Annotated in this window: 375 protein-coding genes, 1 other RNA gene and 1 pseudogene (1 of these 377 only partly in view); 140 read left to right on the top strand and 237 right to left on the bottom strand. The window is 39.7% G+C overall.

The genetic code is table 11. The features are described from left to right. The first annotated feature begins 109 nt into the window (after positions 1–109). Complete coding sequence (gene abc-f, locus I6J03_RS19600) at positions 110–1696, top strand: ribosomal protection-like ABC-F family protein (RefSeq protein ID WP_003002547.1); 1587 nt, start codon at positions 110–112, stop codon at positions 1694–1696. Positions 1697–1816: 120 nt separating this feature from the next. Here the strand turns inward: abc-f and I6J03_RS19595 are convergent, their stop codons facing one another. The 8 genes from I6J03_RS19595 to I6J03_RS19560 all read right to left on the bottom strand — a co-directional run bounded on the left by I6J03_RS19595 (position 1817) and on the right by I6J03_RS19560 (position 14351). After that, positions 1817–3256, bottom strand: a complete 1440-nt coding sequence (locus I6J03_RS19595) for a c-type cytochrome domain-containing protein (RefSeq protein ID WP_003002549.1) — start codon at positions 3254–3256, stop codon at positions 1817–1819. Next, positions 3256–4140: a sugar phosphate isomerase/epimerase family protein gene (locus I6J03_RS19590; protein WP_003002552.1), complete on the bottom strand. Its 885-nt coding sequence runs from the start codon at positions 4138–4140 to the stop codon at positions 3256–3258. Before I6J03_RS19590 ends, I6J03_RS19595 begins: the two co-directional genes overlap by 1 nt. A gap of 12 nt (positions 4141–4152) precedes the next feature. Further along, positions 4153–5646 (bottom strand): DUF1501 domain-containing protein, encoded by a 1494-nt coding sequence (locus tag I6J03_RS19585; RefSeq protein ID WP_003002554.1) that lies wholly within the window; start codon positions 5644–5646, stop codon positions 4153–4155. A gap of 5 nt (positions 5647–5651) precedes the next feature. Next, positions 5652–8411 carry a DUF1553 domain-containing protein gene (locus I6J03_RS19580; RefSeq protein WP_201693925.1) on the bottom strand — a complete coding sequence of 920 codons (2760 nt, stop codon included), beginning with the start codon at positions 8409–8411 and terminating at the stop codon, positions 5652–5654. Positions 8412–8676: 265 nt separating this feature from the next. After that, the gene (locus I6J03_RS19575; protein WP_003002562.1) at positions 8677–9465 is read right to left on the bottom strand and encodes an SDR family NAD(P)-dependent oxidoreductase; all 789 of its coding nucleotides are present in this window, start codon (positions 9463–9465) and stop codon (positions 8677–8679) included. Positions 9466–9469: 4 nt separating this feature from the next. Then, a complete protein-coding gene (locus I6J03_RS19570; RefSeq protein WP_003002565.1) occupies positions 9470–10636 on the bottom strand; it encodes a mandelate racemase/muconate lactonizing enzyme family protein in 1167 nt (388 codons plus the stop codon). Positions 10637–10741: 105 nt separating this feature from the next. Then, positions 10742–13633: a glycoside hydrolase family 2 protein gene (locus I6J03_RS19565; protein WP_003002568.1), complete on the bottom strand. Its 2892-nt coding sequence runs from the start codon at positions 13631–13633 to the stop codon at positions 10742–10744. A 4-nt stretch (positions 13634–13637) separates the two neighbouring features. Beyond that, on the bottom strand, positions 13638–14351 hold the full coding sequence (locus I6J03_RS19560; protein WP_003002570.1) for an RraA family protein: 714 nt from the start codon (positions 14349–14351) through the stop codon (positions 13638–13640). A 253-nt stretch (positions 14352–14604) separates the two neighbouring features. On the opposite strand from I6J03_RS19560, the gene I6J03_RS19555 reads away from it, so the two are divergent. Further along, positions 14605–15471, top strand: coding sequence for an AraC family transcriptional regulator (locus I6J03_RS19555; RefSeq protein WP_003002574.1), 867 nt, complete (start codon positions 14605–14607; stop codon positions 15469–15471). A gap of 81 nt (positions 15472–15552) precedes the next feature. Here the strand turns inward: I6J03_RS19555 and I6J03_RS19550 are convergent, their stop codons facing one another. Both I6J03_RS19550 and I6J03_RS19545 read right to left on the bottom strand, forming a co-directional pair. Then, positions 15553–17142, bottom strand: coding sequence for a M60 family metallopeptidase (locus I6J03_RS19550; protein WP_003002576.1), 1590 nt, complete (start codon positions 17140–17142; stop codon positions 15553–15555). 205 nt (positions 17143–17347) lie between these two features. Further along, positions 17348–19672: a GH92 family glycosyl hydrolase gene (locus tag I6J03_RS19545; RefSeq protein WP_003002578.1), complete on the bottom strand. Its 2325-nt coding sequence runs from the start codon at positions 19670–19672 to the stop codon at positions 17348–17350. 436 nt (positions 19673–20108) lie between these two features. Here I6J03_RS19545 and I6J03_RS19540 point away from each other — a divergent pair, with 436 nt between their 5' ends. After that, positions 20109–21413, top strand: coding sequence for a GH36-type glycosyl hydrolase domain-containing protein (locus I6J03_RS19540; protein ID WP_003002580.1), 1305 nt, complete (start codon positions 20109–20111; stop codon positions 21411–21413). Positions 21414–21573: 160 nt separating this feature from the next. Continuing rightward, the gene (locus I6J03_RS19535) at positions 21574–21936 is read left to right on the top strand and encodes a DUF4180 domain-containing protein (RefSeq protein WP_201693923.1); all 363 of its coding nucleotides are present in this window, start codon (positions 21574–21576) and stop codon (positions 21934–21936) included. 23 nt (positions 21937–21959) lie between these two features. Here the strand turns inward: I6J03_RS19535 and I6J03_RS19530 are convergent, their stop codons facing one another. The 3 genes from I6J03_RS19530 to I6J03_RS19520 all read right to left on the bottom strand — a co-directional run bounded on the left by I6J03_RS19530 (position 21960) and on the right by I6J03_RS19520 (position 24335). Then, on the bottom strand, positions 21960–22445 hold the full coding sequence (locus tag I6J03_RS19530) for a hypothetical protein (protein WP_003002593.1): 486 nt from the start codon (positions 22443–22445) through the stop codon (positions 21960–21962). 97 nt (positions 22446–22542) lie between these two features. After that, positions 22543–23268: a LytR/AlgR family response regulator transcription factor gene (locus I6J03_RS19525; RefSeq protein ID WP_003002596.1), complete on the bottom strand. Its 726-nt coding sequence runs from the start codon at positions 23266–23268 to the stop codon at positions 22543–22545. Further along, the gene (locus I6J03_RS19520; protein ID WP_236586203.1) at positions 23265–24335 is read right to left on the bottom strand and encodes a sensor histidine kinase; all 1071 of its coding nucleotides are present in this window, start codon (positions 24333–24335) and stop codon (positions 23265–23267) included. The genes I6J03_RS19525 and I6J03_RS19520 overlap by 4 nt, the downstream gene beginning before the upstream one ends. 211 nt (positions 24336–24546) lie before the next feature. Here I6J03_RS19520 and I6J03_RS19515 point away from each other — a divergent pair, with 211 nt between their 5' ends. Beyond that, a complete protein-coding gene (locus tag I6J03_RS19515; RefSeq protein ID WP_232279583.1) occupies positions 24547–25554 on the top strand; it encodes a DUF6268 family outer membrane beta-barrel protein in 1008 nt (335 codons plus the stop codon). Between the two features lie 22 nt (positions 25555–25576). Continuing rightward, a complete protein-coding gene (locus I6J03_RS19510; protein WP_003002611.1) occupies positions 25577–25789 on the top strand; it encodes a hypothetical protein in 213 nt (70 codons plus the stop codon). 15 nt (positions 25790–25804) lie between these two features. On the opposite strand, the gene I6J03_RS19505 is transcribed toward I6J03_RS19510, so the two are convergent. Then, positions 25805–26185: a hypothetical protein gene (locus I6J03_RS19505; RefSeq protein ID WP_003002613.1), complete on the bottom strand. Its 381-nt coding sequence runs from the start codon at positions 26183–26185 to the stop codon at positions 25805–25807. 190 nt (positions 26186–26375) lie between these two features. On the opposite strand from I6J03_RS19505, the gene I6J03_RS19500 reads away from it, so the two are divergent. Beyond that, positions 26376–27242, top strand: coding sequence for a hypothetical protein (locus I6J03_RS19500; protein ID WP_232279584.1), 867 nt, complete (start codon positions 26376–26378; stop codon positions 27240–27242). An 85-nt stretch (positions 27243–27327) separates the two neighbouring features. Here the strand turns inward: I6J03_RS19500 and I6J03_RS19495 are convergent, their stop codons facing one another. The 3 genes from I6J03_RS19495 to I6J03_RS19485 form a co-directional block, all read right to left on the bottom strand. Continuing rightward, the gene (locus tag I6J03_RS19495; RefSeq protein WP_201693918.1) at positions 27328–29388 is read right to left on the bottom strand and encodes a heavy metal translocating P-type ATPase; all 2061 of its coding nucleotides are present in this window, start codon (positions 29386–29388) and stop codon (positions 27328–27330) included. Between the two features lie 76 nt (positions 29389–29464). Next, positions 29465–29887, bottom strand: coding sequence for a Fur family transcriptional regulator (locus I6J03_RS19490; RefSeq protein WP_039989672.1), 423 nt, complete (start codon positions 29885–29887; stop codon positions 29465–29467). A 320-nt stretch (positions 29888–30207) separates the two neighbouring features. After that, positions 30208–30543 (bottom strand): DUF6660 family protein, encoded by a 336-nt coding sequence (locus I6J03_RS19485; protein WP_050767761.1) that lies wholly within the window; start codon positions 30541–30543, stop codon positions 30208–30210. 132 nt (positions 30544–30675) lie between these two features. Here I6J03_RS19485 and I6J03_RS19480 point away from each other — a divergent pair, with 132 nt between their 5' ends. Next, positions 30676–31869: an aspartyl protease family protein gene (locus I6J03_RS19480; protein WP_003002630.1), complete on the top strand. Its 1194-nt coding sequence runs from the start codon at positions 30676–30678 to the stop codon at positions 31867–31869. Positions 31870–32181: 312 nt separating this feature from the next. Here I6J03_RS19480 and I6J03_RS19475 read toward each other — a convergent pair whose 3' ends face one another. The 6 genes from I6J03_RS19475 to rocD form a co-directional block, all read right to left on the bottom strand. Further along, positions 32182–32529, bottom strand: coding sequence for a hypothetical protein (locus tag I6J03_RS19475; RefSeq protein ID WP_003002632.1), 348 nt, complete (start codon positions 32527–32529; stop codon positions 32182–32184). A 7-nt stretch (positions 32530–32536) separates the two neighbouring features. Beyond that, positions 32537–32887, bottom strand: a complete 351-nt coding sequence (locus tag I6J03_RS19470) for a hypothetical protein (protein ID WP_003002634.1) — start codon at positions 32885–32887, stop codon at positions 32537–32539. Between the two features lie 297 nt (positions 32888–33184). Next, positions 33185–33685: an SUKH-3 domain-containing protein gene (locus I6J03_RS19465; RefSeq protein ID WP_003002636.1), complete on the bottom strand. Its 501-nt coding sequence runs from the start codon at positions 33683–33685 to the stop codon at positions 33185–33187. A 261-nt stretch (positions 33686–33946) separates the two neighbouring features. Further along, positions 33947–34204, bottom strand: coding sequence for a hypothetical protein (locus I6J03_RS19460; protein ID WP_003002638.1), 258 nt, complete (start codon positions 34202–34204; stop codon positions 33947–33949). A 419-nt stretch (positions 34205–34623) separates the two neighbouring features. Further along, entirely contained in the window at positions 34624–35583 is a 960-nt protein-coding gene (locus I6J03_RS19455; RefSeq protein WP_201693916.1) for an arginase, read from the bottom strand. Beyond that, on the bottom strand, positions 35580–36860 hold the full coding sequence (gene rocD / locus I6J03_RS19450) for an ornithine--oxo-acid transaminase (RefSeq protein WP_003002645.1): 1281 nt from the start codon (positions 36858–36860) through the stop codon (positions 35580–35582). Before rocD ends, I6J03_RS19455 begins: the two co-directional genes overlap by 4 nt. A gap of 106 nt (positions 36861–36966) precedes the next feature. On the opposite strand from rocD, the gene I6J03_RS19445 reads away from it, so the two are divergent. After that, positions 36967–37419: an Lrp/AsnC family transcriptional regulator gene (locus tag I6J03_RS19445; RefSeq protein WP_002995445.1), complete on the top strand. Its 453-nt coding sequence runs from the start codon at positions 36967–36969 to the stop codon at positions 37417–37419. Positions 37420–37428: 9 nt separating this feature from the next. Here the strand turns inward: I6J03_RS19445 and I6J03_RS19440 are convergent, their stop codons facing one another. Continuing rightward, complete coding sequence (locus I6J03_RS19440; protein WP_201693914.1) at positions 37429–38127, bottom strand: LytR/AlgR family response regulator transcription factor; 699 nt, start codon at positions 38125–38127, stop codon at positions 37429–37431. Further along, on the bottom strand, positions 38124–38963 hold the full coding sequence (locus I6J03_RS19435; RefSeq protein WP_232279585.1) for a sensor histidine kinase: 840 nt from the start codon (positions 38961–38963) through the stop codon (positions 38124–38126). The genes I6J03_RS19440 and I6J03_RS19435 overlap by 4 nt, the downstream gene beginning before the upstream one ends. A 324-nt stretch (positions 38964–39287) precedes the next feature. Between I6J03_RS19435 and I6J03_RS19430 the strand changes: the two genes are divergently transcribed. Then, a complete protein-coding gene (locus I6J03_RS19430; protein WP_003002654.1) occupies positions 39288–41678 on the top strand; it encodes a TonB-dependent receptor in 2391 nt (796 codons plus the stop codon). Between the two features lie 165 nt (positions 41679–41843). Here I6J03_RS19430 and I6J03_RS19425 read toward each other — a convergent pair whose 3' ends face one another. From I6J03_RS19425 to I6J03_RS19395, 7 genes are all read right to left on the bottom strand, one after another. Beyond that, positions 41844–42293, bottom strand: coding sequence for a DUF1569 domain-containing protein (locus I6J03_RS19425; RefSeq protein ID WP_039989430.1), 450 nt, complete (start codon positions 42291–42293; stop codon positions 41844–41846). Further along, entirely contained in the window at positions 42277–42711 is a 435-nt protein-coding gene (locus I6J03_RS19420; protein ID WP_003002659.1) for a VOC family protein, read from the bottom strand. Before I6J03_RS19420 ends, I6J03_RS19425 begins: the two co-directional genes overlap by 17 nt. A 46-nt stretch (positions 42712–42757) precedes the next feature. Continuing rightward, on the bottom strand, positions 42758–43219 hold the full coding sequence (locus tag I6J03_RS19415) for an AraC family transcriptional regulator (RefSeq protein WP_236586202.1): 462 nt from the start codon (positions 43217–43219) through the stop codon (positions 42758–42760). Between the two features lie 139 nt (positions 43220–43358). Next, entirely contained in the window at positions 43359–44540 is a 1182-nt protein-coding gene (locus I6J03_RS19410; protein WP_002995454.1) for a metallophosphoesterase, read from the bottom strand. A 122-nt stretch (positions 44541–44662) separates the two neighbouring features. Continuing rightward, positions 44663–45283, bottom strand: a complete 621-nt coding sequence (locus I6J03_RS19405; protein ID WP_003002662.1) for a class I SAM-dependent methyltransferase — start codon at positions 45281–45283, stop codon at positions 44663–44665. Between the two features lie 176 nt (positions 45284–45459). Beyond that, complete coding sequence (locus tag I6J03_RS19400; RefSeq protein WP_003002664.1) at positions 45460–46518, bottom strand: DNA polymerase beta superfamily protein; 1059 nt, start codon at positions 46516–46518, stop codon at positions 45460–45462. Continuing rightward, positions 46515–47267, bottom strand: coding sequence for a nucleotidyltransferase domain-containing protein (locus I6J03_RS19395; RefSeq protein WP_003002666.1), 753 nt, complete (start codon positions 47265–47267; stop codon positions 46515–46517). Before I6J03_RS19395 ends, I6J03_RS19400 begins: the two co-directional genes overlap by 4 nt. 233 nt (positions 47268–47500) lie before the next feature. Here I6J03_RS19395 and I6J03_RS19390 point away from each other — a divergent pair, with 233 nt between their 5' ends. Together I6J03_RS19390 and I6J03_RS19385 are read left to right on the top strand one after the other, a co-directional pair. Beyond that, positions 47501–48001 (top strand): alpha/beta hydrolase, encoded by a 501-nt coding sequence (locus I6J03_RS19390; RefSeq protein ID WP_157600373.1) that lies wholly within the window; start codon positions 47501–47503, stop codon positions 47999–48001. A gap of 225 nt (positions 48002–48226) precedes the next feature. Beyond that, a complete protein-coding gene (locus I6J03_RS19385) occupies positions 48227–48649 on the top strand; it encodes a hypothetical protein (RefSeq protein WP_003002670.1) in 423 nt (140 codons plus the stop codon). Positions 48650–49080: 431 nt separating this feature from the next. Here the strand turns inward: I6J03_RS19385 and I6J03_RS19380 are convergent, their stop codons facing one another. The 11 genes from I6J03_RS19380 to I6J03_RS19330 all read right to left on the bottom strand — a co-directional run bounded on the left by I6J03_RS19380 (position 49081) and on the right by I6J03_RS19330 (position 62338). After that, positions 49081–50214 (bottom strand): clostripain-related cysteine peptidase, encoded by a 1134-nt coding sequence (locus I6J03_RS19380; protein WP_003002672.1) that lies wholly within the window; start codon positions 50212–50214, stop codon positions 49081–49083. 21 nt (positions 50215–50235) lie between these two features. Further along, positions 50236–51282: an endonuclease/exonuclease/phosphatase family protein gene (locus tag I6J03_RS19375; RefSeq protein ID WP_003002674.1), complete on the bottom strand. Its 1047-nt coding sequence runs from the start codon at positions 51280–51282 to the stop codon at positions 50236–50238. Between the two features lie 11 nt (positions 51283–51293). Then, positions 51294–52649 (bottom strand): DUF5689 domain-containing protein, encoded by a 1356-nt coding sequence (locus I6J03_RS19370; RefSeq protein WP_232279586.1) that lies wholly within the window; start codon positions 52647–52649, stop codon positions 51294–51296. A gap of 12 nt (positions 52650–52661) precedes the next feature. Next, a complete protein-coding gene (locus I6J03_RS19365) occupies positions 52662–55412 on the bottom strand; it encodes a TonB-dependent receptor (RefSeq protein WP_003002678.1) in 2751 nt (916 codons plus the stop codon). Positions 55413–55495: 83 nt separating this feature from the next. Then, positions 55496–56911 carry a fimbrillin family protein gene (locus I6J03_RS19360; RefSeq protein WP_201693910.1) on the bottom strand — a complete coding sequence of 472 codons (1416 nt, stop codon included), beginning with the start codon at positions 56909–56911 and terminating at the stop codon, positions 55496–55498. A gap of 45 nt (positions 56912–56956) precedes the next feature. Then, positions 56957–58531, bottom strand: a complete 1575-nt coding sequence (locus I6J03_RS19355; RefSeq protein ID WP_003002683.1) for a DNA/RNA non-specific endonuclease — start codon at positions 58529–58531, stop codon at positions 56957–56959. Between the two features lie 378 nt (positions 58532–58909). Next, the gene (locus I6J03_RS19350) at positions 58910–59494 is read right to left on the bottom strand and encodes a hypothetical protein (protein WP_003002686.1); all 585 of its coding nucleotides are present in this window, start codon (positions 59492–59494) and stop codon (positions 58910–58912) included. Between the two features lie 9 nt (positions 59495–59503). Then, on the bottom strand, positions 59504–60691 hold the full coding sequence (locus I6J03_RS19345) for an outer membrane protein assembly factor BamB family protein (RefSeq protein ID WP_157600374.1): 1188 nt from the start codon (positions 60689–60691) through the stop codon (positions 59504–59506). Then, positions 60663–61349: a hypothetical protein gene (locus I6J03_RS19340; protein ID WP_003002691.1), complete on the bottom strand. Its 687-nt coding sequence runs from the start codon at positions 61347–61349 to the stop codon at positions 60663–60665. The genes I6J03_RS19345 and I6J03_RS19340 overlap by 29 nt, the downstream gene beginning before the upstream one ends. A 47-nt stretch (positions 61350–61396) precedes the next feature. Beyond that, positions 61397–62035, bottom strand: a complete 639-nt coding sequence (locus I6J03_RS19335; protein ID WP_003002693.1) for a hypothetical protein — start codon at positions 62033–62035, stop codon at positions 61397–61399. A 3-nt stretch (positions 62036–62038) separates the two neighbouring features. Continuing rightward, positions 62039–62338: a hypothetical protein gene (locus I6J03_RS19330; protein ID WP_003002695.1), complete on the bottom strand. Its 300-nt coding sequence runs from the start codon at positions 62336–62338 to the stop codon at positions 62039–62041. A gap of 364 nt (positions 62339–62702) precedes the next feature. Between I6J03_RS19330 and I6J03_RS19325 the strand changes: the two genes are divergently transcribed. From I6J03_RS19325 to I6J03_RS19315, 3 genes are all read left to right on the top strand, one after another. Continuing rightward, the gene (locus tag I6J03_RS19325) at positions 62703–63779 is read left to right on the top strand and encodes a hypothetical protein (protein WP_003002697.1); all 1077 of its coding nucleotides are present in this window, start codon (positions 62703–62705) and stop codon (positions 63777–63779) included. 119 nt (positions 63780–63898) lie between these two features. Beyond that, the gene (locus I6J03_RS19320) at positions 63899–64420 is read left to right on the top strand and encodes an NADPH-dependent FMN reductase (protein ID WP_003002699.1); all 522 of its coding nucleotides are present in this window, start codon (positions 63899–63901) and stop codon (positions 64418–64420) included. Positions 64421–64750: 330 nt separating this feature from the next. Further along, entirely contained in the window at positions 64751–66619 is a 1869-nt protein-coding gene (locus tag I6J03_RS19315) for a M60 family metallopeptidase (protein WP_003002701.1), read from the top strand. 60 nt (positions 66620–66679) lie between these two features. On the opposite strand, the gene catB is transcribed toward I6J03_RS19315, so the two are convergent. The 6 genes from catB to I6J03_RS19285 form a co-directional block, all read right to left on the bottom strand. Beyond that, complete coding sequence (catB, locus tag I6J03_RS19310) at positions 66680–67312, bottom strand: type B chloramphenicol O-acetyltransferase (RefSeq protein ID WP_003002703.1); 633 nt, start codon at positions 67310–67312, stop codon at positions 66680–66682. A gap of 143 nt (positions 67313–67455) precedes the next feature. After that, the gene (locus tag I6J03_RS19305; RefSeq protein ID WP_003002705.1) at positions 67456–68019 is read right to left on the bottom strand and encodes a hypothetical protein; all 564 of its coding nucleotides are present in this window, start codon (positions 68017–68019) and stop codon (positions 67456–67458) included. Between the two features lie 53 nt (positions 68020–68072). Beyond that, positions 68073–68483, bottom strand: coding sequence for a hypothetical protein (locus tag I6J03_RS19300; RefSeq protein WP_232279587.1), 411 nt, complete (start codon positions 68481–68483; stop codon positions 68073–68075). Between the two features lie 109 nt (positions 68484–68592). Next, positions 68593–69153 (bottom strand): hypothetical protein, encoded by a 561-nt coding sequence (locus tag I6J03_RS19295; RefSeq protein ID WP_232279588.1) that lies wholly within the window; start codon positions 69151–69153, stop codon positions 68593–68595. Between the two features lies 1 nt (position 69154). Then, the gene (locus I6J03_RS19290) at positions 69155–69607 is read right to left on the bottom strand and encodes a hypothetical protein (RefSeq protein WP_039989436.1); all 453 of its coding nucleotides are present in this window, start codon (positions 69605–69607) and stop codon (positions 69155–69157) included. A 47-nt stretch (positions 69608–69654) separates the two neighbouring features. Then, positions 69655–70317 (bottom strand): Imm19 family immunity protein, encoded by a 663-nt coding sequence (locus I6J03_RS19285; protein ID WP_232279589.1) that lies wholly within the window; start codon positions 70315–70317, stop codon positions 69655–69657. Between the two features lie 193 nt (positions 70318–70510). Between I6J03_RS19285 and I6J03_RS19280 the strand changes: the two genes are divergently transcribed. The 3 genes from I6J03_RS19280 (at position 70511) to I6J03_RS19270 (ending at position 72611) form a co-directional block, all read left to right on the top strand. Beyond that, positions 70511–70891, top strand: coding sequence for a hypothetical protein (locus I6J03_RS19280; protein WP_003002715.1), 381 nt, complete (start codon positions 70511–70513; stop codon positions 70889–70891). A gap of 212 nt (positions 70892–71103) precedes the next feature. Then, positions 71104–71976 carry a cation diffusion facilitator family transporter gene (locus I6J03_RS19275; RefSeq protein WP_002995505.1) on the top strand — a complete coding sequence of 291 codons (873 nt, stop codon included), beginning with the start codon at positions 71104–71106 and terminating at the stop codon, positions 71974–71976. Between the two features lie 155 nt (positions 71977–72131). Further along, positions 72132–72611 carry a nuclear transport factor 2 family protein gene (locus tag I6J03_RS19270; protein WP_003002718.1) on the top strand — a complete coding sequence of 160 codons (480 nt, stop codon included), beginning with the start codon at positions 72132–72134 and terminating at the stop codon, positions 72609–72611. A gap of 107 nt (positions 72612–72718) precedes the next feature. On the opposite strand, the gene I6J03_RS19265 is transcribed toward I6J03_RS19270, so the two are convergent. The 15 genes from I6J03_RS19265 to I6J03_RS19195 all read right to left on the bottom strand — a co-directional run bounded on the left by I6J03_RS19265 (position 72719) and on the right by I6J03_RS19195 (position 88397). Then, complete coding sequence (locus tag I6J03_RS19265; protein WP_201693908.1) at positions 72719–75199, bottom strand: toxin-antitoxin system YwqK family antitoxin; 2481 nt, start codon at positions 75197–75199, stop codon at positions 72719–72721. Positions 75200–75378: 179 nt separating this feature from the next. Next, positions 75379–75834: a hypothetical protein gene (locus tag I6J03_RS19260; protein WP_232279590.1), complete on the bottom strand. Its 456-nt coding sequence runs from the start codon at positions 75832–75834 to the stop codon at positions 75379–75381. A 30-nt stretch (positions 75835–75864) separates the two neighbouring features. After that, positions 75865–76605, bottom strand: coding sequence for a DUF4274 domain-containing protein (locus I6J03_RS19255; RefSeq protein WP_003002725.1), 741 nt, complete (start codon positions 76603–76605; stop codon positions 75865–75867). 69 nt (positions 76606–76674) lie between these two features. Continuing rightward, on the bottom strand, positions 76675–77241 hold the full coding sequence (locus I6J03_RS19250) for a DUF4303 domain-containing protein (RefSeq protein ID WP_003002727.1): 567 nt from the start codon (positions 77239–77241) through the stop codon (positions 76675–76677). A 52-nt stretch (positions 77242–77293) separates the two neighbouring features. Further along, positions 77294–78157, bottom strand: a complete 864-nt coding sequence (locus I6J03_RS19245) for a DUF4303 domain-containing protein (protein ID WP_003002730.1) — start codon at positions 78155–78157, stop codon at positions 77294–77296. A gap of 82 nt (positions 78158–78239) precedes the next feature. Continuing rightward, entirely contained in the window at positions 78240–78767 is a 528-nt protein-coding gene (locus I6J03_RS19240; protein WP_003002731.1) for a hypothetical protein, read from the bottom strand. Between the two features lie 117 nt (positions 78768–78884). Next, complete coding sequence (locus I6J03_RS19235; RefSeq protein WP_232279591.1) at positions 78885–79466, bottom strand: hypothetical protein; 582 nt, start codon at positions 79464–79466, stop codon at positions 78885–78887. Between the two features lie 56 nt (positions 79467–79522). Then, on the bottom strand, positions 79523–80155 hold the full coding sequence (locus I6J03_RS19230; RefSeq protein ID WP_039989677.1) for a hypothetical protein: 633 nt from the start codon (positions 80153–80155) through the stop codon (positions 79523–79525). 28 nt (positions 80156–80183) lie between these two features. Further along, positions 80184–81668: a hypothetical protein gene (locus I6J03_RS19225; RefSeq protein WP_003002741.1), complete on the bottom strand. Its 1485-nt coding sequence runs from the start codon at positions 81666–81668 to the stop codon at positions 80184–80186. Positions 81669–81873: 205 nt separating this feature from the next. Then, a complete protein-coding gene (locus I6J03_RS19220) occupies positions 81874–82332 on the bottom strand; it encodes a DoxX family protein (protein WP_039989679.1) in 459 nt (152 codons plus the stop codon). A 145-nt stretch (positions 82333–82477) separates the two neighbouring features. Further along, positions 82478–83005 (bottom strand): DUF4442 domain-containing protein, encoded by a 528-nt coding sequence (locus I6J03_RS19215; protein ID WP_003002745.1) that lies wholly within the window; start codon positions 83003–83005, stop codon positions 82478–82480. A gap of 3 nt (positions 83006–83008) precedes the next feature. After that, positions 83009–83560, bottom strand: coding sequence for a TetR/AcrR family transcriptional regulator (locus I6J03_RS19210; RefSeq protein ID WP_003002747.1), 552 nt, complete (start codon positions 83558–83560; stop codon positions 83009–83011). A gap of 177 nt (positions 83561–83737) precedes the next feature. After that, on the bottom strand, positions 83738–86155 hold the full coding sequence (locus I6J03_RS19205) for a TonB-dependent receptor (RefSeq protein ID WP_003002748.1): 2418 nt from the start codon (positions 86153–86155) through the stop codon (positions 83738–83740). A gap of 830 nt (positions 86156–86985) precedes the next feature. Beyond that, complete coding sequence (locus tag I6J03_RS19200; RefSeq protein ID WP_201693906.1) at positions 86986–87600, bottom strand: hypothetical protein; 615 nt, start codon at positions 87598–87600, stop codon at positions 86986–86988. 56 nt (positions 87601–87656) lie between these two features. Continuing rightward, positions 87657–88397 (bottom strand): LytR/AlgR family response regulator transcription factor, encoded by a 741-nt coding sequence (locus I6J03_RS19195; protein ID WP_003002753.1) that lies wholly within the window; start codon positions 88395–88397, stop codon positions 87657–87659. A gap of 315 nt (positions 88398–88712) precedes the next feature. Here I6J03_RS19195 and I6J03_RS19190 point away from each other — a divergent pair, with 315 nt between their 5' ends. From I6J03_RS19190 to I6J03_RS19160, 7 genes are all read left to right on the top strand, one after another. Next, positions 88713–89417, top strand: a complete 705-nt coding sequence (locus tag I6J03_RS19190; protein ID WP_039989441.1) for a hypothetical protein — start codon at positions 88713–88715, stop codon at positions 89415–89417. A 155-nt stretch (positions 89418–89572) separates the two neighbouring features. Then, positions 89573–90589, top strand: a complete 1017-nt coding sequence (locus I6J03_RS19185; RefSeq protein WP_003002758.1) for a hypothetical protein — start codon at positions 89573–89575, stop codon at positions 90587–90589. 95 nt (positions 90590–90684) lie between these two features. Then, positions 90685–91116, top strand: coding sequence for a hypothetical protein (locus I6J03_RS19180; RefSeq protein ID WP_003002760.1), 432 nt, complete (start codon positions 90685–90687; stop codon positions 91114–91116). A gap of 14 nt (positions 91117–91130) precedes the next feature. Further along, positions 91131–91892: a CsgE family curli-type amyloid fiber assembly protein gene (locus I6J03_RS19175; RefSeq protein WP_003002762.1), complete on the top strand. Its 762-nt coding sequence runs from the start codon at positions 91131–91133 to the stop codon at positions 91890–91892. A gap of 85 nt (positions 91893–91977) precedes the next feature. Continuing rightward, a complete protein-coding gene (locus I6J03_RS19170) occupies positions 91978–92403 on the top strand; it encodes a curli assembly protein CsgF (protein WP_003002765.1) in 426 nt (141 codons plus the stop codon). A gap of 177 nt (positions 92404–92580) precedes the next feature. Further along, the gene (locus I6J03_RS19165; protein WP_232279592.1) at positions 92581–93843 is read left to right on the top strand and encodes a CsgG/HfaB family protein; all 1263 of its coding nucleotides are present in this window, start codon (positions 92581–92583) and stop codon (positions 93841–93843) included. A gap of 11 nt (positions 93844–93854) precedes the next feature. Beyond that, positions 93855–95351 carry a carboxypeptidase-like regulatory domain-containing protein gene (locus I6J03_RS19160; RefSeq protein WP_003002769.1) on the top strand — a complete coding sequence of 499 codons (1497 nt, stop codon included), beginning with the start codon at positions 93855–93857 and terminating at the stop codon, positions 95349–95351. A gap of 21 nt (positions 95352–95372) precedes the next feature. Here I6J03_RS19160 and I6J03_RS19155 read toward each other — a convergent pair whose 3' ends face one another. The 10 genes from I6J03_RS19155 to I6J03_RS19110 all read right to left on the bottom strand — a co-directional run bounded on the left by I6J03_RS19155 (position 95373) and on the right by I6J03_RS19110 (position 113482). After that, positions 95373–96020 (bottom strand): LuxR C-terminal-related transcriptional regulator, encoded by a 648-nt coding sequence (locus I6J03_RS19155; protein WP_201693904.1) that lies wholly within the window; start codon positions 96018–96020, stop codon positions 95373–95375. 624 nt (positions 96021–96644) lie between these two features. Next, positions 96645–98156: a RagB/SusD family nutrient uptake outer membrane protein gene (locus I6J03_RS19150; protein ID WP_157600375.1), complete on the bottom strand. Its 1512-nt coding sequence runs from the start codon at positions 98154–98156 to the stop codon at positions 96645–96647. Between the two features lie 90 nt (positions 98157–98246). Further along, positions 98247–101756 (bottom strand): TonB-dependent receptor, encoded by a 3510-nt coding sequence (locus I6J03_RS19145; RefSeq protein ID WP_201693902.1) that lies wholly within the window; start codon positions 101754–101756, stop codon positions 98247–98249. A gap of 176 nt (positions 101757–101932) precedes the next feature. Next, entirely contained in the window at positions 101933–103054 is a 1122-nt protein-coding gene (locus I6J03_RS19140; protein WP_003002780.1) for a FecR family protein, read from the bottom strand. Between the two features lie 90 nt (positions 103055–103144). After that, entirely contained in the window at positions 103145–103690 is a 546-nt protein-coding gene (locus I6J03_RS19135; protein ID WP_039989687.1) for a sigma-70 family RNA polymerase sigma factor, read from the bottom strand. Positions 103691–104305: 615 nt separating this feature from the next. Beyond that, entirely contained in the window at positions 104306–106699 is a 2394-nt protein-coding gene (locus tag I6J03_RS19130; protein ID WP_003002785.1) for a PDZ domain-containing protein, read from the bottom strand. Positions 106700–106720: 21 nt separating this feature from the next. After that, entirely contained in the window at positions 106721–108151 is a 1431-nt protein-coding gene (locus I6J03_RS19125) for a RagB/SusD family nutrient uptake outer membrane protein (protein ID WP_003002787.1), read from the bottom strand. Between the two features lie 11 nt (positions 108152–108162). Further along, entirely contained in the window at positions 108163–111567 is a 3405-nt protein-coding gene (locus I6J03_RS19120) for a TonB-dependent receptor (protein ID WP_039989453.1), read from the bottom strand. 130 nt (positions 111568–111697) lie between these two features. Then, positions 111698–112792, bottom strand: a complete 1095-nt coding sequence (locus I6J03_RS19115; protein WP_003002792.1) for a FecR family protein — start codon at positions 112790–112792, stop codon at positions 111698–111700. Between the two features lie 87 nt (positions 112793–112879). Then, a complete protein-coding gene (locus I6J03_RS19110) occupies positions 112880–113482 on the bottom strand; it encodes an RNA polymerase sigma factor (protein WP_003002794.1) in 603 nt (200 codons plus the stop codon). Between the two features lie 520 nt (positions 113483–114002). On the opposite strand from I6J03_RS19110, the gene I6J03_RS19105 reads away from it, so the two are divergent. Next, on the top strand, positions 114003–115694 hold the full coding sequence (locus I6J03_RS19105) for a tetratricopeptide repeat protein (RefSeq protein WP_003002795.1): 1692 nt from the start codon (positions 114003–114005) through the stop codon (positions 115692–115694). A 45-nt stretch (positions 115695–115739) separates the two neighbouring features. Here I6J03_RS19105 and I6J03_RS19100 read toward each other — a convergent pair whose 3' ends face one another. The 12 genes from I6J03_RS19100 to fucP all read right to left on the bottom strand — a co-directional run bounded on the left by I6J03_RS19100 (position 115740) and on the right by fucP (position 132500). Further along, a complete protein-coding gene (locus I6J03_RS19100; protein WP_003002797.1) occupies positions 115740–116465 on the bottom strand; it encodes a LytR/AlgR family response regulator transcription factor in 726 nt (241 codons plus the stop codon). Between the two features lie 65 nt (positions 116466–116530). After that, the gene (locus I6J03_RS19095; RefSeq protein WP_003002799.1) at positions 116531–117856 is read right to left on the bottom strand and encodes a RagB/SusD family nutrient uptake outer membrane protein; all 1326 of its coding nucleotides are present in this window, start codon (positions 117854–117856) and stop codon (positions 116531–116533) included. A 24-nt stretch (positions 117857–117880) separates the two neighbouring features. Next, the gene (locus I6J03_RS19090) at positions 117881–121219 is read right to left on the bottom strand and encodes a SusC/RagA family TonB-linked outer membrane protein (protein ID WP_003002800.1); all 3339 of its coding nucleotides are present in this window, start codon (positions 121217–121219) and stop codon (positions 117881–117883) included. Positions 121220–121237: 18 nt separating this feature from the next. Beyond that, a complete protein-coding gene (locus I6J03_RS19085; protein ID WP_232279593.1) occupies positions 121238–123856 on the bottom strand; it encodes a zinc-dependent metalloprotease in 2619 nt (872 codons plus the stop codon). Positions 123857–123993: 137 nt separating this feature from the next. After that, positions 123994–125466, bottom strand: coding sequence for a sensor histidine kinase (locus tag I6J03_RS19080; RefSeq protein WP_003002804.1), 1473 nt, complete (start codon positions 125464–125466; stop codon positions 123994–123996). A gap of 275 nt (positions 125467–125741) precedes the next feature. Further along, positions 125742–126533 carry an L-fucose dehydrogenase gene (locus I6J03_RS19075; protein WP_003002806.1) on the bottom strand — a complete coding sequence of 264 codons (792 nt, stop codon included), beginning with the start codon at positions 126531–126533 and terminating at the stop codon, positions 125742–125744. Between the two features lie 13 nt (positions 126534–126546). Further along, positions 126547–127374, bottom strand: coding sequence for an amidohydrolase family protein (locus I6J03_RS19070; protein ID WP_201693900.1), 828 nt, complete (start codon positions 127372–127374; stop codon positions 126547–126549). A gap of 9 nt (positions 127375–127383) precedes the next feature. Beyond that, positions 127384–128241 (bottom strand): fumarylacetoacetate hydrolase family protein, encoded by an 858-nt coding sequence (locus tag I6J03_RS19065; RefSeq protein ID WP_003002812.1) that lies wholly within the window; start codon positions 128239–128241, stop codon positions 127384–127386. Positions 128242–128402: 161 nt separating this feature from the next. Beyond that, the gene (locus I6J03_RS19060; RefSeq protein ID WP_003002814.1) at positions 128403–129167 is read right to left on the bottom strand and encodes an SDR family NAD(P)-dependent oxidoreductase; all 765 of its coding nucleotides are present in this window, start codon (positions 129165–129167) and stop codon (positions 128403–128405) included. Between the two features lie 56 nt (positions 129168–129223). Further along, on the bottom strand, positions 129224–130888 hold the full coding sequence (locus tag I6J03_RS19055) for a UxaA family hydrolase (RefSeq protein WP_003002817.1): 1665 nt from the start codon (positions 130886–130888) through the stop codon (positions 129224–129226). Beyond that, positions 130888–131223, bottom strand: coding sequence for an L-rhamnose mutarotase (locus I6J03_RS19050; RefSeq protein WP_003002819.1), 336 nt, complete (start codon positions 131221–131223; stop codon positions 130888–130890). The genes I6J03_RS19055 and I6J03_RS19050 overlap by 1 nt, the downstream gene beginning before the upstream one ends. Before the next feature lie 11 nt (positions 131224–131234). Beyond that, positions 131235–132500 (bottom strand): L-fucose:H+ symporter permease, encoded by a 1266-nt coding sequence (gene fucP / locus I6J03_RS19045; RefSeq protein ID WP_003002823.1) that lies wholly within the window; start codon positions 132498–132500, stop codon positions 131235–131237. 159 nt (positions 132501–132659) lie between these two features. Between fucP and I6J03_RS19040 the strand changes: the two genes are divergently transcribed. Then, a complete protein-coding gene (locus tag I6J03_RS19040) occupies positions 132660–133514 on the top strand; it encodes a helix-turn-helix domain-containing protein (protein WP_003002824.1) in 855 nt (284 codons plus the stop codon). Positions 133515–133565: 51 nt separating this feature from the next. Here I6J03_RS19040 and I6J03_RS19035 read toward each other — a convergent pair whose 3' ends face one another. The 11 genes from I6J03_RS19035 to fbaA form a co-directional block, all read right to left on the bottom strand. Further along, positions 133566–135857 carry a GH92 family glycosyl hydrolase gene (locus I6J03_RS19035; RefSeq protein ID WP_201693898.1) on the bottom strand — a complete coding sequence of 764 codons (2292 nt, stop codon included), beginning with the start codon at positions 135855–135857 and terminating at the stop codon, positions 133566–133568. Between the two features lie 96 nt (positions 135858–135953). Beyond that, a complete protein-coding gene (locus I6J03_RS19030) occupies positions 135954–136922 on the bottom strand; it encodes an NAD(P)H-quinone oxidoreductase (RefSeq protein WP_003002829.1) in 969 nt (322 codons plus the stop codon). Position 136923: 1 nt separating this feature from the next. Then, positions 136924–139563: a TonB-dependent receptor gene (locus I6J03_RS19025; RefSeq protein ID WP_232279594.1), complete on the bottom strand. Its 2640-nt coding sequence runs from the start codon at positions 139561–139563 to the stop codon at positions 136924–136926. 350 nt (positions 139564–139913) lie between these two features. After that, positions 139914–140441: a ferritin gene (locus I6J03_RS19020; protein WP_039989691.1), complete on the bottom strand. Its 528-nt coding sequence runs from the start codon at positions 140439–140441 to the stop codon at positions 139914–139916. A gap of 179 nt (positions 140442–140620) precedes the next feature. Continuing rightward, on the bottom strand, positions 140621–140998 hold the full coding sequence (locus I6J03_RS19015) for a DUF6686 family protein (RefSeq protein WP_039989460.1): 378 nt from the start codon (positions 140996–140998) through the stop codon (positions 140621–140623). A gap of 181 nt (positions 140999–141179) precedes the next feature. Beyond that, complete coding sequence (locus tag I6J03_RS19010) at positions 141180–141506, bottom strand: hypothetical protein (protein WP_003002838.1); 327 nt, start codon at positions 141504–141506, stop codon at positions 141180–141182. A gap of 1 nt (position 141507) precedes the next feature. Next, positions 141508–141810, bottom strand: a complete 303-nt coding sequence (locus tag I6J03_RS19005; RefSeq protein WP_003002841.1) for a hypothetical protein — start codon at positions 141808–141810, stop codon at positions 141508–141510. A gap of 11 nt (positions 141811–141821) precedes the next feature. Beyond that, the gene (locus I6J03_RS19000) at positions 141822–142766 is read right to left on the bottom strand and encodes a peptidylprolyl isomerase PrsA family protein (protein WP_003002843.1); all 945 of its coding nucleotides are present in this window, start codon (positions 142764–142766) and stop codon (positions 141822–141824) included. An 809-nt stretch (positions 142767–143575) separates the two neighbouring features. Further along, complete coding sequence (hpf, locus tag I6J03_RS18995; protein ID WP_002995592.1) at positions 143576–143920, bottom strand: ribosome hibernation-promoting factor, HPF/YfiA family; 345 nt, start codon at positions 143918–143920, stop codon at positions 143576–143578. 14 nt (positions 143921–143934) lie between these two features. Beyond that, positions 143935–144816, bottom strand: a complete 882-nt coding sequence (locus tag I6J03_RS18990) for a tyrosine-type recombinase/integrase (RefSeq protein WP_003002845.1) — start codon at positions 144814–144816, stop codon at positions 143935–143937. Positions 144817–144945: 129 nt separating this feature from the next. Further along, positions 144946–146025 carry a class II fructose-bisphosphate aldolase gene (fbaA, locus tag I6J03_RS18985; protein ID WP_003002846.1) on the bottom strand — a complete coding sequence of 360 codons (1080 nt, stop codon included), beginning with the start codon at positions 146023–146025 and terminating at the stop codon, positions 144946–144948. A 243-nt stretch (positions 146026–146268) separates the two neighbouring features. Between fbaA and I6J03_RS18980 the strand changes: the two genes are divergently transcribed. The 6 genes from I6J03_RS18980 (at position 146269) to I6J03_RS18955 (ending at position 152167) form a co-directional block, all read left to right on the top strand. After that, positions 146269–146616 (top strand): ArsC family reductase, encoded by a 348-nt coding sequence (locus tag I6J03_RS18980; RefSeq protein ID WP_003002848.1) that lies wholly within the window; start codon positions 146269–146271, stop codon positions 146614–146616. Positions 146617–146636: 20 nt separating this feature from the next. Continuing rightward, entirely contained in the window at positions 146637–148595 is a 1959-nt protein-coding gene (locus I6J03_RS18975) for a M1 family metallopeptidase (RefSeq protein ID WP_003002850.1), read from the top strand. A 36-nt stretch (positions 148596–148631) separates the two neighbouring features. Then, positions 148632–149333: a hypothetical protein gene (locus tag I6J03_RS18970; RefSeq protein ID WP_003002852.1), complete on the top strand. Its 702-nt coding sequence runs from the start codon at positions 148632–148634 to the stop codon at positions 149331–149333. A gap of 111 nt (positions 149334–149444) precedes the next feature. Further along, positions 149445–149861, top strand: a complete 417-nt coding sequence (locus I6J03_RS18965) for an Rrf2 family transcriptional regulator (RefSeq protein WP_003002853.1) — start codon at positions 149445–149447, stop codon at positions 149859–149861. Positions 149862–149868: 7 nt separating this feature from the next. Then, positions 149869–150519 carry an NAD(P)-dependent oxidoreductase gene (locus I6J03_RS18960; protein WP_003002855.1) on the top strand — a complete coding sequence of 217 codons (651 nt, stop codon included), beginning with the start codon at positions 149869–149871 and terminating at the stop codon, positions 150517–150519. Between the two features lie 166 nt (positions 150520–150685). After that, positions 150686–152167: an amino acid permease gene (locus I6J03_RS18955; protein WP_003002858.1), complete on the top strand. Its 1482-nt coding sequence runs from the start codon at positions 150686–150688 to the stop codon at positions 152165–152167. 108 nt (positions 152168–152275) lie between these two features. Here I6J03_RS18955 and I6J03_RS18950 read toward each other — a convergent pair whose 3' ends face one another. Beyond that, positions 152276–153739, bottom strand: coding sequence for an aminoacyl-histidine dipeptidase (locus I6J03_RS18950; protein WP_003002859.1), 1464 nt, complete (start codon positions 153737–153739; stop codon positions 152276–152278). Between the two features lie 65 nt (positions 153740–153804). Between I6J03_RS18950 and I6J03_RS18945 the strand changes: the two genes are divergently transcribed. Continuing rightward, positions 153805–154401, top strand: a complete 597-nt coding sequence (locus I6J03_RS18945) for a sugar O-acetyltransferase (RefSeq protein ID WP_003002862.1) — start codon at positions 153805–153807, stop codon at positions 154399–154401. Here the strand turns inward: I6J03_RS18945 and I6J03_RS18940 are convergent. After that, positions 154398–154970 carry a 2'-5' RNA ligase family protein gene (locus I6J03_RS18940; protein ID WP_232279595.1) on the bottom strand — a complete coding sequence of 191 codons (573 nt, stop codon included), beginning with the start codon at positions 154968–154970 and terminating at the stop codon, positions 154398–154400. The genes I6J03_RS18945 and I6J03_RS18940 overlap by 4 nt on opposite strands. A gap of 213 nt (positions 154971–155183) precedes the next feature. Between I6J03_RS18940 and I6J03_RS18935 the strand changes: the two genes are divergently transcribed. From I6J03_RS18935 to I6J03_RS18925, 3 genes are all read left to right on the top strand, one after another. Continuing rightward, positions 155184–156047: a DUF4846 domain-containing protein gene (locus tag I6J03_RS18935; RefSeq protein ID WP_003002864.1), complete on the top strand. Its 864-nt coding sequence runs from the start codon at positions 155184–155186 to the stop codon at positions 156045–156047. A gap of 68 nt (positions 156048–156115) precedes the next feature. Further along, positions 156116–156958, top strand: coding sequence for a universal stress protein (locus I6J03_RS18930; protein WP_003002867.1), 843 nt, complete (start codon positions 156116–156118; stop codon positions 156956–156958). A 46-nt stretch (positions 156959–157004) separates the two neighbouring features. Further along, a complete protein-coding gene (locus tag I6J03_RS18925; protein WP_003002868.1) occupies positions 157005–157478 on the top strand; it encodes a copper resistance protein NlpE in 474 nt (157 codons plus the stop codon). Between the two features lie 186 nt (positions 157479–157664). On the opposite strand, the gene I6J03_RS18920 is transcribed toward I6J03_RS18925, so the two are convergent. The 3 genes from I6J03_RS18920 to I6J03_RS18910 all read right to left on the bottom strand — a co-directional run bounded on the left by I6J03_RS18920 (position 157665) and on the right by I6J03_RS18910 (position 161163). Further along, a complete protein-coding gene (locus tag I6J03_RS18920; RefSeq protein WP_003002870.1) occupies positions 157665–158744 on the bottom strand; it encodes an acyl-CoA dehydrogenase family protein in 1080 nt (359 codons plus the stop codon). Positions 158745–158803: 59 nt separating this feature from the next. After that, complete coding sequence (gene pnuC, locus I6J03_RS18915; RefSeq protein ID WP_003002872.1) at positions 158804–159442, bottom strand: nicotinamide riboside transporter PnuC; 639 nt, start codon at positions 159440–159442, stop codon at positions 158804–158806. 224 nt (positions 159443–159666) lie between these two features. Continuing rightward, positions 159667–161163, bottom strand: a complete 1497-nt coding sequence (locus I6J03_RS18910; RefSeq protein WP_003002873.1) for a malate:quinone oxidoreductase — start codon at positions 161161–161163, stop codon at positions 159667–159669. Between the two features lie 240 nt (positions 161164–161403). On the opposite strand from I6J03_RS18910, the gene fabG reads away from it, so the two are divergent. Both fabG and I6J03_RS18900 read left to right on the top strand, forming a co-directional pair. After that, positions 161404–162147, top strand: a complete 744-nt coding sequence (fabG, locus tag I6J03_RS18905) for a 3-oxoacyl-[acyl-carrier-protein] reductase (RefSeq protein WP_002995617.1) — start codon at positions 161404–161406, stop codon at positions 162145–162147. Between the two features lie 209 nt (positions 162148–162356). After that, the gene (locus I6J03_RS18900; protein ID WP_201693896.1) at positions 162357–163334 is read left to right on the top strand and encodes a LuxE/PaaK family acyltransferase; all 978 of its coding nucleotides are present in this window, start codon (positions 162357–162359) and stop codon (positions 163332–163334) included. Positions 163335–163338: 4 nt separating this feature from the next. Here the strand turns inward: I6J03_RS18900 and ypfJ are convergent, their stop codons facing one another. Further along, entirely contained in the window at positions 163339–164208 is an 870-nt protein-coding gene (gene ypfJ / locus I6J03_RS18895) for a KPN_02809 family neutral zinc metallopeptidase (RefSeq protein WP_003002879.1), read from the bottom strand. A 131-nt stretch (positions 164209–164339) separates the two neighbouring features. On the opposite strand from ypfJ, the gene I6J03_RS18890 reads away from it, so the two are divergent. Continuing rightward, complete coding sequence (locus I6J03_RS18890) at positions 164340–164918, top strand: PhnA domain-containing protein (RefSeq protein WP_003002880.1); 579 nt, start codon at positions 164340–164342, stop codon at positions 164916–164918. 93 nt (positions 164919–165011) lie between these two features. Here the strand turns inward: I6J03_RS18890 and I6J03_RS18885 are convergent, their stop codons facing one another. Continuing rightward, positions 165012–167231, bottom strand: coding sequence for an NADP-dependent isocitrate dehydrogenase (locus I6J03_RS18885; protein WP_003002882.1), 2220 nt, complete (start codon positions 167229–167231; stop codon positions 165012–165014). A gap of 360 nt (positions 167232–167591) precedes the next feature. On the opposite strand from I6J03_RS18885, the gene I6J03_RS18880 reads away from it, so the two are divergent. Further along, positions 167592–167921, top strand: coding sequence for a DMT family transporter (locus tag I6J03_RS18880; protein WP_002995624.1), 330 nt, complete (start codon positions 167592–167594; stop codon positions 167919–167921). Between the two features lie 111 nt (positions 167922–168032). On the opposite strand, the gene I6J03_RS18875 is transcribed toward I6J03_RS18880, so the two are convergent. From I6J03_RS18875 to I6J03_RS18865, 3 genes are all read right to left on the bottom strand, one after another. Further along, positions 168033–168596, bottom strand: a complete 564-nt coding sequence (locus tag I6J03_RS18875; protein WP_003002884.1) for a Crp/Fnr family transcriptional regulator — start codon at positions 168594–168596, stop codon at positions 168033–168035. A gap of 5 nt (positions 168597–168601) precedes the next feature. Then, positions 168602–168934 carry a DMT family transporter gene (locus I6J03_RS18870; protein WP_003002886.1) on the bottom strand — a complete coding sequence of 111 codons (333 nt, stop codon included), beginning with the start codon at positions 168932–168934 and terminating at the stop codon, positions 168602–168604. 61 nt (positions 168935–168995) lie between these two features. Continuing rightward, positions 168996–169772 (bottom strand): AraC family transcriptional regulator, encoded by a 777-nt coding sequence (locus I6J03_RS18865; RefSeq protein WP_039989468.1) that lies wholly within the window; start codon positions 169770–169772, stop codon positions 168996–168998. A gap of 63 nt (positions 169773–169835) precedes the next feature. Between I6J03_RS18865 and I6J03_RS18860 the strand changes: the two genes are divergently transcribed. From I6J03_RS18860 to I6J03_RS18815, 10 genes are all read left to right on the top strand, one after another. Continuing rightward, on the top strand, positions 169836–171092 hold the full coding sequence (locus I6J03_RS18860; protein ID WP_201693894.1) for a CynX/NimT family MFS transporter: 1257 nt from the start codon (positions 169836–169838) through the stop codon (positions 171090–171092). A gap of 77 nt (positions 171093–171169) precedes the next feature. After that, positions 171170–171574 carry a hypothetical protein gene (locus tag I6J03_RS18855; protein ID WP_003002894.1) on the top strand — a complete coding sequence of 135 codons (405 nt, stop codon included), beginning with the start codon at positions 171170–171172 and terminating at the stop codon, positions 171572–171574. Positions 171575–171774: 200 nt separating this feature from the next. Continuing rightward, complete coding sequence (locus I6J03_RS18850; protein WP_003002895.1) at positions 171775–172914, top strand: efflux RND transporter periplasmic adaptor subunit; 1140 nt, start codon at positions 171775–171777, stop codon at positions 172912–172914. A gap of 11 nt (positions 172915–172925) precedes the next feature. Next, positions 172926–177491: an efflux RND transporter permease subunit gene (locus I6J03_RS18845; RefSeq protein ID WP_003002897.1), complete on the top strand. Its 4566-nt coding sequence runs from the start codon at positions 172926–172928 to the stop codon at positions 177489–177491. A gap of 134 nt (positions 177492–177625) precedes the next feature. Beyond that, positions 177626–178171: a GNAT family N-acetyltransferase gene (locus I6J03_RS18840; RefSeq protein ID WP_232279596.1), complete on the top strand. Its 546-nt coding sequence runs from the start codon at positions 177626–177628 to the stop codon at positions 178169–178171. Positions 178172–178297: 126 nt separating this feature from the next. Next, positions 178298–178858 carry a GNAT family N-acetyltransferase gene (locus I6J03_RS18835; RefSeq protein WP_003002903.1) on the top strand — a complete coding sequence of 187 codons (561 nt, stop codon included), beginning with the start codon at positions 178298–178300 and terminating at the stop codon, positions 178856–178858. 11 nt (positions 178859–178869) lie between these two features. Next, positions 178870–179394 (top strand): DUF4269 domain-containing protein, encoded by a 525-nt coding sequence (locus tag I6J03_RS18830; RefSeq protein WP_039989472.1) that lies wholly within the window; start codon positions 178870–178872, stop codon positions 179392–179394. Between the two features lie 97 nt (positions 179395–179491). Then, positions 179492–180367 (top strand): pirin family protein, encoded by an 876-nt coding sequence (locus I6J03_RS18825; RefSeq protein ID WP_003002907.1) that lies wholly within the window; start codon positions 179492–179494, stop codon positions 180365–180367. A 47-nt stretch (positions 180368–180414) separates the two neighbouring features. Beyond that, positions 180415–180726 carry a GNAT family N-acetyltransferase gene (locus I6J03_RS18820; protein ID WP_003002909.1) on the top strand — a complete coding sequence of 104 codons (312 nt, stop codon included), beginning with the start codon at positions 180415–180417 and terminating at the stop codon, positions 180724–180726. Positions 180727–180735: 9 nt separating this feature from the next. After that, positions 180736–181617 (top strand): pirin family protein, encoded by an 882-nt coding sequence (locus tag I6J03_RS18815; protein WP_003002910.1) that lies wholly within the window; start codon positions 180736–180738, stop codon positions 181615–181617. A gap of 167 nt (positions 181618–181784) precedes the next feature. Here the strand turns inward: I6J03_RS18815 and I6J03_RS18810 are convergent, their stop codons facing one another. Together I6J03_RS18810 and I6J03_RS18805 are read right to left on the bottom strand one after the other, a co-directional pair. Continuing rightward, complete coding sequence (locus I6J03_RS18810; protein WP_201693891.1) at positions 181785–182921, bottom strand: TlpA disulfide reductase family protein; 1137 nt, start codon at positions 182919–182921, stop codon at positions 181785–181787. A 92-nt stretch (positions 182922–183013) separates the two neighbouring features. Then, on the bottom strand, positions 183014–184411 hold the full coding sequence (locus I6J03_RS18805; protein ID WP_003002916.1) for an alpha-L-fucosidase: 1398 nt from the start codon (positions 184409–184411) through the stop codon (positions 183014–183016). A gap of 322 nt (positions 184412–184733) precedes the next feature. Between I6J03_RS18805 and I6J03_RS18800 the strand changes: the two genes are divergently transcribed. Together I6J03_RS18800 and I6J03_RS18795 are read left to right on the top strand one after the other, a co-directional pair. Then, positions 184734–185291, top strand: coding sequence for an AAA family ATPase (locus I6J03_RS18800; protein ID WP_003002920.1), 558 nt, complete (start codon positions 184734–184736; stop codon positions 185289–185291). Positions 185292–185588: 297 nt separating this feature from the next. Further along, positions 185589–186173 carry an outer membrane beta-barrel protein gene (locus I6J03_RS18795; protein ID WP_003002922.1) on the top strand — a complete coding sequence of 195 codons (585 nt, stop codon included), beginning with the start codon at positions 185589–185591 and terminating at the stop codon, positions 186171–186173. Between the two features lie 338 nt (positions 186174–186511). On the opposite strand, the gene I6J03_RS18790 is transcribed toward I6J03_RS18795, so the two are convergent. The 3 genes from I6J03_RS18790 to pdxH are packed head-to-tail and all read right to left on the bottom strand — an operon-like array spanning position 186512 to position 188876. Beyond that, positions 186512–187708 (bottom strand): NADH-quinone oxidoreductase subunit D, encoded by a 1197-nt coding sequence (locus I6J03_RS18790; protein ID WP_003002924.1) that lies wholly within the window; start codon positions 187706–187708, stop codon positions 186512–186514. Positions 187709–187723: 15 nt separating this feature from the next. Further along, positions 187724–188218 (bottom strand): NADH-quinone oxidoreductase subunit C, encoded by a 495-nt coding sequence (locus I6J03_RS18785; RefSeq protein ID WP_003002925.1) that lies wholly within the window; start codon positions 188216–188218, stop codon positions 187724–187726. A 4-nt stretch (positions 188219–188222) separates the two neighbouring features. Further along, positions 188223–188876 (bottom strand): pyridoxamine 5'-phosphate oxidase, encoded by a 654-nt coding sequence (gene pdxH, locus I6J03_RS18780; protein ID WP_003002926.1) that lies wholly within the window; start codon positions 188874–188876, stop codon positions 188223–188225. 135 nt (positions 188877–189011) lie between these two features. On the opposite strand from pdxH, the gene I6J03_RS18775 reads away from it, so the two are divergent. After that, complete coding sequence (locus I6J03_RS18775) at positions 189012–189581, top strand: YqgE/AlgH family protein (protein ID WP_002995664.1); 570 nt, start codon at positions 189012–189014, stop codon at positions 189579–189581. A gap of 83 nt (positions 189582–189664) precedes the next feature. Here the strand turns inward: I6J03_RS18775 and dinB are convergent, their stop codons facing one another. Then, positions 189665–190711 carry a DNA polymerase IV gene (gene dinB / locus I6J03_RS18770; RefSeq protein WP_050767763.1) on the bottom strand — a complete coding sequence of 349 codons (1047 nt, stop codon included), beginning with the start codon at positions 190709–190711 and terminating at the stop codon, positions 189665–189667. A gap of 125 nt (positions 190712–190836) precedes the next feature. Between dinB and I6J03_RS18765 the strand changes: the two genes are divergently transcribed. Then, positions 190837–191076 (top strand): hypothetical protein, encoded by a 240-nt coding sequence (locus I6J03_RS18765; protein ID WP_003002930.1) that lies wholly within the window; start codon positions 190837–190839, stop codon positions 191074–191076. A gap of 5 nt (positions 191077–191081) precedes the next feature. On the opposite strand, the gene I6J03_RS18760 is transcribed toward I6J03_RS18765, so the two are convergent. Together I6J03_RS18760 and I6J03_RS18755 are read right to left on the bottom strand one after the other, a co-directional pair. After that, complete coding sequence (locus I6J03_RS18760; protein ID WP_003002932.1) at positions 191082–191495, bottom strand: DUF6157 family protein; 414 nt, start codon at positions 191493–191495, stop codon at positions 191082–191084. Further along, on the bottom strand, positions 191467–192462 hold the full coding sequence (locus I6J03_RS18755) for a helix-turn-helix transcriptional regulator (RefSeq protein ID WP_003002933.1): 996 nt from the start codon (positions 192460–192462) through the stop codon (positions 191467–191469). The genes I6J03_RS18760 and I6J03_RS18755 overlap by 29 nt, the downstream gene beginning before the upstream one ends. A 101-nt stretch (positions 192463–192563) precedes the next feature. On the opposite strand from I6J03_RS18755, the gene I6J03_RS18750 reads away from it, so the two are divergent. From I6J03_RS18750 to I6J03_RS18735, 4 genes are all read left to right on the top strand, one after another. Continuing rightward, a complete protein-coding gene (locus tag I6J03_RS18750) occupies positions 192564–193805 on the top strand; it encodes an MFS transporter (RefSeq protein WP_232279597.1) in 1242 nt (413 codons plus the stop codon). Between the two features lie 88 nt (positions 193806–193893). Then, positions 193894–195018: a CofH family radical SAM protein gene (locus tag I6J03_RS18745; protein WP_003002935.1), complete on the top strand. Its 1125-nt coding sequence runs from the start codon at positions 193894–193896 to the stop codon at positions 195016–195018. A 17-nt stretch (positions 195019–195035) separates the two neighbouring features. Beyond that, positions 195036–195596: an SMC-Scp complex subunit ScpB gene (gene scpB, locus I6J03_RS18740; RefSeq protein WP_003002936.1), complete on the top strand. Its 561-nt coding sequence runs from the start codon at positions 195036–195038 to the stop codon at positions 195594–195596. A gap of 196 nt (positions 195597–195792) precedes the next feature. After that, a complete protein-coding gene (locus tag I6J03_RS18735) occupies positions 195793–195936 on the top strand; it encodes a hypothetical protein (protein WP_198137101.1) in 144 nt (47 codons plus the stop codon). Positions 195937–196059: 123 nt separating this feature from the next. On the opposite strand, the gene I6J03_RS18730 is transcribed toward I6J03_RS18735, so the two are convergent. The 6 genes from I6J03_RS18730 to I6J03_RS18705 form a co-directional block, all read right to left on the bottom strand. Beyond that, positions 196060–196392, bottom strand: a complete 333-nt coding sequence (locus I6J03_RS18730; RefSeq protein WP_003002937.1) for a helix-turn-helix domain-containing protein — start codon at positions 196390–196392, stop codon at positions 196060–196062. Between the two features lie 78 nt (positions 196393–196470). After that, entirely contained in the window at positions 196471–197841 is a 1371-nt protein-coding gene (locus I6J03_RS18725; protein WP_003002938.1) for a UDP-N-acetylmuramate--L-alanine ligase, read from the bottom strand. 6 nt (positions 197842–197847) lie between these two features. Further along, positions 197848–198687 carry a 50S ribosomal protein L11 methyltransferase gene (gene prmA / locus I6J03_RS18720; protein WP_003002939.1) on the bottom strand — a complete coding sequence of 280 codons (840 nt, stop codon included), beginning with the start codon at positions 198685–198687 and terminating at the stop codon, positions 197848–197850. 6 nt (positions 198688–198693) lie between these two features. Then, positions 198694–199461, bottom strand: a complete 768-nt coding sequence (gene tpiA, locus I6J03_RS18715) for a triose-phosphate isomerase (protein ID WP_003002940.1) — start codon at positions 199459–199461, stop codon at positions 198694–198696. Positions 199462–199477: 16 nt separating this feature from the next. Next, a complete protein-coding gene (locus I6J03_RS18710; RefSeq protein WP_003002941.1) occupies positions 199478–200686 on the bottom strand; it encodes a putative sugar nucleotidyl transferase in 1209 nt (402 codons plus the stop codon). Between the two features lie 80 nt (positions 200687–200766). Then, a complete protein-coding gene (locus I6J03_RS18705; protein ID WP_002995694.1) occupies positions 200767–201015 on the bottom strand; it encodes a type B 50S ribosomal protein L31 in 249 nt (82 codons plus the stop codon). Between the two features lie 226 nt (positions 201016–201241). On the opposite strand from I6J03_RS18705, the gene I6J03_RS18700 reads away from it, so the two are divergent. Next, positions 201242–201580: a DUF2853 family protein gene (locus I6J03_RS18700; protein WP_002995698.1), complete on the top strand. Its 339-nt coding sequence runs from the start codon at positions 201242–201244 to the stop codon at positions 201578–201580. A 17-nt stretch (positions 201581–201597) separates the two neighbouring features. On the opposite strand, the gene I6J03_RS18695 is transcribed toward I6J03_RS18700, so the two are convergent. After that, the gene (locus tag I6J03_RS18695) at positions 201598–202248 is read right to left on the bottom strand and encodes a carbohydrate-binding family 9-like protein (RefSeq protein ID WP_003002942.1); all 651 of its coding nucleotides are present in this window, start codon (positions 202246–202248) and stop codon (positions 201598–201600) included. Between the two features lie 68 nt (positions 202249–202316). Next, on the bottom strand, positions 202317–203438 hold the full coding sequence (locus tag I6J03_RS18690) for a phosphotransferase enzyme family protein (RefSeq protein WP_003002943.1): 1122 nt from the start codon (positions 203436–203438) through the stop codon (positions 202317–202319). A gap of 259 nt (positions 203439–203697) precedes the next feature. Between I6J03_RS18690 and I6J03_RS18685 the strand changes: the two genes are divergently transcribed. The 7 genes from I6J03_RS18685 (at position 203698) to I6J03_RS18655 (ending at position 211179) form a co-directional block, all read left to right on the top strand. Beyond that, the gene (locus I6J03_RS18685; RefSeq protein WP_003002945.1) at positions 203698–205041 is read left to right on the top strand and encodes a Gfo/Idh/MocA family protein; all 1344 of its coding nucleotides are present in this window, start codon (positions 203698–203700) and stop codon (positions 205039–205041) included. A gap of 200 nt (positions 205042–205241) precedes the next feature. Further along, on the top strand, positions 205242–206117 hold the full coding sequence (locus I6J03_RS18680; protein ID WP_039989698.1) for a carbon-nitrogen hydrolase: 876 nt from the start codon (positions 205242–205244) through the stop codon (positions 206115–206117). Positions 206118–206189: 72 nt separating this feature from the next. Continuing rightward, positions 206190–206909: an SPI family subclass B1 metallo-beta-lactamase gene (blaSPI, locus tag I6J03_RS18675; RefSeq protein WP_201693890.1), complete on the top strand. Its 720-nt coding sequence runs from the start codon at positions 206190–206192 to the stop codon at positions 206907–206909. 6 nt (positions 206910–206915) lie between these two features. Beyond that, positions 206916–207974 carry an agmatine deiminase family protein gene (locus I6J03_RS18670; protein ID WP_003002952.1) on the top strand — a complete coding sequence of 353 codons (1059 nt, stop codon included), beginning with the start codon at positions 206916–206918 and terminating at the stop codon, positions 207972–207974. Between the two features lie 32 nt (positions 207975–208006). Then, the gene (locus I6J03_RS18665; RefSeq protein WP_003002954.1) at positions 208007–209203 is read left to right on the top strand and encodes a porin; all 1197 of its coding nucleotides are present in this window, start codon (positions 208007–208009) and stop codon (positions 209201–209203) included. Between the two features lie 156 nt (positions 209204–209359). Beyond that, positions 209360–210472: a lipid-A-disaccharide synthase gene (gene lpxB / locus I6J03_RS18660; protein ID WP_003002956.1), complete on the top strand. Its 1113-nt coding sequence runs from the start codon at positions 209360–209362 to the stop codon at positions 210470–210472. Positions 210473–210540: 68 nt separating this feature from the next. Further along, a complete protein-coding gene (locus tag I6J03_RS18655; RefSeq protein WP_003002957.1) occupies positions 210541–211179 on the top strand; it encodes a hypothetical protein in 639 nt (212 codons plus the stop codon). A gap of 33 nt (positions 211180–211212) precedes the next feature. Here I6J03_RS18655 and I6J03_RS18650 read toward each other — a convergent pair whose 3' ends face one another. From I6J03_RS18650 to I6J03_RS18620, 7 genes are all read right to left on the bottom strand, one after another. Further along, entirely contained in the window at positions 211213–211677 is a 465-nt protein-coding gene (locus I6J03_RS18650; protein WP_003002959.1) for an Hsp20/alpha crystallin family protein, read from the bottom strand. 18 nt (positions 211678–211695) lie between these two features. Continuing rightward, positions 211696–211986 carry a hypothetical protein gene (locus I6J03_RS18645; protein ID WP_003002961.1) on the bottom strand — a complete coding sequence of 97 codons (291 nt, stop codon included), beginning with the start codon at positions 211984–211986 and terminating at the stop codon, positions 211696–211698. Between the two features lie 158 nt (positions 211987–212144). Continuing rightward, positions 212145–212480 carry a hypothetical protein gene (locus I6J03_RS18640; RefSeq protein ID WP_003002963.1) on the bottom strand — a complete coding sequence of 112 codons (336 nt, stop codon included), beginning with the start codon at positions 212478–212480 and terminating at the stop codon, positions 212145–212147. Positions 212481–212486: 6 nt separating this feature from the next. Further along, the gene (locus I6J03_RS18635; RefSeq protein WP_236586201.1) at positions 212487–213038 is read right to left on the bottom strand and encodes an RNA polymerase sigma factor; all 552 of its coding nucleotides are present in this window, start codon (positions 213036–213038) and stop codon (positions 212487–212489) included. Positions 213039–213377: 339 nt separating this feature from the next. After that, positions 213378–214457, bottom strand: coding sequence for a DUF3810 domain-containing protein (locus I6J03_RS18630; RefSeq protein WP_003002965.1), 1080 nt, complete (start codon positions 214455–214457; stop codon positions 213378–213380). A gap of 2 nt (positions 214458–214459) precedes the next feature. Further along, complete coding sequence (locus I6J03_RS18625; protein WP_003002967.1) at positions 214460–215518, bottom strand: nucleoid-associated protein; 1059 nt, start codon at positions 215516–215518, stop codon at positions 214460–214462. A gap of 18 nt (positions 215519–215536) precedes the next feature. Then, positions 215537–216541, bottom strand: coding sequence for a histone deacetylase family protein (locus I6J03_RS18620; protein ID WP_003002969.1), 1005 nt, complete (start codon positions 216539–216541; stop codon positions 215537–215539). Positions 216542–216580: 39 nt separating this feature from the next. On the opposite strand from I6J03_RS18620, the gene I6J03_RS18615 reads away from it, so the two are divergent. Both I6J03_RS18615 and I6J03_RS18610 read left to right on the top strand, forming a co-directional pair. Continuing rightward, on the top strand, positions 216581–217231 hold the full coding sequence (locus I6J03_RS18615; protein ID WP_003002971.1) for a YceH family protein: 651 nt from the start codon (positions 216581–216583) through the stop codon (positions 217229–217231). Between the two features lie 11 nt (positions 217232–217242). Further along, positions 217243–218277 (top strand): WD40/YVTN/BNR-like repeat-containing protein, encoded by a 1035-nt coding sequence (locus tag I6J03_RS18610; protein WP_003002973.1) that lies wholly within the window; start codon positions 217243–217245, stop codon positions 218275–218277. Positions 218278–218762: 485 nt separating this feature from the next. On the opposite strand, the gene I6J03_RS18605 is transcribed toward I6J03_RS18610, so the two are convergent. The 3 genes from I6J03_RS18605 to agaR all read right to left on the bottom strand — a co-directional run bounded on the left by I6J03_RS18605 (position 218763) and on the right by agaR (position 224377). Beyond that, the gene (locus I6J03_RS18605) at positions 218763–222164 is read right to left on the bottom strand and encodes a DUF1080 domain-containing protein (protein WP_201693889.1); all 3402 of its coding nucleotides are present in this window, start codon (positions 222162–222164) and stop codon (positions 218763–218765) included. A gap of 24 nt (positions 222165–222188) precedes the next feature. After that, entirely contained in the window at positions 222189–223457 is a 1269-nt protein-coding gene (locus tag I6J03_RS18600; RefSeq protein ID WP_003002981.1) for a Gfo/Idh/MocA family oxidoreductase, read from the bottom strand. Between the two features lie 158 nt (positions 223458–223615). Beyond that, the gene (gene agaR, locus I6J03_RS18595) at positions 223616–224377 is read right to left on the bottom strand and encodes a transcriptional repressor AgaR (RefSeq protein WP_232279598.1); all 762 of its coding nucleotides are present in this window, start codon (positions 224375–224377) and stop codon (positions 223616–223618) included. A 180-nt stretch (positions 224378–224557) separates the two neighbouring features. On the opposite strand from agaR, the gene I6J03_RS18590 reads away from it, so the two are divergent. Genes I6J03_RS18590 through I6J03_RS18575 form a run of 4 tightly spaced genes read left to right on the top strand, consistent with a single transcriptional unit; the run spans position 224558 to position 229360 of the window. Next, entirely contained in the window at positions 224558–226126 is a 1569-nt protein-coding gene (locus I6J03_RS18590; protein ID WP_003002985.1) for a glycerol-3-phosphate dehydrogenase/oxidase, read from the top strand. 25 nt (positions 226127–226151) lie between these two features. Then, complete coding sequence (glpK, locus tag I6J03_RS18585; RefSeq protein WP_201693888.1) at positions 226152–227651, top strand: glycerol kinase GlpK; 1500 nt, start codon at positions 226152–226154, stop codon at positions 227649–227651. Between the two features lie 33 nt (positions 227652–227684). Beyond that, a complete protein-coding gene (locus I6J03_RS18580) occupies positions 227685–228410 on the top strand; it encodes an MIP/aquaporin family protein (protein WP_003002989.1) in 726 nt (241 codons plus the stop codon). 32 nt (positions 228411–228442) lie between these two features. Then, positions 228443–229360, top strand: a complete 918-nt coding sequence (locus tag I6J03_RS18575; RefSeq protein WP_039989487.1) for a glycerophosphodiester phosphodiesterase family protein — start codon at positions 228443–228445, stop codon at positions 229358–229360. A 40-nt stretch (positions 229361–229400) separates the two neighbouring features. Here the strand turns inward: I6J03_RS18575 and I6J03_RS18570 are convergent, their stop codons facing one another. Next, the gene (locus tag I6J03_RS18570; RefSeq protein WP_003002993.1) at positions 229401–230615 is read right to left on the bottom strand and encodes an NAD(P)/FAD-dependent oxidoreductase; all 1215 of its coding nucleotides are present in this window, start codon (positions 230613–230615) and stop codon (positions 229401–229403) included. A gap of 110 nt (positions 230616–230725) precedes the next feature. Between I6J03_RS18570 and I6J03_RS18565 the strand changes: the two genes are divergently transcribed. Further along, positions 230726–230872, top strand: coding sequence for a hypothetical protein (locus tag I6J03_RS18565; RefSeq protein WP_002995760.1), 147 nt, complete (start codon positions 230726–230728; stop codon positions 230870–230872). Here I6J03_RS18565 and I6J03_RS18560 read toward each other — a convergent pair. Continuing rightward, positions 230850–231719: a mechanosensitive ion channel family protein gene (locus tag I6J03_RS18560; protein WP_232279599.1), complete on the bottom strand. Its 870-nt coding sequence runs from the start codon at positions 231717–231719 to the stop codon at positions 230850–230852. The genes I6J03_RS18565 and I6J03_RS18560 overlap by 23 nt on opposite strands. A 109-nt stretch (positions 231720–231828) precedes the next feature. Between I6J03_RS18560 and I6J03_RS18555 the strand changes: the two genes are divergently transcribed. Both I6J03_RS18555 and I6J03_RS18550 read left to right on the top strand, forming a co-directional pair. Then, the gene (locus I6J03_RS18555; RefSeq protein ID WP_003002997.1) at positions 231829–233007 is read left to right on the top strand and encodes a cysteine desulfurase family protein; all 1179 of its coding nucleotides are present in this window, start codon (positions 231829–231831) and stop codon (positions 233005–233007) included. A gap of 86 nt (positions 233008–233093) precedes the next feature. Beyond that, entirely contained in the window at positions 233094–233420 is a 327-nt protein-coding gene (locus I6J03_RS18550) for a HesB/IscA family protein (protein ID WP_039989699.1), read from the top strand. Between the two features lie 49 nt (positions 233421–233469). On the opposite strand, the gene I6J03_RS18545 is transcribed toward I6J03_RS18550, so the two are convergent. The 4 genes from I6J03_RS18545 to I6J03_RS18530 form a co-directional block, all read right to left on the bottom strand. Further along, positions 233470–233919 (bottom strand): SRPBCC domain-containing protein, encoded by a 450-nt coding sequence (locus I6J03_RS18545; RefSeq protein ID WP_003003001.1) that lies wholly within the window; start codon positions 233917–233919, stop codon positions 233470–233472. 65 nt (positions 233920–233984) lie between these two features. Beyond that, positions 233985–234566, bottom strand: a complete 582-nt coding sequence (locus I6J03_RS18540) for a Crp/Fnr family transcriptional regulator (protein ID WP_003003003.1) — start codon at positions 234564–234566, stop codon at positions 233985–233987. 55 nt (positions 234567–234621) lie between these two features. Next, positions 234622–235965, bottom strand: coding sequence for a sensor histidine kinase (locus I6J03_RS18535; RefSeq protein ID WP_003003005.1), 1344 nt, complete (start codon positions 235963–235965; stop codon positions 234622–234624). Next, on the bottom strand, positions 235962–237311 hold the full coding sequence (locus I6J03_RS18530) for a sigma-54-dependent transcriptional regulator (RefSeq protein WP_003003007.1): 1350 nt from the start codon (positions 237309–237311) through the stop codon (positions 235962–235964). The genes I6J03_RS18535 and I6J03_RS18530 overlap by 4 nt, the downstream gene beginning before the upstream one ends. Before the next feature lie 114 nt (positions 237312–237425). On the opposite strand from I6J03_RS18530, the gene I6J03_RS18525 reads away from it, so the two are divergent. The 5 genes from I6J03_RS18525 (at position 237426) to I6J03_RS18505 (ending at position 244683) form a co-directional block, all read left to right on the top strand. Next, positions 237426–238712, top strand: a complete 1287-nt coding sequence (locus I6J03_RS18525; RefSeq protein ID WP_050767771.1) for an efflux RND transporter periplasmic adaptor subunit — start codon at positions 237426–237428, stop codon at positions 238710–238712. Positions 238713–238723: 11 nt separating this feature from the next. Beyond that, entirely contained in the window at positions 238724–239425 is a 702-nt protein-coding gene (locus I6J03_RS18520; RefSeq protein ID WP_003003011.1) for an ABC transporter ATP-binding protein, read from the top strand. A gap of 42 nt (positions 239426–239467) precedes the next feature. Next, a complete protein-coding gene (locus tag I6J03_RS18515) occupies positions 239468–241882 on the top strand; it encodes an ABC transporter permease (protein WP_003003013.1) in 2415 nt (804 codons plus the stop codon). Beyond that, a complete protein-coding gene (locus tag I6J03_RS18510; RefSeq protein ID WP_201693887.1) occupies positions 241875–243191 on the top strand; it encodes a TolC family protein in 1317 nt (438 codons plus the stop codon). Before I6J03_RS18515 ends, I6J03_RS18510 begins: the two co-directional genes overlap by 8 nt. 187 nt (positions 243192–243378) lie before the next feature. Then, on the top strand, positions 243379–244683 hold the full coding sequence (locus tag I6J03_RS18505) for a DEAD/DEAH box helicase (RefSeq protein WP_003003019.1): 1305 nt from the start codon (positions 243379–243381) through the stop codon (positions 244681–244683). Positions 244684–244706: 23 nt separating this feature from the next. On the opposite strand, the gene coaD is transcribed toward I6J03_RS18505, so the two are convergent. The 3 genes from coaD to I6J03_RS18490 are packed head-to-tail and all read right to left on the bottom strand — an operon-like array spanning position 244707 to position 246518. Further along, positions 244707–245186, bottom strand: a complete 480-nt coding sequence (gene coaD / locus I6J03_RS18500) for a pantetheine-phosphate adenylyltransferase (protein ID WP_003003021.1) — start codon at positions 245184–245186, stop codon at positions 244707–244709. Positions 245187–245188: 2 nt separating this feature from the next. Beyond that, positions 245189–245734 (bottom strand): 16S rRNA (guanine(966)-N(2))-methyltransferase RsmD, encoded by a 546-nt coding sequence (rsmD, locus tag I6J03_RS18495; RefSeq protein ID WP_003003023.1) that lies wholly within the window; start codon positions 245732–245734, stop codon positions 245189–245191. 1 nt (position 245735) lies between these two features. Beyond that, entirely contained in the window at positions 245736–246518 is a 783-nt protein-coding gene (locus I6J03_RS18490) for a DUF3822 family protein (RefSeq protein WP_003003025.1), read from the bottom strand. A 94-nt stretch (positions 246519–246612) separates the two neighbouring features. On the opposite strand from I6J03_RS18490, the gene I6J03_RS18485 reads away from it, so the two are divergent. Continuing rightward, positions 246613–248034: an ATP-dependent DNA helicase gene (locus I6J03_RS18485; RefSeq protein WP_003003027.1), complete on the top strand. Its 1422-nt coding sequence runs from the start codon at positions 246613–246615 to the stop codon at positions 248032–248034. A gap of 3 nt (positions 248035–248037) precedes the next feature. After that, positions 248038–248604, top strand: a complete 567-nt coding sequence (locus tag I6J03_RS18480; protein ID WP_003003029.1) for a hypothetical protein — start codon at positions 248038–248040, stop codon at positions 248602–248604. Here the strand turns inward: I6J03_RS18480 and I6J03_RS18475 are convergent. From I6J03_RS18475 to I6J03_RS18415, 13 genes are all read right to left on the bottom strand, one after another. Beyond that, on the bottom strand, positions 248588–249304 hold the full coding sequence (locus I6J03_RS18475; RefSeq protein ID WP_003003032.1) for a hypothetical protein: 717 nt from the start codon (positions 249302–249304) through the stop codon (positions 248588–248590). The two genes, I6J03_RS18480 and I6J03_RS18475, sit on opposite strands and share 17 nt — an antisense overlap. Positions 249305–249330: 26 nt before the next feature. Then, positions 249331–250353, bottom strand: coding sequence for a Holliday junction branch migration DNA helicase RuvB (gene ruvB, locus I6J03_RS18470; RefSeq protein WP_002995807.1), 1023 nt, complete (start codon positions 250351–250353; stop codon positions 249331–249333). Between the two features lie 30 nt (positions 250354–250383). After that, entirely contained in the window at positions 250384–251115 is a 732-nt protein-coding gene (locus I6J03_RS18465) for a polyprenol monophosphomannose synthase (protein WP_201679026.1), read from the bottom strand. A gap of 236 nt (positions 251116–251351) precedes the next feature. Continuing rightward, positions 251352–252842: a peptide MFS transporter gene (locus tag I6J03_RS18460; RefSeq protein WP_003003042.1), complete on the bottom strand. Its 1491-nt coding sequence runs from the start codon at positions 252840–252842 to the stop codon at positions 251352–251354. A 57-nt stretch (positions 252843–252899) separates the two neighbouring features. Next, the gene (locus tag I6J03_RS18455; protein WP_003003045.1) at positions 252900–254684 is read right to left on the bottom strand and encodes a peptide MFS transporter; all 1785 of its coding nucleotides are present in this window, start codon (positions 254682–254684) and stop codon (positions 252900–252902) included. Positions 254685–254797: 113 nt separating this feature from the next. Next, positions 254798–256387 carry a peptide MFS transporter gene (locus I6J03_RS18450; RefSeq protein ID WP_003003048.1) on the bottom strand — a complete coding sequence of 530 codons (1590 nt, stop codon included), beginning with the start codon at positions 256385–256387 and terminating at the stop codon, positions 254798–254800. Between the two features lie 133 nt (positions 256388–256520). Continuing rightward, positions 256521–257417, bottom strand: coding sequence for a hypothetical protein (locus I6J03_RS18445; RefSeq protein WP_003003051.1), 897 nt, complete (start codon positions 257415–257417; stop codon positions 256521–256523). Positions 257418–257446: 29 nt separating this feature from the next. Further along, on the bottom strand, positions 257447–258325 hold the full coding sequence (locus tag I6J03_RS18440) for a TIM barrel protein (RefSeq protein ID WP_003003055.1): 879 nt from the start codon (positions 258323–258325) through the stop codon (positions 257447–257449). Between the two features lie 28 nt (positions 258326–258353). Further along, entirely contained in the window at positions 258354–259082 is a 729-nt protein-coding gene (locus I6J03_RS18435; RefSeq protein ID WP_003003058.1) for a (Fe-S)-binding protein, read from the bottom strand. 25 nt (positions 259083–259107) lie between these two features. Further along, complete coding sequence (locus I6J03_RS18430) at positions 259108–260406, bottom strand: MFS transporter (RefSeq protein WP_003003061.1); 1299 nt, start codon at positions 260404–260406, stop codon at positions 259108–259110. Positions 260407–260465: 59 nt separating this feature from the next. Then, positions 260466–261917: a D-alanyl-D-alanine carboxypeptidase/D-alanyl-D-alanine-endopeptidase gene (locus I6J03_RS18425; RefSeq protein WP_236586200.1), complete on the bottom strand. Its 1452-nt coding sequence runs from the start codon at positions 261915–261917 to the stop codon at positions 260466–260468. A 23-nt stretch (positions 261918–261940) separates the two neighbouring features. Continuing rightward, positions 261941–263644, bottom strand: a complete 1704-nt coding sequence (locus I6J03_RS18420) for a RagB/SusD family nutrient uptake outer membrane protein (protein ID WP_003003067.1) — start codon at positions 263642–263644, stop codon at positions 261941–261943. A gap of 33 nt (positions 263645–263677) precedes the next feature. Next, on the bottom strand, positions 263678–266956 hold the full coding sequence (locus I6J03_RS18415; RefSeq protein ID WP_003003068.1) for a SusC/RagA family TonB-linked outer membrane protein: 3279 nt from the start codon (positions 266954–266956) through the stop codon (positions 263678–263680). A 1341-nt stretch (positions 266957–268297) separates the two neighbouring features. On the opposite strand from I6J03_RS18415, the gene I6J03_RS18410 reads away from it, so the two are divergent. Continuing rightward, entirely contained in the window at positions 268298–269215 is a 918-nt protein-coding gene (locus I6J03_RS18410) for a S1 family peptidase (RefSeq protein WP_003003072.1), read from the top strand. 250 nt (positions 269216–269465) lie between these two features. Here the strand turns inward: I6J03_RS18410 and leuS are convergent, their stop codons facing one another. Beyond that, positions 269466–272249, bottom strand: coding sequence for a leucine--tRNA ligase (leuS, locus tag I6J03_RS18405; protein ID WP_003003075.1), 2784 nt, complete (start codon positions 272247–272249; stop codon positions 269466–269468). Positions 272250–272494: 245 nt separating this feature from the next. On the opposite strand from leuS, the gene I6J03_RS18400 reads away from it, so the two are divergent. The 5 genes from I6J03_RS18400 (at position 272495) to I6J03_RS18380 (ending at position 276215) form a co-directional block, all read left to right on the top strand. Further along, entirely contained in the window at positions 272495–273373 is an 879-nt protein-coding gene (locus I6J03_RS18400; protein ID WP_002995842.1) for a cell division protein FtsX, read from the top strand. Positions 273374–273386: 13 nt separating this feature from the next. Continuing rightward, a complete protein-coding gene (locus tag I6J03_RS18395) occupies positions 273387–273644 on the top strand; it encodes a DUF3098 domain-containing protein (protein ID WP_003003078.1) in 258 nt (85 codons plus the stop codon). A gap of 7 nt (positions 273645–273651) precedes the next feature. Next, the gene (locus tag I6J03_RS18390; protein ID WP_003003080.1) at positions 273652–274446 is read left to right on the top strand and encodes an undecaprenyl-diphosphate phosphatase; all 795 of its coding nucleotides are present in this window, start codon (positions 273652–273654) and stop codon (positions 274444–274446) included. Further along, positions 274446–275156 carry a tRNA pseudouridine(55) synthase TruB gene (gene truB, locus I6J03_RS18385; protein ID WP_003003084.1) on the top strand — a complete coding sequence of 237 codons (711 nt, stop codon included), beginning with the start codon at positions 274446–274448 and terminating at the stop codon, positions 275154–275156. Before I6J03_RS18390 ends, truB begins: the two co-directional genes overlap by 1 nt. Positions 275157–275231: 75 nt before the next feature. After that, positions 275232–276215 carry a bifunctional riboflavin kinase/FAD synthetase gene (locus I6J03_RS18380; RefSeq protein ID WP_003003087.1) on the top strand — a complete coding sequence of 328 codons (984 nt, stop codon included), beginning with the start codon at positions 275232–275234 and terminating at the stop codon, positions 276213–276215. Positions 276216–276672: 457 nt separating this feature from the next. Here the strand turns inward: I6J03_RS18380 and I6J03_RS18375 are convergent, their stop codons facing one another. Together I6J03_RS18375 and pdxR are read right to left on the bottom strand one after the other, a co-directional pair. Continuing rightward, on the bottom strand, positions 276673–277896 hold the full coding sequence (locus I6J03_RS18375) for an exo-beta-N-acetylmuramidase NamZ family protein (protein ID WP_003003090.1): 1224 nt from the start codon (positions 277894–277896) through the stop codon (positions 276673–276675). 97 nt (positions 277897–277993) lie between these two features. Continuing rightward, entirely contained in the window at positions 277994–279415 is a 1422-nt protein-coding gene (pdxR, locus tag I6J03_RS18370) for a MocR-like pyridoxine biosynthesis transcription factor PdxR (RefSeq protein ID WP_003003094.1), read from the bottom strand. 101 nt (positions 279416–279516) lie between these two features. Here pdxR and I6J03_RS18365 point away from each other — a divergent pair, with 101 nt between their 5' ends. The 5 genes from I6J03_RS18365 to I6J03_RS18345 all read left to right on the top strand — a co-directional run bounded on the left by I6J03_RS18365 (position 279517) and on the right by I6J03_RS18345 (position 286583). After that, positions 279517–279978, top strand: a complete 462-nt coding sequence (locus tag I6J03_RS18365) for a cupin domain-containing protein (protein ID WP_232279602.1) — start codon at positions 279517–279519, stop codon at positions 279976–279978. Positions 279979–280051: 73 nt separating this feature from the next. Then, positions 280052–280945, top strand: coding sequence for a dihydrodipicolinate synthase family protein (locus tag I6J03_RS18360; RefSeq protein ID WP_039989706.1), 894 nt, complete (start codon positions 280052–280054; stop codon positions 280943–280945). Positions 280946–281157: 212 nt separating this feature from the next. Beyond that, positions 281158–281850, top strand: a complete 693-nt coding sequence (locus I6J03_RS18355; protein WP_003003104.1) for an alpha/beta hydrolase — start codon at positions 281158–281160, stop codon at positions 281848–281850. A gap of 286 nt (positions 281851–282136) precedes the next feature. After that, complete coding sequence (locus I6J03_RS18350; RefSeq protein ID WP_003003108.1) at positions 282137–284158, top strand: BCCT family transporter; 2022 nt, start codon at positions 282137–282139, stop codon at positions 284156–284158. A gap of 283 nt (positions 284159–284441) precedes the next feature. After that, on the top strand, positions 284442–286583 hold the full coding sequence (locus I6J03_RS18345; protein WP_003003111.1) for a hybrid sensor histidine kinase/response regulator: 2142 nt from the start codon (positions 284442–284444) through the stop codon (positions 286581–286583). A 145-nt stretch (positions 286584–286728) separates the two neighbouring features. Here I6J03_RS18345 and I6J03_RS18340 read toward each other — a convergent pair whose 3' ends face one another. From I6J03_RS18340 to I6J03_RS18295, 10 genes are all read right to left on the bottom strand, one after another. Next, a complete protein-coding gene (locus tag I6J03_RS18340; protein WP_003003115.1) occupies positions 286729–287844 on the bottom strand; it encodes a metallophosphoesterase family protein in 1116 nt (371 codons plus the stop codon). Between the two features lie 67 nt (positions 287845–287911). Continuing rightward, positions 287912–288379 carry a DUF4843 domain-containing protein gene (locus I6J03_RS18335; protein ID WP_003003117.1) on the bottom strand — a complete coding sequence of 156 codons (468 nt, stop codon included), beginning with the start codon at positions 288377–288379 and terminating at the stop codon, positions 287912–287914. A 17-nt stretch (positions 288380–288396) separates the two neighbouring features. Then, a complete protein-coding gene (locus I6J03_RS18330; RefSeq protein ID WP_232279603.1) occupies positions 288397–289806 on the bottom strand; it encodes a RagB/SusD family nutrient uptake outer membrane protein in 1410 nt (469 codons plus the stop codon). 12 nt (positions 289807–289818) lie between these two features. Next, on the bottom strand, positions 289819–293181 hold the full coding sequence (locus tag I6J03_RS18325) for a TonB-dependent receptor (RefSeq protein ID WP_003003124.1): 3363 nt from the start codon (positions 293179–293181) through the stop codon (positions 289819–289821). Positions 293182–293308: 127 nt separating this feature from the next. Beyond that, positions 293309–294511: a FecR family protein gene (locus I6J03_RS18320; protein ID WP_003003126.1), complete on the bottom strand. Its 1203-nt coding sequence runs from the start codon at positions 294509–294511 to the stop codon at positions 293309–293311. 56 nt (positions 294512–294567) lie between these two features. Then, positions 294568–295149 (bottom strand): sigma-70 family RNA polymerase sigma factor, encoded by a 582-nt coding sequence (locus I6J03_RS18315; protein ID WP_003003129.1) that lies wholly within the window; start codon positions 295147–295149, stop codon positions 294568–294570. 246 nt (positions 295150–295395) lie between these two features. Further along, a complete protein-coding gene (pstB, locus tag I6J03_RS18310) occupies positions 295396–296142 on the bottom strand; it encodes a phosphate ABC transporter ATP-binding protein PstB (RefSeq protein WP_003003132.1) in 747 nt (248 codons plus the stop codon). Then, positions 296135–296989, bottom strand: coding sequence for a phosphate ABC transporter permease PstA (pstA, locus tag I6J03_RS18305; protein ID WP_003003135.1), 855 nt, complete (start codon positions 296987–296989; stop codon positions 296135–296137). The genes pstB and pstA overlap by 8 nt, the downstream gene beginning before the upstream one ends. Beyond that, positions 296979–297869, bottom strand: coding sequence for a phosphate ABC transporter permease subunit PstC (gene pstC, locus I6J03_RS18300; RefSeq protein ID WP_003003138.1), 891 nt, complete (start codon positions 297867–297869; stop codon positions 296979–296981). The genes pstA and pstC overlap by 11 nt, the downstream gene beginning before the upstream one ends. A gap of 9 nt (positions 297870–297878) precedes the next feature. Beyond that, positions 297879–298721: a substrate-binding domain-containing protein gene (locus I6J03_RS18295; protein ID WP_003003140.1), complete on the bottom strand. Its 843-nt coding sequence runs from the start codon at positions 298719–298721 to the stop codon at positions 297879–297881. A 183-nt stretch (positions 298722–298904) separates the two neighbouring features. Between I6J03_RS18295 and I6J03_RS18290 the strand changes: the two genes are divergently transcribed. From I6J03_RS18290 to I6J03_RS18265, 6 genes are all read left to right on the top strand, one after another. Further along, on the top strand, positions 298905–299243 hold the full coding sequence (locus tag I6J03_RS18290) for a cupin domain-containing protein (protein ID WP_003003146.1): 339 nt from the start codon (positions 298905–298907) through the stop codon (positions 299241–299243). 290 nt (positions 299244–299533) lie between these two features. Continuing rightward, positions 299534–300343, top strand: coding sequence for an META domain-containing protein (locus tag I6J03_RS18285; RefSeq protein ID WP_003003150.1), 810 nt, complete (start codon positions 299534–299536; stop codon positions 300341–300343). Between the two features lie 590 nt (positions 300344–300933). Beyond that, positions 300934–303711, top strand: a complete 2778-nt coding sequence (locus I6J03_RS18280; protein WP_003003153.1) for a TonB-dependent receptor — start codon at positions 300934–300936, stop codon at positions 303709–303711. Between the two features lie 5 nt (positions 303712–303716). Beyond that, complete coding sequence (locus tag I6J03_RS18275) at positions 303717–305000, top strand: DUF4876 domain-containing protein (RefSeq protein ID WP_003003156.1); 1284 nt, start codon at positions 303717–303719, stop codon at positions 304998–305000. Between the two features lies 1 nt (position 305001). After that, positions 305002–306564 carry a DUF6850 family outer membrane beta-barrel protein gene (locus tag I6J03_RS18270; protein ID WP_003003159.1) on the top strand — a complete coding sequence of 521 codons (1563 nt, stop codon included), beginning with the start codon at positions 305002–305004 and terminating at the stop codon, positions 306562–306564. A gap of 31 nt (positions 306565–306595) precedes the next feature. Beyond that, entirely contained in the window at positions 306596–308812 is a 2217-nt protein-coding gene (locus I6J03_RS18265) for a HEAT repeat domain-containing protein (RefSeq protein WP_201693886.1), read from the top strand. A gap of 59 nt (positions 308813–308871) precedes the next feature. On the opposite strand, the gene I6J03_RS18260 is transcribed toward I6J03_RS18265, so the two are convergent. Continuing rightward, a complete protein-coding gene (locus I6J03_RS18260) occupies positions 308872–309492 on the bottom strand; it encodes a hypothetical protein (protein ID WP_003003164.1) in 621 nt (206 codons plus the stop codon). Between the two features lie 125 nt (positions 309493–309617). Further along, positions 309618–310676 carry a 2,3-butanediol dehydrogenase gene (locus I6J03_RS18255; RefSeq protein ID WP_039989499.1) on the bottom strand — a complete coding sequence of 353 codons (1059 nt, stop codon included), beginning with the start codon at positions 310674–310676 and terminating at the stop codon, positions 309618–309620. A 336-nt stretch (positions 310677–311012) separates the two neighbouring features. Between I6J03_RS18255 and I6J03_RS18250 the strand changes: the two genes are divergently transcribed. Together I6J03_RS18250 and I6J03_RS18245 are read left to right on the top strand one after the other, a co-directional pair. Next, positions 311013–312290 (top strand): hypothetical protein, encoded by a 1278-nt coding sequence (locus I6J03_RS18250; protein WP_003003168.1) that lies wholly within the window; start codon positions 311013–311015, stop codon positions 312288–312290. A gap of 198 nt (positions 312291–312488) precedes the next feature. After that, complete coding sequence (locus I6J03_RS18245) at positions 312489–312809, top strand: nucleoside triphosphate pyrophosphohydrolase family protein (protein ID WP_003003170.1); 321 nt, start codon at positions 312489–312491, stop codon at positions 312807–312809. Positions 312810–312873: 64 nt separating this feature from the next. Here the strand turns inward: I6J03_RS18245 and I6J03_RS18240 are convergent, their stop codons facing one another. The 4 genes from I6J03_RS18240 to I6J03_RS18225 all read right to left on the bottom strand — a co-directional run bounded on the left by I6J03_RS18240 (position 312874) and on the right by I6J03_RS18225 (position 319232). Then, positions 312874–314778, bottom strand: a complete 1905-nt coding sequence (locus tag I6J03_RS18240) for an AAA domain-containing protein (protein ID WP_201693884.1) — start codon at positions 314776–314778, stop codon at positions 312874–312876. 152 nt (positions 314779–314930) lie between these two features. Then, positions 314931–316178 carry a hypothetical protein gene (locus I6J03_RS18235; protein ID WP_003003174.1) on the bottom strand — a complete coding sequence of 416 codons (1248 nt, stop codon included), beginning with the start codon at positions 316176–316178 and terminating at the stop codon, positions 314931–314933. Between the two features lie 17 nt (positions 316179–316195). Next, on the bottom strand, positions 316196–316762 hold the full coding sequence (locus I6J03_RS18230) for a hypothetical protein (protein ID WP_003003175.1): 567 nt from the start codon (positions 316760–316762) through the stop codon (positions 316196–316198). 7 nt (positions 316763–316769) lie between these two features. Then, entirely contained in the window at positions 316770–319232 is a 2463-nt protein-coding gene (locus I6J03_RS18225) for an SEL1-like repeat protein (protein WP_039989707.1), read from the bottom strand. Positions 319233–319407: 175 nt separating this feature from the next. Between I6J03_RS18225 and I6J03_RS18220 the strand changes: the two genes are divergently transcribed. Further along, on the top strand, positions 319408–320034 hold the full coding sequence (locus I6J03_RS18220) for a hypothetical protein (protein WP_003003177.1): 627 nt from the start codon (positions 319408–319410) through the stop codon (positions 320032–320034). Between the two features lie 73 nt (positions 320035–320107). On the opposite strand, the gene I6J03_RS18215 is transcribed toward I6J03_RS18220, so the two are convergent. Then, positions 320108–321241 (bottom strand): hypothetical protein, encoded by a 1134-nt coding sequence (locus I6J03_RS18215; protein ID WP_039989502.1) that lies wholly within the window; start codon positions 321239–321241, stop codon positions 320108–320110. Positions 321242–321862: 621 nt separating this feature from the next. On the opposite strand from I6J03_RS18215, the gene I6J03_RS18210 reads away from it, so the two are divergent. The 3 genes and pseudogenes from I6J03_RS18210 to I6J03_RS18195 all read left to right on the top strand — a co-directional run bounded on the left by I6J03_RS18210 (position 321863) and on the right by I6J03_RS18195 (position 323557). Continuing rightward, a complete protein-coding gene (locus I6J03_RS18210; RefSeq protein WP_003003183.1) occupies positions 321863–322120 on the top strand; it encodes a helix-turn-helix transcriptional regulator in 258 nt (85 codons plus the stop codon). Between the two features lie 105 nt (positions 322121–322225). After that, positions 322226–322497: pseudogene (locus I6J03_RS18205) on the top strand (ORF6N domain-containing protein). A gap of 337 nt (positions 322498–322834) precedes the next feature. Next, entirely contained in the window at positions 322835–323557 is a 723-nt protein-coding gene (locus tag I6J03_RS18195) for a YqjF family protein (protein ID WP_003003188.1), read from the top strand. Between the two features lie 25 nt (positions 323558–323582). Here the strand turns inward: I6J03_RS18195 and I6J03_RS18190 are convergent, their stop codons facing one another. The 8 genes from I6J03_RS18190 to I6J03_RS18155 all read right to left on the bottom strand — a co-directional run bounded on the left by I6J03_RS18190 (position 323583) and on the right by I6J03_RS18155 (position 333039). Then, positions 323583–324098, bottom strand: a complete 516-nt coding sequence (locus I6J03_RS18190) for a hypothetical protein (protein ID WP_003003190.1) — start codon at positions 324096–324098, stop codon at positions 323583–323585. Next, positions 324098–324967, bottom strand: a complete 870-nt coding sequence (locus I6J03_RS18185; RefSeq protein ID WP_039989505.1) for a WG repeat-containing protein — start codon at positions 324965–324967, stop codon at positions 324098–324100. Before I6J03_RS18185 ends, I6J03_RS18190 begins: the two co-directional genes overlap by 1 nt. A gap of 12 nt (positions 324968–324979) precedes the next feature. Beyond that, complete coding sequence (locus I6J03_RS18180) at positions 324980–325924, bottom strand: leucine-rich repeat domain-containing protein (protein WP_003003194.1); 945 nt, start codon at positions 325922–325924, stop codon at positions 324980–324982. Positions 325925–325926: 2 nt separating this feature from the next. Continuing rightward, positions 325927–326970: a preprotein translocase subunit SecD gene (locus tag I6J03_RS18175; protein ID WP_232279605.1), complete on the bottom strand. Its 1044-nt coding sequence runs from the start codon at positions 326968–326970 to the stop codon at positions 325927–325929. 52 nt (positions 326971–327022) lie between these two features. Then, on the bottom strand, positions 327023–328441 hold the full coding sequence (locus tag I6J03_RS18170) for a serine hydrolase domain-containing protein (protein WP_003003198.1): 1419 nt from the start codon (positions 328439–328441) through the stop codon (positions 327023–327025). Between the two features lie 30 nt (positions 328442–328471). Continuing rightward, positions 328472–329110, bottom strand: coding sequence for an RDD family protein (locus tag I6J03_RS18165; protein WP_003003199.1), 639 nt, complete (start codon positions 329108–329110; stop codon positions 328472–328474). A 212-nt stretch (positions 329111–329322) separates the two neighbouring features. After that, the gene (locus I6J03_RS18160) at positions 329323–331632 is read right to left on the bottom strand and encodes a mechanosensitive ion channel family protein (RefSeq protein ID WP_232279606.1); all 2310 of its coding nucleotides are present in this window, start codon (positions 331630–331632) and stop codon (positions 329323–329325) included. A gap of 228 nt (positions 331633–331860) precedes the next feature. Further along, positions 331861–333039: an acetyl-CoA C-acyltransferase gene (locus I6J03_RS18155; RefSeq protein ID WP_003003203.1), complete on the bottom strand. Its 1179-nt coding sequence runs from the start codon at positions 333037–333039 to the stop codon at positions 331861–331863. Between the two features lie 371 nt (positions 333040–333410). Between I6J03_RS18155 and I6J03_RS18150 the strand changes: the two genes are divergently transcribed. After that, a complete protein-coding gene (locus I6J03_RS18150; protein ID WP_201693882.1) occupies positions 333411–334580 on the top strand; it encodes an acyl-CoA dehydrogenase family protein in 1170 nt (389 codons plus the stop codon). 92 nt (positions 334581–334672) lie between these two features. Beyond that, complete coding sequence (locus I6J03_RS18145) at positions 334673–336754, top strand: 3-hydroxyacyl-CoA dehydrogenase NAD-binding domain-containing protein (RefSeq protein ID WP_003003208.1); 2082 nt, start codon at positions 334673–334675, stop codon at positions 336752–336754. Between the two features lie 793 nt (positions 336755–337547). Here the strand turns inward: I6J03_RS18145 and I6J03_RS18140 are convergent. The 3 genes from I6J03_RS18140 to prpB all read right to left on the bottom strand — a co-directional run bounded on the left by I6J03_RS18140 (position 337548) and on the right by prpB (position 341093). Further along, positions 337548–338999 (bottom strand): bifunctional 2-methylcitrate dehydratase/aconitate hydratase, encoded by a 1452-nt coding sequence (locus tag I6J03_RS18140; protein WP_003003212.1) that lies wholly within the window; start codon positions 338997–338999, stop codon positions 337548–337550. Between the two features lie 62 nt (positions 339000–339061). Then, a complete protein-coding gene (prpC, locus tag I6J03_RS18135) occupies positions 339062–340216 on the bottom strand; it encodes a bifunctional 2-methylcitrate synthase/citrate synthase (protein WP_003003213.1) in 1155 nt (384 codons plus the stop codon). Beyond that, positions 340197–341093, bottom strand: coding sequence for a methylisocitrate lyase (prpB, locus tag I6J03_RS18130; protein ID WP_003003214.1), 897 nt, complete (start codon positions 341091–341093; stop codon positions 340197–340199). The genes prpC and prpB overlap by 20 nt, the downstream gene beginning before the upstream one ends. A 552-nt stretch (positions 341094–341645) precedes the next feature. On the opposite strand from prpB, the gene I6J03_RS18125 reads away from it, so the two are divergent. After that, positions 341646–342137: an anthrone oxygenase family protein gene (locus I6J03_RS18125; RefSeq protein ID WP_039989709.1), complete on the top strand. Its 492-nt coding sequence runs from the start codon at positions 341646–341648 to the stop codon at positions 342135–342137. 15 nt (positions 342138–342152) lie between these two features. Here the strand turns inward: I6J03_RS18125 and I6J03_RS18120 are convergent, their stop codons facing one another. Further along, entirely contained in the window at positions 342153–342821 is a 669-nt protein-coding gene (locus tag I6J03_RS18120) for a hypothetical protein (protein WP_236586199.1), read from the bottom strand. 433 nt (positions 342822–343254) lie between these two features. On the opposite strand from I6J03_RS18120, the gene I6J03_RS18115 reads away from it, so the two are divergent. Continuing rightward, the gene (locus tag I6J03_RS18115; protein WP_003003218.1) at positions 343255–344619 is read left to right on the top strand and encodes a WG repeat-containing protein; all 1365 of its coding nucleotides are present in this window, start codon (positions 343255–343257) and stop codon (positions 344617–344619) included. A gap of 381 nt (positions 344620–345000) precedes the next feature. Here the strand turns inward: I6J03_RS18115 and I6J03_RS18110 are convergent, their stop codons facing one another. Next, positions 345001–345990 carry a hypothetical protein gene (locus I6J03_RS18110; RefSeq protein ID WP_236586198.1) on the bottom strand — a complete coding sequence of 330 codons (990 nt, stop codon included), beginning with the start codon at positions 345988–345990 and terminating at the stop codon, positions 345001–345003. Between the two features lie 300 nt (positions 345991–346290). Between I6J03_RS18110 and I6J03_RS18105 the strand changes: the two genes are divergently transcribed. Together I6J03_RS18105 and I6J03_RS18100 are read left to right on the top strand one after the other, a co-directional pair. Further along, positions 346291–348471 (top strand): TlpA family protein disulfide reductase, encoded by a 2181-nt coding sequence (locus tag I6J03_RS18105; protein WP_003003220.1) that lies wholly within the window; start codon positions 346291–346293, stop codon positions 348469–348471. 99 nt (positions 348472–348570) lie between these two features. Further along, positions 348571–349197, top strand: coding sequence for a hypothetical protein (locus I6J03_RS18100; protein WP_003003221.1), 627 nt, complete (start codon positions 348571–348573; stop codon positions 349195–349197). Positions 349198–349275: 78 nt separating this feature from the next. On the opposite strand, the gene I6J03_RS18095 is transcribed toward I6J03_RS18100, so the two are convergent. The 9 genes from I6J03_RS18095 to I6J03_RS18055 all read right to left on the bottom strand — a co-directional run bounded on the left by I6J03_RS18095 (position 349276) and on the right by I6J03_RS18055 (position 365791). Further along, positions 349276–351768, bottom strand: coding sequence for a zinc-dependent metalloprotease (locus I6J03_RS18095; protein WP_003003222.1), 2493 nt, complete (start codon positions 351766–351768; stop codon positions 349276–349278). 21 nt (positions 351769–351789) lie between these two features. After that, positions 351790–353424: a RagB/SusD family nutrient uptake outer membrane protein gene (locus tag I6J03_RS18090; protein WP_003003224.1), complete on the bottom strand. Its 1635-nt coding sequence runs from the start codon at positions 353422–353424 to the stop codon at positions 351790–351792. Positions 353425–353443: 19 nt separating this feature from the next. Next, complete coding sequence (locus I6J03_RS18085; RefSeq protein WP_003003225.1) at positions 353444–356833, bottom strand: TonB-dependent receptor; 3390 nt, start codon at positions 356831–356833, stop codon at positions 353444–353446. Between the two features lie 138 nt (positions 356834–356971). Beyond that, complete coding sequence (locus I6J03_RS18080; protein WP_003003227.1) at positions 356972–358147, bottom strand: FecR family protein; 1176 nt, start codon at positions 358145–358147, stop codon at positions 356972–356974. 66 nt (positions 358148–358213) lie between these two features. Next, on the bottom strand, positions 358214–358822 hold the full coding sequence (locus I6J03_RS18075) for an RNA polymerase sigma factor (RefSeq protein WP_003003229.1): 609 nt from the start codon (positions 358820–358822) through the stop codon (positions 358214–358216). A gap of 256 nt (positions 358823–359078) precedes the next feature. Beyond that, entirely contained in the window at positions 359079–360560 is a 1482-nt protein-coding gene (locus I6J03_RS18070; protein WP_039989512.1) for a RagB/SusD family nutrient uptake outer membrane protein, read from the bottom strand. A 12-nt stretch (positions 360561–360572) separates the two neighbouring features. Next, complete coding sequence (locus I6J03_RS18065; protein ID WP_232279607.1) at positions 360573–363839, bottom strand: SusC/RagA family TonB-linked outer membrane protein; 3267 nt, start codon at positions 363837–363839, stop codon at positions 360573–360575. A 131-nt stretch (positions 363840–363970) separates the two neighbouring features. Continuing rightward, positions 363971–365134: a FecR family protein gene (locus I6J03_RS18060; protein WP_003003235.1), complete on the bottom strand. Its 1164-nt coding sequence runs from the start codon at positions 365132–365134 to the stop codon at positions 363971–363973. Positions 365135–365188: 54 nt separating this feature from the next. Continuing rightward, a complete protein-coding gene (locus tag I6J03_RS18055; RefSeq protein ID WP_003003237.1) occupies positions 365189–365791 on the bottom strand; it encodes an RNA polymerase sigma factor in 603 nt (200 codons plus the stop codon). 252 nt (positions 365792–366043) lie between these two features. Here I6J03_RS18055 and I6J03_RS18050 point away from each other — a divergent pair, with 252 nt between their 5' ends. The 8 genes from I6J03_RS18050 (at position 366044) to I6J03_RS18015 (ending at position 378570) form a co-directional block, all read left to right on the top strand. Further along, positions 366044–366469: a hypothetical protein gene (locus tag I6J03_RS18050; protein ID WP_003003241.1), complete on the top strand. Its 426-nt coding sequence runs from the start codon at positions 366044–366046 to the stop codon at positions 366467–366469. Positions 366470–366637: 168 nt separating this feature from the next. Next, entirely contained in the window at positions 366638–372517 is a 5880-nt protein-coding gene (locus I6J03_RS18045) for an alpha-2-macroglobulin family protein (protein ID WP_003003243.1), read from the top strand. A 211-nt stretch (positions 372518–372728) separates the two neighbouring features. Further along, positions 372729–373442: a YARHG domain-containing protein gene (locus I6J03_RS18040; RefSeq protein ID WP_003003246.1), complete on the top strand. Its 714-nt coding sequence runs from the start codon at positions 372729–372731 to the stop codon at positions 373440–373442. Between the two features lie 48 nt (positions 373443–373490). Beyond that, the gene (locus tag I6J03_RS18035; RefSeq protein ID WP_003003249.1) at positions 373491–374141 is read left to right on the top strand and encodes a hypothetical protein; all 651 of its coding nucleotides are present in this window, start codon (positions 373491–373493) and stop codon (positions 374139–374141) included. A 71-nt stretch (positions 374142–374212) separates the two neighbouring features. After that, positions 374213–374935, top strand: coding sequence for an SIMPL domain-containing protein (locus I6J03_RS18030; RefSeq protein WP_003003250.1), 723 nt, complete (start codon positions 374213–374215; stop codon positions 374933–374935). A gap of 279 nt (positions 374936–375214) precedes the next feature. Beyond that, complete coding sequence (gene glsA, locus I6J03_RS18025; RefSeq protein WP_003003253.1) at positions 375215–376228, top strand: glutaminase A; 1014 nt, start codon at positions 375215–375217, stop codon at positions 376226–376228. A 238-nt stretch (positions 376229–376466) separates the two neighbouring features. Further along, positions 376467–377288: a hypothetical protein gene (locus I6J03_RS18020; RefSeq protein ID WP_003003257.1), complete on the top strand. Its 822-nt coding sequence runs from the start codon at positions 376467–376469 to the stop codon at positions 377286–377288. A 91-nt stretch (positions 377289–377379) separates the two neighbouring features. Then, positions 377380–378570 carry an ATP-binding protein gene (locus I6J03_RS18015; RefSeq protein ID WP_003003259.1) on the top strand — a complete coding sequence of 397 codons (1191 nt, stop codon included), beginning with the start codon at positions 377380–377382 and terminating at the stop codon, positions 378568–378570. A gap of 182 nt (positions 378571–378752) precedes the next feature. Here the strand turns inward: I6J03_RS18015 and I6J03_RS18010 are convergent, their stop codons facing one another. From I6J03_RS18010 to I6J03_RS17990, 5 genes are read right to left on the bottom strand one after another with little or no spacing between them, the layout of a single operon-like run. Further along, positions 378753–379499 carry a 6-phosphogluconolactonase gene (locus I6J03_RS18010; protein WP_003003261.1) on the bottom strand — a complete coding sequence of 249 codons (747 nt, stop codon included), beginning with the start codon at positions 379497–379499 and terminating at the stop codon, positions 378753–378755. A 37-nt stretch (positions 379500–379536) separates the two neighbouring features. Next, a complete protein-coding gene (locus I6J03_RS18005; protein WP_003003263.1) occupies positions 379537–380283 on the bottom strand; it encodes a glycoside hydrolase family 16 protein in 747 nt (248 codons plus the stop codon). Between the two features lies 1 nt (position 380284). Then, complete coding sequence (locus I6J03_RS18000) at positions 380285–381727, bottom strand: CBM96 family carbohydrate-binding protein (RefSeq protein ID WP_232279608.1); 1443 nt, start codon at positions 381725–381727, stop codon at positions 380285–380287. 4 nt (positions 381728–381731) lie between these two features. Further along, positions 381732–383105, bottom strand: coding sequence for a RagB/SusD family nutrient uptake outer membrane protein (locus tag I6J03_RS17995; RefSeq protein ID WP_201693880.1), 1374 nt, complete (start codon positions 383103–383105; stop codon positions 381732–381734). Between the two features lie 10 nt (positions 383106–383115). Further along, positions 383116–386211: a SusC/RagA family TonB-linked outer membrane protein gene (locus I6J03_RS17990; protein WP_003003269.1), complete on the bottom strand. Its 3096-nt coding sequence runs from the start codon at positions 386209–386211 to the stop codon at positions 383116–383118. Positions 386212–386445: 234 nt separating this feature from the next. Here I6J03_RS17990 and I6J03_RS17985 point away from each other — a divergent pair, with 234 nt between their 5' ends. Beyond that, the gene (locus I6J03_RS17985) at positions 386446–387489 is read left to right on the top strand and encodes a LacI family DNA-binding transcriptional regulator (RefSeq protein WP_003003271.1); all 1044 of its coding nucleotides are present in this window, start codon (positions 386446–386448) and stop codon (positions 387487–387489) included. A 24-nt stretch (positions 387490–387513) separates the two neighbouring features. Here the strand turns inward: I6J03_RS17985 and I6J03_RS17980 are convergent, their stop codons facing one another. The 13 genes from I6J03_RS17980 to I6J03_RS17920 form a co-directional block, all read right to left on the bottom strand. After that, on the bottom strand, positions 387514–388839 hold the full coding sequence (locus tag I6J03_RS17980; protein ID WP_003003275.1) for a sugar MFS transporter: 1326 nt from the start codon (positions 388837–388839) through the stop codon (positions 387514–387516). Then, positions 388829–391402 (bottom strand): family 20 glycosylhydrolase, encoded by a 2574-nt coding sequence (locus I6J03_RS17975; RefSeq protein WP_003003279.1) that lies wholly within the window; start codon positions 391400–391402, stop codon positions 388829–388831. Before I6J03_RS17975 ends, I6J03_RS17980 begins: the two co-directional genes overlap by 11 nt. Positions 391403–391412: 10 nt before the next feature. Beyond that, positions 391413–392951, bottom strand: a complete 1539-nt coding sequence (locus tag I6J03_RS17970; RefSeq protein WP_003003282.1) for a beta-N-acetylhexosaminidase — start codon at positions 392949–392951, stop codon at positions 391413–391415. A 42-nt stretch (positions 392952–392993) separates the two neighbouring features. Further along, a complete protein-coding gene (locus I6J03_RS17965; protein WP_039989712.1) occupies positions 392994–394052 on the bottom strand; it encodes a substrate-binding domain-containing protein in 1059 nt (352 codons plus the stop codon). A gap of 154 nt (positions 394053–394206) precedes the next feature. Next, positions 394207–395406: an N-acetylglucosamine-6-phosphate deacetylase gene (gene nagA, locus I6J03_RS17960; protein WP_003003287.1), complete on the bottom strand. Its 1200-nt coding sequence runs from the start codon at positions 395404–395406 to the stop codon at positions 394207–394209. A 294-nt stretch (positions 395407–395700) separates the two neighbouring features. Continuing rightward, positions 395701–396789, bottom strand: coding sequence for a phytase (locus I6J03_RS17955; protein ID WP_003003294.1), 1089 nt, complete (start codon positions 396787–396789; stop codon positions 395701–395703). Positions 396790–396808: 19 nt separating this feature from the next. Then, positions 396809–398161, bottom strand: coding sequence for a right-handed parallel beta-helix repeat-containing protein (locus I6J03_RS17950; protein ID WP_236586197.1), 1353 nt, complete (start codon positions 398159–398161; stop codon positions 396809–396811). 20 nt (positions 398162–398181) lie between these two features. After that, complete coding sequence (locus I6J03_RS17945; protein ID WP_039989519.1) at positions 398182–400959, bottom strand: TonB-dependent receptor; 2778 nt, start codon at positions 400957–400959, stop codon at positions 398182–398184. A 261-nt stretch (positions 400960–401220) separates the two neighbouring features. Next, a complete protein-coding gene (locus I6J03_RS17940; RefSeq protein WP_236586196.1) occupies positions 401221–402846 on the bottom strand; it encodes a tetratricopeptide repeat protein in 1626 nt (541 codons plus the stop codon). A 122-nt stretch (positions 402847–402968) separates the two neighbouring features. Then, on the bottom strand, positions 402969–403817 hold the full coding sequence (locus I6J03_RS17935) for a hypothetical protein (protein WP_003003309.1): 849 nt from the start codon (positions 403815–403817) through the stop codon (positions 402969–402971). A 182-nt stretch (positions 403818–403999) separates the two neighbouring features. Continuing rightward, on the bottom strand, positions 404000–405256 hold the full coding sequence (locus tag I6J03_RS17930; protein ID WP_003003312.1) for a type II toxin-antitoxin system HipA family toxin: 1257 nt from the start codon (positions 405254–405256) through the stop codon (positions 404000–404002). Position 405257: 1 nt separating this feature from the next. After that, the gene (locus I6J03_RS17925) at positions 405258–405539 is read right to left on the bottom strand and encodes a helix-turn-helix domain-containing protein (RefSeq protein ID WP_003003314.1); all 282 of its coding nucleotides are present in this window, start codon (positions 405537–405539) and stop codon (positions 405258–405260) included. A gap of 148 nt (positions 405540–405687) precedes the next feature. Then, entirely contained in the window at positions 405688–406905 is a 1218-nt protein-coding gene (locus I6J03_RS17920; RefSeq protein WP_003003320.1) for an AbiH family protein, read from the bottom strand. 265 nt (positions 406906–407170) lie between these two features. On the opposite strand from I6J03_RS17920, the gene I6J03_RS17915 reads away from it, so the two are divergent. Further along, entirely contained in the window at positions 407171–407398 is a 228-nt protein-coding gene (locus I6J03_RS17915; protein WP_039989716.1) for a hypothetical protein, read from the top strand. A gap of 32 nt (positions 407399–407430) precedes the next feature. On the opposite strand, the gene I6J03_RS17910 is transcribed toward I6J03_RS17915, so the two are convergent. Both I6J03_RS17910 and mnmE read right to left on the bottom strand, forming a co-directional pair. Then, complete coding sequence (locus I6J03_RS17910) at positions 407431–408177, bottom strand: metallophosphoesterase (protein ID WP_003003327.1); 747 nt, start codon at positions 408175–408177, stop codon at positions 407431–407433. Positions 408178–408289: 112 nt separating this feature from the next. After that, positions 408290–409666: a tRNA uridine-5-carboxymethylaminomethyl(34) synthesis GTPase MnmE gene (gene mnmE, locus I6J03_RS17905; protein WP_003003330.1), complete on the bottom strand. Its 1377-nt coding sequence runs from the start codon at positions 409664–409666 to the stop codon at positions 408290–408292. 210 nt (positions 409667–409876) lie between these two features. Between mnmE and acnA the strand changes: the two genes are divergently transcribed. The 4 genes from acnA to I6J03_RS17885 all read left to right on the top strand — a co-directional run bounded on the left by acnA (position 409877) and on the right by I6J03_RS17885 (position 415096). Further along, on the top strand, positions 409877–412651 hold the full coding sequence (gene acnA / locus I6J03_RS17900) for an aconitate hydratase AcnA (protein ID WP_003003333.1): 2775 nt from the start codon (positions 409877–409879) through the stop codon (positions 412649–412651). Positions 412652–412897: 246 nt separating this feature from the next. Then, positions 412898–413356, top strand: a complete 459-nt coding sequence (locus I6J03_RS17895) for an alcohol dehydrogenase catalytic domain-containing protein (RefSeq protein ID WP_003003336.1) — start codon at positions 412898–412900, stop codon at positions 413354–413356. Beyond that, positions 413349–414077, top strand: a complete 729-nt coding sequence (locus I6J03_RS17890) for an HAD hydrolase-like protein (protein ID WP_003003337.1) — start codon at positions 413349–413351, stop codon at positions 414075–414077. Before I6J03_RS17895 ends, I6J03_RS17890 begins: the two co-directional genes overlap by 8 nt. Before the next feature lie 32 nt (positions 414078–414109). Further along, positions 414110–415096 (top strand): metallophosphoesterase family protein, encoded by a 987-nt coding sequence (locus I6J03_RS17885; RefSeq protein WP_003003340.1) that lies wholly within the window; start codon positions 414110–414112, stop codon positions 415094–415096. A 99-nt stretch (positions 415097–415195) separates the two neighbouring features. Here I6J03_RS17885 and I6J03_RS17880 read toward each other — a convergent pair whose 3' ends face one another. From I6J03_RS17880 to I6J03_RS17870, 3 genes are all read right to left on the bottom strand, one after another. Then, positions 415196–417583, bottom strand: a complete 2388-nt coding sequence (locus I6J03_RS17880) for an outer membrane protein assembly factor BamB family protein (RefSeq protein ID WP_201693878.1) — start codon at positions 417581–417583, stop codon at positions 415196–415198. A 233-nt stretch (positions 417584–417816) separates the two neighbouring features. Beyond that, positions 417817–420285, bottom strand: a complete 2469-nt coding sequence (locus tag I6J03_RS17875) for a mechanosensitive ion channel family protein (RefSeq protein WP_003003346.1) — start codon at positions 420283–420285, stop codon at positions 417817–417819. Between the two features lie 96 nt (positions 420286–420381). Further along, positions 420382–421116, bottom strand: coding sequence for a GntR family transcriptional regulator (locus I6J03_RS17870; RefSeq protein WP_002996222.1), 735 nt, complete (start codon positions 421114–421116; stop codon positions 420382–420384). Between the two features lie 121 nt (positions 421117–421237). On the opposite strand from I6J03_RS17870, the gene I6J03_RS17865 reads away from it, so the two are divergent. The 3 genes from I6J03_RS17865 to I6J03_RS17855 are packed head-to-tail and all read left to right on the top strand — an operon-like array spanning position 421238 to position 425662. Beyond that, positions 421238–422560, top strand: coding sequence for a sugar porter family MFS transporter (locus I6J03_RS17865; protein WP_003003349.1), 1323 nt, complete (start codon positions 421238–421240; stop codon positions 422558–422560). A gap of 37 nt (positions 422561–422597) precedes the next feature. Beyond that, a complete protein-coding gene (locus tag I6J03_RS17860) occupies positions 422598–424334 on the top strand; it encodes a class I mannose-6-phosphate isomerase (RefSeq protein ID WP_003003351.1) in 1737 nt (578 codons plus the stop codon). Between the two features lie 35 nt (positions 424335–424369). Further along, positions 424370–425662: an amylo-alpha-1,6-glucosidase gene (locus tag I6J03_RS17855; RefSeq protein ID WP_003003354.1), complete on the top strand. Its 1293-nt coding sequence runs from the start codon at positions 424370–424372 to the stop codon at positions 425660–425662. Positions 425663–425996: 334 nt separating this feature from the next. Here I6J03_RS17855 and I6J03_RS17850 read toward each other — a convergent pair whose 3' ends face one another. The 3 genes from I6J03_RS17850 to I6J03_RS17840 are packed head-to-tail and all read right to left on the bottom strand — an operon-like array spanning position 425997 to position 433883. Further along, on the bottom strand, positions 425997–429152 hold the full coding sequence (locus I6J03_RS17850; protein ID WP_232279611.1) for a GH92 family glycosyl hydrolase: 3156 nt from the start codon (positions 429150–429152) through the stop codon (positions 425997–425999). A 30-nt stretch (positions 429153–429182) separates the two neighbouring features. Then, complete coding sequence (locus I6J03_RS17845) at positions 429183–430772, bottom strand: RagB/SusD family nutrient uptake outer membrane protein (RefSeq protein ID WP_003003361.1); 1590 nt, start codon at positions 430770–430772, stop codon at positions 429183–429185. Positions 430773–430808: 36 nt separating this feature from the next. Further along, positions 430809–433883, bottom strand: coding sequence for a SusC/RagA family TonB-linked outer membrane protein (locus I6J03_RS17840; RefSeq protein ID WP_003003364.1), 3075 nt, complete (start codon positions 433881–433883; stop codon positions 430809–430811). A gap of 588 nt (positions 433884–434471) precedes the next feature. Between I6J03_RS17840 and hisG the strand changes: the two genes are divergently transcribed. The 3 genes from hisG to I6J03_RS17825 all read left to right on the top strand — a co-directional run bounded on the left by hisG (position 434472) and on the right by I6J03_RS17825 (position 438884). Further along, on the top strand, positions 434472–435323 hold the full coding sequence (gene hisG / locus I6J03_RS17835; protein ID WP_002996247.1) for an ATP phosphoribosyltransferase: 852 nt from the start codon (positions 434472–434474) through the stop codon (positions 435321–435323). A 23-nt stretch (positions 435324–435346) separates the two neighbouring features. Beyond that, a complete protein-coding gene (gene hisD / locus I6J03_RS17830; RefSeq protein WP_003003366.1) occupies positions 435347–436633 on the top strand; it encodes a histidinol dehydrogenase in 1287 nt (428 codons plus the stop codon). A gap of 223 nt (positions 436634–436856) precedes the next feature. Further along, the gene (locus I6J03_RS17825; protein WP_003003372.1) at positions 436857–438884 is read left to right on the top strand and encodes a M3 family metallopeptidase; all 2028 of its coding nucleotides are present in this window, start codon (positions 436857–436859) and stop codon (positions 438882–438884) included. 610 nt (positions 438885–439494) lie between these two features. Here the strand turns inward: I6J03_RS17825 and I6J03_RS17820 are convergent. Continuing rightward, on the bottom strand, positions 439495–440259 hold the full coding sequence (locus I6J03_RS17820) for a hypothetical protein (protein WP_201693876.1): 765 nt from the start codon (positions 440257–440259) through the stop codon (positions 439495–439497). Positions 440260–440402: 143 nt separating this feature from the next. Between I6J03_RS17820 and ssrA the strand changes: the two genes are divergently transcribed. Continuing rightward, positions 440403–440770, top strand: a transfer-messenger RNA (tmRNA) gene (gene ssrA, locus I6J03_RS17815). 299 nt (positions 440771–441069) lie between these two features. On the opposite strand, the gene I6J03_RS17810 is transcribed toward ssrA, so the two are convergent. Beyond that, positions 441070–441843: a hypothetical protein gene (locus I6J03_RS17810; RefSeq protein ID WP_003003378.1), complete on the bottom strand. Its 774-nt coding sequence runs from the start codon at positions 441841–441843 to the stop codon at positions 441070–441072. Between the two features lie 742 nt (positions 441844–442585). Here I6J03_RS17810 and I6J03_RS17805 point away from each other — a divergent pair. Beyond that, positions 442586–442996: a hypothetical protein gene (locus tag I6J03_RS17805; protein WP_201693874.1), complete on the top strand. Its 411-nt coding sequence runs from the start codon at positions 442586–442588 to the stop codon at positions 442994–442996. A 323-nt stretch (positions 442997–443319) separates the two neighbouring features. Here I6J03_RS17805 and I6J03_RS17800 read toward each other — a convergent pair whose 3' ends face one another. The 10 genes from I6J03_RS17800 to I6J03_RS17755 form a co-directional block, all read right to left on the bottom strand. Further along, a complete protein-coding gene (locus tag I6J03_RS17800) occupies positions 443320–443868 on the bottom strand; it encodes a hypothetical protein (RefSeq protein ID WP_003003385.1) in 549 nt (182 codons plus the stop codon). A 69-nt stretch (positions 443869–443937) separates the two neighbouring features. Further along, positions 443938–445128: a hypothetical protein gene (locus tag I6J03_RS17795; protein WP_003003388.1), complete on the bottom strand. Its 1191-nt coding sequence runs from the start codon at positions 445126–445128 to the stop codon at positions 443938–443940. A gap of 13 nt (positions 445129–445141) precedes the next feature. Continuing rightward, on the bottom strand, positions 445142–445975 hold the full coding sequence (locus I6J03_RS17790) for a type 1 glutamine amidotransferase (protein ID WP_003003392.1): 834 nt from the start codon (positions 445973–445975) through the stop codon (positions 445142–445144). A gap of 63 nt (positions 445976–446038) precedes the next feature. After that, a complete protein-coding gene (locus I6J03_RS17785; protein ID WP_003003395.1) occupies positions 446039–447139 on the bottom strand; it encodes a carboxylate-amine ligase in 1101 nt (366 codons plus the stop codon). Between the two features lie 57 nt (positions 447140–447196). Further along, positions 447197–448150: an ATP-grasp domain-containing protein gene (locus I6J03_RS17780; RefSeq protein ID WP_003003398.1), complete on the bottom strand. Its 954-nt coding sequence runs from the start codon at positions 448148–448150 to the stop codon at positions 447197–447199. Between the two features lie 39 nt (positions 448151–448189). After that, entirely contained in the window at positions 448190–448903 is a 714-nt protein-coding gene (locus I6J03_RS17775) for an alpha/beta fold hydrolase (protein WP_003003400.1), read from the bottom strand. A 16-nt stretch (positions 448904–448919) separates the two neighbouring features. After that, positions 448920–450125, bottom strand: a complete 1206-nt coding sequence (locus I6J03_RS17770; RefSeq protein ID WP_003003404.1) for an ATP-grasp domain-containing protein — start codon at positions 450123–450125, stop codon at positions 448920–448922. 5 nt (positions 450126–450130) lie between these two features. Continuing rightward, positions 450131–451516 carry a leucyl aminopeptidase family protein gene (locus I6J03_RS17765; RefSeq protein ID WP_003003407.1) on the bottom strand — a complete coding sequence of 462 codons (1386 nt, stop codon included), beginning with the start codon at positions 451514–451516 and terminating at the stop codon, positions 450131–450133. Further along, positions 451509–452636 (bottom strand): alpha/beta hydrolase, encoded by a 1128-nt coding sequence (locus I6J03_RS17760; RefSeq protein ID WP_003003410.1) that lies wholly within the window; start codon positions 452634–452636, stop codon positions 451509–451511. The genes I6J03_RS17765 and I6J03_RS17760 overlap by 8 nt, the downstream gene beginning before the upstream one ends. Positions 452637–453145: 509 nt before the next feature. Further along, positions 453146–453805 carry a murein L,D-transpeptidase catalytic domain-containing protein gene (locus I6J03_RS17755; protein WP_039989719.1) on the bottom strand — a complete coding sequence of 220 codons (660 nt, stop codon included), beginning with the start codon at positions 453803–453805 and terminating at the stop codon, positions 453146–453148. Between the two features lie 180 nt (positions 453806–453985). Between I6J03_RS17755 and I6J03_RS17750 the strand changes: the two genes are divergently transcribed. The 6 genes from I6J03_RS17750 (at position 453986) to I6J03_RS17725 (ending at position 459620) form a co-directional block, all read left to right on the top strand. Continuing rightward, positions 453986–455086 carry a serine hydrolase domain-containing protein gene (locus tag I6J03_RS17750; RefSeq protein WP_003003416.1) on the top strand — a complete coding sequence of 367 codons (1101 nt, stop codon included), beginning with the start codon at positions 453986–453988 and terminating at the stop codon, positions 455084–455086. A gap of 106 nt (positions 455087–455192) precedes the next feature. Beyond that, positions 455193–456167, top strand: a complete 975-nt coding sequence (locus I6J03_RS17745; RefSeq protein WP_201693872.1) for an SAM-dependent methyltransferase — start codon at positions 455193–455195, stop codon at positions 456165–456167. Positions 456168–456308: 141 nt separating this feature from the next. Then, positions 456309–457940 (top strand): ABC-F family ATP-binding cassette domain-containing protein, encoded by a 1632-nt coding sequence (locus I6J03_RS17740; RefSeq protein ID WP_003003422.1) that lies wholly within the window; start codon positions 456309–456311, stop codon positions 457938–457940. A 136-nt stretch (positions 457941–458076) separates the two neighbouring features. After that, positions 458077–458562 carry a hypothetical protein gene (locus I6J03_RS17735; RefSeq protein WP_232279612.1) on the top strand — a complete coding sequence of 162 codons (486 nt, stop codon included), beginning with the start codon at positions 458077–458079 and terminating at the stop codon, positions 458560–458562. Between the two features lie 53 nt (positions 458563–458615). Further along, positions 458616–459005, top strand: a complete 390-nt coding sequence (locus I6J03_RS17730; RefSeq protein WP_003003428.1) for a hypothetical protein — start codon at positions 458616–458618, stop codon at positions 459003–459005. 150 nt (positions 459006–459155) lie between these two features. Further along, a complete protein-coding gene (locus I6J03_RS17725; protein ID WP_003003432.1) occupies positions 459156–459620 on the top strand; it encodes a response regulator in 465 nt (154 codons plus the stop codon). Between the two features lie 19 nt (positions 459621–459639). On the opposite strand, the gene I6J03_RS17720 is transcribed toward I6J03_RS17725, so the two are convergent. Both I6J03_RS17720 and I6J03_RS17715 read right to left on the bottom strand, forming a co-directional pair. Continuing rightward, positions 459640–460725, bottom strand: a complete 1086-nt coding sequence (locus I6J03_RS17720) for a sensor histidine kinase (protein ID WP_003003435.1) — start codon at positions 460723–460725, stop codon at positions 459640–459642. Positions 460726–460807: 82 nt separating this feature from the next. Next, positions 460808–461373: the final stretch of a sensor histidine kinase gene (locus I6J03_RS17715; RefSeq protein WP_003003438.1), read on the bottom strand. Its footprint extends 1585 nt past the window's final position; 566 of the gene's 2151 nt are visible here — the last part of the coding sequence; its start codon lies off the right edge, out of view — the gene reads right to left on this strand; the stop codon is at positions 460808–460810.

Genomic DNA, 461373 nt, shown 5'->3' with positions numbered 1-461373 from the left:
CAACTCAAAGCAATATATATGTAATATCAAATTTCTTTTAATAGCATTAACAGGGATCAGCACTTCTCAAGCCAGCCCATTTATTGTTTAATTTTTAAAGAAATTACGGATGATTAGTTTACAACAAATTACATATATACACCCGAATAAGGAACTCTTGTTCGATCAGATTTCACTCCATATACAACAGCAGCATAAAATTGCACTTATTGGTAACAACGGTGTGGGCAAGTCTACGCTTCTCAAACTTATTGCAGGTAAGATTCAGCCTTCTTCGGGTCAGATCCATTTAGACGCAAAATGCTATGACGTGCCGCAGCACTATGGACAATATAATACGAGTACTGTGGCTGAAGCACTGGGTATAAGTGCTAAACTGAAGGCTTTTTATGAAATACTGAATGGCCGTATGACAGATGAACAACTGCAGATACTGGATGATGACTGGAGTATTGAAGAACGTTGCCAGAAAGCTTTTCACTATTGGGGAATTGAAGATATCGATCTCCAGCAGTCTATGAGCCGGCTGAGCGGTGGACAGAAGACTAAAGTATTCTTATCCGGTATAATGGTTCATGACCCAGAGGTGGTATTGATGGATGAACCCAGTAATCATCTGGATCGTACAGGCAGAGCGAAGCTGTATGAATTTATTACACAGACTAATCTGACATTGCTTATCGTAAGTCATGACCGCCAGTTACTAAATCTGCTGAATACTGTTTATGAGCTCAGTCCTAAAGGTATCCGGATCTATGGCGGTAATTATGACCATTATGTAGAGCAAAAGAAGGTGGAATCTGAAGCGCTCGAACAAGATATCAGAAGTAAGGAAAAAGCTTTGCGCAAGGCTAAGGAGGTGGAACGAGAAACACTGGAAAGGCAGCAAAAGCTGGATGCCCGGGGAAAAAAGAAACAGGAGAAAGCAGGTCTTCCAACCATTGTGATGAATACGCTGCGTAACAGTGCCGAGCGAAGTACGGCCAAAATAAGGGATGTCCATGCCGAAAAACTAGGCCATATCACAAATGATCTGGATGTGTTGCGTAAGGAAGTTTCTGATACGGACAGAATGAAGTTTGGATTTGATCAGTCTTCCTTACATAAAGGAAAAGTGTTGGTCGATGCTAAAGACATCAATTATACTTATGCTCAGTCTGCTATATGGAACGAGAATGTGTCTTTTAAAATTTTCAGTGGTGACAGGTACGCTATAAAAGGTGCAAACGGTTCCGGTAAAACAACATTGATCAATATAATACTGGGCAATTTGTCGCCGGGTAAAGGAACTCTGTTCAGTGCAATCCGGCATGCTGTATATATCGATCAGGATTATTCTCTGATTGCTAATAGTCTGACAGTATTTGAACAGGCAGCGCAATTTAATTCTTCAGCTTTACAGGAGCATGAAATAAAGATCCGTCTGGTTCGCTTTCTTTTTGACAGAGATACATGGGATAAACCCTGCCAGGCATTGAGTGGAGGAGAAAAAATGAGACTGATGTTGTGTTGTCTTACTATAGGTAACCAGGCACCTGATATTATTATTCTTGACGAGCCAACCAATAATCTGGATATTCAGAATATGGAGATTCTTACCTCTGCAATAGATGATTACAAAGGTACTTTACTCGCTATATCGCATGATGAGTACTTTCTGGATCAAATACAAATAGAACAGACCATACAGTTATAGCAGATACTCCGGGGTTTTATGGCGGTCAGATCCGGATTTCAAAATCCGGATCTGACCGCTCTGTACATTATGCAGGCTATTGCCGTGTAATCTTTGACACAAAAACTGAACTCACTCATGTTATTGATATCTGGTTGTATCTGTGGCCAAAAATGGCAGTTGATAGTTTCCGGTATCCAGATGCGATTTTGATAAGGAATGACGAACTTTGTCTATACCTGCCGGTGTCACTCCGGTCTGATAAACGTATATCTGTTCTAATGTAGGGATATGTTGCAGATAAGATAGCCCCTCATCAGATACCTTTGTTTTATATAAATTTATGTAAGATAGCTTTTTATGGTTTTTGATATGCTTTAATCCTTCATTTGTAATGGCGGTATGTTCCAGATGAAGTTTCATGAGTACAGGTAATTTTGCGATCTCTGACAAGGCTTTGTCGGAAATTGCAGTATGTCCCAGTTTTAGCTGGACAATATTATCTTTCATCTTTAACAGATCCTGCATATCGGCATCTGAAAATTCCGGATAATTGATTGCATTGACCATGACATAGTTATTGTCTGCGGATAAGGGGATGACTTTTATGCCTTTTAGCTGTAATTGCTGTATAGCATCTTCGGGTAGTGGGGGCGCATCAGGCAATGCAGCATATGCTGACTTGGCAGACGAGTCTCCTTCTTCCAGATTCTTTAATATTGCTGCAATTTTATCATTCTGTTTGAGGTCTTTTGCTTTCTTTTCAAAATCTGCCCCCTGCTCTATCCACCATCCAATAAGTTGTATTTGTTCGGCACTGATGGGAGTTCTGCCTTTTGGTGGCATACGTCCTTCGTGACCTTCCGGCAGAATAAGGCGGGCATACAATTCACTTTTATCCAGTTTTCCGGCTGTCAGTACAGACCCTTCTTCTCCTCCTTTTAATATACTTTCCCGGTTGTGCAGAGCAAGGCCCCCCTCCTGTTTTTTGTCTCCGTGACAGCTTTGACAACGTTGCTGGAGAATAGGCTGGATTATGGCATCATAGACATGCGCCTCCTGAACATTTTCAAGCAGTATCAGCTTTTCTTCTCCGGCCTGAATCCCCGCAATTTTCTTGATTGCTGAAGGAAGGGCATCTTTCATATATCCTTTTCCATGTGTAAGTGTTCCTCCAAAATGACCTGTAGCACCCAATAAAGCTACAACGGTTATCAGAAAGAAAAACCGATATTTTACCAGTTTTGCCCACAGCCCCGTACCTGTATCAGCTGACCTGTACAGTGCATATGTCCAGAAACTCAAGACAGCCACCGCAATCCCCAGCCACTGATGAAAACTCAATACCGAAGTGTCGTATCCGCCGTCAAGTGACAACAGGTAGCCTGTTATGCAGGTTAGAATAGCGGCTCCGGCTCCGAAAAGTAAGGAGAACGGAATTGCAGACGACAGATAGCGGTAGCGCTCAGAGCGTGCAAATACAGCAAATATAAAGGCCAGAAACAGCATACCAATAGGTAAATGAACAAATACAGGATGCCAGCGACTTGTGAAACTAAGTAATTCTTCTATAAAGATCATTATTGTTGGTATCGGGACTTCAATAGGTTAAGCATATATACATTCACACGCCATTGATCGGCGACCGGCTGTTGAGTATAGGGCAAAGTCGGTAAATATCCGGAAGGACCGAATTCGGTGGTGATTGTCAGCTGATTTTTTCCTGCTTCTTTATGCAAACGGATCACTTCATCCCACCAGGCCAGGTGTTGATCTACTGTACTTTTCCATTCCGGAGCAGCCGGATCATTGACCTGAGGCGCTTGCGGCTGGCCTATACGGGCATGAATATGTCCGGTACGGGCCAGTGCCATGGCAACTGTTTCGGCCTGATCGCTTAAGAGTGATTCATGAACATTACACCAGTGAGAGATATCGAGTGTAAGCTTTAATTGTGGAATCTGTTCTAAAAACTGTCTTGTTATATGTGCTGCAAAACTAAATCTGCCCCGATGAGTTTCATGCATAACCGGAATATTATATTTTTTACTGATAATATCGGCAGCTTCGATCAGTTTTTTATTCTGCTCAAATGTGAAGTAATCTTTTCCGGTATGGCAATTGACAAAATCCGGTTTCAGCTGCACAGCCATTTCCACATTTTTCACATAGCTGTCGTAGTATTGTTCGAAAGTTGCACCTGCGCCCCCGCTTAAGAAAGCGTAGGCCAGATTATATTTCCGGAATGCATCAAACATTTGCTTTTGTTCCTCTTTGCTTCCCGGAACCCAGACCTCCAAACCATCGTATCCGGCTTTTTTGACTTGTTCGCAATAGCTGTCCCAGGATTGATTCATGCCCCAGTTTGTTGCATAAAAACGAATTTTAAATGCTGCTGAAGCCTGCAAATGCTGCATTGTTAATAAAGCCAGGATAGCTGTAATTAATAGTTTTATTTTCCCCATAATCTATTTTGGTTATATAATATTGCTGATGAGATTTCCTTCTACATCTGTAAGTCTGAATGGACGTCCCTGAAACTCATACGTAAACTTTTCATGGTCAAAGCCCAGCAGATGAAGCATAGTCGCATGCACATCATGTACCGAAGACCTGCCGCTGACTGCCGTAAAGCCAATTTCGTCTGTCTCTCCGTAGGTCACACCCTTGCGTACACCACCTCCTGCCATCCAGATGGTATAGGCATCTGTATGATGGTCTCTGCCCATAAAAGGCATATCGCGATTATCTCTGTTCTCCTGCATAGGTGTTCGCCCGAATTCACCTCCCCATACAACAAGAGTTTCATCCAGCAATCCCCGCTGTTTGAGATCCATAATCAGAGCTGTCATCGGACGGTCTATTTCCCTGCATTTATTCCTGAATCCCAGATCTATAGAATCTGAAGCACTGGTCCCGTGACTATCCCATCCCCAGTCAAATAATTGTACAAAACGTACTCCCTGTTCCACAAGCTTACGTGCGAGCAGGCAATTGTTTGCAAACGATTCCTTACCCGGCTGTGTTCCATACAATTCATGTATATACTCCGGTTCTGATGCAATATCCATTACCTCCGGTACTGCAACCTGCATTTTATAAGCCATTTCATACTGTGCTATGCGGGATAGTGTCTCCGGATCCTTGTAGGTTTCATACTCATCCATATTCACTTTATTGATAGCATCTATTGTGTGTTTCTTAAGATCTCTTCCCATTCCGTCCGGATCGGCAATATATAAGACCGGATCTCCTTTGGATCGACATTGTACACCCTGATACACAGACGGCAGAAATCCACTCCCCCACACGCTTTTACCTGCATCAGGAGTTTTTCCACCGGATGTCAGCACCACGAATCCCGGGAGGTTACTGTTTTCCGACCCGAGGCCGTAGGTCACCCATGAACCTATACTCGGCCTTCCGAGCCGGGCACTACCTGTGTGCATAAACAGTTGGGCCGGTCCGTGATTGAACTGATCCGTATGTACTGCTTTTAAAAAGCTGACCTCATCCGCTACTTTGCTGAAATGCGGTAAGTGATCGGATATCCATGCCCCGCTTTCTCCATATTGCGCAAATGTAGCCTGCGGTCCAAGCATATTAGGTGTGCCCCGGATAAATGCAAATTTTTTGCCTTTCAACAGGGAATCCGGGCATGGCTTGTTATGTAACTTGTGCAACTCCGGCTTATAGTCAAAAAGTTCGAGCTGCGAAGGAGCTCCGGCCATATGCAGATAAATTACACTTTTAGCTTTTGCCGGAAAATGTGGTGCCCGCGGGATCATCGGATTCAATGCATTCAGATTAAGCGGAGCATCTCCCTGACCAGTTCCGCCACAACTGGCTAACAGACTGCCGAGTGCAATGCTCCCTATTCCCGCCACACAGTCTTTCAGAAAATGCCTTCGGGTAACAGCCTGCAATTTGTATTGTTGTGCTTCACGCATCAATTTATCTAAGTCTACCATACTTTTTAGGATTTGGTTAAGAATTCATCCAGATTCAACAATGCATTTGCTACTACAGTATTGGCAGCTTTAGCAGCGATCTGTTGTTGATTTTTATTACCGGCAGGCGCTATGCTCAGGAACTTAGTAGCTGCTTCCGGATGGGATTTAAAATTATTCAGTGCCTGATGATATAGTTTTACCAAAGCGATCAGTTTATCTTCAGCCGGGTCTTTAAACATGGTTCGCCGATATCCGGATGTTACAAGTTGCCGGATATTACCTTTAGCATCTTTTTCCATCTGATCAGCCAGCGCTTTGGCCGCTTCCAGATAGACAGGGTCATTCAGCGTCGTCAATGCCTGTAGCGGTGTATTTGTCCGGATACGGTCTACCAGACAAACTTCCCGGCTGGAAGCGTCAAAAGAGATAAATGAAGGATAAGGACTGGTTCGCTTCAGGAAAGTGTATATACCACGTCTGTACTGATCTTCACCGTCACTTTTGGTCCATGCTTCTCCGCTGTATACCGTCATCCATACGCCTTCCGGCTGATGAGGCATGACACCGGGGCCATACATTTTGCTGCTCAGCAGACCACTGACGGCAAGAGCCTGATCCCTGATCTGTTCAGCAGAAAGACGGAAACGTGGTCCGCGTGCCCAATACCGGTTTTCCGGATCTTTCTCTACCTGCTTATTATTTAAGCCTGAAGATTGTCTGTATGTGGAAGATGTCACCATTTCGCGGACAAGCGATTTGACACTCCAGTTCATTTCATTCATTACTTTGAGCGACAGGTAATCCAGCAGTTCGCGATGTATAGGCGGAATACTCTGAGTACCCATATCCCCCAGTGGTTCGACTAATCCTCTTCCGAAAAGCTGAGCCCATACTCTATTGACCAATGTGCGGGCCGTGAGCGGATTTTGTTTGCTTACGATCCATTGACTGAATCCCAGTCTGTTATTCGGTGCGCCTTTAGGAAAATCATTGAGAACAGCAGGGACCGCCGGTGTGACAGCATCACCGTGTACCATCCAGTTGCCGCGTTCAAACACATAGGTTGTGCGAGCCATCTCTTTAGGGTTTTCGATCATAACGGGCACACTTTCAGGATTCATATTTACCAGTTGCATGAACGTGCGTTCCATATGCTGACTTTTCGGATTATCCATACCCGGAAATCCTTCTCTGAACGCAAACCATTCGATCATAAGGACAGTCTCATCTGTTTTTACAGACGGATTTTTTGCAAGCAGGTAAAGATCATGTACACCGGATGTTTCCGGAATCGGTACATGAATTACCTGCCTTCCCTGTGTCGCCGGAAGATCAATACTGGTCAGTATCTGCCCGTCAAGACCGTCTTTTCTGATTTCCAGCTTTCCTCCCGGAGCAGATGTCCAGTAATTCAGGAAGAATAGTTTCTTACCGTTCAGAGTTATTTTCTTTAGCCTTGCATTTCCACCATTACGCAATCCCAGCCATTTGGTGTCATACAAAGCTCCGTTGCTGATCTGATCGCTGTAATGTGCGTGTATTTTGGGTTCTAAGGTGTGAAGAAAAAGTTCTGCAGAACGGACCAACTGCGGATTGCCGGTCTGACTGATCCAGTCTTTTATACTATCCAGTCTTCTTTCATCCTCAGCTGTATAGAAGCGTAGTTTGGGGTGGTCTCCATAGGTGTCTTCATCTCTTGTATTGTTGAAAAAGGCAACAGATTTATAATATTCCTCAAATTTAAACGGGTCATAAGTGTGGCTATGACATTGAACGCATTCGAATGTGGTACTCAGCCATACCTGGTAGGTCGTATTGACCCGGTCTAATACAGACGACACTCTGAATTCTTCACTATCTGTACCGCCTTCATCATTGTTCATGGTATTGCGGTGAAAGGCTGTAGCTATAAGCTGATCTTTTGTAGGTTCTGGCAACAGATCGCCGGCCAGTTGTTCAATCGTGAACTGATCATAGGGTTTGTCTGCATTAAAGGCTTTTATGACCCAGTCCCTGTACTTCCAGATCTGTCTGGACTCGTCTCTTTCATAGCCTTTTGTATCGGCATATCTGGCCATATCTAACCACCATGAGGCCCATTTTTCACCGTATCGGGATGATGAAAGGAGGCTGTCAACACGTATTTCATATGCATCTTCACGGGTATCTGTTTCAAAACTACGGATCTCTTCCCAGGTAGGCGGTACTCCGGTCAGATCCAGGTACACTCTTCTCAACAGGGTTTGCTTATCCGCTTCATCGGAAAACTTCAATCCTTTTTCACTGAATTTGTCCTGTACGAAATAATCAATATCATTTGAAATTCCTGATGGGTACTTTCCGAATAGTCTGGCAAATGAGAATGGTTTGGGCACTTCCACTTCTTTGGGCAAGGTATATGCCCAATGCTCTCCCCATTTAGCGCCCTCATTTATCCATCTTTTGAGAATATCGATCTCGGCTTCACTGAGCGGAGCTGCATTATAAGGCATGCGAAGTTCCGGATCTTCATGTGTTAGTCTTTTAATAAATTCACTATGCTCCGCATCTCCGCGAATAATGGCCGGTTTACCGGACTCTGCTTTTGCAAAGGCTTCGTTTTCAAAAAGTATACTGAAACCTCCGTTTTTCTTAACTCCTCCGTGGCAGGTAATACAATGTTTATTCAGTATAGGTTTGACTTCAGTACTAAAATCAACAGGTTCTTCTTTTGCAAAAGCAAACAGGGCTACTCCGATGACAAGAAGCAGTAAAACTGCAAACACAATAATTTTTCTAATCATTTTTTATTTACAACTGGCAAATCGACTTAAAGATATTAAGCTGTTCAAAACAGATTTATAATAAGTAGATTAAGGTTTATAATATACAGCTGTACTTCATTAAAAAACATAAAGCATGTATAGCTGTGTACAGTTGTAAAATTAAGTAGAGTTTGAGAGGATCACTACAACTAAAATGACCGGTAGTGACACTATTTTAACGATGTGAATTATATTTTTGCGGTAATGTTCACATTAGCGGATGATAAGGGCTGTTTATACAGTCTCAATCCTGCATTAATGCACTTCTGCCACCATCAATCAGGTAGGTTGTACCATTTGCAAAAGCTGCATATTCACTGCATAAAAACACACACCATGCTCCTATTTCTTCGGGTGTGCCGAGACGTTTGACCGGGTGCAGAGTGATGGTATCCGTTCTTGCCTTTTGGCTGTCTTCAAATGAATCAAACCACAGTTGATTTCCGGGAGTATCGATAAATCCCGGAGCTATCCCAACCGTACGAATGGATGGTGCCCATTCTATTGCCATTGCTCTGACCATAGCCAGAAGTGCAGCTTTTGTCACATTGTAAGGAAAACAGCCCTGCATAGAGCTATACGCATGGCTAGAGGATAATATAATGATGACTCCTTGTTCAGCCTCCTTCAGCATAGGTCTCATTGTTTTACCAAGTAACCAGTGGGATTCCAGATTTAATTGTTGATTGATATTCCAGGTTTCCTGATCACAATTTGCCAGGGTAGTAAATATGTTTTTGCCGGCATTGGAGATCAGTATATCTAAGCGACCGTGTCGGTTTCTGATATCTAGTTCCAATTGTTTTATTTCGATAGGATTCGTTACGTCCGTCTGATGATAGTGTACATCGTTGCTGTACGGATACAGCTCCTTATAAAATGCCTGAACCTGTTCATCACTTACAGGGAGTTCGGCACAAACAATGACTTTCGCACCTGCTTTTGCAAACTGTATGGCTGCGCCTAATCCTATTCCTGAAATGCCTCCTGTAATCAGGACATTCTTTTCTTTTAAATCTAATATAAGTGCCATGTATCTAAACGTAAAATCCTGGTCTGGGTTTCAGAATACCGGGATGTTTCAGTATTTCTTCCTCTACGAGATCAACTCCAAGTCCCGGGCGTTCACTGAGTGTCAAGACTCCGTTGTTTATCATATCTGCTATAGGCTGATCGATAACCTGATCCCGCCAGGGAACATCATTAAACATAAATTCCTGTCTGAAGAAGTTTGGTATTGCGGCACATACATGTGCACTTGCCAGAGTTGACAGCGGACCATTGGGATTGTGAGGGGCCAGCAATACATTATATGCTTCCATCATCGTAGCCATACGTTTCATCTCTGATGGGCCTCCGCAACGTGTAATATCCGGCATCATAATATCACAAACATTCTTCTCGAGTACCGGCCGAATGCCGTGTCTGGTATAGTGACGCTCTCCTACACAGATAGAAACGCCGGAAGGAATTCGTTCACGCATAGCTCTCAATGTATCAGCACTTTCGGGGCCGGCCGGCTCTTCATACCAGGTAATATCCAGCGTGGACAGGCGTTCGGCCATTTTGACTGCCACCCGGAAGTTGAGCATAGCATGTGTTTCGATCATAATATCAACATCCGGTCCGACGGCTTCACGAACGGCTTTACTGACCTCGAATGCAAGATCCTGCTGCTCAGATGTCAGTGTCAGATTGGACGAAAGATCCTCTCCGTATAAATAATTAGTATGCGCAAACGGATCAAACTTTAGTCCGGTAAAACCAGCTTCTTTTACTTTCAGGGCCTGAGCAGCATAGTCCGCCTTATTATGCCCGCCACCTGTAAACCAGTAGTTAGCATACAACAGGATATCCTTCCTGAAAGCACCTCCTAAAAGTTCATAACAGGGTACCTCCAGGACTTTAGCTTTTAAATCCAGTAATGCCATATCTATTCCGCTGATGGCACACATGCTGGCACCATAAGGTCCGATCCAGTTCAGATCACGATACAATTTGGTCCATATAAAATCGGTTCGCATCGGATCCAGCCCGATGATCCGTTGCCCTGCGTGCTTTGCTGCTTCAAAAACAATGGGACTGCCGGGCCAGTTGGTTGCCTCTCCCACGCCTGTATGCCCGGTGTCTGTATATATCTTCAGCAATGTCCAGTTGTATTTTACACCTTCAACCAACCAGACTTTAACATCTACTATCTTCATTAAAAAAGGTTTATACGTATATTTTTCATCTGTTCTAAACACCTGATAGACAGACAGGAAGAATACCCTTATCCGGATTTCTTCATCGTAGTAATTTACATTTTCCTAATCAATTTTCAGCAAGAGCGATCCTTTAATTTTATCTCCTTTCCGGAGTGTAAGACGATCGTTACTGTGGGGACTTCCGTAAAAAGGTTCTGATCCGTTATTTGTATAATCTGCAATCAGCCACTGAATATGTTCGTCTTGTTTCCAGCTTCGGGATGCTTGCCTGCCATTGGAAATCACTTTTACTTTGCTTTGTGTATGCTGTTTCAGTTCTGCAGAGATGATATTGGCTTTTGTAGACCTGAAATCATTGGATCCCAATGTATTTGCATCATCTTTCCAGTCTGCTGCCAAGGGTTTTCCGTACGCTTCAGCTTCATATACGTTATTTGTGTTAAGCTTAGCAAATCCTTTATTCCGCCCGATATGGTTTTGCGGATAATAACTGAAGGGACCTTCTCTGTGCCAGTTCAGCTCATCAAAAGTGAGGGGCAGTTCCATCATCAGTCCATACTGATAGACCGGGATATCACTTTTTAGATACTCCATTTCATACCTCACTTTCAGAAGACCATCTTTAGTAAAGATAAATTGTTGTTTTCCTTCTCCCTGCTGATAGGAAAGATCAAGATTGACAAGAATACTATCTTTCATGTTTTCTACAGATACATTTTTTGCAAACAATGTATATAACGGGTAGTGTTTGAGCGGATAAATATTATTCTGATAAGTCTCTCCAGCCACATTAGGTTTGCCCCCGTCTTCCGTATTTGCAGCTATAATAGCTAATGAAGGTCCTTTAGTAAGAATCAGTTCCTTGTTTTTCCGGACTCTAGTGATCACTCCGTATGTCTTGCTGATGCTGTAATCTATATCGCCTTGTGTAATATAGATAAATGCAGAATCTTCTTTTAAAGACAAGGGTTTGTATGCGTATACTTCCTTAACAGGCTTCTTGTCTGTGAATAGCTCATGCTCAATTTCAAATCCTCTGGGATCTGTAAAAATAATCTCAACAGTATCTGCATTATTCGTTTGTGGAATAAGTATATGCCCTGTTTCATGTGGTTTTATTGTTGAAGTCAGCTGAATTTCTTTTCCGTCAACCAATGCCACTATCTTAACATCTTCTAGAGAGCGGAAATCATAGCGATTCTGGATGGTGCATATTATTCCGTCTTTTGTTCGTTTTATACTGCCGACCCGAATCGGCGAGTATGCTTTCTTTATGCCATAGTACTCCGGCTTTGTTCTTCTCCAGCCATCTAAAGGTCCCCATGGTCCGTAACCGACAATTCTTCCATCGGGAAGATGAAAGGTGTCATCAATTCCACTCCATACCGCTCCGCCGAGATTTGCCTTATGCACATATATGGAATCAAAAAAACTTAGCATGGGTCCATTAAACAGATCTCTTATCCCAGGATCTGACAGCAGCTCCCTTCTGTTGTATGTAGATAAGTGTGCATACTCTCCGAAAAGTGTGGGGCGCGAAGCTGTATCTGTGATGGCGGGTCCGTTGATTCCCGGATAATGATAATTGGCTATATCTGCCTTGCTACCTGCATTATTGAACCCTCCCCATGTCTGATCATGAAAACTGGTTGGCCTGCTTTTGTCCAATATTTTAACGGTTCTGTTCACTTCCTCCCATAATTTGCTCCATCGGGATTCATTGCCTAATGACCAGAGAATAACAGAAGGATGCTTTTTATTCGTCATGACATTTTCTCTGTTAGCCTGTATCATCAGCGGTAAAAACTTAGGATCCTGGTAATCCCAATGTTGCCAGATCGGAGAGGCATGGTGCTGAATCCAGTTTAAAGCGGATTCACTTTCCACGTACAGGCCTAATTCGTCGGCTGCCTGCAGAAACTCTTCAGAAGGTGGATAATGTGAGGTGCGTATATAGTTGAGGTTCGCTGCCAGAAACAGCGCTGCATCTTTGCGGTCGAGCTCCGGATCAGATGCTCTGCCGAGTAAGGGATGGATGGAATGGCGGTTTACTCCTTTTAGTTTAATGGGTTTGCCATTGATCAGCAATTGATTCCCCGCTACTTTTATTTCTCTGAAACCTACTTTCTGGACATTGCGCTGGATCATATGACGATCGTTCATCAGTTCTGTAGTCAACTCGTACAGATAGGGCGTTTCTGCAGTCCAGTGATTGGGTTTGTCTACAGCTATGCGTATATCAAGCTGTTTTGATTCCAGGGCTTTAAGGGATTTTTCTGAAATATTCTTTTCGAACACAACTTTCCCGTCTTTGTCTTTCAGTGTGTACCTTAATCCTGCGTATTGTGCAGATCGGGTATGATTAACAATCTGGGTACTCAGGTCCAGTTTAGCGTGTTTGTACTGATTGTCGAAAGTACTGTTTACATTGAGATCGGCAATATAAACTTGCGGAAGGGCAAATATGGTCACTTTGCGTAATATACCGCCGACCGTATGGGCAGCATACTGAGATACACAGCCTAATATGTCACTGATCGTATTCGCCCGTACTTCCACTGTAAGTATATTCTTGCCGGGTCTTATAGCTGAAGTCAGATCCATATGGAAGGCTACAAATCCTCCCTCGTGCTCTCCTATCATGATATCATTTACCTTGACTATAGCATGCGAACTCACGGCATCAAAGCGGACTACCACACGTTTATCCACCCATGAGGCAGGAAGTGTGAATTCTTTGTCATAGATGGCCTTTTCTCCGGGTGCTACATGATATCCCTGCATTTCCCATTCGCCGGGAACATTGATCGCTGCTGTTGCCGAGTGGTCTGTACGGAAATTCCATATACCGTTCAGTGATAGACTGGCCTGGTCTGTACCTTGCACTGAAACCGGTACAGGAGGTAAATATGTTAAAGGAATATGCCGTTGTGCATGTGCTACCGACAGAAAAGCACATAGCACTATCCAGATGGCTATTTTGTTTATTTTCATAGGTTTACATAATTCCGTATTTCTCAAAGGCCTCTTTTGCAGTCATTCCTTCTGTTATTTTCTGAAGGACAACCTTTTCACTTCTGACTTTTTCAAATGCCCGGGTCAATATTTCCTTTTCCTGTACTTTTGGCACTACGCAGACACCGTCTATATCTCCAAATAAAAGATCTCCGTCTTCAATCCGGACTTTATCTATGCAGATCGGTACTCTCCAGTCTATTACTTTTCCACGAGGCGCCTGATCCTGTGCATAGCTGCCTAATGAAAAACAAGGAAAATTTAGTGCTAATATACCATTTGTATCTCTGGAATACCCATTTAGAATTGCTCCGGCAGCATTTAATTGTATAGCACGGACACTCATTATCTCGCCCCATACTGCATAATCCGGAGATGCTCCGCTGCACATATAGATTTCATCTTCCCGAAGATCATCCAGAGCTTCCAGCATATAACCGAATGTGCTGGCTAATACAGGATTGCGGAATCCGGTTTCTTCCTGTGATGACACATCGGCTTCTAATACAGTCATAGCGCGCCCCACAATAACCATGTCGTTACGAAGAGCGCGGATACTGGGAGGTAAGAACTGATGATACAGCCCAATCTGATCCATAACATCGCCTACTACTGCCGTAAAGAGTTCGGTTCGTATCCGCTTAAACAATTCTTTATCTGTTTTCCATGTTACTTTAGAGGGATCATATATTTTCATCAGATTGGTTTTTTATGTATTAAATTTATCCTTTACAAAATCTGATTGTATACTTTAATTAACGGTTCAGATTAGTGCAGGATCAGTTCTGTCAAAGGTAGAAGGTGGTTAAATAGTAAACTAAAACCGGATACACAAAAAATAAAACTTTTTACTCCTTTATATGGTTTTGTTACAACAATAATGATCATTATTGTTTCACTAAGAGCTCAATTCCTTATATTTGAATATCATTTATATACGATAATCAATTATGAAAGCGCAATTCATTGAATTGTCACCGCCCAGTGAAAAAACCATTCATATCAAACTTGTAGATCAGAATTTTTTGAGTAATCCGCTGCACTTTCATGAGCTATGTGAGTTGGTGCTGATCTTAGAAAGTTACGGCAAGCGTATAGTAGGAAATCATGTGGCTTCTTTTGAAGCGGGTGATATGGTATTAATGGGGCCGAATGTCCCTCATATCTGGCGAAATGATGATGTATTTCTGAATCCTATGCATGAAGAACGTGCAAAAGCTATTGTGATCTATTTTCCGGCAGATTTTCTGCTGACACTGACTGATGATCAATCGACCATCAATTCCATGCAGCATTTTATAAAAAAAGCGCAGCGCGGATTACGATTCTACGGTAAAGTATTAGAAAAAGCCAGTAACCAAATCAAATCTCTTGTCCATAAACAGAGTTTTTCGAGAATCACAGGATTTTTGAATCTGATTGAGCTCCTGCATCAAACCCATGAGTGTGAAAATCTAGCCTCTATCGGCTACAAACCTACATTCGGAGAGCAGGATACCAACAGGATCAACAATGTATATATCTATGTGATGCAAAACTTTAGAGAAGAGGTCTCCCTGAGTATGGCTGCAGAAATAGTGAATATGACTCCCAATGCTTTTTGTCGTTTTTTTAAGAGGCATACTCAAAAATCCTTTTCCAAATTTGTCAATGAAATGAGAGTAGGACATGCCTGCAAATTACTGATGAACAGGCAGCTCTCTATTTCTGAGATCTGTTATCAAAGCGGATATCAAAATCTTACGAATTTCAATAAGTTCTTTAAAATGATTATGCAGAAGAGTCCGAGGGAATACCGGAGAGATATGGATGTATAATATAAAAATGGGCGCTGAAAACAATTCAGCGCCCATTTTATTTCAGTCAGGAAAACTGTCTATAAAAGCTTTCCTCTCTGATTAATCCTTCAATAAGGAAAGATCAGTCTTTGGTTTCGGAAGATTCATGTTACGTATTGCTGCTTTGCATTCGTCCACCATTGCCTGCGTCATTTCATAGTTATATTTACCATAATCATCCATCTCAAATTTGCCGACATAGAAAAATCCGTATCCGTCAAAGAATTCGGTTAAATCTACTTTACCAATTTCGCAAACCGTTTTTACAAAATTGAGCTGGTATACGGCTGGGTTTTGCCCTCTATCCATGAAATTACTTCTTCTGCTCCTTCTGTTTTTAGTCAGATCAGCGGCTGCCTGCATACGGAATGCCTCAAAAAGATCCGGATAAAAATCAGGATTTACACCTTGGCCTGCAAAATATAACTGCAATTGCCAGAAAGGCACAAGCCGGTTAAACACATCTCCGTCCTGAAGGTAACTTTTGCCTTTTCCGTACAGCTCGTTACGAACTTTTTCATAGTTATTTTGTTCAGAAAGACGGCTTTTATTTCCAAATGAAGTCGTCACGTACAGGGAAAAAATATTGTTACTCACTTCTCCGAGACCACCCCAGCTCAGGTAAGGTCGTGTCTGATGCACATGGCCCACTTCATGACTGAATCCCCAGCAAGGGTCTCCTTTTATTACGCTTGCAGGATCTACGACCATAGCCATGGCATATCCGGGTTTATCTCCCATATACGCGACACCATCTCCGTCACGGAACATATAGTAGTTGTAATTAACACGGGAAAGGATTTTATTTTCGGGTACTCTGTTGTGCTTTATCAATCCAAGTATACGATGCTGACGGTAGACCAGTGAATCGTAATTGCTGATCAGTTGCACACCTTTACCATAGGCATATTTCTTAATTGCTTCTGTTGGATAAGCGATCTGTATATGCTTTCCTATAGCATCTACTATGGGATAGACAGCATGATCTACGAGATTGTTCCAGTCCTGATCATTGTGTTTACTGATATCAAAATAGCCATTTACAGCTGCATTCAGAAAGTGAACCTGTATAGGCGTTTGTTCTTTTGGCTTATCCGAAAAGTAAGTGATATACGCCAATCCTCCGAAATCTTTGATATTGATCAGGTTAACCCCGTTGCGCAGGTCAAATTCCTGTTTTTCTATTCCCCATCCTTTTGGATCTTTGGTCGGATCGATTCCCTGCGGAGCATGTCTGTCCCAGTTTGGAATGACTAATTTGATTTGGTTTTTAGCGGAAATACCGTCTACAAGGATTGTCTGCTTACCGACAGGCAGATAGATACCTGTGATATTCTGATATTTACTGTAGCCATCCCCTATGGACAATTGTTCGCCTAGTTCGCCCGGGGATAAAATTGCATGGTAGGATGCTAATCTGTAGTTCTTATCATATTTGCCTGATTGCAATTGTTCGGCCACCTGACGAATCTGCGGATCTGTGATTTTGGCAATATCAGCACTTTTAATTCCCTTTCTCAACTGAGTCGCCAAAGGGTCTGAAAAGATACTTAGCTCTTTATAGGTTTCTTTGAGTTTTGCAGCGGACTGAGCTTGTAGAGTGCCATAGCTACCCATTATGAGTAGCAACAGAGGTACTATTTTTTTCATAATTTATTGGAATAAGATATGTCCTAAAATAGAGCAATAAAACGTCTTAAGCCCTCAATGAAATGTAATATTCTGGCGATAAATTGCCTGCAAACGGTATAAAGTGCGTTTTTAAACCAACTCAATCGTTTGCTCAAAATAACAGATTATATAACCCTATCAGGTGGCTCTCATCTCTAATCAGCATGATCCACAGTCTTTAGCATTACCTTTTGAGGTATATATCCAGTTGACCACCTTTACGGAGTTCTTCAAAGCGGAGCACAGGTTTCTTGTGTACTGTTCCGTTGAGGTTCATATTTTTGATATAAATCGCTTCCGGATTTTGTCCATGAGTTGTAATTGTAAACGGTTTCTGACGTATTGCTTCAGGCAATTGTATCTTTATCTGATCAAACAATGGAGCTCCGATCTGAAATGAGGCATCAGGCGAAGTGAGGCCTTTAACATCAAACAGACCCATCGCTGATAATACGTACCATGCACCTAATTGTCCCTGATCTTCATCCTGACCATAGCCGTACCCATGTATACCATCTGTTCCATAAAACTCATTACAAATGGCTCTAACCCATTTTTGGCTCAGATCAGGTCTTCCTGCAAAGTGGAAGAGCCAGGAGATATGCAGATTGGGTTGATTGCCGTGGTTATATAATCCTTCTATACCTGCAAAAGCATCGATATGTGTGCCTCCACCGAATACATTTTTGCGGGATATGGTAAAAATACTGTCTAATCTTTTATTAAATGTTTCCTTGCCCACAAGGGTTACGAGTTCTTCAGGAGTGTGCGGAACATAGAATGTATATTGCCATGCATTTCCCTCCTGAAATCCCCTCCAGGATTCATAAGGGTTGAATTTATCAATAAATTTTCCGTTTACGTCTCTTGGGCGTATAAAATTGGTCGAAGGATCATACAGTTGTTTCCAGCCTTTGGATAATCTGTTCAGCGTCTGGTAATCATCTTTTTTTCCTAAGGATTTGGCAAACTGTGCGACAGCGTAAGCTGAGAAAGCATATTCCAGGGTATGTGAGGCTCCGAAGGGCGAGCCTTGCACCATGAGTTCGGGGCTGTCTGATTTGTCTATGAGATATGGTGAATAACCCTGACGGACAAATACGCCTACATCCAATTTACCTGCGCCGGGTATACGTCCTTCAGCGATAAGTTCATTTTTACGGGCTGCTTCATATGCCAGTTCTACATCATAATCCCGTATACCGATGTTGTAGGCTGCGGCAATAGCCAGTCCTGTAAAGTTGGTGCCTACACCGGATACATATTTACTGTTGGCGATCCCGTCTCCCAGCCAGCCTGCATCTTTATAGACCAGCAGTTGACTCTGAATCCAGTCGTTATAATATTCCGGATAAGCAATCGCCCACAATTGTGTCAGATTCCAAAAAGCTCCCCATATCGCATCCGTATTGTAATGATGATGGACAGGATCACCGTTATTACGAAGTGCTATCTGGCCGATTCCACCGTCATTGCGGGGATAGGCTCCGTTTATATCACTGGCCAGCCCCCTGCCCAACAAGGCATGGTAGAGGCCGGTATAAAATTTAATACGATCAGATTCTTTACCTCCGCTTACTGTAATACGTGACAATGCTGTATTCCATTTGTCCAAAGCCTGCTCTTTGGCTTTATCAAAAAACAGATCTTTGGCCTCTTTTATCAGATTTAATCTGGCATTTTCAATCGATGTATAAGAAAGTCCGGTTTTAATACCGATAGTCTCCCCTTCCCTTGTATGGAACACCAGATAGAGCCCTGCTCCTTTTCCACGTTTTTCTCTCTGTCCTGCATATGTTGTACTGTCTGTAAATGTACCAAAGGCAACAGGCGCCTTATCTATTTCTGCATAGAAATACATAGTCACTGTGGCCGATTCCTGATACTTCTTTACATATACCGGTTTCGTCACTACGTAGCCTGAGATATGGTTGTCTTCATAACTTACCTGGGCGTCCAGTACAGGTCCACTCTCTCCCATTTTGTGACCGATGTCAAAGATAATATTGGCCGAGTCTGTTTTCGGAAAAGTATACTGATGGAATCCCACACGCGCTGTGGCCGTTAATTCCGCTTTAATGCCATAATCTTTTAATCCGACCTGATAATAACCTGCAGTAGCGAATTCATCTTTTTTATCAAATGCGGATCTGTAACCCGAATGCGGATCTTCCAATACTCCGGGATATGTCTTTACTTTTCCTACAGTAGGTGCAAATACTACACCGCCAATCTGAAATTCATGAAAATTGGAAAAACCTGCAATAGAATGATGCCTGTCATCGTAGCCCACGGCTTCCCATCCGGAAGCATTACCATAACTGCCGTTTGTACTCGGAGCTAATTTGGCCATCCCAAATGGTAAAGCTGCGGGTGTGTAAAAGAAATAGCGGCTATGTGCTGTACCAATATTTGGATTTACATAACGTACAGGCTTTTCGGCGGTTTGTCCGGATACTTGAATAACAAAGATACAGACTGACAGTATGGTGAGAAGTGTATATTTCATATGTATATAATTTGATTTTCATTGGTCATATGGAATATCCAAACTATATTCGTTCGTGTTTGTGCAGTCTGTACTACATGGATATTTCATATGTATATAATTTGATTTTCAATGGTCATATGGAATATCCAAAGTATATTCATTCGTGTTTGTGCAGTCTGTACTACATGGATATTTCACAATTTATAATTTCAGATCTGTATATCCGGTATCATTTATTCTTAACAAATAAATCAATAAATGTATATACATACAGAGACAAATATATTTTATAATTCCGAATAATAAAAATATTATATACTTATCTTTTTAGACAACGTTGCTTTAAAACCTAATTTTATTTGATCTATCTATACTTTTATTACAAATCATCACTTGCTTATTTTACAATTATGTGTATTATTGCATGTATATACATATAACCCTTTATACAATTATGAATAATCTGTTCTATTGGCTTTGCGGCTTGTTATTTTTGACTGGCTGCCATTCCAGCAAACGCTTAGAAAATCAAAAACTATCGTCAGCTATCCTGGCTGATACTTCACTGACACATGTAGACAAGTTGGCCCGGTCTGTTATAAAAGAAGGATTTAATGCCGGAAGTGGTTACTCTCAGATATGGGCAAGAGATCTTAATACCTTTATTGAAACAGCTCTGGAAGAGCGTTCAAAAAAAGATGTGCGGGGGGCTATATTACTTTTCTTCGCTCTACAACAGCCTAACGATGAGATGGTTGACGGATATGTACTGAAGAAGGATTTTACATGGAATGATGATACACCTTATTATGCTGCAGCAGCTCCGGATCATGTAGGTTTTAAGAATACTGTGGAAACGGATCAGGAAACTTCTCTGATACAGCTGGTCTGCAAATACATCCGTAAAACAGGCGACCATGCTATTCTGGAGGAGAAAGTGGCAGGAACGACCGTACTGGCACGCATGAATAAAATGATTGATTACCTGATGCGTGAGCGCTATAATAAACAATACGGACTGTTATATGGCGCTATGACTGCAGACTGGGGAGATGTGCAGCCACATGACGACTTTGGATGCGACTGGAACGAGCTTTCTGATGAGGCTATAGATGTGTATGATAACGCTATGCTTATCATAGCTTTAAAAGACTTATGTAGTGTGGCTCCTCGTGCTCCGGAGGTACAGCAATGGAAAAAGTTACAAAAATCTATTCATAATAATATCCGCAAATATCTTTGGGATACTAAAAATCAAAAATTCATCCCTCATATCTATCCCGGAAAATCACCGCTGCCTGATGGATTTGACGAAAACAGGATTCATTATCACGGTGGCACTGCTATAGCTATAGAAGCCGGCGTACTCTCCAAAAAAGAAATAGCTGTTGTCAATAAGCAAATGATTGAAAATGTACGTTTATCAGGGATGCCGAGCATAGGGCTTACATTATATCCGACTTATCCTGAAGGATTTTTCAGAGGGGGTATGTCAACAGCCTATGTATATCAGAATGGTGGCGACTGGACATGGTTTGGGGGAAGAATGATCCAGCAACTCATCGCAAACGGGTTTGCCTATGAAGCATACACAGAAGTTCGCCCAATGCTGGAACGTGTTATCCGCACTCAGGGATTTTACGAATGGTACGGAAAGGGAAATATACCCAGCGGATCGGGAAAATTTAAAGGTTCGGCGGGCGTGTTGAGTAAAGCGATCAGCCAGTTTAAAACCTGGGCTGAAGCACAACAGAAATAATCAGCGTATATTTAGGTGTGAAATCATCTTATCCATTACAAATAAGATGATTTTTAATTTAATATTCTTCTGAGAACGGTTATTTCAGGAAGATGGTTATCTTTGTTTTAGCCCTGATTTCCACCTATATGTCCGGAAATAGGACAAATTATTATTAAATATGAATATAGATTTTATAACGATCAACGAAATCCGAATAGCAGAACTGCAATCTGATACTATAGAAATAAATAATGCGCAGGATGCTTTAGAACTTATTATGAATTGTAAGTATCAGGATACGGACAGCGTTATAATAACTGCCGCACATGTACATCCGGATTTTTTTGATCTGAAAACGGGCATTGCCGGTGATATTCTTCAGAAATTCTCTACCTACAGTGGGCGTATGGCAATAATAGGTGATTTTTCAATATATTCCAGTAAAAGCCTGCGGGATTTTATATATGAAAGCAACAAAACAGGTCGTATCAACTTTGTAAAAACAAAAGAAGAAGCGATATCTGCATTGAGCAGATCATAAGGCCGCAATCATCTGCACAGGTCTCAGAATCCTATGCTCATATGCCGGAGGGAAAGCAGGCCACCGAGGCCAATTGACACATAGGGATATCCTTTTTCCAGAGGCATCAAAAAGTCATATCCTGCTTTGAAATTAAAGATACCATTCAGTTCAAAGTATACATGAGGAGACAGTCTGACCTGATTTTTGAAGTTCTTATTCAGATCGAAAAGATATCCGGCACTCAGTTGTAAGGACAGGATATTGCTTTTACGTTTGTTATCTATAATATAATATCCTCCTGTAAGCTGAGGGGCTATACCTGAAGGGGCCAATGCATTTTTAGTACTGTAATCCAGACCTGCCATATATTCATAAGGCTTATTTTTATCCATCACAAATGGAATATTGATTGTAGTCTGAAACATACTTTTCTCTTCATATTTATACCCGATATTGATAATCTGAGCACCGGCACTATGGATAAAATAGAACAGGGACAGGAATAGAATAATATATAATCTGGACATAGCGCTGATTTTTAAGGCATTAATATCTACGAAGATAAGGTGTCATTTAATAGAATTATATCGCTGAAATCAGTGAAAATATTGTGCAATGACAGACTCATTTCTGCGCGTTGAGCGCTCCTCCCAGATACCGTTCGAAGAATTCTTTTTTATAAACCTCACCTAACGGAATTTCATTCTCATCCATATAAATAGTATGGTTATCAAAGGAATCTATAAAGTCCACATTGACTACATAAGATTTGCTGACACGCTGAAAACTCCTGATCGGCAATTTCTGATGCATCACTTTTAGATTCATTGCGGTGATCAGTTTCTGGTTTTTGGTGTAAATAACTACATAATCTTTGAGTCCTTCTACAAACCGGATATCCTGAAAATAGATCTTGTAAAACCGTCTCTCCGATTTTATAAATAGAAAATCTTCTGTATTAGCTTCCACAGTATTTTTCACGGTTGCATCAGAAAGAAGGTTTTTATAGCTAATAAACTTATGAATTGCCTTTTCCAGGCGGATTTTTTCAATAGGTTTCAGCAGATAATCCAGCGCATCCAGTTCATAACTCTTCAGCGCATACTGGGGATAAGCCGTAGTGAAGATAATAAGACTCCGCCCCGAGATCTGTTTGGCAAAATCAATACCTGTAACCAGCGGCATCTGAATATCCAGAAAAATAAGATCTGTGTCATGCTCTTTTAAAAAAGAAAGTGCCTGCCTGGCATTAGAAAATTTCCCTAAAATCTCTATATCAGAAACCTCTGAAATCAGCGACTGCATTTCTTCTCTCGCAAGAGGCTCGTCATCTACTATAATGCAGTTCATACAGGTATAGTTAAGTTAACAATATATTCGTGATCAGAAGAGCTGATATCGAGTTGGTACTGTTTGTCATACAGCAACTGTAAGCGTCTTCTGATGTTATTTAGTCCTAATCCGCTGTTCTTTATATCCGGATTATGATAATCTGCTGTTTTAGAATTCTTACAGTTGAACTGCAGTCTGCCGTTCTCTAATGTTATCCGTATTCGGATGTATGCATCCGTATCGTCTACACTTACACTATGCTTGACAGCATTCTCCACAAAGGTAGTGAAGAGATTGGGTGGGATAAAAATGCCATTGAGTATTTTAGGATCTACATCATTCTGTATAGCAATGGACAGGCTGTCTCTCCGGATCTTCTCCAGATTTACAAAGTTGGAAAGAAAGTTGATTTCAGATACTAAAAGTGTTTTATCCTCATTATTTTCATACAACTGATACCTCAAAAATTCAGATAACTTCATAATGACCACGGAAGCAGCTTCGGGATTGCTACGTGTCAGTGCTTTTACATTATTGAGCATATTAAACAGGAAGTGCGGATTTATCTGGTTTTTGAGCTCATTCAGCTCCATAGTCAGTGTCAGATTACTCAATGCCGCTATTCGTTCGTTATCTTTTACCCATCGCTGCATCAGTTTGATCAGGGTACTTATGAGAATAATGATTATAGACAAGACAGCCCCGTTGTAAAAGCGGTTCATATCCAATTTATCTTTAATATTTACATCCGGCTTAATATAATTAGTGAAGGTAAAAACCAAAGAAGTAAGACCTGCCACTACCAGAATAACCAGAAATAGAAAATATAATGCATACTCGGCTTTTAAAAAGAATGTGGGGACTAATATGTATATATTAATATAAAACATGATCGTGAATGTAATAAACACGGCTATCAGTCCCGGATAATTAATATCACTATTTACAGCATCTATGGATGTGGAATAATACAGGTGTAAAAAAAGAGTAAGCAGAAGGGTAATATGGCGCCAGACCTTATACCGTTTATCAACGATAAAATTAATAATCTGATTGTCTGTCATCTTTTGTGAACGGTATCTCATATGAGCTGTGCTGATCAAAATCAACTGAACAAAAATATAAACATATACCTGACAAGCTGTATAAATTATACGAATACCTGAGTTTATTATACAAAACCGCACCCGAATGTCCATTTGGTATAAAAAAGAGTCCGTTTTGTATAAAAACAGATTATCGCTTTGCTATATATGCTTTTTTTGTTGCCGGAATCAATCTCCTTATTACTAAAACATGAACATCACTATTCGAATAGCATTGTCTTTATTTTCTGTCATACCGATGCATACCGTATTGGCTCAATCCGCAGACAGTGTTGTCAGAGGTGCGCAAATCACAAAACTGACACTTGCCTATGCCGCATTGAAATTTACAGAACTAAGGCCTCTTAATGCAGAGTACTCTTATCTGACACCGTACAACTATTCATCCCGTCTCTCAGATAAAGATTTGCCCGATAGAAAAATGATTAATTTTTCTCAGGCGAAAGTTGGCGTCAATCTGAATCTGATCAAAAAGCAAAAGTGGGCATTAGGTACTACGCTCGGATACAGATACATCATGACAGAATCCGAACCCATCCATACAACCGGGGCAGATAAAGTTGTACAAAGTGATAATTATCAGACGCATTTCACATCTGTGAATCTGGCATACTTTACCAGACTTTTCAATAAGATGACTATTTTTTCTTCCAGTGCGGTCGTTGATGGCAGCGAAAAAAGCTTCGAGCGAGTCAGAGGTTTAATAACGGGTACTATGATATTAAAGGCCAACCGGCAAACAAAAATGGCTGTCGGACTTCTTTTGAATATAGATCCCGCTGCCCAGATTCCGTTTGTGCCTACATTTCTGTATGAACATGAATTTGATAACGGTATCATAGCAGATATAAATCTACCCCGAAATCTGATGCTTAGAAAACATGTTTTCAGCAAAGGAAGGGTTTCTATTGGAGCAGAACTGGATGGTACCTCTTTTTATCTTTACAATATAGATGGCTCTTCTCAAAAATACCAGTATAGCCAACTGGATATCAACTCGGGACTTGTGTATGAACATCTGCTTGGCAACTATTTTATTGTAACGGCCAAAACAGGAGCAAGAATAGTTCCTACAGCGCGTGTTTTTGAAAAGGAAAAATCATTTGAAGACTACGTTTATAAAACAAAACCTGACCCGGCGTTCTATTTTAATATCGGTCTGTCCTTTAATCCCTTTTCTAAAATCAAAAGAAAATAGTAATTACCATAATTTTTAAAAAATGATAAAAGTATATATAACTGATGTTGAAAATTCTGATACCGCTTATTTTATTACCGAACAACTTCTCAAAAGGTATCCCGGATTTGCCATTAATTTTGACCTGATGGACTGTGACAATGTCCTGCGCGTAGAAGGTCAATCATTTCAGAGGGATGATATCATTCTTTTCTTAAACAAAATTGGTTACCACTGTGAAGAAATGTGCTATTAAAAGTAACAGCTAGAATCAAAGCTTTTGCTTTTCAACTTCAGGCATTTTAAATGACTCTCTGTTCAGAAAAACACTCAGTGTAAAGAAAGCGTCTTTCTGGTCGCTGTTTTCAATACGAATACCATTCAGTGCCGCTTTCACCTCCGCAGTATCATGACGTACAATTTGTTGTATAAATGTACCATCTGCATTTTTAACGATCAGATCATTATCTTCAGATGAATTGTTGATAATCAGGAATCTGTATATTTTGGGCTTCGATGACTTCAGAACGGCTACTTCTCCGGGTTTGACACTCCAGCTCTTTAATACTGATCCTTCAACAAATTTATACGTACTGCAGGAAACCAGCACCATAAAGGAAACCAGTATTATACTGTTTATTATTTTATTCATCTCTAATCAGGTTATGTCATAAAAATAGATGATTCGCATAACTTTTTATAATATAGACAGTATTTTTTTCAAACCTCACGTTTATCAACCCGTTACCTGCAAATATGAATCAGGATATCACAATTAACATTAAACAGTTATATCTTTAAAACCAAGTAACTGATGAATTGTTAATATTGAAAATTCGGAAATGATAAAATTAGTTGTTTTTACGCTGTCTTCTGCACTTGCTTTTGCATGTAGTTGTATGAACCTGCAAAAGTCCGGTACTTCTACCCTTCCCTCTCCAGCGGGAGATACGGTCGTCAATTTTTTAGATACCGCTTATCGTGACGTTATAATGATTGAAGATCAGCATGTCGCACATGAGGGAAGCAATTATCTGATCGATATCCCACTGAAAGAGAATCAGGATAGCTTATATGTGTTTTTCTTATCCGCCCGAGTACCTGTAGATCTGTTTAAAAATTCTGCATCTTTTTTCCCTGAAATAAAGGAATTTATTTTAGTTGTTCCGGACTGGGCGTTTTACCAGCGTGTCGCAGAGGATGCAACCAAAAACGGAATCGTTTTGGAACCAGCTACGACCAATGTGTATTACCATATCAAAAGAATCGAACATCAGATAAATGTAGATAGTATGCGTATATCCGGAAATGGTCATCCTCAGCTTGATTTTAAGATTCCTCGGGTACCTGATGATCACTTTGTATCCTACCGCTCTGAACAGTACGGATCGGTCTGTTGTCCGAAAGATCCGCGTTGGGAAATTATAGCAGAAGACGCGCCATTTATCAAAGATTTTGAGACCAGAAATAATGTACGTATCAAAGGTATATATCGTCAGAATAATGGAAAAGAAGGTGAACATATCACCTACTATACTTTACCTGGTTTGTCACCTGAGCAAAGGCTGAAATTTATCCTGGAAAAGAGATCGCAATGGATTGTCAACAAGGCAACTAAAACAATCGTATTTTCTGCTCAGGTATTTACCCCACAACTGATACCTTTTGTTAAAACAGGATTTAATAAAACGACTCCTGTGACGTTTTAATTCTATGCTTAATTTGCTGTCCGGAAATGCTACAACAGCGATCCGGACAGCAAAAGAGAAAAGAAATGGTCTTCTGTATTGTGATTTAAAATTTCATTTTCTGTATACGGACGGCATTCAGAATAGCAATCAGAGAAACTCCAACATCTGCAAAAACTGCTTCCCACATTGTCGCCAGTCCTCCGGCACCCAGAATTAATACGATTCCTTTCACCACAAAGGCAAGCGTAATATTTTGCCATACCACGCGCTTGGTTTGCTTACCGATCCGGATAGCCACCGGAATTTTAGATGGCTTATCATCCTGGATCACTACATCAGCAGTCTCAATGGTGGCATCACTACCTAATCCACCCATCGCTATACCGACATCACTTAAAGCTACTACAGGAGCATCATTCACACCATCACCCACAAAAGCTACCCGTACACTTCCGGCTTTTATTTCCTTAAGTCTGCTTACTTTGTCTTCAGGCAGCAAGTCTCCGAAAGCATTGTCGATCCCCAACTGTCCGGCTACATGCTGTACCACAGAACTCTTATCTCCGCTGAGCATGGTCGATTTTACATTGAGACTGTGCAATTGTCTGATCGTCTCTGCGGCATCATCTTTAATGCTGTCGGCAATAGTCATATAACCAACAAACTTACCACCATACGCAACTGCAATAACCGTATACACAATGGATGAAGGGTCCACATTATAGGAAATCTTATATTTATCCATCAGCTTGAAATTGCCGACCAGCAGCTCTTTGCCATTGATAAAAGCCCTCAATCCATGTCCGGCTATTTCTTCTGTATTTTCCAAAATGAGCTTGCTGTCTACTGCTCCTGCATATTGATGTATGGCTGTAGCGACAGGATGCGTACTGTGGCTTTCCAGAGCATTTACCATTCCCAATATCTCCGTCTGGTTATATTCGGGCTTAAAGTTTACTTCCTGCACCTGAAAAACACCCTCTGTCATTGTTCCGGTTTTATCCATTACTACATGCTGTATATCCGCCAGGGCATCCAGAAAATTACTTCCCTTAAACAAGATGCCATTTCTGCTGGCAGCACCTATACCTCCAAAGTAGCCCAAAGGGATAGAAATGACCAATGCACACGGACAGGAGATAACAAGAAAAACCAATGCTCTGTACAGCCAGTCATTAAACTGATAATTTTGCACAAATAAGTATGGAACAAGACAAATCGCAATGGCCAATACAACGACTATAGGTGTATATATTTTTGCAAATTTGCGGATAAAGAGTTCGGTTGGAGCCTTTTGTGCAGTCGCATTTTGTACCAGTTCCAGTATTTTACTCAGCTTACTGTCTGTATAGGCTGTAGTCACATTTACGAGACTCACAGTATTCAGATTGATCATTCCGGCCAATACTGCTTCCCCTTTTGTCTTGGTATCTGGTTTACTCTCTCCTGTCAAAGCCGCTGTATTGAAAGAGGCTGCATCTGACAAGAGTTCGCCGTCTAGTGCCAGTTTTTCTCCGGGTTTAAGCTGGATCACATCATTGATCTGCGCTCCTTCAGCTTTGATTGTTTTCGCCTGATTATCGACGAGGATGGTGACTTCATCAGGACGCTGATCCAACAAGGCCTTGATATTGCCTTTGGCTCTGGAGACGGCTAATGTCTGAAAGACTTCTCCTACCGCATAAAATAGCATCACAGCCACGCCTTCCGGATATTCCGCAATAACAAATGCGCCCACCGTGGCTATAGTCATTAAAAGAAATTCCGAAAATACATCTCCTTTGCCTACGCTGACTAGAGCATCCTTAATAACCGGAAAACCTACAGGTATATAAGCAATGACATACCAAATCGTCCTTGTCCATCCTGTAAACCAGGTCTGAGGCAGCCAGTTATCAAAAGTAATAGCCAATATCAACAGAACAAAAGAAATGATAGCAGGCAAAAAGAGTTTAAATGCTCCTCCTTCAAAATTGGAATGATCATGGTCGTGGTCGTGATCATGTCCATCATCATGACTATGTCCTGCATGATCGTGATGATGATCATTCTTTTTATGGGTGCCGTCTATCAGATTCTTAGCACCTGCTTTTTCATATATTTTTTCAGTATACGTACAGCAATCCTGATTACTTTCCGGTTTATTGTTGTTTTTTGTTGTCATGATTTGATAGTTTATTTATTACGATACTTCATCATTTATCCAGTGGTACAAAGCTAATCAGCTTTTAACTGCAATACTATTGCATACTTTTATGCAAACAGTTTTCACATATACCTTTGGCAAATAATCTTACTTCGTCTATCTGCACGGTAGCATCTACCGGTTGTTTGAAACTAATGTCTGTCCTGCAGGTTGTCTGCTTACATATCTTGCAATATAAATGCAGATGCCAGTCTCTGTGTACCTGTTCACTGCAGTCATCACTGCACAATCGGTATTTGCTGGTGTTATTCTCCTGTATGCTGTGGACTATTCCTTTCTCTTCGAAAGTTTTTAGTGTGCGGTACAAGGTGATGCGATCTGCAGGATAAAAATAATTTTCAATTTCCGAAAGAGACAAAGCAATCTGCTGAGAAGCTAAGAAATCATAGACCAATATGCGCATGCTTGTTGGCTTTGTATTCTTATCCCTGAGCTTATTTTCTATTTCATTTTTCATGGCTTTACTTATTTTATCAGTTTTCATTGAAGAACGGGGGATTAGTCTTTAACCATTTCAGGATCAGATACCCGACCCTTGCAACCAGATAACCTGTTATAAAAAACCATATTGTAGAGTGTATGTTTGCGAATATTTTCCTCAATAATAGTAAAGAAACTAAATAACAGAAACAATGCAAAAAAAACGTTCTTTTCGTTAATTGTTTTTCAGTAAGTTGTAATTGACTAACAGTGTTTCTGCTTTTGTCTGCTCATACAGACTAAAGAGAGTAAGATAAGTTCTGTAGCTCCCGCATCAGGAGCTATCAGCCTTCGTAACTAAGCTATTGCCTGAGGTGGCTGCCAGATACCTCCGCTGTATGTGCGAACAACAAATGAATCTGTTATTGCCACATGATCAGACGTAAATTGAGAAAAAGGTTCGGAAATATGTAGTATTTCAAAATGAAATACGGCCAATGTAACACTACAACAGCTACATTGACAGAAAGGAGAACAGTAATCATCCTGATCCTGATTGTGATCATGAAGCAGCGGATCTTCAGCATTTTGCCGGGAAGAAGATACATCTTCACATTTATTTATATCGTCACTGCACGGAACTACAGATAGCGCAACAAAATAAAAGGCCCATATGACTATAAGACACTTCATGATCTTATAAATGTATGAAATTATTATATGCAATACTATTACAAAGTATATTTTTTATTGGAATTTTTAGTGACTATAAGTAAATACAATTTTACTATCTTGTGGACTGTGATTTTTAATCGTTACTGAACAATGCCCCTGTCTAAGTCTTTTCTAATTGCCATTGTGGTATTACTTTTAGCATTACCTGCTATTTGTCATGCACAAAATCTGAATGCTTCAAAAATCCATACTTCCAATTTCTGCGATACGATACCTTTTGAATATGTGAAGAACAAAATAATTGTTAAACTGACCATTGAAAATAAGGAAAGGAGATTTATACTGGATACCGGTGCGCCTTTTCTGATATCGGAACAGTTACGTGCAGAACTGAACCTTAAATCCAAACATAAAATAGAGACAACTGATGTGACCGGCAGATCCAACGACATTCCTGTTGTAAAAATGCCTGAAATTCAAGTTGGAAATGTCTCTTTTTCAAATACACAGGCATTGGTTTATGATTTGTCTGCCAGCGGGCTTTTGCAGTGTTTTGCTGTGGACGGACTTTTAGGAAGTACAATCCTTAAGCATTGTATTGTACAGATTGATCTTGAAAAAAAATGGTTGATCCTGAGCGATAAAATCGAAAACTTCTCCCTACTTCCTGACGAGAGAATATCTCTGGCTTTTGACAAAAACAGCAGGCCCTTTTTGGATATAAAAATTGCAGTCAGTACTCCATTCAGGGTTTTATTTGACAGCGGTTCGGATAAACTTTTAGCATTATCTTATGTTACCTACAGCGAACTGAGTAAAAAGGGAGAAGCGAAAGCGCTTTACAAAGGCAAAGGCTCTGTGTCATCGGGACTCTTTGGTGCAGGAAAAGAGGGTGAGGAACTCAGAATTCTGCTTAATCAACTTGAAATTGGCCCGGGAATTCTGGATAGTATCGTGACGAATGTATCAGAAAACAAAAATAAGAATGCGATAGGCATGCCTGTAGGTAAGTTTGGAATAATCACGCTCGATTATTTGCACAAACATTTTTATTTTCATCCTCATCAGTTCAGACAGATCGTTACAAACGGCAATTTTTACGGTTTCGATTCCCAGCTTGTCAACGATGACTATATAGCCTCTGTCGTATACGAAGGTTCGAACGCTGAAAAAGCAGGCTTGAAACGTGGAGATATTATTCTGCAGATCAATGATTATAAAGTGGATGAATTCAAGGATATATGTCAACTTTTCTTTGGGAATTACTTCACCGGGGAAAGCCTGCATCTCACTGTAAAAGATAAAGATAACAGCATAAAAACAGTAAAAATAGAGAAGGAATAAACAGCGTTTAGTTGGCTTTTATACTGGATTTTAATATTTTTCAGTTCGGTTTTCTTTAATAATCTTATCGTTTTAATAAACTATCGACCTTTCATCTTTCTCTCAGCAAGTGTGAAAGGACTATCCGCGACTTCTTCTCCAAAGCCAAAAATTTCAGCTAAGATCTTTTCGAGTTTCTGAAAGATATTTTTAGCTCCTTTCTTAAATTCTCTGATAAGTAATGAAAAAAACGCAACAGCTCTTGTGAACAGATCTTTGCTAAAATTAAAAAATCAAATAAACAAAAACCACTTCAAATGAAGCGGTTAAAACTTAATGTCGGGTTTCCCCATATATATCCTCTTCATCTGTAATATTACTCATTGGTACTCCTTGAGAATAAAATATATAAAGAAATTGTTCAAAAATATATGGGAGATTAAGCATTTTAAGCACAATAGTTATTGTATTACCTTCAATCTTCGAACTATACCATTCCCATGCTCTATGGTACATACTCTCTATCCAAGATTCATAATGCCATAAGTTTTCATCATTGTCTCTATCTTTTTCAGACTTTAAAGTCATACTTTCCACAAACCACTTCGGAAGAATAGATTTCCATTCTTCATCGGATACTTTGTTGTTATGGTTATTTGTTGTGATATACGATATGATCATATAAGAATTACGGTTGATAAAATACCCAACCCCCAACGGCAATAAAATAAAAGATTATTTTAGCTATTGTTAACAATATTAAAACAATAAAATATAACCAATGCCACTTTGTACGTTCTTGTTTTTTCCAAATAAGAATCCCTAAAACTAATGGTATTTGAAGCCATTCTATGCAAAAAAAGAAAATAAATAAGATCTCATTATTAGCCAACATAAAATATTTACCATACTTATAAGTAAAATCATATCCATCTTTATCATATCCAAAAATTATATCCAAAAGATATCCAGACAATAAAATTGTACTATAAATAGTCATTATGTAATTAACTACCCAAAACCATTTTAAATTTTTCATTCTAATATTTTTTTAATTGCGGTCACAATTTTTTCTGCATTTTTTGATTTATCTGCTAATTCAGAAGTTGATACAATAGTTGGCTCAGTATCTTTTGTTGCTTAAAAAACTTTAGAGTTGGGATGTGTTCTTAAACTCATCTTTATTTCTCCTCGTAATGCTTTATTAAAATTCTTATAACCTTCATTAGTTGTATAGAATCTTAAAAAACTCAACGGCTCTTGTCAACACATCTTTGGTAAAATTAATGGATTAAATAAAGAAAAAACGCTTCCTTCGAAGTGGTCTATATTAAGATTAAGGTAACTTTACATATTCTCCATCCATGTTCCACCATTTTCCTGTATCCTCATCAAGTTGCAAGGATTTTAATGTGTTCATTAAAAGAATATTTTCTATTCCTTCATATAAATCCACTCCAACATAAAAACAATATTCTCCTATTTTATACACTCTGCCATCCACATCGCAACAGATATAATAACCATCAGGTTTAAAGTAGCCCAGATTAAATATTTGCTTTCCTAAAATTGAAGAATAATAAGTAAAATCTCCATCAGAATCATAATGCCCTTTTCCAATCATAGGATTTATTTCAAAATAAGAAGCAATATATCTTTGATATTCATTATCATACTCTACATCCTGAACTTTTAAAAGTCCATATTCCTGAAGAAATTTTTTTGCATCCAATGGATAACCCTCAATTGGAAATTCCAGATTTTTCAAAATATTTCTTCCATCAAACCATCCCGATTCTAATAATCTTGTAATTATTCTTTTATCTGAAAACCTCATAATTTATTGATTTTTTTACCGATACTCCTTTAACCTCAAATTTCATCAGAAGTGAGCATACGTTTGTTGCAACTGGATCTACTTTTGTATCATATTTTTTCTAAATCATTCCATACATCATATATGTTCTTGCCATTTTTCGCACCTGCAAGAATATCATCTACCCCCTTGATAAAGCTTATAAATCCTTTGGCATATGCCTTTTCAATAGAAAAACAGCTGTCTGCTATTATTCAATAGTGGTTTTATTAGAAAATTGGGTTAACCCGCTATTGGGAAAACTTGCCTTACGAATTTTAAGAGTTCTTCAATTGTTTTAAACTCTTTTTCTTCAGGAATCTGACCTAAAGGATATTGGATAATTATTTTTTCTTTTTCAATCCTAATTTGTGATACAGAACTCACTTTAGGATTTCCTTTTGTATCATCAACACTATTAAAAATGATTCCTAATCTTTCTTGTAAATAAGGACTATAGCCTTCTTCAGAAAGTTTTTTTATAATTTCCTTAATATTCATTATATCTATTTTTTTACATGATTAATAGAAACTCCACGTTGTAGTTGCGACTCAGCAAATTCATCCAAAAAACATCTAAGAATCTTTATTTTAATACTTTTCATATTATGCTGATCTTTCCTTATTGATATACGGTCTGTACCTATTAAATGTATTGCCTGTATCATGATTATTCAGAATCAGGAATTTATTTTGCTTCTCTGATTTTATACCGCTCAAAATCCCACATTCACAAAATATAAACGATCACGACTCTCCTTTAAAATTAAGTAATTGTTCATAGAGTTATCATATCTTTTTAAACCTATTTTAATATTTACAGAAACAGAAAAAACTTCACTAACATAAGTTACTGCCAAAATAAAAACCGCCTCTTTCGAAGCGGTTTATATAAGCTGACAGAAAAGCTATTCGGAATTTTACTCCGTACCTTCTATAACAGTTGCTACTTTCTCCAGAATGTCGAACGTGACTTCAGCCATTCTGTTTCCATGATGATCCAACAGAGGATTTACTTCCACGACTTCCATACAAACTACTTTTTCCGAACTTATCAGCTCCTGCAGTAGTACTGTGATTTCAAAAGGAAAGAACCCTTCCGGGACAGGTGTTCCCGTTCCTTCAGAAATCTTTTCACTGTCCATACTATCCACATCAAAGGAAACATACAAAATATCGCAGTTTTTCAATTGGTCAAAGACTTCTTTAACACACTGCTCCACTTTCTTCGTGCGCACCTCTCCCACCTGATAGTTTTTGATGCCCAGTCTTTCGATCAGCATATCTTCAGGTTCTTCTGTATCCCGTACGCCGAAATATACAAGATCCTCAGCGATCAGTTTGGCCTGAGCTGTACCGACCTGCTTCAGCTTTTCCCAATACGTCTGTGTATGATTGTCTACTTCATTGATGCCGCAAAGTAAATTATCTTCCTGCAACACTGCAGCTATGGGCATTCCGTGCAGATTTCCTGAAGGGGTCGTATAGGGAGAATGTATATCCGCATGCGCATCGATCCAGATCACACCCAGTCTTTTGTCCGGAAGAGCCGCTTTTATACCGCTGATCGTACCGATAGCTGAAGAATGATCACCGGAGAATACCAAAGGAAATTTTCCCTTCAGAATGCTGTCTTCAACAATAGAAGCCACCTGTTTACATTGCTGGTAGACCTGTTTTATATGTTTGCCGTATGGATTCAACTCGTGTTCATAAACGGAATCATTACGTGTCTGTACATCTACAAACGGATATTTCTTAAAGAAAAGGCTACCCTTATTAATAGCAGCGATCTCTATAGCATCTATCCCCAGATCTGAACCTCTGGTGCCTGCGCCTATATCGGATCTGTTCTTAATCAGTTCTATCGATCTTCTCATACAAACACATTTAAGGATTTTTCGATTATACGGAGACAATCATTTATCTGTTGCTCATTGATTACTAAAGGGGGTGCCAGACGGATTTTATTACCATGTGTGGGTTTGGCCAAAAGACCGTTTTTTTTGAATTCAAGACATAGATTCCAGGCTAATTCATCCTCTTCAGAGCAATTCATTTCTATAGCTGTGAGTAAGCCCTTACCTCTTACTTCTCTAATCAAAGTCATCCTGCCTGCAATATCTCTCAGTCCTGAGCGTAATATTTCACCCATTTTTCTGCTGTTTTCAGTCAGTTCTTCATCCAGTATGACTTGCAGCGCTTCTATGGAAACAGCACAAGCCAGCGGATTGCCTCCATAGGTGGATCCATGTTCTCCGGGCTTGATGGTAAGCATAATATCATCATCAGCCAGTACTGCAGATACAGGTAATACACCTCCGGACAGAGCCTTGCCTAAAATCAGAATATCAGGTTTACTGTTGTGTGCAGAGGCGAAGACATCGTAGGAGGCCAGCAAATTGCCGGTACGCCCTATGCCTGTTTGTATCTCATCCGCTATAAATAATACATTATACGCAGTACATAGCCGTCTGATCTCAGACAGATAGGTCTCGTCAGGAATAATAATTCCGGCTTCTCCCTGAATAGGTTCTACAATAAAGCCTGCAATATTTTTATTTTCTTTCAAAAGGTTTTCAAAAGCCTGTATATCATTATAGGGTACCTGTACGATTCCTTCTACAAAAGGACCAAATTCACGTGTACTGACTTCATCATTAGATGCAGAGATGACAGAAATAGTCCTTCCGTGAAAATTATCTTTCGCGAATACTATTTTAGCCTGATTATCGGGGATTCCCTTTACCTGATATCCCCACTTACGACAGAGTTTCATAGCTGTTTCTACAGCCTCTACTCCGGAATTCATAATCAGCGCCTTATTATACCCAAATAGCTTGCAGATATACTCTTCAAATTCTCCAAGTTTATTATTAAAAAATGCCCGGGAAGTAAGCGTTAGTTTCTTGGCCTGTTCTGTCAATGCATGGATAATGCGCGGATGGCAGTGGCCTTGATTAACAGCAGAATAGGCCGATAGAAAATCAACATATTTTTTTCCTTCCACATCCCATACAAATACGCCTTCTCCTCTTTCCAATACAACCGGAAGCGGATGATAATTATGGGCGCCATATTGATTCTCTTTAGCTATAAAAGCATCACTTTTAGTTTTATCGGTTTGAATATTCATATCCTCAATATTATTATTCATATTTTCAAACTTATAAAATATAACATGTAAAAAGCAAATAAATATTGAATTTGACTTTTAAAACAACAAATTATATTAAATTTGAATATACAACTCAACAAAAACCATGTATACATTAGATGATTTTGATATCCGGATACTGAAAACACTGGACACAGACGGCCGAATGGCTTATTCGGCTATTGCCACTGAAATGGGGGTTTCCAATACGATGGTTCATCAGCGTATAAGCCGCTTATCCGATCAGGGAATACTGGAAGGAACTAAGCCGGTCTTGAATGAAAAAAAACTCGGCTATGACTGGGGAGCTTTCACGGGTATCAGTCTTGAAAAGGATTACGATTCAAAGCGGGTAATCGAAGAATTACAGAAAATACCGGAAGTCACCGAATGTTATTACATTACAGGAAACTATACATTATACATTAAGATCGTTGCCAAAAACCATGAACATATGCGGCAATTATTGTATGAAAAAATTGATAATATTCCGGGAATTGCAAAGACAGATTCTATTATTGAACTGGGCTGTGCATTCAAACGCAATATTATTTTGTAGACAGGCTGGTTAGTTTTTCCCCAGCCATTCACCAATCAGTTTCCGGTAGGTCTCACCGATCGGAAGATATTCACCATTGGTCATGACGATCTGATTCCCCTCTATTACCTTGATTCTTTTTAAAGGGACAATATAGGATCGGTGTATGCGTACAAACTGATGCTGTGGCAATCTGTCCAGAATATCTTTCATATTCTCTAATACGACCATGCGTTCAGAAACCGTATGAATACGGATATAATCTTTCAATCCTTCTATATATAGGATATCCTCCGGTTGAATTTTATAATACTTGCGGTCTGCTTTTACAAAGAGCGAATTATCCGATTCACTGCTTTGGAAGGTATCCTGCCAACGGTTGAATTTTTCTACACTCTGATAAAAACGATTGAATGTGATTGGTTTTAATAAAAAATCAATCACATTAAACTGAAAAGCATCCAGTGCATATTCGGAGTAAGCGGAAGTGATAATAAAATTATGCTTCTGATTAAACATCTGCATTAACTCAATTCCTGTGAGCTGAGGCATCTGAATATCTATAAATATAAGATCTACGGACTCAGAATTCAATATTTCAATTACCTCAAAGGCATCGCTTCCTGCATATATCACGTTCAATTGTGACACCTTAGAGGCATAATCTGCCAGGAGTTTTACGGCAAAAGGTTCATCATCTAAAATAAGGCAGTTTATTTTTCTTTTCATCCTAAAATTATTTGCAGTTCAGCTGTAAACACGTTATTCTCAGTTTGCAGGTTTAACTTATGGGTGTCCGGATAATATATCTCCAGACGCTTCTTTAAATTATCCAATCCAATGCCTCCTAATTTATCCTTTTTGTGATTTCCGATTCCGTTTTCTATTCTAAAGGTTAGATTTTTTGCATCTGCATTCAGATTTATTATAATGGGAGCTGTATTGGAAGCAATCCCATGTTTCAAAGCATTTTCAACTAAAGGAGACAGTAGATAAGGTGGTATTTCCATATGGTCATTTACAATCTGAACAGTTAATTCAACAAAGGCATTTTCCTGATGGCGTAGTTGCTCCAATTCCAGATATGCCCTGATATATCCGATTTCGTCTGCCAGCTTTATCTTTTCCTTCTGAGATTCATAAGTTGTAAAGCGCATAATCTGACTCAATTTCTCAATTGCAGGTAATGATTTATCGGATTGAAAGTATACCATCGAATAAATATTATTGAGGGTATTGAAGATAAAATGAGGATTGATCTGTGCTTTCAGAAATTTAATTTCTGTGTTTTTGTTTTCCTCTATTATAATCTTATTGTACTCCAAAAGTCTGATAAAATAGATGGCAAACCAAAGAAGAGAACTGAAGACAATCGGCATACTGCTGTAATGCATATTGTCCAGCATGTAACTGACGACTGTAGTATTGACATAATTGACTTTATGAAATAACATATCTGTTATAACCTGCTCCAACAGCCATCGTAAAGCTGTAAAAAACAGATAGGAAACAAATATTCCCAAAAACAGTTTTTTCCATTTAAATGCCTTAAATGCCCATTTCATGACTAACAAATAATGAAAGTAAAAAGTGGAAACAAAACATATCATATAAGTAGTGTAAAATAAGTCCGGTACTGCGAACCGTGCATACAACGGGTTTTTCACGAATGTAAAATAGATGACGATCAACCAGAATATAAGATGGATGAACTGCTCCGTCCTTTTTGACAATGTTCCTTTATACAACATCTAACTGTTTTTTTTCAAAGGTACTCATTCATAAAAGTCCTTTAAAACGGATTCGTAGATAAAGCGGAGGGGTTTGTCGAAAAAAATAGGCAAATACTATTTTTCGGGGAATATTTGTTCGGATTTAACACTAAACACATGAAAACATTTATCTTTTTTATAGTTGCTGTTCTTTGTCAGGCGAATGCTTTAGCACAACAGATATCGTTAAAGGGCAGGGTTATCAATCAAAGCCGGCAACCTGTCGAATTTGTACATATCAATCTCCTGAATAATGAGTCGGTACGTATCAGTCAGGCATTCACTGATAGTCTGGGATATTTTTCTATTCAAGCTGATAAGGGAGATTACCGTCTGATAATTGAGCAGTTTGGAAGAGAATTTAATAATACAGCTCTGCTGTTGCGTCAGGATACGATCCTTGCAGATATACAGATAAACGAAGTGACTGAACTGGAAGGTGTAACTGTGACCGGCAGAAAAAAACAGATTGAGCAAAAGGTAGACAGGCTGGTATTCCATGTGCAGAATTCTACTTTCGCAACCGGAGGTACTGCTCTCGATGCGCTGAAAGCGACACCAACGGTAAGAGTCCAAAACGACAATATCTCTATCGTAGGTAAGGGAAATGTGTTGGTGATGATCGATGACCGTCTGCAACGTATGTCAGAGGAGGATCTCGCTGGTTTTCTGAAGTCTATTCCGGCAGACAACATCAAAAGTATTGAGGTAATCAGTACCCCTCCTGCCAAATATGAGGCTGAGGGCAACAGCGGACTGATCAATATTAAACTCAAAACTGCGAAAGCGAACTCATGGAATGCGAATATAGGTACAACCTATACACAAAAAACATATGCAGGAGGTAATTTACAGGGATTATTCAACTACAATCACAACAGGTTGTCCTTACAAGCCAGTATGAGTAAAGGAAATGAAAAGCTGAGTACCCGCTCTGATAGCCGGATTTTCTACACAGACGAATTATGGACACAGGAGGTGCGTAACAAATCTGTAAGTTCACTGTGGAGTCTGGGACTGGGAGCAGATTACAAACTAACGGACAAATGGACGAGCGGAGTGAAATACTTAGGCAGTTTTACAGACCGTACTTCGGCAAACAATCCCCTCACTACAAGATATAATGCTTCAAACGGCTTCGTGAACTCTTACATCGCATCTGATGTGGAAGCACGCAATAAGCCTCAGATGAATGCGCTTAACTGGTATCATACACTGACTTTAGATTCAACCGGGAAGAGCATTACAATGGATATCGACTACTTCAGGTATAAAAAAGAGGATTTTCGTTCTTTTGCAGGTCATGAACTGGACGCCAACCGCGCAACTATTGCGGACAGCTATTTTTCCTCTACAAACAGTAATATCAATGAGATAAAAAACTATTCAGCAAAGATTGATGCGGCCTTGCCTTCCAACTGGGCTAACCTGAGTTTTGGGGGCAAAATATCCTATACGAATACCAATAACGATCTGCTGGTGTATGACAATCAAAGCGGAGCACCAGTACTGAATACGGATCAGTCTAATATCTTCAATTATAAAGAGTACAATGAGGCGCTATACTTCTCAGCACACAAGAAACTGGATGATCATTGGGAAACTCAATTTGGAGTGAGAATGGAGGCTACCCAAACAGAGGGATATTCCACCAATCTGAATCAGACGAATAAAAACAACTATATCAAATTTTTCCCGACAGCTTATATCACTTATGTACCGAATGACAGCAATTCGTTTTCCCTTAATTATAGCAGAAGGATCCGGAGACCGGATTTTGAATACCTTAATCCTTTTGTGATACGTACAAGTCCCTATTACTATTCTGAAGGAAATCCCTTTCTGAAACCTTCATTTATTGATAATCTGGAATTTTCCTACATCTATAAACAGAAATGGATGAATTCGGTCTATTTCTCGCAGGTTTCAGATTTTGGCCAGGAACTGTCTGTTGTTGATCCGGTAAGCAATGTAACAAGAAGTACCCCTCTCAACTATGCAGATACCTATCAGATCGGATATTCAACTTATTATAATTTGAGTAAATGGTCCTGGTGGAATAGTTTTACAGGGTTCAATGTGAACTATCAGCATGTGAAATCAAAGACCAGCTTCGTAAAATCCATTGATGGCTACAACGCTTATTTTTACAGTAACAATGATTTCACTTTAAACTCGTCAACATCCGCTTTTTTTGGCTTAAACTATGGACTGCAACTTCCGGGACGATATCAGATCTTTCATATCTCACGGCTTCACATACTGGATGTTTCTATGAAGTTTTTGCTTCTTAACAAGAATCTCTCTCTGACAGTTACGGGTGAAGATCTGTTGAATGCGCAAAGACCACTTATCAGTTACCATTCCAATGGGATCAAAAATGATGTCCGGTCTTACAGGGATACCAGAGGATTCCGCATTTCATTAAGCTACAAATTTGGAAACAGGAGTATTAAGTCCGCACAAAGGAATTTCGGGAACGAAGATGAGAGGGAAAGAGCGAAATAAAAAAGATAGTTGAACTATCTCAAAAAGGATAACCTCCCGGCGACAATTCCGGGAGGTTAAACATCAGCCTTATTCATAAGTTTATATGCTGTAATAATTGTTTTAAAGCTTTGTGCTTTTTTGATCTTTCCGATATATGGAAAAGTAAGCAGCCTGATAAAGGTATTAAACTCCGAATTGTCTTAAATGATGATCCATATGCTGATAAACAAATATTCCGATTTGTTCCTTACTCATTCTGCCAAAGAAATCATGTACAAATCCTTCATTCGAAAAATGGCCATAATCTGCTATCTGAGACATCCAGATTTCTTTTTGAGCATGCAGATCACCATCTTTTTCTTTGACCAAGAATATTCCGGCGGGCATATTCTTTCTCATAGGTTTATCATCTTTTAAGGTGCTTTTCAATGCTATTTTGCCAAAAATCTTACCGATAAAGGATTGTTTATGTCCTTGTTTACTCTTTCCTAATACCCAATCGTTCCAGATGGAACAATGCCTGCTCATTTGAAATACATTCATTTTCCCCCATTCAGGTGTGCTTTCTTCATTTAACAGCTGAATTCTGGATATCAAATGTTCCCTAAGGTTTTTATCAAATACGGTTTTCATCATCAAAATTGTTAAGCGGTTGTAATGAAAAGTAGTTGCCGGAATCATCTTTAAATAAAGCTTCGGTACCATAAAACTCCTTTGTAGGTGTTTTTATAAACTCGACACCCTTGGATTTTAATTCTTCATAGGTTGCAAAGATATCATTGCAGGTAAGTACACCACAGCCGAATATTCCCTGGCGTATAAGACCAATTAATGTTTCTGCTGTTTCTTTGGGGAACATTTTGCTGACAGTAACAGGAAACAGGACAAGTTGCAAATCCGGTTGTTCAGGAGGAGAAACTGTGAGCCAGCGTGTGTCTGGTCCCATCGGAATATCATCAACTAATTTAAATCCTAATTTGTTTACATAAAAATCATACGCACTGTCCTGATCAATAACGTGGATGTTGGTAACGGTCATTTTCGTAATCATAATCTATTTGTTTAAAGTTATCCTTACAAAAATCCGAAACCATTTTTTATGAGTCTTCTTCAAAATTGCTATTTTCATTCCAGCCATGCATGTAAGCATAGCATCCCGGAACAAAAGCTAACGGAGTGCGTTTTATATCTGCTAAACGCTGTTGATAATTATTTACATATTGAGCCGGACTAATGCCAACCTCTTTCTTAAACAGACCACTAAAAGTAGAAATACTGTCAAATCCAACTAAAAAACAGGCATCACGAACAGATTTTCCTTCCTGAAGAAAGAGCTGTGCTTTATCTATACGGATCTTGGTGAGATATTGATGAGGTGTCTTTTGATAAACAGACTTAAACAAACGGATGAAATGAAACTTTGAAAAACATGCTTCATCAGAAATATTGTTCAGATCTATCTTTTCGGCATAATGCTTTTCAATAAAAAGTTTTGCCTGTACTATGCGTCTGTAAAGATAAATTCGGGGATATTCCGTTTCCATAGCTGCTGTTATCATTTGCTATTTCAACCTAATTATCATAATAAAGGATGCTTAGCTGATACAAGATACCACTTTTCATTCAATTATATGATAATCAATACTTCCGGCACGCATTATAATAAGTAATAATCAGATTTCCAGAATAATTAAGTCTTTATACTTTCCGTTTGAGTGTAAGCACCGTTATTTCCGGCCACACGCCTACCCTGCCTTTTAATCCGTGATACCCGAATCCTCTGTTGACATACAGATATTTACCATCTCTTTGGTAAAGACCGGCCCATTGCTTGTAAAAGTATTGGATAGGGCTCCATTTAAAGCCGAACAGCTCAATTCCAAACTGCATACCGTGTGTATGTCCGGCTAAAGTAAGGTGTACATGCTGATTGTGATCAACTGTTACCTCGTCCCAGTGTGAAGGGTCATGAGACATCAGTATTTTGAATGCGTCATCGGGAATATGAGCTGTAGCTTCTTTGAGGTCACCATATTGATGAAAACCTCCTTTTCCCCAGTTTTCCACACCTACCAATGCTATGCTTTGACCTTGTTTATTGATTATTACCGCTTCATTGAGCAATAATCTGAAACCGGTTTCTGCATGTACTTCTTTGAGGCGGTTAAGATTTGCTTCCTTAGCTTCTTTATTGTCCCAACGGATATAGTCTCCGTAGTCGTGGTTTCCCAATACGGAATACTTACCGTAGGGAGCTTTGAGTTTTGTGAAATATGGAATCCAGGGATCCATTTCTGTAGCCATATTATTGACCAGATCTCCGGTGAACAACAATAGATCACTGTTTTGTGCATTGGCCAGATCTATTCCTTTTTGTACTCCTTTGATATCATTCAGACTTCCGGAATGTATATCGGACAATTGTGTAATGGTAAAACCATCAAAAACCTCCGGCAGATCAGGAAAATACAGCGTCTCTTTTCTCACTCTGTAAAAATGCTTCCCACGGGTAAGACCAAACAGGATAATCAATATCATAATAACAGCAAGGGCTAGTGTCGCCTCGCTTACATATAAACTTCTTGCGGGAAATCCTCTCAATAGCCTTACTATATCTTCAGCTAGCAGTATCGGAAAAGAGAATAGCTTCGGAATAAATATAACCAGCATAGCTGTAATCAGCATCGGTATGAATCGCTGTAAATTGTTACCTGCCTTTCGTAAAAATACGATAGCGATAATTCCAGCAAATAACAATACATCTACTGACCAATAGATCGCACGAATCCAGGTATTTTCCGTAAGTGTGCTGACCGCCTGGTAGAAATATACATCTGCAACCAGAAAAAGTAATAATATCAGAATAAGTCTTTTTGCCATATATAGCGTAGTTAAAGAAAGGTAGACGGGTACGTACTAAAATTACTTTAAAAAGAATGTTTAAAAGTGTGGCCGTCCGTTACTAGCATAAGATCTGCAAAACTATCATGATTTTCCTTTTACTATCCTTTCTGACATTTGATTAAATAGAACGGCTGATTCTCGTTTATTTCCGTGATCCCGAATAGTCCGGATGTACCAAATTCTGCCCGGATTGAATCTTCATCATAAAAAAACATATGGACACCTTCGTATATTTCATAGCGATCAGTACTGATCAGACGTCCCTGACCGTACGTGTGCGCTGATTTGGAAATAACTGTAAATACCATGTAACCACCTGGTAACAATTGATTATAGCAGTCTCTGATCAGCTTCTTTCGTTCATCTTCATTTAACAGATGGATCAAAGCATAACAAAATATCCCGTCATATAACTCCTTATCAAATGGCATATCCGTTACGGAACCATGATAGATAAGCATATCTGTCCCATAGTGTTTTTCTGCCATTCTGATGGCTGTCTGTGAAATCTCAATACCCGTAACTTTTATTCCGTTATCTTTAAAAATCTGCGCATTGCGACCATAACCCACACCGGGTATCAGTATATTCCGGAGATCTTTCTGCACAAACAAATCTTTTGTCAATACTGCAGATTTTGAAGGTTCAAAACCCCACATTTCCTGTTTATCATTAAACGCTGATTCCCAAAATTCTGTTTTGTGTTGCTCGTCTGCCATAGTTGCCGATGTTTTATTGCAGGCGCAATTTAATAACAATATGGTTGTATAAGGGTCAAACATATGCTGAAAAAGAGGATGTGATATCATGTTTTATATTTAGCTGACATTTGCCCGATGAATTTACACCCGTCATTTTGGTTGAAAATGGCGGCTGTAAAACTGATTCGAAAAAGTTATTTATACAATTCTTTTCTGATTTTTATTAAAATATTTTCCAGATTTGAAATATCCGGTTTTTGTGAAAAAGTACATAATTCGAGCATTGAGTTAATTTCATTAATGGATCTTTCACACTCCTCATATAACTTTTCATAAGTATATGTCCCCTTTTTTACCTTCAATAATTCTTCCCTGTTAGGTCTCCTTACATTCAATTTCCTGTATTGGATTAGTTCTTTTGACATATCTAATAAGCGGATTGTGTGCATCATATTTTTTGCATCATACCCGCCTCCATGTTTTAATGTTGTCTGATAACGACTTTCATTTCGTTGTCTTACCCATTCAAAGTACTCTTTATAACTCTTGCAATAAGAGGAATATGCATCCTGATTCACAAACAAATATGCTTTCAGAACTTCTCCAGGCTTCACAGAGCTGCAAGCAACCTCCTGACTATCATCTTTAAGCAAAATACCTTTATAATCGTGTATCCCAATTGTATCATAAAACAAAGCATACAAACCCTTACTATGATTGATTTTTATCAATCCACAACACTTTTGATCCCATTGTTTTATCTCTAACCATTTTTTTAAGGTTATACTTTCATGTCCATCAATTACAAAACAAAAATCTAAAAGATTTTTACGCTTTTCACCTAATGGATTATTTACTTTTTTATTTAAGCCCTTAGCTTTTTTCACCTGAGTCATAGCATAATTAGCAAAAGTCTCAACTAATTCACGGGTAATAAAACTTTTAATATCAAACATCTTAAATAAAGGATCCTGATGTAGGATACAATCTTCAGGACTAGCCAATAATTCTAATATATTAGGATTACTTTTCGACAATAGCTCAACAAATCGTCCCAATTCATAATAAACCTCATCATTAGTGGAATTGTTCACCTGGGAGATATACTCCATACCGAAGAATTTCTCTCTAGGTAAATAAAACACTCCTTTTATATCCGTGTCTGATTCATCTGTAGCCAGACCGTATGCTTTACTTCCAACTATAGCTTCAAATAGTATCAGTTTTTGATTCTTAAGATCCTGTATGGTCATAATTGATGTAATATAGATTTAAAAAATTTTTCTAACTGATCCTTATCAAACTGTTTGCTTTCTGTTAATTTAGCTTTTGCTTCCAGATTTCTGAATTTATCTGTTATATGTTGTTTAAGAGAAGAGGTTAGGGTATATTCAAATTGTTCATTAACAGTACTCTTTAATGTAATAAGATCTTTTGCTTCATTACACATATCTTTTGGTATCAACACCATCAGTTCTTCAAAGGTCATAGGAGGATAAGAGTTATTATTTAAACTCCATTCTGCAGCTAACAAAGATCTCAATACATAAAATAATGACTTTAACTTCACTTTTTTATACTCAAGGATGTTGATTTTGCTTCTAACTGTCCCAAGGTAATGATGAGCTTGTCTGCGCACATCAAAATAATCTTCTATCAACTGTAAAAAAACCTTTTTAAAAGTCAGCTCCTGACAGTAAACTACCGGAGATTGTATCCATTCAAAAGGTGTAGCATTGCTATTATACAAAAGAGTAAGTACCTTTTTAAGATCCCAACCATACATATCTAGTTCTTCATGAATTGGAAACTGCATATCCATAACGGTTGGAAAGATAGTTGAATAGACATCAGACTTTCTTACAAAAATAAAGCGAACATCATAATCGCTGTCAATAGAAGGAAATCCCCAGCCTCTACTACCGGATTCACATGCAAAAAGTATCTTTATATTTTCTGCAACTGAAATTTCATTTAATTTTTTAAGTATTCTTTCTCTCATATCAAATATATTTTATCTTGTTTACTAAAAGGACAATACAAAGATCAAAAGTGACTATGCAGTACTTTTTCGCAACAAAAAAACAAACACCAACAAGCTGAATTACAATGAGATAATTTCATGTAGAAAAAGTTAAGCTTTTGATTTAAGATTTTCTACGCAGATAGATTGCGCACTAATAATCTTTTAGGAGATCTCTCTTTTGCCTATATTAATAAAGTTTAATGTCTATTATGAAGAAAGTATATGTTATCAGCGGATTAGGTGTAGATAAGAGGGTATTTAATAACATAGATTTCAATGGCCTTGATGTTGAGTATCTGGAATGGTTTACTCCGCATAGAGGTGAATCTATTGAACAGTACGCTGCACGTATGGCTCAAATGATACATACTGATAATCCAATTATAATAGGATTATCGTTTGGAGGTATGGTCGCTATTGAGATCACTAAGTTAATAGCATATGATAAACTTATATTACTTGCCTCAGCTAAGACCAGATATGAAATTCCGGCTTTATATAAATTATTTGGTCGATTAAAACTGTATAAAATCATTCCTCCATCCTTATTCAAATACTATAATCCCGTATTAGGATGGCTGTTTGGTATTCATACACCTGAAGATAAGCGACTTCTCAAGGAAATTCTAAGAGATACAGATTCTTTATTTATGACCTGGGCGATTAATGAAATTGTGACTTGGAATAATTCACAAGAACCAATAAATTAAGTCCATATCCATGGGACAAAAGATAATATCCTTCCTGCTAAGAATATTAAAAATATAGCTGTACGTATTGAAGGTGCCGGACATTTTATGACGGTCACTAGTGCTACTACTATCAGCATGGAAATACGGACTATCTTAAATTCTTAAAGGATGTGAAGGTGATTGTATTAACAATTAAAGAAAACAAAGAATAATCGGTATTATTGTTATTATATAATGACTTGAATGGAAGGAACCGAACTCATCGAAATTATTAGCCAGGAACTCAATAAATATCCACACATTACTTACTATATCTCCACCTTAGCTAAACTTACTATAAAACGCAACAGTATTGAAGGATTTGATATTGTACTCGAAACCGGAGTTAGGGAAAACACCCTCTATTTCGACTCTTTTCATTTTCACTATGAGAACGATGATCGTGAAACTGAAGAATTGTTCAACCAGATCGTGATGGCTATTTTTGGCTATATCCGAATCAAGGTATTCTCAAAAAAGGGGCATGAATATAAATGGCAACTACAAAAATTAGATAAAGAAGGAAATTGGCATGATGATGCAACAATGAGCATTATTAATTTGGATGTTTTCTCTGAGACAGAAGTAAAATACCTGAGAAATACTCCGCCGTCTGCAGAATCCTGAGATCTTAACAGATATAAAACAAAACGAAGCTGTCTAAAAAGTAAAGTCAAACCCTTTGTGAAATGATGCTATAGGGGCGTATGTATAAAATCGCATAAAAATGGGGCTATCCAACCTTTTTGGAGAGCCTCAATTCTATTGTAGTAGCTTTTTTATAACTTTTCTCTCCTTCTAAAGGAGAGATGCCCGAAGGGCAGAGAGGTTAATTATAAAACTGCAAAACCTCTCCCCAACCCTTCCGACAGGTCGGAACAGGTTCTCCTTAAAAAATGAGAAGGGAATTGGTTTATTAAATAATAAAAGTGGGTGTATAATAAGTCAAATCCTTGTAGAATTGATCTGAAATGATGCTGTAGGGAGGTACGTGTAAAATCGCATAAAAATGGGGCTATCCAACCTTTTTTGACAGCCCCATTTTTGTATACTATTTCTTACCACCAGAACAATTTGTCATAACCGGCATCTTTGGACCAGGATAAGGTCTGATAAAAGGGAGCTAAGGAAGCTTCTTCTTTTACAGGGATATAACCGGATAATCCTGAAAAGGCCAGAATAGGTTTTCCCAGAAAATTGGCGGTATGCGCTTTGTAAACAACAGTTTTTTCTATAGCTGTTTTCAGACTTTGTAATTTCTCCGGTTGAAAATGTTTTTCAAACATATCCAGAAAGTCATATGCTTTGACCGGGGTTGCCGGATCAAGATCTAGCCGCTGCACATTATTTCGATTGATCGTCGGAATGACTTCCGGATTTTGAGAAAGCAAAAGCTGTGTTTCTGCGGCAAGTCCGATCATTGCTCTTGTATCTACTAATGAAAACGTAGCGGACTGCTCTAAACCTGACTTTTGCTCATAATAAGCTATGTAGGCTTTAGCAATAGCGCTAAGCCCTTTTTTTACATCTGTATCATACAATAAGCTGTTGATCTGATGATAAGGCATCCCTACACTCAGCACCTCGGTTGGGGAAGCCAAGATATAAGGTGCAACATGTCGGAGTTCATACAGCACCTCTACAGAAGCCATCGAGCAGGCATCAAAAATCAGAAAATCCAATTCCGAAGGAAGAGCCGATTTCAGCACCTGTACATCCATCTTGCTGTAGTTGTCATCGCCAAAAGAACGCACACTGATTTTTCCCGCATTTGCCGGAGCCCAGTTTGTGGCATGTGACCATAGTATCGCTCCGTATGAATGCGATGGTGCAAGATTCTTCATATCAGCAAATATCATTTTCATAATATCCGGATCTGAAGAATCATGATCATTATACGTTTTTAGCACCTTGCTTTTTATTTCAGGACTTGTATCGTATACGATCTCATAGAGTTTGGGCTGCTGCCCGAATATACGTGCATAAACGATCAGCTTTCCATCGATCCCTGTAAACCCCTCCTCCATTTGATTGAGGTTTTTATAGGCATCAGAGGAAAGACTGTTATTAGCTGCCATATACACCATTACTGTACGGGCAGATACCGGAATAGCGGTATCTATGTCGTCCTTTGCACAGCCTGTGGCAAACAAGAGTGTAGCGGTAATATACAGATAAATCAATATGCGCATAGATCTTTCAAAACTAAAGATTTAATTCAAATCTTTTACCAGATAAATCAAGGTTGGAAAGTGATCCGAATATCCGTTCTGAAATACATTTCCGGAAAATGTACGAAAGGGATAGCCTTTGTATCTGCCTTCCTGCGTAATCAGAAATTCGGGATTATAGATCTCCGATTTCCAGAATTTCAAGGTTGAACGATCTTCCCCAAGTAATGGTTCGGATATAATAATCTGGTCAAAGAGATTCCATTTACCCTGATAACCCAGCGAGCCTACACCACGGTCGTAGTGCTGCCACATGGTGTTGAAAAGTCCGCCTTTTGCGACTTCCTGCTGTGTTTTTTTTGCATTCAATACAATACGCACGCTCTTATCAACCGGGTCATCATTCAAATCGCCCATAATCACGACTTTAGCAAGGGAATCCTGTGCATACAAGGAATCTACCACAGAACGTACGATGGAGGCCGCATGCTCCCGTAGTTCGGAAGATTTACCACCATAGCGTGAAGGCCAGTGATTCACCAGAACATGCATTTCCTCTCCTGCCAGTTCGCCTGTGACGAGTAGAATATCCCGGGTTCTGTATTCCGGCAAATGATCGACTTTATAAGCAAAGACTTTTGAATCTTTTACTTTGAACAGACTCGGATTATAGAGCAAAGCGACATCTACACCGCGTCTGTCCGGTGAATCATAATGTACAATCCCGTATCCCAGAGATACCAGTGATGGCTGTTGGGTAAGATCTTCCAGCACTTTACGATTTTCAAGCTCACAAAGTCCTACAAATGCAGGGCCTGCAGGACAATACTTTTTACCCAGTCGTGATATGACCTTTGCCATATTGAGCTGTTTTCTTCTGTATTTCTCTGCTGTCCAGCGATTGCCTCCTTCAGCTGTAAACTCCTCATCATTGATAAGGGTGTCTTTTTCTGTGTCAAATAAATTTTCCAGATTATAAAAGGCTGCTGCGTACACCTGATATTTCTTTTGTTGTGCGACCGAAATATGGGTCTGCACAACAAAAATAAATAAGATGCAAAGCGACCAGAAATATGTTTTTTTCATCATGCTGCAATATCTTATTTAGATGGTGTCACGATAATCGGACCATTCGAACCTCCTCCTGTAGAAGCTCCGCCCACCAACTGAATATTATCAAAACGGAAACCTACTTTATTAGCGTCTGCAGGAGATATAAACTCTAAGATTACCGTTTCTGCTTTAGCGATATTAGGAATAGACACCGTATAGAACTTACCGTTATCTCCGGCAGCATTAGATAATACCTGACTAGGAAGCGTTATAGCAGTTCCGTTCACTTTCAACTGAATATTGTTAACATTAGCTGAAGTACCTGCATCAAATAAATTGGCTGCCAGCTGGAAGCTCAACGTTACATCACCTTTATTTAAAGTATTGATTCCAGTCACTTTGATATTCGCATCTCTGTTTGCCGGAAGCCAGATATGCGCTCCATTGTCTCCGGATACGCTACGGATATCAGCAGCTCCCGAATCATCTGTATACTTGACAGGAGATTTCATATCAAAATCAGTAAAATCATTGATTTTAGGTCTGTTGCCGGAAGGATAAGTACCTGTTCCGAATGTCTCTTTGAAGAATGTTCCTGCCTGCGGCTGTTCCGGTTCAGGAGCTTTACCATCAAAATTTTTGACATCCGCTTTGGTCCGCAGAAACAACTGCCATCCTCCGTTAAAACGTCCCAGAATACCGACTACCGTTCCTTTTCCGGTAGGTAAGATATCTTTGGCAAAATCTGAGAAGTTACTTGATCTTACATCAAGCACATTTCCTGACGCTGTTTTGATCTGCTCGTTAGTAGTCGCATCACCAGTGGTGAAGGCTTTCTTTCCCCCGTTAACAAATGTTACATCTTTGATTTCTACCAGCTGATGTACCATATTATCTGTCAACGCATTGAGCTCAACTACTTTTGGAGTGGCGTTGGCAACATTGGGCCATGAATTTGAAAAAGCTTTAGCTTTAAACATTTCCCAGCTGATACGATTGGCATTTGTAGTCCCCATACCAATCTGCAATTCACCGCCATACTTGACCATATACAGATCTTTGAGGTGGATAAATACTTCCTGCCCTACCTGATAGCTTGCATAAATAGAGTTTTGATCGATACCTATGTTGATCGCTCCTGAAGCATCCTGAACATAAATCTGTTTGTAGATGTTACCGGATTCATCATTGCCTGTAACAATCCCTTTGATGATCAGTTCTTCAGCAATAAGCTGTGGTGATGTGATGCTGGCATAGCGTTGCTTGAGCTGGAGAATAGAAATGTTGTCCAGTGCGCCTTCATATTTAGGCTCATTAAGCGGCGGAGCCATATAATCTCTTTCACACGATACGTTTAACAAAAGTGTACATACCGCAATAAATAAATATTTAAATGTATTCATATTCATAGCGTATTAAAATCTATAACTTACGTTTAAGAAGATATTCATCCCCTGCATATAGAAATAACGGGAAGCAAAACGGTTAGGATATGTTGTATCTAATCGTCCCTGTTCGTAACCACCCGTACGGATATTTTTATTGTTTAATAAATTTATAACAGAAAAATTGAAATTCAATGCTCTGCGGTTTTTGAGGTAAAACATCTTTCCGATGGAGGCATCCATTGTGACAACATCATCCAGGCGTTCCTGACTGGTAAGTGTTTTGTATGCATTGAAACTGTCTTCATCATATGGATTGATATTGACATAGTTTGAAGCCAGTCTGCGCATAGCTGATGCCGAAAGATAATTACGGCCTACGGCATTTGCACTTACTTCGAAGAACCAATATTTGTAGAAGTATCGTGCTGCAAGTACACCTGCAAATTGCGGAGTACCGGATACATAGAGATCCTTCATATACACTTTTTCTTCAATATCTACCAATTTACCGTTTTCCGAATTCATAATCCCCAACGGATTATTGCTATAGTAGTATTCGCCCATTGTTCCGATGAAATCAAAACTCCAGTTGTCATCCAGGCGGTAGGTAGCGGCAGCTTCCACTCCGCGATGTACACGGTCTACCCCTGTCAGATTGTGAAATACAAATGTACGCTCTGAATCATGGTAGTAAGCCATTCGCTCCAACTGATCGTAGAAGTTTGTCTGGAAGACAGACAGACGTCCGGACAAGCGTGGCATGGAGAAAATATAATTAATATCAGCTGCAAAAATCTTACTGCTTGTCAGCCCTTTGACGACCTGATCGGTCACTCTCGGCATCACATAAGCCCTGTCCGGAATAGGTGCTTCTGTACTGTAGCTCGTATTTGCGGATAAATAATGACGACCGTTGATCTTGTAGGTCAGGCCACCTTTCAATGTATAATCGAAGAAATGGTATTTCGCACCTTTACCATAAGAGCTATTCGGGAAGCGGCCATTCTTCATATTACCGTTACGTTGAAAATCGGTATAAGTTAGTTTTGTTCCATAATGAAAATCAATACTCGAGGTCTGATACTGATTCATTACCCATGCATTGACAGATTGTACATCGATATCAAAATCATATCCGAAGATATCATCTACATATGCTTTACGATCCGGGAAGAGTAAATCATTTTGTTTTACATCATCATTTCCGGGATTATCACGTTCTGCAAATTTATCTTTATCCAGTACATAATCTGCGCCCAGCAGATCTTCAACAGTCTTGTACTGATATGATCTTGTTTTACGTGCTTCCACGCCTGCAGTCAGGCGCATATTGTTATCATACAGTTTGTTGAATGTCGAACTGATTGTTCCTTCCAGAAGATCCGAATGACGCTTCTCTACCATATACAAGGCCGCTCCGTTATATTTACGTCTGTTTTCCGGATCCATATTCTGTCTGTACATTTCATCCCAGTTGACCTGTGTTACATCGGTATTGTTGGATGTCCACAGATCACGGTAATAATTGTAGGTAAACTGATCTGTATTTGCCGGATCCATTGCAAAGTAAGAAGGCAGATAACGGTAATAGTCCGGTCTCGGATCTATGGCATTGTACCAGTTCAGTGCTGAGCTTGCATAACGCCCATAGTGCAGTAAACCACCTGAAGTCAATGTGGTCTTTTCGTCTATTTTCCAGATATGTGAAAGCACAGCTGTAGGATCGTAAGCCGTTACCATACGCGAATTACGGACCTTTCCATCCTGATAACCCCAGTTGGGATTGTACATATTGTTATCTAACAAATCGTAGGCTTCCTGGAAAGAAGCGCCCTGCTGTCCACGTACTACCGGAGATCCGTAAGTGACAAATGAAAGGGAATGTGCTCCGTCAACCCATTGTTTTTCTGCTGAAAAAGCATACGAAACGTTGTTGTAGGAAGTTCCCTCGATAAATCCTTTATCAGCATAACGGCCACCTATTGCACCTGTAAAAGCCCATCCGTTATCCATCAATCCTGTTGAATAACTAAACATACCACGTGCATAGTAGTTTCGGTTGGTATATGAACCTGTTATTTTGCCTCCTTTTGCATAGGAACTAGCACGCATATTGATATTTTCGGCACCACCGATGGCTCCGAAAGTAAAATTTCCGCTGTTATTGTAATTGACCACGTCACCGTTGCGTGTCATATCGTTCAGTGCACCGATAGAAGCAAAGTTAAAGACACGGCGGTATTGGTCATTGGCCAGTACGCCATTAACATAAGTCTGTTCAAAAAAGTTGTCATATCCTCTTACTCTAAATCGAAAAGGAGATAATTTGAATCCGACTTTGTTCAGATAGAGGTCATTTGAAAGGATAACAGATGAACGGATATCCTGACCGTGGATATCACCATCATCATTCAGTACATCATCATCGATGACGCCCAGAATAGTCTGTATATCGATCTGATTTTCCTGTACCAATGTTATTGCAGGTAATGTTTTGTTTTCGCCAGCTGTTAGAGAAACTGACATTCTGTAAGGTCTTATGCCTGCCGAGTTAATGACCAGCTGGTCTTCTCCGGCTTCCAAATTCACAAATATAAACGCTCCGTCAGTATTGGTTGTCGCACTTTGTTTGTTTTGTTCCAGCGAAACAACGACTCCCACTAATGGCGTTTTATTTTTTTCATCTACAAGAGTTCCTCTTAATTGTGCCTTTTCCTGCGCATAACCAAGCTGAAAACATCCCAGAAGAAAAAATAACACGTATAACGTATTACGCATAGTATTGTTTTAAGTAAAAAAAATAGACAAGAGGAAGATCTTCTCCTCCCCTTGTTTATAGTGTTAATGATTGGTATTAAATATTATTTTGTGCCTACAAGTTTGACATCATCCAAACGTAAACCAGCAGTATTTGTAGCACCTGTACTGAACTCTAAAGTACCAGTAGCGCCAGGTGTAGCAGTACCTAAATCTATCGTAACCGGATAAACAACATTACGATCTGTAACATCCTGACTTGGAACAGCATAAGTTACGCCATTATATTTTACAGTCATAACATTCAAATTGATAGGGTTATTTGCAACAAGATTGAATGATAATTTCAACTTCGTAAATCCTGTTGTATTTACTCCATCAATCTTCAAAGAAGCACCTGTCACTGTTGCACTTGCTGCAGGAAACCAAACATTATTACTTCCTGTAGCTCCTGTACCGCGAATATCCGCTGTTGCAAAAGCATCTGAGAATACTAAAGTTTTGTTATCCCAATCCGTAAATGAAGCTATTTTAGTATTTGAAGTAACTTTGGTTGCACCAAAAGTCTCTAAGAACAATGTCTGTTCAGTACCTGTACCCGGATTTGTCGGAGTAGTACCATCAACACCTACATTTACAGATCCTCCCGGTACAGTTGTCCAGTCTGTGATTGTTCCGGCACCGGTTACTGCCACCTGATTACCTGTAGTAGTTGTCTGTAAAACGATATCATATGTATATTTCTTACCACCTTCGAATGTTGTACTTGCAGGCATAGTCCATTTAAATGTACCGGATGCCAGTGTAAATACGACTTCTTTTGAAGAGAAATCTCCAGGAAGTAGGATAGCTTCTACTAATTGCGAACCAGTCTGTGCTGTAGTTTTAGCCGATACATTCTGTGCAGCAGCAGCTCCGCTCAATGTACCTGTAGCCAGATCCAAAGATGCTGTTGTATTCACATTATTGTACGCCACCTGAAGACCGTTGACATCTGTCACACCGGTACCAGGTTTAACAGTCAGTTCTACTTTAGCCAGTTTGTGACTAAAATTAAGATTAGCTGTTCCACTGGATTTGGTCAGTCCTGTAGCATTGTTGGAATACAATACATCGATCGCGGCAGGTGTAGCCTGATTAGCTACTGTAACCGGCAATGTTGTTCCTGAAAGGTTTGCACTGTACGGATAATAGGCAATAAAATCAACCGATCCTGTCTCCGGATAGTTAATAATCTCTGTCCCCTGTGCAGAGAAATTACCGTTGCCACCTGTTGTGTATTTTTTATTTGCAGCTAAAGGATTTGCCAATCCGTTACCTTGCTTCATAAATACACCGATAGCATCATTTCCATCCCAGGCGTTACCTGTGACACGTGTACCTACACTTCCTGCAATAGCAGAAGTAAATTGTACCTGCGAATTGTCTTTGTTTCCTAAATCGCGGTAGTCATCGTTCTTGCACGAATGTCCGAGAACAATCAGTGCTAAAGCAGCACCTAGAAATTGATTCTTTTTCATGTTTTGTTAAAGAATAAATGGTTTTTATATTTTATTGACTAATAACTATTTGCGCCATATCTGTGTATTAATGGTCGATTTGGCTTCCTTGCTCAATGCAGGGAAGAAGGTAAATCCGGTTTCCTTTTCCAGTGATTCTACGGTTACCGTATAATTCATATAATCGGTATTGGAAGGCGAAACATTGTTCATCCGGAATCCTATGGTATAATAATTGGAGCCTTGTTTCATGGCTAATACTTTGTAATAATATTTAGGCTTGGCTACCTGTTTACCCGAATTATCCTGTACATATTCCACGACTTTATCTGTTGCAGTAGTCACCATGGCTCCGGTCACTACGTACATCGTATCTACTCCGGCCTGAGTAGTCCAGGTACGGATTTTATTTTCAAGATTAGCCCAGACCCCCTGATTAAGGCTTCTGTTTTGCGGCGTCATATTAGTGTAGTAGAAGGTGGACTCATTTTCAGCACGGTTATAAGTCCGGTCACCGCTTGGTAGCTGATGCCCTCTGTCAATCTGCAGGCTGGCATTATTAGGATATCCGCTTTCCAGATTGGCTTGCAAATTCGATAAAAATGCAGGATCATATGCCCATTTATCGGTACGGTCCTGACTTCCCAGATAATCATTACTTAATGGATAAGCCACCCAATACGCTACTTTATACTGTGTATCGTATAACATGGAGTAATTTCTTCTGGTCGTAGTAGACATTTTGAGATTATACTTGATATTGGTCTGCTCAGCTATGACCGGAAGTTCCATATAAGATGCTGTGGGTTGAGGTGTTACCCCTCCATCCTGTCCCAGTGTGATATCATACTGATAGCGATGTCCTTTGGCAAAAGTTGTTCCGGCACCTATCGTCCAGGTAAATGTTTTTCCATCAGCTTTAGTGAAGACAATCTTGTTTTGTACAGTAAGTACTCCGGGGAATATAGTCCACTCTACAATAGTCTCATTAGAAGCATTCAGATATACTTTTGCAGGAATATCTTTTGGAGTATTATCCGGAGTTAACTGACCTGAAGAAAGATCTGCAACAGCAGTTGAAGAAAGAGCGGTAAAATTCGCCTTCAGACCACTTAGATCTGTTCCTTTAAGCTTGAGTTCAACTTTCGTCATTTGTCTTTCGAAAGTTAAGGATACGGGACCCTGACCGGCACTAAGACCTGTTGTATTACGGGCAATCATAAAATCAAGTAGTGGCTGATTTTCCTGATTGGTAATATTCAGTGTCGGAGTAAGTGTGTTGTTGCTTTGGTAAGGGTAATAGGCAACAAAACTCACTTTACTGCCTGTAGGGAATTCCAGAGAAGACTGTGCATCTAATGGCGAAAAATTTCCATTACCATTGGTACTGTAAGGTTTGTTAAACCCATTATTAACGACAGATGTACCACTAAGCGGCACACCGTTCTGAAACATAAAGATACCGATGGCATCGTTAGCGCCCCATTGTGTCCCCTGGGCTCTTGTTTGCGGCAAACCCGCAATTTTACTTGAAAAATATACCTGATTTGAGGTACCTTTTGAATTTAGATCAGTTTCCTTGCGACAGGAAGAAAACATTAAAACTGCGCATCCCAGCAAATAAAGCCAGTTCTTTCTCATCAACTTAATTAGATTAATAATATTAAAAACTTATAGAAAATAATCATTCGGTCGATCCCTGAGGATCTTAAAACTTTTCATTATTGAATGATAGATTTCCAAAGTTAACCAAAGTTAGCTAAACAATAAAACCCTATGGTTAATCTATTTTTAATTTTTTATTAAGTATAGCTTATTCACAATGCAAATGAATTAACATACTGTTGAGGTATTATAAAAAAGAACTCTTTACTAAATTATCGGACTCCCGACTGCAAAATCGTTAAGCATCGCTATAGATATCTTTTAGGTAAGCTTTATGTGCCATAGAAAACTACTGAAAGCCACTATGACTAAACTGTAAATTACGTCTTTAACTTATTTTTTATCTTTCTTAGCTTATTTTACTTCTTTTCCAAAGTTCTGGATAAGGTCTCCGTATCGTTCTGTGTAGGTTCTGAACATTTCAGCGCGTGTGGACAAATGATATATTTCGTTTCCGTTGATAACCAGTTTTTCCGGAGCTTTGCCATTACAGAATGCTCCTCCGGAGTATAAGGCTTTGTAAATAATTTCATAGTTTTTTTGCGCAATATCTTTCGTTGGAAATTCATATACAAGGGTGTAAAAATCAGGATAGATGTCTTTTGTACCACTCTCCGGCTTGTAACTTCTTGAAAAATAGGAACGGATGCCTTTTCCTTCCACAGCGATGATTTTATTGTCCTCGCAATTGTTGTAAGACCAACCTCCCCGATCCTTTGCCTCTTCAAAACGGAAACCTGCTTTCTTTAACTTTTCCTGCAAAAAAGTAAGAAGTACTGTATTATCCGTAACATTTGTAGTTACAATAGTCTCATAAACTGTTGCTGCATTAGGCATATCTTCGTGACTGAGATACTCTTTTGTATCTGAATTTCCTTTATCCGCACCTTTACAGGCTAAAAGAAAGGCGATAGTCACCAAAAGCGTCAGATTTCTCATATAAAGTATTTAATCAAATCTAAAACAGACATCTTCAAGACCTCTTTCAAAATTGAAATTTATCTTTTCTTTTAACAGTTTACGTTCTTTAAAATCCAGGTCTGTTTTAAATAATTTTCCGGATTTCGTAACAACATAATAAAATCCGTTTTCATAAGATAAGCCCATAAGCATATCCGGCTCGGGCCATTTATATTTCTGCATTACTTTTCCCTTTTTACTGAGCGTAACAATATGGGAATTTGTATTCACTACAAAACCTTCGTCTGTAGTCACAAGAGAACGAATATCTGTTTCATAATTGGTGACTTCTTCGGAAAGCTTTTCTTCGGTAAATATGCCAGACTCCTTAAAGTCAAGCTTCCATAATAATTTTCCGGTCGCTTTATCTATACTTAATAACCGGTTACTTCCTATCAGTATCTGATTGTCATTTATCAGCAGATTCTTATTGATATGCAAGTCCTCATCTTTCGGAGAAAAGGTCCAGACAACTTCCAGATTATCATCCCAGCAAATTACTGTTCCTCTTTCTGTTAACAGATAAATTCTGTTTCCCTCCGTTTTAACCGGAAAAGATGAACCTTCATCGAAGTTATAACTCTGCAAAAGCTTTCCTTTTGCGGCGGATAATTTCAGTAACCTGTAACCAATATTCATGTAGACTGAACTTCCGAGAATTTGTGGAGCACTGAATAACGGAACTTCACACTGGTATATCCAGTTCTCTTTTAAGGAAGGAATGTCTACAGATTTAATCTCGCCATGACTATTTGCAAATAACATCGCATTCTGGTAAATGGCAGGCTCCTGATAAAAATGTACAAATCTTACATCCGAAAAGTTATAGTCATAATATTGCTGATCCGGTGAAACTTTATCTTCAAAGGTCCATTTCTCCTTACCTGTGCTTCTTTCCAAGCCAACTATACGGGCGTCCAGATAGCTTTTAATAACTTCATCTTTATAAAAAGAAAAATAGGTGAGTTCATCTATATTGCTATCTCTGACCTCTTTCTGCCAGATTAGTTTGTCCTCAACAATATCAAATGCATACATACTTCCTGCATTTGTGGATACAAAAAGACTGGTTTTTGCTTTATTTTCACCTTTATTATCCTTACATCCGACAAAAAGAGAAAGTACGGCACTTGCAAACAGGAATAATTTAATCAAGACGGTCTTTATTAAGTTCATAATCATAAGGTATGGTTTGGCTGAAATCTGTTATATACCATGTATTCGGGTCGGATGCAAATTTGACAAAGTCATAAACTATACCCAACGGCATCTGGATATTACCCAGATTTACACCTTTTGTATTGAATGCAGATACCATGGCAGTCACCCGTGCGATTTCCTGTTCGTTATCATCTCTTTTCTGAAGAGGTGCATTATACCCCTTTCCTATACGTATATGCGCATCATTGGATTTCAATAAGCTGACAACCTCTTGTTTGTAGTGTCTTACAATAGCAAACTGTGCTTCTTCATCTGTCGGAACATCTTCTGCCGGAGATAATTTGCTAAAGTCAATGCTTTTAATGTAATTATATTCTTCCTTTACACCTTCAGGAACAAACTCACCTGCTCTTATCTGCTGTCCCCACATCAACGTATCCAGAGGCTCTGAAATAGCACGAGTGGCATAATCTACTCCTACACTTATGGTATCTACTCCTGCAGCCTCACCATTATGTATATCTGACGAAGATGAGCTGTTCAGAAACTCATCCTTTAAATCCCGAAGATGGTGCGGAATATGATGCCAGCCCACCACAAAATGAAGAAATAACAAGATAAAGACTATAATACTGCTAATTACAATTAACATGGTGCGTTTTTTTCCTTTCATAATGCAATGGATGATTTTTTATGTTTAATAATATATATTTTTAGTCGTTATGGTTTCAGATTGTAATCTATACTATCCTGATAATCTGTATTGTAATAGTGATTTTTAATATTTAACCTTATACTGTCACTAAGTTTGTCAAACATCTCAGTTATATAGTCTTGTTTATTATACTGTTTGATATAATACAGATCCTGTGGTACTGGTTCAACAGGTTTGAGTTGAGTTTTCAGTAATAATGTGGTTCCCTTGCTATCATTCGTACACCACAACATTATCCAGCCTTTATTAGCTATACCTAAGCTAAATGTATTGTACTGCCCGGCTTTCTTATATTCTTTCCAGGCTTCAGGATTAAAATCCCTGATCGAAACATTGCTGTGATAGAATAAACTATCCGTGTAAGAGAAATAGCTAACAGAAAGTGAATCCGGAAAATTCAAAAAACGGTTATCAGCTGAAGGATCGGATTGTTTCCAGGCAAAATATTCAGGATTTGGATAATTAAAATTTCCATAGTCATCACTATTCCCATTTTTGAGATAAATCTCTCTTACTCTGAGCGGCTCTGAGGTAAACAGCAATGTGCTGTAATCTATTTTTTTACTCCGGTCTATTAGTGCGATTACGGCTAACACAATAACGATCAGAATCAACAGGCTATATATTTTATTTAGGATATTCATTGTTTAGTTTTTATAGGCTGCTGCCAATCCACTGATATAATAAAGAAATCCGGCGAACAGGCTGAGTAATACAACGACAAGGATTAAGAAAATAACTGCTGCTGACTTAAACCGTAATCTGTAATAGACGACAAAGCTAAACTGCAGTACAGCAATTACGACTAAATAAATAACGGGTATTAAAAACTGATCATTTTCCGAAGGTAAAATAAGTCCTAAATAGATTAAGACAAGTATGTACAGAAGGGCCAAAAGTTTTGCACTCAGAGATCTTGATGTATTTATTTCTTCAGTAGATTGCATGTTTTTGTTAATTTAAATATTTCTGTATTAACATTTCACTTTTCTTTTATTACAACTTATCTCTGAACACGGCTATTTACCTGGCAGATGATAAGGTATCAGATAACAACAAAAATAATCATGTTGTTTTTAATACGAAGTGTAAATCCACATTTGCAGACCCTCAATCCAGATTTGTATCTATCCGGCCATTATTTGCTTACGGGTATTACTTGTAGCAACATTGTATAAAGCATGGACCCGGGCAAATGAATACGGATTACCGATAAATTATGGCGAATTACAGATCTTCATAAACGAATTTGAATCCGGGCTGGTTATCAGACATTCTTTTATTTAGTTTTGGCTCATAAAGGTTAAAGACATGAAGTCAATAGTTATCCGTTTAATATTCGCTTTTATATTGTTTAGCACGACTTGCGCCAATGCCCACACATTAGATTCGGTCATATTGAAACAAATCGGAGATCAGCTTGTCCAGCTCAAATTGCAGCAGGCAGAAGGCAAGACGACAGCCGGAGATAACTGTGTCAGGGATGAAGACGGAAATTTTCTCTCCTGTTATTCTGCCGAATCTTCTCCCCTTTGGGTGGATGATTTTAATCAGGATGGATTTCCGGATGCTGTTTTCCAGTTTATGGATGAGGGTCTTGGCGGAGGTGGCAATGCCTATGGATATAATTATCTACTTGTATTATTGGATAAAGAGCATCATATCCTCAACCAGTATTCTATATTCGGAGGTGGTAAATTTTCATATGGTCATCTGACCATTGATCGTGTAGAAAAGGGAAAAATATATACCACATACAATGAAAATCCCATGTCACGGTCTGCTTACGATGAAGATGATATAGAATTAAAACAGGTGAACCTCGTATTCTCCTTTCAGGATAATAAAGTTGTTGAAGTGCATTATCAGCGTTGTCCTATGGCAGATGTGAAAAAGCAAATATTCATACCTAATGATCGTCAGCTGATAAAGCCTACATTACAACCAGACGATCAGTTTAATGAAGAATATACAGAAGTGATTACTTTAACAGACAGCACACAATATATAGCTTCACTTAGCGGATGCGAAGATCTTGAACTTTACTTTAGCCGTACCATACCTTTCAGGATGGAATTAGAATCGAACAGGTCGGCTATAAAACAAGAGTTACTGCTTAATATTCTGTATCTGCGTGAAAATACTTTTTTCAAAACAGTACTAACCCATACCTATTCTCAATTGACGAATATGGATAAAGAATTGATTGAGACCGATGAACACGGCGGAACGTCAATTAAACTCATGTTGCCTGATAAGTGGGTCGCTTATCTTTTTGTATCCGGGAATGAAGAGCAGGGCAGTTTTATTACTATTCGATATGAAAGATCAAAACTGGAGGAAGCTATGGATTTTTGGGAAAGTATGGAAAGTAAGGAATTGCTGTAAGTAAGTGGACTGGTCGGTGTGTTTTTTAATCCCCTTCTGATTTGACTCAAATGGCCGGTGATTTTTTTTAAATGATAACAGGAAATGTTACCTTCGCATCCTAAGTCGGGTATACGTATATGAAAAATATAATAGCCATAGTTGGAAGTGCTGCTGCAGCATCATCAAGCCACAAGATTGTCGAATTCTTAAAAACACTATTGGACGATGAAATCCAGCTTTTGGTTTTTGACCGGCTCAAGGAACTTCCGCATTTTGACCCGACAGAGAGTACAGAGCGTCCACCTATTGAGATCATTGCGCTACGACAGATTATACAAGATGCTGATGCAGTATTGATCTGCTCACCGGAGTATATTTTCAGTATCCCGAGCGGACTAAAAAATCTTCTGGAATGGACTGTTGCTACCACCATATGGATGGATAAACCGGTCGCTATTATCACGGCTTCCACAGATGGAGAACATACGCATAAGCAACTTCAGTTGTTATTACGCACATTAGGCGCTTCTGTAGAGGCAAATACCTGTCTTCATATACCGGCTGTCAAGAGTAAAATAAATCAGGAGGGCCAGATTACGGATCCGGATATACAAGCTGCCCTTACCGGTCTGGCAGCAGCTTTACAGGAAACGCTTTAGTCGCTCCCTCTTATCCTTTATAAAGCTTACATTGTTGTTTATAAAGAAGAACGCTGAGCGAAAATTAATAACCTTATAGTTGTGAATCAAATTTATACTTTTAATTCTGTTGTCCACATATACAGACGAACTTCATATTTTCACTACTAAGCTGTATATCTGACAGATATACATATTATGAGAATAAAAAAAATAGAACAATCGATTGCGTAAATTAAAAAAATGAATATAAAAGAATTTAAAGCAGATTCAGTTGTTGGTATTTTTTCTTTGTAGGAATAAAGGCACAGTTTTGGCTTTCAGATTAGTCTAACTCAATTCTATCAGATTATGAAAAACAGAACTACCCCGGTCCTTCTGGTCATGAGTGGACTGCTCTTCGGAGCCTCCTTATTAAGTTCCTGTCAAAAGGATATCCTTAATGCAAAGCCGGATGAAAATCCAACTACGCTGGATATGGCTAACACCAGTACAGCTGCTCCTGCCAGCCCCTACTATGTATTGGATTCCATAGGCAAACCTCAGCAAATTTTCAGGGAAACGATTAATTCTACAACATTAAAAAACCGCTTAAAAACCAGTTATGAGCCGACAAGGATTCTTCCGACTGGTTATTACGTCGCTCCTAATCAGAGTTTTAACATTAATGTTAATCTGCAGCAGGGTTCTACTCTTCCTAAAGTACAGGTAGGTACCCATTCCCGAAATCATGATTATTCTTATAATCCACCTGTTTATAATCTTTCTACAGGTAGCAATACCATTACCGCAAATGCTGATGGTGGTATTATCTGGATTACTTACGAGCAACCCGCCAATGCTACAGCGGCTCCAGGTGCCAGTGCATTACTGTCCTTCTCCGGAAATATTTCCCGGATACCTGTCTACATCAAGAATTCTACAACGCTGAGTAACTGGCAAAACCAACTGCTCACCTATAACAATGCTACAGATGTACTGATGGTCGGGCAAAATGTATATATGGTATATGCAAAGAATTTGCATTCTGCAGTTTCTACGCAAAATAATGATCTGATCCTTAATAATGCTGATGCAGTCTGGGATAACCATTATACATATGCAGGATTAAATAATAGCAGTACTCAACATACGCGACCTGTGATCCCACATTTGATGGTGCAGACAGAAGTACCATTTGGTTTGTATTATGCCTTTTTCTATCGTACAGCTTATGCTAATTACGATGCACATAAAGTCTTTGGTGAAGATATTGTAACCAATTGGGGAGTGTGGCATGAGTTTGGGCATTTGATGCAAATGCAGCCTATAGACTGGGATGGACTTGGTGAGGTTACGGTCAATATTTTTAGTCTGAAAGCAGAACGTGCTTTAGGAATTACGCCGACGAGGTTGACTAAAGATAATGTGTGGCCTCAGGTACACACGTACCTGAGCAGCACGGGAACAAAGAATTTTGATTCGCAAGGAGTCTGGGTCAAATTGGCTATGTTTCACCAGCTGTGGCTTGCATATGGCGACTCCTTCTACACCAATCTATACCGTTCTGTACGTGAAGATACAGGTACCTACAGTTCAAGTGATGCCAAGAAGAAAAACTTCATACTTAAAGCCTGTCAGCAGTCGGGTTATAATCTGACCAGCTTTTTTCAGGCCTGGGGCATTCAGGACAACAGCCTCAATATCTATAATGCCGTAGCTGCACTCAATTTACCAACTCCGTCCTATGATCTTTCTCAATTGACAGATTCCTATACTCCGGGACAGACCCTTATAGAGAATGGAAGCATTTACCAGATTGTTTCAGCAGTAAATAATAGCAGTGTAGTAGATGTCAATAGTCATACACCTGCTAATTCGACTCCGGTTACCTTATGGTCGAGAAATAATCCGGCCAGTAATAACCAGAAATTTCTGGCCAGAAAAGTATCCGGAAATCAATATGTCTTTAAATCGATGGCAGATACTACCAAAGTACTGGATGTACAGGGAGGCGGATCAGCCGATGGCACAACTATTATTGTGTACGGATATCACGGCGGTAATGCACAACGCTGGGATGTAGCAGATGCGGGTGCAGGATATGTATATTTGAAATCTGCCGTTGGAACTAATAAGTCGCTCGATGTCAAAAACGGAGCCACCGCCAATGGTACCCTGATGCAGATATGGACTTCCGGAACAGGAAATTCACAAAAGTTTAAACTGGTAAAACAATAGAAAACACAGATAAAAATCTAAAGCCTGTCTTTGAAATTGATCTGAGACAGGCTTTTTATTCTATTTGATTCTTTGTCTATAATAGCTGTAAAGTGCATCTATATCATTTGAGCAAAGAAATGGTATGGCTTCTTTAAGAACAGCATCTTCCCAATCCCACCATTTCATCTCCAGCAACAGTGAAATATGATCATCGCTAAATCTCTTATTTATTAGTTTTGCCGGATTTCCGCCAATAATAGCATAAGCCTCCACATCCTTTGTCACTAAAGCGCGGCTTCCGATAACGGCCCCATCACCGATCCGGATCCCCGGCATAATCATCGCTTCACTTCCGATCCATACATCATGACCGATCACAGTATCTCCTGCAGGTTGAAATCCATCAATGCCTGCACTGAAATGCTCCACATCCGGCATGTAGAAGAATGGAAAACTTGACAACCAGTCATATCGGTGTCCCTGATTTCCAGCCATAATAAAACTTGCTCCGCTGCCAATAGAACAATAGCAACCGATAATTAATTTATCCACATCCTTTCTATCAGGAAAAAGATAGCGTGCACAATCGTCAAATGAATGGCCGTGGTAATAACCGGAATAATAGGAATACTTACCGGCAATAATATTAGGGTTGGTGATATGATCTTTTATGATTTTGCCCTTGAATGGGCTTTCGAAAAAATTATTCATTTCTATAGCATATTTATTTTTAAATCTAATACAATAACAGGGCAGCTTGTTTTTCTACCCTGAAAATCAAGCTTCAATAATATGCTAATCTGATAATTTCATGTTCAAATATACTAAAAACAATAAAATCTATATCTGTATTACTAAACTAATTCTATATCTAAACATATTATTTCATCCTTATGCGCATTTATGATAAGGATACCCATATAATCAAAAGCATTTCTTTTCAAATAGTCAATACTCCTGTATTCCTCATCAACAGTGACTATTTCCTTATCCTTGTTCAAGTCAAATTCATCTTCAAAATTTATACTTGAATTAGCCCACATCAGGATATTAAACACTGTGTTTCCATCCTTGTCTGCATAAAGATCAGCTTGTACAGGATCGGAGCTAATCTTTTCGACCAGAAGTGCATTATAACCATGTATTCGCTCATCAAATAATAAAATACGGTGATTTCCTTCCGGTACTTGTGCCCATATGACCAGCGGAATATTTCTGTCATTCCGTATCGTTCCGTCATCGTCTCTGATGCCTGAATAATACAAGTTAAACATAGTCTGGTGATTCCAGCTTAGCTCCCCTACCCAACCCAGACGCTCCAGCCAGACCTGATTATTTTTAAAATATCTGATACTGTTGTAATCAAAATTCTGAATCAGCCCAATGAGATGATCCGGTACATTATTTATATCCGGCATAATAAGGTTAGTTACAAAATAAATACATTATAAATTTTACAATCGCTCCTGACTTATCTCCCTTCTTTTCTCCTAAATACTAGTAACAGCGCATATAGAGACAGCCCAAGCCCTATACTTGTACCGGTTAGTATGGGCAGTTCACGCACCTCGAGGTCAGCATAGCATCCATATTCGTAAAAATATGAAAACCATTCTGAATCCTGCATAAACGAAATCATACTATCCATATAAAAAATACCGGCAACTATAATTGCTATGCCTACAGGTATTACAAACAATATCATCAGAATGAGCAGCCATATATGTACCATCTTTATCATCTTTCTGCTGATGTAATATATCCAACCTGCAAACAAAACAAAATAAAGTGGCAGTACAATAAATGCACCCGTATAATCATGACCGGGCGTACCCTCGCATGGTCCGGTTACCTTATCTGCCAAAGGCATTATTACAGCCATATACACAGCCCATATTATCGCATATAACAAACTGTGCAGATGCAAATTTTTCCTCGAGGCTCCGCTATTTTCCATTTTTGTTCCTTCTGTATGTCTTCCTCTGAGAAGATTATTTTCTGATAATTTTTCCGTTGGATTTATCAAATGTCAATGTCTTATTAGATCCGCCATAGAATAAGGTCAATGTCAGCGTACTATCTGTTTCGCGCTCAAAAATAATATCTTTGGCATAGCGGATTTTAACTTCGTAATTGTCATTTAGCAGATCACGATCATTACATTGAAAGATTTGTTTCTCCAATAATCCCTTTTTTTCGATCACCTGTAAAACGGGATGCGACATTACACTGTACCCGACTATTTGTGCGCGATAGTTGGCGTTCAAATCTGTATCCAGCCATAATCCAAAAGGTGTGTTAGAAAATAACAGAGCATAGAATGGCATAGCCATAGGCAGTATACTTAATATCAAGCCTCCTGTAATGGTTCCAAGCAGGATTTTAGCCAATATTCTTTTCCAGAATAAGATAATGATTGCAAAACTACCTGTAAACCACAACCATACCAGCATTACATCACTGTAATATCCCCGCAGACTTATTTTAAAAAAACAATAGGCCAGGATATCCATCAACAATAGTAAGGATATGATCACGTAAATCTTTAGCATACTATTCTTCATACGTTTTCTTAACAGGTGTTTTCTTTGAATACAATTTATAATAGACTACGGCAGTAATCAATCCAAATATAATGATCTGTAAAGCACATATATACAAACTTACAGCCCAGAGATCTGTGTACGTACTCCACGAGGCTTCTCTTTCGTCAAAAATTGCAGTATCGATGAGGTACCAGCAAAGTATAAGGATCAACGCAACTGTACCTGCCCTGATCATCAGACGCGGCTTTATCCACACAAATGCCAGATGTATAACAGCCATTGCCAGCAAAGGTAAAAGAGAAGATATCATCAGGTCGGGAAAAAAACTGCAATCCAGACAACTGGATGAGGGCGCAGTTCTGTACTCCCATAAGGCCCAGTATCCCTGCATGATCGTAAATATCATCACGATACAGATGAGCAGACATGCCTGCAGTAATTTGATAGACCTGTTATTCATTATTTTTATATGCTGTTTATTGTATAAGTACAGTGCTTTTTGTACTATTATTTCACTGCCAATCCTATGATATCATTTATTGTCCTGAGATCTTCTTCACTATGCATATGATTTCTTTCCGAATGATTCCGCTGCGTAACAAACCCCACGCCCTCCCTGTATTCAAAACCCTGATATGCAACAACATGACTGGTCAAAAAATTTGCAATATCATCCATTATAAGATCTTCAGCTTTTATTGATGTCTTTGTCAGATGAAGAGCAATCTCGTATCTGATATCTTCCTGTTCGGAAATATCACCCAGAGTGAGCGGAAGCAGCATAAAAAACAATAAAGAAGGATCTTTATCTTGCTTTGCAACAATTGACTTCAACTCGGCCCAGCGCAATAAAGAAAGGTGAAAATGCCCTCCCGTGTTTCCCAGATAGGTATCATTGAAAAAGTAAATCGTTTCATTTGGGTGAAATTCAGCGTAAAAAGTCACATTGTCATTAATGGGATACATCCAGGTGTAACCATTCCAGGGTTGTACTTCCTGTCCACTTTCATCTGTTTTGCCCGCCAGTTCCTCAAACCAGCTTTCAGAAGGCATCTGAAAATTTTCAACGATATAGTCAGAAAGCATAGTTTCTTTTTCTTCATTAGACCCAAAAGGAAACTCTGTCATTAAGAACAGACAAAAATCTTTATTTGATAAATCTAATTTCATAACTCTTATTTTAGAAGTACTGCCCCAAATAAACGATAATTTATGGTCTGTACAAAAAAGCATTTGTAATCCGTAGAGTTGGAACCTATATTCGCTGAACATCAGCTTTTATCTTATCAGGCCTATAACTTCGTCTTCTTATGATTTACGTTGTCCTTGTAATGGATTATAAAAATATCCTACATTTGTGACGATGAAAAATAGTATTGTCCTGTTATTTCTTTCTGCTTATCTGTTTTCGACAACGGAACTTGCACAAGTGCTCAAGATTCCTGTATTGATACAGCATTATGCAGAACACAAGCAATACGAAGATCAGCTAAGCATTATTGATTATCTGGTTCATCATTATGCAGGCCACGAAAAAGATGCCGACTGGGATACCGATATGAAGTTGCCCTTTGTAAAGCATATCAATCTCCTTCAATTCACAGTCTGCCTTCCATTTACACCGGTCACGCTACCCAAAGGTGAAACTGTATGGATAGCATCGGAAACCCTTATCTTTTATCTCAATAAGGAAATACCCTCTTACAACCTCTCCGCTGTATGGCAGCCTCCGCAATTTGTTTAGCAGATTTTGATTCTTAGACGTCATTGTTAAACAACTTTTGAAATCCATAATTTTCTTATTAACAATATCTTAAATAAGAGAATAAGAATATAAAGTTTACAAAAGATTAAGTGTTCAAAATCAGGTACAATACCAAATCCAAATTGGAGACAAATTGTTATACAAAGGGTGTTACCCCTTTCATAGAATTGAAAAAATAAAGCGAATTGATAATGACAAGTGAAGATAAAGCAATAAAAACCACATATTTCAGTATAGCAGGTAATACCGCATTGGCGCTATTGAAATGGCTGGCAGGTTTTTTTGGTAATTCGTATGCCCTGATTGCAGATGCCATAGAGTCTACTGTAGACATCCTTTCTTCTTTTTTGGTGCTGCTGGGACTAAAATATGCCAAGAGGCCGGCTGACGAGAATCATCCTTACGGGCATGGTCGTGTAGAACCTCTGATCACGTTTATAGTAGTTGGATTTCTGATTGTTTCAGCAACCATCATTGCTTATGAAAGCATTCAAAATATCGGAACTCCTCATGAACTTCCCAAACCCTGGACGCTGGCTGTGTTAGCAGGTATTATTATCTGGAAAGAAATTTCTTTCCGTATCGTAATCAAAAAGAGTAAAGAAACCGGCAGCTCTTCACTCAAAGCGGATGCCTGGCATCACAGAAGTGATGCAATTACATCTGTAGCGGCTTTTATAGGCATCTCTATAGCCCTCACTATGGGCAAAGGGTATGAAAGTGCTGATGACTTTGCGGCTCTCTTCGCTGCCGGATTTATTCTCTACAATTGTTATCATATATTCAGACCTGCCCTTGGTGAAATAATGGATGAAAACGTTTATGAGGATATAATTGAGCAGGTTAAAGAGAATGCTATATTGGTCGAAGGTGTATTAGGAACAGAAAAGTGTTTTGTACGCAAGTCCGGAACAACCTTTCATGTAGATCTTCATGCTATCGTCGAGGCTGATATTCCAGTCAGAGAAGGGCATCGGATAGCTCATAAACTGAAAGATTTTCTAAGAGCAAAAATGCCTCAGCTGGGCCATGTACTTATACATATAGAACCGAACAGTTATTAAAAAAACAGCATTCAATAATGCAGGGGGTGACCCTGCATTATTGATGCATCTACCGGTAAAAACAGGTCTTTAACCTACCCCTTTCATTCATTAACAGAATAAATATATGGAATGAATATGTGCCTTACTATCTTGGGTGCATAAAATCCAATAACATGACACATTTATATAGTAAACTGATACTGTTCGTACTGGCGGTAGCCTTACAGATCAATGTATCCGCTCAGTCAAAGCCTTATACTCCTGTATCGCCAGAACTGTATAATATTATTCTCCAAATGGATAGCCTGCTTTTCGATGCTGTAAATACCGGAAATGTAGAAAAGGAAAGTGCATTTTTTATGAAAGATCTGGAATTCTATCATGATAAAGGTGGCCTTGATAATTATGACAGAACGATTGAAAAATTTAAAATCATGGCCAGCAGCAACACGTCGTTACGAAGAGTACTCGTTAAAGAAAGCGTTGAGGTATACCCTGTTAAAGATTACGGAGCTATTCAAACGGGGGAGCACCGGTTTTGCCAGTTAGTAAACGGAACGTTGGTCAATTGCGGTACATTCAAATTTATGCATATCTGGAAGAAGACCGATGAGGGCTGGAAAATATCAAGGGTAGTTAGCTATGATCATTGATCAGGTATCCTGTCCGTAAAGTCTGTATTATCTCCCTGCTAGCTTTCCTTTGTTCAGTTGGAACGGATTTACATCCGTTCCAACTAAGCTAAAGAATGATGTAAATGTTAGTATTCATTTAACATTTTGTGCTCCAGTTTTTTTAATTCTGCCCTGTCATTCTCAAGGAGAGCAGCTACGGATTTAAACTTATTTGTAGCTTTTAGTTTCCCGTTTACTATTGTTTCTACAAGGACTGTGTTATCAGGCTGTTGTATGATCCGAAGTCCCATTACAGCCTTTGCATTCTCGTCATACTGCAGATCTCCGAGATAATTGGTCTCATTAATCGGGAAATTTTCATTTATACTCATTTCAAACACCCTGTTGAGATCCTCCTGATTGAAATTATTATAAAACCGTTTGAAAACATTCTCCAGATCGGTATTGTTTTCTACAGGAAATTGATAAAACAGTTTACTTACCAGTGAATTCGAATCTTCTTCGTCAATCTGTTCATCTAGCGTGTCCACAGCCATAATATATTTTTTGATTTGCTGATTATCGACATAGAATCTAGTGATCGAATTACGACTTCCCTCTTCCGGCATGGTGATACCCCGACTTTTCTTAATCAATGTATCGTCTTTCCACAGTTCGGCTACGATATTCTTATCTTTTACAGAAGCGACAATACGCAACGGTGTTGTCATTTCGGATATAGACAGCTTATCATTGGAATATTTAAAAATAATCCGGTTGAAATAATGCATGGCAAATACATTGACATCAAAAGCCGTTATCTTTCCGGATTCATAATGCGAAGTGATCATCGCATATCGATCTGCCAGCTTATATTCAGGTCCGTTGACGATTTTGCCGTTTACATATTCCGATTTGCGGTCATATGTATAATGCATATAATTTTCCAGCTGTTCCAGCAGTTCAAAGGAATACTTATATTTTAATGTACCCTGCTCATAGTAACTGATCAATTGAATATTATCGATCAGTGTATCTGACTTGAAATATCCGTCAAAGGGCTTTCCATCCTTATACTCACCCACATAGGATTCCTGAGGATCTTCAGAAATGGTAAAATCAAAATATTCTATACTTGTCATTTTATTATTGCTGTAATTCTCGATTGACGAAGGATTGTCCATGTTGTATTCCGGAAATATGATCTTCTTGACGATTGCACCATTTTCATATATAGACTGCGCACCGTCATCTACTATGGTGCCTGAAACGGGTACATCGTTGCGGTATTCGCTCTCAAATTCCACTGTTCCGTCTCTGTAAATCCGTCTGAATCCATCGCGTTTTCCGGCTTTCATTTCGTATTCTTCCTGCAGACGGGTAGATTCTGAGTCCACAAATTGCTGCTGTACGCCATCCTGCTTTCCATTTTGATAGTGTAAAAGCAGATAATCCTCTTCTCCTGTATAAAAATAACCTTCAAAGGGTTCACCATCTTTATATATTCCCGATGCAAATATATCTCCTGTTTCCATATTACGCGTTTCTTCCTTTCCTACCCTTTGTCCGTTGACAAGCTGATATGACGTTACTTTGTTCCAACGTTCATTTGTGAAGAAACCATCAAAAGGCTCACCATCTTTATACTTCTGTACCGACTGCTGCTTTCCTTCATCATAAAGGATGACCTCAGCCAGTTCTCCTTCACGGAAAGTGGATCTTTTAGTTAATTGTCCTTTCAGATTATATTCAGTTTCGATTCTTACGGCATCGTCGCCTGGTGTACGAACATCTTTTGTTTTTATAGCCACAGCAAAACCATTTCGTTTATAATACGTGAATGAGGTGCCGGATTCATTTCCTGAAAACTCATCGATCAACTGTCCCTTTTCACTGTAATACTTACTTTTGATCAAACTTCCGTAATCTCCATAGGTAAACTCTCGTGCTTTCTGACCATGCGACCAGTATAGGATTTCAGTATAATTTACTTTTGCAGGGCTGACAATAACAGGTATAGGTTCTACCATTGTAGGTTCTTCTCCATCAACTACTACAGCAGCAGAATCTATTAAAGATTCCTCACCATCAGTCAGTACATCAGCAGAATCTATCATAGGATTAGATTCTATATGGATTTCATCATAATACAATTGCGGAGCATTTGGACTAAAAACACCGGACAATACATTGTCTTCACTTATAAGACCCGTTGAAATAACTTTATTCTTGAGATAAACACTTATCTTTTCTTTCCTGCCACTACTACTATAATCAATTTTTTGCCATAAGCTTCCATCCGGATGATAATAGACTAGTTCTTTTATACTGCTCTTGTTGACAGACTGTTTTAGTTCTTTGTCCATGCCATCTTCATCATACCAGTATGAATCCCCTACATAAAATTGTTCATCGCTGGCCAGAGCATAACCTTGCATCTGCATACGTCCGTTCTTATAGAAATCCTGTATAAATACCAGTTCACCGGAGCGTTTCATAGGTAATAAGCGGTAAAATTCATGCTTATCACGTGTTGTCTGCTTCCAGTCTCTGTCAAAATACAGCGTATCCTGCGCAAACAATAAAAGGGGAAATTGCCCCAGTATAAGTAAAAAGAAATATTTCATACTTTATGTGAATCAGTTTTTAGATAGAAAAGATAAACAAAATAAAATTAACATGGCCCTTATTTCCAGTTACAGACTATTATAAATAAGCTGAACATTAAATTTCAAACTTTCGGAATAATTTCATTCTGAACAATCCATTCCTGAAGATGTTTTATTGTGTACAATTTCCTGTGACCTTATTCCTTTCTTGTGAGTTTGAGCTGTTCTCCTTCTTTTACAAGATCGAAAACCATTTCTTTTGATGGTTTGAAAATTTGTGTCGGAGCAAGACAGGTTCCTGATGTGCTGATACTATCAACATCCATTTTTATCTGGTTAGCTGCTGTAAAATAATACTTCCCGTATACTTTTGTGAAACAATCATTTCCACATTCCCAACTATCATAACTGCTGAACTCTTCTTCATCTAAAAAGTTGACAGCATGAAAGTTGAAAATCACTGCAGTGTCTATTCTTGGAGACAGATAATAGGTTTTCTCCCCATCCGGAGCCATAAGTCCTCCTTCATTAACAATCCAATGGGTGTTTTTCAGGTAATTCGGAAAAATCGTTTTTTTTCTTTCCGGCTCTTTGCAACTGAAGAACACGATCAGCAACGCACTCAAAATCAGGAAAGCTAAATTCTTTTTCATCATGGTATTTTTTATCATTATATGCATGTTTTAGACCGCTTTTCTAAATATTTCGGGAATCTCCCAGACGATTTTCGTCTTCTTGTAATCAACTTTTTCATCCGTTTTAGGATCATAGCTCAGTACCTCAGGATAAGCATTGTTCAGAATATCATGAATTATCTCTTTTAGCTTCCCGTTTGTTTCGGTATATACAGCACATTCGTTGTATAATCTCCAAAATATCAGAACTGCAATTCCTTTATCACATAACGGATGCTTTAAAATCAACGCTGCCTGTTCTGGTTCGTCCATAAACCAGGCTATATTGAATAATTCAATCGCAGATTCTGCACGCTGGATATTACTTTTCCAATCCGTATCAAACCAATCTTCAATGTCATCTTCTTCATAATATACATAGCTGTCTTCACCATTGGTTTTCTGAAAAATCCAATCCGGAACTGTAAGTTCATTTTCATAAAATGGTGCCGGATCAAACTGAATAGCTGTTTTTTGATAAAAGCTATCAGGATAGTTCCTTAAAATTGTTTTCAGCAACATAAACACTTCGTTCAGGTATTCATCCTGTAACACTATATCCAATTTATATTGCTGAAAATCCTGTGGCTGTGCCAGCCAGAATAACTCCAGAGCGGTCGCTTCACTGCAAACAGAACTTTCTATAATCCGTTGTAAAACTTTCACACCATTGTCCCAATTGTGACGAGTGGCGAGGTAATGTAATTCTTCCGAAGTCTTATCATTAATCAGCTCTCCTAATTGATCCATAAATTCTTTTTTGTATTATCTATATGAATGTTTTCCATTTTGTACAATATTCGTATAGCGTTTTTTCTTTTATTTGCGCCATGTTTTCATCCAGTCCAGATATTCCTGCTGATACGGATTATCATTGAGTAAAATAATTATCTCTCTCAGCTTATCTCGGTCAAACTCATAATCATTGACGGAAAACATTAAGAAAATATCTTTTCCAACAAGATTTTTAAAGAAGTCTTCCTGTTTTAATTTGAGTAAAACCTCAAAACAGGTTTGATACAAGGTTTGCTGAAACTCTTCGAATTCCTCGTCATTCTCGTCATCATATTCGTCTTCCTGATCCTCTTCAATTGCTTCGATTGCTTCATACAATTGATGGGATATTGCAGAGAATCCATCGCCAGGTCTGCTACCTTCATAGCACCATTCTGCTGGCTCAAATGTATAATAGGTCAAGTCGTCCTGAGGTCTGGTGGCTAAAAAATCCATCGTATTGGTTGCCGGGCAAACCGTCATAGCACCTTCGTCGCTATATAATGCAAAAGCATAAATATTTTCAGCGGCATGATTAGCCACAATTTCCTGAAAAGATTTTCGGGTTGCAGCTTCAATCTGTATGGCTAATTTCTCAAAATCTAAATTCATTATAATCTCTGTTTAAAAGGCTATCATTAACATTATTGCTCCCTATTCCGTTCTAAATATATAGACTATCCAATAGTTCTTTTACTTTCGTGTTGCCTTCATTATTGATGGCTAATACACTGTTCTTTTCTACAATTGGCTCTCCCGGTATGCTGAGGTAAAAAGCCATTTCTTCTATTTCATTTCCATATTTTTTCACCAGTTCCTGTTTCGCAATGCGCAGGGCATCTGTAAATAACTGCAGATTTTTTTGCCTTTCGGGTGCATAATCAAAACCTTGCTGAAATAACGGCACAATATCCTTTCTATAGCGATCCAAAAGCAATCTGGTAAAAGTGTCTACACCTTCTTTTACAGCGTCCTGGCTAACACAAAAACACCATTCAGGAGCATCCCATTCTTTATTTTTATGGATTTTCTTTAAGCTTTCGGTTGTAGAAACGGCTGAATAAGCGGTAAGACAATCATTGTCCAGTATCAAGGCAAAAGCATACATGCTCTGTTCTTTCTTACTGAAAAGCTGATAGAAAAAATCGAATTCATTTACAATTGAACCGGATAAAACCGGAAGATTTCTTTTATGCCAATTCTCAAGATTTGTCGGAACAATAGTTTCTTTACTTTCCGGACACCAATATCTATTGGTGCTGCAAGCTCTTTCCAGATCATCCATGTCATCCTCACCAACACTCAGTAAAAATTTAGAGGATATTAAACCTCTGATTTGTGCCAATGTCTGATTTACTTTTTCATTTATGATATAGTCACTAAGTGTTTTGTCATGTTTTTGAAAATCGCTGTATTCTGCAAAATGACTCTTGATTTTGTCAAGTGAAACGACAATCTGATCGAGATCTACGATTATTTTCACAGCTTCTTCTTCACTCAGTTTTATTTTATCATTGCTTTTACTCATGTTTTGTCACTTTAATATTCCCAGACAAAGGATTTCCATTCGGTTAAAAGATTAATATTGCAATGCGCTAATTTTCAAATGATTATATTTTTACAAAGAAGTTAAAGGTTTGTTCAGCAATAAGCTTTGGGGTTGTACCAGATGTATCCTTAATTCGGTCTTCGTACAACTCAATTTTTATTATTTTAACGTCGCCCGAGATTTTATAGGTTTCATCTTTTGTATAATTATAACCCACTACATCAGAGCCTTCTTTACCTGGAATCTTTTTGACTTCTGCAAAGTATCTCAGCGTTATGCTATTACCCGTCTGCTCTCCTTTTTCAAAACGAATTTTCCTGATCTTATTAATGTTAAGTCCACTGGAACTGATATTTCCCTGTATCCGGAATTTCAGTATTTCAGCATTTTTGGAAATCATAACAATCATAGGATTAAGACGCTCCGTAGCTTCTTTACGGGTTGTATAAGTGTATTTCCCGCCTGTCTCCGGAACTTCTCTTGTAACCCGATTGGGCTCTGAGTAAATAGTCGTAACCTGCAATTTCTGAGCATTGGTTTTACAACCAGACAGTACCAAAAAAGAAGTTAAAATGATGAAATATTTCACTGTCTTATTTTCGAATAATCTTTGAATTAAAAATAACTAAAGCTACTGGAAGAAAATATCCCCGATAACGGTGTTTTTTGGGTTTATACCTAACAGCGGTTAGGTTTAAAAGTTCTCCTATTCTAAAAATTTAGTTTTACAGTAATCAATTTTGTAGGCTCCGTTTTCAGAAACTAACGTAACTTCATTTTGTGTCTTTATTCCGTTTCCATAATCAATAAACACATCGTATATCCCCTCTTTAATCTTATTTATTTTTAATTGCTTTAGCTCTCCAATATCTCCATTTCCTCTTCCAAAAAGCGACATTTCGCGTTCTTCAATAGGGTATATTCCGGACCATTTGGCTATATATTTCTTTTCGGCAGCAGGATATTCTGCGTCTGTTAAGTTGGAAGGACCATATAGTTCACCTGATTCAGCTATAAATTCCTGAAACCTTTTTGTACATAGTTTTTCTTCTACGTTGTAATCCGGGAAATATCGGTCAGATTCTTTTGTTTTGAATATTTCTTTCAACCATTCTTCAGCAGTATCCTTTTGATTGTATATTGGCGTGTTTTCTTTCTGAATAATCACAGAATCTACCGTCTTTTGCAACGAATCATTCATCAGTGAATTAGAATTTTCCTTATTTTTTTGATTGCATGAGCTTAACAAAAACAGGGACAGATAAAGTGCCGGATACATTTTTTTCATAGATTTTTTATTTAGTAAGCGTAAAATTTTTGATGTAGTTATCATTTATATATAGGCTAATTCAGTCCGTTTTTAGCATCTTTCAATATTTTTTCAGCTTTTAGTCTTATCGCTTTGGGCAATAATTTGAAATTCGCATCTCTTTCTTCCCGGTACTTATCTTCCTCCTGAAAGGGAATCCATCCTGTAATCTTGGATTTTGAAAGCTTTTCTCCACCCGTATTGGTATACACAATCACTTTCAGGGGTTTGGCATCTAATCCGTCTGATTCTTCAAAATAAGTAAGGTAAAACTCAGGAAACTCGTTCTTATCCGCATCGCCAACCTCACAGAAATTAATGAGATACCGGGGTTGTGCAAGACCTTTTGCAAAGTCCTTAAAGATTACTTGGGGAATTAATCCGCCGTGATCTTCCAGAAAAATACCTGCATGTAAATCTTTGGGATTATCTTCTAAAGAAGCGCCTGTTTTAGCTTTGCTTTCATTCAGATACCAGACATAACTTCCATTGTTTGGAACAAAGGATGTGACGATCATTACCGGATTTCCCGGCACCGGAATTCCAAGTTCTTCAATAATCTCGTTGTATTTTTTATCAGAAGAAAAATAAACTCCTGTTCTTATCTGTGCAGAAGATGAGAATGCCATCATAAAGGCTGCAATAGCAAATAGCGTTCTAAAAATCATAGTTTTAGAGTTTTTTTGAAGTGTATTGTTAATTTTCTTTGTATTCTTTTCCGGAATAAATATCAATGTAGTAATAAATGTTCTGTCCTGAATCCGTTTTAAGGTTCACCCATCCATCCGAATTAACAGAAGTATAAGCCTTTGATCCTATATTTTTATTATTCTTAAGATCATAAAGTGTATACAAACCGTTTTCTTCTTTCTGAAGGGCATAAATCTGTTTTTCGGTATCCAAAACCGAGATATCATTGTATGCTGGCTTTATTTCCCATGTATTTTCACGGTTGTTCCACAAGCCCGTTCTCCTGTATTGTTTTTCGTCTTCAACACGGATAAGATAAGCCTCATCCATACCTCTGTAATAATTTATTTTTCCAAATTTCCAGTCTTTGTCAATGAACTGATCTGGTAAAATCATTTTTCTGTCCGGCCAGACCAGATATCCGACCTGATCCAGAACTTTAAAATCATAGATACCAATAGAATCGGCAACATTTCCTTTTGTATCTATATAAAGCCAGTCGTACGCCCAGACATCATTATCGTAATTAAAAACTCCCAACAGAAAGTAGGGCGAATTGGTTATGGAATAAACTAAAGAAGTTCTTTTAATAAAATCAATCTGTGAAGCTGTAGCCTTTGTTATTTCCTTCGGAAATATCTTTTCGTATTGCGGGAAAGCATACACATCATTAGTCTTACTATCTGTTAAGAGTTTAGGAATTTCCGGCTTATAGCGCTCTTTATTTATTTCTTTCAATGTTATATTTTCTTTGCCAAATCGGATTGAAAGGGCTTCGGTACCTTTCAAACTATTATAAATTGCTTTTTTCTGATTCAATTCATATACCGAAAATGTTGCATTTGAAGCTTTAATAAAGCGTTTATTTTCTAATAATTCAGTAATGTTATTCTCAATCTTATTTAGGCGTCTTTTTTTGATTTCGTAAAGACTTCCATTCCAAAAAACATGGCTTTCATCTACAGAAACGAAATTCAGGGAATACTCATCCTCAAGGTATGGAACATCCTCACTAAGTAAGACTTGTCTGGTTTCTAAAACACCAATCTCAACTTTATGATAGGTTTGTTCTTTTTTAACATCACCTCCCATAATATTCCAATCCCATTTCCAGGCTGGCATTTTCTTTTCGTACTCAATTTCTTTTTTATAAAATGTAAGACCATTGATAACATCGATATTGATCTCATCAGCGGAATAATCCAAAACTATTTTTCCTGTTTCGTCTATGATTGCAGATTCACCCTTTTCATTTCCTACAATTGCAAAGCCTGTAGGCGTAAATAACGATGCAGTCTTGAATTTCTGTTCGATAACAGGTTTCAAACTTGTTTTATCTACATAGATAAAATTATTCTCCCGTGTAAGATAAGGAACCGTATGTATGGTCTTCATTTTTGTAGAAACTACTGAGGAATTGTCTTTTATTTCCTGCGTGCAGGCTGTAACTGAAGTCAACATAAAAAGGATATACAATACTGTTATTTTCATTCTTCAAATCTTTACTCATCGTATTTTTCAATATTAGAGAGAAGTGAAGAATAAAACAATCCCTGTTATCAGCCATATTTCATAAAAACCAATTCTTTCAATCGCTTTGAATAGGAAATGCATCAGATCCTGTCCATAAGCAATCTGACCTGACTTTTTCTGTCAAACTTTTGCGGATAGCAAATAAGATATAAGGAGTAGTTTGTTATTTTAAGTAAAGCCCGAAATACCAGGTCCATCCAATAAGGATCAATTGCATAGGAAGCCTTTGCGCATACAGATAATTCATGCCGGGACCTGTGTAATCGGCTTTGAAAATATTGATCATCTTCCTGGAAGAATTGACATTAGCTATAAACACCACTACGAAAAAAATAATAAGTAATAAAGCTGTCAGAGCGCGTAACTGCGGGATCATCAACCCTATACCGGCTGCGATTTCCAGAATACCGGTGAGATATACAAAAAACATTTTTGCCGGTATATAATCGGGCATCATCATAGCCATTCCTTTTTGAAATCTAAAATGTGATAATCCTGTAAAAATGATAAATACACTCATACCCAGGTTTCCGGCAAAGACAAAATCCCAAAATCCATACATAAATTTTGCACCCAGCAAAGCGATAAAAAAGGCGGTAAACAAAAGGATTAATAATTTCATAAGCTTTAGAATAGGTTTGTACCGATACTTTATATTACGCTGCCAGCGATATGGTTCCAAAGGAGCGTAATACATTCATAACAAATAACAGAGTTAAATGTTGTTGGTATTATGATAAGTACAAAATTTTATATCCTGGAATCTGCTATTTATGACCTTTCGCCGCTCTTTTGTTCCTGAAAAATTCTTTGTCAGCAATATAGATGGTCTTTCGTACCTCGCAGTAAACGGTTGATTTATTCTTATCAGTCAGTTGGGTTACTTTGGTTATTTCTATCTCCTGATGCGTCCTGACATTGGCTTCAATATTATTTAGCTCTTCTTGTGAATATTCAAAATCTGCATAAAGATCTACATTGCCGGGTCGTCTGAAAGATATTTCAGCAGATTTGTCCCAGATTACATAACGGTGGCCCAACAGATTTATAAGTTGTACCATAGGGATAGGATCTACAGCCGAAAACATACTTCCGCCAAAAATCGTTCCCATATAGTTCTTATTCTTATAGCTAAGCGGAAGTTTGATCACTATAGTTAAGAGATCCGCAGATACAGACTGAATACGGGCTGTACTTCTTCTGTACATGGGCGATAAATTGAAGCCCCATTTTAATAGTTTTGGAAGCCCTATATATTTAGAGCCAACTTTGGATAATTTCTGATAGAATGACATGTGCTAATATTTTAAATGATCTATAATCTGCAGCATAACCACCTCAACACGCTTTCTGGAATATAGCCTTCCAACCTGAGCAAGCCCCATTAAAGAAGATAATAACTCAATAGCCTTGTTTTCAACATCCGCTATATTCTTAAATTCCTTATTCTCCACTCCTAGTTTCAGCGTCTCCATAGTATGCATGAGGATTACATCACAAAATTCTTTTGCTTTTTCTTTTAATATACCTTCCAAAGAATTGCTGTCTGATGCCAGCGTTCCTATCAGGCATATTTTATTATTTGAAATAAGCTTCAAATAATAATCAAATAATGCACGAAGTCTCTTGCCGGCATCTAAGCCCTGCTGTCTGAGATGTATATCTTTGAAATTATTGATATACTTTTCTACGATTGCAATTCCTAAGTCTGTTTTAGTTGGATAATAGTAATGTATAGATGATGTTTTTATCTGAACTGTTTTAGCAATGTCAGCATAGCTGAAAGCATTATAGCCTTTTTCGATAAGGAGTTCCTCTCCCACCGTCAGGATCTGTTCTTTTATTTTCATATTCTATCTACTAGTAAATAGATAAATTTAACAAATATTACTGTATTACAACAATTTATATAAAAAAAGCTTAACTTATATGGATCTGGCCTTATGAAGCCTGGTAAACAAATACAGCGTATCAACTTTCATTGATACGCTGCAGGGTTAATTAATTGGGTCTATAATATTGTATTCCTAGAATTTGTAAGTAATACCAAGACGCATATTACGTCTTGCTTCTACGATGTAGCTGTAATAATCAACTCCTCCCTTGGCAAGGGTTGCTGCATTGGCTTTTGAAAAAGATCCTGCAGTCAGTAGTTTTCTGTTATCCAGCAGGTTGTTCACCAATAAGGAAATATTGTATTTTCCTTTTTGATAACTCAGGCCTCCATCCGTACGTACATAGTTTTTGAAGTTTGATTCTTTTGTAGTACCTACAGCTCTGTCAAACATTGTCTGAACACTTCCCATCAGACCAAATCCTTTCAATGTTCCGTTTTGGATACGGTATTGCACCCAGGCATTAGCTGTATGTTTCGCTGTATTTGGTGTAATGTTTCCTATTGTTGATTCGTCACTTGCTTTCGATATTTTAGAGTCGGTCAGTGCATAGTTGGCATTGACATTTAATCCTTTTAAAATTTCTCCGGTAATATCCAATTCAATTCCTTTAGATTTTGTTTCGCCTAACTGTGCCTGGAAAGTCTGTCCGTTAACCACGTGATTCGGATCCGGATCTGTTACGAGTGAATTTTCTCTTCTGATAGAGTAAGCACTTATTGTCGAAATCCAACGCCCTCCAAACCACTCTTTTTTTACTCCTGCCTCAATATTATTACCTCTGATCGGCTTAAATGCATTTCCTTCCCAATCTACACCCGCTACAGGAACAAATGACTGATCATACAAGGCATATACACTCATCGATTTGTCGATAGAATAACTCAACCCGGCACGCGGACTCCATACATTGTCCTTCACGTCAGCAGCATTAGTCTTACCCACAGTCTCCGCATTTGTGAATCGTAAACCTAATGAAAGACGAAGTTGATCATTGAAAAAGGCCATTTCATCATGTGCATAGAATGAGGTGTAAGAGACAGAAGATACATAGTTACTTCCTCCGGCTCTCAATTTCACACTTTTAGACCTGTCTATAGCTGGTAAGACAGCTCCCGGAATACCGTATTTAGGATCGTAAACATTAAGGGAAGCAAACGGAATAGAATCCAGTAATGTTCTGAAGTCACCCCAGAATTTTTTGTTTCCAAAGTCTCCTCCGAATAACAAACGGTGTCTTACTCCTCCTGTCTTTTCCTCTCCAGTGAATGAAAACTGAGCAAATCTGTTCTCTCCTGCCTCATCAGCAATACTCAGATTGCGTGGCATGTCACCGTTAGGTTTCATGTAGTTTAACCAGGTACTGTTTGCAATCATATTGAAATTGAAATAAGCAACCTGAGCATGTAGTTTCCAGTTTTTATTTAACTGGTGGTCAAAATACACATAGGCGCTGTGATCTTTGATCTTACTCGGTTCAAAGGACGGATCACCATAGAAGAAATCATTGGCAATGCCCGGATCTGCATATTGTTTTGGAGAGAAGGTATAGTTGCCATTCGTCAGATAAGTAGATCCCTGATAAGTATACTCTACTGTCAGTGAAGTCGCATCATCAATCTTATAAGTCAATACCGGTGCAACTACAACACGATTGCTGTAGTTGTATTTGGTAAAATAATCCTTCTGTTGTCCGGCTACGTTGAGACGGTACAACAATTTACCATCTTTACTAAGTTTACCATCAAAATCCAGCGCACCACGATATGTGCTGAAGCTCCCCATATTGAAACTTGCAGATCCTTTCGTGTGACCTGAAGGTTTTTTGGTCACCACGTTATAAAATCCGCCCGGCTCGCCATTTGCCAACATAAAGCCTGCAGGACCTTTTACAAACTCAATACGCTCTATCATAGACGCATCCTCAGCTGTAGGTCCCCAGGATGCTTCTATATTCATACCATTTCTAAATGCCGGAATTTTCGATCCGCGCATTCTCAGATTGGCATATTGATTATCCCAGTGTCCTTGACGTGTAGCACCGCTGATATTACGTGTAATACCATCTACAATATCAAACACCTGCTGATCTGCCATAAGATCTGCCGATATGATCTGTATATTCTGAGGCAATTCCAGAATAGGAGTTTTTAAACGGAGTGAACCTGAAATACTGTCCAGTTTATATTGCTGATAATATCTTCCGTAAACAGAGACTTCGTCAATAGACTCCGATTTTGAAGATAGTTTGATTTGTCCTACATCCAGCGATTGATTTTTAACCAATACAACAGACTGATACTTACTGTATCCAAAGGCTTTTATTTGTAATTCATAATTGCCGGATTTCACATTGGACAGTTTAAAGTGGCCTTCGGTATCTGTTGTTGTTGCCAGATTTGAAGGATCCAGTTTGATCGTAGCTCCGGGGACAGGCTGATCATTTTCATTTAAAATTATTCCTTCAACTGAAAACAGGCTTTGAGCATAAGATGCCGTGCCACTCAGATAAAGAAGACAAAAAAATAACAAACGTAATAGTTTATTCATGAGTGTGCTGAATTAAGGGTGTGTTGTTGTTTATATTATGTGAATTAAATGTTGAGCATAGTTTAATATCTCCAGTTACAAGCCGACATGCCCGAAAAGAAACAGAAGTACGGCAATCTGTACATGGATTGACAAACGGAAGTAATGTATTATCGAAATGGATTGGAAGCTTCTGCTTTTAAGATGCTTATGTTCTGCAGAGACAGAGCAGCTCCTCTCTCAGAAGAGATTTGAAGAGATAATAGAGGTAAGTATTTCATAATATGTTGAATATTGTACGTATTTATTGTTTCAACTCTTTATGAAAAGAAATGACAAGAAGATATTTGAATAAGAAATAGTTTAATTTTTTATTTTTATTTATCTTGCAGATTCTTCCATATTTTACAGTATCGGGAGTGAGCTGTTCAGCTTGCTGAGCAGATCAACTACAATCAGTTGCCGCTGATAGTAGTTTTACGCCATGCAAAAGATTGCCGTCTTATGCATGGCGTTATTTTTATAAGCTATTGAATTTATATTCTGGTAGACGTGCAGATAAAAACCACATTTACAATATTAAATCCAATTATTTAGACTGATTAAAAACAACGCAAATATAAAACGAAATCTTCTTATTGCAACTTTTATTTTATATTTCGTATTTCAGAAGAATTTTGAGATAGATAACAGGACTGTTTTAAACTGTTATTTTTCCTCATAGGATTAGTAAAAATAAGCTGTTAGCTGTATTAAACACAGGTGATTGTATAAATAAAGGTCAATATTTTCTGACAATGATGAGGAAGAGGAACATTCCGTCTCCGCCATCATCTGCAAAAGTCGCTACATTAATTGTTTTGTTCTGAAAAAAAGGCTTCAAAATCAAAACCCTGCATATAGGAGATCTTCCATATGTCATTTTCTTTGACAGCTTTCATCTTATACTGAAACCCCTCACCCCATGTCCAGTTGTAAGTTGCGGTATTACCATCAACAACTACATCTTGCAAGCTGATTCTTTTCCAGTAATTATCCGGACTATCCTGACAATTGCACCATGGATTGGCGCCGTTTCCGAATGGAGGCAATTCACCTATGTACCAGGTAAATGTATTATTACGTAATTTTTCATCAATCGTCAGTCCGAGCCTGTTGTAATTTTCAAGAAATTCTTCAGCAAAAAAATGGGTATCCTTAAGTGCTGAAATTCTTTTTTTGTGCGCTTCCTTATCCAGACCGACATACAGGCTGTCTGTTTCCTGCTCCGGCAGAGGGCTGAAGTCTGCGTTCGCATCATTTGCCTCCACCCATTTATAAAGTTCTTTTGTAAGCGATTCCAGTTCGGTTACAGGTTTAGCTGAATCAGTTTGCACTGTTTGTGTAATGGCTTTACCGGATTGTTCATTACAGCTCATCATACTCACAGCTAACAAGGGAATAAGAGTTTGTGCTATCAATTTCATTTTATTCTTTCTGTTTAAATTAAAAATATGGTATTTGCTATTTGTGGCCTGACAAATTACTGCGGAAAAAGCAATTGCAATATATTCTTTTTGCGACGGGCGGAAACAGGTACCTGTTGCTGATTTTTCAAAATCAGATCCTCCGAGCTACTGACACCTGAAATATACCTTCGATTTACAAGATACGACTGATGGGTACGAAGGAAGAAAGGTGTCTGTAACAGTTCTTCATAATATTTAAGTGGCTTGGATACCAGTTCCTCTTCACCATTATTAAGATAAAAATAGGTATACGGCCCTTCTCCGCGACAGTACATAATATCCTGTACAGTAATTATACGAACCTGATTCAAAGAAGGGAGAGCAATATGCTCGGGTATTTGTTGGCTGGCTTCCATCAGTTGTTGCATCAGTGACAACTGCAATCCGCTCTGAATGTCTTTATTACGTGTGCGATAGCGCTCGAACGCCTGCCTGAATTCGCTATGATCAATCGGTTTGAGTAAATAGTCCAATGCACCGCATTTGATTGCCCTGATCGCAAACTGATCATAAGCAGTAATGAAAACAATGTTCTGTGGAGTATAATCCAATAGCCGGATAATATCAAATGCTGTACCGTCACGCAACTGTATATCCATCAAAATCACATCCGGCCGATGCATATTAATGAGTTGCACTGCAGAAGATACATTGTCACTGCTTCCGACAAGTCTGGTATCTGATTCTCCCGACAGCAGATCAACTATTTCTTTTTCTATAACCGCTTCATCTTCAATAATAACTACTGTTATCATTCGTTTATTTGTTAAACAGCAAATTTATTAATTCTTATCCAAAGAAACACCAGCTCCTTATTATCCTTTTTCTTTTGATTAAGAAAAATTAAAGTTCCGGGTTTTCACTTTTCATTTCTAACAAATTTGCCACTACTCCTATTTCCCTTTACCACTGTCTTTTGTAGCCTAAAAGCTACTTCCCTAAAGATTAGCATAATAAATGTTATCATAGAAATTAAAGAAAACTAACTTTACAGCACACTAACTTTGTGGATACAGCAACTTAGCCCAATCCTAAGCAACAAATACATCCACATGATAAATTTCACTAACATGAAAAGAAAGTATTACATTCTTTTAATTTTGCTGTTGCCTGTTGCAACGCAAGCCTATGCCTCAACAAAAGATCCGATAGTGCAGTCTACCCGATTTCAGCAACGGAAGAACAGTCCCTTTTACAATTCCTGGTTTGCCGGAGCTGGTATAGGAGGACAGATCTATTTCGGAGATCACAATAAGCAGCTTTCCCTGGGTAAACGAATCACACCGAACTTTGATCTGTATGGGGGAAAATGGATCAATGCCAATACCGGTATTCGCGTAGGTGTAAATGGTTTTCAGATCAAAGGACTGACACAAAACGGAAGTCATACTACCGGAGAAGTTTACAATGCAGCCGAAGGACTTGAAAAACAATCTTTCAAGTATGTATATGCTCATGCAGATATCCTGGTCAATATGCACAATATAATAGATGGCTATGATAATGAACGTGTATACTCTTTAGTACCCTATGCGGGAATAGGTGTTATGATGACTACAAATGAACCCAAGGCTACTAAACTAAGTCCTAATCTGGGTGTATTGAATACATTTGTACTTACAGAGAATTTACATTTTACAGCAGATGTACGGGGAAATTTGGTTGCAGATAGTTTTGACGGTGAAGTAGGCGGACGCCGTGGAGAAGGAACATTGACAGTGTCACTGGGTATAAGCTATACCTTCAAAAAACGTACATTTTATAACTGGCGATAATAGTTTCTGCTATATATAAGCATTCTTCTCAGTCTCTTTTGACGGCATCACTTTTTTATGTGATATTTCAATATCACTAAACCGGTGATGTTGTCAACGGATTTTGTTTTATAGTTTTGGAACAACAAAAACCAAACACACACACAAAAAAAGTTATGAGAAAGCTATTATTTACAGCATGTGCACTTGCGAGTGCAAGTTTTGCTGCGGCACAAGGAAACCAGGACTACACTACGCAGACTGGGATTGAAAACAATGCACAAGTCTCGCAAGTAGGTCTTCAAAACCACAACACAATTTACCAGTCAGGTGCGCAAAACCTGGCAAAAACAAACCAAAACGGCTCCAACAACAAAAATGAATCTAACAGTATCGGATTAGACAACAGTATTGATGTAGCACAGATTGGAGTATCAAATTCCAATATGACGAATCAATTGGGAATAACTAACAGTGCTACAGTTGATCAGGATGGATTTTTAAATGTAAGCCGCCAAAATCAACTAGGGATGTCTAATAATGTCGTAACAGATCAGTACGGATCGTTAAACATCAGCACTCAAAATCAGTTAGGGTTTTCAAACAGCGCATCTGTTGATCAGGATGGTTCACTCAATCTGGCAACTCAGACACAGATTGGTATGGGTAACGGTGCTGCTTCTATTCAAAATGGTGTCGCGAACTTAGTTATCCAAACACAGTTAGGCAACAACAACGGAGCTTACGCAAACCAAACAGGTACATTGAATGCGGCAATTCAGACACAGTCAGGAGATGGCCAATCGGCACAGTCTATGCAAAATGGTGTGGCTAACCTTGCTCTGCAAACTCAATCAGGTACTAATAATAATGCTGCAATTACACAGGATGGTATTGTTAATGCCTCAGTACAAACTCAGAATGGAGATGCAAATAATGCTACATCTGTACAAGACGGATTCTTAAATCTCAATTTACAGGATCAGTCAGGAAACGGAAATATTGCAGTTGCTTCACAGACAGGTTCGCTGAATCTGATTTCACAAAGCCAAACAGGAAATACAAATTCTGCATTTGACTTTCAGACAGGTATAGCAAACTCATCCTTTGTGACACAATCAGGGGATCAGAATTATCATATGGGTATTCAAACTGGTATGGGAAATACGATGACCATCTTCCAAAGCAACTAACACTATTCTTTCACACTAACTAAGGGAAAGATTGATGATTTATTATATGTCTATGCTCTAATATTTCATCAGTCTTTCCTGCTTTAATAGAAGTTATGCCTAAATCTATATATCTGGCAGCAGTGTTATACGCAGGAGTTTCCTTCTCAGGAATAAGTGATTCATATGCACAGGAAAAAAACAAAAAACACAGTATAGAGAGTATCAATGCGTCAAATGTTTTACAATTGTTGCATATACTTCCTCAGGAGTCAGATCTTATCAATGCCCAGGCGATAATGATACAAAACGGAGAAACGAATAAGGCAACAGTTTATCTGGAAAATGATATGCTTATCAGCCAGCAGCAAGGTAATGGAAACAACATTTACTATCAGGATAGCCAATATGCAGACCCTGCACATATGTATATTTCAATATTCGGGGAAAATAACACAATCGAAATAATTGGTAGTAATTCTATTTCAGATGGAATGTCTGTTGAAATTTCAGGACGGAATAAAACTGTACAAATGATCAATAAATAGCAAAGGGTGACAGTATGAATCTCAAACAAGTCATACAACTGATTATTTTCAAGTTTCTCCCGGCTATCCTTTCAGCACAGCCTAACGCTAACGTATCAAATATTAAAGCCGCTATAGATGTAAAGCAGACAGAAGATATCCTGGATATAAAAGCAAAAGCAATCAACAATGATGATATTATTCATGGCCTGAATTATCTTTTGATTGTAATCAAACAGTCCAAAATAGGAAATTTATCTAACAATAAGCAAGAAGGAGAATTTGTTATTCAACCCAATCAGGAAAAACTTCTTTCCGGTATATTCTTAAATATTACAAAAGAAGATCAGTTAAAAATCTATCTTTTTATAAGAAATGAAAAGGAGAATATGTTAATCTCAAAAGATTCGGTTTTTATAAACATTGCACCTAATACACAAACGCAAAATTTAAAGCAAACTACCAATATGGCAAATTTAAAGAGAGCTGCCAAAGAAGATTATACTATAAAAGGTATTATGGTAGACAATACAAAAAGCAAAGTCGGAAAAGATTTTTTTGATATGCTCTTCAACCAGTACAGTCAACTTAGTGAAAAATATACGTTTACAATTACGCTTAGAGAATTACCCTCGTTTAGCAATAATGGAATTATCAGTATAGAAGTAGAAGATCTCACCATCTTTACCTTGAGAGCTATACCTAACGAAGAGTATCTGAACTTACAATTGCAACTCTGCCTTCAACAAATCAACAATTATAATAAAAACAGAAATCTGATAAGCAAAGGAATTTAAGCAGTTTATGTTAGATACAAGCAGGTAAGAGTTTTGGCTTATATGTGCCACTCAGAAATCAATATGTTCATAAAACAAATTACACATGAAAAAATACACTCTTTTTTTACTTTTAATATTAGGATTATATGGGATGGGGAAACAGGAATTATATGCTCAGCAATTTGTATATAAGCCTGTTAATCCAGCTTTTGGAGGAGACACATTTAACTATCAATGGTTGTTGAGCTCTGCAAATGCCCAAAACCAATTTGATGACTCCAAACAGCAATCCTATAAACCAGCTACAGCTATAGGAAGTTTTACGGACAACCTTAACAGGCAAATCCTGAATAAGATTTCAAGAGATTTATTCGGAGATGAAACCGGTGAAAAACCAATGAAACCGGGTGTCTATTCACTCGGAACAATGAATATCACCATAGCTGAATATTACGGTGGACTCAACATAAACATTATTGATATCAATACAGGTGAACAAACTGTCATAAATATTCCCAATATATCTTAATCTATATACATTCTTACTTTTAATGCCTATTAGCATATGTATGTTAAATGTAATAACATAAGAAGTCTATATTTTTTTCCTATTCTACTCCTTTTCATATCTGGTTGCAGTGCATTAATAAAAGCACCTACCAGGCAGGAGCCTTCTACATTTGGAGAAGCGACTCCTTATACAAGGATGTTAAGAACGCTTCCTGTTCCCAGGGAAAAAACAATAGTTGCCGTATACAAATTCAAAGATCAGACCGGACAATATAAAGCCTCCGAAAATATATCAAACTGGAGTACAGCGATTCCACAAGGCACTACATCCATACTGCTCAAAGCTCTGGAAGATTCAAAGTGGTTTACAACCATTGAACGTGAAAATATAAGTGATCTGCTAAATGAACGGCAAATCATTAAATCAACACGGCAGGAATATGCAAACCTACAGAATCAAAACGCTGCGACTTCCGCTATACTCCCTCCTCTTCTCTTTGCAGGAGTGATTATTGAAGGAGGTATTATTTCCTATGATTTCAATCTTGTGACCGGTGGAGTCGGTGCCCGTTACTTTGGCATAGGCGGCAGCACTCAATATCGTCAGGATCGTATCTCGGTATATCTGCGGGCCGTATCTACGAATAACGGAATGATACTCAAGACTGTATACACTTCCAAAACGATACTTTCACAGTCAGTAAACGGTTCGTTCTTCCGCTATGTCGATCCCGAACGTTTGCTGGAAGCCGAAATAGGATTTACTAAAAATGAACCCGTACATCTGGCTGTAAAAGAAGCAATTGAGAAAGCCGTGTATTCACTGGTTATGGAAGGATATAAGGAGAATTTGTGGAGGGTAAATGATCAACAGAAAATTGAATTCAACAATCTTCTTGAATCGTATATGAAGGAAAAAGAAGTCCATGATAATCTCAGAATAGATGGAAGAATACTAAATCCAAAAAGAGGTAATCTTGGGTTTTATCTGGGAGCAATTGGTCATACTCTTAAAGGTGATTATAAAAACAGTCGTACCGGGATAGGTCCTCAGGCAGGTATACGGCTATTTATAAATGACAGATTCAGTCTCGGAATAGCACATTCAGTTTTTTACCTGGAAAATAAAGATATTTTTAAGAAAAAATTTAACAGTACCGACCTCAATATGGAATACATTTTTATGCCTGAAGATAACCTGTCACCTTATATCTATAGCGGAATTGTTTTGACAGGACTCAGTAGCAGGTATCTAAGCCCTGTTTATCCCTTTTTTAATATCGGATCCGGAATCGAATATCTTCCGCACAGCAACTTCGGTATCCGCGGATTCGGAGGATACGACTTCGGATTTAAAGACAATATGGATGGTTATGTTGGTGGGAAAAGAAAAGACAATATATTTCGTTTCGGAATTGGTATTCAATACTATTTCGACACAAAAACTAAAAAAAAATAAGAGCAAGTATCATGAAAACATATCTAAAACTCGGCCTGGCAATATTTATCATTTACTTTTACAGCACAGGCTGCAGCGAAGAACTCATTGAGAAAACCGTAACTGCCAATATAAAGGGAATAGTCGTAAAGTCTAAAACAAATGAACCACTTGCTAAGGTGAAAATTACGACATCACCAACCACACAGACGGTCTTCTCTGCTGCTGACGGAACTTTTGAGATTAAAGATATACCTTTAGGTGATTATGCCGTAAAAGCTGAACTAAGTGGTTATGTAATGGAAATAAAAGGGGGCAATCTTACAGCATCAGATCAATCTGTGAGCCTGGTTTTTGAAATGAAAGATGACAAGTCTTTAAACTCTCCGCCTACAGTACCCCAACTCATTAGTCCTGTTGATAATGCTACGAATTTACCTCTTAGCGTTATATTAACATGGAATTGCACAGACCCGGATGAAGATAGTCTCACCTATAGATTGATTATCAAGAACAATAAATCTGGAGATGTTCGCGACATTAGAAATATTAAAAATAAATCTTATCAATTAGAAAATCTGGAATATGGAACAAGTTATTTTTGGCAGATTGTTGCATCTGACAGTATTCACACTGAAGTATTCAGTCCTACATATAAATTAACTACTTCGGAGACTCCTCAAAACAGATTTCATTATGTCAGAAAATCAGGTGATAATTATCTGATTGTTTCCTCTGATGAGAACAATCAATCCTTTAATCTAACTGGTAATCATACAAATTCACTGAGGGTCAGAAAAAGTAATATCGCAGGAGTCATCGCCTTTATCCGTGTCACAGATGGTAATGCCCATATTTTTACAACTAAAGCTGATGGCTCAGCAATATCCAAAGTAACCACAATCCCAATTGCCGGATTCAATATCGCTGAACTGGATTTTACCTGGAGTGCAAATGGTAAAGAAATAGTGTATCCGAATTTTGATAAACTATATAAAGTAAATAAAGATGGAAGTGGCACGGAGATGATTTATCGCACGCCTGACGGAAGCTTTATATCCGAATGTGACTGGAGTAATGACGGTACCAAAATAGCACTGAAGACCAACGATATAAATGGATACAAAACAAAGATATATATTATTGATATATTCGGAAATGTACAAAACAGTATATTGGAAAATGTGAAAGGTGCTGCCGGAGGGATAAATTTTTCAGCAAGCGGTGACAAAATACTCTATACCTATGATATATCGGGATATGAAAGTCAGGATTACAGACAATTGAACAGCCATATTTTTCTCTATAACTTAGCTGACAACACAAAGACAGATTTGTCAGTGTTCACAAAGATACCTGCAGGTTATAATGATCTTGATGCCAGATTTTCGCCGAATGAAGCAGAGGTTATTTTCACACACACATCCAATGACGGAATTTCTCAAAAAAATATTTATAAGATTGGAATAACAAGCGAAACATCCCGCAAATTATTATTTGCAAATGCATGGATGCCGGATTGGGAATAACAAAAAAAAGTATTCACTACTTCAAATAAGATCGTATTGTAAAGCCAGGCGAAGTAATCCCAGTGAATTTTTAATATTAAGCTTTTGAAAGATATGTTTCCGGTGGGTTTCCACAGTATTAAAGCTGATAAATAATTTTTCTGAAATAACTTTACTATTATGTCCATCACAAATAAGCTGAATAATCTGAATTTCGCGATTAGTAAGTCTTCCCAGGATAGTCGCAGCATCTTTAGGTTCTGCATCATTTGAAGAATATGCAAATCTTTCCAGAATACGCCTGCGTAAATCCTCTCCCATGTAGACTTCCCCATTTTGGATGCAGGTGATAGCGCGCTGGATTTCCTGACAACTATTATGCTTATCTATAAAACCACTGATCCCCTGACGAAAGAGTTCATTTACTTTACGCACACTAGTTTCACCGGTCTGGATTAGTATTTTAGTTTTTTGCAATTTTTCTTTTACATGCTTTATAAGCTCACTGACACTGCCATCGGAAAATCTTGTCTCTGTGATAATGAGATCAGCCTCATTCTGTTGAAGCCATAATACAGCTTCGGCAACATTATTTGCAAATCCTGCAACATCACCCCAGCCACTTTTTCGTAATATATTAGCAACTCCTTCAATAGCAATACACTGCTGATCTACAATGAAAATTTTCATTTCTTATAATTTCAATATTAATGACTTAAACCACAACATCTACTGATAAGGAAAAGTTCAAGATCCTGATTAGAATAAAGAATAAATAAATTAATAGTAATTGTTTAGGTTAAAAACAATACTATAGTTAGTGTAAATATTTTTAACAAAATATAATTCAATCTGAAAATCAGATCAATCGTTTCTTAAATATGAAATCCAAATCCGATCAAAAATAATTAAAAAAAATCATTTTTTAAGTTTAAATATATAAATAAGATCATTTTATTTGTTAAAATATCATTAATAATAATTTTTTTTATAAAAACATTATTCTGATTCGAATAGTGGAAAAAAGTAATCTGAAATCTTTACAAATATCACTAAAGAAAATAGGACAAACAGTGGATTATCAGCTATCAGCCTGATTAGTTCCAATCTTTACAAAAAATTATATTTTTTAGAATATATTGGTTATTCATTTACCAATACAATATATATAATTTAGTATGGAGAAAATACAGTGACTACAGTATAGAAAAATGGCCGTAATCTAAAGTTACAGAGGAATGACATTCGTGGCTTATAAAAAAAACAAGGACAGCCCGCAGGCTGTCCTCAAGTTTAGATAATATATCCGTTTTTCTAATTATATCCGGGATTCTGCTTGATCACGCCATTACTTTGTGTAATAGCTGCACGTGGCAGCGGATAGAGGACAAACTCCGGCTTGGCCACTGTAGAGCCCTGATCTATAGCTCTTTTTACATAAAGCCCCCAACGGATCAGATCATCTCTGCGCCAGCCTTCAGCCCACAACTCAAACAAACGCTCATCCTGTACTTTTTCCAGAAACTGCGCTTTATTTAATCCGGCAGGAAGATCCGGAAGGCCTGCACGCTTACGAACCAGATTGATTGCCGTATACGCTTCATCAGTAGGTCCTCCCTTGTCTTCATTTATGCTCTCCGCCAACATCAGCAAGACATCTGCATAGCGATATACCGGATAATCTACGGAGCTGTTCTGAGAGTTGATCTTTGACGGATCCGGAGCAAACTTCATCGGAACAGCGCCAGGATCTCCTTTAGCACGTGCATCCTTATAAATAATATTTCCATTAGCATCTTTACCGGTTGGATATTTTTCTAATATAACAGCCAGACGTTTATCGCTTTTATCAAACTTATCATATGCTGTCCAGCGCATCTTATATCCACCCCATGCAGATAAAGGTATTCCTGACGGATCTTTATAATCGGCCGGTAAAGCATGAGCCAGCCACATATTCGTATATTGATCACCTCCGGTTGCCGTACACACGATAGGAAGTATAATTTCTGAAGAAGCACCTCCTTTATTATTAATGTTAAATAAGTCCTGATAATTGGGTTGTAAAGAATAGCCCATGCCCTTTATCTGATTACCGGCAGCCGCAGCCCTATCCCATTGCTTCTCATGCATATACAATTTCATAAGCCCCGTAAGTGCAGCCGCTTTAGAAAACCGTCCGTAATCTCCACCTGTCCATTTGTCCGGGAGTACAGCTGCTGCTGCGAGATAGTCATCTTCTATCTGCTTGACCATCTGTGCGCTTGTAGGCCTCGCTACCGGATCCGGATATGGATTTGAAGCTATCTTAGCGTCCGTAATAATGGTAAGTGGCCCATAAGCAAAGTAAAGCATCATAGCGTAATTTGCTCTAAGTGCCTTTAACTCTCCGATATAACGTTTTTTCAGATTTTCATCCATAGATATACTTTCCAGATCATTCAGAGTAATGGTAATCCTGGAAATGTAAGGCAGATAACGAGTATAGTGATTCGTTATCCAGTCAAAATCCGGGGTAAAATTAAGTGTAGCCATTCTTTCCCAATTGCCACCATCTCCCCATATACAAAGGCCTTCATCAGTCGATACAAAGCTTTGTACCCTCCACGCATAAGCTGCAGATCCCCAGCCAGCCTGCCATCCATCTCCGCCAGCCAGACCTGTATACGCAGCATTGACGGCTGCACCAATACCTTCCGGAGTTTTCACCACATTATTCAGGTCACCATAGGAGACATAGTCGAGTCCCTTCTCACAACTATTGAGCAGAGCTAATCCAATACATAGAGAGGATATTGCAGCAAATCTGCTCGTGTATCTTTTCATTTTATTTTTCATCACTGTATATCATTTATGCGTATAAGCAACTTTCAATTTAATACTGTTTTCTTTGCTTACACGATGTTAATTTATTAATTAGAATGACGCATTTATACCAAAAACATAGCTTTTTACCATAGGATAGAAATTATCCATCTTAAGTTCAGGATCAAAAACAGGGTATTTTGTTATTGTAAATGCATTCTGTACATCAAATGACATCCGTATTGCAGAAAACACTTTTTGCTTACTGATCCAGCTATTCGGTAATGAATAACCCAAAGTGATATTTCTGGCCCTGAGGAAAGTCGCATCTATCAGCCAATAGGTCGAGATTGACTGATACCCTCCATAAGTACCATCACTTAAAGAAGTAGGTGCTGTGCCGTTGGTATTGAAAATACTCCATGCCTGCTCTGCTGTCGAAATCGCATTCCAACCAAAACCATTCATACTACCATCTCCGGGACGAACGCCCTGAACCGGAGACCAGCGTTTCTGTTTCAGACCGGAAAGATAGATATTCAGATCAAACCCCTTGTATTGAAAGGTATTTCCGATACCAAAATTGAGGGTTGGTTCTTCATTCCCCAGAAAAGTCTTATCGGCATCAGTAATTTTTCCATCAGCCTGACCGGTAAGTTTGCCGTTAGAGTCAAAACCATTAATATCCTTGATAATCACACCTCCCGGTAGCATACCTGGCATATGCGCAGGAGCCTCTCCGGATTTTCCGGTAAAGAAACCATCAGCTACGTATCCATAAATCGGCTTAAACACGGCCTGACTGCCTGTGGCAATTTCATGAGGTTTTAACGCTTTTAATGCCTGCTCTGAACGCTCTAGCCAATAGTTTTTATAATGAGAAAGATTGATTCGTGTAGACCAGTTAAAACCCTCCGAATCATGGGCACGTATATTTTTAGACTCCAGACTAATTTCGTATCCGGTAGACCGGGTCTTGCCGGCATTGCCAAATACACCATTAATGATAAATCCTTGCGGGTAATAAACATATGAAATCAAATTACGAATGGTTTTATTAAAATAATCAACTGAACCGGATAATCTGTTATTAAACAAGGTAAAGTCCGTTCCCACATTAAATTCACCTGCAGTTTCCCAGGTCAGATTTGGATTACCGTCTCTCGAGAGTACAATACCTGAATTAACCGAATTAGTACCAAAATACGCGCTCAGGCTCGTTGTATATAAAGGGAAAGCAGACGATAAAATTGTAGTACCCGGTACATTAAATGCACTGTTACCAGTTTCTCCGTATCCGGCACGTAATTTAAGGAAAGAAACAGTTTTAGCATTTTTTAGCCATTCTTCATCCGACAACACCCATCCTGCAGATACGGCAGGGAAATATCCCCATTTTTTGTTTACTGCAAAGTTAGATGAACCATCTCTTCTTAGCGATGCCTGCAGGATAATATTGTCTCTGTAGGTATAGATCGCTCTGGCGAAGTAAGAAGCCCATGTGACCTCTCTCTTATAAGACCCTACTGCTGGTTTATCAGACTGACCGGCAATCAAGTCATAATAACTACTGGCGTCCGACAAAAAATTTTGATTCCCGGCATTAAATCCTTCCCAGTTTGTTTTTTGAAAAGAATATCCTGCGACAGCATTTAGATGGTGCTTTTCACTTATATTCTTATCGTAATTAAGCGTATACTCTAACAATTTGGATTGTGATTCGGATTGAGCAATCGATGCTGCTCCACTGGATTGACTCCCGTATAGAAATGTTCTGGGAAAATAATTGGAACGCTTGGCATTAGACTGGTCATAGCTGAAATTAGCTTTTGCTTTTAGCCCTTCTATGATTTTCCATTCTCCATATGCACTGGTCAGTACACGATTCGTCTTCGTAAGATCGGTAACGGTTTCATAAGACAGCGGATTAGGAATAACAGCATAGTACGGGCTTATCGGATAGCCTCCTTTATCATCCCGCAGCGGTACATCAGGAGACCAGTAAATGGCTGCAGTAACGATACCGCCGTTTTCATAACGACCATTGGTAACGGTATTATTAGCCAATGAATTAGAAACGATAATATTAGCACCAATATTGATTTTATCAGATACCTGCTGATCAAGGTTTAGCCTGCCATTGTACCGTTTATAATCTGAAGCTAATAATACCCCCTTTTGGTCGAAATAATTACCCGATGCAAAGTAGCGGGTCTTACTATTTCCTCCGGACAAGGAAATATTATGCTGTTGGGTATAGCCTCTGCGGATAATTGCCTCTGTAGCACTTTGTGTTTCTACGGCATTATCTATCTGTTGCTGGGTATATACAGGTACAAAAGGCTTCACAGTGAACGGATCTACATTTCCGTAATACGGGCCTATTTTATTTGTTCTGTACCAGAGTTCTTCTTTCAGCAGATTACGTTGCCGCATATATTCTTTGGTACCAAAGACTTCATACATCTTATCAACGTTCTGAATACCATAGTTACCCGAATACTGCAAAGATGATTTTCCCTCTTTACCTTTCTTAGTGGTAACAAGTACGACACCCGCTCCGGCACGGGCGCCATAAATTGCTGCAGCACTCGCGTCTTTCAAAAACTGAATAGATTCTATATCATTTGGATTGATAAAGTTTAATGGTGATTTATCCACTCCTCCTGAACCGTATTTGGAACCGACACCGCCTGCAAGGTTAGGCTGTCCTGCATTATCATTTACAGGTACTCCATCTATTACATATAATACACCTGCATCTGCAAATGATGGGTTACTCCGGATCTGTACTTTAACACCTGCACCCGGCTGACCGGTTTCCTGTACAACCTGTACACCTGCAGCTTTTCCTTGCAGAGTTTGTTGAAAACTAGAGGCAACACTGCTGTTCAGATCCTTTGCATCTACTTTAGAAATGGCTCCTGTAACATTTTTTGATTTAATAGCTCCATAACCGATCACGACAACCTCTGAAAGCTCCTGATTGCCAGCTGACAATTGCACTTCAAGGTGTGATTGACCTGTATAAGAAATCTCTTTTGTTTCGTAGCTCATATGCCGGATGATCAGTGTCTGACCCGGCAGAATATCAATTGTAAATTTTCCGGATGCGTCTGTCTGAACAACCTTATTACTTTCTTTCACACGCACGACGACATTAGGCAGAGGTTGTCCGTTTTCATCTTTAACAATCCCCGTAACCAATTCTGATTTTGATTGTTTTGCAGCAGTGATAGTTGCAGATGCCTTTTCCTTACGTCGCAGAACAACCGTCTTATTTTTTATCTCGTAAGTAAGTGGTTGATTTTTCACAAGTTCATCAAGCGTCTCCTTTATAGATCCGTCTTTGACATTCATAGTAACAGGTTTAGTACCTTCAAGGTGACTGTTTACATAGAAGAAATCATAACCTGTTTTAGTTTTAAGGTTCTTAACGACTTTTTCAAGCGGGGCATTTGATTCTTTAAATGATATCTTTTGTGCACTTGCAGTTGCCGTTAGCTGAAGAGCTGACATAACGACAAGTACACTCGTAAGATACTTCTTTCCTGAAAAATGGGTGCCTGTAAGTGACAAATTAAGGTGTCGTCCTTTTTGGGCAAATATAGTATTCTTCATAATGGTTTATAATTTAAAAATTGGATATTTTAATTCACATTCCCTGGATACAGGCGAATGCTTCAGACCAAAAAGCAGTCTGCTTTCTCGTCCATGTCTGGAGTTGGGAATTAGTCTCTATGTTTCATATAAGATTAAATTTAGTTTTAGAATAGTTAGTGTGTAGTGTGTGTTTATCAATATTTGCGGATATAAACCCTGTCATTTTTCTGCGTAATTTTCAGAAGACTGGTAGAACCGAGAATATCTATTATTTTTTTTATATCATCTTCCATTCGAATCTGGCCACTCATTCCATCCAAAGGAATAGTTCCTTCATATATTACCTGTATATTATGAAATCGGACCACCTTTCTCATAATTTCATATATATTTTCATTTCTAAATTCAAAGTATCCGTTTTTCCAGGCAATGACTGTCTCCGGATCGACTCTGGTCTTACTGATATAATTGGTCTTATCTACCCGGGATTGCTCTCCCGGTTGAAGTACAATTTTTTGATTTACCTCTACTGCTCCCTCCACTAATGTTGTTTTGATTACAGGCTCATCCGGATAACTATTGATGTTAAAGTGTGTTCCCAGGACTTTTACCCGTTGATTACGCGAAGTCACTACAAAAGGTTGCCGTTCATTCTTAGCTACTTCAAAATAAGCTTCCCCCGTAAGCTCTACTTTCCTCTCGTTTTGGTTTGTAAAACTTAGGGGATAATGAATGGATGAAGCTGCATTAAGCCAAACTTTCGTTCCATCAGACAATATGATCTTAAACTGCCGGCCTCTTGATGTAGCCAATGTATTATAGCTCACCTCCATTTGATCCTTGTCTGATTTCTTATCCCAAATCCGTACAATATTATCACGGGAAACAGAAGTTATAGTACTATCCTGAATGAAACGATTGCGAGTACTGTCCTTCGTCAGATCTATTTCATCTCCATTAGACAGGGTCAAAACGACATTATTAAATCCTTTTGGTATTTGATGTTTATAGTTAGCTGCTACACTATTTCCGTATTCAATGTTTTTATCATTTTTCAAAAACTGCTGTAGTAAAAAGAAGAATAAAAGAGCTGCAGCAACAGCTGCTATCCGAACAAAAACATTTCGTTGATGCTTCCTGTTAATTTTTTTTTTAACAAATATGAACATCTGCTCATTTTTATCCGAAAGATCAACCCCTTCTTCTATATTCTGCTGTCCGTTACACCAGGCATTATATTGAAGCAGATCTTCATCCGAATAATCTCCATTATTAATTCTGGAAATGATAGCTTTGATTTTGTTCTTATCGGTCATTATATGATGCCTTATAATCTGCTCAGCACTTTGGTTATATAAGTAAGAGACATAAGGAATACCTATCCCCTAATCCAATAAAAAAATAATCTATCCAAACATTCTGTTCAGATACAATCTGAGTTTTTTTAGAGAAATTGTCATTTGTGCTTCAACTGTTTTTTCTGAAATACCTAATTGTAAAGCAATTTCCTTATTACTCAGATACTGTTCACGGCTAAGTTTAAATGTTTCCTGCGCACGCACAGGTAAAGAAGCGGTAAAGTCAGTTATGACATGTTTTAGTTCCTTTACTTCGAGAAAATCATCTGTGTGTAAAGGTGTACCGGAAATCGATCTTGACAAAATTTCTTCCTTGCGTTTACTCGTCGCGATCACCCTTATCATTCTATATCTAACAGCCGCCATTAAATAACACTTAAGATTAGAAATATGCAGATTCGATCTGTTCTCCCATAACCAGACAAAGATTTCCTGAATAACATCAGTACATTCATCCTCATCTTTAAGAATATTAAAAGCATAACGATAGAGTACTGTGGAATATCGAAAATAAATAGCATTGAAGGCTAATTCATTATTAGTCTTCAACTCGGCCATCAACCTATGGTCATCCCAATTTTCACATGCTGTCATAACCAATTCCCTTAAAAAATTATTTCCCGATTCGATAATCGCGAAATAACAAAATATTACATTTCTGTACAATAGATACATGCAACCGGTTGTAAACTATTTTAAACCGACAATGTAAAAAGGAAAGCTAAAATACATTTCTTAATGATCGCAATATGCTTCTAGTATAGTTTAAAAGCACTATAGATATGGTAAGCACTATTTCTATTTTTATGAAACGGATAAAATTTAAGATATATACGAATACATAAAAAAGGATTAAATATTTTAAAAATGTAGAAATTAAACTACACAAATATTAGGTAAAAACAAAGATACAACATCTGAATTAACTTATTATACCTGATTTCATACAATGAGATATTACCTCCTAAATACAGAATGTATAAGATCAAAATAAGTCTTGAAGCAAATTGTTAACATGGAGTTTATGATAAGACCGTTATTGTAACACACTAAAGTGTTATTCTCTAATTATAAACATGATTAAAGAAATAAAGGCGCCAATATTCCTTCTTGTAGCAAAAAAAGCATGCTATTTCAAAAGAAATAACATGCTTCTTCATTTCTACAACTAAACATTCTAATTATTTATTCATCTTTCAGTTCATGTTATCATAGCTTAAGAACAAGATCCTGCTTAACCTGATTCCTGTAAATGGTGACAGCCAGTTCACCTGTATAGGCATCTCGTTTGGCAATTCGTTGAAAATCCTCTACTGTATTTATTGTTTCTTTCTGACACGACACAATTACATCTCCAATACGCAGTCCGCTTTTGAAAGCAGTACTGTTTTCAGCCAGCTTTACAACCAATACTCCGGCGATTTCAGGTAGTCCCGCAGCGGACTGCTCACCTAATGTTTCGATAGACTTAAACTCTCCTCCACCCCATTTTACAATCCGATTTTTCAGCTCTTCTTTCTGTATTTTCACCTGCGGTATTTCGGGCTTCACAGCCTTGGCAAGCAGTCTTGGACTTGTAACACCTACATCCGAAGTATTAAAATTCTTAAAACCTGCCGGAATACGACCAGTTACACGGAAGTCACCTGTTGCTGCATTCGCAAATTTTCCGTCAAACAATTCGGAATGTGCATCTACGCCTTTGACCTGATCTTTCTTCAGATCCGCTATATTCGTATAGTAGTTATAATCTACTGTATCCCCCCAATAGTTGACCTGAATATCCTGATGAGACTGCATCACGATATTATTGCGAAATACATCATGGCTGTTTTTGAACCATACATGCGGATGAAATCCATTGTTGACTATCACATTATTGTATACCGTCCTGTAAAATCCTTCCCGAAGCTTTAAACCTCCGCTCAGACATATATTATTATAAATCTGATAATTGGTAGAGCCATCATCCAGATCGATATCCCACCCGTGATCACACTGAAATCTGTTGTTACGTATCAATGTCGGCACTACAGCATCCAAAGTCACCCATTCGGGATGTGCAGCTGCCAGGCGGTTCATTTCCTTACGGTCCGGATGCCAGAAACGGTCTCTTCCCCAGGAGTTGAATGCTCCATGGTCACTCGTCTCCAGTACGGTACGGAATACATCATTATGGGCAATATTATGTCCGCCCCATGTACCGTCCCCAATATTGATACCTGCACGTGGTACTTCATAGATCGTATTATGCAGTACTCGAATAGCTGATGCCATCGCTATCTGCACACCTGCAACCTGCTTTTCGATGAGACCAATATTTCGGATCAGATTGTTACTTGCTTCACAGCCTGACGGATAATTATCTGATTTGGGACCCTTTACCGTATCCATCTCTGTCTCCAGCACAAACTTTTCATAACGGAATGCAGGTGACCGGACAGCATCCGGATTACCCACAAAGCTGATCGCACTTGCTCCTATCCGCTCAATCAGATTATCAGCGATAATGATTTCTCTGTTATAGTCACTAACGAATATAGCATTACCGCCCAGATCATAAAAATCTGATCCGGACAACTCACAACGCTCGGCATATGTGATCAGTACTGCACCTTGTCTGTAGATTGTCCAGTCACTGCGCAGCAAAGGTTCCGCTGTCTTCATAAATGTCGGAGCCGTATGTACAAACTGTATACCTTTCACATGAATATCATGGACCGGGTTTATCTTGCTTCCGGAAAGGGTAATGATATTCTCCAATATCGGAGCTTCCAGCTTTTGCTGTGCCGGATTTACACCTTTGGGAGCCATGTAGAATAAGGTAGATGTTTTCTCATCCAGATACCATTCATTAGCCACATCAAGCTCCTCAAATACATTCTCCACATACCTGTACGTCTCATGCATCTTGCTGGGTCTGTTATTCTGCTGCCCGCCTTCCAGCTGTAAGTTACCATTGGCATCTTTTCCCGTCACCCTGTAATGAAATCCACCCCATCGGCCAATATGAAGAGCATGTACATATGCCCCCTCCGGATTTTTCCAGTTTTTGACACGTTCGGGACTTATAGCATCAGCCGCATATCCATTAAAAGGAAGAACCGAAGGATCATAGTTCGGATATCTCGCACGGATCAGTTGTTTACCATTCGCATACAAACTTTGGAAACGGATTCCTTCAGGCACCTGAGCTGTCCAGATTCCGTTTTCTCCGGATTTCCATTGCAGATTCAAAGGAACTGCACCGCTGAAGATCACCTGCTGACCTTTTGCAGATTGAATAGTAAGCGGAGCATTCTTCGATCCGGACTGTTCACTACCGAGAGAAAGGGGTTTGTCCAAATAATAAACTCCTGTATTGATAATTACTTCTATAGCCCCGCTATAACCGTCTTTCTTCAATTTTGATACAGCTTGCAGAGCTGCTCCGGGACTGGCGTATGGCTTGGCAGATGTGCCCGGATTGCTGTCACGGCCGGATTTAGCCACATAGATTTTCTTTACAGTTGCTGATTGTGCATCAGCCGATTCAGCTCCACATACTCCACATAATATAAGCAATGCAAACAAGCGGGATAAAAAAGTCAACGTGTAGTTCATATTTAAATGTATATATTTTAACTATTGATACAAAGGATTTTGCGGAATATTATTATTCGTTATCTCTTCTATCGGAATAGGCCATGTCTGGTTATACAGACCTACAGGTACAGTCAGAGTATTACCGCGTTGCTGCTGTATACGATTGAATGTATTACTGCGTTTCATGGTTGTCCATGACAGCCCTTCCTGATACATCTCCCAGTCCCACTCCTTCCATACAGCCTGCTGAAACTGCTCTTTACTGAGGTTCTGCAGATCCGGCACATGTGTAGGATCATTTTTATCTATCCGCGCTCTTTTCCGGATTACATTAATATACTGATAGGCCTGTGCAGGTCCGTTTATTGCGTTCTCCGCCTCGGCAGCTATCAGATACATTTCAGCATAACGCACTAAAGGAATGGCATAAGACACCAGTGATCCCGATGGCAATACTCCCCTGTCTATTAATGTTGCATCTACGAATTTATGGAAAAATGGTCTCGCTAATGGTCCGCCGGGAGCCGGGTAGTTAATCATAATTCCCCATGACAACCGCCTGTCACCTTTCGGAAAACTATTGATAAAATTAGCTGAAGGCACTAATGTCGGTGTATATCCGGGTGCAGTACAGGAACTGCCATGCAGAAAATTGCCACCGCGGTCTGCCACATATTGTTTATCCCAGATGGATTCTGTGGTATAGGCTAGTTTATGGAATACTTCTGCATAATCTGCCACAAGCGTAAACCTGTCGGATTTAATAACATCTGTAGATTTTTTCAATGCATCGGCAAAGTATTTCGTCTGATTCAAAGGATTGCCTGCCATGGTGAGATATACTCGTGCCAGAAGCGCTGTAGCAGCCAGTTTATGTGCACGCCCCTGCTGTGGAGCATTTTCCGGAAGATTAGCTTCCGCAAAAAGTAAATCCTCCAATATCTGAGTATACACTTCTACCTGAGGTGTTCGGGGCAGTCTCAGATTGTTATAATCTTCAGCGACTTTCAAAGGCATAGGCACATCTCCAAACAGCTGTACAAGTTGAAAGAAAGCGTAACCCCTCAAAAAACGTGCTTCAGCTGTCAGGTTTGCTATCTGCGTACTGCTCAAAGGTGCATCAGGCAGATATTTTAGGATAAAATTAGCATTTTTGATGACGGCATAAGGGCCGTTCCAGGCGCTACGTGCATTATAATAAGATGGTGTAGGCTGATTGTTATAGATCGGCAAAGCCTGCTCAGCCTGTGCAGATGGTGTTGCATAGAGATCGGTGATCATCTCATGTGTAAATGGAATATATAAGGGCAGGCCGCTATAGATCCCTTTTACAGAAGCTTCATAATTTCCGGGATTCAGAAAAAATTGATTCGGACTTAAGATTGTCTGAGGCTTTTCTTCTAATGTACGCTCGCAGCCCTGTATCAGAAATGCAGTAAGTAATATGAATATGCTATATATCGTTTTCATGTTCTTGAATTTTAAAAATCTACTTTTATACCCGCTGTAATTGATTTGGTAGCAGGATAGTTTCCTCTATCCCATCCGTTTACAGCTGCTGAGGCCCAGGAAACTTCCGGATCGAAGCCACTGTAATTGGTGATCGTGAGATAGTTTTGAGCACTGACATATATCCTTACTCCCGAAATTCGCAACCTGTTTGTTAACTCCGCAGGTAAGGTATAACCCAGCGTCACATCGCGCAGGCGCAGATAAGACCCGTTTTCTACCCATAGCGAGTTTGCATAATCCCGGATAGCGCTACCACTATTGGCACTCGGCTTATCAAACGTATTTCCCTGTCCGCTTCCTTTCCAGCGATTGTCAAAGCCTTCCTGAGTAGGTGCCCAACTCCCGTTCAGGGAGATGTTGTACTTTCTGAATTCATTCACAATATCATTCCCGTAACTACCTACCATCATAAAGGAAAAATCAAAATTCTTGTAGGTAAACCCGTTATTAAAACCAAATGTAAACTTAGGTTCCAACCGGCTCAATACCCTACGGTCATCCTGATCATTGACAGTTCCCTGTCCGTCCCAGTTCTTAAATCTGTAATCTCCGGCTTTCTTGGAGGGTTCTCCGTTAGCTATAGCTTCCTGATCGGTCTGATAAATCCCTTCTACTGTGTATCCGTACAATTGCATCATAGACTGACCTACGATGGTGGGAAACCAGTTACCGCCAGTACCGATCTCTTTGAACGTAACCGGATTGCCATAAGCATCCACACCCATATCCAGAACTTTTGTACGGTTAAAGGAGATATTGAAAGAAGGTTTCCACCTCAGATGCTCTCCCAACCGGGGCTGAGCAGAGATTTGAAATTCAAAACCTTTATTTTGTACTACACCAATATTCTGCAGTACAGAACTAAATCCACCAGATCCGGGCAAAGTCACATTTAACAGCAGATCTTTGGTACGTTTGTTATAATAATCGGCTACGATCTGGATTTTGTTGTTAAACAATCCCATATCCAGTCCTATATCATACTGGCGGGTTGTCTCCCATTTCAGATTTGCATTTTCAAGTGCCGCCAAAATAAATCCGGTATTAATCTGATTATTAAATATTGCATCTGTACCCGAAACATTAGCTAGTGTCTGATAGTTAGCAATAGCCTGATTGCCGGATTCTCCATAGGAAGTTCTGATTTTTAAAAGCGACAATGTCGGGTTATCCTTTAAAAAATCCTCCTGTGATACTGCCCAGGCAACTGCAGCTGAGGGAAAAAAGGCATATTTATTATTGGCTCCAAAACGGGATGAACCATCCCTCCTGCCGGAGACCGTCAGAAAATATTTATCTGCATAGGAATAATTCGCCCTAGCCATATAAGAAAGTAACCTGTTGTCGCCAAATGAAGATGAAGGAAGTGCTTTGGTTATAGCAGACTGAATATTTGATGTTTCATAAGTATCACTTGCAAAGCCTACTCCGCTACCACTATTCAATCCATCGTTTCTGCTAGTCTGATAAGTCAACCCCACCAGTGCGTCCAGTTTGTGCTTATCTCCAAATTGCTTCTGATATTCCAGAATATTATCATTGATAAAAGTAGAAGAACTGCCATAATTTTTGTTTGCCACTCCAAATACAGGCTTCCCATCGACAATTCGCTGACCCAGACTGATGTTTCCTGGAAAATATGTATCCTGTTTATTGTATGCATGATCCAGTCCTGCGCTTAGTTTTAATTTAAGCCCATCTAGAATCTCATACGAAAGGGCTACATTACCGATAAGACGGAGGCTGTTATTTCTATTCTTCCAGTTTTCAGATATACCGACCGGGTTAGTCTCTCCCCAGGATACTCCGGTAAACTTTGTATAATTGCCATTCGCATCATACACCTGCATGGTAGGAGGCAGTACCATTGAAGACCAGGGAATCCCTCCGCTACCATCCGCACTTTGATATTGCGCACGGTCGTAAGCTGAATTTTGAATACTTAAATTGGTTGTAAGATTAATTTTTTCAAACAACTTATGATCGATATTGGTTCGTAGAGACAAACGCTGGAATCCGGAATTGCGGATAATACCATCCTGATCAAAGTATCCGAATGAAGTAAAATATTTGGTATCCTGATTACCTCCGCTAATACTTAAGTTATGGGTTTGTACAGGAGCGGCTCTGTACACCAGATCCTGCCAGTCGGTACCTTCGCCAAGATCATTAATCTGTGCCTGTGTCCAGGGTAAGGGTTTGCCGTCATTGGCAGCGACTTCATTCTGAAGTGTAGCAAAATCTATGGCATTAACGACATCGATCTTTTTACGCAGCCGCTGTGTTCCGAAATAGTTGTTGTACGAAATTTTCTTTTTACCGGATGCGCCTTTTTTAGTTGTAATCATCACGACCCCGTTTGCACCTCTCGAACCATAAATCGCTGTAGAGGATGCATCTTTCAAAACAGAGACGCTTGCTATATCATCCGGATTAATCTGAGCAGTCAGTCCGTCGAGCATCATACCATCCACCACATACAAGGGATCGTTACTAGCTCCCAGAGAGTTTGTTCCTCTGATCTGAATTTTCATGCCTTCACCCGGCTGACCTGAAGCCTGATTGACACGTACACCCGGAGCATGTCCCTGTAAAGCCTGTGCAACGTTGGAGACCCCGTTAACCTGACTAAGCTGAGCTGAAGATATAGTAGAAACCGATCCCGTAAGATCTGATTTTTTTACTGTACCGTATCCGATGACCACGATCTCCGCTATATCAGATACCTCTGTTTTCATGGCCACCTGCAGCGGACTTCCTGTATATATACTTTCAAGAGTTTGATAACCGATATAGGAGAATACCAGTGTGACATGACCTTGTTGTGATCTTGTCAGCTTAAAGTAGCCCTGTGCATCTGTGGCAGTACTGCTGTTTGTTCCTTTTATTTTTACGGTAACTCCGGAAAGACTCCTGCCCGTACTGTCTGTGACTGTACCTGTAATTGCTTCCTGAAAATCTTCGGCCGGGGTATGGACTACCATATTCTTCGCAGCCGTCTGCCTGCTGATCAGAATAGATCTGCCCTCCAGCCTGTAGCTCAACGGTTGATTGACAAAAACAAGATCCAGTACGTTGTTAAGCGTGCCGGCTTTTACATCTATACTGACCGGTTTTGTTCCTTTCAGCAATTCGCTGTTATAGAAGACTCTGTACCCGCTCTGCTGACTGATTGATTTTAATACTTTGCCTAATTTTTCGTTTTTAAAAGACAGGTTGATATTTTGTGAATAAGCACTGCTGTATACATGACAAAGCATCAGACACAGGAACAGGGTTGTGCACTTTATCCAAAGTACAGACTTTTCGGTTGATGACCTTCGACATACGTACTTCAGGCCAAAAGACTGTTTGAATAATATGATTAAATTCATACATTTGGTTGATTTAGTTTATAAATTGATTAATACTGACTACCTCTATTTTAGTCAATTGAACTGGATTTAAACGGTGTTGCTGGAACTTCACCGTTTTCTTTTTTATAGTTTATTTATGATGCATAGGCTATTTAGTTTTCTTCTGTTTTATAATTACTTTGTGATTCTGGTACTGATAGTCAAGTTCTCCGGTTCCTTTTAATGTTTCCAGTGCTTCTCCAAGTGATACATTTCGCTGCAGATATCCGTTAAAACTGTATTCAGCAGAACCTATAAAGTCTATATCCACATTATACCATCGGCTCAACTGATTTAAAATATCGTTTATCGGAGTTTCATTAAATACAAAAGCATCTGATCGCCAGCTCCCTTCTTCCTCCAGGTCAGCTATTCCGACCTTAAATTCACCATTCCGCTCCAAAACTGCTTTACTACCCGGGGACAACATTTTTTCATGGTTATTTTTATTATTCTTTAGTCTGACAAGTCCGGTGAATAAAGTCGCAGACTCGTTCTCTTCACCATAGGCTTTGACATTAAAACTGGTTCCCAGAACTTCAACTGTCTGTTTTGAGGTTTGTACAATAAAGGGTATCCGTTCACCGGCACTTCCGGTCTGTTTTCTGACTTCGAAGAACGCTTCCCCTTTCAGTTCAATTTTACGGAGATTGCCTGCGAATTTTTGTGGAAACCGAAGTGTACTACCCGAATTCAGCCATACTTTTGAGCCATCGCTGAGGTTGAGATGAAAGGTACCACCCTTGGGTACATTGACTTCATAATATTCATTTTCCCCCTGATGTACCATTTTCCCAGATTGATCTTTAACGGCGCTGTCCTGAATAATCAGCTCTCCGAATGTGGAATCTAACATTATATGTCGGCCATCTGCTAATTTTAAGATCGCTTTAGCAGTCGCCGGACCTATATTATTCATCCGTGCTATCTCCATCTTCCTTTCGCTCTCATACCAGTTATAGAACAATGAAGCTCCTGTCAAAGTGACCAATAATAATGCTGCAGCATATTTAAAAAAACGATAATAACGTGTTTTTTGTATTTTTTTTTCTTCAACACCTGACTGTTCCTCCATATGACTCTCCACTATGTCTTCAATCTGACCAGTTCTTAGCAATTCCAGAAACAAAGCAATTTCCTGTTCATTAGCTTTACCACTATGATAACGTTGCACCAGTTGTTTATAAAATTCTTTATTATCCATGAAATTGGTTATCTGTAAAGGTTTGAGATGCACCCTTTAATATAATGACACCGCAAAGAGTCTTTAGGGTACCGGATATTTTATATTTTATTTAAATAAAATATAATCAATTGAAAAATAAAGAAGTACACAAAAATGAATATCCAAAGGGCCGGATATCAGCGATCTGAATGTTTTCATGGTCTGCACCATGTATTTTTTAACGGCATCACGGCTGAATCCCATTTCCTTTGCGACCTGATCGTAAGTCATTTGTTTTTCTCTGCACAGGTCAAAAACCTGTTTTGCCGTTGGTGAAAGGTTTTCGAAAGCCCGCTGAATAAACTTTTCGTATTCCTTCTCTTGTATACTATTCCCCGTGGTCTGTTCTTCCAGCGGATAATAACGGAGTAATTCCTGTATAGATACATTTGATCTGGAAATTGACCTGAGGTGATTGAGTGTATGGTTTTTCGCGAGCGTAAACAAATAGTGTCGGAAAGACAGTACTTTAACAAACCGCTCTCTGTTGTCCCAGACTTTCATAAATATCTCCTGACAGATATCCTGAGCCAGATCCGGAGATTTGACATATCCCTGCACAAACAGATATACAGACTGAAAATACTGCCCATAAATAGCCTCAAATGCACGTTCATCTCCATTCGACAATGCGAGTATAATCTGCTTTTCAGGAACTGGATATTTCATATATGACCGGGAATCAAAAATTTAAGTTTACAGGACACAAATTAAAGAAGAAATCTAAAAAGTAAAAATTATAGCGCTTATTTTCAGAATAAAAAACGTATTGTAAATGATGTGAAGAATACATGGTCACGCTATTCCATCCTTAGCTGAAATGAAAGATCCCAGCATCAACATATAGTAAAAAGAAAGTGTTTTCGAATTAATAAATCAATATAAACTTCCTTAATTACCATTGTTATCTGATACATTTTTATTACCTGATAGGATGATCTTCAGAATAAGCAAAATAAGGTTAAATTAAAAAAAAACAGCTCTCTACACTACATTTTTAGCTTTCTTAGAATACGAATCATAAACCATTTGTAACGAATTGTAAACAACTGTCGTATGTTGAGGGTAATCCATATATTTTAGATAAATAATAGGTAAAAGATTAGGTCATCCGGATTATGTGTAAGATAAGGCTGCCAGATCTTCAATCAATACCGAAATTCTACCCCATATATTATACTGTGACAAAATGAAAACAACATTACAGCAACAGGCATGGCAGGCGCTTCAGGAAGGAAACTATAAATTAGCAGCGAGGAATTGGATACAAGGACATTGTCTGCCGGAAAACCTCTCTGAACTGAGCGAGTTATATCAACAAGTCAACACATGGAATGAAACCTCTCCCGACCCGGATCTATGTGCCATACTCGGGCTTATAGCGTTAGATAATAACGAAATTTTTAATTCTGACCGCGAAGAGGCGCTTATACAGTGTGTGCAGTGGAGCAAACAAGGAATAGCATTGGCACCAGAGCATTACAGCTGCATCCGTCATGCAGGTTCTGCACTCTATTGGTTGAAGGACTGGGAAGCAGCAACAAAATATTACGAAAAGGCAGTAGCCATATCCTCCTCTCCCACCCTGCAGATCCGTATCTTCAATATCCGCAATAGGAATACTGCACAACCTGATTTTTCCAGCCTGCATATCAATATGGAGACTGATGAGGCAATGGAGGTATATAATGCAGGTGTAGAGATCAATTACCTGCTAAATCAATATTCCGAAATGCCTGAAACGGAAAGAAAAAGATTAACAAGCCTGAAAACATCCTACTATGAGCGCGCATACAGCCTGTACAGAAATACAATAGTGGAAAAAACAGGTAATCCACTTAATGAAGATCCGCACACATTTGCGATGTGTTGCAACAATCTGGCTGTAGAAATGAGACTGCTTGATCAACCTGACAAAGCAGTGGCTGTCACCACTGAAGGTATGCAATACAGTTATTTCTCAGCAATTCTTCAAAACAGGTTCGGGGCATATCTGGAATCCGGTAATTCTGCAGAAGTTGTAAAGGATGGTGAACTGTTGATAGATGATTTTGCCGAACAGATGGATTTTCTGACTTATTTCAATACAATAGATCATATCTGTAATGCCCATATGGAACTAAAAAACCATGAAGAGGCATTGGAATGGATTTCTTTGGGTCAGGAAGAATACTATGCTATTGATGCTACAGATCCGCTGATCAGTGATCCTGAAATAGTGCGTTGCTTTACCAACTTTTTTATATACAAAGCGAATGCTGAAGCTGCATTGGGCATACAACCGGATACGGCTACTGCAGCAGCAGAAACAGAGGCTTTGCTGGAAGAAATGCCGGATAATCCAAGTATATTGATCTCCCGGGCAAATATCTTTACAGAAGAAGGTAATTATGACAAGGCAATAGAATGTTATCAGTACGCCATACACCTGGCTTCCGAGCGTGAGGCTATCCGATCCGCACAAGTGGCCTTTTACAATATGGGCTATCTCTATGTAGCACATAAAAGAGATAATGAAGCTGCTCTTGATTGCTTTGAACAAAGTATCACAATGGGTAATCCTGATTTCTGGTGTGCGTATTGGGCTACACATTGTGCTTATCATCTGACAGAAAATGAAAAAACTATTTTCTATGCTGATAGTGCCATACAGGTACTGCCTCAGCAAGAAGGTGTCACGGATGATATTGTAGCAGAATTATATGAGCATCTGGGTAGTGCGCAACTGGATCTTGAGCTGTATGCACAAGCAGCCCAAAACTACAGACAATCACTTCAATACAATTTTAGCCAGATGGTATCCGATAATCTGAAGGTGGCAGAAGAAAATATAAAGAATTCCGGATCTGATAATTTCTTCAGAAAATTATTTGGTAAGTAACGTCCTCTACATTTGCTGGTGTTCGCATCAGCAAATGTAGAGGATTTATTTGTCGAGCCACAATTGAAAATCATTGGATTTCTCCTCACTGACAATAATCTCCAGATTGTCCAGTATCTGAGGATGCAATTGTAGTTTAATACGGTTGCGGCTCATCTTTACCATTTCGGCAATAGACTGGATATGTATTATAAATTTACGGTTGATCTGAAAGAAAAATGCAGGATCTAATCTCGGGGCAAGTTTACTCAATGTATCATCTACAATAAAACGATCTCCCTGCACCGAAAAACCGTATAAAAGCTTATCATCAGCCATGAAATACGCAATGTCTTCTACGGGTACAGATTTTAACCGGATACCATAACGCACCAGAAATCTGTTTTTATACTGGGGTACGATCTCCTCACGCGGCAAAAGAGATTCCACTTTACTGAGTGCTTCTTTCAGTTCAGGTAATTCAAAGGGTTTTAGCAGGTAAGCATACCCCTGATTACGGAATGCCTCCAATGCATACTCATCAAATGCAGTTGTAAAAATAACGGGAGTCTGAATTTTGATATGATTGAAAATATCAAAGCTAAGGCCATCTCCAAGATGGATATCCATAAAAATAAGATCGGTCTCATTTTTCCCTAACCAACTGATTACATCCCGGACAGTAGATTTGACAACGGCAGTATACTCATCGTTCCACAGCTCCGTCAACATTTCCAGCAGGCTCTCTGAAGCCCAGCTTTCATCCTCTACGATCAGTACACGAATTGCCATGCCGTGAAATTAAAAAAAAATCCCCACTCTCTAAAGAACGGGGATATCTATCTACATATATATGACTATAGATCAGGATTTTTTTCAATTGCTTCCTTAGGATAGCGAATCACATAGCGCGGATCATTCTGGATAAGACGGTATTCTTTTCCGAAGAAAGTATGAATAACTTCCGGACGATCTGTACGTTTCATATCGTTCCAGCGAAGACCTTCCAGAGCCAATTCGCGTGCACGTTCTGTAATGATCTCTTTCAGCAGGTCAGCATCCGGCATCGCATTTAGTTCAGTGCTGCGTGTCGCAAAGTAGGTTGGTGTCAGTCGATTCTTCAACAATGTTGTCAAAGCACCTATAGCCTTAGGCCGGTCTCCCAGACGTGCAGCTGTTTCAGCAATAATCAGATATAATTCTGCATTTCGGAAACTGACATTATAACGGATATTTCCACCTTTTAAAGAAACGTAATTACGGCTTCCTTGTTTTCCAAAATAGCGTGCGAAACGCAAGTCATCTTTTTGGTTATACAAGCCTAATAATTTTGATGAAATAAATGTGGATGTGCTTACATTGGATTTACCAACCTCTTCCCAGGCCTGAATCATTTCTGGCGATTCAAAATCGTTAGGTAGCACAGTCCCGGTTTTATTAAGGTCTGCCAGATCAGCTTTGATAGCCAAAGCCTTTTCTGCTGCATCCATAGCTAGTTTCCATTCTCCTTTATACAATCTCAGACGGGATTCAAAAGCATAGTATGAACGCTTGCTGAATCTGTATTTTACAGCTGTAGGCTGATCGCTGACATTCAATAAGGCATTACCGGCCTGCATATCCGCTTCTATCTGCTTATATACAGCCGCGACTGTAGCTGCCGGAAATTTTTGTTCCAGATCTATAGTAATGGATATCGGAACACCCTTATCAGTCGCTGCCGTACCTGCATTGTATTGCTCAGCATACGAATTCAATAACTCAAAATGCGAATAGGCACGCATCAGATAGGCTTCCGCACGGATCTGCTGTACAGCCTCTGTATTACCGGCTGCTTCTTCCGCTTTTGAGATAACATGATTAGCATAGAAGATCGTCTTGTAAAAGGACAGCCATGCGTAAGGTAATGTTGTAGCGTCCGGATTTTGATCATTCCAAAGATGAAGATCACGTATTGCAGCCAAATCTGTAGAATTTTCATCTAATGCCAGTTCATCTGTCCGGAGATTCAGATAAGATTTTTGTGCAGGAAACGATTGATAACCACTGGTCATCAAGGCTCTGAAATCGGCCTCAGTCTTAGGAACTACCGTTCCGACAGGCTGTATGTCCAGATATTTGTCACATGAGGAGAAAACTGTTCCCATCAAAAAAAGACAGAGATATGTGGTATATTTTTTCATGTTGTATATTCGTATAGATAAGTGTTAAAATGAGGCAGATAGTCCAAAAGCAATAGATTTGGATATAGGCTGCGCATAATTATTACCATAAGTCTCCGGATCAAAAAATCCGGTATAATCTGATCCGAATACAAACAGATTACGTCCCTCTACACTCACGCGAAGATTAGATGAACGAATCTTTCTGCTTACCGATTGAGGTAAGGTATACCCTAAACGGATACTGTTGATACGCGCATAACTCATCTTTTTAGACCAGATATCCAGAAACTGGAAGGAATTGATCGGATCATTGTCCATCATCCAGCTATAAGCCATCCATCTTTCATTCAGCTCAATATTGGAACTGCCCAGAGCAGGCAATGTACTTTCTCCCTTCACGACCGCTAACATTTCACGTGTATTATTCGCTCCTCTGTCTAGTGATGAAGGATTGTAAGTAGGTGTACGTCTTACCAGTTTATTAATATTAAATATGGCGGATACAGCAAGATCAAAATCATGATATCTGAACCGGTTGGTCATACCTCCGATAAACTCCGGATCCAGGCTTCCTTTATACTTAAATTTAGATTGATACTTACTTGCCGTCATATTAGTAGCTACATTATATCCGGGTAGAAAATCTGCCCATGGATCATACAGCTCATAGAAATCCTCGAAAGAAACCACCTGTCCGTTATCACCGTAGAATTGTGGAACGCCGTCCTTATCCAGTCCTGCTGTTTCCAGCACAAACATAGAGTTGATCGGGAACCCTGCTCTTCCGTCAGGCATATATGCCTTGGGATTAGCGACTACACGTGTCAGCTTGTTACGATTGTGTGCAATATTGAAATCCGTAGACCAGGTAAAATGTTCTCTGCTGATATTTTTACTGGAAATAGAAAGCTCTATACCATCATTCTTGACTGAAGCCCAGTTGCGTTGTACAAGGTCAAATCCATTCTCTAATGAAAGATCATTATTACCGATCAGATCTTTACTGTCACGGTTGTAGTAATCAACGGTGACTACCAGTCTGTTTTTCCATAATCCCAGATCGAATCCGGCATTCCAGGATGCTGTACGCTCCCAACGCAATTTGTCATTGGCAGGTGCTGTCACTACGATAGTAGGTTCATTACTTCCAGGCAGTAAAGTTGCATTACTGTAGTTTCCGACAATAAACGGATATGTATTACGATCAATATTTCCCTGAATACCATATGATCCGCGTATCTTCAGCATAGAAATAGCTTCTATATCTTTGATAAAATCTTCTTCAGAAGCATTCCATGATCCGGAAAGAGACCATATAGGAAGGAATCTGTATTTTGGATCCACCCCAAACATATTCGAACCGTCGTAGCGTATACTTCCGTAAACATTATACTTACGATCTAATGTATAAGATGCATTAGCATAGAATGAAGCATATGCCGTCTCTCCTATTGCTTTTGCATATTGTCTGTATAATCCGTTATTCTGGTAGTTGCTGTTTGGAAATACAATATTCTGCGTAGTCAGTGTAACAGGATTAAACCCGAATCCTTTTGTCGAGATCAGCGTATTTTTTGATCTTCTCAGCTCGGTACCGGCCATGACGTCCAGTTCATGACGACTGTTGAATGTCTTGTTGTACTGCACAAAAGATTTCCAGTTGTATTGAAAATCACTTTTACTGCTATTTTCAATAATACCACCATCCGGCAGGAAGTATTTATATTGTTTTGTCTGACTATCGTAGTAGCGGGTATTTTCTCTGAATTTTCTGGTAAAATAAGACTCTTTATCTCCAAAACGTTCAGTTCCCACATCTTCAAACTGGAGTCCCAGCTCAGTACGTACTGATAAAGAAGGAATAATCTGATATTCCAGATTAGCGATAGCTTTCATGCTTTTGTTCGCCAAGGAGTAAGAAGTATTTTCTCTCTCCTCGATAACATTAAAAGGAATATAAGTGTTCTTTTCAAACCCTTCTATATCCCGGTCATATATATAATTCCCCTGGGTATCTCTGACCTGTAAATAAGGATTCGCAGTACGTGCATATTTGCTTGGATTAGAAAAGCCATCTGCATCCTGAATCAGATTGTGTCGGTCTGTGGCAGATCCCAACAAGCTTAATCCTCCTTTTAGTTTGCTGTTGATATTAAAATTGTTGCTGAATGTAAGTGAATAACGACGCATATCTACACCTTTGGTAGTAGCTTTCTCATCATAAAACCCACCTGAGATATAGTATGTATGCGCATCCGTACCACCCGACACAGAAGCCGTGTATTGCTGATTAACAGCATTACGAAAAAGCTCGTCTCCCCAATTGGTCTGCTGATTGCGCAAAGTATTGATAGCCTGCTGACTTGCAGAGGATAAAGCACTGAATCCGCCTTTTCTGAATGCATCCAGTTCATTTCCTGTCGCAAGAATACGGGCAACAGCCCCTCTGTCCGCACGGTAATCCAGATCTGCTCTGTTTGCCATGGCCAGTTCAAAATCAACTTTTTCACTTGATGACATCAGGTTCAGTTTATTATAATCCGGACGTTGCGATACAAAACTGTTGGCACTGATCTGCACCTGTGCAGGTCCTTTTTTACCTTTTTTGGTTGTGATCACAATTACCCCATTTGCGGCACGTGCTCCGTATATAGAAGTTGCTGCCGCATCCTTCAGTACGGTGATATCTTCAATATCATCCGGATTGATGCCCGCAATAGGCAGATTGGTCAGATTATTCAGATTGTCCTTGTCAAAACTGTTTGGAAGCGCTGTTCCCTCTATTGGCAATCCGTCGATTACCCATAACGGATCCTGTGTACCGTTTAATGATACAGTACCTCTGATACGGATTTGCGGTGCACTGTTCGGCCCCCCGTTCAGATTACTCAATTGCAAGCCTGCTACTTTTCCTTCCAGTAACTGATCGATACTGGATACACCAGCCTGTCTGATCTCAGCAACCTTCAGTTTATTATATGCTGTAGTATTCTTACGTTTACTGATATCGGTATACCCCGTAACAATAACTTCTTCCAGCGACTGATTTTCCGTACGCAGATAAATAGTCTTCTCTCCTCCGTTTACTTTTACATTCTGGCTTTCGTACCCTACAAATGACACAGTAATAAAGGCTGTGTTTTTAGGCACTTTCAACTCAAATGCTCCGTTTGAATCCGTTAAAGTTCCCAAAGCAGATTGCTGAATCTGTCCCGGAACTCCTGTGTCCTCACTGACCGCTGAGCTTCCCAGCAGGATAGTCACTCCGCTGATCGGATTTTGACTGCTGGCATCAAGGACCCTTCCCTTGATGGTAATTACATCCTGTGCATATAATAACTGCGCACAGGAAAATAAAAGAAATAATAAAATTCTATTCATGTTAGGTGTTTGTGTTGCTTAATCTTTTGTATTTAGTACTCCCGCTATTCTCGCCAATAAATCCTGATAATGTGCTTTTGTAGCTATATCGCCCGAATTTCTGGCCTGCATCAATAATGTCCGGATCTGAAATAACTCAGCTCTTTTGCTTGTCAGCATTTCAGAAGTTCTGCTCATGCCCGATACATGCACATTACGGATAGATTTGTCCGATCCGTGAGCTGTTCCATGAACAGAGCAGATTTCAGGTCTGGCTTCTTTCAAAAACTGATCTACGATCTGTAGTTTTTTACTTTGCAGCTTTTCCATATTCTTGCTGGTAGAAACCAATAATACATCAATATAGTTTTGCTGAAGCATGCGCGTCTCTAAATCCAGATTTTCTTTGTTCAAAGATTTGCGGAAAATATCCTTACGTAATGCGGTCAGAAATTCTTCTACACTCCAGGCTTTGTCTTTCCCAAACAGCAGCTCCATCTCTGTCATACGCAGCAGGCGCTCATCCTTTACCAGATTGTAAAGAATGCTGTATTGGAATTCACGCTTCAGATTATAAGGCGCATATTCAAACGGACCGACAGGACTATCTTTCAATGGAAATGTTTTCGTTATCAGATCTTGTCTGAATAACCATTCAGGCAAGTAATAAACCTGATTTTTAAGATATTTCAAGGCGTCTATCTGTGTATCACGCGGTACAGGAGCATATGCACTTTTACCATCGCCCATTACCGGATTTTCCAGATAGATCCCACCAATATTGTTAAGTACATGATCAGCATATGCATACCATTGTCCGATTACAGCCATATACAATTTGCCTGCACGGTAGTAATCTTCCCCGTTAGCTGTTGTCCAGTTGATAATATGAGGCATCGTCCTTTTCAGGTTACGCAATCCATATTCACCTGCCTTCATAGCGTTATCACCAAGATCTTCAGATTGAGACCTCGGATCTATGATATTCTTGCCATCCTGTTGCTCGCCGTACCAGTAATACGGATTGTGCTGGTGCGTCTCGATCACCTTTCTCAATTCCGGAAGTTCATCCCAGGGATTTGTTTTATCATACCAGCGGTATGCCCATCCGATAGCATACTTATCATATAAGCCGATAACCGGAGTGATCACTTTGACATTGTCTTCGGGCTGTGCTACATAATTAAAACGCGCATAGTCCATGATGGAAGTCGCTGTCCCTCCCATTGTTTCCGTGAAATGCGGCGAACGAAGTGAATCTACCGGAAAACTATGAGAAGAACCCATATTGTGCTTTAAACCAAGGGTATGTCCCACTTCATGAGAGGAAACAAATCGGATAGCATGCGCCATCTTTTCGTCCGAGAAGGAATTTCCGCGTACATCGGTATCGATTATCCCGGTTTGTACACGCATCCAGCTATTCAATATAGTCATCACATTGTGCCACCAGATGACGTCCGCCTCGAGGATTTCACCAGTCCGCGGGTCTACTACAGATGGTCCCATGGCATTAGCCTGTGGGGAAGCAGCATAAGTAATGGCAGAAATATTTGCATCATCAATATCAAAATCCATCCCCTCGGGCACTTCTTTTGCGATAATAGCATCTTTGAAACCAGCTTCTTCAAAAGCCTTCTGCCAGTCGTACACACCGGCTATAATCTGCTCTCTCCATTGTTTTGGGGTAGCAGGATCAATATAAAATACAATAGGTTTCTTAGGAACAACCAATTCGCCAGCCAGATAACGAGCTTTGTCCTCATCTTTCGGTTCTAATCTCCAGCGAGTCACGAGCTCCCGTTTTTCCATTTCCTGCTGAGCATCCGAAAAATACCAACGTGCCGTGGTAAAGTATCCTACACGCGGATCCGCAAAGCGTGCCTTCATCTTATTATCCGGTAGCTCATATATATTACTCGTCACCGTCAGACTGATCGGCACAGATTCATTTCCCTCTGTCACTTTTGTGCTCAGAATTGACCTGACAACCACATTATTACGGAAAGATTTGATCTGCTCTACATTTGAAAGCGAACTTTTCGGCGATGTCCCCAGTCCCAGGTTCGTAAATACATCATTGAAACTCTTTTCTGTTCCGTCGAATACTTTATTGACTTTGATAAGCACAGCAGAAGAATCTGCATTGTAGCCTTCAATTTTAAATGATTCTATAAATGATTGTGTAAAATTATCGGCTACCGATTTTGCTATGGCATCCTGGCGAGGTACCTCTACCTGTGGCTTAGCTTCACCGACCCACACTTCATTACGTGTTTTCTTAACCGTAAACCGAAGTACTTTATTTTCAAAATTCATCCCCTTATTCAGTCCCGCCTCATTCAGGGCCAAAGGTACCGAAGAAATTTTATTGATCAGCAAAAAATCCTTATCCATCTTATTCAGAGGGATCTCAAAATAGTAATCTTTGCCTTTTGATAGGATATTAAAGATGCCGCTATCAATTTTTGCATCCTTAGCAATCTTGGCATAAGCCATTACACTGTCCTTTTTTGTGGTATCGACAGATGTGGTGTGAGCTGAATGATCTTTTCTGAGACCTATTTTGGTCATCAGCTGGCATGAGCCGAGTAACGAAGTGGAAAATAAACAAAGAAATGCGAGTTTAGTGTTGCTACTGAAATAATTGCTTTTCATTAAGATACTTTAAGTAGGGTCAAATAAATGAGAAGTGAAGATCAAAAGAAATACCTTAATTATAAAGCGATTACCCGTGAAACCGCTTAATACGGGAGTGAATCCTCCTTTTAGACAGAAGAAAAATAAAACAATTTCTAAATAATGGGCAGAAAGACTTTAAAGGAGGATTTGTCTTCTGTAATTTCAAAGCCGCTAACCTGATAATAATCATAAATATTAGCCAGAAACTGCGTTCCGTATCCATTTGATTCATCTCCTGAAAGCCTCAGTCGCAGATCATTACTGACTACAATACGTTGATCTTGCTGATAAATGCGGATAGAAAGCGGATTCTCTGCAGAGATTTCATTGTGTTTGATTGCATTCTCCAGCAGAATTTGTAAACTTAACCGGGGAACTTTCCTGTTGCGCAGAGACAGATCCAACTGCACATCTAATGGAGAAAGCCCGTCTCCGAAACGAATTTTTTGTAAAAAAAAGTATTCCTCCGCAAGCTCGAGTTCTGTTGAAATCAAAGAAAGACCGGAATCGTCTGCACTCAGCAATTTACGATATACGCGAGCCAGTTTTGTGACAAAACTCTTTGCCAGCTGCCCATCTTTACCTATCAGCTGCTGTAAAGTTCCTAAACTGTTAAATAGAAAATGAGGATCCATCTTTTCCTGTAACTGTTCAAATTTCAACAGCGCCTGCTCCTTTTGGTAATGTAGATTATTCACTTCCAGACGATGATTTTTTCTGCGCTGCAGATAAAAAATGGTCAAAAAGACTACAATCGCAAATACAAGAACCAACCCCAGAAGTATACTCAAATTAGCAATACCAGTCACCTCTTCATCCGTTATCAGAAAAAGTGTAGACAGCAGTAAATCACACTCACCTAATATACCGTGTATTTTATACTTCTGAATTAAGACAGGAAGGTTGATAAAATCAGAATTGATAACCACATTTCCCTTGCTATAATCCAGCCTTACTTTTCGGTTATCCTGTACGCCTACTTTTTCCAGTTCCGGATTTATCAGACAGATTCCGTCTGCATTGTAAATTTCAAAATAAGACCTGTTACCCAGAGAAGAGGTCCAGAAGTACTCATTAAGCTTCTTTATATCAATATACACCTGTAAAATTCCGTCATCCAGCATTAACTGACGTACGATGTACATTCCGTCCTGAGTTTTTATAAAAGTTGCAGTTTCACTTTCCTTAGGCGTGACACCCAGCAGTTTTAAGCGGTCAGCTGCTAAAGGAATAAATAGCCGTTGGTGAAGAATAGATCGTACAGACTCATCTTTTCCTTTCCAGATCTGATAGCCAGCAATAAACTTTTTCTTACTGTCTTCCTGAATTAAAAGATCGATGGAAGAAAATTCTTTCGTTTCAGCCAGCGTTCTCAGCAAAAATATACTTTGATCAAAAACATCAAATTCTTTTTGAACCAGAAGCGCACTTTCTGCATTTATCTCTTTCAGAATAGTAGTATTCAGCCTTTCCAGTCGTTGATTCATCAGATGAAGCATGCAGAATACCAAAACAACAAATGTGATAAGTCCTCCTGAAAACAGCAGAACACGACGCTTATTCCATATTTTTTTGCCTGAAGACATATTGGATGCAAAACTACATAAAGTCTGTAAGTTAGCCTTAGAAATTCAGGAATAAACGGATTAAGATTCCGAAAACGGTTGACAAAATTTATTATATAGAGCTATAAATAAATATTATACAGTATCCATATAAATAAACTCTTATAAACTGAACATCCAGCCATCCACCTGCTCAGATAACAAAAGCGTCATTGTATATACTGAAAAAACGAATATTATATCCCGTTTCTTCGTCTCACAATGACGCTTAAAAGTTTATTTTGTATTTATGAATATTACTTTTCAGCCAGAATAGAACGATCCAGATGAACATATCCTCCATCTACATGAATCAATTGTCCTGTAGTATGGCTGGATTTGTCGGATAACAGAAAAATAGTAGTATTTGCGATCTCTTCCGGAGTAGTCATCCGATGTTCCAAAGGAATACGATCTGTAATTTTCTTAAGCGTTTGCTCCGGATTATCAAGTGTCTGAATCCACTTATCATACTGCGGTGTAGAAGATTCCGCAACCACAATGGCATTCACACGTATAGAATAAGGCAACAGTTCCACAGCCCATTCACGTGTCAGCGCATTTCTGCCTCCATTTGATGCAGCGTAAGCAGATGTATTTCCTTGTCCCGTCTCAGCAGTCTTGGACGTAATATTCACTATACTTCCCTTTGATTGCTTTAGAGCCTCTAGTGAATGATGAGCCATCAGATAATAATGAATCAGATTCTTATGCAATGACGCTACAAACTTTTCATAATCGCCGGAAGCAAGGCCTACACCATCATTAACGCCCGCATTATTAACCAGACCATCAATACGACCATATACTTCCAGAGTTTTATGTACTGCTTTTGCACTTTCTTCCGGAACAGACAACTCTGCTTCAATACAAAGTGCCTCTATGCCTAGTTGTGCAACTTCGGATTTCACCTTATTATTATCGGCTTCATTGCGACCTACGATCACAGGTATAGCTCCCTCACCAGCCAATGCCAGTACGATAGCTCGTCCTATGCCTTTAGCTCCCCCGGTGACAATAACTACTTTATCTTTTAGATTTAAGTTCATATTACATTCTTTATTATAGATTATATGCTTTTACTGCATTCAGTCCCCAAAAGGCCTCTTTTTCAGCAGATGTAAAATCATCAAGCCTGGACCCCACGATAGCCAGATTATCCTCATACGATGCAGCAAGAAGACACACCGGCCAGTCTGATCCGAACATAATCCTTTCTTTCCCGAAACATAGAAAAACATGATTCAGATACTGAGAGAAATGATCCAGTTTCCAGCCACTCCAATCTGCTTCTGTAGCCAGCCCCGAAACCTTACAATACACGTTAGGATATTCAGCAAGCGCACTTATAAAAGATGCCCATTCAAAGAATTCCTGTGATTTGATCGGAGGTTTGGCGATATGATCCAGTATAAATCGTTGATCCGGATGATTAGCGACACAGATTAATGTACTTGCGTAATGACGGGGACGAATGAGCAGATCATAAGTAAAGCCGTATTGACTCAACCGGGAAAGTCCGTTTTGAAAATTATCTCTTATCAGAAATTCCGGATCGCTCTCTCCTTCTACTATATGCCTGAAACCTTTGATCACAGACTCTTGCTGATAGGTACTCAGCAATTCATCAATATTCGAAGCCCGTAAATCCACCCATCCAACGACTCCTTTTATAAACGGATGCTGATGTGCCAGCCGAACCAGAAATTCGGTTTCTGAAGGTGATTGATCAGCCTGCACCGCAATACAGCCATCTATCTCATTCCGCTGTAAGATAAATTCCAGGTCCTGCGGTAAAAAATCACGACGGATTACCTCCATTTGATCGGTAATCCAGCTATCACGTACGGGATCAAAATGCCAGAAATGCTGATGGGAATCAATGCGCATACTTAATACTTATTTACCCGGATAAGCAATCACTTCCTGACGGGATTCACCTAAACCATCTGCACCCAGTTCGATTACATCTCCGGCTTTCAGATAGATTGGCGGATTAAATCCAAGACCTACACCTGCAGGAGTTCCTGTAGAGATCACATCTCCAGGCAACAAGGTCATAAACTGTGATACATAGCTTACGATATAAGGAACAGAGAATATTAAGTTTTTCGTATTTCCGTCCTGGTAAGTTTTTCCGTTAACTTTTAACCACAGACGTACATTATTGATATCTGCAATCTCATCTGCTGTGGTCATATACGGCCCCATAGGTGCAAAAGTATCACAACCTTTTCCTTTGTCCCATGTGCCTCCGCGCTCGATTTGAAATTCACGTTCAGAAACATCATTATGTAAAACATAACCAGCCACATAATCCAGCGCTTCAGCTTCTTCTACATAAGAGGCTTTTTTGCCGATTACAATTCCGAATTCGACTTCCCAATCTGTTTTGACTGAGTTTTTAGGAATAACAACCTGATCATAGGGCCCTACCAATGCAGTAGTGGATTTCATAAAAATAATAGGTTCTTTCGGAATAGCTGCTCCGGTCTCTTCTGCATGATCTTTGTAGTTAAGACCAATACAAACAATCTTGGAAGGACGTGCGAATGGTGCTCCAAGACGAGAATCTGCAGGAATTTCCAATAATTTACCTTCATTCGCTTTTACAAACTCTTCTAAACGGGCTAAGCCGTCTTCAGCGAAAAATGATTCATTATAGTCTCCGCCCAGGGCTGAAGTGTCATAATTAACGCCATCGATCTGAACGCCTATTTTTTCTTTTCCGGATTCACCAAAACGTATTAATTTCATTTGTATATAATTTGTGTTTAAAAGTCTTTATTATATCCCGATAAACCGGAATGGAATACTCAAAACAGATATTTCAATAATATGTAGATTTTGAGGTTTGAACTAGCTTTATTCGCTTTTCAAACTTGCTAATTCTTTTTATTATTTTCCAATTTTTGACCTTAATTATTTAATTTAATAAAGCCGCCGTCTATAGGATAGTCATTGCCAGTGATAAAACCGGCATCATCACTACATAAGAACAGAGCCAGTTTAGCAATCTCTTCCGGCTGAGCCATACGGCCTATAGGCTGACTTTTGGAAAGCTTTTCAAACATTTCAGCCTCCTGCCCGGGATAGTTCTTGGCAATAAATCCGTCTACAAATGGAGTGTGAACACGTGCCGGTGAAATACTGTTACAACGAATGCCATCCCCCATATAATCACGTGCAACAGAAAGAGTCATTGCAAAGATGGCTCCTTTACTCATAGAATATGCAAACCGGTCGCTGATACCTACCCATGCAGCAATAGAAGCCATATTCAGAATAGCTCCGCCACCTTGTTTTTTCATTAACGGCACAGCTGCATACAGCGCATTATAGGCGCCTTTAACATTCACATTGAATATACGGTCAAAATCTTCGGAAGTACAGCCTTCCAATTTACCTACATGGGCTATGCCGGCATTGTTTACCAGAATATCGACAGTACCGATACTTTCCACCACAGCTACCACTTCACTTTGGGTGGCAACATTACAAGCGTGTGCCTTTGCCTTGCCACCTGCAGCAATAATCTCTTCCACTACCTGTTCTGCACCATCCGTATTGAGGTCCAGAATATGAACTTCAGCACCTTCAGCAGCAAACAACAAGCTGATGGCTTTCCCGATTCCACTTCCACCACCTGTGATAATGGCCGACTTATTAAGTAATTTACTCATGTTATGATCTTAAAATCCCGGCCATATGGTCCGGTTGATATTTATATCTAAAAAAATTATAAAGAAACTCCTCTTCTCCATGGAATAAAATCATCCTGACCCAGCAGTACGGCCTTAGGTTTGATCTCACCGTTTGCAACAGCTATTACATAATCCAGTATGCGATGTGCGGCCTGCTCTATACTTTCCTCACCTTCAATAATAGTCCCGCAGTTGAGGTCTATGATATCCGGCATCTTCTCATACGTTTTTGTATTGGTAGATAATTTAACTACCGGAGTGATAGGATTTCCTGTAGGTGTCCCTAATCCTGTAGTGAACAACACCACATTTGCACCTGCTGCTACTTCAGCCGTAGTACTTTCTACATCATTACCGGGAGTACATAGAAGATTCAGGCCGGGTTTGTTAGCGAGTTCGGGATAATCGACTACTGCAGTTACAGGAGAGGTACCTCCCTTTTTTGCTGCTCCGGCAGATTTGATCGCATCCGTAATAAGGCCGTCACGGATATTCCCGGGTGAAGGATTCATATAGAAGCCGGATCCGTCAGCCTCAGCCTTAGCATTATATGTACGCATCAGACTCATGAATTTGCTTGCTGTTTCCTCATCTATACATCTGTCACTAAGTTCCTGTTCAACACCACATAGTTCAGGAAATTCAGCCAGAATTACCGATCCGCCAAGACTAACCAGTATATCCGATAAATAACCTAAAGCCGGATTAGCTGAAATACCCGAGAAACCATCAGAACCACCACATTCTAGACCAATACACAATTTTTCCAGTCCGGCAGGTTTACGTTTCTGTTGATTTGCCTGCATCATACCTGCAAAAGTGGCTTTAATAGCCTTTTGCATCAATTCCTTTTCCGTGCCTTCTTTCTGCTGCTCAAATACATACAGCGGTTTATCAAACTGAGGATCTCTTTTTTGAATTTCATCTTTCAGAATGGAAGCCTGTGCATGTTGGCAGCCTAAGCTCAATACTGTGGCCCCGGCGACATTGGGATGAGTAATATAACCAGCCAACAGACCGCAAAGTGCATCTGAATCCATGCGCGTACCACCACAACCCATATCATGATTCAGAAATTTGATACCATCCACATTAGGAAACAGACGTTTCACTTCTGTATCAGAAGAGCCGGCATTCAGATCCTGCGCAATGATTGCATCTACATTTGCACCCGACTTATACAGGTTGATCAGGTCGTCTACTTCAGTTGTATAGTCATTAGCTTTTACCTTATACCCCAGCTTTTCTTCAAAAGCAGCCTTCAAGGTTAGGACATTTCTGTTTTCGCAAAACACCAGAGGAATGACAAGCCAGTAGTTAGCTGTACCAACAGTTCCGTTAGAACGGTGATATCCATTGAAAGTCTTATCTTTAAACAAAGATACATCAGGCTTATGCCAGCTTAATTTGCGCTTACCCATTCTGAAATCTTCAGCAGCATGACGCAGATTATCTGTAGAGATCAATTCACCCTGCTTCAAGGCATAATTCACTTTCCCCACAAGTACACCATACATATACACTTCAGCATCAGCTGCCAGCGGAGTGATTGTAAACTTATGTTTGGCAGCCACATCCTGCAGCAATTCAAATTGCTTACCTTCCCAATTAATTAACGTTCCTTTCTGTAAATCACGTAAAGCCACCAGCACATTATCCGAAGGATGGATTTGCAGAAACAGTTGTTTTTTAGTTTCCATTACTTACTTAAATCAAATATTTTATCCAATAGCACCCATTTTTCACCGGCCTTAGCCCCCGGTATAGCCACCTGATATTTCCACATCAACTCTTCCCATTCCTGCACTTTAGGATTAAGGCTATCCATCTCCCCTTTACGTTCAAATGAAAAGCTATCATTTACTTCCATAATCATAAAAAGACGATTAGCAAACCTGTAAATTTCCATAGACTCCACTCCTGCATCCGTAATTGACTTCTTAATCTCCGGCCATACAGCAGCATGATAAGTCTCGTACTCATTTATCAACTTAGCGTCATCAACCAAATCCAGTCCCAATGTATATCGCTTCATAATCAATTGTATTAATGTGTTTTAATATCTTCTGTCTCTTCTATGACTAACTTATTATTCTTCATTGCAAACAGTAAAACCACTACAAAACATACCAATGGCACAAAATATCCATATTGAAGGTGACCGGTATGATCCGATATATAGCCTAAGATAGGAGGCAAAATAGCTCCCCCCACAATGGACATTACGATCAGACTGGATGCAGACTTCGTATCTGATCCTATACCCTGTACGCCTATTGCAAAAATAGTGGGAAACATGATAGACATAAAAAATGAAATGCCGATCAGTGCATACAAGGTAATCACTCCGGATGCGAAGATCACGACAAAGGATAATAAGATCGATATCACGGAATAAATAGCCAGCAATTTAGGCGCTGACACGTACTTCATAAAGAATGTACCCACAAAGCGTCCCAGCATAAATGCCAGCCCTGCTACACCTGCATAATATTTGGCCTCCTGAGGAGGAATGCCAGCGGCGTCTGTAGCGAAAAGAACCAGAAAGCTCAGCACACAGACCTGCGCACCTACATAAAAGAACTGTGCAAGCACCGCCCAGGAAACATTCTTATGCTTAAATGCATGAAAAAAACCTGATTTTGTCTTTTCCTCATCATCTTTAATATCCGGTAAACGGGTGAAATAAAAAATAGCTGCTACAACCAGAATGAGTACCCCGAGAATGACATAAGGTAGTTTCACAGAAGAAGTTTCCAATTGTAAATATGCATTACGGGCCTGCTCACTTAATGCAGCCAGCTCTTCAGCAGACTTTGGCTCTTCGGTAAGAATATACTTACCCCCAAGTATAGGAGCGACAAAAGCGGCCAGTCCATTAAAAGACTGTGCAAAATTAAGCCGTTGAGTAGCTGTATTGGGATCTCCTAATACCGTTACATAAGGATTAGCTGCTGTCTCCAGAATGGTAAGTCCACAAGCCACTACAAACAATGCGCCCAGAAAGAAAACATAACTCATCGTATTTGCAGCAGGAACAAAAAGAAAACATCCTAAAGCAAAAAAGATCAAACCGATCAGAATACCAGCCTTATATCCGTATTTTTTCATTAAGAGACCTGCAGGAATAGCCATTACAAAATAGGCTATGAAAACAGCCGAATCCACTAACGATGCCTGAAAAGTCGTGAGGCTGAATGCCATACGCAAATGCGGTATCAGGATCGGATCCAGATTGTGAATAAATCCCCAAAAGAAAAACAGGGAGGTCACCAATACCAGAGCCAGAGAATAGCTTTTAGTTTTTGTCATACGTAATTGTCTTACTAATTATTTATAATTGATTACTGTAAAATTCGCAAATAATATTTTCAATACATTAATGGATATTACCCAATCATTAAGCTATTTTACCTTTATTTGTATAAAAGAATTCTTATTTATGCAAGTATTCTTTATAATTTAGTAAAAATGAAACCACAACTCCTTACACTCGGAACACCATCAGCAGCCTCATTTTCCATTCGGAATGATGTAAAGCCACAGCAGCATAACAACTGGCATTATCATGAAGAGCTGGAGCTCATACATATTGCCAAAGGCAGCGGAACTCAATTTGTAGGAGACAGTATCAATAACTTCGAAAATGACAATATGGTACTGCTGGGAACAAATCTTCCTCATTACTGGCTCTTCGATGAACAGTACCTGCAGGACAATGCGGATATACGGGTGGCTCATTTCAGAGAGAATTTTTTAGGGGAAGTATTTTTCAATTTACCGGAAAACCGCAAATTGAAAGAGCTATTCAGTAAAGCTAAGCAGGGACTGTTAATTTATGGCGCTACAAGAGATATACTCCGGCAGTTGCTGGAAAAACTAATATCAGCTACCGGAGCTTCGCGGATTATCATTCTTCTCGAAGCGCTCAATGTGCTGGCAACAAGTGATGAGTACGAACGGTTGACACGGTCTACGTATGAATTTCAGAATCACCTCGGAGATCATGATCGCTTAAATGCTATTATTCAATATGCCACTCAACATTACAGAAACAAGATAAGTCTGGCTGAATTAGCGCAGATTATTGGGATGACAGAAAATTCATTTTGCAGATTCTTCAAATCCAAGACCGGCAAAACGCCCATAGAATTCATTACCGAACTCCGGATCGGGCATGCCTCCAGATTGCTGCTGGAACAGGAAATGCCCGTAAAACAAATCTGTTTTGAAAGCGGGTTTCAAAATTTCGTCAGTTTTCATAAAGCATTCAAGAAAATCAAGGAAACTACGCCGCTGATGTATCAGAAAAGTCTAAAAAAATAGGCTCCGGAAATCCGGAACCTATTCAACAAAACAAACTAATTATAAAAATTTTTACTGCTCATAACTCAGTGAGTACGGAAGGTCAGCCTTCACAGTACCCCTGCTCTTATTAGGTTCAGCACTCATATCAAAGGACAAATTTGCACCCTTGACCAACTCGCTATGGTTGATATAATTTTTTGTATAATTTCTACCATTCCATTTCATCGATTTGATATAACGGTTGGTATCTGAATTTTGAGGAGCTTGTATAACTACTTTTTTTCCGTTAGACAAATGTAATGTAGCCTTTTTAAACAAAGGAGCACCTAATATATACTCATCCGTTGCCGGAGTTACCGGGTAGAACCCAAGCGCGGAGAACACATACCATGCAGAAGTCTGTCCGTTGTCCTCATCTCCGCAATATCCGTCCGGAGTCGGCGCATACATCCTGTTCATAGTTTCGCGAACCCAATACTGTGTTTTCCATGGCGCACCGATATGACCGTACAGATAGATCATGTGCTGTATAGGCTGATTGCCGTGCGCATACTGTCCCATATTGGCAATCTGCATCTCTCTGATCTCATGAATAGGGAATCCGTAGTAAGAATCATCAAAAACAGGAGGCAAAGAGAATACCGAATCCAGTTTGATTTCCATAGCTCGGTGTCCGCCCATTAACTGAGCCAATCCGTTTACGTCCTGAAATACAGACCAGCTGTAATGCCAGCTGTTACCCTCCGTAAACGCATCGCCCCATTTGAAAGCATTAAATGGAGACTGAAAAGATCCGTCCTTATTTTTGCCACGCATTAATCCGGAAGCAGGATCAAATAAATTTTTATAATTAAAGGAACGCTTACGGTATAAGTCCACATCCTGCTGACGACCCCCCAAAGATTTGGCCAGTTGGTAGATCGCAAAATCATCATAAGCATATTCTAATGTGCGGGCCGCATTTTCATTGATCTTCACATCATAAGGCACATAACCCAGTGTTTTGTAATAATCGGCACCTGCCCTGCCTACAGCAGTCAGCGGGCCGGCATTATTAGCACCCTTTATAACAGCTTCATACAAGGTTTCGATATCCTTGTTGTTTACCTTTACACCCTTTACCCAGGCATCTGCAACGACGGAGGCCGAATTATTTCCAACCATCACATTTCTAAAGCCCGGACTTGCCCATTCCGGCAAAAATCCTCCTTCACGATACGCATTCGCCAATCCTTCCTGCATCTTCTCACTCATTTCCGGATACATCAGGTTCAGAAAAGGAAATAAGGCTCTGAAAGTATCCCAAAAACCTGTATCTGTAAAGAAATATCCGGGTTTGACCTCTCCTGTATACGGGCTGTAATGCATTACATTGCCTTGTGCATCCAGTTCATAGAACATTCTCGGAAATAACAGCGAACGGTATAAAGAAGAGTAAAATGTGCGAACCTGATCTATGGAACCGCCTTCGATCTCGACCTTAGCCAGTTCTTCATTCCATTTCTTCTCACCTTTTGTCACCTGTTGATCAAAAGTAACGCCGTTGAGCTCTTTCAGATTGATTTCAGCCTGTTCCGGACTGATGAAAGATGAAGCCACCTTCATTAAGACCTGATCACCACGATTAGCAATCTTGAATCCTACAATCGCTCCGACATGATCCGCCTTGATCAGATAGCGATCATCTTTTAATACAGAATCTGCAAATGTGGAAATATTGGCAAACGGATGATCAAAAGTCATCACAAAATAATTCTTGAAATTGTCAGGCACACCACCGCTATTCTTTGTGGAGTAGCCGATGATCTTCTGCTCACGCGGAATGACCTCTACATAAGAACCTTTATCAAAGGCATCGATCAGTACATAAGCCTCCTCTGTTTTAGGAAATGTAAAACGAAAATAAGCTGCACGTTCTGTTGGGGTAATCTCTGTCTTTACATCATAATCAGCAAGATATACTTCATAAAAATGAGGTTTGGAAACCTCGGCTTTATGGCTGAACCAACTTGCTCTTTTGTCCTGATCAAAAGTTTTGATCCCTACAGTCGGCATAATAGCAAACTGACCGTAATCGTTCATCCAGGGCGATGGCTGATGGGTCTGCTTAAATCCGCGGATCTTATTGGCATTGTAGGTATACATCCATCCGTCTCCCATTTTTCCCGTCTGCGGACTCCAGAAATTCATGCCCCAGGGCAAAGCAATCGCTGGATACGTATTTCCGTTAGAAATAGTATAATCCGATTGTGTTCCAACTAAAGGATTGACAAAATCTACAGGATTACTGATCTTACCGATCCCCTGTGCGGTAGCGCAGACAGTAGAAAGGCAGAGTAAGGCTGTTGCTATATAGTTCATATTACTTGATTATGGTTAGCTATTAACGGAACTAAAATAAAAAAATAATTTGATTATATCGCTGCTAAAAGTATTTAGCAAAGGAAATATTACAATTTAAAAGGTTAACACCAGCTTTCCGAGGAAATGACCCTCCTCCATTAGTCTATGTGCCTGTTCTGCTTGCGTGAAATCAAAAGACTTAAAAAGCATGGGTTTAAATGCTTTGGATTCGATAAACGGGAAGACATGGCGGACTACAGACCTTGTCAGCTCGGCTTTAAAGTCTTTATCTCTTGCTCTTAATGTACTTCCGGTGACTGACAGACGCTTTTGCATCATCTGCAGGATATTCAATTGCACCTTTGCTCCCTCCATAGCGTTGATATACACCAATCTGCCATCCGGATTAAGGATTGCTATATTTTTATTAAAATAATCACCACCTATACAATCCAGTATCACATCCACGCCACTCTCTTTCAGCACCTCTTCAAAATCTTCTTCATGATAATTGATGGCTCTCACAGCACCGAGCGATTCGCAAAATTCGCACTTCTCCTTGTTGCCTGCAGTAGCATATACCTGTGCACCGGATAATGCAGCCAGCTGAATGGCCGCAGAACCTATTCCGCCGGAACCGCCATGTATAAGTACACGTTCGCCTTTCTTTAGTTGACCACGCTCAAAAAGATTGTGCCATACCGTAAAAACAGTCTCCGGTATTGCGGCAGCTTCTTCATAACTGAGATTCTGCGGCTTAAGCATACAACTGCCGGCATCTACAACAGCATACTCCGCATATCCGCCTCCTGCGATCAAAGCCAGTACCTCATCCCCTGTTTTCCAGGAACCCGCCATACTTCCGGTTGCCTCAATAACCCCGCTTATCTCCAGTCCCGGAATATCGGCAACAACTCCCGCCGGGGCAGGATAATTACCTTTCCGCTGAAAAACATCCGGTCTGTTGATTCCGGCAGCTTTTACCCGTATCAATACTTCGTGGTCTCCGACAGCTGGAACAGGCCTCTCTTCTGTTTTTAATACCTCAGGATCTCCGAATGAAGAAATAACAACTGCTTTCATACTATGATTTTTTAGGATACTTCTGCAAACGCAGATTCAGGGATAACATAAAATACCGCGCCAAACGATTGTTACGAATATCGAGGATATCATTACCAAGAATCTCACGGGAGATTCCGGTATTCTGATTTAACAGGTCAAAACCCTGCAATCTCAACATGGCGAGTTTGTTTGGCAAAAATGTACATTCAAAGTAAGAGTTGATAACAGTAGGGTTAACATTCTTTGCTGTACCTCTGTAACCGTCATTGAAACGTTGAGACACCTCTACCCCAAGTGTCATATGCTCATTAAAGTAAAACTTATTACCCAGACTCAGCACAAAAGAATGTGCGGTAATATTACTCTTAAACGGCCATTTATACGTAGCGGAATTCAACATATAATTGCCGTTGAATTCAGACTCCATAATGTCATCTATCATATAGCGCAACTGCATAGACTGCGAATAAATAAATTGCCGGTTGGTTACCAGTGCTTTATTCACCATCGAAACATTATTGTAAAAATCCCCGTTTCCGTTAATATTCAGCTGAAAATCATCAGAAATAAAAGGAGAAGAAAACAAATAATAAGAACGTATATCATAGTATCCCGACATATTCTGATAACTGGTCTGTTGAACAGTCGTATTATTCAGGGAGATCTTATCCGTGGCAATTTTATTCTGCACAAAATTATACGACAGATTCGCTTCAAAATATTGTCCCTTAGAGACTATTGACTTACGGAAACGACTGGAAATACGATTGGTAAATTCTGCTTTCAGCGCCGGATTCCCTACAATAATATTCTGCGAATTGGACACATCACGAATAGGCTGAATCTGGTAGAAATTAGGCTGATTGTTCTTACCCATATAATCAATCGAGAAATCCGTCTGATCATTGATCTTCCATTTAAAACCCGCAGTAGGAATCAGGTTTACATTGTCATATGTATATTGCTCATCTTCAGCATATAATCTGCCGGATATTTCCAGTGGCTGCACACCGAATCCCAGATTATACTTAAACTTCTTATCCTTAGAATCATATTGATAATTAATAGCAGTCTGATTGCTGCTGTACTTATAGTCATAGTTAAGCCCCAGTGAGTCTATAAATACCATATATCCCAACAACTGAGAACGTTCCAGATCTTCTACTCTCCTGTCCGCATCAATATCGTTACGCTCAAATTCATAGCTCACTTCCAGTGAACTCTGTGAGTTAATAGGTTCTATATAAGATCCGTTCAGTTTGATGGATCTGTTATCACTTACCGTCTCAATATATTGTCGCTGCAGAAAAAAAGAATAGCTGTTATTTTTTTTCATTGCATCCTGAATAATGTAGCGGTCCGTTACCTGCTCGTCTTTACTGCTTGACCCTGCACTCATTCTCATATTAAAAACCAGTTTACGTCCCGGCTTTTTAAAGAATTTGGAATACAAAGCATCGATATCCAGATTGGGGGAAAAGTTTTTCGAAATGGAAGAATAGGTCCCGTCATTGGTCAATACATTATTCCTAAGCTTTTTCTCCCTGTAATTGTTAATATACGTCCGGCTGTAGGAAAAAACAGGCTCAATCTTTAAAATATCATTATTCTTAAATTTTGAATCAAAATTAAGCGCCATTCTATGGCTGAAATCCTTTGTGTCAACCTGATAATCTTCCTGATTGAAAATAGAATTGTTACTATACACCGATTGCAGAAGAGAATTACCGTCAATGAGATTTTGTCTTTTGGTAAAGGTGTACTGTCCGTTGACTGTGGTCGTTTTGGTAAGATTATCAGAAAAGCTACCGCCCAGCGATGTAGTGGTGTTGAGACCATCTGTAGGATCAGCGAAATCAGCCAGTTCACCCATAGAGCGCTCCCGGCTCCCTCCGCTTGGAGAACCGAAAGTAAAAAGACTGGTATTCGTATTATTGATAGATCCTATCAGGGATAACTCCTGCCCGTCGTTAAACTTATTAATACCGCCACTCATCAGGTAACGGTCTTCCGTACCGATTCCACCTGTTACCTGACCAAATACAATTTTCTTTTTATCATCCTTTAAGACAATATTGATAATCTTTTCAGGCTCTCCGCTCTTGGTACCTTTGGAAGTATTGTAATCTCCGTAGTAATCTATAATCTGTAAATTTTTGACGAAATCGGCAGGCAGATTACGGGTAGCTGTAAGCACATCTCCTCCGAAAAACTTTTTCCCTTCCACCTGAACTGAAGTAATAGGTTTTCCAAAAGCAAACACAGAACCATCCCGTGATACCTGAATATTGGGCAATTGTTTAAGAGCATCCTCCAGCAGCAGTCTCTTCTGAAAATTATAAGCATTCATATTATACTGCACCGTATCCTGCTTATAGATGACAGGGATCGTTTTTACAATCACCACCTCCTTCAGTAATTCAGACTGAGGAGACAAAATAATAGTTGGAAGAGAAGACTTGGTAACCAGTTCTGTAGCCGAATAAGCTTTGTCTGTAATCTGATACCCCAATAAACTATAGGTTACACGAATCTGCCCCAGAGGTACACCTGTAAATGTATAACGGCCATTAGCAGCAGAAGCCTGCGTAAATGCGCCTCCGGGAGCAATCAATCGTACACTTACCCCTTTAAGCGGTATTCCCGCAGTATCCACCACGAGTCCCTCAATGGTTATTTTTTTCGATTGAGCGTTTACCGTAACCGAAATAAAAACCAAAGAAAAAAGAAAAATAAAATGTAGCCGAAAACGAGGAGTAGCCAAACTTCTATTCTTTTAATTTACTTTTGTCAATATAAAAAAAATTACGCACAATAATAATCCGGTATCTAAAAAAAACACATTAAAAACACGTCTATTCATGATTTGTCAATTCTTCTTTACAAAATAAAGAGAATATACATTACAAACGCTATTTTCAGACTTAACGTATTCTTAAAATATATTTTCACAAACAAAAAAGAGGATACCTTTTGGATATCCTCTTCTTGGATTAAAATAATTAAATATTATTCTGCACCAAGTGCTACTTTGTTTACATGTTTGTCAATTTCCCAACGTCCGGTTCCTTCTTCACCAATAACGTCAAACATTTCCAGAATACGTCTCGCTACATACTCTTCTTCAACCTGCTCCTCCAGGAACCATTGAACAAAGTTAAAAGTAACGTAATCTTTAGCTTTCATACATTTGTCAGCGATCAGATTGAATTGCTCTGTCACAAACATTTCCTGCTCAAGCGTTTGCTCGAAAACACTTCTGAATGATTCAAAGTCTGTAGGAATACCTGTAATTTCAGGAGAAACTGCACGACCACCTCTATTGTTGATATAATTGAATAATTTCAACATATGCTCACGCTCTTCATTAGACTGTTTTGCGAAAAAGTCTGAACTGAAATCCAGTCCCTGATCGTCACACCATGATGACATAGCAAGGTAAAGTGCTGAAGAATGAGCTTCAACTTTGATTTGTGCATTTAATATATTTTCGATCTCTTGTGCTAAAGATGATTTTAATTTCAATAAATCTTTCATATCAGTATATTTTAAAATTCTGTTAAACATTAAAACGGAAAGACACATATTCGCTTTCCTTTAATACAAAGGTACAACGAAGTAAGGCAGTTAGCATAAAAAATATGCAATACAAATTAAGTCTAAATTAGACTTTTTAACGCTAACTTATTTAGAATCAATACAATTACAAAGAAGACTTATCCGACCAGAACAGGTGCAGGGCAGGTACGTAAACAGGATCTGACTACACTATTCAGCTCAATCATAAATTTAGCGCCATTCAGAATATCTCTCAGTTCGAGAACATCCTGTACAGACAATATAAAGCATCTTTCTGTGCGGAAAGGCATAATAATCTCAAAGTCCGAAGTACGTGAAGCATCATGAAGCATAGCGTCCACATCAATAGCATCTACCTTTCTTTTAAAACAAAAGAAATCTGACACACTGAAAGAAGTGGTCTTGCCCTGAAAATCCAGCCAGTAGTTATTCTTTCTGCTACACTGATACACCGCGCCCTGAGTGGTCATAAAGACCTCTTCTACTTCAGCTAATGGACAAATTTTTGCTATCATTGACATACTTGATATCCGATCGATAAAATTAATACATTGCGAATGTAATGACTATTAAGATTGAATCCAAATAAATTCGTTTATTATTTCAATTTATTCTAAATAAAAGACAAGCTGTCTTAAAACCAAATTACGATAAGCTAACTCTTCAAAATGAAGAATAGACGAAATCTGCTTGTTCTTAAATGATTCCTTCCTCTTTCAGTATAGCTTCCAGTCTTCGAAATTCCTGTAATTTATACTGCCATTGACTTTCTTCACTAAACAATGAATCTTCAAAATCGGCATCCCTTTCAGCAAAATCATTTTCTTTCGTAATTCTCTCCGATGGTTCATCGAATTCCGCAACAATAAATTCATATTCAATACCTTCTTTTATTCTTTTCGATGCATAAATATATCCGCCACCTTCTATTAAAAATCGCTTTTGATCCAACAGTAAATTTAATATCACTGTTTCAGGATTTCGATACTCTCTCCCCTTTTCGTAATTAACTATTCCAATCATGTTAAATCAACCCTCTTTTTTCTAATTCTAATTTTAAACTGAGATAGCGTTTTTTGATTTCGTTGATATCTTGCAGCTTGACATCAAACGATTGCTCAATTGAATCCAAATCTTTGACTTTGACATTTATCTTATCTCCGATTTTCAATACTTGATTGGGCCACACGATTGTATTTTTGTTATCATCAATACCACGCATAAGCAAAAGAACATTGTTTTGAAATGTCGATAAAAACAAATGGCTACTTCTGGAGGCAATTTTAATTGGGGGATTATTATTTATTTTGACTTCAAATCCAATCATTTTAAACTTTGTTAATCATAAAAATTAAAACCACAGGGCCAACCTCCCTGACGAACACAGTCATTTCTACACGTTTCGCATTTTGATTTACCATACGTATTTTCTTTTAACCATTCCGGATTACGACTGTTTATACATCTGCTATACACTTCAGCACAATGCCCTATCAGGTCAGCCTGTTCATCTACTTTACACCACAAAATCAGATAGGCTCCCAGTGTCGCTCCTGCTACCCGCGTAACTTTCACCGCTTGTTCGCCAAAAGAATTTACATAACCAATAACAACACCAAATGCAGATCGTTGTCTTCTGCAGTTTCTTAAACTATCTGTATAACCATCGTCAGAGAATGATTGAACTCCCTGGATATTATTATTTGAAAGATTATTTTGATTACGACGAACAATTTCACCTTTATCTTCCAGTAACTGAATTTCAGCCATGCCATAATAAACAACTGAAATAATATTGAAAACACGTTCTTGTTCTATCTTTGGAACGGTCTTATATACATTATTACTGATACTTATTAATCTTTGTTTAAATTCATGACCCGATTTCAGTTCTTCATAAGCATCCATAATCTGACTGATAACCTTGCTCTGCGTCACTGTTAGTTCTTGCTGAGTGCTTTGAATAGCTACAGGATCAATATTTAACGGTGTGGGTTCAGTCGACTCAAGACCCGGATTTGAACTGGCGCTGTATACTTCTTTATAGAACTCTTCAACCTCTTTTTTATTTTCTATTTCAGAAAAATTGTAACCTTTCTTATTCAAATTAGTAACTATAATCCGGATTTCCTCAGCCACAGCCCTCCCGTACATTTCACTTTCTTCAGGCAAAGTAATCTCTGATATATTCTCCTCAGATATTGTTAAATTATCACTGGGATTGGTACAGCTATACATTAGTGCCATAAAACACACCCAAATTCCTAAAAATAGTTTTTTCATCTTTTCAAAGTTTAAATTGTTTACAATAGAGTAATATTAGTTAGTATGTGAATCAGGTTGATTAATATTAGATTTTCAACGAGTCGCGCATCTGATGAACAAATACAAGTTAAAGGCATAGAAACAGATATTAACATTTGATATCCCTTTTACCTTTCTTTTGTCGTTAATACTTATGATATTAAATACAGCTTTCTTGGTTATGTAATTAAAATTGCTCTTGAAAAGATTTTAATATATTATCTGAAAAGGATTTAGCGAAATCTATCAGCATCACTCAAAATAGCTGATTCTTGATTGAATTATTTTTAAAACTTTTTTAAAAGCTCTATTTTGCTCAATGCTTGACTATTGATTCTCACAAGCATTTGTTAATTTTTAGATTACCCTGAACTCAAAAATTAAATAGTTAATATTGATTTAATTATTTTTCTAATATACCAAAAAATATAAAATCATCAAATATAAATTATTTGAAACATAATTTTTTACACATTCCATTTATAAAATGTTCATAAGTAAATAAAGCATTAAAATGAAACTATGATTGTGAAAATCAAATATCTCTCAATCCTTATTAGATTGCTTCAAAAAGGAATTGAAAATTAAAACATTAAAAAACAGTAGCTTGGAAGGTTTTACTATTGGCTTTTTATAACTAAGGCGCTGCATCTCTTTTTATAACTAATCACCATCCTACTTTGAATAATTGAATCCAAATAAATTCGTTTATTATTTCAATTTATTCTAAATAAAAAAGGCTAACCCTTCGGTTAGCCTTCTCTAAAAATTCAAAAATGTTAAAAATGTTAATACTCTTCCTCTTCCGAATTGAGTAATTCTTTATGATTGCTTGTAGCAGTTCGTGTCTTCGTCTTATGTTTATTAATCTGCCTTCTTATGGATTCCACAGCGACATCTGTAGCTTCTTCAAAGCTCTTTGCCTGTGCTTTGGCAAACAATTGATTTCCCGGAATATTCAATTTAAGTTCTACCACCTTATTTTCTTCGTCGTCTACATTTTCCAGTCTCAGATAACATACACCTTCGATTATGCTATCTAAAAACTGCTCTAACTTGGATGTTTTCTTTTTAATGAAATCTACAAGTTTTTGATCTGCATCAAATTTAATGGATTGCACAGTAATGTTCATTTTTCCTCCTTTTTTTAAGCCTTTGGATGGGCTTGTTTGTAAACTGATTTTAATCTCTCTACCGAATTGTGCGTATACACCTGAGTGGCCGCCAATCCGGCATGTCCTAATAACTCTTTTATTGCATTCAGATCTGCTCCATTATCCAGCAGAGCTGTAGCAAATGTATGCCGCAGTACGTGCGGGCTTTTTTTACGCTGTGTAGAGATCAGACTTAAATACCGATGAACGATCCGGTAGATCATCTTTGGATATGCCTGTTTCCCTTCTTTAGTAACAATTAAGAACGCAGTTTTGTTGTCAATTTTTTGATTATCCAATTGCTGGATATAGATCTTTAGTTTTTCTAAAAGTGTATGGTTGACAGGTACAAGTCTTTCCTTGTTCCTTTTCCCTAATATAAGGATATTTTTATTATAAAAATCAATATCTGTAATCTTTATTTGTAATAACTCTGTCAAACGTATACCTGTTCCGAAAAGCAGCTCCAAAACCAAATAATCCCGCTCATCGGTAAACGAGTCTACCGCTCCCTCCATCTGATCCAGCAAACCGACCATCTTATCTTTTTCCATTACAGAAGGTAATTTCTTCGGAGTCTTCAGTGCTTTGATTAAAGTCAAAGGATTCTGATCTGTCAAAGATTCCCGTTGTAAAAATTTATAATAAGTACGCAAAGCCGAAATAGATCGGTTTACAGAAGTTGCCTGCCGCCCCTCTTCCATGAGATGCGACAGATAAAGCCGTATAACGCGATGATCTGCCTCCTCCTCCGGAACACCCTGATCCTGAAGAAAAGTAAAAAAGACATTCAATTCATGCGTGTAAGCTTCAATCGTATGATTGGAATACCGCTTCTCAAAACGCAAAAAATTTAAAAACCGCTGCTGATACATATCTTCTTTCTTGATCAAAGGAAAGTTAGAAAATAAAAAGGCAATAAAAAAGCTCAATCCTTAGAATTGAGCTTTTTTAACATATTTAATAATACTATACATTTTCTGCATGATGCAGAACAGTATTGATTACAGTTTGCTGTTTACATCTACAGCGTTTAATTCTTCGAAAGCCTGTGTAAGACGGGTTACAAACGCTTCTTCACCTTTACGCAACCACACACGCGGGTCGTAATATTTTTTGTTTGGTGAATCTGCTCCTTCCGGATTGCCGATCTGTCCCTGTAGGTAATCATGGTTTTTAGCCTCGTATCCGCGAACACCATCCCAGAAAGCCCACTGCATATCCGTATCGATATTCATTTTGATCGCTCCGTATGAAATTGCTTCTTCAATCTCTTCAGCCGAAGAACCAGAACCACCGTGGAATACAAAATTAACAGGCTTCTCTGCATTCAATCCGAATTTTTCTTTTACATACTCCTGAGAATTATGCAAAATAACAGGCTGCAATTTTACATTTCCGGGTTTGTATACACCATGTACATTACCAAAAGCTGCAGCAACAGTGAATTTGTCAGAAATTTTAGATAATTCTTCAAATGCATACGCTACCTCTTCCGGTTGAGTATATAATTTAGAGCTGTCAACATCCGAGTTGTCGACACCGTCTTCTTCACCACCGGTTACACCAAGTTCGATTTCGATGGTCATACCAAGCGGTTTCATACGCTCCAGATATTTTTTAGAGATTTCAAGATTTTCTTCAATAGGCTCTTCAGAAAGATCCAGCATATGTGAAGAGAATAAAGGTTTGCCGTGTTGAGCAAAGAATTTCTCACCTGCCTCCAACAATCCGTCTATCCAGGGTAATAATTTTTTAGCAGCATGGTCAGTGTGCAGAATAACAGCAACACCATAGTGCTCAGCCAAAAGATGAACATGCTGTGCTGCAGAAACTGCTCCTAATACGCAAGCCTTTAAATTGTCATTGTTTAATGTTTTTCCTGCATAAAATTGTGCTCCTCCGTTTGAAAGTTGGATAATCACAGGAGAGTTTACAGCTTTCGCTGTTTCCATTACAGCATTAATAGAATTAGTACCGATAATATTAACTGCTGGTAATGCGAATTTGTGTTTTTTAGCAATTTCAAATAACTCTTGAACTTGATCGCCGGTCAACACACCTTTAAAATCTTTTAGGCTCATTGTATTGTTTTAAAATTTATTGATTCTGTTCCTCTTTATTTTGTGGTCCTAAGTTAAAAATAATTTTTAACTACTCCTAATCATATAGTGTAAAAGTTACACCATCTCATACTGGTTTATATAGATTATACCGCACAAAACATTCGTAATACAAAGGTGACATTATTTATCCGAAAGGGAAAAGACTATTACAACTAAAAATAATATATTTGAAATATTACCATAATTAAGTCTTTCAATATTATGCTTCACGTTTACGGAATAAAAAATTGCAATACAGTAAAAAAAGCCCTCGATTATCTGACAAATCACAAACTTGATTACACCTTTCACGATTTTAAAAAAGAAGGAGTGTCGGATGAGCAATTAAAAAAATGGGAAAAACAGGTCGATTGGGAAAAATTAGTCAATAAAAAAGGAACAACCTGGAAAAAACTGACTGATGAAGAAAAAGAAGCTGTCACAGATGCTGCTTCAGCCAATAAAACACTTATCGCAAATACCAGTATGATCAAAAGACCTGTCATTGAATATACTTCAGGTCTGATTTTAGGTTTTGACGAGGACGAATACAATCAGAAATTGAAATAATACCACTTTATAAACAGACTATGAATAAAAAATCTTGCGCCGGGATTTCTTTAGCTTTAGCATTGATCTGTTCTCAATTGAATGAGACTGTCGCTCAAGACAATACAAGCAGATATAATTATACACAAGCATTCAGCCCGCAGTTTTACACTTCCAATGGCAACTCCTACCGCTCTGCAAGCGGTAAACCCGGAGACCAGTACTGGCAAAATGCTGCCAGTTACAGCATAAAAGCCAGGTTAAGTGATACCGATAAAAAAGTAAGCGGTAACGTCACCATTACCTATACCAACAACAGTCCGGACCGTCTGGATTATATCTGGCTGCAGCTTGATCAGAATCTGTTTAAAAGTGATTCCAGAGGGCAGAGCACTGTCCCTCTGAACAATAGCCGGTACGGAGATGCCGCATCACAGTTTGAGGGAGGATACAATCTTACATCTGTTCAGCTTAATGGAAAGGATCTTAAATACGAAGTTTCCGACACGCGTATGAAAATCAAACTGCCACAACCGCTTGATCCAAAAGGAGGACAAGTACAGTTTACGATTGATTATTCCTATACTGTGCCACAGTATGGTGCTGACAGAACCGGAATACTCCCCACTGCGGCCGGAGATATTTATGCTATTGCCCAGTGGTATCCGCGTATGGCCGTATACGATGACATATTAGGATGGAATACAGATCCCTATTCCGGTCCGGGAGAGTTTTACTTAGAATATGGGGATTTTAATGTGGAAATCACGGCACCAGCTGATCACATAGTCGTCATGGGAGGTGAACTGCTCAATCCTCAGGAAGTGTGGACTGCAGAACAACTCAAGCGTTATCAGCTGGCCCAAACTTCTGATCAGACGGTGATCATCCGTAGTACTGCTGAAGTTGCAAATAAAAACTCAAGACCAGCAAAGAAAGAACTGACATGGAAGTATTCGTTAAAGAATGCCAGAGACGTAGCATGGGCTTCTTCGAAAGCATTTATTATTGATGCAGCAAAAATCAACCTTCCAAGTGGAAAAAAATCGCTGGCCATATCAGCCTATCCAAAGGAAAGTGACGGACAGCAAGCCTGGTCGCGCTCTACTGAATATACCAAATCTTCTATAGAATATTATTCAGAAAAATGGTTTGAATACCCCTATCCGGTAGCCGTAAATGTGGCTTCTAATGTTGGAGGCATGGAATATCCTGCCCTGTCATTTTGCGGTTCCTCAGCCAAAAATGCAGGACTGTGGGGAGTAACGGATCACGAATTCGGGCACAACTGGTTTCCGATGATAGTCGGTTCGAATGAACGTCTTCACGGATGGATGGACGAAGGATTTAATACATTTATAAACGGATTGTCCCGGGAAGCCTTTAATAAAGGTGAATATGATAAAAGTATAGGTAGCCGAAATAAAATGGCTCAGGGATTCAACTCTCCTTCTCTGGAACCTGTTATGTCTACCCCGCAGAATATGCAGGAACGTAATATTGGCACCCTGGTTTATTACAAACCAGGCTTTGGTCTGCGTTTGTTGCGGGATGAAGTAATCGGTGCAGAACGTTTTGACGAGGCCTTCCGAACATACATTCGCGACTGGGCATTCAAGCATCCTACCCCGAATGATTTCTTCCGAACAATTGAAAATGTAACCGGAGAAAATCTGGGCTGGTTTTGGAGAGGATGGTTTCTCAATAACTGGAAACTGGATCAGGCCATCAGAAAAGTAGAATATGCAAAATTCAATGCCGCTAACGGTGCGCTGATTACTATAGACAATCTTGAAAAACTACCTATGCCTGTTGTTATAGAAGCGACAACAGTATCCGGAAAAAAGATACGCAAAAAATTACCGGTCGATATATGGCAACGTAATACTTCGTGGACTTTTCTTTTAGACTCTAAAGAAGAATTAAGCTCAGTCGTGATCGATCCGGATCAGGTATATCCGGATATAAATCCCGAAAATAACACTTGGTCTAAGAAATAGATTTCGTACTTTTATAAGAAAAAAATCAAACGTACTATGCTGTTAAAGTCCTCTTTACTGAAGAAACTATCCGGAATGATCGGAATCCTGTTTATAATGGTAGCCAATACCTATGCGCAAAAGATAAATGGTATAATCTACGATTTGGAAAGCAGTGAACCAATCTCCAATGTCAGCATACAAAACCTGAAATCAGCGGTCAAGTCTTTTTCTGATAAAGACGGAAAATTTAGCATTGATGCCGCAATGGGTGAAAGACTTTCTCTTTTTGTCAACGGCTATACCCCGGATACCATTTTTCTGTATCAGGAAGGCGTACAGCGTGTCTATATGATGCGTGACGGCAAATCAATTGTCCTTAATGAAGCTTTGGTAACACGTCTTACAGATTCCAGACTGGATGAAGAGATTAAAAAGGCTAAAGAACAGGGACAAGTAGCAAATGCAAGTCAGTATCAGGGTGGAATACGGGTATCTCCATCCCGTATCTTTGGCAAAAAAGGAAAGACTGCACGTAAAAATCTGGATATTCTGGTTCTGGAAAAGAATAACAGAATAATCGACCGCAGATTCTCAGACAAACTCATTGCTTCCCTCACTCCTCTTGAGGCGAACGAGATTCCGTTGTTCAGAGAACAATTCAGACCATCACTGGACTTTATAGAAACCGTGAACGACGAAACGCTGAAACTCTACGTATTGGATTCATACAAGAAGTATAAAAGTAATAAAAAATAAAACTGTTAACCTTCTATTGTCATAGAAGGTTAATTTTTGAACAAAACTGTAACAAAAATTATTACAGTATAATTTTAACTGCTACATTTGTATAACAAAAACAAAATAATCATGTTCAGTAATTTACATTTTGCCACCGCTACCCATATTATCGCCCTCCTGATGCTGGAGCGTGATGCGTGGCTGTCATCGGACTATATAGCCGGAAGCATTAATGTAAATCCGGTAGTTGTACGAAAAGAGATCAGAAAACTCAAAGAAGCACAACTTGTTATAAGCAAAGAAGGCAAAAACGGTGGTGTACGAATAGCAGAAGACATAAACAAAAAAACACTGGCAGATGTTTATAAAGCAACATTGGCATCAGATGAAAAGGGTAAATACAACAATCCGAATCCCAATTGTCCGGTGGGAAAAAACATCAACAGCTACCTGTCAATCGTTTACAACGATATTGAAGAGCAACATATTACTTATTTAAATCAAATCAGTATTCAGGATTTATCCTCATATTTTAACAATAAATAATAAAAAAATGAAAGTAGCATTAATCGGAGCTTCAGGATATGTAGGTTCACATATCTTAAAAGAATTAGTACATAGAGGACATCATGTAACCGCTATAGCAAGAAACACAGATCAGATAGAGAAGAATGAGCATATTCTCGCTGTACAGAATGATGTCAATGACAGCAATGCACTGGCAGCTATCCTCAAAGGAAGCGATGCAGTGATCTCTGCCTACAATGCAGGATGGACCAATCCTTCTATCTATGAAGATTATACTGCCGGAGCCAGATCCATTCAGGAGGCTGTAGAGCACGCAGGTATCAAGAGATTTATCGTGATTGGCGGAGCCGGCAGTTTGCTGACTGAAGCCGGAACAAGAATTGTAGATGCGCCTGATTTTCCGGCAGAGATCAAACCGGGAGCGTTGGCTGCAGCAGATTACTATGAAGTCATCCGTAGATCCAATGACCTCGACTGGACTTTATTCAGTCCGGCTATTGAGATGAGCCCAGCCTCTCCGGGCACACGGACAGGTACTTATCGCACAGATCTTGATCATCCTGTAACGGATCAGGAAGGTCGCTCACGTCTGTCTGTAGAAGATGTAGCTGTTGCAATCGCCGATGAATTGGAGAAACCACAGTTTATCAAAAAGCGTTTCACAGCCGCTTATTAAGACATATTCAAAAAAAACCGAAAGGGAAGAAGATTTTCTTCCCTTTTTTCATTTAAAAATCTATTTTTGGTATAGAATTACTTGTGCTAACCAATGAGTAATAAATTTTAAGATTCAAAAACTGGAAAAACAATAGTATTAATCATTATTCTAATCAAAATTATAAATGCTTTTTAAAAAATCAATCACTCAATTAGTCTCAGAGGCCCACGAGAGTGGCGAGCACACCCTGAAAAGAACCTTGTCCAGTACAGGGCTGGTTGCCCTTGGCGTTGGAGCCATTATTGGTGCAGGATTATTTTCACTGACGGGAATGGCAGCAGCTGATAATGCAGGACCGGCAGTTATGCTTTCCTTTATTATAGCCGCAGTAGGCTGTGCTTTTGCAGGACTTTGTTATGCAGAATTTGCATCTATGATTCCGGTCGCAGGAAGTGCTTACACATACTCTTATGCAACTATGGGTGAATTGGTAGCATGGATTATCGGATGGGATTTGGTATTAGAATATGCACTTGCAAGCGCCACAGTAGCCGTGAGCTGGTCTCAGTACTTCGGTGAGTTGCTGAAAATATTCGGCATGAGTATACCCGAAGAATTCCTGCACGGCCCCTGGGAGGGCGGATATGTCAATATTCCGGCAATCATTATTGTCTGCCTGCTGTCCTTGTTACTGATAAGAGGTACCAAAGAATCATCTACAGTAAACAATCTGCTGGTTATTCTTAAAGTATCTGTGGTTTTGATTTTCATCGGTTTAGGCTGGTCATTTATCAACCCGGCAAACCATACACCGTTTATCCCTGCCAATGAAGGTGAAGAATTATTGAAAAGCGGAAAAATCGGTTGGGGAGAATTCTTTAAAGATGGTTATTTCGGAAATTTTGGTATTTCCGGAGTTTTCAGAGCAGCAGGAGTTTTATTCTTTGCTTTTGTTGGCTTTGATGCGGTCAGTACAGCAGCACAGGAAGCCAAGAATCCTAAAAAAGGAATGCCAATCGGAATTATAGGTTCATTGATTATCTGTACGGTATTATATGTATTGTTTTCGTATGTGATGACCGGATTGGCGAACTATACAGAGTTCAAAGGTGATGCAAAACCAGTAGCTACAGCATTTGCCAAGACAGGATATCACTTCCTGAATACGGCTTTGATTATTACGATTATCAGCGGTTACACTTCCGTAATTCTGGTTATGCTCTTAGGCCAGAGCCGAGTATTTTACTCCATGAGTAAAGACGGTTTGCTTCCGGCACTTTTCTCTCATCTCGGAAAAAATCAGACGCCATGGAAAACCAATGTTATTTTTATGATTTTCGTAAGTCTTTTTGCTGGATTTGTACCGGTCTCTGATCTGGGGCACATGGTAAGTATCGGAACTCTTTTTGCCTTTACATTAGTATGTATCGGTATTCTGGTATTGAGAAAAACAGCTCCGGATATCGAACGCCCTTTCCGCACACCTTTAGTGCCGTTGATCCCGATTCTGGGTGTTATCGTATGTGTGGCGATGATGGCATCATTACCGATTCAAAGCTGGGAGCGATTAGGAATCTGGCTTGGAATAGGAATGATTATCTATTTTATTTACGGTAAAAAACACAGTAAGATTCGTAAACAGCATGAACAAGGATTGAAAAATTAATATCCTGAAACACAGCTTCTGATATACAAAAGGGCAGTCTATATATTTTAGACTGCCCTTTCTCTTTGACCGGATCAAAGAAGTATATGCTATGCCATCTGCACCCTTTTACTTTTTGGGAATATTAACCAGGATCTCCTGTATAAATGCCCAGAATTTCTGAACGGATGATATAGATACGCGCTCAGCCGGTGAATGTGCTCCAAGAATAGTCGGACCGAAGGAAATCATATCCATACCCGGATAATTACGTCCCAGAATACCACATTCCAGACCGGCATGGCAGGCAACTACCTCCGGTTGCTCATGATATTGCTTTTCATAGATATCCTTAAGTACCTGCAGGATCTGCGAATTAGCGTCAGGAGTCCAGCCCGGATAATCTCCGGAAAATCCAACCTCCGCACCCATCAGTTCAAATGTAGATTTTAATGCGTTTGCAAGATCATATTTAGAAGATTCAACGGAGGATCTGGTCAGACATTTTATTGTGATCTTACCATCTTTCACCTCTATATTGGCTATATTATTGGATGTTTCGACCAGATCTGCGAAATCAGCACTCATACGGTACACACCGTTATGAGCGGCATATACTGCTTTGATAAGTTGTTCCTGTACATCCAGTGGCAAAATAGTGACCGGAGTATGCTCTTGCTGATCAATAACAATTTCAAGACCCGCATCCACACTTTTGTATTCGGCTTTGATAGCCTGGATCACACTATCAGCAGCTGAAATAAAGTGCTGAACCTGCTCCTGTGGTAATACGACTTTAGCAACACTTTCTCTGGGAATAGCATTTCTCAGGCCGCCTCCTTTTATTTCTGACAAACGAAGCCCAAATCCGCCGTGCATACCAAACAAAACTCTGTTCATAATCTTATTGGCATTTCCCAGACCTTTATGAATCTCCATACCGGAGTGCCCGCCATTCAATCCTTTTACCGTAATTGTCAATCCCGCATATCCGTTTAATACAGGTTCAGAGCTGTAACTCTTTGTCGCAGTGACATCTACACCACCGGCACAGCCGATATCAATTTCTGTATCATTTTCTGTATCTAGATTCAAGAGTATTTCTCCTTGCAGAACCCCACCTTCCAGACCGAATGCACCAGTCATACCGGTTTCCTCATCTATTGTAAAAAGGGCATCTACAGCCGGATGAGCCAACTCCTTTGATTCCAGAATGGCCATGATAGTCGCCACCCCTATTCCATTGTCAGCACCCAAGGTAGTACCGTCAGCTTTTACCCAGTCGCCATCAATCAGCATCCTGATTCCGTCTGCGTCAAAATCAAACACGGTATCATTGTTCTTTTGATGTACCATATCCAGATGCGATTGCAAGACGATTCCTTTACGATCTTCCATACCTGCTGTAGCAGGTTTTCGGATCACGACATTTCCGGTTTTATCAGTGATGGTTTCGAGACCTAATGATTTTCCGAATTCCTGTATAAAAGCAATTACCCTTTCCTCTTTCTTAGAAGCTCTGGGTACTGCATTTAAAGCATTAAAATTTTTCCAAATCGACTGTGGTTGTAATTGTAATATTTCCTGATTCATAGTATCTGAATTATGCCACAAAGGTAAGGATTATAAACGACGATAAAATTTTCTATCTTGGGAACATGAAAACCGCTAAAGAACTTATGCTTGCTTCTGAGCCTTACCGCGCAATGGGAAAGGAATTATTCGAGGACCGTCAATATGCAAAGGAGGAATTGTACAAATACAATTTATCAGCTCCTTCAAAAATCAAAGAGCGTAATCAGATCATCAAAAAATTATTTGCGAAGACAGGTAACCGTCTTTTTATTGAACCGCCTTTTCGTTGTGATTATGGATATAATATAGAAATAGGTGATAATTTTTACGCGAATTATAATTGTACAATCCTCGATGGTGCTAAAGTCAGCATAGGTGAGAATGTCATGTTTGCACCCAATGTAAGTCTATTTACAGCAGGCCATCCTATACATGCAACACCCCGCAATGAAGGGTGGGAATATGCCTTTCCTATTACTATAGGAGACAATGTATGGATCGGAGGTAATGCAGTAATTAATCCGGGCGTCACGATCGGTGAGAATACAGTCATCGGTGCCGGATCGGTAGTCACCAGAGATATTCCGGCAAATGTCATTGCTGCAGGCAATCCCTGCCGTGTACTTCGTCCGATTACGGACGAAGACAAGCAATATTACTTCAGGGACAAAAAATTCTAGCTGATATCCAGTCTGAATTGGGCAGGTGGAGCCGGTATTTTGCTTCCAAATTTAAATTCATCTGCGAATTGGTATTGACTGGATCCTTTATCGTAGATACGTAATACCACACGATCACAGAAAAAATTGAGACTGATACTCTCAAACCTTTCCAATGCAATTGCCAGTTTATCTGCATTGAGTTTTCGGGCAATACTCATGTGCGGATCGTTACTTTTCCGGATATTTTTAGCATTCAGAGATCCGACAAAACGATTCATAATATTCTTCAGATAATTCTTGGAATAATCCGTAGGAGCAATGAAAAATGCTCCGTTTTGCGGAAATGCCTCATACTTATCCAGATAGACATAATCCGGACGTTCGGTATCAGCCAGCTGTCTGATTTTACGTTTGATAAATTCCAACTCGGCATCGGTAGCATTGAACTCTAAAATAGTAATATGAGCATCCGAATTTTTACTATTGTACCAACCGATTATATTGGCCAATGCTTCCTTGAGATGACGGACCAGACTCATAGAACGAGAACACGGCAGGAAAACCAGCGAATAATGTTTACTTTCCATAGTTATAATAAATTGAACCTATAATAATTGACACTACTATAACGAATGAATTGTAGAAAAAGTTTATAGATGAATACTTACATCGCAATTGAAACAAACTTGTTACTTAACAAACTTTAACATAATTTATCGATTTTCGCACTCTATGTGCATTACTTAAATTTTAAAATACCATATAAATTTGCTATTTTGATAATATAAATTTAAAAATATATGATGCTGCATCTCTTTCATACTCTTCTGCTTATCCCCTCTTTGATATTATCTGCTACAGCTTGTCAATCCGGCAGTGGTAATGCCGAATCTGACATATCAAATCGTGATTCTCTCCCCTCCGAAAACTATGTGTCCAATGAAGGTTACAATACAATATGGATCAAATCAGATGGGATGACTGTGAAAGATCGTTTTATTACGCCTCAGGGATACCAGCGCAAAACCTATCAGGCCAATGAATTTGGTTATTTTCTACAACATCTGCCCCTGAAGAAAATGGGATCTGAGGTCTTATATTACAATGGCAATGTCAAAGCTCAAAATAAAATATATGTCAGTGTAGTCAATCTTCCTATCGGCACAAGAGATCTCCATCAATGTGCAGATGCTGTCATGCGGCTAAGAGCAGACTATCTGTATCAGCAAAAAAGATTTAAGGAAATTCACTTCAACTTCTTATCTGATGGGAAGCCCCGTTATTACACAGACTATATTAAAGGTGATTACAGTGCTAAAAAATACTGGAAGTATATGGAATATATATTTGCATATGCTAACACAGCCTCACTCCATGATGAATTACCTACTGTGTCCTCTGTCCGTAATATTAAAATCGGAGACACATTTATTCAAAAGGGAAATCCTATAGGACACGCCATCATTGCAGTAGATATGGCCGAAAATGAGCAGGGAGAAAAATTGGTACTCCTTGCACAAAGCTATATGCCTGCGCAGGAAATACAGATATTGAATAACCCTAATGACCCCAAACTAAGCCCCTGGTATAAGCTGAAAGACGGCGTAATTCTAACTCCGGAATGGAAATTTAAAAGTGAAAATCTCAAAACCTGGAAAAACTAACAGCAGTATTATTTGCAATTACGCCTCAAAATCAGTAACTTAACAAAATCCCACATCATATTTGTCCTATGAAGCGTATTTTATTCCCTACCGATTTTTCAGAAGCTGCAAACAATGCATTTGTTTACGCGCTTCAGCTTGCTAAAAGTATAGATGCATCTCTTTACATCCTGCATGTCTACGAATTGCCGATTTATTCCAGCATGTATGCGGGGCAGTTGGATTATGTACAGCAGATTTATCAATCTATAGAACTGGCCCAATTTGATAATTACAAAGACAACGTTCCTCAATTACATGAAATCGCCAAAAAGTACAACCTTGAAGATATAGAGATGTACTTTGTCTTTGAAAAAGGACTGTTTCTGGATTCGATCAAACGGGTTATTAAACGTGACCAGATCGATATGATTGTCATGGGCACCACTGGCTTGAATTCAGCCAACACCACACTCATAGGTTCCAATACCGTCAATCTTATACGTTCTGTATCGCAGCCAGTATTCAGCATTCCCAGACTGGCAAAATTTGATGGCATCAAAGCTATAGGATTTACAACCCTCTTCAGAGAGGCCGATAAGAAACCTTTAGCTGAGATTTTGAAACTGGCCGATTATTTTGATGCGAAAGTCAATGTATTACACATCAAGACAAAGGAAAATGAAGATATTGAATCTCAGGCAGCGGCATGGAAACAACAATTCAACAATTCTCGTCTGACATTTTCAGTATTGCCAGCCACATCTGTGGAAGAGAGAGTATTGGAATTTATTATGGAGCATAAAATTGATTTTCTGGCCATTGTAAAACGCAACCGTAACTTCTTTGATCGCTTATTTACGTCCAGTATGAGTCAAAAACTAGCCTATCATTCCACAATACCTATATTAGTTATTCGCGAAGAAGCATAAAGGAACGGTTTTTGCAAATCATCAGGTACATCAAAAGAAAACAATTATGAAGAAATTGATTTTAAGTATCACAGGAGCGGCATTGGTTTTAATTTCTTGTCAAAACACATCTATAACTGCAACATCCGAAAAAAATGATTCTATAGCGGCTTTAGCAAAAAAAGATTCAGTAGAAGAATTTTCAAATCCGGATCCGGCTCATAACAGCCAGAATGCATTGGACTGGGACGGGGAATATGAAGGCGTGTTACCATGTGCAGACTGTGAAGGTATCAAAACAAATGTAATCCTGCATAAGGATAATACGTATTCACTTGTATCGGAATATTTAGGAAAAAAATCAACATTTAAAGAAGAAGGGAAATTTACCTGGGATGATAGTGGAAGTGTTGTTATATTGAAACTTAAAGATGGAACTAATAAATTTAAAGTGCAGGAAGGATCACTAAAAATGCTTGATCAGGAAGGAAATGTCATCACCGGATCACTGGAAGCAAATTATATACTTAAGAAAGTTTAAGAATTAAAAGTCCATATCATAAAAAGAGCTGTTTTACGATGTAAAACAGCTCTTTTTATATCTACTTATTTTGAGTGCTACCTCTCTCCTTTCCAGGGATAGATCCCGATGTAATCGGGAGAGAGGTTTCTGATCTTTAGTACATAATCGGTCGGTTAAGCACGTTTAATATCTCTTCGAATGCACTTAATCTGTCTTTAGCAGCAAATTATGCTGCGAAGCAGTAAAAATATTCCGGAATACAATATTCAATTCTGATTCCCGCTGAGCAGCAGCAATACCGCAATAAGGAAAAAAAGCAGTCACTTTACTGCGGATAAAGGATACCATATCTCTGCTTTTAGTTTCAATACGGGCATAACATACCTCGTCGCCCTCTCCATCGACAAGTTTACTCCACGAAATATCCATTTCTGTCCATATTTCCTCTTGCATTTTATCATAAAGAACTACCGTCTGATCCAGATGATCTTTTACCGAAACACCAAATTTTTCCTGCCATCCGGACTGTTTGGATTTATGTTGAAACAGATCTACAACCAGATCCATAAAGCGTTCAAACATACCCATGTAATTAGCTAAGAGCGTCAACGCAGCGAATGGCATAAACGGATACTGATATATCGGATCTGGTAAGGTAGCTTTTTCAGGTACTAATGAATAGACCTGATTGTCTGCAATAAACACATTATCCAGTTTAAAACTATGGCTTGCCGTACTTTCCAAACCGAATGTATTCCAGTCTCTTATCAACTCTACATCTGTGTGGTCTGCAAAGATGGTAATAAAAGAAGCCTGTCCTTTCTCATCCACACATGCCGCATCACCGTCAAATATGGGTACATTTGCGGTAAAATGAGTTAAATGCGGAGATCCGGTAGCGTATTTCCATACACCGGAAACGAGGTATCCCCCTTCAGTTTTATAAGCCCTGCCGGAACACATCCCACTTCCGCCAAAACACACTTTTGCATCTGAAAAAACAGAATTTCCTTTTTCCCTATCTATAAAACCTACAAACAGATTTGCTCCCGAACATAGGGTTATTGTCCAGGCCAGACTACCATCAATATAGGCGAGATCCCGAAGAAAGCGCACGCCTTCTGATAATTTCAATCCTAGCCCGCCCAGTTCCTGTGATACCCATATTTTAAACCATTTTTCCTGATAAGCGAGGTCCAACTGTGTGGTTGTCAATTCCTGCTGTGCTATAGCAGTATGAATCTGCGATTCAAGTATGTTCTTCTGATCTTTCGTAATCTGCATAATATTATGAGAGCTGTATGTCATCTCTATGAAATTTGTTTAAAACGGAGATATAGATATCAAATCTTTTGATTCCCCTTTATTTTGGAAAGCGCATGATGTTTCATCATCTTTTTCCAGTTGAAATACCCAAAAAATGCAACCGTAAATAAATAAAGGGTAAGGATAGCGTAAAGCAACAGACCTTTATGATAGAGCAAAGGAACCGCAAACAGATTACTGATATTGAGCAATATCCAATTTTCAAGTTTACGCTTTGCAAGCAGCCACATTCCTGCCCAGGCTGTAGCGGATACCCACGCATCCCACAATGGTACATCCGAATCTGTGTGATGGGTCAGAAAATAATAAAAAATGGCAAATGCGGTTCCTACAATCAAGACAACGATACCCCAGTCTTTTTCTGAACAGGATGTAATCGGCTTCTGAGCCACGTCTTTATTTGAAATCCAATACCACCATCCGTAAATACTCATAATTAGATAATACATATTAAGAGCAATCTCCGCATAGAGTTTAGCCTCATAGAGTACAATCATGGTCACTATAACACTGATGATACCAAATAAATAATTAGAAACTTTGTTGTTTTTGGATAACATGACTTGTGTAACTCCTGCGGATACACCTAACCATTGCAACCATGATGTTTCCAGAACCTGTTGCCAAAGGTGCTGTAGAATAGATAATATTTCCATTTAAAAGTGTGTAATGATGACATACGCACCTATGGATCTGGCTAAATTTAAAAACAAATATAAACGAAATTAAATCCCTACGCCGGCATTATCCGGATCAGGTATATATTACAGACGGACGAGGAATTGTCCATCTGTAATATTGGGTATAATCTCAGCCTGTTTCATAACAACAAAACATGTGTTCTGCTGTCTAAAGCACCCCATAAGTATAATTCAATAGACTAATCTAATTTCAGAGCTTTTTGTGTACGCGCACGTGTCGTTTTGCAAAGCTCCGGATCAGTTGCAAGAGATTGTCCCCATGTCGGGATCATTTCTCTTAATTTATCTCTGTATTCCTGCGTTTTTGCACGGTCAGGAAAACATTTTTTTAATAATTCAACCATGATCTTTACAGAAGTAGATGCTCCGGGAGATGCGCCTAACAGGGCTGCTAACGATCCGTCGGCACTTGCCACTACTTCAGTTCCGAACTCCAGTACACCTCCGTGTTTCTTATCCTTTTTGATAACCTGTACACGTTGTCCTGCAACTTCAAGAGCCCAGTCCTCCTGTTTTGCATTTGGCATGTATTCTTTCAGGGATTCCAGCTTATCTTTCGGACTTTTCATGACTTCAGTAATCAGATATTTGGTCAGATCCATATTATCCCATCCTGCCGCAAGCATAGGACGGATATTGCTGAGTTTGATAGATGCCGGTAAATCGAAGAAAGATCCCTTTTTCAGAAACTTAGTCGAAAACCCTGCGTAAGGACCAAACAATAAAGCTTGTTTGCCATCAATGTATCGCGTGTCCAAATGAGGAACAGACATAGGCGGTGCACCTACCGACGCTTTACCGTATACTTTAGCATGGTGTTTAGCTATCACTTCTTCATTTGTGCATCGCAGCCATTGTCCGCCTACCGGGAATCCTCCGTAGCCTTTTGCTTCCGGAATACCTGATTTTTCAAGAAGTAATAAAGAATGTCCTCCTGCTCCTATAAAAACAAACTGTGCCTTTAAATCTCTTTTCTTTCCGGTTTTGATATCTTTTACTTCTATTTCCCAACGGCCATCACCTTCCCGTTCAATATCTTTCACCTCATGTTCCAGTTTCAGAGAGAAGTTATCTTTTGTCACCAGATGATCAATCAGATCTCTTGTCAGCGATCCAAAATTAACATCTGTACCGATATCCATTTTGGTAGCGGCTATTTTATCTCCTTCCGGACGTCCTTCCATCACCAAAGGAATCCACTCTTTCAATACCTCCGGATCTTCAGAATACTCCATTCCTTTGAATAATGTATTTTCAATCATCGTAGCATGGCGTCTTTTCAGGAACTCCACATTACGTTCACCAAAAACACAACTCATATGTGGTATACTGCGAATAAATCCTTCCGGATCTTTGATAATTCCTTTTTCGACAAGGTATGTCCAGAATTGTTTTGAAATTTCAAAGGATTCAGCAATACTGATAGCTTTCTTTATATCGACAGAACCATCTGCCTTCTGAGGTGTATAGTTCAGTTCGCATAAAGCCGAATGTCCCGTACCTGCATTATTCCAGGCGTCTGAACTTTCAGCAGCGACCAGATCCAATCGCTCAAACATTTCAATCTTAACATGTGGGTTTAATTCATTGATCAATGTACCCAAAGTAGCGCTCATGATACCGGCGCCTATTAATACGACGTCTACGTCTTCGTAATTTTTCTTGCTTTTACCCATGTCTCTGTGATTGTTGCAAATTTACTATTCAATTTGGTTTATTACCAATGGTTTTGTCAAATTTCTTTCATTAAACTACATTTTTATCAAAAACAGTCCTTTTCTTTTTTTAGATTGACAAATACCGTTGATTCAGCGCTTTTCTTTCATTTTCTTTTCTTAAAAAATTGGTAATATAAGCGGATTTTAACATTTTTGCTGTTGATCTATTAAATTGTAAATAGCATTATTAAATAACGTATGAAATTATTGGAAGGAAAAACGGCGCTTGTAACAGGTGCATCCAAAGGTATTGGCAGAAAGATTGCAGAGGTTTTTGCACAAAATGGAGCAAATGTAGCGTTTACATATTTGTCATCAGTTGAAAAAGGACAGGCATTAGAACAAGAGCTGCAGGCTTTTGGAACTCAGGTCAAAGGATACCGCTCTGACGCTTCAAAATTTGAAGAAGCGGAAAAACTGATTAACGATATCGTAGCAGACTTCGGAACAGTTGACATCGTGGTAAATAATGCAGGAATTACCAAAGACGGTCTTTTAATGCGTATGACAGAAGAAAACTGGGATGATGTCATCAATGTCAATCTGAAGTCCATCTTCAATGTGACTAAAGCAGCTTCTAAAGTTATGATGAAAAACCGTAAAGGTTCATTTATCAATATGTCTTCTGTAGTCGGTGTACAGGGTAATGCCGGTCAGGCAAATTATGCGGCATCTAAAGCTGGAATTATTGGTTTTTCCAAATCAGTGGCCAAGGAATTAGGTTCACGTAATATCCGTGCTAATGTTGTTGCTCCGGGTTTTATCCGTACAGAAATGACCGATGTACTGGATCCTAAAGTCGTTGCTGGATGGGAAGCAGGAATTCCGTTGAAACGTTCCGGAGATCCTGAAGAAGTGGCAAACGTATGTCTTTTCTTAGCTTCTGATTTGTCAGCTTACGTCACCGGACAGGTAATACCGGTAGATGGCGGCATGTTATAATAGACTTACAGTTCACTATAAAAAGAGCTATTAAAAAGCTGTTTTACAGCAATTTTAATAGCTCTTTTACTTTCCGGTAACAGCTGACTTCATCTAGCCAGATCATCTGCCGGCAAACAGCAGGTCGCCATAATGGGCTAACCCAAAACTGAGATATCTGTTGAAATGATCAGAAAAGATATGCTTATATTTGTATTTCAATACAGAAGATGGATACGCAACAGATATTTGAGATACAATGCGACGAGCAATTTAATGACAACTGCTTAAGCATATTCCGCTACCAATATGACCACTGCCAGACCTATAAGCAGTATGTAGATTATCTGCATATAGATACTAAAGATATTTCTCACTATACGCAGATTCCTTTCCTTCCGATAGAACTTTTCAAATCCCAGGAGATCATTACTTCCGGATCTGTTCCTCAGGTAACTTTTAGCAGTTCGGGAACAACAGGAATGATAACAAGCAAACATCTGGTTGCTGATGCAAAACTGTATGAAAGCTCTTTCAGAAAAGCTTTTAAGCAATTCTACGGTGATGTCAGGGATATAGCGGTTCTGGCTTTACTCCCCTCTTATCTGGAACGTTCGGGATCTTCACTCATCTATATGGTGGATGATCTGATCAAATCGAGTGAACAACCTGAATCCGGATATTTTCTGTACAACCATGCCGATTTATTCACGGCTTTGCAAAGGCTGAAACAAAAAAATACAAAAACTATCTTATTCGGTGTAACCTATGCCCTTCTGGACTTTGTCGAAACATATGAAATCGATTTTCCGAAACTGATCATTATGGAAACAGGAGGAATGAAGGGAAAACGCAAAGAAATGATTAGGGAGGAAGTTCATGACCTGCTTCGTGAGGGATTTAACGTCCCTGCTATCCACTCCGAATATGGTATGACCGAGCTTCTTTCACAGGGATATTCCTATGGTAAAGGTATCTTTCAGCATCCGAACTGGATGAAGATACTCATCAGAGATACGAATGATCCCCTCACATTAATTGAGAATAGCCGTACAGGAGCTATCAATGTCATCGACTTAGCCAATATTTATTCCTGTTCCTTTATCGCCACACAGGATCTGGGAAAAATCTATCCTGATGGTTCTTTTGAGGTATTAGGCAGATTTGATCAAAGTGATATCAGAGGCTGCAATCTTTTAGTGCAGTAACTAATTACCTCAGACTTTTGTCTGAGAATGTATCTCCGGCTTTAAGATCGCCTGTATCATATCCTTTCTTAAACCAGCGCGCCCGTTGTTCGGAAGTGCCATGCGTAAATGATTCGGGAACGGCATAACCCTGCGCCTGCTCCTGAAGTTTATCGTCTCCTACTGCCTCTGCAGCCTGCATTCCGTCTAATATATCATTGTAATCGATCTTGATATCAGATAACTGATTGACATAGTGTGCCCATACGCCTGCATAGAAATCCGACTGCAACTCTGTCATTACACTGACTTTATTGTATTCAGCTTCACTCATCTGCTGACGCATCTGATTCGTTTTATTTAACGTACCTACCAGATTCTGGATATGATGTCCTACTTCATGTGCTATCACATACGCTAAAGCAAATTCTCCCTTGGCACCAAACTTTTGCTGCAACTCCTGATTAAAACTAAGATCCAGATACACATTATGATCCCCCGGGCAGTAAAAAGGTCCGTAGGAAGCTTTTCCTACACCACAGCCTTCGGTTTGTGTACCGCCAGTGTATACGACCAGATCAGCTGTCTGATAGGTAAGCCCATTATCTTTGAATACTTTTGTCCATACATCTTCCGTACTCGCTAATACTGTTCGGGAAAATGCCGTGAGTTTTTTTTCTTCTTCTGTAAGCTGTACTTCTCCCTGCTCCGTCTGCGGTGCTCCGACATTGGCATTTTGCAATTGTTCCATCAATTGTCCCGGATCACCACCCATCAGAAACCCGATGACCAGAATAATCACACCTCCGATACCACCAATTGCAAATTTCTGTCCGCCGGACATACCTCTTCTGTCTTGAAAATTATCGCTTTGACGACCACCTTGCCATTTCATATGCTTACATAATTAAAGTTGACTCAATTATACAAAATCTCTGCCATATCTGTACACGAATACAGTTATACACTCAAATTAATTCATTTATCCCCTAAAATTGATTAATTTTAGGGATTTAATTATTAGGAATGACTTTAGAACAACAACTTATTGAAAGATCGGGCAACAAATGTGAACTGTGCAATGGTACAGAAAACCTAAGTGTATATGAAGTGCCTCCTGTATCTAATGCAAATACAGATAACAGTATCCTTGTATGTCAGGTATGTTTATCACAAATTGAAAAAAATGAAAGCCTGGATCCGGAACACTGGAAGATACTGTCAGAGACCATGTGGTCTGAGTATCCGCCTGTACAGGTAATGGCCTGGCGTATGCTGAGCAGACTTCGTAACGAAAGCTGGGCATCGGATAATCTGGAAATTCTGTATCTGGATGATGAAAATCTGGAGTGGGCTAAAAAAACCGGAGATCATGAGGCGGACAGCCATGTCGAATTTCATCAGGACTCTAATGGAACACGACTTTATGAGGGGGACAGCGTGGTACTGATCAAAACATTAGATGTAAAAGGTTCTTCTTTAAGTGCAAAATTAGGCACCGTTGTAAAAAATATCAGACTGGTTGCGGACAATACCGGCCAGATAGAAGGTAAAGTAGAAGGTCAGACAATCGTGATTCTGACTAAATACCTGAGAAAAGGATAAAATCTTTAAAATTTCACTTCTGTATTAGAAGATAATTTCATAAAAAAGACCATTCAAAAAATGAATGGTCTTTTTCGTTATAAGAGTATAGGATTACAAAGATGCAATCGCACTGTTTAATGTCGCTGAAGGACGCATAGCTTTTGAAGCCAGTTCATCGTTCGGGAAGTAGTAACCTCCAATATCCTGAGGTTTACCCTGTGCTCCGATCAATTCTTCATTGATTTTTGATTCATTCTCTGTTAACTGCTGAGCTAATGGAGCAAATTTAGCAGCCAATTCTGCATCCTTTGTCTGCGCTGCTAAAGCCTGTGCCCAATACAGGGTTAGGTAAAAATGAGAACCACGGTTGTCAATCTGTCCTACTCTGCGTGCAGGAGATTTATCATTCGCTAAGAATTTTTCAGTGGCTTCATCCAGTGTTTCAGCCAGGATCAATGCTTTTGCATTATCTTGTGTTTGTGATAAGTGCTCTAAAGAAGCGCCTAAAGCTAAGAATTCACCTAATGAATCCCAACGCAGGTATCCTTCTTCCTGAAACTGCTCAACGTGCTTAGGAGCTGAACCGCCTGCACCTGTTTCAAACAAACCACCACCGTTCATTAAAGGAACGATAGAAAGCATTTTTGCAGATGTACCTACTTCCAGAATAGGAAACAAGTCTGTCAGGTAATCACGTAATACGTTTCCTGTTACAGAAATAGTATCTAATCCTTTACGGATACGCTCCAGTGAAAGTTTAGTTGCTTCTACCGGACTTAAGATCTGAATATCCAATCCTTTTGTATCAAAATCAGGAAGGTATTTCTCCACTTTCTTGATGATCTCTCTGTCGTGTGCTCTGTTTTTATCTAGCCAGAAGATAGCAGGAGTTTCAGAAAGACGGGCACGGTTTACAGCCAGTTTAACCCAATCCTGAATAGGTGCATCTTTTGTCTGACACATACGGAAAATATCTCCTTCCTCTACCTTTTGTTCCATTAACACTTTACCGTCTGCATCTGTGACACGGATAGTACCAGCAGCTGTAGCCTGAAATGTTTTATCATGAGATCCGTATTCCTCTGCTTTCTGAGCCATTAAGCCTACATTCGGAACTGAACCCATTGTTTTAGGATCCAATGCACCATTTGCTTTGCAATCTTCGATAGTCGCTTCGTAAACTCCGGCATATGAACGATCCGGAATAATTGCAATCGTATCCTGCGGCTTACCTTCTGCATTCCACATCTGACCTGAAGTACGGATCATAGCAGGCATAGATGCATCAACGATAACATCTGAAGGAACGTGAAGGTTCGTGATACCTTTATCCGAATTAACCATTGCCAGTGCAGGGCCGTTAGCAATAGCAGCATCAATAGCAGCTTTTACTTCAGCCTCTTTTGCATTTCCGGAGATCTTGGCATATACTTCACCAAGACCATTATTTTTATTAATACCCAGTTCCTGAAACAAATCAGCATACTTTGCGAATACATCTTTAAAATATACTTCTACAATAGCACCGAAAATGATTGGATCAGATACTTTCATCATGGTCGCTTTCAGGTGAGCAGATAATAATACACCCTCGGCCTTAGCTTCTTCAATAGTAGCTCCCACAAATTTTTTCAATGCATTCAGACTTAATACAGATGAATCAATCACTTCTCCTGCTTTCAGCGGAGACAATCCTTTCAGTTCTGTTACCTGACCGTTAGCATCTGCAAATTCGATTTTGAACTGAGTCGCATTCTCAACAGTTACAGATTGCTCTGACCCGTAAAAATCACCTTCGCTCATAGAAGCAACCTTTGTCTTCGAGTCTTTAGACCATGCTCCCATGCTATGCGGATTAGCTTTTGCATAGTTTTTTACAGCTTTTGGAGCACGGCGATCTGAATTTCCCTCTCTTAATACCGGGTTTACTGCAGATCCTAATACTTTGGCATATTTAGCTTTGATAGATTTTTCTTCATCATTATTTGCATCATCCGGATAGTTTGGAATTGCATAACCTGCTTTTTGTAATTCAGCAATAGCTCCTTTCAATTGAGGAATAGAAGCAGAAATATTCGGCAATTTGATAATATTAGCTTCAGGAGTAGTTGCTAATGCGCCTAATTCAGCTAAAGCATCCGCAATCTTCTGATCTTCTTTTAAATACTCCGGAAAGTTAGCAAGAATACGTCCTGCCAGAGAGATATCTCTCAATTCCACATCAATATTTGCGGAGGAAGCGAAAGCCTGAACAATTGGTAAAAAGGAATACGTAGCCAGTAACGGAGCTTCGTCTGTTTTGGTGTAGATAATTTTTGATGTATTCGACATGGTTATCTATTAGAAATATGTTAATTTTCTGATTTAGTCCTTTAAGAGGTTATTGGATTATCAACTTCCTCAAAAATTTGCCTAAAGATAAGAAATTAAGAATAAAACAGCGACCGAACATTCACTTATGACAATAAAATCGTCAAAATCAAAATATTTTGGCAAGCATCGATAAATCGGATAAATTCGGATAAATGAGGAATGCCGGACTGTTCTGAAAACAGCTTCGGTTCTGGTATTCGGAATGATGGGTACTATTAACTTGAAGAAAACAAATGCTTATTTCATTTTTTAACATTTGTAAAATTTTTAGTCAGCCCTAAAGCAGACCTTTGTGACATAGATAAAATAAAAAATATTATGAATTGGGTTATTTTAATTCTCGGGGGACTTTTTGAAGTTGGATTTACTTTCTGTCTGGGAAAGGCAAAAGAAACATCAGGTAATGACACCTACCTTTGGTACGGCGGTTTTTTTGCCTGTTTACTGATCAGTATGTATTTACTGATCCGCGCTACACAGTCACTTCCCTTAGGAACGGCTTATGCCGTATGGACAGGTATTGGTGCAGTAGGAACAGTTTTGGTGGGTATTCTGGTGTTTAAAGAGCCGGCAACATTTATGAGACTCTTGTTTATCACTACATTAGTAGGTTCGATTATAGGACTTAAAGCAGTTTCTTCTCATTAAACAGATCAGGTTATAGTAATGTATACCTATCAGTGAATGTGATTTGTGTGATATAGATATAGTATAAAAGGGTCAGTTACGTTTTTTAGCGAGCCGACCCTTTTCCAAAAGCTAGCGTTTGTCTGCTCTGATCCGGCTCAGACTCACCTGTGTAATACCAAGAAAGGAAGCGATATACCCAAGCTGAACACGTTGCAGCAGATGCGGATAATGATCCATCAGGTCCTGATATCGTTCTGCAGCCGTCTTAAATTCACGGTTTATCATTCGCGTTTCTGTTTTTATCAGTTCCCGCTCGGCAAATTTTCGACCCCAGTTTGCTATATGAATGTTACTTTCATATAATCGCTGTAAATCACTCGTTTTGAACTGGTATAAAACACAATCTTCCAGAAGTTCGATATACTCATATCCGCTTTTGTGCTCGATATAACTTCGCATAGAAATCAGAGCGCTACCCTCTACCCCAAACCAAAATGTCATTTCTGTATTTTCCAGATAGGCATACGCTCTCGCTATTCCCTTTCGGATAAAATAAAGAGTATCCTCCACTCTATCCGCCTCCATCAATGTATACCCCTTAGGAAGAGAGACTTCTTTTACAATTTCCTGAAACAGAAGCATAGCACTTTCCGGAAGTGCATAGATGTCATTGACGATCTCCTTTAAATCCATAATGATTAATGTGCTGACATTTTAGAGAATACGTTAATGACGATAACCCCAGCTATAATCAAGGTCAATCCGATGACGGCAGGGAGATCAGGAGTCTGCCTGAAAAGAACTATGCCTACAATACTGATCAGCACAATACCTACACCGGACCATATGGCATAGGCAATACCTACAGGAATGGTACGCAGGGTCATACTTAAAAAGTAAAAGGCAGCCAGATATCCCAGTATAGTTATAATAGACGGTTTGAGCTGGGTAAATTGCTCCGATTTCTTAAGAAAAGTAGTCGCTATAATCTCAAAAACAATAGCCAGCAGCAAAAACAGGTAACTCTTCATATACGTGATATTAATATTCTGTGCTCAAAAGTACAAAAAAAGCAAGTCCGCAATTTCAACTTTAAATCAAAAAAGTATGTGGCCTGTCCTTAATAATTGTATAAAAACTGTCACTGAAAGCCTGAACACTTTTATATCCTACCAGATGCGCCACCTGAGACACGGTATACCTTCCTGTGCCTAATAATTCCACACTTTTAATAACCCGTACCATCTGAATATATTTTGCCATTGTAATGCCTGTTTCGGATTTGAATATGCGCTGCAGAGAACGGAGAGAAAGGTAGTTTTGCTCCGCTATTTCTGCCACAGGCCGGTTATCAGCAAGATGGCTGTGAATATAAGCACAGACTTTAATAAGACGCTCATCCATCGGGGCAGGAATGTGCAGGGACAGCGAATGCTTCCAAAAATTTGGCAGTTCCAATACTATCGCTTTCAAAAATGTGTCTTCTTCAATACTGTAGTCTGCAATCCTGTTCCATTTTTCTGCATAACGGATCATCTCCTTCAATACAGGTGGAACCTGAAAGATACGTAACTCATTATAAAACTCAGGGATATCCTGCATCCGGTAAAAAATAGTACGTAACTGTACATGAGAAGCATCTGTAGATGTCTTGTGTAACATATTTGGCGGAATCCATGCAGCGTGATTCTGAGGCAGCAAATGAATCTTCCCTTCTGCTTCCAGATATTGAAACCCTTTCTCCACGTAGACAAACTGAGCCAGACGATGACCATGTACAGCATGTGCATGCACCCAGTTATTGTCAAACCACACATAGCATTGCTTACGTATGGAATCCAGCAATTGATTACTTAATGAAATATCCACTTATGTCGTTATAGATGTAATTATTGGCAAATTTAATTAAAATAACCATTTTACATTTGCATTATGCAATCAGAATTAATCACAACCTCTAAAAAAATGCCTCGTATACGCATTGAAATCAGAAATCCATACCTGCGGATCTTCTCTTTCTTAGGAGTCATATTTGTGGCATCCAATCTACGTTCTCCTCTCTCAGCAGTAGGCCCTGTCATGAATGAAATTATTAACGTTCTTCACTTGTCAAATATCGAAGCCGGATTATTAACAGCAGTTCCTTTGGCTGTATTTGCCGGACTATCCAGCGCCATAGGTCAATTTGCGATAAAATATAAGATGGAAAAACTTATTCTCATCAGTCTACTTGTATTGATCGTCGGGTTGTGGGCAAGAATATCTGGAAATAATCTTTGGTTATTTACGGGGTCAGCTCTTGTAGGTATAGGTATATGTGTCTCCAATGTATTAATGCCGGCTTTTATTAAGAAAAATTTTCCGAAGAAGGTTGGTGTAATGACTGGCATATACTCCGTAGCCATGAATCTTTCTGCAGCTCTCGCTGCCGGTCTGAGTATTAGTATCGGTCGCTGGACACAATCCGGATGGCAGGGATCATTGGGTATATGGATTATACCTGCTGCTGTCACCTTTATGATCTGGCTGCCGCAGCTTTTCAATAGCCGTACACCTGCCGGATCAGCCACTGCCACATCTTCTCCACATCCTAGCATTCCTATTTTCAAATCCAGGCAAGCCTGGAATATCAGCATATTCATGGGATTACAATCGCTGATGTACTATTCTTTAGCCGCCTGGCTGCCGGCTGTCCTGATAGATTTTGGAATGGACAGCAATACTGCAGGCTGGGCATTGTTTTACTTTCAGTTAGCGATGCTTCCGGTAACATTTCTGGGGCCGGTCATAGCCAGCAAGATGAAACAGCAAAGTATACTCATCTGGATTTTGAGCTTTTCCATGTTAGCAGGACTTATACTTATCATCGTTTTCCGTTTACAATTTATCTATCCGGCAGTCATACTTTTCGGATTAGCAAACGGATTATCATTTAGCTTGTCTATGTTATTTTTTTCTCTGCGTACGGAACACGCCAATACTGCTATCAAGATCTCCGGCATGTCTCAGTCAGTAGGTTATATGATTGCGGCATTCGGGCCTCCTCTATTTGGCAAACTTTATGATATCACCGGTATATGGAATACTTCTTTCTATTTTTTGACAGCTACAGTCCTGCTGATGCTGATCTTTGGACTGCCTGCAGCTAAGGACCGGAGCATTGAGTCTGATTTTAAAAACAAAAGCTGAAAAAACACGGCTAAATTTTGATTTAAACCTCTGTCAATGAAAGTATGACATAATTTTGTAACAAAAAGAGGGCAATTATGCTAATTGACCCTCCTTTTGATATCTTTGCGAAGATGTCAAAACGGTTATTAGGTTTTCTGATGCTCTTCTTTTACATGAATGCAATTGCATATCATGAAACCTGTATTTTGGACAAAGTTGACAATGATATCCACTCAGGAGTAACATTGGTCAATATTATTCTGGATGACCTTCTTGATCTCCCTGCAAACAACGAACAGGAAATATCTGAATTTCAATACGACGAATACCGGACTGCAAATCAGGCAAATGCTATTCTGCCTATTCTTCTGATCGTATTTTATCTTCCGAGAATCCTGAAAACGGACACGCTCCGTGCGTCAATATCCAAACGGATCAATAAGGCTATACCCCTTCAATTGGGTTATTATCAATATCTCTTTAGATTGAAACCTTTCTAAGTCCATCTCGTTTCCCACTTCTTTCCTAATTTATAATCAAACTTTGTGCTGGATTTAGATTTTCTATTTAGCTCCGACAACAGCTTTTGATTTGAATCCGTATTATTTTATCTAAACATATTTACAGAGGTAAGTATTGCAGACACCTGTTCATTCACGTGTTTTCCGCCGTACTGCTTCACTTAAACATTTTTTAAGATATGAAAGCAAATTTCATCCGTTCCCTTATTTTTTCATCCTTAGCAGTTGCACTTTATTCCTGCCAGGAATCCCAATCATCTGAATCAACACAAGATGAAATCTCCGTTATTCCCACAACTACAGTCATCCGTCTGGACACCACCATTACACAGGATTTTGTAACGGATATACAAGCCGTCAAAAATGTAGAGTTGCGCTCCCGCCTGAATGGTTTTCTGGAAAAAATATATGTAGATGAAGGCGATTTTGTCCGAAAAGGTCAAATATTATTTACCCTTAACGCAGAAGAATTCCGTACGGAATTAGCCAAGGCTAATGCGATGCTCAATAACGCTATTGCTGATGCTAAAAAAGCAAGTCTCGAAGCGGATCAGACGCGTATCTTACTGCAAAAAAATATTATTTCCAAAACGGAAATGGATCTTGCAAAAGCTAAACTACAGGCTGCTGAATCTAAAATAGATGAGGCTAAATCTCTCGTTCAATTTGCCAAAACAAAACTTAATCAATGTTCGATCCGTGCACCTTTTGATGGTAATATAGACCGTATATTACTAAGAGAGGGCTCGCTGTTGACAGAAGGCTCTCTTCTGACAACCATCTCAGACAATAAGCAGGTATATGCCTATTTTGACATCACAGAGCAGCAGTTCCTGACTATGGCAGCAGACTCCAGCAGCAGCAATACGTTCAAAACACCTGTTCAGCTTACCTTAGCGAATGGTGAAATCTATCCTTTACCAGGAATAGCAGAACTTGCTGAAACAGAATTCAATAATGAAACCGGAACGATTTCGTTACGTGCAAAATTTTCAAACCCCAATAAGACGCTTCGTCATGGGGCATCCGGAAATATCAACTTCCCTATCCGGATGGATAATATAATAGCCGTTCACCAAAAGGCTGTATTTGAAATTCAGGACCGCACTTTTGTGTACACCGTAGGTAAGGACAATACCGTCAAGATGACTTCCTTTGTTCCTGGTCCGCGTATCGGACATTACTATGTCGTCACTTCCGGCTTAGATCAGGATCAGCAGGTGGTATATGAAGGTACACAAGGCCTCAAAGACGGCAGTATCATCAAACCACAACTGATCTCCGAAGAACAAAACAAATTAGCTCATAACCCTCAATAATAGCCGTAAAGATGTTTGATATATTCATTAAGCGACCGATATTATCTCTGGTCATATCGGTATTCATTACCTTATTGGGATTATTATCCCTTTTTACCTTACCCGTTACCCAGTTTCCGGATATCGTCCCACCTTCTGTTGTGGTCACGGCTAATTATACCGGAGCCAATGCAGAGGTAAGTACCAATGCCGTAGCTATTCCTCTCGAAAAAGCTATTAATGGTGTGGCAGGAATGACTTCCATGTCTACTGTCAGTACCAATAATGGAAATACATTGATACAGATCTTTTTTAAAGTAGGTACAGATCCTGATATTGCTGCAGTAAACGTACAAAACCGTGTGACTACGGTATTGGATGAATTGCCTGAGGAAGTTATTAAAGCGGGTGTGACAACAGAAAAGGAAGTCAACAGTATGCTTATGTACCTCAATATCTTCAGCGAGGATAAAAATGCTGATGAAAGATTTATATATAACTTCACAGATATCAATATTTTAAAGGAGCTGAAGCGTATAGAAGGTGTAGGCTTTGCACAGATTATGGGGATGCGTGACTATGCCATGCGTATCTGGCTCAAACCTGATCGCCTGGCGGCTTATAACATCAGTACCGATGAAGTTATTCAGTCTTTACGCTCACAAAATATAGAAGCTGCTCCGGGACAGACAGGGATCGGATCTGACAAAGTAGTCAATATGCAGCAGTATGTACTGCGCTATACCGGAAAATTCACAGAAGCCTCCGAATATGAGAATATTCCGATCAGGGCGAATGCCGATGGTTCAGTACTTCGTATCAAAGATATTGCTACATTGGAATTCGGATCTCTGGATTACGAAATGGTTTCTAAAACAGACGGACGTCCTTCTGCATCCATTATGATGAAACAGCTCCCCGGTTCTAATGCTCAGGATGTTATCAATAATGTGAAGAAACGTATGGCCGAACTAAAGGAAAGCAGTTTTCCTCCAGGTATGACGTACACAATGGGATATGATGTTTCCAGATTTCTAGATGCTTCTATCAGCAGTGTTATAACAACTTTAATAGAAGCATTTCTGCTTGTTTTCCTGGTTGTATTTATTTTTCTTCAGGACTTCAGATCTACTCTTATACCTGCACTGGCAGTTCCGGTTTGTCTCATCGGAGCCTTATTCTTTATGCAGATGCTGGGATTCTCCATCAACCTCCTTACCCTGTTTGCACTGGTACTCGCAATTGGTATTGTTGTCGATAATGCGATCGTCGTTGTAGAGGCGGTATATGCCAAAATGGAAGATGATGAGACCCTGACCCCTCGTGAAGCCACATTTGCGGCTATGAAAGAAGTGGGATCAGCTATTATTGCGATTACACTCGTTATGTCTGCAGTATTTATACCTGTAGCATTTCTTTCCGGTCCTGTCGGTATATTCTACCGCCAGTTTTCATTGACACTGGCATCTGCTATCGTGATTTCAGGAATCAATGCCCTTACGCTAACACCCGCACTATGTGCCCTTATGCTCAAATCACCACACGGCAAAGAAAAGAAGAACAACCTTTTGAACCGTTTTTTCAATGGTTTTAATAAATGGTACAACAACACTTCCGGAAAGTATGCAGTCATTGTCCGCACCATTGCCAGCAGAAGAGTCATCACCACCGGACTACTCATTATATCATTTGTCGCTACCTGGGGAATGAACAGTATTCTTCCGGGAGGATTTATCCCGACAGAAGATCAGGGTATGATCTATGTCAATGTCACGACGCCTCCTGGAGCAACTGTCGATCGTACAGAAGCCGTCATGAATGAAATTGACCGGGTGAGCCGGGAGCTCAAACCTGTAGAAACAGTTTCTACATTATCGGGTTACAGCCTCGTGAATGAAGTCTCAGGCTCATCCTACGGAATGGGGATGATCAACCTGACCAGCTGGTCAGACCGGGAACAGAATGTATGGCAGATAATTGAAGAGCTCAAAACGAAAACAAAGCATATCAAGGATGCGGAAATTGAGTTCTTCCCTCCCCCTACAGTTCCGGGATTCGGAAATTCATCGGGTTTTGAACTTCGCGTACTGGATCGTTCCGGTAAAGATGATCTGACAGCGTTCTCAAAAGTATTGGAAACATTTATGGAGGATCTGAAGAATACACCTGAAGTAGGTAATGTATTCACATCTTTCGAAACCAATTTTCCTCAATATATGCTCCATATAGATTATGATCTGGCAGCAAAAAAAGGGATATCGGTCGAAAATTCTATGAACACCCTGCAGACTTTAATGGGAAGTTTCTACGCGACCAACTTTATTCGCTACGGACAAATGTATAAAGTAATGGTACAGGCGGATGCTATGTATCGCCAGAAGCCGGAAGATGTCCTCAAACTGTTTGTGAAAAATGATAAAGGAGAAATGGTTCCGTTTTCTGCTTTCATGCGTATGCAAAGAGTATACGGTCCTGAACAGATTACACGCTATAATATGTTTGCTTCAGCAATGCTGAATGGTGATCCTGCAGATGGGTACAGCTCGGGGCAAGTGATTAGTGCAATAGAACGTGTTGCCAAAGAAAAGCTACCCGCCGGTTATACTTTTGAGTGGTCAGGTATGACCAAAGAGCAGAAAGCTTCCGGCAATCAGGCTGTTTATATCTTTGGAATCTGTCTTCTGTTTGTATACTTGCTGTTATGTGCTCAATACGAAAGCTTCCTGTTACCGCTCCCAGTCTTGTTCTCCTTGCCTGCCGGAATCTTCGGTGCTTTTCTTTTCCTCAAGGTATTTGGTTTGGAGAACAATATTTATGCGCAGGTAGCATTAGTCATGCTCATCGGGTTGTTGGGTAAAAATGCTATTTTGATTATTGAATATGCGGTGATCAAACACAAGCAGGGACTCTCCGTTATAGAAGCGGCTATTGAAGCAGCTGTTATGCGTCTGCGTCCCATCTTGATGACTTCCTTTGCCTTTGCCGCTGGTCTGGTGCCGCTGGCGATGGCTTCGGGTGCCGGAGCCTTAGGTAACCGCTCTATCGGATTGGCAGCATTGGGTGGAATGCTTATCGGTACCATATTCGGAGTTCTGATCATTCCGGGTTTGTATGTATTGTTTAATACAGATGGCAAAAAAGACAGGAAAAAGACAAGTAGAAAAATAGTCGAACCTGTCGCCGGAATAATACTGATACTAGTCCTGTTCTCCGCCTGTAAAGTTCGCTCTGATGTAAGAGAAAGTTATATTCCTTCCAAAATACCAGTTGCGGATACAGCTGCAATAGACAGTGCCTTTATTCATAATTTACACTGGAATACATTTTTCAAAGATGAAAATCTGAGACAGCTTATCGATACAGCTCTGGTACGTAGTCCCGATCTTGGAGAGGCGCTGGAGCGTATCGAATTCAGCAAGACAAAATTACGCTTGCGTAAGGGAGAGCAACTGCCACAGGTAGATGCCGCTATCGAAGGAAGTTTAAGCCGCTTTGGCGACTACACGATAGATGGAACAGGTATATTTGATCAGAATCTGTCCGATAATATTTCCGGAAAGAAAGTAATTCCTAATCCTGTCCCCGATTATTTCATTGGTATACGTTCGGTATGGGAACTGGATATCTGGGGAAAATTGCGAAATCTTAAGAATGCAGCTCTACACGAATATTTAGCAAGCTATGAAGGTAGAAAGCTTGTTCAGTCCGAACTGGTAACTTCTATTGCAACACGATATTATGACCTGGTAGCTTTGGATGCCGAGCAAATTGCTATTCAGGAAAATATAAAACTTCAGTCCAAAAGTCTGGAGATTATGGAAGTCATGAAAAAGGCAGGCACGGCGAATTCACTCAGTGTCAGCCAATTTCAGGCAGCCTTATTACAAGCTAAAGCCCGGGAGAAAAAAGGTTTGCAACAAATACGGGAGATCGAAAATGAGATTAATTACCTGATCGGACGTTTTAACGGGGAGATTACCCGCACACCCCTGACCGCTCATGATAGTCCTGTATTTTCCAATATCAAACCAGAGCATGCCGATCAGTTACTGGCTTCAAGACCGGACATCAGACAGGCCGGATTACAGCTGATTGCTGCAGGCTTGGAAACAGACGCTGCCAAAGCTAATCTGTATCCGTCACTGGTACTTGCGCCTCAATTGGGACTCAACTCCTTCCGCATTGAAAAATTACTGTCGTCCTCGTCACTGGCTTACAGCCTGATCGGAGGGCTATCCGGCCCCATCCTGAACCGTACAACTCTGAATGCCACATATGATCAGTATAAGGCTAATTATGGAATTCAATTCTATCAATATGAAAAGACTGTTCTTAAAGCCTGGCAGGAACTTTACAGCCAACTGGAGGTGCAGGACTATGCACGCGAAAGGCAGGATATGCTTAGTAAACAGGTCGATGTACTGAATGAAGCAGCACAGGTATCAAATGATCTGTTTATAGCGGGTCGTGCAACTTATCTGGATATATTGAGCGCACAAAAGTCTGCGCTTGAAGCCAGTATAGACAAAATTGAGAGTCGAAAAGAAAATATACTTATTCAACTGAACATTTATAAAGCCCTCGGTGGAGGCTGGTAATTTTTTCCTGTTTTGTATTTTGACAGAGCTGTCCGGAAACGGAACGGCTCTGTTTTTTTACAGCTCGGAACAAAATCAACCTGCAGACTGTTTAGGAGATATATTATATTTACGTTTACAAAATGTGCAAACAAATGGAATACAAGCATATAATAGATAGTAAGGATCTCATTATCCGGCAAGAAGAGGAACCGGATATGGCTGAAGTCTTTCACGTGAATGTTGTAGCATTTGATCAGGAAGATGAAGCAAAACTAGTGGATGCATTGCGATTGAGTAATGCCTATGTACCGAACTTGTCTTTGGTTGCCGTTTATAATGCAGAGGTCATTGGTCATGTAATGTTTACAAGAATTACTATTGAAAATGAAGGACATGCTGTCGAGAGTCTGGCATTAGCTCCTGTTGCGGTATTACCTGAATTTCAGAATATGAAAATCGGACAACGGCTAATTGATGCGGGTCTGTCTGTAGCCAGACAAACAGGCTTCAGGTCCGTTATTGTATTGGGTCACCCTGCCTATTATGCACGATTTGGTTTTGCACCCGCAATCAACTGGAATATTAAACCTCCCTTTGATGTTCCTTCAGAAAATTTTATGGCCCTAGAATTAGTGAAAGGAGCTTTAGAGCAGGTATATGGCGTTGTCAGGTATTCTGAACCGTTTGGGATAGTCTGATCCGAATAAAATCACATTTACCTTCTCCCTGCCATAGTCCTTGATTCTGCCTGTCGCAATCCCGGCTAATCCTGAAAAATTTCGTATACTTGAAGGTATATTCAGTTTCAAATAGATTTAACATATATGTACATCAGACCCGCTCAACCATCAGACTTAGCCGTTCCGGTTCTTATGCTTTTAGCAATGGAAGATATTATTTATAAATTTATCGGAAGCCGCGATCAGCAACAAGCAATTGAATTTCTTACCGGATTCTTTCAGGATACCGATAATCAATATAGTTATACCAATACATTCGTTGCTATAGATGAAAATGATAAAATAGCAGGATCTGTCACGGCCTATGACGGAGACAGACTGGACGAACTCCGTGCGCCTGTGCTGGCTGCAGTAACTCAGCACTACAAGCAACAAATTGATTTTGAAAAGGAAACTCTGGGAGGCGAACTCTATCTAGATACAGTAGCTGTAGCTCCTGATCAGCAGGGAAAGGGCGTCGGTAGCGCACTGATCAGATACATTATAGACTATGCTAAAGAACAGCAGTTTGATAAGGTAGGTTTATTAGTCGATCTGTCTAATCCTAATGCACAACGCTTGTACGAAAGAATAGGATTTCAGTTGGGCGACAAAAGACCTTTTATCGGTGGAGATTATTATCATATGTTCTACCCTGTTAAATAGCCGGACAGCTCTTGGACTTTACTACTATCCATTATCTCCGATACGGAAATGTTGTGCAGCAGGAAATTTATCAACTGCTGCAAAAACACAGAATATTTGATCTGTTGGCGGTATACCATCCTATTCTGGCAGGAACTTATCCGATTGCCATCAACATTGACTCCAGCGACCTGGATATTATTTGTGAGGTGCAGGATTTCGAAAGTTTTCAGGAATTACTAAAAAAAGAATTTGCAAACAGAGAAGATTTCTGCGTCCGGCACAAAATTATTTATGACGAGCCTTCTGTGATTTGTAGTTTTAAGCTGGACAGATTTGAGTTTGAACTTTTTGGTCAAAATATCCCCACCACCAGACAATATGCTTACAGGCATATGCTCATTGAATATAACTTGCTGAAGACACATGGTGATCTATTCAGAGAAAAAATTATTCAGCTGAAAAAGCAGGGCATTAAAACCGAACCTGCTTTTGCCCAGTTGCTCGGATTGGAAGGAGATCCTTATTTAGCGCTGTTGGATATAGAGAAACTCTGATATAATCGAAATTTACTGATTATTTCTTATCTTACATCAATGCCAGACCGCTTTGACAGGGGTACTTTTGTACTATACTACTTTAATATTTAATGATATGAGTACAAGAACAATAGAAACGGTGATAGCCCCTCAGGGAGCACACTTTGTAGGAGACGGATTTCGGGTGCACAACTTCATTCCGGGGATTGCTCCGCTAAGCATGCAACGCATGAGTCCTTTTCTTCTTCTGGATTACAATGCACCTTATATATTTCCACCATCTGATAAAATTAAAGGCGTCGGTGTGCATCCGCACAAAGGATTTGAAACCGTGACTATTGCCTATAAAGGTCGCGTAGCGCATCACGACAGCAGTGGCGGCGGCGGTGTCATTGACGCAGGAGATGTACAGTGGATGACAGCTGCATCGGGTATATTGCACAAGGAGTATCATGAAGAGTCGTTCAGTAAAAGTGGAGGAGAATTTCAGATGGTACAACTGTGGGTCAATCTGCCGGCAACGGACAAAAAAACCAATCCGAAGTATCAGGCAATTACAAATGCGGATATGAAACGTGTTCCCTTAAACAATGAAGGAAGCTATGTGGAAGTGATTGCAGGAACATATGAAGGTCATGACGGACCAGCCACGACATTCACTCCGGTGAATCTGATGAATGCTCATCTTAAAAAAGATGGAAAAGCACATTTTTCATTCCCGTCACATTACAATACAGCAGTATTGATTATCGAGGGTACCGTTACTGTAAATGGTGCAGCGGTAGACACCGATAATTTTGTACTCTTCAAAAACAATGGTGAAGAATTTGATGTTGAAGCTAAAGAAGATGCTATAGTGTTGGTGCTGAGCGGTCAGCCTATCGAAGAACCCATATTTGCACACGGACCATTTGTTATGAATACACGTGAAGAGATTATGGAAGCTTTTGATGATTATAACAAAGGCAAATTCGGATATCTGGAAGATTAAATATTCAGCGCTGTCACTCATTTTTATTAAAATCAAAACGAGATATTATGAAAGAAGAATTTTTAACAATCCCTCTGGTCAAAAATGAAACCGATCATCAATACGAAATAACGATAGACGGCAGTAAGGCTTTTATCACTTATCGTGAAAATCCGGCTATGATTACCCTTTTGCATACTGAAGTTGAACCTGCTCTGCAGGGGAATGGTGCTTCTACTGCGGTAATAGAAAAGACACTGGATGCGATAGAACAAAGTGGAAAGAAACTAAATCCACTCTGTCCGCTGGTTGTAGCTTATATCAAGCGACATCCCGAATGGAAGAGAATCGTAATAGAGCAGAGCAAATCATTAGATTAATTTTTAACTATGTCAAACATTGGATTAATAATTGAAGAGAGAGCCGCTGACATCGGCAATTTTATGGTAGGAAGACTGCTTCCATTTATACAGAAGCGGGCAGTCGGACCTTTCGTATTCATCGACCATATGGGTCCGGCCGCATTGAAAGATTATCAAAATCTGGATGTACCTCCTCATCCGCATATAGGTTTGTCTACTTTAACCTACCTGTTTGAAGGATCTATTTTTCACAGGGACAGTATAGGTTCAGCTATAGAAATACAGCCCGGCGCTGTCAACTGGATGACAGCAGGAAAAGGTGTGGTACATTCTGAACGTACGCCGGAATACCTTCGTCATACAGATAAGCACCTGCATGGCTTGCAGATATGGGTAGCACTTCCAAAAGAACTTGAGGAATCTGAACCTACATTTACGCATGTAGAAGCAAGTGATATCCCTGCATGGGAACAAGATGGTGTACAGATAAAACTGATCGCCGGTGAAGCTTTCGGAAAGAAATCACCTGTGCCGGTACACAGTCCCTTATATTTTATTGAGATAAAAAGTACAAAAGCAGCAAAATTGAGCATAGGAAATGATCTGTTTGGTGAAAGCGGACTTTACATTCTGGAAGGGGAAATCAAAAGTGAAGGGAACACGTATACCCCTAAACACATTTTGATTGCAAAAGATTCTAAGTTATGTGAATTTGAGATCGGAGAAAATACAACTGTTTATATTTTTGGTGGAGAAGCCTTTCCGGAACAAAGGTATATTCACTGGAATTTTGTGAGCTCAGACAGAACCCTGATCGAACAGGCTAAACATGACTGGAAAGATCAGAAATTTCCAAAAGTTCCGGGAGAAACAGAATTCGTGCCCCTGCCGGCTTCTTCTCTGAAGTAGCCAATGCAGTTAAGATAAAAGAAGCTGTCTCAAAAGTAAAGTCAAATCCTTTGAGAATTACATATCTGAAATGATGCTATAGGGAGGTACGTGTAAAATAGCATAAAAATGGGGCAGTCCACTTTTTGGACAGCCCCATTTTATGTATAGACATCTTCTCCGAAGTTCTATTTTAATAACTCTTCTAATTTTCTATGCAGCTCCTCACCTCTCAGATTACTTGCCAGAATCTTTCCGTCAGGACCGATCAGGTAATTTTGCGGAATAGAGCGTATGCCATATAATTTGGCAGCAGCATTATTCCAGAACTGCAGATCACTGACATGTGTCCATGTCAACTGATCTTTTTCAATAGCTTGCAGCCAGTTTTCTTTTTTACCAGGTTGATCCAGAGAAACACCTAAGACAGTGAAGTTTTTGTCTTTATACTTTTGGAATGCAGCTACGACATTCGGATTTTCAGCACGGCATGGACCACACCAGGAAGCCCAGAAATCCAGTAACACATATTTGCCTTTAAAATCAGAGAGTTTTACAGGTTTATCATTCACATCATTCTGTGTAAAATCCGGAGCTGATGAACCAATAGTAGTTGCTTTAGCTGCAGCAATCTGTTGAGCAAATGACTGGCCGGCAGATGTATTTTTTATTTCAGCAGTGAGTTTATTATATAGTCCTTCTAATTTTACTACGTCAAAATCCTGATAAGATATATCCTGAATAGCCATCAAACTAAAATATGATGCCGGATTACTCTTTGCATAATTTTCCTGTAATGCGGATTTCTCATTCGCATATTTCATATACTCATCACGCAGGGCATTTGAATACGTTGTATCCTTCTGCTGTTCTTCAGTTGAATTTCTAAACTTTGCACTTACACGGTTCATTTCGCTGTTAACCGTTTTGAGCAGTTGCGCATATTGGCTGTACTGATCCTGAATAGCCGTCCCCTTTACGCTTGCATTTTTGATCGAATCTGCGATATGGACTGTAGTCTGACCCTTGTCGACATAGATCGTTAATGCATCGGAGGGAGCCCCGTTTTTTTTACGTCCTTCATGTTCATGATCGTATATCAGAAACACTGCAGTAGGTCCGTCTACCTTACCCTGAAACTGGAATGCTCCGTCTTTTACATCCACTGAATCCAGTACCTGCATTTTCGCGTTGCGGATAGAAAGATATATTTGTGATTTTTCTTTTGGTTTTTCGATCTTTCCAACGATCGAATACGTATCGCTCTGTGCAGAAGCCAGTACAGGCAGACTGAGGAACAGCGCGATGGCAGTCTTTTTTATCATATATTCAAAATTAGTAATCCGTATAAAATTATAAGTTTAAGCTCATGATTCAAAATGCGGAAAATAAAAACGGGGCTTTCGCCCCGAAGTTATCAGTCATTCAATATAAGTTCGATTACAGGTATTTCCACATTAGGTTTTACAACGGGCAGATCCATAATCAAATCTCCCTCTCCTGCCGTTATAGCCATATGTTCTCCGGCGGCTGCACTGCTTCTGGAGGTATATTTAATCTCTGAATTATCGTGCAGAAACTGTGCATATTTAACTTTATCCTTAAAGCCCGGCAGATATAATGTTTTAAACGGCCACTGTAATAAATGAATATACATTCGCTTGGTTTCAGGATTGTATGTCAGATAGGTATTATCCGGCTTTTGGAATCCTTCGGGAGCTGCTGTACATCCGTAGATTGATTTACTGTTGTATTTCATCCATTGTCCCATTTCCTCCAACCGATTTGTAGCCCTGTCATCAAAGTAGCCACGGGCTGTAGGTCCGACATTTAACAGCAGATTGCCACCTTTGCTCACCACTTCGATCAGCATAGCGATAAGTTGGTTTGTACTTTTCCAGGTATTTTCATCTCTGTGATATCCCCAGGAACCTGAAAAAGTTTGGCATGTCTCCCAAGCCACTTTCTTTCCGTTATGTTCCGGCCATTTATTTGGCATAAACTGCTCCGGAGTCTTATAATCCCATCCCCAGTCTTTATCCATCAGATCTAGCCTGTCATTCATAATAATTTGCGGCTGAAGCTCTCTGGCCAGCTTGACAAGTCCTTCACTATCCCAGTCAGCATGTCCTTTACCGTCTTTTCCAGGATAAGAAAAGTCCCAAAACAGCATATCAATTTTACCATAATTCGTAAGTAACTCACGCACCTGATCTTTCAGAAACTTGCGATAGTTATCCATATTACGGTTAGCATTACTTTTTCTTGCCTCCTGATTGTTGCGTAGCGCATGTGTCCCATCAATTGTAAAATCAGGATGATGCCAGTCAATGACAGAATAGTAAAATCCTACTTTCAGACCTTCAGCACGACAAGCCTCGACAAATGGTTTTAACAGATCCTGTTTGGCAGGAGTATTCGGAGCTTTATAATCGCTTACTTTTGTATCCCATAAGCTGAATCCTTCGTGATGTTTTGCTGTAATAACGACATATTTCATCCCGGCTTTTCTGGCATAAGCGGCCCATTCTTTTGGATTGTACAGATCAGGATCAAACAGATTGAAATATTTATCTTTATACTTCTCCGTGCTCATTTGCTCCATCTGCTGGATCCATTCATGACGAGCCGGCACAGCATACAATCCCCAGTGAATAAACATTCCGAAACGATCGTGTGTCCACCATTTCATTCGGTTTTCTTTGTCATCATTGGCTTTCTGGGCCCAGGAAGGAGTTTTATCTTGTGCATGTAACTGGCTGACAGATAACAACCCCAGCATCAGACACACCTTCAGGAAACTTCGTTTTTTCATAGTATTTGCGTTTATATTGGCTCTATCACAATATTAACGAAAATCCATTAAACTGACAAGCACACAATTTACGCAATCGATTGCTCAATCATCCTATATCTGACATAATCATGATAATAGCTATGTTCTTCATTTTCTGTTTTTTATTATTTTTGAAGTACGATTTGTTATAATAATCGAACCCAATAAATAGCCAGATAATTCCCTTCTCATTTGGCAATCGTATATCTCCCATCAAACATTTTAACAATAATCCGAATACAGCTTACACTAATCAAAATTATCAAAGAGCAAACTACCTTTAAAAAGAAACAAAACTCATATGAATACCATTGAAAGAAATAATTTTTATATCGTGACGGGTGGTCCCGGTGTAGGAAAGACTTCCTTATTAGAAACTCTTGCTCACGATGTACAAATCGCGGCTGAAGTAGCCCGTACTATCATTAAAGAACAGATACAAGGTAATGGTCAGGCTCTTCCATGGGTAGACCAACAGGCATACGCAAAACGGATGTTTGAGTACTCCTTACGCGACTTTCTATATTTCAATAGTCAGAATCACAATCAAATTACCTTGTTTGACCGCGGACTACCCGATACGTTATGCTATCTAGAAATGCTTGGGAAAAATATCCCGGTACAGATGGATACGGCAGTCAGAAACTATCGCTACAATCCTGTGGTATTTATTCTACCAGCATGGAAAGAAATCTACGAACAGGATCAGGAACGAAAACAATCCTGGGAGGAAGCAGAACAGACTTATTATTATATGAAGCAAACTTATGAGAAATATGGATATAGGTTGATTGATGTCCCTAAAGCATCCCTTGAAGAACGCAGAAGCTTTATACTTGATCAACTGCACTTACTCTAAAGCATGCTAAATCACTGACAAGATTTCCATAAAACTGACATTTTTATCAATATAGTCAAAATGTCATATTTTTTCTGATCTTTTGTCGTCACCATCAAAAACGAACAAACCCATATTTTTGAAAAATATAAAATTGATTTTCAATGAGATAAGAAAGAATATTCAGAAAAAGCAATTTTTATAATTCTGGCACGTTTGGAATGGCACAAACATTGACTATTAGTATCAAACGGTCAAAAAGTAAACATAGAATGATCGTTGATTAATTAGTTAAATACAATTTAAAAATTTGTAAACATGAAAAAATTATTCTTAACATTAACTGCCATTACAGCTTTAACATTTGCAGCTAACGCACAAACAGAAAAAGGTAAATTCATTGTTGGAGGTCAGGTTGGCTTCTCTACTTCAAAAATTCAGGATACAGATATCAAAAGCAGCAGCTTTTCTATTATGCCACAGGTAGGTTATTTCGTAAGTAACAACTTCGCAATAGGTACAGGTATTGGTTATGAATACAACAAATCAGAAACTACAACTGAAAATGTAAATGACGCATTCAAAGTGGCTCCATACGGACGCTACTACCTGGGTGAAGGTCCGGTTAAGTTCTTCGGACAATTAACAGTGCCAATGGCATGGGGTAATCAGAAAGTAGATGATGTAAAAACAAACAAAATTACAAATTACGGAGTTGAAGTGGCACCTGGTTTTGCATACTTCCCTACTTCTAAAATCGGAATCGAATTTAAAGTAAGAGGTTTGTACTATAATCATGGTCAGGTGGAAAACATTGCTACAGATACAAAAGTGAAAACAAATTCATTCGGTCTGGATGCAAATTCTTTAGCACCTACAATCGGTGTACAGTTCCACTTTTAATAATTAATAATTACAAACAAACGGAGAATGAGGTATCTCGAAACAGATATCTCATTTTTTTGTGCTTCTGACCTGCTATTGCCATCACCTCTGAACTTTTTTCGAAGAAAACTTTTAAGATCAGCCGAAGCCTTTGACCGAAATTCTATCGCTGGTTTAATGGATGTGAGCTGCAACAGGACAAAGTCTAATAGCAGATTTGTAAAAATAAAAAAGTCCGCAAACCGAGCGGTTGCGAACTTTCTATTAACCAATTATAAACTTAAATTATGAGACTACAAATATAGGTGTTGAAACATTAAAGACAAAATATTTTTGCATTTTTTTGCAGGTTTCAACTATCTGTCGACTTCTCCAAGCACAATATCAATTGAGCCTAATATTGCAATCAAATCAGCGATCAATACACCTTTCCCTAATTCTGGTAATACAGAAAGATTATTGAAACTGGGTCCTCTTGATTTAACTCGTTTGGGAATGTCGGTTTTATCCTGTGCTACAAAATAGAAACCCAATTCTCCTTTCGGATTTTCGGCCCTTACATAATAATCCTGAGCTTTGATATTTACCTTTTTCGGCACCAATGCTCTTGGATCAAAATCTGTCGTCCGCTGAAAATCCTTTTGAAGACGCTCCAGACATTGCTCAACAATACGTACCGATTCTTTTATCTCATCTACCCGCACCTTATACCGATCCCAGCAATCACCTAATTTTCCCATTTCTCCTTTTCCGACAGGAATATTAAATTCTAGTTCAGGATATACAGAATATCCGTCAGCTCTTCTAAGGTCCCACTTTATACCGGAAGCTCTCAGCATAGGACCCGAACATCCGTAATTAATAGCCACATCTGCGGGCAGCGCTCCGATGTTGGCAGTTCTTGAAATAAATATCTGATTCTGAGTCAGCAACTCATCCAGTTCAACCAGTTTAGGCTTAAAATAGCTTACAAATTCAGTGCAACGCTCTTCAAACCCTACCGGAAGATCATAGAAGAGTCCGCCTATCCAGATATAATTATATAGCATACGGGAACCCGATGCCCATTCCAGCATATTCATAATATGCTCGCGATCACGAAAACACCACATAAACGGTGTAAATGCTCCTATATCAATACCATATGTACCTATTGCTATAAGATGCGACGCAATACGGTTCAACTCACAGACTAAGACACGTATGTATTCTACACGCTTTGGAATTCTGCTATCCAGTCCCAGCATACGTTCTACCCCCATTACATAGGCATGGCTGTTATTCATGGAAGCCAGATAATCCAGACGATCCGTAAAAGGTATAGTCTTGGTATAGTTGACAGATTCAGCATGTTTATCAAAACAGCGATGCAGATAGCCCAGATGAGGAATAATATCTTTTACAATTTCTCCGTCTGTGATCAGCTCCAGTCGCAATACACCATGGGTTGAAGGATGCTGAGGCCCCATATTGATCACCATCTCCTGCGAACCGATCGCTGCTATCCTGTTTTGATAATTGGTAAATGCCTGATTATATACTTCGTTTGTCATCGAATCAAAAGAGAGTTAATTGATATTAATACCATGATACTGCTCCGGATCCTGGTAATCTTTACGCAGAGGGAATCCCTCCCAGTCATCAGGAAGCAAAATTCTTCTCAGATCCGGATGGTCTGTAAAAAATATGCCCATCAGATCGAATGCTTCACGTTCGTGCCATTCGGCCGTTTTCCAGACAGCAGATACTGAAGGTAAAGATGGGAGAATCTCCAGATCCCGGACAGCTGCCAGCTCTGTCTTCAGTGTGAGTTGAAGCTGATAAGGAATAGAAGCTAAATGGTAAACTACTGTGAAGGTGTCTGCCGGGAAATCATCTACAGCAGTAATGTTTGATAGAAAATCGAAATATGTATCTGAACAATCCCGCAGAAACTGACATACTTTTACCAGATTTTCAGGCAGTATATATAAGGCTGGTTGAAGACCTGTAGCCTGTTCTTTTACAATAACGGATCCGTCAAACTGGCGGATAAGCAATGTTTTAATATCTTCAAAGGTCATTTTTTTAAGGTGCTAATCGGGTAATCTTCCATGAGTCTGAAACTTTCGTATACAGTAAGCGGTCATGCAGTCTGCTGCTTCGCCCCTGCCAGAATTCAACCGCTACAGGACGCACCAGATAACCTCCCCAGTGTTGCGGGCGGTCTGCAACATCCTGATCCGCATACTGACGGCTCAGTTCATCCACCTTACTTTCCAGGTAAGCTCTATTTGGAATAGTCTTACTCTGTGGAGAGGCAATGGCTCCGATTTGACTGCCTTTTGGCCGGGATACAAAATATTCATCAGAATCTGATGAAGGAAGTTTCTCTATTAAACCCTCTATTCTGACCTGTCTTTGGAGTTCAGGCCAGAAGAATAAAAGAGCAACATGACAATTTTCTACAACTTCATGTCCTTTGCGACTGTTGTAATTGGTAAAAAAACTAAATCCGTTATCTTTCAGATCTTTCAGCAATACAATTCTGGAGGAAGGAAAGCCTTGGGTGGATACAGTTGCTAATGACATCGCATTTGGCTCCATTACTTCGGCATGTAAAGCTTCATTAAACCATTTTTCAAATTGTGCAACAGGATCCGGATTAATCTGGTCTTCTGACAATTCATTCAGCGTATAATCCACTCGTATAGCTGCTATATCTTTATGTATTATTGACATGATAGGAATAGTTGTCTACTTGCAAACTTACTAAAAAAGTGCTCTTTTTTTATCTCCTTAATGTATTTATTGATTTTTTAAAGACATATATTTCTCTTAATCACTATATTTATCACAAAGAAAGGAGATAAAGCTATGTTTAATGAATTACAACCGCAGAAAGGTAGTCTTTTGGTTTCCGAACCCTTTATGCTCGATCAGAATTTTAAACGGTCTGTCATTCTATTAGCCGATCACAATGAGACCGACGGTACAGTGGGTTTTATATTAAATCAGCGAACGCAGCTTATGCTGTCCGATGTCTTTCAGGATGTAGAGCGGGAAGCTGACTTTCCGATCTATCTGGGAGGTCCTGTAGAATGTGAAGCGCTGTTTTTTATTCACAAAGCATACGACCTGCTACTCAGTGGTGAACATATTATTGATGATGTATATTGGGGCGGAGATATAGAGTTGCTACTCCGATTAGCTAAGGAAGAAAAAATCACGTCCGATGAAGTGAAATTTTTTATCGGATATTCCGGATGGAGTCCTTCCCAATTGGATCGGGAGATTAAAGAAAACAGCTGGGCTGTAGACAACAAATTCAATAAGGATCTCACTTTTATTACGGACGGAGAAGATTTGTGGAAACAGGCACTTATCAGTATGGGACAGAAATATGCCCATGTTGCTAATTTTCCGCAGTCACCCGAGTTAAACTAAGACGGATCCGTAAATGTGATATCGTTAACCTAGTTCATTTATCAAATATCTACCTCCGCTGTTCAGAAAGCACTTACCAAAGACTAAAACAGTGTTAGCTGCCTGTTTATCTGTCGGTCAGGATCTTCACCAGTAAAATTCGAAACCCCGACGCCCAATAACCGTACTTTCATTTCGGTCAATGAAACTTTGTTCAGAAGCTCAGAAGCGATCTGATAGAGTACCTCCTCTCCTGTCACAACATCTAAAGCCGTCATGCTTCGCGTAGCCTGGCTGAAATCAGAAAATTTTACTTTTAAGGTAACAGTCTTACCTGCAAGCTCTTTTGCATTCAACCGTTTAACAAGACGTACGGACAACTCCTTCAGGATGTCTTCCAGCACCTGTATATCTGCAATATCCTGTGCAAAGGTATCTTCCACACTGATAGATTTTGTTTGCCTGTTAGGTTGTACAGGCCGGTTGTCTATACCCCGTACGATATTGTAAAAAAATTCGCCCGTTTTACCAAAGTGTCTGGTCAGTGCTTCCTGTGTCCATTGCTTCATATCCGCCCCTCTGTAAATACCGAGTTTTTTCATCTTTGAGGCCGTTACTTTACCGACACCAAAGAATTTTTCGATAGGCAGATGCTCCATAAATGCCACCACTTTTGAAGGCCCTATAAAGGTAAGGCCATCTGGTTTGTTAATGTCAGAAGCTATTTTAGCTACAAATTTATTTACCGACACTCCTGCTGATACAGTCAGATTCAACTCTTCCTGAATCTCTTGTTTAATTTGTCTTGCAATATCTATTGCCGATCCTATCCCCTGCTTATCTTCTGTGACATCCAGATAAGCTTCATCCAGAGAAAGAGGTTCGATTAAATCTGTATACCGGAGAAAAATTTGTCTGATCTGCTGTGACACTTCTTTATATATATCAAAGCGGGGACGTGTAAAGATCAGATCAGGGCACAATTGCAGTGCCTGACGCGAAGACATCGCAGATTTGACGCCATACTTCCGGGCTTCATAGCTTGCTGTAGCCACCACTCCCCGTCCGTCCGGAGATCCGCCAACAGCAAGCGGCTTGCCACGCAATTCAGGAAAGTCACGTTGCTCTACAGAAGCATAGAATGCGTCCATATCCAAATGAATTATTTTGCGCTGGATTTCCAAATTGTTTTAAAACAGGATCAAAGTAAGCATAAGTAGCTAAACAAAATTAGCCTTAAAATATTATTGAAAAAACTTATGTTTGTAAAAAAATCATGGAACAATTCTTAAAGCTGATCAATCAGGCAGGACTATCTTCTCAGGTGGTTACTGATCTTTCACTTGTGGTAGATGATAAACATATTACACACGGATGTATATTTAATGTAAAAGTAGATCGTAAGAATTTCAAATTATTTGTTCCCTCCCCTTTGCATGAACCCTTGCTGGCTGATGGAAAAAAACCTTTATTGAAAGAAATTATTCAAATAAAAGAGGTAATGTTGCTCAAATAAGCAACCTATGCTCTTTTACTCCGCATAGCACGTGTATGCTGCAAGGCAGGATCTTCCGATAACTTCTTGTAAGCAGCTGTTTCTTTTCCATGTAACGCCATTCTTCCCGATTCATCAAAATGGATACCCCAACCATACAGTTTGGTCAATGGGGATGTACGCATACAAGCCTGTCCTTTGCTGAAAAAGTCTGATCTCACAGACGGGTCTTCCCTCTCAAAGCCATTCTTATCTGCATATAACCAGAAAAGCACATCATCCGAAGTGTATGCATAAGGATGAGCCAGAATAAGATCCAGTTGCTGTTGCGCAATAGTTGGTTTATTTCCCCTCTGCGGAGGAATTGTTCCGGTTATGGCAGTGCTGTCTTCTGCTACCTCGATAAAAGTATTAAAGTAATTCGTTGTGTATGTTTTCATTGAGTTGCATCAGGTTTTCCATAGCTTTTGAGGTGAGTTCATGTACCCTCACTTTTAATTCCGAAGGCTCTTCAATCTCGGCCACATCTGCAAACATCATAAACCAACGGGCAAAATCTTCACACATATAAGCCGTCATAAAAGTCAGTCTTACCTTTCCACCCCCTAGTTTTTCTTCAGATACGAACCCGTACGCATCCCGCTGCCACACTAAATATTTAGCGATCTTTGCATCCAGTGAGATGACTACTTTTCTTTTCTCTACATCCTGTCTTTTATGTAAAAACTCACTTATAGAAGGGTGTTCCATGTCAAAGGCATCTTCCAGTACATCCAATCGCTGTATACGGTCCGTTCTGAACTGTCTGTATGCCTTACGTAGATAACAATATGCTATCATATACCAGAATTTATTCTCGTGGAATATGCCCACCGGCTCTATAACTCTTGTTTCCGGATGTTCGCTTTCAATAGTCTGGTAATGCATCCGGACTTTTTTCTTTCGTGATATACTTTCAAAAAGTACAGACAATGCATTAGGAACTAATTTATTCAGATTTTTGCTATTGGATTGTATCAGTACCTGAGATTCCAGACTCGAAAGCAGGTCTTTTTCCATCGATTTGAGTACAGCTTTTATTTTGATTATAGCGGACGAAAAATGCTCCTGTATACCCTGATCTACATATTGCTGCATAAGCTTTTCTGCAGCCACAAAACTTGTCGCTTCCTCACGGGTAAACATAATCGGCGGTAGACGGTAACCTTCCATCAGGGAATATCCCGTTCCTGCTTCTCCAAAGATAGGCACTCCGGAAGCCTCCAATGTCCTGATATCACGATATATTGTACGTAAACTCACATTGAAGCGGTCAGCAAGTTCCTGTGCCCTTACAACTCTTTTAGATTGCAACTGGATCAGAATAGCGACCGTACGGTCAAATTTTTTAGGCGAATCATCATTCATACAACGTCTAAAGTTAAGGCTTTTTAGATATAATGAACAACCTATTTTTTCTTCCTGTATAGAAATGCCATTTAATGTTTAAACAGTATTTCAATAAATTTATGACAAAAAACACCCCGAAGGAGTGTACCTTTGCCCGCACATTATTACGTTATAAAATGAACAAAGGACTTATAGCTTTAGCATTCGGTGGTCTGGCAATCGGGATGACAGAATTCACCATGATGGGCATTCTGCCGGATATTGCTAAAGATCTGAAAATAGAAATTCCTGTAGCTGCCAATCTTATTGCTTTCTATGCCTTAGGTGTAGTGGTAGGTGCTCCTACGCTAGTTGCTTTCAGCTCTAAATATTCTCCAAAGAGTGTACTATTATTTTTAATGTTATTGTTCTTTATTTTCAATGGACTGTTTGCGATCTCTCCGGACTATAACACGTTGTTGCTTACCCGCTTTGTCTCGGGATTACCTCACGGTGCATTTTTTGGTGTAGGATCGGTAGTAGCGGCTAATCTGGCAAAGAAAGGTAAAGAAGCACAGGCTATATCCGTCATGTTTACAGGAATGACCATTGCCAATCTGGCCGGAGTGCCTATTGGAACATATATCGGTCATCATTTTTCATGGCGAATAACGTATGCTATTATCAGTAGTCTTGGTTTACTGACATTCCTGACCCTGAGCATTTGGCTGCCGAGACTTAAAGCGAATAAAGACAGTAATATACTCAGCCAGATCTCTTATTTCAAAAAATGGTATTCCTGGCTTATCATTGCGATAATATCCATTGGTACGGGTGGTTTATTTGCCTGGATCAGCTATATTGCACCTTTAGTTACAAAGGTTTCCGACCTAGATCCGGACAGAGTTCCTTACATTATGGTACTGGTAGGCTTAGGTATGTTTTTCGGAAATCTGCTGGGAGGAAAATTAGCAGACAGCATTTTGCCCACCAAAGCCTCCATGGCTAGTTTTGCAGCAATGGCTGTCTGTCTCGTTATTCTGTTCTTTGTATCCCATATAGACTGGCTGGCATATGTCATGGCCTTTATTACAGGTATGATATCTTTTACAATAGGGCCATGTCTGCAAATGATGCTTATCAATAATGCTAAAGGAGCGGAGACATTTGCAGCTGCAGCCGGGCAGGCAGCTTTCAATATAGGAAATACTTTCGGCGCATTTTTCGGGGCCATTCCTATTACAATGGGATTGGCTTATAATTATCCCTCTCTTGTCGGTGCAGGAATGGCGAGCATAGGCGCTTTACTGACATTTGTATTCCTGAAAACATATGTATTAAAGAAAAAAGATGCAGTTGAAAAAAGCGAGATTATAGTCTGATCAGCGGGATTTTCTACACATTTTTTCCGTTTATAAAACTTAACACATACGCCCTATTTTAAGTAAAAGGTACGTATCTTTGTAAGACATGAATATTAACAGTTTATTAGAGCGTGCCTTAAATTTTGAATTCCTGTCCAAGGAAGAAGGCATCTATTTATATCACCATGCTGCCACTGCAGATCTGACTTACGTAGCTAATGAATGCCGCAAAGTACAGGTTCCGCATGGAAAAGTGACCTGGCAGATAGACCGTAATGTCAATACGACCAACGTCTGTATTGCTAATTGCAAATTTTGTAATTTTTTCAGACGACCGGGGCATGACGAAAGCTACATCACTGATATAGAAACCTATAAGCAAAAAATAGAGGAAACCTTCAAATACGGAGGAGATCAGCTGTTATTACAGGGTGGTCATCATCCCGACTTAGGACTGGAATTCTATGCAGACATATTTAAAAAATTAAAAGAATTATACCCGACCCTGAAACTTCATTCTTTAGGGCCTCCTGAAATTGCACATATCGCCAAACTGGAAGGGATGACTCATATTGATGTACTCCGACACCTCAAAGAATCCGGACTGGATTCTCTGCCGGGCGCCGGTGCAGAAATACTAAATGACCGTGTCAGAAGACTGATCTCTAAAGGTAAGTGCGGAGGTAAGGAATGGCTGGATGTCATGAGGGCAGCTCATCAGCTCAATCTGCCAACATCTGCAACTATGATGTTTGGACATATTGAAACCATAGAAGAGCGTTTTGAGCATTTGGTATGGATACGTGAAGTTCAGTCTGAAAAACCACAGGATGCATACGGCTTTATCGCCTTTATTCCCTGGCCTTTTCAGGATGACGGTACACTTCTGAAACGTTTGAGAGGAATCACAAACGACGTTACAGGAGAAGAATACATCCGTATGATCGCACTTAGCCGAATCATGTTGCCTAATATAAAAAATATACAGGCTTCATGGCTGACTGTAGGCAAGCGCACGGCAGAATTATGTCTTCATGCAGGAGCAAACGATTTTGGATCCATCATGATTGAAGAAAATGTAGTGTCTGCAGCAGGGGCTCCTCACCGCTTTACATCAAAGTCTATTCAGGACGCTATTCGCGAGGCAGGTTTTGAACCTCAATTGAGAACACAGACCTACCAGTTCAGAGATTTACCTGAACATATGGAAGAACAGGTAATCAATTATTAAAAAAATAAATAAGTAGAGTGAAGGACGTATTACTCCATATAGAAGCTATTATTTTTGCTTCTGAAGAAGGCATAACAGTCAATGAGTTAAAACAAGTGGTGGAAGATGCTTTAGCAATCAGTATATCCAAAGATGAACTAACTGATCTTGTTGATCGTATCAAAATAAAATATGAACAAGAAGATTATATTCTGGAATTAAAACTTATTAATAACGCTTACCAGTTTCTGACCAAACCGGTTTATCATGAATCAGTCAATCAGTTACAGTCTCATAAAGAGAAGAAAAAATTAAGTCAGTCGGCTCTGGAAACATTAGCGATTATCGCTTACCGTCAACCTATCACAAAATTAGAAGTTGAACAGATCAGAGGCGTCAATTGCGATTACTCAATTCAACGTCTGCTGGAAAAAAATCTCATTCAGATTACGGGAAAATCTGAAACGATCGGAAAACCGCTGCTTTATGGTACAAGCACGCAATTTATGAATCATTTTGGCATCAACAGTACAAAGGATCTCCCCCAACTGAAAGACATCGTCAACGAAGAAAACACAATTGGAGAAATTGCTGAATAGCACTTTCTCCAATTGTAATCTTTTGAATCAAACAAAGCTCTTCGCACAATTCACAACAGCTTCTTTTTCAGTAAATTAATTTTAAAATTATTTTAAAAAAAAGTTTTTAGTTATGAATTTGTTAGCTAATTTTACTGTGTAAAAACAACAATAAACAAAGCAAAAAAGGGACATGACTATGATGCAAGAGACAGCAATGGAAGTTCTAGAAGATGATGTGATTCTTTCGTTCAACGGACCTGAGGATGATTCAGATGACGACTTTGATGAAGATTTTAATCTTGATGAAATCGATTCAATTGGCGAGTTTGATGATTTTGATGAGGATGAAGATTTCTAATTAAATAGATTACACTTTACCTATTTAAACATCAAATTTCCCCGAAGAATCGGATAGCTTCGAGAAGAAAAAGAAAAAGGTCGATAAAAATATCGACCTTCTTTTTTTCAGTGTGAGAGAAGCTTACAGTTTTTTGTGTAATTGCTCATAAAGATCAATCACTTTCTTTTGCAGTTCTATGACCTCAGTTTCTCTTACTTGTAGTTTTTTACTCATATCGGCTAACTCATTCGCATATTGCTTATCTTCTTCTGAATCTGAGGTAGACAAAAGCTGAACTACACTTAAACTAAAAAGTTTAGAGATTTGATTCAACCTTGACAGATTTACATCTGTAATACCAGTTTCAATTTTAGAAAAAGCAGGAATTGAGATATCCAATCTTTTTGCTACATCTTCTTGACTCCAACCTTTTTGGTGTCTAAGTAATCTGATTTTTTTTCCTAATGCATTCATGGGTGTGTTGTGATGTTATTATATAGTATAACCAAAGTTAGTTAAAAAATATTAACATTTGATAAAAAAATACACAAATTAATCATTTTTAAAAAATTTATCAGCAAAACTAACCATATTAACCCCGCTGTAATTGCTAGAACTCATAAATAAAAGATTATATCCCTTCGATTTAAAATCTTCCAAAAAGTAGCTTAAATTCGACAAATCCAAAACAACTTGTATCGAACTATTTCCAAAGTACTCCCGAATATCTTGCTCTAAATGATCAATATTTTTATTTTTCTCTTTAAAGGAATCTTTATTGATAAACACTACCGGAATATCAGCTTCGTCCATTGCACCTCTGTAGTTGGCTAAAAACTCTTTATTCAAACTATCGTAAGCACTCAGTTCAATAACTGCAACCAGTTCTTTCTGAGGAAATTGTTCTTTCACAGCATGAATACTCCATCTTAATTTAGCCGGAGTGTGTGCAAAATCCTGATAGACGACACTTCCATCCTGACTTGCTACGAACTCCAGATAACGGATGGAACTTTTGAAACTTTTAATAGCCTCAAAAAATTCCTGTTTCTTTACGCCAAGCCACTCACAAACGGTATAGGCTCCTGCGATATTGGATAAATTATGTTTACCAAAGACCTGAAGAGGAATTTGCTCGTCGCCATAATGAAGATATGTAATACCCTTATTGATCGTATACTCCGGAGACTTATATCCATGCCTGTTGATTTTACAGACCATTGTCTCTCCTACCAGAGATTGCAGCACCTTATCTTCCTTGTTGTACACTAAAGTACCCTTCAACACGATGGTATCGATAAAGATGCGAAACTGATCATAATAGTCTTCCTGAGAAATAACAGATTTAAAGTTATCCCATTCCACATTGCTTATCAAAGCAATATTCGGATGATAAAGATGAAATTTAGATCTGTGATCTAATGTGGACGCATAATATTCGTCACCTTCTATAATAATGACAGGATTATCTGTAGTCAGATTCACCAAACGGTCAAAACCTTCCAGTTGAGCACCTACAAGGTAATCAAAAGAACGCCCCAAAGTTTTCAATACATGCATAATCATACTGGTAATGGTCGTTTTACCATATGATCCCGCAATCACTACACGCGTCTTTTGTTTACTCTGTTCGTAAACAAACTCAGGGAAAGAATAGATCTTAAGATCCAGTTCCTGTGCTTTGAGCAACTCGGGATTATCAGCCTCAGCGTGCATTCCCAATATCACAGCATCAATATCCGAAGTAATCTTCTCCGGAAACCAACCGATCTCTTCCGGCAACAGATGTGCTTCCAAAAGCCGTGTTCTGGAAGGTTCTACTATCTGATCGTCGGAACCCGTGATCTGATGCCCCTGATTGGCTAATGAAATAGCCAGATTATGCATGATACTTCCGCCTATTGCAATAAAATGAATACGCATTATGACTTATGCTTTAGTGAATTTTGCTGAACACCAACCATCCAGCACTTTCTTCATAACAAATGAGAACCCCAGTTGTTTAGCCTTGTCAGACAAAATAGCCAGATCCTCACCATCATAAAAGCCGCTAATATACAATTCTCCTTTATCTTTTAAAGAAGCTGCATACTGCTCAAATTGCTCCAACAGTATATTTCTATTGATATTAGCTACTATAGTATCAAATAAGCGGCCTTCCAGTACTTCATAAGAACCGACCTGAGATTCAATATTGCTGACTTGATTCAATATTTTATTCTCTTCGACACTATTTATACAGATAGGATCATAATCAACAGCAAATACATGTTTGGCTCCGCGAAATGAAGCCAGTATAGCCAAAATTCCGGTTCCACATCCCATATCCAGAACTTCCTTTCCCTCAAAATCATTCTCCAGAATAAAAGAGAGCATCATGGAAGTGGTCTGATGATGACCTGTTCCGAAGGACATTTTAGGATCTATAATGATCTCATACGGATACTGCTCTTTATGTTCGTGAAATGTCGCCCGCACATAGCATTGGTCATCTACGACTATAGGATTGAAATTGCTTTCCCAGAGCTTATTCCAGTTTTGTTCTTCCAGATCATTTATGACATAGTCAACCTCTAATCCTTCAGGTGCGTGAAGCAGAACAGTCTCCAGTTGCTGGAGATCGAGATTTGCAGAAGGAATATATCCTGCAAATCCCGATTCAGTGTCTTCGAACGTATCGAAGCCTATTTCAGCCAGTTCAGCAATAAGAAGATCCTGTTGCCATTCCTCTGCGGAATTACAGGTGAAGATTACTTCGCTGTACTTCATCTTCTATTACGAATTGAATACTTTAACTATATCCGTAAAATCTCTTGATTTTAAAGAAGCTCCGCCGATCAATCCGCCATCAATATCTTTCTGACTGAATAAATCCGGGGCATTTGAAGGGTTACAACTTCCTCCGTAAAGGATCGTAGTGTCATCTGCAAGCTGCTGATCATACTGATTAGCCAGAGTCTCACGGATAAAAGCATGTACCTCCTGTGCCTGTTCAGGAGAAGCTGTCAATCCGGTTCCGATCGCCCATACCGGCTCGTAAGCCAATACAACCTGTCCGAATTGCTCTGCTGACAAATGAAACAGCCCTTTTTCTAACTGCGTTTTGATGATATCAAAAAATTTACCCGATTCACGCTCTTCTTTCGTTTCACCGATACAGAAGATAGGTTTCAAACCGTGCTTCAAAGCAATATTAACTTTCTCCGCTAGTAATTCATCCGTTTCGCCAAAATAAGCTCTTCTTTCAGAATGTCCGAGAATAACGTATTCTGCACCTACAGATTTCACCTGAGCAGCAGATATCTCTCCGGTATATGCGCCAGATTCAGCCTGATGAATATTTTGAGCTCCGACAGACACATTTACAGCTGTATGAGCCAGTTGCCCCAGACTGTAAAGGTGGATCGCAGGGCTGCATACCACTACTTCCTGCTGTCCGATTACTTCATCTTTAACCATATTTACAATCTCAGAAAATAAACTTACTCCACTTTGGTAGTCCAGATTCATTTTCCAATTTCCTGCTACGATTTTTTTACGCATGTTAATTTATTTTTATTTAGAATTGATATTTTAATCTATTATGTTGTGTCAACTTATATACATGTCTCAGCAGCTCTGTCTCATCATCATGATAAGGCTGTGCTTTCATCACTTTCATATCCCGGAGCATTTCTTCAAATTTATCCCAACGGTATTCCTCCGTATGCTGATCTGTGCACCAGCTAAAATCAGGTATAAATTTAGCAGAATATCCTGGTCTTGCATATTGAACTCCCACGCCTACTACTGTACCTGTATTGAAGGACGTATTAATTCCACTCATGGCATAGTCTCCCATAATCAGTCCGCACTTTCTCAGGCCAGTATTACGGCTGTTATTCAGCGCATAGTCATATATGCTGACAGGTTTCCAGTTATTCTTCAGATTGGAATTGCTGGTACCGGCTCCTAGGTTACATCCATTCCCTATAACAGCACATCCCAGATATCCGTCATGACCTTTGGCCGAATATGTCCCCATTACCAGAGTGCCGAGCTCTCCTCCTGCTGTACTGTTGGCACCTATCGATACATTTCCATATATCCTGGTGCCCATCTTGACGCGCGCCTGCTGTCCTATAGCTACATTCCCTCTCAAATGACTGCCTTCACTGATTTCAACACCTTTAGCCAGATAAATAGGTCCTTCAGTTGTGTTGAAAGAGCAGCACTCTGCGAATACCCCGTCTTCTATAAAGATTCGGTCTCCTATCAGTTGATTTGTGCCTGATAAAGATTCCGAGCTTCTGCCCCGCGTCAACAATGCATAATCAAATTGAAGTTGTGCACTATTATATCTGAATATATCTTCCGGATACCGGATATAAGATATATCGTAAAGGAAGTTTACCGGACGCAGACTATTGAAATACGCATTGGTCAATATATTGTCAATATCTGCAGACCTGATACGAAATGCAAGCCATTCTTCTTTATCATATAGGATTTCTCCTTCTCTCAACTGATCTATGGCAGTTATAAGAGGATCTGAGGGACAGATATTTGCTTTCAGAACAATAACTTCTGCGGTGGTAATCAACGTCGGAAATCGTGCAGCAAGATACGGCTCTGTATAATAACTGCTCTTGCAGTTGAAAATCTTACCCCACTTCTCGGCTAATGATAATATCCCTATATGCAGGTCCCCTACCGGCCTGGTATATACCAGAGGCAAGAGGTGATCTCTCCAGGAAGCTCTATCAAACAGAATAATATCAACAGCCATAGAAAATATAAAAGTACACAAAAAAATCCCGATAAAGATTACCGGGATTATAATAATACTTTTTTAAGCAAAAGCAGCAATTACTTTTTGTTGTAACGGCTACGGAATTTGTCAATACGTCCTGCTGTATCAACCAATTTCATTTTACCTGTATAGAATGGGTGTGAAGTGTGAGAAATCTCTAACTTAATCAAAGGATACTCATTTCCGTCTTCCCATTGGATTGTTTCTTTTGTATCTACACAAGATTTAGTTATAAAAGCGTAGTCATTTGACATGTCTTTAAAAACAACTAATCTGTAGTTTGATGGATGCAAATCTTTTTTCATTTTTTATCTATGATTACGTATATTCAACAATTGAGGTGCAAAGATAATTATAGTATTTTTCAAATGCAACAATTTTCGTATCAAATATCAAAGATTTTGAACTTATCTCCTCCTCTGAAGGCAAAAATAAATTTCTTAAAACATTTATCTCTTCTCTAATGTTTGATATTCAGTTTGCTATGGCAAATTAAATATCGGTATTATCACAACTAAATTTTTAATCGTTATGAGTAAATTAGATGAAAAAGTAGCTGCATATGTTGCAGAAGCAAAAAAATTAAATCTCGGACTGGACGAATCGCTTATTCATGCTGTGGCAAAAGGCCTTGGTCCTTCCATCTACAAAGCAGATGCAGAAACAGTAGCTGCATCTGACAAAGAAGAATTAGCAAGACTTAAGAACAATTTTCTGATCAAAAAGCTAGGCTTGAAAGACAGTCCGGAATTAGATGCAGCCATTTCGGAAGTCATCGAAAAACTCGGAAAATCTAACAAAAACAAGTACAGAGTTCATGTCTATGCTCTTCTTGCTAAAAAATTCAAGAAAGAATCTCTTTACAAATAAGCTGCTTCAGTCCGTATTTATTCAAAACTAATCTCTCCAAAAAATTCCGGCAAATGGAAATTAGGAGTTGGAAAATCAATGCGGTTCCAGGAAACAAAATGTGGGGCTGGGAGACCATCTCCACATTTATAAAAATTAGCATGTACTGATTGTCCTCTTAACGATTCAGCTGAAACTAAGGTTTCTGCAGATGCAAACAAAGCAAATGGAATTTCCAGAATAGTGTTCCATAATTTCTGTCCTCTTATACTGCTTACTTCTGTGTAGGTATTAATCTGCTGAATCTGTTCTGCTGTCAGTCTGCTTCGGCTATTTTTATCTGATGTACCATACCCCACGAGTCCAGTACCCAGCGGATTCATTTCTATATTATAATAATGTACCTTTTGATCAAAGGAGATAAAAAACTCTACACAACTGTCTTCCCAAACGGCCTCGTTCGGACGAATATACTGGGCTTTGATATAATCTTCCCTGACCATATAATGAATAAATATAGCTTCAGAAGTATAGACGATCTGAAACTGTACTTCGGGATGATCAGGATATTCATCCTTCCAGGCAGCCTCAGCAATGGCATGAAAAGTGGCACCTTTAAATATTTCCAGCAGACCTGAATACTTATTATTCTGCTTTTGCTCTACATATTTTACTGTAAGATTTTTCATTGGATCATAAAATTAAAAAAGCATAACAGTAGTTGTTATGCTTAGGGTTCTAATTTACTATTTTTTTTTCAGGCATTAACAGCACTTGTTAATATTTCTTTTAACTTATCCTCATGCAATTCCAGCTCTTTAACCAGTTTGAGTTGAGATTTGGTGCGCACAAGGTTATGATCTGTATAATGAATTTTATAATAATGATCGCCTTCGAGATAGTCAGTAAGGAAACGAACAGCCTGCATATAAGGCAATAAAAACACGCCCGGTAATAAGGAATTCTTTTCGTAATCCGTTAAAAAGACCTTTGCTTCACTCATGTATCCGTTGGCATAGGCTTCAAATAGCGGAATATTAAGAGTTACCCGGCTCAGATCTTCTTCATCTTCAGCTCCCGAATTGATAATTGTACGGATGGCATCACCAAAATCATATGCCACAAAGCCTGGCATTACGGTATCCAGATCAATAACACATTGTGCCTGATCATCCTGATCTAGCAACACGTTATTGAATTTTGTATCATTATGTGTGATGCGTAAGGGTAATTTATTGGCTTTTCCCCACTCCAGAATGGTTTTCATTCTGTCTTCCAGTGAAAAGATATAATCTAATAAGTCCTGTACTTCTCCTACTCTGGAAACCTGATCCGTAGAAATGGCATTTCTAAGGTTGGAAAGTCTGAATTCTACATTATGGAAATTGGGGAGTATTTCCACCAACTTGTTGGCATCCAGATCAGAAAGCTGCTTTTGAAAATGACCGAATGCTTTCCCGCCTTCATAAGCCTGCACTGTTGTTTCGACCACATCATAGCTCTTAGTATGATCCAACAGGATAAACATACGCCAGTAATCCCCATCCTCATCATTATAATAAGCCAGACCATTTCGTGTAGCGATCAGCGTAAGTACTCTTTTATCAATTTCAGTCTTCTCTAATCCTTTACTTTTATAATCTTCTTTTAACCTTTCTATCACCAGACGGATATTCTCCATCAACCCGTCTACATCCTGAAAAATATGATGATTTATGCGCTGCAACAAATACTTCGTAGTAGATGTAGTCACTACTTTAAAGGTATCATTTATATGCCCTGAGCCAAATGGCGCTACATCTAATACTTCTCCGTCTATTGCGAATTGATTGGCTATATATAAGTTTCTATCTATGTTAACAGAATTCAAATCTGACATAATGTTTTTTAAAAATGAGCAGTTTATTATTGATTAGTTTGGCTAATATCAATATAAATTATCTAAATAATAAAAAAATTTAAACTCAATCGTTTGCATAAAATTTAAGAAATTGAACAAACGATTGCACAAAAGTTTTTAGAAATCAATATATATATTTGTTGAGTGAAGTGGTTATAAACCTTTTTAAATACGCCCTTGACACATTATAAATTCGATTAAATTAAGATATCAAACTTTAATCGGTTAACAAACAGTTATGGATAGAAGAAATTTTATTAGAACTACAGCTGCTGCCTCAGCTGGTTTAGGGATCATGTCAAGCACAGATTTATTTGCTCAGGATGGTAAAGTAAGAATAGCTTTTATTGGTGTAGGTCTGAGAGGACGTAACCATGTAGCGATTGCTTTGAATAGAGATGATGTAGAGATTGTCGCTATATGTGATACACAAGAAGAGTCATTGACACAATGCCGTAAGCAGTTTGACAAAAAAGGTGCTAAACTTCCTAAAGAGTATACCGGAAGTGTTGATGCTTACAAAAAAATGCTGGATAACGAAAAGCTGGATGCCGTTATTATCGCAACTCCATGGGAATTCCACAAAAATCAGGCTATTGATGCCATGAAAGCGGGCTTGTATGTGGGTTGTGAAGTAATAGCCGGTCTGACGGTAAAAGATCATTGGGATGTTGTAAAAGCATCTGAGCAGACAGGAAAGCCTTATATGACATTGGAAAATGTGGCTTACCGTCGTGATGTATTAGCGGTATTAAATATGCACCGTCAAGGTCTTTTCGGAGAGATCCTGCACCTGGAAGGTGGTTATCAGCACGATTTAAGAGAGGTGCTATTCAATGATGGTAAAAGCTATTACGGCAAAGGAGTTGAGTTTGGTCCTAAGGCTATTTCAGAAGCGCAGTGGAGAACCAAATATAATGTAGAACAAGACGGTGACCTGTACCCTACTCACGGATTAGGTCCGATCATGCATTTTGCTGATATCAACGCCGGAAACAGATTTACACATATTACTTCTTATTCCAGTAAAGCAAGAGGCCTGGCTGCCTATGTAGAGAAAATGTCTCCGGGTCATCCAAATGCTAAATTGAATTATAAAAATGGGGACATCACACAGACGATGTTACAGTGTGCAAATGGAGAAACAATGTTGTTGACACATGATACACACTTACCAAGACCTTATTCTATAGGATTCCGTGTACAGGGTACAAAAGGAATCTGGATGGATGTCGCGAATGGTATCCATATTGAAGGACAATCTAAGCCTCATGCATGGGATCCTGCAGCAGACTGGGTAAAAAAATACGACCATCCGATCTGGAAAAAATACGAAGAAGTAGCAAACGGATCCGGTCACGGAGGTATGGACTGGTTTGTATTTAACGGATTTATACAGGCTGTAAAACAAAAACGCCAGACTCCAATTGATGTGTACGATTCTGTAACGATGAGTGCAGTATTCCCATTATCAACGGAATCTATCAAAGCAGGAAACAAGACACTGGAATTTCCGGATTTCACCAGTGGAAAATGGAAAACCAAAAAGAATACCTTTATGTTGGATGATAGCGGCTTCTAAACCGTTATCTCCTTATTTTAAACAAGAAAGGGTTCCTGAACTTCAGGAACCCTTTCTTGTTTAATCCGCTTTGGACGTTAAAAGAGAATATAAACAAAATAAAGTTAAGACACTGTAAACAAGTTAATTAAAATTTCAAACACCTATATTTCGATCGATATTGCTATCTTTGTATGTTTAACAATTTTGATAAATTAGAAATGAGCAAAGTTAAAGTAGGAATTGTACAGATGTCCTGTGAAAAAGACAAACAGGCAAACCTGGACAAAGCTATTGTTAAAGTAAGAGAAGCTGCAGCTAAAGGCGCACAAATCGTTTGTTTACAAGAACTTTTCACATCCCTTTATTTCTGTGATGTAGAAGATTATGATAATTTTGATTTAGCTGAATCTATTCCTGGACCATCTACAGATGCATTAGCTGTTGTGGCTAAAGAATTGGGTGTAGTTATCATTGCATCCCTCTTTGAAAAGCGTACACAAGGGCTTTACCACAATACAACAGCCATCCTGGATGCTGACGGAAGTTATTTAGGTAAATACCGCAAAATGCATATCCCTGATGATCCTGCATTTTACGAAAAATTCTACTTTACTCCCGGAGATCTGGGATATAAAGTTTTTTCAACCAAATTTGGAAAAATCGGTATTCTTATCTGTTGGGATCAATGGTATCCTGAAGCTTCCCGTATTACCGCATTAATGGGTGCAGAGATCTTATTCTACCCTACAGCTATCGGATGGGCGACAGATCAGGATGAAGAAACAAATACGGATCAATACAATGCCTGGCAAACTATCCAGCGCTCACATGCGGTAGCGAATGGAGTGCCTGTTGTTAGTGTCAACAGGGTCGGTTTTGAGCAGGATGGTGCTATGAAATTCTGGGGAGGCAGCTTTGTCGCCAACGCACAGGGTAAATTGCTTTATCTGGCATCTCATGATCAGGAAGAAGTAGAAGTTGTCGAACTGGATCTCAATCAGTCGGACTACTTCCGTAAACACTGGCCATTCCTGCGTGACAGACGAATCGACTCCTATCAACCGATCACAAAGCGCTTCATTGACGAAGACTAACATTATATTTTACAGGCTTCTGTTCTGAATCAGAAGTCTGTAGAATCTATATTTATTAAATCACACAGTACAATGAGGTTCAACAAATCCATATTTCTGATTCTATTTCTGCTTACAATGGCTCATTCCGGATTTAGTCAGGAGCCGGGCCTTAAGATAGAAAAGTTGACGAAAGACTTCTATATATATACCACATATGTAGCGTACAGTGGCGTAAAAACATCTGCCAACGCTCTGTATATGCTTTCTAAAGATGGTGTAATACTCTTTGATACACCCTGGGATCCGGATCAGTATCAACCTTTACTGGATTCTATACGTAACAGGCATCATCAGGAAGTTATTGCAGTGTATGCAACACATTCACATGAAGACAGAGCAGGAGGATTTGGTTTTTTTAATAAAAAAGGAATTCCGACGTATGCTACTGCAGCTACAAATGCAATTCTGAAGGCCGATCACAAGCCCGAAGCGACACATCTTATTGAGCTGGACAAGACTATCCATATAGGAGGAAAGCAATTCGTAATCAAGTATTTTGGAGAGGGACATACCGCAGATAATGTGGTCATATGGTTTCCGAAAGAAAAAATATTAGACGGCGGATGTCTGATAAAAAGCAGTGAAGCCAAAAACTTAGGTTATGTCGGAGAAGCAAATGTCAAAGAATGGCCGAAAACTATCAGTAAAATTCAACAGACCTTTAAAAAGATCAATTGGGTCATACCCGGACATGATGGATGGAAACAACAGGGTCATCTCGAAAATACGCTTAAATTATTAACACAATAGAACACAGTGAATTCATCTATAGATTTATCTTCAACACCCAAAGCATTGGGTTTTTCATTTCCTGCAGAATGGGCACCACAAGAAGCTATGTGGCTCAGTTGGCCGCATAAGGAAGAGTCCTGGCCTGGCAAATTAGAGACTGTATATGCTCCGTATGCACAATTTATCAAAGCTGTTGCCGAAGCTCAAAAAGTACGGATTAACGTAGCTGATGAAGAAATGAAACAGTTTGCATGGAATCATCTGAACGATGCAGAAGCAAATCTGGCCAATATTGAATTTTATTTTAATCCAACAAACGACGCCTGGTGCCGTGATCACGGACCTGCATTCGTATTGAATCAGGACTCCGGAGAAAAAGCAGTAGTAGATTGGGGCTATAATGCCTGGGGAGGTAAATACCCCCCTTTTGATCTGGATGATGTCGTACCGACAAAGATTGCTCAGCACTTCGGACACCGTCTCTTTACCCCTCCTATTGTAATGGAAGGTGGTTCTGTGGAATTTAATGGTGCCGGAACGGTACTGACAACTACAGCATGTCTGTTGAATGAGAATCGCAACCCGCACCTCAACAAAGAACAGATCGAGCAATATCTGCTTGAATTTTATGGTCAGGATCAGGTATTATGGCTTGGGGACGGTATCGTAGGTGATGATACAGACGGACATATTGACGATATTACACGTTTCATAAATGAAAACACCGTAGTCACTGTAGTGGAATCAAATCCATTAGACGAAAACTACCTGCTGTTACAGGAAAATCTGGAGACATTACGCTCATTCAGATTGAAAAACGGTGAATCGCTTAATATTATTACCTTACCTATGCCCTCTCCTGTCATCCATGAAGACACCAGACTTCCGGCTTCATATGCTAATTTTTACATTGCCAATGAAGTTGTCGTAGTCCCTGTTTTCAATGATGTAAATGATGAGAAAGCATTAGCTATTTTGCAGGAGTGTTTTCCTTCCCGCAAAGTCATCGGTATCAATTCAGTAGATATTATCTGGGGATTAGGTAGTTTCCATTGTCTGAGCCAGCAAGAACCCCTGTTATAGATATACGTTTTACTAACCTCCGCTTAAATAATATGAGAAAAACAGGATTCAGAGCTTTGTTGACCATTGGAATAGCATTAGTATGCACCCATGTTAATGCTCAGGAACGGGATGACAGAGCTACTATTCTAAATTTTAAAGGAATACAGTTCACGAGTAAAGATTCGCTTTTTTACACTAATTTCAGGTTTCGGATGCAGAATCGCGTCAAGTATACGAATACACTGGATGGTGAAAAAAATGATGAGTGGGAAGCACGTGTCAGACGGCTGCGCATGCGTGTAGACGGCTATATCTACACACCTAAGATCAGTTATTCTGTTCAATTGGCATTCACGCGTGGAGATCAGGATTTTGATGATTCCGGAATTCCGAATATTGTTCGTGATGCGGTGATTTTCTATAATTTCAGTGACGATTTTTATATAGGATTCGGTCAGAACAAACTTCCGGGTAACCGTCAGCGTGTCAATTCTTCCGGGCAGCTACAGTTTGCAGAACGTTCCATTGTCAATGCAAACTTTTCAATTGACCGGGATTTTGGTATATCTGCTAATCTTTCCAAAAAGATCGGAGATATGCCTTTCAACCTGAAAGCGGAGATATCTACCGGAGAAGGAAGAGCTGTAAATACCACAGACAATGGCTTAGCCTATACAGGACGTTTAGAATTCCTCCCATTTGGTCAGTTTACAAATTCAGGTGATTATTCCGAAGGTGATCTGGAAAGAGAAGAGACTCCTAAATTGTCTATCGGTGGCGGTTATAGTTTTAACAACAAGACGACCCGTCTAAGCGGACAGACCGGAGCATTTGTAAAGGACGCAAAGGATCTGAGTACATTATTTGCTGATGCGATATTTAAGTACAACGGATTTGCCTATCAGGTGGAATATATGAAACGGAATGTGGATAATCCTTTTAATCAGGACCTGGAAGGAAAAGAAGTATATGTTTATAAAGGATATGGTATAAATCAGCAGATCAGCTATTTATTCAGCAAAGGATATGAACTGGCAGGAAGATATACTTTTGTAGATCCGCATAAAGATATTCGTCCCAAAGAGGAACGTACAGAAATTCTGGAAGCCGGACTTACGAAGTACATGAAGGCACACCGTCTGAAGTTTCAATTGAATGGTAACTATCTGGTCAAAGATGGTTATTATAACAATAAGATGGATGATAATAAATGGGGATTTACTTTTCAGGTCGAATTAGGAATCTAATTCGACAATATATAACACTAATTCGTAAAGGCTGCTTCTGGCAGCCTTTACTATTTTACAGTAAAATATAAAAAAACATATGCAAATCTCATCAGTTTTGCATCATAAGAGTATTAATACTTATCTTTAAAATCAAATCAGGAAAGCGAGTTTTACATGAGATACTACCTTATTGCCGGAGAGACTTCAGGAGATTTACACGGTGCAAGTTTGATTGAATCACTGAAAAAAGAGGATAGCCAGGCTGAATTCCGGATAGTCGGCGGAAATCAGATGCAGACTGCTACAGGTCAATCGGCTCTGATTCACACTTCTGAAATGGCATTCATGGGATTTGTAGAGGTTATCAAAAATCTGAGCACGATTTCAAGAAACCTGAAAGCAGTAAAAAAAGATCTTTTGGCTTATCGTCCTGATACTGTTATTCTTATTGATTTCCCTGGGTTTAATCTCAAAATAGCGGAATTTGCAAAAAAACATGGCATCAAAGTATGCTATTACATTTCACCCAAGATATGGGCCTGGAATCAGAAAAGAGTGTATAAGATTCGTCGTGTAGTAGATCATATGTTTTGCATCCTTCCTTTCGAAGTTGACTTTTATAAAAAATTCAACATGAAAGTGGATTACGTTGGAAATCCTCTTTTAGATGCAATAGACAAGTATCGCTTTAATCCGGATTTCAAAAAAGACAACGATCTTAATGAACGTAATATCATCGCTTTGCTTCCCGGAAGTCGTAAAATGGAGATAGAACGCATATTACCGGAAATGGTAAGGTTGTATTTTCTTTTTCCGGCACATCAGTTTGTAATAGCTGGTGCGCCAAATTTCGACAAAGCCTATTACGAACAATATACTCAAGACCTTCCTATAAAAATCGTTTTTGATCAGACTTATGATCTTCTGCGCAATTCGGAAGCTGCTGTAGTAACAAGCGGAACGGCAACATTGGAAACCGGAATTCTTAAAGTACCTCAGGTTGTCGTATACAAAGCCAATGCTTTAAGTGTGAAAATTGCCCGGTTGGTCATTAAAGTGAAATTCATTTCCCTTGTAAATCTTATCAATGATTATCTGTCCGTAATAGAACTTATTCAGGAAGACTGTACAGATTTTGAAATTGCCAATGAACTGGCTTTACTGATCAATGATAAAGAACACAGAGCCAGTGTAATGGAGAATTATGAGGTATTAGCCTCTAAGTTAGGCACTCCCGGTGCTTCTGAAAAAACAGCAAAGCTGATTGTTAAGTATCTAAGTGAATGATACTTTTAAACTTTTTCATATATAGATTGTCTTACTTGTAGTTTTTAAGATTTTAATCACTGATCAATATGAAAAAATATATTATTGCACTATTTGCTTCCGTAGCAGTTATGTTTGCTGCTCAGGCGCAATCGCAACCGGAATACATCTCGAAGCTTGAGATCGGGAAAAAGGCGAAGAAAACCTTTAACAACCGTGATTCCAGTATGGTTATCCATATTGATACATTAATTATGGGAGACCGTGCCTCACTCATGTTTTATGGAAAGAAAGATGTGACTTTGGTTGTCAAATATGCTGAAATCGGCAATCAGGCCTCTATATCGGGTACTGATGGAAAAAATAACGGTACCAACTTTGATATACAGGCCAATATCCAAAAATTAGGTTCTTTATACGTTATTGCAAAAGGTGATGATGCCTTTAACGGAACCAAAACTTTTCCTAACGGAAATGGAGGGAATGTAAAGATCAGCCTGAATAAAGGCAGTATAAAGCCGCAACAGACCGATAAAAAAGCGAAGGAATATCTATTTGTGGATGTAGAACCGGGAGGACGTTCAGTCAATCCTAATTCGGATCTGAGGAATATATACAGTAGAATAAAAATGGCTCCAAGCGGACTCAGAGGACTTCCTCAGGGACAGATTTATTCTGGCAGTCCTGGAACTACTGGAAAAATAGAAATTATCAGCATAGAACAATAAAACAGGCGGAAAATTCCGCCTGTTTATTGTTTACTATCCTACCCGTATTTCCTGAGGAGGTGTGATATTTTCCAGATCTTTGGGAAGGATGACAGTTAGAATGCCGTCTTCATAACTTGCGGATATTCTGGAGGTAGAAACCTGATTGTTTAACTGGAAGGAGCGCTCGAAAGCACCGGCAGAGAATTCCTGATACATATAAGCGACAGGAGTCTCTTCTTCTGAAGGATCATAGCTTACTGTAAGTACATTATTTTTTACGGCTACTTTGAATCGATCTTTTTGATAGCCTGCCGCATAGAGTTGAAGTGTAAAGAACTCTTCGTTTTCTGAGATATTGGCCGGAATATTATTTTTTCTGTCTGAACATGCGCCGGCAAAAGCATGTTCGCCATTCATAAACTCATCTCTTAATCTGCCGAATTTTTGCTCAAATTTATTCTTGAAATGTCCGTACTTTGCGGAACGGTCTGATGTATTATTAGTTTTATAGAACATTGTATTATTTATTTAGAGTTAACGAATTGGGATAATAGCATAGTTTGCGCTGTCAGCTGCCGAATACTGCGGACGGATTGCAGAAGAACTCATTTCGTAATAAGCCGGTGCAATACCTTTTCTTCTTTCATTGCCGATCATTGCTGCCTGACGCTTTTTAAAGCGTGAAGCTAAAAACATTCCTGCACCTGCCAGCAGTGTACCCACCAGCAATAATTTAAAGATCAATCCTACAACCAGTGCAAGCAAACCTGCTAAAACTGTCAATCCAATCAATCTTGGTAATATAAAACGAATTTTATTTTTCATGATTTTTTATTTTTAATTATTTAATTCAAAGGCCTTTTGATAGAAGACGGACAACAGGGAATTATACTTTAACTTTTTTTATATTATTTATTACAGGCAAAAAAAATCCCAAACAGGTTTTGTTTAGGATTCATCGTTATCGTATAGGATTCGTAAGGCTAGCAATCATGCCATCGTCTGGAAAAGCGTTGCTTCCATTCTTCCTTAAACTTTTCCTTATCCTCGGGTGAGAGTTGCTCCAATTTGGATCGCAGGTGCGAACGGTCACAAGCCTTTCCTTTTCCTTTAAACCTGAATCCTCCAAAAAGAATCTTGGATAAGACCAAAATTCCGAAGGCCTGCCAGTAACTGATTGCTTTTATCCCAATTATTTCAGGTAAAAGGGCATTCCAAAGTGACTGAACCACCCAGACCAGCAGAAAAACCATCCCGATAATAAAAGGAATCATAAAAAGAATCTTTCCTTTCTTTTCGTTTCTAAATCTGTTATTCATATCTTCTTAATATTTAAGTTCTTCGTAAAGCATATTTAAGCGCAGACGAAGGTGTTTTACCGCATAACCTTTGCGGCTAATGATCGTTTTTATATTTTCGCCCTGCAGATCAGCTATTTGCTGTAAGGTCATATCTTCTATTTCATTCAGCACAAATACATCTCTTTGTTTTTCGGGCAGTTCATCCAGAGCCTTCATCAGCTCCTCCCAGAATACCTCTTTAAACAGCTTCAGTTCCGCATTATTCGAATCATCCGCTAACAATATTTCTTTGATCTTCAGCTCTCCTTCATCATCCATATAGGTATGATCTTCTATAGCGTCCGTCTTTTTCTTACGGTACAGATCTGTGATCTTATTACGGGTAATAGAATACAACCAGGCACTCACATTTTCCAGCTGGTCGATATTAGACAGACGGCTGGTCTGATACCAGACTTCTTGCAGAATATCTTCGGCATCTTCCACTTTCTTCACTTTTCCCTTAATAAAACGAAGCAATTGGGCGCCATAGTTACGAACGACCTCCGGAAGTGAAGAAGATTGTTTATCAGACATTTGTAAGGTATGAGTGTAGTCCATAGATCAAAAGACGATTGACACACACTTTTACTTTAATACATATAGAAATAAATGTAAAAATATTTTTGGGTTATCGGGCTCTCTTTCTCTGATTTATTACATACTTCTCATTCGGTATATAACTTTAAAGCACAATTACGGCGCTCAACTGTTAAAAAACCTTAAAATAACGGGTAAACTGTAATATCGTCCTTAAGCCAAGCGTTATATCTGTACTTTTCATAAGTTTAGGTTAATAATTGGTTAGTAACGAAACGCTTCAGGTTCCCCGCCTGAAGCGTTTTTATTATTTATAGTTCACGCGATCGTTATATACTATCTGCATCCTTTATTTTGGAGTTCATATGCGAGTACCAGACGAGTCATCCGGTTGTACCTCGCTATACCTTCAGCCTGATTGTTGTGTTGCAGATACTGATTGTAAAACAGGGCGGTGAGATCGTTGATCCAACCCATATATGCCTTCCAGAAAGCTCGCTCTTCCTCCAGATCGCTTTCGATTTTTGCAGATAATCTGTTACGGTATTGTTCAAATAAATTCCTGTCAATGCCACGAAGCTCACTCAACATATATGTCACACATTGTAAATAGGCTGAATATCTGTAAAATTCATTTGGGTGATGCTGCAGGCGTACAAAAGCAATAAAATTAGCCTCATCTTCGAAGCCTATCCCCTGCTGATGAGCCAGTTCGTGCACATAAGTAAACGGCTTGGCAACCTCGGGCATTGCTGTGTTGACATGTGCTTCATGTGTAAAAGGATTAAAGTATCCGGATACCCCTACATACGACACCAAGCGACTGTTTAACGGAGATTTCGCACGTACATTGGATACAGACAAGAATGACCTGAAGGTTGTATCATTTTCTACTGTTGCCACCATATCCTGTTCAATTTGCCGTCCTTTTCCTTTCCATACCTCCGGATTGATCTGTCCCCGGATAGTATTGGTTGTATCGATAAAGCGATCCAGTACTTCCAGGTAATCCGCCAGTTTCAGACTATCAACCCGTATATCTGCATTGAGCGCTACAGACTGCCTGTAGTAATTCATTCCCCAGCTGACATAAAAAAAGAGGTATAAAAGCAACCCCAGATTAATGAGCTTTGAAAAACGTAACAATGCGGGATAAAACTTCTTTTTGAATAATAAACAGACTGTCTGTCCGGTCAGGAATACCAGAAATCCGATCGCAGTACAATAAAAAATATCTCCGACACTAAAAGGTAAATATCCGAAAAAAGTGCCCGGAATATAGGAAAATACAGGATACCAGCCTCTGGAAAAGATCATTTCCACGGCATGTGTATTGCCCTGCCATAGTGTAAACACTATAAGCAGAACAATCAGTATCAACGATACAATGCCTGATCTTTTCAGCTGGTTTTTCATGATTAGCTTTCGTTTTCGAAATAAACTTTATAATAGTTCATCCCTTTCTCTTCGTCAAAACCCTTTTCCAGGTATTCTCTCTTTCCATGAACGTAAATATGGAAATTCTTATCGAGCTTCAATACACTTTTGTAGGAAGCCTCCATTTTCTTAACAGCCTTGTCCGCAATATCAAAATTACTCTGAAAAGGAGTTTCAAATTCATCTTCAAACTCACCCCGATATTCTTTAAACAGTGATATCGCCTGAGGATTTCCTAATACCTGTTCTTCAAATTCTTCCTGTACAAACTCTTCCTTTTCTTTAAAATAATTCATCGAACGGTTTAGCAGATCAATTTTATCTGCCTTCTCCATTTCAAAAACATCTTCCAGTTTTTCGTTGACAAAGTTTTTATACACTTTCAGGTAGTTACCTGTCTGGTTAAAGTTATCATTACGGATACGAAGTTTCAGAAATTCATCCTTCCAGTACACAGCTTCCTGCTGTTTGTTTGTCTGATCCACGACCAGTACCTTGTAACCCTCGTCTTCCTCCACATCGATAATGAGTACGCCTTTGTCCAGCTTGTTGATATTGATGGCTTCTGCTTCATAATCCAGCTTAAATGCTCCCTTCTCCGGATATACTTTAAGGTATGTTTCTTTATTTTCGGATTTGAAGATACCTATTGCCTGATGATCTTCTCCTTCCATCTGTACGTTCTTCAGGTGAACGACATACACTTCGCCCGCTTTGATCTTCGGATGGCCTGATACCTCATACAAATGCTTGCTGACTTGCTGAGAAAGCTCATGAAAAGGTAGTTTATCCTCAAAAAACTGTTTTGTAAAATGATATACCTCATTGAGTCCGAGTTCTTCATTAGGATGAAAAAAACGATGTACTTCATTCAGCTTGGCAAACGGAGACAAAAAATACTGCATAAGCAGCTGAGGCATTACTTCATCTTCACCCAGGTTAACAGGTTCATCAGAAAGGATATAAAACTCATCCTGCGCTTTATTTCCTACGCGGTGAATGGATAATTTTTCGAAAGTGGCATCTTGATGAAAAAACATATATTGCGATTCTATTTTTTAAAAATTGTACAACTCTATTGCTGTCCGGTATGTCTGTATATGTGCATTGACTATATCCCGGATATGTTCGGAATATCCTCCTCCCATGCTGACCTGAACCGGTATATCAAGTTGTCTGCATAAGGAAAGGACGATATAATCCCGCTCTTTACACGCTTCAGGTGAAAGCTTCAGTTTACCCAGCTTATCTGTTGCCAAAACATCGACTCCTGCCTGATAAAATACAAAATCAGGGGCGACTTTCTCAAACAGATCCGGTAATACTGTTGTCAACTGAGACAAATAATTCTTATCTGTAATCCCGTCTTCCAGATTAATATCAAGATGAGATTGTTCTTTTATAAATGGAAAATTCTTTGCCCCGTGCATAGAAAAGGTAAATACCTCTTTACTACCTTTAAATATATTGGCTGTTCCGTTTCCCTGATGTACATCAAGGTCAATGATTAATATTTTATGTACCTTTTGCTCAGCGAGTAAATATGCGGCAGCTATAGCCTGATCATTCAACAAACAAAAACCTTCTCCATATGCATGTCCTGCATGATGTGTACCTCCGGCTACATTAAAGGCAATCCCGTATTGCATAGCAAAAAGTGCAGTTCTGATCGTGCCATCCACAATAAGACGTTCACGCCGGATCAGACTATCTGTTAATGGAAATCCGATTCTCCTGATCATACGCGCATCCAGTGTGAGTTCGAACAGATCCCTTACATAAGATTCGTCATGCGCCAGACAGGCAATTTCTTCTGAAATCAATTCAGGTTCAAAAAAACTGTCCTTAGATACGAGTCCTTCATGTATCAACTGCATGGGAATCAACTCATACTTCAACATGGGAAACCTGTGGCCTTCCCTCAGCGGATGAATATAGGCGTTATGAAAAGCTATTTTGAGCAAAACAAAGTTTTCTATTTGATGACGAAGATACAAAAATGTTGTGGCACGACTGCCCCGAAATCCTATCGAAATATTGGATTTACTAATAAAATTTAACATATTTACAGACTGACCTGCGTCAGTTTTTAACTTAACTTCATGGAAAATAAATCTTTACCTCAATTATCTGCAGAAGAATTAAGGGTCTTAGGTTCTTTACTGGAAAAATCTAAAACCACACCTGAATATTACCCAATGACACTCAATGGTTTACAGACTGCATGTAACCAAAAAACTTCCCGAAAACCGGTGGTTAATTATGATGAACCTACTATTATCGCAGCATTAGATGCGTTGAAAAAGAGAGGCTTGATGTCCACAGTTGTAGGTGGTGGCAGCAGAGTGACAAAATATAAACACAATCTGGCGATTCAGTTTCCTCTGATTCCTTCCGATCTGGCTGTACTGTGTCTATTGATTTTGAGAGGGCCGCTCACTGCCGGCGAAATCAATAGTAATTCTGGCCGCTTGTATGAATTTGAAGGACTGGAGGATGTACAGGAACATCTGAATAAGCTCAGTGAAGGTGAAATAGAATATGTAAAGCAATTACCTAAACGTCCGGGACAGAAAGAAGTGCGTTATGTGCATCTCTTAGGCGAAGTAAATGAGGAAGATTATGATGAGCCTGTAAACAATGGAGCACAACAGAGTCAGGTAAAGGAACTAGAGAACAGAGTTCTTGTATTAGAAGAACAACTGCAGCAACTTCGGGCTGAATTTGACAGTTTGATGCAGGAACTGCGTTAACCCGGTTTAGTATGAAAAAGCTTCTCTTTTTATTATTTATATTCCCAGCCCTTTTATTTGCTCAAAACGAGCAATACAATATTACTCCTTTAATTCAGGATATAAAGAGCAGTTTTAGGGGATTAGCTGTAGTTTCAGACCAGATTCTTTGGATAAGTGGCAGCAACGGAACTGTAGGAAAATCTTTGGATGGCGGAAAATCCTGGAATTGGGTCAATCCGGCCGGATTCGAATCATACGATTTCAGAGATATTCAGGCTTTTAGTGCAAAAGAGGCTGTTATTGTTAATGCAGGTTCTCCTGCAGTGATATTACGCACAAGTGATGGGGGTAAAAACTGGATAAGTACATATGAGAATAATCATCCGGATATCTTTTTGGATGGAATGGATTTTTGGGATCAAAAAAGAGGAATTGCTTTTGGGGACCCTATAGACGGGCGACTCCAATTGTTGTATTCTTCCGATAAAGGAAAGAGCTGGAATGACATATCTGCTAATCTTAAGCAGGTTATGAAAACAGGAGAAGCCAGTTTTGCTGCCAGTGGAAGTACCATCTGTACCCAACCGGATGGCAATGTATGGATCGCCACAGGTGGTTCAGTATCCCATATTTATTTTTCCGGAGACTACGGACAGCATTGGGAACAGTATGCCTGTCCAATTACGCAGGGCAAAAGTACAACCGGCGTGTTTTCTATAGCTTTTATTGATCACATGACAGGTGTGGTAGTAGGTGGAGATTATGCGCAGGATAAAGAAAACGTAAATAACATCTTGCTGACTACCGACGGTGGAAAAAACTGGACAGCACCAGCAAAACCTGTTTCAGGGTTCAGATCTTCTGTTGTGTATATAAATAAACAGAGATTATTCGCAACAGGGACTTCGGGAACAGATGTTTCTGACGACGGAGGAAATACCTGGACAAAAATCGCTGATTCAAGTTTTAATGTGATCGGGAAATCTCAATCAGGCAATAAGATATTCCTTACAGGCAGCAAAGGAAATGTTGCGGTGCTACAAATACAACCCTCTCCCAAATAGAAGTGAGGACATAAAACAACCTGCAAATCGCAGATTCTAACACCTCTAGCGCAAGTATTAGCGGAGCGGTGCTTGTGCTAGAGCAGATATACAACCATTCAATACAGTTGGTGGGGACAGCAACTGACGCCACTAAATGTTTCGATTCCTAAGAAAACAACCTGCAAATCGCAGCATTTCACATCTCTAGCGCAAGCATTAGCGGAGCGGTGCTTGTTGCTACAGCAGACATACAAACATTCTATACAGTTGGTGTGGACACCAACTGACGCTACTAAATGTTTCCATTCCTAAGAAAACAACCTGCAAATCGCAGCTTCTAACACCTCTAGCGCAAGCATTAGTGTAACGGTGCTTGTGCTTTAGCAGCGATACAAATATTCCATACGGTTAGTAAAAAACCAACTGACACACAAAATTTATAAATAAAAAAGTCCGTCTTCCTTACGAAAGACGGACTTGTATGTGTCACTGAAAAATAACAGTTACAATTTTTTCACTCTTATATTACGGAAAAACACTTCAGATCCGTGTCCTAAGAAAGCGATATGTCCGGATTTACGTTGTAATCCGGGATGGTTTTTACCATCAAGTGTACCATTTTTGGATGCTTCAGCAATATCACCTTCCAGAATAACCGTTCCGTTGACCGTCACTTTGATTTTATTTCCTTGTAAGCGGATTTCCTCAGTATTCCACTCGCCTACCGGTTTCAAAGCTCCTCTTTTTGCCGTGATGACACCGTATACGGATCCGTGATACTGGTAGGGTTTCAGACTTTTGTAGACATCCGCATCATTATCCAGAATCTGGATTTCCATACCTGCATAAGCAGCATCTCCTTCTACCGGCGCACGTAGACCTACTCCATTATTCGCTCCGGGAGTCAGTTTAAATTCAAAACGATATACTACATCGCTGTATTCATCTTTGGTATACAGGTTGCCACCAAATTTAGCATTTGGATAGACGACCAGATAACCTTCCTCATTGATACCATAACCATCGGAAGGAATCCATTTGTCTAAATTTGTACCATCGAACAACATATCAAATCCTTCACTCTTTTCTTCAGCACTAAGTTCTGAAACCTGTTTTCTTGGCAATTCTTTAATAAAGATATCACGATAATATACTTTAGTACCATGTGCCTGCAATTCGATCTGTTCTGTAGGGAATAAAGATTGATTGCGATCCCAATAGTTTTCCAAAGGTACATTATCTGTTACCAGTACTCCATTCAGGTACACGGTCACTTTATCATCTACCATTTTTATTTTAAAAGTATTCCATTCTCCCAGTGGGTTATCTGCAACGACTAATGGATCTTTTGCATTTTTTTGGTTGTTATACAGACCACCGGAACCGACCTGAGCACCCACATTGGTACGGGATATATCCCAGATCTGCACCTGCGGAGTACCTCTCAGATAAACCCCGGCATCTCCTTCTTTTCCATCTTTATCCAACTTCCAGTCAACCAGCATCTCCATATCTCCATATTGTTTGATCGTAGCGATGTTATCTCCTTTACCGTTGAAGATCAGTTCTCCTTTGCTAGCCTGCCATCCTGCACGCATTTTTTCGTCTGCTTTCTTTTGTTCTGCAGCTAATGTTTTAGCGTCCATTTTGCTGCGTTTGATCGGATCAGCTACCAATCCTTTCCATCCGCTCAGATCATTTCCGTTAAATACAGATACAAATCCTTCTTTATTCGGCATTTCAGCTAACTGACGAAGTACGGCTTCTTTCAGGTATGAACTTTCACTTCCGGATAGATTACCGATAACTTTATTCAAAATATTGCGAACATCTTCACCTACATATTCTTTATGATCAAATGCTATATTCATTGCAGTATTGGAAGCAGCTCCAGCTAAAGCCGGATTGTCCATCTGCTTGCTTGCAAAGATCATAGCCTGATAAGTCCCTGCTCCCTGCAGTGAGCTTAATGCCTGATTACGTTGTGCATCTGTACGTGCAATAGCAAAGGCATCTTTCAGATGCAGTGTTTTCTGATCCGGAGTCAGAGAAGAACTGTTCACCAGACGAATCAGTCCTTTGAAGATAGTATCAAAATTTCCTTCTCCTTTTTCTGTTCTGGAGAGCGCAACAAGAGCAGGAAGTGCTTCTGCTGATTTCCATGATGCTAATGCGGAGATTGCCTGTGTTTTTACTTCAGGAATACCGGCATCCGTGAAATTCTTAACAGCATTCAAAGACTCCGTACCTCCAAGACCTGCAAATACAGGGAAATACATGCCTGCTGAAGGTGCTGCTGATACGGTCACATTAGATGCTAATTTTGTTGTAATTGCATCTTTGTCCTTGCTGGACTGAATGGCATTGATTGTTGCTTTTTGTAAATAAGCGACTTCATTTTTATTTGCAGTCGAGAATAATGCATACAATTCATTCAGATCATCTTCTGATGCAACTGTTGGTAATGCCTGATAAGCTGCCATACGAACTTTCTCATCTGTACTCTTTGCTAATGGCAAGACTGCTTTTGATGATTTCGCATTCGGTCTTTTTGCCAGAATACCTAACAGTGCGATCTGTGTTTTGGCATCTGCTGTTGCTAATGATTCATTTACAATATCAATAGCTTTTGCTTCTTTAGAAGCAAGAATCAGTTTTTGAATAGCGCTTGTCAATACTTCATCTGCATCTTTAAGCTGACTGATCAGAAGTGGCGTTACATTATTGCGGGACAGTGCATCAAGTGCTTCTAATCCGGAAATACGGGCATCACCTGTAGTATTGTTAAGAACAATCTTCTGCAGGGTGGATACATCCGAAGCAGATCCTTTTTGTGCCAGGAAATCCAGGATACTTTCCTGCACGGCAGGTGTAGCACTTTTTAGCGCTGCAATTAGTTTTTTCGTATCTCCGCTATTTCCATATTCGCCTAACAGCTGCAGAGCTACATTACGATATGCGGCATCTTCGCTTGTTGCAGCAGTCAATAAAGCTTTTTTCTGTTTTGAAGCATTGATATTAGTAAGAATGCTTAATGCTGCAATCTTAGTTTCAGGGGCATTATTTATGCCTGCTCCTGCAAATAATGCTGCAGCAAACTTTTCTGCCTGTGCTGATTTTTTGTTCTTCAAGAGTGTCTCTGCGTAATCGACCGCCAGTCCTGTGATATCATTTGGCTCATACTGATATTTTACGATAGCCAGTTGTGTCATAAAGACTGCTGCTGATTTCTCTCCTCCGATCTTACTCAATGCTGTGAAAGCGGCTTTTTGAAATTTCGGAGCTGAAGTAGACTGAATAAGTTCAATAATTTTTGTCTCCGCATCGGTTGATCTGAGATCTCCAAGAGCTGTGACTATGGCTATTTTCTTCGTCTCTGAATCGGCATCTGTCAGTGAGGTTAATAAAGCTTTACGCGCATCCTCTGTATTGATAGCAACCAGTGCACGGGACGCCTTCCCTACCAGATAATCGTCTTTCAGATAAGGCGTCAACGGAGCCACAGCTTCGTTTTTACCGGATTGTTGCAATAACTTGATTACATATCCTTTATTGTCTTTGTCTGTTAATTTATCCAGAGCTGCAATCAATCCTTTTGCAAATGTTTCGCGTCTGGCCTCCATTCCGGATTGCATCACATAAAAAGAGTATGAGTTACTTGCAAATTCAATAGTGGCATTGTTTCCGCCCTGAGGCTGCAGCTTCGCTAATAATTCAGCGATATCGTCAGATGAGAAATTTTCCAGCTCTTTCATAGCAGCCAGAAATTTTGCCTTCTCCTCTGCCGGCTGCTGTGCCAGTACATCGGCTATTTTGGTAGCAGCTGTCCGGTTGGAAGGTAATTGAGCATGTGCAGCTACTTGTAAAATCAAGAGTGCAGATAATATATTAAATGTTTTTTTCATTGGTTTGTGCTGTTGAAATGTAAATTAAATAGTCCACGGACCTCTCATCGGTTGATGAATCAAACGATTAGCGCCTTCATCATTAATAAACACTTGTTTGTCAGAATCGAATTTCAACGAACGGTTGAGTCTCAATGCAATCAGTCCCAGATTGACTAACGTACATGAACGATATCCATTCTCCTCATTCAGCGCAAATTTCTGTCTTGTTCTCACAGACTCCAGGAAGTTTGTAATCTGCGGAGCAGGTTCCGGGTATTGTGACAGTTTTCTTTCCAGATCCGGAATATCCGATACAAATCCTTTATACAGTTTACCTTTAGGTCCTTCTATATATGCCAGTCCCTCGTCCTTGCCTTCTCCGTCTAATATAATCTGACAACCATCAGCATATGTATATGTAATGCGTCTCCATGTACCTACGGCATCATTATGTTGTTGCGGGGCATCAACCTCGATCGATACCGGACTTTCTTCATCTTTACCCAGAAAATACTGTACAGGATCCAGATAATGTTGTCCCATATCACCAAGACCTCCTCCATCATAATCCCAATATCCACGGAAGGTAAGATGTGTACGATGTGTACTGTATGGTTTGTACGGTGCAGGTCCTAACCACATATCATAATCCAGTTCTGACGGCACCTGTTCGACCGGTAAATTCTGCTTACCAATCCAGAAAAATTTCCAGTCAAAACCGGTGTGCTTGCTGATAGTCACTTTAAGCGGCCATCCCAGCATTCCGGTATCTACCAGTTTTTTGATCTTTCTTACCGGAACCTGCATACCGTAAAAATTATCTTCAAATCTAAACCAGGTATTCAGACGAAATATATTACCATGCTGTTTTACAGCTTCTTTAACCTTCTGACCTTCACCGATAGTTCTGGTCATTGGTTTTTCACACCAGATATCTTTTCCAGCACGTGCAGCTTCTACAGCCATCAACCCATGCCAGTGCGGAGGTGTGGCAATATGGACGATATCCACTTCAGGAGATTTGATCAGCTCTCTGAAATCGTGGTATTCACGTACACCACCGCCTAATGTTTTCTGAGCGATAGCCAGATGACGGGTATCAACATCACAGATAGCGACGGTTTTTGTACCGGCATAAGCAAAATGTCCGCGTCCCATTGATCCTACTCCTATGACACCTTTGGTCAGGTGATCACTTGGTGCAAGATAACCTTGTCCTCCTAAAACAAAACGTGGCACAATTGTAAAAGCAGCAGCTCCTATAATTGACTTTTTGAGAAACTCACGTCTTGAATTTTCTTGTTTTTTCATATTGTTGAATGTAAGTTTTAGGTATTGATTATACTATCATAAAAATGGAGTTGTTATCAGGCAACTCCAATTTCTAAAGATATTAAAATAATCTTACATACATTTTAGCATTGTAAAAATCGTATGTAAAATTTTTATGGTATTAGATAGCAGACATATTAAACGACAATAACTTTGATACCCAGAGATTCCAGTTTTTCTACATAGCGCGGATTTACATAATTATCCGTTATCAGAATATCGATCTGGTTGATCTCTGCAATTTTTCCGAAGCTCTTGCGACCAAATTTACTGGAGTCCACCAAAACGATTACTTTTTGAGCTGATTCCATCATCACACGATTCAGACGGGCTTCCTGAGCATTGGTGGTTGTGATTCCGAAATCTAGATCAATACCGTCTACACCAAGAAAAAGTTTAGAACAAAAGAAGTCTTTTAAGATCACTTCGGCATATGCGCCCGTAACAGACATGGAGGTTTTACGCATAGTGCCTCCGAGTTGTATAATTTCAACATTCTGATGCTGAATAAGCTGTTGTGCTACGTTCAGTGCTGAAGTGACGACAGTAAGTAATCCCTGTGGTTCGATTTCTTTTGCCATGGCCTGCATAGTCGTACCTGAAGCAATAATAATAGAATCATTAGGCTCTACAAAAGAAGCTGCTGTCTTACCAATTTTTGACTTTTCCAGCGTATGTAACTTTTCCTTCTCGAATACAGGCCGGTCCGTAGTATAAGGATTCTGCCGGGTAGCCCCTCCATGTACCCGAAACAACAACGAACTGTCTTCTAAAAATTTTAGATCCTTTCGAATAGTAACAGTCGAAACGCCAAGCTCTTCACAAAGCTCAGAAACCGTAATATTACCAACCTGTTTAAGTTTTTCTAAGATCAAATGGTGTCTTTCAACGCTATTCATAATAGGTTTTAATTCAAATTTCACTAAGGTAAAAAACTTTTCTTTTATGAGTGAAATAAAAATTTAACAATAATTTCGTTTGTTTTCTTTTAGTTTCGTTTGATTATTTATTATGTTTGTTTCAGGATCGAACAAACAGCAGGTCACAAGAAGTGTTATATATTGTAAAATCAATTATATATGAAATTTGACAGAAATGAAGGCATAAGCAGTCTTTATCAAACCCAACAATGGGATATTGCCATTATCGGTGGCGGAGCTACCGGTCTGGGAATCGCAGCAGATGCGGCTTCAAGAGGGTATAAAACAATCTTATTAGAAAAATATGATTTTGCTAAAGCAACATCCAGCCGCAGTACAAAACTGGTGCACGGAGGTGTGCGCTATCTGGCCAACGGTGATGTCAAATTGGTTTACTCTGCACTGCACGAAAGAGGGCTTATCTTTAGAAATGCTCCTCATGTGGCCAGAATACAGAGTTTTATTATTCCCTGTTATTCCTGGTTTAGTAAATTAAAATATCTGATCGGCCTGAAATTATACGACTGGATGGCAGGCAGCCTTCGTATAGGCAAGTCTGTATATCTGAATAAAAATGAAGTAATCTCTAAATTACCTACTGTCAAAGCTTCTGCGCTTCAGGGGGGTATACAATATTTTGACGGTCAGTTTGATGATGCCCGTCTTGCCCTCAATCTGGGGCAGACTGCTGCTGAATACGGAGCCACAATCATCAATTATGCTGATGTGACACATATTGATAAAAATGAGGCTGGTAAAGTAAACGGATTGACTTTTGTCGATCAGGAAACAGGACAGTCCCATACTATTAAGGCAAAATCTATTATAAATGCAACGGGAATATTTGTAGATGACATTCTGAAACTGGAAGAACCCAAACACAAAAATCTGGTCAGACCCAGCCAGGGAACACATATCGTCGTTGATAAGAAGTTTCTCGGTAAATCGGATGCGCTTATGATTCCCGAAACGAGTGACGGTCGTGTATTGTTCGGTGTGCCGTGGCATGGTCATGTATTGCTGGGCACTACAGACACTCCGTTAGATCAGCATCAGATCGAACCGCGTCCTTTGGAGGAAGAGATTAAATTTATATTAGATACCGCTTACAATTATATGGAGCATGCTCCTACCCGATCTGATATATTAAGCGTATTTGCCGGATTAAGACCTCTCGCTGCTCCTCAGGGTGATGACGTTAACAGCACAAAAGAAATATCCAGGGATCATAAACTTATCAGCAACGCTTCGGGTCTGGTCACAATTACAGGAGGAAAATGGACTACCTATCGTAAAATGGCAGAAGAAACCATCAATCTGGCCATTAAAGTAGCGGCTTTAGATCCAAAAGCCTGTGTGACAAAAACACTGAAGATACATGGCTATGTTCAAAATGAGGAACAGGGCCACTGGAAATTTTATGGTAGCGATGCAGAGGGCATACGTGCTTTGGCGGCTACTTCTCCTGAACTGGCTGCTGTATTACATCCAAAATTTGAACATATTGCTGCTGAAGTCGTATGGGCTGTACGATATGAAATGGCCAGAAATGTAGAAGATGTATTGGCCAGACGTATGCGAATATTATTTCTGGATGCAAAAACATCTTTGGAAATGGCTCCTCAAGTTGCTAAATTGATGGCCCAGACTATGGGGAAAGATGAGCTTTGGATCAATGAGCAAACAGAAAGTTACGAAGAATTAGTGAAGAACTATATTATAAATTAAATTGTACATATAACCATAATAAACCATGCAAAATAAGGAATACATCGTTGCGCTTGACCAGGGTACAACCAGTTCAAGAGCTATTATATTTAATCAATCGGGGGAGATTGCAGGTGTAGCTCAGCGCGAATTTAAACAGCATTATCCACAATCGGGGTGGGTAGAACACGATCCTCAGGATATCTGGTCTACACAGTTCTCCGTGCTGACAGAGGCTCTCACCAAATCAAAGATCAACTCTTCAAAAATAAAAGGAATCGGAATCACCAATCAACGCGAAACGACAGTAATATGGGATAGAAAAACGGGGGTTCCTATCTATAATGCTATCGTATGGCAAGACAGAAGAACAGCAGAATATTGCCGGTCTATCAGTGATAAAGGACATGGTCCGCTGATCCAGAAAAAAACAGGATTGCTGATCGATGCGTATTTCTCAGCTTCAAAGATCAACTGGATACTGGATAATGTAAAAGGTGCCCGTAAAAAAGCAGAAAAAGGTGAACTCGCCTTCGGTACAATTGATACCTGGCTGATCTGGAATCTTACAAACGGAGAAACGCACGTAACGGATGTAACCAACGCCTCACGTACGATGATCTTCAATATTCAGACCATGGCATGGGATGACGAGTTACTGGAGATTTTTGACATTCCGAAATCTATTCTTCCTGAAGTCAAAAGCTCTTCTGAAATCTACGCAGAAACTTCTAATGAAATACTTTCTCATCAAATTCCTATCGCAGGTATTGCGGGAGACCAGCAGGCGGCATTATTCGGACAGATGTGTACCACCAAGGGTATGGTCAAAAATACGTATGGTACAGGATGTTTTATGCTGATGAATATCGGAAAGAAACCGGTTATCTCAAAGAATAAGCTAGTTACTACAGTCGCATGGCAGATTGGCAAGGAGGTCACTTATGCGCTGGAAGGAAGTATTTTTATTGGCGGAGCGATCGTGCAGTGGCTGCGTGATGAATTGGGGATCATCAAAAAATCTGCTGATGTAGAAAAGCTGGCCTCTTCTGTGGAAGACTCTAATGGCGTATACCTGGTACCGGCATTTGCTGGTCTGGGAGCACCTATATGGAATCCTGATGCCAGAGGAACGATCGTAGGGCTTTCAAGAGGAGCAAATGCAGCACATATCGCCAGAGCAGCATTAGAAAGTATTGCTTTTCAGACTGTAGATATTTTACGGGCGATGGAATCAGATGCCGGTTTAAAAATCAAAGAGTTACGTGTTGACGGGGGTGCTACACAAAACAACCTGCTGATGCAGTTTCAGTCTGATATTCTGAGTTCAACGACTGTACGTCCTGAAATTACAGAAACAACGGCTTTGGGTGCAGCTTATCTGGCAGGTCTTGCAGTCGGATTCTGGAAAGATATCGAAGAAATATCGAAACAATGGAAAGAAGACAAAAAATTTGAGCCTAATAAAAAAACTAAAACCAAGGAATTGCTTCAGGAATGGCACCGTGCAGTAAATGCAACGGTCTATTGGGCAGAAAATAAATAATGATAACCTTTATAAACCAAATCAGATAAAATTATGACACCATTTGTAGCTGAACTTATAGGAACAGCAGTATTGATCCTTCTCGGAGGAGGCGTTGTGGCGAATGTAGTATTAAACAAGACAAAAGGAAACAATTCGGGTTGGATTGTCATTACTACAGCATGGGGACTGGCTGTCTTTTGCGGAGTAGTTATTGCAGGCCCTTATAGCGGAGCGCATCTTAGTCCTGCTGTCACTGTAGCCAATATGGCTTTGGGAAAGATGACCTTTGCAGCAGGTATGGAATATATTGCCGCACAATTTGCGGGGGCTATGTCGGGTGCATTTCTGGTATGGCTGATGTACAAAGATCATTTTGATGCAACAGAAGATGCCGGAGCAAAACAAGCTGTATTCTGTACTGCTCCTGCTATCCGTAATATTCCCGTCAATCTGATCAGCGAAATCGTAGGTACCTTTGTGCTGATATTTACCATCTTTCACTTTACGGATGCCAAGTTAGCTGATGATTCACCTGTAGGTCTTGGTTCTATAGGTGCGTTGCCGGTAGCATTTGTAGTATGGGTTATCGGTCTGGCGCTTGGGGGTACCACCGGATATGCGATCAATCCGGCTCGTGACCTTGGTCCCCGTATTATGCATGCCCTTCTTCCGATAAAGAACAAAGCGGGCTTTGATGCAGGCTATGCCTGGGTACCGGTGATCGGTCCTGTGATCGGTAGTTTGCTTGCTGTAGGTCTGTATCTAGTATTAAATTAAGAAAAGACTATTTTTGTATAAAATAGATAAACATGAAATTTTATTTTTTTGCATTGTGCGGATTGGCTTTAACTTTAGGATTTTCATCTTGTAGTATGTTTAACAAAAAAAATCAACTGGTGAATGACAGATTTCCTGATTTCTCTGCTGAAGCTCACAGAGGTGGCAGAGGTTTATATCCGGAGAATACGATTGAGGCCATGAAGATGACCATTGAACATATGCCTCATATTACAACTTTAGAAATGGATTGTCACATCACAGCAGACAAAAAAGTAGTGGTTACACATGATGACTATTTAAATCCCAAATATATACGCTATGCGGATGGAAAGGATATTCCTGCTGACAAAAAGGATCTGAAAATCTATAAATTTGATTATAACGAACTCAAAACCTATGATACAGGTTCTAAGTTGTACAGCGATTTTCCGGATCAGTTAAAACTGAAAACCCATATACCGCTACTTTCTGAACTCATTGATGCAGCTGAAGCTGAGGCTAAATTGCACCGGAAAAGTCCGATGTTTTATAATATCGAAACCAAGAGCTCTCCGAAAGGCGATAATATCCTGCATCCGCAGCCCTCTACATTTGTAGATCTGATGGTAGAGGTAATTATGAATAAGGGTATAGGTTCAAGAACGGTTATACAATCTTTTGATAAGCGTACGATACAATATCTGAATAAGATGTATCCGCAACTGAAATCTTCCTATCTGATCGACGGAAACAATAAACAAACAGTCGAGGAATTAATCAAGGATTTAGGCTTTACTCCATTTATCATCAGCCCGAACTATTCACTTGTTACAAAGGAATTTGTTGCGGATTGCCATGCCAGAGGCATAAAGGTAATCCCGTGGACCGCAAATACAAAAGATGAAATCAAACGACTGAAAAAGTTAAAAGTGGATGGTATAATCAGTGATTATCCAAACTTACTTTAAAACAGAAAAAGGAACTTAACGTTCCTTTTTCTGTTTATGTTTATTCAGATAGTCTTTCAAAACCAAAAGTATCTGCTCTGTCGTCTTTTTTCCCCTCTAAGGTATTGCGTATAATCTGAGCCGCAATCATACTGAATGTAATACCGTTACCACCGTATCCCAACGCATACAGCATCCTTTTATTACCTGGCCATGCACCGATAAATGGCAATCCGTCTTTAGTCGAAGAAAATGTACCACACCAGGCCATACTGACTTCAAACTTAATTTCAGGAAACATTTTCTTTAGTTTGTAGGATAGTTTCCGGACTTTCTTCCGCAGCAACAAATCCCGGACTCTCGGATTGCGAAAAGGTTCATCCTCCCCTCCCATCATGATCCGGTTGTCTGCAGTAGAACGCATGTAAAAATAAGGAGACTTTGTTTCCCAGATCAGACTCTTTTCCTTCCAGAACTGTTCATCTGCAATAGGATTCGTGACTAATGCATAGGTAGAATTGAGTTGCATCACCTCCTTTGGTAAAAATTGACCGGCTTCAAAACCTGCAGCAATAATCACGTATTTACAGGAAATAACAAATCCGTCTTTGGTCTTCAGATCATATCCTCCCCGCTTTTCCTGATAGCTGACAATCTCTACAGGACTATAGATATCCAGTTCTTTTTTGCTGTGATGATAATTTAATATACCTGTTGCAGCGGAATAGGCATCCATCTGGGCGGACTGATCATTATAAAGTGCTCCAAACCCTTCAATGCCGTATTCTTTCAGGAGCTGCTCTTCATCCAGATAAGATACCGGCAATCCATATTGTGTACGGGCATCATATTCTTCACGAATCATTCTTCGCCCTTTCCTGTTACTGGCAAGAAATATGGTGGAGACACGTTTAAAGTCTGCTTTTACATTTGTCTTTTTCAAAACATTCTCCAGATCAGTGATAGACTGCAAACTCGATTGATAGGCTTGTACAGCTTTCTTTTCACCTACATCATTAAGCATCTGGCTCAGAGGCACATCTATCTCATACTGCAATTGTGCAGTACTTGCAGCTGTGCTGCCTGTAGCAACGGTTCTTTTATCAAAAATGGCACACTTAATTCCAGCTTCGCACAGTTCATGAGCCACCAAAGATCCTGTGATTCCTGATCCAATAATAGCAACGTCTATTTTTAAGTCTTCCTGAAGGGGTTTATTGTAATCGTAAAGGGCATTTTTTATTATCCAAAAAGGTAGTCCAGAATATAAATCCATATAGTATTATTTATATCAAAAAACAAAACCGGCAAACAAAAGTTTCGTAAAATCCTTTTAAATAAAAAAGGACCGTCTGAATTACGGTCCTGATATATACTTTTGTACTTATGCGTAAATCTATTTTCAGACTATTGGCAAAGATCAATAAGGTGATTCTTCCTAAACTGAGTAAGAAAGATCCCACAAAGCTGACCAAATTTCAACAGGCTATTTTAGCCTATCGCTACTTTATTACGACTCGCGCTTTGGATTAGTCGTCATTGTCAGCTTATCATTCACAATATGAAGCTCTGTCTGTGGAAAAGGAATGCTGATACCATGTTTATCCAGGGCGTTTTTAATGACCTCCTGATTTTCATTATTCGCCGGCCAGAAGTTTTCTTTCTTAGCCCATGCACGTATAGTAAGGTTCACGGAACTATCAGCAAGCTCGCTTACAAAGATTTCCGGGGCCGGTGTTTCCAGAATACGGTTATCAGATTTAAGCACTTCCAGAATAATATCCTTAGCCGTTTTAATATTGGCATCATACGATATACCGATTACATATTCCAGTCTTCTGTTGACAATCTTGGTGTAGTTTTTTATGACTGAATTAGCCAGTGTACCATTCGGGCTGAATACCCGTATTCCGTCGGCACCAATTAAAGTAGTATAAAGCAAATCTATACGTTCTACCGTACCGGCTGAACCATTGGCACTGGAAACATAATCTCCGACTTCAAATGGTCTAAACATTAAAATCAATACACCTCCTGCAAAATTAGAAAGACTGCCTTGCAATGCCATACCTACTGCCAGACCAAATGCTGATAATGCTGCAATAAAAGATGTGGTCTGAATACCCATTGTACTGGCTGCCGTAAGAATAAGCAAAGCATACAGGACAAACTTTAACATGCTGGATATAAATGCCCGTATGGATACGTCTATATTGCGTCTTTCAAAACGCTTATTCATGATATTAATCAGAAATTTAATAAGGTATCGGCCAAAGAATAATATGCCCAGACCTACCGCAATACTGGGTATACTGACAATGACTACATCTATAAGTTTTTCTAATCCGCCTTCAAATCTGCTAATATTTACTGTTTCCATACAATTGTTAAAATTTGAATATATTTGATTTTTCATTCCAAAGGTAGGAAGAATTGATTTTTTGCACCGTATTTTCTTTAACTTTTAAAAATCTTTAACATTCATTTCTATGATTTATTTAGATAATAATGCTACCACAGCACTCGATCCGGATGTATTGGAAGAAATGATACCCTACCTCACGCAGTCCTATGGAAATGCTTCGAGTATACAACATAAACCGGGCAGGATTGCTTCTTCTGCAGTAGTAAAAGCCAGGCAGCAGATTGCAACAAGTCTTCATGCAAGTGAGAAAGAAATTTTCTTTAATTCAGGTGCTACAGAAGCAATCAACACCGTTATAAAAGGTGTATTTGCACTATACTCAGGCAAAGGAAAACATATTATTACTTCAGCTACTGAACATAAAGCCGTACTCGGCTGTTGTGAATATCTTCAAAAAAAAGGCGCAGAGATAACATATGTCTCTACAGACCGCAATGGCATGATAGATACAAATGCACTGGCAGATCTGATCCGGCCGGATACCATTCTTGTAGCATTGATGGCAGCTAACAACGAAAGCGGTGTTATTCATCCCATAGAGGAAATTGCCACAATTACCAGAGAGAAGAATACTTTGTTTTTTTGTGATGCGACTCAGTATGTAGGTAAAGTGCCGCTTAATCTCGAAAAGACCATGATCGACATTCTTTGCTTCAGTGCGCACAAATTTCATGGCCCCAAAGGTGCTGGAGCTTTATATATACGAAGAAAATCCAGACCCACGCAGATAGAGACCCTTATACACGGAGGTAAACAGGAACAGGGATTTCGTGGCGGAACGTATAATGTCCCTGCTATTGTCGGGATGGGAAAAGCACTCGAACTGGCAGTCTCTGATTTGAGCTGTCAACAAACGATCTCCGACTTAAGGAATTTGTTAGAAAACAGGATCTTAACAGAAATACCAGACACAGAAGTCATTGCTTCAGCTGTATCCCGTATTGCCAATACTTCCAACATCACGTTCAGGCATACCAAAGCTACGGAGATCATGAGCAGGCTTACTGATATAGCTATATCTGCAGGCTCGGCCTGTGTATCGGGTGACCGTGACCCTTCACATGTGCTCAAAGCTATGCACCGCAGCGATGAGGAAGCCTTTTGCAGTCTGCGATTTAGTCTGAGCAGATATACGACGGAGGAAGAAATAAAAAAGACGGTAGCAAAACTCCGGACTGTTGTCTGCCAGATCCGGGAGCAATCCCCTGTATGGCAACTGTACAAGGATGGACTTTTGGATTGATTTTTGACAGAATACTAACAGAGAACACATTGCTTATTTTCAAAAAAATAGCGTAATTTGTAAGAAAAGCAGAAAACATGGACAGCATGATCACCATTACAGATAAAGCGAAAGAACGTATCCACTCTATTATGAAGTCGGAACAATACGACGACAGTTATTTTGTTAGGGTCGCCGTAGAGAGTGGAGGTTGCTCAGGTCTTTCCTATAAACTCGATTTTGATAACGAAGAAAAAAAGGGAGACCAATTTTCTGAAGATAAAGGAATAAAAATCTGTCTGGATATTAAATCATATTTATATCTGGCAGGTACTGAGCTGGATTATTCAGACGGACTAAACGGTAAAGGATTTGAATTCCATAATCCTAATGCCAGCAGGACTTGTGCCTGCGGAGAGAGTTTCTCTGTATAACACAGAACAGATAAAAAAGGTCTTCTTTATGCTAAAGAAGACCTTTTTTTTATGCTGACTTACTTTCGTTTTCACACATCTCTTTCAACTTGAGATTCATTTGTTCAAATCCTCGTCTGGTATTGTTATCCAGTGTTTTTTGAAATAACGGAACAAGCAAACCTTTGAATATCTCACTTTGCACAAAAGTAGTCGTACCATCTCCATTGTCAATCAGTTCAAATGCATGTTCACCATCAAATATTCCCGGTAATAATAGCCTGCCTATCCAACTCAGCTTTTTGTTTTCCTCATAAACCAAAACTTTCGGTTTGAAAACCATACTTCCAGAGTCCGGAGGTTGTATGTGCACACGTATTTTTTTCCCCACCCTGACGTTACCATCCAATGCTTTTATAAAAGGATTCCAATGCGGATACTGAGCAAATTCCGTAAAAACTGACCATATCTTTAATGGTGTGGCCTGTATACGAATTTGGGTAATGATTTCTTTTGCCATGGTTATAATTACATTTAATACAATACAAAGATCCTTCAAACGAAGCAGACTGCTCTTGATAAAAATTAAGAATTTACCTCTCCTGTCTTTTTTCGGATACGGCTGAATGTTTCAGGTGTCATTCCTAACATAGATGCAATATACTGCAAGGGTACCTGATTGAAAAGTTCTTTGTTATGTTTGAAGAAATAATGATAACGCTCTTCACTACTCATAGACAAATGACTGAATATCCGTTCTTCCAGCGTGGTAAAACACTTGACTATAAACATTTTTTCGAGTTCATTCCATTTTGACACTATGCTGCCGACCTTTTTATAATTTTCTTTACTTATGGAATACAGCACAGTATCTGAAAGAGCCTGAATATTCCATCGGGAAACATCATCAAAAATAAAACCTGTCAGATCTGTTACAAAATACCCGGAAGTAGAAATCCATTGTGTAACTTCTTTTTTATCGGTATTTACAAAGATCCGAAGCATACCGGACTCAATAAAAGAGAGTTTATTAATCCTATTTCCTTTTTGGGTAAAAAAGTCGTCTTTCTTTAGGTGTTCTTTCTGAAATAGAGTGCTTATTTCATCAATTTCAACATCTGATACGATGCCAAAATATGACTTTATATATTGTGCTAATACGGTCATGTAACTCCTTTATGCTAACTTCCTTATCAATGTACACATTACTTTTGTGATTTTCTTAATCTTCTTTCTCCGTTACAGGTAAAGCAAGGATAAATGTGTTACGATCAGCTTTGATCTGATAAAACAGATAGCCACCATGTGCCTCGACAATACTTTTGGATAAGGTGAGTCCTATTCCGCCTCCATCCTTTCGGGTCGTATAGAAGGGCAGAAATATCCTGGACACAATCTCAGGATCTATTATTCTTCCGGAATCTGCAAATTCTATATAAACACGTTTGTTCAAAGTATAAACCTGCAGGAAGATCTCTTTAACATCCTGACTTTCGACAGCATACATGCTATTTGTAAAGAGATTGATCAACACTTGTTCCATCTGTACCGCATCTGCAAATATGCGTATATCAGATCCCCCGTTATAATGTAAAGTGATTCCCTTCTGCTGTAATATTCCGGTATATCCACGCAGGCAATTCTGTATAAGCGGATCTACAGCTATCCATTCAGGCTGCGGGCTGGGTAACATGGTCAGGCGTCTGTAGCGCTCCACAAATTTTTGCAGATGATAGCTTCTGTTCAGAATGGTATCTACGCTTACCTGTACATCCTCTTTATCTTCCGCACTAAGAGATTCCTGTTCCAGAATCTCGCTCACATTTCCTGCCAGTGAATGTATAGGAGTCAGTGAATTCATCAATTCATGTGCGATCACTTTCATAATAGACAGCCAGGCTTCATTTTCTGTAGAATCTATAACACGCTGTATAGAATCCAGTAAAATGATATAATACTGCTGGTCTCCCACTTTGCTCACCGATGTCTGAATAACAAAAGTTTGTTTTTCTTCTTTATTGATCTGAATATCTATTGTAGACTTATATTCTGCAAAGTTCTTATCTTCTATAGCCTCGAAAAATTGGGGTACAAAAGATTTAAACTGATGCCAGTATGTGATCCCGGGTAATCCAAAATACTTACGCAGATATTCATTCATATTCAGCACTGTCCAGCTATCTGTACTTTTCTTCAAAATCAAAACTCCTGATTCCAGACTATTAAGCAGCTGTTGATAGATGAATGCCTGTGATTGCAGATCAAACGAGGCTTTTTTATTCTTCTCATACAATCGTATAAGCTGATTCAGCACTGTATTTTCCTTTTGTTCCTCAAAACTCAAGGCGTAATCATCATACAACATGGCCTGTACAATACCATCAAACTTACTGTAATAGCGTTTGATAAATACCCTTGTCTCAAAAACAAGGATCAGTAAAAGTATAAATATACTTGTCAGTACATACCAGAGACTATGAATACCGCAGTATATAGACACAGCAATGAGTATGGCTATTATCAATGTACGGATCACTATCCCGATCACCAATTTATGTGTACTCATTCGTTTGGATTTGGAATACTGTATTTTTCTAATTTGCGATATAAAGCTGCCCTGGATACTCCGAGTTCATGAGCGGCTTTACTGATATTTCCGGCATACTTATGTAAACTGTCAATTATCAGGTTACGTTCCACATCGCTTATAGTCGTCTCCTCTTTACTTTTCACTAATGCCAGTGCTCCTTCAAATCCCATATGCTCAAGAGTAAGCTCCGGCTGATCTACTAATATCACTGCACGCTCTATACGATTCTGAAGTTCCCGTATATTACCCCGCCATTCATATTGTTCCAATTGTCTCAGCGTAGTGTCTCCGATATGCAACATTTCCATATCGTATTTTTCGGTCATGTGTTTCATAAAGAACCGCAACATATCCGCTATATCGTCTCTCCGTTCCCGCAATGCAGGAAGATAAAGCGACACCGTATGTATACGATAATACAGATCTTCGCGAAAAGTCTTTTCCTTTACAGCTGATTCCAGATCAACATTTGTTGCAGTGATAATCCTTACATCCAGCTGTCTTACTTTGGATTCTCCCAGTCTGGTTACACCCTTACTTTGTATAACCTGCAATAATTTTGACTGCAGATGCAGCGGTATATTTCCGATCTCATCCAGAAAGATAGTTCCTCCATCAGCCTGTTCAAATCTACCTGCTGTATCCGCACGTGCATCAGTAAATGCTCCCCTTACATAACCGAACAATTCGCTTTCAAACAGGTTTTCATTCAGGGAGCCCAGATCTACATGTATAAAAGGACGATCTCTTCTCGAAGAATGTTTATGAATATACTCTGCCAATACATATTTCCCTGTCCCGTTTTCTCCCTGGATCAATACGGTCGCATCTGTTTTTGCTACCCGCTCCCCCATCTGATATACTTTTTGGATCTTTGGTGAACTTCCCAGAAAAAATACCGGCGCTGATGGAACAGCAATCTTTTTAGCTTTACGAATCTGTTGTACGGCAGATTTCACTATTTCTATCAGCTTATCATTATCCCAGGGTTTCAGAATATAATCTATGGCTCCCAACTTGATGCCTTCCACTGCCGTTTCTACATTGGCATAGGAAGTCATCAGTATAATCCTGACCTGCGGAAAATATTCCTGCACTTCTGTTAACCTGTATATCCCTTCTCTTCCATTTTCATAGCCCAGACGATAGTTCATATCCAGCAAGACAACATCAGCTTCACAACTCCGGATTTTATCCAGCAACTGACCAGGATCAGACAATACATTTACTGTTTCAAAATATCTTTTCAGTATCAGTCTGGAGGCGATCAACACCTCTTCCTGATCATCTACGACTAAAACAGAAGCTTCAACTTTTTTCATTTCACACAGCTAATTGTTCACTACCGGACAAACAAGTGTCCGAAACCGAACACTAAAATATACCATCACAAAAACACAATCTGATAATCAATGAATTACATTTTAATTAAGCAGATGGCACAGATATTATTGCAGAATTATCAACTACATAATTCAAGAATAATGGATATAGCAATCCCTCGTAAAAATAGAAAAAAACAATACATTGCCCTATCAATTTTAGGTTTTTTAGCGATTATAGCCGCCGGCATCTACCTGGCTACACGGCCTTCGTCCTTGAATATAAAAAAGGAAGAAGTACAGATCAAAGCAGTTAAGTATGATAGTTTTGAAGACTTTGTTGTATTTCAGGCACAGGTAGATCCGCTACATGCTATGTTAATCAATATTGTAGAGGGAGGTGCTGTACAGGAGTTGTTTGTAGAAAACGGTGCAATGGTAACTCAGGGAATGCCTTTGGCCAGATTGTACAACCCTAATACAGAATTCAATTTTCTTTCGCAGGAGACTGCTATTATTGAACAGATGAATAATCTCAATGTACAGAAGTTGTCGCTAAGAAACCAGGAACTGGAACTTTCGAAGGAACTGATCACTATTGATCATGATTATAATGATACCAAATTGCAATATGATATGAATCAGAAGCTCTATTTGAATAAAGTATTAGCAAAAAACGAATGGGAAAAGACACAGGAGAAACACAGATATCAGGAAGAACGAAAAAATCTGATTCAGAAAAATATATCCAGAGAAAAGGAAATTAATCAGATACAAATCGCTCAGATCAATCAGGCTTTACAGGCCATGCAAAAAAGTTTGGAAACGCTGAGGGAGAATAAGAAAAATTTTCTGGTCTTGGCTCCCGTTACCGGTCGTCTCAGCTCTTTCGATGCCGTACTCGGCCAGACCTATCAGGCGGGTACAAGTATAGGTAAGGTAGATGTCATGAAAGGGTATAAACTCATGGCTATGATCGATGAATTCTATCTGGAAAAAATCAATTCCGGTCAAACCGGAAATATTGAGATGAAAGGAGAATCAGTACCGGTACGTGTTTCCAAGATTCTTCCTGAAGTCAAAAACGGTCAGTTTAAAATAGAACTGGACTTTACAGATAAACAACCTGAGGGACTGCAACAGGGACTTTCATTCGGAGTCAAGCTGATATTGTCCGGAAAAGAAAAGAAACTGGTCATTCCTAAAGGAACTTTTAGTAATGTAAGCCAGGGGAAATGGATCTTTGTCGTGGAGGGCAATAAAGCAAACAGACGCTCCATAGAATTAGGGAGAGAGAATCCTTATTATTACGAAGTTATCTCCGGACTCAAAGAAGGTGACAGAATCATTACATCCGGCTATGAGGATTATAAAAATATACAACTGCTAAATCTAAATTAACACATATCAATATGATACACATTAAAGACTTAACCAAGGTATTTACCACTGAAGAAGTACAGACCAAGGCACTCAATAATATTAATCTGACGATTACTGAAGGAGAATTTGTATCCATTATGGGACCTTCAGGCTGTGGTAAATCCACTTTATTGAATATTGTAGGTCTGCTGGACAATATAAGTGCAGGCAGTTATCAACTTCTGGGTAAAGAAATTGCAAAGCTCTCTGAATCCGGAAGATCTAAAGTCCGCAAAGCTAACATTGGTTTTATCTTCCAGAATTTCAATCTGATTGATGAACTAAGCGTTTTTGACAATATTGAACTTCCCCTTATCTATAATAAAGTACCTGCAGCAGAACGCAAGAGCCGTATCCATGAAATTGCTGAAAAACTAAATATTGCGCACCGGCTGCAACATTATCCACAGCAACTCTCCGGAGGACAGCAACAGCGTGTAGCTGTAGCCAGAGCTTTGATCAATAATCCGAAAATTATACTTGCAGATGAGCCTACAGGAAATCTGGACAGCACAAACGGAAATGAGGTAATGGAATTGCTGACGCGCTTGCATGCCGGAGGCGCCACCATACTCATGGTTACCCATTCTGCTCATGATGCCGCTTTTTCTCAAAAAATAATTACGATGAAAGACGGAGAGATTCTGAGTGAAAAGATAAATCAGAAAACAGTCGATATTTTCACCAAATAAGCAGACTGCCCGGATACTTACTCAACTAAAACATGCTCAATCATGATAAAAAACTGGTTTAAAATATTTATTTACAATGCCACACACAATAAGGTATTCACGATCCTGACACTGATCGGTCTCACACTCGGAGTGACGGGAGTGATCTTGTCTCTCCTGTACTGGAATGATGAACATGCCTATAACAAGTGGAATCCGGAGAAAGATAAGGTCTTCGAGGTCATGACCAACATTAGTGAAGATATGATGTGGAACAGCAGCCCCGGCCCTCTTGTGCCCATCCTCATGGAAAAATCGAATGAAATAGAAAGTTACTGTCAATACAGAGCCTATTACTTTGATCAATACTTTAAGGTCAATGGCAAAACGGAAATACTGACCAAAACCATAAATACACAAGGATCTTTTTTTGAGTTTTTCCCTTTTGAAATCGTACAAGGCTCTGTCTGCCAGTTTTCTTCTTCACAAAATACGATGGCTCTGGAAGAGTCGGAAGCAAAACGGATATTCGGTACAGCCAATCCCATCGATCAGATTATCACGACAGATAATAAGGAAAGCTACGTGGTCACCGCTGTATACCGTATCCCCGGAAAATCATCTATTGCTCCCAATGCAGTTTATACAGCTATGGAGAAAGATATCAAGAGAAAAGCCAACTCCTGGGGAGATTTTGAATTTACAGTATTGCTGAAGCTCAAAGATCCCGCAAAGAGGGATCTTGTCAAAAAACAGATTGATGAAATCTACCTGAATGAACGGGCAGTGAAATATGCGAAAGAAGCCGGTATCTCATTAAATGAATTTCTAGGCAAATATGGCTCGATCACAGTGTCTCTGCAATCGCTGTCTGAAAGCAGACTGATATCTAAAAGAACAGGTTTTCCGGAAGGAAGCGGAAATCTGCTTTTCCTAAAGATCAATGTCGGTATTTCCATATTGGTGTTGCTCCTCTCGATCTTTAATTATGTCAATCTGACTGTGGCCTACGCGATCAAGCGTGCAAAAGAAATCGGCGTGCGTAAAGTAGTAGGTGCTGACAAAAAGCATATCATATTGCAATTTCTTTTTGAAACCTGTATCACTTCTATTGTCAGCATTATTCTCGCTGCCGGTATTACTGAAGTACTTTTGCCATCCTATAATTCCCTGTTGGGTAAGACGATGACACTCAACCTGCTGGATTTCCTTCCTCACATGTTGCTGTTGTTTCTGATCTTATTGATCTTTGCAGGTCTTATTCCGGCCATCTATGTAGCTAAATTTGATGTATTAAAAGTACTTAAAGGAAACTATTCCAGAAGTAAATCCGGCACCTGGTTCAGAAATGGCATCCTGAGTCTGCAATTTACCATAGCCACATTCTTTCTGATATCAGGATTAATGGTGCACAAACAAGTTAACTACATGATAAACAAGGATCTGGGCTTCAACAGTGATCAGGTGTTGACTATATCATTTATAAAACAGTATCCTGAAAATCAAAAGTTCAATAACTATGAAAGGATAAAGCAGCAACTGTTAAAGATAAATGCAGTACAGGATGTCAATATCAGTTCCTTCACTCTGGGAGGCGGAGCCAATTCGAGTTCCAGTCTGGAATATAAAGACATCTCTATACAGGGACAAAATATGGGTCTGGATTTCGGCTACCTCGAAATGTTAAAGATAAATACGATTAGCGGCCGGTCTTTCGATAAAAATCTGGGCTCAGATTCTACCGGCTCCGTTATGCTTAATCAGACAGCAGCGGATATGCTCAAGGAAAAAGATATAGTCGGTAAAGAAGTCCGTTTCATGGGGAAAACTTTTAAAGTAATTGGTATAGTCAATGATTTTAACCTAAAAGGTCTTCAACAGAAGATAGAAGCTATGACATTTTTCCATTTAAAAGCTTTTCCGTGGATGGAAGGAAATATTACTAATATTTCAGTCAAGATAAGTCCGGAACATATGGAGAAGACAATCTCGGAGATTGAAAAATACTGGAAAACCAATGTCGATGATCTGCATCCATTCAGCTATGAGTTTGTGGATAAAAGATTTGCACGAACGTATGAAAATGTTGTCAAACAAAGAAACCTGTTTGCTGTAATGAATATTGTCGTTATACTGATCGCCTTATTCGGATTATTTGCGTTGGCCTCCTACTCTATTGAAAGAAGATTTAAAGAGATCGCTATACGTAAGGTAATGGGTGCAGAAACCAAAGATCTGCTGTTGTTTCTAACCCGTCAGTACATCTGGATCTCCGTAGTCGGCTTTATACTTGCACTGCTGCCAAGTTATTATTTTATCAATACCTGGCTGAACAATTTCGCCTATCGCATTGCTATCAGCTGGCAGACCTTTCTTATAGCTATCATTCTTATGCTGATCCTTACTTTAACCGTTGTCTTGTCCAAAGCATACAGAGCTACCAGACTGGATATCCTGAATGTGTTGAAATATGAATAAAAGTATTGTTTGTTTATTATTAATGATGCTGGGCTTCCCGTTATGGGGAAGCACCCAGCAACTTTACACTTTAGAGCAGTGTATGGTATGGGGTATGGAAAACCATCTCGATGTAAAGATCCATAATCTGCAGATAAAGGCATTCCGGGCAGCCGAGATAAATAAGGCCTCCCGTTTTTTACCAGATATTTCTGCGCGGATCAACCATTTTTATAATTTTGGTTCTACTATCAACCCGCAGACCAATGCACGTGAAAGTGCCAATATACAATCGGATAATATTTCTGTAGATGCCGGAATCAACCTCTTCAACTTTGAGGATTTAAACAAATCCCGCATAAGCAGACTACAGACGGCTATAGCACAGGCAGATAAAGCAGTCATTGATCAGGAATTTGCATCCTTACTGATTCAGCGCTATACAGAGGCATTGGCCGCCCAGGAATTGAAAAAAGTCATTACGCATCAGCTTGTAAATTCCAAAGAGCAACTGGATCGTATTGAAAAGGAAGTGGCAGACGGCGCCAAACCTGAAAGTGACATCTATGATATACAGGTCATCTATACACAGGAACAAAAGCTGCTTAAACAAGCCGAACAGGATGAACTTAATAAAAAGGCCTTACTGGTACAGTTGATCAACAAAGAAGATATTTCTGTGGCAAATATGAATCTTTTAAAAGATATACCGTCCTACGATCATCCTTCCCCATCCGTCCTATGGGAGAATAACCCTTCTGTTATGAAAGAACAGTTGACGCAGCAGAAACTTCAGCAGGAATACAGGCAACTCCTGCATCAATATCTGCCAACGGTACGTTTAAACTATTCATACGGCACATTTTATGCTACAGCTATCGACCAGATCTTCGATACATCTTTCAAATTTGGCAGTCAGCTGAAAGACAACAGGAGTCAATATCTCGGACTGAATCTCTCTATTCCTATCTTCTCCAAAGGAGATGTGAGGCGATTGAGAACCCGCAAGAATATTGATATTCTTCAGCAACAGGAAGTCATTACAAAAAAGGAAACGGAGTTAAAAAATGAGCTGCAAAATCAGTCCAGAAAACAACAGCAATATGCTGAACTGGAGACCACACTGACTGAGGCATCTATATATGCCAGTAAAGCATATGAAACAACCAAAGTGAAGTATGAGTATGGAAAAGTGGATGTTTCAGCTTACAAAGCCGCAAAGAACCAATTATTAATGGCCCAGTACGATGTATTGAATAATGCTTTATCTGAATGGATGACCGGAAAGATAATTCAAAACCTGTTATCTGATCAATATATAAAAAGATAGGTCTCCAACCGGGGAGATTGAAGACCTATACTAACCAATTATTAACCTAAATTATGAAAGACCAAATATACCCCGATTCGGCCTTATTGTCCAAATTACACGAAGGCTTTAACATAGTTTTAACAGATTTCAGACATATTCTTGACATTAGGTCTCTAAATCGCTATTTTATCATTAGTTTTGTTACATGCAGATTGAAGCTATATTAAGCAGAATGAACATCTCATCTTTAAATGAGATGCAAAGTGAGGTTGTAAATTCCTTAAAATTAAAGCAGGATATTATTTTATTATCCCCCACCGGAACCGGAAAAACACTGGCATTCCTGCTTGCTGCTTCTTATTCCTTTGATACGACTAAAAAAGGTCCTCAATGTCTGGTTTTAGCTCCTACACGAGAACTTGCACAGCAGATTGAATCTGTTTCCAAAAAAGTATTTCATGGTAAACGTGTAGTCTGCTGCTATGGCGGCCATTCTACCCGTGAAGAGCGAACAGCACTCAAACACGCACCGGATATCATCATTGGTACACCCGGTCGTATAGCCTATCATTTGCGCAGTGAAAACCTGGATACCGCACAGTTGCACAGCTTGATTCTGGACGAGTTTGACAAGTCGCTGGAATTTGGCTTTCAGGAGGATATGTCCTTTATCATTGATCAGCTTTCTGTGCTCAAACAGCGTATACTCACATCTGCGACACAGATGGAAGAGATTCCATCTTTCACCGGCATCTCCAATGCCCTTACGATTGACTATCTGGACAACAGTGATGCTGCTCCGGACCTGACCATAAAAAAGGTAATCTGCCGGCCAAAGGAAAAATTGAGAACATTGTTTAACCTGATTTGTCAGATTGGAAATAAACGTATGCTCATCTTCTGTAACCACAGAGACGCAGTAGATCATATTTCCGAACTGTTAATGGATCGCGAACTCATCCATGATGCCTTTCACGGAGGAATGGAGCAGGCGGACAGGGAACTCACGCTGCTCAAGTTCAGAAATGGCACTTCACAGATTCTGATTACTACAGATCTGGCTGCCAGAGGTCTGGATATTCCGGAGATTGATTCTATTATTCATTATCAGCTTCCTTATAAAGAAGATGCTTTTGTACATCGCAACGGCCGTACTGCACGTATGAAAGCAGCCGGTAATGTATATGTGATCCTGACAACTGACGAAAACTATGCGTATCTTCCGGATGAAATTGAAGAAGAGATTGTCACAGAAGACCATCCCATGCCCCACAACTCTCCTTTCATGACCTTACATGTAAATGCCGGTAAGAAGGATAAGATAAATAAGATTGATATTGTGGGTTATCTGCTTAAGATTCCGGAAATAGAAAAAGACGATGTAGGAATCATAGAAGTCAAAGAAACAATGTCTTATGTAGCTGTCAGAAGATCAAAAGCTACCTTGGCGATGAAACAGTCTCAGGTAACTAAGATGAAGAATAAAAAAGTCAAGATTACGCGGTCTTAAACCCATTCCGGCTAAAGAGCGGATTATCTGTTCTGGCTTTCCATATATGCTATGACTGCGGCCGGTACCATCGAACTGATATCTCCTTTGTGGAGCGTCACATCGCGGACTATAGTAGAGGATATATGTCCCAGACCGCTTGTACTCATCAAAAAGATAGTATCAATCTCCGGCGCAAGATGCTTATTATTCTGAGCGATAGCATATTCAAACTCAAAATCATTGGTATTGCGCAGACCACGTAAGATATAGTTCGCCCCTGCCTGCCTGCAGTAATCTACTGTCAGCCCTTTATAAGTCGTTACTTCTACCCGATCGCTGACTTCCGCAAACACCTCTTGAAGTATAGCCACACGGTCATCAGTAGAAAGCAATCCCTGCTTGGTACTATTGGTTCCTACTGCTACAATAATCCTGTCAAATAATTCCAACGCACGCAGGACAATATCCTGATGCGCCAAAGTGACCGGATCAAATGATCCTGGAAAAACAGCTACTTTCATACTTATTCCGGTTTTCGTTTACTATAAAATCCAAAAGATGAATATCCATACCTGCGTATTTCGAGCAAATACGGCGAATCATCCAATCTGCGTGTGGACGGAAACTCCACAATCAATAATCCACTATCTTTCAACAAATTACCCTCAATAATCAAATCCGGAAGTTGAGGTAACTGAGGTATATCATAGGGAGGATCTGCGAAGATAAGATCAAATTGTTTTTTGCAGGAAGTGATAAATTTAAAAACATCAGCACGTTTTGCCTGTACTGTTTCCATTTTCATTTTTTTGGCTGTATCCTGAATATACTGTACGCATTTGAAATGTAAATCTACAGCTTGCACAGACAGCGCACCTCTGGAAGCCAGTTCAAAGCTGATGTTGCCGGTACCTGCAAACAAATCCAGACATTCGATTTCTTCAAAGTCCAGACGATTCTGCAAAATATTAAACAAGGCCTCCTTTGCAATATCTGTAGTAGGCCGGACAGGAAGATTGTTGGGTGGATTCAGGCGGATACCTCCCCATGCGCCCCCGATAATTCTCATATTAATATTCGAATAATGTGTTTAACCCCTGCAACTGTTGTTGTACCTGTTCATCAGATGAACTGATTTTGATTTTTGCAGTTAACGTTTCTACTCTTTCGGCAAGCTGAGCCAGTCTCTGGCGATAATCCTCTTCCGGTATTTCTCCGGATATCAGGAGTTTCTGCACTTTATCTTTGATATGGAAGCTACTGAATATACGCAACAGGTAATAAGTCAGGTCTTCTACGCTATATACTTCAAATGTATTATACAACTGGAATTGTCCATTTAGAAATACAAATAAATCTGCCGTCTGATCTCCGAAATGCACTCCTATCACCTCTCCCTGCAACGGAATATGTTGCTGAGCCTGTTCTAATATCACCTGAAACTCCGGGATAAACTGTGCTTCCGGAAAAAGAGACTTCCAGCGGTTGTACAATATGGCATCATATTGATAGACTGCTGTAACTCCTCCCAGATTCAATTTTTGATGAAGGGTATTTCCCTGTTCTTCATCCATCAAAAACTGGGTATAATCTTCCAGCGCTTCTTCCTTAAAAAGCTCATTAGGCACAAATATAAGACTCTGGTGAGGCACCACTATTTTTACCCGTACAAAGGGCAGACTCAAAAGTTGTAAAGCAGAGGGTTCTGGCTGTTCACTTTCATATTCCATCATCACTTGGACCGTCCCTTTTTCATCCGACACAAGAATAGTATCCGTATGAAATCCGGTTTTGACCAGAAGTGTATAATGGGGCAAATATTGAATATTAAATTGATCTGAAGTATAATTCATGTGCAAAGCTACCTTTCGAAACGGTATAGATTACTATATCTAACAAAATTAGCTTTTACAATTGATATGACAAACCTTTTAGATAACTTTGATCGTGCATATCCAAGATTTACTGATACAAAATTTTCATTGGCCGCCTACTCCCCAGCAAAAAACAGCATTTTCGCTGTTGGATGAGTTTCTGAGCACTTTTGACCGTCAACAGGTATTTATTCTGAAAGGTTATGCCGGTACAGGTAAGACCGCCATTATCAGTTCCGTTGTAAAGACACTTCCTCAGCTTCGTAAGAAAAGCGTGTTACTGGCTCCAACAGGACGGGCTGCCAAAGTCATGAGTTATTATTCGGGAAGGAAAGCATTTACCATACATAAGAAGATCTACCGTAAAAAGACATCCATAGCCTTCAATATGGATTTCGGGTTGGCAGAAAATTTACATGAAGACACTTTATTCATTGTGGATGAAGCTTCTATGATATCCAATGAATCTGTCAATATATTTTCCAAAAGCCTGCTTCATGATCTTATCCGGTATGTACAGTCGGGCAAAAACTGTAGTCTGATGTTTGTCGGAGATACCGCTCAGCTTCCTCCGGTAGGTCTATTGCAAAGCCCGTCTTTGGATGCGGAATATCTCCGGGATGAATTCTATCTGCATACTTTTGGTTTTGAACTCACGGATGTAGTAAGACAGGCAAAATCTTCCGGCATTCTGTTTAACGCAACCAAAATAAGGCAAGAGATCAAAATAGAAGAAGAGAAAAATGACTATCCCTTTCCTCAGTTTGTAACAAAGGGATTCGGAGATATTTTTCAGATGACGGGCGAAAAACTGGTGGAAGGCCTGCATTACGCTTATGACAAATTTGGTCTTGAAAATACATTAGTAGTATGCAGATCCAACAAATCGGCCAATCTGTATAATCAGAATATACGAAACCGTATTCTTTTTCGCGATGAAGAGCTGACCGGAGGCGATCTGATCATGGTCGTCCGCAATAATTACTACTGGCTTACGGAAAATAACGAACAGAACAAATCCGGATTTATAGCCAATGGAGATATGGCCGAAGTCAGAAAAGTCGGGAACATCCATGAGCAGCACGGTTTTCGTTTTGCAGATGTTACCCTGGAATTTTCAGCCAGTGAAGAAGATGATCCTGTCACCTGCCGTGTTATTCTGGATAGTCTTTATTCGGACTCTCCTAACCTGCCTTATGAACAACAACAGCAACTTTATGAAGCAATAGCAAAGGATTATGAAGATATATTCTCCAAAAAAGACCGCATGGAAGCGATCAAAAAAGATCCTTACTATAATGCTTTACAAATCAAGTTTGCCTATGCAATCACTTGTCACAAAGCACAAGGTGGACAATGGGAAGCTGTATTTGTCGATCAGGGTTATATGAATGATGATATGCTCACCACAGAATTTCTAAGGTGGCTGTATACGGCATTGACACGTGCAACAAAAGAGTTATTTTTGGTAAATTTTAATGAAAAATTCTTTTAATCCATGTCAGATAAGGATAACATAGAGCTTGAAAAACAAATAAAACGATTTCTGGATGTACTGAAAAGAAACAAACAGCAATACCTGTCTCCTATACAATCCGGAAATATCGATAGCCGGGCGTTATTTAATCTTTGTTTTGATTATTACAACAGTAATCTGCCTTTACATGCCTCCTGGTTGCTGGAAAAATATGTGAAAGCGGAGCCGCTTCAGCTACAGCTTCTGCATGATGATATAATTAACCGGCTGAATGACGTTCGTATTGAAGGCAGTCAACGTATTTTTGGAAATATTCTGATCTGTATTTTAGATAAGAGAAGTAATATTGTGCTGAATTCAGATCAGGAAGAAATTGTTATAGAAACAATTTTCAACTGGATGATCACTCCGGACAAGGCCGTAGCTGTAGTGGCTAATTGTTTTGAAATATTATATTATCTGAGCAACAAACATTCCTGGGTTAAAGAAGAACTTGCTGCTCAGATTGAATACTTTCTCAAAGAAGGACCTCCCTCTATACAATCCAGAGGAAAGAAGATCCTGTCTCGTATCAGAAAGAATATCTGACACCTGCTGAATAGAAGGTATACATATCGTTGTGTTGGGATTGTACGGGCACAAAACCATCCAGAGCATCATTCTGCCCCATCGAGAATTGTGCATTCAACACCACACTGAAATATCTTCCCGTACGGTTGTTGAAATTATACTTGTTTACAGGTATAGCAAAACCGGCGTTCGCAACCGGAAAAAGAAAGGTATTAGTAGTCTTTCCCTGATTATTAGAGACTGTACCATCCGCTTCTATCAACTCTTTAAAATCGCTCTGAATCCCCCCGAATCCTACTCCCAGGTAGAAAGAGTTCAACAGAATCTCTGTAGGAGCCGAATATGCTGAAAGTCTTTTATCTGTAAATTGAAACGGAAAAACGGTTACATTTACAAATCCTGCATAATAACCGTTATTTACTTTTCTCTTATTAAGCGTGTCGATAGTTGCGGCTGCTTTCAAAGATCCTATCTGTCCTTCCAGTCCCACCAGAATACCTTTGTAAATACGGTAATCTGCTTTCAGAAAGAATGCTACAGACATACCGGACTTAGGCAGGTCGCCGTAAAGTACAGTTGGTCCCGCTCCGGCAGTAATGTGAAATTTATCGTTAGCTTTCTTTGCTCCTCCGATTACAGGAGGACAATCCAGCTGTGCGAAGCTGGCAACAGGAGCACAAAAAATAATCGTAAGTAGGAATATGATATGTCCTTTCATATGGTATAGAGTGTGTATGTGCAAATCTAAAATAGTGTATTACCTCTTGAATGATGAATACGTCCCAAATGTTTGAATGCCGCTTCCGTACATTCTCTCCCCCTGGAAGTACGCATCAGATATCCTTCCTGTATCAGGAATGGTTCATACACTTCTTCTATCGTCCCCTCATCTTCTCCCACTGCAGTAGCGATTGTCTTCAATCCTACCGGTCCGCCTTTAAATTTATCAATGATCGTTGTCAGGATACGATTATCCATCTCATCCAATCCGTTTTCATCTACATTTAAGGCATTGAGTGCATATTGTGCTATTGCACGATCTATGGAACCGTTTCCTTTAATCTGTGCAAAATCGCGTGTACGACGCAGCAGTGCATTGGCTATACGCGGAGTACCACGGCTACGGCGTGCGATCTCATATGCACCTTCATCCGAAATAGGTGTATTAAGAATTGTAGCTGAGCGCAATACAATAGTTGTCAGCAATTTTGCATCGTAATATTGCAGTCTTGAATTGATCCCGAAACGGGCTCTCAGCGGAGCAGTCAGCAATCCCGAACGTGTAGTAGCGCCTACCAGGGTAAACGGATTCAGCGAGATCTGTACCGAGCGTGCATTGGGCCCCGTTTCAAGCATAATATCGATTTTAAAATCCTCCATAGCTGAATACAGATATTCTTCTACCAGAGGACTGAGGCGATGTATCTCATCGATAAACAGAATGTCACCTTCTTCCAGATTGGTAAGCAGACCGGCCAGATCTCCCGGTTTGTCCAATACCGGACCTGAAGTGATCTTGATGCCTACTCCCATCTCATTGGCAATGATATTGGATAATGTCGTCTTTCCCAGTCCCGGAGGGCCGTGTAACAACACATGATCCAATGCCTCTCCCCTTAATTTAGCTGCCCTTACAAAGATTGACAGATTTTCAAGAATTTTTTCCTGACCTGTGAAATCTTCAAACGTCTGGGGTCTGAGCACACGCTCCAGATCACGATCCGCAGGATTCAGATGTTCAGGATTGGGGTCAAGATATTCGTTCATATGTACAATATATAACTTTACGTGCTATTTCTAATTATATTTTTTGAACCAACTGGCTATTTTTAGCTGGATCACTCCAAAAAAGGCTTCCCTGAAGATTTTAGTGCTCATCTTGGAAGTACCTTCTGTTCTGTCTGTAAAGATAATAGGCACTTCTACGACATTAAATCCGTATTGCAATGCCGTGAATTTCATTTCTATCTGAAAAGCATATCCGACAAACTTGATTTTATCCAACGGAATTTTTTCAAGTACCCGACGACGAAAACACACAAATCCTGCTGTAGCATCCTGAATCGTAATACCGGTGATAAACCGGACATAGACAGAAGCAAAATAAGACATCAGTACCCTGCTCATCGGCCAGTTGACTACATTTACTCCTTTCACGTAACGGGATCCGATAGACATATCGGCTCCGTCCATACAACATTGTCTCAGCTTGAGTAAGTCATTTGGATTGTGACTGAAATCTGCGTCCATCTCGAATATAAATTCATAGTGACGTCCCAAGCCCCACTTAAATCCATGAATATAAGCTGTACCCAGGCCTAGTTTACCTTTCCGTTCTTCCATATGCAGGTGATGCGGAAACTCCTGCTGCAATTTTCGCACAATATCTGCGGTCCCGTCCGGAGATCCGTCATCGACAATCAGAATGTCAAATGCAATGGCTAAAGAAAAGACCTTACGAATGATCTTCTCAATATTTTCTTTCTCATTATAGGTCGGAATGATGACTAAGCTATCTGTCTGTTGCATAAAATAAATTGATGTAAAGGTAGTAATTATCCCTAAAGAATAACGAATATAATACCCCTCCAATTGTGGTTTTATCCTATACAGAACGACAGGAAAAGGCTATCCTCTGATATTAAAAAAACTACGGACAGAAATAAATCTACAGGAGTATAAGTCTTGTGAAGGATTAACCCGTTAAATAAAAAAAACGGATCTGCATACACAGATCCGTTTCCTTCAATTGTAAATAAGATAATCTATTTCACTCCGTTCATCAGCTTTTTGACTAACGGAGAGATTACGATCAGAAGTACTCCTGCTCCAAGAGCATATACTCCAAGTTGTTTGTAGCCATCTGTATAGGCCAGAAGTTTATCCATTAAGGAAGCCTTTTCATCCGGAGCTGTCATACCTGCGCCTAATAATCCGGCAAGATACTGTCCGTAGGCACTCGCTAAAAACCACAATCCCATCATCATACCGCCGAGACGCTTAGGAGATAGTTTGGTGACCATAGACAGCCCTATGGGAGACAGACACAGTTCTCCTAAAGTAACCGCAAGATAGGCTAATGTAAATACACCCAGAGAAGTTTTACCGCTGGCATCTGCAAAGAAACGGGTCGCAAAGAAAATATAATAAGCGACTCCAAGTAATAAGAATCCCAGCCCGAACTTTACAACAGTATTAGGTTCGACTTTTTTCTTAGACATAGCCAGCCACAGCAGACCTAACAACGGGCTGAATGCAATTACGAAAAGAGAATTTGCACCATTATTAACCATATTGGGATCTATGCTGAAAAACAAAAGATCACGATGTAAATTGTTATTCGCAAATAAGGCTAATGACCCTCCTGCCTGTTCAAAAATAGCAAAAAACAGGATGGAAAACATGATCAAGATCAAAGCTGCCAGAAGCTGCTGACGCGCCTTTTTCTCCTTTTCAACCAGCATCTGGTAGAAGAAATAGATCAAGGCCAACGGACCGATGATATACATAAACATATCTGTATATCCGGTATTATGAATCATGATAAAGATCAACGGAATACAAGCTAATGCGCCGATATACACCAGGACTTCCTGTATTGTTTTCTTTGCTTTAGGAAGATGCTCAATTGGGCTTGCTCCTATTGGTCCTAAATATTTTTTAGTTAGTAAAAAGATAAAAAGTCCGATTACCATGACAACTGCGGCTGCCATAAAAGCCAGATTCCAGGAATGTTCTTTACCCAGCCACACACACAATGCACCACCCAAAAGTGCTCCGACATTGATTCCGGAATAAAAAATTCCGAATCCGGCATCTCTTCTCGGATCTCCCTCTTTGTATAGCTCTCCTACCATAGAAGAAATATTCGGCTTGAAAAAGCCTGTTCCGATAATAGTCAGTACTATTCCCAGATAAAAGAAATCATGCGGTGAAACCGCAATTAATGCATTACCGGCGATCATCAGTATCGCTCCGAAAATCAGGGAACGTTTGAAACCAAGAATCCGGTCTGCAAAGATCCCTCCTATAAAAGTAAAAGCATAAACGAATGCCTGAATAGCTCCATACTTAAGATTTGCCTCTTTATCTGTCAGAAATAACTGATCGACCATAAAGATTGCCAATACACCACGCATTCCGTAGAAACAGAAGCGCTCCCACATCTCTACCAGGAATAAGTACCAAAGCTGCTTGGGGTACTTTCCTTCAAAATTCTGGATTTCGGCTAACGTTTGTTGTTTATATTCCTCCATTTTGTATTATGATATATTAAAAAAAGCTTTCCCGGATAAGGAAAGCCTTTAGATTTTCTATTTTACTCCGTGCATAAGTCGTTTAATCAGCGGATTAAGCAACATCACCAGTAATCCTGCTGCAGCCGGAATAATAGTGAACAGGAAGAAGAAGTGGCTCAATGAATAATTCTCTTTGATAATCTCTACCTGACCACCCAGAATAGCGGCCAGTTTCTGCGCAATCGCTATCGCAAGATACCATACACCAAACATAAAGGCCAGCATACGGGCAGGAACTAACTTAGAGACATAAGATAAGCCTACCGGAGAAATAAACAATTCACCTAATGTGTGGAACAGATAGGTCAATACCAGAAAGATCATAGATATCTTCACATGCTCATTGATACCCAATGAACCTAATCCTAATATCAAAAATCCTATGGCTACCAGCACCAATCCGAAGCCATATTTAAATGCGGCAGAAGGATTAAACTTGGATTCCCAGATTTTAGATACTGAAGAGGCTAATGCTATAATAAAGAAAGAGTTGAGTGTGGAGAACCATGAAACAGTGATTTCCGAAGTTTTGGCTGTAAACTCATTGGTCAGCATCCAGATAGCTGCACCCCAGATCAGCACAAAACAAATCAACAAAATAATATTCGAAGGAGCTATTTTTTTCCAGGTCGCTTTAGCGAGCAGGATCAATACCCATGAAATAATAGTCAATGGTACAATTGTAAATAAGGCATTTACAATATTGAAGATCATCAGGCTGTTGCCTGAAAGCTGTCTGTCGATATGGTCACGTGCTACCAGTACCAGCGATGTAGCTCCCTGTTCAAAACTCATAAAGAAGAAGATCAGGAAGAAAGCCAGCAGGATAACGGCAAACATTCTGTCACGAACGATTTTACCATAACGCAGAATACGGGATACGATCAGATAAATAAAAGCGATAAGAGCTATAAATATCATCAGGTATTGTCCTCTCAGATACGAAGTGTCAATAAATTTAAAAACATCTACAACCCCGTTTTTTGAAAGTGGATCGTTGAAGGCGTACATAAACCCTACAACCGTAATAAAACCGATCAGCACCATGTCAAAGGTAGTATAAGGATTGCGTTTGCTTTCCTCTTCACTTTCCTTCAATTTCTTTTCAGCATCTTCTTTAGCCGATTTATCCAATACGCCCAGATTACCCATCAGAGGTTTTGCAGCCCAAAACTGAATAGTGCCGAGGAACATAAAGATACCTGCCAGTCCAAATCCCCAGTGCCAGCCTACTTTTTCGGCTAAATAACCACATAGCATCATACCAAAGAATGCTCCGGCATTTACTCCCATGTAGAAAATAGTATATGCACCATCCTTTTTCTCCGGCAAATGCTTATACATCTCTCCCAGAATAGAAGGCATATTCGGTTTGAAAAAGCCAGTACCGATAATCAGACAGGCCAGTCCGGCGAAGAACATATAAGAGTTGTCAAATGCCATAGCAGCATGCCCTATGGTCATGACAGCTGCACCTATAATAACGGCTTTACGTGAGCCGATGTATTTATCGGCAATGATACCTCCCAGAATAGGAGTCAGATATACCAGCATGGCATAAGTTCCGTACAAAGCTCCGGCCTGCTCAGCTGTCCAACCCCATCCGGAAAAAGGACTTCCGAATATAACCGCTGAAGTTAGAAACTGAATCAACAATACGCGCATCCCGTAATACGAGAATCTCTCCCACATCTCTGTAAAGAAAAGAACTAATAATCCAGACGGATGTCCCAACACTGTTGACCCATCTATACCGTCTTTTTCAAGCGTGCCTGAAACGGCACGATTCTGATCATTCATATAAAATTTTAACTTAACAATAGCTACAAAGTTATAAATTTATCTTATTGCCAAATGGTCTTAATACAAAAAAAGCATCCTCAGGGATGCTTTTTTATGTAAATAACTTATTGTTAATGAATTCCGTGCATCATCCGCTTTAATACCGGATTTAGCAAGATCAGTATCAAGGCCGTAGCGAAAGGAATAAGCGTAAAAATCATAAAGAAATAGGACATCGAATGTGTCTCTGTAATCTTATCGATATAAGCACCCATAAATCCGCCAAGGAAATTGGCAATAGCTGAAGCACAAAACCAGAATCCGAATAATAAACCCAAAAATTTCTTAGGAGACAGCTTACTCACATACGATAATCCCACAGGAGACAGACACAATTCTCCTGTAGTATGGAAGAAATATGCCAGTACAAGCCAGATCATGCTTACAGATGCTGTCTTTGCTCCTGAAGGAATAGACATACTGCCATATGATAAAGCCGCAAATCCGATTCCTACCAATATCAGTCCCAGCGCAAATTTCACAGGTCCTGAAGGGTTCCATACTTTTTCCCACAGCTTACTAAAAGAAGAAGCTAAAGTAACAATAAAGAAAGAGTTTAGAATCTGAAACCAGGATACCGTAACTTCAGTACCGAAAGAAGTAAATTCACGGTGTACTTTCCAGACACCTAATACCCAGATCACAGCAAATGAAATCGCTGTAAAAATGATGGTCAACGGATATTTTTTATAAATTTTGGCAGCTAAGCTCCCTAATACCAACGTTACAATCAGCATCGGAAATATCGTTAGTGCCGCATCTACCCATTTAAATGCAGAAGCCATACCCCCATCCAATACACGCTGTGTATAATCTTTAGCAAATATGGTCATGGAACCACCAGCCTGCTCAAATGCAAAAAAGAATACAATACTGGCGATCATCAGAACAGCTACTACAAACAGACGGTCACGAACTACATTTGCAGGGATAACTTCATCCTGCTCTTCATTTGCAGCTACTCTTTTATCATGGTCCGCTTTTAATACTTTCGGACTCTCTCCGATAATACCAAAAATCCGCTGTCCGAAATAAAACTGTAACATGCCGAAAAACATAAATACACCGGCCAGTCCAAAACCATAATGCCATCCTACTTTCTCTCCGATATATCCGCAAAGCAACATACCTAAGAATGCTCCTGCATTGATCCCCATATAAAAAATAGTATATGCAGCATCTTTTTTAGAACTGGAATCCGGATATAACTTGCCCACCATAGACGAAATATTCGGTTTAAACATACCGTTACCCAGTATCATGAGAATTAATCCCAGATAGAAGAAATTACCGGAGAATCCCTCCAGAGCCATAGATGCATGCCCGAGTGTCATGATCAATGCACCTATCAGAATTGCTTTTTTATAACCTGTTAATTTATCGGCAATAATTCCTCCGAGTAAAGGTGTCAGATAGACCAGTCCGGTATAAAGGCCATACAACTTCATGGCTTCTTCATTGCTCCAGCCCCATCCACCTTTGGCAATCTCGCTTACTAAAAACACGGTCAGTAATGCCCGCATCCCGTAATAACTGAAACGTTCCCACATCTCGGTAAAGAAGAGGACAAATAGTCCTGCCGGGTGTCCCATTACCATTTTGTCATCAACTCCCTGTTTTGCCAGGTGCGAGACCAATACTCCATCTCTTTCTTCTGTCATATGATATTTTATAGATTTTACATGGTTATAATTGCCTGCTGAAGGAAATCATCAATCGTTGTTTTAACAAACAATGCTACAAAGAAAACAAACTTTTTGAATTGATACAGCTTATTAAAGAAATATTTTTGTTTCAATTGGCATTGAAACCACTCTTCTTCTCTATTTTTTTACGTGCAGGATTCAGATATTGGTCTTCATCCCCCCGTACTGGATTGTTAAATTCAATATTTGATTTAAAAAACAACTTGGCAGGGACGATCTCATAGGCATCATACGTCAGATCCGGCCCGTAATACTGATATTTTCCTTCCAGGCTTTTATCTGCGGGTACTAAATGATCGAATACAATTCTCTTTTTGGCGGCATCGTAGCGAAGCAACATACTGGCCTGCCTGGTATAATTGAATATTTTTCTGGAAATCTGCGGCTGATCCGAAAACAATTTCTTTCCGAATGAGGCTTCTTTCCCTTTGATGCTGAGCACTTCAATAACTTTTTGTGTAAACAGACGATTGTGACCTTTCCAGCCTAACAAAAGATAATGATCGGCATTCGGGATAATCTCATAATACTGAGCACCATACCAGTTTGCAGAAGATACAATTGCCTGGTCAGCTTGCTGGATTTCAAATGTTTTATCCAGTAATGGGATCAGAGATAGTTCTCCATTACCGGTTTTGAGCTGAATACTCCCGTAGTATAGATAAGAACCATCGTTGAGAGGTACATTCCAGGAGAATATACGAAATTTATTGTCAGGAGAATTCAGAACGGAGATCATCTTAAGCTGATCAAATCCAAAATCAAACGAATTCTTTTCCTTTAATGCGGAGACCAGCGTCTTCACAAGTTTGAAGTTGGCATCTATCCGTTCGGGTTCTGAAGGATTTTGAAAAACTCTGTTCCCGATACTCAGCAAAGAGTCCTGCCAGACCTGCATAGCTTTACCCGAAGGCTTTTGAGCATGTGCAGACTGAACAGTCAATATCCCTATTCCCAAACAGACAGATATAAACCAATACTTCATATAATCAATTTAAGCATCTATAGCAGATACTATTGGAATTTTTGTAGCAATTTTTTAGTTAACAATACACCATCAATCTCACTGTGCTTGTCCCCTTCGTATTCTATACCTACAAAACCTTTAAATTTTGCGTCTTTCACAATTTTCATCATGCGGGCATAGTCAATCTGTGTTTCGTTACCGTCTGCATCAAAATCATGTGACTTCGCACTAACGCCGTGTGCATAGGGCATCAGGTCAGTCACACCCTGATAGCGGTCATACTCATAGAAATTACCCAGATCAGGCAGACTTCCGCAATTTTTCTTTCCTACGGCTTTCAGTACTCCTGCCAGCCAGTCTCCATGTGAAGAGATACCACCGTGATTCTCCACAATTACACTGATATTAGATTTTTTTCCGTAATCAGCAAGTGTACTCAGACTCTCTACCACTCTTCCCTTAACTTCTTCCGGCGTACCCTTACCGGCAGCATTCACACGAATAGCATGACAGCCCAGGAATGCAGCAGCATCCACCCATTTGTAGTGATTCTCTACTGCTTCTTTACGTTTTGCAGTATCCTCATCTCCCAGATATCCTTCACCATCGATCATGATCAGAACATTACGTACACCGTTATCTTTAGCACGCTGATTCAGATCTTTCAGATAGGTCATATCCTTTGCTTTATCTTTAAAGAACTGGTTTACATATTCTACTGCATGTATTCCAAATTTTTTAACCGCAAATTCAGGGAAATCTATGTTTTTAAGATCTCCTTTAAAAAGAGTCTTATGTAATGACCATTCCGCTAAGGAAATTTCAAACCAAGGCTTTTTCGCTGCAAACAAATCCAAGTTTGGCGCTAAAGCGACACCTGCCGTAGCAAGTCCTAAATTTTTCAGAAAATCTCTTCTCGAGTTCATAGTAAGTTTTATTATTGATTATTGATAGTTAAATATTTGCCCATCCGGATGTCAGTACATCCACAAGGTGAATTGTTCGTACAGGAAGTTGATGCTTATCAATATATGCCTGCAAATGCAGCAGACAGGAGGCATCGGTAGAAATAATATAGTCTGCCTCTACATCCAGTGCATGCTGTACTTTCTGCTCTGCCATAGCAGCAGAGATGCCTTCAAACTTGACTGCAAACGTACCTCCAAATCCGCAACAGGTTTCCTGATCCTTCATCGGGACTAGTTCGAGTCCGCCAACCTTTGACAATAACTGGCGCGGTTCTTCTTTTATCTTACACTCCCGTAAGGCCGCACAGGAATCATGGTAGACTGCTGTCCCGACCAACTCGGCGCCAAAATAATCGCGCTTGGCAATGTGAATCAGAAATTCGCTGATCTCAAATACATTGCGTTGTATATTACGGCAACGGTTATGCTCTACAGAATTTGTAAATAAATCATCGTAGCCATTTTTGACCATACCTACACAAGATGCAGAAGGTGCTACAATATAATGCTCCTCACTAAAATCATTTAAAAATTTATGGCCGATTTCTTTGGCTTCATCCCAGAAACCCGCATTGTATGCAGGTTGTCCGCAACAGGTCTGTTCGGGATTGTAACTGACTTCACATCCCACCCGCTCTAATAATTTTATCGTATTGAAAGCTGTTTCAGGATACATCTGGTCTACAAAACACGGCACAAACAGCTCTACTCTCATATGTGAATTTTTCAAAAAATTAAAATTAGACTTTATTGAATTTTAATACCCTGAAGAGCAGTAACAATCCAATTACAAAAAATAAAGATAAAAATAATGCCGAATATCTGATATTATGTGTCAGCTGCTCTATAAGACCAAAAGAGAATAATCCGACGACAATAGCCAGTTTTTCGGTGACATCGTAAAAGCTGAAAAAAGCAGTCGTATCTTCTATATTTTGAGGCAACAATTTGGAATAAGTCGATCGCGAAAGCGACTGTATTCCCCCCATTACCAATCCTACCAGTACAGCCATAATATAGAATTGGATCTCGTTGGTCAGAAAATACGCTCCGACACAAATGGCGATCCAGATAACAACGACTATAATAAGGACCGATATATTGCCAATACGGCTTGCCAACGCTGACATCAGATAAGCCCCTGCTATAGCGACTAATTGAATTAAAAGTATGGTGCCGATCAACTTAGGTGCACCGAGATGAAGTACTTTTTCTCCAAATGCGGCTGCTACAATCATAATGGTCTGTACACCTATTGCATAGAAAAAATAAGCCGGCAAAAAACGTTTTATCCCCTCTATCTGTGCAATGCGATGCCATACTTTCAAAAATTCTTGTTTGACTGTACGTATCAGAGGAACTCCCTGTGTACCCGGCATAGCTGAATTAGATGGTAATACCCGGAATGGAATCTGGGCAAAGCCTACCCACCAAAGTCCCACCAGAAAAAACGACAATCGTGCCGGAAATGAAAGATCTGTAATTCCAAACCATTCCGGCTTCAAAACAAAGACAAAACAGATAATCTGCAACAGCACACAGCCTACATAACCGTAAGCAAACCCTTGTGCGCTGACTCTGTCCTGCTGGTCTACAGTTGCAATCAGCGGAAGATAAGAATTATTAAATGCAACCCCTCCGATATAGCCCATTGCTGCAAGAGCAAAGAATATTATGCTCATTTCCAGTGTTTCCAGCTTAAAGAAGTAAAGTCCCATACAAGCTGCACCACCAATATAGGTAAACAACTTCATAAGCATCTTTTTACGACCTGTAGCATCTGCAAAAGAAGTAATAAAAGGTAAGGATACCGCCATAAAAAGGTAAGCGAAGGCCAGTGCAAAATTGGACAATGCCGTATTCACCACTTCGATTCCAAAGAAAGTCACCGTGTCTCCGTGTTCCTTTGTATTGGTGATGGTTGTGTAGTATACCGGGAATATTGTAGAGGTAATAACCAGGTTATAGGCTGAATTAGCCCAATCATACATAGACCAGGCGCGAATTGTTTTCTTGTTGTTCTTTTCAACAGCTATCATAAAGGGTCTTTAAACTCCGAATATACAACGTTTATTTAAAAAATATTAGTGTCTCCATGTTAATAATTCTGACGTATATACGTCACAATATTGACCATCTCTCTACGTACTGTACTCGCCGAAGTCACAAAATTATTATTTAGGAATGAAAAAATAAGTTTGCGACCCGATCGTGTAATCAGATATCCGCTCTGACAGTGTACCGAATTGAGCGTACCTGTCTTTGCCCATACAAAAGGTTCTCCCATGTCCAGTTTGTAAGCAGACCGGATAGTACCGTCCACACCACCTGTCGGAAAGAGTTTATGCAAGATCTCCGTATCCGGAATATCTTTTTGTAATACCACCAGCAACTCCGCAATACTTCTCGGTGTGACCAGATTATACACGGAAAGACCACTTCCATCCTTCAGGTCTACTTTGTCTGTAAAGTATTTATAGTATTCCTGCTGCATCCATTCCCGCAATCTGTTGGTATCAAATTCGCCGTATCTGACGAGTGAACTCATCATCTGAAATTGTTCTGCCATAAAATTATCACTCGGCAACATCATTTCACGCAACATCTTATTTCTGCTGTTTGAATATACAGTCTTTAGATCTGATGGTTTTTCATAAGAAATCATTTTTACATCTTTCTTTAACGTATCCACCAGCAATTTCAAAAACAGACTATCCGAATATTTGAAAGGCTTCTCATTGAGATATCCTCTTTTGACATCGATACCGGACATATAGAAGATGTTTTTATCAAAAGCCCGTGTTAATTTAAATTTACCCTTACTCTTTTCGTCATCTTTTACATGCACATCTTTCTGAAAATAATCCGGTGTAGCCCGTAATGATCCTTTTTCTCTCGCTCTGAACGTAACGACATCTCCGTAAATAGGAAATGTGCTGATCTCGGGCTGATAATATTCATCATAGTCTTCCACAGACCAGCCGTTTCTGTAAAATGGCTCTTTAGAAGCTGTAGGTACATAATACAAATGTTTACCACTGCTTTTTAAAAAATTATATACTTTGTGGCTATCCAATCTGTTATGCAGAAAAGTAGGATCGCCCGTGCCCCAAAAGATCAGTGAATCACCTCTCTCTGTATACTGAAGTCCCGGAATAGAATCCGGTAACGTATGAATAGCCGCCAGAAGCGTAAAGATTTTGGTATTGGAAGCAGGCATAAAATGTTTTTCCTCGTTGATTCCGAATAGGAATCTGGAGCTGTCTGCATCATAAAGTGAAAAACCGTAAAAGTGTTTTTTAAGCCCTTCTGCCTGACTAAACTTCTGTTGAAGATCATTGGATATCTGCCCTTTAACAGGCATTATATAGACTAGTAGTGAAACAAAAAAGCTAAAGAGATATAATTTCATTGCGATAAACATACAAAAAAGATCATAAAAACCTTCATGTACAGAGTACACTAACTGTAAAGAAGCGCTTACAATCCATCTGATTGTTGAAAGAAGTGAAAATTTGAAGAAGATGAGCTGCGTAAAACTGCAGCTCATCTGCCAATAGTTTTTTTTAAGGATTAATATCCTTCATTTTGTTTCAATGTACCGTTACTCTTATCGATTTCATCCTGAGGAATAGGGAAGTACTCATTTCTGCTATTGAAAATCAACCCTTTAAATGCAGACAGGAATCCACCTTCAAATGCGGAATAACTCTCTATAACCTGTTTCGCCTGTCCCCATCTGACCAGATCATAGAATCTGTGTCCCTCCATTGCGAGCTCTAGTCGTCTTTCGAAACGAACAGCTTTACGTGCATATTCCTGATCAGGAAAAGACGGATACGGTTTGACATCATATACTGCTGCCGGAACTCCGTCTCCCGTTAATTTTGGAGGCAACTTAGACGCTCTGATACGGATAGCGTTTACGAGTTTTACTGCGGCATCCAGATCATTCAATTCTACCTGACATTCTGCAGCCATCAGAATAACATCTGCCAAACGAATAATATTGACGTCCAGTGCTGTCAGATAGCGATCTGCTGCAGCAAATTTTCCGAACTGACTCTGTGGAATCATTGTTTTAATTCCTACAAAAGGTCCGGCATATGGCTGATCACGCACCCATGCAGCACCCGGCATCACACCATAATCCAGATATTGAACACCCCGGCGCCCTACGGTATAATCCAGACGCGGATCAAACCTCAAGGCTACATTCAGTGTATAACCTGCTTCATTATTAAGATCAGATACATAAGGAAGTGTACGATACGAATTATCCAGTAATGGCAAGCCATCTGTACCGACTTTATAAGCATTTACCAGATCAATCGTTGGCTGATAAAAACCACAGCATCCTACCGGATTATTTCCGTTCAGACCGCTTAGCATATCTCCCACATTAGCATTATCTCCGCTTCCATCCGGATTAATGGCATGTTTGGATACCAGTAATGTTTCCGGTCCGTCTTCTGTAGTCACATCGAAGTTATTTTGAAACGGCATGACAGTGATATCTTTGCTTCCGATCACATCTTTAAACAGAACTAAGGCTTCGCCATACTTTTTCTGATACAGATATACCTTACCTAAATAGGCTTTAGCAATATTCTGATCCATACGTCCGGTCTCTCCGTTGATCTTGGTCAGCGGAAGATTATCCACCGCAAATTTAAGATCATCTATTATTTTGGGAAGCACATCTGTATTATTGGGAACAGTCTTTGCCTCATCTGTCGTCGTTGCCTCACTTACATAGGGAATATTCTTGAATACTCTCCACAGAAAGAAATAATAGTGTGCACGCAACATGCGGGCCTCAGCTTCGATAGTTTTTGCGCGGTCTGCACCAATTGTTTTTTCCCCATCCTGATCCAGTTTTAATAATTTCAGCGTATTATTAGCCCGGAGTACACCTTCATAATACACCTGCCACATCTGACTGAGGTTGTCATTTGCGCTGTTGGCAATATAAGATTCGATCAGATTCATATTTGGCTGATCCGTAGATGTAGAACCTTTATGTGCATTGTCTGAGGTTACTTCTCCAAACAGCCACTGACTCGGTGCAGATGAGTAATTACCCCAGGTACCATTCACATTTCCATTCAGAATACCGTATGCTCCCAGCAACACCTGCTCCACCCCATCTTTATTTGCAACTTCTTCATCCGTTAACTTACCTTGTGGAGCTTTTTCCAAAAAATCCTTACTGCAAGACGACATCAGCAGAATGGATGCGCCCAATATTGTAGTTATTATATTTCTCTTTTTCATCTTCTTCAATTTTAATTATTCAACTATTCCATCTTAAAAACCTAAACTCAGTCCTAACATATACTGACGGGATTGCGGATAAACCCCGAAATCCACACCAAATGCAGGATAATCTGAAGGTGTTGCCGAAACTTCCGGATCCAAACCTTCGTATTTGGTAATAGTAAACAGGTTGGTTACTCCGAAATAGACTCTCAGTTTGCGTACACCACTAGTTGATTTAAATATTTTTTCTGTTGGAAGACTATATCCGATTTGCAGATTTTTCAATTTTAAGAAACTCGCATCCTGAATATAATAGCTCGATGATGCATATTCCAGTGAAGAAACATCACTTCCGCCCTGTGAAGGAATCATACTGGACGTATTGGTAGGACTCCATTCGTCCAGTACACGTACACTTTTCTGTCCTTTGAATACCCCAAAATCGGTGAAGTAACGGGTTGCTTCATAGTTTTGATTTCCTTGTGAACCATAGAAGTACATCATGAAATCAAAATTCTTGTATGCTCCGCTGATATTAAAAGAGTATACAAAATCAGGATGCGGGCTGCCGATAACGGTACGGTCGCTGGCATCTATCTTGCCATCTCCGTTGATGTCCTCATATTTCAGACCACCGGCTCTGGCCAGTTCATAGGAAGGCGAACTTGCCACATCGCTGGCACTTTGATAGATGCCGATCACTTTGTATCCAAAGAATGAACCCAATGGCTCTCCTGCTTTCAGCAGAGACGTTTCCATACTTCTGAAACTGCCGTAGATGTCCTGTGAAATAGATGGAGCCAATGACACCACTTTATTGATATTACGTGAAATATTTGCGGACAGATCTAATGTAAATGGTCTCTGCTGACGTTTACCATAGTGATAGTTTAAGGAGAACTCTATACCTTTATTCTGCATTTCACCCACATTGACGTAAGGAGAACTAGCGCGTCCTACTGCAATGGCAGGTAACGGCAAACGATAAAGCATATCTGTTGTTTTCTTATTGTACCAATCAAATGAACCATCCAAGTCTCCATTGAGAATAGAGAAGTCGATACCTAAGTTTAACGCAGATACCTGCTCCCATTTTACATTTGGATTATCATAATCGCTTAACCACATTCCGGTGAGCACAGTACCGTTAATAGGATATGATGAGGAGTTGACGGCCGATTCAAATCTTCTGAAATACTGATCAGACGGAATGCGTTGATTACCGGTGACTCCATAACCTGCTCTTAATTTCAGATCGGATAACCAGCTGGTGCCTTTCAGGAATTCCTCTTCAGACACACGCCACGCACCACTTACTCCCGGGAATACCCCATACTTATTCGCAGAACCGAAATTTGATGATCCGTCACGACGGATAGTTGCACTCAGGATATAACGGTCTTTAAATGAGTAATCTACTTTTCCAAAGAGGGAGAACATAGATCCTACCGTTCCTTCACTTGTACTGGACTGTCCGGAGGCAGCACCTAAGTACAGATAATCCAGACTGCTCATGGTGAACAGATCGCGACCACTTCCATCGAGTTGTCTGTATCTGTTTTGAATAGCTTCCGTACCGGCAAGTATATTCAGATTATGATCACCAAAGGTTTTTCTATAATTTAATGTATTTGTCCAGGTCCATTCTGTTGTAAATCCAAAATATTCACTTATAGAATTACTGAAGTTACCTTCTGTAAACTCCGGATTAGGATATCTGTAAGATACACCATTATAATTTTCATATTTCAAACCGAAGTTGGTACGCAAGGTAAGACCATCAATGATATCATACTCCGTAAAGGCATTTCCAAAGAAGAAGTTATTTTTATTCTTATTATCCTTGGCACGGTAGGCGATAGCTACCGGATTTTCACCATTACCATATTTTCCGCCTAATGATCCGGCAAAATTACCGCCTTCATCATATACCGGAATAATATTATGTATACGGTATGCAAAACCCAACGCACTTCCTTCACCGATGTAATCACCGGCTGTATTGGTATTCACCCCGATTCCGTATCCTTCCGTAAAACTGTATTGTAAATTCTCTCCAAAACGAAGTTTTTTATTCAATGCAGAGAAACTGGTATTTGCGCGCACATTGAACTTATCAAATCCGGTATGGATAATAGTACCCTTTTGTCCCAGATAGCCGGCAGACATTGCATATTTAGCGTCATCCGTACCGCCAGCAGCACTCAACTGATAAGACTGGGTAGGTGCATTTTGAGAAAGTTCCTTAAACCAGTTTGTACCTTCTTTATTGGCTTTGGTAATCTGGTAAAAGTCAGCTCTGGATTTTGCGCGATAATTGTATTTGGCCATATCAATATCCGCCAGCGTAATATCATGTCCGGTTTTAGAGCCGGCCACTAAATAATCAGGTAAAGTATTATTATTTCCGGTCAGGCGATTTTCAATATCCAGTTCCTGCTGAGGAGTAATCATCTTAGGAAAACGTGAGCTGTTTGGCACCTGTACACCATAATAAGCATCAAGATTGATTTGTGCTTTTCCTGATTTTCCACTTTTTGTTGTGATAATGATAACCCCGTTATTCGCACGGGCACCATATATAGAAGCCGCAGAAGCATCTTTCAATACCTGCATAGACTCGATGTCATTCTGATTTAACCAGCTCAATTTACCTTCAAAAGGTACACCGTCAATAACATACAGTGGTTCATTGTTATTAATCGTACTGAATCCCCGGATTTTGATCTGCGGGGTAGATCCCGGAGCACCGTCAGTCACGATTTGTACCCCTGTAGCGCGTCCCTGAAGGGCTTCTACAGCACTGGCTGCAGGCTGTGTTTTTAATTGATTGACATCTACGACAGCAACAGAACCGGTCAGATCCTTTTTACGTTGTGTCGAATAACCTGTTACAACGACTTCTTCCAGTGATCCCGTCTCATCTGTCAGGTCAATAAGCAGATTACTGGATGACCCGGTAACTTTGTACTCGGTCTTCTTATATCCTATATAAGAGAATTCGATAATGTCATTGGCACTTACTTTCAGTTCAAACGAACCGTTCTCATCTGTGGAAGTAGCGGTTGCTTTACCCAGTATTTTCAAGGTAACCCCGGATAGCGGTGATTTAGTAGCAGCATCCTGTACTTTACCCTTGATCAGGAATTCCTGTTGTGGATTTTCGCTCAGTAAAATTTTCTCATAATTGGTGTTTTCAGCATTAGAAATTCGGGCAAATGCCGTATTAACGAGTAACACTGTGGCACTAGCCATCCAGAAGGATTTTTTGAGTGAAAAATGGAAGGACGGCTTAATTCTTCCATCAAACTGTTTAAGTTTTTTCATAATAAGTGATAAGATTGTTTATATTGATTGTTTATGTTAGGCGACATACTCAATTAGAGTACAATGAGTTATACTTTATCTAATCATAGGCAATAGATTTTAGTTTACTAAATTTACAATTGGACCTGCTATGAATTAAAAAAGAGATAACAGGTTTATATTTTGGTTAAGTCTAATTTACAAAAACTGATTTGACATATCCAAGCAAAGTGTACAAAGTACAACTAGCCTTTGTAACAAAAGCCTGACAATCAATGAGTTAAAAACATATAAATTGTAACAACAATATGTATCTCTAAAATTAACGATTTATTAATATAAAATAAAAAAACACAGATAAACCGAGAATAAAAGTTGTAAAACCCATCTCGAAACAATCACTGTAAAATGTCATAAAAAATAGTTAAAGCAGAGATAAACGATGTTTAACCACTTAAATTTATACTCGGAATTCAGTCATTGTAAATTCGTAAAATGGGAATGATCAAAATATCAGTAAACGAAAAAAATAAGGAAAACACCTAAAAAAACAATAGTGTAACAGTAACACATTGTAACATTTGACTCGGGCAAAAAGACATACCTTTTGCCTGCTCATTATAAAATAATCATTCAAATACTTTAGGTTTCTGTATCAAAAGAGAATTAATTTTAAACGCCAGGAAGATTAGGGAAGATTAAATAATCTCCAACCAATATTATTTTATCAATTGACCACATTTATCTTTAGCATTAGTAAACACAAAACACCAATGTTAAGGGAATAACATAATCACAATCCGGTATACCTCTTTTCAAATATCATGGCTAGCACTCAGCTATTCAAGTATCCTATATCATACTTTTAATCAAAAAATCAACTTATCTCAACATAATACATAAAGATCTTGTTAATGATTAAAAATACTAATTCGTATTTTTCAAAAGACATTTCGTTTTCACCCGACACAATTAACAGAGATGCCAAATAACCAATACTGATTCAAAAATCAGAGGAAATTAAGTACAGTCATTCACTATATGCTTCTAATCAACATTGATACACAAGAACTGATTTAAGCCTCACAACCTCTAGTACAATCATAAATTATCCGGGAATCATGTATTTTGGAGAACTAAATCGATAAAAATATTTTAAACCAAGCGACACAAAAATAATACAAAGTTACAAATAAGAAATAAATTGAATATATTTAACAAACTAAATGATAAATAAAAATCTAAAACTATATCAAAAACATAATTAAAAAATATATTATATACAACAATAACCCACCACAGCAGAAAAATTAAAAAAAAACAAAAAAAATAATAATATACACTTCAAATAAATATTTCATAATGAAAACAAACATGAAATTAAATTTTTTGGTAATGATAACAGTTATTTACACCAACCTTCCACAGAATGTATTCGCTCAAAGTAGCCAAAAATCTCTTGTTGATGACACATCTTTAACAGATAAAATTGAAAAACAAGCGGATTTAAATTTAAAAAATAACGAGTGGAAAATTGAAAACCTGAGAAAATCTATAGCAAATTTAAAGGAGACTGATCAGGTACAATTTTCACTACCTAAAGCCGAAACAAAAAAATTAACAGCAGAAGAGATTTATGACAAACGTTCAAAAGGCACTTTAATAGTTTCTAATTATTACAACTGCGGAAATTGCAGCAAAATGCACAGTTCTACCTCAACAGGTGTTGTATTAAATGAAAATGGATACTGTATCACCAATTATCACGTACTACAAGGTATTATTGAAGAAACTAAAGAATCCAGATCAAATGATAGCTTGGCATTTGTTGCAACTAATGATGGAAATATTTACAGGATATCTGACATTTTATCTTATTCTAAAGCAGCTGATATAGCCATATTTAAAATAGATACCAGAGGAGAAAAATTTTCACCAATCCCTATTGGTACATCTGCAAAAACCGGAGCAAAGGTACACGCTATTACTCATCCGGATAGCCGCTATTACTTCTATAGTGAAGGAGTAGTTGCCAGAAATATACAACTGGATGCATTAGACTCTGATAAAGATAGAATGGAAATTACAGCAGATTATGCAAAAGGATCAAGCGGCGGACCAATACTCGATTCCTATGGTAATCTAATAGGCTTGGTGAGCACCACACAATCTATTTATTATGATCAGCATGAACAAAAAAATCTGCAAATGGTAATCAAAAGTACAATACCTGTGAGTGCTATCAAAAGACTGTTTAAAAAAGAGCAGGTATTTAATTAAATGCTATTTTCAGATGAAATAATTGTAAGAACTTATTATAAAAATATAATTCTCAGCTTTAATAAAGTATAATCATCTCTCAGGCCCAAAGAACGAAAGTGGAGTACCAAATTCAAATTTACTCCACAGGATAACTGATCTTAACCTGTATAAGCAAAAAAAGTCCGCTACCTTTTTGAGTAGCGGACGATAATATAGACCTGATTACGTGGCATACAAACCTGTACACCATCATAACAGATGGGATTTATTAAACGACAATATTAATGATCTTTCCTTTTACAAAGATGACCTTCTTTACAGGCTTACCGTCCAGATATTTCTGTACATCAGCATTAGCCAACACAATCTCTTCTACAGTTTTCGCCTCCAGATCCAGTGCCAGAGGAAGATTAAGTTTCATTTTCCCGTTTACCGATACCGGATATGCAAATTCGGATTCTATAAGATACTCCGGATTGAATACGGGGTAAGGAGCATACGATATGCTGCCGGCTTCATGACCTGACAGCGACCACAGTTCTTCTGCTATATGTGGTGCATATGGTTGTAAAACGATAATTAACTGTTCCAGAATAGCACGCTTATTACATTTTAATTCCGTAAGCTCATTCACACAGATCATAAATGCCGATACCGATGTATTAAATGAAAAACGTTCGATATCGTCCTCTACTTTGCGGATGATCTTGTGTAATGCTTTATATTCTGCTTTTACAGGAGTTTCATCCGACACATAGAAGCTTCCTTCTGCATTGTGAAACAGACGCCATACTTTTTTCAGGAATTTATATACACCTTCGATACCATTTGTATTCCATGGTTTGGCTTGTTCAAGCGGTCCGAGGAACATTTCATACAAGCGAAGGGTATCTGCACCATAAGTATCAATAATGTCATCCGGGTTCACTACGTTAAACTTGGATTTAGACATTTTCTCTACTTCTGCACCGCAAAGATATTTTCCGTTTTCAAGGATAAATTCTGCATCAGCAAAGTCAGGTCTGAATTGTCTGAATTTTTCAAGATTCAGCGTATCATTTACCACAATATTTACATCCACATGAAGGGCGATCGTTTTATACTGCTCTTTGAGGCCGTATGAAACAAACTGGTTAGTACCTCTTCCCTCTTCATCCAGAATACGGTATACAAAATTGGATCTTCCCTGAATCATTCCCTGATTGATCAGCTTCTTGAAAGGCTCTTCTTCATTGTGATAGCCTATATCCTTTAAGAATTTATTCCAGAAGCGGGAATAGAGCAAGTGACCTGTCGCATGCTCTGAACCTCCGATATACAGATCTACAGCTTTCCAGTACGCTACAGCTTCTTCAGAGGCAAAGGCTTCTTCATTTTGCGGATCCATATAGCGGAACCAGTACCAGCTGGAACCTGCCCAACCCGGCATTGTACTTAATTCATACTCATATTGATCTTCATATTTCCAGTCTTCGGCTCTTCCCAAAGGAGGTTCGCCGGTTTCAGTTGGAAGATATTTATCTACTTCAGGAAGTAGTAAGGGCAGTTCTTCTTCTTTAATCAGATAAGGAAGTCCGTTTTTGAAATATACCGGTACCGGTTCACCCCAATAGCGCTGACGGCCAAATATAGCATCCCGCATGCGGAAATTAATCTTGGCTTTACCAAGTTTAAGTTCTTCCAGTTTGGAAATCAAAGCCGGTACAGCTTCCTGATAATTCATGCCGTTAATAAAGTCTGAATTGATATAGCGTCCGTTTTTATTCGGATCAGCTTCTTCTTCGATCTGCTGTGTATCTGAAATCGGAATAACCGGAAGATTAAAGTGCTTCGCAAATACATAATCCCGCTGATCTCCTGATGGCACAGCCATTACAGCTCCGGTACCATAGCTGGCCAATACGTAATCAGCAATCCAGATTTGCACATCTTGTCCTGTAATCGGATGTTTGGCATAAGAACCTGTAAATGCGCCGGATACGGTCTTTGTATCCGCCATACGGTCCAGTTCAGATTTTTTATTTGTCTTATCTATATATGCTTTTACTTCCGATTCCTGATCAGGAGTTGTTAAAGCAGCTACTAATTCATGTTCAGGAGCCAACACAACGAAAGAAACACCAAAAATAGTGTCTACCCGTGTTGTAAAGACTTCAATATAATTCTCTAACTGTGGCAACGGAAATCTGACAGAAGCACCCACCGATTTACCGATCCAGTTGCGTTGCATTTCCACCAAAGGCTCAGGCCAGTCTATGGTATCCAGGCCGCGAAGCAGACGGTCAGCATATGCCGTGATACGCATAGACCATTGCATCATTTTCTTCTGTTCTACCGGATAGCCTCCGCGCTCGGAAACGCCATTGATCACCTCATCATTGGCCAATACCGTTCCTAAGGCAGCACACCAGTTAACCGTGCTTTCGCGCAGATAAGCGATGCGGTATTTTAATAGTTCACGCTGTTGTTTCTCTTCATCAAATCCCTTCCATTCATCCGCTGTAAATTCAAGAATATCTTCATCACATACCGCATTGATACCTGTGGATCCAACATTTACAAAATGCTGAACTAAAGTATCTATAGACACCGCTTTATCCAATTCATTGTTATACCAGGAGTTAAACAATTGCATAAAGATCCACTGTGTCCATTTGTAATAATCCGGTTCTGAGGTACGAATCTCACGGCTCCAGTCATAGGAGAATCCGATGTTGTCCATTTGTTCACGGTAGCGGTTGATATTTGCCTCTGTCGTGATTGCCGGATGTTGTCCTGTCTGAATCGCATACTGTTCTGCCGGAAGCCCGAAGGAATCATATCCCATAGGATGCAGAACATTAAAACCTTTTGAACGCTTGTATCTTGAAAAGATGTCAGAGGCTATATATCCAAGCGGATGCCCTACATGCAGACCCGCTCCTGAAGGGTAAGGAAACATATCCAATACATAATATTTGGGTTTGTCATGTGAATCTGCCGATCTGAAGGTATGATGATCAGCCCAAAATCTTTGCCACTTCTTCTCTAATGCTTTATGATTGTACTCCATTTGATGAATAAGGAAATATTTAAGAAATGCGAAATTACGATTTTAGTCCTATATAATAAAAGATTTGTAGTTTAAACAATATTTAAGGATATTAGAAGTTAATGATTGTGTTGGCAGGCTTTGCGCAGGGCAATATAACAGGAGAATATCAGTAATAATAATCATACAAAAAGGAAGTAATTGCAATAAATATTCGTAAAATCAGCGCAATTCCTTACTTTCGCAAACAAATAATTTAATTGCTTATGTCAGGTTACGAGTTAAGCACGACCAAGAAAAAAACGAAATCAGTATATGTCTCTACCGTTATCAGTATTGCACTGGTGCTGTTGATGACCGGACTTTTAGGTCTTATTCTTGTTCATGCACGAAATCTTTCCAAATATGTAAAAGAAAATATAGTCCTCAATGTTATTGTGAATGACGCAACGACAGAGGGAGATGTACTTTCTATGCAAAAAGATATTGAAAAAGATCCTTACGTATTACGTACGGAATATATCAGTAAAGAACTGGCAGCGAAGAACCTGAAAGAGGATCTTGGCGAAGATTTCGTAGAATTTCTCGGACATAACCCTTTACTGCCTTCTATTGATGTATATCTGAAAGAACAATATGCCAATACGGACAGTATTGAGACTTTTATTAAAAAAGTATCCAACAACAGCAAAGTAAAAGAGGTCGTATATCAGGAATCCCTGATCGACATGGTCAATAAAAACATTAAAGTGATCAGTATCGTTGTACTTGCCTTTACTGTCATCCTGCTGATTATTGCTGTAGCGCTGATCAATAACACGATTCGTCTGGCGATCTATTCACAGCGTTTTCTGATAAAGAGTATGCAGCTTATCGGAGCTACTAAAAACTTTATCCGCAAGCCGTATATCATATACGGAATTGTTCACGGACTCTTGGGTGCACTGATTGCTATTCTCTTGCTCTTGTTCACTCTTCAGTTTTCGCAAAAACAAATTCCTGAATTGGTATTTCTGCGCAACTGGTATGAGTTTGGTGCGATTTTCCTTGTTGTTATTGTCTTAGGAATACTGATTTCAGGCTTAAGTACTTACTTTGCCGTTACCAAATATCTAAAAGCTAAATCACACAGTCTATACCGTTAATCTAATTACCCTTATGGCTCAAACGAATAAAACAACAAAATCTTCTACTGCAAAAGCAGGGAATTATAAAGGAGGCTTTGTTTTTGGAAATATTAATTATCAGCTGTTTGCTGCGAGTGTAGCAATCGTTATTATTGGTTTCTTTCTGATGTCCGGAACCTCGGACATCTATAGTTTCACTAAAATTACATTAGCTCCCATTGTTGTTGTATTAGGATTCGCAATAGGTTTTGTAGCCATATTGTACAGACCTAAGAGCAAGAACGTATAACACAGGCATGAATTTAATTGAAGTAATCGTCCTGGCCATTATCGAAGGCCTGACCGAATTTTTGCCCGTTTCCTCAACCGGGCACATGATTATTGCAACGGCATTGATGGGCATTGAGCCGACACCGTTTGTCAAACTTTTCACTATCGTTATTCAACTGGGAACCATTCTATCTGTACTGGTTTTATATTACAAGCGCTTTTTCAAATCCCTGACCTTCTATTACAAACTTGTAGTAGCTGCTATTCCGGCATCTATACTGGGGCTGTTGCTGAATGATTATATTGATCAGTGGTTAGAAAGTCCCTTGATGGTTGCAGTAATGCTGGTTATCGGTGGTATTATCTTATTGTTTGTCGACAAATGGTTCAATAAACCGACTACAGATGATTCGGATGAGATATCGTATGCACAGGCATTCAAGATTGGACTTTACCAATGTCTGGCCTTAATACCCGGCACTTCACGCTCTGCAAGTACTATTGTAGGAGGTATGACACAAAAATTAACCCGCAAAGCAGCAGCAGAATTTTCTTTCTTTCTGGCTTTACCAATGATGTTTGGCGCATCGGCCGTTAAACTGTTGAAATTCTTTAAAGAAGGTAATACATTTACAGGAGAAGAGATCAATCTTCTCATTATTGGTAACGTTGTTGGTTTTATTGTGGCGATTATTGCGATTAAATCGTTTATCGGAATTCTGACTAAATACGGTTTTAAAGCTTTCGGTTGGTACAGAATTATTATCGGCATGATTATCATTATCATGTTATTGACAGGTCACAGCCTACAAATCATCTAATGCAAGACCCTATTACTGAGAATTCCCAAACTTTCCATTTTGCTGAAGGGCAAATGTTATTGATTGACAAACCTCTGACCTGGACGAGTTTTGATGTGGTGGGAAAGATCCGAAATACAATCAAGCCCCTCAAATTAAAAGTCGGACATGCCGGGACTCTCGATCCGCTGGCAACGGGTCTCCTGATCGTGTGTACGGGAAAGATGACCAAACAGATTGACTCTTTCCAGGCTGAAGATAAAGAATATACCGGTATCATCACCTTAGGTGCCACTACCCCATCCTATGACCTGGAAACAGAGATCGACCAGCGTTTTGACATCAGTGGTATCACAGAAGAAATGATCTTTGATACAGCGCGTTCGTTTGAAGGTGAGATCAGCCAGTTTCCGCCTGCACATTCTGCGATTAAAATCAACGGCGAACGGGTTTATGAAAAGGCTCGTCGTGGCGAAGAGGTGGAGTTGAAATCCCGCAAAGTGACTATTAATAGTTTTGCCATCGAAAAAATAGAGCTTCCTCATGTACATTTTCGGATTTCATGTTCGAAAGGAACTTACATACGCTCTATAGCTAATGATTTTGGAAAATTACTAAACAATGGCTCTCATTTGAGTGAACTCCGTCGCACTAAAAGTGGTAATTACCACGTAGATAACGCCTGGAATCTCGAAAACCTGATTGAAGTGATAAAATCACAAAAAATTTAACGGAAAACAAACAATTGATTGCAGCTTTACCCAAGAATAGTTTCTAATTTTGCGGCATCACAAGTTTAATAACTAATGAAAATATACAGAAATTTAGACGACTTTGAACCTTTGGATTGTGCTGTAGTGACCATTGGAACATTTGACGGCGTACATATAGGTCATCAAAAGATTTTGAGTCATCTGAAAGAATCTGCAAAGAAAATAAACGGAGAGACAGTCCTGTTAACTTTCTTTCCACACCCCCGTCTGATTATCAACCCGGATGATGACAGCCTCAGACTGATCAATGATATTGAAGAAAAGGTATGTCATCTGGCGAATGCCGGTATAGATCATCTGATCCTCACTCCCTTTACCCGCGACTTCTCCAATCAGACTCCTGAAGAATACATCAGCAATGTATTGATAGGAAAACTGGGAACAAAAAAAATAGTGATCGGATACGATCACCATTTCGGTAAAGACCGCAAAGGATCGCTAGTGGATCTGGAGCACTTCGCAGAAATCTTCGATTATACAGTAGAACAGATTCCTGAACAGGATATTAATGATGTAGCTGTATCTTCAACACGGATTCGTGAATCTCTGATCAAGGGGAATATCGATACTGCTAATCAGTATCTGGGTTACCCCTTCGAATTGACAGGAACAGTGATACGTGGAGACCAGATCGGTCGTACCATAGGATTTCCGACAGCCAACCTGCACGTGCATGAAAAGCACAAGCTGATTCCGGCTTATGGAATCTATGCTGTAGAGGTTGAAATATTCGACAAAATAGAAGAAGTGCTGACAGGCCGGTATACTGAGAAAGTTCCTTTCCGAAAAGCTAAAGGAATGGGATACATCGGTACCCGTCCTACTGTGGATGGTATGACCCGAAATATTGAGGTTTCTTTGTTCGACTTCAATGAAGACATCTACGGAAAAACATTAAAAGTAAAATTCCTTCATTTTGTAAGACACGATGAAAGATTTGAAACTATTGAAATTATGAAAGAACAGATCCAGGCAGATAAAAAGTATATCATAGCTTATTTTGCGGAGCAGAAATAACCGTATATCATAAATAACAAGAGAGAGGCAGTATAATAACCAAGAATACTGCCTCTTTTGTTTTTTATGCTATTGGCGAAGACGCCAACAGACGCAGGTTAAACTTAATTTGCCAATAGACGCGAGTTAAACTTAATTTGTTAATATACATCTATTAACCAAACCTTTTCAATCACCCCGTAAAAACTGACATTCGTTTCTGCCTTGAATTTCAAATAAGAACCTGTTTTCAAGGAATTTATAAAGTTTTCTGTTGGCGGGGATGCCAACAGACGCAGGTTAACCAAACCCTCTGGCACTCCTTCTAATATTGGAAGAGATATCAATAAACGCTGGCTGCCCCCTAGCAATCCTACTAGCACCGTATTTCCAGAATATTCGGAGTAAAGACAATCCTTACTAAAAACGGCCTGAGCTCATAAGAACTCAGGCCGTTTTCAGTAAGGTTAACAACAATTTAGTCCTTATAAATCACATATTTTTTACGCATCTTTTTATAATTGGTCAGTCCCGGTTCCCAGCTTTTGCGAATTTCCTGATCGCTAGCTCCGGATTCAATTTGTTTACGAAAGTCACTTACTCCGGCAAGTGTTTCAATACTTCCGATCTGTGTCGAAAAGCTTCGGTCAAAAAACGCTGATTTTTCAGGAGATTTACGATAAAGTTCTTTCATCCAATCCAGATTAAGTTTTTTACTCGCAACCAGTTTAGCCAGATCCACCTTGCGCAGGTCAAGACCATAACATACTTGGTTCATAAATAAAGGAGATTCACTCATTCCCTTCTTGCTCACCGGGGTAAATGAAAATGAATAGATGCCTTTATATACCGGACTCCCTATAACAGTAAAAGGATAATCAGTGCCTCTTCCATGGTTAAGCTTGGTTCCTTCAAAAAGACAGGTACTTGGATATAATAATATACTCTCTTCTGTATTCAGGTTAGGTGACGGATTGACAGGGAGCTTATACAGCATACTGTGGTTATAGTTAGAGACAGGAATGATCTTTAGCTTACAGGTCGTTTTTGCCTTCATCCATTTCTCTCCGTTGATCATCTGTGCAAACTCAGCTATAGTCATGCCGTGTGCTATTGGCACCGGAAATTGTGCTATTCCTGATTTGTGCTTCATATCCAGAATAGGGCCGTCAATCAGATAAGCATTTGGATTCGGACGATCCAGAATCATTAATTCTTTGCCGTTATCTGCACATGCTTCCATAATATCTCTTAATGTATTGATATTGGTATAGAAGCGTACGCCCATATCCTGTACATCAAAAATAAACAGATCTACATCTGCCAGATCTTTCGCCGCGGGTTTCCTCCGGTCGCCGTACAGGGATATAATACGTATGCCTGTCTTCGCATCCACTTCATCCGATACTTCAGTCCCGTTACTGGCATTGCCTCTGAAACCGTGTTCGGGACCAAATATTTTGACAATATTTATTTTCAGCGCCAGCAGACTGTCTACTAAATGTGTTTTTCCGATGACTGAAGACTGGTTTCCCAATATAGCCACCCGTTTTCCTTTTAAATAGTCTACATATTTGTCCGTTTGTTCAGCACCGGTCTTAATTTTGTCATTGCTATACACTAATTTCTGCTGAGCATCAACCTCTGATTTGCACAGTAGGAATAAGCATATTACACTCAAAAAAACTGGGATTCGTTTCATGGTAAAGGTTTTAGTTTGGTAAATAGATCTTCTAAAATACGAAATTAAACATCCGCATTCCTTATGTAACAAACATGATATCAATGCTTCACCTCTACTACTGCAACAAGTCTGCTATCGTCCTGATACCCTCTTCCAGTTGTGTCTCAGACAGTGCGCCATAGCTCAAACGTAATCCCTGTGTATCCTGTCCAAGATTATATTTCTCCGGACCAGATATCCGGATCCCTTTTTCCTTCAGCTTTGCTTCCAGATCTCTGACAAGCTGCTGCTGTCTGGGAACTACCCAGAATGCAAGCCCTCCGTCCGGCAAATCATAGTCGGCTCTATCTTTCATATACTGGTCCAGCAAGCTGATACAGGTATCTCTTTTATTCCGGTAATAGAGAGTCATTTTTTTAAGATGCTTCTTAATCGTTCCGTCCTCTATAAGCTGTAGAACAGCCTGTTCCATAATATTATCTCCCTGTACATCTATGATTTTGCGTAGAGCTCCGATTTTTTGAATATAAGAGGCTTCACTTACCAGATATCCTATGCGTAATGCCGGTGCGACTACTTTACTCATTGTACCGATGTAGATATAATTCTGAATTTCATTATAACTGGATAAAGGAAGAATAGGCCGACGGCCAAAGTGAAATTCGTTGTCATAATCATCCTCTATAATTGTAAATCCATACTGATTGGACAGCCGTATAAGCTCTACCCGCCTTGACAGGCTGAGTGTAACTGTGGTTGGATACTGATGATGGGGAGTTGTGTAGATCGCTTTTATAGATTTACCACTGTGCAAATGCCGGATAATATCGCTTATGATCAATCCTTCCTGGTCCACCCGTACAGGCAATAGTCTGGCGCCTGCATGTTCAAAAGCCTCCCATGCAGGATGGTAGCCGGGATCTTCGACCAACACATAATCTCCCTTTTGTATCAGACTCTGCGCAGCCAGGTATAAGGCCATCTGACTTCCTCTGGTAATGCATATATGGGGTATATCGATCTTCATGCCCCTGTGATGGTTCAGCATTCGTGCTATTGCAGCTCTGAATGCTTCGTCACCAAGTGCATTTGTATAACCCATCATCTGCCATCTGGCTTTTTGATTAAAGATCTGACGGTAAGCTCTGGCCAGCTCTTTGACCGGAGCAACCCGGCTGTCCGGGTATCCGTCATCAAAGCAGATTGTATAGATACGATCCGGTACAGCATTTGCTTTCACTGGAGCTGCCAAGTCTGGCGTATTATGCAGACGAACCGGATGCTCTTCTGCCACAAAGGTACCGGCACGTTCCTTTGTGATGATCCATCCTTCATTTTGAAGCACGTTCACAGCTTCCACGACCGTATTACGATTTACACCTATATGTTCTGACAAAGATCTTGTACCCGGCAAGGCTTCTCCTTTTTTGAGCCTTCCGCTACGGATCGCTTCTATGATCGCATCAGCAATCTGCAGATAAACAGACTTCTCTGCCTGAAAATCCAACTGCATTTCTAAATTCCAAGGACGAATCATCTGGACTATTAAATTATGTAAAAACTGAACCAGTAAGACAGTCCAAATATACTATAATTTTGAAATGCAATAATGCAAAAAACCAACTTAATATGTTCAATATGAAAACAGAAGAAAAACAATTCAGTTCAAAGGACTTTCACCAAACCTTTGCCCGTCCGGCTTATATCAAACCGGCAAAGCTGATTCATCAGAATGTAGAAAATGCAGGCGTACACAATCAGTTTTCTGCTGAACGCAAACATCCGGTATTTTTTGTAGATCTGCCCAGCAAAAATGTAAGTATGACTATCGGAGGCTTATTGCCGGGGCAACTGACGAACAGACATCGTCATACCTATGAGACAGTACTGTATGTATTGGAAGGATCCGGATATACAGAAGTGGAAGATGAACGTGTTGAATGGAAAGCCGGAGATGCTGTCTACATTCCCTCATGGGCATGGCACAGACATCAGAATCTGAGCGATACCGAACCGGCTAAATACATTGCCTGTGAAAATGCGCCTCAGCTTCAGAATCTTGGAGTAGCACTCCGGGAAGAAGAAGGTCGCGATCTCTGACAACGACTCTCTTTGTCTTATTTATTAATGCCCTCTGCGGAGGGCTATTTCTCTCTTTAATCCAATAATGCATATGAATCACAATCTATTTAAAGGTATAGTATCATACCCTATTACACCCTTTGATCAACACGAAAAAGTTGATCTCCGTTTATTCAAATTATTAGTCGAGCGTCTGGTCGTCACAGGTTCTCATGCGATCGCACCATTAGGCAGCACGGGCGTATTGCCTTATCTGACGGATGCCGAAAAGGAAGCTATCACCCTCGCTACAGTAGAACAGGTGGCAGGCCGTATTCCTGTGCTGGCTGGTGTTTCTAATCTGACTACAGAAAGAACGGTACATCACGCAAGATTTGCAGAAAAAGCAGGTGCAGATGCGGTAATGATTATTCCGATGAGCTACTGGAAGCTAACCGAAGACGAAATATTCAGACATTACAAAACGGTAGCTGATGCTATAAGTATTCCGGTGATGGCCTATAACAATCCGGCGACAGGCGGAATAGATATGTCTCCTTCCCTGTTGATAAGACTTTTGCAGATCCCTAATGTAACGATGATCAAAGAAAGTACGGGCGATGTACAACGTATGCATCAGCTTTACCAGACTTTTGGCAAGGATGTCGCTTTTTACAATGGCTCCAACCCTTTGGCTTTGGCTGCCTTTACTGCAGGAGCGACCGGATGGTGTACAGCAGCATCCAATCTGATTCCTGATCTGACCAAAGCGCTTTACGAGGCTGTGTGTCAGAATAATCTGCCTGAAGCGCAACGCTTATACTATCAACAGGCTGAACTTCTTAAATTTATTGTCGAAAAAGGTCTTCCCCGCACGATAAAGGCCGGACTTCATCTTATGGGTATAGATGCTGGGTATCTTAGAAATCCGTTACAGCCGCTTAGTGAAAAAGAAATAGCTACGCTGCGTATTATCCTGTTCAAAACAATCAATAAAACAGACTAATAAAGGGCATTGTATAAAAAAGATCTTTCTTAATACAGGCAGGAGAATTAGTTGAACACTTATAGGTCAGCATAACAGCGGAATCACTTAACAGCTTGTTGAGGCAGCTAATTTTATCATTAAAAAAATATAATTACCGCCAAACAATACGCACTTTAATCTGTTGATCCGTAACACATTGAATACTAAAATTGTAAACTAAAATTTCAAAAATGGAAAAGAAAGATCTCACAATTATCTTAGTACATGGCGCATGGGGAGATGGTTCTCACTGGCAACATGTTATCCCTCGTTTAGTAAAAGCCGGTTATCAAGTAAGAAGCGCGCAGAACCCCTTGACCTCTCTGACCCAAGATATCGAACGTACAACCGATCTTATTAATGCGCAGGAAGGCAAAGTCTTGCTTGTAGGTCACTCCTATGGCGGATCTGTAATTTCCGGAGCCGGAAATAATCAGAAAGTAATCGGTTTGGTATATATTGCTGCATTTGCTCCGGATGCAGGAGAAAGCCTGTCCCGTATTTTTTCAAGACATGAAGCACCTGCAGGTGCGGCAAGTATCTATCCGGACAGCAAAGGTTTTTTATGGATCAAATATGATGAATATCGGGCTCACTTTTGTGCCGATCTGGACGAAGATCAGGCTTTAGTGCTGTCTCTTGCGCAGCGACCTATTCATGCGACCTGTTTTGAAGAGCCAGCAGCTGAACCCGCATGGCGTACAAAACCGAGCTGGTATCAGGTATCAGATGCAGATCATATGATTCCTCCGCTAACGCAACAGGAAATGGCAGACCGGATCCGTCCGCGAGAAATTATACATCTTGACGCAAGTCATGCATCACTTGCTTCCAAGGCAGAAGAAGTGAGCAATCTAATTATTAAGGCGGCTTCCTCCTTCTGAAAATAAATACACTGTAAAGATCAGTTCTGACACACGATAGCAGGGTATAAATGGTTCTTTTTTGAAGGAACCATTTATACTTTATAATCTGCTTTATCCCCTGTGAATGATGAGTTTATCAGCAACTTTTGAGCATTTTTCGGTTCATGCAAAACGCGCCTCTCTATTCAGCTGTAAACCAAAGACATAAACACTTCAAAAAGCCTTCAAAAGTGGGTAAAATTAATTTTTAGTACCTTTGCAGACCCAAATTTTATTTTTTCACATCACAAAATCTCTAACTTTAATGAGTTTTATAAAAATCTTAAAGCGTAAAAGCACTTTTGTTTCAGGTATTGTTTTTCCCAGTTTGTTCTTTATTCTGGGCATCACTTTAGTCTCCAGCATCTTCCCTTCTTCAGCAGATTATTACCTTACTCTGGTTAAAACTTTTCTGTTTGAAAACCTCAATTGGGTCTACGTTCTTGTCGTTACCATCTTTGTTCTCTTTCTGCTTTTTCTGGTTTTCAGTAAGTATGGGAATGTCAAATTGGGATCCAATGATTCCAAACCCGAATTTTCTTTTTTCTCCTGGATCTCTATGCTTTTTGCAGCCGGAATGGGTATTGGTCTGATGTACTTCAGTGTTGCAGAGCCCATGTCACATTATTCGGACACCAATGTATTAGGCACTGACCCGATTCAACGGGCTAAGGATGCTCAATTGTATACTTTTTTCCATTGGGGTATTCATGCATGGGCGATTTATGCCGTAGTCGGATTATCCCTTGCTTACTTTACCTATCGTTACAAACTTCCCTTATCTCTGCGAAGCTGCTTCTACCCTATCCTCAAGGATAAAATACAAGGTCGTGCAGGTGATGTTATCGATATGTTTGCACTCTGCAGTACTTTTTTCGGTATTACCACCACATTAGGGTTTGGCGTGGTGCAGCTCTGTGCCGGACTGGTCAATATAGGAGTTATTCCAGAGGTCAACTTTATGTATCAGATTATTATCGTTGTTGTGATTATGACGATATCGATTCTGTCCGCTACATCAGGAGTCAACAAAGGCGTTAAATTTTTGAGTCAGCTAAATATTATCAGTGCTGTGCTGCTTATGCTTTTCGTGCTGATCTTTGGTCCTACGACCTTTCTGTTAGGTACTTTTTCAGAAGGTCTGGGGTATTATATCAATTCATTTTTCAGCCTGACATTCAACACACATGCTTATGAACCTCAGCATCAGCAGTGGTTTTTTAACTGGACAATTCTTTACTGGGCCTGGTGGATTTCCTGGTCACCATATGTAGGTCTTTTTATTGCGAAAATATCTAAAGGAAGAACGATCCGTGAGTTTATAGGAGCGGTACTGGTATTACCCACTTTCTTCAACTTTCTCTGGATGACGATCTTTGGGAACAGTGCGATATGGATCGATCAGCATGAAGCAAACGGCGCATTAAGTGCGTTGGTGAGTAATGCCGATGTATTGCTGTTCAAATTTCTCGGATACTTTCCATTTGAAATTGTAACGAGTATACTTACGCTGTTTATTATCTTTATATTTTTCGTTACATCTGCCGATTCAGGTATCTATGTGATGAACAATATTTCGTCTAATAATGCTGTGAAGTCTCCAAAATGGCAACTTATTTTCTGGGGTGCACTGCTTGGTATACTTGCGCTTGTACTGCTTAATGCAGGCGGTCTGGAGTCTCTGCAAACGATGACCCTGATTACAGCACTTCCTTTCTCCATTATTATGCTTTTATTCTGTTACAGCCTGTTGAAAGGACTGGTCATTGATGTCAACTATTATTCACGTTCGTATTCGCACTCGACCAACAGCTGGTCAGGAGAATACTGGAAAGAACGTCTGGACAGGATTATTTCTTATAAAGACCGTAAGACTATTGATGAGTACCTGCGCACAACAGTGAAATCGGCATTTGAGGAACTTGCAAAAGAATTCAAAGAAAAAGATATTCTGGCACATGTCAATTTTCATGAGCATACACCCGTCACAGTAGAAATAGAAATTAAGCATGATGCTATGAACAACTTCAGATATGGTGTAAAGAATCAGACAAAGACAATATCGGATTTCCTTATGCAAGAGGAAAATGCCCCTGAAATTCAGGATAAAAAAACACATATACCCATGACTTATTTTGGAGACAACAGAATAGGATACGATATTCAATATTTTACCAGGAATGAAATTATCAGTGATGTACTGAAACAATATGAACGGTTTTTATCGTTATCTTCCGATGAAAAAAATGAAATTTTCATCGGAAGTAATCTGAAAGATACAGATTAATATTATTTCATTCCTCTTCAAAACCAGAAGGCTCCATAACATTTAAAGATTGATTGTAGCATTTTAACTTACCGTAACGTTATATATTTAAGTTTGCTTTAATTTAAATGAATTTGCCCGATTCCTACATTCTTATGTAATGTAATATGTATTTAGTTCATCAGATTTTTCCTTTAGGTCTCAACTAAAAAAGGAAATAAAATCAACTATATTTTTATCCGGTATTCTTATTAGTAATTATAAAATGCTATTACGTACTTTTGTCTTTAAATAATCATCAACTGTGACTAACGCCAAAAAAAATGCCTTCTATTTACGTATGGTACTCATCGTCAGTATCATACTCTCTTTTATATTTCTAAGTGCCATATTTATCTATCAATATGGACAGTACAGACGTATAGAAGCCAAGCTTAATGCAGCATATGCATCCGGCAATACACAGTCTTCTGCACTCTACGGTTTATTTTCAACTTTTAGTGAGGCGGATAATCTGTTTCGGCTTTACACTGTAGATTTTAAAGCAGAAACTTATCAGTTATACAAAAACAAACTGGATACCATCAAGTTTGTTGTCGATTCCCTGTCTACCCTTCCTATCGAAAACAATCCGCTACAGAAAAGCATTACAAATGTAAAAGAGAAAGGCGTTGTAGCCATGGAATTTGCAAGTCTCAAAAGAGATGTTGATCAGCTGGTTTTCTTTGCAAAAGACTCCCTTGAGTTATTAAAAAATCCGAAAGAAGATTACAGAACCAGACCAACACTTACCATTGCAGATACCTTTATCAGCAATACGCTACAGGATACGGTCAGGAATCTGGTCACGCAAGATACAGTTGTCAAGAAAAAAGAGAGCCTGTTTAAACGAATATTCAACACTAAAAATGATACGATTGTTTCGAATACCGTAGATCAGAAGTTCAATATCAATAAAATAGGATTGATACAACAGCACGTTCAAAATACTATCCTCCAAAATGACAAAATATACAGCAGCAATATGAATAATCTGCGGATGGTATTCAGCAAACTCCGGCAAAAGGAAAGGGAACTGATACAATCTAACCATACTCTTCTGAGCAAACTGAAGACCGGTATAAACCGTCTCAGGGATATAGAACTGGCTGCCAATCGCAATGCTGAAGCGATGAACTTTGCTCAATATCAAAAAAATGCGCAGCACTTCGGTACCCAACTCATAATAGCCCTATGCATTATGCTGTTTATGATTATTTTCATTATCTATTATCAGTTTAAGGTAGTTTCTTATGAAAAGAGGCTTTATCAGGAAAAAGAATATGTGGCCAAAATCGCTGAAGAGAAAACAAGTGTCCTGGCTAGTATAAGCCATGAAATACGGGCTCCGATTAACTCTCTGCTGGGTGTGATCGATCTTATGAATAAAAACACGGAAAGTAATAAGGTCAATCATGAGCTGATCGAATCAGCCAATTATGAGATAACATTGATAAACAGTACTATCAACGATATTCTGAGTCTCAGCAAACTGGAAGTAGGTTCACTCAACATCAAATATGACTACTTCTCGCCTTATGAAATGTTACACGATCTGGTAAGTCTGCACAGTTATCAGGCGCAGACGAAAGGTCTGGCCTTTACTAATGTAATCGACATTGATCCGAAACTAAAAATATACAGCAATGCATTCAGAATCAAGCAGATTACGTCTAATCTGATTACTAATGCTATCAAATACACAAAAAAAGGGGATGTAAGATTGCAGGCTCGCATACGCAAATCCGGCAACAAACAAACATTACACATTGAAGTTGCGGATTCGGGAATAGGTATAGCAGATAAAAACAAGAATTTTGTGTTCCGTAAATATTATATGACCGATTCTGAGAATAATGTCGGAGGTTTTGGTCTTGGATTGTATATTTCCAAATTGCTGACCGAACAACTAAACGGAGACATCTCTTTTGAGAGTACACTGGGTACCGGAACGACATTCAGCCTGAAAATTCCGTATGAAAAGGAATTGCTGCTACAAAAGAATTCGGGTCCTTATACTGTTAATGATCTTCCTGAAAGTCTCAACATTGTATTGATTGACGATAGCCGTATTAATATTCTGTATCTGAAGCAGTTCTTTAAAGACAAGAAGAATGTCCATACGTTTGAGAACGGAGCTGAAGGATTACGGTTCGTCCAACAACATCCGGTAGATATTGTGATCACTGATTTATTGATGCCTGAAATGAGCGGATGGGATATTCTGAACAGTATTAAAGAAAGTAAAACGTCGGAACATATTAAGGTATTTGCCTTCACTTCCGAAAATATGCTGCTGGAAGATGATCACAGAAGCCATAATATCTACACATTTGACGGAGTTCTGAGCAAACCTTTGCGTGAAGATGAATTGGTTAGTACGCTACTCAAAGGTATGAATGGCTAACGTGTATTGACATCAGAATAAGAATATCTGCTATTAAATAGAAAATGCTGTCATACAGAACCAAATGCCTGAGGGCAGCAAGGTTTCAGTATGACAGCATCATTTTTGGAGACTACCTTTCTTTGATTGGTTATAATACGCTCTGTTAGAATTTTTCTTTTTGTCCGTTTAATAGTCCGCGATAAAATATACCTTTTTCATACAGCAGTATTTCTCCGTTCTTACCGTTTTTTATACTTGAATCGACGCCAAATATCCTGTTATCGTACAGATTTACAATAGTCGGATGCGAAGTATGACCGACAATTATATGGTCTTTTTTCAATCCGTGCAGGATAAAATCCAGCGTCTGTGCATTAAAAGTAGAATCGGTAAAATATCCTCTGTACCACAGCGGACCTTTAGAACGTGTCAGAAACTCCAGTTCTTTATTTTGTCTGTATACGGTTTTAGACCTTGTAAAGATACTATCTGCAAACAGCTTATTTGTACGGGCTGCTGTCAGCCCTTTCTCTACAAATTCCGGAGAGATCCCTCCATGTGTAAAGAGTATATTATTAATACCAATGATTACCGGCTTTTGCTTCAGCCATCTGCCAAAAAAGCTATCTTTACTAAAAAACTGATCATATCCCATTCCAAAAAGAGAGGCTACATCTTTATACTTCTGATTGATATAGCGGAGATCGTTATCGAATACCATGAGTTCATGATTGCCGATCACATAATGCACACGACCACCTTTTGACAAAGCCTGTTTTTCCAGCTTCACTAACAACCACAGACTTTCAGTGACTTTATCTCCTCTATCCATAATATCTCCTACAATCACGAGATGACCGTCTCCATAGGTCCAGTTTCCTTTTTTGTCTATAATATGATGTTGCTGCAGTAAACGAACGAATAAATCATGCTGGCCGTGCAAATCACTGATAGCCGCAAAATGTTCAATATCGTTATATTGTTCTAAAAAAGCAGATTCTTCACGAGTGGCCCTCTCCTTTTGCTGTAACGCTTCCTTGAGATCTATATCGAGTTTTTGAGAGAACAGTTTTACCTGCTTATCAAAGTCTTTTTTGTCAGAGGAACTGACATGATGGTATACACCATTATCCACCCATTTGATAGTGGTTGTATTATTTTCAAAAAACAGATGTGGTTCTTCCCGGAGTCCGGCATTTTTTTCCTGACTGTAGCCAATTAATGCTGTACAGGCAAGGGCTAATGTCAGTATATTTCTTCTTATCCTTTTGCTTAACATAGTATCTTCTATTAAAAACGCCCTCTTTGAATAATAAAGAGGGCGTTGATCGTTTAAAGGTAATTATTTATTTACGAATAGTAAGTCCCAAAGTGCTGTAATTTGCACTTACCTTAAGCTGGTCATTTGATTCCAGATCAAAGACCAGACTGACAGCTGCAGTATTGGTCAGCTCGGGGATTTCCACTTCAAAATATCCGAAAGCACTATTTGCAGGGATAACAAGTTCGCTGCCTTTCGGAAGTCTGTAATGCTGATCCGCTTTTGCTGTACTTTCCGGTCTGATCCGGATCTTTACTGTCTGATCAGTATCCTTTAATCCGCCAATTAAGTTGACCTGATATTTCTGAACACCTGCTTTATTTCGCAGTTCCTTCAGGATAGGATAAGATAGTCCGGGACTATTGGTATTCATTACCGCATCCTGAAACTCAATCCTGAAATCAGGAAGGTAAAAATCTTCTTCATGATCTTTAAAGCATGAGGTGAACAATACACTGATCAACACTGCCAATAAACCTATATATGTTTTCATGTTTTTATATTTAATAATTAGTAGCCAGGATTCTGAATAAGATTAGGGTTGATCTCAATTTCGCGTATAGGAAGTCTCCCCAGTATTCTGAAATCATTAAACATTACATTTCCGGCATCTTTGATGATGTCTTTTCCGCGTCTTTTAATATCAAAGAATCGATGTCCCTCAAAAGCCAGCTCCAGTCGTCTTTGCAGAATAATCTCCTCCATTAATGCTGTGCCTGACAAAGATACTTCAGCAAGATTTGCACGGGTACGTATCCGATTGAGAGCGGTTCTTGCATCACTGTCCTTACCCAGATTAGCCAGAGCTTCAGCTTTATTCAACAGCACTTCTGCATAGCGGATTACAGGTACATTGTCCAGATTAGCCACACCGTTTTTGCTGGCAAATTTGGTCATTTCATTACGGGTGGCATTTGCACCCAATCCTTTCATTATCAAACCTCTTCTTGTGTCATTTGCACTATACTGCGCATACAGATCATCACTGACCACCACATTTCCGAAAGAAGCGGTAGCATTAGATGTCACAGTCGTCCTTGTCATAAAAGTGGCTCGCAGGGATTCATTGCTGCCCAGGTTATCTGCTGTAGTAAAGGCAACCTCAAAGAATGACTCCGGATGTTTTTCACTGCGCCATGAGCTGATCAACTGTGCATTAGCCGGAAATGTCGCTACTCCGCTGGCCATCGCTTTATCAGCTTCGGCAACAGCTTTCTCATAATCGCCCTTGTACAAGGCTACACGACTGAAAAGTGCAGCTACTGCTCCACGTGACGCAAAAGCAGGAGCTTTACTGTTATTGCTTTCTGCAATCAGCGTAGCAGCCTCTGTCAGGTCCTGATACACTTGCTTATACCCTTCTTCAATCGTATTACGCGAAGCAAACTCTATCTGATCTACCTCCAGTACTCCTTTCAGCACTATCGGCACTCCTCCTCTATCGGATGCAGCTACAATAGCTGTAGGATCATATGCATATACGCGTAAAAGATTGTGATATAATAACGCTCTGAGAAACAGGTTCTGCCCCTTGATATTATTTTTGAAATTTGCTTCCAGATCTATATTTTCCAAAGCTTCCAGAATCAGATTAATCTGATTGACAGCATAATAGGACTGCTGCCAGTTAGTAATATGTGCACCTATTTCATTATTCGATTCTTTGATCAATCTGTTTCCTGCTCCTGTATTGATGGCGTTGTCAGCCAGCAATTCGGGTATAGCGATCAGATCACGTCCGTAAAGACTGACTTGCCGCAATTTGGCATATACTCCATTTGTGGCTGCAGTAATGGCTTCCGGGCTTGTGAGTGCTGTAGAAGCATCTATGGACTGGCGGGGATCCACTTCCAGCATCTTCTCACATGAAGTCGCCCACATTGAAGTGGCCAAAAGTATTATATATGTTATTTTTTTCATTTTCATTTTAGATTAAAACCCGATCTGTACTCCCAATGTATATGCGCGTGTCTGTGGTATAGCTCCCTGAGAAGAACTAAAATCTTCTGTATCGATGATCAATTCCGGATCATATCCTGTCCATTTGGTCCATGTCGCCAGGTTTTCTCCCTGTGCATATACCTTTACATCTGACAACTTCAGACGGCTGGTCCAGGATTTAGGTAACTGATAAGACAGAGACACATTTTTAAGACGTATAAAAGACGCATCCTCCAGATAGCGGCTGCTGGTTGACACCTGTGACATACCATTTGTCTCTGCATTTCCGTCATAAGGGCGTGGTACTGTAGTCAATTGACCAGGTGTAGTCCATCTGTTATTAAAGATCCATTCCAGTGTATTCCTGTAGTCCCCACCGTTGGCATACCATTTCGAATTCATACCGCTGTTGCTCAACTCACGGCCATAGTCGTAATGGAAAAACACATTGAGGGACAAACCTTTATATTGAAATGTATTGGTGAAGCCTCCATAAAAATCACTTAACTGATTGCCAAATATTTTGTAATCATTCGGTGCCGAGGGCTGATACGTAATTTCACCATTAGCATCATACCACATTGGTCTTCCTGTTGCAGAGTTAACACCTGCATACTGATATGTCACATTGGTACCCAATGCATAACCTACACGTACAGACTGATTACCCGGCAATACTTTATCATCACCCAGTAAGCGGAGTACTCGGTTGCGCAGGAAAGAGATGTTGAAGTTAGTAGACCAGGAGAAATCATCTGACTGAATATTTCGTGTACGGATCTCCAGCTCTATACCTTCATTCTTAAGTTTTCCGACATTACTGGTTACATTTGAGAATCCGCTCAGGTAAGGAAGAGGCTTATCTAACAGTAAGTCTTTGCTCAACCTTCTGAATACCTCCACAGAACCCTGTATCCTGTTATTGAAAAATGCATAGTCTACCCCAATATTAGTAGTCACATTACGTTCCCATTTCAGCAAGGCATTTTCTATTCCCGAAGGATAAATACCCGGCTCCTGATTGTAGTTGGATGAACTTGAACTACCGTACAAGGCACGGGAATCAAAATTGCCGATAGCATCATTACCGGTTTCACCGTAACCTACTCTCAGTTTCAACTGATTGATCCACTCCTGATCTTTCAGGAAGGATTCTTCTGACATATTCCATCCGGCAGAGATGGCAGGAAACCATCCGAATTTATTGTTTTTACCAAATCGGGATGAGCCGTCATAACGCAGAACTGCACTTAACAGATATTTTTTCTGAAAATCGTAGTTAACCTGTCCGAATACACCGGCTCTTTTGAAACCAGTCCAGCTTCCGGTACCTGCTGTGATAATGGCTGCAGACTGTAAGGATCTGAACTGATAAGTAGTAAAACCCGTTCCTGTCACTGAAGAGATTTCTCTGTTGTCATACCTGTACTCTGCTCCTAATAAAGCAGAAAGATTATGGTCTTCAGCAAACGTTGTTTTATAGTTTAAGGTCTGGTTTGTAAGAAAGTTGCTATTCTGTCTTTTACCTATGGTCAGGGATCCCTGAGAAGCGGCCCCACTTCGGGTACGGGGATCGACATAACGTTCATCATCTATAATACGATAGTCTATACCATAGAATGATTTGAAGCTTAATTTACTGTTGATCTGATAAGTTGCAGAAAAATTAGATACCAACGCTTTTGTACGGCTTTGCAATGTACCTACTACACTTTCCTGTATAGGATTACGATTAGAGGAACCCGGAAAGCCATCGATCGGTGCATTGTAACTTCCATCTGCATTGTAAACCGGAATAAAGGGCAGAATCATAGGCGCACTGTACTGCGGTGCAGCATACGCTCCTGTCGAACCGTTACTTCCGGAAGTACCGTTTTGGGTAATAGTACTCAGATTAATATTAGTGGCAAGTGATAATTTGTCCGTTAACTTATGTGTTAGCCCTAATTTAGCAGTTGCACGCTCAAAGTCTATAGAGACTACATTTCCATCCGTCTTATTGTAAGATCCGGAAAGGAAAAAAGTTGTTTTATCATTTCCTCCGCTGATAGAAAGGTCTGCATTATTGGTGTGACCGGTTCTGAAAGCGGCTTCCTGCCAGTTGTAGGTAGGTAATGCTGCAATTTCTTCGTCTGTCATATCCGCAGGAAATCCCATGCCTGTAAGGATATCGGCTCTGTTTCGTTCAGGTGTACGTGTCGGGTAACGATTGTTACGGGATTCTAATCTGGATTGAAAAAACTGCTGTGTATTCAGCATTTTCATCTCCGGCATCGGACTGGTAATACCGTTATAATAATTGAGGTTTACTTTGGTCTTTCCGGCTTTTCCCGCTTTTGTGGTAACCAGTACAACCCCGTTTGCAGCCTGGGCTCCGTATATAGATGCTGCAGCTCCGTCTTTAAGTACTTCTATAGACTCTATATCATTATTATTCAGAAAAGCCAGAGGATTACTCGCTGTCTGTCCCGAAGAAGTAGAAGTATTAAGTTGAACTCCGTCAACAATGATCAGAGGCTCATTTCCGGCTGTAATAGATCCTGTACCGCGGATATTAATCCTTACAGGTCCTCCTGGTACGCCGTTGGCTGCCATCACATTGACCCCCGAAACCTGCCCTTGCATAGCCCGGTCAAAGGACTGTACAGGGACATTTTCAATAGATTCTTTTTTAATAGAGGACATTGCTCCGGTAATGGATCTCTTCTCCTGAGTGGTGTAACCTGTGACGACTACAGCATCCAACTCATTGACCTGCTCTTCCAGTGTCACCTCTATACCCGTGACGTCCTTTACTGTTATCTCACGTGAGATATATCCCACAAACGAAATAATCAGGATATCTCCGGTTGCAGCGCTTATTGTAAAATGCCCGTTAGCGTCGGTCGATGTAGCTGCATCCCTGCCTTTGGCACGAATACTTACTCCCGGAGCATACTGTGTTCCGCTTTCACCTTTAAGACGCACTCTTCCGCTGATATTTTGCTGCAATCCGGTGTTTATTCCGGAAGTCGGATCGTTGGTTTTGGCGCTGATGACAATATTTTCACCTTGTAGTTTATAGGAAATAGGTTGTCCTTCAAAACAAGCTTCAAGCGCGTCTTTTACACTTACATTACTCAGGTTTACAGTCACGGGTCTGGATTTTTCCAGAAGACGTTTTGAATAAATAAAATTATAGGATGTCTGCTTCCGGATAGATTCGAAAACCTCCCTGATAGAGGCGTTTCTCGTATGGAGGTTAACCTTCTGCGCATAACTCACTGAAGAATAAGCACTCACAATACAAGAAAGCAGAAAAATAAAAATAAGATTAATACGCATAAAGGCCTTCTTATAGTTCTTTATTTTCATAAATTTGGTATAGGGTTATAAGTAATAATAATTGTTCAATACAAAGCGAATAACCTGACAATTATCTACAGGGCATTGTTGCGAGCAATGCTCTGTATCTTTTAATTATCGGTCTATGGGTAAATATCTAAGCCATTACGATAATCCTCCTTCCTTCTATTCTGAATTTAACTTTTCCGGTCAATTCCAATAACTTAAGTACATTGGCAGGATTCTCATATTTAGAGACTACTCCGGAGAAGAGCTCTTCTGTAATCTTCCCCTCGTATATGATGTCTACATCATACCAGCGGGCTACTTTATTCATAATTTCCTGAATGGATTCTTCCTCAAATCTGAAGCTCTTATTTTTCCATTCATCCATATTTGACACATCTACTTCGTACACCTGAATATTCTTCGCATCTTTGGAAACCAGCGCCTGTTGACCAGGTCGTAAGATATCCGAACTATATGCCGTATTGATCCTGATTTTACCATTTACTAAAGTGGTTCGGCTTGTACGGTCCTGAGGGTAGGCTGCAACATTAAAAGAAGTCCCCAAAACCTCGATAGTCTGCAATGACATCTTTACCTGAAAAGGAATCTTTTCGTTTATATTGTTTTGTGCATGTGTTACTTCAAAGAAAGCCTCTCCGGATAATCGCACCTCCCGTTTATCAGATTCAAACTGAACCGGGTATTCCAGTTCGGACTCCGCTCCTAACCAGACCCTTGTTCCGTCAGAAAGCCTGACTTTGTACTGCCCGCCTCTTGGTGTCACAATACGATTGGTAAGATGTACATCTGTACTTGCGGAAGACGAACTGTAGGAGATCTCGCCATCCGCAGATTTTACAATCCGTAAACCATTAATATCCAGCGATTCGCCATTCTTCAACTCTTCTAATGCTATATGCTTACCGTTGGCTAATTGTAATATGGCTATATCTTTTCCGGGAGAAATATCTCTGCCGGCTCTTGTGAGTTGATCTTCCTGCTGAACAGGTTGTGAACTGATTGTGAAGTACAGGGCTATTGTAGTACAGAATACAAACAATATAGCTGCAGCCCAGTAAAGCGAAGGAGTATTTTTAATAAAAGATTTGCGAAGCGCAGGCTTAAGATGCTGATGTGTATGTTTAAATTGGGATAAAGACTGAGAATCTGCAAAATATTGCAGTTTATTTAAACTTTCATCCCGGTTTTTCGAATCTGCGAGTCGTTCAGCAAAGAGCCGGTTTGATTCTTCTTTACTGATCCATTCCTCCAGTTCACGAAGCTCCTCCTGATTGAGAATACCTTTTCTCTCACCGGTTAGTAAATATATTATTCTATACTGATTTTCCATCTTCACTGTTAATACGACGCACTTCTCCTATCGTACTACTCCCGTATGAAAAAAAATTACAATTTGAACAGAAAAAGGAAAAACAGATACTTGTCCGGATGATTGATAAATAGTTTTCTCAATATTTTAAGGCCCTTTGACTTTTGATTCTTAACTGTCTGTACGCTGATATTAAGTTGCTCTGCTATTTTTTCATTTTTCACCCCATCAAGATAACTCAGCTTAATAATTTTACTGCACTGGACCGGAAGATTATTAATTTCACGATAGATTTCGGCCATATATTCCACGTATACGACCTCTAATTGTAATTCTTTTTCAGAAAGTTGGTATAAATAACTAAATTCTGCATCTCTTTCTTTGGCCCTTCCACTGGTTTTTATAAAATCCAGACAGGCATTTCTGGCAGATAAATACAAAAAAGATTGGGCGTGATTAGCGTTATTGAGTACAATTTCACTCGTCCATAGTTTAGCAAATAAACTATTTACGATATCCACAGCCTGATCATCGACAAATTTAGAAGCAAAGTAGCACAAAGGAGCAAAATAAGTCATATATATATAATCAAAATCCGACTCCACTCCGGTGTTTAAGGGATATTCAACAAGAACTGAAGGTTTATGCTGCACACTCATTTATTTGTATCGCTAGTCTATTCATAGTCAGGTAACCCCAATAACATGGGAAGCCTTAGAAGTTAGTAAGGTCTAAAAATACGATTTACAATTCATTATCCCTATAAGAAGGTCTACTTTAGACCGGTTAAAATCTATTAGTATCCCTAACAGATTATCCGGGAAGAAATTCCGGTCTATTCAACAGGGTTTGATCTTTATCAGATAAACATACCATTTTAAGGGTGTCACAGCACTTTATATAGACTATCCGAATTTACCTTTAATATAGTTTTTCGTAATCTCATGTGCCGGATCATTGAATAACTGGTCTGTAGCCCCCTCTTCCTTTACTTCACCCAGGTACATAAATACTGTCTTATCTGCTACACGCTGAGCCTGTTGCATATTATGTGTCACAATGACGATCGTATACTCTTCTTTCAGTTTCAGTATCAATTCCTCTATCTTCAGTGTACTCACCGGATCTAACGCAGAACAAGGTTCATCCATCAGAATAACTTCAGGCCGGAGCGCTACTGTACGGGCTATGCACAGACGCTGTTGCTGTCCGCCGGACAGTCTGGCGGCAGGTTTTTTCAGATCATCCTTCACCTCATCCCATAAATACGCTTCTTCTAACGTGCGTTGTATTACTGATTTATCGTAAGGCAGATTATTGATTTTGAGACCATAAGCAATATTCTCATAGATGCTTTTCGGAAATGGATTTGCCTTTTGAAAAACCATACCGATACGCTTCCTGACTTCTGTAACGGGTATATTCCTGCTGTAAATATCCTGTCCGTCCAGCAATAGTTTTCCTTCAATACGGGCATCAGGAGATAAATCGTGCATTCTGTTGAAACTACGAAGCAATGTACTCTTTCCACAACCCGAAGGGCCTATCAGAGCAGTAACTTTATTGGCAGGAAAATCTACATTAATATTCTTAAGAATCTGTTTATTACCAAAGCTTAAGTTGAGATTGTTAGCTGCAAGTTTATTAATCATTTTTTCTGTATTTATATCGGATATAGAATGCGGTAAGATTCATCAGGAAAACTACTACAACCAGTATCAAAGCCGTACCATAAGCAATGGGTCTGACTTCTTCGATAGCCTGATGCTGTGTAGACAACATGTATAAATGGTAAGGTAAAGCCATGAATTCCTGATTCATGTACCCGTTCGTTCCGTTGATGTAAAAAGCGGCTCCTGTAAACAGTATAGGTGCAGTCTCTCCTGCAGCACGGGACAGTGTAAGAACAACTCCTGTAAGTATTCCGGGCATAGCTGAAGGGAGTACAACATCTTTTATACATTCAAACTGAGTTGCTCCTACTCCCAGAGCACCTTCCCTTGTACTTTGCGGTATCCGCATCAAGGCTTCCTCTGTAGTAGTAATAATATAAGGCAACGACAGCAATCCCAGTGTAAGTCCTGCAGCCATCAGAGAAGTTCCCATATTCAAGGCCTGTACAAATAAAGCAAGCCCGAATAAACCATAAATAATGGAAGGAACGCCTGAAAGATTACGGATAGCTGCTCGTATAAGACGTGTCAACATATTGTCCTGTGCATATTCATTCAGATATATAGCACAGCAGATACCAAAAGGAATGGCAAATAAGGCTGTTATAAGCGTTAACAACACCGTTCCTATAATCGGCGATAAGATACCGCCCTTAGTCATTGCTTCCTTAGGCAGTGTACTTATAAAATCCCAGGATATTACACTCGCGCCTTTAGACGCAATTTCCCAAAGGATAATGACCAGAAAAAGACAGACCAGAAGGGTACTTCCGAGCAGTGTCCCCCACTCGATAATGGGTGTTAGCCTTTTTAATTTAAACCCCATGATATTTTCTAAATCGGTTAATAAAAAATTCGCCAACCAGATTGGCAATCATCGTCATAAAAAACAAAACTGTAGCAATAGCAAAAAGTCCAAAATAATGAGTCGTCTGATAAGGAACCTCTCCCATTTCAATGGCTATGGTTGCTGTAATCGTTTTCATTGAATCAAAGAATCCTGTCGGAAATGAAGATGCATTTCCTGTTGCCATCAGTACAGTCATCGTCTCGCCGATGGCTCGTCCCACTCCCAGCATTACAGCAGCAATAATTCCGGGTGCTGCCGCCGGAATCGTGATTTTCAATAATGTCTGCCATTTATTTGCACCCATGGCATAGCTTGCCTCTTTATACGTCTTTGGAATGGCATGTATAGCGTCTTCTGACACCGTAATAATAGTTGGTAATGCCATTATAGCCAGCAGGATAGCTCCGTTCAGTGCATTTAAACCGTTAGAGAGTCCCGCTAGTGAGGCGATTTCCGGACCTAATACCACAATACCGAGAAAACCTATAACTACTGATGGAATAGCGGCCAGCATTTCGATGGTAGGCTTTAAAATATTTTTCACCCGCTCACTGGCATATTCTGAAATAAAGGCTGCCGTACAGATACCCAACGGAATGGCTATCGCCATAGCACCGAAAGAGACAAGCGATGTACTGACGATAAGCGGCAGGATTCCATAAGCAGGATCATGAGCTGTAGGATTCCACTCTATACCCGTTATAAAATCAAGAGGTTTGACATCTGCGAAAAAGGCAAATGCATTATAAATCAACATGAAGAAAATCCCGCCTAAAAGCGCTAAAACCAAGAAACCTGTAGATTTGAAGATGATCTTAAACAAATGATCTATTAATAGTCTTTTCTTAAATCTCATATGTTGACGTTATTCAATAATGTAATATCCGGATGAACGGATGATAGCCTGTCCATCCCCGCTTTTTTCGAAATCAATGAAGGGTTTCACCTTTTCCCACGATTCTTCCAGAACAAACTGGTACAACGGACGCTGAAAGTAATATTGACGGGTATTGATTGCTTCTTTGTCCAGTGGTGAAACCGCTGCTTCATGTCGTGTTTTTTTTATTTTAAGGATCTTTACAGGTTGTTCGGTATCGCTCTCCTGAGAAATATATCCGGCCCCTACGTACCCTATTCCTGAGCGGTCTACTTTAATTCCTTCTATGATCTGTGCATTACCCGTCATTTCTTTAGCATTCGGACTAAATGAAATTTTGAGTTTCTTTTTGATAAAGGAATAGGTTCCGGAACTACTTTGTCTGCCGTAAATATTGATGGGCAGGTTTTCACCGGTGAGTTCTTTCCAGTTTTTCATCTCACCACTCATAATCTTAGCCAGTGTCGCTAGGTCTATCTCATCAACAGGACAATCTCGATGTACTACAAATGCTGTAGCATCCTCAGCAAATGTCAGCGTTCGCAATACGATCTTCCTGGATCGGAACAATTCTTCCTCCTCCTCTGTCAGCGGACGGGAGGAATTGGCGATATCGGCCTGTCTGTTCATTAATGAAGCTATACCCAGACCGGATCCTCCTCCGGAAATAGCAATATGGAAGTCTTTATCTTTTTCTGAATAGCGCTCCGCTAATATGACAGCCAGATTTACTTCCGTATCGGACCCTTTCATTTTGATGGTCTTGTCTCTGTTTTGACAAGAAGCAAAAATAGCCACTGAAAAAATCCAAACGATTAATTTTAATTTCATCTGTAGCCAAAGTTAATTATCCAGTATATCCCCAATGTTAATAAAACTTGAATTTAACATGAATAAAGAATTAGTTTTCATTGACTTAAAAAGCCACAGATACGGCTGATGGATATTAAAGACTCTTGAATACTCTTTCAATACTTATATTTGCCTGTATATATCAATCTCAGGAATTTGACAATGGAACAGCATTCACCCAATTTTCAGTTTGACAACAGTACAGAATGGGAAGATCTCGGACAAGGTGTCCGCCGTAAAGTCTTTGGCTACAACGATGAACTGATGCTTGTCAAAGTTAAGTTTGATAAAGGTGCTACAGGTACTTTGCACAGACATCCGCATGTGCAGACTTCTTTTGTAAGCGAAGGTTCATTTAAATACAGTATTGACGGTGAGGAAAAGATCTTGAATAAGGGGGATGCTTGTCTGGTACCATCCAATGCACTGCACGGATGCGAATGTCTGGAGGCGGGTGAACTCATTGACTCATTTGCTCCTTACCGGGAGGATTTTTTATAATATAGGAGTTCTTGATCTAAATAGCAGGCATCACTTATTTTTTGTGCTTATACAGCAAACTTTATTCATTTCTGAAAAACAAAAAAGTGAAACGGATTGTTAGTACCACATATTTGACTAATTATCTGACCACAAGTCTCATTCGAAAATAACATAAAACAAAAGGGAAAATTATTTCCTCTGAATAGGATTATGGCATCCTTTTTGGATAGAAGGAACAGAATTACAACTTTTTGCAGCAAGATACGCTGCAGATAGAATAAAATATTTTTTACAAAAAATACTTTAATATGAAAAGTACAATAGTAATGAGCATAATCGCTTTCTCCATGAGTTTGAGTAGCTGTGGAGTTTTCCAGAAAGGTGGCAAAAAAATGGACAAAACAGAAACATCATCATCTGAAGAAATTACCGGAAAGAAATGGAAACTGATTGAATTAAACGGCAAGCCTGTCGCTGATAAAGTCAATGGAAAAGAACCTTTCCTGGAATTAGATGCCAGTGAAAAACGTTACAGTGCAAGTGGAGGATGTAATGGTATCGGTGGTAATTTTACGTTATCAGCAAATAACCGAATTACCTTTGCTCAAGGTATGTCCACGATGATGGCATGTCCTGATATGACGATTGAACAGGGATTGTCCCGTGTATTTACAACCGTAGATAATTATACGGTAAAAGACGGCATTCTTTCTTTAAATAAAGCACGCATGGCACCCTTAGCGAAATTCCAGGAAGTAAAAGAAGGAAGTTCTTCCAAAGAACAGACGCTGAACGGAACCTGGGAGCTGGATTATATTTCAGGGCCCCGCATTGCATTTGACGGTCTGTATCCAAATAAAAAACCGACTATCACATTTGATACAGCGAACAAAAAAGCAAATGGTAACAGCAGTTGCAACAACTACAATACCAGCATTAAAATAGAAGGAGGAAACCTTCACTTCGGCCCTGTTGCATCAACTAAGATGGCTTGTCAGGGAAGTGGTGAGTCTGTGTATTTTAAAACATTAGAAACCATTACCAACTACGATATTCAGGATAATACCCTGCATCTTATTATGGGAGACATTGCAGTAATGCGCTTTCATAAAAAGTAAATACTAAGACAAAATTCATAAAAAAGAGGCTGTCCAAAAAGTTTGGACAGCCTCTTTTCATTCCAATCCAATTGCCTCTCCTTTTTAAAGAGAACCTGTTCCGACTTATGGGAAGGATCATGGAGAGGTTTTGAACTTGTAACATCAACCTCTCTGCCCTTCGGACATCTCTCCTTTAAAAGGAGAGAATTGTAATAACAACAAGGATACAGAAGTAACTGTCTCTCTCTCTGACTTTGTCCTTTTCTAGCCTTAGAAACTTTATCAACCTCTCTACCCTTCAGGCATCTCTGATTTAAAAGAAGAGGTGAGTTATAATAACACGTTTACAAGAGTCGTTGTCTCTATGTGAATTTATCCCTTTCTAACCTATTAAACTTTATCAACCCTATCAACTTCTTTCCAAACTTTTCAAGATAAATCAGCATCTCTCCTATTCATCACAAAAATGTCATAGTCCTTTTTACATCGTATTTTATTTAGATTATTTCTAAATAAATGGCAATTATGCTTATATTTGCCGAAATATCAACCAACATGTGCAACAACAGGCACTCACTATTAACTTACATCCTGATTCATCAGCCCATATGAAAAAACTATTACTTTTTTCTACGCTGCTGTCTTTCAATAGCCTGTTTGTCCTGCCACTAGAAGCTCAACAAGCTGCAGGACAACAACAAAAAAGGACACAGACCAGTAACCAACAAGACCTCAGGGGCTATGTTGGACAATTTAAAAACCGGAGCCCATTGCCCGGTGCTACTGTACAGATTCTCGAACTCGGTTTATTCACCAAGACCGATGCTTCCGGAAATTTCAGTTTCTCTAAAATACCTAATGGTAAATACACCATTCAGGTTCAGTTTTTAGGTATGCTCGAAGAAGAGGAACAGATTGCACTACCCTCTGGTCCGCTTCAGTTTTTACTAAAAGAAAACAGCATTACCCTTAAGGATGTTGTTGTCATCGCCAAGGAACAACGTAAAGATGGGGCCACATCTACCGTTATTTCCCGTAAGGCGATCGAGCATATGCAGGCGACACATCTGGGTGAAGTACTCCAGCTCCTGCCAGGAGCTGTGGTAACCAATCCTGATTTTACAAATGTCAACAAAACCAGTATACGCCAGTATACAGGTGACCGGGCTTATTCGGGACAGAATACAAGCTCTTTGGGAACTTCGGTAATTATCAACGGCGCACCGCTGTCTAACAATGCCAATTTACAGGCCATGAACACCGTTACATCAGGTGTATTGGCGGCTTTCTCGACTTCCAGCGGAATGGGGACCGACATGCGTCAGCTTTCTGCAGATAACATTGAATCTGTGGAAGTCATCCGGGGCATACCTTCAGTAGAATATGGTGATCTGACCTCCGGAGCTGTACTGGTCACCACCAAAGCAGGGAAAGAACCGTTACAGGTAAAAGCCCGTATCAATCCAAAACTCACTCAATTCTGGGCAGGACAAGGTTTTAATCTGGGAGAACGCAGTGGGAATCTCTTTGTCGATCTGGACTTTACAAAAGCCTATGATAAGCAGATCACCGCATACTCTGCTTATGAACGTATGAAAGGAACGGCTCAATACAGCAATACCTTCGGACAAGACAGACCGCTGTATACAAACACCACTTTTTCTTTTGGCACCAATCTGGATGACACGAAAGTAGATCCGGATTATCAGGCAGAACAGGTCATCAATAAAGCACAAAACTACAATTACGAATTCGCAACTAATGGTAAATGGAAACTGGATCAGCGTTTTGCAAGAAACATTAACTATACACTTTCAGCCAACTATGCCTTTCAGAAAGGTTATCAACAAAGATTACAGACTTTGAGTGTCTCGGCAGTAAGTCAGGCTACCGAAGACATTACACAAGAGGTAAGTTATCTGCCTTCTACTTTTCTCAATCAGTTGTGGATAGAAGGAAAGCCTTTTAATATTTTTGCCAGGTTGTCGGATGACTTCTATTTCAAGACAGGATCCGGTACACACCGTATCCTATTAGGGGGAGATTATCGTCTGGATGCAAATTATGGAGCAGGAAGAACTGTTGATCCTAACAACCCTTACCGCTCCTCTGATCCTTTCGGTTTCAGACCCCGGGCTTTCAAAGATATTCCTGCTCTTCATCAAATGGGATTATACATGGAAGACCGTTTTTCTATGCAGATTGCAGATCGCAATCTCCATATTCAGGCGGGTCTGCGTTGGGATCAGGTACAACCCTTTACCAACAACACTTTATCGGCTTTGTCGCCGCGAATCAACGCTTCTTTCGAAATTATTAAAAATCTGACCTTAAGGGGAGGCTATGGTATTACCGCAAAATCACCAACTCTGCTTTATCTATACCCGGATCGGGCATATTATGACGCTTTCAGTCTCAACTATTATAAGGAAAATCCTGCTGAAGCTCTTGCTCTTGTCACGACCCGCGTTTTTGATACCGCTAATCCGGATTTGAAAATGACAAAAACCAGCAAGAAAGAAATCGGGCTGGACTTTTTCAGCGGTAAAAGACGTTTTTCTGTAAACGGATATTATGAGCAGACAAAAAACGGATATGAGATGAATACCAATCTGAATAGTGTTCAGTTTGTTGGCATACCTATCTATACGGTACAATCTGCTCCTGCAGGAAGCAAACCGATCCTGAGTCCTGATGTAACCACTTCTACATTTGTAGCGACATACAATTCTCCAAGCAACAGCAATGACATTCTGAATAAAGGTATAGAGTTTGATTTTGACTTCGGAAGATTTGATAACATCCGTACTTCTTTTGTACTGAACGGAGCCTATCTTTCTACAAAATCAATGAGCAATACTCCTTATATTCTGTTGCAGAATGTAGCCAGTCAATCCCCTACCCGTATAGGTGTATTTGAAGCCAGAGGAATGGAACAGCAGCGTTTCGTAACGACATTAAGGGCTGTCCACAATATTCCTGAACTGCGTTTTATTATTTCAGCCTCAGCACAGACCATCTGGAAGGATCAACATAAATTTGTCAACTATTCCAGCATTCCTACAGGTTACATACCCGTTGGACAAGCCGGCAGTACTCCACAGATCATCAACTTTACTGAAGCAGAACGCAATGCTATTACTGAAGCGGACAGAGATATCTATCTCAGCCTGAATGACGGATATTATAAAAGTGAAAGCTGGAAACCACTTTGGTTATTTAATGTCAAACTGACTAAAGAGTTTGCTAATAATATGGGCTTTTCTTTCTACGCGAACAATGTATTTAATCACAGGCCTTTGGAAGCAAGCTCCCGTTATCCGCAGGAATACAGTAAACGTAATATCCCAATGTTTTACGGAACTGAAATTTCTATCAAATTCTAACCGACATGAAAACAAGCGTATCCTCTCCACACATCAAACGTTTCTCATCTCAGGCAGATGATCAGAAAACAACATATAAACACATGAAAACTAAAAGCATATTAATTCTTTTAGTGGTATTCAGCATCTTTACCGCCTGCCGTAAAGATTATTATGCGTATACAACAGTAGATTACAGTTTTACAATTCAGTATCCGAAAGAATACAGTAAGCAATTGGCAGATAGTGTCAAAATCACCCTCAGGAATACCATTACCGGAGCTACACAGGAATTTGTATCTGATGCTCAGGGACGTGCTTCTGCAAAGGGTATTACACCGGGTGTATATACGGTAACAGCAAGTAAGCAGGTTACAGCAGAAGAGGCAGAACAACTGGTGGGAATACGTGAAGAAATCTTCTGTAATGGAAGCATCCCCACACTTCGTATCACCGAATCGGCGAACAGTGAAATTCGTTTAGTCGGCAGTCAGGCGGGAGGATTTGTTATCAAAGAGTTCTATTATGCGGGCTCCAAGACTCCTTCCGGTACAAATTACCTGTATGATGGTTTTATCGAAATTTATAACAACAGTACCGGAGATCTGTATGCAGACAGTCTGGTTATCGGAAATACCAAATCGGCTTCATCTTCTGTATATGGTTTTCTGCCGGATAAAAACAATGTATATCTTGCACAGGCCTGGATGATACCGGGTAATGGTACAGAACATCTGGTCAGACCGGGCGAATCTGTGGTCATCGCCATCACCGCAATCAATCACAAGACGGATCCCAACGGCAATCCTAATTCACCAGCCAATCTGGGAAAAGGTATTGCTGATTTTGAAACGTATTTTAATCCTACCGGAACCAATACCCGTGACACCGACAACCCGGATGTACCGAATATGATCCACCAGTTTGCAAACACAACAGCAGGCTTTGACTGGAATATCGGTATAAACGGAGCGGGACTTATTTTGTTCAGAGACAGTCAGGTCGCAGGTTATCAGACCCTTACAGAACCCAATGTCAGTGGAACTACGCGCTATCTGCAGGTACCTGTAAAAGCTATATTGGATGGAGTAGACTGTGTAGGCAATTCGAGCATTACTGTTGATAAAAAGAGAATACCCGAAACAGTAGATGCCGGACTGACATTCGTCGGATCCACTTATTCAGGTAAATCTGTTATCCGTAAAGTAAAAAGCAGAATCAATAACAGGGCTGTTTTGATGGATAGCAATAACTCCTCTACAGATTTTATAGTAAATGATAACCCCACTCCCAAAACAATAGCACAGTAATATGAAAAAGAACCTATTCGCAAGCCTTTGTTTCCTCATCTTATCTGGACAAATGGCGACCGCACAGACTGTGCCTGCATATGATTATTTTAAAGCTAAGGAGGTATGGAGCAAAAGTCCCAATGCCGCACTTCTCTGTTATACTATACTCCCTGTCGAAGGGGAAACCCAGCTTGGAGCCTATTATCAGGCCGGTGATCTCAGACATCCTTTTTCAGCAAAAGAAAGCCAGGGTATCAACTTCAGCACTTCACGTTATCAACGGCTTAAAGAATGGACCTATTATGGTCAATTTGATTTCCGGACAACAAAAGATAAACAAATGAACATGACAGCACATACGGACCCCTACCGGGACAATCCGTATCAACTGATGGATTCGCTGTCCGGTGACTGGAAAAAGCAATATTACGATCTTCGTCTCAAGATTGCCTCTCCGGGATTTGCAGATGATCGTATGAATGTAGGGTTGGATGTACAATACAATCTAAAAACCGGAGCCCGGCAAAAGGATCCCCGTTCTCTTGACAATTCCAGTACATTAAACTTATCACCTGCACTGATCTATAAGCTATCGGAAAAACAACTGCTTGGACTGACGGGTATCTATAGTTTCTATAAGGAGGAAGTCGAAATAAGAACAATAGGAAATTACCAGCAGCATTACTTGTACAGGTTACTGGGTGCCGGAGAATACCAGATGAGTACTCCTTATATAATGATTGCCGGATATAACAGAACCTACAGAGGTCATTCTTTTGGAGGCGCTGCAGATTATGTGTATAACGCTGATCATATAAAATGGTCGACTACTGCCGGATACCGTAGCGGATACGAAAATGCTATAGATGGAACGACCTATCTACAACAAGCCGGAAAACATCGCTATCAGGAATATCAGGCTTCTTCATACCTGGATTGGAAAAAAGGAAAATATGCGCATCAGGTCGGATTGGAGTGGCTGCTGAAAGATATGGAAAACACTGAATATCACCAGATTCAAAATGCGGATACTAAAGCGTATGAAACGGTATATTCAAGCGTAATGAGTACCATGCTCCGGAATAAAAGCACGCTTTCCTATCTGATTAGCCATGACAGTCCAGCAGGTCTTACGGATTGGTGGCTCAAAACTGCGGTAAGCTATCATAGTCTCGATAACCGATATGCCAATCCGCAAAATAAACAGATCGTAGATAAACTGAATGTTGCCGTAAGTTTTGATAAAACGTATGCCAAAGAAAACAGAAAAGGATTTGCCTTCCGATTAAGTTCTGCATATGATTTGTTGCTGAATGACGATTTGCTTTACACAGATAAATCATATTCCACTAACTTTGTGGCGAAAAACGTATTTATCCCGGCACATCAGTTCTACAGTGTCAATACCTGGACGAATTCGGCCAATGTCAAATATACTTTCGGAGCATTTGGAAAGAAAAGCAATCAATTATATATCAAAGCCAGTGGCTGGTTAATGAGTGCTATGGGTGATCAAGGAGATATTCGCAAAGGAGATAACCGCTATCTGACGCAGTTGTCTGTCGGATTGATAAGTCTTTAATAACAGAATAAAAACATTAGAAAGAATAAACATGATAAGATTGAGAAAAACACTTCTTTCCCTAACCTGCCTGTCACTGGTGGCAAGTAGTTACGGACAAGAAATAATCAAACCTTCCGTTTCCTCCAAAACCAGTTTTGCTATTGTCGTTGACCAAAAGACGTTCAATGATCTAAAACCTGAATTAATGGCCTATCGCCAATCAGTAGAACAAGATGGATTAGGCACATACATTATTGCTCACAACTGGGAAAAACCGGAGCAGATACGGGAGCAGCTGCAACAACTCCGCAAGGCTAAGCAACCACTGGAAGGCACTGTATTAGTAGGTAATATCCCTGTGGTGATGATACGTGATGCACAATATCTGACTTCAGCATTCAAAATGAATCAGAAAATCCGCTGGGACAAATCCTCAGTTCCTTCGGATCGCTATTATGATGACCTGGATCTGAAACTCAACTTCATAAAACAAGATACCGCAAGTGAACGGAGCAATTATTTTTATTACAGTCTGGATGCCACTTCTCCGCAATATATTGAAATGGATATTTATTCAGCCCGAATAAAACCTCCTGTTGAAAAGGGTGAGAATCCGACGGATAAAATTAAAGCCTATCTGCAAAAACTCGTGGAGTTGCGTAAAGTCAGCAATCCGCTTAATGATATGATCGCATCTACAGGACATGGTTATAATTCAAATTCCATAAATTCCTTTGCAGGAGATGTACTGGCGTTGAAATCACAATTTCCGTCACTCTATCTTCCCGGGAATTCCATCAAGTTTCTAAACTTCCGCAACGCAGATTTTATGAAGTTCAATCTGTTACGTGAACTGAAACGCGAAGGACTGGATTTTGCATTTATGACAGGCCACGGCACTCCGACCCTTCAATTGATCAACGGATATCCGCTTGCTTCCAATCCGCAGCCTTCTATGGAGAATGTCGGAAGATACCTGCGCTCAAAGGTCAGATCTGCTAAAGAAGACGGCAGGGATATAGAAAAAGTTAAGGAAGGATTCAAAACCTCTCTGGGTGTTTCGGACAAATGGATGAATGATGCGTTTGAAAAAGCGGTAATTGATTCCGATTCGGTCTTTAATGATAATCTGGATGTGCAGATCTGGGATATTCGTGATGCCGGCATCCAGGCGCCGCTAGTATACCTCAACTCCTGTCTTACAGGCTCATTTCATCTCGACAATTATCTGGCAGGTTATTATCCCTTCTCCAATAATAAAAATATTGCCGCTATCGCTAACAGCGTAGGTGTATTGCAGGATCTGTGGCCAGCAGAACTCATGGGAACACTGCAGCACGGGATACGCGTAGGAAACTGGTTTAAGCATATTGCTTATCTGGAAACTCATATTCTGGGAGATCCTACTTTTCATTTCACCTCCTCCAGAGGCAAAGAAATTAATGAAGCTATAGGTACTGTAGCAAAAGCATCCTACTGGAAGAATCTGCTGAAAGAGCAGGATGCTGACCTGCAATCTCTGGCATTGGTATACTTACAAAAACAGCTCCCTGAAGCTGAAATGTCAGCGTTACTGAAATCTACTTATTTCAGCTCTCCTTTTGAAACTACCCGTATGCAGGCTTTTGCTTTGCTGCGCAAGTATGAAAATGAGGCTTACTTTACGGTCTTACATGCTGCACGTCAGGATTCGTATGAATTTATCAGAAGAATGGTAGTGTATGATCTGGGAGAATTCGGAGGAGATGATTTTGCAAAAGATCTGATTGCCTTTTATGTAAGCGATCCACATTCTGAACGCATCAACTATCGTCTGCGTACAAATATGACTTTCTTTAATCCGGAACTGCTCAAAACGGAAATCAATAATCAGGTAAGACAGAATAAAGGAATCAACAATGCATCCGCTTTAAGTGCACAACTGATTAAAGATATAGATTATAATCAAAGTAAGGTCGATAAGATGCAGGCTACTATTCTGGATAAGAATACAGCGGAAAAAGAGCGTCTGGCTGAAATCACCACCCTGAGACTTTACCGTTATCACCGTGTAGTACCTGCTGTGCTGAAAGTAATAGAAGATGCTTCTGAATCTGAAGTCTTACGCATAACAGCTCTGGAAGCCATGAGTTGGTTTCCGCTATCCTACCAGCGCGAAGCTATCTTCCGCACCTGTGATGCTTTATTACAGGACAGCAAAGTACCTCCTGCTGTAAAGGAACAGGCATTGAAGACTAAGCATGTCATGAAAAAGGAATCCATTTAACATAAAAAATGCTGCAGCTTATAAGAGACTGCAGCATTTTTTATATCAGAAGACTTATATTAATGACCATGTGAATGTCCCATATCAGCCGGGTTGATCATAATGTGTGCTTTGTAGCTTCCTTCATCCATTAACCATGGAATACCGGGAACTGTAGGCTTAGTCGCCAGTCCAAGATCTGCAGCTTTAGCATAAGGCACATACAATACATATCTGCGCTTAGCATCTGCCATTTCTCCGGTTTCTTTATCCAGCTTGTCTAATGAACCCCAGTATGCGTACAACATCGTAGGTTGCTGAGGTATAACCAATTTACCCGCTTTAAACTCTTCTTCTCTGATCTTATCCCGCTCTCTTCTTTTTCCTTCTGCAATCAGCGCCCGTCCTCTGGCCATAAAAGGCTCAAGACTCTCTGGATAAGCATAAGCGTAAAGCAAAGGCAATTTGTAATCCGGAGCCAGACAAATATATCCGTTTGTTCCTTCCCGAAGGACCGTAAACTTACCATCTTTGTCATAGCCATATACCTTGGCTCCTTCTCTGAATTCTGTAGGCGCAGCCTGTACCGCAACTCGAACTTGTACGTCAGCAGGCAAAGGCTCACGAACAGGTTTTTGCTGAGCATTTACAACGATTCCCGATGTAAGGGCTATTAATACTAAAGGAATTAATTTTTTCATTTTTACTTGATAAAGGTTGTATGTAGATTCATTCTAAACAAATATACAGCTTTTTCTTACGGTTTTTATATCAACTTATTGCAAGATTCCGCAAGCACCTCTAATTGTACCCGACTGCCTTCAAATTACTTTATCTCTACCAGAATTTTCACTTCAGACGGATTAGTGACTAAAGCCTCAAAACCTTTTGGAACAATTTCATCCAATCCGATTTTGCTTGTCACCAGTTTTTCTACCGGCATACGTCCGCTGTCAATCATCGCGATGACCTGAGGAAATATATTGCGATAGGCAATGATTCCTTTTATAGTAATCTCTCTGACCACCTGATCATAGGCACTGTATTCAACTGGTTTTCCAAACAGAGCTACCAATACAGCCGTTCCACCATTTCGCAGACTGGCTATCCCGGAAGAGAAAGAAGCCTGTACACCCGCTGCGTCTAAAAATACATCCACACCAATTCCTGTGATCCTTCTAACCTGGGCTGGAATATCCTTATCAGCGGCATTGATTATGGTAGTCGCTCCGATATCTTTTGCTTTCTCCAGTCGTTTTTCTGATATATCCGTTACGATCACTGTCGCAGCTCCGGCTGCTATGGCTGCCTGTACACATAGTAATCCGATGGGACCTGCTCCTGAAACTAACACAGTCTGCCCCATCCGGAGCCCGCTTTGCAATACGGCATATACAGCCACTGCTGCGGGCTCTACCAGTGCACCCTGTTCGAAGCTCATACTATCCGGAATCTTATGAACCATATAATCTTCCACAACTGTATATTTTGCAAATCCTCCGTTGGAGGTCAGACCGACAAATCCGAGTGGCTCGGAAAGATTGTATTCTCCGTTAGCAATAAACGGACTGTCAAAATTTTTAAAAATAGGCTCTACAACTACACGATCACCCTTCTTGACACGGTTCACGCCCTCTCCTACTTCTTCTACAATTCCGGAGAATTCATGGCCTAATGTCGTTACACCGATATGCCCGTTAAGCGGGTATGGTTTTTCTGAAGGGATCAATTGTGGTCCGTGCACATACTCATGCAGATCAGATCCACATATACCGGCATATTGTACGGCGATCTTTACCTGTTGTTTACCGGTAACCGGAATTTGCGTTTCTTCTACTCTGATATCTTTGGCGGCATGCCATCTTGCGGCTTTCATTGAACTCATCTTCTTTATATTTAAATAGTTACTAAATGACCTGTTTTATACAGGTTTATTATCTTACTATAAAGATCGCTAGTATTGCTTCCATAAAAAGTGACCTTTATCAACTTGTTATGTGTTTTTAATAAGGATTAAGGCGCTATAAAGCGAAATACATTTCATATTCCAGAATTCCATCAGAACCTTTATACGTATAAGGAGCATCCAAAATGTCCCCCTATATCGACTCTTTGTCCCCCTTTTATACAACTGCAAAACTATAATTTTGATAGTGAGAATAGTATACTCCCTATTATCGCGCATTTAACTGATTTTTCCATTAAGTAAAACATAGAAATTATGAACTATAACATTGTAATGGGTACTGACAACAAAACCCTCAATCCACTAGTCCAGCAGATATATCAAAAAATATATCCCAATATATTTAAAGGAAGTAAAGATATTGTCACGGAACTCTTTCTGGCTGTATCCTATGATATTAATGAGTCTCCTGTAATCGATCTCTCACAGTCAGTTCAATTAAAAAAAGAAGATTTTCAAAGTCATTATATTTCTGAACTATCGGAAGAGGAATTATTTCTTGATGCTCATGAAGAAACTTTGATTCTGGATATGCTTTCAAAAGCCACTTTTCAGGCTTATTTCCCCAATATCAACCTTAAACTCAAATTAAAGGATACGTCCCTGTTAAATATAAATATAAAAGTATCCGCAAAAGTAAATATACAGACCTCTATTGAAGGCAAACAAAACTATCTGAGCGCTAACATCTTAACCGCAGATCTGAAGATCAAGGATGCAGAAGATTATAAAGAATACATAGATGAACTGAAAAAGCATATTCTTCCCTTACTTATTCATGTATTAAACAAGGATCTTTTAGATAAAATAAAGTTACCAGCACTGACCTTTAAAGATGTTACCATAAGCCTTCCTATACCTGTTGTCGAAAAAACCTTTGTTACGGCTTACTCCTGTATAGGTGCCATACAGCCTGACACATATACTTCTCTCAACTGGCCGGCTGAGATTGTATTTGCCGGCATAGACAGCCATGCCATAGAGACAATGGCCGCTATTCCTTTTCCCTTAAAAAAGGAAAAGGAATTTTCATGGAAGATCATTAGCGGACATGTATTGGCTCAGGTATTCAATCCGAGAGCTTTTGTCATTCAGACCGATGGAAGTATTGAAGGGAAAATTGATGCAGAATTATTAGCACAACTGACACTAAAAAAAGGATTTTTTAAAATATCATTCGGTCCACACGGAAAAGCGACTATCAAAGCGACTTTTAAACCCGTTGTTCATAACGGAAGATTATTGTTAACAGTCAAAGACCTGAATATTCCTAAACTGGATATTGACTTTGGCATTGCCAAATGGGCTGAGTATTTATTAAAGCCACTCAGCTTTGGTTTGAGTCTGGCACTCAATGAAATATTTCTACCTCTTGTATCAGCTATATTAAGGCAGGTAGAAATTCCGATTATGCATTTTCCGACTATTTCATTCGAGATCAAGGGGATAACTTTTAATATTGATGTTATCGAAGCAAAAACCTCAAAACTCGATAAGCTGTTGCTGATCTCCGGAATACCGTCCGTCAGGTAATAGTACACCGGTTTGAATAAGACAGGATCTCATAAATTTACGTTTGGTTAGGATTACCGAATTGTATGTTGAGCTATATTCAGCATTTCCCGAGGTACAGGGTAAGGAATATTATACATTTCTGTGGCATACTTTGCTACTGACATGCTGTATATTGCAGGTGACTGTGTATATCCACGGCTATAATTAACTACTAATATGAGTAAAAATAATCTTGATGAAATTATCCGTCGTTCTTTGGAACTTAGAAAGAGTTACCACAGTCTGGAAGTGCAAAACCATGAAAGTAAATGGACAGTAGAAGAAGATGCGCTGGCTTATCTGACGGATGCGGGTATGGTGGGAAGAAATATTATGTCTCAGCAACACAGATGGCCAAAAAGTAATTCGGCCTCAGAACTGGAACATAAACTGGGGGAAAATATCTGGTGGCTGATCGTACTGGCTAACCGAAGTGGCATCGATATCAAAGATGCAGTTGAAAATTTTCTGACCAAAACGGAGAAATTGGTTCGTTAATCAAACCGAGTACAGCAGTTATGAGACTAACTAACCACGAGCTTCTACCCTCGTGGTAGTTATCTTACATCCATTCCCAGACACTTTTGTAGGCATCTATGGATTCAGCATATTGGATCATACCGGCATAAAAAGGATGCTGACCAATAGTGGAACTATCACCGATAATAATCAGTTTGTATCGGGCACGGGTCATTGCTACATTCATACGCCGTATTTCATTCAGAAATCCGATCTGACCTTCAGCATTACTGCGTGTCAGTGAGATATAGATAATATCACGTTCTTGTCCCTGAAAACCATCTATCGTTTGTACTTGTACAGGTACGGAGATTTTCATTTCATCATTACGAATCAGTTCCTTTAGCAGCAATACTTGTTGTCTGTAAGGTGAGATCAGACCTATATTTGGAAACAGGTTGATATTTTCATCCTTTTTGAATGCTGCCAAATATTGTTTTAAATGACGGATCAGGAAATTTGCCTCTTCTATATTTGAGATTGCTGTATCTTCCTGCACCTCATCAAATCCTGCTCCGGCAGTATCGATAAACAGAAAAGCATTGTCGCCTGGCGAAAGCTCTTGCTGTGCTATTGATGGTTCTGCAAATAACGTATTGTTATAGAGTGCTGCAGATGGGTATTGCATGATATCCTGATGCATACGGTATTGTTGCCGCAGGAGGCATACATAGGATGGGTATGCATGCACCAGTTTTTCCATAAGTGTTTCGTGGAATGCTTTTACCGAAGAATCTTTTGATTTGATTGTCGGTGGCAGCTGAAGATGATCTCCTGCAAGGATTAGCTTGTCAGATTTTAGAATTGGAATCCAGCAGGCAGGTTCCAGAGCCTGCCCGGCTTCATCAATAAATACGGCTGCATAAGTTCTGTCCTGGATAGCAGAATGATTGGAACCTACCAGAGTGGCAGTAATGACCTGAGCCACATCCAGAATATCTTTTTGTATATATTGGGCAATCTGTTCAGCTTCTTTCATTAGATTCTTCGCTTCCTGAAAGAGTGCTTTCCGTTGATCACGTTCGGCTTTTCCAAAGTTTCGTTTATATTTCTTAGCCATATCTCTAAAAACATCCGCCTTTTTCCGGATTGTTTTTAATTCCTTTTGCATAGGATGACTTTCCAGTTTACCGTCCAGCGTTAACTCATGCAACTGTTCGGATACTTTTACAGGATTACCTATGCGTACTACTCTCACACCAGTTTCATGAAGTTTTTCGGTCAGCAGATCTACGGCTGTATTACTTGGTGCCGTGACCAGAATCTGATCGGGATATTTCTGCAGAAGAGCTTTAATACCGTGTACCAAAGTCGTGGTCTTACCTGTGCCCGGAGGGCCATGTACAATGGTAAGGTGCGGCGAATTTACTATCTGATTTACAGCTTTTAACTGATACTCATTTAATCCGTCCATTGAGCTGATCTCCTGATCAGAAACAATGTGATCATAATCGTGAACCTGTTGATCAGTCAGCAAATGGATAAGCGGTGCCATCTTCTTATCATCCCGGGCAGCATCAGCCCGTTTCAATGCCTTGAACATTTCCTGATAGCTGTTTTCATCAAACAGGAGATCCACACCAAGTTTCCCCGACCTCACCCAGTCCGGCAATTCATCCACCCGCAGAGAAATCTTCATCTCATCTCCGTTTAAATAGCCTATGGTACCGAAGATACGATCTGCAGACGGATTGTGATTAGAGAACAGGGCTACTGGCATTCCGTATCTGAACCGATGTGTCAGCTCATCCTTTACTGTCCGCTGAATTATAATCTGAATATAGTCTCCTAATCCGATCTCTTCATTACGAATCATAATCGGATACCAGCACAGTCCTGCCTGTCTCCGTTTGGCTAAAGACTGCGTCTGTAAAAGTTGTTGATACTCTTCTTTGTCGTGTTTTTGTTCTTTCTCTAATAACTTGGCAAGTTCTTCAAAATACGTCATCTACAAAAGTTAAATTCAAAAATAGGCATTCGCAGACTACATATTAAGGTACTTTCTCATTTTTTTATTAAAAATGCAAGGCTAAGCATGCTATGAACGTGATTTTAATCAGATTTTAGAATAAAAGCGGAACGACTGAGGGACACTTCAGCCTAACAGTTATAATCTGCTTCGGGGATGTAAACTTCCAGTCCGAGAACCTCACGCAGCTGATCTGCATAACCATCAAAAACATAACAGTCTCCGTAGAAAACTGTATCTGTATGTTGCTTATCTTTTAACTGGACCTCAAAGCTTGCATATCCGGGGCCTTTGGCAGGCAACAGGTTATAAAAACATATCCGCTTTATATCATGCATATCATAGAGCAGACACATCTCTTCACCAGCAAATCCTATTTTACCATTATTCTTATCCAACCAGATTCCGCTTTTATTATCGAGAGTTTTACGAATTAAGGAGGGCAATGCAAATACATTTATATTTTTACGATAGTCTTCAACGATCTCATGGACTGTATGAAATGGAATATACGCATCTATAGTTATATGATCATCCGTGTAATCCCGATGATCTAAAAAATCAGGATATGATCTGTTATTCTGTATACTCAGTGAAGTGCTGCCGTCATCATAGCCCTCTTCTGTATCATAGGTATAAGAGATGGAAAGCCACACATCTTCTATATCAAAGGTAAGGTGCTTCTGGTCGTCACGTTCATAACCACAGGTATCTACATCTATCGGAATATGCCGCATCCATTCTGCTTTGATTTCATAATAGCTCGTATCAGTATGTGCATCATTGTACAATGCACATATATAATGCTGTACCGCAATATCCGTACGCTCGTTATCATAATAGGCTTCCAGACCTTCTACAATCATGTTACCTATACGTACGGGATAATCAAATACAAATACATTAATATCGTAGTCCGATTTTTCGAGATGGCCTACATTCAATGTTTGCAGTTCATCATACGATGTATCCCAGGACAGCAAGAGAGGAACAGTTGTCATCACTTCATAACCATGCGTATAGTCTGCGACATCTTCCTGCTGCAGAATGCAGTAATTTCGAGGATATTTTTTCAGCCAGATGCGTTTCTTAATATCGTTTGTTTGTGTGGTAACATTATAAAATACTGTATCATCAAAACCAAAACGTTCGGAGAGTTGCCGGTATACCGTCTCAAAACCTTTCAAAAGCCCTGATATATAACATTGCCGGTGATCGAATAAAAAGAGAAAAGGATCTCCGCCCAATACTTCTGCATAAGCATATTTGAGTTTGCTCAGATCCACCTGCTCCATCTCCCCGTATTCCAGATAATTCAGCTGATCTCCTTCTATGTATATTTCCTTTTTATTCGTTGTAAACATATCTAATATTCCCATGTATTTCTCTTACCTGATTATTCCCAGACCAACTCAGCTTTATATAAGATTTTCTTATCTACTACATTATAATCTTCATCATGAGTAGCGGTATAAAAAATAAGATAGAGCGGTGTCTGTATATCTATCAAAGATACTTGTTTATCCAGCGCCAGCAGATCTATTTTGGCAATAGTTCTGTTCGCTGTCCAATGATCGGGTGTACCTTTTGGATTACGATCAAAACGATGATCATCTTCTGCTGTAAAATACCAGTAGCTGGGTGCATCGTTACTTATAAAAAGAGATTGTTCTGCGTTAAAGCGTCCTTCCGCCATTCCTGAGTTCTCAAACCATTCCACTTCCAGATCAGCTTCACCGATTGCAGATCTGTAGACATCATCATCTGTCGTTGCCCCAATCAGGAAAGCATCTGTACCAGATACCTCTACCTGAAAAGTAAAAGGTAATTTGCGGAGCGTATAGCGGTCTCCTTCTGGAGCTACTTTCTTATTTTCCTGAATAATATTTACATTTAGCTGTTGTGCGTAGACAGAACACATATTAATGATAAGTGCTGCTATTCCTATTATTTTTCTGATCATCTTTTAATTATTTATATTCTTCACTTACTTCCATATCGTATTCTTGCGCATAGGCAATCCATTGCTTAAATTTTTCAGAATCAATGAATGCCGGATCCTTTTTGTAATAGTATAACAATCTTTCTAAACCATAGAAATACTGGCTCTGAGACATGGCCTTCTCATAATACTGAATTGCTTTTTTAGCGTTTTGCTTCACCCCATATCCATGATCATAAAGTATACCATAGTATATGGCAGAAAATGTATCTCCGTAATCTTTTCTCAGATATCGCAACAGGTTTGTATAGTCTTTCTTTTGATAGTAGATCTCTGCCAAATTCTCTACTTTGGGATGTCGCTTTTTCTCCGCTTTCTTGTAATATTCCAATGCCATATCATAATCCTGTTCTACATGGCCATAAAAATAGAGATCTCCCAGATTGACCAGCGCTAGTCCGTCTCCGAGCTCTGCTGCCTTTTGATAAGCAACCATAGCCCTTTCTATATCTTTGGGGTAGCCTATTCCATTCTGATATAGATAGCCGATATCATTCCATGCTGCTGCACTATCCTCCATAGCAGCCCTTTCATAATACGTGACACCTAAGGGAATATTTTGGTATTGTTCATCCATTGTATAGATACTGCCAAGTTCAAACATCATGCGGACACTCCCTCGTTCAGCTCCCAATGTGTAAAGTCTGATTGCATTTTCCATATCCCCCGAGCGCGCAAAGCGTCTTCCTTTTGTATAAAGAGTTTCCTGATCAAAATAAGATTCATAACCATCACCTGTACATTGTGTCCAGTTTCGATAGTAATCCAGAAAATAACGCTGATCATTTCCTCTGAGCACATGATTATTCTCATGCAGATGTCCCATCTGCTCATTGGGGACTTCCCTGATCTGGCGTTCCTTGTCCAGAGTCAACATTTTATCTCCGGCAAAAAGACATAGAAATTGTGTTTGATAATCTATCCCTTCGCACACATAATCGTACAGCGGACTCATCGTCGTCGTATTATAATCATAATAACGCATCTGTGCTCCTTGTGTAATGCGGAGGAATTCGAGTTGACAATGTTCGATCTTGGTATTTTCAGCAGATAACGGTATCAGCCATTTGTCTTGTAAGGCATCGTAAAGACCGTTAGCCCCCTTATCTGTCACAATAAATACATCCGGCATATAATTGTTTAAAGCGTCAATCCCTACCCTTTCGACTCCTTCGCCGTTCAGCCGCATCAACTGATGCCGGATATCGTAAATATACCAGGCTTTGTTCTTGAGATAAGCTATAGTGCTGTAATTATCCAAAACAATAATCCGATCGATCTCCTCTTCAAAAACGACACCCTCCGGATTCAGCACACTGATCTTCTTCTGATATTTGCTGGGTTCTACCCAATAATAACCGGCTGAGATATTGCACAATACATCTTCCGGAAAGGCTCCCATGTAAACACCGGATAAGCTGTAATAATGTCGAAGCGCTGTACCTTTTTCCTTTTTAAACACCAGATCGGGATATTGAAATTCATAAGGAAAATCGCTCTGTCCGGGAATAATTTGTTCATTTCTTGAATTTAACAGTGTGTAGACTCCATTCGTATTTGCATTAAAGAGCCCCCGGTATAATTCTTCCAGATCAGTATAAGCTATTGGAATACAGGATTCACCAGTCTTTAACCTGATAAGTCCTGCCTTGCCTTGCTTCACTACAGTTGCAAACAGCTCTTCTTCGATCAGGAATGCATCAAAAGCATCGTCATACTGACAGGGAATAATGAGTTCTCCGGTATCTTTGAGATATCCGTACAAATCATCTTTCATCACGACAGCTACACCTTCATTTGTAAAGTTGTACATATCATCATAAACAGGATTTACCAGAATATTCCCTTTATTGTCTTTGAGTCCGTAACGTTGGTCTTGCTCAAAAACTTCAGTTCCGTTTTCTTTATAAGCCTCTTCATTCCAGTATCCTAATCCATAATTGATCCAGTCATACTGAAGCATATCCAGGAATGAAGCATGACCTGATTGCATCAGGACATCACTCAGGAAGCTCAGATCCTGTTCAGCAATTGCCTTGTTATACAGCTCGTTTTTTTCCAGAATCTCTCCTACCCAATCTTTTGCCTGATTGCTATGCTTCTCCTCGTTCATATTGAACACATCAGTCGCATCCATAACAAAAGTGTCGTATGGCAGGTTCTCTAAAAAGCTGAACATCGTATTTACCGGCTCCGTGTATGCTTTTTCATTGTGAAGCCGATACGTTTCAGCCAGGAGATGGTAGAATTGACGAAGCGCCACTATCCCCGGCTCTCTCTCAAAATAAAGTCGGGTACCCTTGCTTCGCGGATTTGCAGAAAATAACGGAAACAGTAATTCGGGAATCACGTAATTCCACTCACCCAGATAATGGGGATAGTTCTGCCTGGTTTTCAGATCAATATTGTACGTATAGATACGATGTGCCATATGTGATATTAATAGTGTAAAATAACATAAAAACAGCAATACAGGATATCCCTGATTTCCGCCATTTTTTCTCCTCTTTATATCCATCAGCTACCTTAAACAATATTTTAAGTTAAATGTAGCATCTATTCCTCTCAGGCCGTTATCCACACAAAATCAATTTATACTAAAAAACATGAAGAACCTGTTATTTGCCTTAAGCGCTGTCTTATTACTGCTTTCCTGCAAGAAAGAAGAAGTCTACAGTCCATGGAAATTTAAGAACGGTCAGATAATAGAATTGCAGGTCAGCCACAAGTATGCTTCTACAGATAACCAGCTTTTGTTATTGCCGGGAAAAGAGCCGATAGATATACCATTATACGATTTTACAGAGCGCGAACCGGGTTATACATATAAAATAAAAGCCAAAATGGTAGGACTCAAAGAACCGCCTACTGACGGCTCCTCTTATTACTTAGAATTTATGAAAGTACTGAATAAGGAAAAATACAAGGGTAATGAGACCTTTACCATCCCTCTGATTCGCTCTTTTATACCCGGAGGACCTAATATTGAAATTCGCAAAAAAGAGGGTAAATACTATTTTGAAGGAGAAAAGCTCATTCTGAAACCACTGAATACTGAAGCAGCAAGAGAACTGGATATAGTATGGCAGGAACAACTGGATCTGGAAGCACAATGGAAAGCAAACCAGAATGCCGTTCCAAAATGGCACATGGTTACTGCGAGAGTAAAACATGATCCGGAGAACTTCGGTAAAGCATATATAGTCGAAAAACTTACGTTTACAACCTTATAAAATCTTAAAAAATACAGTCGGCCTATGAAATATTAGCCGACCGTATTTAAGTAGTATAAAGGTACATGGATACTTATATTTTGACTTCAGGCTCGTATGACATAAGTTCAATAAATTCAATCAGACCCGTTAAAAATTGCCTGACTTCTTTGTATGTGTTTTTTTGATCATAAGAAATCTTTTTATTACTGAGTACAGCATCCTGCCAGTTTGCAAGGTCGCGTTTCCATTCGTTCAGCGGTCGGATATCAAACATTTCTTTCAAATATCTCAAAGGCTTTTTGTTTTCTTTTAAAGGCAGCGACTCCATTTCCTGAAGAATATGAGCCGGAATATCCCATTCCTGATCCGGATCCACATTTCTGGATATCCTTTCTTGTAAAAAAACATAAGTGCTATCCATGATAAATACAAAGTCATGAAAGTAATGAAGCACATTTGCCGGATTATGATGATATTTCCAGAAGTCATTATGATACAATACCTCGTATGAAGACGATAATGCCTGTCGTAAATCTTCCTTTTTAGAATAGATAAACATATCTCCCAGCTGATGTCCATATATATCTTTCTGTCTTATTCCAGCGGTGTCATCTTTTTGATATTTCTCCAGAATAAGGAGATCCTCCTCTGAACTTTCTCTTCTCTTTTCCTGATCATGAATCATATACAACGCATCTATAAGCCTGCTCAGGAAATGATATCGGTCGACCAGATATTCGCTCAAAGAAGGGGAATAATCTACGCAGGTAGGATGCAATCCTTCAAACAAAAACTCAAAAAGATCGATTCGCAGCGTAAAGAGCTTGTCTTCTTTATAGGATTGTAACAATACCTTGTAAGCATTCAGGACGGTGTGTTGCTCTATAGGTTTAATGACAGGCCTCTTCAGGTGAGTTTCCCTTGCCATAAATTTGTCTGATAAGGTCGCCTTTTGCTCCTGTTCAGGGCGTATTTGGGATATCAGCCACCCGGCCTCTATCAACCGTACTACGGATGTATACAAATTGTAGACTTCCAGAGGAGAATCATAACGCAACCAGTAATTAGGACGCATAGCCACTGTTACCAGATCCCATAAACGTTCCTGCATTCGGAAACAGGAAGAATGGTCTCCGAATACATCATCCAATACTGTAAAAGGATGGCGAATTTCCTCATCGGAGAGCAAGAATGTATAATTTACGCCATATGCTAAATGTCTCATATAATTGACTTTAGATGAATACTCTTCTTATTCTATGAAAAAACACAGCACCTTTCCTTGAAAAGATATTAGATTTCACAATCAATTAACTTAAAAAAACCAAACCCCTCCTTATAAGAAAGTATCAAAAATATGATACAACTTACTTGCTTTGGCAGAAAAAACAATCTATCTTTATTGATCGAAATTTAAAGTAAGACCAGTTGATTAAGCCATTTGAAGCAGGCGTGTTTTCTTATGGAAGAGAGGTTGGCTACAGATGGAAAAAAGTGGCTTTAACATTTCCATTCTTTTATCAGATGGAAATATCCGGATTCATAATCCGAATTTAAGCTCGTTTTTCGTCTGTAATATTGTAAATATCCTATTCTGGCGGACAGGATAAGTTCTTTTCAATGGATTGCAGATGAAATGCTATATCTCCTTTAAGATATACATAAATACTGCTCGTGGTATGAATAACATATGTTTTCATAATATCTCTTGATTAATATAGCGAGATATATTGTATCAACAGAATAAAAACTAATACTCCACTGACAGTAAAACTTTACATCGTCTTTAATTTTCGCTACATGATAAGCAAATATACAAAGTTGATTTTAAAAATCAACAATAATTATGAAAGAAATTAAAGTAAATCGAATAAAAGATGTTCTTGAACAGAAAGGAGCCACTAATAACGACTTGGTCAGGCATCTGAATGTAAAGAAAGAAACGGTTTCGAGATGGGTTAACAACAAGCAACAGCCTACTGTAAACACCCTAAATGATATCGCTGAATACCTGCGTGTAGATATCCGGGATCTGCTGTACCCCAGCAACTGGAAAGATAGCATCATCCCTCCTTTCGAAAAAGATAAGAATAAAAAGAAATAACAGAGTTTAATGATTTCATAAGCATCTGTTGTAATCATTGTGAGCATATATAAGCAACCTTCTTTACTAAACATGCAACAGTCTTAATCAAACAAAATAAAGGCTATGAATAGAAAAGAAAATATACAAAATGTACTTTCTGACGAAGTCCTTATTGACAAGATATACCTCATTAGAGGACAGAGAATCATACTGGATAGAGATTTAGCTCAACTTTATAACGTAGAAATACAGACCGGTTTCCCGAAGATTTTAAGTTTGAAATATCTGATACAGAGTTAAAAGATTGGAGATCACAAAATGTGACCTCCAATCTTGATAAAAAAGGATTAAGTTATTCTCCGTTTTGCTTGACAGAACAAAGAGAGACGATGTAGTCATCTGTCCTGAACAGTTAATGCGGATCTTTATACGTATACGTCAGTTCATTACGGATAATACTCAAGTTCAATTAGAAATCGCAGAACTAAGAAATGCAGTAGAAATACTGGCAAAGAAACAGAATAGCTATAACAAGAGCTTAGATGTACTCTTTAATTGTCTTGATCTCTTAAAGGAAAAAACTGAGATCAGAAAACTAAAAGAAATAGAGAAAATTGGTTTTATTATCAGTAATAGGAAATAGAACAAACTATGGAATAAATTCAGAACACAATATATGTAAATGAAAATTTTACTGATATTAGCTTAAATAAGATTCTCCTGATTACAGATATGAATGCCATTCAACAGTTACTAACGGATATAGGACACAGACCCTGGAATATGCCTGCTTCGAAATGGCAATATTATCAGGAATGGAACGATGCTTTATTTTTGCACTTTGAAATTGATTATACCCATCTTCGTAAGTTGGTTCCGGCTCATTTGCATATCGATAGTTTTGATGGAAAATATTACATCTCATTGGTTGCTTTTAAGATGCAGAATATACGCCCCCGCAATCTGCCTGCAGTAGGGTTTATATCCGATTTTTATGAAATAAATGTCCGCACCTACATTGATAATGACCAGAAAAAAGGGGTATACTTTATTCATATAGAAGCTGAAAAAGCACTTTCTGCATTTGTGGCCCGAACACTGTCCGGACTTCCGTATGAAAAGTCGGGAATAGCACGCAAAACAGATCAGTATACCAACGATAACATAAAAAAGAATTTCAACCTGCATTCAGACTTCAGTATTCTCGATAAGGTATCCGAAAAATCTCAACTGGATCTGTGGCTGACAGAGCGGTACTGTCTTTATCTGGAAAGAAAATCCCAATTATGGAGATATGATATCCACCACAAAGAATGGGAAATTCACAATGTTCATATGAACAATCTGTTGGTTGACTATAATTTCGGGGGTATAAAACTTTCCCCATCAACAATGATTAAAGTACACTATTCTCCCGGGGTAAAAGTGGTCTCCTGGAAAGCAGAGAAGCTTTAGTTTAAATCCGGAAAGACTAGCATTACTACAATGCCATAAGCAATATAAAAAACAAGAAATATACAACTATAAGCCTTTCAGACCATTTTTCACGATAGCGGTAGGCGCAGCATGCATTCAGACACATGATCGTTAAATAAAAAATTAGGGTAAGGAACTGAATCAGCAGACCGGGCTTAGTGATACTGTAAAACACATCAACGCCTATATCTTTATTTTCAAATCCCATATAAAGAATTTCCTCCCCTTTATTTAATTTCCCGGCATCTCCTTTCAGAATATAAAATTCAACGGGATCGTCACTTTTTACCAGCTCATCCTTAAAAAGTGTCAGTGTTCCTCTTCCCGGATTATAAAACATATTGTCGTATTCTGCCAACCGAAATTTATAATATGGAATGCGAGTACGGGTCTTGATAAGTTCTGTAACAGTACCGGTCACCGGAACTAAATTATTGTATCGATAGAAAGCTGTCAGAGGTATATACAATATTCCTATCACAGAAAGAATAATAGTCCATGACTTCAGGCTATTCTTCATCAGTCTACAGATTTATAAGATTCTTCGATCTTTTCTTTACGAATCAATTTACCGCCAAAGCTAAAGTAATAGTAGTGATCATCTTTTTTAAACTGCAGCTCATTCTCTGTCTTGTAGGCATCGGTATATATAGCAGGTATAAGCACTTTTTTATCATAATCCATTAGTCCGTACTTCTCCCCTTCCTTTATAACAAATGATACCGGAGTAAGATAGTAAACAGAAATATCTGAAGGTTGAAGAATATATTTCCCCATCGGGTCGATTACAGCAGTTTTATGAGCTATTTCGACCATAGCTAACAGACGTCCGTCACTACCCTTTTCGAAAGGATAAATTCTATCAAATTCAAACGCAACCTTCACATTATTATGAATATCGATAATGCCTGCTTTGTTATTCCACTCAGCAACAATCAGATTCGCATCGATCGGATCTAAGGACGCATATTGTAAAGGCACTGTTATTTTATTCTCTTCGTCCACGACCCCATATGTATCATTCTTTCCAACAGTAATGACGCCATTGTTAACGGTTACAAAACTGTAATTGTTATCCAACGGAATGATAACTTTGCCCTTGCTGTTGAGTAATCCATATTTTTCAGTACCGGGAATATGTTCTTCCTTTCTCCGTCCGTCCGGATAATGATCGTGCTCCGCTCTTGATACAATATAGTATTTGTCTTCGATAAGATAGGTTGCCGTACAAAATTGCGGAGGAACGACTTCTGTTCCGTCTTCAAGATAATAACCAATATATCCCTGCTTTCTGTCATTCACGGGTACTAATACAGGTTCCGTCTGTGCATTTACATACACTTGCATGAATACCGTTATCAGAATAAGCAGTGTTCGTATAGATCTCATGATTAAAGCAGTTTAGTAATATACATCTATAGTAGATAACAAGGTTTGTATTTTTTCCTGCTGCGCTTTATCCAGTCCCAGGTCATGTAGATAGAATAAGCCTCTCCACTTCATATTGTACAGCGAATTGATAAAGGTTTTAGGATCTACCGGATTATTTCCGAAGTCTACAATTACTAATCCCTTCATTGCTTTTAGTTGATCAGGAAATGTCTTAAATGCATTGCCAGACAATGATAATTCTTCAAGTTTCAACAGCTTTGTTATAGAAGCAGGCAAAGTAGAAATATTGGTATATCGTATACTCAGATCCGTCAGTTCCGGGAGTCTGGCAAACTGATCCGGTATCGAATTTATCTTCTTAGGTGTTTTTACCTGAGTTCCGATCTGCGGATGACCCGTTACATATAGTTTTGTCAAAGTTGACAAAGAAAAGATTTCTTCAGGAAATTCTTCAAACCCTGTTCCATAGAGAGATAAGAGCTGCAGTTTAGACAATTGTGTTATAGATTGAGGCAGCGCTTTTAAATGTTCATTATAATCACATCTCAATATCTCAAGAGCAGTCAACTGACCAATATCTTCAGGAATGAACTCCAGATTATTTCTGGAAAGATCCAGTACACGTAATTTTTTGCCCGGTGATGATATCTCCGGCAGACCTGTAAGATTGGAGTGCAGAACAAGCTCCTCTAAATGGGGTGTATGATTAAATATCTTGTCAAGAATATCACTATCCAATGCCGGACTTTGTTTATTTAACGCAGTGATCTCTATACATTTGATTTTACCGAGATCAAATGTATTTATTTCTGTTGCCTTATTGAGGAAAAGTACCGAGTCGTTTGTGAGCTTTAATTTCAGTTCATTGAAGATAGCAGGACTCATCATTATCTCCTGCCCCATAGAATAGGCAGGCAATAAACATATCAGGATCAGATTAAATAACTGTTTCATAATTATTGATTTGGGGGCATAGGAACGGGAACCGTTGTTACAGGGATAGCTCCGTCATTAGCAGAATCAGCTTTTTTAAGCCCTTTGTATTTATAAGATTTATCCGGTTCTTCACATGTGGTATAAAATATACTTCCAGAAGTTATAGTCTGCTGTTTGTAATCAAATGGTTCTTGTGTATTCGATTGGAGCTTGTTGTACTTACGCAGAAAGCGGTCATCATTGTATTCATTCTGTTTGAAGTATTCTTCATTTTCCAGGTAGTCCTTACTGATATATTGATTGGTATTAGTATCGTAGTTATAGACATTGGAATCGGGAGCCGGAAAACTGTTGTAATGCCTATTGGCAAATACAGCATCACCCTTATTTTTATTTTCGAAATATTGATCTTTCCACTTTACTATCTCCGGCCATTCCTTATCCTCTTTGATATTAAGCCTGCACGGATATCCTTGTCTATCCAGGTATCCATCTTTCTTTAAACACAATTCTCCGTCTTGCCCGGATATTACAGCTGCAAAATCCTGATACACAGATTTAGGCTTATTGTATACAAAAATAAAATCGTTGTAATTGGAAGGTATCGTATACAACCAGGAAATATTGGGGTTTTGTAGATCTCCCTCCTCCTCAGAGGACCACTGCGAAAGGCTAAGCTGCCGGAAAGGCAACGGACCACTGTATACGAACGGAGCATCAAAACAATTTGCCTCTTCATTAAAAACCCTTCGTATACTATCTTTATCAAATCGTGCAAAAGTAGCTCCGTTTTCAAAACCTGTAAAATTAATGCGAACGCTGTCACCTATACTTTTATTTTCATAGGCATAAACCTGAAACAATTCGGGCTTATCCGGATAAAACAGCAGATAATCTTTCTCAAAACAATAAGAGCCAAATACAGCAGTTGCATAGCCGTACAACAAAAAATATCCATCTTCAAAGAGACAAATGCCATCATTACCCCCATATCGTCCTTCATATTTTTTATATCTGGGATCGTTTGGATGCTGTGCGGACAATTGTGTTGCAAATAGTACCATAAGTATGATTATAATGTGTTTCTTCATAAGACTTAAAAACTGAATCGGCTGTTTATTCTACTGCTTTGATTCCTGTACCCATTACATCTCCATATTCAGACATCTGCAATTTGATATTCCCGTTATCCAGCAGCGTAAATTTCAACGCACTGTCCATGCCTCCTTGTCTTATCCCCTGAAACTCATTTTCTGAAACAGGAAAAAAGCGCAAATCCAGTTTGGATCTGGAAGTATTATAGATCAGATGACCGTCTGCATATGTTATCCTGTAATCTTCATCCGGATCTCTGCTATCGATATACAGGCCTACATATTTTTTTATATCTGCTTCAGAAAGTTGTACTTTCTTCTTGAATTCTGTTTTCAGGGGCTGATTCTCCAGTATCTGCGTGATATTATTAAAAGGATAAGTTCCCAGTTTAAAATTTTCCAACACAATAACCATTCTGTCTTTGACTACATCCCGGTAAAGAAGTGCGACATAACCTCCCCAATTTCCGACATTACCATAGGTGAATTTATTTTCTCCCTTTGTCAGATCAAATCCGAGACCATAGGGAATGTTTTTACCATAGGCATTCTGCGTCACCTCAGTCATCTCCTCAAATTCCTGTTTAGTAAGCAGTGTATTGGCTTCCAATGCCTTAAACCAGCTGTAGATATCTTTTACATTCGAACTGATCTTACTCGCACCTACAATACCATCGAGAAAATACACCTTTTTATCATTGTAGGACGTATCTTCCGGTACTACTTTCCGAAAGGAGTTGCGCGCCCAAACATAACCGGTAGCATAATTTTTTATGTCGCGCGGATGCAGTCTGCTGTTATACACGAATGTGCTGTTCATCTTTAAGGGCTTAAAAATCTGATCAGCCATAAAATCTGCATATTTCTTACCGGATACACGTTCAATAATACTGGCGAGCAGAGCAAAACCTGTACTATTATAACGATACAGATTTTTAGGTTTGAATTGCAAAGAATCCTTTCGCTCAGCATAAAACCGGATCAGATCATCGTTTGTAGCTATGCGGGATGCATCCCATTCCTTCGGCATATCGATCATAAATTCGGGCAGACCACTCGTATGACGAAGCAGATCATAAATGGTAACTTTATTCCAGAATCCAAGTTCTGGAAGATATTTTTCTATCGAATCTTCATAACGCAATTTCCCCTGTCTTTTGAGCAGTACAATAGCCGCTGCCGTAAACTGTTTGGAAGCAGATCCCAATTCAAAAATTGTCTCCGGATTATTATACGCTTTAGTCGTTTCATCACGATAGCCATAGCCTTTCTCAAAGAGAATATTCCCTTTATCGGCTATAAGTACTGTTCCGTTAAACTGATTCTGCTCATTCAGCATAGAAAATATGCTGTCGAGTTGTCTGACCTGTCTTTGTTGCTGCTGCGCAAAACAGGTATGGATAAGTACGGACAGTACGAGTATAATATTGAGTTTTTTCATGTATAGGTTGACGAATACTATTATTCGCTTCTATTTTTCAACAACAATAGTGCCTGCGATCAGATCGTGAGCAGCTTTTCGTTTATCATTGAATAATAGTATAATCGGAAGAAACGGAATGCATTTGACTACGCTCCTTACAAAATACTGAAATACAGAAAGTTTGCGACCTTCCCTATCGGAAACAACTATAACTGATAGTGCCTTCTTGCCAACAGTACCCTTAAAAAGTAATTCCATCAGGAAGAAATAGAGTATCCATAACGGGAAGAACAACAAATAAAATTTGTTATCAAAATAGTCTGGCAAATGTTTGGCGAGAAAAGCCAAGGGAAAATTGAGTATTGTCAATACGATCATATCTATAAGATAACTTCCTAAGCGCTTCCCTACAGATGCCAAAGGAGCTTCCAGACTGTCTATTACTGCCGTTGAGGAAGTATACTCAGAAGCTGATAATACCGTAGAGGGAATATAGGCGGTCTTACAGAAGGTACATTCCAGAGTATCTCCTAATTTTCCGAGAGGAATAACCGGAATAAAGAATAAGGAAAAAAACTTCTGATTTTGCTTCAACTGATAGGAACGATGTGTATTGCATCGTACACATTCGAACTCCCCGGATTTGACTGTTTTACCTACGGATTTTGTACCAAAAATGACAAGCATAAGATCTGTATTAAATATGAATAAAAAAATGCAAACTCCTTATTTTAAACATCTTAAAAGCACTAAAAAGAAATCCACATCATAATAATACTCAAATAAACAATATTTTTATCAACTGCTGTCAATGTATTTTATATTCGCATCAGATGAACCTATATCCGTTATTTATTTTATCATAAATGTTAAACACACTCTGTTTAAACTTCTCAGCCCTATTTTGTATTAATGATCGTTTTTGCAGTTGAAACGCTGTAAAAATTAAGCTTTTGCTCCTCAAATTTTTGATACAAGACTTTGAGTACATCATTTCTGAAAGGCCCTGCATTTGCAGCAGCATTGATCCAGCAGCCCAGATTGAGGTAGATCATATCTTCACTCACATCCTGCACACTTACATTGGTGCCGAGGTCCCTGAGACAATAAGTACTTCTTTCCATTGCTTCAATAATCCAGGCTGTCGCTTGTGCAAGGTCAACCCGGCGGTCTACCTGTATCGTAAAACTGGTACGGCTATAATCCTGAGACAATGTCCAGTTGACCAGTCTTCCGGATAATAAATCTCCATTCGGGATAATCACATCCGCTCCGTCTCCGGTTTGCAGCACACTGGCACGGATACCGATCTCTTTAACTCTTCCCTTTTTATCGGCCAGTTCGATCTGGTCTCCTACTCTGAAAGGCTTGTCAAAGACCAGAATTATTCCTGATACGAAGTTATTAATGATATTCTGCATTCCTAATCCTATACCGACACTCAATGCCCCGATGACTACCGTAAGTTTGTCCAGGCTCATTCCGAGCGCTGAGATTGCAAAGAAGAACCCTATCAGAATAATGGCTAAACGAAACAATGGAAACAGGGTTAACTTCTGATTGTAATCTTTATTGAGTTTACCGTTTTCACCACCTAAAATCAGCAGACTGATATTTTTCTGAAGCCAATTGGTGACAAACAATAGTAATACAGCTATGCCCATATTGCCTATGGTAAAAGACAGATTACCAATCTTTCGGGCCTTATTAAAAAACAGATCACTTGAATTCAGCAGACGTTCTATAAACTGCAGATTGTTTGCAAAAACTATTATGGCAACAATAATACACAGCAGTCTCAGTATATCAGATAAGACTTTGATTGTACGCTGTTCATTAAACCGACTCCAAAACCCGTTTTGAATACGATCTTTTTTAAACTGATTCCGCACATCGCGTCTGATCATCTCTGTAAAGAACTGCAAGGTGAAGGACTGGGCAAAAGCTACTGCACAGGCTACACTAAAGCTCCGTGCAAGATCGACGTATCCCAGTGTGTTGGAAACAATAGCCAGAATACTTAAGACGATCACCAGCAGATATACAAAAGTGCCGATATATCCCGGAGATTCCGGATTACGGATCTTTTTCTTTGTGTAGATCACCAGTGCAAGCGCAATCAGATTAAACAGAATACATACTCCTCTCAGGAATAATCCATCATTTACAATGAGATTGGCAATCACAACCAGACTGTAAAACAAGAATATAAAAGCCAGCATCTTACGTTGTGTCTTAGATAGCTTATCCAGCAACAACAAACTGAACAAAATCATTATCACCAGCTGAGAGGCTTGTATGAGAAAAGTAGGCGTGATAAATTTAACCAACGGTAACAGGGTCAGTAGAAATATGATTCCTTTGCCCAGGATGCGCAATAGCTTCCAGGGATTAGTAATCGCTATGCGCTTACGTTCGCCAACGGCCTTTCTGGAAACAAATTCAATATTAAAAATCCAGTAGATATAAGCTAAAGTCAGCACAATCAGCAATATCCGCGATCCCCAGTCCGTATGATTGACATACAAGTTAAGAGAACGGGTACTGGCATAGTTTTGCTTGATACTGTTTACGATATCGTTTTTTGTAATTCCTTGCGTATGTGCACGCCAAAGCGAACTTTTGGTTTTAATGGTTTCAGACTCATCGGATACCCCATATGATGTGATGGCCTCGTTTATATCAGCGGTGATAGCGGGCGATTCGGAAATCATTTTTTTTATCTTCAATTCGATCGTATGCAAAGAATCCATCTTTGCGCTTACTTCTCTTTCCGAATGGTTTAGTGTATTGTTGATCAGCGGATTTGCCAACAGGATTGTTTCATATTTCCTTTTTAATTCATGGAACTTATCCCGGGTAGAGGTCAGGCCCTGATTATAATTATTGATGGTATGTTCCATAGAACGCAGACGTACTATTTCTGCCGCAGCATCCTGATGCCATTTTTGTAGCGAATCCAGAGAAGTGCTATCTGATATTCCTGCATACTTTTTATAATTATCCTCTATTTTGGACACCACAACAGCGATTTCCTTTGCCCGAATATTAGTAATGTATTCTACATTCAGGTTTTTCATTCCTGTACGTAAAGCTTCCAGATGATCAGACAACGAATCCGGAACGGTAGCGGATGTGGAAACCGAATCCTGTGAATAAGCTGATCCGATATGTAATAAAAACGAAAGAAAAATCAATAATTTCTTCATAGCTCTGTTATCCATATGAACAAAAATAAACTTTTAATAAGAGGAAGTTCATCTACATTTCAAAATCAAGGAATAAAAATCACTTCCAAAAAGATAAAACACCATAAGTTACAACAAAAAAACTCCTGAAACGGATTAGTCTCAGGAGTATTGAATTAATAATAAAATTTACAAACCTTTATTTAGTATAAAAAAATCTCTGCTTCAGATACCTTATAATTCTGAATTTTAAACTCTTTTGATAATTACTGCGGATGCCCCGCCACCGCCGTTACAGATTGCAGCCAGCCCGTATTGGCCTTGCTCCTGCTGCAATACACTTGTCAACGTGACCAGAATACGTGCACCGGAACAGCCCAGTGGATGCCCCAATGATACGGCTCCTCCATATATATTTACTTTCTCAGCCGGAATATTTAAGAGCTTCGCATTTGCTAATGCTACTACAGAAAAAGCTTCATTAAACTCAAAGTAGTCAATATCAGATACTGCAAGACCGGCTTTCTTCAGCACTTTTTCAGTTGCAATACGTGGTGTCGTCGTAAACCATTCCGGAGCCTGTTCGGCATCTGCATACGCCACGATCTCTGCCAATGGACTAAGTCCCCATTCCTTTACTTTTTGCTCACTCACAAGTAATAAAGCTGCTGCACCATCACTGATAGTGGATGCATTGGCAGCTGTAATCGTTCCGTCCTTTTTGAATGCAGGCTTCAAAGAAGGGATCTTATCAAAATTGACCTGTGAAAACTCTTCATCCTGCGCTATGATCTGCTCTCCTTTACGCGTAGCAATCACGACCGGCACGACCTCATTGGTAAACTTTCCTGTCTCCCATGCTTCTCTGCTACGCTGATATGAACCAATAGCATACGCATCCTGCTCCTCGCGTCCTATAGCATATTTTTCGGCACATAATTCTCCGAAGACGCCCATAGCATCCTGCGTGTATGCATCACTTAGCCCATCTTTTTGCACCCCGTCTACCAAACTTTGACTGCCATACTTCGCACCCCACCGGGCTGCAGGAACATAATAAGGTGTCTGACTCATACTTTCCATGCCTCCTGCCAGCACGACATCGGCATCGCCCAATAGGATCGATTGTGCACCCAGAGATACAGCTTTCATGCCACTGGCGCACACTTTATTAATTGTGGTTACAGTAACCTGATCCGGTAAACCTGAGATTTTGGCCACCTGACGTGCCGGAGCCTGCCCAAGGTTAGCTTGCAGAACACATCCCATCAACAGCTCATCTATATGTTCAGTAGCTATTCCGGATTGATCCAAAGCAGCGGAAACAGCTTTAGCTCCCAGTTCTGTAGCGGAAAGTGTGGAAAGTGCCCCTCCGAAACTACCGATAGCTGTACGCTTGGCCGCAACTATAAATACTTTTTTATTCATGTTTATCTTTTGTTTATAATGGTACAAAATCTCTAAATGCAGAGTCTGATAGCAGACCAAAACAGTGTCATACTTATTTTTCCTGTTGATACAGCTTACTTAACCGGAAACGGATAATCAGGAAGACATACCCATCTTACATTTATTTTGTAAAGATATGAAAAGAACGAATTCAATACGGAATTACAAGCCCATATTTTCATAAAGTAACAATATAACGAAAATAAAACGAATACTTATATAAATGATAACTGGAAAAATTAAATCGTAAAAATTAACGGAAAGCCCCACTTTTTCCTTAAATTCGTCTTTGCCCCTAATGGAAAATCAAATCCTCTCAGGGCTTATCATAACCAATAAATTTATACTATATGCAGGCCACCCTACTGACAGCTGAGCATCAAACCTTTCGCGAAACGCTACAGGCATTTATACGTAAGGAGATCTTACCACATATCGACCGTTGGGAAAAAGACAATCAAATCGACAAATCTATCTGGAAAAAAATGGGTGATATGGGCTTTCTGGGGCTCAATTATCCGGAAGCTTATGGTGGATTAGATCTGGATTTCTACTATTCCATGATTTTTTGCGAAGAGCTTTCCTATTGTTATTCCGGAGGATTTACGATATCCGCACTGGTCATTCAATATATGTCGGCTCCTTACCTCCTGAAATATGCTTCTGAAGAACTCAAACAACGTTATTTAACAGGCGTTATAACCGGAGATCTGGTCAGTGCTGTTGCCATTACAGAACCCGGCGCCGGATCTGACATTCAGCACATCAAGACTACTGCGGTTAGGGAAGGCGATTATTATATTGTCAACGGCTCCAAGACATTTATTACAAATGGCTATTATGGTGATTTTTTTATTACGGCAGTCAAGACAGATCCAAGCAAAAAAAGCAAAGGCATCAGTCTGTTACTTATAGACAGGAATACGCCGGGAGTCAGTGCGCATAAAATAAATAAAATGGGCTGGCATGCTTCCGATACTGCAGAACTGGGATTTGACCAGGTTAAAGTCCCCGTATCTCATCTGATCGGTGAAGAAGGCGCCGGATTCGGTTATCTGATGGGCGGACTGCAATTGGAGCGCCTTACGGCTGCCATTCAAAGTATATCCACTGCGGACTCCGCATTACAGTATACCCTGGCATACATAGACAAAAGGGAAGCGTTTGGAAAGAAACTGATGGATTTTCAGGTATTAAGACATCGTATAGCACAGATGGTCGCAGATATAGCCACTACAAAAGCATTCGTATACCATTGCTGTGACCTTCAGCAACGCGGAGATTATGCTGTTCAGGAATGCTCTATAGCTAAACTACAGTCCAGCGAACTGGCCATTAAGATCGTTCATGAATGTTTACAGCTCTTTGGCGGATATGGTTTTACTGAAGACTATAAAATATCCCGTTTATACCGGGATGTCCGTGTAGGAACAATTATAGGCGGTACATCTGAAATCATGCGGGAGATCATAGCTAAAACAGCAATTGACAAAGTAAATTACCATACAAAAAAAGAATAAAGACGGATGGACAATCGGACGATTTATCTACACTGAGACTACAACAAAAACATCAAAAATAACTCATTTTTAACACTTTAAAGCTGATCGCTATGAATAAGAACCTCAAATATTTTCATACAGAACAAAATACACAAGGTATCGTACTCATTCATCCTTCGACCACAGATAGTGATATAAATGAGTTGGACCAATTGGAAGAATTCATAGATATAGCGTTAATCTTTCTAGGGGATCCGGATATTAAAGGTATTATCTACCGGAATCCTTTAAGCGCTAAAGAAACAGCTTATAAAGCTATTTATACTCTTGCTTCACATTCTGATATTTTTGAAAAACGTTTGTCCATTCTTCTCTCTAAAATCCCGGACTTGCAGCACCACAAGCCCGTAATTAGTATTGTACAAAATGATTGTCTGGGGATATCGATGGCCGCTGCACTTTGGGGCTCACGACGAATAGCCACCCGGGAAGCCCGCCTTGGTTTTTCGGAAGCACGGTACGGATTGTTTCCGGGATTCGGGGCTACTGTACTCACTTCCCGCTTATTGGATCCGGAAAAAGCTGTTCCTTTTCTCACACAAGGAACTATCCTTACTGCAGTACAGGCCCAGGAGGCCGGATTGATAGATCAGGTAGTTGTTGATCTGACTGAAGCACTGGAATCAGCTCAGCAATATATCCTTCAGAATCCTGTTTTAAAGGCCACAATGTCTCCGTTGCCAATCCATACAGAAGCTTTTGAAGCAAGCGCAGCAATAATCAGGAAAAGAAGCAATGGTCTTATACCCGGCATAGATCATTGTTTGCAAATGATCAGAGATGCAAGAGAATTATCCTTAGGAGATGCATTGATACAAGAGGCGCAACACTACACCAAAGTGTGGAACAGCCCTGAAGCATTATGTATGCTCCGGACACAGTATTATGGCATCAGAGAAGCGATCAGACCGGATACATCAACAGGATTTGAGTTAAAAAAATTAGGTGTAATCGGTGCAGGTATGATGGGATCCGGAATAGCGTATGAAGGCGCACGTGCAGGTATGGATGTCGTCCTCAAAGATGTAGATCTTACTCAGGCATCAAAAGGGAAAGCCTATTCAGAGAAGATCTGCAATAAGCTTGTACAACAAGGTATTATGACTGAAAATGCACAACAGCAGTTGCTCGGACATATCCATCCTACGGATCAAATGGCTGATCTGGGAAATACAGACCTGATTATAGAGGCTGTATTTGAGGATAAAGTGTTAAAAGCAGAAGTTACTACTGAGAGCCTTCCCTACCTGAATGAAAAAGGATTTTTTGCATCAAATACGACTTCTTTACCTATCAGCGAACTGGCTTCTGTATCTTCAAAGCCCGAAAATTTTATAGGTATGCATTTTTTCTCTCCGGTAGACCGTATGGCTTTGGTCGAAATTATCCGGGGCAGCAAGACGAGTGATGATACCTTAAAAAAAGCCCTTCAGGTGGCTCGTCAGTTTGGTAAAATTCCAATTGTAATATATGATGGTCCTGCTTTTTTCACTTCCCGTATTTTTTTCAACTATCTGTTAGAAGCTATTACCATGCTTCTGGAAGGCATTCCAGCAAATGAGATCGAACTGCAGGCGAGGTTAGCAGGATTTGCAGTCGGTCCGCTGGCGGTTCTGGATGAGATTTCACTGTCACTTATGTTACATGTGTATGACCAGCTACCGGAGCTACATGCCAGCCAGAAAAGATGTTACAATTATCTTACAAAATTAGTAACTGCAGGTCGAAACGGACGCAAAAGCGGAAAAGGTTTCTACAACTATGATTCTGTAACAGGAAAGAAAGCAATCTGGCAGGATCCGGAAATAACAGAAGCAGATCACTTACCTGCCGTAGATCAGATACGTAAAAGATTATTGCATGTCATGTCTCTGGACAGCTTTCGCTGTCTGGACGAAGGCGTCTTACAACATCCTTTAGACGGCGACATCGGTTCGGTACTCGGCATCGGTTACGCAGCACATACCGGAGGAGTATTCGGTCATATCGATCAGGTTGGCTTACCGGACTTTGTAAATGAATGTCAGGCATTTGCCGAATTCGGAGAACAATGGGAAATCCCTCCGGCTATAAAGCAACTGGCCGACCGTAATTTTAGTTTTTACAGCGGATTTGATTCAAACTGGAAATAAGAGTAAACAACAAAAGAGTTGTTATTACCTTTCTCTCCTTCTCAAGGAGAGATGCCCGAAGGGCAGAGAGGTTGATATTATAAGCTCAGAACCTCTCCGTATCCACTCTAACATTTCGGAACACGTTCTTCTTAAAACGAGAGAGAATAACTTTGAAATGGATAAAGTGTGTTTGTCTGCGTCTGATGGTGTCCTCACCGGCAGTATAATAATTTCGATCTTACCATTTGGCGGGGACGCCAAATAACGCTGTTGAATAGTTTAAGTTTCCTAGTTACTACTTTATAATATAAGCAATGTAACCTCTCCCTAACCCTTCCGACAAGTCGGAACAAGTTATCTTTAAAAATGAGAGGGAATAGGTTTAGCTTTTAAAAACTGTAGTTTATATTAAAGATATCATAACTTCTCTCTGATTATCCCTTAAAAAGTAGAATAGATTCTATTGCAGTAACGGTATTATAACTTCTCTCTCCTTCTCAAGGAGAGATGCCCGAAGGGCAGAGAGATTAATATTAAATGCTAAGAACCTCTCCGTATCCACTCTAACATTTCTTAACACGTTCTTCTTAAAACTAGAGAGAATAACTTTGAAATGGATAAAGTGTGTTTGTCTGCGTCTGATGGTGTCCTCACCGGGAGTATAATAATTTCGATCTTACCATTTGGCGGGGACGCCAAATAACGCTGTTGAATAGTTTAAAAGACATCATAACTTCTGTCTCCTTAGAAAGTATAGATGAACTGGTATAGCAAAGAACAAAAAAGCCGTTGCATGCAACGGCTTTTTTGTTTATCGTACCATCAGATCGACAAGTTGCTGTACATCAAGGGCAATAAAAGTATCGTAATCTAATGTTGACTCTATAATCTGCTTCTGTTGTTTTTCGGAGAATATACGTGCCAGATTACGCTTGTATTTTTCGATAAGTTTGGGAATACCTTCTTCACGACGACGAGGATGGCCGATAGGATAAGGTACAAATACTTCCGGCAATACCGTTCCATCCTTCATTTCTACTGTCAAAGCATTGGCAATAGCACGTTTCTGCGGATCATGGTAATCTGCTGTAAATTGCGGATCTTCCAGACAGGTCATCTTATCACGAAGTATATCTATACGTGGATCCTGCGCAATATTGTCTTCGTAATCTTCAGCGGTCAAACGGCCAAAGATCAGCGGCACAGCAACCATATACTGTATACAGTGGTCACGATCTGCCGGATTATGAAGCGGTCCTTTCTTATCAATGATACGAATTGCAGCTTCATGTGTACGGATGGTAATCCGGGCAATATCCTCTACCGATTTACCTACAAGTGCGAGTTGTTCATGCAATTGCATAGCTGCTTCAGCAGCGGTCTGCGCATGGAATTCTGCAGGAAAGGATATTTTGAACAGAATATTTTCCATTACATAAGAACCATATGGCCGTTGAAACTTGAATGCCTGTCCTTTGAAAGAGACATCATAAAATCCCCAAACCGGAGCAGTTAATACCGAAGGATAGCCCATTTCACCAGTTTGTGCAATAAGTGCTAACCGTACAGCACGCGAAGTTGCATCTCCGGCTGCCCAGGATTTACGGCTTCCAGTATTAGGTGCATGCCTGTAGGTACGTAATGCCTGACCATCCACAAAAGCCAGAGATACAGCATTGATCAGTTCCTCCCGGTTCAGTCCGAGTAATTTACCTACTACAGCTGTGGATGCGACCTTGACCAGAATAACATGATCCAGTCCGACTTTGTTAAATGAATTTTCCAGCGCCAGTACTCCTTGTATTTCATGTGCCATCACCATGGCCTCCAGCACCACTTTTGCCTTCAGGGGTTTTTCACCGTTGGCTACACGGGTACGGCTCAACCAATCTGCAGTAGCAAGAATTCCTCCCAGATTATCTGAAGGATGCCCCCATTCAGCAGCCAGCCAGGTATCATTAAAATCCAACCAACGGACAATAGTTCCAATATTAAATGCTGCCTGTATTGGATCCAGCTGATAAGCTGTTCCCGGGACTTTGGCTCCGTTAGGTACAATAGTTCCAGGCACAACCGGACCTAAGAGCTTAGTACATGCTGGGTACGTCAATGCTTCGAAGCCACAGCCAAGTGTATCCAAAAAACAATAAAATGCAGTGCGCCAGGCTACGTCACTCTCGACTTTGTAATCCAGTACATAATCAACAATATCCGTCAGTACCTGATCGGGTTGTGGTCTTTCATTCGAAATAATTGAAGCCATTTTTATATAAAATATAAAGTTTTAGTGTAATTAAGTATTAAAATAAGTTATGTTATATGTATTTATCTTTCAGAGATTGGCACATAAGCTCTGTTTTCCGGTCCAATATAATTTGCACTCGGACGTATAATCTTCCCGTCCTGCCGTTGTTCAAAGACATGAGCAGACCAGCCAGTAATACGCGCCAAAACAAATAAAGGGGTAAACATCTCCGTTGGTATTCCCATTAAATGATAAGATACTGCAGAATACCAGTCCAGATTAGGAAACATTTTTTTCTCTTCCCACATGACCGTTTCCAACCGCTCGGCAATACTGTACAGGGTCATATCTCCTGCTTCCTCTGATAATTCTCTGGCGATCATCTTGATTACCTGATTACGGGGATCTGCTATGGTATATACCGGATGTCCAAAACCAATGATTACTTCTCTATTAGCCAATCGCTTACGTATATCTGCTTCTGCCTCATCCGCATTGGCATAACGGGTCTGAATTTCAAAAGCGACCTCATTAGCTCCGCCATGTTTAGGCCCGCGTAGTGCACCTATAGCCCCGGCAATACAGGAATACATGTCTGATCCTGTACCGGCTATAACACGTGCTGTAAATGTAGAAGCGTTAAATTCATGCTCTGCATATAAGTTGAGCGAAACCTGCATAGCTCTTACCCAGGATTCAGATGGTGGAGTACCGTGTAAGAGATGTAAAAAATGTCCGCCCAATGTCGCGTCTGTTGTTTCGACAGCTATCTCACGTCCGTTCTGACTGAAATGGTACCAATATAACAATGCCGAACCCATAGAAGCCATTAATCTGTTGGCAATATCACGTGCTCCGGCCAGGGAATGGCTTTCTTTCTCCGGTTGAATGCTACCAAATACGGATACATAAGTCCTCAGTACATCCATAGGATGTGCTGTAGTCGGCAATTGTTTCAGGACATTCTGTAAAGCTATAGGCAGTCCTCTCTGACTGATCAACTGCGCCTGATAAGACAGCAATTGAGCCCTTGTGGGCAGGCTGCCATATATTAATAGATAAGCTACTTCTTCAAATGTCGCCTGATCTGCCAGATCCAGAATGTCATATCCACGGTAATGCAGATCATTACCACTCTTTCCAACTGTACTTAATGCGGTATTACCTGCCGGTACTCCCGAAAGGGCAACACTTTTCTTAGGCTTAAAGCCCGTTTCATTTGTTTCTTTCATCATACTTGGTATTGAACAATTGATCTAATCGGTTTTCATATTCGTAGTAGTCTATACTTTTGTAGAGCTCTTCCCTAGTCTGCATAGTATCCAGTACTGCAGCCTGGCCTCCATCTTTTCGTATATGACTGTACACATTTGCAGCCGCCTTATTAGCCGCCCGAAATGCGGAAAGCGGATACAAGACAATAGCAACCCCGGCTTCGCCCAATTCCTCTGTGGTAAATAAAGGTGTCTGCCCGAATTCCGTAATATTTGCGAGAACGGGTAATCCTGTTGCCTCACTAAAACGAGTATATTCCTCCAGTGTGTGTACAGCTTCAGCAAAAATAAAGTCGGCTCCGGCTTCTTTATATGCAACAGCCCGTTCGAGTGCTTTATCAATTCCTTCTGATGCTAATGCATCTGTACGGGCGCCGATAACAAAATTGATATCAGTACGGGCATCTACCGCAGCTTTGATTCTGTCTGCCATTTCGTCCGTACTAACGAGTTCTTTACCCGGGCGGTGGCCGCAGCGTTTGGCTCCTACCTGGTCTTCCATATGCACCGCAGCTGCACCGGCTTTTACAAGCGAACGGATAGTACGGGCCACATTAAAAGCTGAAGGACCAAATCCTGTATCAATATCCACCATCAACGGCAGTGTACATACGTTGCTGATCCGTTCTACATCGATCAGCACATCCTGTAAATTGGTAATACCCAGATCAGGTACACCTAAAGATCCGGCAGCGACACCTCCTCCGGAGACATAGATAGCCTTAAATCCGGCCTGTTGTGCCAGCAAAGCATGATTAGCATTGATCGCACCGACCACCTGCAATGGTTTCTCATTCTTGATTGCTTCTCTGAAAAGAAGCCCTGGAGAGTTTATCATATAATTGGAAATTGAAAATAAACAGAAAGCGGCCAGAGGATTTTAGACGTTTCTGTTTTTATGCACGAATGTAAGACACTTTAAATTTTTAGAGTCTAAACCTTCTTTTTAAAGATACAAATAAAATTTTAGCGTGTTCAATATTTAATGACGCAATCTAACCGTATCATTTATTTTAAAACGTTTGATCACGATCAATTATTACAATCTAAAAACGCTTATTGAGGAGAAAAAGAGATTAAACCAGAGGACTACCGGAGTGAAATTTTAAACATTTGGATTTTAAGATCTTAGAGCTGTATATTTTAATCAAAGGTTCCATCCGGCACGTAGAAAAATTCCAGTTCTCTCTTGTTATTAATCTGGCGGCAGCCTCCGTTTGAAGGAGCATAATCTGTGTAGTAATATCCAGTACACTTCGAGAATTATGATCATAAATCACGAATCCTTTTTATCCTGCAAAACCATCAATTTGTATATTAGCAATATACAAAGTTGGACGGCACGTTGACTTCTGCTTGAAAGATGACTGTAAAAATAAACTATACTCCTATGAAATTACCGGATATTATACTTTTATTAACCGCTATCAGCACGGCATTGATGGCAGGTTTTTTTTACTCCTATTCTATTTCCGTCAGTACGGGGTTAGGAAAACTGACAGATTCAGAATACTTAAGGGCAATGCAACAGATAAACAAAGCCGTGCTTAATACACTCTTCTTTGTCTGTTTTATGGGATCGCTTATACTTCTTCCGTTAGCTACGTTTCAGCATTACAAAAGTTCTTCATCAGCGTTTATCTTACTAGTATTTGCCAGCTGCTGCTATATATTTGGAGTGTTTGCTGTCACGGCAATTGTAAATGTACCTCTTAATAACCGACTGGACGCTTTTCAAATTAACGATTCTACAGCAGATCAGATTCGGGAAATGCGAGATATTTTTGAAGAACGGTGGAATTTCTGGAATAACATACGAACTTTTGCCGCTATTGGCACTATAGTTCTGGTGCTTATTTCCTGTATTACAAAATCCAAATAACGGCTCTGGAATTCTTTAATCGAGGCTAGGCTGAGAAATTTTGAGGTTGTTATAATCCGCTATATAGCGAATGAATACATCCTGATTATAGCTCTTTTCTCTTGCTAAGCTTTGAGAAAGTACAGATTCATCCTCAATAAGTTTCAACAGATTATCAGCTCGTTTTTTTGTTTGTTTTCCAAACAAATCCATTGCAGAATTTGCAATTTCGACTATCTCGCCTGTAGATTTTTTCACAGCATAATACTTTACAGATATGGAAGCAGTCGGCCCCATTACTGTCTCACGATTTCCAACTCCGTAATTCCTATGTCTGGGAGAACCATTATACATCTTTTCGAAAGCATATATCGCAATTTCACCCTCCTGTACAAGCTCTGCAAATACAGGCTTCACAACAGCTGTCTTCTCCATAGTACTTTGTACTGAAGACGGAATATAAATCTTATTTGCTGAAGCATTATAAGCCCTGATAACCTCAGTCGGTTTGTATACCTTATTTCCGTTTTCACTTTCAAATTTCAGCTTATTGGCTTTTAGGGATCGGATCTTTCCGTATAGCGTATCTCCTTGCATAGTGATTATATAATCAGCTACCGGAGTCTGCACCTGACTATAGGTATTTGAAACCATTATACAGAAGCATACTATAACTGCTGTTAAAGAGAGAGCATTATTTTTCATAACATTATATTACAATCTAAGGCTACAAAGATAAAAAAATCCGGGGAGACTAAATTTCTTTTGAATGATCAATCTAGTAGCAAAGCTGTATTGCTTCATAAAAGCCACCTGATCTGCTCTGTTATCAAATTTAAAACTATTAGGTCAAACAGATTTGCATATTTGGATAAAACGTACAGTTGATTTGTAACAAAAATACACTTCCTCCCGAAGTAAACACAGTCGCAGTTTTAAAATACTTAATAAATACAGTAAGTTAAATTCCGTAACCACTTTTTGTGTTGCAAATCATCATTATTGCTGTATAAAAATAATTTTTTTATGCTGAGCCTCACAGCACTGTGTTATAAAGAAAAATTAGCCGGTTTCAGGGATACAATACTTCCCATACATTCAGCATCTTTGTGCTAACAATATGTATTAGTATTACAACATGAAGAGAATTAATATTACGTTGGTTGCATTACTTGTTTTTTGCACCACAACATTTGCACAAAGCAAAAAAATGTTCAGAATTGATTACAGTTCTTTTTCACAGGAAGAAGCAGACAACAGCCAGGACAATGAACAGGAAATTATTTTCCAGGGCTGGGTAAATAAGGATTTTATCCGCTTTTACGTACATGGGGAAGATCCGACAGTACAACTTACAAATAAAAAGACAGGCAGTTCTACGATGCTATATCCCGGACTAAAACAATTTGGAACTATATATGGTGAAAATGAAGCTCCCGCTGACCACAATTTTGATGATCTGAAAATTCAATATGTGGCTGGAAAGCAAAAAACAATTGCCGGATATACCTGTAAACTTGCACAAATCAATGCTTCTGAAGATACAGACGGAGCCTATTCACTGGAAATCTGGTATACCGAGCAGATACCTAGTATTTATTGGGGAGATTACGAATTCCTAAAAAAACTTCCTGGTGCAGCACTAAGTATGAGTGTTATGGGAAGCGGTTTTATTGCCAATAAAATTGTGCAGGAAGATGTTTCAGAAACGTTGTTAACTATACCTCAGGATTACGCTGAAATGGAGGAAATTGCAGAAGAAGCTGTCGAACCAGAATCGCTTGGAGAAGGTGTCTACCAATATACAGATGAAGCCTCTGGATTATACGGACTAAGAGATGAGGAAGGGAATGTAATTACACAACCTAAATTTACGTCTATACTGCACTTTTACGATGGTAAAGCAGTAGCAAGTGATGCGAATTATAACTATGGAACTATTGACCCTAAAGGTAACATTGTAATTCCTTTCATTTACAGCTTCATGTCCTATGATGCCAATACCGAACAATTTCTTTTCAGTAAAGAAGACAAATTCGGATTGATGGACAAGAATGGTAAAATGTTGATTGATGCTAAATATGAAATGCTTTCCTTTTTTGAACACGGAACTGCTATCTTCCAACAAAATGGTAAAAGTGGTCTTATTGATGAGCAGGGTAAACAAATCGTTCCGGCAAATTATGGGTATATCGCGGACCGGAATGCAACCCATTTTATTGCCGTAGAGGGTGAATTGTACAGTCTCTACACGATAAAAGATCAGAAAAGACTAGGCGGCAATATTCAGTTCATCGGTACTACGGAAGATCCGAATATATTTTTAGCACAAAAAGGTGATAAATATGGTTTCCTGGATCAGAACGGTAAAGTAATGATACCTTTCAAATACGCTTATGCAACAGGTTTTTCTAACGGTGTGGCCTATGTAGCAATGGATGCTGACATGGAAGATCTCTTCCTTATCAACACCAAAGATGAACGTGTAGAGGAAGAAAAATAAGTTTTATAAAATTATAAAACTGAAAATAAGACACTTACACTTATTATAAAAATTTATAAAACAAATAGGCTGATAAGACGTTTTATATAGTACAATAAAATTATTGGTTAGTTTAAGACTAAAGGTTTTAAGACATAACGAATAATTTTAAAAATAGAAAGCCCGGGACATAAAAACCCCGGGCTTTTGCTATTTAGGCTATTATCCCCGATCTATCTGAATAATTTTACACAGCCGGCGCGGACGCCAACTGACGCGACTTGCTGTGAAAGAGACATCTTGATTCATCTGAGTAATGATATACAGCCGGCGGAGACGCCAACTGACGCATAGAAATCCATCAAAATTGTTTTCACTTCTTGTGAAGGACAAAGCTCAAGCTTACTGCTGTGGAGTATAAATCTTCCCTTGGAGATCCATATAACAGGACTTATCCTCCTGACTGACTATGATAAATACTTTTGCTGTCTGACGCGTAATATCCGGACTTTCCTTACTATATGCTTTAGTATTCATGTAGTCCAGATATTCCAGCTTATATCCCTTCGGAAGTGTATTAATATATTTCAATTCATACGTATCGATAATACGTTGTTCTGTCAGCACATATCCCACAGTTGTCTTGACAGGCATGTAATAGGGATAATGTTCCTGACTACTTTGATAAACCCAGTTATACATGCGGGAAGAAAGGCTGTCTTTAAGTCTATACTCCCCTTTATGATTTTTATAGCTGTATTTGGTATCCCGGTCACCTAATGGCTGTACAAGAAACCAACTTGATGTTGTATCCTTTACTCCTCCGACAGGAATGAGCTTTTGATGCTCAAAATCAAAACCCGTTAAGGATTCGCCATCACTCGCTATAATACCAAAATGCGTCACATGCGGATCGGACGTGGTCTTGCCTGCTATAGCGTATACTTTTCCATCAATCCACAAAGGTATCAGCTTAGGTTCCTTTACATTATACGATGTATACAGGTCTGAATACGCTGTAATTTCTATAATGTCGCCGGCTACTATTTTATATTCAAATCCGGTATATCCATTTTCAGAAGATATGGATTTAATATTCGGATTTGGGGATCTTCCGTATTGCTGAGGTGGCATAACCAATTCTGCCACCTGTTCAGAATGTGTTCGCAGTTTTCCCTCCTCATCTAAAGTCAGAGTATAAAATAAATCATTTTTGTAGTCATTGAATGTACCTATATATCCTTCCGGTTTGAACAGATATAAGGTATTTGCTAAAGCCGGAACAATTATTTTCATCGTTCTCTGATCCAGATACCCCCATTTTTTACCTTGTTGAAATGGTATCATGTATGGCCAGTCCTTAAGTGTAATTTTTGCCAGATGTAATTTCATACTTTTAAATTCTGCCGCTTCAGCAACAGGGCCGGAAGAATTCTGCGCATTTAGCGGATAGCATAAACTAATGAAAATTAGGAAAAACAGGTATTTCATAGGGATATTCAATTTATGATCTGATCGAGACAATGAATAATCTCAAAATTACTTAATTAAAAAGGGTATTGGTATAGCTGATATCAGGGATTATTATGCCCTCAGTTTACAATCTTTGTTAATTGTTGTTAATTGTTAACTAATCAGACTACTACAAGAAAAATAAAACATATTTTTATGAAGACAATAAAACCTTAGACTATGAGAAACATAACCTTAACCTGTCTCCTTGTTTTGACAGCGACCCTAAGTCTTGCACAGAAACAAAAGGAGCAGCATCTTAAAGTAAGCAACAAATACAGCATTGGTCAGCAGGTAAGTGATGAAGAGTACACTGTTACATTAAAACAAATCCGAAAAATATCAGATTCTACTTTCCTGATGCAAATACAGGTCAATGATATCTATTATTCAACAGTAGACAATAGATTCAATATGACATTATCAACTGCTCATCCGAGCAAAAACAGGAACATTCAGAATACGACAGCTACGATTCCTTATGTGCTGTTATATGGAAGGCCTATCCAGTTTGAGGTGACAAACGGAAAAGTAAAAATTGACTCTTTAAAACTTCGTTCAGAATTACTCCGACAATTAACAGACTGGCAGATTACGCCAGAATATCAGAGCAATATTTTGGCCAATACACTAAGTAAGAGTCAGACAATGGCTCAATATTTATTTTTTTCAAAAGAGAAGAGTAAACTAAACGGTCAGATACAGAAAAAAGATAAAAACCAGGCTTCCTTTATTCGGGACGAAAATAATACAGAGGAAAAAACTCAGGAGAAAACAATATTTGACATCCATACGTTTCAAATAACAGAGGCCAGCCTTACTACAAAAGTAGATCAGGATGTAAACAATAAGGGTGTAAAAAGTGAATTTTACTTTGCCGTCCAACCGTCTTCATTACCTGCGGTAAAATCTGATGCTGAAAAAAACTATCTGGTCATGATTATTGAGGGAAGTGGATGGAGTCAGGCAGTAATGACTAACAACGAAATTGACAGTATAAAACTAAAGAATTACATCAGCAAATACGATCAGCTCTACGGTGAACGTCCGGATTTCAATAGTATTAAACTGGGGCTGATACAACGTCAGGGAAATTATGAAACCTATAAAGAAGAGCTTAAGAAAATAAGACCACTTCTTTTAAAGAGTACCTATCACCTTTCCAATAAGATTGTCTTTGATGATTTAAGTGAGGCCGATTTTATCGAGATTGTACCTTTACTGGATAATGAACAACTCTATTCCTGGGCTCAGAATGATCTTTACCAACATGTCTTAGCCGGAAAAAGTGAAGCTATTAATAAGCTATCCAAATTATCGGTTTCTTTCAGTGAAAGAGAAAAAACAGCGGCCACTCCCATGATACTATGGCATAAAGCCTTTTTAAATAAAAATAATGCAGACAGTCTGCTTTACTATGGCCATGCACTTTTAGCACTTGAACCCTCCTACTGGAATGATGGGAATGCCAGCAGATATGCTTTATTTATCTGCAAGTTATTGGGTGAAAAAAATAAAAGTACTGCAACAGCATTTCTGGATCAGATTATAAGTAAACTAACTCCTTTGGCTGAGGATGAGCAAAATGGCTATCGAATTGTTAAAAAGGCACACCTCGCCTACTGCTACTATCTGCATGCGACGGAAGCAGATCCGGCTCAAGCTCTTGCCTATACGGAAAAAGCAGTATTTTATTCCCACGAGAATAAAAATGAGGATCGACGTGTCAATAGTTATGAAAGATCATTTGGTGTAGCCAAAGAAAATTACAATGAAAAATACCTCGACATGCTGGCTCAGAACGGGCAAAAAGATCTGGCTTTGCAAAACTATGTAAAGGAATTTTTGATAAATCATTCCGGTAATTTTAGCGGATTAAAGAATTTTTATGAAAAGCAATTTGATTCCGTTTCCTTTGGTCAGTATTTTAAAGATAAGATTATTCCGCAGTTGGCAGATGCACCGGCATTTGAGTTAACTGACCTGAAAGACAAGAATGTAAATATTGATCAGTTTAAGGGCAAATGGACGGTAATAGATTTCTGGGGAACATGGTGTGGTCCCTGTGTTGCTGAAATGCCAAGACTCAATACCTATCATGAAAAGCTAAAGGAAGATGATAAAAGCAAAATAGATTTTATCACCATTGCATGCAATGATACAAAGGAAAAGGTGGAGGCCTTTTTAGCTAAAAATAAGTATACGATTCCGGTATTGATGTCTGATGAAAAAGTGCAGTATAGTTACAAAGTACCGGGCTATCCAAGCAAATTTATTGTAACGCCTGAAGGAAAACTAATATCAACAATGTTTGGCTCTGATTGGCAAAGTTTTGTTAAACAACTGGCAACATTGTATTAGTATAAATCTACTTGAATTAAAAGGATTGATAATTATTTTCTTAAGTCTTATATTTGCGGCAAACCGATCAATAATTATTAACCAGACCAACAGGTAGAGATGCGAGGTGTCAACAAGAAGATTTTAGAACAGAAATCAAACGCTGAACTTGAAGAATATATCCGACCGGGTAGCCGTTATGTGGCTCAGGCAATAAAATATGCTTTTGAAATATTGCAAAGCAGAGGAAGAGAATTTTCAGAAGAGGAAAAACAGGAAATTATAAAACAGCTACAAGAAAGAGAATTCTCAGAGCAGAAGGAATTATATTGGGATAAAAGCGTGCTCGGAGATCCGAATGTGCCTGTCTTATATTCTCAATTTGCGCTCTGGGCATTCAGTATATGTTTTGGGGTATTACCGGGCGCAATCTTATTGGCCATAAATTTCAATGAATTAAAAAACAGAAAGATGACGATTCTAACTGTTTTATTTGGATTATTTTTCTCCGCAATACATTTGGTTTTAAGGCAATATTTGATGTTGTTAACTTCGACTCATATCGTTTCTATGCTTGGCTGGAATTTTCTATTTACAGGAATCGGAGCAGCAATTTTACATCTGTTTTGGAATACGTCTATTATCAAGGAACTTGTCTTTCGTAAGAGATCTGTTCTTATACCCGGAGTGATTTGTGTTATATACATGTTATGGGGGTCGCTACTCTATTTCGGAAACTTTGTGTAATTTTTTAATATAATAACCCCGTACCGGCTACAGTCGGTACGGGGTTATAAGATCTTAATATAATAGTCTGAAAACCGGCTATTTATTAATTTTTTTGATATTCTCTATCCGGTTTAGCAGGTCTTTGTAGTGAACCGCTTCAAAATCCTTTGATTTTTTGGCAGATTTTGCGATCTTTTGTTCAACCTGCAGCAATGCTTCATACATAATAATACGCATATCCGACAGATTAGGGTTGTAAGGTGTCAGACCTGCTGCTGCGTAGGCTGTCTCCTGTACAGGTTTATCAAGTTTCAGCAATACGCCTAACCGGTCTACATACGCACGTTGTAATCCCCTGCTGAATACATCATTGGCATTAGATTCAAAGATCTGTTTCTCCAGATCATTCAACAGCTCTTTTACAGTATAAGCCTGATTCCCATTTTTAAATTCATCATCCAGCATGCGTGCAAATCCGTATGTTTCCATCAATGAAGTAAGCACCTGATTTTGCATTTCGACTATTCGATTGACCATTGTTCCGTAATCTACACGGGAAAGTAATGTAGAATCCAATAACCACGTAGGCGTATGGAAAACCTGTCTCCCAACAAAGTCAACAGCTCTCTGCTGTTTATCCTTACTTACATACGTGAATACAGCACCAGGCTCGCCCATTGTTTTCACATCTTCTGTCATCGCTGCAACATTTGCCAGCACATGATTAACATAGCGGCGATACTGGCGCATAATTTCCAGATACAATTCTTTAGTACCGCTTAAATCATCCGCATTATCATATGTCCATTTTTCCAGATTCGGCAGGATGTAACGCAGATTGGCAATTCCATAATCACTTGCCTTTACAGCATCGTTCCCCAGATCTTCACTCTGTGCACGCGGATCCATAGACCCCTGTCTGCCATAGAAATATACAGGATTCTTTACTTTCTCCCGGATCTGCAGTTCTAATGTACGTTCTTCCTGTTCCGGAGTCTTTCCGGTAAAATAGCGGTAACCAAAGTCAATCGCAAAACGGTCATACTCTCCTATTTTAGGATAGATCTGTTTCACTCCGTCACCTGGCTGTGCTACATAATTGAACCGTGCATAGTCCATTACAGAAGGTGCTGTTCCATATTTTTCGGTAAATGCAGGAGAACGAAGGGAGTCTACATCATATGCTGCACTGGATCCGAAGTTGTGGAGCAATCCTAAAGTATGTCCGACTTCATGTGAAGATACAAACCGAACCAGTTGTCCCATCTGCTCATCACTAAGTTTGGCACCACGTGCTCCATCATGAATAGCGGCAGTCTGTACAAAAAACCAATTGCGAAGTAATGACATTACATTGTGATACCAGCCGATATGGCTTTCGATGATTTCTCCTGATCTCGGATCAGATATACGCGGGCCATATGCATTTTCAGTTTCCGAAGCAAAATAACGGATGACAGAATAGCGTGCATCTTCCGTGCTGAATTCCGGGTCTTCCTGTGGAGTCGGAGCCTCTCTGGCTACGATAGCTTCTTTAAATCCAGCTGCTTCAAAGGCCTCATTCCAATCGTTTACACCAGCGATCAGATAAGGCACCCATTTCTTGGGTGTAGCCGGATCAATATAGTATACGATCTGCTTCTTAGGCTTGACCAGTTCACCTCTGTTGTACGCTTCCAAATCACTGGGTTCCAGTCGCCAGCGCTGAATAAATGCTTTTTTGGTTACTTTTTGATCATTTGCACCAAAATCAATCTTGCGGTTAGAAAAATAACCTACTCTCTGATTATCATAACGTGGCTGCATAGGGACTTTTGGAAGTAATACCATGGAAGTATTGAGTCCGAAAGTCATCGCTCCGACTGTCTTATCTGCGGGCAGATCGGGCGTTTTAAATGTCTTGATCGTTCTGACCTCCACATTCTCCGGAAAAGCTTTGACTGTATCAATATATGAACGGGAAGCATCGATACCTGCGATTTTATATGTTTTCTTCAGATTCTCGGGTAATTGCATCCCCGGAATATCCCCGTTGTAGAAATCTGTTACATCAATCACTACATTTCGGCCTCCTTCGTTAAACGCTTTTATATCAAAAGCAGCCAGAATAGGCATAGCATTGGAATTGGCTAATGCCTGGTTGATATCTGTATTTCCTGTAGCCATGTAGGCATAGCTCGGGACACGGATATAAATTGTATTTTCTCTGCGATGCCATTGCCACAACTGATCATTGATCATCTCTCCGCCGTACTGTGACCGGAATTCTTTAAGTCCGACAGGTGTCTGCGTAAAGCGTGTGACCACCAGCATATCCCTGTTCAAAAGGCTATCCGGTATCTCCATATAATACTTATCACCAACACGGTAACTATTAAAGAGCCCTTTACTTTTAACAGCATCTTTACTGATCAGTTCATCAAATTTTTTGATCTTATCCTTTTTAGGTTTATCCTCTTCCTTCTTTGAAGTATCTGATTTATCTGTCAGTTTGACCAGACCGGACCATTTGCCTGACTGGGCATAAAGAGATCCTGTCCCCATAGTCATCATCGCCAATGCGATGGTTATCTTACTTATATATCTCATTTCTGTCTTTATGTATATGGATTACCAACCCGGATTCTGGGGTTGAAGATTTGTATTGACACCCAGCTCTGTAAGCGGTATAGGCATCCAGTAATTCTTTTCTGTAAATACCCGTGTTCCGGCAGATTTTGCAGCATATTTAAAGGTGCCATCTGTATTTTTAGTGATCGTCACGCCATTTACAGACTTATTCAGTACCACATCTGCTGTTTTCCAGCGTCTCAGATCCTGATAACGGATATTATCTTCAAAAGCAAGCTCTATCCTTCTCTCTTTCTGTATACGCTGACGCATTTTGTCTTTATCCAGACCTTTGGGCAATTCAGGCATCCCTACTCTTTTGCGTATAGCATTTACCGCATCGTATACACTCTGTACAGGTCCTTCTGCTTCATTCTTCGCTTCTGCAAAATTCAACAGGACTTCAGCGTAACGCATAATTACCCAGTTGGTGCTGCTCCCGATACTTGCATCTTTATTGTAGTCGAATTTTTCATCAATAAATTTCTTCATATAATATCCTGTCGGGCTTGGATTTGTTCTTGGCATATCTTTACCACCAGTAAAAGCTTCTACTGCCCGATCCTTAAACATACTTCCATTATACAGGATAGATTTTTCAAATCTCGGATCTCTTCCTTTATAAGGATTTGATTTATCGTAACCTGATCCGGCTTCATCAATAGCCTTTCCATTGGCCATTTCATACATATCTATCAGATCCTGTGTAGGGCAATTGATACCCTTGCCTCCGTACCCTGTAGGACTATTGTTTTTATCAAATGCATGTTGTTTTTCACCCTTCAAACCATTGTATCTGAATTCGAGAATCACTTCAGGGCGGGTCATTACATTTTTAACCAGAAATACATCGTTATATTCTTTCTGCAACTGAAAGGCGTTACTGTTGATAACCGCCTCAGCTGCATCAGCAGCTACTTTCCAGCGGTTTATGTTTTGCTCCGTGTTACTCAGCGGACTGGCTGCCCAAAGCAGTACTCTTGTCCGGAATGCCAAGGCTGCATCTTTGGTAATCCGTCCCCACTCCTCTTTGGCATAAGTTGCCGGTAATTCAGAGGCTGCCTTTTCAAGTTCTGAAGCGACAAATGCCATTCCTTCTTCATGCGACACTTTATGCGGTTTATCTTCTGCTTCTTCTATAGGCTGAGCCTTTAATAAAAGCGGCACATCTTTAAAAGAAGAGAACATTTGAAAATACAAATAGGCACGCATAAAACGGGCTTGCCCCAATAACAGGCGTCTGTCCTCCTCATTCAATACTTTTGCCGTTTCAGCTCTGCCTATAAAATAATTGATCTTCCGGATCTGTACGTAGGCATCTTTCCATAGATTACGTTCCGGAAATGTGCTGTTGAAAAAGTCACCCGTCAGGTAAGCTGTTATCTTTTTTTCTTCGGAACCAATCAGCTGCAGGTCATCAGTCACTGCAGCAGGTACATACGTATTGGTAAATCCGGTATTTAAAAATGTATAGAATTCATTGACCGAAAGTTTGATCAGTGCCGGATCTGACCATACGGTCTCTTCAGATACCAGATTGAGCGGCTTGCGATCTAAAAAATCCTTCTGACAGGATGAAAATCCTATCAGTCCTGATAATAATAAAATACGAAGTATAGTGTTGTTATTTTTCATGGATCAAATGCATTAAATGTTAAAGACCTACGCGAACTCCCATAGAGTAGATGCGTTGTGGAGGATATAAGTTGGCTGTTGCACCGGTAGATTCCGGATCATATCTTCTGTTTTTACTGATCGTAAACAGGTTTTGCCCCTGCACAGTGATACTCATAGATCTCAGACCTGCAGCTTTGATCCAGTCTTTTGGAATATCATAAGCCAGCTGTGCTGTTCTCAATTTGATATAGTTTCCGTTTTTCACATAAAAAGTAGATGGAAGTCTGTTATTCTCATGATTAGACAATAATCTTGGATAACTGGCGTCCGGATTATCCGGAGTCCATCTGTCTAAATGAAGTTCATAGAAATTAGCAATATCGTTGGCAGCAGTATAATTGATAAATACGTCTGTAGAGGCTTGAAAAAATGCATCTACAGATAAACCTTTCCATGCTGCACCCAGATTGATTCCGTATACAGTCGGCGGATTGATATAGCGGGCCTCAAATGCACGATCCGGGCTACCACTGTACAATTCTACTACCCCATCACCGTTCATATCTTCATACTTGATATCTCCCGGCTTCGGAGTAACAGGAGTGCCATTAGGACTGCTCAGATATTTAGGCCAGTTGGCCACATCTGCCTCATCTCTGAAGATACCTTTTGCATTCAGAATACGAACCATTCCAATAGCAGATCCTTCCTGACGTAAACCCGGCAATACAGCATCGTTTTCTCCATAATCTACTGCACGGCTTTTTGTATACGTCATGTTGATCCGGGCATTGATCTGTACATCTTTTATACGGCTTCTATGTGACAATGCAGCTTCATAGCCATAGTATCTTTCTTTTGCAAAATTCTGCAAAGCAGGAGTCATACCAAATGACAATGGCACATCATATGATCTGGAACGCAGAATATCAAACTTATTCTTATTATAGTAATCCAGCTCAAATCCCAGCTTACCTTTCCATAGAATGGCATCCACTCCGATATCAAAGGCATCTACTTTCTCCCAGGTAATATTCGTATTAGGAACAGTAAGATTTGAAATTCTGGTCAGTGGAGTAATCGCATTATTTGTCCCGAATACATATCCAGCCGGCATGATGGCATAATTATAAAAATAGGTATACAAGCTACCGCCATCATTTCCTAACCGTCCAAATGAAGATCTGATTTTCAGATTGTCAACAAATGAGAAACGCTCTTTGAAAAAGTCTTCTTCAGATACAATCCAGGCGGCTGATACTGCCGGGAAAAATGCATTACGCTTTCCTTTCGGATAGTAAGGTGAACTGTCATATCTGAAACTTCCTTCTACCACATAACGCTGATCATAGCTATATACAAGACGGCCAACGACACTTTGTCTTGCATTTTCTGTAGAAGAACCTAAGTTTTTCTGGGTACTGGCGTCTCCAAGGAAAAGCTGATCTAAGCTCGCTACAGGAAAGTTACTTCTGTCGGCGGAGAACATTTCACTTTTAAATTCATTTTGTTCATAAAGTGCCATTGCATCGACATGGTGGTCTCCAAACTTTTGCTTATAGTTTAATTTCACCTGTACATTGACATTGTTATTCTGGTTGTAAGACTGACTCAGGTAAGGTTTTTCCGAACCATTCTGCAACGTATATTCTTCTCTGTCCTGTGCTAATGTATATTGCGGAACAGGTGTAGTAAATCCTTTCTGAAAAGCGTTGTTACGGTCTACAGTTACTGCAGCACTTGCGGATAATCCCTTAATAAAAGGAATCTGCTGTGTCAATCGGAATGAACCTGTAAATACGTTTCTTGTGGTCCGGTTATAACCACTTTCGGCTAATACATCTGAATAGGGATTACCTGAAAATCCGGAATAAGCGTAATATCCGTTAGAGAACTTAGCCGGAGCTATAGATCCCAATGAAGCCAGTCTGCTAAAGATCGTCTCTGCATATGCTGCCGGATTATTTGCCGTCTCACTGATATAGTTAATACCTACGGAAAGATTTGTATTTGGCGTCACATCGTATTCTGTATTACTGACAAGGCCATATCTTTTGAGGCCGGAGGTTTTCATCAGACCATCCTGATCGGTATAGGTTCCGCTCACGAAGTAACGGGCATTTTTGCTGCCTCCGTTTACATTTACATTGTGGCGTTGCAGCATTGCTGTATTATTAAGCACTTCTTTATACCAGTCTGTATTCGGATAACGATCCGGATCGGTGCCATCTCTGAATTTTTGCAACTCATCATTTGTATACTTACTGCGTGGTGAAGAACCTTTTTCAGCTACATCATTATCATACATCTCATTATTCAGCAATGCATACTGATAGGAATCCAGAAAACGAGGTAATCTGGTACTTTCCTGAAAACCAAACTGTCCGCTGTACTGAATATCCAGGCGCTCTTTATTACCTTTTTTGGTGGTAATGAGGATTACACCATTTGCACCGCGCGTACCGTATACCGCAGCGGCAGCATCCTTAAGCACAGTAACACTTTCAATGGAGTTGGGATCCAGTTTATCCATTTCCATACCAATGATTCCCTGCCCTTCTCTGGCCACTCCGTCAATAACGATCAATGCTTCACCCATTCCGCGTATTTTGATAGTCGCACGGTCACGGTCAGGTGCTCCCGAAGTCATCGTAGACGATATTCCGGGAGCCCTTCCCATTAAGGTGTTAGATAGATTGACTGCCGGAGATTTTGCAAGCTCATCCCCTTTGATCGTATTGATAGCTCCCGCGACCAATTTCTTTTGCTGGGCACCATACCCCACTACAACAATATCGTTAAGTTCAGTTATTGCTTTAGAAAGCACAACTGCAGCATTTTCATTATTTTTAACTTTGTACTCTGCCCTTTGGTATCCAAGAAAACTGCATTCAAGAACATCACCTGCCTGTGCACGGATGCTGAACTCTCCTTCATTATTGGTAGAAACAATAAGCCCGCTTCGTTTATTACGGATAGTTGCACCAGGCAGTACAATACCCTGATCATTACGAATAATGCCTTTAATGACTTCTTCCTGCAACGTCAGGATAGAGACCGCCACACCCAATTCTTTCTTTTTCTTAAGGACTATATTTTTATCAGTCACGACATATGCAATGTCTGTTTCATTGAAAATAGCATCCAGAGCCTGTTTGACAGATGCATTGACAATATGTACATTTTTAACATTTGTACGTTCGAGAAGCTGATCATCAAACAAAAAGTTATATCCTGATTGTTTTTGAATTTCTTTGATTAAATTTTCAATCCGCAGGTGACTACCCCGGATATTAATGGTCTGTGCCTCACCCTTAAAGGATACGAGGACAAAAGCTACAGCCAGCATGAAGACAGTAATTTTCATTACCCATAATAATTTCAGGAGAACAGTACGTAGTCCTCCCAATCCCACATTATAATTCATATATTTGAAGAGTTTAGGTTTAAGCGAAGGGACAAGGTATTACTTTCGAAGGGTCTTACTTATTCACATCGCTTTTAATTTCATTAGCCTAGGTCAACCAGAAGTATTAATGCTTCTGGTTTTTTGATTAGTAGAGGTTTATTTCATCAGGTAAACCCTCCTTCCTTTAATTTCAAACCTGATGGTTTCGGTGATTTTAAACAGATTTAATATTTCAGACAGTTTACCATTGCGGGATAATGAGCCGCTAAATGTTTTTTTCTTTAATTCTTCTGATCCGGGCTGAATGACAAAGTCAACATTATACCATCTTTCGAGCTTACGTATAATATCTTCCAGAGGTTCTTTTACGAATACAAATTTGGCATCTTTCCATGCCACAGCTGGCTCTACATCTACCTGCTTACTTTGAAGTTGCTGATCATCCGCAACACTCTGCATCCCCGGCGTTAATGCCACCTGTTTTCCGAATGCAGATACATTTACTTTGCCGGAAACCAAGGTTGTAACCGCGGGTTCTTCCGGATATGCGGATATATTAAACCAGGTACCTAATACTTCGATCTGCTGTTCTGCACTCTTGACAATAAATGGTTTGGATGTATCCTTTGTCACTTCAAAATAAGCTTCACCCTGCAGCTGAACCTGACGTTGCTGAGCAACAAACTCGACCGGAAACTTCATTTTAGAGTCTGCATTCAGCCATACTTTTGTTCCGTCCGACAAGACTATAGTATACTGACCTCCTTTTGGCACCTCTATGCTCTGCCATGTTTCCTTGGACTGACCATTTAACAGCATATTCCCTTCCCCATCTTCCAACCTGTCTCCTTTTATGATGAGTTCACCCTGCGGTCCGAGTTTTATTTCACTGCCATCCTCCATTTTCAGAATAGCTTTATTACCACCGGGAGCAACATCTTGTTTTGAAAGATTTGCTATATGATTTTGCGGAGTTGTCCGTAATGTATACTGATAGATTCCGTATGAGGCTATACTCAAAAGCAGGGCTGCCGCTACGTATTTCCATTGTCTGAAGATGCGGAATACACTTTTATTCAAGGGTAATGAAGGTGTATCAGAGGAGGTATCTTCTGTATCAATTAATCTTTCAAATCTATGAAAAGCCTGCTTCGCGGCCTCGGGATCTTCCGGGACTTTGTATGTATCAAAGGTACGTCCGATCAGTTCAGCTAAGTATTGCTCATTTCCCGGATGCTGAAATACTTCCACCCATTCCAGCAGTTCTTCTGCGGAAAGAGATCCTTCTACATATTTGGTATACAGTATTTCGAACGTTTTTTTGTCCTTCATCAAAAGATTAATAAATGCTTTACATAACTATAGACGTAATCTGATCTTCGAGGAAGACAAAAAAAATCATTTTGTTTGGGATATGATTTTTTCTAACAATAATACCGCTAATACCAGTACCTGGAGGTCTGTGTTTTTTGACATGTAAAGTCTTAATAATTTCAGCGCTCTGACCACATAGGTCTTTGAAGATGTGACAGATATATCCAGCCTTGCAGCGATCTCTTCGTGTGAAAGTCCATCTATACGACTCATCACAAACACTTCTTTTACTTTGGAGGGTAATGTCGCGATACCTTTGGATATTATATCTTCCAGCTCCTTATACTCTATGCGCTGTACAGGGGTGAGTGCATGATCGGTAAAATAGTGAATCATTTGTTCCAGATTTTCGGTAACGAGCACTTTTTTGCGCAAATGATCCAGTGTTGTATTCCGGGCTATAGTGTAGAGATAGGCTTTAATATTTTTAATCTCTTCCAAATCCTTTCTTCGGTTCCATACCTTGACAAATATCTCTTGTGTGATATCTTCTGCCTGTTCCTGTGATTTAACAAGTAGCCTGACTACAGCAAACACATGAGTCCAATATCTGGAAAAAAGAAGTTCATAAGCATTCTGAGATCCTTCAGAAAGATGCTTCACAAACTCTTCTTCATGTTGTAAAGGATACATTATGCTCCGTTAGTTTAGTTGAGGATAGGTATAGACATATTTGCAGGTTTACACCCCTGAAAGGCGTTACTTTTCAAAACCTTACGTGCAAAAGTAACTATTTATTTAGAAAATCACCGGAGAAGCCCTTATTTCTTGACAATTTCCAAACATGACCACAACAAAATAGTCTGAAAAATACAGAAACAGAAGAAAAAACCCCGATCTGTTTTTAGAAGACCGGGGGTTCTGAATAGATTTAGTATCAGAATAGTAATTAATAGCCGGGATTCTGAACAAGATTCGGATTTCTGTTCAATTCACTCTGCGGAATAGGAAGCCACATCCTGTTATCATTCATACCATAATCCATTAATGTACTGTTGCCTCCACAGATAAGACGATATTCTTTAAGGTTGTCCATGGTGGATTTCAGCATCCCCGTCCGTTGTAAAGAATACCAGCGATCGCCTTCAAATGCAAATTCTAACCTGCGTTCATTCAGTATCGCACGCAACAAAGCATCTTTATTCTGAATATCCAGAGCAGGCAGATCTACCCGGTCTCTGATCTTATTCAACGGAGCTAAAGCTTCTCCTGACCTTCCCAGAGCATTGAGAGCTTCCGCTTTGAGCAACAAGATATCATCAAATCGCAGGATGTAAATATGGTCTCCGCTCATCCAACCGCTGGCATGTCTGAATTTGTAGGCAAAAGGTATCTGTCCCGTTGTGGGGCAAGGTTTCCAGAACTCATCAGACCAGCCCGCATCGTCAAATAAGATACTGGCATCCTTCCGGATATGATCTCCGGCATCATCAAACGCTTTTACAAGATCTTTGGATGGTGTAATGTATTTGCGCCAGTCATCTCCTGAGAGTGATGAAGGGAGCAACATCTGTGGTCCCCAGTTGGATTGATTTGTACCTTCCTTGAATTGTATCAGCAATATGCTTTCTTTATTATCGTAGTGTGTGCCATCAAACAGCTCATCAAAACTGCCCTGTAAATCGTAGCCCAGACGTTCTACTTCATCTGTATATTGCAGCACTTTATTGTAATCACGATCCGGACGCTGAGCCCAGACTTTTGCCAGCAAAGCATAAACGGCACCTTTAGTTGCTTTAGACTGACTTAATGAAGAAGAACTGTAGGTAGTGGGTAATATCGCAGCGTCTTCCAGATCTTTAACAATAAAATTATAGACTTCCAGTTCGGTGGATTTTTTAATATTGGCATCTTCCGGATTAATCTTTGCATAGGCTGTCACAATAGGTACTTCTCTAAATTGTCTGACCAACTCATAATAAAAAAGTGCTCTCAGAAACTTAGCTTCAGCAATTAAATTCTCTCTGCGGTTGTTGACATCCAAAGCCGGATCCTGCAGCTCTGCAGCTTTACCGATGACCAGATTGGCACGGGATATACCATTGTACAGCTGCTGCCAGGTGCCTAGTATTCGAGAATTGAGCGGAGAAATATCGAGGTCATCGTACTGGTATATTTCATCCGCATCCCCGCCGGCATAGGCATTGTCCGAACGGACATCAGATACTACAAAATATTCCCAAATAAAATATTCCGTATAGAATGTCTGATAAGCACCTACCAATGCAGCGTCCAGATCACTTGCTGTACGGTACGCATTGCCTGAAGTCGCTTCTGACATGGGGGCATTATCCAGGAATTTCTCACAGGAAGAAAGTCCGGGGATCATCATCAAGATGAATATGATTCGTGTAAAATAATTCGTTCTCATTGCTTCAGGAGATTAAAAGGTTAGATTCACACCAAAAATAAATTGTCTGGCCTGTGGATAAGTACCAAAATCGATGCCGAAGGCTCCGTTATTGCCATAGGCGCTGGATTCGGGATCATATCCGGAATACTTTGTTACGGTAAAGATATTCTCACCGGTCAGATAGCAACTCAATTCCGTTATTTTCAATTTGCTGAGCAAGTTAGTTGGAAAACTATAGCTAAGCGTTGCAGATTTCAACCGCATATAAGATCCGTTTTCAACAAATCGGGAAGAAATGTCTGAATTAGTAACATCTCCATAGATCGCTTTCGGGATATCAGTCTGCTGTCCTGCTGTTGTCCATCTGTTCAGGACTTTAACAGACTGATTTTTGAAATCATTCATTCCTTCAGTTTCAATTCGTGTGGCATTGAATACATCGTTACCGGAAATACCCTGCAAAAAGAAAGACAGGCCGAAATTTTTATACCGGAAGTTGTTATTCAAACCGAATGCAAATTTGGGATTGGGATTACCGATGATCATTTTATCGGCGTCATCTATACTTCCGTCATTATTCAGGTCTTCATACTTCATCATCCCTGTAGCAGGATCTACTCCAAGTGAACGATATCCCCAGAATACACCTAAAGGCAAACCCTCACGAATCAATGATACCTCCTGGCGTAAAGGAATATATCCGTCAAGGATATCCTGTCCTCCTATATATCCGACCTTATTTCTATTGAGTGAGAAATTAAAATCCGTATTCCAGATCAGCTTATCTTTCAGGTTTTTGGAAGATATTGTCAGCTCTAATCCTTTATTTTCCAGATCTCCGATATTCTGTAATGCTCCTGTAAAACCACTGGAAAGAGCCAGCGGTTTATTTAACAACAGATTCTTTGTCTTCTTTTGATATACATCAAAGGCAAATGTCAGCCTGTTGTCTAAGATAGTTACATCAAGTCCCAGGTTATTCTGTGTTGAAGCTTCCCACTTCAGACTTGTATTTTCCGGAGTGGATGGTCCCGTACCGGCTACGACCTGACCACCCTGAATCATATTGATTCCGGGTGATACGATTCCGTACCAACTGTAGGCACCGATTGCATCGTTACCTACCTGCCCCCATGAATACCTGATCTTCAGGTCGTTGATAGCCGACACGTCTTTAAGAAAATTTTCCTGAGAAAGACGCCATCCTGCTGAGAAAGAAGGGAAATATCCCCAGCGATTGTCCGGACCGAATACAGAAGAAGCATCCGCTCTGAAATTACTGGACAACAGATATTTATCATCAAATGAATAGCGTATACGGCCAATAATGGAGATGTTACTCCGCTGACTCTTAGCCGTTATCGGATTTGTAAATATTGTTCCACCGTTGACCGTTTGTACAGAGGTACTGTTGAATCCTTTAGATTCAATGCTGCTGGATTCTCCATATTTACGCTGACTGGTCACTCCTCCCAATACTTCGAGATTATGTTTATCCTGAAATGTCTGTTTATATTCTAATGTATTCTCTGACAACCAGTATTCACTCTGCTCATTGGAAAGATTGGCAATACCACGGTTTACTCTTCCCCAATCTGTTTTAAACGGATCTAAAAAATAATTGTATTTACTGTTATAGTTATCATATCCAAACATGGATCTGAATCTCAGATTTTTCAGCAGATCAATATTTGCAAAAATATTGCCGTAGAAGCGGTTATTATTATATCCGTTTACAGAACCGTCTATATAAGCAACAGGATTGTTGAAAGATAACCGAAGAGGATTAGCCGTAAATGTACCGTCCTCATTGTAGATACCGATCACCGGAGAACTGGTCAGCACATTCATAATCACCCCCGCATTGCCTGATCCCGAATTATCGATTATATTTTTATCAAACCAACGTGCGTAGCTAATACTTGTCCCAACACTCAGCCAGTCATTCACCTTCTGATCCAGATTCATTTTGACAGTACCTCGTTTGATAAGGTTTGTTTTCACTACTCCGTTTTCATTGGAATATGCTCCGGAAAGATAGTATTTGGTTTTTGCATTGCCACCTTCTACTGTCATCTGATAATTCTGAAGCCGGGCCACCCGGAATACTTCGTCACTCCAGTTTGTATTGGCGGTATACTTACTCCAATCAGCAACCTGCCCGATTTCGTTCATCAGAGATATATACTGATCTCTGTCCAGTACATCCATTTTCTTTGCGATCCGGCTGAACCCCGTATAACCGGAGAGTTTTAATCTGGAAGTACCTTCTTTTCCGCGCTTAGTCGTGATCAGAATAACCCCGTTTGCTCCCGAAGCACCATAGATAGCTGCTGATGCCGCATCTTTAAGAACAGACACACTTTCTATATCATTTGGATTAATATCGTATATCAACTGAGTCGGCACACCATCCACAATGTATAAGGGATTGCTACCGGCAGTAATAGAGTTTGTACCTCGTACACGTACACTCATCCCATTCTGTGGTTTACCGGATGGACGTGTAATCATCACCCCGGCAGATTTACCTTCCATAGAATAGCCCAGATTGGTAGATGGTCGTTCATCAAAATCTTCTGATGTAACCGTACTGATGGCTCCAAGTACATCTTTCCTCTTTTGCTCTCCATATCCCACTACTACGACTTCATCCAGTGCACTATTGGATGCCTCAAGTACTACAGTCAGGTATCCCCGACCTTGTACAGGCACTTCCTGCGCTACGAATCCCACGGAACTAATCAGGAGCAGATCACCAGAATTGGCTGAAATCTCAAATTCTCCGTTATCTTTTGTAGCTGTAGCTTCACGTGTATTCTTCACCTGTACTGTGGCTCCTTTGATAGCCTGCCCGTCTTTTCCGCTGACTTTACCTTTTATGGTTGTTTGTACAACCGTTGTATTTTCTGTCTTAGTCATTGTAGCAACTGAAGATCGTCTTATAACAATAGCTTTGTCTTCAATTACAAAATCCAGTGCAAAGGGAGCCAACAGCTGTGAAAGTCCCTTATCCAGGGTGACTCTCTTCAGATCGACTTCCTCGACCCGCAGGCGATCCACGATACCGGATTCGCTTATCACATCGTATTTGGTCTGTTTCTTTATTTCTTTTAAAATATCGGTGAGTCTCGCATTTTTTCCTTTGAGCGTGACTAACTGTGCATGTGTAAGAGCCTGTACCTGACAGAGCGCCGCCACCATGAATAATGTAATGAGTTTCATCACAATCAGTATTTTTCGGACAGAAGAGTATCTGCAATAGCCTTCCTTCCCATAATTAGAGGTTATTTTCATTATATTTGATTAGTGTAAGGTTTTACATTGGTAATACTTGTAGTCAGTACAATGTAGAATATATACTATCTCTGCTAGAGAAGCCTTCAACCTTCTCTAGCTTATTTTATATATATGCTATCGGTTAATGGTTATTTTGGACTCATATATATCCTCCTTCCTTCTATTCGGTATTTTATATTTTCATTCGTTAGTTGCATCAGTTTCAACACCTTATCGATCTGTTCGGATTTAGAAATAGATCCCCAGATCAATATTTTTGCAATGTCCGGATCTACAGTTATATCAGCATCATACCAGCGTCCTACCTTCAGCATGACCTGATCCAGACGTTCATTGTTAAATATAAATTCGCCATTCTTCCATGCAATGCTTTCTTCCATATTGAACGATTCCACGGTTAGTGATTTAGCGGTATTTACAGTCTGCTGTCCCGGCGTGAGATGGGTTTTGTAAAGCCCCTGCTTAGCGAGTACTTCTACTTTCCCTTCCAACAGGGACACTCTTGACACCGGCTCTCCGTCATATGAGTTCACATTAAAATGTGTTCCTAAAACACGAATTTCTTCTTTACCTGTTTTCACAATAAAAGGTTTCCTGGCATCTTTTGCGACTTCAAAATAAGCCTCTCCCTGTAATTCAACCATACGCTGATCTCCGACAAATGCTATTGGAAATCTGATCGCTGATGCTGCATTCAGCCATATCCGCGTACCGTCACTCAATTGGATTTTATATTGTCCGCCATTTGGCGTAGATACGCTGTTATCAACAATTTCGCGAGGATTCAATGCTTCGATCGAACTAACTGTATAATTAATTTCGCCTTTTCTGGTTTTGATAATCTCAACACCGCTTCTTTTAAGAAAAACGCCCGTATCAAGCTGCTCCAGATCGTAGGCATTACCGTCTCCCAATTGCAGATTTCCTTTATTGGACCCGGGTATAATAACAGCAGTTTTGGCATACTGATGCTGAACATTCTCCTGTCTGAGGTACAAAATAATGCCTGCACTAATCAGTATCAAAACAGAAGCTGCCCAATACAGTATACGCCTGGAAGGATAAATCTTTGAAATTCGGGGCGGGACTGTCATTCCGGCCCGAAGCTGAATATTTTTGTAAAGATCTGAAGCTACAGCATCCAGCTCTTCAGTCGTATGATCCGTCACAATATGGTCCTCAAAAGAGTAGTACCATTCATCAAATTCCTGCTTCTCAGCTGCTGAAATTGTTCCATTCAGCCATTTTTCGGCCAAATACTGGAGTCTCTGCGGTTCCGGTTTCTGCTTCATAATAAAGGGTTATATAAGTAAGCCCCCTGAAACAGCAATATCCCTTAGTGGAAATTAAAAATTTTTTAAATAATGTACCAGATGTATGAATGCAAGAATGCCCAGATCATTACGGATATGCTTACGGGCTTTGGTGAGATGAGCTTCTACTGTTTTCTCGGATATATTGAGCTCTTTTGCGATCTCCTTCTGGCTGTACTCCTTCTCCACCCTTAGTCTGAATACTAATTGACACTTTTCAGGAAGTACACGAATAGATTGTTCCAGTGATTCCAACAGTTCCTTTGTTTCCAGTTGATTTACTGTAGAATCATCTCTTTCTGAAACAGAAGTCCGTAATACATTCCGATACTGTTCGATATGCCCTTGTCTGGATAATGACTTAAGAACCTCATACTTAGTTGCTGTAGCAAAATACACAGCAAAGTTTTTGGTCAGTTCAAAAGAACTTCTTTTGCGCCAAAGATTGAGAAAGATATTCTGGACAATCTCATAAGCATCATCTTCATTAGACAGCCGGTTTTTCGCTGCCAAAAAAATTCCGGCCCAGTGACGTTTATAGATTTCATTAAAAGCATGCTGCTGGCTATCCTTCAATAGCGCTACCAGTTGTTCTTCCGATAAGGATGTCACATCAACCATACTATTTAATTCCATTTCTCTTGTGCATAAATGTAAGAGTTTTATTCGTATACAAGATAAATGCCTGCTACAAATATATTCTTTTGCTTTTTTACAGGCATTTCCATACAGCAGACTTTCGGTCAAGATAATTTCACCGACAGAAGCCCCGGTTTTGCCGAGTTTTTACCCCTATTGATCTAATCTCTATTCCCTGACAGCACATTCTACCCTACTTTTGATTCAAACAATAACACATAACAACAAAAACTAAAGAAACTAAATAACATGAAAAATGCAATCAAATCCATCGCAACTGCTCTGATCCTGGTTACTTCTCTAAGTGCTTTCGCCAGCGAAAATACAAACCCGGTAAAAACTAATTCGGTAAGTACAGTCAAATCATTTCTGGAAGCAACTACATTAGGCAACCTGAACTTTAACAATCAGCTATTCGCCAAAGATTTTGAATACTACACGGCAAGTAAACCAAATGAAAAATTCAACAAAAACCAATACACTGAATTCCTGAAAAACACTAAAGGATTGCAATACGACTGTATCACTTCATATCAGGTGCTGGATGAAAACAGTGATATCTGCCTGGCGAAAGCAACAATGACTTTTAAGAACTTCACTCGTGTAGACTACATAACCCTTACCCGCAGTCAGGATGTCTGGAAAGTGAGTAAAGTGTTAACCACATACCCCTAAAAACTTGGGTATTTTTGTTTCAACCTAAAGCCTGCGTGGAGACGCGGGCTTTTTCTGTTTTATAAAATTTAAAAAAATATAAAATCTGTTATGGAATTATAGAAAGCTCTGCATCCGTTACCAAAAATTGTACGTATTATTATAGTAATAAGTCTTTAAAAGCGGATTATGAAAAACCTTTTATTAATTGTCATTGCCCTGTTACCTCTTTTTGTAAAAGCACAAAAGAAAGAAAGCTCTCCCAAATGGAAAAAAGTTGAAGAGCTGATCAACATCAAAAACTATGAACAGACACTTCCGATACTGGCCGATATCAAGGCAGAAGCCCGGGAAACAAATAATAGTCCGGAATGGGTTCGCGCTTTTCTAGCTGAAAACAGAGCACATACTATCAACCAGACTACGGAGGCTTCTTTTAAAGTACTTCAGAATCATTTTAAAAATAATATTAAACAGGCAAATCCTCTTGAACAACAGGTTCTGACAAATTTCTATGCGGTATTCTTATCTGCGAACATCCATCAGTTACTGGAAAAAAGTGCGATTGTCCCGGTACAGAGAGCTACCGAACTCTATAAAATAGACTCCATATTCAGACAGTCCTTAGCAGATAAAGAGAGACTGCTTAAGGAGAAGACCGAAGATTGGGGCACACTTCTCACTTCTTCTCAGAATATAGAACTTTCGCCTTCCTTATACCACTTATTAGCTTATAATTACCTCAATTTCCTTGATTATCAGCGAGATCAAAACAGAAAGGCTGATTCACTAACCAAAGAAATAAGCCTTATAAATAAACAATATCAGTATGACAATGCTAATTCATTTGTTACGTTTCGTAAAATATTCGATGGTCACTTTTTAGATCAAATCAGAGATTATCCGAATATCAAAAAGAAACTGGATTCCATTAGATCGGATTATAACGCAAACATTATAGCATTAGTAGCTCCTTATGCTCCCACAGCTAAAGAAAGAGTGTCTCTGTTAAATGAAACCCTTAACAGATATCCCGGAAGTCCTTGGATTGCAAATGTCAGGAAAACATATAATGAAATAACAAAGGCAGAATTACGGATTGAGCATACCACATTCGCACCAGTTCAACAATATACACCAATAAAAATCTACCACACGAATACAAACCAACTCTACATTAGAGTTTATAACAAAAACAATACACCCAATCATTTCAAAGAAAGAAAAATAGAATTAGATACCTTATCCTATCAGGTCAGTTTCGATGGAAAATTAGTGTATGAAGAAAAAGTGGATCTTCGTCTATTTGATGATTATGAAAACCATAACAGTATCTATAAACTGAATCCTCTTGCGCCAGGTAATTACACTATACTAATATCCAATAATCCGGAATTTAAAGATGATGATTTGTATAAAACAACAAATTCTACAGAAATAACAATTAGTGATATCTTCGTTTCAGCCACCGGCGAACGTCAAAATTACCAATCTCGTATTGCGACTTATAACTTAACATTAATAAACAGGGTGACCGGAAATCCCTTTGCAAACAAAATCGTACGATTTTACGAGAATAAAGACAAAAAATTAATCCATCTGATTACTAAAACAACCAATGCAAAAGGCGAGATTACTTTAGCTACTAAAGACATATTAAATAATTACCACCTTTATATTCCTGACGAAAATCAACTTATCGATCTAAAAAACCTTCAAAATGCAGATGTTTATAAAGAAAGAGGTAAAAGTAAAGAAAGAGATACGGAAAAGATAACTGGCCTGATCATGACGGATCGATCTGTTTACAGACCCGGTCAGACCGTATATCTCAAAGCAATTCTGTATAACAGTGCGCTAATGAATGGCAAAATTATAGCCAGTGAAAAAGTAAAACTCTATCTTAAAGATGCAAATAATCAACTTGTAGATTCTTTATTGCTTAATACAAATACTTTTGGCTCTGTAAATGGAGAATTCCGTTTACCGGTAAAGACTTTGAATGGAAATTTCAGAATTGAACTTACACACAACGGAAAACAGATACAGTCCGATTATTTCAAAGTTGAAGAATACAAACGGCCTACTTTCAAGGTATTTTTTGAACCTAATAAACAAACATACAGCAGGACAGATACGGTAAAGTTTGAAGGAAAAACAGAAACATTATCCGGAGTTTCTTTGCCACAGACTTCAATCCGCTACTCATTGAAAGTAAGGGATCACAATAACTGGAAGTCTATTTTAACATATGACTCAACGACGGTTACCGATCAGGCAGGCAAGTTCCATATCTCTTTACCGCTGAGTCTGGACAGTTTAAAAAGCAGCACAAAATTTGGAATAGAGGTAACAGCTGAGGCAGTAAATACCACCGGAGAGATGCAAACTGCAAGCACAAATTACAAATATGCGGATAAACAAAAATCTCTTTCAATAACACTTCCTCCTGTTTTGTTAGATAAGAAATGGAAAGAAATCAAAATAAACACAACTAACCTGAATTATCAGCCTTATGCTTTTGCCGGAGAAATTGAGATCTACCGAATCAAAAAATCATCAACGATTCTTCCAAGTAGTAATTTGTCATTTTCATTTGAAACAGGATATCATCTCTTAAATGCAGATCAGTATGAAAAGTATTTTCCTAACCTATTTGATCGTGTCCAATTTGAGAATAACAATAAAGAACTCGTCAGCAAATACCTCTTTGACACCAACAAATCCAACACTATACAAATAGATAGTACTTTATTCCCTTATGGTGAATATGAGGTGAAAGCCTTTACAGTAGAAGATAAAGATACTGTCTCTGCATCATATATTGTCCGGGTGCTGCAACCGGAAACGTTCAAGATCAGTAATTCGGATTTTCTAATTACCAAATTTGACAAAAAAACATATGCACTCGATGAAAAAGTAACAGTCTTAATCCAAACGGATCTTAAAGAAGCCAGCACTGTATTTATATCAGAAATCATAGGCAATACTAAGCAGGAGACTAAGATAATTCCCCTCCATCAGGGAAAAGGAAAGTATACTTTTCAGCTGACAAATGATTACATAGGAAAATCACCTAAGATAAATGTACTGCTTATAAAAGACAACAAAATAGAAACGGTACAACTATACCTACCTATACAGACAACAGGTAAACAGTTAAAGATTAAACAACAAACATTCAGAGACAAAATAACACCCGGACAAAAAGAAAAATGGAGCTTCACCATTACGCAAAAAGATAAACAGATCCCGACAGAAGTGCTGGCGACTATGTATGACAGCGCTCTTGACATGTTCGTCCCGCATTCATTTACCAATCAATTTGACTTAACATACCCATATTATTACGGATTCGATCTCTATTATCTTAAAAGAGAATTTAATCAGACATATAATGTATTCAAACCATACGGGTATACAAGAAAAGATAGCTCAGTAAATGATGCTGCGCCTCAAATCCGTAATTACGGATTATGGAACAGCAATTTGAGTCAGTTATCTCCAACAACAAAACGTTATGTCAGTCTTCGTTCCCGTTCGGAGTCAAACGGTGTATTGTATGATCAACTCAATGATTCAGAATTACAGGAAGTAGTCGTAACAGGAGTTGCGTCTGGTGTACAGATCAGAGGGATGGCTTCAGCAGCACCGGAAGCACAGTCTCCTCTGTATATAGTTGACGGAGAGATCATGGATGCATTTAACTTACAAAGTCTTAAAGCTGATAAGATCGACAATATGGCTGTACTTAAAGGAGCCGAGGCATCTGCATTATACGGATCCAGAGGAATGAATGGTGTCATTATTATTACGACAAAAGAGTATAAAGAAAAAGAAGAAAAAATGAATGCAGCACAGGTACGCACCAATCTGCAGGAAACCGCCTTCTTCTACCCTACCCTGTATACAGATAAAGATGGTCTCGTATCTTTCGAATTTGACAGTCCGGAAGCACTGACAAAATGGAAACTATTGTTATTTGCACATGGACAGCATCTGGAAGCAGGATCAGCCACCTTTATGACGCAGACACAGAAAGAGCTGATGGTCAGCCCTAATATTCCGCGTTATCTGCGAAATGGAGATCAGATTACAATCAAAGCTCAAATTCAGAATTTAGGCAAGAACACACTATCCGGTAACGCCAAAATAGAAATTATCAATCCCGAAAATAATCAGGTAATATCTTCAGCTTTTCTGGATGACAAGGCTTACCAGTCATTCAATGTATCAGCCGAAAATAATACCATGGTGGAATGGGAACTAAAAGTTTCAACTGATATTCCTGTCGTACAAATCAAAATAGTAGCGGCTACAGATGCTTTCTCTGATGGAGAAGTGCATGAACTACCGATACTTTCCAATAAGATTCTGGTCACAGATACAGAGAAGATTATACTAAAACCGGAGCAAAGCAAGACTTATCAGGTAGCTTCATTTGGAAAAGATAATCTGCTGACCAAAATTCAGATCCAGAGCAATCCTATTGTTGAAATTATTGCAGCTTTGGATTACCTGAAAAATTACCCTTATGAATGTAGCGAACAGTTGAGCAGCAAATGGTTTGGATTGAAAATGATCCAGTATGTACAGAAGTACTACCCTGCTATATCGGATTATTTCAAAGCATTAGATCAGGAGAACAGCAAAGGCAGATTAGAAGAAAACACAAAGCTGAGCACATTGACTCTGGAAGAAATGCCGTGGCTTCGCGATGTGAAGGGAGAGCAACAAAAATTCAAAGCACTGGCGAAGTTGTTTAACTCCGATATTGTATCGGAATTGAGTGACCTGGAAAGAAAGATTATCAAAAATCAATTACCAAACGGAGCTTTTTCATGGTTTGAAGGTGGAAAAGAAAATACAGATATCTCGATTCGTATTCTTGAAATATTTGGAAAAGTACTCTATCTGGACAAAACATTAGTCAGCAATACGATTCAGAACAGTTCTAAAAAAATAGTGAGTTATCTGGATCAGGATAAGAATCTGATCGGTGAAAAGAGTAATGTTGAACAAACGCTAAGCTACCTCTTTGCCCGCCACTATTGGAATGCCTATACTCCCGGAAATAAAACCGAACTGGAAAAACTCAGTTCCAAATTGGCCAAATCAGCAGAAATAACAGCCAAAGGATCTGCAGGATCTGCTGCTAAAGCCTGGATTGTAAATCAGTTATACGGAACAGGAATACAGGCTGATTATATCAAAAACCGTATAAAACAGGAAGCTATCACCGATACAGCCAAAGGAATGTATTGGGAAAGCAACAGCAGGCTCTATAATGCGACCAGCCAGCAGTCGTATATGACAGAAGCGTATAAACTCAATGATCCGGACAAACTTCGACAGATCAGTCAGTGGATCTATTATAATAAACAGTCAAACCACTGGAGAACAACCTGGATGACTGTAGATGCCATCTATGCACTGTTACTGGCAAATAACCCTGAAGAATTTTCTATGGTAAATACCACCGAAGTAATCATTAATGATCAGAAAACCGAGATGGATAAGCAGGTAATGGGTCAGATTAATAAAGAAATTCAAAAGGATGATTTAAAAGGAAATCAGCATATTACTGTTCGTAATAACAATACCAGCAGAACGGTTTACGGTGGTATATACCATCAGTATTTTGTTCCCGTTGATGAAATCAAAGCGACAGCCAACAGCCTGTCAGTATACAAAAAGTATTATGTAGAAAGGGCAGGAAAATGGATTGAAAGTACAAGTTTCAATCTCGGTGAGAGGGTAAAAGTCAGACTGACGATTATCAATGATACAGCACTGGAATATGTGCATATCAAAGACAGCCGTCCTTCCGGTACAGAGCCCGAATACAAGGCTTCAGGATATCAGTGGAGATCAGGTTATTATTTCACGCTGAAAGACGCTTCGACAAACTATTTCTATGATATACTGCCGAAAGGAAGACATGAGCTGGAATATGAAGTCAAAGCGAATAATATAGGGCTGTTTGATGCAGGTATCAGCACAGCAGAATGCATGTATGATCCTTCTGTGAATGCCAGATCCGAAAATCTGAAAGTAGAGATTAAGTAGTAATACAAATAAAACGAAGCAATTCTGTTAATGTGAATTGCTTCGGTTATAAAGTAAGAGACTATTCGTTTGTTTCCGGGTTGCAAATATTTACCCAACTCCTGCGAATATAGATCCTCCCTTTACAAGTTACAATAAGAGTTATACATTTATGCTGAAAATATACAATATCCCGAGACACTAACTGAATTAAAAAAAACACAATAGCGCAATGAAAAATCTTTTAATTTTATTTCTGATTGTTTTTTCACAATACGCTGCTGCACAGACGCTGAAGGACTGTTCAACTTGTGCCACAGAACTCATTAAAGCTGATCAGATCAAAGAATTGAGTATAGATGAAATACGTTATTTAACGAATGATCTTTTTGCCCGCAAAGGTTATGTTTTCCAGAGTTCAGAAATAGACAGCTACTACTCAGACAAAAGCTGGTACAAACCGGTTAATGCTAATTATACATTGGAATATAACAAGGTTGAAAATCAAAATATAAAACTCTTACAGGATAGGACTAAAGTCCTCCTGGCTGAAAGAGCACAACTTATCGCTGAACTCAAAAAAATCAAATCACTGGTGATGAGTAAAAATAAAGCAGCTCTCCAAAGCCAGTTTGGTTACAAAACGGAAGACAATAACGATTATATTCTCAATGTGATGGACGAAATTTTTCTGGATGATATTCATTGGTATAAAAATGAAGGTCTGTACAAAGTCAGCAAAGATAACGGAGATATCATCAAAGAATATACCTTACAGATTGTCGGTAATACCGTCACTTTCAATTTTAGTCTCCGCGGAATCTCTGATATAGGGAATGGAAACACGATCTACCCGACCACATTCAGTCCGGAATCCAGCTACTTATATGTGTTCCGCTTCGCTCAGGGTAAACTCAGATTTGACAAGGTAATTGTAGCAGGATAAACAAATAAAAAATTACACAACAAATAGTCATATTTAAAAAAAAGAATTATGTACAAATATTCCCTTATCTTATTTATCGCTTTAGCTATTCTGAACGTTTCGCAGGCACAAACCATTAGCAACAAATCGAGATCAAAAATAATAGCAGCTGATTTTGAACGAATAAAAGATGCTATACCGGAAATGGAAAACCTTTACCGCATGGGAACTATGCATATAAAAGCGTTGCAAAGCAATGATAGTACGGCTGCTTTTCAAATCGAAGAAACAGCATATGGAGATGATTTCGTTGCAGAAAATCAAAAAGAATGGAAGGAACTGCTTTCACCTGCAAAAAAAGTAGAAAATCCGTCGAGCATTTATATGCTTATCAGCTATACTCAGAAAGATAAAAGCTTAAGTGTGAGGCCTCCTAAAAAGGATTTTTACTTTCCAGACTACGGCATAACATGGAATCTGACCGTTAAAAAAATAAAAGAGAAACAAACGGAACTGGTACTTACTTATGAATCTCTTTCACCGGAGTTTAAACAAAAGATAGATAAGGAATTTAAAAGTGATACGTACTTTAAAAATGTGATCAATAAAATAGTCGTCAATGATAAAATGCTGCCTATCATTGAAAATTTACTGATAAAGGAGCTGCAGGTCGACAGAGAGTCCCCTACGCTTATGGCAGCACCACGCTTGTCAAATTAACCGGAGTAAAATCTATTGAACAACATGTAAATTACTTCATTCATTTATATAGTATTAAAGATTAAACGCTTATGCATACCGTACTCAAATCAACATTTGTATTGGCTGCCGCCAGCCTGTTGCTTTTTGCATCCTGCAATTCGGATTCAAAAGACAATAAAAACAGAATCCGTGTCAGCGGAGAAGGAAAGATCAGAATTATGCCTGATCAGGTCACTTTAACTATAGACGCCGGTTTTACTAAACCACGCATGGTCGACGCCGTACGCGAAACTCAAAATACGGTTGACTCCGTAATCGCTATTCTGCAGAAATATGGGAGTAATAAAGAAGATATCAAGACCAGCAGTGTGTCTGCCAATAAAGCCTACGAGTATATCAACAACAGCAATAAATTTGTCGGATATCAGGCGCAGCAGACTATCGATTTTGTACTGCACGATCTGACTAAGTTTACAGAGCTGACAGGTAAACTGCTGGAAACAAAAATCAGCAGTATATCCTCCGTTCAGTTTAATCATTCCAAAGCAGACAGTATCTTACGGGAAGCTGACCTTATTGCTTATGATGATGCACTCAAATCTGCTCAAAAACTGGCCAAACGTGCCGATGTTGAAATTGGAAAACTGTTGTTTATTTCTAATGATGGCAGTGCTCCTGGTGATCCGGGAGGCTACCAGACCAGAATGCAACTGGAAACATTTAATAAAGCTTACGGAGGTGCCGGATTTAAGATCGCTCCTGAAGTACTTGAATTCAAACGTAATATCTATACCGAATTTGAGCTAAAATAAGCCAAATCCCTTACTTACAGCGTCCCTTTCCTGATGAGGAAAGGGACGCTGTAAGTCTTTATGCATCAGACCTACTTCTCTCCTGTTTCAGGCTGTACTTATTCCTATGTATTCGACCTGAATGCTGTTAAGATGCGATTTGTATGACCTGTCTTAAGTATTATCAGCTGCCCTCCAAATCCCAAAAACAGCAAAACATCCTCAATTCAATTTGTCCGTTCCTTGCTAATTAAATTTTAAAACAGTTATTTCGTATACGCTTATACTGAATAATAGAATATGAACAGACCTTATACTTCCGATCTGATAAAAAGTACATTTGTACTCGTATTTTTCCTGATTAATATCTCCACATATGCCCAAAAATCAAATACCATTAAAGATGTATCCAAAGCAGCGTTAACAGCTATTCTGGATAAAAACAGAAATGACTACGTGAACGGAAAAGTTGCCGATTATATTCCTGAACTGGGTAAAATGGATGCAAAAGCTGTTGCTCTTGCCGTGGTCAATGACAGAGGAACAGTGATCGGAGTGGGTGATATAAATAAAAAATTCACCATGCAAAGTATTTCCAAAACCATTGCGCTGATGCTGGCGGTTATGGAAAATGGAGAAGAATCTGTATTTAAGAAGATGGGATATTTTGGAACCGACAAATCATTCAACCATTTTGCCAATCTGGAAACCATGGGCAAGCCGCTGAATCCTATGATGAATGCCGGTGCGATCCTGACGACATCCCTTATTTCAGGTGATGGAAAAGTACCCTTTGACAAAATATTAAATATGGTGCGCTACATCACAGACAATCCAACACTGGACTACAGCAAAACAGTCTATACATCTGAAAAAGAAACCGGACACCGCAATCGGGGAATGTTCTATATTATGAAAAATGCAGGATTGATTTCGGGTTCGGAAGAACAGCTGGACAACTACTTCCGCCAGTGCTCTATCGAACTTACTGCAGAAGATCTGGCCAAAATAGGTTATTTCTTTGCACATCAGTGCGTGCGCTTTGATGGCGACCAACGCTATAAAAATCCTGAAATATCAAAACTTATCCAATCGCAGATGCTGATTGCCGGTATGTATGAATTTAGCGGTGAATATGCCCGTACGGTTGGATTACCAAGCAAATCAGGAGTTGGTGGAGGCATTATGATCAGCGTTCCCAATCAGGCTGGTATAGCTGTATTCAGCGCTCCTCTGGATAGTCATGGCAATTCTGTAGTAGGTTACCACATGATCCTGGATCTGGTAAAACAATATAATCTCGGAATATTTTAATATAGTTTTTCAAGATTGAATACCTCAAGACTTTACATGTTTTTTGGATATAAAAAGATTGTTGGTTAAGTGATTTTTAAAAACAGAAAAATAAGATAATTCAGTAAATTCAATAGGGCTTACAGGTGCTTTTTCGTACTTTAGCAATAGAAATATCGTATCTCCTATAGGAGAAAATGGACCCCATTTTCCCAAGAACGGAAGATATGATACATGCTAGACCATCAGATACAACCCTATGAAACAATTGTTTGCTACACTACTCTCATTTTTACTCATTAACATCGCTTTTTCTCAGCATTCCAGAACTGAAATTTATGTCATTGGGAATATTCACGACAGCGTCCCTAACTATAATCCAAAGATATTACTTGGAATCCTGAATACTATAAAGCCGGACATTATACTACACGAAGTCGATAGCGAAGGAATGAAAGATTATGAACGAGGCGGTTTTTTTAAAGGAAATGAAATTCAGGCGAGTAATCTTTATTTGAAACAATATCCCCGTACTTTGCGGTTTCCCTTTGATTTTGAAGGCAGAAACAAATACCGCAAAGCAATGGGAATGGTTCCTGCAGATAATTTATCCGTTCAACTTATAGATAGCCTGTATCAGGCAAATGCACTTACAGCGGAAGAAGCTGATATTTATGAAACGTTCAATATCATTACGAATGACCTTATAAAAATTTCAACATTATCGCCTGAAAATTTTAATAACAAAACAACGGATAGCATTTCAGAAAAGAGGCAGAATTATCAATATAAGGAACTGTTAAAAATCACAAATTCAAGGCCTGAATTCTCGAAAAAATATGTTGTAAAACCTGATGGAGACAGTATAAATTACAAAGACGGCTTCAGACTCATGTCCGGTTTCTGGGATTTACGAAATCAGACAATGGCCAAAAACATTTATAACATAGCAAAAAAATATCCCGGCAAAAAAATTGTAGTATTAACAGGCTTTTTGCACCGGTACTATTTATTGAAAGAACTGGGTAAACTAAATGACATCGACTATGTAATTAAGGAGTTTTACGAAAATAACAACTAATACAAAATGCTTCTTATATAAAGCATTTTTATAAAAAATTGCTTCTTTTATTTAACAAAATAACATACATTTGCTTTATACATAAAGCAAAATGGAGACATTATTATTAGAATTTCAGACAAAAATAGCGCGTATATCCCTGGATATACAACGTTATCTGGTCCATCAAATGGATCTGAATAATCGTCTTATTGTAGTAAAAGGAGCCAGAGGTGCCGGAAAAACTACCTTGCTTCTGCAATTGGCCAAGCTATATTTGCCGTTACAATCGACGCTGTATGTAAGTTTAGATCATATTTATTTTTTTGAGAACAAGCTGTATGATCTCGCAAAGCATTTTGCTCAATTCGGAGGAACACATTTACTCCTTGACGAGGTTCACAAATACCCCAACTGGTCAAGAGAGATAAAACTTATTTACGATAACTTTCCTGAGCTTAACGTTATCTTCACTTCATCATCACTACTGGAAATTTATAAATCCGAGTCAGATCTGAGTCGCAGAGCTGTCGGTTATTATCTGAAAGAGCTTTCCTTCAGAGAGTTTATCATATTTGAAACAAAAAAAGTATTTCCCGTTCATTCGCTTTCAAAGATTTTAGAAAACCAAAATGTTATTGCTACGGAAGTATTAAATGAACTAAAACCCTTACCGCTATTTGAAAAATATCTGAAAACGGGAGCTTACCCCTATTACAAAGAGAATGAAGATCTATACATTCAGAAATTACAAAACACAATTAATCTGATTATTGAAATAGATATCAATGCAGTAGAAGATTTACAATATGATACCTTGGTGAAATTGAAGAAATTGCTCATTACCGTTGCTTCGAGTGCACCATTTACGCCCAATATTACCAAACTGAGTGAAAAAGTCGGTGTTTCCCGTAACATGCTGGTACAAAGCATAAAAATTCTGGAACGTGCCGGACTCGTCAATGAATTGTACAAAGACAATTCAGGAATCGGGGTATTGACCAAGCCAGAAAAATTGTATCTGAACAACAGCAATCTGATGTATGCACTGGCAAAAGAAAACACCAATATAGGAAATGTCAGAGAAACGTTTTTCTTAAATCAATTTAAAGGCTTGCATGAGATAAACCTTTCAGAAACAGCAGATTTTGTGATCGATAAAAGGTATAGATTTGAAATCGGAGGCAAAAACAAAACCAAGAAACAAATAGCAAATATAGAAAATGCTTACGTTGCGAAAGACGGTATTGAAATAGGTTTTGGAAATATCATTCCGGTATGGCTTTTTGGTTTTATGTATTAGTCTCGCTTTACAGGCGATGCCAATACATCACGTATCTCACAAGTATTTAACCTATCAACGCGCTTATTCCACAGGTATCTAATAACAACGAGCCCCTGATCCGGCGGGCAGACAGAGGCTCGTTCACATACTTTTTAAAAAACTCTTTTTAGATCGGGGACAACCATCAAACACACATTTTTTTATGTTGCTGGATATGCCTTCCGGTCAAAAAAGAAATGACAGTCTTTATGCTTTCTTAAAATAGTAGAAGGCCATTCTGTATTGATCGGAGAGTTCAGCGTATGCTTCACCGCTTCTCTTTTATGCTCTCCTACTACTACACAAAACAACTGATTTGCATCCATAATGGTCGGGATCGTTAAGGTCAGTGCATACTTAGGCACATCTTCAATAGTTGCGAAACACTCATCTACCACCTGCTGCATACGACAGACTTCATCCAATTCAACCTGTTTAATAATATGACTATCTTCAAAATCAGCTACAGGCGGATCATTAAAAGCAATATGACCATTCTGACCTATACCCAGACACACTACATCTATAGGTGCCACGCTGATCAGTGCTGATATCCGCGCAATCTCCTCAGCTGCCGGCTGATCCGGATTTATAAAATATTTCCTTTTCGGATGAATATGTCTGAACAATCTGTTTTCCAGATAATTTGAAAAAAGCTGGGAAGCATCGGTTTCCAGTTCCAGATACTCGTCCATATTAAACGCTACAATTTTTGACCATTCAATTTTTGTTGATTTAGCAAGGTAATCGAGCATAAAATCCTGTGAAGGGGCAGCAGCAAAGATTACCCGAATCTCATCCTTCTTTGTTTGCAATTCCACAAGTGCGGCTTCTATAGCCTTCCCTGCCCGTTCACCTATCTCCTGTGCAGTATCGGCAACATCAATATTCAATTTCTCTAAAAGCATATAATCACTATTTAATAAAAAATTACGTTCCTCCTAACTATTGTTTTACAAAACGGACACTATCTATCACTATTTCCTGTTCTTTAAGATCAGAAGGCATTTGTCCGCGGAACAACCACAGATTCAGTTTCAACTTCTCATTCTTTTCTTTCGGAATCTGCTTTCCGGTATAGATCCATTCATGAATCGGTTGGGATAAACCCTTGCTATCCGTATAACTGCTGGCAAAAGCAATCTGCTTCTCCTGCCAGTCAAAGTAATGCTGCGTTTGTCCCAGATTGGGAGCAATATCAAAGCGCACTTTATTTCCTGCTATTGTAGATGGTTGGGACACAAACTGAGCATTTACGTTATCCGCTACAGCCCATTTTGAAAACTCGATATCGATCTCCTCCTCATCATTCAGGTAAGTAAAAAGTCCTGCCACAACATTCTTATCCAGCTGATTAATATCCGAGCCGATGTAAAAGATGTATTTACCATATCCCATAGACTTTTTAGCCGTCACACCGGCACAATACCAGTTGCCTCCCTCCTGTCTTATTTTGAGGTGTAAGCGGTTTGTCCCGTCTACCCAGACATTTTTATCTGAGTCTGAAAACCGGTTAGGCCCAGGACCTTCTGTTCTATTATTCGTAGTACGAACAATCCAATCCATACCCGAGAAACTGATCACCCGGTCCGTAGGCACAACAGGTTTGTCCACTTCTACAGATGACCCTCCGCAGTTTACCAGAAATACGACAAATGCGAGAGCGCTGAATTTTAAGCTATACCATTTCATATTACTTCGCTATAATATTGATTTTGATATCTTCCAGTACAGCACCCGCTTTATCACGGGCAGTCAGCAGTAGACTTTTAGTTCCTAAAGTTTCGCCATTATGGATAAATACCACATTCTTAAGATCTAAATCCAGCTGCGAAAAACGACTTCCTTTTTTCAGCACCTCTGCACCTTTTATAAACCATCCGAAAGCAGGCAGGTCATCAATAGTATAGATAATATCAGCGGCCGATGCGCCGTCAACTTTGAGATTATCATTAGAAAGCACATACATTCCACCATTGCTGACTTCAAAATCCTGCTGTTTTTGCAACACCAGTTCAGAATCTCCAGTCGCCAGAGTAGCAATCAACATCGGCTTCGCCAATGTAGGATGTTCCTTAGATGCGATTTCATCGGTTTCGTCAGATCCCGGCTGACCATCCAGCATGAAAGACTTCAATCCTGTGGGTTTACGCTCTTTGTAGTAATCCGTAAGGTCAAATTTGAACGTACTGACTTTACTCGTCTTGATCGATGCAATACGCGGAGATGTAGGGAACACGGCATTGGTGAAATTCAGCGAAGCCTCTACCCACGAAGTACTAGGCGTTTCAAACAGATTGAGATCAACTCCTTTCGCTGCTGTAAAAGATACAGCCAGTTGCAATTTAAGATCTGTCACTACACCTTGTTTCTTGAAATCTGCGAAGTCAAACATCAAAAAAGCCTTACGGTCGTAGTCACCGTTATTGCTTACATTCTTGATTTTCAATAATGTATTTGTACCAAAGTTTTTGGTTGATTCAATCCCGCCATTAACATAGCTATCCTGTTTCGGAAAAATAGTGTCCTGCAACAGATTCGGATTGACAGCATTGGCATCACCCGTAGGTGCAGAATAGAAAACAACAAAATTTACAACATGAATAACACCGTTATCAGGCACCAGATTGGACGTCCGGATCTGCCATTGTCTGTTTGTACCTTCGTTGATCAGCCCGACATAGGTACTGGTATGCGACAAGTACATAATCTGGCCGTTTTCTGTAGTATAAGCAATAGGTCTGTTGCTGGGTGCTAAAGCCGGATCATTAAAATTAACTACACTCTTGACAATATGATACCGTAGTATATTTTTTAATATCGGAAGCGGAATAGCGGCGATGCTAACATATCCATTCTCTTTCAGATAAGCCGTAAATGCCTGATTATTGGGAACAATAAATGTTGCAGGAGTGGTACCTTCATAGAACGATGCAAACTGAGTCCGTTCTACAGCCTCTGCAAACATCGAAAGAGATTCATTTCCTTTGATATAGGCCAATGCAGACATATTCAGTTTACTGTTGTCCGGGGCATGTTCATAGTCAAAGCTTTCCTGGATTTCACAACTGAAGAGCAAAACCAATATACTCATCCCCAACAGGGAATGCGTAATTATATGTTTTATCTTTTTCATATGATTACTTATAAAATTCATTTTGGTTAAGGTTAGGGTTTCTAAGAACAGCACTTTCATGAATCGGCCATACAAGATTACGCTCATCAGCAAGGCCGTTGATAGGTTTCATTGTGGAGATTGCTTTACCTGTACGTACCAGGTCAAACCAGCGGTGTCCTTCAAAGCATAATTCGATCGAGCGCTCATGCAGGATAGCATTCACCAGATTTCCATAAAGATTGTTTGCTGATGCCTCATCCATGACCGAAAGTCCGGCACGGCGACGAATACGGTTCAGCAGTTCCAATGCTTCTGTTGGTTGCTGCAACTGTGCATGCGCCTCAGCTTTTAACAATATAATATCTGCTAATCGCGTCAGCACGATATTATTAGAAGAAGGATCTGCACTCTCATCATTAAAGCCCTGACCAAAGAATTTCCATATTTTACGGGGTTGTACCTGAGTTACATCATAGATACGGGCCTTGCGTAAGTCTCCCTGTTCGATAGATGCAATAAAACTGGTACTTGGTACGTAATCACTATCTGAACCGATAGCATACAATATGCGCAGGCCATTCGTTTGTGTCTCATTGTATCCAACTTCAAAAATACTTTCGGTACTGCTGCCTTTTACGAAGATATCATTCCAGTCACTCATAGCTACCAGACTATATTGCGGGTCTCCCAGTATATTCTGTGCTGCAGCAATTGCCTTGTCATATTTCTTTTGCCACATATAGAGCTGCGTCAGGTAAGCATAGGCAGCACCTTTGGTGATCAGTACACGGTTACGTGCTCCGGAATAACTGCTCGCACAGTTTTCAGTAGCAAAGAGCAAATCCTCTTCTACTTTTGCCAGTACCTCTGCTGTGGTATTTTGCTTTACAAACAAATCCTGCTCCACACTTTCATAGGGCTCTGTGATAAGCGGAACCTCTCCCCAGATACGTACCAGATAGAAGTAAGCTATTGCACGCAGTGCATGAGATTGTCCCAGTAATTGTTTTTTAAGTTCACTTTCTCCCTCTCCAAATACTTGGGGGGTGTATTTGATAGCATAATTTGCACGTGATATCAACGTGTAGAAATTATCCCATCGTGCCGAATTGATAATTGGAGTAAGAACATTCTGCTGCAACGCAAACGGGTCTCCCGAATGGCGGGTTGTCACATTATCTGCACGTCCTTCACCCCAATAGGCAAAATTAAGACGAAACAGGGATTGCATACTGTTATATATACCGTTGACACCAGCTTGTGCGTCACTCGGTTTTTTATAATAACCTTGTCCCGAAAAATTACTGATCGGATCCTTATCCAGAAGTGAATCTGAACAAGCCGTAGCAACCAGCAATACGAAACCGGCGAATATATATTTAAAAGATCTTTTCATGGCTAATTAATTAAAGTCCAAAGATTAAACCGAACATATAGGTACGACTCTGCGGATACGAACCTTCATCCAAACCGACACGAAGTCCTGAATAAGAGTTTACATCGGGATCAAAACCGGTGTATTTCGTCCAGGTGATCAGGTTAGTTGCAGTCACAAAGGCATCCAGCTTACGCATTCCGATTCTTTTTATCCAATCCGATTTGAAGGAATATCTCAGATTAACATTTTTCAGTTTGATGTATGAACCATCCTCTACCCAGCGGCTTTGCACTCTGCTGTCAGATTGCTTCGGATCATCGCGAATAAGACGCGGGAAGTCTGTCACATCCCCCTGTTGACGCCATCTGTTCAGGGCATCTGTGGATAAGTTGTTGTACCGTACAATAGAATTACGCTGATGATTCAGCTCACTGTAAATCTCATTACCGACAGAATATTGAAAAAATACATTCAGGTGGAAATTTTTATAACTGAAATCATTGGAAATACCTCCAAAATATTTAGGCTCGGCATAACCGATAATCTCTCTGTCATCCTGATTGATGATATTATCATTATTCAGATCTTTCCAGATCGGATCTCCTCCGACGAATACCGGACCGTTAGCTCCATTGGTGACTCCGTTCACGTTATCTTCGTCACGGGAATAAACACCCTGAAAACGCCATCCATAAAATACCCCTATCGGCAATCCTTCCTGCAGAATGTGGAAATTACCATTCTGTATGTAACCGTTGGTCAGCAGGTTTTTAGGTAAAGATGTTATTTTATTACGGTTAAGACTGACATTAATATTGGTATTCCAGGTGAAAGCGCCTTCCAGATTGCGGGTCTGTAAGCTAAATTCCAGACCGCGGTTTTCGATAGAACCGATATTCTGTGTTATATATTCAAAACCTGTAGTGCTTGGAATAGGCACATTATACAATAAGTCTTTTGTTTTCTTCAGATAAGCATCAGTAGAGAACATGATCCTGTTGTTGATGAATCCCAACTCCAGACCTAAGTTATACTGTTTGGTTGTCTCCCATGTAAGGCTCGCATTAGGCATTACTGTCGGTGAGGCACCCGAGAAGTCCAGGTAATTCGTACCTAAAGTAAATTCTCCGCGTGAAGTGTAATCACCTATAGCCTCGTTTCCGGTACTACCCAGACTGAAGCGTAACTTACCATCACTCAGCCAACCCAGATCTTTCACAACCTGCTCCTCTACAAAACGCCATCCTGCCGATGCGGAAGGGAAGTAACCGAATCGCTTGTCACGTCCAAAACGGGATGAACCGTCCGCACGTAAGTTAAATTCTAACAGATATTTTCCACGGTAATCGTAAGTCGCTCTACCAAAATAAGAAAGCATTGCATGCTCTGAAGCCACGTTAACACCCTGATTCGAAATCACGGAAGCAGCATTCAACGTACGGATATCATCACTTGGGAAATACATTCCGTCTAATCCGGTACGATCATAACGCCATTTTTGAAAACTCATACCCAGTACCGCCCCAAAATTGTGCTTGTTATCAATATTCTTGGTATAGGTAAAGTAACTTTCATTACCCCATGTAAGATTGCCTGAAGAGCGCACACCTCCTGTATTATACCCTTCACGGTAATCCAGGATAGATGGCATAAATTCATCTTCCTTCATAGCTATGTAATCCAGATTTACATTACTTCTGAACTTCAGATCTTTGTAGATATCGATTTCCAGATACTGACTACCGATAATACGGTTGCTCTTGTTGAGGTTGGTCGCATAGAGCGCCATCCCTACCGGATTACGCTGACCGATCATATATCCGTTCAGTGATCCGTCCGGAAGATACATAGACATATTAGGCGGGCGCACCAGCAAGCTCCGGATAATACTCAGGTTGCCCGATCCTGCTGCATTGGTACGGTTGTTTACCGCATTTGTATACGATACACTCTGTCCGATACGGATGCGATCAGAAATATTGAAATCTACATTTAGACGTGAGGTGAATCGTTTGTAGTTGGAATTGAGTATTACACCGTCCTGATCCAGATAAGAGGAACTCCAGGCATATTTGGTTCCCTGGTTACCGCCACGTACAGAGAGATCTATTTTATATTGCTTGGCACTTCGCATCAGCTCATCCTGCCAGTCCACATCCCCGTTGTTCATGGGGTTTAGGGAGTCAATAAGTGTATAATAAGGATCTTCAGGAACGGTCATGGCGTTGTAGGAATCCAGAACAGCTTCGCGGTATTGTCTTGCATTCAATACGCTTAACTTACGTGTCAGCGAACTCACCCCTGTAGTTGCATTCAACAATACTTCCGGCTTACCTTCTGCCCCGCGCTTAGTAGTGATCATGACCACACCGTTGGCAGCTCTTGAACCATAAATCGCTGTCGATGCTGCATCTTTCAGAATTTCCATAGAAGCGATATCACTTGGATTGATATCAGCCAGCGGATTCAAGCCTGAATTTTCAGTACCGTTCAGAGAAGAGATAGAATTTGACTCAATCGGAATACCATCCACAACAAAGAGTGGATTATTTCCGGAGTTCAATGAGGAGTTACCACGTACACGAATGGTCATCTCGCCTCCGGGTGCTCCGGAGTTAGAAGATACCTGTACCCCTGCTGCCCGTCCCTGCAGAATAGATAAAGGATCCTGTAATGTGGTTTTCTCGATTTCGCTTGCACCCACAGACACTACAGAACCGGTCAGGTTCCGTCTTTTCTGCCGGCCGTATCCTACGACAACTGTCTCTTCCATAAGTGTTGAAAGACTGTTCAGAGAGATGTTGTAGACATTGCGGGTATCGACCTTTACAGTCTGACTGGTATACCCCAAAAATGAAAAAACCAGAGATTGCCCCTCACGGACATCTTTTAAGGTGAAATTACCGGAATTATCGGTACTAATACCGGAATTTTGCCCCATGAGCAGAACACTCACGCCCGGAAGGGGCTCTTTAGTAGCAGCATCAATGACTTTTCCTGAAACCTGTTTTTGCTGTGCAAATGTTGAGCCCGGAGCGGACAACATCAAACCCAAAAACCAAATCGTCAGAAAAAAGGCTCGATTGCTCCCTTTTGTTTTTCGATGGTTAGTAATAAATATCATAATTCAGACTTTAGTTTATAGCATCTGTTATTTAGTTTAAGCAAGGTAGACAAAAAACAAATTCAATGCAAATGTTTGCATAAAAAAACTTAAAATAATTAAATAAACACATTTAAAACCAATTAATCATACAATTATTAATGCAAATGTTTGCATAAAATTAAAGATATGATGCAGTTTGAAATACGCAAAATTTGAACTAACTTCGGCAAAGCAAGTATAAAGGAAGTCAATATGAAGAAATCAGATGCGTCGCGCATTACCATAAAAGATATCGCAAAGGAGCTTAATCTCTCCACCGCCACCATTTCCCGAGTCCTATCTAATCATCACGCCATAAGTGAAAGCACTAAAAAACTGGTCAATGACAAGGTGAAAGAAATGGGCTTTGCACTGGATCCGATTGCTTCCAGCTTCAGAAGTAAGAAAACTAAATCTATCGGGGTGATCTGTCCGCGAATCGATATCGACTTCCACTCCAAGGTGATCAGCGGTATCGAGGACTACGCTTACAATCAGGGATACCAGATCACTATTTTCCAGTCGCAGGACTCTTACAAAAAGGAAAAGGAAATAGTAAAGATGCTGGAAACCTCGCTTGCTGCCGGCATTATTATTTGTCCAGCTTTAGAAACGAACCGGTACGATCACCTCAAAAAGATCGACAAATCCAATATACCGCTTGTATTATACGACCGTAATACAGATAGTCTCAAAGCCAGTAAAGTAGTGATCAATGACTTCGAAGCTTCCTATACTGCAACTCAACACCTTATACAACAAGGATGTAAAACAATAGCTCATATTTCGGGTAATCAGAATGTAGACATATTTAAATCCAGAATGGAAGGTTTTAAACAGGCGCTGACAGATCATCAGCTAACTGTACACAAGGAGCTGATCAAGGAAACAAAAAATCTCAGTTATGATGAAGGAAAAGTTCAGGCCGAAGCTTTACTGGAAGAAAAGATAATGCCGGATGGTATTGTCTGTGCCAATGACTATACCGCTGTCGCAACAATGAAAGCATTCCGCAATAAAGGCTACAAAATACCGGAGGAGGTTGCTATTGTCGGATTCAGTAATTACCCGATTTCCGCCATTATGGAGCCCCAGATATCGACCATAGATGACAGTGCATATGATATGGGGCGCGTTGCGGCCAAAATACTGATTCAACAAATAGAGGACAAAGATATGCAGGCACTGGACTATCAGGAAGTCGTGATAAAAACAAAGCTTATTATCCGGGATTCCTCTGACAAGGGGATAAAATAAGCTTTGTTTTAGTATTTTTTGTCTTTAACGCTTCCAGCTTTTCAGACGAAAACCATAAAAACTGTAGAATATTAAATAGGCATAGCAGGGCAACAGCACAACGTAAGCTTCTTTGAGGCCAATTTTATCTGCAAAAAAACCGTAAAACATAGGCATAATAGCATTACCACAAAGGGCCATTACCAGCAGAGACGCTCCTATCTTGAGGAATCTCCCTAACCCGGATAAAGCCAACGGCCAGATTCCCGCCCATATCATAGAATTGGCGAACCCGAGCAATACCAGAAACCACACGGAAATATCTGTCTGATATCCCAAAAAAGAAATCTCCCCGGAGAACAGCATAATCGCCATGGATAACAGCAGACCAAGTGTCGTACATATACGCAAAGCTGTGAGCTGACTCAACACTTTGGGCACCATAATAATACCCAGAATATAACCGACTATAGTAGCTGTAAGCGTGTACGAAGGAAAGGTCTTGGCCTGCGCAAAGGACAATCCTGAATGCTGTCCGTACGCAATAATACTATCTACAGCTATCACCTGAGAACCCACATGGAAGAAAATAGCAATACTACCCAGCAGCAGGTGGGGAAACTGCAATATGCTTGTTTTACCTGAGGTGGTCACCCCTTCCCCTTCCTGCTCTTCTTCATCCGTATGAATTTCGGGCAAAGGTGAGAATTTAACCAACAGACCCAGTGCCACCAGAATACAGGAGACTACAGCATACGGCACGACTACTCTGGCCAGCAAAGTTTCAATAGCTACGGCCTTCTGGTCCGGAGACAATCCGGATAAACTGTCTAACATACTCTGATCTTCAGGACGTAACACAATGGCCGCAAACAGCAAAGGTGCTATAATACCGGCCAGCTTATTGCTAATTCCCATAATACTAAACCGCTGTGCAGCACGCTCTTTATCGCCCAGAATAGTGACATAAGGATTGGCGGCAGTCTGCAAAACGGATAGTCCGATACCCAGTGTAAAAAGTCCTGTCAAAAACAACGGATACAATTGCATTTTACCGGCCGGAACAAAAAAAGCTGCCCCTACTGCCATCACAAAAAAACCAATCATCATCCCCCGCTTAAATCCCACGTAGCGCAACAGATATCCCGAAGGAACAGACATCAGCAGATAAGCGATATAAAAGGCAAACGCGACCAGATACGACTCAAAGTGATTCAGTGTAAAGGCACCTTTAAAATAAGGTATCAGTATAGCATTGATCCACGTTACGAATCCAAAAACAAAGAACAACAATACAATAATACCAATGGAAACAGCCTGATCCCGCTTAGAGAGACTGGCCACAGCTACGGATTCATGTTTATTTTTCATGTTTACCCTCCGTTAAATGAGGAGACACAGGCAATCCGCCGCGTCCCTGTTCATCAAAAGCTCTGAACACCATCCCTTTGGTATAAGCTACCGGCTTGCTGTATACGGGATCCGTATTTTTCGGAACTTCTCCGTTTACCGTGTAGCGGATTACAAATCCCGGAAGTTCCATATTGACATGCACTTTATTTTCAAGCTGTCTCACTCCGGGTGTTGGAATACGGTATTCTACGCCCAGATGCTGCAATCTTTTTAATTCCTGCTGTCCGACTATGTTAAAGAAATGCTTTACTTCCTTTTCATACTGAGCCTTTGAGATTGCAGTTTCACCGTTCTGCTCCCACACTCCGGGTTTCGCCCAGACCCTCTCGCTAAACGCCAGCAATCGCGGAAAAAGCATACGTTCCATTTCCTTTTCGGATTTGATGGTTTCGGACCAAAGCAGCGCCTGCAATCCTACGATATTGCGTTCTCCTTCCGGTGTCAGTTTTTCTGCACCCGCCAACACGCGCTCAGGTAAGGGTCTCCCCAGCCAGTCCTGCTTCTGATTACTCAAATAGTGAAACGGCACAAAGCTGTATGGCTTTTCCAGATCTATAAAACCTCCCCAATAAAAACCTTGCTCATCAAAGTGCTTATGGTAAGCCATATCAAAATAAAAATTGCTTACAAAGGAGAGTTTTACCTTGTATCCTGCATTCGCCAGACGATAGGCCAAGTCTTCATTTCCGCCCAGATTGTTCCAGACATTGAGATGAATGCCCTTATCCTTAAATCCTTTATAAGGAATCCATTTTTTCTTTCCATCCTGGGTAATCTTTTGCATTCCTACTTCTTCCCAGCCTGAAAGAAGCAACCCTTTCTTCTTCAGCATAGTGTACAGTTTGTCAAAATGACGAAGCCACAGATCTTCTGTACTTTTTATTGCAGAATCAGTTTGTTTTAATTTAGCAAAAGCCGGCGATCCTTCCCAGACACCGTTGGGGACTTCATCCCCTCCAAAATGAATAGTTTCCAGTTCCGCATCAGCCTTTTTATACATGGCGATAACATCATCTGTCACCTGCTCCAGGAAAGTGTACACCGACGGCATAGAAACATCCATGACATTATCATTCCATTTCTGCACCGAGCGGAATACGGATGAATCTCCGGAAGCCTGCAACAGGAAGGCTTCCGCCTTGACTTTGTCTCCGCTTTTCAGCAAGTTACGGTAGCGGCTGTTCATCGCCTGAATAGCAGCACGTGCATGTCCCGGAGTTTCGATTTCCGGGATCACTTTAATATGTCTGCGTTTGGCATATTGCAAGATTTCAATAAAATCGGCCTGACTGTAATATCCGCTTCCACGTCCCTTGTCGGCGAATGGACCTGATCCATACGAAGGAGGCAGATTATTGTATTCCTTTCCTTCTTCCCAATGTGCTCTGTGTGCACCGGTTTCAGTCAGTTCGGGAATAGACGGGATTTCCAGTCGCCAGCCTTCATCGTCATTCAGGTGAAAATGAAAGGTATTCAGTTTATAGAGCGCCATTATATCGAGCATCTTAAGAATCTGCTCTTTAGGCTGAAAATTACGGGCAACATCCAGCATCAAACTCCGGCTGCCAAAGCGTGGCTCGTCCGTGACAGTAACCAAAGGCAATACGATTTTGGAATTTACCCCTTTGTTATAATTCGCCGGATCGATTAACAGTTTTAAAGACTGTATACCGTAAAAGATACCTGCATTTGCAGAAGCCTTTACCGTGATTCCTTTCTGGGTAACCTCCAGTTTATAAGCCTCAGCTCCTAATCCTTCTTCTTTCAGCAACCGGATCTCTTTCGCGCCGGAGGATGTATGGACAGCGGTTTGAGCCGTAATACCGAAATAGGTTTTCAGCGTCCCGGACAGCAAACCTGCTTCATCCTGAAATCCTTTGTCATAAGAAATATGAAGTTTCTTTTTAAGCGTATAGGTTCCGGAATGACGCTCCATAGATACAGGCGTTGGCAAGATCTGTCCGCGCTGTAATACTTCATTCTGCTGATAACGCAGATTTTTTTCATACAGCTTATCTGCATTCATTTCCTTGTCACCTGCAACCCTGAAAAACGCTTTTTCATTTGTTGGCGGCATATAATTCATCGGCCCCAGCGGTTCGAGTTTAGCATTGTTCCATCGAAGATAAAATCCCTGCGGAGCATCATTATAGTTTACAACCCATGATTTGGAAACCATCGTATAGGTGACCTTCTCCCCCGGCTGCAATTCTTTTCCTCTGGCATTAGGAAGGAAATAAAAGTAGTCGCCGTTTATATGAACAGCATCTAAGGGTTGTGAAGAATCGACGGGTTCCAGCAAGCGGATAAAATTAAAATACAAACGCCAGCCCTTCCACGGAAAGGGTTTGTCACTTGTATTTTGAATGGTCAACGTTGATAATGCCTGTTCTTTGCCCTCATAATTGTTCATCAGCGGCTGCCAGCTCACGGACAACGGGTAGTTATTTTCCGTTTGTCCTTTGACAGTATGCATCGTCAGCATCAGGAAACAGGCTATAAAGAATAATTTCGTTTTCATAATTCTTGTTTTAATTCTTACCCAATTGGTTTAATCGTGCTTCCAGGAGTCTGATTTTACTGTTACGCAGTTCATTTTCCTGTTGTATCTCCGTCGTGTACATAAAATCAGCGTTGAGGTTTTTAAATGATTTATCAAGTTTTTCATCCCGAAGCAATTTTAATTCAGCTTTCAGATGCGCTATAGTGTTGAGGTCAAAATTTGGATTATTTAACGCCATTTCTATATCCATGTACCGCAGATAACGTTGTCTGATCTGCGCCATCAGGATATAATGTGCAAATTCATTCTTGTTCTTTTTGGGCGAAAGCGATTGCAACTCTTTTAAGACCCAATCCGCACTGTCTTTCATTTGCGAGATCGAAACTGCCTGCGAACTGATAACGCCCTGATTTATTTCATAAGGATTTGCACGAAGCGCATTCCAGAATCTATCCGTTTCTTTCTCCCCGAATCCATACTGATTTGTTCCGTATTGCTGTATAAACCCTTTGATATCAATCGGCTGCTGTGTGCGTAAAGCTGAGAAATAAGCCTCAATCAGCATATTAAATCCGGATAAAGGATACACCCGGCGTATAGGATACAAGTCAACCAGATCTTTGGGGCTCTCCCATGTACTGCCGTATAGCCCCGAGGTAGACCAGGAGGTCATGATCATGCCTTTGTAGCCAAACTGTCTTGCCAACGGAATGAAATCGTGTATATTTTTAAAATGTTTTTCCCACTGTGTCAGAAAATAGTTATCCGGATGGCTGCGCAATGAAGGTGCTCCCCAGATTTCATAACCTGAGTGCAACAGGTTACTGTGCTTACCAAACATATCCACATCCCATCCGTAGTTCCAATCTATGAAAACAGTCTCCTTCGGAATGCCTTGCAAGGCATCCGGATATTTCATTGCTATATCCGCCCATACTACGGGTTTTTTACCCAGATCTACTACCAACTGACAAAGGAGCTTAATATAATCGCCGTACAGTCTTCCTTTTCCAACTGCAGCGACCTTAGCCTGCGATTCTTTAGAATGCCCCAGCAGATACGTTTCATCTCCTCCGATATGGATGTATTCTGATTTATGTGTGCTGATCAAGTCTTTGTACAGATCAGTAAAAAGTGCTTTTGCTTCCTTCTCTTTCAGCGGATTGATCTGCGAATAGTCTTTCTGATCTTCACGCAGATCTTTGTAGCGGTAATGGCGCAGGATATACTCCACGTGTCCGAAACTTTGCTGTAAAGGAATCACATCAATTCCCATATTCTCGCAATAGTCTACAAATTCAAGTACTTCTTCCCGGGTATAGGCAAACTGATTGGGAATCAACGGGTGATTTTCAAAGGGATAGGTAGCTTCCCATTCCATGATCAGGGTATTGACACCTCCGTCGTGTAACTGTCTGGCAAATTTTTTCAATGCCGGCATTTTCATAACCTGTACCCGAAGATCCAGGTGAAAACCCCGAACAGCAAAATCAGGATCAATCTTATCTGCAAAAGAGAGTAACTGACTTATGATTAAGAGGGTGAAAATTAATAAGTACTTTTTCATAGTAATATGTTTATTCGTTTATAGCATTGGTGCCGGCTGATTTTAGTTTTCGTAGTAGCGGTAATTTTCTTTACTGATGACGTCAATAGGCATATAGTTTATTTTCTGCGGTTCCTGCTGGGCTTCCAGCAATTGAAACAGAGACATCACTGATTTATAACCTTGTGCTATAGGTTTGTGACACAGCAAAAAGTCTATAATACCTTTTTCCAGATAAGCAATATTGTCCGGCAGATAATCAAAGCCGATCAGACATATTCCTGCTATCTGCTGCTCTTCAATAAAACGGGCTACAGATGCAACTCTCGAATTGGTTACAAAGAGTACCTTTATGGTTGTATCTTTTAATTGTTCTGTCAGTGCCTGTTCTATTGCGCTGAAGGCAGTATCCCGGATAATCAGCTTATGCAATTTCTGCTTCATGCCGTTATCCTGCATATACTGCAACAACCCCTCTTCCTTACGTAAAAGGTGATGCTGCATTTCCATTTCCCTGGAAATATGGACCAGCAGTATTTCATCCGCAGGATTGCTGATATAATTTATCAGCTGGGCGGACATACATCCACTCTGAAAAAGGTCCGGACCAAAGTAAGCTGTACTATCCGAACCCGGAATATCGGAGTTGATGAATACGTACGGGATCTTGTTTTCGTCACAATGTTGCAGCAGGGGTTGCGCCTCCTGATGAAACATAGGTGCCAACACCAGAGCATCAAAGTCTTCCTCCAACAACTGCGTCGCCAACGGAATAAAACTGTGCCTGTCATTCTGATCAAACAGCAATACATCCAGTGTAAAACTGTACCGCAGAATCTCGCTGCCTGCCGTTCGGACTCCCTCAAGCGGAGCTTTCCAATACGCTGATTCGGGAGAGGCAGAGGGTATCAGTACAACGATGCGACGGGCTTTTCTACTCGCAAGGGCACGTGCGATCATATTAGGCTGATAGTCATGCTCCTGCAATACTGCAAGCACCCGTTCTTTAGTTTTGGCAGCAACTCCCGGACGATCATGCAATACCCGGTCAATGGTACCGATAGAAACATTAGCCAGCTTCGCCAATTCCTTAATACCGACCAGACTATTATCTTTTTTCATTTGTTTATAATTTGTTTTTATCAGCTGGCTCATAGAGACAGTTGATTATTCAGAGGGAGCAGACAGTTTGTGTATTTAGGAATCCACAAGTCTTTAGCCTCCCCTTTATGCCTGCAAAATCATGCTTTGGCTATTGATATCAATACTTTCTGAACTAAGTGGTCGTCAGACGATCATATCTGATCTCCCCTTCCACTATCGTCATGTAAATTTCTATATCCTCATCAAATACAACGAGATCCGCATCTTTACCTGTTTCCAAACTTCCCTTTCTATTCTGTACTCCCAGAATACGTGCAGGTACCCCTGTGAGCATAGAAACCACTTCCTGAAGCGGTATTCCGGCAAGGTCTCTGTAGTTTCTGACCAGTTGGTTACAGGTCGCCACACTTCCTGCAAACGCGGATCTGTCTGGCAACTTGGCTACGCCTCCTTCTACCAGCACGGGCAATCCGTCCTTCACACGTCCTAATACACTAGGCCCTTCGGGCATAGCTGCAGCACGCATCGCATCTGTTACCAATGCAATACGAGTGGGACCTTTGATCTTGTAAATTAATTTTAACAGCGGAGCAGGAACATGGATACCGTCTGCAATAATCTCTACATCCATACCGTCTAAGTAATATCCGGCTTCTATCACTCCTGCATAGCGTTTTGCATTTTTACGCACAATGGTAGACATGGCTGAATAAAAATGAGTTGCTAAGCGATAGCCATGTTCATAGCCTTCCACAACTTCCTCAAACAGGGCATCTGTGTGTGCCAGCGAAGCAATAACACCTCTGGACTGCAGGTAATCTCCAAAATCCAAAGCTCCTGGAAGTTCAGGAGCAGCGCTCCAGCGTATAATATGAGGACTATAATCCAGTATAGAGCTGTATTCCTTTACATCCGGATTCCGGATATATTTGGGATCCTGTGCTCCCCGCTGGTTCATGGCCAGATAAGGACCTTCCAGATGTAAACCTAACCAGGCTGCACCTCTTTTATTCTGAGGAAGAGCTGTTGCATAGGTATCTAACACCGCATATAGATTTTCACTGTCTGCTGTTAAAGTTGTCGGACACATGGCTGTGGTACCATAGCGGACATGGGTTTCGGAAACACCTAAAAATGCCTCTACTGTTGCATCCATAAAGTCATATCCTCCTCCGCCATGAACATGCATATCGATAAAACCCGGTGCAACATAGCGGCCCTTCAGATCGATGGTTTTTACCGTATCATCCTGCATTTCGGGCGTGCCCTGACCAATACCTGCAATGCGATTATCTTCCACATACACATATCCGTTTTCAAGGAGTGAAACAGGCAACACAAGAATACAATTATGTAAAAGCAGTTTGGTCATGGTTACTATAATTTAGCTTTATTGCAATTGTTAACGTACACAATAATAACAAAAATGTTTTTATGAACAAATTTTTAACGCTTATTTTTTCATTTACCACACCTATCTTGTGTCGTAATCCGATTCTATCTGACAAGTGTTTTTTCTTTGATTATAGACATGTACGGGTATTTTTCGGGGTTTGGCGTAAAGCGCGAGTTGCTTCAGAATATCCACAAAAAAAAGCACAGTAAAAGATGATCTTTTACTGTGCTTCTGTTATTTTCAAGCCTGGTCTGAAAAGAGCTTAAGAATTTATTTTTTTACTTTCAGCTCTTTTCCGGCTATATCTTCCCATCTGTAAAAATGAAATGTCTTGTCATCACTCATCGCTACAAACAATCCGTTTTTGAACGTATCATTCAGCGGTACATTCACCACATCAGAACCATCACTCTGACGTGCCGCTACTGGTACTGTTTTGAGTAACTGATGGGCATATGGATTTTCTTTTGTTCCTTCACGGCTAAAGATCTGAAAACGATTTGCTCCCTGGTCAGATACCAGAATATAGCCGGTACTGTCTGTCAGTTTATAAATCGATATCCCTTCATGATCTTCAGCAAATCCGCTTGTTGCAAATAGAGCAAGCTGCTTATTTCCTTTTTCAGGATCAGCATAATACTGACGTACCCCTGTCTGCTCATCTGAGTAGTAGATATAGCCCAGTTCATTATCTACAGCTATAGCTTCGATTTCTTTTTTACCCGAGTATTCACCAAACTTACGTACCAGCGTTGCTTTCACCTGTCCCTGACCATTGTCCTCCAGCAAATATTGCCACAGATATCCGTCCTTAGGACCGTTTTTACGACCTACAATAGCATACATTTTACCTGTGGGTGCCGTGTATATAGCAATTCCCATCAGATCGCGGTAATCCGTACCTGTCTCTCCTTCGAATACCGGAATACCGCCGTTGTCCACTGCTTTCATATCCGGCAATGAGAAGATCCGCAGCTTGTGCGTAAAACGCTCTGTCGTGATCGCAATATCCGTTGGTTTACCGTTCAGCATCAATCCGTAGGCCAGGTCTACATTATTCGGACGCTTTAAGTTGCGAACCACCTTATCTTTCACAATCTTTCCCTGCAGATCAAATACATAAAGCGCACCGTTTTCATCCTTGTCTGTACCCAGCACCAGACTTTTTGAAGGATCTTTCTTATTGATCCATATTGCAGGATCATCCGAATCAAATTGTACAGCTTCGGAGATCACTGCCGGTTGTACTTCTGTGCTATCTGTGTTTACGGTGTTATTTTTGCCAGATTGCTGACAAGCATACTGACTCATAAGTGACAGTGCCAGTACAGCCAAATTTATCTTTTGTAGTTTGTTCATGATGTTGTTTATATCTCTGTTATAATTTTATGCCGTATGCCCCTACATATAATGCCGGCTCCGGAGAACTGTATCGTGTTCCGTTTTCCAGAACTATTCCGTCTTTGTAATGACGTTTAAAGGTGGTCGTACCTTTTGTCAATGCAGGCGAATTGCCCTGTAAGTGAAAATCCCATGCTTTGTTGTAATCCGGCAGTGTCATTGCTGTATTGAGCGGATAGTTGACAAATTTAGGATCATTCTCCCCTGCCTTCGTTCCTTTCACATCGTTCACTCCGCCGATGACATCATTCTTACCAGGTTGAAACTGATCTACTGTTGTCTGATCAAATCCATAATACCAGTTGTTGCTGTATACAGATCGGGTATCTTCCGGTTTCTTCGGGTCCCGTTTGATGCCAAATCGGGTATTTGCGAACAGGTTATTATACAGATCGGCACGTACTGTTGCTTCTACCCATACAGATCCGCCTTTGGCAGTCGGACGTCTCCAGCCGGTATTGACCATTGTATTGTTGTATGCGATGATGTAAGCCTGTGGTGTACGGTCGCCTGTATTGGACAATTTCAGCGCATTGGAATTCATGCTGTATACGATATTGTAAGCGACATCCGCCAGTGATCCCGACTTAAAGTTCATGGCATCACCACCGGTTATTCCGTTGGTATAGAATTCATTATTAGAAAAGATAATTTTACCGCCATCGATATACGTACAGTCTTCCTGAAAATGACGGATAATACTGTGCTGTACAATCAGTTTGCCATTTACATTTGAAAACCAGATAGCCGGCAGATTTTCTCCGGGCTTGTTTTTATACAATCCCATTTTGACAGAAGTGGATGCGTCCGAAGTGGTGCTGCCTCCGTATTCGAGAACGGTATAATCCAGTACCAGTTCCTTACAGGTTGGTGCAGCCAGAATTCCGCCCCACAGTTTTCCGAATTTATTCGCTTCGGTTCTGTAAGGTTCAGAGATTGTAAACTTTACCGGATTCTCGGCTGTACCCAGGGAATACAGATTGCCTTTGACAATAATTTCAGGTTTAGCTATCGTATCCATTACAATAGTGACTCCCTCTTCTATAGTCAGGGATTGTCCTTCCGGAATGATAATATCGCCTTTGATGACCTGTGTACTTCCTTTGGCCCACACGCCCGATACTTCTCCTGTAGCTGATCCGTCTACCGGACGTGTATCTACATCAATATTTGCTTTCTCACAGCTTATGAACCCCGTCATAACCAGAAAAAGAACTGTTAGTTTGATATACTTTTTCATATGTATATAATTTGATTTGCAATGGTCATATGGAATATCCAAACTATATTCATGGATGTTTGTGAAGTCTGTACGACATGGATATTTCATATATATAGTGTTTATAAGGATTAGTTTAATTTATAACGAACACCAACCAGGTAACTCTGACCGTAATAGTCACTGCGGATTAAGGTCTGTCCTCCGGAAACCAGATTTTCAGCAATTTTATCGTTCTCCGGATTTGTTCCTTTTATAAATAATTTCATCGGTGTATCTAATATATTATTGGCTTTTGCAAAGACCGTTAAACCGTGTTTAAATCTTTTTTCTGCCGAAAAATCCATCTGAATAAATCCTTTTTGCCACAGATCATTATTCAGAAACTGAGATACCGTATTGATACGCGGACCTGTGTAGGCAGCAGCGACCTGTGCATCCCATCCTGTTTTGGTATCCTTAAACAATAGCGCCAGATTGGCAATGTGTTCGGACTGTCCGTACAGAGGTCTTGTCTGTTCTACTGAGATCGCTTCGATATCACCTGATGTCGGATTGATACGTCGCTGTGTTTTGGGTGTCGTGATACGCGAATGTGTGTAGGTATAGTTTGCTTTCACCCCAAATTTATTGACGTACTTGATATAATCTACCTCAGCTCCATAATTATTGGCATTCCCAAAATTTCCCGGACTGTAGTAAATATCCTGTCCGCGTGTGGCATCTGCCTGAAAGGTATATTCAATCGGGTTTTTGATTTTCTTATAAAAAACTCCCGCTAAAAGCTGTTCCGAAGCGCCCGGAAATAATTCATAACGTAAGTCAAAGTTATCTGCCAGGGCACGCATCAGATTAGGATTTCCGCGTTCCTGATATTCTTCATTTACAACTTTACTCGGTACCAGCTCATAGAAACCCGGTCTGTTGAGCGATTTGGCATAAGAAGCATGCAATTGGGATTTGCTGTCAAAAAGATATTTTACGGTCAGGCTCGGCAGGATATCCGTATACACCTGACGTCCTGAAGGTGAGTTTTCACCGGCCGGAAACAACAGGTTATAACCCTGATTATTATGTTCCATCCGCGCCCCACCGATGGCCTGAAGGCGTTCTGCCTGATAATTAAACATGGCATACACAGCTGTTGTCTTTTCGGTTGCATCGTAGGTCAGCGGATTACTTACCGCTCCGGTAGGATTAGTGACCCGAAGATTTAATTCGGTATAATTCTGATAATCCACGCCATACAGCTTACCGATATCGGATTCAGAAGGTGCCAGGGTGTAGTTATTATAGAAACTGCTTCTCTGCTTGTCCCGGTAAAGTCCTCCAGTGGATAGTTCCAGTTTGGCATCTTTCAGCTCCAGTTTATATTTCAGATCCCAATAGGCCGCCATATCATCGTCGGTATTGCGTTCCCAGCGATAATTTACCGGAGCGGTATTGACTAAAGTTGTTCTGCGACGTTCGAAATTCTGTTCCAGACCATTAAGGGTGATTTGTGTATTTTGCGGAACATCATTTAAAGCCGATGAATATACCGCTGCCCAACGAATGCTGAATTTATCATCCAGCAGATTGTGCGTCCCCTGCAATGTTCCGTTGTATATCTTCTGATCTGTCTTACGGCTACGGGTCTGATAAACCAGTTCCGCATTGCCCAGATCAGGCTTATACTCTCCGTTGTAGTTGGTTGTCACCGCCTCCCTCACCTGCTCATTCAGCAGGTTGACATACATATTGTAGAAGCTGAATTTGTTGTTCTGATCCAGCACATAGTCTACTTTGGAGTGCAGGCCCAAACGCTTTTGTTGTTCGGAATACTGACGCTCTACTTTATTGGTGATAACGGCATACTCGTCTGTACCCGTCACGGCATTATTATAAAGGGTACTGGTACTTCCTCGATAGGTATTCTGATAACTTCCGGCTACAATAACACCCAGCTTATTATTAAAGAAACGTTGTCCAACGGACAGACTACTCAGCATATTCGGTACCGGTTGTTTGCTGCTGTAGTCCAGTGTGCCTTTGCTGAAATCTGCCTGTGAGGCTTTATAATCCCGGCCATTCAGTTCATAAGGGGATTTTGACTGTATACTGCTACTGTTGTAAGAAGTAAATTTATTATCAAAAAACAGCTGACTGTATCCTGTAGATACATTGGCATTTATCTGTAATCTTTCCGGCGCATTTTTCATAATCATATTTACCGCACCTCCTATCGCATCGGCCTCCATATTTGGCGTCAGACTTTTATAAACTTCCAGTCTTTCCAGCAGATCGGAAGGAAAGATATCCAGCGGAATATAGCGGTACTTATTGTCCGGAGAAGGTAACTTGACGCCATTCACTAAGGTATAATTGTAGCGCTTGTCCATACCTCTGAGGATAGCATACTGACCATCCCCGTTGCTGTTGCGCTCCAGCGAGACTCCGGAGACACGTTGCATCACATTTGCGACTGTCAGATCCGGAGAAAGCTCAATAGCTTTACCCGAGATAATGTTCATGACCTGCGAAGCATTCTGCTCTATGCGGCGAGCTTCTCCATCTCCCGAACCGGCACCTTTGCTTTTGATGGATACTTCCATCAATTGGGTGGATTTGGATAGCAGGTAGAATGCAAATGGCGGCGTATCTTCTTTCAAAACCGTAATCTCCTCTATTACGCTTTCATAGTTGAGATAGGAAATCTGTATGTTTTCCTTTCCGGCAGACAAGCCCTTGATCTCAAACGATCCGTCTAGTCCTGTACTTGCGGATTTACCGCTTTTTTCTAAAACTACTGTAGCGCCAACAAGGGCTTCACCACTGAGCTTATCATAAACTTTACCTTTTATTTTTGTAGCATGCACCAGGCCTGCACAAAATAATAATGGAATCAAAATTGCAAATAATTTCTTCATTGCTTTACAAATAATAGTCTGATTAAACGACAGGACAAAAGTGAAAAAACATTTATAACAGTAAGAATTCTGAGCGTTACAGGAAGGCAACAGCGTTACAAACAGCGTAAACAAAACAACAACACAATTGCGTAAATAATTGAAAACAAACAACTTAAGCTTAAGTCAATTCTCCATTATCGTTACATCATCATTACATTAAGAAATTATTAAGCAGAACAGACAGGGAATACAGAAAAATCTTTAGGATAAAAAAATGACCTAAAGGGACTGGATAAAAAAACTAAGGTTATCGCCTTGTGCTATATGGAGTTTTTTCCTTAACCGGTATCTGGCCACACGCAGGCTATCGGTAGATATCCCCAGCATCACGGCTATCTCAGGTGAACTGAGATTCATTTTCATCAGTGCGATGAGGCGAAGATCTGAAGCTGTAAGCTCTGTGCTGTAATTTTTCAGCTTTTCAAAAAACTGCTGATGTACCTGTTCAAAAGCCTGAGCAAATTCTTTCCAGTATTGTTCTTCACTGAAGGAATTATCGATCTCCTGTATAAGCTGCTGAAGCTGTCTTTTCTGATCACGACGTTCATCTTTTACCATGGCAGACAGGTCTGCCCGCAATTGTTCCAGAAATTGTTTGTTCTTGATCAGATTTAAGGTATGTATGGAAAGCTCTTTTCCTTTGAGTACGAGTTGTTCGCGGAGCAGGTCTTCTTCCAGCACTTTGTTTTCCAGTTGCAACTGCACAAAAGCATGCTCGGCCTCCCGTTTTTCTACTGTATTTTTCTGATCCCTGTTTTTAAGACGCTGCCGGCTGATGATCACTAATATCAAAACAACAGACAGTAAGGCACCAATAGAGAATGCAATCACCATAATACGGTTTACTTTACGGATGCCGTTGAGCCGGGCAATCTCATCCGCCTGTTTATTCATATCATAGAGTACCTGTAAAAAAGAGGTTTGTTTGAGTACCTCTTCCGAATAGACTTCCAGGCTATAGGTACGGCTGAGTTCGGCATAGTGATAAGCACTGTCCATCTGCCCCATTAGGCCGTAGGTTTTTCCGAGATCTTTGGTTGCTGATGCCTTTTGATAGGTGTTTTTTGTTTTTTCGGACAGACGCAGGGCTTCTTTGGTTTTAGCGATACTCGCAGCATACTTTCCGGTTTTGCGTAGGATATCCCCCAGATTATTGATGACTTCTATTGTGCCGGTCTCATTGTTTTGCGCTCTGTAAAGCAACAGGGACTGGTTAAAATGTTCTAAGGCTTCATCATATCGCTCCAGATCTTCATAGATGCTGCCCAGATTTTCATATATTTTGGCTGCTCCTCCGGGATTATTACTCTGCTGAAACTTTTCTAGAGCCATTTTTTGGTAATAAAAGGCGCTGTCATAGAGCTGTCTCTTTTCATACACCTGCCCCATACTTCCCAGAATATTGGCCTCTCCTTCCTGATTTTTGGTCTTCTGATATAAGGTCAGCGCTTTCTTAAACAGATGCTGTGCCTTATCGTGTTGCTTATTGTAGAAATAGAGCATACCGGTCTTCCCGAAATTCTGCGCCAGCAGATCGGAATTACCGACCTTTTCAAATGCGCTCTCGGCATCAATGTAAAATTCAAGTGCCTGCTGATAATGCCCCTGATGAAAACAGATCTCTCCCATTGCCTGCAGATATTCCCCTTCCAGCTGTGGGTTGTCGGCTTGCCGGGATTTTGCATAAAGCTCCTGCAAGGATCGCAAGGCGGTATCCGGGTGTTGTGTAGCCACAGCCTGTACCTTCTGTGGTACCTCCGACTGACCATACAGCAGATTTGTAATGGACAACAAATAACAGAAACAGAATAAGCGCAGCATAAGGTTGTTTATCTTAATTGCCACAAAGTAACTGATACAGTATTAAGTTAATGTTAAATTAACAAGAGAGGTTGGGGATCGGGGGATATACGGATCGAAACTACAGAGGATTGTATATTGTAAAAGCGTTAAATTATGCAGATTCTTTATTCCTCATTGCTTATAGCACAATTTTTCATTTCAATGCTAAACTCCAGATCTGGCATCTGGTTTAGAAAATCGATATTCTTTTTATCCAGCAGTTTACCACTGCTTTCTATGGTGAGTTCCAGTAAATGGTTTAAGTTTTGTAAAGGCAATAAGGTCTTAAAATCGTTGGTATTCGCCAGAAAAATCGTCTTTAACGATTTTACCTGAGAAATTGTTTCGATTACATTTTCCATATTTTTGCAGGAAGTGAAATCTATATCTTCAAGCTGTGAAAGCCCCGTAATCCATGTGATATCCACAATCCAAGGAATACTAATCAGATACAAAGCTTTTAAGTTTTTGAAATTGGGTAAGGAAGCCCAGTTACAACCCTTACTTTTCTCAATAGAAAGGGTTTCCAGTTGAGAATTGACCGGGAATTCAAATCCTTCTTCCTCAAATTTTTCGATGTACAGTGTTTTGAGTACCGGATGAGTAAACAGGTTTTGAAAACGGTTGGAATAGCTTGTAAACAGTTCTTCGAGATGTATCAACTGCGACCAGTCAAAGCTTTCGTTGCCTTTAAACTTACAGTTTTTAATTTCTAACCGTTTTACGTTTTTAAATTGAAACAGCTCTTCACTTTTCCCGAACCCGATATCGCTCAGATGGACTATTTTCATTTCACCAAAGACTTCAGAAAACGCAGTATTGGTTAGCACATCAGCATCCGCTTCTTTTCCTGAGACAATCAGATTGCGAATATTTTCCGCTTTCATCATAGTAGAAATATCTGCTGCTGAATCTCCCTTTTCCAGTACAATAAACTGATCTGATCTGCCTTGTGTGGTTGTTCCCAGGTACATAATAAAGTGCTTTTTGTTTTTAAACTTCGATATGGGTTATTTTATGGTAATATTTACTTTTGATTACTTACCGATACAAAAAGTGTTAACCATTGATTTAAAACCTATTATTCTTTTAACAAGTACAAATATGAATCAAATTCGAAACAATTTTTTGTCTGATAAGTCGTCCTTTGAAATAATTAAACATCATTTCTAAATGCAGACTTCATTAACTCTTGTTCTGCTCTAGAAATACCTATTTCTTTCGCAATGGATTCCCATCCTTTTACTGCAGTCAAAACTTCAGCTATAATATTCTTCATTTGACTATCATTCAACCTAAAATATTCACCAACACTATTTGCCAGATCAAAATCCAAAGCATTATTATGCATATCAATATTTAATGCTAAGCCATCTTTGTCAATAGAGGGATTAAGATCATAAGCTGGTGACAACTTCCAGCCCTCAGAACTCAGAATAAATCCATGATTGCGAAGATGGTCATCTGTGTTAGAAACAGCAATATTAAATACGATTCTACGCCACAATTGAGCTAAGTTATCATCGACATGATAGCCATTATCCTGGATAAATTCAACGATATCCAAATAACTTGCTGGATTATCTTTGATTGTATCTTCGTTATTTCCTGTCATGGTCATAGCCGATGAAAAATGAATTCGATCTGTTCCAACTCTATCAAATCGTTTTGTGAAAAAAGTATGATATTGACCATTCACTTTTTCCAATTGACATTCCGCCATTTCCACACCAGCGTTGAGTGCCAATCGATAGGTTAAAAATTCCCAAGCAGCTTTATCTATGGTATCATTTTTCGAAGGGAACTTCGCTATCCAAAGATCTTTGTTTTCATCTAAAATATTAGCTTTTGGTCTAGCACCTCCTAAAGATGAGCCTGGAGCAATGAGCAATTTTAACCACTTATTTATGGCTTCATTCTCTTCATCATTTTCATAATGAACAACGGCTTGTTGCAATTCACGAACCGTCGACCATGGCGGTGTTGATTTCTCCGTATCATTATCCAAAAAATCACCATTAGGATCAAGTTTGAAACGAAAAGCCCCCATTCGGGTTGCATCATACACACCTAAGAGAAAATCGATATCATACAAGGTTTTAGCTTTCGTTCCACTTACTTTAGCAAATTGGGCTTCTCTACGCCTCATCAATGTACGACCCCATGTATCAGGCATACTATCCAGAAAAACACCGAAATTTTCTTTATTATTGGGGAATTGTTGCCCAGAGTAGAATTGAATATCAGGATCGATTAAGCGTTGTGCATTGGTCTTTAACCATTGTTTATCATACTCAAAACTAAATGCTTTACGACCCTTTGCCTGATGAGCTGACAAAATACCGACCAATGTTGACTGCGATAAACCTACCCAATCCGCATAGACGTATATATCTGTTTTATTTACCGTCATCTTACAACAAATCTAAATCCTGAAGTTTACGTCCGAAAACATCATCTGCTGCTAATTTTAAGAAATCATCTTGCAAGCCTAAGACACGCAATACATTGAAATATGCGCCCATAGCAACACTAGAATCACCTTTTTCAATAAGGTACAAGGTCGATCGTGCAATACCTGCTCGCTCTGCTACCTGTACAGCAGTCAACTTACGGCGTTTCCGAGCAAGTTTGATATTCTCACCCATTTGTTCCAATATAGCTTGAAACTTCGGTAAAACAGCTTGTCTTTTCATTTAAGCGTTCGTTATTTCAAACAAAAATAATCATTATGTTTGAAATAACGAACAATCAAACAATAAACAAACATTTAATTCGATCCACTATATTATTTTTCCGACAGCTGGGATAGGACTTTCCACATTCTTTATATGTTGACATCTCTTACTTATTTTCAAACTGCGGAACAGCATCTGCATCATTAAAATTTACTATTAGCTTCCGCATGCGTCCTTTATCTGTAAAATGACGACCTAGGTTAATTGTCTTGTCAAAAAAGTCATTTCTACCATTACCATCTGTATAATGAAAAATCTTTACAGACTTACAATTTTCATGATCGAATATTTCTTTAAACATGGTTCGATCTGATAGACCGCAAGAGTGTCCTAAAACAAAAACTTGGTAATACCCTTCATTCAGGAATCGTGTTAAGTCACGATAATTAGGTGTTTTCAAGTAATGATACGACTTCACATGCTCGAAAAGATTATTATTGCGTTGTTCTTCAAATAAAGCATAATCCTTATCATGCTCATCTCCAAAACCAAATATAATCGGGTTATCAGCACTATTTAATTGACCATGAATATGGTTTATAGCAACTTGAGAAAAGGTTCTTTTTCTTAATTCTTCTAAATAAGAATAACATGTATTGGTATAGTTAAAATTCAAAATATACGCTTTATGTTGAACGATATTACTTTCGTTAACAGAATGATCTAAATCTAACTTGAATCTCAATTCATCATCATCCATACTTGTTTCAAAATCCTCATAATTAAAGTCTTGACTTAATAATTTACTAAGAGGATAATTTACTATTTGATCAAAACTATTATTTTCTAGCGTTAAATACTCTTCAAGCTTACTTTTTAAAAAAGCGAATTGATTATTCAAAGTTTGGATATATTCCAAATCATGGACATTATCTGAATCATTAAATTTCTTCAGTGCATCAAAATACTCTTGTTCAATATCCACCCATCCGCAGTCTAAACATGTATAAATAAGTTGTTTGAAAAATATCGATTTAAAGGATACATTATGAGCGGGAATTGTATTTACACATCCATATTTTTCAATATTGTCGGGAGCAACATATTCTCGAGTGGGCTCAAAATCCAAATATAATTTTAAGATTTTATTTTCGTACAAGTATCTGCTTATACCCATGTCACCAGCATTTTTGACAAGATCCATAAGCCTATAATATTCTAGAACTTCAACACGAAGAAAATCATCTTCAAAATAATGGCCATTATCGTATATTCCTGCTTGATTAAAACACTTATCCAAATACCAGAAGATAAAATCCTTATAACTGGTCTTCAATCCATGCGCTAAATCAAAACCATTACCGATTAGTATTAGTCTATTCATTTTATTGATTAATTTTCCGTTTTAAAATCATAATCTATATTTGGATTGTAATTGTCACTAAAAATAAAACAGCTACTGATAAGAAAAAAATATTTTTAATTTTTGAATTTATTTGCCTGATTCTATGCCAAGATCGGATGCAGTTATGATATCATCTATTGAAGTAAATTTAACAATTACTAACCTAAAAAGCGGATGATTAAAGAATTGTTCAATGTGCATGTTGGATGTGCTATTAATTATATTTGTGTCAAACAAAAAAAACATGTCCCGATCAGTAAGAAAAACTAAAATATTCGGAATCACTACAGCTGAAACAGAAAAACAAGATAAAAGGCGATGGAATAGAACTTTTAGAAAAGTATCCAAAAAACTAATACGTCTGGAAAAAGAGGTTCCAACTAAAAAGCAAGGAGTAACCAGCGTTTGGGATGGTGCTAAAGATGGTAAACGGTATCGTCGTAATGCCACAAATAAGGATATGCGGAAATAGCTTTTTGGTCTTTTCGCAAAACTAGTTTAAGTCTACACTTCAACAACCAACTCCTTCTCATAACCATTATAAGGCTCATCTATATAGCCATGCGGATTACATATAATTTCTGTCTTCCCAATATGATATCGACTTGGTGTATGGATATGACCATGAATCCAGAAATCTGGTTGATGCATTAAAATAAAATCTTCCATATCAGAAGCATATGCAGCCGATACAGGATCATTTTTATATTCTGTTGGTACAGACTGTAAACCTGGCGCATGATGTGTAACTACAATATTTTTAGATTTCTCAGAACCTTGTAAACTTCCTTCTAACCATTTCCGTGACACCTGATGAATTTGAAAAGTATCAACGGAGCGCATCTTTGAATAAGAAGGGTCACGCCTTATCATTTTATAATCGCTCATGGTCGACTGACAAATGATACCATATTCCACTGAATTACCAAATACTGAAAAATCTGTCCATAACGTGCAACCGTGGAATCGAATATTATCTATATCAATATATGAATCCTCTAATACATGAACATTTGAATTTTCAGCTAAGGCTCTTACTTTATGGAGCGTTTTGGGATACGATCCTTTGTAGTATTCATGGTTTCCAAGCACATAAATTACAGGTTTGGATTTTATAGTTGATTGAATCCACTGAATTCCTTTTATGCCGAGATTTATATCACCGGCAAATACAACAATGTCAGCCTTATCAAAAGATAATTCCGTCATCCCAAACTCCTGATGTAAATCACTGATTATTTGAATCTTCATTTTTTTAAAAACTTTACAACGTGAGAGTTCAATCAGAATATCTAATTCAAAGAAAAGTCAAAAAGAACTAAATCACTGGTTAACAAACGAAGAAACACAAAGTAAAACAGCTTTACTTCCCGATACAAAACTTACTAAAGATATTATCCAGCAGATCATCTGTAGAAACACTACCCGTGATTTCTCCCAGGTGATACAGCGCCTGGCGGATATCCATAGCCAGGAAGTCAGAAGTAACCGGATTATCAATACCAAACAGTACCCTGCCCAGCGAATCTTCCGTATGCTGCAGCGCTTCGACATGGCGAATATTAGTTACCATTACATCATCCGTATTCAGATTAGCCAGGTTCACCTGACGCAGCAGTTCATCCTTCAGTTCTTCAACGCCGATCTGCTCCTTAGCAGAAATAAATACCGGAGAAAGAGACTGATATCCGGCACGCTGTTCTTCCGACAGCAAATCCGACTTATTGATAATCGTCACAAAAGGAATATTCAGGCTTCGCACCTCTTCCAGTTGCGTTTCCACATCCGCAATCGTATCCTGTACCGGATCAAAGAGATAGATAATCAGGCGTGCCTGTTTCATCTTTTCTCGGGTACGCTCCACGCCTTTTGCCTCAATCACATCTACCGTTTCGCGTATACCAGCCGTATCAATAAAACGGAACGTCACTCCATGAATATTAATCTCATCTTCGATTGTATCCCGTGTAGTACCGGCGATATCCGATACAATAGCACGTTCTTCATTCAGCAAAGCGTTCAGCAAAGTAGATTTACCCACATTCGGTTTGCCGGCAATAACCACCGGAACACCATTTTTGAGCACATTTCCCTGTTCAAAAGACTGAATAAGTTTTCGTACTACCGAATTGATCTGTAAAATCAGCAGCTTCAGCTGATCCCGGTTTGCAAACTCCACATCCTCCTCCGAAAAATCAAGTTCCAGTTCGATAAGCGAAGCAAAATGAATCAGATCATCCCGTAGCTTCCGTAGCTGATTGGAAAATCCGCCCCTCATCTGCTGCATAGCGATCTGATGGGATGCCGCCGAATTAGACGCAATCAGATCCGCCACCGCCTCTGCCTGCGAAAGATCCATACCACCGTTCAGGAAAGCACGCAGTGTAAATTCTCCCGGCTTGGCAGCCCTTGCCCCCTTGCGGATCAGTAAGCTGATAATACGTTCGATAATATATTTAGAGTTGTGTGTAGATATTTCCACCACATGCTCCTTCGTGTAAGAATTAGGGCCTACAAATAAGGTGACCAGCACCTCATCCAGAATTTCCTCTCCATCCCGGATGGTACCGAAATGAACCGTATGAGAAGGTTGAGCAGAAAGATCCTTGCCACGAAAAACCTGATTGGCAATTTCAATAGCATCCTTGCCCGAAAGACGGATCACAGCGATAGCACCATTACCATTGGCCGTAGCCAATGCAACTATAGTCTCTTGTTGTTGAATAGAAGATGTAGACATGCTGCAAAGATACGTATTTCAACAGCAAAGAACAGGCGCAGAAAGACACAATATTGCCCGTTTTAAATTCCGGTTTCCCTCAGCTGTAAGACAGCTGGCAACAGGAAAATGACAGCCGTATCTGAAACAAAACAGTCCTGAGCGAAAATTTCATTTTTTTGACAACGATTTCAAAAATCACTTGTTAATACTATACAAGAGAGATAATTTATGGACACATCTAAAGCAAAATCACTTCAGAAACTTGATGTTAATGGCACAACCTATCATTACAGTTCGCTGAAAAACCTTCCCGGAGGTTCGGTAGATCATCTTCCGTTCAGTATCCGGATTTTATTGGAAAATGTACTCCGCAATTTTGACGGGTTCAGCATTACCGATGAACATGTCAATACATTGCTTCACTGGTCACCGGCTCCCGTAGACAAAGATATACCCTTCAAGCCGGCCCGTATTCTGATGCAGGATTTCACCGGTGTACCCGCTGTCGTGGATATGGCCTCCCTGCGGGCAGAATATGTACGCCACGGAAAAGACGGACAAAAGATAAATCCGGCTATCCCCGTGGATCTGGTAATTGACCATTCCGTACAGGTAGATTACTTCGGCACAGATTATTCCTATGATAAGAATGTACAACTCGAATATGACCGCAATACCGAACGCTATGAGCTCCTGAAATGGGCGCAAAAAGGACTCCGTAATTTTACAGTTGTTCCTCCCGGAATGGGAATCTGCCATCAGGTCAATCTGGAATATCTGGCCAAGGGAGTCATCAGCAGAGAAGGCTGGTTATTTCCGGATTCCTTAGTCGGTACTGATTCGCATACCCCGATGGTAAATGGTATCGGCGTCATTGGCTGGGGTGTAGGAGGTATAGAAGCGGAAGCCGCAATGCTGGGGCAGCCCATCTTCTTTACCTGTCCTGAAGTCATCGGTCTGAAACTTACCGGAAATATCCCGGATGCCTGTACCGCTACTGATATGGTACTTTCCATTACCAAAATATTGAGAGATAAAGGAGTAGTAGGCAAATTTGTGGAAGTCTTCGGCGAAGGACTAGACAACCTGACGGTAACGGATCGCGCTACAATCTCCAATATGTCGCCTGAATTTGGCTGTACTGTCACCTACTTCCCTATCGATAACCGCACATTGGAATATATGCATGCGACCAATCGTTCCAAAGAGCAGATAGAGATTGTAGAAACCTATTGTAAGGAAAATCTGCTGTGGCGAACCGGCAATGAGACCATCCAGTATTCGTCATTAGTCGAATTTGATCTGTCTACATTAGAACCAACCGTTTCAGGACCCAAACGTCCGCAGGATAAGATCATCGTGAAAGAACTGGGAAGCAAATTTGCTACCTTGCTGGATAAAGAACACAACAGAGAATACCAGCCTTTTCAGGATCGCCGTGAAGCGGCCTGGCTGGCAGATGGCGGATCAGGAACTGAATTCACCTTCGGAAAAGTGCCACTCACAGCTCCTAATAATTTTCAGGTAGATAAAGAAGCCCTACAGTCCGTCCGTATCAAGCATAAGAATAAAGAATTTATCCTGAGCGATGGCAGTATCGTGATTGCAGCCATCACCAGTTGTACCAATACCTCCAACCCTGCCGTCATGATCGGCGCCGGACTACTGGCCCGCAATGCGGTAGAAAAAGGATTACGGACCAAGTCCTGGGTCAAAACATCTCTGGCTCCGGGATCTAAAGTCGTCACTCAATATCTGGAACGGGCCGGACTGAATGTAGATCTGGATGCCTTAAGGTTTCATACCGTGGGATACGGCTGTACTTCCTGTATCGGCAACTCAGGCCCGCTTCCTCCGCATATCGCTGAAGCCGTAGATAAAGGCGAACTGGTAGTGGCATCGGTGCTCTCCGGCAATCGTAATTTCGAAGCACGTGTACATCCGCAGGTAAAGATGAACTTTCTGATGTCACCTATGCTCGTAGTTGCCTATGCACTGGTGGGTCGTGTAGATATCAACCTGCTGGAAGATCCGCTGGATTATGATCCGAATGGCAATCCGGTGTATCTGAAAGATATATGGCCGAGCCGGGAAGAGATTATCCGGACCATCAATGACTGTGTGAAACAGGAAGATTTTCAGGAAGTATATGACGTCATCTTTGACGGGTCTACAGACTGGCAGAATCTGCAGGTCAATCTGGAACAAAACTACGAATGGAAATCAGATTCTACCTATATCAAGGAATCACCATTCTTTGAGGGGCTGAAAGAGACCTTAAATCCGGTAACAGATATCAAAGACGCACGTGTGTTATTATATCTCGGAGATTCGGTCACGACAGACCATATCTCCCCTGCCGGCTCGTTCAAAGATAACACTTCTGCAGGTCAGTACTTACTGGCTCACGATGTCGCACAGGCTGACTTCAACTCTTACGGATCACGAAGAGGGAATCACGAAGTCATGATGCGGGGTACTTTTGCCAATGTACGTATTAAAAATAAGATCGTTGAAAAAGAAGGTGGATACAGTATCTATTTTCCAGATAACGAAGTGAATACCGTATATGAGACCGCTATGGCCTACCAGAAAGATCAGACACCACTTATTGTATTAGCAGGTAAAGAATACGGATCAGGATCATCCAGAGACTGGGCAGCTAAAGGAACATTTCTGCTGGGTATAAAAGCAGTTATAGCCGAAAGCTTTGAACGTATACACCGCAGCAATCTGGTCGGTATGGGCGTAGCACCGCTGGTATTTGTAGAAGGTCAGAATGCCGAATCTCTGGGACTGGACGGAACAGAAACATTTACCATCACGGGACTGGCCGAAAACCTGAGTCCGCATAAATTACTGGACGTCAATGCAGTACATCCTTCAGGCAAAGCGACTGACTTCAAAGTCAAAGCCAGACTGGATTCCGCTATAGAGATAGAATATTACAAGAATGATGGTATCCTGCAATATGTATTGAGAGAATACCTGAAGAATAATTAACAAGCTAAATGAATATAGCACCTACCCCTGAAAATTTCAGGGGTATTTTTGTTTCCTGTAGTAAGGAAAAAGGGAAATTCTTTGTCTTTTTTATAAGTACCCTTTCACACTTTATAAGTATTCGGAGCAACACCTGCGTACCTCACCTATCCCTGCAATCTTCATAATTGTTTAACACTAATAAAATACAGTATAAATAAACATTGTTTAGTATTACAAAACATTTTATATATTTATACTACCATTATGATAAAACAGGGCAATTTTCTGGTTTTTGAACAATCTAACATGCCTCCGGCTGTGCACAGCCAGCCTGTCCGATCGCTCTCGGAGGGAGAAATATTAGTAAAAATCTGCTATATCACCCTTTGCGGAAGTGATCTTCACACCTATTGCGGTATACGTCAGGAACCCTGTCCGACCATTCTGGGACACGAAATTGTAGGCGTCATTGAGGATATCGCTTCTGATTATAAAGCATATGATGCCATCGACAGTACCTTGCAAAAAGGCGATCTGGTCACCTGGACTGTATTTGCCAGTGATCCACAGACAGACAGCTACAATCCGGATATTCCACAGAAAAATACAGCACTTTATAAATACGGGCATCGTCAGCTTACAGAAGCAGACAGTTTCCATGGTGGGGTGGCTACGCATATTATATCATTTGTCAAACCACAACAGATCAATAATTATGAGTAAAATTAAATTAGCCCTGTTTGATATGGCCGGTACGACCGTACAGGACAATCGTGAAGTCGAAAAATGTTTTTTTGAAGCCATCCGGGCAACACAACTGGAAGTGTCTTCAGAAAAAATAAACAGCATGATGGGCTGGTCCAAATACCGGGTATTCGAAACCATCTGGAAAGATGAAATCGGGGAAAATCATCCCTCGTTTAAAGACAAAGTGGATGAGTCCTATGCTTTTTTCTGCAATACACTTGAGCATCATTATGAAACATACGGCGCAAAACCTTATGACGGAGTACCGGAAGTATTTGAATTCTGCAGAGAAAATGACATCCGGATCGCATTGACTACAGGATTTTACCGTAAGGTTACCGCTATAATTCTGCGTAAACTGGACTGGGATAAAGACCTGGACAGTAATTACATAAGACTGCATAACACTTCGAACAATATTATCAATTGTTCTGTATCCAGCAGTGATGTCGTAAACGGCAGACCTGAACCGGATATGATTCATCTTGCGATGGAAAAATGTCAGATCCGTGATGCAGCTACGGTTTTCAATATCGGCGATACGCCTTCGGATTTACAATCCGCTCACCGCGCTAATGTTGGATATTCTGTAGGATCACTCTACGGAACACATACAGTGCATGAACTGAATTATTATCCCTCGGATAAACTTATACATCAGCCATTGGAAATTATAGAACTCATAAAAGCCTTATAATACAGGAATTACTGTTAATTTAAAAACCAGTTATGATAAACAGAAAATCATTTTTAAAAATCGGAGGACTGGGGATCTCCGGTCTTCTGCTGAGTCCCGCACTTGCCTCTGCCAGAACAAGTACAGATAAAGCCAGTCAAAGGATCCGGTTCGGTGTAATCACAGATCTGCATTATGATCTGATGCACGACAGCGAAAAACGGGCAGCAGCCTTTATTGAAGCAATGAAACAGGAAAAACCGGATTTCATTATCCAGCTGGGAGATTTCTGCATGCCCAAACCTCAGAATAAGCCTTTGATGGATATATGGAACAGCTTTGAGGGTGAAAAATATCATGTGCTCGGCAATCATGATACGGATGGCGGATATACGAAAGAACAATCGCTGGCATTCTGGTCCGCTGAACGCCCCTACTATTCGTTTGATAAGAATGGTTTTCACTTTGTTGTCCTGGACGGTAATGAGAAAAGTGAAACAACCGAGATACCGGGTTATCCGCGAACAATCGCAAAGAAGCAACTGGAGTGGCTCAGAGACGATCTGCAAAAGACTTCTCTAAGAACCGTAATCTTTTGTCATCAGGGGCTGGAAAATACCTTAGGCGGACTCGATAACGGAATGGAGGTCCGCTATCTGTTAGAGCAGATAAACGAAAAGGCAGGATTCAAAAAGGTCATCCTCGTATTGACCGGGCATCATCACATGAACTATCATAATGAAATAAACGGGATACATTATGTGCAGATCAACAGTGCGTCCTATTACTGGGCAGGTGAAGATTTCAAAAACCAGGCATTTTCAGAAGACTTTTACAAAAAACACCGTATACTCCAATATACACTGGTCTATGAGGAACCAATCTGGGCTATGATCGATATTAACAATAAGAATAAAATCTCGATCAAAGGCAAAAAAACAAGTATGGCCGGCATACCTCTGGAACAGACGGGAATTGATATTTACAAAGACGTATATCCCATTAGTTCGGAAATCGATTCCAGAATACTTAAATACTAAACGACAACGCACCTGAACAGATTCAGGGGCGTTGTCGCTTTTATGAAATCAGCTTTTTACAGCCTGTAGTTTGCTATGAAACCCGTATATCTATCACTATTATTTCATCTTAAAACAATGTACATTACCTGAAAAATCAGCAACATACATATAGTGGTCTGCAAGAGTTGCCTCGGCGAATATAGGAGCTCCCAATGTAATAGCCTGTACCAGTTTACCGCTCTGATCAAGCACATAAAATTGTCCGTCCGAAGCGCCGAAGTACAGGTTGTTTCCGACAGCAAGTACACTGCTTTCTACCGTACGGACCGGTTTGTGCTGATCCGGACTGGTATAGGCCGAAGTATACACCAATGCTTCTCCGGTGTTAAACTGCCATTTTTCTTCCAAAGTCTTCATATCGTAACTTTTTACACCGCCTACTGATGTAGGCATGATCAGTTCCCCGTTTAAAAGCAGAGGCGAGGCCATTACCTTAAATTCATCTTCAAAAATCTTCTTTCTAACCGTTTCTCCGGTTTTCAGATCCAGTACAAACAAACCGTTGAGTCCAGTCGTGTATACATACTCACCATCAAAACTCACACCCCCGCTTCTGAAACGAAGTCCGTCATCATTTCTCTTCCACAACAACTTGCCTGATGCAAGGTCATGTGCAAATAAGCTATTCCAGTTGCTGCCTGTGATCAGTACATTCTTAGCGATCAGCATAGATCCGGGCATCCCCTCGCCACTATTCCAATCCTTATTCTGCCAGATTACATCTCCTGTTTTGACGTTTAAGGCCGACAGGTATTTACCATATCCGGTATAATAAATACCTTTATCAACGACACCTCCGGTTACATATACCGGCAGCGTTCCTCCGCTAAGGCTCTTTGTCCATTTGAGCTTTCCGGTTTTGATATCCAGCGCATACACATTTCCGGCACCATCCGTAGCTAATACAAGCCCTTCAGCTACGTTCAACTTATTCTTAACAGAGCTGTTTGTATGATAAGACCAGATCTCTTTTCCGGTCTTTTTGTCCAGAGCGACGATCTTGCTTTTGTCTGTCGTACCGTCATCAATAGTCGCAGCTAATACCATATCATCCACAACAAGCGGACTTGCTTTCCATACACTCGCCCCGATATTGGCACTCCATATCAGCTGCAAAGCCTGATCAGCAACGGTCTTTGTTAACGCGAAAGGTTGCTTCTTTAATTCACGTTCACCGTTGGCATATACAACTTCAGTCAGCATCTCATAATTTACACCGTAAGACACTTTACCTAATGCACTTTGTCCTCTCCAGTTCCAGTCGCTCTGTTGCTGCAGTGTCTCTTTGGCAATCTGTTTGCCACTCTGATCATAGATATAAGTATAAGCTCCGGTTACCGCTCGTTCACTATCGTAGATATTGACATTTATATCCAGTTTATTTCCATTAAGGGTATTCATACCGGATACGGCAGGACTTACGACAGCTACATGCCCTTTCAGATTGGCATATACTGGCTGTACGTGAGTGACTCCGTCCTTACTGATATCAATAGCCATAAACTGACCTGCAGAATTATCGATTCCACCTTTATTCGGAGCTCCTGTGGAGATCACATATACATTACCTTCGCCCACGCGTTGCACAAAATTATTATGCCAGTGTCCAAACAGCCAGGCTTTCAGATTATACTGCTTGAGATCAATCTCCTCAGTCTTACCTTTCATCACAAAATCTTTCCCTACTGCAAAATCATGATTGATAAAGATCAAAGGTTTATTCTTATCCTTGGCAGCCAGATCCTTCTTCAGCCACGCGATCACCTGATCCTGCGTATAACTGGGAGCATAGTCGCCACCGGCCATAGGTGTCACCACAAAGTGGGCCGGACCGGCATCAAAGGAATAATATGTCGGACCAAACAGATCCTCAAATAATTTTTCACCATATTCACCTTTTACCAGATCATGATTACCAACTGCATAATATGTAGGTCGGCGCATCAGTTCGGAGTTTACCTGACGGGCATGAAACTGCATACCCGGTTCGTAACAGATATCGCCGGTATGCATGATAAGTGAAGCACCCTGCTCGCGTGCATAATTACGTACATTGTCTATCCACTGCCCGTAAAGCGGAGTTTCTGTATCCGTTATCTGAATAAAGCGTAGTTTATCCGCAGACTGAACTTCGTCTTTTACGAGGCTGAAGTCATATGTTTCATCCGCTTTGGAAAGTTTAATATAATGCGTTTTTCTGGCCTTATAACCCGATGGAACGGTAATGAAAAGAAAACGGGCTTTTTCATGAGGTTTAATATCAAATTTACCATTCGCATCCGTTTTGACAATATCATATCCGTCCGATACGAGGATATCTCCTACTCCTTTTTCATTCAGATCCGGTTTCTTATTATCGTTAAGATCGATGTAAACCTGTCCGTGATACTGTGCATGTACCAGTTGAGCAGTTAAAAATGCACTGATAAGTAATATTTTTCTCATGATGACATAGGGGCAAACTTTGCATGTGCAGCAGCTTGCTGAAAATTATTATTTTAGATTTGATTATTCGTTTTTTAATGATGCAACATACTACAATTACACCCATTGTTTATAAATATTAAAAAATACAAAAACGAAAGGCATATATTTTGGCAAAAGTAACAGCCATAGTTTAGCATTACTTAAACTCAATGTTAAATAAAAAATTTTATCCTTGCAAAATAATTTGATTTTTAGTCTTCCCTATCTCCTTCTTTTTCAGGTCCGGACGCAATATGAATGTCCTGTTGAGGAAACGGAATGACAATACCCTCCTGCCGGAAATGCTGATGTATAGCCTGCATAAGGTCGCTTCGGATCTGCGAAGCATCTCTGAGGCTTCGTACCCAGAAATATAGATCAATATCTATCGCACTTGCGGCAAACTGATTATACTGTACGACAGGCAGAGGAGATGTCAGGATATTTACCTGCTTGCCCATAATAAGCAACAGCAAGTCGCGGATATGTTGAAGATCGCTGTCATAAGTCACACGCAAGACAATATGCATACGCTTTTTATAGCCGCCTAATGTCCAGTTGATCACATGAGAATTGAGCAGATCCCCGTTAGGTAAAACAAGATCAGCTCCGTCAACAGTAGAAATGACACTGCTTCTGAAGCCGATAGATTTGACAGTCCCGCCTTGTCCGCCCACCTCGATAACATCACCTACATTCACAGGTTTTTCAAATGCAATGATCAGTCCGCTCACCAGATTATTGACGAGCGTCTGTAAACCAAATCCCACACCTACTCCTAATGCGCCTAAGATCAGTGTAATTTTGTCCATCGGTATACCCGCCGCAGCAAAGGCAAGAAAAAGTCCAAGCACAATAATCGTAATCCGGATAAGCAACAGCCAGCTACCCACTTTCAATTTCCGCTTATGTTTTTCTTCCTTACTGTTCCATTGCTGATCGGAAGCAAAATAAGAAACTACTTTTGAGACCACTGTAGTCACGATCATAATCACGATAAAAGTCAAAAGATTGCTGATCGAAAAAGTATAGCTGCCTAATGCATGTTCCTGCTCGAAAAAATTCTTTAACGGTTCGGATATCTGCCTGAACTCATAAAAATTACGGCCAAACAACACAAACCAGCCAATCACCAGAAAGATGTAAAAAAATGTAGGTGCCTGCGTCCCTACCCGGTTGTAGTTCAGATAAAACAATCGCTGTTCCTGATGCGTGTACAGCATAGAGGCAAACTGCAGCCCCTCATTAATTAACCGCACCACCCATAAAAACAGAATCGTGATCATCACACTTAGCAATCCGGATACCATCAGCACCTTGGCCAGATTATACTGACCAAAGATGTCACTGATACATGCGATCAGTGTAAATGCCGTCATCAGCCCTATCGGGTATAATATCCAGCGCTCCCGCAGCTCCTCCTGTTTCTGTCTGTTGATCAGGGCATACAATCCGATGCAGAAACTACATGCCGAAATAAGCAGGATACACCATCTTTCAGGACGTGATGCCTGCAGGATCATATTATCCATACACGCCAGGACAAAAAGTGTAAACAGTGCCAGCCAGATCCTCATCCAGTACTGGCTTATGTAGGTCCGAAAGATAACAGAAAGCAATATACCGGAGAGTATCCATAACAGCGCACTGAAAATAAACGGCGGAGCAGGAAAGATAAACTGGAATATACTGCAAACAATAATTATCGCCGAACATACCGGATAACGGATGACAAGTCCGTCTGCCTTCTCTCCGCTTTTTTCCTGCTGACTTGTCAATGCCTTTTTCAACGAAGTCAGATAGTAAGCAGAACATAAAACCATAAGGATAAGAAAAAGAAATTTACCCCAATGTGCCTTGAAATAAAATACCGTTACCAAATAAGCCTTATGTACAGAATAATACAGAAGTTCGGAAAAAGGACGGTCAAAAGTATTAGGTTGCCATATATTTACAAATTCTTTATTAAAAATGCGATCAGCTATCTCCTTCTGGTAAAAGTTGATCTCTTCCATATGCGCATTCAACCGGAACAGCTCCAGGTTGATCTTTGTTTGTATATGCTGAATATTATAAATAGCAGTCTTTAAGGATTGTGTGACCGGAGATATCTCTACCGCTACAGCACGAAGCTGTTGAATATAGTTGACAAGTTCTGCCGAATCTGTCGGAAACTGAAATAAGGAAGGATCATTTGACAGGGAATCCAGCGCAAAACGAAATTGTATAAGTTGAGTCTGATATCGGTCTATTCTGCTTTTCTGGGTAGCCACATCTTTGGAAAGGCCGACCAGTACATTATAGGTCGTCGTGAGATTGCGGTTCGTCTGTGCTGTTCCTAAATGATTAAAAACCCCGTCTCCGGCTATTTCATGCCATTTTATAATATTATCCAGATCCGAATTGATCTGTAAGGAATCCACTCCGTTTTTAAGAAAAGCACGTGCCCGCTGATTCGTTCGTTTGATCTGCTCCAGAATCTCATTCTGGCGTACCATAGCACGATCCGCGTTATAGTCTAAACGGCTTCTGGCTGCAGATTGTTTTGCAAAGTCCTGCATCTGACTTACAAAATCCTTCTTCACAGCCGTATCCTTTGCTAACGTATCAGATTGCACAATACCTCCATAAGCACAGTTCAGAAGACTTATAAAAAGGATAACTATACTAAGCTGTTTCATATTCGGTTGGTAGATATTGCATAAAAATAAAGCATTTCATGCATATTATCTACATCGAGAACAAGAACTTAATCTATATTTTGATTGGATAAAGACTTAATAATCTCTGCGGCTTTCGACGGTATAGGTAAAACTTTCTGCTCTGTAATAGCCCAGATTATATTCAATAGGACGTCCGGACTGATCATACACAAAACGCTTTCGGGATAAAATGGGATCTCCCTGATTGATTTCCAGTTTGTCTGCTATAAACTTATTCGCGGCTTTAGCATCTATTTCCTCCTGAGAAAGATCGGCTATAATATGGTGATCCTGTTCCAGTATCTCGTACAACGGACGCTTAAAATCCTCATCACCCGTCAATCCTATACGCGGATGAAAGTAAGAAACAAAATATACAAAAGGATCGTCCTTCTTTCCTCTCAGACGTTCCAGTTTCAGGATTTTCTGATCTTCCTTTATATCAAAAAAATGCATAATACTTTTCTCCGGAACTACCCAGCTCACATGTAATTCAAAATTTTTGACTTCTATTCCTCTGTTTTTCATCTCCTGAGAAAAGCTCAGCCAGTTTTTAGACTTTGAGCTGAATTTGGAAGTGACGACCTTAGTGCCTACTCCTTTCTTACGGACCAGCAGCTCTTCATATACCAGCTTATTGATAGCCAGACGAAGTGTCGTGCGTGAAATAGCAAGACGACGCGCCAGTTCTACTTCATTGGGTAATAACTTGCCGTCTATATACTCAGGATCTTTGATAAGTTCGCGAAGTAACATTTCGGCCTGTATGTGTAAAGGAACCGGACTCTTGTGGTCTATCTGAAGATTCATAATACGCGGGTAAAATTTTCTGCTTTGCTGTTTCAGTAGCTAAAGTAACATTATTTGGAGAATTAAAAAAATACACATATGTTTGTATGTATGTACATATTAAAATAACCAATGTAAATTTATGAACACACTCTTTAAACTTATTATTGCAACGGTCTCTTTGGGCGGGCTGCTTTTCGGATTTGATATGGCCGTTATTTCGGGTGCAGTACCGCTGATTAAAGCCCATTTCAATCTGACCCCCGGTCAGGAAGGTATGTTTGTCTCTTCAGCATTGGTAGGGTGTATTATAGGCGTCATATTTGCCGGACGCTGGAGTGACCGCTTAGGCCGAAAATCTACTCTGGTTATCGCAGGCACATTGTTTTTAGTTTCAGCAATCGGATGTACATTCAGTCCGGATTTTATCTCTCTGCTGACCAGCAGATGGGTTGGCGGTCTCGGTGTGGGTATTGCCTCCATCGTTGTCCCCCTCTATATTGCAGAGATATCACCAAGCCAGTACCGTGGCCGTACAGTGACGATCTATCAGTTAGCTATTACGATAGGTATACTGGCGGCCTATGTCAGTAATGCGCTCGTGCTTAAATATGATCTCAGTATCGCTGCCGAACATTGGCGCATGATGTTTCTGCTTGGCGCAATTCCCGCATTACTGTTATGTCTGGGACTATTTATAGTACCCGAAAGCCCCAGATGGCTGATTCAGAAAGGGAAAGAAAGTATGGGATATAAGATACTTGCCCGGTTAAATATCAACGACCCCATTACTCCGGTGGCTCAGCAAGAGCGTCAACATGTATCTCTATTTTCCCCGGTCTACAGAAGAGCCTTTATATTAGGGCTTCTGCTTCCTTTATTTTCACAATTGAGCGGTATAAATGCTATCGTTTACTTTGGCCCCAGCATTCTGCTTCAATCCGGTCTGTCCCTTGACAGTTCAGTACAGGCACAGGTTTTCTTCGGACTGGCCAATGTGATCTTTACCTGTGTGGCGATCTGGAAAGTAGATACCTGGGGCAGAAGACCGCTGTACCTCACCGGTACATTAGGAGCTACGATCAGCTTATTATTAACAGGCTGGTTTCTGAGTCAGGATATCCATACGTACGGGAATCTGCTCATCGTTTCCATCCTCTGTTTTCTACTGTTTTTTGCCTTTTCTATAGGTCCTTTAAAGTTTGTGGTTGCATCAGAGATATTCCCTGCGGCTATACGCGCACGCGCCATGGCGGTCAGCATTCTGGTTATGTGGGTCGCAGACGCCATTATCGGTCAGCTCACTCCTATCCTGCTCGATCAGTGGGGAACAGCATGGACATTCCGGGTATTTGCCATCTGCTGCGCGATTGCCTTTATTACAGTCTATTACCTGTTACCTGAAACCAAAGGAAAACGTCTGGAAGAAATAGAGGCATACTGGAAATCGAAAATCAAAAAGTAATATTAAAAAAGATAAATATAATTAGTCATATCATAACATGGAAACCGAAGTAAAAGATAACAGCATAAACTATACTATATTGCCCACACATAAAGCCAAAGGTCACATCTATAGCGGATATGATTCTCTGGCCACAGCTCTGTCTGAAGAATCACTCTATATACTTGACGGATATATCGGAGTGAACTGGCAGGAAATTGTTGAAGGGCTTGAAACTGCTTTTCGCAAAATTGCGGTAAATGTCCGTTTTATACCTTTCGAAACGGCCCTGAAAGAAACACATGAAATCGAGGATATGGTACAGCCTTTTTTAGGTGCTGATGACCCCCTGTTCGGTTACAGAACGGATCTGTCCATCACAGATTTTTATGATCTGGAAAAAGTAAAAATGCTTGTACCCGCGCATGCTGAAGGATTGACGATACTATACGGTACAGGCGCAGCATGTTACAATACAAAGGCTCCCATTGCCTACTTTGATTTACCTAAAAATGTACTTTCGCAGCGCATGCGTCAGGGGAAGGTTGACAATCTTGGTGCAGATTTTCAGGACGACAAGAAGCAGATTTACAAGCGGTTTTATTTTGTGGATTGGGTAGTATTGAATAAGCATAAGAAAAATATATTACCCCGGACAACCATTATGGCGGATCAGCAGCTGAAGGAACGTATCTCCTGGATGTACGGCAAGGATCTGCGTGACACCCTGAAAGATATGTCTACCTCCTTCTTCAGAGTAAGACCCTGGTTTGAGCCGGGCGTCTGGGGCGGACAATGGATGAAAAAACACATGAAGCAGTTGGATCAGAACGTAGAAAATTACGCCTGGTCTTTTGAGATGATCGTTCCGGAAAACGGACTGGTATTAGCTGACGGAGATCATCTTCTGGAAGTTTCCTTTGATCAGTTGATGTATACTGCCGGCGAACAGGTGCTGGGCAAAGCGCATAACCGGTTCGGAGATGAATTTCCGATACGCTTTGATTTCCTGGATACGTTTGACGGAGGGAACCTTTCTATACAGTGCCATCCGGGCACACAATATGCGAAAGATCAGTTCGGCGAAAATTTCACACAGGACGAAACCTACTATATTGTCGACTGTGAGGAAAATGCAGAAGTGTATCTGGGATTTCAACAGGATATACAGCCTGATAACTTCCGAAAAGCACTCGAAGAAAGTTTTGAAAACGGCACTGCTATCGAAATTGAAAAGTATGTTCAGAAATTCACGGCTCAGAAACATGATCTCTACCTGATCCCCAACGGTACAGTACACGCATCCGGAAAAAACAATCTGGTGCTCGAAATCAGCGCCACACCTTATATTTTCACCTTCAAAATGTACGATTGGGTACGTCCGGATCTGGATGGGAAGCCCAGACCACTCAATATAGCACGTGCATTTGAAAATCTGGATTTTTCACGTAAAGGAACCGTAGTACAGGATACATTGATATCCAAACCAAAGGAAACGGCATTGGATGTAAATACAAACTATATAGATCTGCCGACTCACGAACAGCATTTCTATACGATTTGCAGATATGACTTTACTGATCAGGTATCCGTAGAGACAAAAGGACAATGCCATATCCTCATGCTGGTAGAAGGCTCGGCAATAGAACTGACTACCGCAGACGGAAAACAAGAGGTCTTTCATTTTGTAGAAACGTTTGCTGTACCTGCTGCTGCAGGCTCATACAGGCTGCGTAATCTGGGCGAAACACAGGCAAAAGTAATTGTATCATTTGTCAAAGATGAAGCCTGCTAAACTATATAAAACAATCACTTATAAACGATAAAATAATGAATAGAATAGCCTTATTAGCCTTAGCAGGTCTGCTCACTGCATGTGGATCTTCTGGCGGCAAGACAGACTCAGCCGCGCTGTCCAAGCGTATAGAAGCAGACTCTTCGCTACAGATCGTCAAAGATAAAGCGCTGGAAATCGTAAAATCCGGATTCAATGCCGGAGACGGATACAGTGAAGTATGGATCAGAGATTACAATACATTTATCACAGTCGCCACAAAAGTACATCCTCATGAATTGATTAAGGAACAACTGCTTACGTTTTTACGCTTACAGGGGGAAGATGGTAATATTGCAGACGGTTTTGTCACAAAAGCAAGTCTTAAAGGCAAGCCTTCAGATTATTACACGATTACCAATGTGCTTGCTCCGCAGTTTGCAGCCCATAAGAATACGGTAGAAACAGATCAGGAAACATCTCTTATACAAGCAGTACACAAATACATCAAAGCAACAAACGATACCAGCTTTCTGGAAACCGAAGTTGGCACTTCTACTGTAAAGGAACGTATGGAACATGCGATGGATTTTCTGATGAAGCACCGATACAATGAGAAGTACGGCCTGCTCTGGGGAGCAACGACTGCAGACTGGGGTGACGTACAGCCGGAACATGACTGGGGTGTCCATCTGGATGAAAATTCTCATCTCGCTATCGATATCTATGACAATGCTATGTTTCTGATCGCATTGGACAATTATATGGATATGATTCCTGCGGCGGCTAACAGATGGAAATTGATACGGGAGCAGATAGCAGGCAGCACAATGCAACATTTATGGGATGACAAGAATCAGAAGTTTATACCCCATATCTACCTGACTACTTCTCCATTTGACAAGAATTTTGATGAAAATCAGATCTACTATCACGGAGGAACAGCGGTAGCAATAGAAGCTAATTTACTATCCAAGGAACAAATCAAAACATCTCTTGATAAAATGATTGCCAATGTCAAAGCTTCCGGAGCGGCGACCATTGGACTGACCTTATACCCGACCTATCCGGAAGGATCATTCAAAAATAAAGGTATGCACCCTTATGGTTATCAGAATGGTGGTGACTGGACATGGTTTGGCGGAAGAATGATTCAGCAACTGGTCAAAAACGGATTTGAAAAGGAGGCTTACGAACAGATAAAACCTATGCTTGACAGGGTCATCGCCAATAAGGGATTTTTTGAATGGTATACCAAAGACAATAAGCCTAAAGGGTCAGGAACATTTCGGGGTGAGGCAGGTGTATTATACGATGCCATTGTAATGTTGGAGCAGGCACAGAAATAACAAAAAAAAATGTGCTATCCAAAAAGGTTGGATAGCACATTTTTATGCGATTCTATAGTACCTACCTACGGATAGGCAATTCTACAAGGATTTGACTTGACTTTTTTGGGCATCCTCGTTTCGTTATTCGACAGACCAATTCCCTTTCACTTTTAAGGAGAACCTGTTCCGACATGTCGGAAGGGTTAGGGAGAGGTTTTGCATAATTTCAGATATGCAATTCTCAAAGGGTTTGACCGGACTTTCGAGACACCTTCTTCAATATAAAAGGTAAATTCATTTAAATATTTCAATTGCCCGGGGATTAATTCCCGGGCAATTTTTCTACATATACTTACTGTGCAACCGGAATACCTCCCGTTCCCCAGTTTTTGTTAGGCATGGATCCCATTTCCAATATCAGCGTACCACCTTTCAATACTTCTGAAGCAGGAAACCAGCAGTTATTAAGTTCCACTCCATTTAAGGTAGCTTTCTGGATATACATATTCTTTTTACTGGTATTCCGGGCTTCGATCACAAACTCTTTTCCCCTGCCATACCGGTTACCGAGATCAAGGGTCACTTTCTCAAACAGCGGACTTCCTATCTCATAAATCGGATCTACTCTGGTCCCTCCGTCCATCTGAAACAATCCGAGAGCATTCATCACAAACCAGGCACTCATCTGACCCTGATCCTCATCGCCAAGGTAAGCATTAGATAAGCCATGTCCGTAATAGCGTTCCATAATTGCCCGGCTCCATTTTTGCGTAAGCCAGGGCCGTCCGACCCAGTTAAACAGAAATGCAAAATGCATAGATTGCTGATTACCCTGTACGACCGGATAATCCCAGTACTGATCATTCGGACCATTAAAGCGCCATTTGTAACTTTCCTCAAATCCCCACTCCAACCGTTTCAGAAATGTATCCTGTCCGATACGTTTTGCTAATCCCGGTATATCCTGTGGCACAAAAAAAGTGAGCTGCCAGGCATTTCCTTCAACATAATGTTCGTTGGCACCCGATTTAAACGGATCAAACTCCTTATACCAATCTCCCTTAGCATCCCGCATGCGGGCATAGCCGGTCACGGTATCGATTGCATTTTTCCACCATGATCCGCGTTCTCTGAATTGAATAAATTCCTTTTCCTTATTTAAGGATCTGGCCATTTGCGAAACAGTCCAGTCGTCAAAGCTATATTCCAGTGAATTGGAAAACCGTCCCTGATCATAGGGTACATACTGATGTTGCAGATACGTCATCAGATCCCTGTTGCCGGCATACCCGCCTTCAACCGGAGCAGATGCTGTAGTCTGCATTTTGACCATTGCTTCAAACGATTTGTGCACATCATAATCCCGGATTCCCATCTGATAAGCACTTACCATAAGAGGTATTTCGTGCTCGGCTACCATTACAGGAATATACTCCATACCAGCAGGGCCTTTAGCCAGCCAGCCATTGGCGTCATACATGGCCAGCTGTGAGCGTACCCATTTGCTTGACCATTCCGGAGTCACCAGATTCCAGAACTGATTCAGGTTCCAGAACGTATTCCAAAAAGCATCACATCCGAGCGCCACATCCGTGGAGCCGGGAAGTTTGCGAATCTTTTCATCAGCAGAAACCCAGCTTCCGTCCACATCACTGAATGTATTTCTGCTGGCAAGAGAACGGTACATATTGGTATAAAAACGCTCCTTTTGCAACTGATCATTTGAATTTATCGAAATTCGTCCCAATTGTTCATTCCATACCTGCCTTTGACGGGCATATACCTTGTCAAAGGACCAGCCAAATGGCTTACTGATCTCCTCTTGCAGATTCAAAGCTGCATTTGCGATACTCACATAAGAGATTCCGGTTCGCAACTGTACAGTTTTATTTGTTCTGGTATCAAACTCGAAATACATTCCGGCATCGCTTACTTCCGATTCATCCAGTGTTTGCTGCCTCAGTACCTGCCCGTTTTTCCAATATCCGAAATTCTTGATCGGACGGTCAAATTCCATTACAAAATGTACATTATACTCCTGATCAATATCTCCGGACCATACGTGCTGGGACAGTTGTCTGCTCACTCCCTCTATGCGGTAATCGCTTATTTTGGTCAGCTTTACGGCTTTGATTTTGTAATCATACTCTGTAGGCAATTGCAGATCAATCATGATCCGCCCGGTATCCGCACGATGATACGTATACTTCTGGAAGCTGGTTCGTGTACCTGCTGTCAGTTCAGCTGTAATATCATAATCCGTCAGATCCACTCGATAATACCCCAAAGGAGCCTTTTCGGTTGTCTTATCGATGCGTGATCTGTATCCGCTATCCGGATTATCCTGATCACCCATATGAATATTAAGCTTTCCTGATACCGGAAAAGTACCCAGACCTGTCATCGTCCATTCGTGGATATGGCTGAATGTTCCGATAGATTCTATAGTAGGATCATATCCGGCCTGCCATCCGCTTCGCTGATTGTCGGGACTGAGCTTGACCATACCGAAGGGCATCCAGGGTCCCGGCGCAATCATCCATCTGGAATGTGCTGTTCCCATCATCGTGTTGACATAGTCGGCCGGACTAACGAGCTTTTGTGCCGACCGTTTCACCGTCCCTGCTCCTATTTTCATTCCGTCTGCACGGATTTCGTAACGACTTGTTTTGGGATTTTTCACTGCCGGCATAAGAGCTTCCAGGACATACCTTCCGGTATCCAGATACTGCTTCAGAATGCTGTTTCCATCGAGCATAACCTCTAGTTGCGCATGTTCTTTCAGGGATGACACATCCACTAAAAGAGCCTGAAATTTTTTATTTTGCTTCTCTGTTTCATAATCCGCAGGAGATACGGACTTCAACCAGGCGGTACCAGGTTTCAGGATATGGACATGTGGCGGACCGTAGAGTGCCAAATCATCAAATACCAGCCATCCGCCCTGCAGGGTAGTCAATGTGATATGGTTTGAACCGTCTTTCAATAGTCCCTCAGGGATTTCAATCCGAATGTTTTGGTTTTCGGCCCGGTCAAACGGACCTACCGGATTTTCGTGGCCATTTCCCTTCTTAAGCGGAAAGTGGTATGGTTTACCATTGACAGATATCTTAAATGAGGGAGCCTCCTTGGGATCGGTCTGCAAAATATTGATTTCAAAACCGAATTTATCCTTTGCAGAGAGGTGCTCGAGTCCAAAATCAATATTCAAAAAATGGGAACGTATACCTGCAGTTGGTCCCGTTCCTCCCCAGCTGTTGACCGGTCCGGGCAAGACATAAGGCCAATCGGTCTGACTATCTGAATGACCGATCATAAATGACCGGTCTTCAAATCCAAAATCTTTCTCAATAAATTGTTTATAGGCATCGGAAGACAATGCCATTCCTGCCGGACTATGATCTTTCTTTCCTATCTGCCAGATCACTTTAGCGATGTGCTGTGCCTTTGTCTGAAAAACACAGCCTAACAACAAACAGATCAGACAACTTATTTTAATTATGTTCACTTTAGACTGTATACACATATTTTTTCTTCTTTAATATCCCGGATTTTGCTCCAGAAGCGGATTTCGCTGTAATTCATCTGTAGGAATAGGCAACAAAAGGTTTTTCTCCAGAATGATGGCTCCTTTATCATTTGCATGTCCTATCACCGCTTCAAAATTAATATTTCCGTCATTAGTACCTGCAGGAACCGGAAACATCCTTGTGCGCTGTATATCAAACCATTGTCTCCCTTCAAATACAAGTTCGCGATAACGCTCTTTCCAGACTTCCTTTACAAACTGATCTGCCGGAAGACTGCCCAGTTGCTGGCGGATAACAGCCGGATCTGTCCTCCAGTACGCCCTTGCTCTTACCTGACTGAGGTAATCCACCGCTTCTGCTGTGACACCTTCCGAAAGTGCTATCGCCTCTGCCGCCATCAACAAGACATCAGGATAGGTATATATCGGTAAATCTTTGCCTGAGGTCGCTGTCTCAAATGATGCCTGATCATCCTGCCACATGTAAGGCGCAGTCGGAAAATTAAGGATCGTTCCGTTTGCCCTTTCCAGTGAGGAATGAAAAAACTGCTTTTCCTGTATACGAAGATCATCTGCAGCACCATAGCCTTTCAGAAATTTAGACGAAGGACCATAAGCATTATTGGTAATCGCAAATACAGTAGCAGAAGTAGATATCGTTGGAAAAGCCCAATGTGCATGCGTGGAAGTCGATATGCCTACAGTAAACTCATAGGAATAAATATACTCGTTGCTGACATTGTCGACCAGACGTAATTTGTTATAGGCTGTACTTTTCAGGTTGACAGATCCGTCCGGATTACGATAGTGTGTAGTGAGCTGATAAACGCCACTCCTGATAATGGCACGTGCTATGGCCGCACTTTTAGCATATTCATTCTGCTGTAACGGGTATCCGCTCATAGTCAGATAGACATCGGCCAACAGCGTTGCAGCCGTACCTTTACTTACTCTGCCTGCATTTGCGGACATCGTCTTATCCGGAAGATTTCCCTGATTGACAGCAAAAGTCAGATCCTGTACAATCAAAGTATACACATCTTTTACTGGTGTACGCTTCACATTGATGTTTTCCAGATTCTCATAAGGCTCGGTTATTAAAGGGACATCACCAAACATCCTGACCAGTTGAAAATATCCCTGTGCTCTGAAAAAATAAGCTTCTGCCAGCAACTGACTGCGTTGGATATCAGACAGTCCCGGTGTTGTCGGGATATATTTGATCGCATTATTTGCTCTGGATATCCCCCTGTACAGAGTACTCCATATATCGTGAAAATAAGTGGATAGATTCGTTGCATTAAAGGTCATATTCTGTGCATGCTGTACATGTACTTCCTGCCCCTTGAAATCATTGTCTATATATCCGGTAAGATAAGGGCCAAAAAACATCTTGGAGCCGGAATAATGAGCCCCTGCACCATCATACAGCTGTGGAGCTCCATTTCGGTACAAGCCGTTTACAGCATTAGTAGCATGCTCGGGTTGGGTAAAATACTGGTTGCCGGCAAGTTCATCCTTCGGATTTTCTTCCAGAAATTTTTTACAGGAAGTCATCATGGCGAGCGTGATGATTAGTAATATTATAGTCGGTTTCATGAGTTGTTATATTAAGATTAACATAATGGTTGGATACTAAAACTGAAAGCTTGTACCTATCGTAAATGTGCGGGGCTTAGGATATTGGTGAAAAAATATATTTTGTCCCCATTGATTATCACCCCATGAAGTTGCTTCAGGATCATATCCTTTAAAGCTGTCCGAAGTAATCAAAAATGCATTTTGTACACTTGCATATACTCTCCAGTTCTTAAGACCCCACTTTTGCAACTGATCATTGTGAAAAGTATAGCCCAGACTAATGGCATTCACCCGTAAGAAAGAACCGTTTGCAACCCAATGATCATCTACTTCACTGTTTTGTCCCGAATACGGACCGTTGCGGATCTGCTGAATCATTGTATTTTGATTCTGCTCCGTCCAGCTATCGTACAATGTTCTGCGAAAGCCGTTGGAATAACCAGTACGGTCTTCGGTAGAATGAAAAAACTGCTGCAGGATATCCACTCCGTATACAAACTGCATATCCACTCCCAGATCCAGTTGTTTGTATCTGAAATTGTTAATAAAACTTCCCGTCCAGTCCGGCAACCCTTTACCGATAATGGTCCGCTCGGCACTGCGTTTGGCTTCGCCCGGGATAGCACCGACTTTGGCCGCTTCTGCAGCCTCCGCTGTACCCCATGTCCCTAATCTTCTGTATCCCCAGAATGAACTCAGACTTTCTCCGACACGCAAAATAGTCTGGCTGCCGGACACCCAGTTAGGCCCGGGAAAAATATCTTCATTATTCGCTCCGAGCGCTTCGATCTGATTCTTATTATAGGTAAAATTCAAAGTTGATTCCCAGTTGAAATCAGAAGTTTTGACCGGCACGGCACTCACCAATACCTCTACCCCCTTGTTGGATACAGATCCGATATTATCCCGTACAGCCATAAATCCGGTGGACGAAGGCACAGGTCTGTCCAGCAACAGATCTGTAGTCAGCTTGTGGTAGTAATCCAATCCCAGTTTCAGACGTCTGTCAAACAGGGCCAGATCCATCCCGATATCAAATTGCTTTGATTTTTCCCATTCCAGATTAGGATTCGGAAGTCTGTTAATATAACTCTGGGATACACGTGTGCCATTGATCAGTGTCGTTTCAGAAGATATGGTACCTAAAGACTGATAAGTCGGAATCTCTGTATTCCCGGTGACACCATAGCTTGAGCGCAGCTTCAACTCATTGATGGCAGATACATCTTTCAGAAACGGTTCTTCTGAAATTACCCAACCGATACCTGCAGAAGGGAACACACCGTATTTGTTGTTTTCACCAAACCGCGAAGATCCGTCAATACGTCCTGTAAAAGTGAGAAGATATTTACTTTTATAGCTGTAACTCCCCCTCAGAAAGTAAGAATTCATCGCCCATCTGTCATATAATGACCCTGGAGCACCTGGTTGACTTGCAGCCTGAATGCTATTGTAACGGAAGAAATTATCGGAAAATCCTTTAGCCGATATCCAGTTATTCTCCGCTCTTCTTTCCTGCCAGCTGAGACCGATCACACCGTTGATACGATGATCCCCAAAATCCTTGTTATAATTCAGATAAGTCTCTTCCTGCCAGTAAAAAGAATGTTGATTTTCTATATACGCATAGCCCAGCGGAGCAGAAATATTGATCAGATCTGTAGGATCATAATTTTGGATCAGATTATCATTTTTATCAAATCCGAACTGCGTACGCAGATCCAGTCCCGGAAGAATATGAAAAGTCAGATAGGTATTGCCAAAAATCTGTGTGCGCTTACGTAACCGGTCCTGAGTTGTCAATACATGTACAGGATTCGGGATAGACTCCAAAGAATATGGATCTGTGATCATGCCGCTGTGTGCCCAGGTTCCGTCCGGAAATCTGACCGGAAATATCGGAGGCATTTCCAGCATAGAACGTCGGGGCATCTGATGTCCTCCATCTTCTTCAAACTCATTTCCGCGGGTATAGTTTACGAGTACATTTGTACCCATAGACAACCATTTTTTAGGTTTGGCATCATAAGCCAGTTTACCATTGATCCGTTCCAGCCAGTTGTTGAGCATGATCCCTTCGGTCTTGGCATAATTCATAAATGCACCAAATGAAGACTTTTCACCCTTGCCTAATACTGACAGCTGATGATTATGAGACAGTGCGGTACGGGTAGCTTCATCCTGCCAGTCTGTGTCATACAAAGGATTGCCCTGTGCGTCAAACAGTCGGGGATCCGAAGTTGTAAATACTGGAGCCGTGCCTGTAGGATTATATTTACTGTAATTGTCAAAACCTCTTTTAATGACTTCCAGAAATTCCTTAGCATTCAGCAACTCCAGTTTTTTAGGCAATACCCCTATACTCACAAAACCATCATAACCGACCACTACGCCATCTGACGTGGCACCCCTTTTGGTTGTGATCAGAATAACGCCATTAGCGCCTCTGGCTCCATAAATCGCTGTAGAAGATGCATCCTTCAGTACTTCCATACGTTCGATATCGTTTGGATTGAGAAACTGCATATTCTCCATGACTACACCGTCAATGACATATAACGGACTTGAAGACGAATTGATCGTTCCCAACCCGCGAATCAGCACACGGGGACTTCCTGTTGGAGATCCGGAATTGAGAAATACATTTACTCCGGCTACTTTACCTTTTAAGGCTTGCAAAGCATTATTGACAGGTACATTCAGCAGTTCTTTGGAAGATACCACAGCAACCGAACCTGTCAGATCAGATTTACGCTGCGTACCGTATCCTGTGACCACCACTTCTTCCAGCTCTTCTCCCGATGCGGACAACAGGATACGCAGATCTCTTTGCTTTCCGACAGCAACCTCCTGAGATTTCATACCGATAAAACTAAAAATAAGAACAGCTTTTTCATCCTTAACTTCGATCTCAAACCGGCCTTTATCATCTGTCGTTGTCGCATTGGAACTCCCTTTCTCCAGTATGCTGACACCTGTCAAGGGAGTGGCTGTATTTCCGTTTTCAGAGACCAGCCCTCGTATTACAAGCCCGCTCTGGGCTGATGCAAGATACGGACAGGCGAGCAAAAAGAGCAGCACTGCCCGGAAACAGGACATAAAATGTCCATACATTTTGTTTTGATTCATGGTTAGTTAGTTTAAATTGGAATAGTATAAGTTTATGGTTATTTGAATAGTTCTACAGGTAAAAAGCTGAACCTAAAAAATATGCTAAAACATATTTAAAGCAGCATAACAGTATAATATCTGATACAATCAGAAATAATCGATGATGAGATTTATTTTACAGAAAACTGTAGTACTTCCCCTATTAATGTAAACAGGAATCCTCATAACATTGGTTTTTGTAGTGTTGCACATTAAATGTACACACATACAAACATATTAATATATTAAAAACATTCCAACTTTTTTTTCCATTTTTCAGGAAAACGTGAGTATCGACAGATTTTTAAGATATACAGGAGCAAGTCACCCGGCCCCGTGTAACTTTTTATTTATTTCAAAAAACAGACATTTTTATTTGATTATTAGCAATAAAACTCTATTTTTGATCCGTTATTAATACAAACATGATTTATACTCACGTACATCATTTTCATTTCCATCATCGCCCCTGCGGCGATATGTAATTGATATGTTTCTACGTGAAGCATTTTTCCCCTTGTGTTTGAATCCTATTTATTAATAATTTACTGCTAACATTATAAAGCGTTGAAAAATCTCAAAATAGCTATCCAGAAATCGGGTAGATTAAATGAAAAATCAGTCCAATTACTCAAAAACTGTGGTTTAGATTTCGAAAACTATAAAAGTTCACTGATTACCTCTGTTGCTAATTTTCCTCTTGAAATTCTGTTCTTAAGAGATGATGATATCCCCGGATATGTCGAACAAGGCATTGCAGATCTGGGCATTGTCGGAGAAAATGTGATCGACGAATCCGAAGCACAGGTTTCCTATGTCAAACGTTTAGGTTTTGGAAAATGTACACTCAAACTGGCAGTACCAAAAGACAGTAAGATCGAAGATCTGAAAGACCTGAATGGTAAAGCTATCGCAACCTCCTACCCTGTTATCCTCAAAAACTTTCTGGATGAATACCAGATCACGGCAGATATCCGTTTAATATCAGGATCTGTAGAGATCTCACCGGGTCTGGGACTGAGTGATGCGATCTGCGATATCGTATCTACAGGTGGTACACTGAAGAGCAACGGTCTCAAGCCATTTGCGGATGTCCGCCGTTCGGAGGCAATCCTTATCGGAAGAAAGGGCCTGGAAGATAATCTGATCCTGACAGAACTGGTGCAGCGTATTGAATCGGTACTGCTGGCTAAAGAGACCAAGTATGTGGTTCTCAATGTGGAGAAAAAAAATCTGCCAGCGATCACTTCCCTGCTGCATGGTGTCAAGAGTCCCACAGTCGTTCCATTGGCCGAAGAAGGCTGGGTAGCTGTACATACAGTTATTTCGGAAGATGATTTCTGGGAAAAGATCAATACACTGAAATCTGCAGGAGCACAGGGAATAGTAGTGATGCCGATCGAAAAGATTATCTTGTAAGTATAATCAAAAGAAAAAACAACATGTTGAAAAAGTATAACTACAGTCAGCTATCGGCACAGGACATTGCTGATCTGGTAGACCGTAATACAGACCCCTCATCTGCGATACAGGATACTGTCCTGCATATCATTGACGAGGTGCGCAGGCATGGAGACCGCGCATTAGTGGATTATGCGCATCAGTTTGACAAAGTAAAGCTTGACAAACTGTATCTGGATGCGGATGATATTGACGAACTGGCTTTCACGATCAACAGAGATCAGCAACGTGCACTGGAAATTGCTTTCCAGAATATACACAAATTTCACAGTTATCAGCTGAAGCGTGAGCGCGTAGTCGAAACTATGCCCGGTGTAAAATGCTGGCGTGAGCCCCGCCCTATCGAAAAAGTTGGACTTTATATTCCGGGTGGATCTGCCGTATTGCCCAGCACACTGCTAATGCTTGGTGTACCGGCGCGTATCGCCGGATGCAAAGAGATCGTCGTCTGTTCTCCTCCGCAAGCAAGTGGCAAGATCAATGGCTTCGTGGCGTATTGCCTTAAATTGTTAAATATAAAACGCATATACCTTGTCGGTGGAGCTCAAGCGGTGGCAGCAATGGCTTTCGGAACGGAGAGTATCCCCAAAGTGGATAAAATCTTTGGCCCCGGAAATCAGTTTGTGACTAAGGCAAAAAGTATGCTGCAAGGCATGACAAATGTAAGTATTGATATGCCTGCAGGACCTTCCGAGGTATTGGTACTTGCTGACGAAACGGCTAATCCTGCCTATATTGCTGCAGATCTGCTGGCCCAGGCCGAACATGGGGTAGATAGCCAGGCCGTGCTGGTCGCTACTTCCGATACGCTTATAGATGAGGTCAATAAACAACTTGACGAACAACTGGCGGTATTACCACGTAAAGAAATGGCTCAGAAGGCATTGGAAAATTCTTATGCCATCCTGGTCAGCGATCTTACTGAAGGTATGAAATTTTCGAATGCATACGCCCCCGAACATCTGATCATTGAGTCTGATCAATGGAAATCTATTTCCAATCAGATCCTCAATGCCGGATCTGTATTCTTAGGTCACCTTACACCTGAAAGTGCAGGTGACTATGCTTCGGGAACAAACCATACTTTACCAACTTCAGGCTACGCCCGCTCCTACTCAGGAGTGTCAGTAGACTCTTTTGTCAAAAAGATCACGTTTCAGCACATCTCGGAAGAAGGTCTGTTACAGATCGGCTCTACTGTAGAGGTACTGGCCGAACTGGAAGGTCTTCACGCCCATAAGAATGCGGTGAGTATCCGCAAAGGCTGATACGAGCGTGCAGCTCATTGGCCTTATGACACTTTGTAAATAAATCGTACAAAGACTTATTGAAGAATGTGCATCTGTTCGCTTTAGCAGATGTACATTCTTCTTCCTCTCTCTTTATTTCTTCTTTAGCTCTTCCAAACCTTTTCTATCATTATTTTGCCATTATTGCAACTTTGGGATTAGAAAATTATTGGCTCTGCTATTATAATCTTAAATTTACATCATGAGTATTTTAACGAACTATTTTGACACAGTACATAATACTGCGCCATTTTCCCAGATAAAGAATGAAGATTATATTCCCGCTTTTGAAACAGCCATACAAGCGACCCGAAAAGAGGTAGATGCTATAGCACAAAATCCGGAAATCCCCACATTTGAAAATACAGTCGCTGCCATGGCTTATTCAGGAATGACACTGGATCGTATATCCAGTATTTTCTTCAATCTGCATTCGGCAGAAACCAGTGATGAACTGGAACAGATCGCACAGGAAATAGCGCCTAAACTTTCTGAACTAAGCAACGATATCACGTTGAATTTTGATTTGTTCAAACGTATCAAAGTGGTACACGAACAAAAAGATCAGCTCGACCTTACAGTGGAGCAACAGACTCTCCTGGAAAAAAGTTACAAGGACTTTGTCCGCAACGGGGCATTGCTCAATGATGAGCAGAAAGACAGCTTACGTAAAATAGATGCTGAACTCTCCGTATTGAAACTCAAATTTGGCGAGAATGTACTGGCAGAGACAAATGCTTACCAGCTTCATATCACGAATGAAAACGATCTTGCCGGCTTACCGGAAGGAAGCATAGAGGCTGCAAAAGCATTGGCGCAGTCTGAAGACAAAGAAGGATGGATATTTACGCTGGACTTCCCGAGTTACCTGCCCTTTGTCACCTATGCGGATAACCGTGAACTACGAAAAGAGATTGCGATAGCAGCAGGGAGAAAAGCTTTTCAGCAAAATGAGTATAATAATGAAGAGATTGTTATTAAAATTGTCAATTTGCGGTTCCAGCGCGCACAATTGTTAGGTTATAAGACGCATGCAGATTTTGTACTGGAAGAACGTATGGCACAGCGCCCTGAAAAGGTAGACGATTTTCTGAAGGAATTATTAAGCAAGGCTAAGCCGGCTGCTCAAAAGGAATTCGATGAACTGGCCGCATTCGCAAAAGAAAAAGACGGTATCTCCCAATTGGAAAAATGGGATGGTTCCTACTACGCTGAAAAATTAAAACAGGAAAGATTCAGCCTGGACGACGAAAAACTAAAACCTTATTTTAAACTGGAAAATGTCCTGAACGGGGCTTTTGAAGTTGCTGAAAAATTGTTTGATATCCACTTCAAAGAAGTTCACAACATAGACAAGTACCACGAAGAAGTACAGACATTCGAAGTGTCGGATAATAAAGGTCAGTTGGTCGCGGTTTTTTACGCTGACTTTTTCCCACGCAAAGGAAAACGTAACGGAGCCTGGATGACATCTTTCAAACCTCAGTATGTAAAAGAGGGCACACAACAACGTCCTCATGTGTCTATTGTCTGTAACTTCACAAGGCCTACCGCCACTAAACCTTCTCTGTTGACGTTTAATGAAGTCACAACGCTATTCCATGAATTTGGCCATGCTTTGCATGGAATGCTGGCCGACACTGTATACCCTACGCTGTCTGGAACTTCGGTTTACTGGGACTTTGTGGAATTACCAAGTCAGATCATGGAAAACTGGTGTTATGAAAAAGAAGCGCTTGCCCTGTTCGCCAGACATTACGAGACCGCTGAAGATATTCCGATGGATCTGGTAGAAAAGATAAAGGAAAGTGCTTCTTTTCTGGAAGGAATGGCTACGATCCGCCAGCTCAGCTTCGGTATGCTGGACATGGGATGGCACGGACATGATCCGCGGCAGATCAGGGATCTTAAAGTATTTGAAACAGAACAATTCTCAGAAACACAGCTTTATCCTGATGTAAAGGAAAATGCTATGACTCCGGCGTTCTCTCATATCTTTAATGGCGGGTATTCATCCGGATACTACAGTTACAAATGGGCAGAAGTACTGGATGCAGATGCCTTTGATTACTTCAGGCAAAATGGTATTTTCAATAAAGAAATTGCGAAAAAATTCAAGGATAATATTTTATCTAAAGGAGGTACTGAGCATCCTATGGTATTGTACAAACGATTCAGAGGACAGGAGGCCACGCCTGATGCGTTGCTGAAGCGGGCAGGTTTGCTATAGAATTATCAGAGGGCTATCCAAAAAGGTTGGATAGCCCCATTTTTATGCGATTCTATAAGTATCTACCTACAGATATGAAATTCTCAAAGAGTTTAACTTGACTTTTTGAAACACTCTTTTTATTATTTGATAAACCAATTCCTTCTCATTTTTAAGGAGAGGGTTAGGGAGAGGTTATAATGTTTATAATATAACAGCCCGGCCAGGAAACCCGAGTCAACTTAAAATACTCAACAGCGTCATTTGTTGTCCCCACCAAATGATAAGGACGAAATTATCATACTGCCGGAGAGGACACCTTCAGACGCAACAAAAAAACACTTTATCTATGCTAATAGCTATTCCCTCTCCATTTAAGGAGAACCTGTTCCGACATGTCGGAAGGGTTAGGGAGAGGTTTTGCAGTTTTACAAGTAACCTCTCTGCCCTTCGGGCATCTCTGCTTTAACAAGGAGAGAAAAGTTATAACAAGGTCACTACAATAGAAATGGGGCTGTCCAAAAAGATCGGATAACCCCATTTTTATGCAATTTATAAAGTACCTAACTACAGATATGCAATTCTACAAGGGTTTGACTTGTTAGACACCCTCTTTTTATTTTTTGGATGATTAAGCATCCTTTTTATCTGTATCCGGAGTAGCTGTTGGTGCTGCTGCAGGTTTAGCTGCAGAGGACGCTGCCGTTGTCTTTCCAGGAGCTGCCTTTGCTGCCGCTGGCTTAGCCGCAGAAGAGGCTGCTGTTGTCTTTGCAGAAGTCGCTTTCGCTGCTGCAGGTTTAGCTGCAGATGATGCCGCCGTTGTCTTTGCAGAAGTCGCTTTCGATACCGCTGGCTTAGCTGCAGAAGATGTTGCTGCTGTCTTTGCAGAAGTCATTTTTGCTGCTGCTGGTTTAGCTGCAGAAGATGCCGCCGTGGTTTTTGCAGGAGTTGCTTTTGCTACCGCTGGCTTAGCCGCAGAAGATGTTGTTGCTGTCTTTGCAGGAGTCGCTTTTGTTGCCGCTGGCTTAGCCGCAGAAGATGTTGTTGCTGTCTTTGTAGGAGTCGCTTTCGATGCTGCAGGTTTCGCTGCTTTAGTTTGAACTTTGGCCTTTTCTTCTGTTTTTTCAGGAATAACTTTCTCTACAACAGACTCTACATTTGTTTTAAGCTTTCCAACAAGCGTTTTAACCTCTTTACTTAATTTTTTGTAGGCTTTCTCTAATTTTGAATCTTTTTTGCCTTTGCTAGCCTTTTTAACTTTTTTAACTTTCGCTTTTTTAGGTTTCTCCTTTTTAGCGTCTAGTTTTTTCTTATCTGTCTTTTTTTCTTTTGCTACGGGAGCGCCATCCTTAGACTTTTTGTCCTTTTTTTCTTTAGTTGGTTTTGACTTTGCCATTTTATATTTTTTTAATTTTTTATGTATATGATAATTTTATTAAAACGTAAACAATCTGACAATGAATTTGTTTGACTGTCCAAAGCGTTTATCCTTACAATATATAAATTTTTATTCGTAAATTTGTATTCTTACAATAATCAGGGGTCGACCGGAATTGACAGGATGGAGACGGTTATGTAAGCATGCAGTGCATTGTTAGTCTAGCACTTTAATCTGAACTTTCAGAATTACAACTGGCGAAGAAAACTACGCCTTAGCTGCTTAAGTTAGACTTAACATAGCTATTTGTCCCGTCAGGCTCTGTTCTTTGGTCTGACATTCGGGGCATCGAACTTTAGAACTGGCAGATGTGATGTTGCTAAGCATCTGTGAGAAACAGCAAATAAGAAGAACGGTACAGGTAAGCGACTCACCTTCCCTCTTCCGACAACCAAAGAGAAGCTAAGCATGTAGAAAGCGTATACAGTACCATGACTGGACGAGAGTTCGAATCTCTCCGGCTCCACAACCACAAGAGGTATTTACTTATTTATCAAGTATTTACCTCTTTTTATTTATACAGGTCACGAATTGGATCACAAGAATAATTATAATCACACTTTCTTTTGGGAAGGCATTATGATTACTTACTGCTTTTTAAAGTTCTTACTTGTTAAAAATTACAAATAGCTATTTCAGGCCTTTTAATTTAATATTAAACTTAGATTTTTATGCTAAGAGACGTTGTTATCTCTATAATTTGACTCTTGCTTAGTTGCTTAGAACATAACCACTAACAGTATAAATTATTCCAAATGTTATTCAGGACTAATTTAATTTTGAAACTTTAATATAACCATTATCTAAATACTCATAATCTCTATTTATCTTGCTTAGTAGAGAACTATTCCCAACATAGGAGACAGGAGGATTTTCAAACCTTTTAACGTTACGGGTAAGATTAGGCTCTTTCTTCGTCAATATGAATAATTTCTTATTCAGTATTTCATCAGACACAGAAACACCTAAAGTAAATTTTACCGATTCTCGATGAGCAAAATCGTTGCTATTATCATTATAATTACCCAAATATGTTCCATAATCCTCCCATCTAAAAAATCTATATAGCATAGGATTAACCAAAACAAGGCTACTATCTTTATCTAAATAATATAAGCCAAATTCATGTAACATAGGATTTTTAGATTTACTTGTAACTGTTATATTGGCTGTTAAATAGGTCTCGCCTCTTTCAGCTTCACTATACATATATGAATCGCTGTATCTATCGGAAATCCATTTTTTTGAAAATTTAAAATCAAGTCCAGAATAAGATGTGGCATCGAAAGAAATGCTTTTTCTATTTGGTGAACTACTAATTGAGTCTAAAATTTGTGAAATTTTCCTTGATTTTCCTTTTACATCATTTTTTGATTTACTAACCATTTCATTTTTCACATCCTTGTCTTTAGGACTAGATGTTAATACTTTAATTATAACAAATGAAAAAAACACTATGACAGCTAAAAAAATTATTCTATTGATTTTAGCCTTTTCTTTCTTCTGTTTTTCTAAAATCTTATTAATTGGATTTTCATTCATAAAAGTTAATTTAATTTTTAATAATTATTTAAGATTGATAAATTTCTCTATTTTCTCAAACAAATTGGCTTGGCAAGATTATAGTATTCGTTATAAGATCTAAGATAAACATAATATTTATCTATTTTACACATTCTATTAAATATATTGCTTAACATTAGGTCCGCCAAAACTCTGACTCAGCGAGTTAACAAAACCCAGTGTAAAAACATATCTATTGCTCAATATGACAGCTTTATTTAATGTTATTTTAAGAAGATAAAATTAATTAAATACATCGGAGATTTTCAATGATTATTAGAAGAAGGGTTTGTAATTAGTTCTTACGAAGATGGTGTTTGTAAGATTAGAAAGGTTTTCAACAAAAATAATTTATTACAGAGTGAAACAATTTTTCATTCCACTTCTGACGAACAACTAACAATATTCGAATCAAATCGAAATATAAGGTAAGACATACCATGAAAGAGGGGAAGCTTATGGATTATCTGAAATATATAAAAATGGAAAATTGCTTATAAAAGCCATGAATTCCAATGGAATAGAAAATGGGGGAAGTCTTTTGTTTAATGAAAGGGAGAAATAACAAAACGTAGCCTTTGTATTAACGGAATAAAACAAGACTAATACAATAAATACAAAAATCTTAATCCTTTCTTTAGATTACTAATGCGTAAGGTCAATAAAGTTTTGCCGGGAACTACATAAACGGAACAATTTTTGTAGTTCTTTGAATAAAAAAATGATATTAACTCACTATTTGCTATTCCTTTTCAATTTATCTTTTATCCCGCATAGTAATAATCACATTCTGCAGCAAAAAAACGATATACAAAAAAAATGGAAGATCGTTTCGGAAGAAATTACTTACCTGAATCCTGACCACAGTAAAAATGAAGGTTTAGGGGGCAGAACTGATTATTCCAGGTCTGAAAAGGACACTATACACTTTCTTCCGAATGGTAAATTAAATTCAGGTGAGGGCAATGGATCTTACACAATATCTCAGGATACAATATACCTGAACATCGGCAAACAAAAATCCTCTTTCGCATACCAAATATCAGATTCAACCCTCATCATGCGTCAGGATTATAAAACGCCATCCTACCTGAAAAGAGTGACTCTAAACTTGAAAGTCCATCAAAAATAAAAATCAGCATAAAAAATAATAGCCAGGCTTTTTAGCCTGGCTATTATTTTTTATGAAACGTCTGATCCGAAACAGACCTATAACTATAAATCATTAAACCTTTCTTCTCCTATCCACTAACAGAAAGACAAGCATTAATGCTGAGGACAGGCTGCTGCTGATGAGTATCCATTTCACGTCAATATCAGCATACCAAAAATAAGACAGCACATAACTTACCGCAAAATAGACAAGGAAAAAGATTAAGATGTATACAAAAATTTTCATATGATCAGACTATTTTTAAGTCATTAAGATATATAATTTTTATTGTATTTTCTGATCTATTTTCGGCCTCCATAATTATACGGTGCAGAGAATTCTCCATCAGTAACCGTTATCAGACTATCGTCATCACCCTTTAGCAAGCCGCTGAATTTACCTTTTACACCCCAGTCACTTAAACTGGTAATAGTCAGTTTAAACGAAGTACCCTCCGAACGTCCCCCACTCCAGGTAGAAGTTCCGATATTCGTACTTCCGTTATAGTTTTGTACAAAATAAGTGGCATCCAGTTCAGGGGTTAAACCTCCGGCTACTTCATATGTTTTTTCCTGCGCTCCTTCAGGAAGCACCAGACTGAATCCGAACCCGGGAGATCTGGCTATATCTTCACCTTCCCGACCCGACACGACGACGAAATGTATAAGTTTTTCAGATGGCGGATCATTCGCATTCACATGAAAAGCAAATTCACGTAATTTGCCATTAAACTTACAACGCATAAATACATCCTGATTACCATTATCAGGCTTATTATCACTTTTTGAACAACCCACAGAAAGAACTACGGCAAAAATAACGGAAAGCAGAAAGAAAAACTTATTTTTCATATTTTTAAATTAAATGTTAACTGTTAGTTCCAGAGTTCATCAAATACCATACCTAAATAAGCCTGTTAACTATTTAAGATCACTCTCCATAAATGCCATTGTACTACCTATCCAGATGGCGTCCTTTTTATTAAAGTTTACATTTACCATTTCAGCTTTGGTCATCCTTACTATATTTACTAATAATTCCAGTTCCTTGCTTCCCTCTGCTTTACCAAACAAAAGCCGGATTTCAGCTTTTGAGAACTCACCGTTGATATCTTCAAATATCGGAGCATAGCTTACCTTTTGTTGAAGAATATAATTCTCTTTATCAACAATTTTATCAATATCCTCTGGTGCAGGATGTATATTTACTCCGCTTCCGGCAAAAGAGAATAGAGGCTTGAGTACATACTTACTATAGTCAATATTTTCAGGAGCTTCATGCAAAAAGTAGCTTTTAGGCACATATGCATGATTCAGCTTCGGGAGAATAAATTTAGAAACCTTAAAGAACCAGTTAGGATGAGTCACCCAGGTGACCTCTACATCATCCGTAAAGTGAAAATCCGTCTTCAGATCAGGGATATGATCCAGTTCATCAAAAATAACACGGTTATAGATACGGTTTACTTTTATCTTTCTGCCCTTGTCATTATAGAAAAGCTGGCGACCTTCTTTTATAAGCTCAGTCAGACAAACCGTTTTTATCCCCAAAAATTGTTCGGTAACATGGAAGTCTACAGCTGTTTTTTGTTTCTCCGGAAATATTTCAAGCAGAATAACATGCTCCGGATTTTCGTTTCCTACGATAATGTTCTTCAGTTTTTCCCTGTACTCATCTACCGGAATACGTCTGTTGAAAGCGTCCAGAAAAGGATATACAGACCGGAGGTCTTCTTCATACTGACGCTGAAAACCAAACAAAGAAGGAAAAGCCTGTAGCTCGATAAGCTGAGGTTCCAGTTCTCCGGATTCATTTCTGCATATCCCGAAATCAATGGATAGAAAATGACAGTGTGTATCATCTCCCGGAACCAAAGTATGAGCAGGAATAGCTTTGCCAAGCTCCTCCGCTGAAAAAGAATCTACCTGCTGAATAATAGATCCGGCGGCCTCAAATAGTTTTTCCTGAAAAGCTTTATCTATAAAAACAGGACTCTCTGAAAGTCTGAAGCCAATATCAGTATCCGAAGACTGCTGACAGACATCTATTAGTTTTTGATATTTCTCGGACGAGAAAACTTCATTAAATTGTTTTCTGAAACGGGCGATCATATTCTTGTGTTTTTTAGGCCAGTGAAGTAGCTTTGAAGACCTTTTCGGCTGCAAATTCTAAAAACCGGGGTAAAATTTCTTTTCTTGTTAATACTACTTTATCATGGTCATTGATACGATTAATCGTCTCCTGGTATTTCTCCGGTCCATGATCTTCGATGATACTGTTTCTGTATTTTTCAATCTTGAGTGCCTCCATAAATCCGATCGGATCTGCCTCCGGATGAAACTGTGTACCGAATATTTCATCAGAAAACCGGATAGCCATTACAGCTCTTTCCAAATCAACATGCGGACGTATCTTTTCTAATGCGGTGATCTTCATTCCGTATTTATCCAGATGATCTGACTTTGGACGGACAACCTGATATGCTCTCGAGTCTACAGCATAAAAAGGCTCCGGAAGATTCTTCAGCATCAGATCCTGCTCAGCGTCTTCCGTTTTGTGAATTGGCATCACCCCGAAAGAATACGACTTCCGGGGTATCACCTCAGCCAGATCCCAATATATACAGGCTACCTGAAAGGAATGACATATAAGAAACAGGTATTTTTTAGCCTCATTTTCTTTATTATGCTTCCATATTGCATTCAGAAAACGATTGTAATTTTCTTCCCATACATAGCCTTCCTTATGTGGATTTCCGGGCCCGCCTGAGGAAATAAAAATATCGAAATCTTTAATATCCGGTATTTCATATTTAGAGCGGACATCAAACATTTCAATGGAGATCATATAATCCGAACCCGCTTTAAAAGCTGCTGATATATCTTTAATATTGCCCATCCCCTGGTTGGGATAATTGTTGTTCATATCCAGTAAAGCGATCCTTACCTCATGATTCATAATATGTAAATTTTTCTAATGTAGAACTGTAGTAAAAAACTGTTTTATTAGCCGGTTGTACTATCAAAGCACTGATTTCTCAGTTTCACAGATCATGTAATCGACGACCTTTTTGATATCTCCTGTTTCATTGAAAACCATCAATTGCCGATCCGCTCCAGTGCCCATTTTGACAATTTGCCGTGCATATTCTACTTCCTTACGGCAGCCTAATCCATCCACCACATCATCAATAAACTCCAGCAGTTCATCCAGTAAAATCGCATACGGAACACTGGTCTCTTTACCAAAATCAATAAGATCAGCATGTATTCCGTCTTTGGAAGCCCGCCACTTATTTTCACTGAGCAGTAATCTGCGATAAGAACGGAAACTGATATTCTGCTGGTGCATTTTATAAATTTTCGCAACTAATGATTGCATGATCGCTGCAAGACATGTTGTTTCATCTATAGTAAAAGGCATATCACAGATTCTGAATTCTATTGTCGGATAAAACGGGTGCACCCGAAGGTCCCACCATATCTTTTTGGCGTTGTCTATGGTGCCTGTTTTTATCATCAGGTTGACATAAGCATCAAATTCGGCAACGCTACCAAAATAACTGGGGATTCCGGTTCTGGGGAATTTGGCAAAAACCTCCTGACGATACGATTTAAAACCGGTAAGTCGTCCTACCCAAAAAGGTGAATTGGTAGACAGCGCATAAATATGAGGCAGAAAGTATCGCATCACATTCTGTATACGGATGCCTTCTTCACGATCAGGGATGCCGATATGAACATGAAGACCAAAGATCAGGTTAGATCGTGCAACATCTCCCATGTCATTCACAATTTTATTATAGCGTTCGGCTTTCGTAATAATATTGTCTTTCCAGTGGGAAAAAGGGTGCGTACCACCTCCAGAAACACGAAGTCCCTGATCATGTGCTATTTTTACCAACTGGCGTCTCAGACCAGTCAGTTCTTCACGGGCATGTTGGATATTCTGACAAATACCGGTTTCCATTTCAACCATAGATTCGTGCATTTCATGCTTCAGATTTTCGCTTAAAATAGCCTTGCCACTTTCAATAATCTTGGAAACATGTGATACCAGATCTCTGCTCTCTGCATCAATGATCTGATATTCTTCTTCTATACCTATCGTAAACTTGTGCATTTGGGTTAATTTTTAGTTAGCAGTGCAGAAGAAAATATCTTCTGAAGTTTTATATTTCTATCTGATTGAGTCCTTCACAAATGTTCCCCATGATATATTGGGTTTTCCGGGAGTATATTCTTTAGCCTTGTCTATTGCCAGCTTAGCTGCATGTTCTACTATCCATGCAAAATTTTCCTCCCCTACAGAGTTTTTGTCTGCATCAGGTGCGGGATTACAAAAATCAATAGCATATGGTATACCATCCCGTACAGCAAATTCTACGGTATTGAAATCATAGCCCAAAGCCTGATTCATAGTAATGGTGTAGTCATGGATGGTCTTTAGCAGATCCTTGAGCCGTTTTCCCGAATACTGAGACTTTGCTGCATATCTCAAATGGTGGGGATTCCGGGGTTCATATGGCATAATATGAACATATTTTTTACCTAAACAATAGACACGGTAGTAGTCTTCGAAGACGATTTCCTCCTGCACCATCATGACCAACTGATCAGTTTCTCCCAGTTTGTTCCATAAGTCATCAGGATTTTCGACACGGTACACATTTCTCCAGCCGCCACCGTCATGCGGTTTCATATAGGCCGGGAAACCTACATACTGAAAGATATACTCCCAGTCATGCGGAAAGCTGAGATTTCTGAATGATGTTTCAGAAGTATTTACAGGTCTTTCGTGTGAAGGTAGCAGGACCGTCTTAGGTAAAGGGATACCCAGCTTACTCATTAGTGCATTGTTAAAGAATTTTTCATCAGCACTCCACCAGAAAGGATTATTAATAATGTAAGTACCGTTAAGAGCTGCATTTTTGAGGTAAGCTCTGTAAAAAGGCACATCCTGCGATATACGGTCAATAATAACAGCATACCCATAATCTGCTCCCTGTTCCAGTATATCTATTTTTACAGGTTCAGCGATTATTTTACCTTTCCCCAATTCATTGACCTTTTCAATAAATGCCCATGGGAATGTATCTTCCATTCCGAATAGAATTCCGACTTTCTTTACCATAATATTATTTTTTTAGGTTAATTATATTTGATATGTATTTTATGAGAAATATGCGCCTATAAATCTGGGGAAAACCATTCTCCACAGAGGCCAGTCATGATCAATCCACTTGGCCTCGTCGTACCAGTGATCAATCCCCTTAGACCGTAAGATATCTGACATTCTCTGATTCTTACTCAGACATACATCCTGATCTGAGGTACTAAGTACAATGTGCATATGACCAAACTTCCAGGAAGCGTCGTCTTGCATAAATTCTTCAGGACAATTGAAATAAACGGTCTCACTGCTGTATCCATCCATAAAATTGCGGATAGAAAATGCACCGGACATGGCAATCAGGTGTGACACGACATCCGGAAAGCGGAAGGCAAAATTGGTCGCATGATAGGCTCCGAAGCTGCATCCTGCAACAGCTACACGATGTACATTATGGGTTTTCCGGATAAACGGAATATACTCCAGAAAAAGAAACAGCATATAATTTTCATAACGGGCTATACGTTCATGTGGAGGAATGTGCGTGTTGTATAAATTTTCCTGATCCAGTGTTTCCAGATTAAAGAGCTTTATTTTACCATTGTCAGTAAAATAATCCACGGATGCATTGAGATGAAAATCCGAATTCTGTGTAAAACTCCCCTGTGAGGTAGGAAACATAATAACAGGATATCCGTAATGTCCGGTTACCTGTATATTAATCGTTCTTCCCAGCATATGGGAATAGTAATCTGTGTATTCTACTTTTGGCATATCTTCATTTTTTAAGTTAAGAAACCGGCTTAGCCTGCGGAGGCAGAATGCTCAGATGGTGGGTATAGATTTTTTCGGCAGCACGATCCAGCGCCTCTGTGATTTTTTCGGCAGAATCAGATTGATACAACAGGCTGATATGATGTTCCAGGTCCAGAGATTTAACTAATTCAGCTGTCTGGAAATCCGTAATATCAGGATATTTATCTTTAGCCAAAGCGATTATAAGTCCTGCGAAATACTTCCTTTTATAGCTAAGATGATAGGTAGATTTATTCAACACCATCGTTTCTATTTTCACCCACTCCCGCCAAAGGTTAACATCGGTAGCAGCCTCTACCATATCGGCTATATGTGCTCCGCCCACACGGCAGGAGGTTTCGAGAAAATAAAATTTTCCATCTTCGTTACTTTTTATAAACTCCGAATGTGTCGTCCCGTGTACGATGCCAAATTTGGATAAGACCTGATGATTTATTTCTTCCAGTTGTTTGAAGTCTTCCGAATCTTCCGCCAATGTTCTGGTTCTGAAGATTCCACCGTCATGAGATACCGCCATAGGCGGAGACAAATACTGAGAACAGGAAATAAATTTTATTTCTTTGTCATAGATGAGACAATCCACATGAAAGACATCCCCCGGTTTAAAAACTTCTAACAGAAAATGAATCCTTTCTTCACTAAGATCCTCCAGAGCCTGCCACAGTCCTTCTGTACTGTATATTTTTCTTATTCCGCTGGCAGACGCCTCTGAACGGGGCTTCAGCACCCAGGGGGCAGGATTTTCGTCTATGAATTTTGCAATTACAGCATCATTAAAGACCGGGACAAAAGGTGGGATGTTAATTCTGCTGTCTTTTGCCATCTGGCGCATCGCCAGCTTGTCACGGAAATACCGGTAGGTAGTTTGCCCCATCCCCTGTATCCGGAAAGTTTCCCGGATCAGGGCCGCTTTCTCCACATCAAAATCATCTAGAGCAATGACAGTATCAATGATATGGATTTTCATAAGGTAAGCGAATCCCTGGATCATATGATCAGAGTTCCAGACCGAAGGCTCAGTCTCCGGCATGTAATAGACTTCATCGATAGCATGCCAGGGCCAGTTCTTGCCTTTCAGACTTTCAGAAGTAATCAGGATGACTTTGTTGCCCAGTTTTTTGCATTCATCCATAAAGTCATAGCCCTTATAATAACTGGAAAGGCATACAAATGTTCTCATAACTATCAGGTTTGTAAGTTTTCTATAAAATCTATTAAAAGGCGTACGCCATATCCTGTGGCAGCCTTTTCTTTAGCATATCTTACATTTCCGAAGCACATAGCGGCAATATCCAAATGTGCCCATTTAGGATGCTCATTAATAAAATGCTTAAGAAAGGTGGCGGCGACGATACAGTCACCAACAGGTTTGAGGGATATATTTTTAAAATCGGCTACATCTGATTTAATCTCATCTTCCCAATCCTCCCATAACGGCAAATTCCAAAGACGCTGACCGGTCTTTTGTCCTGACGTTAGCAATTGGTGCTCTAGTCCCTCATTATTTGAAAAAAGTGCCCCGCATGTACTGCCAAACATTCTCACCGCACTGCCAGTCAGTGTTGCCAGATCTATCAGATAATCCGTTTTATAATTTTTTGACAGATAGCTCAGTCCGTCTGCCAATGTCAGACGTCCTTCAGCATCCGTGTCCAGTATCTCTATGGTCTTTCCGTTATAGGCGGTGACGACATCACTTGGCAGGTAAGAATCATTGGATACGGCGTTGTCTGTAATCGGTAAAATGGCTACAATGTCCACCGGAAATTTCAGCTTTGATGCCGCAATCAACGCGCCCAGCACAGCCGTAGCTCCACCCATATCACTTTTCATATAATGAAGATTGGAGGAAGGTTTGATAGAGATCCCTCCCGTATCAAATAAGACGCATTTACCGACCAGCCCTATTACAGGAGCTCCCCTTGTTCCGCACCGGTATTCCAGAATGGTAAAAGATGCTTCCTGACTGCTTCCCTGATTAACGGCAAGAAAAGCACCAAGCCCGTGCATTTCACATTCCTTTCTGTCAAATGACGTATACTGTAAATCATATTCCTTTGACTTTTCCTCTAAAAAAGCATTTAACAGGGATATACGCTTATAGTTAGCCGGCTTATTCAACCAGTCCATGCACATAAACTGACCTTCACAAATGGCTTTAATCTTAACCAATCCGGCTTTGTGATTCTCCAAACCCTCCCAACTGAATTCATCATCCCACAACGGATGGCTCGCCGAAAAAGGATATTCATAAGTTCCAAGATAGAACCCCATCCATAGACTTTCGAAACCGGTACTGTCCAGTACATCGTGATGCAGGTACGTAGAGGTCGCAAATAGTTTCTCCCTGTTGTCGTAAGCGAATTTGTGACCAATATCCACGAGTATACTTTCAGCACAGGAGGAGCTCCCGATGCCTAGAAAAAAGCTGATCTCGTTTTCTGATGTTATCACAAAACTTTCATTTTGCCTGCCCGAAAAGAATTTATCCATAGCATGAGGATAGGTTGACTTGTGCACCATCCATGATGCTTCGGAGTGGATATAAATATGTTGAATGAGCTTAGACATTTTCCTTTTCTTTAGTATATCTTTTCTTTCTCTCTACAGGATTTTCCAGTTTATCGAAAAACAGCCATTCCAATGCCCGCGGAAATTCCTGGGACCAGTAAAATTCTTCATGTTTTCCTTCCGGATGTATACTCGTTCTCACCTCAAATTCTATTGATTTGCTCTCTTCCCAACGACTCATAGCATCTTTAAAAAGATTAATCCGCTTTACCATATCCGATCCTTCCGGCTCACCACCGTAGATATATGCTTTGGTATAATAAGGTTGATGGAAACTGAGCATCGGAAAATTATTATTGGGATTAAGCCACAATGAGGGAGAAAACAGCATCAGCTTTGAATAGACTTCCGGGTATAGAAAACCACCATAGATACTGATCAGTGCTCCCAATGAACTCCCTCCTATTCCGGTATGCTCTCTGTCGGGCAAAGTCCGGAAATGCTGGTCAACATAGGGCTTTAGTGTATCTGTTATAAACCGGATGTATTTTTTGCCTTCCGCCTTGACAGCGTACTCATTATCATCTTCAAATACATATTCCTGTATACGGTATTCACTGCCGTGTTCTACTGCGATAATAATGATGTCGCCAATCCCGTATTCGGCGAGCAGCGAAAGTTTTTTGTCAATCTCCCAGTTTCCAAAGGGACTCTCTTCATTAAACAGATTCTGAGCGTCCTGCAGATAGAGCACCGGATAACTCTTCTCCGTCGTTTCATAGTCATAAGGAAGAAGAGCCCATACTTTACGTGTCTTATTCAGTTGCGGGATATAGAAATTTTCGGAAATCAGTTCAATCTTAGGAAAATACTCTTCTTTGAAAGGAGCCCAGTTGAGACGCCAGCCTTCTACACTATCTTCAACCTCTTTTGCTTTCTTATTGACTTTTCTGTTGGGAGTGAATTGTGCTTCGCTGTCAATTTCTACATTTTCCCAACCGCCTTTGGTAAATTTATACTCTATTTCAGAGGGTAAGATTTCATCATTAATATCTATACAATACCCTTCCTCAGTCTGTTGAAGACTAAAGCGATTATCTCTCGGATTCCAGTTATTGAAATTCCCGGTGATGAATATGGTTCTTTCATCATTGTGTTCTGTTTTCAGAAAAAACTTCATTGAAATTCTGTTTTATTAAATGGAGTTATTTTTTTTAATAGCTATGCGTGTACATGTCAATCAATAGCATGACATATTTTATTTCTTACAAAAGTTTACAGTTGATCTGCGGCTAAAGCAACTGCAGAAAAACAATAAATTATTGTTAATTAGCGAATTAAATAAAATAACTAAATAATGATTATAGTTAGTGTGTGAATATTGTAAGGTATATAACCCGTTATTAGTTAGTTTAAAATATTGATAATTATATAATTATGATATTTAGAGTATAAATTTCCCAAAGAAATATTAATCATCATTATAAATATATACAATAAATGATAGTGTTTCAAACGTACTGTAATAATATTTCAATATTTGTCGTACCAACGCTACAATATACAATGCAGGATATGATCAAATGGATCCGGATTTAATACAGATCTGGCAAAGTCGTATGCTGACTTTAAAGCAAGAGAAGTTTTAAATTCTATATAAGCTCAGGCAAGTGTATTATAAATGCAGTATCAGTTATATATCCACATCAGAACCGGCTGCTTTGCACGCCTCAGTCTGCTATCAATAATTTTCATCGCCTCATTCGAAACCGTAGGACATCCCCAACCTTCGGGACTTCCCTGCGGATAGGTCTCGGTATCACTCATTTTTTCCCATGAATGAAATACAATAATTCTCTTCAAGGCATTATCATTCGTTTTTTCCAGACCGTGCAAGATATATTTTATATTAATTCCCCAGTTGCTATATCCCCTTGCCCCGATTTTATACTTACCAAGAGAAGAAAGATGGCTTCCGTCCCTGTTGCTAAATTCGGCCTTATCTTTAGATTCATCAGAAGCCCAGCTGTTGCGTCCGCAACCATGCCCTACGAGATACTCTTCTGAAATTCGATTATTTTTAAAATCCCAGATAAAAAAACGATTAATCCCGGAATGAAGTTCCATATCAATAAGAATACAAAAATCCGTACTGAATTTCTTTAGTTTACAAAATGCCAGTGCTTCGTCAGCCTTTTGCTGCAGTTTTACAGTGTCCACTTCAGGTCTGATATCCTGTTGAACCTGTTCTGCAACCGGAGTTTCCACTTTGCTTTTATCTCCTTCGGCCTGACAATTAACCATCAGCAGAGAAATAAATAGAACGAGACTAATCACTTTAATATTCATAATCAGCATTTTCTTTACGCTTACAAGATACATTATTTTAAGAGATTTATCCTTTACTGTTAACTGATTTCATCCCATACTGAAAAGAAAACAGATTATTCTTCTCAGGGTAAATCAGAAAACATTAGAATTCGGCTTTTCGAAATATTTCCTTTATATTTCAGCTGATTACGTAAGATTATGAAAGATTTAAAAAATAGCAATACATCAACATATATAAGACGATACGCCAGAATAGCATTTGTTTTACTAATCGTATTTGCTAAAAGCTCCGCTTCCCGTGCCCAAACGAACGCTTCCGTTTTTAACAATAAAAAATTAGTGGAAAAATGGTTAAAAGACAATAAAGTCCCCATTCTGGGGCTTGGAATCATTGACAACGGAGTTTTTCAGCAGGCAGAAGTATACGGAGAGATCAAAGAAGGAATTCCAGCCCCTGAAAACACTCTATTCAATGTAGCTTCACTGACAAAACCTGTAACCGCAATCGTAGCATTAAAATTAGTAAGTCTAGGAAAATGGAATCTGGACGAGCCGCTATACATGTACTGGACAGATCCCGAGATTGCTAACGATCCCCGACATCAGCAACTGACAACACGACTTGTGCTGAGTCATCAGACAGGTTTCGCTAATTGGCGCTGGGAGAACGAAAACAAGAAACTTGGCTTTCAGTTTGATCCCGGAACGAAATATCAGTACTCAGGCGAAGGATATGAATATCTGCGTAAAGCATTGGAGAAGAAATTCAACAAATCATTACAGCAATTAGCAGATGAACTCGTATTCAGACCGATAAAAATGCCGGATACCCAATACATCTGGAATAAAGATACAGACAGTACAAGATTAGCTGTTGGTTATGACAACAAAGGGAATAGTTATCCGGTAGTAAAGAACCGGGAACCGAATGCCGCAGATGATCTGATGACCAGTATCGAAGATTACGGTAAATTCCTGATCAGCGTTATGAATGGTGAAGGATTATCAAAAAAGGTATTTGATGAAATGGTTTTCAGACAGGTGCCGAGCACAAGAGGAAAACACTTTGGTCTTGGATTTGAAATTTACGATTTTAAAGATGGCACATACGCTCTGGCACACGGAGGTTCGGACAAAGGTGTACGAACAATTTTCTTTATTCTTCCGGAAACAAAACAAGGTTTGTTGATTTTTACAAATTCTGACAATGGTGTAAGTCTGTATGTGGATTTACTGAAGTATTATTTACAAGAGAAGGGTAGTGAAATAGTTGATATTGAAATGAAGAATACGTTATAAAACTTACTTAACAAATAGACAGCGACATTTCCGTACGGAGATATCACTTACTCTTTGTAGATTGCCGGCAATATTACCTCTATACCTAACAAAACACCTATTTTCTATGAAAAGCAACAGTGAACTCAGACACATTCTCAAAGCCTATACAGATGATATCCTTATTCCCTCAGATTTTCACGACAAGCTTGCTCCTGCCATTACGGGATTATCTCAACTGTTATTCGATAGTGTTGAAATAAACAGCCATGATGAGTCTTTAAGGGAACATCATACAACGGAATCCGGAAATGCTATAGGACCATTATGGGCTGCATTATGCAGCAGAGAAGTATTGAGAACGCAACGATTTTTAAAAGGATTATATCAGGCTATTAACACCTGTCTCAAAGAGCGTCAAACTCCTGTGCATATCCTATATGCCGGAACAGGTCCTTTTGCGACATTAGCGATTCCGGTAATGTCGCAGTTTCTTCCTGAAGAAATCCAATTTACTTTACTGGAAATCAACCCGATCAGCTTTGAAAAGATGCAAAATTGTATTGCTCAATTTGGATTTGAATCTTATGTGCGTGCTTATCACTGTTGTGATGCCAGTACCTGGAAGACAGAAGACAGACAGGTAGATATTTTGATCAGCGAGACTATGCACAATGGCCTCTATCGCGAACCACAGGTAAGCATTATGCTCAATCTGCTATCTCAACTCCCTTCAGACTGTATATGTATTCCGCAACAGATTTGTGTAGATCTTGTGGCTCGGGAAAATTTATCAAAAACCGGAGAAACGATTTCTTCCCTGATGTCTTTTGACAGAACGTATATTGACCAGGTTCTTCAAAAATCATCCTCATCTGTATGGCAATTTGCGAATACAGCAGTGCAAATTCCTGAAAACCCCAAACTCCGCTTCTATCTGGATACGACGATTCAGGTTTATGAAGATCAATATTTACGATTAAATGACTGCAGCCTGAATATATTGCGAAAATTTAACGTGCCGGAGGTCTATAGAGGTCAAAAAATAAAAATTCAATATCAGGTAAGTCAGCTTCCCTCTTTCCTGATCAGAGAGGATTAATTAAGTCATTCTGAAGATCAGAAGCATTAAAAAGCAAACGTGCCGGGTAATTCTCTATATTGTATCTGAAACTACTGGCTTTTGCGCGGCAAACTCATCTTATTCTCTTATCTTTGCGGCTGATTTTAATACGAGCATATAGTGATCAATGTAAATAATATCTCCGTATCTTTTGGAGGAACAACACTTTTCAGCGATGTATCTTTTTCTATAAATGAAAATGATAAAATCGCACTGATGGGGAAAAACGGTGCAGGTAAATCTACCTTATTAAAAATTATAGCTGGTGTGGGCAAGCCGACTACAGGTAACGTGAGCGGCCCAAAGGATGCGGTCATCGCATACCTTCCGCAGCATCTGTTGACGCAGGACAACATGACCGTATTTGAAGAAACGTCCAAAGCCTTTGAAGAAGTCTATAAAATGCGGGATGAACTGGAAGCGTTGAACGAACAACTGAATATCCGTACGGATTATGAAACGGACGATTATATGAAACTGATCGAACGGGTTTCGGAATTAAGTGAAAAATTTTACTCCATAGAAGAGACGAACTACGATGCTGAAGTAGAAAAAGTACTGAAAGGACTTGGATTTGAACGTACGGATTTCACACGTCAGACTTCAGAATTCTCCGGAGGCTGGCGCATGCGTATCGAACTGGCTAAAATTCTGCTCAAAAAACCGGATCTGATCCTTCTGGATGAGCCAACCAATCACATGGATATTGAAAGTATCCAATGGCTGGAAGATTTTCTGGTAAACTCAGCTAAAGCTGTTATCGTGATCTCCCATGACCGTGCATTTGTGGATAATATTACCAACCGCACCATAGAAGTCACTATGGGCAAAATATACGATTACAAAGCCAAATACAGCCATTATCTGGAATTGCGCAAGGATCGTCGCATGCATCAGCTGAAAGCATACGAAGAACAACAACGTTTTATTGCCGATAATCAGGAATTTATTGACCGTTTCAGAGGTACATACTCTAAGACATTGCAGGTACAGTCCCGGGTCAAAATGCTGGAAAAATTAGAGATCATTGAAATTGATGAAGTGGATACGTCTGCTCTGCGTCTGAAATTTCCGCCATCACCACGATCCGGTCAGTATCCGGTCATCGTAGAAGAGCTGACAAAAGTATACGGAGACCATACTGTATTTGAGAAAGCTTCCATGGTAATCGAAAGAGGTGAAAAAGTGGCTTTTGTAGGTAAAAACGGTGAGGGTAAGTCAACCATGATAAAAGCTATTATGGGTGAAATAGATTTTGATGGTACACTTAAAGTCGGTCACAATGCCAAAATAGGTTATTTTGCACAGAATCAGGCAGCCTTACTGGATGAAGAGCTGACGGTTTTTGAAACAATAGACCAGATTGCCATAGGCGATGTACGCGTCAAAATAAAGGATTTGCTGGGCGCATTTATGTTTAGTGGTGATGATACCACCAAAAAAGTAAAAGTCCTCTCCGGTGGTGAGAAAACCCGTCTTGCAATGATCAAATTATTACTGGAACCTGTGAATGTATTGATACTCGATGAGCCGACCAACCATCTTGATATGAAAACAAAAGATATCATCAAAGATGCCTTACAGGATTTCGACGGGACATTGATACTGGTATCCCACGATCGGGACTTCCTGGATGGATTGGCAAAAAAAGTTTTTGAATTTGGTAATAAACGGGTTCGGGAACATTTTGAAGACATCAAGGGATTCCTCGAATACAAGAAAATGAATAGTCTGAAAGATATCGAACGCTAACCGAAGAAGATATACCTTAATAATACAAAATGCCTGAAGTATATAACTTCGGGCATTTTATTTGATATAACAATCTTCTGATCATGCAATCATCCGTACATTCAATACGATTAATATGCTTCTGATAAGAACAAAAATGAATAAACACAAGTCGGCTATAGTCACATTTGTACTGCTCTTGTGTTTTCTTATTTTCCTGATAACCGGATTTAGCATAGCAGCTTTTTACGATTACAGAGCCGGGATTGCTTTAGTTCTCCTGTTGCTATACTGTATCTTTGTTTTCAGAGCATTATTATGGTATCTGATGGGTGAAGAAACAATCGGTATTGATCAAAATCATCTCATAATAGTGAAGAAAGCAGGTTTCTTTACGCAATCCCGACGCTTTGATCTGCAAAAAATAAAAGATCTGAAATACGAAAATCATCCTTATTCGTTTATGGATTTCTTTGTATCCAGGACAGCTCTGACTTCACTGGCTGCTTATGGAGTGATAGCATTTGAATACGATAAGATTCAACGTATTGGTATCGGAATAGAGAAAGAGGAAGCCGAAAGAATCATAGTGTTGATTAAGATGAGTTTGAAAGCTAATAAGCACCGGCAAATGACACACTGAAAATTATCTGCTCTTTTCTGTATATTTACAATAACATCATACCTGATTTAATTATGAAATGCATCCTGATACCTCTTACGCTTATCAGCGCCTTATTTTTTACATCTGCAAGAGCAGAAAAGAAACCAGAATTTACAGGTTGTGAAATGGCATCCACATATGCTGAACTGGCCTTTATGACATTCAAAAAAGCCTATCAGTCCACTTCAATTGAAAATGCTACACCGCTTTTAAAGGATGGAGTTGCAAAAGCAACTGAAGCATCAGCATATGCGCTTATACCATCCTGCAACTGTGCGAATGCTAAAAACTATGCGTTAAATGCTGTAACGTTTGGTAACAAAGCCCTCAAAGAAGCTGATTTGCAAGGCATGAAAAAATGGGCTAAAAAAGCAATGGATATGTCCCTGGATGTCTTAACAGCTACGCCAAACTGTAAATAATCTGCCCTGCAACCAAGCTACTATAAAGACAGGATAACAGATCCGTTTGTAATGATTCCTTCATATTCATCAGCTTCTCTTTGATTATTGAAATACTTTTTTTTAATTTGGCTGATTGATTGATTTATCAGTCTAAAAAGCAATAAAACGATGGAAAACAAGAAGATTGCGGTATTATACGTAGATGATGAGGAGAATAATTTGCTTTCCTTTAAGGCGACCTTTCGTCTCAAATATGAAGTCCACACAGCGATAAGTGGTGCGGATGCTATAGAAATTGTCAAAAAGAATCCTGTCAATGTTATTATTACGGACCAGCGGATGCCCGAAATGACTGGCGTAGAATTCTTAGAAGAGATTATTAAACTGGATCCGCATCCTATGCGTATTCTGCTGACCGGTTATACAGACATGGCTGCTGTCATAGACGCCGTTAACAAAGGAAAAATATTTCATTATCTGAATAAGCCGTGGAGTGAAGAGGAACTGGATCAAACAATAATACGCGCTTACGAAGCCTATAATGAAAGAGAAAAAATAATAGAGACCAATTCACAACTGGAAACATCTAACGAACAACTGGAATTTCTTTTACGTCAGAAACTCCTTTCCTAAAGGATCATCTGCATACAGATTACTTGCTCGGAATGACGACCTTAAATGTCGTTCCGAAACCAAGTTCTGACTTCACATCAATAGTTCCCTTCAATTTTAATAAGGCATTCTGTACATTATAGAGACCAAATCCCATTCCTTTTGCCTGATCACTGCCTCGGAAGAATAATTTGAATATATCGCTTATATGTTCGGAAGAGATTCCTATCCCATTATCAACAACTGTAATCGTAGCTTCTGTCTCTGTCACATCAACAGATAAACTGACAACCTTATTCTCCAGTTCTTTACGCTGATACTTGAACGCATTAGACAACAAATTGTGTAGAATAAGTTCCAGAATAGCTTTATCACTTTTAAATACATAATCCTGGTTTACAGTAATTTTGAATGCTACATCTTTATTCTGTGTATACATCTTATAGAACTGAGCTATATTTCCGAACAGTTCCCTGAAATCTATATCCGATAAGAACAGTTCTCCTCTTCTTAGCAGATAATAGTCACGTAAGCTATCAATATAAGCATCCAGACTGATCAGTGAATCGTCCATCAGCCCCAGTAATTCATGAATACGATCAATACTGTCAAACTCCGAAGCTAATCTCACAGCAGACAATACCCCTGTAAGCGGATCACGAAGGTCATGACTCACACTGTAAGCAAACTTATCCAGTTCGTCATAAGCCTTTTGCAGCTCTTCATTCTTAATCTCTAACATCGAATTGGCGATATAAAACTTATCAGCCTCCTCTACGGCAGAGATAATATCTTCTTCTACCCAGGGCTTACGAACAAACCTGAAAATATGTCCCTTATTGACCGCATCTATCACTGTTTCCATATCAGCGTAGGCAGTCAGTAAAATACGAATAGGCTTAGGAAAATCTTTCTTTATCCGATGAAAGAAGTCTACACCCAGTTCTTCCGGCATACGCTGATCACAAAAGATAATGCGTATATCAGGATTGGCAAGAAGTATCTCCCGTGCTTCTGTCGTATTTGATGCGGTGAGAACAGTATAGTTGTATCTGAAATTGGCCTTAAAACCAATCAGATTGTTCACTTCATCATCAATATATAATATTACGAGTTCTCTTTGCATAATTATCTATTATGGTATTTCCTCAACAACCCTATGAGCGAAGTTAATGATAATTTATCGGACATTTAGGTATACTTTTTAATCAAATATTTTGTTGGATCGGGAGGATCAAAGTAAAAATCGTTCCCTCTCCGACTTCGGATTCGACCAGGATCTTACCATGATGCTTAGCAATTGTATTGTAGGCTATTGACATTCCCAATCCGGTTCCTTCGCCCACATCTTTAGTCGTAAAGAAAGGTTCAAAGATTTTCTCCCGGATTTCCTTAGGAATACCAATGCCATTATCGGCTATTTTTATGTAAATAAAGGAATTATCTTCATATATACCGGTCTCAATCTTTAGCTTCCCTCCTGCCTTATTATCAAACTTCTTGTTGATGGCATAAATAGCATTGGTCAGAATATTTAAGAATACCTGATTGAGCTTACCGGCATGACATTCAATTTTTGGCAAATCAGCATAGCTGTTTTCGACTTCGACCCCCTCTCTTATCAAACTATTGAGGATCACCATAGTAGATTCCAGTCCCTCATTGATATCGGCAAATTTGAGTGTATCTTCATCCACACGTGAGAATATCCGCAGACTTTTTACGATCTCAGCCGTTCTGTGAGCTCCATCATGCATACCTTTTAACAGAAAAT

The sequence above is a fragment of the Sphingobacterium spiritivorum genome (genome assembly GCF_016724845.1).
In the GTDB taxonomy this organism is placed as follows: Bacteria; Bacteroidota; Bacteroidia; order Sphingobacteriales; family Sphingobacteriaceae; genus Sphingobacterium; species Sphingobacterium spiritivorum_A.
The sequence above is the reverse complement of the archived record's forward strand: the minus strand, read 5'-3'. Positions and strand labels throughout refer to the sequence as shown.

Excerpts from the sequence above, each read along its gene's own strand:
- I6J03_RS19495 (WP_201693918.1), bottom strand. The coding sequence starts at position 29,388 with ATGACAACAAAAAACAACAATAAACCGGAAAGTAATCAGGATTGCTGT.
- I6J03_RS17720 (WP_003003435.1), bottom strand. The coding sequence starts at position 460,725 with ATGCAAAGAGAACTCGTAATATTATATATTGATGATGAAGTGAACAAT.
- I6J03_RS18350 (WP_003003108.1), top strand. The coding sequence starts at position 282,137 with ATGAGTTTTATAAAAATCTTAAAGCGTAAAAGCACTTTTGTTTCAGGT.
- I6J03_RS18885 (WP_003002882.1), bottom strand. The coding sequence starts at position 167,231 with ATGTCGAATACATCAAAAATTATCTACACCAAAACAGACGAAGCTCCG.
- I6J03_RS18050 (WP_003003241.1), top strand. The coding sequence starts at position 366,044 with ATGAAAAATGCAATCAAATCCATCGCAACTGCTCTGATCCTGGTTACT.
- I6J03_RS18100 (WP_003003221.1), top strand. The coding sequence starts at position 348,571 with ATGCGAGGTGTCAACAAGAAGATTTTAGAACAGAAATCAAACGCTGAA.
- I6J03_RS17865 (WP_003003349.1), top strand. The coding sequence starts at position 421,238 with ATGAACACACTCTTTAAACTTATTATTGCAACGGTCTCTTTGGGCGGG.
- I6J03_RS18425 (WP_236586200.1), bottom strand. The coding sequence starts at position 261,917 with ATGAGCTGCAGTTTTACGCAGCTCATCTTCTTCAAATTTTCACTTCTT.
- nagA (WP_003003287.1), bottom strand. The coding sequence starts at position 395,406 with ATGACCAAACTGCTTTTACATAATTGTATTCTTGTGTTGCCTGTTTCA.
- I6J03_RS19250 (WP_003002727.1), bottom strand. The coding sequence starts at position 77,241 with ATGAATTTAGATTTTGAGAAATTAGCCATACAGATTGAAGCTGCAACC.
- I6J03_RS17965 (WP_039989712.1), bottom strand. The coding sequence starts at position 394,052 with ATGAAAAAAGATAATAGTCTGGTCGGTATTAAGGAATTGGCGAAGCTG.
- I6J03_RS18935 (WP_003002864.1), top strand. The coding sequence starts at position 155,184 with ATGATGCTGCATCTCTTTCATACTCTTCTGCTTATCCCCTCTTTGATA.
- I6J03_RS17735 (WP_232279612.1), top strand. The coding sequence starts at position 458,077 with ATGAATAAACACAAGTCGGCTATAGTCACATTTGTACTGCTCTTGTGT.
- I6J03_RS19595 (WP_003002549.1), bottom strand. The coding sequence starts at position 3,256 with ATGATCTTTATAGAAGAATTACTTAGTTTCACAAGTCGCTGGCATCCT.
- I6J03_RS19385 (WP_003002670.1), top strand. The coding sequence starts at position 48,227 with ATGGAAGGAACCGAACTCATCGAAATTATTAGCCAGGAACTCAATAAA.
- I6J03_RS18635 (WP_236586201.1), bottom strand. The coding sequence starts at position 213,038 with ATGTCTGATAAACAATCTTCTTCACTTCCGGAGGTCGTTCGTAACTAT.
- I6J03_RS19355 (WP_003002683.1), bottom strand. The coding sequence starts at position 58,531 with ATGAGAAAGAACTGGCTTTATTTGCTGGGATGCGCAGTTTTAATGTTT.
- I6J03_RS17920 (WP_003003320.1), bottom strand. The coding sequence starts at position 406,905 with ATGAATAGACTAATACTAATCGGTAATGGTTTTGATTTAGCGCATGGA.
- I6J03_RS18730 (WP_003002937.1), bottom strand. The coding sequence starts at position 196,392 with ATGAATGCATTAGGAAAAAAAATCAGATTACTTAGACACCAAAAAGGT.
- I6J03_RS18710 (WP_003002941.1), bottom strand. The coding sequence starts at position 200,686 with ATGGCTGTTGATATTATTCTGTTTGATAGAGCTTCCTGGAGAGATCAC.
- I6J03_RS18380 (WP_003003087.1), top strand. The coding sequence starts at position 275,232 with ATGAAAATATACAGAAATTTAGACGACTTTGAACCTTTGGATTGTGCT.
- I6J03_RS18590 (WP_003002985.1), top strand. The coding sequence starts at position 224,558 with ATGAAATTTGACAGAAATGAAGGCATAAGCAGTCTTTATCAAACCCAA.
- I6J03_RS18745 (WP_003002935.1), top strand. The coding sequence starts at position 193,894 with ATGAATATTAACAGTTTATTAGAGCGTGCCTTAAATTTTGAATTCCTG.
- I6J03_RS18965 (WP_003002853.1), top strand. The coding sequence starts at position 149,445 with ATGTTCAGTAATTTACATTTTGCCACCGCTACCCATATTATCGCCCTC.
- I6J03_RS18785 (WP_003002925.1), bottom strand. The coding sequence starts at position 188,218 with ATGACCTTTGAAGATATTAAAACATTGCTTATCCGCCAGTTTGACGGA.
- I6J03_RS19540 (WP_003002580.1), top strand. The coding sequence starts at position 20,109 with ATGAATAATCTGTTCTATTGGCTTTGCGGCTTGTTATTTTTGACTGGC.
- I6J03_RS18340 (WP_003003115.1), bottom strand. The coding sequence starts at position 287,844 with ATGTTAAGCAAAAGGATAAGAAGAAATATACTGACATTAGCCCTTGCC.
- I6J03_RS17795 (WP_003003388.1), bottom strand. The coding sequence starts at position 445,128 with ATGATCGCCCGTTTCAGAAAACAATTTAATGAAGTTTTCTCGTCCGAG.
- I6J03_RS18430 (WP_003003061.1), bottom strand. The coding sequence starts at position 260,406 with ATGATAGCTGTTGAAAAGAACAACAAGAAAACAATTCGCGCCTGGTCT.
- I6J03_RS19370 (WP_232279586.1), bottom strand. The coding sequence starts at position 52,649 with ATGAATACATTTAAATATTTATTTATTGCGGTATGTACACTTTTGTTA.
- I6J03_RS18760 (WP_003002932.1), bottom strand. The coding sequence starts at position 191,495 with ATGAAAACATACACAACGAATTACTTTAATACTTTTATCGAGGTAGCA.
- I6J03_RS18970 (WP_003002852.1), top strand. The coding sequence starts at position 148,632 with ATGCTGTTAAAGTCCTCTTTACTGAAGAAACTATCCGGAATGATCGGA.
- I6J03_RS18120 (WP_236586199.1), bottom strand. The coding sequence starts at position 342,821 with ATGAAAAATAATGCTCTCTCTTTAACAGCAGTTATAGTATGCTTCTGT.
- I6J03_RS19080 (WP_003002804.1), bottom strand. The coding sequence starts at position 125,466 with ATGTCTTCAGGCAAAAAAATATGGAATAAGCGTCGTGTTCTGCTGTTT.
- I6J03_RS18630 (WP_003002965.1), bottom strand. The coding sequence starts at position 214,457 with ATGAAAAACCAGCTGAAAAGATCAGGCATTGTATCGTTGATACTGATT.
- I6J03_RS18850 (WP_003002895.1), top strand. The coding sequence starts at position 171,775 with ATGAAAGCAAATTTCATCCGTTCCCTTATTTTTTCATCCTTAGCAGTT.
- I6J03_RS18725 (WP_003002938.1), bottom strand. The coding sequence starts at position 197,841 with ATGCGTATTCATTTTATTGCAATAGGCGGAAGTATCATGCATAATCTG.
- I6J03_RS19335 (WP_003002693.1), bottom strand. The coding sequence starts at position 62,035 with ATGAATATCCTAAATAAAATATATAGCCTGTTGATTCTGATCGTTATT.
- I6J03_RS17785 (WP_003003395.1), bottom strand. The coding sequence starts at position 447,139 with ATGCACAAGTTTACGATAGGTATAGAAGAAGAATATCAGATCATTGAT.
- I6J03_RS18320 (WP_003003126.1), bottom strand. The coding sequence starts at position 294,511 with ATGGAAAATCAGTATAGAATAATATATTTACTAACCGGTGAGAGAAAA.
- I6J03_RS18870 (WP_003002886.1), bottom strand. The coding sequence starts at position 168,934 with ATGAAGAGTTACCTGTTTTTGCTGCTGGCTATTGTTTTTGAGATTATA.
- I6J03_RS19110 (WP_003002794.1), bottom strand. The coding sequence starts at position 113,482 with ATGAAATATCCAGTTCCTGAAAAGCAGATTATACTCGCATTGTCGAAT.
- I6J03_RS17730 (WP_003003428.1), top strand. The coding sequence starts at position 458,616 with ATGAAATGCATCCTGATACCTCTTACGCTTATCAGCGCCTTATTTTTT.
- I6J03_RS18980 (WP_003002848.1), top strand. The coding sequence starts at position 146,269 with ATGCTTCACGTTTACGGAATAAAAAATTGCAATACAGTAAAAAAAGCC.
- I6J03_RS19225 (WP_003002741.1), bottom strand. The coding sequence starts at position 81,668 with ATGAAAATAACAGTATTGTATATCCTTTTTATGTTGACTTCAGTTACA.
- I6J03_RS19270 (WP_003002718.1), top strand. The coding sequence starts at position 72,132 with ATGACACATTTATATAGTAAACTGATACTGTTCGTACTGGCGGTAGCC.
- I6J03_RS19400 (WP_003002664.1), bottom strand. The coding sequence starts at position 46,518 with ATGACCATACAGGATCTTAAGAATCAAAAACTGATACTATTTGAAGCT.
- I6J03_RS19000 (WP_003002843.1), bottom strand. The coding sequence starts at position 142,766 with ATGAAAAAACTATTTTTAGGAATTTGGGTGTGTTTTATGGCACTAATG.
- I6J03_RS19135 (WP_039989687.1), bottom strand. The coding sequence starts at position 103,690 with ATGACAGCATGTGAAAATTGGGATGACCATAGGTTGATGGCCGAGTTG.
- I6J03_RS18665 (WP_003002954.1), top strand. The coding sequence starts at position 208,007 with ATGAGAAAAACAGGATTCAGAGCTTTGTTGACCATTGGAATAGCATTA.
- I6J03_RS18460 (WP_003003042.1), bottom strand. The coding sequence starts at position 252,842 with ATGGAGGAATATAAACAACAAACGTTAGCCGAAATCCAGAATTTTGAA.
- I6J03_RS18515 (WP_003003013.1), top strand. The coding sequence starts at position 239,468 with ATGATAAAAAACTGGTTTAAAATATTTATTTACAATGCCACACACAAT.
- I6J03_RS19125 (WP_003002787.1), bottom strand. The coding sequence starts at position 108,151 with ATGAAAACGATATATAGCATATTCATATTACTTACTGCATTTCTGATA.
- I6J03_RS18840 (WP_232279596.1), top strand. The coding sequence starts at position 177,626 with ATGGAATACAAGCATATAATAGATAGTAAGGATCTCATTATCCGGCAA.
- I6J03_RS18020 (WP_003003257.1), top strand. The coding sequence starts at position 376,467 with ATGAAACAATTGTTTGCTACACTACTCTCATTTTTACTCATTAACATC.
- I6J03_RS19185 (WP_003002758.1), top strand. The coding sequence starts at position 89,573 with ATGAGAAAGCTATTATTTACAGCATGTGCACTTGCGAGTGCAAGTTTT.
- I6J03_RS17810 (WP_003003378.1), bottom strand. The coding sequence starts at position 441,843 with ATGAATGAAAATCCAATTAATAAGATTTTAGAAAAACAGAAGAAAGAA.
- I6J03_RS17895 (WP_003003336.1), top strand. The coding sequence starts at position 412,898 with ATGATAAAACAGGGCAATTTTCTGGTTTTTGAACAATCTAACATGCCT.
- lpxB (WP_003002956.1), top strand. The coding sequence starts at position 209,360 with ATGAGATACTACCTTATTGCCGGAGAGACTTCAGGAGATTTACACGGT.
- I6J03_RS18580 (WP_003002989.1), top strand. The coding sequence starts at position 227,685 with ATGACACCATTTGTAGCTGAACTTATAGGAACAGCAGTATTGATCCTT.
- I6J03_RS18060 (WP_003003235.1), bottom strand. The coding sequence starts at position 365,134 with ATGAAGCAGAAACCGGAACCGCAGAGACTCCAGTATTTGGCCGAAAAA.
- I6J03_RS18190 (WP_003003190.1), bottom strand. The coding sequence starts at position 324,098 with ATGAAGAATAGCCTGAAGTCATGGACTATTATTCTTTCTGTGATAGGA.
- I6J03_RS17885 (WP_003003340.1), top strand. The coding sequence starts at position 414,110 with ATGATAAACAGAAAATCATTTTTAAAAATCGGAGGACTGGGGATCTCC.
- I6J03_RS18245 (WP_003003170.1), top strand. The coding sequence starts at position 312,489 with ATGAGTAAAAATAATCTTGATGAAATTATCCGTCGTTCTTTGGAACTT.
- I6J03_RS19055 (WP_003002817.1), bottom strand. The coding sequence starts at position 130,888 with ATGGAAACTAAAAAACAACTGTTTCTGCAAATCCATCCTTCGGATAAT.
- tpiA (WP_003002940.1), bottom strand. The coding sequence starts at position 199,461 with ATGCGTAAAAAAATCGTAGCAGGAAATTGGAAAATGAATCTGGACTAC.
- I6J03_RS19120 (WP_039989453.1), bottom strand. The coding sequence starts at position 111,567 with ATGAATTTAATCATATTATTCAAACAGTCTTTTGGCCTGAAGTACGTA.
- I6J03_RS18110 (WP_236586198.1), bottom strand. The coding sequence starts at position 345,990 with ATGAAATTACATCTGGCAAAAATTACACTTAAGGACTGGCCATACATG.
- I6J03_RS17750 (WP_003003416.1), top strand. The coding sequence starts at position 453,986 with ATGAAAGATTTAAAAAATAGCAATACATCAACATATATAAGACGATAC.
- I6J03_RS19050 (WP_003002819.1), bottom strand. The coding sequence starts at position 131,223 with ATGAAGCGATATACATTGGGACTGGATTTGGTTGATGACGCTAAGTTG.
- I6J03_RS18435 (WP_003003058.1), bottom strand. The coding sequence starts at position 259,082 with ATGAGAGTAGAGCTGTTTGTGCCGTGTTTTGTAGACCAGATGTATCCT.
- I6J03_RS19140 (WP_003002780.1), bottom strand. The coding sequence starts at position 103,054 with ATGACCGATAAGAACAAAATCAAAGCTATCATTTCCAGAATTAATAAT.
- I6J03_RS18420 (WP_003003067.1), bottom strand. The coding sequence starts at position 263,644 with ATGAAAAAGAGAAATATAATAACTACAATATTGGGCGCATCCATTCTG.
- I6J03_RS19520 (WP_236586203.1), bottom strand. The coding sequence starts at position 24,335 with ATGAGATACCGTTCACAAAAGATGACAGACAATCAGATTATTAATTTT.
- I6J03_RS19325 (WP_003002697.1), top strand. The coding sequence starts at position 62,703 with ATGAAGTCAATAGTTATCCGTTTAATATTCGCTTTTATATTGTTTAGC.
- I6J03_RS19445 (WP_002995445.1), top strand. The coding sequence starts at position 36,967 with ATGTATACATTAGATGATTTTGATATCCGGATACTGAAAACACTGGAC.
- I6J03_RS18445 (WP_003003051.1), bottom strand. The coding sequence starts at position 257,417 with ATGAAGTATTGGTTTATATCTGTCTGTTTGGGAATAGGGATATTGACT.
- I6J03_RS19090 (WP_003002800.1), bottom strand. The coding sequence starts at position 121,219 with ATGAATAGAATTTTATTATTTCTTTTATTTTCCTGTGCGCAGTTATTA.
- I6J03_RS18030 (WP_003003250.1), top strand. The coding sequence starts at position 374,213 with ATGCATACCGTACTCAAATCAACATTTGTATTGGCTGCCGCCAGCCTG.
- I6J03_RS18685 (WP_003002945.1), top strand. The coding sequence starts at position 203,698 with ATGGATAGAAGAAATTTTATTAGAACTACAGCTGCTGCCTCAGCTGGT.
- I6J03_RS18855 (WP_003002894.1), top strand. The coding sequence starts at position 171,170 with ATGCTAATTGACCCTCCTTTTGATATCTTTGCGAAGATGTCAAAACGG.
- I6J03_RS18705 (WP_002995694.1), bottom strand. The coding sequence starts at position 201,015 with ATGAAAAAAGATTTGCATCCATCAAACTACAGATTAGTTGTTTTTAAA.
- I6J03_RS19340 (WP_003002691.1), bottom strand. The coding sequence starts at position 61,349 with ATGAAAGGAAAAAAACGCACCATGTTAATTGTAATTAGCAGTATTATA.
- I6J03_RS18910 (WP_003002873.1), bottom strand. The coding sequence starts at position 161,163 with ATGGGTAAAAGCAAGAAAAATTACGAAGACGTAGACGTCGTATTAATA.
- I6J03_RS19490 (WP_039989672.1), bottom strand. The coding sequence starts at position 29,887 with ATGAAAAATGAAATAGAAAATAAGCTCAGGGATAAGAATACAAAGCCA.
- I6J03_RS18400 (WP_002995842.1), top strand. The coding sequence starts at position 272,495 with ATGTCAGGTTACGAGTTAAGCACGACCAAGAAAAAAACGAAATCAGTA.
- I6J03_RS19235 (WP_232279591.1), bottom strand. The coding sequence starts at position 79,466 with ATGAAAAAAATGTATCCGGCACTTTATCTGTCCCTGTTTTTGTTAAGC.
- I6J03_RS18395 (WP_003003078.1), top strand. The coding sequence starts at position 273,387 with ATGGCTCAAACGAATAAAACAACAAAATCTTCTACTGCAAAAGCAGGG.
- I6J03_RS19555 (WP_003002574.1), top strand. The coding sequence starts at position 14,605 with ATGAAAGCGCAATTCATTGAATTGTCACCGCCCAGTGAAAAAACCATT.
- I6J03_RS19440 (WP_201693914.1), bottom strand. The coding sequence starts at position 38,127 with ATGAAAAGAAAAATAAACTGCCTTATTTTAGATGATGAACCTTTTGCC.
- I6J03_RS17845 (WP_003003361.1), bottom strand. The coding sequence starts at position 430,772 with ATGAAACCGACTATAATATTACTAATCATCACGCTCGCCATGATGACT.
- I6J03_RS19020 (WP_039989691.1), bottom strand. The coding sequence starts at position 140,441 with ATGAAAGATTTATTGAAATTAAAATCATCTTTAGCACAAGAGATCGAA.
- I6J03_RS17955 (WP_003003294.1), bottom strand. The coding sequence starts at position 396,789 with ATGAACAAACTACAAAAGATAAATTTGGCTGTACTGGCACTGTCACTT.
- I6J03_RS19465 (WP_003002636.1), bottom strand. The coding sequence starts at position 33,685 with ATGAGGTTTTCAGATAAAAGAATAATTACAAGATTATTAGAATCGGGA.
- I6J03_RS18815 (WP_003002910.1), top strand. The coding sequence starts at position 180,736 with ATGTCAAACATTGGATTAATAATTGAAGAGAGAGCCGCTGACATCGGC.
- fucP (WP_003002823.1), bottom strand. The coding sequence starts at position 132,500 with ATGACAAAAACTAAAAGCTATTCTCTGGCTCTGGTATTGGTGACCTCC.
- I6J03_RS19200 (WP_201693906.1), bottom strand. The coding sequence starts at position 87,600 with ATGAAATTGATAGCACAAACTCTTATTCCCTTGTTAGCTGTGAGTATG.
- I6J03_RS18410 (WP_003003072.1), top strand. The coding sequence starts at position 268,298 with ATGAAAACAAACATGAAATTAAATTTTTTGGTAATGATAACAGTTATT.
- I6J03_RS18700 (WP_002995698.1), top strand. The coding sequence starts at position 201,242 with ATGAGTAAATTAGATGAAAAAGTAGCTGCATATGTTGCAGAAGCAAAA.
- I6J03_RS19035 (WP_201693898.1), bottom strand. The coding sequence starts at position 135,857 with ATGAACTATATAGCAACAGCCTTACTCTGCCTTTCTACTGTCTGCGCT.
- I6J03_RS17935 (WP_003003309.1), bottom strand. The coding sequence starts at position 403,817 with ATGTACCTGGGAACAACCACACAAGGCAGATCAGATCAGTTTATTGTA.
- I6J03_RS17780 (WP_003003398.1), bottom strand. The coding sequence starts at position 448,150 with ATGGTAAAGAAAGTCGGAATTCTATTCGGAATGGAAGATACATTCCCA.
- I6J03_RS19100 (WP_003002797.1), bottom strand. The coding sequence starts at position 116,465 with ATGGCAATTCGTGTACTGATCGTAGAGGATGAAAGCTGGGCTTCAGAG.
- I6J03_RS18010 (WP_003003261.1), bottom strand. The coding sequence starts at position 379,499 with ATGCTTTTAGAGAAATTGAATATTGATGTTGCCGATACTGCACAGGAG.
- I6J03_RS19160 (WP_003002769.1), top strand. The coding sequence starts at position 93,855 with ATGAAAACATATCTAAAACTCGGCCTGGCAATATTTATCATTTACTTT.
- I6J03_RS17775 (WP_003003400.1), bottom strand. The coding sequence starts at position 448,903 with ATGCCAAAAGTAGAATACACAGATTACTATTCCCATATGCTGGGAAGA.
- I6J03_RS18225 (WP_039989707.1), bottom strand. The coding sequence starts at position 319,232 with ATGGCACATCGTATCTATACGTACAATATTGATCTGAAAACCAGGCAG.
- I6J03_RS18065 (WP_232279607.1), bottom strand. The coding sequence starts at position 363,839 with ATGAAAATAACCTCTAATTATGGGAAGGAAGGCTATTGCAGATACTCT.
- I6J03_RS19565 (WP_003002568.1), bottom strand. The coding sequence starts at position 13,633 with ATGAAAATAAACAAAATAGCCATCTGGATAGTGCTATGTGCTTTTCTG.
- pdxH (WP_003002926.1), bottom strand. The coding sequence starts at position 188,876 with ATGTCAATAATACATAAAGATATAGCAGCTATACGAGTGGATTATACG.
- I6J03_RS18235 (WP_003003174.1), bottom strand. The coding sequence starts at position 316,178 with ATGGGAATATTAGATATGTTTACAACGAATAAAAAGGAAATATACATA.
- I6J03_RS18375 (WP_003003090.1), bottom strand. The coding sequence starts at position 277,896 with ATGAAACGAATCCCAGTTTTTTTGAGTGTAATATGCTTATTCCTACTG.
- I6J03_RS17770 (WP_003003404.1), bottom strand. The coding sequence starts at position 450,125 with ATGAGAACATTTGTATGCCTTTCCAGTTATTATAAGGGCTATGACTTT.
- I6J03_RS19585 (WP_003002554.1), bottom strand. The coding sequence starts at position 5,646 with ATGGTAGACTTAGATAAATTGATGCGTGAAGCACAACAATACAAATTG.
- I6J03_RS18530 (WP_003003007.1), bottom strand. The coding sequence starts at position 237,311 with ATGAAAAAAGTTGAAGCTTCTGTTTTAGTCGTAGATGATCAGGAAGAG.
- I6J03_RS19545 (WP_003002578.1), bottom strand. The coding sequence starts at position 19,672 with ATGAAATATACACTTCTCACCATACTGTCAGTCTGTATCTTTGTTATT.
- I6J03_RS19480 (WP_003002630.1), top strand. The coding sequence starts at position 30,676 with ATGCCCCTGTCTAAGTCTTTTCTAATTGCCATTGTGGTATTACTTTTA.
- I6J03_RS18620 (WP_003002969.1), bottom strand. The coding sequence starts at position 216,541 with ATGTTAAATTTTATTAGTAAATCCAATATTTCGATAGGATTTCGGGGC.
- I6J03_RS17945 (WP_039989519.1), bottom strand. The coding sequence starts at position 400,959 with ATGAAGAAATTATTTGCAATTTTGATTCCATTATTATTTTGTGCAGGC.
- I6J03_RS18290 (WP_003003146.1), top strand. The coding sequence starts at position 298,905 with ATGGAACAGCATTCACCCAATTTTCAGTTTGACAACAGTACAGAATGG.
- I6J03_RS19580 (WP_201693925.1), bottom strand. The coding sequence starts at position 8,411 with ATGATTAGAAAAATTATTGTGTTTGCAGTTTTACTGCTTCTTGTCATC.
- I6J03_RS17745 (WP_201693872.1), top strand. The coding sequence starts at position 455,193 with ATGAAAAGCAACAGTGAACTCAGACACATTCTCAAAGCCTATACAGAT.
- I6J03_RS18765 (WP_003002930.1), top strand. The coding sequence starts at position 190,837 with ATGGAACAATTCTTAAAGCTGATCAATCAGGCAGGACTATCTTCTCAG.
- I6J03_RS17980 (WP_003003275.1), bottom strand. The coding sequence starts at position 388,839 with ATGAAAAATAAACATGAATCCGTAGCTGTGGCCAGTCTCTCTAAGCGG.
- pstC (WP_003003138.1), bottom strand. The coding sequence starts at position 297,869 with ATGAGATTTAAGAAAAGACTATTAATAGATCATTTGTTTAAGATCATC.
- I6J03_RS19550 (WP_003002576.1), bottom strand. The coding sequence starts at position 17,142 with ATGAAAAAAATAGTACCTCTGTTGCTACTCATAATGGGTAGCTATGGC.
- pstA (WP_003003135.1), bottom strand. The coding sequence starts at position 296,989 with ATGGGGTTTAAATTAAAAAGGCTAACACCCATTATCGAGTGGGGGACA.
- I6J03_RS18810 (WP_201693891.1), bottom strand. The coding sequence starts at position 182,921 with ATGATAAAAAAGACTGCCATCGCGCTGTTCCTCAGTCTGCCTGTACTG.
- I6J03_RS19070 (WP_201693900.1), bottom strand. The coding sequence starts at position 127,374 with ATGCGCATTGATTCCCATCAGCATTTCTGGCATTTTGATCCCGTACGT.
- I6J03_RS18195 (WP_003003188.1), top strand. The coding sequence starts at position 322,835 with ATGAATGCCATTCAACAGTTACTAACGGATATAGGACACAGACCCTGG.
- I6J03_RS18155 (WP_003003203.1), bottom strand. The coding sequence starts at position 333,039 with ATGAATAAAAAAGTATTTATAGTTGCGGCCAAGCGTACAGCTATCGGT.
- leuS (WP_003003075.1), bottom strand. The coding sequence starts at position 272,249 with ATGGAGTACAATCATAAAGCATTAGAGAAGAAGTGGCAAAGATTTTGG.
- I6J03_RS18600 (WP_003002981.1), bottom strand. The coding sequence starts at position 223,457 with ATGAAAAAACAAGAAAATTCAAGACGTGAGTTTCTCAAAAAGTCAATT.
- I6J03_RS19345 (WP_157600374.1), bottom strand. The coding sequence starts at position 60,691 with ATGAACTTAATAAAGACCGTCTTGATTAAATTATTCCTGTTTGCAAGT.
- I6J03_RS19570 (WP_003002565.1), bottom strand. The coding sequence starts at position 10,636 with ATGAAGATAGTAGATGTTAAAGTCTGGTTGGTTGAAGGTGTAAAATAC.
- I6J03_RS19215 (WP_003002745.1), bottom strand. The coding sequence starts at position 83,005 with ATGTCATTCTATCAGAAATTATCCAAAGTTGGCTCTAAATATATAGGG.
- I6J03_RS18015 (WP_003003259.1), top strand. The coding sequence starts at position 377,380 with ATGGAGACATTATTATTAGAATTTCAGACAAAAATAGCGCGTATATCC.
- mnmE (WP_003003330.1), bottom strand. The coding sequence starts at position 409,666 with ATGTCTACATCTTCTATTCAACAACAAGAGACTATAGTTGCATTGGCT.
- catB (WP_003002703.1), bottom strand. The coding sequence starts at position 67,312 with ATGAATAATTTTTTCGAAAGCCCATTCAAGGGCAAAATCATAAAAGAT.
- I6J03_RS19415 (WP_236586202.1), bottom strand. The coding sequence starts at position 43,219 with ATGATAACAGCAGCTATGGAAACGGAATATCCCCGAATTTATCTTTAC.
- I6J03_RS18960 (WP_003002855.1), top strand. The coding sequence starts at position 149,869 with ATGAAAGTAGCATTAATCGGAGCTTCAGGATATGTAGGTTCACATATC.
- hisD (WP_003003366.1), top strand. The coding sequence starts at position 435,347 with ATGTTGAAAAAGTATAACTACAGTCAGCTATCGGCACAGGACATTGCT.
- I6J03_RS19170 (WP_003002765.1), top strand. The coding sequence starts at position 91,978 with ATGAAAAAATACACTCTTTTTTTACTTTTAATATTAGGATTATATGGG.
- I6J03_RS18845 (WP_003002897.1), top strand. The coding sequence starts at position 172,926 with ATGTTTGATATATTCATTAAGCGACCGATATTATCTCTGGTCATATCG.
- I6J03_RS18505 (WP_003003019.1), top strand. The coding sequence starts at position 243,379 with ATGCAGATTGAAGCTATATTAAGCAGAATGAACATCTCATCTTTAAAT.
- I6J03_RS18545 (WP_003003001.1), bottom strand. The coding sequence starts at position 233,919 with ATGGCAAAAGAAATCATTACCCAAATTCGTATACAGGCCACACCATTA.
- I6J03_RS19435 (WP_232279585.1), bottom strand. The coding sequence starts at position 38,963 with ATGAAATGGGCATTTAAGGCATTTAAATGGAAAAAACTGTTTTTGGGA.
- I6J03_RS19275 (WP_002995505.1), top strand. The coding sequence starts at position 71,104 with ATGACAAGTGAAGATAAAGCAATAAAAACCACATATTTCAGTATAGCA.
- I6J03_RS18860 (WP_201693894.1), top strand. The coding sequence starts at position 169,836 with ATGCAATCAGAATTAATCACAACCTCTAAAAAAATGCCTCGTATACGC.
- I6J03_RS18355 (WP_003003104.1), top strand. The coding sequence starts at position 281,158 with ATGGAAAAGAAAGATCTCACAATTATCTTAGTACATGGCGCATGGGGA.
- fabG (WP_002995617.1), top strand. The coding sequence starts at position 161,404 with ATGAAATTATTGGAAGGAAAAACGGCGCTTGTAACAGGTGCATCCAAA.
- I6J03_RS18945 (WP_003002862.1), top strand. The coding sequence starts at position 153,805 with ATGAAAACCGCTAAAGAACTTATGCTTGCTTCTGAGCCTTACCGCGCA.
- I6J03_RS18450 (WP_003003048.1), bottom strand. The coding sequence starts at position 256,387 with ATGACAGAAGAAAGAGATGGAGTATTGGTCTCGCACCTGGCAAAACAG.
- I6J03_RS17805 (WP_201693874.1), top strand. The coding sequence starts at position 442,586 with ATGATATTAACTCACTATTTGCTATTCCTTTTCAATTTATCTTTTATC.
- I6J03_RS19220 (WP_039989679.1), bottom strand. The coding sequence starts at position 82,332 with ATGAAATTATTAATCCTTTTGTTTACCGCCTTTTTTATCGCTTTGCTG.
- I6J03_RS19105 (WP_003002795.1), top strand. The coding sequence starts at position 114,003 with ATGAAAACAACATTACAGCAACAGGCATGGCAGGCGCTTCAGGAAGGA.
- I6J03_RS17890 (WP_003003337.1), top strand. The coding sequence starts at position 413,349 with ATGAGTAAAATTAAATTAGCCCTGTTTGATATGGCCGGTACGACCGTA.
- I6J03_RS18555 (WP_003002997.1), top strand. The coding sequence starts at position 231,829 with ATGATTTATTTAGATAATAATGCTACCACAGCACTCGATCCGGATGTA.
- I6J03_RS18220 (WP_003003177.1), top strand. The coding sequence starts at position 319,408 with ATGAAGAACCTGTTATTTGCCTTAAGCGCTGTCTTATTACTGCTTTCC.
- I6J03_RS18510 (WP_201693887.1), top strand. The coding sequence starts at position 241,875 with ATGAATAAAAGTATTGTTTGTTTATTATTAATGATGCTGGGCTTCCCG.
- I6J03_RS18040 (WP_003003246.1), top strand. The coding sequence starts at position 372,729 with ATGAAAAATCTTTTAATTTTATTTCTGATTGTTTTTTCACAATACGCT.
- I6J03_RS18140 (WP_003003212.1), bottom strand. The coding sequence starts at position 338,999 with ATGGCTTCAATTATTTCGAATGAAAGACCACAACCCGATCAGGTACTG.
- I6J03_RS18090 (WP_003003224.1), bottom strand. The coding sequence starts at position 353,424 with ATGAAAAATAACAACACTATACTTCGTATTTTATTATTATCAGGACTG.
- I6J03_RS18240 (WP_201693884.1), bottom strand. The coding sequence starts at position 314,778 with ATGACGTATTTTGAAGAACTTGCCAAGTTATTAGAGAAAGAACAAAAA.
- I6J03_RS17820 (WP_201693876.1), bottom strand. The coding sequence starts at position 440,259 with ATGGCAAAGTCAAAACCAACTAAAGAAAAAAAGGACAAAAAGTCTAAG.
- I6J03_RS19230 (WP_039989677.1), bottom strand. The coding sequence starts at position 80,155 with ATGATTTTTAGAACGCTATTTGCTATTGCAGCCTTTATGATGGCATTC.
- I6J03_RS18735 (WP_198137101.1), top strand. The coding sequence starts at position 195,793 with ATGGAAGTTCTAGAAGATGATGTGATTCTTTCGTTCAACGGACCTGAG.
- prpB (WP_003003214.1), bottom strand. The coding sequence starts at position 341,093 with ATGATAAACTCTCCAGGGCTTCTTTTCAGAGAAGCAATCAAGAATGAG.
- I6J03_RS18880 (WP_002995624.1), top strand. The coding sequence starts at position 167,592 with ATGAATTGGGTTATTTTAATTCTCGGGGGACTTTTTGAAGTTGGATTT.
- I6J03_RS18335 (WP_003003117.1), bottom strand. The coding sequence starts at position 288,379 with ATGAAAACATATATAGGTTTATTGGCAGTGTTGATCAGTGTATTGTTC.
- I6J03_RS18115 (WP_003003218.1), top strand. The coding sequence starts at position 343,255 with ATGAAGAGAATTAATATTACGTTGGTTGCATTACTTGTTTTTTGCACC.
- I6J03_RS19175 (WP_003002762.1), top strand. The coding sequence starts at position 91,131 with ATGAATCTCAAACAAGTCATACAACTGATTATTTTCAAGTTTCTCCCG.
- I6J03_RS18440 (WP_003003055.1), bottom strand. The coding sequence starts at position 258,325 with ATGAACTCGAGAAGAGATTTTCTGAAAAATTTAGGACTTGCTACGGCA.
- I6J03_RS19485 (WP_050767761.1), bottom strand. The coding sequence starts at position 30,543 with ATGAAGTGTCTTATAGTCATATGGGCCTTTTATTTTGTTGCGCTATCT.
- I6J03_RS19375 (WP_003002674.1), bottom strand. The coding sequence starts at position 51,282 with ATGATGAAAAAAACATATTTCTGGTCGCTTTGCATCTTATTTATTTTT.
- I6J03_RS17915 (WP_039989716.1), top strand. The coding sequence starts at position 407,171 with ATGTCCCGATCAGTAAGAAAAACTAAAATATTCGGAATCACTACAGCT.
- I6J03_RS17875 (WP_003003346.1), bottom strand. The coding sequence starts at position 420,285 with ATGAAACAGCTTAGTATAGTTATCCTTTTTATAAGTCTTCTGAACTGT.
- I6J03_RS18975 (WP_003002850.1), top strand. The coding sequence starts at position 146,637 with ATGAATAAAAAATCTTGCGCCGGGATTTCTTTAGCTTTAGCATTGATC.
- I6J03_RS19380 (WP_003002672.1), bottom strand. The coding sequence starts at position 50,214 with ATGCGCATATTGATTTATCTGTATATTACCGCTACACTCTTGTTTGCC.
- I6J03_RS19195 (WP_003002753.1), bottom strand. The coding sequence starts at position 88,397 with ATGATAACAGTAGTTATTATTGAAGATGAAGCGGTTATAGAAAAAGAA.
- I6J03_RS18360 (WP_039989706.1), top strand. The coding sequence starts at position 280,052 with ATGAATCACAATCTATTTAAAGGTATAGTATCATACCCTATTACACCC.
- I6J03_RS19155 (WP_201693904.1), bottom strand. The coding sequence starts at position 96,020 with ATGAAAATTTTCATTGTAGATCAGCAGTGTATTGCTATTGAAGGAGTT.
- ruvB (WP_002995807.1), bottom strand. The coding sequence starts at position 250,353 with ATGAACGAATATCTTGACCCCAATCCTGAACATCTGAATCCTGCGGAT.
- I6J03_RS18805 (WP_003002916.1), bottom strand. The coding sequence starts at position 184,411 with ATGAAAAAACGAAGTTTCCTGAAGGTGTGTCTGATGCTGGGGTTGTTA.
- I6J03_RS18790 (WP_003002924.1), bottom strand. The coding sequence starts at position 187,708 with ATGACAAACGAAGTATATAATCAGGCATTTACCAATTATCAAAACAGG.
- I6J03_RS19395 (WP_003002666.1), bottom strand. The coding sequence starts at position 47,267 with ATGAGAGAAAGAATACTTAAAAAATTAAATGAAATTTCAGTTGCAGAA.
- I6J03_RS19285 (WP_232279589.1), bottom strand. The coding sequence starts at position 70,317 with ATGAAATTAGATTTATCAAATAAAGATTTTTGTCTGTTCTTAATGACA.
- I6J03_RS17825 (WP_003003372.1), top strand. The coding sequence starts at position 436,857 with ATGAGTATTTTAACGAACTATTTTGACACAGTACATAATACTGCGCCA.
- I6J03_RS18525 (WP_050767771.1), top strand. The coding sequence starts at position 237,426 with ATGGCACAGATATTATTGCAGAATTATCAACTACATAATTCAAGAATA.
- prpC (WP_003003213.1), bottom strand. The coding sequence starts at position 340,216 with ATGATGAAAGAAACAAATGAAACGGGCTTTAAGCCTAAGAAAAGTGTT.
- I6J03_RS19560 (WP_003002570.1), bottom strand. The coding sequence starts at position 14,351 with ATGAAAATATATGATCCCTCTAAAGTAACATGGAAAACAGATAAAGAA.
- I6J03_RS18325 (WP_003003124.1), bottom strand. The coding sequence starts at position 293,181 with ATGAAAATAAAGAACTATAAGAAGGCCTTTATGCGTATTAATCTTATT.
- I6J03_RS18550 (WP_039989699.1), top strand. The coding sequence starts at position 233,094 with ATGATCACCATTACAGATAAAGCGAAAGAACGTATCCACTCTATTATG.
- I6J03_RS18480 (WP_003003029.1), top strand. The coding sequence starts at position 248,038 with ATGTCAGATAAGGATAACATAGAGCTTGAAAAACAAATAAAACGATTT.
- I6J03_RS19365 (WP_003002678.1), bottom strand. The coding sequence starts at position 55,412 with ATGCGTAATACGTTATACGTGTTATTTTTTCTTCTGGGATGTTTTCAG.
- I6J03_RS19575 (WP_003002562.1), bottom strand. The coding sequence starts at position 9,465 with ATGGCACTTATATTAGATTTAAAAGAAAAGAATGTCCTGATTACAGGA.
- I6J03_RS19525 (WP_003002596.1), bottom strand. The coding sequence starts at position 23,268 with ATGAACTGCATTATAGTAGATGACGAGCCTCTTGCGAGAGAAGAAATG.
- I6J03_RS19005 (WP_003002841.1), bottom strand. The coding sequence starts at position 141,810 with ATGATTGGATTTGAAGTCAAAATAAATAATAATCCCCCAATTAAAATT.
- fbaA (WP_003002846.1), bottom strand. The coding sequence starts at position 146,025 with ATGAGCCTAAAAGATTTTAAAGGTGTGTTGACCGGCGATCAAGTTCAA.
- I6J03_RS18280 (WP_003003153.1), top strand. The coding sequence starts at position 300,934 with ATGAAAAAACTATTACTTTTTTCTACGCTGCTGTCTTTCAATAGCCTG.
- I6J03_RS19260 (WP_232279590.1), bottom strand. The coding sequence starts at position 75,834 with ATGAAAAAGAATTTAGCTTTCCTGATTTTGAGTGCGTTGCTGATCGTG.
- I6J03_RS17860 (WP_003003351.1), top strand. The coding sequence starts at position 422,598 with ATGGAAACCGAAGTAAAAGATAACAGCATAAACTATACTATATTGCCC.
- I6J03_RS18465 (WP_201679026.1), bottom strand. The coding sequence starts at position 251,115 with ATGCAACAGACAGATAGCTTAGTCATCATTCCGACCTATAATGAGAAA.
- I6J03_RS19505 (WP_003002613.1), bottom strand. The coding sequence starts at position 26,185 with ATGAATAAAATAATAAACAGTATAATACTGGTTTCCTTTATGGTGCTG.
- I6J03_RS18520 (WP_003003011.1), top strand. The coding sequence starts at position 238,724 with ATGATACACATTAAAGACTTAACCAAGGTATTTACCACTGAAGAAGTA.
- I6J03_RS19145 (WP_201693902.1), bottom strand. The coding sequence starts at position 101,756 with ATGAAGAATACTATATTTGCCCAAAAAGGACGACACCTTAATTTGTCA.
- pnuC (WP_003002872.1), bottom strand. The coding sequence starts at position 159,442 with ATGGAAATATTATCTATTCTACAGCACCTTTGGCAACAGGTTCTGGAA.
- I6J03_RS18680 (WP_039989698.1), top strand. The coding sequence starts at position 205,242 with ATGAGCAAAGTTAAAGTAGGAATTGTACAGATGTCCTGTGAAAAAGAC.
- I6J03_RS19350 (WP_003002686.1), bottom strand. The coding sequence starts at position 59,494 with ATGAGAAATCTGACGCTTTTGGTGACTATCGCCTTTCTTTTAGCCTGT.
- I6J03_RS18285 (WP_003003150.1), top strand. The coding sequence starts at position 299,534 with ATGAAAAGTACAATAGTAATGAGCATAATCGCTTTCTCCATGAGTTTG.
- I6J03_RS18695 (WP_003002942.1), bottom strand. The coding sequence starts at position 202,248 with ATGAAAAATCTTACAGTAAAATATGTAGAGCAAAAGCAGAATAATAAG.
- I6J03_RS17950 (WP_236586197.1), bottom strand. The coding sequence starts at position 398,161 with ATGAAATATCCATGTCGTACAGACTTCACAAACATCCATGAATATAGT.
- I6J03_RS19065 (WP_003002812.1), bottom strand. The coding sequence starts at position 128,241 with ATGAAATTAATACGTTTTGGTGAATCCGGAAAAGAAAAAATAGGCGTT.
- I6J03_RS19315 (WP_003002701.1), top strand. The coding sequence starts at position 64,751 with ATGAAAAACAGAACTACCCCGGTCCTTCTGGTCATGAGTGGACTGCTC.
- I6J03_RS18005 (WP_003003263.1), bottom strand. The coding sequence starts at position 380,283 with ATGAAATGGTATAGCTTAAAATTCAGCGCTCTCGCATTTGTCGTATTT.
- I6J03_RS18255 (WP_039989499.1), bottom strand. The coding sequence starts at position 310,676 with ATGAGTTCAATGAAAGCCGCAAGATGGCATGCCGCCAAAGATATCAGA.
- I6J03_RS18900 (WP_201693896.1), top strand. The coding sequence starts at position 162,357 with ATGGATACGCAACAGATATTTGAGATACAATGCGACGAGCAATTTAAT.
- I6J03_RS18570 (WP_003002993.1), bottom strand. The coding sequence starts at position 230,615 with ATGGATTTATATTCTGGACTACCTTTTTGGATAATAAAAAATGCCCTT.
- I6J03_RS18605 (WP_201693889.1), bottom strand. The coding sequence starts at position 222,164 with ATGAAAAAAACATTTAATATATTATCTGCACTCTTGATTTTACAAGTA.
- I6J03_RS18835 (WP_003002903.1), top strand. The coding sequence starts at position 178,298 with ATGTACATCAGACCCGCTCAACCATCAGACTTAGCCGTTCCGGTTCTT.
- I6J03_RS18365 (WP_232279602.1), top strand. The coding sequence starts at position 279,517 with ATGAAAACAGAAGAAAAACAATTCAGTTCAAAGGACTTTCACCAAACC.
- I6J03_RS18800 (WP_003002920.1), top strand. The coding sequence starts at position 184,734 with ATGAATACCATTGAAAGAAATAATTTTTATATCGTGACGGGTGGTCCC.
- I6J03_RS18535 (WP_003003005.1), bottom strand. The coding sequence starts at position 235,965 with ATGAGTACACATAAATTGGTGATCGGGATAGTGATCCGTACATTGATA.
- I6J03_RS19360 (WP_201693910.1), bottom strand. The coding sequence starts at position 56,911 with ATGAAAAAGAATCAATTTCTAGGTGCTGCTTTAGCACTGATTGTTCTC.
- I6J03_RS19475 (WP_003002632.1), bottom strand. The coding sequence starts at position 32,529 with ATGATCATATCGTATATCACAACAAATAACCATAACAACAAAGTATCC.
- I6J03_RS18950 (WP_003002859.1), bottom strand. The coding sequence starts at position 153,739 with ATGAATCAGGAAATATTACAATTACAACCACAGTCGATTTGGAAAAAT.
- I6J03_RS19180 (WP_003002760.1), top strand. The coding sequence starts at position 90,685 with ATGCCTAAATCTATATATCTGGCAGCAGTGTTATACGCAGGAGTTTCC.
- I6J03_RS18000 (WP_232279608.1), bottom strand. The coding sequence starts at position 381,727 with ATGAAAAAGATAAAACATATAATTACGCATTCCCTGTTGGGGATGAGT.
- I6J03_RS18125 (WP_039989709.1), top strand. The coding sequence starts at position 341,646 with ATGAAATTACCGGATATTATACTTTTATTAACCGCTATCAGCACGGCA.
- I6J03_RS18165 (WP_003003199.1), bottom strand. The coding sequence starts at position 329,110 with ATGCTTGTCATTTTTGGTACAAAATCCGTAGGTAAAACAGTCAAATCC.
- I6J03_RS18085 (WP_003003225.1), bottom strand. The coding sequence starts at position 356,833 with ATGAATTATAATGTGGGATTGGGAGGACTACGTACTGTTCTCCTGAAA.
- I6J03_RS18230 (WP_003003175.1), bottom strand. The coding sequence starts at position 316,762 with ATGATCAGAAAAATAATAGGAATAGCAGCACTTATCATTAATATGTGT.
- I6J03_RS17840 (WP_003003364.1), bottom strand. The coding sequence starts at position 433,883 with ATGAATCAAAACAAAATGTATGGACATTTTATGTCCTGTTTCCGGGCA.
- I6J03_RS18990 (WP_003002845.1), bottom strand. The coding sequence starts at position 144,816 with ATGTATCAGCAGCGGTTTTTAAATTTTTTGCGTTTTGAGAAGCGGTAT.
- I6J03_RS18260 (WP_003003164.1), bottom strand. The coding sequence starts at position 309,492 with ATGAAAAAATTAATTCCTTTAGTATTAATAGCCCTTACATCGGGAATC.
- I6J03_RS18820 (WP_003002909.1), top strand. The coding sequence starts at position 180,415 with ATGAAAGAAGAATTTTTAACAATCCCTCTGGTCAAAAATGAAACCGAT.
- blaSPI (WP_201693890.1), top strand. The coding sequence starts at position 206,190 with ATGAGGTTCAACAAATCCATATTTCTGATTCTATTTCTGCTTACAATG.
- I6J03_RS18270 (WP_003003159.1), top strand. The coding sequence starts at position 305,002 with ATGAAAAAGAACCTATTCGCAAGCCTTTGTTTCCTCATCTTATCTGGA.
- I6J03_RS18170 (WP_003003198.1), bottom strand. The coding sequence starts at position 328,441 with ATGAAAAAACTCAATATTATACTCGTACTGTCCGTACTTATCCATACC.
- I6J03_RS18825 (WP_003002907.1), top strand. The coding sequence starts at position 179,492 with ATGAGTACAAGAACAATAGAAACGGTGATAGCCCCTCAGGGAGCACAC.
- I6J03_RS17725 (WP_003003432.1), top strand. The coding sequence starts at position 459,156 with ATGGAAAACAAGAAGATTGCGGTATTATACGTAGATGATGAGGAGAAT.
- hpf (WP_002995592.1), bottom strand. The coding sequence starts at position 143,920 with ATGAACATTACTGTGCAATCCATTAAATTTGATGCAGATCAAAAACTT.
- I6J03_RS18075 (WP_003003229.1), bottom strand. The coding sequence starts at position 358,822 with ATGTATCCTTTACAACATGAAGAAGAGTTTGTGAAGCATCTTTCTGAA.
- I6J03_RS19075 (WP_003002806.1), bottom strand. The coding sequence starts at position 126,533 with ATGAACTTAAATCTAAAAGATAAAGTAGTTATTGTCACCGGGGGAGCT.
- I6J03_RS18080 (WP_003003227.1), bottom strand. The coding sequence starts at position 358,147 with ATGAAGGACAAAAAAACGTTCGAAATACTGTATACCAAATATGTAGAA.
- I6J03_RS19320 (WP_003002699.1), top strand. The coding sequence starts at position 63,899 with ATGAAAAATATAATAGCCATAGTTGGAAGTGCTGCTGCAGCATCATCA.
- I6J03_RS18175 (WP_232279605.1), bottom strand. The coding sequence starts at position 326,970 with ATGGTACTATTTGCAACACAATTGTCCGCACAGCATCCAAACGATCCC.
- I6J03_RS17870 (WP_002996222.1), bottom strand. The coding sequence starts at position 421,116 with ATGAATCTTCAGATAGACCACAAGAGTCCGGTTCCTTTACACATACAG.
- rsmD (WP_003003023.1), bottom strand. The coding sequence starts at position 245,734 with ATGAGAATTATCGGGGGCGCATGGGGAGGTATCCGCCTGAATCCACCC.
- I6J03_RS19425 (WP_039989430.1), bottom strand. The coding sequence starts at position 42,293 with ATGAAAACCGTATTTGATAAAAACCTTAGGGAACATTTGATATCCAGA.
- I6J03_RS19095 (WP_003002799.1), bottom strand. The coding sequence starts at position 117,856 with ATGAAAAAATATACCACATATCTCTGTCTTTTTTTGATGGGAACAGTT.
- I6J03_RS18650 (WP_003002959.1), bottom strand. The coding sequence starts at position 211,677 with ATGTTCTATAAAACTAATAATACATCAGACCGTTCCGCAAAGTACGGA.
- I6J03_RS18180 (WP_003003194.1), bottom strand. The coding sequence starts at position 325,924 with ATGAAACAGTTATTTAATCTGATCCTGATATGTTTATTGCCTGCCTAT.
- I6J03_RS18185 (WP_039989505.1), bottom strand. The coding sequence starts at position 324,967 with ATGAGATCTATACGAACACTGCTTATTCTGATAACGGTATTCATGCAA.
- I6J03_RS18540 (WP_003003003.1), bottom strand. The coding sequence starts at position 234,566 with ATGACCGTATTAGCACAATATATAAAGTCATATTTTGGCATCGTATCA.
- I6J03_RS19430 (WP_003002654.1), top strand. The coding sequence starts at position 39,288 with ATGAAAACATTTATCTTTTTTATAGTTGCTGTTCTTTGTCAGGCGAAT.
- I6J03_RS18775 (WP_002995664.1), top strand. The coding sequence starts at position 189,012 with ATGTTTAATGAATTACAACCGCAGAAAGGTAGTCTTTTGGTTTCCGAA.
- I6J03_RS18275 (WP_003003156.1), top strand. The coding sequence starts at position 303,717 with ATGAAAACAAGCGTATCCTCTCCACACATCAAACGTTTCTCATCTCAG.
- I6J03_RS18145 (WP_003003208.1), top strand. The coding sequence starts at position 334,673 with ATGAATAAGAACCTCAAATATTTTCATACAGAACAAAATACACAAGGT.
- I6J03_RS19085 (WP_232279593.1), bottom strand. The coding sequence starts at position 123,856 with ATGAAAAGCAATTATTTCAGTAGCAACACTAAACTCGCATTTCTTTGT.
- I6J03_RS18265 (WP_201693886.1), top strand. The coding sequence starts at position 306,596 with ATGATAAGATTGAGAAAAACACTTCTTTCCCTAACCTGCCTGTCACTG.
- pstB (WP_003003132.1), bottom strand. The coding sequence starts at position 296,142 with ATGATTAATAAACTTGCAGCTAACAATCTCAACTTAAGCTTTGGTAAT.
- I6J03_RS19290 (WP_039989436.1), bottom strand. The coding sequence starts at position 69,607 with ATGAATAACAGGTCTATCAAATTACTGCAGGCATGTCTGCTCATCTGT.
- I6J03_RS19405 (WP_003002662.1), bottom strand. The coding sequence starts at position 45,283 with ATGGCAGACGAGCAACACAAAACAGAATTTTGGGAATCAGCGTTTAAT.
- prmA (WP_003002939.1), bottom strand. The coding sequence starts at position 198,687 with ATGAAGTACAGCGAAGTAATCTTCACCTGTAATTCCGCAGAGGAATGG.
- I6J03_RS17930 (WP_003003312.1), bottom strand. The coding sequence starts at position 405,256 with ATGACGGTAAATAAAACAGATATATACGTCTATGCGGATTGGGTAGGT.
- I6J03_RS18875 (WP_003002884.1), bottom strand. The coding sequence starts at position 168,596 with ATGGATTTAAAGGAGATCGTCAATGACATCTATGCACTTCCGGAAAGT.
- I6J03_RS18210 (WP_003003183.1), top strand. The coding sequence starts at position 321,863 with ATGAAAGAAATTAAAGTAAATCGAATAAAAGATGTTCTTGAACAGAAA.
- I6J03_RS19300 (WP_232279587.1), bottom strand. The coding sequence starts at position 68,483 with ATGGCTGTAATAATGCCTTTGGCAGATAAGGTAACCGGACCATGCGAG.
- glsA (WP_003003253.1), top strand. The coding sequence starts at position 375,215 with ATGAACAGACCTTATACTTCCGATCTGATAAAAAGTACATTTGTACTC.
- I6J03_RS19500 (WP_232279584.1), top strand. The coding sequence starts at position 26,376 with ATGATAAAATTAGTTGTTTTTACGCTGTCTTCTGCACTTGCTTTTGCA.
- I6J03_RS19330 (WP_003002695.1), bottom strand. The coding sequence starts at position 62,338 with ATGCAATCTACTGAAGAAATAAATACATCAAGATCTCTGAGTGCAAAA.
- I6J03_RS19150 (WP_157600375.1), bottom strand. The coding sequence starts at position 98,156 with ATGAAAAGATACACGAGCAGATTTGCTGCAATATCCTCTCTATGTATT.
- I6J03_RS18490 (WP_003003025.1), bottom strand. The coding sequence starts at position 246,518 with ATGAATTATACTTCAGATCAATTTAATATTCAATATTTGCCCCATTAT.
- I6J03_RS19530 (WP_003002593.1), bottom strand. The coding sequence starts at position 22,445 with ATGTCCAGATTATATATTATTCTATTCCTGTCCCTGTTCTATTTTATC.
- I6J03_RS19030 (WP_003002829.1), bottom strand. The coding sequence starts at position 136,922 with ATGAAAGCAGTTGTTATTTCTTCATTCGGAGATCCTGAGGTATTAAAA.
- I6J03_RS18455 (WP_003003045.1), bottom strand. The coding sequence starts at position 254,684 with ATGAATGATCAGAATCGTGCCGTTTCAGGCACGCTTGAAAAAGACGGT.
- I6J03_RS19455 (WP_201693916.1), bottom strand. The coding sequence starts at position 35,583 with ATGAGAAGATCGATAGAACTGATTAAGAACAGATCCGATATAGGCGCA.
- I6J03_RS18575 (WP_039989487.1), top strand. The coding sequence starts at position 228,443 with ATGAAATTTTATTTTTTTGCATTGTGCGGATTGGCTTTAACTTTAGGA.
- I6J03_RS19535 (WP_201693923.1), top strand. The coding sequence starts at position 21,574 with ATGAATATAGATTTTATAACGATCAACGAAATCCGAATAGCAGAACTG.
- I6J03_RS17755 (WP_039989719.1), bottom strand. The coding sequence starts at position 453,805 with ATGAATATTAAAGTGATTAGTCTCGTTCTATTTATTTCTCTGCTGATG.
- I6J03_RS17970 (WP_003003282.1), bottom strand. The coding sequence starts at position 392,951 with ATGAAAAAGTACTTATTAATTTTCACCCTCTTAATCATAAGTCAGTTA.
- I6J03_RS17925 (WP_003003314.1), bottom strand. The coding sequence starts at position 405,539 with ATGAAAAGACAAGCTGTTTTACCGAAGTTTCAAGCTATATTGGAACAA.
- I6J03_RS18250 (WP_003003168.1), top strand. The coding sequence starts at position 311,013 with ATGAACTATAACATTGTAATGGGTACTGACAACAAAACCCTCAATCCA.
- I6J03_RS19060 (WP_003002814.1), bottom strand. The coding sequence starts at position 129,167 with ATGAGTAAATTACTTAATAAGTCGGCCATTATCACAGGTGGTGGAAGT.
- I6J03_RS19010 (WP_003002838.1), bottom strand. The coding sequence starts at position 141,506 with ATGATTGGAATAGTTAATTACGAAAAGGGGAGAGAGTATCGAAATCCT.
- pdxR (WP_003003094.1), bottom strand. The coding sequence starts at position 279,415 with ATGATTCGTCCTTGGAATTTAGAAATGCAGTTGGATTTTCAGGCAGAG.
- I6J03_RS19165 (WP_232279592.1), top strand. The coding sequence starts at position 92,581 with ATGTTAAGAACGCTTCCTGTTCCCAGGGAAAAAACAATAGTTGCCGTA.
- I6J03_RS18920 (WP_003002870.1), bottom strand. The coding sequence starts at position 158,744 with ATGCAGATTACGAAAGATCAGAAGAACATACTTGAATCGCAGATTCAT.
- I6J03_RS19590 (WP_003002552.1), bottom strand. The coding sequence starts at position 4,140 with ATGGGGAAAATAAAACTATTAATTACAGCTATCCTGGCTTTATTAACA.
- I6J03_RS17995 (WP_201693880.1), bottom strand. The coding sequence starts at position 383,105 with ATGAAAAGATCTTTTAAATATATATTCGCCGGTTTCGTATTGCTGGTT.
- I6J03_RS17990 (WP_003003269.1), bottom strand. The coding sequence starts at position 386,211 with ATGATATTTATTACTAACCATCGAAAAACAAAAGGGAGCAATCGAGCC.
- I6J03_RS19130 (WP_003002785.1), bottom strand. The coding sequence starts at position 106,699 with ATGAACTACACGTTGACTTTTTTATCCCGCTTGTTTGCATTGCTTATA.
- abc-f (WP_003002547.1), top strand. The coding sequence starts at position 110 with ATGATTAGTTTACAACAAATTACATATATACACCCGAATAAGGAACTC.
- agaR (WP_232279598.1), bottom strand. The coding sequence starts at position 224,377 with ATGAATAGCGTTGAAAGACACCATTTGATCTTAGAAAAACTTAAACAG.
- I6J03_RS19205 (WP_003002748.1), bottom strand. The coding sequence starts at position 86,155 with ATGAATAAACTATTACGTTTGTTATTTTTTTGTCTTCTTTATCTGAGT.
- I6J03_RS18105 (WP_003003220.1), top strand. The coding sequence starts at position 346,291 with ATGAGAAACATAACCTTAACCTGTCTCCTTGTTTTGACAGCGACCCTA.
- rocD (WP_003002645.1), bottom strand. The coding sequence starts at position 36,860 with ATGAATAATAATATTGAGGATATGAATATTCAAACCGATAAAACTAAA.
- I6J03_RS18560 (WP_232279599.1), bottom strand. The coding sequence starts at position 231,719 with ATGGAAACAGTAAATATTAGCAGATTTGAAGGCGGATTAGAAAAACTT.
- I6J03_RS19390 (WP_157600373.1), top strand. The coding sequence starts at position 47,501 with ATGAAGAAAGTATATGTTATCAGCGGATTAGGTGTAGATAAGAGGGTA.
- I6J03_RS17760 (WP_003003410.1), bottom strand. The coding sequence starts at position 452,636 with ATGAAGTTTTTTCTGAAAACAGAACACAATGATGAAAGAACCATATTC.
- I6J03_RS18565 (WP_002995760.1), top strand. The coding sequence starts at position 230,726 with ATGCGTAAATCTATTTTCAGACTATTGGCAAAGATCAATAAGGTGATT.
- I6J03_RS19210 (WP_003002747.1), bottom strand. The coding sequence starts at position 83,560 with ATGAAAATAAAAGAACAGATCCTGACGGTGGGAGAGGAACTCCTTATC.
- I6J03_RS18645 (WP_003002961.1), bottom strand. The coding sequence starts at position 211,986 with ATGAAAAATAAAATTCGTTTTATATTACCAAGATTGATTGGATTGACA.
- I6J03_RS17910 (WP_003003327.1), bottom strand. The coding sequence starts at position 408,177 with ATGAAGATTCAAATAATCAGTGATTTACATCAGGAGTTTGGGATGACG.
- I6J03_RS19470 (WP_003002634.1), bottom strand. The coding sequence starts at position 32,887 with ATGAAAAATTTAAAATGGTTTTGGGTAGTTAATTACATAATGACTATT.
- I6J03_RS19305 (WP_003002705.1), bottom strand. The coding sequence starts at position 68,019 with ATGCCGGATATAAATAATGTACCGGATCATCTCATTGGGCTGATTCAG.
- I6J03_RS19190 (WP_039989441.1), top strand. The coding sequence starts at position 88,713 with ATGAAAAGAAAGTATTACATTCTTTTAATTTTGCTGTTGCCTGTTGCA.
- I6J03_RS18615 (WP_003002971.1), top strand. The coding sequence starts at position 216,581 with ATGGAAAATAAATCTTTACCTCAATTATCTGCAGAAGAATTAAGGGTC.
- dinB (WP_050767763.1), bottom strand. The coding sequence starts at position 190,711 with ATGGACGCATTCTATGCTTCTGTAGAGCAACGTGACTTTCCTGAATTG.
- glpK (WP_201693888.1), top strand. The coding sequence starts at position 226,152 with ATGCAAAATAAGGAATACATCGTTGCGCTTGACCAGGGTACAACCAGT.
- I6J03_RS18055 (WP_003003237.1), bottom strand. The coding sequence starts at position 365,791 with ATGGAATTAAATAGTATGGTTGATGTGACATCCTTATCGGAAGAACAA.
- I6J03_RS19515 (WP_232279583.1), top strand. The coding sequence starts at position 24,547 with ATGAACATCACTATTCGAATAGCATTGTCTTTATTTTCTGTCATACCG.
- I6J03_RS18045 (WP_003003243.1), top strand. The coding sequence starts at position 366,638 with ATGAAAAACCTTTTATTAATTGTCATTGCCCTGTTACCTCTTTTTGTA.
- I6J03_RS19420 (WP_003002659.1), bottom strand. The coding sequence starts at position 42,711 with ATGATTACGAAAATGACCGTTACCAACATCCACGTTATTGATCAGGAC.
- I6J03_RS19015 (WP_039989460.1), bottom strand. The coding sequence starts at position 140,998 with ATGATAGCAAAAATTTGTCCATTAGCTGAAGTAGAAGAGGTCTTTATG.
- coaD (WP_003003021.1), bottom strand. The coding sequence starts at position 245,186 with ATGAAAGTAGCTGTTTTTCCAGGATCATTTGATCCGGTCACTTTGGCG.
- I6J03_RS17880 (WP_201693878.1), bottom strand. The coding sequence starts at position 417,583 with ATGAGAAAAATATTACTTATCAGTGCATTTTTAACTGCTCAACTGGTA.
- I6J03_RS19410 (WP_002995454.1), bottom strand. The coding sequence starts at position 44,540 with ATGGCAAAAAGACTTATTCTGATATTATTACTTTTTCTGGTTGCAGAT.
- I6J03_RS18930 (WP_003002867.1), top strand. The coding sequence starts at position 156,116 with ATGAAGCGTATTTTATTCCCTACCGATTTTTCAGAAGCTGCAAACAAT.
- I6J03_RS17790 (WP_003003392.1), bottom strand. The coding sequence starts at position 445,975 with ATGAATCATGAGGTAAGGATCGCTTTACTGGATATGAACAACAATTAT.
- I6J03_RS18295 (WP_003003140.1), bottom strand. The coding sequence starts at position 298,721 with ATGAAATTAAAATTAATCGTTTGGATTTTTTCAGTGGCTATTTTTGCT.
- I6J03_RS18070 (WP_039989512.1), bottom strand. The coding sequence starts at position 360,560 with ATGAGAACGAATTATTTTACACGAATCATATTCATCTTGATGATGATC.
- I6J03_RS18750 (WP_232279597.1), top strand. The coding sequence starts at position 192,564 with ATGACAAAAAACACCCCGAAGGAGTGTACCTTTGCCCGCACATTATTA.
- I6J03_RS19280 (WP_003002715.1), top strand. The coding sequence starts at position 70,511 with ATGAAAAATAGTATTGTCCTGTTATTTCTTTCTGCTTATCTGTTTTCG.
- I6J03_RS18095 (WP_003003222.1), bottom strand. The coding sequence starts at position 351,768 with ATGAGATATATAAGTAAGATAACCATCGCATTGGCGATGATGACTATG.
- I6J03_RS19460 (WP_003002638.1), bottom strand. The coding sequence starts at position 34,204 with ATGAATATTAAGGAAATTATAAAAAAACTTTCTGAAGAAGGCTATAGT.
- I6J03_RS18625 (WP_003002967.1), bottom strand. The coding sequence starts at position 215,518 with ATGTTTTTTCATCAAGATGCCACTTTCGAAAAATTATCCATTCACCGC.
- I6J03_RS17975 (WP_003003279.1), bottom strand. The coding sequence starts at position 391,402 with ATGAAAACGAAATTATTCTTTATAGCCTGTTTCCTGATGCTGACGATG.
- I6J03_RS18330 (WP_232279603.1), bottom strand. The coding sequence starts at position 289,806 with ATGAAAAAAATAACATATATAATACTTTTGGCCACTTCAATGTGGGCG.
- I6J03_RS18390 (WP_003003080.1), top strand. The coding sequence starts at position 273,652 with ATGAATTTAATTGAAGTAATCGTCCTGGCCATTATCGAAGGCCTGACC.
- I6J03_RS18150 (WP_201693882.1), top strand. The coding sequence starts at position 333,411 with ATGCAGGCCACCCTACTGACAGCTGAGCATCAAACCTTTCGCGAAACG.
- I6J03_RS19245 (WP_003002730.1), bottom strand. The coding sequence starts at position 78,157 with ATGAGTAAAAGCAATGATAAAATAAAACTGAGTGAAGAAGAAGCTGTG.
- I6J03_RS17855 (WP_003003354.1), top strand. The coding sequence starts at position 424,370 with ATGAATAGAATAGCCTTATTAGCCTTAGCAGGTCTGCTCACTGCATGT.
- I6J03_RS18160 (WP_232279606.1), bottom strand. The coding sequence starts at position 331,632 with ATGAAGAAATTATTGATTTTTCTTTCGTTTTTATTACATATCGGATCA.
- I6J03_RS17985 (WP_003003271.1), top strand. The coding sequence starts at position 386,446 with ATGAAGAAATCAGATGCGTCGCGCATTACCATAAAAGATATCGCAAAG.
- I6J03_RS18690 (WP_003002943.1), bottom strand. The coding sequence starts at position 203,438 with ATGTCAGATTTGAATTCTGTTAACATAGATAGAAACTTATATATAGCC.
- ypfJ (WP_003002879.1), bottom strand. The coding sequence starts at position 164,208 with ATGAAATGGCAAGGTGGTCGTCAAAGCGATAATTTTCAAGACAGAAGA.
- I6J03_RS18890 (WP_003002880.1), top strand. The coding sequence starts at position 164,340 with ATGACTTTAGAACAACAACTTATTGAAAGATCGGGCAACAAATGTGAA.
- I6J03_RS19295 (WP_232279588.1), bottom strand. The coding sequence starts at position 69,153 with ATGCTAAAGATTTACGTGATCATATCCTTACTATTGTTGATGGATATC.
- I6J03_RS18035 (WP_003003249.1), top strand. The coding sequence starts at position 373,491 with ATGTACAAATATTCCCTTATCTTATTTATCGCTTTAGCTATTCTGAAC.
- I6J03_RS19510 (WP_003002611.1), top strand. The coding sequence starts at position 25,577 with ATGATAAAAGTATATATAACTGATGTTGAAAATTCTGATACCGCTTAT.
- I6J03_RS17800 (WP_003003385.1), bottom strand. The coding sequence starts at position 443,868 with ATGAAAAATAAGTTTTTCTTTCTGCTTTCCGTTATTTTTGCCGTAGTT.
- I6J03_RS18655 (WP_003002957.1), top strand. The coding sequence starts at position 210,541 with ATGAAAAAATATATTATTGCACTATTTGCTTCCGTAGCAGTTATGTTT.
- I6J03_RS18475 (WP_003003032.1), bottom strand. The coding sequence starts at position 249,304 with ATGAAAGGACATATCATATTCCTACTTACGATTATTTTTTGTGCTCCT.
- I6J03_RS18315 (WP_003003129.1), bottom strand. The coding sequence starts at position 295,149 with ATGAGTGTGCAGCATAAACCTTCAGTTCTTGTTGAATATCCCTTAAAC.
- I6J03_RS18925 (WP_003002868.1), top strand. The coding sequence starts at position 157,005 with ATGAAGAAATTGATTTTAAGTATCACAGGAGCGGCATTGGTTTTAATT.
- I6J03_RS19040 (WP_003002824.1), top strand. The coding sequence starts at position 132,660 with ATGAAACCACAACTCCTTACACTCGGAACACCATCAGCAGCCTCATTT.
- I6J03_RS18640 (WP_003002963.1), bottom strand. The coding sequence starts at position 212,480 with ATGAATAACAGATTTAGAAACGAAAAGAAAGGAAAGATTCTTTTTATG.
- I6J03_RS18215 (WP_039989502.1), bottom strand. The coding sequence starts at position 321,241 with ATGAGACATTTAGCATATGGCGTAAATTATACATTCTTGCTCTCCGAT.
- I6J03_RS19255 (WP_003002725.1), bottom strand. The coding sequence starts at position 76,605 with ATGGATCAATTAGGAGAGCTGATTAATGATAAGACTTCGGAAGAATTA.
- I6J03_RS19115 (WP_003002792.1), bottom strand. The coding sequence starts at position 112,792 with ATGGATAATAAAGAATTTTATAAACAACTGGTGCAACGTTATCATAGT.
- I6J03_RS18940 (WP_232279595.1), bottom strand. The coding sequence starts at position 154,970 with ATGGAAAGTAAACATTATTCGCTGGTTTTCCTGCCGTGTTCTCGTTCT.
- I6J03_RS17765 (WP_003003407.1), bottom strand. The coding sequence starts at position 451,516 with ATGTCTAAGCTCATTCAACATATTTATATCCACTCCGAAGCATCATGG.
- I6J03_RS18955 (WP_003002858.1), top strand. The coding sequence starts at position 150,686 with ATGCTTTTTAAAAAATCAATCACTCAATTAGTCTCAGAGGCCCACGAG.
- I6J03_RS18795 (WP_003002922.1), top strand. The coding sequence starts at position 185,589 with ATGAAAAAATTATTCTTAACATTAACTGCCATTACAGCTTTAACATTT.
- I6J03_RS18610 (WP_003002973.1), top strand. The coding sequence starts at position 217,243 with ATGAAAAAGCTTCTCTTTTTATTATTTATATTCCCAGCCCTTTTATTT.
- truB (WP_003003084.1), top strand. The coding sequence starts at position 274,446 with ATGCAAGACCCTATTACTGAGAATTCCCAAACTTTCCATTTTGCTGAA.
- I6J03_RS18755 (WP_003002933.1), bottom strand. The coding sequence starts at position 192,462 with ATGAATGATGATTCGCCTAAAAAATTTGACCGTACGGTCGCTATTCTG.
- I6J03_RS19265 (WP_201693908.1), bottom strand. The coding sequence starts at position 75,199 with ATGAAATATTTCTTTTTACTTATACTGGGGCAATTTCCCCTTTTATTG.
- I6J03_RS18415 (WP_003003068.1), bottom strand. The coding sequence starts at position 266,956 with ATGAAAAAACTTAAACAGTTTGATGGAAGAATTAAGCCGTCCTTCCAT.
- acnA (WP_003003333.1), top strand. The coding sequence starts at position 409,877 with ATGGACACATCTAAAGCAAAATCACTTCAGAAACTTGATGTTAATGGC.